The following is a 461373-nucleotide window of genomic DNA, read 5'->3' on the forward strand; positions in this document are numbered from 1 at the left end:
CCATCATGCGCGGAGGTCCGAGACGCGTGGGCGCCTCGTACGACGGCTGCACGGCAACCGAGGGCGGCATGGGCTCGGGGGGCGGCGGCGCCTGCGTGACATAGGCGGCCGGCGGCGGCGCCAGGTACGCCGAGGGCGCCGGGTTCATGAAGGCGGTGGTCGCCGGCTCGGGCTCGTAGACCTCGGCGGGCGCGGGCACGTACACCGGCGGCGCCGGGGGAACGTAGACGGGCGCCGGCTGCGAACGCGGCGCCGGCGGGGCCGAGCGCGGGACCGGCGCAGAATTGCGCGGCGCGGGCGCGGAGGAACGCGCAGGCGGCGGAGCCGAACGCCGTGCCGCCGGCACCGAGCCCGTTGCGCCCATCGCACCTGACAGCACGGCGGCGGCGAGATCCGGACGCACCTGCGTCTGCTCTTCGTCCGGCACGCGCGGGGTGCGCTTCGACTTGGGGAACGACACCGCCGGCGGGCGCTCCGACGGCTCGCGCGGCGGCGGGGTCGTCTGCTTCGAGCGTTGCGGCATCAAGGTGGTCACATCCTCGCTGCCCTCCACGTGGGAGTCCTGGCTGGCGCGCGGGTTCGAGAAGAACATCGCGGCCGAGCGTTCCGACGCTTCGGAGGTGCGCGAAGGCTCGCGCGGCGTTGCAACGGGCGCCCGCTTGGGCGGACGCGCCGACTCTTGCAACGAATCGAGCCGTGACCTGGGCGGCGGCCGCGTGGGCGGCAGCTTCCGTCCATTTCTCTCGTGGGCCTCGGAAGCATCGACGTCGAACTGTTCGATGCGAGCGCTGCGCTTGGGTAACGGGAGCACGGAATGTCTTCTTGCAGCCCCCGAGCCAAACCGTACACGACGGCGCAAGCCGCAATTTTCAAGGTGTTTTCTCGACACTCGGTCGCGTGCGCGCACGAGTCCACCCAGGCCTTCTCCGCGTCCGGCCACGGATCTGGGGGTCCGAAGATCCAGAATGAAGGATCTAGCCGAGCCTTCGATCGTACGATCCCGCTGGGACTACAATCGACGGGCTTACCGTTTGCTCCGAGTCGGACGAAGATACGCACGATGACTGATCCTGCATTTCACGCGCTATTCGAACGCTGGGCGCGTCGCGTACGCACGAGGCTCGCGCTTCGTCGCATGCTGGCGGGAGCGGCCATCGGGCTGGCGGTCGCGCTCATTCCTGCGGCCATCGGCTGGAAAATGCGCTGGGCCGACCTGCGGCTCTGGGCACCCGTACTCGGATTGGCGGGGCTCGGGCTGGGATGGCTGATGGCGCGGCGTCGTCGATGGACGGACACGGACGTGGCGCTCTTTCTCGATGCGCGCCTTGAAACGGAAGAGGCGATTGCCACCGCGGTGGCGGGTGAAGCGGATCACCCGGGGGCTTGGGCGGTGGTCATCACGACCGCGACAACGGCGCTGGCCAAGGAAACGGGACAGCGGGCAAACCCGAGGCTGTGGAAGCCCGTGCATGCGCTGGGTGCCGTCGGCGCGATCGGGCTGGCGGTGATCGCGCGCCAACCGCTGCCTGCGGCTCCCGCGGCGGTGGCGGCACCGGGGACGACGAAGGTGCAGACCACGGAGGTCGAGGGGCTGGAGAAGGCGGCGAAGCTCGGTCAGCTGTCGCCTCGGGATGAGGCGCAACGCGAGCGGCTGGAGAAGATCGCGAAGGATGCGGAGGCGCTCAAGGAGGAGCTCCGCAAAGGAATGGAAAAGCGCGAGGCGCAGGACAAGATTGCGCGGCTGCGCGAGCAGCTTTCCCAAGAGCGATTGTCACTCGGCGAGGGCGAGCAGCGCGCAGGGCTCGAGAGCGCGGTGTCCAAGCTTCAAGAGAGCGAGGCGACGAAGAAGGCCGCAAAGGCGCTGGGCGACCATGATTTGCTGACGGTCGACCGCGAGATGGAGAAGCTGGCCAACGAGCGGGAGAAACAGGATCGGGAGCTGGCGAAGAAGAAGCTGGAAGAGGCGGCGGATGCCGCGAAGAAGAATGGCGCAGGCGACGTGGGCAAGGCTCTCGAGGAGGAGAAAAAGCTCATGGACCGGCGGGGCGAGCGAGCGGATACGCTGCGCGAGCTCGCGGACGCGATGAAGGGCGCCGGCGAAGCGAGCGACGAGCTAAAGACGCAGAGCGAGGCGCTGGATCGCCAAGGGAGCGACAAAGCAGCGAAGCAGTTGGCCGAGTCGCTGGGCAAGGCATTGGAAAAGATGACCCCCGAGGAGCGCAAGCGGCTCGCGGAGAAGCTGCGCGAGATGGCGAAGCAGTCGGGGGTGCCGCAGGCGGACGCGGATCGCATGAAAGACATGGCCAAGGATCTGGGGACGCCCGAAGGGCAGAAAGAGCTGGAGGAGAAGCTCAAGGAGCTCGCCAAAGAGAACACCGAATCGAGCGAGTCGAAGCGGCAGCAGGCGCTCGACGACGCGGAGCGGGGTGCGCAAGGAACGGAGCGCGGGCTCGGGGAGCAGGGCCAAGGGCAGCAGGGCCAGGGCCAGCAGGGGCAAGGGCAACAGGGCCAGGGGCAGCAGCAGCAGGGGCAAGGGCAGCAGGGTCAGGGGCAGCAAGGGCAGCAAGGGCAAGGCCAAGGGCAGCAGGCGGGAGCGGTTCCCATTCCTGGGGATGGGCAGACGGCGGGAAGTGGAAGTGGAACTGGTGGCGGCGGCGGACCGAAAAAGGGAAACAGTGGCGGCGCGGGGGATGCGCAGACGATGAAGTCGCGGGCGCGGGGCACGATTTCCAAGGGGCAAGCGATGCCGGGCACGGTGAATACATTCGTCCCGGGAAAGGCCGGCGGCACCGCCAACACGCGCGGCACGGGCGACTTGCGCATCGTCGGCCCCAGCGAAGTGGACGGAGTCGAACGAAGTGACGTGCCCGAGGAATACCGGGAGCACGTTCGGCAGTACTTTCAGCCATAGCCGCGTGGCGGCGCGAGGAATCGATGTCGGAACAGTTCGAGGCGGGACTCAAGCAGGCAGCGGCTGCGGTCAACATGCTCAAAGACGCGATCGGACGCGTCGTCGTCGGTCAAAGCGACGTGGTGAACCAGGTCATGTGGGGCCTGGCCGCCGGCGGCCACGTGCTGCTCGAGGGCGCGCCGGGACTCGGCAAAACGCTGCTCGTGCGAACCCTGTCGCAGTGCCTGGATCTCCGCTTCTCGCGCATTCAGTTCACCCCCGACCTGATGCCGAGCGACGTCATCGGCACCAACGTGCTCGTCATGGATCCCTCCCAGCGCGCGACGGGTGCGATGTTCTCCGTGCAAAAAGGCCCGATTTTCGGCCAGATCGTGCTCGCCGACGAGATCAACCGGGCCACGCCCAAGACGCAATCGGCCTTGCTCGAGGCCATGGCGGAGCATGCGGTCACCATCGCGGGAACGCGCCATGCGCTCGAGGAGCCGTTCTTCGTGCTGGCCACGGAGAACCCCATCGAGATGGAGGGCACCTACCCGCTGCCCGAGGCGCAGCTCGATCGCTTCTTGTTGAAAGTCATCGTGCCCAACCCGAGCGAGAACGAATTGGTCGAGGTGCTGGCCCGCACCACCGGCCACGAGCAAGGTGCACCGCCGCGCGTGCTTGGACGCGACGGTGTGTTGCGGCTCCGGTCGATGTGCCGCGACGTGGTGGTCGCCGAGCCGGTGGCTCGCTACGCGGCACGCCTCGTGCGGGCGAGCGATCCCACATCGCCCGACGCACCCGATTTGGTGAAGCGAAGCCTCCGCTATGGCGCCGGCGTGCGGGGTGCGCAATCCTTGGTGCTCGCGGCCAAGGCGGTGGCGCTTTGCGAAGGGCGCGCGAACGTCTCGTTCGCCGACGTCGCAGGCGTAGCCAAGCCTGCCCTGCGCCACCGCATCATCCGCTCCTTCGAGGGCGAGGCCGACGGCGTGTCGACGGACACCGTGATCGACGCGCTGCTCGCGTCGGTGGAGGCACGCCCCGCGAGCGTCGATGCCGAGCGCACGAGGCAGGCATGAAGCGAGGCCTGGCGGCAGCCGCGGTGGTGGCCACCATGGGCCTCATCGCGCTGCCCACAAATGCCCAGAGTCCCACCGATCAGGGTGAAAAAGAGCTCGCCGTGCGGGCGACGCCCGTCTTCGGCAACGAAGCCTCGATGTCGACGGGGTGGACCGAGGTGGCCGTCAGCCTCGAGAACACCGGCACCGCCGCACGCAAAGGGACGGTGGAGCTCTTGGGCGAGGCTTCGTGGGCTCGCGACGAGGAATTCGTTGCGCGCGCACCGTTCAACGTCACCGGCGGGCGCAGCGTGGTGGTGAAGCTGCCGACCCACGGCACCCGCCTCTCGGCGCCGAACCTTTCGGTGCGCGTGCTCGATCCTTCGGGAAAGCAAGTAGGAAAGGCAAGCCTCGGCAGCATTGCCTTCGGCGCACCGCTCTTGGTCGACGTGCACCAGCCATCGCGCCTCGCCCCCTCCCTGCGCAACTGGCCCATTTCCACCACGTGGTCGCCAAGCCGCGTGCCCTATGCGAGCTCCATGGGGCCCGGTGTGGGGCTTACCGTCGGTGTGCCCACGTTCGATCGCGCGACGGGTGATCCCATTCTGCCGGATCGCGCTGCCGGCTATGCGGCCGCGACCGCGGTGTTGATTCACACCGACGTGCTCGCACGCATGGAGGATTCCGCGGCCGAAGCCCTCATGAACTGGGTCATCTCCGGGGGCACCCTCGCGCTCGTTCCTGCGCGCGCGGACGATCTGCGCGGGCCACGGGTGACCGCCCTCGTTGGCGGCACCGCGGCGCCGGCGCCGCCGCCACCGGTGCTGCTCAGCCTTCCCACGCGAACGCGGCCCACCGATCCGGGGCTCTTTCCGACGAATCCCGTGGAGCCGGACGACGATCCGCCGGCGCCGCTGCACTTCGTTCCCATTCGGACCACGGAGCCTTCGGGGCGCGCGGCACCGGGTCCGAGCCCGGCCATCCGCAGCCGGCTGCAGGGGTACGCGGGAGGAAACCTCGCCCCCAGCGTCTACGGCGCGAGCGCGGCCTACGGAACCGGCGAAGTGCACCTCTTGGCCTTCGACCCGACGGAGGCCCCCATGCTGGACGATGCATGGGCGCAAGGGCGGCTGATCGATTTGCTCGAGCACGCGTGGGACCGGCGCGCGATCAACGTCGTGGCGCACGGCGGCGGCGAGTACGACAGCATGAACTTCGACGGCGTGCGGCGCGCGCTCGACCCGAACGAGAACTTCCGCCTCGCGCTGGGCGTCGCGGCGATTTTGCTCGTGCTCTACTCCATCGTGTGCGGGCCGTTGGTCTTTTTGCGCGCGGCCCGCAAGGGCAAGCCGCTCGCGCCGCTCGTCTGGGCCCCGATTTTCAGCTTGGTGACGTTCTTCACCATCGTGGCGGTGGGCTTTCTCGTCAAAGGGTGGCACGGGCGGGCACGCCATTTGGCCATCGTCGAGACGGGCGCCGGCGTGAGCCGCGGGGCCATCCGGCGCTTCCGTGGATTCTTCACCAGCGAAAGCCGCGCCCTGAGCGTCGGCTCGAGCGATGCCGCCTCCGTTCTCTCCGTGGCCAGCGCCGATTCGTCCTCGTCGCAGGAACGAAGCGCGCTTTCGGTGGACCGCAACGGCGTGACCTTGGAAGACATCAACGCGCTGCCTTGGCAAACCATCGTGGTGCAGGAAGACGGCTTTCACGATTTCAAAGGCGGCGTGAGCATCATCGCGGCGAAGGATGGAAGCCTGGACGTGAGCAACCACACGGGGCGGATCTTGAAGAACGTGCTCGTGTCGGTCCCCGGCGATGGGATCCACTTCGTCGATCGAATCGCCGATGGTGCCAGCGTGCACGCGGCCGATACGCAGAAGTTGAGCGGGGTGCTGACGACGGGAAGCGCCACCAAGAGCGCGACGCATACACTGTCGCTGGAGCACATTTTAACGGGATTTCCCGGCAAGAATGATAAACACGGCGAGGCGCTCCGGAGCGCGTGGGGCGTGATGGAGACGGCGCTCGGCGGGTTCGTCGATTGGTGGCCGGACCAGGTGCCGGTGGTGCTCGCCGAGGTGGACGGCGGCGAGGGTGGCACCGCGCGCGATGCAAATCTTCCAGTGGAGAGCGATCGGCTGCTGCTCCGGGTGATCGGCAAGGGAGGTGCGCCGTGACGGCAGCTCCGGCGATCCGGGTGCGGCATCTGTGGCATCGGTTCGGGCGGTTCGACGTGCTGCGCGATGTGAGCTTCGACGTGGCGCATGGCGAGATTTTCGGCTTCATCGGGCCGAACGGTGCGGGCAAGACCACCACGATCCGCGTGATGTCGACGTTGCTCGAGCCGCTCGCAGGGCGTGTGGAGATCGACGGGTACGATGTGACCATCGATCCGGACGCGGTGCGGAAGATCATCGGCTACATGCCGGACCACGCGGGGGTGTACGAGCGCGTGACGGTGCGCGAATACCTGGAGTTCTTCGCCGATGCGTACCGCGTGCCGACGGCGGGGACGAGCTACGCCGTGGTCGATGCCGTGATGGAGCTGACCGATTTGACGAAGCTGCGCGACAAGCTGGTCGCGACCATGTCGAAGGGCATGAAGCAGCGCCTGCAGCTGGCGCGGACGCTGCTCCACGATCCCAAGGTGCTCATTTTGGACGAGCCGGCGAGCGATCTCGATCCGCGTGCGCGCATCGAGATTCGCGACCTGCTCGTGGAGCTGCGCAACCTCGGGAAGACGATTTTCCTGTCGAGTCACATTTTGACGGAGCTCGCCGACGTGTGCACCTCGGTGGCCATTTTGGAACGGGGCCGCCTCGTCGTCTCGGGCCCCATCTCCGAAATCGCGCGCCGCCTCGAACCGCAGGCGCCGCAGCATGCCCCTGCACAGCCCGAGGCGCCAGCACCGCCGCCTCCCGTCTTGACCCGCACCGTGAAACTTCGCGTTCTGGCGCCCGGTGAGGCCGTCGCCGCGGCCCTCACGGGCATGCCCGGCATCCACCGCGTGGCCCCCGGTCCAGCGCATACCGTGCTGGTGACCTATGCCGGGGACGAAACCATGGTCGCGTACATCGTCCGCGCCTTGGTCATGGCCAACATCGGCGTCAGCGGCGTCGAGCCGGAGAGAAACGAGCTCGAACGCATCTTCCTCGAAGTCACCAAAGGTGAAGTCCAATGAAGCTCCTCGAGCGCTGGCTCGCCGAGCCCAATGCCATCTGGATGCGGGAGATGCGCCAATCGGCGCGTCTCGGGCGCACGCCGTGGATCCTGTTCGCGCTCACCTTGAGCATCTCGCTGCTCATGTGCTCCATCGGTGGCATCGCCGCCGCGCGCAACACGAGCCCCGCCAACCTGGGGAGCTGGCTCTTTCAGGTCTTCTTCTCGCTCGCGTACCTCGTCGTGGTCGTCGTGGGGCCGGCTGTCGCGGCCAACAGCATCGCCTCCGAGCGCGAAGGGCGCACGTGGGAGGCCGTCCTGCTCACGGGCCTCACGCCCGCCGACATCGCGCGCGGAAAATTCCTCGCGGCGTACACCACCATTGCGCTCTACATCGTGGTGCTCGCGCCGGTGGGGGCGCTCTCGTTCCTCTTTGGCGGCGTCACCGCCACGGAGGTCATCATTGCCTTCTTCTTCCTCTTCTTGCTCGCGGCGCTGGGCGTCGCGTTCGGGCTGGCCATCAGCTCGCTCATGTCGAGCCTGCGCGGCGCCATCGTCGTCACCTTGATCCTGGCCATTTGCATCGGTCCCCTCGCCTATTCGATGTTCGGCTTCGGGAGCTCCTTCGCCGTGCATCAAATCTGGAACGACGTGCCCGAGGCCCACCCCATTTGGCTCCCCCTCGCCTATTCGCGTGCGCCGTTCGGGCTGAACTACATCGCGCTGCTTCTCGGGGTGCCGCTCCTGTTGGTGCTCGTGCCCGCGTGGTTCCTGTACGAGACGACCATCGCCAACCTGACCGGCGAGGCCGAGGATCGCTCGAGCGGCGTAAAGCGTTGGTTTCTCGTGTGCACGCCGCTCCTGGCCATCGCGGCGGCCATTCCCAGCGCGGCGGCCACCAGCGTGGACCGGGCCGCCATGTGGGCCATTTGGGGGCTCGCACTGTTTTCGCTGCATGCGGGCTTCTGCGTTTTGCGCTTCGGCGCCGAGCCGCCCGGCCCCTCGCGACGCGTGCGCATCCATTGGGAGCGCAGCGACGCGGGCATCGTTCGGCGCTTTCTCGGCCCGGGGCTGGTGAAGACGCAGGTGCTGGCCACCTTGCTCGGGCTCTTGGGGATGGCGCTCATCGCGGGCGTGGACATCGCGTTCATCGCCCGTCACAGTTCGGGCATGGCCGCGCGCGAGGCCATCGAGCAGGTTCTTCTCTTCACCGCCTACGAGATGTTCTTCTACGTCTTCGTCGTCGGGCTCATCTCCTGGCTGCGCGCGCGCAACCCGAGCCCGTGGACCGCGCGCCTCGTGGCCTGCAGCATCCTCTTTCTCATCGCCGTGGGGCCCTGGGTGGCTGCGCTCATCGGCGGCGTGGCCGACTCGCGCGGGCACGATTGGCTGATCGCGGGCGCGCCGAGTCCGTTCTACGTCATCGTCATGCTTCGCGACGTTCATCATCCGACGACCGAGGGCATTCCCTCGGCCATCGCCGGTCTTTCCTGCGCTGCGATTTGGGGCGTATTGGGCCTAGTTTTGCTCGTGCTGGCCTCGCGACGGTGCCGCCGCACGGTGGCCACCCACGATGCGGCCCTGGCCCAAGCGGATGCAGCGCTTGCGGCAGAAGACGTGGCAGCGGCGGAGCCCTCGTGAGCTTGCTCGATCCGGCGTTCGCGCGCGAACTGGAGGCGCTCCGCCGAAAATTGCGCGTCCGCGCGCGCTCGGGCGCGGGCGGCGATCACCTGGGACGGCGCCGGGGTGGCAGCGCGGAGTTCCTCGAGCACCGGCCCTATGCGCCGGGCGACGATCTGCGGCGCATCGACTGGCTGGCCTTCGCGCGCACGGGCGAGCCCGTGTTCAAGTTGTTTCGTGCGGAGGAGGACATCGTCGTGCGGCTCGTCCTCGATGCGAGCGCCTCACTCGACTACGGCACACCGACGAAACTCCTCACGGCGAAGCGCCTGGCCGCGAGCATCGGCTACATGGCGCTCGCCCAATCGGAGCGCACGCAGGTCGTGGCGGCGAACGCCGGTGATTTTCGCATGACCGAGCCCACACGCGGCCGGGCGAGCCTCCCTGCCCTTCTCCGCGCGCTCGACGGGGTCGACGCCCGCGGTGGGACCGATCTGGCGCACACCATCGACACGGTGGTGCAGCGTTCGGCTCGACCGGGCTTGCTGGTCGTGCTCAGCGATTTCCTGGATCCAGGCCCGTTCGATCTGGCCATCTCGCGCGCGGCATCCGCCGGGCACGATGTGGCGTTGGTGCAGGTGCTGGCCCAAGACGAACTCGAGCCCAACTTCGAGGGCGATCTCGCCTTCGAAGACGCCGAAACCGCGGAGCTGGTGGAGGTCACCGTCGATGCGCGCGCCGTGGAGGCGTACCTCGCGCGCCTGAACGGGTTGCTCGCCACGGTGCGTGCCCTGGCCAAGCGTTGCCGCGGCATCTATGTGCGCACGAGCAACGTGGAACCGGCCATCTCGGCGGTGCGTCGCTTCGTCGCGCGCGGGGTCGATTGATGGAGCTCCTCAACCCCAAGGGATTGTGGCTGCTCACGGCCTTGGTGCCGCTCATCGTCCTTTACATCTTGAAGGTGCGCCGTCAGCGCATGCGCGTCGGCTCGACCTGGCTCTGGGCGGCGGCGCAGCGCGATTTGATGGCCAAGCAGCCATTTCGCAAGCTCGTGGCGGAGCTGCCGCTCATCCTGCAGATCCTCGCGCTGGTGGCCCTGGCCATCGCGCTGGCGCGACCCGCAGCCCGCGGCGGAAACATTGCGGGCGACCACGTGGCCATCGTCATCGACACCAGCGCCTCGATGGGGGCGGGCTCGCGCATGGACCTCGCGCGAAAGGCCGCGCACGGCGTGGTGGCGGCGCTCGAGCCAGGGGCCGATGCCATCGTGATCGAGGCCGCCCGCGAGGCGAAGCTCGTCTCGCCTCCCGAACGCGATCGGCGGCGACTCGATGCCGCCGTGGATACCCTTCCCGTGCGCGAAGTCGAAGGCGATCTCGCGCCGGCGGTGGCCTTGGCCGCCGATCGGCTGCGGAGCATGGGCGGGCGCCGGCGCATCGTGTTGGTGACCGATGGTGCCCTCGCGCACGATGCGCCGCTTGCCGCGGCGGACGTTCCGGTCCAAGTCATCACCGTGGGCGAGCCCGCGCCCAACGCAGCCATCGTGCGCGTGGACGTGCGCGCCGGCGTCGACACCGCAACCGACGGTGCACGCCGCGCCGAGCAAGCGCAGGTCTTCGTGATGGTGCGCAATGACGCGGATCGCGCGCGCGACGCCTTCGTGACCTTGCGCATCGAGGACCGCGCAGAGCCCATCGCCTCGCGCCGCGTTCTCTTGCCGGCGAAGGACAAAACGCCGGTGGTGCTGACCTTCGAGCCCAACGTGGCCGATCGCGGCAAGGGCCTCGTCGTGCAGCTCGCGTCCGAGGGCGATGCGCTGGCCATCGACGACACGGCCTATGGGCGCGTGCCCTCGGGGTACAAGATGCCGGTCACCCTGGCATCCCGTGCGCCCTATTCGTGGGTGGCGCGTGCCCTCGACGCCGATCCGAGCATCGATCTGCAGCGCATCACGGTGGACCAGCTGGCGACGGTCAACGTCGACCCGGAGGCGCTCGTCATCGTCGAGGGCGCGTGCCCGGAGAACCCGCCGGGCCGCGATCTCGTCGTCGTCGCGCCGCCGGAGGGACGATGCCGCGAGACGGATGTCCTCGCCCCCGTCACGCAGCCGCAGCTCACGTCGTGGGAATCGGGCGATGCGCGCTTCCGCTTTCTCACCTTGGACGGCGTGCACGTGGCGCGTGCCACGCCGCTGCGCGCCATCGGATCGGAGGCTTCACTCGTGCGCGCGGGCACGACGACCTTGATCGCGGATGCGTCCGTCCCTGGCAAGGCGGTGACCATCGTCGGCTTCGACGTGGGCGACAGCGATTGGCCGCTTCAAGCATCGTTCGTTCTCTTCGTGCGCAATCTCGTCGAGCAAGCGCGCCTGCACCGCACGCAAGGCGCCGCCGGTCCCTTGCGCACGGGCGATCCGTTGCGCGTGGCGGTGCCGAACGGGGTCACGACGGTGCGGGTGGAAGGCCCGGGAATGGCCGATCACGAGGTCGCGGTCAGCGGCGGGTTCGTGGTGGTTCCCGCGGTGGACCGGGCGGGCATCTACCACGTGCGATGGAGCACGCCGCGCGTGGGGGCGACGGCGATTGCCGCCAACCTGACGAGCGAAGCGGAGAGCAACATCACCCCGCGTCCCGTGACCATCGAGACCGGCGGCGGTGCGGCCGCGGCCGTGCAAACCGCGCCGGCCCACCGCGAGTGGAATACGTGGCTTCTGGCGCTGGCCGCCGCCATTTTGGCCTTCGACCTATGGTGGCTCACACGCGCGCGGACGGCGGCCGCAAAGGTCGGCAAGAGCGCCATCGCCATCGCGGTTCTGGCGGCGCTGCCGCTGCCTTACGTGTGGCTCGCGCACGCGGGCGTCATCCGCGAGACGTACGTGCGCTTCGGCGTGCCGTTTGCGCTGTGGTTCGTGCTGGCCGGTGGCGCCTTCGTGGCCTGGCGGCTCGCGAAGCTGCCCGCGCGCATGGGCGGAGGACGGCGCCAGCTCGTCACATGGCTAGTGGCGGCATCCATCCTCGGCGCGCTCGTCGCGGTGGCCGAGCCCGAGCTTGGCCGGCCGCTCGATCGAACGACCTTGATCGTGGCACTCGATCGCTCGCGCTCGATCGACCTGGTTTCCGCAGCCGAAAAGCGCATGACGAGCGAACTCGAGCTCGCCGAGCGCGGGATGCACGACGACGATCGCATCGGGGTGGTCGCCTTCGCCGCAGATGCGCAAACCGAGGATCCGCCGCGCCCGAAGAGCGATGCCCCACCGCCCCAGCGCGCCAACGTGGGCCGTGACGGGACGGATCTGGCAGGGGCCATCCGGCGCTCGCTGGCCGAGTTGCCGGCCGACACGGCAGGACGCATCGTGCTGATGACCGACGGCGTGCAGACGCGGGGCGATGCCCTCGCGGCCTCGGCGCTCGCGGTGGCGGCGAATGTACCCATCGACGTGGTGCCACTGGATCAGCGCGTCATTCCCGACGTGCGCGTGGTCAGCGTGCGGGCACCCGTGCGCGCCGATGAAGGCGAGCCGCTCGATCTGCGGGTGGTGACCTCCAGTGCGGCGCCGGCCGAGGTGGAGGTGCGCATCAAGCGCGATGGCGAGCTTCTGCACACGGGGCGCGCGCGCATCGGTGCGGGAGAAGACGTGCTCCGTTTGCGCGAAACGGCCGCGGCGCCGGGTCTGCATCGCTACGACGTGGAGGTCTCCGCGCTCGATCCGAATGCCGACGGCGCACCGGAGGACAATGCGGGAAGCGCCTTCGTGCGGGTGCGCGGTCCGTCGCTGGCCCTGCTGCTCGAAGGCGACCGTGGCAAGGGCGAGCCCTTGGCGCAGGCGCTGGAGGCAACGGGCTTCCGCGTGGCGCAACGCACGACCAGCGGTGTGCCGGCCGACGTGGGCGAGCTCGCCGGGTTCGATCTGGTGGTTCTGAGCGACGTGCGCGCGAGCGATCTCGCACCGTCGCAGATCGATGCGCTGGCCAGCTACACCAAGGACCTGGGCGGCGGCCTTTTGCTGATGGGCGGCGATCGGTCGATGGGACCGGGCGGCTATGCGCGCACGCCCATCGAGGACGTGTCGCCGGTGTCGTTCGATTTGAAGGAGGAGAAGCGCCGGGCCTCCCTCGCAGAGGTCATCGTCATCGATTACTCCGGCTCGATGGGCATGACGGTGGGCGGCAAGACGAAGCTGGCCCTCGCCAACGAGGCCGCCGCGCGCTCGGCGTCGCTCCTCGGGCCCGGGGACCGACTGGGCGTGGAGCATGTGGATGATCGCGTGGCGTGGACCATCCCCGTGGGCCCGGTCAGCGATGTCGACACCATTGCGAAGAAGATTCAGTCCGTGGACGTGGGCGGTGGCGGCATCTACACGGACATTGCGCTGCGCGAAGGGTACGACGCGCTGATGAAGGAGTCGGTGAACTTGAAGCACCTGCTCCTCTTTGCCGACGGCGACGACGCCGAACGGCTCGGCGGGTGCCGCGTGATGGTCAAGTCCGCGATGGATCGGGGCATCACGACCAGTGTGATTTCCCTGGGGCGGGGCAACGACACCGCCGAGCTGGAGGTGCTGTCGAAGATTGGCGGCGGGCGCTTCTACTTGATTGACGACGCGAGCAAGCTGCCGGCGGTGTTTTCGCAGGAGACGATTCTGGCGAGCAAGGGCGCCATCAAGGAGACGCCGTTCCACGCCGGCGCGGGCTCGCCCATGCCGGCGACGCGCGGGATCGATTTCAACGGCGCACCGGCGCTCGGTGGGTACGTCATCACGGTGAAGAAGCCTCGGGCGACGGTGGGGCTGGTGGCGGATGAGGGCGATCCGCTTCTGGCCACCTGGTCCGTGGGCATCGGCCGCGCGTCGGCGTTCACGAGCGACTTCAAGGACCGATGGGGCCGCGAATGGTTGCGCTTTCCGGGCGCGGTGAAGATGTTCGGGCAGCTGGCCCGCGATACGGCGCGCAAGGCGGACGATCCGCGGGTGCGGCTCGAGAGCGATACCTCCGGGGGTGAGCTTCACGTGCGCGCCGACGTGGTGGGCGACGACGGGCGCGCGCAAACGTTCCGTCGCTTGACGGTGCACGTGGCGGGGCCGGACGGCTTTGCCCGCGACGTGGCGTTGGAGGCGGTGGGGGCCGGGCGCTATGCGGCGTCGGTGCCGCTCTCGCGCCCGGGGACGTACGTGGCCACGGCCAAGGACGAGTTGAGCGGCGAGGCCGTGGGAACGACGGGCGCCGCGCTGATGGCCGGTGAGGAGCTGCGCCCCACGGGGACGGATCGCGCGCTGCTCGCGCGGATTGCGATGATGAGCGGCGGCAAGGTGCGCGATACCCTGGCGGGTATCTACGACGAGCGCGGGCCGCGTCGTTTTGCGTATTCACCGCTCGTGGCCCCGCTGGCGTTTCTCGCGGCGGTGGCGATGGTGCTCGGCGTGGGGGCGCGCCGGCTTGGGATGCCCGATTTCGTCACGAAGGTGCTGGCGCGCGCGCGAAGTGCCAAGGAGCACCGGCGCGAGCGCCGCGCCGAAGCCGCACAACGCGCACGCGAGCTGGAGCAGCTCAATGCCGCGCTTCTCGCGACGAAGAAAAAGGCCGCTCCGCGCAAGGAGAGCGCTCCCCTCGCGGCTCCCCCACCCCGAGCCTCGGCGTCCAACCCCAATCCTCCGCCGCCCGCGAGTCCTGCAGAACGTGAGCTCACCGCGGCCGAGAAACTCGCCCTCCGTCGCCGCGAACGGCGCTAGATGCAGGCGGCTACTTCATCGCGATCAACACGATGATCAGCAGCAGCAACACCACGCCGCCTGCGATCGCCGGCATCAGCCACTTGGGCTGGTCTTTCGACGACAGCCCCGCAATCTCGATGGGCTCGTCCTCGACGCCGTTGGAACGACCCGGCACCGTGTTCGCGGTGCGCGCCGCAACTTCGGCGGCGCGAGCGTCGTATTGCACGGGTGGCGACGGCGCATACGCATCCGGTGGCGGAGCTTTCCCTGCCAACGCACCGTAGGGAACGGCGCCCCCGTCGGGCGATTGCACCACGATGCCGCCGCCACCGCTCTGCGCGTGGACCAGGCCGGCGGCGGGGGCGGTGGGCGGGAAACCAGGGTGCGCGGCGACCGGCTGCGACATCGCAAAGGGATCCGCCGATGCCTCGAGCACGTTGATCTGCCGCGTCTTCAGCAAATGCGGCCGCGCGGTTTCGATGAGCTGCGCCAACTCCGCCTGCGGCGTCTTCGCCCACGCGAAATGGTCCCCGGTGAGCCCGTACGCGCGGCCAACGGCATCCGCGAGCATCCCCACAGACTGGGTGCGGATGTTCGGATTCTTCGCCATCGCCTCCTCCATCACGTCGTCCAACGCGGGCGGCGGAGGATTGGAGCGGCCTTGGCAACGCACACTCGGCGGGTCTGCGTCTTTGGTCAGAATGGCCAAGAGAATCGACGGACCGTTGGTACCGGGGAATGGCACCCCGCCGCACAGGCACTCGTACGCGATGGCGGCCAGCGCGAACACGTCCGCGCGACTGTCCAACGTCTCCAAGCCCTGCGCCTGCTCCGGTGCCATGTAATACGGCGACCCAATCGTGGTCCCGAGCACCGTGAGCTTCTTCGCGTCGGTGTTTTTGTCCTTCACCGAACCGAAGTCCAAAATCTTCACGACATCGCCATCGCGGCTGCCGCACAAGAACAGATTGTCCGGCTTCAAATCGCGGTGAACGAAGTTGATGGCGTGCGCGGCATCGAGCCCGATGGCGGTCTGCGACAGCATGCGGATGACGCGTTCCGGTGGAATCGAGTGCTCGCGACGCAGCACCACGCGGAGCTCCTCACCGTCGAGGAACTCCATGACCATCAGCCAGTCGCGCGTCTGCGGATCCTGCTGGAAGTCGAGCACCTGCACGATATGGTCGTGCGGCAGCTTTGCACTAATCTCGAACTCGCGGCGGAAGCGTTCGACCGACACTTCGTCCCGCGCGACGTCGTCGTGCAAAACTTTGACGGCAATGCGCGTGTCCGTGGCCTTGTCGACGCCCTCGTACACGCGCCCCATGCCGCCGTCGGCGATGACCCGCCGAATCTCGTAGCGGTTGCACAGACGCAGGCCAATGCGGCGATCGTCCTCGCTCGCCACAGGGACCATGCTCGTGAAGACGAGTCCCGTGCCGTCCGCGGCACAAAAGCCGGCATCGTTGGGGTACACCCGTTGGCACTTGGGACAGCTCTTCACTGGCTCGATTAGCCTTCTTTCACTGGCTGCGCAGCCGCCGCAGGCGAGACGAAGTAAATGATACGGTTGCACGACGGGCACTGGTCGAGCAATGGCTCACGTCGCAAGCGATGAAAAAGTTGCGGCGGAAGCGCCATGTTGCACGCCTTGCAGGTGCCGTCCGAAGTTTGCGCGATGCCCGTCCCGCGCTTGCTGCGGATTTGTTCGTAACGGCGGTAGAGCACGGGCGGCAGCTTCTTCGCCGCGACCTCGCGATCGGTGACGCGCTTGGCCTTCTGCGATTCGACCTCGCTCAAGCGCGAGCTGATGTCGCCCTCTTGCGATCCCAGCTCAGCGGAAATTTTGCTGGCCTCTCCCTCGGTGCCCTCGATGCCCTGGCGGGCGCCTTCGGCCTCGGTCGTCAGCTTGCCGATTTCCTCTTCGCGATCGCGCAGGAGCTTGCGGAGCTCCTCGAGCTCGCGCTGCGCGGCGTTGGCCTCGCGCTCGTTGCGCGAGCGGTTCATCTTCTCGCGCGAGTGCTCGATCTGCTGATTCATCTGCCGAACCTCGGCCACCAAATCGGAGCGCGTCTTGTCGAGCGCAGCGATGTGGGCGCGGTCCGTCTTCAACTTGTCCTCCAGCTTCTGGAGGCTTCCTCGTAGTGCGTCGAGCGTTGAACGCTCTTGATTGAGCTGGTCCTCGAGGATTTTCAGCTCCGCATCGACGGAGGCCAGTTCCTCGAGCGAACGAATCTGCTCGGTGATGCTCAAGCTCTCACTCCTTGGCGGGTGCCGTCAGATGACCCGCTCTTGAAGACGGTGCGGTGCAGGCAACCGGCTTCCTGAGAATCATGCTTTCGTGGGCCCACCTGGGTTCGAACCAGGAACAGCCCGGTTATGAGCCGGGGGCTCTGACCGATTGAGCTATGGGCCCGGCAAGCTGGGGGTAGCACGGGGCGAACCGTAGTCGAATCAGCTTATCTATTCAACGCCTCGCAGCGAACGAGACGCGCCTCGACTTGATCTTTTCCTTCCGCGGACGCACCTACAGCGAGCAGAAGCACTGCCGGTCCGGACGATTTGGACGAAAGCGGACTCTGACCGTCGAGGGCGGGCATCGCCATGGGGGTCGCGGGGGCGGCCGATCCATCGAGGAAAACGGCCTGCGCGTGCTCGGTCACGTCCGTGTAGAAGAGCCAGCGACTGCCCGGGGTGCCCAGCGGAGCCGGATCGCCCTGCCCCACGCCTCCGGTCACCAGCGCTTGCGATGGCTGGACGCCGTCGTCGCGCACCCCGATGCGAAGGATGCGGCCACCCTCGCCTTCTTGCGTGGTTTCGCCGTCGTCGCGCACGAAGAGTTCCACGGTGCCATCGGCGCCCGCGAGCCAGTCGAACGCGGTCACGTGCCCCGCGTCGCTCGTGACGCGACGCACCTCGCCCACGCGCTTGCCCGCGTCGTCGATGCGCGCGATTTCGAGCCAGGAAAAGGCGCGATCTTCGCCGGGGCCTTCGATTCCATTTGGGTCATTCTCGCCCCGCGGATCGCGGCGGCGGGCAATCCAGCCGAGCCAAAAACCTCCGCCCGCGCGCGCGATGCCGTGCGGCCGCTCGACGTCGGCGCCGCTCGCGGAAACGATCGCGCCGCCAACGTTTTTTTCCGCTGATTGGGGAATCACGGCGACCTTGATGACGCCACGCTCCACGCCGGCGTCGCCGCTGGCCGCGTCCTCGTCCCATGCCACGATGCCGGGCCCCTCGGGCGAGGTGACGACGTCGAATGCGAGGGACTCGTCGCGCTCTTGGGCCAATTCGACGAAGGCCGCCGCCGTCGTGCCCTGCACGCGCGAGAGCACGAGGTTGCGGCCGTCGCCCGCGCGCGCATAGCCCGCGGCGAAAAGATCGCCGCGGTGCACGAAGGGCCGCGGCGGCGGGAGATCGCCCGTGGCCTGACCGAGATCGACGAAGGTCGCCCCTCCGCTGAGATCAGCCTTCACGACGGCGAGGCTGGCACGCCGATCCTTGCCGGCGCGCCGCACGAGTCCGATGGCGTAGCCGTCGTTCGTCGCCACGCCCTCACCGACCAAGGCATCGCCGCGCGCGAATCCTTCGCCGAGTGCGACGGCATTGGGCTCGCGCGTGCAGCGCGCGGGAAGGCCGCCCTCGGGCACGCCGGCATCGGCCGCGGACTCGGCGCGGCCCGGCGAGGAGCAGGCCCGGATGACCAGGGTCAAGCCCACCGCGCACACGGCCGCCCATGCGGCGACCGAGAGCAGGAGCCTTTTCGGCATGCCGAACGGCATTGCCTAGCCGAGGGCGCGCGTCGCGGTGATGGGGCCCTGGAAGCCGTCGATCACCTCGAGCGCCAGCTCGTATTTCTCGAGCGGCGGCATGATGTACGCGCCGGCCACCTTGTCGCGCACGGCCGCGAGCATCTCGCGCGCGATGGCCACGCCTTCCTTGCGGCCCGCGGCACCGCTTCCCGCTTTGCGCATGCGCTCGCGCACGTGCTCGGGAACCTGCATGCCCGGCACCTCGTTGTGCAAGAACTCCGCGTTGCGGTAGCTCGCCAGCGGCAAAAGGCCCACGAGCACGGGCAATTGGAGCGGCGCGATGTCGGCGAGGAACCGATCGAGCGCCGCCGGATCGTAGACGGGCTGGGTCATCACCAGCTCGGCCCCCGCCTCCTTCTTCAACTTGAGGCGCTCGATCTCGCGCGGGTAGTTCAGCGCGGAAGGTTCGGCGCCGGTGGCGAGCACGAAGCGCGTGACGTCGCCCAGCGCGCGGCCGCCGGGGTCGATGCCGTTGTTCAAACGCGCGGCGAGCTTCAAAATGCCGATGGAATCGAGATCGTAGACGGGGGTCGCATCGGGGAACTCGCCCATTTTCGGCGGGTCGCCGGTGATGACGACGAGGTTGCGAATGCCCATGTCGTGCGCACCGAGAAGATGCGCCAGGGTGCCGAGCAGATTGCGATCGCGCCCGCAGACGTGAAGGATGGTCTCGATGCCGACCTCGCGCTGGATGCGTCCGGCCATGACGAGGTTGCTCATGCGCGCTTGCGCGCGGGCGCCATCGGCGATGTTGATGACATCGACGCCGCCCTCTTTGAGCATGCGCGCGGCGTTCACCGCCTTCGAGGGGTCGAGGCCAATGGGCGGGTTGACCTCGACGGAGACGACGAAGCGTTTGCCGATTTTGCTGGCGAGATCGCTCTTCTTTTCGAACGACACGGGCAAGAGGCCACGCGGAAGAGCAGCGACCTGCGAGGTGCCTTCGTCACGCACGACGACGCTGGAATCTGGCTCGCGCGCATCGGCGGCACCGGCCATACGCGCCGAGGCTGCGATGCGCTTGATGTGCTCGGGCGTGGTGCCGCAACACCCGCCGACGGCGCGCACGCCAAGCTTGAACATGCGGCGCGCATACAGGCCGAAGTACTCGGGGGTGGAGACGTAAACGAGGCGCTCGTCCACGCGGCGCGGGAGGCCTGCGTTGGGCACCGCCCAGACGGGAAGGCCGAGCCGGAGCATCTGCTCGGCGGCGGAGAGGACGTTCATGGGGCCATCGGAGCAGTTGACCCCGACGACGGCGGCGCCCTCGTCCCGGAGCTGCGAGGCGATTTCCAGCGCGGAGGTGCCGTCGGCCATGCGGCCGTGCTCGTCGAGGGATGCGCACGCCACGACCGGCACTTTGCCAGCCGAAGCCTTCACGGCCGCATCCAACGCAACGAGGAGCTCGTTGGGCTGGCGGAACGTCTCCACCACGAGAACGTCGATCCCAGCTTCGACGAGCGCATCCGCCTGCTCGCGCAGGGCCACCCGGACCTTGGCGAGATCGCTCGCGCTGGCCTCGCCGAGGAAGTAGCCGCTGGGTCCGATGGCACCGGCCACGTACGCACGCCCGCCTGCCGCCGCACGCGCGAGGGCCACGCCCGCCAGATTGAGCTCGCGCACGCGCGACTGGAGGCCGTGCTTCTCGAGGCGAAGCGCGTTCGCACCGAAGGTGTTCGTCTCCAGCACGGTGGCGCCGGCACGCACGTAATCCTCGTGAACGCGGGTGACGACCTCGGCGCGGGAAACGTTGAGCTCTTCGAAGCACGTGCTGTAAAGGATGCCTCGCTCGTAGAGCTGCGTGCCCATAGCCCCATCGACGACGAGGGGTTCGGACGCAAGGTGCTCGAGGAACGGACGTAGGGGACGCGCAGTCATTTCCGCGAAGGTATAGCTCGGATGTACCGGGAGCGCAGCGGGAACGCGCTCGGGCCGCTATAAAGGATCCCGTGAGCGAGCTCTCCATCGAACTGGAACGTGCCCTTCCCTCCCTGCGAAGGAGTACCGATTCGGCCGATCGCGTCGCCTACGCGCGCGATCTCTGGCCGCGCCATCACCTGGCGGTACGCGCGGGAAACGTGGCGGAGCATCGCCCCGGCGTGATCGTGTGGCCGGCTTCCACCGAGGAGGTGCAATCGCTCGTGCAGTGGGCACGCCGAACGCGCACGCCGCTGGTTCCATTCGGTGCGGGGAGCGGCGTGTGCGCGGGCATCTTGCCGCGCGAGGACGTGGTGGTTGTCGATTTGAAGCGCATGAACCGATGGCGCGCCTTCGATCCAAACGCGCCATCGCTCGACGTGGAGGCCGGGCACATGGGTCTTCCGTTGGAGGAGGAGCTGGGGCGGCACGGCTTCACCTTGGGGCATTTTCCTTCGTCGATTCTGTGCAGCACCGTGGGCGGCTGGGTCGCGGCGCGCAGTGCAGGGCAGAACTCGGGCTACTACGGAAAGATCGAGGACATGGTGGCCTCGCTCGAATGCGTCACCGGGCGTGGCGAGGTCGTGCGGCTGCATCGGCGCACGAATGGGCCCGACTTGGTGCCACTGGTCGTGGGCAGCGAGGGGACGTTGGCCATCGTCACGTCGGCGACGTTGCGGCTTCACCGCGCCCCCGAGTCGCGTGGGTTTGCGTCGTGGAGCTTTCCCTCGACGGAAGATGGGTGGGAGGCGATGCGTGTGCTCTTTCAATCGGGGCTGCGGCCGGCGGTCTGTCGTCTGTACGATCCGTTCGACGCGATGCTGGCGCGCCGCGGAAGCGTGAAGAGTCATGCTTCTGGGAAGAAGAAGGCGCCGGGCGCAGGCGCTGCGGCATTGCGGGCGCTGTTGCGAAGGCCGGCGGCGTTCAATGCGCTCGTCGACAGCGGGCTCGGGACGAAAGCGTTCGGCGGTGCGCTCATCGTGGCCGTGTTCGAGGGACAGGGCGAGCAGCCGACACGCGATGCGGAGGCGGCGCGAAGGCTCGTGGAATCGTGCCGCGGCGAGTACCTCGGTGAAGGTCCCGCGCGCCGCTGGATGGCGCACCGGTACTCCATCAGCTACCGGCAGGCTCCGACCATTGCGTCGGGGCTCTTTTTGGACACGATGGAGGTCTGCGCGACGTGGTCACGCCTCGGCGCGCTCTATCACGGCGTGCGCCGGGCCCTCGGTGAGAGCGTTTTCGTGATGGCCCATCTGAGCCACGCGTACCCCGACGGCTGCTGCATCTATTTCTCCTTTGCCGGAAGCGCCGCACCGGGCGCCCGGGCCGGCGAGTGGGACGCCGCCTGCGAACGCGTCTACGACGCCACTTGGCAGCGCGCGTTGGACGCCGCCATTGCCGCGGGCGGTACGCTGGCGCACCACCACGGTGCCGGCCGCTCGAAGGCACCGCGGCTCGGCCGCGAATTGGGCCGCGGCGTCGAGGTGGTGCGCGCCTTGAAGCGCGCATTCGATCCCGATTCCGTTTTGAACCCGGGCAATCTCATTCCGCCCATCGAGCCATTTCCCTATGCGGACGACGCGCACGCGAAGGCGGTGCACGCATGAAGGTGGATCGCGAAAGTCTTCTCGTCGACATCGACGCGCGCACGAAGCTCAGCGACATCGAGGTTGCGCTCTCGAGCGACGACCTCACCTTGGGCGTGGCCGATTTCGCAATGCATCGCGACAAAGACGTGGGCACCTGGCTCGGCGAAGGGGCGCCCGGCGCACCGGATCCGTGGCTCGACCCTGCCGATCACCTCATCGCCGGCCTCGACGCGACGTTGCCCGACGGCACCTCGTTGTCCATCCGCCCCGCGCCACGCCGCTCCACGGGCCCCGACTTGATGGCGCTCGCCTTCGGCATGCACGGGCGCTTCGTCACCATCACGCGCGCCTGGCTCCGCGTCCACCCCCGCGCCATCCCCCGCCCCTCGACCGAGCTTTTTCACATGGAGCGCAATCCGGCCCTTTCACCGGACGAAGAAGCGCTCCTCGCCGCCATCGAGCGCGAGCTCGCAGCGTCACTCCGCGGGAAGGGCGGTGCGGCGGGCGACGACGCGGTAGGTGTTGGACCAGCCCGGGCGCCGGACGAAGGGCGCGAGAATTCGGTCCAGGATGTTCGCGAAAAGAAAAATGGGCAGTGACAGCATGCGCAGGAAACCGCAGAAGACGCGCTTGATGGCGCCGCTGCGGGTGTTGCGCCAGGGTCCGTCGATGAGCGGGGCCAGATCGGCGAAGAGCAGATAGGTGCCGAAGGTGAAGTCCACCGGTTGATGCGCTTCGCCGCGGTGCCAGAGGACCGGCTCGAAGCCGTGCTCGCGCAGCAGACGCTCCAGATTGCCCGTGCTGAGGAAGTGCAGATGCTGCGGCTGGAACCATGGCATCCACTGGCGGCCCAGCAAGCGCGCGAAGCGGCTCTCCGGATCGGGGACCTCGATGAAGAAGAGTCCACCCTCCTGCAGAACGTCGGCCGCGGCCGCGATCTCGGCACGCGGATCCGTCGTGTGCTCGAGGTAATGGCTCATGCTGATGACGTCGTAGCGCTCCGCCGCAGCCACGAGCGTGGGGGCCACCTCCGGGAACAGACCGCGGATGCCGCGATCCACCCAGCGACGGCGCTCGGCGTCCTCGATGCTCTCGGCCAAATCGAGCCCGTCGAAGCGCGTGTTCGGCAGGATGTCGCGCGCGATGCTGCAGAAGTGGCCATGGCCAGCGCCCACGTCGAGCCAACGACGCGGTTGATCCACACCGGCGACCATGCGTGCGCGCGCCCGGTACAGATCGGGCGTGGAAGCGAACAGCCCGGCGAGTTCCTCTTCACCGTGACCGTCGTAGAAGTCGCGGTAATAAAAATTGAGCCCTTCGATCGACAGGCGCGGATTTTGAAAGACGTGGCGGCACGAATCGCACCGCGACAACGTGAAGCGCCCGGGCTTGCCTTGGTAGCGGTCGCCGATCTCCAGCGCCTTCGAAAGCGCGCGGCTGCCGCAAAGAGGGCAGTCCTCGCGCGGCCGCTCGAAGAAGCGCGACGTGCCTTGCGCGAGCAGCGTGTCGTACGCCTGCGCCAACTCTTGCTCGGTGGTGCGGCGACCCGGCGCCTCGTTCATCGGGCCGAAGGTGCTCGCGAGCTCGACGGCCGTGCGCGACACGAAATAGACGGCGCGATCGCGTGGCGAGAGCGGTGTGCCCAAGGTGGAGACGAAGATCTCCAGGTGGCGCATGAGCAGGGCCGCGAGACCCCACATCGGCGCGAGCAAGATCGCGAGGATGGTGAGCGCCACGTGCAGCGCAATCACGGGGCCCACGTAATTGCCGAATCCCATGCGCAAAAGACGGCGCCGCTCGCGCAGCGAGATGCCCGGCGTCTCCAGACCCGGGGCGACGGCAAAGTCCATTTCCGTCGAGGCATAGTGCTTCAACGTCGCGGCAAGCTTGGCGAACTCGATGGCGTCCGCCGGCTCCGCCGGGGCTCGGCCGCCGTGTGTAGCCCGCGCGAGCGTCTCGCGATCCACGAGAAGCGCATCGCACGCGCTCACACCGTTGCCGATGCGGTCGCGCCGGTACGTGGCCGGATTGGCCAAGGTGAGGAACAGTTGCACGCGCCACGCGGCCAGCTTGGGCGACACCAGGTCGAGCGCCAAGAGGCCCATCGCGCGGGCGTGGGCGCTGGCCGCACGTCGCGTGGCGTCGTCGAGGACGACCCCGGGGCGCACGATGAACACGTGCTCGGGTGCCACGTCCGTGGTCGCAGGCGCCAAGCGTTGAAGCGCCGCCGCGCGACCGCGCTTGTTCAATGAGTCGAACAGGCCCAAGGCAACGAGTGCCCCACCGATGAGTGCCCCTGCAATCACGCCAACGCCTCCAATGCATCTGCGGCGGCCCGTGCACCACCTGCGGCTCGAAATGACTCCCGCACGCGCTCGGCAGCGCGCCGGTAGGAAGGATCGCCGAGGACGCCCTGCACGGCCTCGCGCAAGCTCTTGGCCGACATGCGGCCGTAACGCACACGCACGCCCGCGCCGGCGCGAACGACTTGGCTCGCCACCACCGGCTGATCGTCGCGAATCGGCGCCACGACCAGCGGAAGCCCATGGGCCAGCGACTCGCACACCGTGTTGTGCCCCGCGTGGCACACGACGGCGTCCACCTTGGGCAGCAAGGCCAGCTGCGGCACGCGTTCGCGCACGAGAAACGTGGGCGGCACCTCGGGCACCAGCGCCGGCGGCGCCGCGAGAATGACCTGCGCCCCAATGTCGCGAAGCCCCTCGACGACGTTGGCGTAAAAGCGCTCCCCCACCTCCGTGCTCACCGTTCCCAGCGACACGAAGACACGCGGGCCCGGCGCGAGCGACTCCCAGGGAAACGGCCTCGAGTCGGGTCGATCCTCGATCGAAGGGCCGACGAAGCGGTAATGCACCGGCCACGCCTGCTCGCCGATCAAGGCCTCGGTCGAAAAGACAATCGCGCAATGCGGCGAGATATCCGGCGCGCGCATCGGCGTCAGGCCCGCCTCACGCTCGAGCCCCTCGAGTTGCGCATCGACCCACTGTTTGACCTTGGGCAAGGCCTGCAGCGGATCCACCACGCTGGCCGACGTCGTCGACAAAGTCGCATAGGGAATGCGCGCGCGCCGGGCGGCCAGGGAGCCGGCGATGGCTTGCTGATCGACCGAGAGAACGTCGGGCTCGTAGCGCGCGATGGCGTCTTGAACACTGGGCAGCATGCCGCGGGCGAGCGGAACGAGCACCTCTTGCCAGAGGAATTGCAGGCTCTCGAAGCCGCGTACCGACTTGGACCGCTCGCGCAAGTCGACCCACGCTTCGTCGAAACGCGGATCATCCAGCGGCACGAGCTCGGCCCCCTCGGGAAGCAGGTGGCCCACATACCGCGCATGCGCCGCCCACGCCACGCGGTGCCCGCGTGCCATGAGCGCGCGCGCCACGGAGACGGTGGGGTTCACGTGCCCGGTGAGCGGAGGCACCACGAAGAGAATGCGCTTCGCCCTCGCCGACCTCACGGCTGCACCTCGCGGCAGAAGTCCACGATGCGCGTTTTCACTTCGTTGGTGGCCTCCCACAGGATGGAGTGCGTGCACCCGGGCAGCACCCGCACCGTGCAGTGCGGCATGCGCGCGACCACCGGAAGACTGCGCGAGAGCAAGTCGGAGCTCTCGCCGTAGAGCGCGAGGGCCGGCGCCGTGATGCGCTCGAAGTCGGCCGCGGTGAGCGGCGGCGTCGCCCGCAGATCGCGCACCAAGGTGGTGTCGTTCACCAGGGCGCGGGCCATGTCGCCCAGCTTGGTGCGCTTGCGCGCGCTATGACGCCCGAGCCAATTTTGAAATGAGGCCGCAATCGCGTTGTCCGCTTCGTCGCCTTGCAGCGAAAGGGTTGCGGCCATGCGCTCGCCGAAGTCGCTATCGCCCAGATGTCCATCCACGAGCACCAGCCCGGCCACGCGATCCGGGTGGCGCAGCGCAAAGCGCACGGAGAGGAACGCGCCGTAGCTATTGCCCACGAGGACGACGGGCGCATCGCCCACCGTCGCATCGAGCACGCCGCACAAGTCTCCGACCATCTCGGCCTCGCGGTAGCCCTGCGCCGGGCGCTCGCTCAAGCCATGGCCGCGCAAGTCGTAGAGCACCACGTCGGCGAACGCGGCGAGCGCATTGGCCACGGTGAAGTACCAGCTCGACAGATTGTCCATCACGAGCCCGTGCACGAAGACGGCCCGCAAGGGCGCGCCCTCGACACCGAGCCGCTGGTAATGCAGGCGAACGCCTCCGACGACGGTTTCAGCCATCGATGAACCTCACGAGCTCTCGGGTCAATGCCGCCGGGGACTCCTGCGGAAGATCGTGTCCCCCTTCCAACGTGACGTAGGCCGCGCCCGGAACGACGCGCGCAAGGCGCTCGCCCGAAGGCCGCACGCCCGACGCGTTCCCGTACACGGCCAGCAGCGGACACGCGAGCCGTGCCAGCGCTGCATCGGACATCTCGGCGCGCGCCAGATCGTCGCGGAGCGAGCTCTCGAGGCTCAAAAAGCGCACCGTCTCGAGAAAACGCCCTGCCCTGCGCCCGCCCGCCACCAAGGCATCGCGCACCGCATTGGGCAGCGATGCCAGCATCGACGCGGTATCGGCTTTGGCGACGGCGGTGTAGCGCGACCAGAGCTCGCCGGTATCGAGCGGCGGCAGCGGCGCCTCGACCAGCGCGAGCTTGCGCACCCGATGGGGTGAACGCAGCGCATACGCGAGCGCAATCACACCGCCGTAGCTATGGCCCACCAAGGTCACGTCGTCGCGCGCGATCTGCTCCACCACGGCCTCGAGATCGCCGGCCATGGTCGCGACGTCGTAGCCGTACGGCGTTCGCGCACTGCGGCCGTGCCCGCGCAAATCGTAGACGATCACGCGGTGCGATTTCGCGAGCTCGGCGGCGGTGGTGAAGTACCAGGTGGCCAGGTTTCCGAACAAACCGTGGAGCATGACCACGGGCGGGCCGCTTCCGAGCTCTTGAACGTGGAGCTCTACGCCGTGGGCGATGCCGAGTTGCATCGAACGATGAACTCCACGAGTTGGCCCACGCGCAGTTGCAAGATCTGCTCGAGCTCCATGGAGCCGAGCCAGCCGGCGAAATCGACGCCCTTGCCGAATTTCTCCTTGAGCCGTTCTGCAAGGGCCACGAACTCGATGCTCTCGAGCTCGAGGTCCTTGGCGAACGAAGTCTCCATTTCGATGGGCACGTCCTCGGCCCATTCTTCGCCGATCACCTCGCGAATCATCGTCCCGAGATCGGCGAGGACGACAGCGTCGTTGGATATGGTGGAAAGGTTATTTTCGTTCATGGACCGTCCAGGCGATGATGTAGTTGCCGTGGCGTTTCGTATCGACCCACACGCCGTCGACGAGTAGGCGCCCGCCGACGCGGTCGCGTATGGGAAACTTGCGCGGCGCCCCTTCGAGGCCGGTGCCGCGGGCTTTGGCCGCCGCCTCCTTCGCCGCCCAGAGGCGCGTCCAGCCGGCGTCGCGCGGTTCGTCGGCGACGAGGCGCAGCTCCTCGGGCAAGAAGGATAGCTCTGCGAACGCATCGGTACGCGCCTCGATGCGCTCGATGTCGATGCCCACGTCCTGCCCCTCGCGGGCGATGGCCACCGCGGTGTCATCCTTGTGGGCAATGGAGACGCGGATGTCCTCCGCGAAGCGCGTGGTCACCACGGGCCGGCCCGAGGGCTCGTTGGTGATGGTCACCTCCACGGGAAAGAGCGGGCCGTGGCCGAGTTGCCCGAGCAGGTGGCGCACGGCATCCTTCGCGGCGACGCGGCCGCTGAGCCATGCGCGCTGCTTGCGCGGGCCTTGTCGTTCGTAGTCGGCGCGCTCGGCCTCGCCGAGGAAGCGCCGGTGCATCTGGTCGCGCGTGGGCGCGGCGCGGTACGGGTCCTCGAAGAGCATGAAGCCTTCGGGCTGCGGTTCGGCGAGCGCGCTCTTCTCGGGCCAGATGAGCATGTTCCAGAAGCGCGGATCGCTGTCGAAGCGTCGGTCTTCCCACGACTCGAGCACGGCCCACGCGCGGCCGTTTTGCCCCAGGGTGAGATCCGCGACGACGCTCTTGTCGTCGATGCGGCGGATGCGCACGGTGCAGTTGTATCGCTCGCCCGGCAGCGGGTGGCGCCCGAAGAGGCGCACGCGCCCGATGCGCACGGGCATGGCCAAGCGATTCGTTTCGTGCCGGGCCATGACCCAGTAGCCATAGAGTTGGCCGGCGTTGTCGAGGAAGGCGCCGCGGGCGCGGCCGACCTCGAGCTCCCCGCGGATGCCGTCGGCCGCGAGCATGCCCACGTCGACGACGCCCTGGAATTCGGGGCCGTGGAACATCCAGCGATCCTCGTAGAGGGTGCGCGCGTCGATGGGCGCGGGCGCAGCATCGTCGAGGGGCCCGGTGTCGTCGGGCGGTGCGGGTTCGTAGTCTTCGGCGACGACCACGGTGGCCTCGCTGTAGTCACCGAGGCGCACGTGAACGCGGTCGCGGCCGTCGAAGCGGCACGTGATGGGCAGCTCCACGGGCTTGTGGACGGCAAACCATCGGTACGCGCGGATGTCTTCCACCGCAACGGCCACGCGGCCGGGAACGGTGTCTTCGGCGTGCTCGATCATGAGATCGATCAGCGTCGTCATCGGCACCACGGGGTATCGATCGGAAAGGACGGGCCAGCGCGGTGGCTGGCGGTAGAACGAGTGATCGACCAAGGTCGGCATCGTCTCGATGGAGAAGGTGCGGAGCGTGGTGACCTCCCGCGGAGACAGGCGCGGTTTGGCGAGCAAGGTGAGGACCTCGCGCTGCGCCTGGGCGATGGCGTCGAGGCTCTCGAGGAATTCCGCCGCAAAGGGGGAATCGGGAATGGGCAGATCGGCCAGGGGCCTGGCGGCGGGCGCGGGCACGGGCACGGGCACGGGCACGGGCACGGGGGGCGGACGGCGAAGAGGGGCGATGTTGCGAATCAGTGGGACGCCCAGGGCGAGCGGCATGCGGGGACGCGGCGCCGGTGGCGGACGCACCGACGCTCCCTCCTTCGAGGGCGGAGGGAGCGTGAGGGGCGGATCCTCGGGAAGGAGCGCTCGCCCGCGGTAGGCCGCGCTGACGTCCGCGCCTTCGACGAACAGAGACGCCAGCACGCGACGGAGCTGCTCGAGGCCCGTGCGATCCTTCACGTTGGAGGCGATGGCCAAATGTGGTTGCCCGCGCAACGTATCCTCGACGAAGCCGACGAGGCTGCCCGTGCCCACTTGGACGAAGACGCGCGTGCCCTGCGCGTGGAGCGCGAGGATCAATTGGCGAAAGCGAACCGGCTCCACCAGGTGCTCGAGGGCCAGCGCCCGAATCGCCACCGGCGATGACGGGTACGGCGCACACGTGGTCGCCGACCAGAGCGGCGCCTTTGGCGAGCCGACGGCGAGGTGCTCCAGGTGCTCGCGGTGCGGGCCGAGGAAATCGGCGAAGAGCGGCGAATGGAACCCGGACTGGAATGGGAGCTTCTGGCAAAGGACGCCGTCGATTTTCAGGCGCGCCAGGGCGATGTCCACGGACTCTTCGCGCCCGCAGAAGATGACCTGGTGCGGGCAGTTGTCGTGGGAAAGGGCAATCTCGTCGAGGCCCGTCATGGCCTGCTCGGCGCGTTCCATGCTGCAACCGGCGGCCGCGAAGACCACGCCGGGCACTTTGAGCTTGTCCGGCCCGAGGTTCGCCACGAAGTCGTCGACCGCGCCCTCGGGGGTGATGCCGGTGGCGATCATCCCGCTCCACTCGCCGATGCTGTGACCCGCGACGTCTTTGGGGACGATGCCGAGGCGACGCAAAACGCCATCGAGCAGACGGTTCACGCCGATGATGCCGACGCCGGTCTCGTACAGGTTCTGCGGCCGCGTGCACGCCGGCAAAGGCAGGTGGAAGTACGCGGCGAGATCGTCGATGCGCGGCTCGAACGAAGCGTCGACGCCGGGAAAGAGGAACGCGATGGATCCGCCCGAGGCGAGAAGGCCCTGGGGCGCGAAGAAGATGCCTTCGCGGCCGCGCCACGACTTGCCACGCTGGGCGATGGTGCGCGCGCGCTCGATGCGCTCCGGCGTCGGGTCGAAGAGCGCCAGGCGCGCGGGACCGGCGTCCATGCGCTCGCGGCCGTTCGCGAGATCGGCGAGGAGTTCGTCGTGCGTCGGCGCCGAAAAGAGCGCGATGCGATCGCCTCCCGTGGCAGCCGGGGCCGATTTCTCGCGGTGGAGGACGCGCTGCTCGAGGACGACGTGCGCGTTGATGCCGCCGAAGCCGAAGGCGTTGATGCCCGCCCGACGAGCCTCGCCCGACGTTTCCCACGGCTCGGAGCGGCCGATGACGCGGAAGCGCGTGGCCTCGAGCAGCGGGCTCGGATCGTCGCAGTGCAACGTGGGAAAGAGCACGCCGTGGTAGACCGCCAGTGCCGCTTTGATGAGGCCTGCTGCGCCGGCGGCGGGCATCGCGTGCCCGATCATCGATTTGACGGAACCCACGACGGCGCGCCGCTCGCCGGGGCTGGCCTGGCCGAACACGCGCGCGAGCGTGGTGAGCTCGGTCTGATCGCCGGTCGGGGTTCCCGTGCCGTGCGCTTCCACGAGCCCGACGCTCTTGGGATCGAGCCCCGCTTGCTTCCATGCCCGCTCGAGGGCGAGGACCTGCCCCTCGAGGGACGGGCTCATGAGCGACGTAGCGCGACCATCGCTCGACGAGCCGCACCCGCGCACCACGGCGTAGATGCGGTCGCCGTCGCGCTCCGCGTCGGCGAGGCGCTTGAGAACGACCATGCCGATGCCTTCGCCGATGAGCAAGCCGTCGGCGCGCCGGTCGAAGGGGCGGATCGTCTCGCTCGGGCTGAGCGCGCCGAGCTGGCAGAACACGCTCCAGAACGCCTCGTCCTGGCAGAGATGAACGCCGCCGGTCACCACCAGATCGCAGCGGCCGCTCGCCAGCTCGGAGCATCCTTGGTCGACGGCCACGAGGGCACTCGCGCACGCCGCATCGACGGTGAAGGCAGGCCCGTGCAGGTCGAGTCGGTGGGCGATGCGCGAGGCGGCGAGGTTGGGCACGAGCCCGATGGCCGCATCCGCGCGCGCCGCCCCGGTCTGCGCTTGAAACTCGGACTTGATGCGCCCCAGCGTCGCCTCGTCCAGATCCGGCAAGAGCGCACGCAAGGTGGCCACGATTTGCTCGGCGGCGCGGACGTGCTGCTCGAGCCGCGTCCGCCCAGAACCGGCATAGCCGCCGCGCCCCACGATGACCGCCGCGCGGTCGCGCGCGAAGGGGCGGTCGTGGTAGCCCGCATCCGCCAGCGCCCGCGAGGCCACTTCCAGCGCGAGCAACTGATCGGGCTCACCGCCCTTCGCGGCGATCGGCATGACGCCGAAGCCGGTCGCGTCGAAGTCGGCAAAGTCGTCGATGAAACCGCCGCGCTGGCAATAGAACCGGTCCGGGGCGCGCTGGCCCTTGTCGAAGAACACCGGGTCGAGCCGCGCCGGTGAAACCGTGGTGATGGCGTCTTTGCCGTCGCTGAGGTTACGGAAGTACGTATCGAGGTCCGGCGCGCCTGGAAACAGGCACGCCATACCGACGATGGCGACACTCACGCAAGGGCCTCGGCCGATGCCGCAGTCAGGATGACCTGCGGATCCGTTCCCTCCAGGAGCTCGTCGAAGAAGCGCTGCACACCGGCCTCGGGATCGATCAGCGCGATGCCGCGCCGCTCGTATTCACGTTCGAGCTCGGGCCGGACCATGCCTGCGCCGCGCCACGGGCCCCAGTTGATCGAGAGCACGCGCCCGTTCACCGTGGCGTGCAGATGGTGCGCCAGCTTGTCCAGCGCGTCGTTGGCCGCCGCGTAGTCGATCTGGCCGCGGTTGCCGAACGCGCCCGAGACGCTCGAGAAGAGCACGAAGAAGCGGACCTCGTTGGCGAGCTTGCGCGCCAGGGTGCGTGCGCCGTTCACCTTGGTGGAGAAGACGCGGGCGAAGGACTCGTGCGTCTTGTCGCGAAGCAGCTTGTCCTCGATGAGCCCCGCACCGTGCACGACGCCGTCGATGCGGCCGTGGCGTGCGCGCAGCTTGTCGATGACGGCTAGGAACGCGGCTTCGTCGCGCACGTCCACCGCGTGGTAATCCACCGTCGAGCCGGCCTGGCGAATCGCCGCCAGGGTGGCGCGGATCTCGCGGTCGGCGAGAATTTGCCGCGCGTGGGCGTCGATGGCCTGCGGGTTCGAGGGGCCTGCGCCGTTCATGCGCGTGATGAGGAGCCGCCGCAGGGAGGCGACATCGGTCGCGCCCTGGAGCTCGGCGTCGTCCTCGTCGTTGGCGAGCAGCTGCGAGCGGCCGACCAACTCGATGGTGCAACGGAAGCGCCGCGCCATGGCCAGCGCGATCGTCGCCGTGATACCGCGTGCACCGCCGGTGAAGAGCACGACGCTCTCTTCGTCGATGGTCAGCGGCACCTCGGGCGAGGAGGCCGATGCGCGGGCCGAGACCACGAGGGTCTTGCGTTCACCGCCGGCGTAGCCCACCTCGAGGTGGTTGTCGTCGGCGAGGATCTCGTCGAAGACGTGCTGCGCGAGTTGGTTCACGTCCTCGTGCATGTCGAGGTCGATCGCCCGCACGTGCAGCGAGGGGCATTCTTTGGCGAGGCTCTTGAGGAAACCGGAGACGCCTGCAGCGGTAAAGCGCGGGCTCTGCGCGTGGGAGTGATGGCCAAAGCGGCCACCGAGGCCGGTCACCGCGACGACCCAGTGCAGCTTGCCGCGCGCGGTGGCTTCCTTGGCGCGGACGAAGAGGCGCCGCAGGGTATCCGGCGAGCCGTCACCCAGCGAGGCCAGATGCAAAAGGCCATCGACCTCACCGAGTTCCTCGCCCGGCTCGACGATGCGGGCGCGCGCACCTTCGCGCTCGAGCTTCTCGACGAGCTTGCGGGCAACGCCGGTGGCATCGGCGGTGAGCGCGAACTGCTTGCCCGCGAGGCGGAGGCTGGACATCGAGGGCGGCGGCACGGAGGCCACCTCCATGACGTAGCGCTTCACGCTGGAGGGCGGCGGCGTGCTATCGGACGCCTGCTTCTCTTTGAGGGCGGCCGGCGCCAAGGTTGGCGGGGGCTCCTCGACCTTCTCGGCCTTATCTGCTTTTTCTGCCTTTTCTGCCTTTTCTGCTTTTTGCGTCTTTTCCGTCTTCTCGACCTTGGCCTCGGCCTTTTCGGCTTTGACCTCGGAGGCCGGCGACGTTTCGGGCTCGAGCAGCTTGGCGATGCTGCGCAGCGTTTTGGCGGCGGCGAGTTTCTCGACGAGGACGTCGCCGGCGTCGGCGCCTTGAATGCCCAGCTTTTCGCGCATCTCACCGAGGATCTCGATGCGCTTGATGGAGTCGATGCCCAGATCCGCTTCGAGGTCCAAGTCGGCGTCGAGCATGTCGGCCGGGTAGCCCGTGCGCTCGCTCACCGTGGCCACGAGCACCTCGAAGGCCGATTTCACCGGCGGGGGCGGCTTGATCGATCCATTGGTGTGACCGTTGGTATGGCCGTTCGTGTGCCCGTTCGTATGCCCATTGGCATGGCCGTTCGTGTGCCCGTTGGTATGCCCATTGGCATGGCCATTCGTATGCCCATTGGCGTGGCCATTCGTGTGCCCGTTGGTATGCCCGTTCGCGTGGCCATTGGCATGGTAGCCGTTGGAGTGACCGTTCGCGTGCCCGTTGGCATGCCCGTTCGCATGGCCATTCGCGTACGCGCCATTCGTGCCGTTGATGCCATTCGAATGATGGATACCGTTGCTCTTCGGCGGCACGGATGCGCGCTGCGTGCGGGGCACCGGCTCGGATGGCATGCGCTCGACTTGCACCCGCGGCGCCGACGTCTCGCCGAGGAAGCGCAACATCACCTCGCGCTGCGCGTCCACCAGCTCGCGCATCGACCGCAGGTACTCGCGCATGACACTTTGTGATTCATCATCCATGGAGGCACCTTCGAAGCTTTTCTGAGAGGAGGGTGAAGCCGCCGCAGCCGCGACATGTGAGACAGGTGAGACAGGTGGGCCAGGTGGGACCAAAGAGACAGGCGCCGGAAGCGGGCGCATGGCAAAGTCGGGCAGCTCGCCGCGAATCGGCCGCGCGCTTCCCCCATCGATGACCCACGCCGTCGCCGGCGCAGCAAACGCAGACGGCGCATGGAGATCGATCCCCGCCGTGCGATCGTCGAACAGCGGCCGCAGGTCGATGGCCACGCCCGCCGCCGCGAGCCGCGCGAGCGCCGTCAAGAACGACGTCACGCCGTGCATGTCGCTCTTGTCGCACGCAACGGCGACGTGCGGCCGGCCCTTCAGAATGCGCCCCACCAGCTCGGTGAGCACGCCGCCCGGCCCCGCCTCGACGAAGATGCGCGCCCCCGCGGCATACATCGCCTCGATCTCCTCGACGAAGCGCACCGGCGACGCAATCTGCGAGGCCAGCGTCTCGCGCACGCCCTCGGCGCTCGCCGCGTACGGCTGCGCGCTGGCGTTTGCATACACCGGAATGAGCGGCTCCTCGATATCCGCGTTGGAGAGATGCTCCGCGAACGATTCCACCGCGCCCGCGACGATGGGGCTGTGGAACGCGCACGCCACCGGAATGGCCCGCGCCCCGATGCCCGCGGCCGCAAGGCGCTCGCACGCGTCCTCGACGGCCTTCTTCGATCCGGCGATCACCGTCTGGTCCGGCGCATTGTGGTTCGCCAGCACGGGATCGGCGCCCTCGCCGAGCACCTCGCGCACGCGATCCGGCGCCGCGCGCACCGCCGCCATCGTCCCAGGGTCTTTTCCGGCCGCACCGAGGATCGAATGCGCACGCGCCTCGGAGAGCGCGAGCAGCGTATCCGCGGAGAACGCCCCGGCGACGGAGAGCGCCACCAGCTCACCGTAGCTGTGACCCGCGGTCATCTCCGGCTTCACGCCCGTGCGCTCGAGCAGCCGCGCCATCGCCAGATCCGCGATGCCCAACGTCGGCTGCGCCACGCGCGTGTCGGTGATGGCCTGCTGCTGCGACTTGCGCACCTCCGGCCGGTACGCCCCGCCGGGGAACAGCCGATCGCCGTACGCGCGCCCGATGTCGAGCAGCTCGCGCACCTCGGGGAAGGTCACGAACAAGTCGGCCAGCATGCCCGGCCGCTGGCTCCCCTGCCCCGGGAACACGAAGGCGACCTTGCCGCCCTCCGCCGTGGCATGCGCCACGTGCACGCCGTCCACGGTGCGGCCTTCGCGCACCGCCGCCAGCTTGTCGCGCAGATCGGCCATCGACGTGGCGACCAGTGCGACCTGCACCTTCGACCCCGCGTTCTCACGCGCCACCGACGCGGCGAGCTCGCGAAGCTTCGGCGGGAAGTCCGTCTTGGTCATGGCGTCGATGGCGTCGACCACCCGCGTGACATCCGCCGCCGTCTCGCCGCGCAGCACGAACAGCTCCGCAGGCCACTCGGTGAGCGCCGTCTTCGGAGCCGACGTCGCACCATCCGACGAGAGCACCGTGTGGAAGTTCGTTCCACCGAAGCCGAACGCGCTCACGGCCGCGACCAGTTCGTCGTCGGTCCAGGGTGCGGCCGCATCGCGCAGCACGAAGGGGCTGCTCTCTGCGTCGTAACCCGGATTGGGCGACGTGATGTTCTTCGTGGGCGGCAGCACGCCGTGGTAAATCGAGAGCGCCGCCTTGATGAGCCCCGCCATGCCGGCGGTGCACTTGGTATGGCCAATCTGCGACTTGACCGAACCCAGGGTGCAACGCCCGCTGGGCGCACCCGCCGCCGTGTAAAGCTCCGTCAGGGCCGAGAGCTCGGTGCGGTCGCCCACCACCGTGCCCGTGCCGTGGGCCTCCACCAAGCCGACCCGCGTGGGCGAGACGCCCGCCCGCGAGTAGGCGCGCTCCAGGGCGCGAATCTGCCCTTCCTTGCGGGGTGCCGTGAGCCCGAGGCTCTTGCCATCGCTCGAACCACCGACGCCCTTGATGACGGCGTAGACGCGATCCCCGTCGCGCTCTGCGTCCGCGAGGCGCTTGAGCACGACCGCCGCCACGCCCTCGCCGAGCGCGATGCCATCCGCCGATGCGTCGAACGGCTTGCACTGGCCGCTCTTCGACAGCGCGTGCACGCTGGCGAACATCAGGTAATCCTGGATGCCGTTGTGCAGGTCGGCGCCGCCGGCCAGCACGAGATCGCTCGAGCCGCTCGCCAGCTCTTTGCACGCGACATCGAGCGCGGCGAGCGACGAAGCGCACGCGGCGTCGATGGTGTAGTTCACGCCGCGCAAGTCGAGCCGGTTGGCGATGCGGCCGGCGATGACGTTGGAGAGAACGCCAGGGAACGAGTCCTCGGTGAGCTTCGGGAGGCTCTCGTCGAGCTCCTTGGGCATCTCGCCGCTGATGTACTGCGGGTAGCTCGCCCGGAAGCCGTAGGCGCTCGAGAGATCGTTGCCCGACTCCGCGCCGAACACGACGCTGGCGCGCTCGCGGTCGAACGACTTGGTCGCGAGCCCGGCATCGTCGAGGGCGCGCCGCGCGACCTCGAGCGAGAGGATCTGCACCGGATCGATCGCCGCGAGCGAGCGCGGCGGGATGCCGTACTTGCCCGGGTCGAACAGCGTCTCGGGGATGAAGCCGCCCCACTTGGAGGGCGTCTTCTCACCGGTGCCGTTCGGGTCGTAGTAGTGCGCCGGGTTCCAACGCTCGTGCGGCACCTCGCGGATGGCATTCCGCCCGGTGACCACGTTGGTCCAGAACGATGCCAGGTCGGGCGCGTCCGGCAGGATGCAGGCCATACCGACGATGGCCACGTCAATCCGGCCGCGCGAAGGGAGCGGGTCCGGCAGGGTGATGTCCGAGAGCTCTTCGGTGGAACGGTCGCTCACGTCGCTGTGCAATGCACGGATCGTGCAGCGCCCATTTCGCATCGAGGCGACCTGCCCGATCATGAACATGCCATCGCGCTGCTGCGCCTCTTCGGCGACCGAAACGAGGTTGTCGCCTTCGCGCACCAGGCCTTTGGAGGCGAGCCGCAGCCGGCCCACGTTGAGCTGCTCGAGTGCCGCCCAGGTGGCCTGCGCATCGTTGCCTTCGGCCGCCAGGCGCTCGCGTTCGCGCTCGAACAAGGTGACGTAGTCGCTCTCTGCGCAACGCGTGGCATGGCCCGGCGCCGTCTCCAAGAGCACGGTGCGCTCGCAGTCGATGGCGGCTTGCTGGAAAACTTCGCCGATGGCACCGCCGCGGACGGCTTCCTCGGTGAAGAGGTACGCCGTGCCCATGAGGACGCCGATCTTGGCACCACGCGCGGCCAGCGGAGCGGCCAGTGTGGCGACCATCTTCGCGGACATGGCGTCGTGGATGCCACCCGCGAAGAGCACGCTGATGTCGTTCAATCGCTCGCACGCAAGGAGTCGCTCTACGGCGGCCTCCCACAAGACGAAGCTCGAACGCGGACCCACGTGGCCGCCGCACTCGCGGCCTTCGAAGACGAAGCGGCGCGCCCCCTCTTTGATGAAAAGATCCAGCAGGCCCGGCGAGGGAACGTGCAGGAACGTCTTGATGCCCACCTGCTCCAGGGGCTTCGCCTGCGAGGGGCGGCCACCGGCGATGAGCACCACCGGCGGGCGGATTTCCGTCAGCAGTGCGAGCTGTTCGTCCCGCGTCTCCGGCGGCAAGAAGCCGAGGATGCCTACGCCCCACGCGCGCTCGGCCAGGCGATCGCGCGTTTCGATGACGAGCTTGCGCGCTTCGGGGCCGCGCATCAATGAGAGCGCCAGGAACGGCAGGCCACCGCCGCGTGCGACCTCCTCGGCGAACTCGGGGCGATCGCTCACGCGGGTCATCGGGCCCTGCGCGATCGGGAAGATGGTGCCGTACTCCTGCGCAAACGCAGAGAACCGCGCGAGGGGCCGCCCGGCCCGGGCTTGCTTCACGTGCCCATCGATGGCGGTGTGGATGGCGCGCACGAGGCGCTCCACCGTGCCGAACCGCTTGGCGAAGGGCGCGGCCATGGCGGCGTCCTGCCCGAGGGTAATGAAGTGCTCGGCCGGATTTTTCGCGCCGAGTTGCGAGGCTATCTCGGTTGATGTCGAGTCAGCTTGCGGGACGCGCGCATTGGGCCGCGCATAGAGACGATATCCGCCAACGACGATTGTTTCGCTGCCGTCGAACGCACCGAGCGCGCGCCGAATTTCGGCAGACGTCTCGGCCTCGTCGAGCAACGCAAGTTGGGAATCGAGCACCACGCCCGTCGCACCTGCCGCGATGCACGCGGGCGCTGTGTGCAGGCCTATCCCGCCTTGCACCCACACGGGGAGATGCACACCGGAGCGGGACACTTCGGCGACCACGCGCTGGACGAGGATGAAAGAAGTTTCGTCCCCCACCATACCGCCGGCCTCTTGGCCTTTGACGATAAGTCCGTGGGCGCCCGCAGCGATCGCGATGCGCGTTTCCTCGAGGCTGCGCACTTGAACGATCAGCGCACGATCCCCCTGCAAACGCGCGAGCAACGCGTGCGCTTTCTCGAGCATCGAGGCCGGCAACACCACGGTGCGCACTTCCTCGGGTAGGTCCAAGCCGTAAAGCTCGGAGTTCTCTGGAATGCGCACACCGAACGTGCCAATGCGACGGCGTACGAGAAGATCGAGCGATTCTCGCGCGACTTTCTCGTCGTGTCCCAGATCGAGCACGCCCAGCGCGGAAGACCGCGCGAGTGCTGCAACCAGTGTCACATCAGGACTCTCGAATGGGCTGAGCCCCACGACTGCCTTGGCGGCAAGCATGTTTGTGACTTCTTTCTCCCCTCCCCATAGTCGATGCTCCAGCGTGCAGGAACAAACGCAGCAATAAGAAGTCCCGTAAGGGTCAGCCGATCAGGCAAGTGGAGACACGGAATCGATATTTCAATCGATTATTTATTTTCGCCGACCCCCAGAAACTTAAGCGAAACACCCCCCTTTGGCCTTCGCTACGCGCGAGCAGAAGGTCTCTCATTCGTAATGGCACAGCATCCGCAATTCCGTCTCGCTATTTCGACGCACGCGGTCAAATTTGGTTCAGCTTTAGCGAATGGCCGCGCTAAGTCCTGAAAAGAATACCAAATTGGGCGCAACGGGATTGTCACCGCTTCCGAACGCCGGTGTGCGTATTCGCATTTCGAATCCGGTTCATGAGGGCCTGGCGGCCCTCATAGGCCTCATCTGCCCTCGATTTTGCATTCTACGATCGGTTCTTATTGAATCGGCTCGGATGTACGAATGCAGCGGAGGTTCTATTGAAACGTAACAGCGCGAGCGGGAGAGGCTGCGCGGACGCGGTGATTAAGCCTCTTCGAGGCCGCTGAGCCGAAGTCCCATCGACAACCGCGCGAGGGCTGCATCGATGAGGGCGCGATCGCGTTCACTCGCATGCAGCGAGGTATTGCCAGCCCTTCCGACCAGGTAGATCACGCACGCCACCTCGGTCTCACTGAGCTCGAGTCGCCGATCGAGGCGCATGCTCGGTAAGCGATAGCGCAGAAGACATGTGCGCCCGCTGCCGCCGCCGCGCACGACCTCGACGCGGGTCACGGGGCCGCTGGTTCCGGCAAGTTGCCGGACCACCCCCCGCAGGGTGGCCGAACGCGTGCGAGCCACACGCACGTCGGGATCGGTGAAGAGCGCAAACATCTTGTTGCGCGAGTACAGACCTGGCACCACCGTCATGCCGACGGTCAGGGCTTCGCGATCGATGGCGCTGGGCGTGAGCCGCTCACCGCTCGTCTGACTCATCACCACCTCGGTCTTCGACACGACGTGGCTCCCCGCTCGCTTCTTGAAGGAGCGCGGCCTGCCGCTCGTTGCGCAAGGCCGTGATGAGCTCGTCGAGATCGCCATCGATGATTCGGTCGAGCTTATTCAGCGTGAGGCGGATGCGATGATCCGTCACGCGGTTCTGCGGATAGTTGTACGTGCGGATTTTTTGACTCCGCTCACCCGTGCCCACCATGCCGCGTCGTTCGGCCGACACCGCGGCCTCTTGCTTCTCGCGCTCGATGTCGAGCAGACGGCTCTTGAGGACCTTGAGTGCCTTGGCTTTATTTTTCAGCTGCGAGCGCTCGTCCTGGCACTTGACGATCATGCCCGTGGGCTTGTGCAAAATTTGGACGGCGCTGTTGGTGGTGTTGACACCCTGGCCACCGGGGCCGCCGCTGGCGGCGATGCTGATCTCGAGATCTTTCTCGTCGATCTGGACGTCCACGTCGTCGGCCTCGGGAAGGACGGCCACGGTGGCGGTGGAGGTGTGAATGCGGCCCTGCGTCTCCGTCGCGGGCACGCGCTGAACGCGGTGAACGCCGCCCTCGAAGCGCAGCTGCGAGTAGACGTCCTTGCCGGTGATGAGGACGATGCACTCCTTGTAGCCGCCGGCCGCCGCCTCGCTGAGGGACATGACCTCCAAGGTCCACCCTTGCCGCTCGGCGTAGCGCGCGAACATACGGAACAAGTCCGCCGCGAAGAGCGCAGCTTCTTCGCCGCCTTCACCGCTCCGAATCTCGACGATGGTGTTCTTCTTGTCGTTCGGATCCTGCGGGAGGAGCAAAAGCTTGATGGTGCGCTCGAGGGCACTGCGCTCATCTTGCAGAACGGGCAGCTCCTGCTCGGCGAGCGGGCGCAGTTCCGGATCGGTGAGGGCTTCCTCGTTCTCGCGGATGTTCTTCTCGACGTCGCGGTAACGCTGGAATTGACCCACCACGGGCTCGATGTCCGAGCGCTCTTTGGTGAGTTTGGCGAGCTTTTGCCGGTCGGAAAGGACGTCCGGCTGGCACATCAAGTCGTCCAGCTCGCGGTAACGGCGGGAGAGTTGTTCGAGCTTTTCGACGGGAATCATGATCGCAAATGCGACGCTGTCGCGAGCGCCTCGTAGTTGGCGAACGACACGTCGTCGGCCACCTCGGAAACCTCACCGTGTTCGCGAAAGAGGGTGGCGCGCAGGGAAGCGAGGGCCACTTCGAGCTGATCGTCGTCCGGCTCGATGGTGGTGATTTTCTGCACGAGGAAGCCCGGCCACAGCAACGCGCGGAGCGGGCCGGTGGTGCAGTAGCGCGCGAAGAGGCGCTGGATTTCGAAGGTGACCGCGGCGATGAGCGGCAGGAACGGGAGCTTCTCGAGGAAGAAGAGAACGTTGTCCGCGATGGCGCTGCCGGTGTGGATGCGCGGCAGGAGGCCACCCACCGCCGTGAAGACGAGGATGGAGACGAGGGCCACCATGACGAGGAAGGTGGTTCCGCACCGCGGATGAAGCGTGGTCTTCGCGCGGGCGTTGACGACGATGAGCTCTTCGTTCGCTTCGTAGGTGCTGATCGTCTTGTGCTCGGCGCCGTGGTACTGGAACACGCGGCGAATGTCCGGAACGCGCCGGATGAGGAGCATGTAACCGACGACGACGGTGAGCTTCAGAGCCCCGGTAATGACCTGGAACAGCGGCGACTGCACCTCGAGACCGAGGTGGAAAACGCGGTTGATGCCGGCGGCGGCAGCCTGGGGCAAGGCAATGAGGAAGGCGATCGCGAAGACGAGCATGACGCCCATGGCGCCCCGCCCGCCTTTCTTGGCGTCCGCATCGGTGGACGCGACGGCCTGACCGTCGTCCGCGCTCAGCAGGGAAAATAGCGAGAGACCGAAGGCGGCGAGCGCGGAAAGCCCCGCGGTGCTGGCCTTGCTTTTTGCGAGCTCCGCCGCTTCTTCGGCGGCGAGGTCTTTCTCGAGTTGCTCGACGGAAAACCGCAGGGATTCGCTGCCGAGACGCAGGGACTCGACCAAGGAGCTGACCCCGCGCACCAGCGGCCAACGGCGGATGCCGGTGCGCTCGTCGGGCACGGCGCGCTCGCGGACGAGCAGCGAGCCATCGCGCCGGCGCACGACGATGGAAAACGAGTGCGGCGCTCGCATCATGACGCCTTCGAGGACGGCCTGCCCGCCGATGTAAGGTCGGGCGGCGGTCGAAGGAGCGGGCTGCTGTCGAGTCTGCTGCGAAGCGGTGCGAACGTCCGTCATAGTCACGGTACTATACGGTGTGGAGCAGCCCTGCGCTCGCAGAGCTGCTCTCGCCTGTGTGGCTGTGGGGGCGGCTACTAGGACTTGGCGGGCGTCTCCGCCTTTTTGGCGGCGACGGTCTTGCCCTCGTAGCGCTTGCGGAAGCGATCCACGCGGCCGGCGGTGTCGATCAGCTTCTGCGTGCCGGTGTAGAAGGGATGGCAGTTCGCGCAGACGTCGACCTGGAAATCACCGCGCGTCGAGCGGGTGACGAAGGAGTTGCCGCAGGCGCAGGTGACGCGGGCGGCGGGATAATTCGGATGAATGCCTTCTTTCATGACGAGCTCCACCCCTCCGGGTATAGGAAGGGACGCGGGAACCTAGTCTCGACTGAACGGACTTGCAACTGTCGAGTTGATCCCTGGCAGGGTCCTCGCGGATGGATCGCGCTCCAAGCATGGCGCGCAGGATGGAGCGCCGGTATCCTGCCGGCGGTTCGCCGGCTTCTAGCCGGCTGAGGCGTCGGCGGCGCTCCTTATTCTCGCCGAAATCAGAACGGAATGTCGTCGTCGCCGCCGCCGAAGCCGCTGCCGTAGTCGTCGCCGGGGTCCTGGGCCGGGGCCGCCGGCTGCTGGGAGCGACCGCCCCCGCCGCCACCACCACCGCCACCCCAGCTTCCGCCACCGGAGTCGCCGCCGCCACCGCCGCCACCTCGGTTGCCGTAGGAAGAGCGCTCGGGACGGCCCCCTCCCCCGCCTTCGTAGGGCTGGTCTCCGCCGCCACGGCGGCCGCCCGCGAGGATGATGTTGTTGGCGACGATGTCCGTGCGGTATCGTTTCTCGCCATCTTTTTCGTAGCTGCTCGTGCGGAGGGAACCCTCCACGAATATGCTCGAGCCCTTGCTTAGGATCTTTGCCAGCGCCTCTCCGCGCTTGCCCCAGACGGTGACTTGATGCCACTCGGTTCGTTCTTGGCGGGCGTTGTTGCGATCGAGATAAGTCTCGGTCGTGGCCAGACGAAGTTTGAGGATGGCCTGGCCGCCGGGGGTGACGCGCAGCTCGGGATCCGCCCCCAAGTTTCCGAGCAAAAGTACCTTGTTGAGACCTTCCGCCATGATTTTCTCCAATGAACCGACGCTTGAAACGGCATCCATCCACATGAACGACACCGACAACGCCGAAGTGAATGTTTCGAACGGCTTCGCTCCTGAGTCAACGGTCAAAGCGCAGCCAAAAAGGATGGTATGTAGCCCGGCTGAAGCCATGACCAAGCCGCGTATTTCGATCGTCATACCCGTTTACAACGAGCAGGGCATCCTCCACGCGGCGATCGTCGACCTTCGCGAGCGGCTCAAATCGTTCGGTTGGAGCTACGAGGTCATCCTCGCCGAGAACGGCTCCCGGGATCATACCGTGGAAATCGGCGAGGAGCTCTCGCGCAAGTACAACGACCCGGCCACGGGCCAGATCCGCATCATGAGCCTGGGCGAGCCCAATTACGGCAAGGCCATGAAGCAGGGCATTTTGCTGGCCAGGGGCGAGCTCGTCATCTGCGAGGAAATCGACCTGTGCGATGCGGATTTTCATCGCCGCGCCATCGACATCCTCGAGACGGGCGAGGCGGACCTGGTCATCGGCTCCAAGCTGGCCGATGGCTCGGAGGACGACCGTCCCATGGTCCGCCACGTCGCCAGCCAGGCCTATTCGACGATGCTCAAGGTGCTTCTGGGCTTCCGCGGCACCGACACGCATGGCCTCAAAGCCTTTCGGCGCGTGGCGCTACTCGACACCGTGCGCGCCTGTTTGGTCGACAAGGACGTTTTCGCGAGTGAGTTCGTCATCCGCGCCGATCGCGGGGGCGTGAAGATTCGCGAGATCCCGGTCCGGGTCATCGAAAAGCGGCCGCCGTCGATCAACCTCTTCAAGCGCGTGCCCAACGTGTTGAAAAACGTGGCCAAGCTCACGTACGCCATCCGCATCCGAGGGTAGGTCGGATACACTTCGCTTTCGTCCTTTGGAAGCCGATCCGCGTGTTCCCTACAAGAGCCTGTTCGCGGCCTCGCTGGCGCTGCTCGCCTACAGCACGCTGACGGCGGTGGCCTTGGCGGCCTACTTCGCGCGGACGACGCAACCGTGGACGTACAACAGCGTGCTCGCCACGGTGAGCTGTGTGCTCGGCGTCGTGGCCAGTGCCATCGTGTGGCGTTGGCCCTCGCGACCTGCGCTCATCGCCGGAATGGCGGTGATGCTTTCATCGCTGCTTCGCGTGGGTCCCTTCAACGAGTGGACTTGGGTGTCGTTCACCATGCTGGCGGTAACGACGCTGCTTCTCGTTCCATTGGTCCACGCATTGGTCTTGCTCCCGCCGCACTCGTGATAATCGTATCGCGTGCCCGACGCGAATAGCGGGAACAGGATGGGGGTGGATGCTGCGGCGGTGGACGCGTCGTACGACGTGGCGGTCATCGGCGGTGGGGTCAATGGCACCGGAGTCGCACGCGATCTTTCGCTTCGCGGGCTGCGCGTGGTGCTTTTCGAACGGCACGATTTGGCTTTTGGCGCGAGTGGCAATTCGAGCGGGATGATCCACGGCGGGGTGCGGTACCTGCCGACGAATCCCAAGGTGACGCGGCAGTCGTGCCAGGACTCGGGATACATCCAGCAAATTGCACCGCACTTGCTGTTTCGCATTCCGTTCTTGATGCCGGTGCGCGCGGGGGCGCGCGGGCGGATCATGATCGAGTTGCTCGATGCCTTTTTTCGGGCGTACGACCGGTACCAGCCGCTCAAGCGCGGGGAACTTCACACGCGGCTCGATGGGCGGGAGCTCGCGCATTTGGAGCCCGGGCTGCACGGCGATTTGGTGGGCGGGGTGACCTTCGACGAATGGGGCGTGGACGGAACACGGCTCTGCGTGCTGAACGCGCTCGACGCGAAGGAGCATGGCGCGAAGGTGCATGTGCACACGACGGTGGAGTCGATGGCGCGGGGGCCTGGCGAGCCCCGGAGGTACGTGCTGCGCCTGCGGGATCGGCTGACGCAGCGGGCGTTCGCGGTGGAGGCGACGAACGTCGTCAATGCGACGGGGGCGTGGGGGCCGATTACGGCGACGTTGGGAAAGCTTTCCAACGAGCGGGTGCGGGTGCGGCCGGCCAAGGGGATCCACGTGGTGTTCGACCGGCGGATTTCCAATTACGCAATTTTGGCGGAGGCCATCGACGGGCGGCAGGTTTTCCTCGAGCCGTGGGAAAACATGAGCGTCATCGGAACGACCGACGACGATTTTTTCGGGGACCTGGACGACGTCGTGGCGACGAGCGAGGAGGTTCGTTACCTCGTCCAAGGGGTGGCGCGCGTGTTTCCGGCGATTCGCGAAGCGCGCGCGATTGGGACGACGGCGGCGGTGCGGCCGACGCTGTACGAGTACGGGCCAAACGAGGATGCGCTGTCGCGGGAGCACGCCATCGTGGACCACGCGCCAGACGGTGCGCCGGGTGTGTACTCGATGATTGGGGGCAAGCTCGCGAGCTACCGTCTATTTGCAGAGGAGATGGCCGATCGCCTCGCGCCGGGGACGACGTGCTCGACGCACGTGAAGGCGCTGCCGGGCGGCGACGCCGTGCCGGACGCGCTGGTGACGGCGGAGCAGAACGAGCTGACGCCGGTCGCAGCGCGCCGTTTGGTGTATCGGCACGGGTCGCGGGCGAAGCAGGTGCTGTTGCGCATGATGCGGCGTCCGCGGGAGCGGGCGGTGGTATGCCCCTGCGAGCCGGTGTTCGAGGCCGAGGTGCGGCACGTGCTGCAAGAGGAGATGGCGCGCACGGTGGACGACGTGGCGCGCAGGACGCGATTGGGCTTGGGGCCCTGCGGCGGGATGCGCTGCGCGGCACGCTGCGGGCAGATTGTGGCGGACGAGCTCGGGCTGGCTCCACGCGACGGCATCGAGCAAGCGCGCACATTTCTCGAGGGACGCGCGAAGACGCGCATCGTGGCCATGGGGCCCGATCAGGCGCGCCAGGAGGCGCTGGCCATGGCGCATCTGCGCGCGACGCTCGGCGCAAAGGGCCGGACGTGAAGCCCGTGGTCGTGGTGGGGGCCGGTGCCGCGGGGCTGGGGGCGGCGCTTCGTCTGGCCCGAGCGGGCTGCCCGGTGCAGGTCATCGACGGCGCGGCGGGCGCGACGTCGCTGTCGTGCGGCGCGGTGGATGCGACGCCGTGGGAGGACGGGGACACGGCGCTGCGGATGGATGGGGAGGCGCTGCGGCTCTTGGAGGAGCTAGGGCTGTATCGGCTGGGCGGCGCGGTGTTGGCCACGACGGCGGGCATCCTGCGCGGCGCGGCGGGGGCCGATCGAGCGATGCTCGATGTGAAGGCGTTGCCTCGGGGTGCGGTGCTGGTGCCCCGCGTGGAGCATTCCGGGTGGGACGGTGGGACGCTGGCGCGCTCGTGGAGCGATACGGAGATGGCTCGGGCGTGCGGGCTGACGTTCACGGCGGTGGATGCGACGATCTTGCGCTTTCGCGAGGAGCGAGGATTGTGCGACGCGGACATTGCCGCGCGCCACGATGACGGAGCGAGGCTCGGGTGGCTTGGCGAGCGGCTGCGCGAGGCGCTCGGGCGCAGTGGACGATGCGTCGGGGTGATTCTGCCGCCGTGGCTGGGGGTCGAGGGTCCGCAGGCGGAGGCCTTGTCCGAGCGGGTCGGGCTTCCGTGCGGGGAAGCTTTGGCGGCATTGGCTTCGGCAGCGGGACGCCGTTTCGAGCGCGTGCGCGATCGGGCGCTGTCACGTGCCGGTGCGGCGGTGCGGCGTGGGTGGGTGCGTCGGGTTGCGGCGTCCCCATGGACGGTGGAGTTGGAGGATGGGGAGGCCATCGAGGCGTCGGCCGTGGTGCTCGCGGCGGGTGGGCTGGTGGGCGGTGGGATCGCGTACGATCCGAGCGAGGCGGCGGCCGGTGGCGAGGTTCCCGAGGGCGCACGGCCGGTGTTTCGGATGACGATGGCGGCGCCGGGGACGCTGGGAGCTAGGGGCCGACCTCTCGAGCTCCCCGGGTCGCTGTTCGGTGTGCCGCCCGAGTCCATCGCGTGGCCTTTTGCGAACGACCCACTGATGGACCGGGTGGGGCTGCTGGTGGACGCTTCTGGCGCGGTGCAAGGCGCGCCGGGCGGACTCGTTGCATGCGGCGATCTGGTGGCCGATCGCCCGCGCACGTGGCTCGAGGCCTGGCGATCCGGAGTCCGCGCCGGCGGGACGCTCTGCGCGATGCTACTTGGCCGCGAGAACGTCGACCTTCACGATGCTCGGGGGTGAGGCGAGCAGTTCGTCGGCTTTGGCCATGAGGGCCTTGGCGATGGGGCCTTCGATATGCGCCGTGCGGCCGGCTTCGTCGACGAAGGCGTCGAAGATGCCAAAGGTGCGCGGGCCCGATTGAAAGGCGTACCAGACGACGGTTCCGCTTTCCGCAGCGGCGAGGGCCTGGGCACTTTTGAGAAAGGCCGACAGCTCTCCTTCTTTTCCGGGTTTGGCTTCGAGCGTCGCGAGAAATCCAACTTTCAGCATGGGAAACTCCTTTGGTTGCAAGGGACGGGCGAGAAAGTAGGCCGCGCGGGTCGAAAACGGCAGTGGCGGAAACGACACATATCGTATCATTTACGCCATGAAGATTTCGGTGCTCGCCCTGGAGGACGTGTTCGACACGGGGCTGTCGGCGGTGCTCGATACCCTCGAGACGGCCAACGAATTGGCCGGCGAGTGTTCGCGGTACGACGTCCGGTGCGTGGGGGTGCGGGCGAAGGTTTGCACGCATCAAGGCTTCGAGGTGCGTTTGGCGGCAAAGGCGCATCGCGCCCCCGATCTCGTGGTGGTGCCTGCCCTTGCCTGCAAGCAGCCGGAAACCATCGTGGCTGCGCTGGCTCGTGCCGATGTGGCCGATGCCGTCAAGCTACTCGCGCGCTGGCGCGCGGGTGGGGCGCGCATCGCGGCGGCGTGCACGGGGACGTTCGTGCTGGGCCGCGCGGGGCTGCTCGACGGGCATCGCGCGACGACGAGTTGGTGGCTCGGTCCGACGTTTCGGCGCGAGTTTCCTTCGGTGGAGCTCGACCACGAGCAGATGGTCATTGCGGACCGCGGCGCGCTGACGGCGGGTGCCGCGCTCGCGCACGTCGATCTGGCGCTCACGGTGATCCGCGAGCGGAGTCCAAATCTGGCCGATTTGGTGGCGCGGCATCTTCTGGTCGAGGACCGCGCGTCGCAAGCTCCCTTCATTGCGCCGGGGCACATCGCCCACGACGACGATCTCGTGAAGCGGTTCGAGACATGGACGCGTCGCCATATCGCGGAGTCGTTCGATTTGGCCCGGGCCGCGCGCGCGGTCGGAGCGAGCGAGCGCACGCTCCAGCGCCGCATCCGCATGGTGCTCGGCAAGTCGCCGATTGCCTTCGTGCAGGATCTGCGGCTCGAGCGAGCCGCTCACCTGCTTCGGACGACGCGCGACAACGTCGACAATGTCGCCCGTTCCGTGGGCTACGAAGACGGCGCCACGCTGCGTGTTCTCATCCGTCGCAAACTCCGTACCAGCGCCCGCAACTTGCGCCGCACGGGGTAGCGCAGGCCAGAGAACAAACGGGTGCGTCAACGAGCGCTCCGCGCGTTCGCACACGTTCTGCTGCTGGCGTTTCTTGTTTGCCAGACGAAAGAGGAGGCAAAAGATCCGGTGGATACGGTCAGTTCTGCAGAAAGGCAGCTACCCCAACGAGGAATACCGCCACCGGTCGGCGCCCGCTGCGCGACCCTTCACACGCCGCGTGTTGTTCCCGCTTATTCGGGGCTCCCTCGGGAGCCGGTTCCGACGTTCACGGGCACGCGACGAGCTGTCGACTCCCAACCTTACCAAATGTCGACCCATCGTCTGCGGCCCCGACGGGGCGGCGTCCGGAGCACCGCGACGCCGAGGCCTGCCCCGCACCTTGCCAACCTGGTGCCAGACAACGCACAGCCCTTTTCGCCGATGAACCGCGCACGCGCGGCACGCGATGGCCTGTCCGGGACAACGCGAGGCCTGTCCCGGACAGCCCCCCTACCCGCGTTAGCGTTTACGACGCTCGAGGATGGCGCCCAACAGAACCTTGCGGAAGGACGTGCGTGGGTAGCCGGCCTCGCGGGCGGCAGCGCTCATGTTGTTGTCGTGCTTCGCCAACAGAGCTTTCGCTGTTTGGGGCGTGAGCGAAAGCGGGGGGCGCGAATCCGCCCTTGGATTCAACGCGCGCTCCACGTGAATCGTCTCGATGACGCCCGCGTTGTCGCAGGCCAAATCGGCCGCGCGCAAGAGAACATTGCGCAATTCGCGAACGTTGCCGGGCCAATCGTGCGCGGAAAGGCGGACCATCGCGCCAGGCGCGAGCGTTCGCGTGCCGATGCCGACGCACGAAGATGCCAGCAGGGTGCGTGCAATGACCGGAATGTCTCCCTTTCGATCGCGAAGCGCTGGAATGTCGATGATGAAGCCCTCGAGGCGATGGTAAAGGTCGCGCCGGAAAAGGCCCTGGTCGATACGCTCCTCGAGGGAGACGTGGGAGGCGGCCACCACGCGGACGTTGGGGCGGTAGCCGCTGCCGGTCGCCCCGACGCGCCGCACCTCGTATCCATCGAGCGCGCGGAGAAGCTTCGGCTGCGCTTCGATCGGAAGTTCACCGATTTCGTCGAGAAAAAGCGTGCCGCCCTCGGCGTCGGTGAACGCGCCGGTGCGGCGCGATGTGGCGCTGGTAAACGCGCCTCGCTCGTGTCCGAACAACTCCGACTCGACGAGTTCGCGCGGAAGCGTCGACACGTTCAGAGCGATGAAGGGGCGATCCTTGCGCGGCCCCTCCGTGTGCAGTGCACGGGCGATCAGTTCTTTGCCCGTGCCGGTCTCCCCCGAGATGAGAACCGGATTTGGATACGCCGCGATCCGCCGAGCGTACTCCGTCATGCGCCGCACGAGCAGAGAGCTTCCGGCAACGCCGGGAAGCGGCTGAAAGATGCCTCCGTCGCTGAACACTTCCTCGCGGGCCCCCTCGCTCAATGTCAGCGTGGAGTGCCCGACCGTGATGCTGGTCCCCACGGCGCACCAAGCATCTTTTACGCGAGCGCCGCCGACGAAGGTGCCGTTCTTCGAGCCGAGATCGCATATCGAAATTCCCTCGCGGCTCACCACGATGGAGCAGTGCCGGCCACTCACCGCGGGATCGCGCACCTTGATTTCGGCTTGCGGCGACGAACCGACCACGAAACGCCCCGGGGCAAGAGGCAGGTACTGAACCCCCGAGCTGTCACATACCTCGAGCACCCACGAACCACTGCTCGGGCCTTCTGAAATCGTCAGAGTCGGCTTGTCTTCCATGTTCCACGTCCCTCCGAGACATTCATCGGATTACGGACGCCTCCGGTTGCGCACTTTGGACCGCAGCGGCATAACGTGATGGATTTCATTACGGAAAAAAAAGACCCCATGCCGCTGCCCGATTCCTTTCACCCTGCTGTTCGCCATTGGTTCGAGCGCACGTTCGATGCACCGACGGAAGCCCAATCCAACGGGTGGCGCGAGATCGCGGCCGGCCGGGACACCCTGATTGCAGCGCCCACGGGCTCGGGAAAGACCCTTGCCGCCTTTCTCGCCAGCCTGGATGCGCTGGTGCAGAAGTCCTATACAAATGATCTCCCCACCACCCAGGGTACGAGCAAAGTCCAAGTCGTCTATGTCTCGCCGCTCAAAGCGTTGAGCAGCGACGTGCAGCGCAATTTGGAAATGCCGCTCGAAGGCATTCGCGAGGCCGCCCTCGCGCTGGGGCTCGAGCCGCCCGCCATTCGCACCGCACTTCGCACGGGCGATACCACCCCGGCCGCACGCGCGGCCATCGTGCGCGACGCGCCGCATATCCTCATTACGACGCCCGAGTCGCTTTACTTGATGCTCACCGCCGAGCGCACGCGCGCGCTCCTCACCGATGTGAACACCGTCATCGTCGACGAGCTTCACGCTCTGATGCGCGACAAGCGCGGCAGCCACCTCGTGCTCTCGTTGGCACGCCTCGATGCCCTCGCCAAACGGCGCCCGCAACGGATCGGCCTTTCCGCCACGATTCACCCCATCGAAGAGGCCGCGCGTTTTCTGACCGGCCCGAACCGACCGTGCGCCATCGTCAATCGCGGGCATCGGCGCGATCTCGAGCTGCGCATCGAGGTCCCGCAAACGGACCTCCAAGCCGTCCCTACGCACGAGCAGTGGAAAGAGATTTACGACCGCATCGCCGCGCTCGTCGCGGAAACGCGCACCACGTTGGTCTTCGTCAATACACGGCGCATGGCCGAGCGGGTCGCGCATCACCTCGGCGAGCGGCTCGGGGAAGACCGCGTCGCGGCGCATCACGGAAGCCTCTCCAAAGAGCGCCGCCTGCGCACCGAGCAGCGCCTCAAGGCCGGCGACATGCGCGCGCTCGTGGCCACCGCATCGCTCGAACTCGGCATCGACATTGGCTCCGTCGACCTCGTCTGCCAAATCGGCTCACCGCGCGCGATCACCACGTTTCTGCAGCGCATCGGCCGCGCCGGCCACGGGCTCGGCCGCATCTCGCGCGGCCGCCTCTTCGCCACCTCGCGCGACGAGCTCCTCGAATGCGCCGCCGTGATCCGCGGCGTCGGCACGGGGCACCTCGATCGCATCGAGCCACCGGTGGCCCCACTCGACGTGCTCGCGCAGCACCTCGTCGCGGAATGCTCCGCGCGCGAATGGGACGAAACTGCGCTCTACGAGCTCGTTCGCCAGAGCGCACCCTATTCCGACCTGCCGCGCCAAGCCTTCGACGAAGTCGTCGATATGCTCTCCACGGGGGTCGCACCGCGGCTGGGTCGCAATGCCGCGCTGCTCCACCGCGATCGCGTGGCCAATCTCCTTCGCGGCCGCCGGGCGGCGCGCATCATCGCGCTGACCAATGGCGGTGCCATACCGGATGTCGCCGACTACCGCGTCATCCTCGATCCCGACGAGACCTTGGTCGGCACCGTCAACGAAGATTGGGCCATCGAAAGCATGGCCGGCGACGTCTTCGTCCTGGGGACGCACTCGTGGCGCATTCGTCGCGTCGAATCGCGCAAAGGCATCATGCGCGTCGAGGATGCGCAGGGTCTTCCGCCGTCGGTTCCTTTTTGGCTCGGCGAGGCGCCCTCCCGCACGTGGGAGCTCTCGGCCGAGGTCAGTCGCCTGCGCGCCGACGTCGTCGCCTACTTGGATGGGCGCGACGGCCGGCGCGACATTCCGCCCTGGCTCGCCACCGAATGCGCACTCACGGACGAAGGCGCCGCCCAGGTTGCCGAATACGTCACCGCACAGCGCGATGCACTCGGCGTCGTTCCCACGATGGATGACATCGTCTTCGAGCGTTTTTTCGACGAGGCCGGCGGCATGCAACTCGTCGTGCATGCTCCTTTCGGGGGACGCGTGAATCGGGCTTTCGGACTCGCTTTGCGCAAACGATTTTGCCAAACCTTCGATTTCGAACTTCAGGCCGCCGCCACCGACGATGCCATCGTGCTCTCCATGGGCACCATGCATAGCTTTCCGTTGCAGGACGCCTTCCATTTCGTGCGCGACGACCAACTCGATACGACCCTCGAGCAGGCCATTCTCGTGGCCCCCATGTTCGGGGCGCGCTGGCGATGGAACGCGGGCCGGGCGCTCGCCGTGCTTCGCCATTCCCATGGCAAAAAGGTTCCGCCGTTCATCCAGAGAATGCGCGCCGACGATCTGCTCGCCGCCGTTTTCCCCGCGCAGGTCGCCTGCCAGGAGAACGTCACGGGGCCGCTCGAAATCCCCGAGCACCCGTTGGTGCGCCAAACCGTGCATGACTGCCTGTTCGAGGCCATGGATACGGTGCGCCTGCACGAGCTGCTCGCGCGCATGGACCGCGGCGACATCCGCATGCACGCCCGCGACACCACGGAACCCTCGCCGTTCTCGCACGAGGTCCTCAACGCCAAGCCGTACGCCTTTCTCGACGACGCGCCGCTCGAAGAGCGCCGTGCCCGCGCCATTTCCCTGCGGCGCACCCTGCCCGAGAATCAGCGCGATCTCGCCGCACTCGATCCCGACGCCATCGCGCGCGTGATCGCCGAAGCGCGCCCTTCGCCTCGCAATGCCGACGAGCTGCACGACGTCCTGCTCGGTCTGGTGATTGCCCCCATTGAAGACACCGCGCGCGGCTGGCTGGAGGAGCTCGTGCGCGTAGGCCGTGCCGCTCTCCTACCGACCCATGCCGGCGAGCTGGCCTTCGCCACGGAGCAAATCGGCGCCATTCGTGCACTGTACGCCCCCCACATGGCGGTTCCCGACGTGGCGCTGCCCCCGCACATCACGACGGAAATGCTGTCGCACGACGAAGCGGTCCTGCGCACCGTGCGCGGTCACATCGAAGTCATGGGGCCATTTCGCCCGACGGCGCTCGCCGAGCAGCTCGCGCTCGACCCTTCCGACGTGGCCATTGCCCTCGGGCAGCTCGAATCGGAAGGCCTGGTGCTTCGCGGCCATTTCACGCCCGGCGCGCAGGAGCCCGAGGTCTGCGATCGCCGGCTCCTCGCCCGCATTCATCGTTACACGCTGGATAGGCTTCGAAGCGAAATCGAGCCGGTGAGCGCGCAGGATTTCATGCGCTACCTTTTCGAGCGGCATCACCTGTCCCCGCGCACACGCTCCGGCGGACGCGCCGGCCTGCGCGAAAGCATCGCGATGCTGCAGGGATTCGAGCTTGCGGCAGCTTCGTGGGAGAAGGATATCCTCACCCCACGCGTCGCCGGCTACCGCGCGGAATGGCTCGATCAATTGTGCCTCGAGGGTGAGGTCGCGTGGGCGCGCCTCTCCCTGCGCAAATCGACATCGAACAGCGCCGGCGGAGCATCCCGCGCCACCCCCATCACCATTGCTCTGCGCGCAGATCTCGATTGGCTCCTCGAAGCCGTTCGCGGCAGCGACCCTGCCCCCCATGCCGAGGGCTCCCCCGTCCTCGAAGCCCTCCGCCGCCGCGGCGCCCTTTTTCTCGAAGATCTCGCCAAGGTCACCCAACTCCAGCGCGCCGATCTCACGGGGGCCCTCTGGGACCTCGTCGGCTCCGGGCTCGTCGCCGGGGACGGCTTCCACCCATTGCGTGAGCTACTTCAATCGGGCCACGCCGCTGCGCGTCGGAAAAAGCGCGCGTTCCAAGGACGATGGTCGCTGCTCGAGCGCATGTCTCCCGACACCACGCCGATCGACGAACTCGCCGACCGCGTCGCAGGGCAGCTGCTCCTCCGCTATGGCGTCGTCTTTCGTGAACTCGTCACCCGCGAAAGCTTCTCCGTCCCCTGGCGCCATGTGGTTCGCGCATTGCGATTGCGTGAGGCACGCGGATTGGTACGCGGCGGTCGATTCGTTGCCGGATTCATTGGAGAGCAATACGCACTACCGGAAGCGGTCGACGCATTGCGACGCGTACGGCGTCAGGAGCGAACAGGCGACATGGTGCGCATTCGTGCATCCGATCCGCTCAATCTCGTGGGCATTCTGCTTCCTGGCGCGCGCATTCCCTCGCATCACGGTGCGTCACTCGTCTTTCGAGATGGCGCGTTCATAACGGATCAGCCGATGATTAATCCGCCAATCGCAGATTCGCCCAATTCCATTACAACCTATAATTGACAATTAGAGTTCCCTCACGACAATGGCCGCTTCCAAATTCTGGAGGTGGTGACCATGAAACGACTCGGCCTCGGTGTAACCGTAGTCTCCTTCGTCGTAGGTTTTGCCGGATGCAGCTCCTCCTCTCCGTCCGACTCCTCGGACCCTAGCGACACGTCGTCGACGGGCCAAGCGATCCTGCGCGAGGGCGTCGCCGATGCCATGGTCGAAGGCCATGCGCCCACGTCGGTCCTCGTCTTCCTCAAAGGCTCCGCCGATCTCACGGCGCCCACCGCCGGTTTCGCCACGCGCGCCGAACGCGGCGCGTTCGTGCACACCCGCCTCGTCGATCATGCGAAGGCCTCTCAGAGCGCCCTCCTCGAGATGCTCGCACGAGAAGGCGCCAAGGTGCAGCCTTTCCATATCGTCAATGCCGTTCTCGTGAACGATGCCTCCCCTCGCCTGCTGCGCAAGCTCGCGACCCGCGCGGATGTCGATCGCATCCTGGTCGACAAGGCTGTTCCTCTCAAACTCGTCCCCAACGACGAAACTTTGCAAACCGAAGCCGTCGCAGCGATCGGTTCGAACATCACCGCCACCGGAGCAAACCGTGTTTGGACGGAATTCGGCGTCAAAGGCGCCGGTGTCGTCATTGCAGGACAAGACACGGGTGTCAATTGGTCCCACCCCGCTCTCAAATCGCACTACCGCGGATGGAACGGGACGACCGCCGACCATAGCTACAGCTGGCACGACGCCATCCATGAAGCCTCCGGAAATCCATGCGGCGCAAACGCAGCGGCACCTTGTGACGACTACGGTCATGGGACGCACACCATTGGGACGGTGGTGGGAGACGACGGCGGCAGCAATCAAATCGGCATGGCGCCGGGCGCAAAATGGATTGCATGCCGTAACATGGACGCAGGCACGGGTACGCCCTCAAGCTACATCGAGTGCTCGCAATGGTTCCTTGCCCCGTACCGGCAGGGCGCCGATCCGAGCACCGGCGACCCATCCAAGGCGCCGGACGTCATCAACAATTCGTGGGGGTGCCCTTCGAGTGAAGGTTGCAGCGGAAAGGATCTCGTGGATGTCGTCCGTTCACTCGCCTCGGCGGGTATCGTCTTCGTCGCTTCGGCGGGGAATTCAGGCTCCGGTTGCGGAACCATCTCGGACCAGCCAGCAACCATCTGGGATGCCACCCTCTCCGTTGGCTCGTACAACCATCGAAACGGTGCGATTTCCGGCTTCTCCAGCCGCGGGCCGTCCCAAATCCCCGGCGAAACGGAAAAGCATATCGGCCCGGATGTGGCTGCGCCCGGAGAAAGCATCAATTCGTCGGTGCAAAGTGGTTATGGCTCGATGAGCGGCACGTCGATGGCTGGCCCTCACGTCGTAGGCGAAGTGGCTCTCCTCATTTCGGCCAAGCCCGCGCTGCGCGGAAACGTTGCCGAGATCACCAGAATCGTGACCACCACCGCCAAGGCCAAAACGTCGACACAAAGCTGCGCTGGCACCAGCGGATCCGCCCGTCCCAACAACACGTGGGGCTACGGTATCATCGACGCCTACGCCGCCGTCAAAAGCGTCAGATAAGGCACTGAGGCAAGAGCTTCCCCGACTGACCTTGTCGCGTCGCGAGTTGCCGTCGCCCGAAAGGTCTGTAAAGACTCCTCCCGCAGCTTAGCGGGAGGAGCGAATCGGTGAGAAAGGCGCGGGGAATCGGAGGATGGTGCAAGCTCGCGGGCAGCTCGTGCCTCATTTTTGCGGCGATCTCAGCGTGCAGCTCGGACGAAAATCCGGCGCGTCCCGATAGCCTGCGGCCCGGACAGATTCCAAAGTATGACAAGGTGCCCCCCACGGTCGCTTGGACATCCCCGCTCGACGGGGAGGAAAATGCGTGGGTGCGGGCACCCATCCGGGTCACGTTCTCCGAACCCGTCATTTTGGGAGACAAACCGGTCCAGCTCACGGTGGATGGCCAATCCGTACCGGTCACGACCGATTACGAGGAAGCCTCCTACACCCTGACCATCAAGCCGGGCCACTCTCTCGTCGGCCCGGCGCACGCATCGGTGGATTTCGGCGACATCCGCGATTACGAGGGCAATCCGCTGGTAAGGCCGCCGTGGCGCTGGTCCATGGATCGCTGGATCGCCGTTGGCGAAGTTCTCGAGGAACCCGACGGCCGGCCCCCCGTCATCGCTGCAGGCCCCGGTAACGAAGTTGCAATTGCATTCGCGCCCCTCCCCTCCTCGTCGGTACCGAGGGCACGCACGGTCGATCCACGGCACGGCATCTGGCGCGAGTATCGGGACATCGACGAGGTGTCCGCGCGCGATCCATTGACGCTCTTCATCAGCGAAATGGGGCGACCGACGATGGTCTTCACCACCGAGCTCAATGAAGTTGCCATTGTCGAGTGGCAGGACAAATTCAGTTGGCTGCCCGTCATGGGTGGAGATGACTACGTGACCATCGATCAGGGAAAGGCGTTTGCCGCACGCGCCAGCGACAATGTCCTCTTCGCCGCATTCGACACACCCGATGCCGACGGAGGCTCCCATATCGTCGTCAAAGCGCAGAAATGGTCGGACGAACGCCCGCTCGGTGAAACCGTCAACGATCCTGCGACCGAAAAGGACGCCCGGTTGCAATCGCTGGCGCTCGACCGCGTCGGCATCCCTTATGTGAGCTACCGCACCACCACGGGCGATGGACACGTGCGGGTTTGGTCCAAGGATCGATGGTTACCCGTGGGCCCCGCGGTCAATCCATCCAACGAGAACGCGGAGATCACCCAAGTTGCGGTGAACGACGCGGGAACGCCCTACGCACTCGTGCAGCTGTCGGATCGGTACCTGCCTCGGCAACGTACCGTCGTAATGAGTTTCGATGGATCGCACTGGGTCGAATGCGGCCCGCCCCTCACTACGAATAAGATCGAAGGAGGTACGTTCTTTGCGCCAACACGTGGCGATCGGTTCCTTGCCTATCTCCCTTCCTGGCAACCCGGAAAGGGATATCACCACCTGTTCGAGGCATCCGGTGCCGGATCTCTCGAGATCCCGTTCCCAGATCTTTCGGCGAACGGTCCCGGAAATGCCACCGTGGACCCGAACGGAATTCCCGTGGTTACGTGGCGCGAGAACAATCGAAACGTGCGCGTCGCACGGCTGAATCGGTAATCGTGGTCGCGAGAAAAGTCAGAGCGTGATGAGCGTCATTTGGAATCGCCGGACTGCCCTTGTCCTAGGAACATTGGTCACCGTGATCGCTTGTGGGTCGTCGGGATCCGCCACCGACGGATCGCCGAACGATCTCGACGTGATTCCCCCCCAGATTGTCTCGCAGAGCCCCTTGCATCGCGATGCCGAGGTTTCGGTGCACCAGCCCATCGAGGTCAAATTCTCCGAGCGCGTGCGACTTTCCGACTCCGCGCCTGTGAGGCTTTTTGCGAACACGGGCGAGACTGACGTGCCGGTACCGGCGACGGTTCGCCTCTCACGGGACGGAACCGTGGTCACCATCGAGCCCACCGCGCCTCTTTCTGCCCCAGCTGACTATTCGGTGAAGTTCGGCGATATTCGTGATGAAGCCGGAAACGCGTTGGTTTCCATGGGCTGGACGTGGAAGGCTCCACTCTGGTTGCGCGTGGGACAGCCCCTGGAAGATGCGGGTGACCTCTCGTCCTTGATGATTGTGGCAGGTCCCGACGAGCAGGTGACCGTGGGTTCGACCGTCACCGTCAATGTCCCAGACCAACGTCTGCTGATACACGCCATCCGCCGTTCGAACGACAGGTGGACACTGTTGGACAATCGATTGAAAATCGACAGCCGAATTGTGCCCAGTCTTTTCTGGGATAAGGAGTTGGGGCTGTCCGCGCTAATTAGCGATCGAGAAAACCATATCGCACTCGAACAATGGCTCGACACGAAGTGGCAAGAGCACAGTCTCAACCATTCGACCAGTGACGTCGTCGACGCGCTCATCGGGAACTCAAAGGACGGGGAACGCTTTCTCGCGCATCACGTTTTCCACATGGATGCGGGCACGGAAATCTTCGTGTCGCACGGAAGCAATTGGAGTCGCCTGGGCGGTCCCGCCAACGGAGAAGACATCATCCAAGGGCGATTGATATCCCTCTTTCTGGATAGGCAGGGGACACCCTACGTCGTGTACCCCACGAGCTCGGATCCGGGCCGGCTTCGGTACTGGTCGCAGGGTTCGTGGATCTTGCGCGCTCCCCCGGTGACTTCCCCTGGTGATAAAGCGCTACTCCTACGAATCACGATCGACGATGGCGGAACTCCCTTCGCGTTGGTCGCTATTTCGGAGGGGCCCTCCGTGTACGACCAACGGTTCCAAATTCGTCGATTCGACGGAAACCACTGGATCGATTGCGGCGCTCCTTTGCCAATGCCAGGTTCTTCTAGGCTCCAATACTTTGGGCAGGCGTTGGACGGTCACACCTTTGCGGTCCTAACCACCCAAAGCCCAGGCACCGAGATTCCGGACAAGGTCCTCACGTTCGACGTCACCCAAAACGGATGGACCGCAATCGCGCCGCCCGTGGATACCCTGCGCCAATACACGAGGATATTCGCCACCATCGACGACCGTGGCGCCCCCATTCTCGCCTGGTCCGAGGGCTCCGTGGTGCACCTGCGGCGCCTGAATCGCTAGAGACAAAATGAAAAACGGGACCCGCGTCTCCGTGGGTCCCGTTTCGCTGTTTCGACGCGGAAAGCTTACGCGTCAGGCCTTCTTGCGCGCGCGGCCGCCGTCGGCCGTCTTCTTGACGGCGTGGCGGATGAGGACGAGGCCGCCCTTCGAACCGGGGACGGCGCCCTCGATGAGGAGCAGGTGCTTCTCGTTGTCGACGCGGGCGATCTTCAGGTTGAGGATGCTCACCGTCTCGTTGCCGTACTGGCCGGCCATCTTGACGTTGGGGAGCGTGCGACCCGGGGTCATGTTCGTACCGATCGAACCGCCGTGACGGAAGTACTCGTGCGTACCGTGCGAGGCGACGCCGCCGGCAAAGCTCCAACGGCGCATGACGCCCGTGAAGCCGCGGCCGCGGGTGGTGCCGCGGGCGTCGACGAATTGGCCGGCCTTGAAGAGCTCGTCGAGGTTGATGACCGTACCGACCTCGAACTTGGCCGCCCACTCCTCGCTCACGCGCAGCTCCTTGAGGGTGCGCTTGGGGGTCGCGTTGGCCTTCTTGTAGTAGCCGGCGAGCGGCTTGTTGGTGTGGCGCTCCTTGCGCTCACCCAGGCCGAGAACGAGGGCCGAGTAGCCGTCCTTCTCCACCGTGCGCTTGGCGACCACGGTGACCGGGCCTGCCTCGACGACGGTGACGCGCTGGACGGTGCCGTCCTCTTTGAAGAGCTGCGTGTTGCCGAGCTTAATCCCGAAAATGCCGGGGTTCGTATTCATGGGAGACAGATTTCCTTCTTCGCGCGAAAGGACCGTGAGAGAACCCGTTGGCGTTCCGTTCGGAGCGGTCGAACCCGGTGCGAAGTGCCGGGTGACCGTGGGAACCACCGAAGTGGAGCCCGACGCCGTCAGGTAGGGGAAAGGTCGCGCATCATACGGGCCCCTACCGCAACGTCAAGCGCGTCTTCGCGCCCCGCGTTTCGATACAGCTAGATACGTCTCGTAGAGCTTTGCGCTCGCGCCCGCCAGGGTCGAGAGAACCGGCACGTGCGCCGACGGATGGGCTGCAAGCCACGCCACGTACGCCTCGGGCAGCCCCGCCTCCCGGGCCCCTTCGCAGAGGAGCGCCAGGTACCGCCGTGACGGACGCAGCCCGAGCGTGGTGCTCGAGGCCAGGTACACCTGCGCCACCGTCGGGCCGCAGCGCGCCCCCGTGACGGGGAGCTCACAGCGCTCGTACTCGTCCTCGAGCTTCTCGAGCCGTTCGAGATCGGCCTCCCCGAGCCGGTGCAGCACACCGTGCACCGTGCCCGAGGCATCCGGAAGAAGCGTGGCGAATGCCGGCTCCACCACGGCAAAGCCTTTGAGCGCAAAGGCGAGCCGGTAGCCTTGAAGCGACGCAATCTCACTCTCGAGCGGTCGCATGCCGCGGCGTTCGACGAAGACGCGACGGCTCATGTTCGCGCCGTAGGCGAAATACCAAGTGGATCCATCTTGACGCTTCATGCCGTTCCTATCCTGCTAAACACGTCGCCATGAAAACCATCGGAAGCGGGCAGCTGCCATTCGGTGTACTCGCGTGGTTCGGTATAGTCATGGGCACCGTGTCCTGTGCCAAGACGCCACCGGAGGCCACACCCGCCGCCGAAGCACCCGTTTCCTCCGCGCCTGCACCCGCGCCGGCCGAGCCCGCGGCCCCCGTTCCTGCCACGGCCACGCCGGCGGCATCCGCAACGGCCCCCGCCTCCCCCGCGCTCGAATGTTCGATCCGCATCGAGCCGAAGATCAAACTGGGGCAGTCCGCCAAAGTGCATTTCCGGCTCGCCCAGCGCGCTGCGCAGACCGTGTACGTTCTCAATTGGCGCACGCCGCTGGAGGGATTGCGCGGCGACGACTTCTCCGTCGTCCGAGATGGAACCGAAATTCCGTATCGCGGCCCCATGATGAAGCGCGGCAATCCCAGCGCGGAAAGTTACCTCGCGCTGGAGGCCAGCAAGCCCCTCGAGGCCGACGTCAACTTGGCGCTGGCGTACGATTTCTCCAAGCCAGGCCATTACCGCATCACGTTCCGCGGCAAGATTTGGGACCTCGTGACGCAACAGTCCGAGATCCCGCGGCCGCTCGACAAGCATCAGCCCGTGCAACTGACCTGCGCCTCCGTCGAGACCGACGTCGCGCCCTAGCATCCGTCCCTAGCTGCCATAACGCGCCACCAATGCGCGGGCTCGCTCGGCGAAGCCCGCCAGGTGGAATCGCTCGAAATCGGCCCACGTGGACAAGGTGCGCGTGTCGGTCACGCGATCGACGAACAGCTTGCCCTGCAGGTGATCGATCTCGTGCTGGAAGGTGCCCGCCGTCAGGCCTTTCACCTCGAAATCGAGATCGTCGCCCTGCCGGTTCCACGCGCGCACGCGCACGTGTGTGAACCGGGGCACTTGCCCGCGCAGGTTGGGCACGGAAAGGCATCCCTCGTTGTTGTCGAACGTCTCGTCCGTGAGCGGCGTGACCTCGGGGTTCACGAGAATCGTGAGCGGGTAATTGGGCTTGTACGGATAGCGCGGGTTGTTCTGGATGTGGATGACGCAGAGCTGCACCGGCTCGTACACCTGATTGGCCGCGATCCCGGCACCGTTCGCATCGCGCATCGTCTCGATGAGGTCGTCGATGAGCGCCTGCACCTTGGGAGAAGCAAGCTCGTCGCGCGTGAGGGTGCGCGCCACTTGGCGCAGCACGGGGTGCCCGAGGGTCGCAATTTTGCGGATGGCCATGACGGCCGATCTAGCACGGCCGGACGTTACAACCACTTCTTGTGCCGGAACCACAGGACGATGGCAATGGCGACGGCCGCCATGCTGCAAATGGCAAATGCATAGCCGTAGTGCCATTTCAGCTCGGGCATGTGCTCGAAGTTCATGCCGTAAACGCCGGCCACGAACGTGAGCGGCAGCATGACCGTCGACATCATGGTCAAGGTCTTCATGACCTCGTTCATGCGGTTCGACTGCATGCTCAAATAGGACTCGATGGCGTTGCTCGCCAATTCGCGGTGGCTGTCGGTCAAATCCGTGACGTGCGCGAAATGGTCGTACACGTCGCGGAAGAACGGCATCGCCTGCTGCGGCACCTCGTCGAACTCACCGCGCGAGAGGCGAAGCAGGATCTCGCGCTGCTGCACGCAAATGCGCCGCAGCCCTTGCAAGGTGCGCTTGAGCGAGAGCAAACGCGACAAGATGCGATGCCCCGTCGGCGTGCCGGCGTGGTGAATCACCGCCTCGTCGAGCTTGTCGAGCTGCGCATCGAGCGCGTCCAGCACGGGCAGATAATCGTCGACCAAGTGATCGAGCACGCCGTGCAGTACCCAGGCGGGGCCTTTTTTCAGGCTCTTCGGGGAGCGTTGGAGGCTCTGGCGGACTTGCCCGATGCACTCGGCGCCGTGGTGGTGCGTGATGACCCAATTTTGGCCGATGACGATGTCGACCTCGAGCAGCTCGATCTCGGCGTGCACGTTCTTGTCGGCCCGCATGCGCACGCCGTGCACGAGGACGTAGAGGTACGCCTCGAAGTCCTCTATTTTCGGCAGCGCGCGGTCCTCCCAGATGTCCTCGAGGACCAGCGGATGCAGGTTGAATTCGCCGGTGAGCAGCTCGTCGACGGCCGCGCGATCCTTCGTCTTGTCACTCTCGCCGAGGTCGATCCAGAGCATCCGGCCATCGGCGTGGAGCTTGCGCACCTCGTCGAGGTTCGACGTTTCCGAAACGCTCTCCCCATCGACGAAGAAGGCATGCATCGGCGACTACTTTAGTAGCTAACCGCGCTTTTCGGCCAGGATCAGGGTGCGCGGGGAGTCGGTGCCGAAGAAGACACCTGGGGTGGCGATGCGGCCGCTCACCTCGGCGACGCGGAAGCCGTGGTCGTGCAGCATCTTTCCAAGCTCGTGCAGCGAGTAGATGCGGATCGAGTACTCGATTTCCTTCGAGCGGCCGTCGTCCATCATCATGGTTCGCTTGATGCGCATGCGGCTGGTGATCCAGTCGATGGTCATCTCATCCATGCACACGCAACCTTCGCCCTCGAACCAGGCGAGCGACGGTGCCTGGCGGCCGATGAAGTCGCGGTTGACGACGTCGAGGAGGAATTGTCCGCCCTTTCGCAGGGCGCGGTGCACGCGGGCGATGACCTGTGCGTTGCGGTCCTCGTCGAAGTAGCCGAAGCTCGTGTTCCACGAATAGATGCCGTCGAAGGTCTCTTCGAAGGTCATCTCGCGCATGTCGCCCTGCACGAAGTTGAGCTTCTGGTTCCGATCTTGCGCTTCGTCGGCGGCGCGCGCGAGCATCGACAGGCTCAGATCGTAGCCCACGACCTGGTAGCCGCGTCGCGTGAGCTCGATGGCGTGGCGGCCGGTTCCACAGGCCAAATCGAGCACCATCGCGCCCTTGGCAACGGCCAGGCTGTCCTCGATGAAGTCAGCCTCCGCCGCAATCTGCGCGTCGGTGAGCTTGGCCATGGTGCGGATGAAGTCGTCGTTGAAGAGCTCTTCCCACCAGGGCCGCGAGCGTTTGCGCTGCAGTACGGATGCATCGTTGAGCGGCGGCGGCGCGAGCTCGCTCTGCGCCGGGCCAATGACGAAGGGCACGGAGGAGATGCCTCGCTCGTCGAGATCCGGTGTCGACGACATGCCCCGGTTCGGGATGACCGGAACGGGCGGCGGAGAGTTTCCCGACGGCGGCGGATGCGACGGTTTGACCGACGCCGGAACCGGAGGCGGCGGCGCCACGGGACCGGACGACGGAGGAACGGGCGGCGGAGAGGCCGACCGGCTGCTGTCCGGCTCCGCGTCCAGTGAAATGATGGGGGTCTGGCTCGCGGGCGCTGGATTCGATCCCGGTGGGAGCGGCGGAGCCGGAGGAGGCACGCGCGGACGCGCCCTCTCCATGCTGGGCTCCGACTCGACGCTCACCAGATCATCGGGCATCAGCTCCGGCGTGGACGGGCGCGCGAACTCCTCGTCCTCGACGACGGGGATGTCCACGGAGCCATCGCTGTCCGGAATGGTCACCATATGGGACCGCATCGCGCGGGCCGGCTCGTCGTCCATGACGATGACCGGGAGCGGCGGCGACGGCGGAGGCGGAGCCGATGGAACGCTGGAAGGCGGCCCATGCCGGCCGCTCTCCGGAGCGCCCAACGAGATGGTCGGGAGCGAAGCGATCGCAGGCGCCTCGCGCGGGGTCCCGGCTGCGGACGCAACGTCTTCCGTGATGGGCTCGACCTCGTCGTCCAACGTGAGCTCGTTCGCGGCGAGCTCGGTCGACGGGAGCGGCTCGGTATCGGGCGGCGTCGACGAGGGCGAACGCCGCGCATCCAGGCCGAGCGCCTTGCTCGACCCGGCCAACAGATCCGGCCGCGAAGGTGCGTTGATCGTGATGATGCGCTGGGGCGCGATTTCGACCCGGGGCACCGAGGTTGGCGCGGGCGGAATTTCGCTTCGAGGCACCACGACTTGGGCGGGTGGCGGAGGTGGACGTTGCGAATCCGTTTCCAACGTGCGCCGCAGCGGAGGTGGCGGCGGGGGCTCGAGCCGAGGCGGCGCGATCTCGGGCTTCGAGGGCGGGCTCGGCTCCGGCGGCGGGGCGCTCAACGGACGCGCCACCTCATCGTCAGGGATGCGGAGGGTCATGCGAGGACGCACGCGACGACTCGTCGGCGGCTCCTCGTCCACATCGCGCAACTTCGCCCTGGAACCCGAAGCGGCAGCGCGCACGGGCGGAGCGATCGGCGTGGGCAAAGAATCGTCCTCCAACGCCACTTCGATGCCGTCGCCAAGCGCCTCCGATGCACTCGCACCGGTGCCGGCAGCAGCCTTGATCGAGGGGGGAAGTTCGTCGTTCACTCTCAGGTCACTCCCTTATGGCCGGCACGCCGTCCGTCGCGCCAAGCCCCGACCCGCGAGACAAGCTCTGGCCATAGAGTACCGGGCCTTCGCTTGCGACGAAGCCAAATGCGGCGGGCTCCAAAAACATGACGCACGTCGACCCGAGGTGGAAAATGCCGATTTCGTCACCTTTCTTCACCTCGAGCGGTGGGTCGAACGTGTGAACCCCAAGCGGAACGTCGCGCGCATCGATGCCGGTGACCGTGATGCGGCCCACGACGATGGCGACCACCATCACGACCGTGACGCGGCCCAGCCCTGTCTCGGGCGGGGTGTCGATGGAGATGGCCACGCGCCGGTTGCGCACGAAGAGGTTCGGCACATGCTTCATGCCGATCGCGTTGACGGGGTAATAATCGCCCGGCAGTGAACGGATCTGCCGGATGACGCCACCGACGGGCGCATGCACGCGGTGGTAGTCCCGCGGCGAGAGGTAGACGACACAACCGCCGCCACCCTCGAACCGCTTGGCCTCCTCGGCATCGCCCACCAGCTCATCGACGCTGTAGGGACGACCTTTGACGAGGTAACGGCGGCCGGGTTCGACGCGCGCGATGGAGTCGAGGCGACCATCGGCCGGGCTGACCACCGTGCGCGGATCGGGGTCGATCGGACGCACACCATCGCGCAAGGTGCGGGTGAAAAATTCGTCGAAGGAGGACCAGCCTTCGGTCTTGGTGCATTCGTCGAGCGAGATGCCATAGGCCTGCGAATACAGCCCAACGACGGCGCGGCCGACGGGAGAGGACCAGCTATGGTCTGCGAGCTTTCCCATCACGCGGCTGATTCCAGCACGCGGTAGGACACGCAGAAGCTGTGCGGTGGCGAAGGTGAGTGCACTCATCATCAGGCGCGCAGTGATTCCGCGAAGCCTTGCACCGCGCCCGAGAAGTGAGCCGGCGAAGAATCCACTTGTTTACGATGGTACCTTCCCGTCACCGAGTCGGTCAAATGCCTCAATCCTCTGTTCCACTTGGAACTTTCCATGCGCGCGCGGTCTGACATAAGGGGCTTGGGTCCTTGGATGGGGGGGTAGAAGAATCGGCATCGAGGGTCTCACAGGCTGCCTCGACATCGAAGGGATCCGTGGCCACGGCCTCGGCAAAAGAAGGCTCCGCGATGGCCTCGTCGTTGCGGGATCGCGCGAGCACTCCACGCAGCGCCCACCACGGGCCGTAGGAGGTGAGCACCTCCTTCGGATCCTGGAAGAGCACCTCTGCCTCCTTCGTGCGACCCGGGTCGCCGAAGGCCATGAGCACGCGGCCGCGGAGCTCGCGGTAGCTGGGATCGTCCTGTGGCGCGCCGGTTTGAAGTCGATCGAGCTCGCTGAGCGCCTCCGTCGGGTGCTTGCGCGCGAGGAGCAACTCCGCGAGGCGCATGCGCTCGCGAACGTCGCGCAGCGAAGGAGCTTTCGCATTCGGCGCCGTCGTCGAAGGGGGCGGCGCCTTGCCCAGCGAAAGAAGCGGCGGCAGCGGCTCTTTGGGCTTCGATTGGAGGTAGGCGCGCCACTTGGTATCCCACTGCTTCAAATTGCCGGAGCTCGCGATTTCGAGTGCACTATCGGGCTCTTTTCCATCGCGCAGCGCGGCGAAGAGGCGCTCGAGCGAGCCGGGGGGCGTGCTCGAGGCGAAGAAGCGGACGAAACTGGCGACCTCGGAGAACGCAACGAGCGCGGCATCGGCGCTGGGGAGCATGGCGATGGATGGGCCGAGCTTGTCCAGCGGCAGATCGAGTTTCAGCTCGATGCCGCGTGCGGCGATGGCATCGGGCGACGGGCGGTCGTCGAACGGCCCCGGCTCGCGCCAGCGCACCTCTTCGCGCTTGGCCACGCCTTCCTGCAGCCAAAGCGGTGCGCGATCGATGGTGGCGCGCGTGACCGCGAGATGGGTCAGCTCGTGCGCGACGGTGTCGCGCCACGAATAGCCATGGTTGCTGGCGCGCGGCGAGAGCAAGGTCACGCGCCCCCACTTGGCCACGGCCACGGTGCCGGTGGTTTGGGCGGACTCGTATGGGAGGCCGGTCATCGCCGAGAGGGACAAGAGATCGCGAACGACGACGATGCGCGTGGGCTTCGGCCACGTCGCCCCGAGATCGCGGGTGAGGGCCTCGCGCGCTTTGACCACGGTCTCGATGAGCAGCGGCGTGAGCGTGCGATCGTTCTCGTCCTGGTAGCGGATCCATACGCCCTGGTCGCGGTCTTCTTCCAGCACGGTGGCGGCGGTGATGCGGGCGCAGCCGCGGGCGATGTCGGCGAGCATGGCGCCCTGCTCGGTTTTCGCGACGTCGGGCGAGCTGAGGGTGACCAGCGCGCCGTCGCAATCGGCCTCGTACAAGGCCAAGCGGGCGCGCTCGGTGGCGATGCCCACGTCGTCCGGCTTGCCGCGCGCGAGCTCCTTGCGGGCCTCGTCGAAGTCGTTGGCGAGAATGTACTCCTGCGCCCGCCCCGCGTGTTCGTCGGGCCCATCGGCGCGTACGCCATGGCCGGCCGCGAGCACGGCCACCGAAATGAAGAAGGCTGCGGCGCTTCGTTTCATCGCAAGAGCCCCTCCGCGTAACGGCGAACGGCGTCGCGGTTTTTGCCGCTGCCGGTTTGGCCCAATCCTTTGATGACGCGGCGGCGGAACTCCTCCGGGCCCTTGTGGGCGTCCGCCTTGGGGATGTCGGCGTGGTCGTTCGAGGGATCGCCCTCGGGGCCTTCGCGCTCCCCTTCTCCGGAGTTGCTGCCCAGCGCCTCCTTGGCCATTTCGAGCATGCGCTGGGCCTCGCGCTGGCGCTCCAGCGCCTTGTCGGCCTCCCCGCGCTTGAGCGCACGCGCTGCCTCGCGCGCCGCTTTTTCGGCCGCATCGAGCGAGTCCAGCGCCGGCGGCGGCACGCCTTGGTCGCGCCCTTTTTCGCCCAGCTTCTGCGCGCGCTCGGCACGCTTGTCTTCCTCGTCGCCCTCCTTGGAGAGCTGCTCGCGCGCGCGCTCGGCCGCTCTCTGGCGCATGGCCTCGAGCTTTTGCTCGGCCCACTTCACCTCGGGCTCGAGCTTCTTCTGCGCCTCGTCGATCTTCTTCTCCGCCTCGTTGTCCGCCGGCGAGAAGATGGACCATCGTTCGCGGGCGGCGGTGCGTTTGGCCTCCTCCAGGGCTTGCAGCGCATTGCGGCCGCTGGCCACCGCGTCGGCGGGATTTCCGTGCTCGAGCGAACGCGCCATCTGCTCGCCGTGTTCGCGCGCGGCCGCGCCCTTGCTCGTCCAGGAGTCGCTGCCCGCGCCGATGCTCGGCAGCGACTTCGTCGCCTCGCGCACGGCCTGGGCGTGCTTCTTCGCCTCGTCGGCCATCTGCTTCATCTCTTCTTCGCTTCCCGCGCCGGCGAGCGCCTGCTCCACGTTGTTAATGCCGCCCGCGTGATCCTGCGCCAGCCGCTCGAGCTCCTGCGCCGCCTCGTTGAAGGCTTGCTCCGCGTCGTCGGGTGAATCGGCGGAATCGCCCGCCTCCGTGCCGCGCCCGCCGCCGGACTCACCGCCCGCACGACCCGAGCGCCCCTTGGCACCAAACGAGGGATCCGGCTGCCGCAAGCGCGCCGCCAAATCGCGCGCGGCCAGCTCGGCATGGTGCAAATCGCCCTCTTTTCGAGCGCGCGACACGCGCAAGAGGTACGCGCCGACGATCTCGCCGAGATCGTGCCCCAACGAGCCCAGTTGCACGAGCGAGCGGCCCCCGCCCCCGAGCACCTCCGCCGCCGCGTCCACGCGATCCGAAGGCACCTTGCCCGGCGCCGGATCCGTGTGCCGCGCCATCTCGGCGATGCCCATCGCGAGCTCCTCCGCGACGTCGGCCAACTGGCGCGCCGTCTCCCGCGCGTCGCGTTGCCCCAGTCCGCGCAGCACGGCGTCCACCACCAAGACGATGCGCTCGGTCGCCTTCACCGTCGCATCGTGCTTCGCTTTGTTGGGGGCACGCACCTCGGCATCCACCGCCAAGCGCACCTTGCGCATCTGCCCGCGCAGGATGGCCTGCAGGCGCGATGGGACGCGCGCCCCGGCGTAGGAACCGCTCAAGGTGGCCTCGAGGAAGTCCGCGCTGTCGTCGGCGCCCTTGAGCAGATCGCGCGTGTACACCTTGCGATCCGCCGGCGCGTTGGGGATCTCGTGCCCGATGCGCCAAGCCAGCGTGTCGACCAGAATGTCGCGCAGCTTGCGCAGTGAATCGATGCGGCGTGCTTCAGGCTCGCCCACCTCGGGCGGGATCAACGTGATGGCCGCGCTCGAACCCCACTTGGGGCCCGTGACGGGATCGTTGTCCTTTGCCTCGACCCGCACTTCGACGGGGGCGTGGCTCTTTTTCACGAACGGATCGGTCGTCTTGAGCACGTGGCCGCCGCGATCGCTGCGGGTCTCTCCGTCGAGGCGTGCGAGCACGCGCCGCTCTTCGCGGGCGCCCGAGCGGAGCACGAGGTGCACTTCGCGCAGGCCGTGGTCGTCGGAAACCGTGTAGCGGATGGGAATTTCGCTCACCTCTTCGGAGGCGAGCAGCACCTTGCGCGGGGCGCCCTCGAGCACCACATCGGGCGCGCGATCGGCGATGGAGACGATTTCGGTGGCGTCCGGCTCCTGGATGATGACGTCGCCGAAGCGTGCCACGACCCTCAACGTGACGCTCTCGCCGAGGGGCCAGCGCGCCACCAGGCGGTGGTGGCCGTCGTCGGCGAAGGGGATCTCGTTCGAGCCGTCGGTCAAAAAGAGCCGGCGCCCGTCGTGCGACGGCATGCCGATGAAGGTGACGAGCGTGCCCCGGTGCAGGGACACCTGCTCGTAGGCGCGCTCGTGGTACTCCTCGAGGTGCAGGTACTCCGGCGGCCGCGCGACCATTTGCAGATCGTCGAGCCATTGCATGGAGACCGGCGCCACGCCGCGCCGGGCCACGAGCACGTCCGCTCCCTCGAGGATGGCCCAAGGCCGGAAGATGGCCAACGCCAGCACGACCGCGCCGAAGACGCCCGAGGCGATGCCGAAGTGAAGCGCCTGCCGCGCGGCCCCCACGACGATGCGGTCGCTGGGCAGCGCGGCGATGGTGCGCTCCACATGAAGCCGCGCGAGCGGGGCCGACGTGCCCACGGCCGTGTCGCTCGTCTCGCCGTTCGCCGTGACCAGCGAAAGCGCGCGCAGGGCGCGCTGGGCGCGCTCCGGATCGACGGGTACGGCGATGCGGCGGATGATGCGCCCCGGATCGGACCAGATGCGTTTCTCACGCTGGCGCGCCGCCAGGACCAAACCGAGGACGCCGACGATGAGGGCGGCTGCCGCGGCACGCCATCCGAGCGTGCCCTTTCGCGCGATGAGCATGCCCGCGACGACGGCGAGGATCACGAAGCCGACCACCGCGCGCTCGCGCGGCGTGCGCACGGCGCGAAGCCACGCCTCGGACAGCGGGCGCAGGGGCGAAAAAAGATTCGACGGCGGCGGCTCGGGCGACTTCATGTCCGTCACGTGGAGGCGGGCGGCGGATACGGCGGCGGCACCGGCGGAATGGGCGGGAGCGTGCTCGGGATGGTGGGAAAGCCACTCGGCAACGTGGTGGGGAACCCGCTCGGCAAAGTCGTAGGAAAGCCGCTCGGCAAGGTGATGGGCGGCAGCGACACCGAGGGGAATGGGACAGCCCCACCACCGCTGCCCGACGTCACGGGCGTAGGCTGGGATGAAGGCTTGCCCGAAGGATGCGGCGTCGGCCGTGCGGCCGTGGTGGGATTGACCAGCGGCGCGACGGTGTTCGCAGGCGAGGCGGGCGCCGTCGTCGAGACCGACGCTTGCGCGGTTACCGACGTGTTCGGCGGCGTCGTAGGCACGTTGGCCACGGGCGGCGGGGCGCTCTCCGTCTGCCACGTCGTGGCCGCATACGCGATGACGCCGCCGACCCCGAGAACCACGGGCAAGAGCACCCAAAGCCATGCGCGGCTGCCCGAAGGGCGCGGCGCCGGCACCTGCCGCTCGTAGCGCTCGTCGCCTTGGCGCGGCGAATACGGCGGAGGAGCCTGCACCACGGCGGCCGCCGGGTACGGCGCCGCGAGCGGAGGCCCGAGCACCGTGGATCCGGGCGCACTCGTGCCCGCGCTGGCCGCAAACACGGCTTCCGCCGGGGCGCCGAGCACCGTGCCCGGTCCGACCGGCTCCGCCAGTCCCGCCGGTCCCGCCAGTCCCGCCGGTCCCGGTACAGCAGCCACCTTCTTCGTGGGGATGCGCCCCGCCGCCTCGGGCGTGAGCGACACCTTCTCCAGTGCGATGCGCATTTCCGTCGCGCTCGCGAAACGAAGCTCCGGGCGCGCCGCCATCGCGCGGTGGACCAAACCGGCCAGCTCACGCGGCACGTCCGGCGCGGCATGGACCAGCGGCTTCACGTCGCCCTGCTCCACGCGCGCGGCGATGATGCGTGCATCGCCCTCGCCTTCCACCGGGCGAACCCCGGCGATCATCTCGTACAGCATGACGCCCACGGCGTAGATGTCCGAGCGCGCATCCGCGCGATCCGCGGAATATGCCTGCTCCGGGGCCATGTACTCGGCCGTTCCCATCACCACGCCGGCCACGGTGAGGTTCTTCGGCAGCACACCCGGCTCGCTGGTGCGGAACTTCGCGATGCCGAAGTCGATCAATTTGAGCACCGGCTTGCCCGCCACGAAGGTGACAAACACGTTCTCCGGCTTGAGATCGCGATGCGTGACCCCCAACGCATGCGCGGCCTCCAGGGCCTCGAGGATCTGCTTCGTGTACTCGCAGGCCAGCGGGATGGGGACTTTGCGCTCGCGTTCGAGCACGCTCGAAAGCGCCTCTCCCTGCAGCAGCTCCATGACGATGTACGCGATCCCTTCCGGGGTGCGATCGACGTCGGTCACCTGGACGATGTGCGGGCTCTGGATTTGCGCGGCGACCCGGGCCTCCTGCATGAACCGGTCGATGAGGCCGGTGCGGCCCACGAGCTCCGGGTGGAGCAACTTGATCGCGACGCGCGTGCCCAGAACTTCGTGCACCGCCTCGTAAACCGATCCCATTCCGCCGTCACCCAGAAGGCGAACCAAGCGGTACTTCGAGCTGACGAGGTATCCAACTCCGGCCACCATGGCGTTATACCTCAGACCCCGTTCTCTCCCCCTCCCGATCCCGATCTTGCGCCCGATCTTCTCGGGGAGCGGGAGCGGGAGGCCCGAAAGCTGTCGGCCTCGGCCAGCTCATCATGGGTCCATTTCCGACGGCGGGGGCCATTTTCCCGACCCGCGGGGCTCATTTTTCTCGGGCTCACGCGGCGTCGCGCAGATCCGGCAGCGGCGGCGTGAGGATTTCCCCCACCGTTTCGGCGTCTTCGATGCGCGCGAACACGGGAAGGAGTGCGCCCTCGCCTTCCTCGCGGCCAAAGCTGGCAAAGGCGCCGCTCGATGCGAGGGCGCGCGCCTGCGGGCCGTCGAGCACGAGAAAGACGTCGTGCAGCCGGCGGGCCCCCCAGGAAACGCTTGCGGGGCCGTTCCTGGAAGCCGCGATGACGTAGGCGATGCGCCCCCGCTCCAGGTGCAATTCTTCGCGATCGCGCCGGATGAGGACGCGTCGATCGGTCACGGCGTACAACGTTTTGCGCGCGAGAAGGACGGGACGCAGGAGCGACGCGTAGGCCACGCCGATGGCCACCGCTGCGAGCAGGAGCACGGTGAGGCCCACCCCGAAAATGAGCAGCGCGGCGATGGCCGGCGGCAACGTGTGCAGGCGCAAGACGCGGCCGATCGACGGCACGGTGCGCACGAGCACGTGCACCGCGGAGATGGACGCGAAGAGCGAGATGATCGCCGTTCCGACCCGCCGCGCGGTCCAGGGCGAGGCCAGGGGAATGCCGCTCCACACGACGCGCTCGTCCGGATCGAGGCGCTGGCCCAGCGGGCGCGTCCCCTGCCCGAGCGGTGCGCACGGCGTCATGCCGCGCACGATGGCCCAAAGTCGGTCGGGCCCCGTCACGCCGGACAAGCTCAATTTCAAGGTGCGGCGCAAGGCACCGGTGGGCACGGCGCGGACCAAAATGAGGTCGCCCACGTCGGGCTCGCGCGGGTTCCAGCGGATCACGGCGTAGCTGATCGCCGACCGGTCCATGGTGCGCCGCATGCGGCCGCGCTTCCAGATGATGTGCTTCTCCGTGACGAGGTACTCCACTCCCGCGCGCCACACGAGCGGGAGCCTCCACGCGAGCAGCGCAATCGAGGCGCACCAGACGGCAAAGAGGATCATCCCTCCGACGTGCGCCCTCAGGGAAAGCGCCGCCGTGACCGCGAACGACAGCGTCACCAACGAAACGACGGCGCTGACGACCGCGAGGAGCCGCGCGGCGAAGGGCGCCCGCACGATGCGGGGGCGCCCGTGCCAGAGGATCGCTTCGTTGAAGAGGGAGTCGCGCTGCATGGGTACGGCGTGCGAAGCTCGAGGCGAACGCCGCCTACCCTTCGATATAGCAGGGAAGAACGGCTCCGCCCTTGTAGACGCACGGAGCGCGCCAATGCTTGGGTGCTTCGCCGTCTACCGCGCGCGCCTTTACGCGCCGGGAAATGCCAAGGGCGCGTTGCGGCGGGTTGGTCCACGCCGGTGGGCACTGGCGACGAGGGAGTCACACAAGCGCGGGAACGGAATGCCGATGGCGGCAGCCGCCTCCGGGTACAGGCTCGTCTTGGTGAACCCCGGCAAGGTGTTCACCTCGAGCACGATGACCGCCGAAGGATCGGCTCCATCGCCCACGACGAAATCGACCCGGGAGAGATCCCTGCAGCCGAGCGCCTTGTGGGCGCGCACCGCCAGGTCCTGCACGCGCTTCGTGAGCTCATCGCCCAGCGGTGCCGGGCACGCGTGCACGCTTCGCCCCGGCGCATAGCGCGCCTGAAAGGTGTAGAATGCATCGTTCGGCGCCATGATCTCGGTCGGCGGGAGCGCGTACGCCTCCTCTCCATCCAGATCGAGCACGCCGCACGTGACCTCGCGCCCGCGCGCGAAGTGCTCCACCAGCGCCACGTCGCCGAGCTGCCACACGCCGTCGATCGAGGCGGCCACCTCCTCGTGGGGCGCATCCGCCTCGTGACGGTTGACCCCCACCGCCGATCCGCTGGCCGCCGGCTTCACCACGACGGCTTGCCCCACGACCTTGCGCGCAAACTCGGCGGCGGCCAGGGGCGACTTTTCTTGGTCGCGGCGGAGGGCGATGCCTTGCGCCACCGGCAGCTCGGACAATTGGAAGACCTTGCGCGCGAAGACTTTGTCCATGGCCACGGAGCTGGCCCGCACGTCGGAGCCCACGTACGCGAGGCCCAGCACCTCGAGCACGCCCTGAAGGCACCCGTCCTCGCCGACGGCGCCGTGCACCGCCGGGTGCACCACGTCGAACTTGCCGCGAAGCAGCGCATCGAAAATGCCGGTATCGAGCTCGAGCCGGGTCACGTCGTGGCCCGCCTCCGTCAGCGCCTCACGCACGGACGCCGCCGACGCACGGCTCACGCCGGCCTCCGACGAGGGCCCTCCTTCGATGACAGCAACGCGCAGCTTCTTTTTCGGGTGTTCCGTGGACATGAGCCCACATTACTTCAAGCCGAGCCGCTTGTTGACCGTCTCCCCGCCCTTGATGGTGACGGTGAAGGTCTGCTTGATGCCCTCGTCCGTGTTCTCCAACGTCAGCGTGTGCGAACCTGCGGAGAGCGGTACGCGCAGGATGGGCGTGGTTCCCAGCACCCGCCCGCCGTCGGTGACTTTCGTCCACGGAATCGTATCCAGCGAGAGAAAGCCGTCATCGGCCTTTTCCGGCACGTTCGCCACAGGCGGAGGCGGCGCCGCGCCATGGCTGTTCTGCGGCTGCGGGTTGCCCTTGCGCCCGCCCCCTCCGTACACAGGCTTGCGGGCGGCCTCACCTTTGGCGCCAGAAGAATTGGCATCCGGCGCCACGACACCCGGCATGATGGGCGTAGCCGACGGCAACGCCGTCACGACGCTCGGCACGCTCGAAGGCTGCGTGGGGATGGCGCCCGTGGTCTCCGCCGTTTTGGCCGGAGCCTCGTTCTCTTTCGCTTCTTTGCCTTTGGAGCCGCCGTCCTTCTGCACGTAGAGGAAGACCACGGCCAGGCTCAGAACGGCCACGAGCACGGTGAGCAACAGCACCAGCACGCGGCTCTTTTTCTGTGGCACCTGCTCCCCCGCGTACGGGTACGACTGCGCCGATCGCGAATACTGCGAATGGTGCGCGTGGTGCGGATGCGAGAGCTGCGACGGATGCGATAACTGCGACGGATGCGACGGACTGCTCGCCCGCTCGTGCCCGAAGCCGCTGCCGGTGAAGTTCGGCACGATGCCACTTCCGCTGCCGCCACCGGTGCTCAACTTCATCAGGTGCGCGGTGGACGGCGAAGAGCCCATACCGCCATTGGCCGAGCGGCGAATCGCCTCGGCGTTGAGGGCCGCGAGCTCCTCGGTGGTCGTCGCCGCGGTGACCTTGGCCATGTGCGCTTGGATCTGCTTCTGCACTTCCTCGCGCACGCGCGAAAACATCGCGCTCACCTTGCGGCCAATCTCGTCCTGGCGAACCTGCTTGCCCGTCGAGACCAGGAAGCCGTCGAGCGCATCGCGCATTTCCTGGGCGCTTTGGAAGCGAAACTCGGGCTCTTTCTCGAGCGCACGCCCCACGATGGCGTCGAGCTCGGGATCGACGTCGGGCCGAACCGACGACACGGCCGGAATGGGCAGGTGCAGGAGCCGATGCAACGTGCTCGCGGCCGAGTCGCCGGTCATGAGGCGCTGCCGGGTGAGCAGCTCCCAGAGCACGATGCCCATGGCGAAAATGTCGGCCCGCCGATCGATGTGGCCGCCCACGGCCTGCTCGGGCGACATGTACGCGACCTTGCCTTTGAGAACGCCGATCTCCGTTTCCGTGGAGCTCAGCGCCGCCTTGGCAATGCCGAAGTCGACGAGCTTGGCTTGTCCGCCGTAGGTGACGAACACATTGTGCGGGCTGACGTCGCGGTGAATGATGTTGAGCGGCCGGCCGTCGTAGTCCGCCAGGTCGTGCGCGCATTGCAGACCGGCCAGCGCGTCCGAAATGATGCGCGCGCAGAAGGACTGGTCGAACACGTCGTTGCGCTTGACGGCCTCGCGGATGATCTTGTTGAGCGACTGGCCCTCCAAGTACTCCATCGCGATGAAGTAATTGCCGTCCTTTTCGCCGACCTCGTACGTGTGGACGATGTTCGGGTGATTCAGCCGCGCGGCGAGGCGGGCCTCGTCGAGGAACATGTTGCGGAAGCCGGGATCGTCGGCGAGGTTGGACCGCAGACGCTTGATGACCGCGAGCTTGTTGAAGCCCATTGGGCCGCGGGCAACCGAGAGAAACACGTCGGCCATGCCGCCGCGGCCGAGCGTCGCGAACAGGTGGTATTTCCCGAAGGTCGAGGTGGGGCTGCCCACCCCGAGCGCCTCCATTCCGCCCTCTTGGCCTTGTTCGGCCCCAACCGACATTGCCTCATGGGATACCACGGATTGCTTGCATCGGCCTAATCGGAGCAAGATTTCTCGTAAAAAACGCCCGATGTCTCCCGGTCATCGGATGCAGAGTCCATGAACCCATTGACGGATGTCGGAACGAAGGGCACATCCGGAGCCATGCGCGAGCGACGCGAGCGAGGAAAACGAGCAAGGTTGCCCTGGAGGGCGCTCTGGACGGGGCCCGCGGTGGGCCTACTTCTCATTCTGGTGGGCATTGCCCATGCTGCATCGGGACAAAGTGACCGGGCCCGGGCCGAGAGTGTGATTGCGGAGCTCGAGGGCAATGCGGCCAACAAAGCACTGACCGCCGACGTGGTGCGCCGTGCCCGGCAGTACCTGGAACAAGGCCAGAAAATGCGGGCAGAGGGCGATGAAGCCCACGCGAAGCTCGCCGATAGCGTTGCCCGCGAATGGGCGGAGGTCGGGCGGGATCTGGTCCGCACGGTCGAGCTCGAGAAACGGGCCATCGAGGCCCGGCGCGCGGCCGATGATGCGGGGGCCGAGGTGGAACGGGAACGCGCCCTTCTCGACGAGGGCATCGCGCAGAACGGTCGCTTGCGCGCCCAGGTGGAGGCTGCCGAACGCGAGAAGAAACAGGAGCCGGACAAGACGTCCCCCAGCGCCACGCGCGATGCGGGAGCACCGAAAGCCGCGCCGAGAGGTACGCAAGCCCCCGCGAAAGGACGTCAGCCGTGAAGCGATCGGTTTGGCTTTTCGCAGTGTTGGCCTTGATCTCGGCCTGCGGTGGCGGGGGCTCGCAACGCGGCGCCCTGGGGGTGCTCGACAACGTCGAACGGGCGCGCAGCACACCGGGTGCCCGTGAAGCGGCGACCCTTGCACCCCAGGAATACGGCGTTGCCGAACGCGATCGGGCGCTGGCCAAGAAGGCCCACGAGGACGGCGACGATACGGCGGCCCGCCTTTACGCGGAGCATGCCCTCGCCTCCTATGAGCACGCGACCGTGCTGGCCCGGCTGGCCCGCGCGCAATCGGATGAAACGAAGGCGCAAACCGCACGCACCACGGCGCAGGCCGATGCCCGCCGGCTGGCGCAAGCCCGCATCGACGTGGACCGCGAGGGCGCCGAGCTCGATCGACGGCTGACGCTCGCGCAAGAGTCGCTGGTGCCGACGAGCCGGCCCGCCGACCCGCAACGCGAGGCCGCGCGCCTTCTGGCGGCGCGCTCGCTGGCCACGCAAGCGCGCCTCTTGTGCGGGGCTGCGCGGCTTTTGTCGCCGACCCTGGACGGCCTCGCGGAGGCTGAAAAAGAGGCGGCCGACATCGAGAAGAAGCTCGAGGGCAACCCGCGTCCGGTTCCCATCGACGCCGCCACGCATGCGCGGGTCGCGTGCCTCGCGGTGCTCACCAAGGTGCGGCGCACGGCCGAGCGTGCGGGCGCGGGGCAAGCCGACGCGCTGCTCGCCGAGCTTTCCGCCGCGGGCAATTGGTCGCCGGTGCGGGATGAGCGCGGCGTCGTCGTCACCTTGCGCGACGCCTTCGCGAAGAATGCGCTCAACACCGACGGAGAGACGAAGCTCAAAGAGCTGGGGCGTGTCCTCGGCGCGCACCCGAACCTCGCGGTGCAAGTCGTCGTTCACGATGCGACGGCGCCCAGCGCGCAGGAAGCCGGCCAGGACAAACAGCGCGCCGACACCGCGGCGAAAACCATCGCCTCGGCGGCCAACTCGACGCGGGTTCGCGGCGAGGTCGCCGGCACGCGCACCCCGCTGGTCGATCCCGCCGACGCCAAACTGCGCGCACGCAACGCGCGCATCGACGTCGTCTTCGTCACGCCGAAAGACTGATCGCCAGCTGCCCCAGCGTTTTCACGGCGTTCTCGAGGCGCGGGGACCACGTGTATCCGCAGCTCAATCGAAGGCAATTGGCAAAGCGCGTGCTCGCGGAGAAGACGTCGCCCGGCACGAAGCAGATCCCCTTGCCAATCGCCGCGTCGAAGAGCTCGCGCGCGACGATGCCTTTGGGCAGCTCCAGCCAGAGCACGAAGCCGCCCGCCGGACGCGTGATCTTCGTCCCTTTGGGAAAGCTGCGATCGACGGCGCGGATCATTTGGTCGACGTTGTCCTCGAAGGTGCGCCGCACCCGCCGCAGATGGTTGTCGTACCCTCCCGAGGCGAGAAATTCCGCCAACGCGAGCTGCGGCAAGGCCGGGCCGCAGAGTGAAATCGCGAATTTCTGCTCCAGCGCCTTTTGCATGTATCGATGGCTCGCAAGCCAGCCGATGCGGTACCCCGGCGCGACCGTCTTGGAGAAGGAGCTGCAGTAAATGACGTTGGCCTTGGTTTCGAGCGCCATGAACGGGCGCGGGCGCTCCTTGCCGAAGTAGACGTCGCCGTAAATATCGTCCTCGATGAGCGGCACGTCGTAGCGCGCGAGCACCTCGAGCACCGCGCGCTTTTTGGTGTCCGACATGGTGCAGCCGAGCGGGTTGTTGAAGCTCGAGGCAAAGAGGCAAGCCTTGACCGATTGGCTCGCGAGAGCTTTCTCCAAGGCCCCGAGATCGATGCCGTTGGTCGCATCCGTCGGGAGCTCGAGGGCTTTGAGGTCGAGCGCCTCGATGACGTGCAGCAAGCCGAAATACGTGGGCGACTCGATGGCCACGACATCGCCCGCGCGCGCCACCGTGGAGAGCGCAATGGTAAGCGCCTCGGTGCAGCCGCACGTGATGAGGATGTCCTCCGGCGAGAGCGCCTGCCCCCACCGCATCGCACGCCGCGCGATTTCCCGCCGCAGATCAGGATCGCCTTTCGGGGCGGTGTACACGTTGTACTCGACGCCCTTTTGGCGGGCCGCGCGCGCAAGGAAGCGATCGAGCCGCCCCGCCGCGAGCAGCTCCTTGCTGGGAATGGCGCACCCCAGCGGCACGAGCCGCGGATCGGAGGCGTACTCGAGGAGCTTGAGCAGCACGCCGGAGACGGCCACGCTGACGGCCTTTCCCGGTGGCTTGGAGGGCGCGGGCGTCTTCAGCGAAACCGCCGTTCCGCGGCGCGCGACGTAGAAACCGGATTGCGGCTTCGCCTCGAGAACGCCGCGGTCTTCCAGCAGACGATACGCCTGCAGTGCGGTGGAGAGGCTCGTCTTGCGTTGCTCGCTGATCTGCCGCAGCGACGGAGCACGTGTCCCGGGCCGCAAGGTGCCGCTGTCCACGAGGCGGGTGATGAAGTTGGCCAACTCTTCGTAGCGATGAACCGGATCTGCGCGCACGGACCAAGGATAACTGTTATGGATACAATTTCAATAAACTGTAACTGTTATCGAGCCACTCGAAGCCGTACACCTCGGAAGACAGGAGGGAGGAATCCGATGGCACGATTTCCCGATAACGATCTCATCTCGCTGCTCGCCGAGACGCCCCGCTATGAGCTCGCCGAAAGCGTAGGCCCCGATCTGCGGCTGAGGGAGCTGGTCGAGGGAGGCGACGGCGTGCGCGATCTCTTGCTGGCGTACACCACGCCCGAAGGCGATCCGCGCCTTCGCGCGCGCATTGCCGAGCTCCATGGCGTGAGCCCCGACGACGTGGTCATCACGGTGGGGAGCATGCACGCGCTGTTTCTGCTGGCCTTTTTGCTCGTGAACCGCGGCGAGGACGCCGTCATGACGACGCCATGTTTTCCCCTGGCGCGCAATGTGCTCGAGGCTGTCGGCGCGCGACTGCACACGGTGTCGCTGTCGTTCGAGCGCGGGTACGTGCTCGATGTGGCGCAGGTTCGCGAGAAGCTCTCGGAAAAGACGAAGCTCGTGAGCCTCGCCTCGCCGAACAATCCATCGGGCGTGGCCATTGCGCGGGACACGCTCGAGGCGGTTCTCGCCGCGATGCGCGAGCGATGCCCCGACGCGCACCTGCTCGTCGACGAGACGTACCGCGAGGCCGTCTACGGCGATGATCCGCTTGCTCCGCCGGCCATCTCGCTGGGTCCCAAGGTGGTCACCGTCGCGGCGCTCTCCAAGTGCCACGGTGCGCCGGGGCTGCGCATCGGGTGGGCCATCACGCGCGATCGCGAACTTCGTCAGCGCCTCGTCACCGGCAAGTTCAACACGGTGATCTCGTGCTCGGCGCTGGACGAAGCGCTCGCGGTGAAGGTCTTCGAGCAACGCGACCGCATCATCGGGGCACGCCGGAGTGTGCTCGCGCAGGGCATCGAGCGCACCGCCGCGTGGGCTCGCGCGAACGCGGGACTCGTCGATTGGGTTCGGCCCAACGCGGGGGCCTTGAGTTGTGCCCGACTTTCGCCCTCGGCCTTCGACGACGCCGGCGTGCGGCGTTTCTACGACGCGCTGTCGACCGAAGGCGTGCGCGTGGCCAATGGCACTTGGTTCGGCGACGAAGCCCGCGTGTTTCGGCTCGGCTTCGGCCTCATGAGCATGCCCGATCTGGAGGCCGCCCTGGAAAAGCTCACCGCGGTTTTGAAGCGAACGGCCCTACAGTCAGGGGCGTGAGGGGCGTGAGGGCGGTTGCTCGATGCATTGAAGGGTCACCAACGCGTTGCTCGGCGGCATGCCCCGTTTCGAGAACTTGATGGCCTGCGCGCACTTTTCCGAGGGACTCTTGGCCCGGGTGACGTAGCACCATCCCGCCCCCGCGGACTCTTCGCGGATGACTGCACGAGCTCCTCCCCTTTGAGCTGCTTCATCACGCACAAGGGGCGCGCGAGGCCGTCGGTATCGCCGTTGGCCTGCTGCGCCGCCCGATAGCGGCGCAGAACACCCGGATCCGGTTGCTCGAGCCCCTTCGAGGAATCGCAGGCCGTACTTTGGTCGCCCGCGCCGGGCAGCAGCTCGAGGACCAAGCAAGGAACGGTTCCATCCGTTTCCTCCTCCAAGGGCTGCGGAACGCATCGTTCGGTGAGGGCACTCTTCAATCGATCCACGATGGCACTGACCGCAGGCCGGTAGCCGTACAGGGGATCGCCCGCGCTCTGTTCCGTCACGTGGATGGGGCAGATGGACGAGACGATCCCCTGCTCGCCTATCTTTTTGGCAAGGAGAAGCTCCCGAATCGTGGGATACGCTTTGGCGGCAATTTGCTCCGTTTGCTTGCTTGGATTGCACACCGGCGGTGCCTGCGCGGCCGTCAGGGTCGGCTTCGAGGGGCAATCGCACGCGTCCGCATTGTCGGCCAAGGTGCAATCGCGCGGCTTCGCGAGAGGGAAAATGCAGGCAAACTGCCGATCGACGGGCAAGATATGCCCTGCGCCTTGGTCCGTGATCCATTCTCGACCATGGATCGGATCGGCATCGTTCGAAGCCCCTGGCCCAGCCAGGCCCGCGCGGGGCGCCACCGATTCGATCATGTGCGGATCGATCCCCGTGTAATCGTACGCCTCGGGATTTTTCCCTAGAATTTTCACCCAGTCTTCCTCGCGAATGGCGCTCGCCTCGGGATCGCGGGGATCGAAATGGAGAAGCTCGTGGGGGACGCCACCGATGTGGGCATAAAAGATCGAATCGCTCGTCCGCGGCCCCGACGCCAAATGGCAAAGCGCAGCCGCATCGGTCGAGGAACCGTCCGGAAGTGACGCTGCAAACAGCGGATTCGTGCACTTGGCGTCGCCCACGTAATTCTTTGCCCCGGACGGGTACTCGCCGATGCGGTCGGGCACGGCCTTCGCGGTCAGCCCCACGACGTAGCGCGAAATCGGGAATTGCGGCTCGAAACCGTATTTCGCCTTCATGTGCACATGGCGCAGATTGGGATCGTAGCCCCAGTCATTGGGGTCGGTGTAGTTGCCTTTGGCGCAGTTCGGATCACCGGCACCGCCGTTCGGAAGGAATGCGCACGACGTACAATTGGGATCGGCGGGATTCGATGTGCACGCAGACGTCCCCCTCGGAGGTTTGAACGTCGTGCTCATGAACTTGTATCCGCTCTGATCGGCCGAGCGCACGTCGATCTCCGAATCGTTCTCGTCGGTCAGGACGATCACCGCAACGAGGGAGTCTGGCCGGAGAAAATCGTGACGCTGTTTGAGAATGGTGACATCGACACCGTTCCACGTGGCCTTGCCGTTGGAATCGAGCGCAATATCGTCGTACGGATCGGGCTGAATCAAGAATCGATACCAACTCTCGAGTTGCGACTCGATGCCGCATCCATACGCGTGAACCCCCGTCACCATCGATTGAAAATCGTTCGACAACACCTCCGGCTGCTCGATGCCGGGTGCACCCGAAGGCTTGCCATTCTTTTCCCCCGACGAAGGAAGCCAGGTCAGAAAATGGCTCGGCCCCGCGCTGGGAAGCTCGATTTCCGCGTCCATCGCCCGATTCAGAAGATGGCCGCGGTCGTCGTTGTGGCGGTTCAACGTGCGCCCGCCGACCGTCACCGTGGCGCCGGGATCGCAAATGTCGCCACCTCGCGGCCCCAGGGCGGAGCTCACGATGGCAATGTGCATGTCATGCACGGGCGGAAATTCCACCTTGCCCCGATCGCATATGCCATGATCGTGTGAAATACCCACGACCTCGTTCGCATCGACGCAATTGGGCGTCGTCAATCGATTCACGAGATCGGGGATCGCCTCGCCGAGGTACGCTTGTTTGTCCCCCATGGATGAGGAATTGTCGATGGCGAACAACAGATCGACCTTGTCCACCGCAGACTGTCGCACCACCGTCGCGAAGTTGACCTTCGTCGTTGGCGCGCCGGAAGCGACCGGGCGGGTCAAACATGCACTCTGGAGCACCCCGTCGCCGATCAGCAGGATCACGATCACCGCGACATGCCATTTCAAGTTGCTCATCGTGGCGGCCGATAGGAGCACGGCGCATACCAAACGAAGAAACCGCGCCGCTGGGGCCAATACCGACCTTGTCGTCCATGCACTTTGCAGGATGATCCGCGGTCAGACCATGCAATCCGCCTCCTCGTCGTGGCGAGGCAACGGCGGCACGAAGATTCGATAAAAGACGGGGACCACGAACAACGTGAGAAGCGTGGAGCTCGAGAGGCCCCAGATGATGACCGTGGCCAGCGGCCGCTGCACGTCGGAGCCCAATCCCCCCGCGAGCGATGCGGGGAGCAAGCCCAGAATGGCCACGGTCGACGTCATCAAGATCGGCCGTAGGCGCGTCAGCCGTCCGAGCACGATCGCCTCGTCGATGGAATGCCCTTTTTGCCGATAGCCGAGGATGCCCCGCACCATGAGCACGCCGTCCATGATCGAGACGGCAAACACCGTGGCGAAGCCGACCCCGGTCGATACATCGATGTTCATCCCACGCACGTACAGGGCCAGGGTGGCGCCCATCAGCGCGAACGGAATGGGCAGCAGCAGAATCAGCGCCGTCTGGATCGAGCGGAACGACATCAACAGAATGACGAAAATGGCAGCCACCGTCATGGGAATGAGCCGCGTGAAGTGTCCGCGTGCCCGCGACAGATTCTCGAACATGCCCAGCCACTCGACCGAGTAGGGCGATGGCACGGAGATCTCCTTGGAAAAGCGTGCCTGGGCCTCCTTCACGAAGCCGCCCTGATCGCGCCCCACGATGTCGGTGCGCACCGTGATCCTTCGCCGGCCGTTCTCGCGCGCGATGATCGTCTGACCGTCCACGATGTCGATGCGGGCGACCTGCGCGAGGGGGATCGGGGTGCCATCCTGCGCGTACACGGGCAAGCGCCCGATGGCCTGCGGCGAGTGAAGCGCCTCGCGATCGAACTTCGCGGTGATGTCGAACCGCCTTTCGCCTTCGTAGAGTGCACCAATCGGACTGCCGCCCAGCGCGGTGGTGATCATCCGGTTCAAGCCGTCGATGTTCACGCCATATCGGGCACATAGCGCCCGATCGGGTTCGATGACGAGCTGCGGTTGCGGCCCCTCCTGCTCGATGGCCACGTCGGTAGCACCCGGCACCTTTTTCAGGAGATCGCGCGTCTTGCGGGCGAGGTCCAGGAGCACCGCAGGGTCGTCGCCCAAGAGCTCGACGGCCAGATTGGCCGACGTGCCATTGGTGTCTTCCGTGACGCTGTCGATGATCGGCTGGGTGAAGTTGAATCGGATGGTGGGAAACTCCTCGCGAAAGCGATTTCTCAGCGCTGCGAGGAGCTCTTGCTTGGTGTGAAATCGCTTCCAGAGCGCACGGGGCTTGGGGCCGATCATCATTTCCATGCGGCTCGGGGGAAACGGATCGGTGCCGCTGTCGTTGCGGCCCGTCTGCACGACGACGAAGTCCACCTCGGGGAACTCGAGCGCGAGCTCGCGCAAGCGACCGCCGTAGGCCGATGTTTGCGTCAAGGACGTCCCCTCCGGGCAATTCACCCGAACCCAGATGACGCCTTCATCCATGTACGGCAAGAACTGCGTGCCGAGGCGCGGGGCCACGAAGGCCATGAGCACGAGGAACACGCCCACGGTCCCCACCGCAACTTGGTAACGCCATCGAAGGAGCACCTCGACCCAATGGGCGTAGCGGGGTTTGAACCATTTCAAAATAGGATTTTCCCATTCATCGTACCCAAATCGAAGTAGAAACGTCGCCAGCACGGGTGTGACCACCAGCGCGAAGAACAGGGCGCCCACCAGCGCGAAGATGATCGTGAGCGCCAGGGGCCGAAACAACAGGCCCTCGATGCTCCGCAAGGTGAGCAGCGGCAGGTAGGCCGCGATGATGAGAAAAATGGACGCGAAGAGAGGTTTCTCCACTTCGAGCGCGGCCTCACCGATGCATCGCACGATGCTTTGCCGGGTCACCGGCTTGGGCAGCTCCCCCACCCTGCGCGCGATGTTTTCGGCCATGATGACCGAGCCATCGACGATGATGCCGAAGTCGATCGCGCCAATGGATAGAAGGCCCACGGGAATGTCCGCGATGCGCATCAGGGCCATGGCCACCAAGAGCGAAAATGGAATGGTGAGCGCCACCAGCAGCGCCACCGTGGGACGTCCCAGGAAGAAGACGAGCACCAGGACGACGAGCGTAATTCCCATGAGCACGCTGTGCGTGACCGTGTACATGGTGCTGCGCACGAGCAAGGTGCGGTCGTAGTACGGTTTGATGCGTGCGCCCTCGGGCAAGCGCGATGCATTCAACTCGGCGACGGCGTCGTTGACGCCCGCGAGCACTTCGGAGGGATTTTCCCCTTTGCGCATCAGCACGATGCCCTCCACCGATTCGTCGACGCGGTCCTTGCTGAAAATGCCGGAGGGGACCGGACTGCCGAGTTGCACATCGGCGACGTCGCGCACATAAACGGGGGTACCCGCGACGGATTTCGCGAAGACGCGCTGGATCTCGTCGATGCTCTGCAAAGCGCCTTTGCCGCGAATGACGAAGGACATGCTGCCGCGGGGTATGACGCTCCCGCCGGCGCTCGCATTGTTCGATTGCACGGCATCGACCACGTCTTGGACCGACAGCCCATAGCGCTGGAGCTGCGCCGGCTTGAACACGATGGCGTATTCTTTGGCATATCCGCCGAAGTTGGAGACGTCGGCCACGCCCGGAACGCGCAAAAGCCGCGGGATGACCACCCAATCGTCGAGCGTGCGCAGATCCATCGTATTCTGGCTGCCGTCGGTGATGATTTCGTATCGAAAGATCTCGCCGTACGCCGTGGCCAGTGGCCCGAGATCGGGGTGCGCGTCGTCGGGAAGCCCCAACGTTCCGAGCTTTTCCTGGACGCGCTGCCGTGCCCAGTAATTCTCGACGCCCTCCTCGAAGATCATCTGCACGACCGACAATCCAAAGATGGTGCGGGACCGAATGGTCACGACGCGCGGTACGTTGCGCATTGCGATTTCGACGGGGATGGTCACCTGCCGCTCGACGTCTTCCGAGGCGCGACCAGGATACGTCGTAATGACTTGGACCATTTGCGCGGAGATATCCGGATAGGCATCGACCTTCTGCTGCGTCGTTGCCCAAACGCCCCAACCGGCGATGGCGATGGTCAGAATCACGACGTGGACCCGGAAGCGCAGCGCCTGCCGGATGATGAACGGAATCATGGATTTCTCGCTGCCTCGACCACGAAGGGTTTGAGCAAAATGGCGCCAGCCCCGATGACGCGCGCGTCTGCGGGGAGCCCGTCGAGAACCTCGATCTCGGAATCCCGCTGGTCGCCGACCACGACCGGCGTCACCTTCCAGAGATCCGCGCCGGAGGCGACGAGCACGTAATCGGCGCGGCCTACGTGAAGGACGGCGTCTGCGGGGACTCGAAGCGCGGTCCGCTCATCGGTGCCCAGCCCCACGTCGGCGAACATCCCCGGACGGAGCCGCGCGTCGCGATCTTCGAGCACCGCGAGAACGCGCAGGGTCCGTTGCTCCTTCGAGACCGTGGGCGAGATGCGCCGCACGTGACCGATGAAGGGCACGCCGGGGACGCCATAGAAGCTCGCCGTGATCGCCTGCCCCTCGCGCGCACACTCGGCCTTCGACTCGGGGACCTCCGCCACGAGGACCGCGCTCCTGTTGGCGATGGTTGCGAGAAGCTCGGGATCGAGCCCCGCCTGTTCGAGCTGCCGCGCGAGGGCGGCTCGGCTCCGCTCGGCCGTGCGCAGCGCGATCTCGGCTTCGTGGACGCTCTTTTGTCCCTCGAGGCGCGTCTGGACCAAGGCGGTCTCCTCGACGGCCAAGTCCTTGGGCGAGTCGGATCCGGCTTGAACCAGCTTGCTCAGACGCTCGACGACCTTCGTCTGCGCCTCCACCTTGGCACCGTCGAGCCTGCGCGTGGTGTCGAGCTGCTGGGCGGCAAACGAGATCTCGTGGCCCGACTTGCTCCATTCCGCGTAGGCACCGAGCAGCTCCGAGCTGGCGAACTGCCAGCGCATCTCCGAAGGACCGCGCCCCTGCTCGAGACGCGCGACCACGGAACCGGTCACCTCGAGCAACGGAGCCCTCGAGCGTTCGCTCTTCACCTCGCGCATCGTGAGCTTGGCAGCCATGGGACTCGATGCCGCGATATGGATATACCCTGGGCCGGCGCGGACGGCGTCGAGCGCATTCGACGGTGACCGGTCGAGCGCGGGCGGTTTGCTCCGCGCGAGGTAGATCACGAGCACCGCGAGAACGATGCCGGTCACGAGCCAACTTCCGAGATGAGTCATTCGCTCATTCATGGCAAAACCTGATTTCCGACGGCGGCGTTGATGGCATGAAGGGCTTTGAAATAGCCCGCGCGCGCTTCGATGCTGAGACGGTACGCATCGCGGTACGCTTGTTGGGCATCGAGCACCTCGAGCAAGGTGCGGCCGCCCAATCGGTACGACTCTTGGACTTTGTCGCGCGCGGCCGCCGCCGCGCTCAACGTGGGAGCATCGTCCTTCGAAACGATGTCGTAGCTGACCTGGTATTCGCGAAGCGCCTGCTCGACGTCGGCGCGAAGGGCCAGACGATCGGCACGGAGTTGCTCGTGCGCCTGCTGCACACCGGCACGCGCCCCGGCAATGTTGCCTTGGTTGCGATCGAACAGCGGAATGGTTCCCGAAAGTGCGATTTGCCAGCCCGGTGCGTCCGGTACGCCAATTTGCTGCTGGTAACTCAGGCCGGTGCCAATCGTCAGTTGCGGAAAGGCGAGTGCACGCTGCGCGGCCAGGTTGGCGGAGGCCAGCTCCACACTGCGCTGAGATGCGAGAAAATCCGGGCGCGCCCGCTCGGCGCGTTCCAGCGCAATGGCGAGGGGCGGCGGCGGACGGGGCGCAATGATTTCGAGATCCCCGACGACATCGACGTCGGGCTCATCGGGACGCCAGGCCACGCGGGCACGCAACCGCGCGCGCGCCTTGTCCACCTCCGCGCGGGCGCGAAGCTGCTCTCGGTTCGCCGAGAGAACGGCGAGCTCGGTCCGATCCGCCTCGATGGATCCCACACTGCCGAGGGCGACGCGCGAGCGCGTGATGTCGCGAAGGCGCTGGGCCTGCGTTTCGGCATCTCGGGCAAGATCGAGCTCCATCTTCGTTTGCAGCACGTCGTAATAAGCGCCAATCGCATCGAGCACGCGCTGGCGAATCACGTCGGCATGGTTTGCCGTCGCAACCTCCACGGCCCGACGGGCGCTTTCCATGGCCGCCGATCGTTTGCCGAACAGGAGCGTGTCGATTTGATAATTGACGACGAAGTCGTATTGCGTGGGCCCGCCAGGCCGCTGCTCGCTAAAAGGGCGTCCCGGCAGCGCACCGAAGACGCGGTCCACGGTGAAACCCGGATTGGGAAGGAGCGACGCCGTCGTGTAAGCGCCCTGCGCTATTTTGACATTGGCGAGCGCAACTTGGATTTGGGGATCGCGAAGTACGGATAGACGAATGACGTCCGCGAGCGCCAGATGCACCACCGGAGGCGGCGACCGCGCGTCGGGGGCGGCTGCCGCCGGCCGCTGGCCGAGAAATCCACAAGCAACGAGAACAACGAGAAAGAAGGCGCATAGTTTCGGATAAGACATCGTGGGCGGCCGGCCCTGAGCAAGGCCCGGGCCCACTCGATCGCGGGGCGACGGGCGTGTGGACGGCTCGACATGGCCGCAGATCGCCCGACGCGCATGCCGCCCCACCCGGCAATTTGCCGTGATGTTTTCCTCGGTGCAGAGCCCAGCATCGCTCGTATCTTTTCTCCACGATGGATCCGATAGCGTCCTGGTCCGTATTGGTCGTCGACGACGATCCGGGTGTTCGTCAATCGCTGCGACTTTGCCTCGCCGCCGACGGCGCGCGCGTGCTCGGTGTCGGAAGCGCGAGGGGCGCGCTCGAAGCGCTCGAGCACGGGCACTTCGACGTGGTGCTGCTGGACCTGTGGCTCGGCTCCGACTCGGGTCTCGAAGCGCTCCCCGATATCGTGCGCCGGCAGCCCGATGCCGCCATCATCGTCATCACCGCATTTGCCACCTTCGAAACGGCCGTCGAGGCTATGAAGCGGGGCGCGGTGGATTACCTGCCGAAACCGTTCACCCCAGAGCAGGTGCGCCATGCGGTGGCTCGCGCTTTGGAATCGGTGCGGCTCAAACGACGGCTCGCCGAGGCCGAAGTGCGGCTCGAGCTGGCCGGCGCGGATGACGATTTTTTCGAAACGGAAAGTCCCTCGGCCTCTGCCATCCTGAAGCTTGCATCCCGTGCGGCCAAGACCAACGCGCCCATCCTCTTGCGCGGCGAGAGCGGAACCGGCAAAAACGTGATGGCTCGATGGATCTGGACGCGGAGCCAACGCGCAGGCGGTCCATTCATCTCGGTCAATTGCCCGTCGCTTTCGAAAGAGCTCATGAACAGCACCCTCTTCGGTCATCGAAAGGGTGCCTTCACCGGCGCCATCTCCGATGCGCGAGGGAAGGTTCAAGAGGCGGAGGGCGGAACCCTTTTTCTCGACGAGGTGGGCGACTTGTCGCCCGAGGCCCAGGTGCGGCTTTTGCGGTTCTTGAACGATCAGACGTACGAGCGCGTCGGCGAAAGCAAGGAGCGACGCGCGGACGTGCGCATCGTCGCCGCCACCAACCGCGATCTGGAAACCGAGGTTCAGACGGGCCGCTTTCGGGAAGATCTGCTCTTTCGCCTCAACGTGGTCACGCTCACGTTGCCCCCCATGCGCGAGCGGCGCGAAGACGTGCCCGGCCTGACACGGTATTACCTAGAGCGCGCCAAGATTCGACTCCACCGCCCCGAGCTCGCGTTTTCCGACGCCGCGGTGCGCGCCCTTCGTGCGCACCCTTGGCCGGGCAACCTGCGGGAGATCCGCAACGCGGTCGAGCGCGCCGTGATCCTGAGCCCTGGGCCGCGGATCGAGCCGGAAGATCTCGGCATTCCCGAGCCGTCGGACACCGCCGAAGGGCGCAGCCCCGATACGGAGGTCGCACTGGGCGCCGACGTCAGCCTCGAAGCCCTCGAACGCGAGCACATCGCCCGGGTCATTGCACGCGCGCCGACCCTGGAGAACGCGGCGAGGACCTTGGGGATCGATGCCACCACGCTGCAGCGAAAACGAAAGCGCTACGGCCTCACATGAAGGCGCTCGGGCTGGGGGGTCGCTTTCTCGTGGCGGGGGTGTTGCTCGTGGCGACGTCGGCCGCCTCCAGCGCCTGGAGCGCGCTGGCATTCCGTCGCGTGAGCCTCGTCGTGGATTCCACGGTGCGGGCGAGCGAGCAAACGGTGGCGGCCACGGGAACTCTCGCGAGCGATTTGGAGCGCGAGGACGATGCGCTTCTCTTGACCCTGGCCGACGCCGTGCGCGGGCGGCGCGAGCTTCGCGAGCGGCGTGTGCTGGTGGAGCGCTCTCTTTCGCGCCTCGAAGCGCTGCTCGACCGTCCCGAGGATCACGCGAAGACGGCGGCGCTCCGGCTCGACGTGCAGGCGTACCACGAAGCGGGAGATGCGCTTCTCGCGCACGCACACGACGCCGACACGCGCATTCGCTACCACGAGGAGGTGAATCCGCTTTTGCGGCATGCGGTGTCCGATGCGGCACGCATCCGCGAGGACGATTTTCGCTCGACACAAAACGTGGCCGCGTGGGCGCGCGATCAGGCAAGCCAGGCCACGCAGGTCCTCGCCGTCGTCTTCAGCGCGGCCTTGCTGCTCTCGATCCTGGTGGCGCTGTATCTGGCCCGCGTCGTGTTGCTGCCCATCGGAGAGCTCTCGCGCGGCGTGGACGCGATTCGACGCGGAGACTTTTCCCGGCGCGTCCAGGCACGCCACGGCGACGAACTCGGGCAGCTCGCCGAGGGGTTCAACCGCATGGCCGACGATCTCGAGGAATTTCGTCGCGCGAACATCGGTGAGGTCATCGCGGCGAAAGAGACGCTCGAGGCCACGTTGGCAGCCCTTCCCGATGCGGTCCTCGTGGTCGAATCGGGCGGAAACGTCTCGTCGGCGAATGCGCGCGCCACGGAAGTGATGCGCCATTTGACGCTTCCCGAGGGTGTGCGCGCGGCGCTGGATGCTTCGCTGCGCGGAGAGGTGGTGTCGCTCCCGCTCGATTTGTCGCGCGCGTTGGTCGTGCGGGTGGGCGAAGAGCATCGACGCGTGCTTCCGCGCATCGTGCCCATCGAGGGCCTTCCCAACGACCGCCATGGCGCGGTGCTTCTTCTCTCGGACGTCACCGAGCTGGCCCGGCTCGACGAATTGCGATTGGAGCTCGTCGCCGTCGCATCCCACGAGCTTCGCACGCCGCTCACCACGTTGCGCATGACGCTCCTCATGCTCGAGGAGCGCGCCGGCCGGCTCGACGCGACGAACCGGGAGCTCGTGAGCACCGCGCTCATGGGCGTGGAACAGCTCGCGGGCACGGTCGCGGAGTTTCTGGACCTGACCCGCATCGAAGCGGGCGAGCTGCGGCTCCAATCCGAGCAACTCGATCTCGGGCTGGTCCTTCGGCAGACCATTGCCATCGTCCAGACCCGCGCCGACGAATCGAACATTGCCATTCGATTGCACGTGAAAGACGGCTCGGCGCCGCTTCCCTTCCACGGCGACCTGGCACGACTGACCGTCGTGTTCTCGAATATCCTTCAGAATGCGCTGAAGTATACGCCGTCGGGCGCGGCCATCGATGTCACGGTCGAGCGCTCGAGCGAGAAGCTTCGCGTCACCATCTCCGACCGCGGTCCGGGCGTACCCGAAGAATTTCGCGAGCGCATTTTCGACAAGTTCTTTCGCGTAGAGCACTATCGCATCGGGTCGGACGTGCACGGCTCGGGCATTGGGCTCTACATCGCCCGCGAGATCATTCACGCGCACGGCGGGTCGATCGCGTGCGAGCCTGCCTCCGACGGCACGGGGGCCTGCATCGTCGTGGCGCTTCCCGAAAGCGCTACAACAACGCCCCGCGAAGGATGACCGCCGCGACACTGAAATAGATGATCAATCCCGTCACGTCGACGAGCGTGGCCACGAACGGTGCCGACGCGCTTGCCGGATCGAATCCCAATCGGCGAAGGACGAACGGCAAGAGCGAACCGGCGAGGGTTCCGAACGTCACCACGCCGATGAGGCTGAGAAACACGGTGAAGGCCACGAGCAAGTAATGCTCGCCGTACGTGGGCGCCACCTGTTGCCAAAGGAAAATGCGCAGAAAGCCAATGCACCCGAGCGCCAGGCCGAGCACGATGCCCGACGCGAGCTCGCGTCGCATGACCCGCCACCAATCGCGGAGCCTCACCTCGCCCACCGCCATGGCACGAATCACCAGCGTAGAGGCCTGGGATCCCGAGTTTCCGCCGCTAGAAATGATGAGGGGCACGAAGAGCGCGAGCACGACGGCGCGCGCAATTTGGTCCTCGAAATGGGCCATGGCCGTGGCCGTGAGCATCTCCCCGAGGAAAAGCGCCGCGAGCCAGCCTCCCCGCTTTTTGACCATTCGAAAGAATGCGATCTTCAAATAAGGAGCATCGAGCGACTCCATACCGCCGAACTTCTGCGCATCCTCGGTCGCCTCTTCTTGCACCACGTCGACGATGTCGTCGACGGTGACGAGGCCCTTCATCCGACCTTCTGCATCGACGACGGGGATGGCCAGCAGATCATGCTCGGCGAAAAGCTGGCCGACCGCTTCTTGATCGGTTTGCTCCCCGACCTGAACGAGATCCGTCCGCATCACGTCCCGCACCGTTTTCTCCGGTGGTGCGGCAAAGAGCTGCTTGAGCGACACCACGCCCACGAGCCGCTGGGCATCATCCATCACGTACACGTAATAGATGGTTCCCAGATGCGCGCGCGCCTGGTTCCGAAGGTAAACGAGCGCCTCGTCCACGGTCAGATTGGGCCGCACACGCGCATAACGTGGATTCATCAATCCGCCGGCAACGTCCTCACGGTACGCGAGAAGAGCCGCGACTTCCTTGCGCGTCGGGTCGTCGAGCAGGGCAAGAAGGTGTTCGCGCTGTTCGGGCGGCGAGGCCTGCACGAGATCGGCCACGTCGTCCGGCGGCGCAAGCCGGACCCAGGAGCGCCGCTCCTCGGGTGGCAGCGAAAGGACCAGCTCCGACATGTCCAGTGCCGGCAGACCGAGGAAAAAGTCCTCGGCGTCCATCTTGGGTAAAAGGTGAAATCCCTCCTGACGCTCGCTTCCGGACAGCACCACCCAGACGTCTCGCAGTTCGTCGAGGGTCAACCCGTCTTGCAGATCCGACGTTTGCTCCGGCATGCGCCACTTGCTACTTCGGAATCCGCGCAGCAACAAGTGACGTATCTGTCATCTAATGAACGGGCGGTGGTGCGGGCTCCCCGGTGTCGCTTTGGATGCAGGCCGATAAGTCGAACAACATGAACTCCAACGCCTTTTCCTGCGGCGATAGGCTGGTCGTCAGGCACCCTTGCGGCCAGTCGGGTCCGTATTGGTCGCCCACACCGGACGAGACGTGGAGATCGCTGTAGACCGCGCGGCCGCATTTTTGCTCGTCGGATACCCCGAGCGGGACGTTGAACGACATGTATTGGACCACGGCGGCCGGCGCATACGTGATCCACTGCGTCGCATTGGCCGGGTTCACGGACGCGAGGTTCTTTTTGGCGCCATCGATGGGAAGCTCTCCCGCCGGGGTCAGCGCCTGCACATTGCCGAGCCACTCCTTCATGGCTTGGCCCTTTGGGAAAGGCTTGCCATCGGGCAACGTGGTTTCGACCTTGGCCTCGATGCCATTCAGCTCGTTGCCGTCGTCCCAATCGCCTAGGTCGGTGAACTTCGTCGTTCCGAGGGCCGGACCATTGCCATCCGCATTGGGATGAAACCAGTAGCGATGCCAATGCGAGGCAAAGACGCGGCCGCCCGCCGCCGTGTAGTCATAAAGCGCGTCGAGTGCGGCTTGCGGCTTGGTCATCGGGTACGTCTGGCCCTCGCAGGAAAGAAGGACCATGTCGTACTCCTTCAAATGGCCGGCACTGGACCAGAGGCTGCCCGCGTCCCCGAAGGCGGCACCGCCGTGCGCATCATCGAACCTCGCCGTCGCGCCCCAGCGCACGTTGCCCTGGGGATCCCGCGTGGTGGCGGGCGAGCCGGCGTAAAGGTGCACACGACCGGGGCCGCCCGGGGCGGTAAATTCGGAATCGTCCAAACCGACCTTGCGGAGAAAGCACTCGAGTGCGTCGGCACCGCCCGTGGTCAGCGCCATCAAGGGGATGTCGCCCTCGCCCTTGTTTCGCGGCAGGCGTGTCTGCTCCGCGGCGAGCGTCGTGTCCTGGCATGCCCTGGTCACGTCGACATGGAGTCGTCTACGCCATTTGCCCACTTGGATGACGACCGGGATATCGTTTCCGACGGGCACGTTGGTAAGCTTGAAATGGCCCGACGTGTCCGTGATCGTGGAGACGAGCGGATCGCCCGATACGTTGCCGCAGCGATCGCACGAGGCGCCACGGGTGAGCGGACTTACGGCGCCATTCGGGACGTACACGATGACGTTGTACAGAGGCACCCTGCCAGCGGGATCGCGGACAGTGCCGCTCAGCGACGTGGTCCCACCGGCAGGGCACGTCGTCTGCTGCAGGCAGAGATGCGTGCACGGCCGCACGGTGGTTCCGCCGTCCCCAGGCCCGCCAAACGAGCCGCCCGCCCCATCGTCGGTCAGGGCGGCATCGGCACCGGGGTTGGAGAATTGCGAGTCACCGCTGCTCCCACATGCGGGAGCTAGAACGACTACCGCGAAGACCGACACGACGCCAAGGGGCCCGAATGCGCGCAGGAGCATGCGCGCATCGGAGCACCGCGCGTGCCGCCGTTCGGGCCGACACGCGCTTCGAGAAGCGAGCGAATTTCGGCGTGTAAGGGTGACTCGTCCCTGCAATGTGCCGGAGATCGCGTCGAGCGAGACCGGCAGTCTGCAGGGACGCGGCTCAATGAACGACCGGCGGGGGCGGCGGCTCGTGGTCACTGGAGACGCACGAGGCGAGATCGAAAAGCATGAACTCGAGGGCCTTTTCCTGCGGGGAGAGATCCGCATTTTCGCAACCATCCGGGAAGGTTTTCCCGTCGCCCGCATGGTCGTTGCGCGCCCCCGAGGATACGTGCAAATCCGTGAAGACCGCGCGACCGCAGATCTTGTCGTCCGCCGCGCCGATGGGTGCATTGTAGGAGACGAACTGCACCGCCGCGGCCGGCGTGGCATTCACGATGGAGCCGTCGTTCTTCTTCTGCTGATACTGCGGAATCGTCGCCCATTCCGTGGCCACGTTGCGATTGACGGAATTGAGGTTGTCGCGCGCTGCGGTGATCTTGAGCTCTCCCCGCTTTTCCGTCGCATGCACGTTCTGGAGCCAATCGGCGAACGCGATCACCTTCGGCAGATTGCTGCCCACCTGCACGACCGCGGTTTGCTCTTGCTCGCCCTGAATGTTGTCCTTCCAGCCGCCATTGTTGGCAATCGACGGAACCGGATCGGGCCCGTCGCTGAACCAATAGCGATGCCAGTGGGACGCAAACACCCGCCCGCCGAGGGTCTCGTATTCGTAGAGGGCATTGCGTGCCGCCGGCGGCTTGCTTCGCGGATTGATGGTCCCCTCGCAGGAGAGAATCACCATGTCGTACGCCTTGAGTTGGTTGGTATTGCTCCAGAGATCCGTCGAAGGCTTGAACTCGGTGCCGTTGTCGAATTTCCCGCGCGCGAATTGGCTATCGTTCGGGTCTTGGGCGATGAGGTCTTCACCTTTGTAGAGATGAATGCGACCGGGCCCGCCCTTGGTCGAAAACTCGCTATCGTCGATGCCCATGCGGCGCGGTAGGCACTCGATGGAGTCGGCGCCCCCGGTCGTGATGGCGATGAGCGGGATGTTGCCTTCCTTGCTGTTCTTGGGCAGGCGCGTCTGGTTCTTGTCGGCGAGCGGCGTGTTCACGCAGCTCGCCACCGTCGGAATCTTGATCTGCCGCCGCCATTTCCCAACCTGGATGACCAGCGGAATGTCGGCCCCCACCGGCACGCGCGGTATCTTGAACTCGCCCTTGGCGTTGGTCAGGGTCCCCGTGAGCGGATCCCCCGAATAGAGCGCCGAATCGCAGCGATCGCACGACGCGCCGGTCTTGATGTCACCAACTGGCGCATTTGGCACATACACCGCCACGTTGTAGAGCGGCACCTTTCCGGCGGGATCGTAGACGATACCGCTCACGGTTGTGTCACCCCCGTTCGGGCAGTCCACCTGCTGACGGCACAACCCGGTGCAAGGGCGGGCATCCAGGGTGCCGGCTTCGCCAAAACGGGGATCTCCATCGGGCAGTGAGCCATCCGGGTCCTGGGGACCGGGAAACTCCGAGCCGTTGGAACTTCCGCAGCCAGGCGCGAGGGCTATGAGCCCGGTGGCCACGAGAACGAGACTGACAAGCAAAGTCGAATGGGAGCGCATGGGCGAAGACCTCCGCTCCCTCATGGCCGCTCATGGCGCAATCCGCGTCAATTTGCACACGGCACACGCTGATTTGTAGCATGTTGAGCCACACGCTGGACGAGGCTGCTATTTCGGCTGAACCGAGTGAGGACCATGAACCCGGCGTTCTCGCATCAACGCACCGGTCGTGCGGATCGGCAAACTCCGTAAATTGTCCTGCGGTGTCAGCCGCTCTGAACAGCAGACGCGGAGGTACACACCGTGCTTAGCGGCCCGCATGTCCGCGGGTCTGGTTCATCTTCTCCGTGATCGACGAGGCGTTTCCTCGATCGAATATGCGCTCCTTCTATTTGCGATTCTGCTCGTCGTCGGCGGTGGCTACCGCGCGCTCGCGCGCAACGATGCGAAGGCCACGCGCACGACGACGCGCGTCCTGCAGGGCGGTGACAGCGATCTCGTGGCTTCGGGCGGCCAGTACACGGGAACGGGGAGCGGGGGCGGTGCGAGTGGTGGCGGGGGCGGTGCGCTGGGGGGGACGGTGTGCGACGGTCGATCGTGTGGTGCCCCCGGAGGCAACTGCTTCGTCGCGGGCACGCCCGTGTGGACCGCGCGAGGCGAGGTCGCGATCGAGAACGTGGCCAACGGAGACCTGGTGCTCTCGCGCGACGAGAAGACCGGCGATGTGCGCGAAGCGCGGGTGGTGACGACGTTTTCGCACGTGGCCAAGGCGCTGCTCGAAGTTGTGCTTCTTGGAAGCGACGGCGCGGACGTCCTGAGCGTGACGCCCGAGCACGTCGTTTGGTCGCGCGAGCGCGGATGGATCGAGGCCGGTGCCCTGGCACCGGGCGAGACGCTGCTCGATCGAAGGGGCAACGTCGTGCAGGTGGAATCGGTGACGAAGCTCGTACGCGAGGCGGTCGTCTACAATTTCGAAGTCGAAGCGACGCACACGTATTTCGTCGGCCATCTCGGGACATGGGTGCACAACGCGTGCAATCCTTTTCAGACCCCGACGCCGACGGTGCCGGGCATGACGACCTATTACACGTCCAATGCCTTCAACCATGGCCACTTCTCCGGAACCGAGACGTTCTGGATGAATCAGAGCAACGGCGTCATCACGTTGGATAAGCCTCCCACGAACTGGCTCGGGCAAACGACGGGTTACACGAGCTTCAACGGCCAATACGTGGGACTCGGCAGCACCGCCATCAACGACGCCACGACGGCGAACCCGCACATCCATACGGTGCCGGGCATGTGGGACCCGTCGGCCGACGTCGTGTTCACCGATACGCTGTCGGCCTGCACCGTCGTGGTCTACGACTCGAGCCTACTGCACGTGCACGCACTGACGCTCAATGCCGCCCCCTACAATGGGGATATCCAAGCTTATTTGAACGATCCTCAACACGGAGCCGTCAACAAACCGCCCGCCTTCACCGTGACGCCCCAAATGTACAGCTTTCCCACGGGCGTCGGCTTCCTCTACGGCGTCAACCAAGACAACGGACGCAACTGGTACCTCGTCTCCTATCCGCACGGCTCGCCCACGACGACCACCTACGTCGGCACGACGACGCGATAACGTGGAACTTCACCCGGGCGGCGAACGAAGCAGGCGCTCGCGAAGGCGCTCGATCGTCGCCTCCCACGCGGCCGCGGTCGTGCCTTCGCGCCAGAGCGAAGCAAGCTCGGACTGCGCCCCCACGACGGCCGCCAAGGCTGCGAGTGCGCGGGCTGCGTGAGTGTCGTCCGGCTGCCAATCTTGCGCCAAGGCTGCCACATCCTCGGGCAGACCTGCCATATCGCCATCACGCGCCGCCGCGATGAGCGCCGCGGCTGCCACGGCGGCCGAGCCTTGGTCTACATCGAGGTAAGCGGCGCCCGTGGCCTGCTCCAACGCGGAATCGATGGCCGCATTCGTATCGTCCTCGGCCCAACTGACCCAATCGAGTGCGCCGTCATTGTCGAACGGCCCGTGTCCCCATGCGCCCATATCATGTCACCCGATCACAACGCGCGGATCCCGCTCGCCGCGGAAAAAGAGCTCCAGGCGCTCGACCACCGCGAATGAGCTCCAAATGACGGACTCTTCGAGCCCGACGATCTCGGTCTCGGTAACGCGCTGTTCCTCATCACTCTCGTTCGCACGCCATTCGTACATGAAGATGAAACCCGGCGCCGTTGATCGCCAAAAGCGAATAGGCTCAACCATTGGTGACGGAGGAGAAGCATTTCCAACAATCGGCCATTTTCCACCCTGAATGGCATCGATCGCACACACGATTCGGAACGCAACGCCATTTCGGACTACCTTCTCGACAGGGAGTCTGACTGCACTTTTCACGTCATAGAAACCCACCAAATTCCCACGTAGAACGTGTCCATAAGCAATGTCCCCGTCGCTCAGTGGGATTTCGAAGACGTCTCCAAATCGAGGCGCAATTTTTCGGCGAGCCATATTTTTCTATTCTCCCGGCGCTGTCCAGGTGGGTGGCTTGTCTCCGAACCTCTCGGACAGCGGGAGCTCCGCCGACATGAAGAAAGGACGAAGTGGGTTATCTCGAGCGATTCCATTGATGGCATTTCCGGACGACCCTTCCTCACTCTCGGGACCACCATAGTGGTCAATGAGCTTTTGCTCGCGTCCTCGAATCGCCGCGTAGTTCTTGACAAGTTGCTCCAAATTCTCCGCCGTTGGATATTTGTCTATCTTGCCGCTGGCGTACGCGTCAAGCTTGGCGCTCGCCCCCTCACTCGCGTACTTGCGCATGTGATGGCCGCCCCATCGATCTCGGACGGCACGCTCGGCCGCGTCACGGTCCGTCTCGCCGTCGCGGACAAGTGCGGCGGTTCTTCCCGAATAGACCGAACCGTCGCTCAGACGCATTGTGTACGTCGCAAATACGTACCGAGTCTCCTTCCCGAAACGACTGGCGAGCGCGAGCGACTTGGCTGTGAGGTAGGCAGCTTGCGCCGAGGCGGAGGCCGATGCGGCCAAGTCTTTGAGCCGCTCCACCCGGCCCTCGACCCCCTCGGCTACGCTATTGGCGAAACTGCGAACTTCACGCCGTACGGCGGGCTGCGAGTAATAGAGCTCGGTGACGGCCAAATATGCAACGAACGCAACCGCGCCAATGGCTACCGCCGCCTGGGCGACGGTCCCCGTGGGATCCGCGAGCAGCAAGGGCTGATTGCGCGCGTATCCGTAGAGATTGCACTCCGTCGGGCTCTCGAGGCACTTATCCGGCTGCTCTAGGAACAGCGGGTCGGGCGTGAGGAAGCGCGAAAGCAGCGGGTCGTAGTCACGCACGCCCATGCGAACGACGCCCAGATCCGGGTCCCAGCCCTTGGCGGCGTAGTCGATGGCCTCCGATTCATCGGGGTGAACGTCCCGCTCCCCGAAGGGAGAAGGGATGCGTGGGGTGCCATCGGTGTCGGAAAGAATGCTGCCGACCAAGTCGGTGGCGACGGCTTTCATCTGCTTGGCGCCACGGCCTCCCAGCTGCGTCGTCGTACGCAATACGGCAACCGTATGGCTGCCGATGGCGACGGGCTCCGTGATGGACGTCTCGTCCACGAATGCGCCGCCATCGAGGTACGCCGCCACCGGCTGGCCGCCAACCCGCTTGGCGATGCGTCCCCCTGTCTCGTCGTACAGGTAGCTCCACGATTTCGTCGACGTGGAGGCAGAGGCCACTTGGCCGTTCGCCCCATACGTGAGGATGACGTCATCGCGTTGCACGACCCTCCCGAGCGAGTCCAACGTGTGAAAATGCCGCCCCGCCGACAGCACACTCCCGCGTCGCTCGAGCGTGCGCACGTCGCTCGTGCCATGTGCATCGTGTTGAATGCGCGCCGGCAGCCCCGTCGCATCATAGGCGTAGGAATAAGCATCGCCAGCGTCCTTCGACGAAGCGAGAAAGCCTTGCGGGGAATAACCGAATGCTCGGCGCAACGACGTCGCGCCGATGGAGATATCTTGGTAGTCGAGAAAGCCGCGCGCGTTCATGCGCGTTCCCAACGTGGACGTCCAACTGGGGGTCTGCGTGCGAACTCCGGTGCGCGCGCGGGTCAGGGGATCGTAGGTGAACGCTACGCTTTCGCCGTGCGCGTACGGGCCTGAAAACCGCGCAGACGCCATTTGGCCATTGCCGTTGAAGGCGTACGTCGCGAAGGCATTGCCATCGACATCGAGAGAAACTTGCCGGCCGTAGGCGTCATAGGCGAACGCGCCGTCGGCCGTGGCCAGCAGCCGCCCTTGGCCGTCACGCAGTGTCGTGACCCGGCGGCGCACGGCCCCGCGCTCGTCGTACGTGAGGTCGACGTCGACCTGCCGCCAGCCCGCGATGGACGTCGAGCGATGCGTCTCGACGCCGTCGAGCCGATACGCCATCGTCTTCGCGTATCCATCGCCGGTGACTGCCGTCACGAGCCCGCGAGCATTGCGTGCGTCCGGCGTCTTCGGAGTAGCGCCGTCGCGGTAATATTGGAACGACTGCGTCTCGTCGCCGGGCACGTCCGTGTGCGTTTCCTTCGCGACGCGCCCGATCCCGTCGTATTCGTAGACGACTTTGCGCACGATGCTTTCGGGCGCCGCACCGGGCGGAAAGAAATCGCGCTCTCGAAGCAGTCCGGTGCGCGCGTCGTAGCCGTACGTGATGGTCGCCACGCCGCTACGGTCGATGCGGCTCGGCCGGCCATAGCTGTCGTAGTCGATCTTGTGAACCGATCCGTCCGCGAGGCGAATGCGACGCACGCGACCACTGACGTCGTACGTGTACTGGCTTTGGGCGCCCGCCTGATCGCGGTACGCCACCATGTGCATCTGCTCGTCGAGCGATGTCAGGGTGGACGTCGCGCCGTTCTCCACGTCGGTCCGCGTCAGGTCATCGCCGAGGCCCAAGGTGGTGGCGATGTCGCGCTGAACGTCGGCGTGAAGCTTGTGCGACTGGGAGATGGGTGCGCCGAACAACCCGGATTGTTCGACGCCGACGGCTTGTGCGGAGCTGTACAGAGCCGATACGTCGAAGGTCGCCACGTCGACGTTGGTCGTCGGTTTGACGAGGGCGGTATTCCGCCGCGCGGCGCGTTCGCGCTGCGTGAGCGAATCGAAAACCCAGCCTTCCGGCACCAAATGGAGCTTGGCCAGCTCCTGGCCACCGCCCGAGAAGATCTCCGCATGGTTCGTGTAAATGCCATTTGCAGCATCGACCAGCAATTTCGATTGAACCAGCGCAGGAATGACCCCACTCGCGTAACGGTACGTGTACGACTCGAGCGGGACCTGCTGCGAGTTCGTTCCCAAGTTGTCCCACGACGCCGACAGCCGCTCGAGCGCGTCTAAGGCGAAGCTTCGCACGTAGGGCCCACTTCCGCGGTCCACGGCGAGCGACACCATGGCATCCGTGAGCGGATCACGCGCCGCCGTCGTGATGACGCCATCGGGGCCGGTGATGCCCGAGAGCATGCGGGTCTTCGGATCGTAGGCAAACGTCGTGGTGCCGCCGGTCGGCGTCGTGATGCTCGTTGGCAGCCCATCGATGTCGTAAATGAGCGACTGATCCACGAACGCCGCGCCATTCGTGCCGAACAGTGTCAGCCTCTCCAGGAGACCTTCGTGCGTGCGGGACATCTCGGCTTCATGCCGAAAGTCGAGTGTCGGATCGGAATGGCTACCGGTTGCGATGACGTGCTTGTCGAGGCATGCCATCGACTCGGCGAATGGCGGCAAGTCGTGAAATGTCTTCGTCGTCAGGAGCTGCCCGGCGCGCGTCGTTTTGCGTACGCTGGAAGGACAGATATCGCGCTCGTACGCTAGATACTCCGTTTGCTCGAAAAACGGATTCGGTCTCTGCGGATCGGTGCTGCGCCATCCCCCTCCGTCCCGTTTGACGCGCTTCCAATGCACCCCGTGGGTGACGGCGTCTTCGTACTCCTTGAAGGCGAATCGCTCGAGCGCCGGCGAAAGCTCGTCGCGCTCGGTGTGTTGAAGCAGCAGCCCCGCCCAGTCGTCGCCGTTGAGAAACGACTCCGTCGTCCAATCGAGCTCGCCGCGCCGCTGAACCTGCGCATACCCCACGAGAAACTTTCCCGCGGTGTGAAGCTGCGGTTGCGTGTACGCGTACGCGTTGACGACCGGATCGACACCGGTGGTGGTCAGCTGCACTTGGGTGAGCAAGCTGTTGCGGTATCGGACACCTGCCTCGGGGGCCGCACGGCCATACGTAAATTGTGCGACGGTACCGCGGCCGTCGTTGGCGCTCGACATGAGCCCGACACCGGGGGCATCCAGATCGAAAATGTATCCGAGGCCGTCCTTCGCGTAAGCCAATCCAGTATTGCCCGTGCCACCGAGGTCGAGCACCACGGGCTTGACCCCCTGCAGGTGCGCGCTGCGGAATGCCGGCATATCCATCTGGCGAAACATCGAACCGTTGTTCGTGAACAGCATCGGCGTGGTGCCGCCGGAAAGCAGCATGTCGGCCAAACCGTCATTGTTCGCGTCGAGGAAGGATACCTGGTAAGGCGACATATCGCCGATCGACTGCCCAAGCGTATTGACGACGGGAAACGATTTGCCGGCCCGCTCGAAGGTGTAATTGCCCTTCCCGAACCAGACGACAATCGACGTTTGGGTGCCCGCAATGAGATCAGGTATTCCATCTCCGTTGAAGTCATTGACCCACGCGACGCTTGGGGTGAAGGATGGCGTCAACACGCCGGAAATCGGAGCGCCGAACGCAACCCCCGACGCCGTGCTCTGGTTGGGAAGAACCTTGTATCCGCCCGTCTGCACCAACACGAAATCGGGCTGATGATCCCGATTCAGGTCGACCAGCCGGGTCGTCGGCCCCGGATCCCATTTGCCCGAGAGCTGCATTTGTTGCAGGAGCGTGCCATCGCGCTCGCACACGAAAAGCGCCGTGAGCGACGGGCTCGCGACGAATCCGAGCACATTCAGGGCATCGGAGTCCGCGTGCAACCGCGCCAGAGTACGCGGCGCATTGGCGGGCGCTGGCGCAGGCCGGCACGTCGAATTGGCCGATGGGGATGCCGGTGGCAGGGCCTCGCTGACCCAGCCATCGTTGGTCTGCCGCAGAAGACGCTGATCGAATGCGAGCTCGAGATCGGGCCGGCCGTCGAGATCGATGTCGGCAGAGCCCGAGCGATTCGGCTGAATGGAATCCGCCCCGTTCTTCGCGAGCACGGCGTCGATACCTGCCGCGCGCTGCTCACGCGCCTGTGTCAGATAGTCGGTCCCCATCGTGTACGTGTACGCGATCGCGGGCATGCGCCCATTGGGGAACACCTGCTGAAGGCCCGTCAGGAAGAAGGCCAGTCCGCGGGACTCCTCGGTGTACGAAATCTCGTAACGATAGCGCTCGACGAACGCGCCGCCCTGCGCCACCTTCGCATGAACCGCGGTGATGCGCCGGTCCAGCGTTCTCGGTTCTCCGGAGCGATAATCCACCGTGGAGACGGACAGCGGCGAATAGTCGAACGTGAGTTGATACTGCCTCGGCACGAGGCTCGTGCCGCCATACGTCACCGTTGTGAGAAAGGGCCGTCCCGACGGATTTTTCTCGTATGTAAAGGTGGCATTGGCCCCCAACACCGTCGTAACGTCGCGCAGATACCACGCATAGGTGCCCGCGGCCGTCGTGCTCCGCGCCGCACCGCCGAAGGTCCAACGCGATCCATCGGGCAGATACGCCACGAGGTCATCCCCCGAGACGAGTACGCGAACCGGCGATTTGAGCCCCACCGGATACCACGCGGCATCGGTGCCCTGGACCATGCGCCCCCACGGCCCCGTGAGCTCGTCGGTGCGGTAGTCGATATCACCGAGAATGCGCGTCCGCTGAATGACGAGGTTCGGGACACTCCATCCAACGCCCCACTCCGAGAGTCCATGCTCGGCGCTGTACGTGGGAAATACCGATGCAGCCAGCGCACCACGCTCTCCCGGCACGTCCACCGGCAGCGGCAGCGAAAACACGCCGCGACTGACATCGCCCGGCCCAAAGGAAAGCGACGCATACTGCCCCGTCACGGAGCCGCGCGTCGGAGCACGCAGCTCGGGCGGCTGCACCCGTGCATCGCTGAACGGCGTGGATTGCGCCCACGCGGTGCGGGCGAAAAGCGCAATAAGCACCGAAGCAAGGAGATGCCAAACAAATCGCATATTGGCCTCATTCGGCGCCGAAGCCGTCTTCCTTCAACCGCAAGCAATATCAATTCAAACACACAGACAACGAATCTATCCGATTAAAACCTATTCATCTTCCTCGTCGTCCACCGCACACAAAACGGCACCTTCTTTGGCGTAGGCTTTGACAAATTCGTCCAAAAGAGACTTTAAACGCTCGGGCGACATTTGGTCGATGAACCATAATTGATAAATCTCGAAAACAAGTTGTGACTTATCGAACGTCCCCTCAACGTCGAGAGTAAGCTGGGTCAGCTCGTAGTCGATTCCGGCTTTGGAAATAAAAAAATCGAATCCAAAAAGCCGATCCTCGGCCGCCTCCTGCACTCTCATGGCGCGCTGTTGCGAAGCAGAGATCCAACTTACCATGTTGCTGTCGTCAGGAAAGTGAATGGGATACCACTCGGGCAAAGCCTCGACCTTGGCCGCCACTCGTAGCGCTTCGAATTTCTCCATGAAAGCGCGCCGCGTCTCACGATAGTTCGGGGGGTTCATTTTACGATATTATGACCGGCCAAAATTTCGATGTCGACACGTGCGTCCGTACCACGGACACCTGGAATGTAGAAGGACTTGCGATCGGGCGGCGAGCCGCCTCCTGCAGCCGTCTTTACAATCCAAGCTTCGGCAGCCACGAATGCCACCGCACGTTCCTTGCGCTGCGATTTCGTCAACTCCCCTCTGAGCGCCTCGAGCCCTGCGAGTGCCTGCGCTGCTGTCACCGGACTCGACTGCGAGAATACAACTGATTTTTCGAGGTGACCACCCTGAGCCTGCAACCGAACTACATATTTATCTTGTCGCTTGTCTTTCGCGTCCTCCTTCGCGACCGCCTTGTCACCACTGTCAGCTTTATCGGCTGGCTTTGCCAGCAGAACAGGAGGGGAGTCTGTTTGGTCTTGCGTGGCCGGCTTCGTAGAGCTCGACGTTACCGACGAAACCAACTCCTTCAGGCGATCCGCGGCTTGCGACGCCGCCGCGCGCAGATCCCTCTGCACGGCAGGTTGCTGCAGATAGAAGTGAAGGGTCAGCGCCGTGAAAAAGATGACGCCGGCCGCTGCCTCCGCGCCGTCATCGACGCCTGCGAAGGTGCCGGTGGGATCCTTCAGTTGCGAAGGCAGGTTGCGGGCATAGCCATAGAGGTTGCACTCCGACGGACTCTCGATGCACTTCTCCGGATGCTCGAGAAAGAGTGGGTCGGCCGTCAGGAAGCGCGCGAGCAAGGGATCGTAGTCGCGAACGCCCATGCGAACAACGCCGAGATCCGGGTCCCAAGCCTTGGCCGCGTAGTCGATGGCTTCCGACTCATCGGGGTGAACGTCACGCTCACCAAAGGGGGAAGGAAGGCGCGCTGTGCCGTTCGTGTCGGAAAGGATCGTGCCCAAGAGGTCCGTGGCAAGGACCTTCAACTCTTTGGTGCCCGCACCTCCGGCCGGTGTCGTCACACGCAGCACGCCCACCGTTTGTCCATCGACGACAACAGGCTCGGTCATCGACGTCGCATCGACGAAGGTCCCGCCTTCGAGGTACGCGGCAACCGCCTGGCCTCCAACGAGCTTGGCGATGCGTGCACCCGTTTCGTCGTACAGGTAGCTCCACGCCTTGGTCGACGTGGAGGCCGAGGACACCTGCCCGTTCGGCCCGTAGGTCAGGATGACCTCATCGCGCTGCACGACCCGTCCGAGCGAATCGAAGGTGTGAAAGTGGTGGCCGGCCGACAGCACGCTTCCTCGTCGTTCGAGAGTGCGCACATCACTGGTCCCGTGTGCATCATGCTGAATGCGCGTAGGAAGGCCCGTCGGATCGTACGCATAGGAATAGGCATCCGTTGCGTCCGTCGATGAGGCCAAGAAACGCTGGGGCGAATAACCAAATGCGCGACGCAGGGACGTACCGCCGACCTTGATGTCTTGCGAACCAATCAGCGCACGCGCGTTCATGCGCGTGGTCAGCGACGAGGTCCACCCCGCCGTCGTGGTTTGGACGCCCGTGCGCGTACGTGTCAACGGATCGTACGTGAAGTTCACGCGCTCGCCGTGCGCGTAGGAACCAGAAAAACTGGCGCTCGCGACATGGTCATTCGTGTCGAACCCGTACGCGGCGAACTCGTTGCCGTCGATATCGAGTTTCGCCTGTCGGCCATACGCGTCGTACGAAAACGACTCGTCGTTCGTCGCGAGAAGATTCCCCCTACCGTCACGCAGTCGAATCAGCCGCCCGCGCGGCCTTCCGCGATCGTCATAGGTGACATCCACATCGGCTTGGCGCCAGCCGGCAATCGTGGTCGAACGATGCGACTCGAGCCCGTCGAGGCGGTACTCCAACGTCTTGGTGTAACCCTCGCTGGTCACCGCCGAGAGAAGCCCGCGCGCGTTGCGTGTATCGGGCGACGATGGGCTCGCACCGTCATGGTAGTAGCGGAACACCTGGGTGTCGCCGCTCGGCACGTCGACGTGCGTCTCGTTTACGAGCCGCCCGATTCCGTCATATTGATAGAGAACCTTGCGAACGACGCTGTCGAGCCCTCCGCCGGGCGGGGAAAAATCCCGCTCGCGCAAAAGCCCCGTCCTCGCGTCGTAGAAATACGCAATCGCCCCGACACCGCCCCGGTCGATGCGGATCGGATGGCCATACGCATCGTAATCGATACGGTGCTCGGCACCGTCCGCAAGGTGAACCCGCCGTACGCGACCAAAGGCATCGTAGTCGTACGTCATCCGAGCGCCAGCCTCGTCCCGGTAACCGACGGTGTGCATGCGCTCGTCGAACGACGTGACCGTGGACGTCGCCGCGTTTTCGACGTCGGTGCGGGTGAGACCATCGCTCAAGCCCAACGTCGTGGTTACGTCCCGCTCGACGTCCGCGTGCAGCTTCTGCGACTGCACGACGGGAAGGTCGAAAAGGCCTTGCTGCGCGACCCCCACCTGTTGCGCCGAGGCATAAAGCCCTGGCACATCGAGCCCAGCCACGTCGAAGTTGGCGGTCGCCCTGGTGAGCGACGTGAGACGGCGCACGCTGCGCTCGCGCAGCGACAGGGAATCGAAGACCCAGCCTTCGGGGGCCGCGTGCAATTGGGCTAGGGTCTCGCCGCCGCCCGTCATTGCCTCCGCAGTCCTGGCGTAAATGCCACGCGCTGCGTCGACGAGCGTCGTCCCTTGGACGAGTGCGGGGAGGTTCCCGTTCGCATAGCGGTAGCTGTACGTCTCCAGCGGCAACTGCTGCGAACTGCGCCCGAGGTTGTCCCACGAGGCCGACAGCCGTTCAAACGCGTCGAACTCGAAGCTCCGCACGTACGCTCCGCGGCCACGGTTGACGCCAATCGAGATGATCGAATCAGTGATTGGATCACGCGTTACCGCGGTCGCCACACCGTCCGCGCCCGTGATGCTGGCAAGAAGGCGCGTCGTTGGATCGTACCCGTACGTCGTCGTCCCGGTTGCCGGCGTCGTGATGCTCGTTGGCAGCCCGTCGATATCGTAGATCACCGATTGATCCACGAGGGCCGTACCATTGGCGTCGTACAGGGTGAGCCCTTCCAATAGCCCGTCGTGGGTTCGCGCAAGCTCCGCCTCGTGGCGAAAGTCCAGTGACGCGTCAGCGTGCGTTCCCGCTGCGATGATGTGCTTGTCGAGACAGCTCAATGATTCGTTGAACGCCTGCAAGTCGTAGAACGTTTTCGTTGTCGAAAGCTCGCCCGCACGCGTTATCGTGCGTGTACGCGACGCGCATACGTCCCTTTCGTATGCCAAATACTGCGTCTGCTCGAAGAACGCGTCCGTTCGGCTTGGATCCGTGCTCCGCCAGCCTTTGCCTTCGCGTTTGACGCGCTTCCACGCAACACCGTGCGTGCGCGCATCCTCGTATTCCTTGAACGCAAACCGCTCCACGGCCGAAGAAAGGTCGTCGCGCTCGGTGCGCTGGACCAACAAGCCGGCCCAGTCGTTCCCATTGAGAAACGACTCCGTCGTCGCATCGAGAGGGCTGCGCCGCTGCACCTGCCCGTAACCCACGAGGAACTTGCCAACGCTGTGCAGCGTCGGCTGCCCATAGGTGTAGTCGTAAACCACTGGGTCCACCCCCGTGGTCGTGACCTGCACGCGCGCCAGTACGCTGTTGCGCAAGCGCACGCCCGCTTCGGGGGGTGCGCGATCATAGGCGAATTGCACGACGGTGCCACGGCCATCGTTGGCACTGCTCATCAATCCCACCCCTGGGCCGTCGAGATCGAACGCGTACCCCAGGCCGTCCTTTGCATAGGCCAGTCCCGTGTTGCCCGTGCCTCCGAGATCGAGCACCACCGGGCGGACACCCGGCAAATGGCTGCTGCGGAACGCGGGCATGTCGAGCTGTCGAAACATCGTGCCGCTGTTCGTAAAGAGCATCGGTGACGTGCCGCCGGTCAGCAGAAGATCGGACAATCCGTCGTTGTTCGCGTCCAAGAACGAGACTTGGTATGGCGACATGTCCCCGATCGATTGGCCCAGCGTATTTACGACGGGGAACGACTTCCCTTTCGTCTCGAACGCAAAGTTCCCTTTTCCGAACCACACGACGAGCGACGTTTGCGTGGCCGCAATGAGATCAGGTATTCCATCTCCATTGAAGTCGTAAACCCAAGCCACGCTCGGCGTGAACGACGGTGAGAGCAGCCCGGTGATGGCGTTGCCAAAAGCCACGCCGGAGGCCGTGCTCTGGTTCGGCAAAATCTTGTAGCCCCCCGTCTGCACCAATACGAAATCAGGCTGATGATCGTGATTCAGGTCGACCAGGCGCGTCGTCGGTCCCGGCTCCCATTTTCCCGGCACCTGCATTTGCGACAAGAGCGTGCCATCGCGTTCGCAAACGAAGAGAGCCGTCGCCGATGGACTCGCAATGAGGCCCAATACGTTCAACTGGTCGGAATCGCCACGCAAACGGGCCACCATGCGCGGCGAATTGCTCGGCGCCGCCGCCGGCCGGCACTGCGAATTTGCAGAGGACGACGGTGGTGGCAACGCCTCGGCGACCCAGCCTTCGTTGGTTTGCCGCAGCATGCGCTGGTCGAATGCCAGCTCGAGATCGGGCCGGCCATCGAGATCCGCATCGAACGAGGACGAGCGATTCGGCTGAAAGGAATCCGAGCCGTTCTTGGCGAGCACCGTGTCGAGACCCGCCGCACGTTGCTCGCGGGCTTCTTTGAAGTAATCGCTTCCCAGCGTATACGTGTACGTAGTGGCCGGCATGCGGCCGTTGGGAAAAACCTGTTGAAGGCTCGTCAGAAAGAACGCGAGCCCGCGGGACTCCTCGGTGTACGCAATTTCATAGCGATACCGCTCGGCATATGCACCTCCTTGAGCAACACGTGCATGCACCGCGGTCACACGTCGGTCGAGGGTCTTTGGCTCACCCGACCGGTAGTCGACGGGTGAAACCGACAGCGGCGAATAGTCGAACGTGAGCTGGTATTGCTTGGGCGCGAGCTTGGTCCCGCCGTAGGTCACCGTGGTGAGGAACGGGCGCCCCGAAGTATTCTTCTCGTAAGTAAACGTCGTATTCGAGCCAGTGGCCGTCGTGATATCGGTCAGATACCACCCGTACGTGCCGGCCGCCGTCGTGTTCCGCACCGCTCCGCCAAAGGTCCAACGCGACCCATCGGGCAAGTAGGCCACGAGCTCCTCCCCCGATGGGACCACGCGCACCGGCGTCTTCATTCCCAACGGATACCAGGCCGCGTCGTCACCCAGGATCATGCGACCCCACGGGCCCGTCAGCTCGTCGTTTCGATAATCGATATCGCCGAGCACCCTCGTGCGCTGAATCACCAGCGCGGGGACGCTCCAGCCCACGCCCCATTCCGAAAGCCCGTGCTCCGCGCTATACGTGGGTATCACCGCGGCCGCGAGCGCGCCACGCTCGCCGGGCACCGCAACGGGGAGCGGAAGGGAAAAGAGACCGCGGCTGACATCACCGGGGCCGAAAGCCAAGGATGCGTATTGCCCGGCCAGCGACCCGCGTGTGGGGGCGCGAAGCTCCGGCGCCTGCACGCGCGCATCGGTAAATGGAGTCGTTTGGGCCGACGAAGTGCTTGCAAACGATGCAACGACGGCTGCGGCGAGGATCTGCCAGATCGTACGCATGTCAAAATTGTCCCAAGGTTCGAGCAAGAAAGCGCGCCGTCCGACGGACTCCCGCCGGACGGCACTTACTACGTAGTTACCGAGGCATCAGGGTTTACTGGCACTGCGGCACGCCTTTGACGTTGCCGCTGGACGAGGTCTGATACGACGGGTCGATGTTGAACACGAGATCCAGCTCGTAAGCCTCATCGAGCGGTCTGGCGGAATTCTGGTGCAGCAGTTCCGTGGCAAACGTAAACGCCGTGAACGGAGAGAACCCCGCCTGATGAGTCAGGGTTTGTGGCGATTGCGTCTTTATCTTCGAGAAGGTGTCCAATGCGTTATCGCCCTTTCCGAACAAGAAACGCCCCTGTGAATAGAGTAGCGCGGAGTCGACGTCGTATGATTCGACACCGGTCTTGAGCGGGAAGAGCATCCGGTCACGTGCCAGCATAGCCGGAGCTAGCGCTTGGCTGTTCAAGCTGGTGGCAATGCTGTCGGCCATGTCCGTCCCCAAGTAAACCGCCATGTGCGTGATGAGAGGGGCAGCGACATTGCAGATGAGCGGGGCCGGGCCTCCGGTGGCTACGTACACGTCCTCGGGGGACAGTTCGATGGTGACCGTCTTCTTAGCCGGGTTCAGCAGATCGGCCCACATACGGCGAGCCTTGGCGCAATCACGAATGGTCACTTTTCCTTGCGCGTCCGGCTCGGAGACCGACCCGATGGCCTTCCAGCTAGAGTGCGGCAGATCGCCTGGGCGTGGAAAGGGTGTGCAGGCCGCGTTGGGATCGTTGACGTCGAGCACGCGCGGAATTCTCACCACGACCTCGTTGAGAATGGGGTCGTTCCGGTCATTCAAGACGACATTGCGAATGGTCTGGGCCATCCGCGCGAGTACGTCGGTTTCCCTCTGTGCCAGTTCGCCCACAGAGCTCGCGGACGCGCCAGCGGGCGTGGACCACACCGAGTCGATCAGCAAGTTAAGCTTGTCGTTGAAGGTCGAGTCCTGGGCGAGGGCTACCAGCGCTTTCGGATGGCGAAGTTGGAGAATGGGGTAAACCCATTGGGTGGCGCGCGCAGCTGCAGTGCGCATGAACGTGTCCAATTGGTACGAGTCGAGGTTTCGCGCTTGGATGTTTGCCACGACCGTGCGCAACCGGCCTTGTCGCTCTTCCGACTCATATTCAGTCGTGAGAGCCGCATAATCCATGTCGAGCAACCGGAGTTCTCGTTCCTTCGTTTGGATCGCAATGAAGCGATCGATCTGAGCAATCTCCTTGGCGAGCCATTCGCTGAAGAAGCCCTGTACGAAGTGAGGATACTGATTGAAGTTGCAATGGCAGCCGGTCGTCAGCTTTTGATAGGCCTGCGCCTGCAATTGGGCGGTGTCGGTGGAAGTAAGCTGGCCTTGGGCCACGAGCCGGGGGCGCTCGGAGCGCAGCCACTTATGAACTTCTGACAGGGGCTTGGCGAACGCCTCGAGCAATTTGATCGCCGCCTTCAATCGGAAGGGGGTCACTGTCAAGGATTGGGTGTTCGCGCTCGCTCCGCATTGTCCGGAATCGTTCACGACCAGGTAGACTCGCACCGGTTCAGGATACATGAGGGCCGTGTTCGGGCTTTGAATGACCCGCACGTCCACGACGTTGCGCCCGTTGCCATTTAGCGGACGGCTCTCGTCGTCGTCGAGCCTGATTTTTCCAGGTTTCAAGGCCACCGCCAGCAGGGCCCCGGCGGGCGCCCTCGGGAATGGCGTGTTGGGGGCACGCACCCCGCCGACGAACGAAGCACTGGTGCGCATCTCACCTCCGCTGCCATCGGTGTCGGTGACCGCGTGCGTATAGGTGGTTCCAGACGAGCGGTCCACGCAATCCGTGAGGGAGTTGCTGTAGGTCACCGAGTAGTTGACAGGTTGCGTGATGCTGATGCCGCCCGTGAAGTTGCCGCTCTCGCATTCCGAATTGCGGTGGACGATTTGTCGGAAATCCTGGACCGAGTCTACCGTGCTATGGCTCGTGGCTTTGAATCCCGAGTTCGTAAACGACAGCGAGAAGCCCTCGGGGCCCGTGCGCAGCCCATCGAGCTCGGCGTCCGGCATCGTCTTCCCATCGGGAAGTTTCAATCCCTTCAGCGCGCACACGGGGGCCCAGGTGCCGGACACTTGGAGGTTCGTGATCTCCCCAACGTCTTGCGACCAATCGACGCCAGGGATGGCCCATTGACCGATCTGGAACGTTCCTGGCTGATAGATGGCGTGTTGTTTCGGATTAACCAGGAACGTCGCCAGCTGTTTCGGATCGAAAGCGTAGTCTGCCTGTTCCTTTTCCTCTTTCAGCAACGTGTTATACGCCGCCACGAAGTCACCGAACTGCATCTCGTTCCGGGAAACGTTGTCGCGCAGACCGCCTAGATCGCTCAGCAACTGATTGCGCCGCGTGGTGTTGGCCGCCAACTTGGCCTTGACGCCTTCGAGCGACCCTTGCTGCTGCACTTGTTTGATTTGCGTTTCCAGGTACTCACTCTCCTTAGCAACGTACCTATCTCTCTCGGTCTTGAGGGTTGCCGAGTCGCTGTCGAGCTGTGCCAACCACGCGTCGCGAGTCTCCTTCGTGAAACTTCCATGTATGACGTTCGGGTTGCCCGTTTCGAAAAGGCCCACAGTGGTGTAGTGGTCCGTCCGAATCTTTGCGTCGCTCACGATGCCGGACAACGCATTGATCGGCCGCGGCTGACCGTTCGACGACGCGGACACCATCTCCGTCTTGTAATCCGTGGGCGGCGCCAGCGGGTCGAGCGCATCGAGCACGGCTGCTTCGAAGGTGGAATGCCCCGTTTTGAGCGCGGTGAACGCCTCGCGCCATGGATCGGTAGCGAGATGCGATGCCGCGTCAATCGCGGTGGACAAGGTGGTGCTGTCGGGAATCGCACTTATGATGCGATAGAGCTCGCTGACCTGCGTCGACCGAGCTCCTGCGGCGCATCCCCCACTGCGGAACCGGCATCCGAGATCGTGTAACCCGCTCATGGTCCGAAGACGCCCGGACATTCCCTGCAGAGCATCGCTCAAGACATAAAGGAGTGGTCCGTGCGGCATTGGAAGCCCGGTGGAGGTGGTGCTTCCGGGAGGCGTATACGGCGTGAGCGCCGCCAGAAGGATGCGACGATCGAGCTCGAAGTTCACACTGGCCAAGTCCGATCGCGTCGTCGTCGTCGGTACACCCGACAGACCGTAGACCGTTGCCCATAGTCGACCCAGCATTTCGTCCAGGTCGGCCCGCATTTCGGCGAGGAGCTCGATCTTCTTGGCGGCAATCTGCCCCGGCGGCTGTCCGTTCATGTCCGCAAGGACCGCCTTGATAGCGGCGATGCGCTGCACGTACCAAGCGTCGATAGCCGCGAGTCGGGCCTGCACGTCGGACTGCAGCTGCTTCATCGCGGCGGGATCGTTCGAGGTCGGAACGGTACCGGTCACGCGCTGGCTTGCCGCCGAGACGTATTGCACATCCCACTTGGCCGGAGCGAGGGGGCGGCATTTCGTATTGTAATCCTGCTGGAAGGCAGCATCACCTCCGCGGAAGTTCGTGAGCGTCTTGTACGCATCGAGGCACGCGCTCTGGTTCGCCAGGAGCGTGGTGCCCGTGCCGTGTACGCGCATGGCGTCGCAGTATTCGAACGAGCCCAACGCCTTGCTCACATTGGCCGCGCTCGCATTCGAGCGAAGAAGCGTTCCGCATGCGGCAGCCCCGTCTTGCGCCGGCCGATTCTGATCGCAATCGGGCGGCACGGTGTAGAGGTAAAGCTTTTGAATCTCGTCGCGTTGGCCCGCCTCGAGATATTCGCCTCGCATCTCTGCGAGAAGCTTCATGTTCTTCACGACGCGCGTCGCGATGTTCGTTTCCGACGCCACGCGCCGGTAGCCCGCCCCATCATCGACGGTGTGCTGAACGAGCGAGCGATACAGGCACTCGTAGCGACCCTGCACCGCCTTCTTCCGGCGATCCAGTTCGGCCTGGTCCGGCGGGGGGGTGGTGTACTCGGGCAGGGGCGTTTCATCGCACGTTACGCACGTCGCTGCAGCGTACCCCTTCGACGCACCGCCGCCATTTACGATATCGGTATAGTCGGGGTTTCGTTCCTTCAAGCCCTCCAGCGATAGGCCAATTTCGGATCGCAACGGGGGTTCGTCGCACTGCGACGCGTTGGCCAGTCCATGCGCCTTAAGCCGGCACGAGAGGGAGATACTGCTCGTGCCACTGGGCACGGAGGTCGTCCCGCAGTAGTTCTCGTTCGGCAGGTCCTCGCATGAGTTGAAGACAGCAACATTGATGTCGTAGACACAGTGCACCATCTCTGGGCTGGTGTTCGGGATGATCCTCGAGCTATAAGGACTCCAATCCATGAACGGATAGATCTTTTTCCAGTCCGCCTCGGTGACCGGGTCGGCTGGCTCATTGTAAATGTACATCCGGCGCGCGGTTCTGATGACGTCCTTGATCATGACGTCCTTGCACGAGGCAGCATCGCTTCCCTCGGGATGAAAGTAGACCGATCGCGTGTCCTCTTCACGACGTAGCTTTTGCCGCGGTGGATTCACGGGGCCGCAGGAAGGTTTTTGGCACGAGAGCTTCTTGGTGACGTACGTGGGCGTACTCCATGCTTCGGTCCCACAATCGGCACTGTTCTTGAAGGTGTAACAAGGCGCCGGGTACTCCCAGAAGCCCGAGCACAGATTGTCGGAGAGCGAGCCGGAAGGCCGCGCGAACTCTTTCGAGCACGCTTGAACGTCATCAGCACCCGTCGTGGCGGCGGTTGATACCTCGCCGATAGGCGCCTCGGAGCCTGGTTCCGTCGATGAGCTGCACGCTGCAGCAAGCAGCGCGAACGAAACACTAGTGAGTGTCAAGTAGGAAAAACGCACAGTCGTAGCCCCTTGCCGTCCTGAGGACGAGCGAATACCTTTAGATGGACTCATTTGTGGTCCGCTAACTCATTGAGTGACCGCCGGATACGATTGCACCGGAACAGGAGAATACGACTCCGTCACACGCCGGTTGTCGAGCATGTCGCGGGTGTTGTCGCCCCAGCACCAAACTTGACCGTCATTGCGAAGAGCGCACGTGTGTTCCGCCGCGGCATCGCGCGAGACTGCGTAGGAGAGCAACGGAACGTTACCCAGCGAAATCGGCCCGACCGCAACACGGGACGGCTCGGACGTGCGCACTCCGAGCTCGCCGCTGTCATTGGTGCCCCAGCACCATAGGCTTCCGTCGCCCTTGTCACCACAAGAGTGTTTCGCTCCGAGTTCCAGCCGTTCAAATGCATCGAGCACAGGAACGTGCGTCGGCTCGAAAAGCCCGAGTCGTAGGATAGGTGTCTCGGGATTGTCGCCAGGAAGCAATTCCGGCAGACCGGATCCGAAAACGCCATAGCCGTTCGTGCCCCAGCAATACACGGAGTCGTCCTCGAGCTTGGCGCAGGAAGCATCGCCGCCGGCGAAGATGGCGACCGCCGAGCGCGGTAGATTGATGGGAAAGAACGTTTCCATCCATGTCGCCGTGGTGACCCCAGCTTGCCCCGACGTGTTGTTGCCGAGGCATGAGACCTTGCCGTCCGAAGTGCGCACGCAAAGATGATTTGATCCCGCCGCGAATTCCACGGCACCCGATTCCAGGAGAATGCGCGGGACGCGCATGTCGAGGGTCTTTTCTCCCGCAAACCGCATGGTACCCCAGCACTTTACGCCGCCGGTAGAAGCTCGGGCACAGGTAAACCAACGGCCCGCGACAAGATCGACGGCCTGAATTCCCGGAATGGTTTTGGGTGATGAAACGTCTTGCGTACGGTGATCGGCTATTTGGCCATAAGAATCGTTGCCCCAGCATGCAACGTTGTCTCCGCTAATGCCCAGTGCTGCGCAGGCATGTTCCTGGCCTGCGGCGACGGAGATGGCCCGCCGGCTTGGAGTTGCGTACCCGAGATCCCGCGCGAGCGACGAAGTTGTCTTGGCCGCCTGGACCACGGCGTGCGCATTGCTCCCCCAGCCAAAGATGCGACCGTCGTTCGTGGTCGCGAGCATGAATGGCCCTCCACTCGCGATGCTTGCGATCCCCGAGGGATCAACCGTGGGAACGGCAGCGTGCGCGGAATCCAACTTCCAGTTCTGCAAGGACGATCCATCGCACCCCCGCAAAATTACTGTGTTCGACACATCGGCAGCAAAACACTTCGAGCCGGCGGAAGGAGCAGTGATCTTTCCCTGCAAGGCCGACAGCGGGAGTTCAAATCGTTGTGCCGCACTCTGCGAGCAGCGGGCTAGTTGAAGCTGCATTCCGTCGGCGACCTGTCCGACTCGTACGGTGACGCACTTGGCGGCGTTCGCGGCAGGCGAAATGCTCTGCGACGCCTTATTAAATGTCCACGCCTGGTCACGTGCCCCCAAGGTACACGCGGCTAGTCGAACGATGCTGCCAGCCTTGGTAGAGGAGATGCTCAAGCACCTTCCATCGGCTGCCGTGATCGCGGCTGGCGAACCGATGGCACCCAACTGGGCGAGGGCGTTGGTGCCGACACCTTGCGATTCGCGCTCCGAAGAAGTCCGCGATGAACTACTGCAGGCTGACACCGCCAGCACCGCGGCGAGTACGCAGACGGAGATCTTTGTTTTTTTGGACAATTCAAATGAGTGTAATCTATGAAGCACCGGAAGGTCCTCCAATCAAATAGTTGGCAGGCTCTCTTGATATTTATTGCATGCGCGCGGCAGGCGGACCTTTGCCGCCTTTTCTGTTCGCCTCGATTCCTTCTTGGAAAAGCAAGGGGACGGCAGGCACTCTCGCTGTCGTAGACCGTCTTGACCCATTTGACCCCCGAGTTGCTAACAATATTTGTAAGACTGACTGCTTTCGGACGTAAAACCAATACGGGGTTGAGATATGCAACAGCACGATGAAAGCGCCATGTCTCCTCGTGTCTCCCAAAGGAGCCATACATCATGGCCATAAGACATAAGCCTTCCCCGTGGCAAACCAAATCAAATCAATTAATCAGACACGCACAATTTGCCCGCATTTGGAGGCCTTATACCCCAAATTCGCGACGCCGCGGCAGTGAACCAACGTCAGAAACGGTGGAGTGAGCGGTTCTTCGCAACTAATGACCTCTACACGGCCGACGCCTGGGGCGTCGCTCCTATCTCAAGTAGGGAAGGGCTTGATGCGCGCCCTGCTCTGCAATCGCAAACGGCCATCCAGGGTTCCTTCGTCGGTTGGCACAAATGTCGCGACGCAATGACCACAGCGGCGCGAGGGCCGTCCCGCTCCGGTTCGCCCAGCGTGCGCGCAGGGCGCCCGCCCAAGCGCGTTTTGTTGCCTAGAAAAGATAGGCAGGGAACCATACACCAGCGTATTACAATGTCGCGCAACGGACGACAAACGCAGGTAGTTTCGGCCGCGCCAATCAGATGAAAAGCCCTCCTCATCGACTTGGTCGATAGGGAGCCGTTGCTCGCATTGCTGACGGAGCCGCGGCGATCGCTGACCCTACCCGTTTATCGGAATGACCGCTGTCTCATATATCGTTTCATGCGCCCGTCCTGGATTGCCCCTTTGAAAGTGACCCGCCTGCGCATTAGAGGTCGCCTGCTCGAGACAGAGGAGCCTGGCAATGGCTTGTCATGATTAGTTTAGAACCCCTCCGGAATCGATTTCGGGCTAGTCGGCAATCTCACCTAGATAGCTTAGCAATGCTCCCGTGGACGGAACGAGCCAGGTACCCCGTCGCACACGGGGTACCCGGGGATTACGGTCAGTGCGGGCAGACGTTGGGGTACCCAGCGACGTTCACCTCGACTGGCCAGAAGACACCTTGATCACGGTCATCGAAAGCTTGGGCCACGATACGGAAACGAACCATCTGTGCATCAGGGGTTGCCATGGTGAAGTGACTGACAGCTCCATCCCACGTGCATCCGAGGCAAAAGCCGCCGGAGCAGGGATGCCATTTCCCGTCGAATTGATACGTCTTGGGATTTGTCCCAGTCGTAGAGCCCGTACCGGCGATTTGCATGTTATACGGCACACCGTCGGCGTCATAGCCAATTACCCAATAACGCGCGTGCGTATGCTCGCAATTCTCTGCCGAGCCGGGGTATGGGCCATTGGGTCCCAGCGGTCGCGGCATGAGCCACTCGACCCAGAAGTCATTACCGTTCGTAAGTTTATTAACATCAATCACGTAACCATTCTTGCACTTGGTATGATGGTAGCTTTCGTTTGGAGACGTCAGGACGTGGTCCCATCCAAGTGGGCAGTATCCGGATGTGATGGACGGAATGGTTGCGTCTGCCGTTGTCACTGGCAGCGCACAGCTAAGTTCCGTGAAAGCCTCGCTTGTCGTGGCGGTCAGCTCCTCGGCGGAAGGCTCTGCGCTGCAACCCACCAGTATTGCGATTGCTGCACTAGCAGTCGCAAACATGTACTTCGTCATATTGCCTCGGTCATGTGAGAGAGAAAGTCGCACGCGAAAGAAACTCGCTCCTCTTCCGCGTAAACTCACTCGGTCGCGGCCGCGGCTCAGTTGCGAACAAAAAGCATCACTTGCGTTTTTGGCGTCGCCGAAGATGTCGCCAGGACCCATTGGCAAGAGTCTATCGTCCGACCTGACCTCCGACTTGAGGCGGGCCGCGCAATTGCCCGGCTCAGACCAACTGGCCGGTACCTGCGGTTACAACGCCAACTTGTACCCATAGCCGTATACCGTGAGAATGTGCTTCGGCTTGTCGGGGGATACTTCGATCTTCTTGCGAAGCTTCACGATGAAGTTGTCGACGGTGCGGTTCGACGGGGATGCGTCGAGGCCCCATATCTTGTGCAAAATCTCGTCGCGGCTGACGGGTTGGCCGGCGCGCTCGTTCAATAGGCGCAGAAGCTCGACCTCGTAGAAAGAAAGCTGCAACACTTCGCCGGCGCGCGTGAGGGTGTGCGCGGCAAAGTTGACGCTGGCCTCGCCGATTTCGAAGGTCTCGGGGGCGGTGCCGACGCGGGCGGCACGGCGAAAGATGGCCCGGATGCGTGCGATCAACTCGCCGACGCTGAAGGGCTTCGTCACGTAGTCATCGGCGCCGGCGTCCAGGCCTCGGATCTTGTCCATCTCCTGCGAGCGCGCCGTAAGCATGATGATGGGCACGAAAGGACTCCAGCGCCGGAGCTCCTCACAGACCGCGTACCCGTTCATGTCCGGGAGCATCAGGTCGAGGATGATGGCGTCTGGAGTCTCGTTGCGTGCAAGCTGGACTCCTTCCCCACCCCGGGCGGCCGAGACTACGCGAAACCCTTCGAACTCGAGTGAATCGCGTAGTCCGAGGACGATGTGGGGCTCGTCCTCGATGATCAGGATCGTCTTCTTCGGAGACAATGCTACCCCTGGCCGCCTTCTCTAACGCGTAGCCCGATCAGGGGCCCGCGTCTGCGCCCGCGCTGGGCGGCTGCTCGATGCACTGCAAGCTGACCAAGGCGCCGTTCGGCGGACGAAGCGTGTCCAGCTCCGGGAACTTGATCGACTGAGCGCATTTCTCGGTCGGCACCTTTTCACGGGACACGTAGCACCAACCACCCTTGTTGGACTTCACGCAAGAGTTGTTCACGAGGTCGGCGCCTTTGAGCTGCTTGATGACGCACAAGGGACGCGCGAGCTCGTCCGGGGTCGCGTTGTTCGCTTGCTGCTGCTTGCGGTACCGATCGAGAACGCCCGCCTCCGGCTGCTCCAGCCCCTTGGCAGGATCGCACGCCGTGGCTTGGTCGCCCGACGGCAAGAGCTCGGTGATCAGGCACGGAACGGTGCCATCCGCTTCTTCCTCGAGCGGCTGCGGGATGCAACGCTCGGAGAGTGCGTCCTTCAGGCGGTTGACGATGGTGCGGACGGCCGGACGATAGCCGTAGTCTGCGCTGTCCGTGTTGGTGATCTCACGCGGGCAGAGCGAGGCGACGATGCCCTGATCGCGGAGGGTCCTCGCCACCGAGAGCTGGCTGACCGTCGGATACGCCTTGCCCTTGGTCTGCGTGGTCTTGGTCGTCGCGTCGCACAGCGGCGAGTCCGTCGGCCGCGCGCAGTCGCAGGCGTCCTTGTTCTCCGGCTTCGTGCAGTCCCTCGGCGCCTTGAGCGGGAAGACGCACGCATACTGCAGGTCGTCGTTCTTCGTATCCCAATCACGCCAATCGGTGCCGGTCACGCCCTCGCGCTTTGCAATGGACTCGCGCATGCGCGGGTTGATGCCGTCGAAGTTGTAGCGGAGCGGATCCTGACCCAGAATGCGTCTCCAATCGTCATCATTCAGCTTGTCCTTGAAGACACCCGGATTGTTGTCGTTCAAATCGTCCGGTTTGTCCGTCAGCATCTGCCAAGGAACGCCGCCGATGATGGCGTAGAAGATGAGATCGCTCGAGCGATCGCTCTTCGTCAGATTGCACAGCTTGTCCGGATTGTCCGGGTTTGCGGCAGCGTCGGCGAGAGACGACGCCTTCGCGAACAACGGATTCGTGCAATTGGGGTTGCCCACGTAATTGAACGAATTGTCCGGATGCTCGCCACGACGGTCGGGCACCTTGGCCTGGGTAAAGCCCGTCGTGTAGCGCTCGATCGGGAAACGCGGATCGTAACCAAAGCGCCGCTTCGGCTCGAAGAAGCGTACGTTGAAGCCATCCAGCTCGCGGTCTAGGGGCTTTTGGTAGCAGGGGGTCCCCTTCGCGCCGTCCTGATAGCAGGAGAAGCACTCCTGGCTGTTCGGCCCCTTCGCGGGATCCGAGCACGCGGGGGTACCGCCCGCAACTTGCGAACCGCTCTCGTAAAGCCACGAGTGGGCTTGCAGTGCCAGCGGGTCGATCGTGTTCTCATTTTCGTCGGTCAGCATGACGACCGCGACCAGCGAGTCTTCCCGCAGGAAGTTCGCACGCTGCTGAAGGATGACCTTGTCGATCCCATTGAGCGAGACGACCGCATCGCGGTTGTTCTCACCGCCCGGCAATGAGTAGCTCTCCCAAGGATCGGGCTGAATCAGAAAGCGGTAAACACTTTCGAGCTGCCCCTCGTAGCCGCATCCGTGGTCGGCGGTGCCGGTCACCATGGCCTTGAAGTCGTTCTCGAGCAGATCGCGCTCTCGGGCGACGTCCCCGGTCCGACCGTACGCCGTCGTCCCGTCGATGGGCTTCTTGTCCTTGTTCGCCTCGACGGTGGGCAACCACGAAAGGAAATTGAACGGCTGCGTCTTGGGGCTGCTGCCCGCCGTTGCGCGGACCAGCAGGCGGCCTTTGTCGTCGTTCTGCTTGCCCGGCACGGCCGGATCGCACTGGACCGTGCCGTAGCTGCCGATCGAGGAGCTGACGATGCCGATGTGGATGTCCTGAACGGGGGTGAACTCCGGCTTGGTGTTCGGGGGGCACCCGCCGCTCGTCGGCGCGACGACGGCGCCGTCGGAGTCCCTCAGGCAGTTCGGCGTGAGCAGGCGGTTGATGAGGTCCGGAACCGCTTCGGCGAACAGCGCCTGCTTGTCACCCATCGAGGTCGAGTTGTCGATGGCGAACAAAAGGTCGATCTTGTCGATGGCCGATTGGCGGATGACCTGTGTGTAGTTGATCTTCGTGGTCGGCGGTTCACCGCTGACTTTGCGGGTCAGACACCCGCTGCCCAGGGCGCCAAGGCTCGCCAGGAGACCTGCGGCCGTCAAGACGCGAGCTGCAGTATGCATCGGCGTGCGTCGCTGCCCGCCTCCGGTGTATTCCATGTCCGCTACTCCCTCGTGGTCGTGCGTAGCTGCTTGCCCTCGGGGCGAGGGCTCGGCTGGAGAGTAAAGCATACCGCGCACCAACGTGTGAAGGACTTCGCGTGCACGTTCGAGGCTAAATCTCCTTGTGAAAACGAGCTTGCCGCACACGGTGGGGCATCCGCGGAGCTGTCAACGCGGTTGGCAGATGCTCACGTCGTTGCCTCGTCGGGGGCGGTCTCGGGCGCAGCGTCCGGTGCGATGGCGGCAGGCGTCGCCGGGGGAAATGCCTTTCGGAGCGCAGCCACGTGGCGCTTATTAACTCCCGGGATGGCGAGCAAGGTCGCGTCGTCGGCGCGCTGGATGGCGATCGCCGAACCCAAGGCTTTGAGCAATGCCTTTTTCGTGGTGGGCCCAATGCCTCGCACATCGTCCAGCGCCGAATGAAAGCGACGGGCCTTGCCGCGCTTCTCGCGCCCGCGGTTGGAGAAGCGGTGGGCCTCGTCGCGCAGCCGCGCCAAAAAGAAGAGTGAGGCGGAGTGTGTCTTCAGCGGGATGGGATTCTTCTGCCCGGGAAGGTAGACGCGATCGACCAGCGTCTCGCCCATGACGTTCTCCTTCTCCTTGGCGAGGCCCACGATGGGAAGCTGGTGAAGTCCCAGGTCGCGCGCCGCGGCCAATGCCACGCCGAGCTGTCCGCGACCGCCGTCGACCACGAAGAGGTCCGGCAGCTCCCACGGATCGGATTCCTCGGTCGCCGCAGCGTCCTCGGCACCTTCGGCCGGCGCCGCCGCGGCGGTGATGCCACGTCGGAAGCGGCGTGCGAGGACTTCGTACATGGCCGCGTAGTCGTCGCCCGCATTCAACTCGCCCGAGCCTCGGTTGGCGCTGCCAGTGCCGCGCACATGGAAGGTGCGGTAGCGCTTTTTGTCCAGCACACCGTCCGTCATGGCCACCACGGCACCCACAGTATCGCCGCCGCCCAAGTGCGAAATGTCGCAGCATTCGATACGGCGCGGCAACGTGGGCAAGCGCAGTCGCTCTTGCAGCTGCGCCAGGCGCTCTTCCACGCTGTCGGAGACGCGGCGCTTCTCCAAGAACGAGTGGCGCGCGTTGTCGTTGGCCATGGTCAGCAGATCGACGCGTGCTCCGCGCTTGGGATGAACGATGGCCACCTTGTGGCCCGCGCGCTCGGCGAGCCACTCCGCGATGCCCGCGTGGCCTTCCGGCAAACAGGGCACCACGATCTCGCGCGGCACGAGGATCTCCTCCCCTGCCCCGACGGCTTCTTCCTCCTCGCTTCGAGGCCGCTGCTCACGGCCGTAGTGCTGCGCGATGAAGGCGGCGACGATTTCCTCTTCCGGAATCTCCGCGTGCTTGATCGAATACGTGCCCACGTCGCCGAGGCGCCCGCCGCGCACGTGAAGGATCACCAATTCGACCAAATCGCCTTCGCGGTAAAGGCCAATGACGTCTTTTTCGACTTCGTCGTCGGCCACCACCACGCGTTGCGACTCGCGCACTTGCTCGATGGCCCGAAGCTGATCGCGGTAGACGGCGGCCAATTCGAAGCGCATTTCCTGGGCAGAGCGTTGCATGCGGTCGTGCAACTCGCGCGTGAGCTCGTCGTGTCGGCCCTCGATGAACATGGCCACCGCGCGCACTTGGTCTTTGTACCAAGCGGGATCGACTTCATAGACGCACGGCGCCGGACAGCGCTTGATTTGATATTGCAAACAAGGCCGCCGCCGGCTGGTGAGCTCCAGATCACTGCACGTGCGCAGCTGGAAATGCTTGTTGATCAAGTGCAACGTGCGGCGTGCCGCGGTGGCCGAATGGTACGGACCGAAATACCGCGAGCCATCCGCCGCCGGACGGCGCACCACATCGAGGCGCGGCCAGGCATGCGTCACGTTGAGCCGCAAGGACAGGTATTCCTTGTCGTCGCGGAGCTTGACGTTGTAGCGGGGGCGAAGCTCCTTGATGAGCGTGTTCTCGAGGATCGTCGCCTCTTTCTCGTTGGCAGTGACGATCGTGTCGAGGTCGCCGATGGTCTCGAGCAGGTGCGGAATGAACAGCCGCGAATCGCTGCCCCCGCTTTGAAAATAGCTCCGTACGCGGCTGCGAAGGCTCTTGGCCTTCCCGACGTAGACGACTTCGTTCTTCTGATCCTTGAAGAGATAAACGCCGGACTCGGCCGGAAGCGCGCGAAGCTTTTCCTGTACGACCTCGGGAAGCACGGGTTTCTTATAACGCCTTTCTCTGGAATCTCACGGGACCACGGTTTGCGTGCGGAAGCGGAGCGTGCGGTCGCTGGAGCCGATGCTGCGGACGAACAGCCCCACGAAGGACCCGAAGAGCGCGTCGCTGGGGCCAATGCCCGTGGAGCCGGTGGGGCGCGATACCCAGGTGCGCATCTGGTCGAGCATCTCCTTGCTTACCGGGTTGATGTCCACCCTCACCGCGAGAAAATGCGGCGTTCCCGCACGCAGGTACGATTTATCGGCAATGGGAAGATCGCGCGCCTCGGCGCACTGGCGCAGCACGCCTTCCACGTTGAGCACGGGCTGATCGCGCACGCCGCCGCGGCTGGTGACGGTGACGCGGTAAACCTCCTCCCAGAGGTCGAACACCACGCGGCAGCTCTGCACCGCGAGGGCCACCGGCGTATCCTCGCCCTGGCGCATCACGTACGCACGCATCGCGATGATGGTGGGGAGCCCGCTGGAGAGCTTTTGCGTGAGCGGCGCGTCGATGGCATCGCGGTAGGAGAAGCTGGCGATGAGCCGCGTCTTGTCCCACGCAAAATTGGCCTGGCGCGCGGGCAACGCCGCCGCCGTGGAGGGCTCGGGCGACGCCTCCTGCGCCTCGGCGCGGCCCGGCAGCACGATGCCCAGAAGAAGCGCCACCACCGCGGCGAGAGCGAATCGAAGGGGCGGTTTCAATTGCCCTCCGATCGCACGGGGATGAAGCCAACCAGGTTGGCAATGCCGAAGGCAAAGCCGCCCACGTTGGTTTCGATGCGCAGGCCCGCGTTGAAGGTCAAATCGATGGGAACTTTGGAGAATCCCGAATAGCCACTCGGCGGCTGCCGCAAATTGAGATCGTCGGTCAGGCCGTAAATGCCGAAGGAGCCAAAAAGGTCGATACCGTAGATGGACCGGGTACCGCGATAAAGCGGTATTCGGTATTCGACGTTCACCTTGGCCGCGTACGTGCCATATCGAACTTCCTGAATGCTGGTATCGAGGAAATTGGGCGCGGCACGCCGGTCGAAATTCAAATCGAGAACGCGGTCGGGCAGCAAGTCGGTGAAGTCGCCCACGTAAAAGCGCTCGAACAAGGGGGCATCGCCGAAAATGCTCCCGGCGAAGCCCTCGAGGCGCAGCACGTGTCCCCACGACAGTGGGAACCAATGCGAGGCGCGCACTTGCACTTTGGCGTAGGGGTAATCGGTCCCCAACGGCGAGAGCGAAAGCTCGGAAAGCAGCGCCATGTGCGTGCCGCGCGTGGGCAGAAAAGGCTCGTCGCGCGTGTCGTGCACCATGGTGGCGCGCAAGGTGGATATGAGCGAGCTGCCGCCGTGAATGTGAAAATCGATGGGCTCCACGTCGCGGCCGCGCACGTGGCTGGCCGCCCGGGGCAGATTGGCATCGATCTTTTCGAATCGGTAATCGAGAAAGAGCTGCGTGGTCGTGCCCAGGTCGTGCCCCACGCCCACGGAGCCGCCAAAACGGCGGTAGGCGGCGACGGCGAAGTCCTGCCGCACGTCCGCCTGAGGATCGTCGACCAAGGCGTCGCGGTTGCCGAAGAAGTCCTTGGCGTTGTTGTAGAGCAGCTCGACATTGGCCATCCACGGCGTGCCGCGGAACTGCGGATCGGAGAAGCGCGTGCGCAGCGCCAGCTGCCGATCGGCCAGGGCCATCGCGCCACCCAGGGTGATGCCGGTGCCGGCGAGGTTGCGCTCCGAAACATCGAGGCCGCCATACGCCGTGAGCGGGCGCGCACGCCCATCGGGCTCCGCGTCGGCGGACAAGCCGAGCCATATGTCGTTGACGACGATGGTGTTGCGCTCGACGACGCTCACGACGAGCACCGCGTAGCCGCGCCGCGAGCCGCGGCGGAGCGAAAGCTGGACATCCCGGAAAAAGCCGGTCCCGAGCAGGCGGAAGCGCGTGACCGAGAGCTCCTTGTCGTCGACGTCGAGCGTGTCGCCCGCTTTGAAACGGACGTACCGGAGCACCACCCGCGACAGCGTGGTTGTGTTGCCCTGCACCTCGACGCCCTCGAGCTTGTAACGCAGGCCAATGTGGCCCGGCGTGTGGACGATGGCCTGCGAGCGAGCTTCTTCCTCCTCCTCGGTCGTCGGTGTCGTCGGTTCGGCGGGCGCGGTGTGTTGCGGGTCGTCGTTGCCTTTCGATGCAGGCGGTTTCGGGACGGGAGGCGGCTCCGGCCGGGTCGAGCCTTCGACGGGTGTGCCTACCGTGGTGGGCGGTGGGGGCGGCGGCGGTGCGGGCGGTGCCGTGGGCGCCGGCGGTGCGTCGGACGAAGGCTCGGGCGGCGTACGCTCGCCGCCCCACGTGCGGACGGGCTGCGCGTGCGCAGTCGCCGCCGTCATGGCCGCCGCGGCCACCTGGAGCGCGAGCGCCATCGCGAGCTTACGCACTTTACGCACTGGCCTACGAACGAAGGTCACGGAATGGCGTCGGGCTGGCGCTCGGGCATGGCTGCCTGCGCAGCCTCGGTGGAAAGGGCCGCCTCGGCGGCGGCAACGGCACGCGGAAAGGGAGATAGGTCCACACCGAAACGCTGCGCACTGTACATCTGCGGCACGAGGAAGAGATCGGCCGCGGTGAGCGTGTCGCCATAAGCAAAGCGCCCTTCGACCCCCTCCTTTTCATGAAGCGTCATGAGTCGTTCGACGCTGGCGAGGCCGCGCGTATTGAAGTGCTTCGCCCACTCCTTGCGCACCTCCGGATCGGGCCCCAGCCGCTCGAGCACCACCAGGTTCTGCAGTGGCTGCGTCCCCGCATTGATGACCTCGACCATGGCGCGAACCCGCGCACGCGCCCAAGGATCGCGCGGATACAGCGGCGGATCGGGGAAAAGCTCGTCGAGCAGCTCGATGATGGCCACGGACTCGACCACGGGCCGCCCATCGATGAAGAGACAGGGCACGTACCCCGTCGGGCTCCGCTCGCGGTGCTCGTCCCCATGCTGCTCGCCCTGTCGGAGGTTCACCGCAACCGATTCGTAGGCGATTTTTTTCACCTGGAGCGCAAAGCGGACACGGTAGGAGGAGGACGAACGCCAGTAAGTGTAGAGACGGAGCGTTGGCATGGCGTCCCCATCTTCGCACGTGCGGTTGGCACGCGAACAGGGTAAGCAAGCGACGGCTGCAGCGGCGAGGTCATCGAAGCGAGGAGCCATGGCGTACGCTGGCATTGTCTTCTCAGTTGCGGTTCTGGCGTTTTCTGCGCTTTCGGGAGTCGCGTGCGTCCAGGAAGACTGGGGCGGCCCAAAGGGTCCGCCGGTGGCGCAGACTTCCTCGCCCCCTCCGCCCGTCGTCTTGCCCCCCGACGGAGGGAGCGGCAAGGCGGCACTCACCTCGGGGGATGCCAGCAGCGATCCCGGTGCGCCGCCGCCTCCGGGATTCGATGCGTCGGGGTCGAACGAGAACAAGGACTCCGCAGGCCTGGTGCCGCGCGTGGATGCGACCTTGAGCGGAGGAAAGATTCCGGGCTTCGACGAAGCCATCGCGGGCATGCGATCGACCTTGAAAGCCTGCATCGACGGCAAGGCGACGCCCAACGCGCGCGTGGAAATCACCGCGAAGATCGGGCCCAAAGGCACGGTGCTCAAGAGCGACAAGGTCGGCGGTACCTCGTTCGGACAAGGCGCAGTGCCGTGCTTGGTGAAGCGCATCGAGGCGGCGCAGTTCAAGAAGCCGACGGAAGGCTCGCCTCGCATCACCTTCCGCGTGCACATGTCGAACGAGTGACTCCGCGATGCGGAGTTGGGCTTCCGCGCAGCGACGCGCGCCACCTAGCGCGTCAAAATAGCGTGCTTGCTAAAGGGCCCCGAGGGGTACATCGTCGTACGCATCATGAGCGACCAAGCCCTCAGCGCAGACGAGATCGTCGCGTTGTCCAAGAAGCACACGATGTTCGAGTGGTCCGCGCAATCCGCCGTGGATCCCATCCCCGTTTCCCACGCCAAGGGCTCGTATTTCTATACGCCCGATGGAAAGCGGTACCTCGACTTCAATAGCCAATTAATGAGCGTGAACGCCGGCCACGGCGATCCGCGGATCATCAAGGCGATTCAGGAGCAGGCGGCCAAGCTTGCGTATGCAAACCCGTTCATGGCGCACGAACCGCGCGCGCGGCTCGGGAAGAAGTTGGCGGAACTCTGTCCGGGAGACATCGATGCGTTCTTCTTCACCAACGGCGGGGCCGAGGCGAACGAGAACGCGATCAAGATCGCGCGCATGTACACGGGCCGGTCGAAGATCCTCGCGCGCTACCGCTCGTACCACGGAGGCACGGCGGCCGCGATGGCGCTGACGGGCGATCCGCGGCGCTGGGCGGCGGAGCCGAGCATCCCCGGGGTGGTTCGCTTCCCGGACTTTCACAAGTGGGCGCGCAAAGACCCGGAGCCGGTGAGCGAATCGCTGCGCGACGTGGAAGAAGTCATCATGTTCGAGGGCGCCAAGAACATCGCCGCCATTTTGGTGGAGACGGTGGTCGGCACCAACGGCATCCTGATTCCGCCGGATGGCTACATGCAGGGCCTTCGCGCCATCTGCGACAAGCACGGTATCTTGCTGATCTGCGACGAGGTGATGGCCGGCTTCGGACGCACGGGCAAGTGGTTCGCGGTGGATCACTGGAAGGTGACGCCGGACATCCTCACGATGGCCAAGGGCCTCACGAGCAGCTACGTGCCGCTCGGCGCCGTCGGGCTGCGACGTCGCATCGCAGACCATTTCGACAAGAACGTGTTCTTCGCGGGGCTGACGTACAACAGCCATCCGATGGGCTGTGCCACCGCGTTGGCGACGATCGGGGTGTACGAGCAAGATGGTCTCATCGAGCGCGCGGCCAAGATGGGCGAGAGCATGAAACGGCACCATCAGGCCTTGTACGAGAAGCACCCGTGCGTGGGTGCGACGCGCTCCATCGGCCTTTTCGGCATGGTGGAGCTGGTGCGCGACCGCAAGACCTTCGAGCCGATGGCCCCGTACAACGGGACGAGCGACGAGATGAAGGCGGTCCACGCGCACCTCAAGGAGAAGGGCCTCTACACCTTCGTCCGGTGGAACGGCATCATGACGAATCCGCCGCTGACGGTGACGGAAGAGGAGCTCGCCGAGGGCTTCGCCATCATCGATTCGGCGCTTTCGCTCGTGGACAAATCCGTCAAGGCGTAACATCCGGGACGTGAACCACGTCTCCGACAGCGATCTCGGGCGATTTCGAGCGGTGCAGCGGCTCGCGTACGATTGCGCAGAAGCAATCGGCGCGAGCCTGCAACCGGGCATCACGGAACGCGACGCCGTAGCGGCGATGCGTACGTGGCTCGTGGGGCGCGGCGTCGACGATTGGCTGCATAGGCCCTTCGCCTGGTTTGGCGATCGGACGGCATTCCGTGGCTTTCGGTTTCCGCACCAGTTTTTCCCAACGGACCGCAAGCTCGAACCGAACATGCCGTACATCCTCGACGTGGCGCCCGTCGTGGATAACTACGCAGCCGACATCGGCTACGCAGGCTGCCTCGGCGAAAACGCCGTGCACGCGCGTTTGCTCGCCGATTTGGAAGCGTACCGCTCGCTCATTTTGGCAGGCGTGCGCGCGCGCAAGTCGCTGCGCGCGATTTATCGAGACGTGGACGCGCTGCTCGCGCAACAAGGCCACACGAACCGGCACCGCCGCTACCCCTTCGGGGTGCTCGCCCACAGGGTCGACGTGGTCCGCAACGACGTACCTCGGTGGACGGTCGCGGGCTTCGGAGTCCGCAGTCTGCGGACGATGTTGGGCGATGTGATGGTGGGGACGCGTGCGGGCTGGTCGCCGTTCTGGGGGCCAAGCCGGTTTTCAGATCACCCGCCCGCCCCGGGTCTATGGGCGGTGGAGCCGCATCTGGGACATGGCGCCGTGGGGGCCAAATTCGAAGAACTCCTGGTGGTCACCGAGACGGACGCGTTTTGGTTGGACGATGATCTGCCGCACGTGCGGCGGTGGAGCGCCGCGGCGTAGGTGGGGGATCGAATCTGGATCTGAATCCGAATCCGAATCCGAGTCCGAATCCGAATCCGAATCCGAATCCGAATCCGAATCCGAGTCCGATTCCGAGTCCGATTCAGATTCCGAATCAGATTCAGATTCCGAATCAGATTCAGATTCCCCTAGCGGCGGCGGGGGCGGCGGAGGGCGACGGCGTTGGCGCGGGGCTCGGGCGTGGGATCCAGAGGAGGCAGCGCCAGCACCAAGCGCTCGATGCGCGGGAGTGCGTCGTTGAGGGCGCGCTCGGCGCGGAGTTCGTCGAAGGGCGACTCGAAGACGAGCACGATGATGTAGATGGTCGCAAACGACTGCGCCACGTAGCCGAAGTCGGCGAGACGCACCGTTTCGCGGATGGGGCGGCCCTTGCGGAGGCTGTCGATCCCGGGGAGGCTGCGCACTTCGCGCAGGGCGCGCTGGGCGGCGGGCACCAGATCGCGGAGATCGGGCGGGGGCAAGGACCCCGGGCCTTTGGGCTCGGTGACCTGCGTTTGGCTCGGCTCCGGCGGGACCGCAACCGGACCCGGAACGTCGGCCAGCCGCGGGGCAGGCAGCGGCGCAGGCGGCGGAAACTCGACCAGCTCGGCCAGATCGTCGTCCGCCCCCAGATCCGAGGACGGCGGAGGCTGCTCGGACTTGTCGCGGTAGAGCGGCGTGACCGAGGCGAACGGCTCCAGCGGATCGACGACGTGAAGCACCGCGCTGAGCTCCGGGGGCTCCTCCAGCGGCCCGCGCTGGTGCGTCGCGCCCCAGACCACCGGCGAGTGGGCGTCCAGGACCAGTGCTTCCACCGCCTGGGTGCGCGTGGCCAGCGCCCGCAGCTCCTCTCGGAGCGAGCGGGAAATGGACAGGCGCGCGGGTGGCTTCGCGTGCTCCCCGATCAACTGCGTGAACGTGTTCACCAGCATGTCCAGGCGGCGCCGGAGCGCCGTGGGGTTCCTGGGGGCCGTGGAAAACGTCACCGCGATGCCCGTGCCATCGGAAAGGCGCGCGTAAAGCACGTTGGCAGCGGGACTCTGGGGCTCGGGGTCTTTCGTGAGGACGCGCACGTCCTCGGCACCGAGTTCACGCCGCACGAGGGCAGCAAACCGCGCAAACGGTGACTCGGGATCGGGGGGGGGACGGTCGGACATCGGGAACCTAGCTCGACAGCAGCAACCCACCCAGAGTATCGCCAAACGCGGGCGGGTAATGCGCTATATCACGGGCGCGTAAGGTAACCGATGATCCTGCGCAGTAAGGCGGAGTAGCTCCGGCGAAACTGCGGCTCGTCGGGGGCGTGCCCCGTCAGCATCCGGGCGGCCTGCGGCATGAGGTGTGGATAACTGGCCAGGGCCATGAGCACCATCATGGCGAGCTCGGTCTTCTCTTCCCGGAGAAGGCCATTTTCCCGTTGCGCCTTGGCCACACGGTCCAAACCGGGCTTGAAGAGCTTCGCCCGCATCTTTTCCGAGGGAACCTCGCGGCTGCCGTAGGTGAGCGCCTCCCACTGCATCATACGCATCCAGTCGCGCTTGCTGCCGAAGTTGTCGTAGATGTAGGGCAGCATGTCCTGGACGTGCTGCGGGCCAGCCTCGATGATCTGCTCCTTGTCGGCCTGGATGGCCAAGATGGTGGCCTCGAAGAGCTCCTTCTTGTTTCCGAAGTAATGGTAGAGCATCCGCTTGTTGATGCGCGCCCGCTTGGCGATCGCATCCACACGGGCGCCGGCAAACCCTCGCAGCGCGAACTCTTTCATCGCCGCGGAGAGGATGCGCGCCCGTGAGCGCTCGGGATCGCGCGCACGCGGCTCTCGAGCCTCGCGCGGAGCGGTCCCTTCATACTTCTTAACCGTGTTCTGCTTGGCCTTGTTCACGCGCGACGCTATGTAACCACCTGGTTAGTTAACCCACAACACCCCATGCGCATTCCGCCTACTTCTAGCCCATTCTCTGCCGTCGTGTCGTGCGCCATTGCTCTTGCGATGGCTCCGAGCATGAGCGCGTGCAAGCGATCGGAAGCGAAGGCCGAGCCGGTCTCCAAAGAAGATCCGGTCGTGCACGCCAGCGTGGTGCAGGTCACCGAGCAGGCGATGCCGGAATACCTCACGCTCATTGGCACACTGCGGGCGAACCAGGAGTCGGACATCGCGGCCGATGCCAGCGGAAAAGTGCTGGCCACGTTCGTGGAGCGTGGTCAGGCGGTCCGCAAGGGTGAGTCGCTGGCGCGGCTGGATTCGCGGGCCGCCGTCATCAGCGTCAGCGCCACGGAAGCTCAGTCGAACCAGGTGAAGGCCAACCTGGAGCAAGCCCAGCGCGAGTGCGAGCGCGTGAAGCACTTGCTCGAGACGAGCGCGATTTCGCAAGCCGAGTACGACCGGACGACGTCGCAGTGCTCGTCGACGCAATGGTCACTGGCCGCCGCCGAGGCGCAGCACGAGAACGCGCGCAAGTTGCTGGGCGACAGCAACCTCCGGGCACCGTTCGATGGCGTCATCGGAGAGCGCTACGTCAGCGTCGGGCAGTACGTGAAGCCCGAAACCAAGGTCGCCTCCATTTACGCGCCGGATCCGCTGCGCCTCGAGCTCACCGTGCCCGAGGCGCAGGCCGGAATGATCCAGCCCGACATGAAGCTCACCTTCAGCGTCACCGCGTTCGGCGACGAGAAGTTCTCCGGCACCGTGCGGTACGTGAGCCCGCACATCCGAGAATCCAGCCGCGACCTCGTGGTGGAGGCCATCGTGCCGAATCCAGGTCCGAAAGGAAAAGACGGAAAGCCCGCCGGCGTGGGCAAGCTTCGTCCGGGCATGTTCGCCACGGCCAAATTGCTGCTCAGCGAACACCCCGTTCCCGCCGTTCCCGTGAGCGCGCTGAAGCGCGAGGGCATCACCGCGCGCATCTTCGCGGTGGTCGACGGCCGCGCGAACGAGCGGCTCGTGCAGGTCGGGGAGGAAAAGGGCGGTCTCATCGCCGTCGTGAGCGGCATCAACCGCGGCGATGGCATCGTGGCCGAACCTGGACCCGACATCCGCGACGGCGTTCGAATTCAGTAATAGCAGCGAGAGAGGCAACCTTTCATGCAGTGGCTTGCGGCGATCTGCATCAAGCGCCCCATTTTTGCGACCGTCCTCATCCTGGTCATCTGCGTCGTGGGTGCCTTCGGTTACGTGCAATTGGGCGTCGACCGCTTCCCCAAGGTCGACCTGCCCATCGTCACGGTGACCACGCGCCTTCCCGGGGCCGCGCCGGAGGACGTCGAGACGGAGATCACCGAGAAGGTCGAGGAAGCGGTCAACACCGTCAGCGGCATCGACGAGCTGCAGTCGATCACCACCGAGGGTGTTTCGCTGGTGACCATCACGTTCATCCTCGAGAAAGACCCGGACATCGGGGCGCAGGAAATCCGCGACCGCCTCAATCTGATTTTGCCCGATCTGCCCAAGGACATCGAGCAGCCCACGGTGCAAAAGCTCGATCCCGATTCGCAGCCCGTCCTCTATTTGGCGCTCAACGCACCCGACAAGCCGATTCAGGAGGTCACCGAGTTCGCCGACAAGCGCATCCGGCGCCTGTTCGAGGCCATCGACGGGGTGGGCCAGGTTCAGATCATCGGCGGGCAAGAGCGCCAGGTGAACGTGTGGCTCGATCCCATCGCGCTGCGCGGTGCCGGGATCACGGCCCTGGACGTGCAGCGGGCCATCGGCGCGCAGAACCTGACGACACCGGGCGGCCGCGTGGACACGGGACCGGAGCAGCTCACCTTGCGCATCCACGGGCGCGTGGAGCGGCCGCAGGAGATCGGCGAGTTGGTGGTGCGCCAGGTGGCGGGCCATTCCATTCGGGTCAAGGACGTCGCCAAAGTCGAGGACGGGGCCGAGGAACGCGAGACCGCGGCGCAGCTCAATGGGCGGCGCACGGTCACCTTGCAGGTGCGCAAGCAATCGGGCTCGAACACGGTGAAGGTGGTCGACGCCGTCAAGGCACGCATGGAGGAGCTGAAAAAGACGCTCCCCGCAGGCTACCAGCTCGAGGTCGTGCGCGATGACTCGGGCGTCATCCGCACCAGCGTCGATGCGGTGCACGAGCACTTGATCATCGGAGCCATCCTCGCGGCGTTGGTGGTGCTCCTGTTCTTGGGGAACCTGCGAAGCACGATCATCGCGGCCATCGCGATCCCCACGAGCATCATCGGCACCTTCGCGCTGATGTGGATCCAGAGCTTCACGCTCAACACGATTACGCTGCTCGCTTTGGCGCTGGCCGTGGGCATCGTCATCGACGACGCCATCGTCGTGCTGGAGAACATCTATCGGCACGTCGAAGAAAAAGGGCAATCGCCCGAGGAGGCCGCGCGCACGGGCACCCAGGAAATCGGCCTCGCGGTGCTCGCGACGACGCTCTCGCTCATCGCGGTCTTCCTTCCCGTGGCCTTCATGGGCGGCATCCCGGGGCGCTTCCTCAAGAGCTTCGGCGTGACCATGGCCTTCGCCATCGCCGTGTCGCTGCTGGTGAGCTTTACCCTTACGCCAATGATGGCCTCGCGCTGGCTGAAGGCGCACGAGCGCGGCAGCCTCCCCTCGGGGGACAAGACGGCGCGCATTCACGAGGAGCGCAAGGAGCCGTTGGGCGAACGGGTGGTCAACTTCTTCTATCGGCCCATCGAGCGCGCCTACATGGCCATGTTGCGCTTCGTCATGCGCCGCCGGTGGATCGTGGTGGTGCTTTCGCTGGTAACGCTCGGCTCCTGCGGGCCGCTCGCCGGTAAGGCCAACAAGGGATTTCTCCCGCGCAACGACGACGCCCAGTTCGAGGTCGTGGTACGCGCGCCCGAGGGCACGAGCCTGGCGCAGACGGAGCTCATTGGCGAGCGCATGGCACGGGACATCCGCGCCTACCCCACCGTGCATGCCACATTGGTGACGGTGGGCAGCGACTCGGGCAAGACGCAGAACGCCGCGCGCATCTACGTGCGCCTGACCGATCCCGCGTTCCGCCCGGAGCAGACGCAGGAACAGATCATGAACCAGTTCCGCAAGGAAGTGGTTCCCAAGCAACCCAAGGATCTGCGCATCACCATTTCCGAGATCGGCGCGTTCTCGGGCGGCGGATTCTCCACGGCGAAGATCCAGTACACCGTGCGCGGGCCCGATTTGCGAAAGCTCGAGGAGGTGACGTCGCACGTGCTGCCCAAGCTCCGCAAGGTGCCCGGCGCGGTGGATGTCGACTCCTCGCTCATCCTGGGCAAGCCCGAAGTGGGCGTGTACATAAACCGCGGGCGCGCCGCCGATCTGGGCGTGCAAGTGTCGGACATCGCGAACGCGCTGCGCCTCCTGGTCGAGGGCGACGAGGTGTCGAACTACGAAGAGCACGGCGAGCAGTACGACGTGCGCGTGCGCGCCGAGCCGCAATACCGCGCCGACATGAACGGACTGCGGCTGCTGACGGTGCCTTCGCAGAGGCTCGGTTTCGTGCCGTTGAGCGACGTCGTCGAACTGCGGCGCGGCACGGGGCCGGCGGAGATCCGCCATCTGAATCGGCAGCGCGTGGTCACCATGCTCGCAAACGTCATTCCCGGCGTGGGCGAAGGCGCCGTGGCCTCGGAGCTGAAGAAGATCATCGACGAAGAAAAGCTCCCCGCCGACTACGTGGCCGCCCCCACCGGGCAGACGCGCGAGATGGGGCGCGTGATGGTGAACTTCGCCCTGGCCATCGGCCTCTCCTTCGTCTTCATGTACCTGGTGCTGGCCGCGCAGTTCGAGTCTTGGCTGCACCCGTTCACCATTCTATTGAGCCTGCCGCTTACCCTCCCGTTCGCGTTCATGTCGGTCATTCTGTTCAAGCAGGCGATCGACATTTATTCGATGCTGGGCATCCTGGTGCTCTTCGGGGTGGTGAAGAAGAATGCCATTCTGCAGATCGACCACACGAACCAACTGCGGCGCGCCGGCATGCCGCGGCTCGAGGCGATTCTGCAAGGCAATCGGGATCGTCTGCGGCCCATTTTGATGACCACCTTGGCGTTCGTGGCGGGGATGATCCCGCTCATCCTCTCCAAGGGCGTCGGCGCCGGTTACAACCGGGCCACCGCAGGTGTGGTCGTCGGTGGACAGATCTTGTCGCTGCTGCTGACACTGCTTGCGACGCCCGTTGCGTATTCGCTCTTCGATGATGCGTCGCGCTGGCTGCGCAAACTTTTCCGGCTAAAGGGCCCGGGCGAGTTCGACGTGGCCATCGCCCCGCCGCAATCGCTCCCGATGCCTGGCGAGTAGACAAAAGCTATTCTTTGGGCCGTCCGGCTTGCCTGGCGCGAGCAGGAACCTATCTGCATCCGCAATGTCTTCTCCAAAACGTACGAATCGTGCGGTAACGACGGCCGCGATCCTGCTCTCGTTGTTCATGGCAGCGATGGAAACCACCGTGGTCGCGACGGCGATGCCCACGGTGGTCGCGGATCTCGGGGCGCTCGAGTTGTACGGGTGGGTCGGCGCGGTGTACTTGCTGGGCAATACGGTGGCGATGCCCATCTACGGCAAGCTGTCCGACATTTATGGGCGCAAATCGCTCATGATGGTCGGCATCACGCTGTTCTTGATTGGCTCGATGGCCAGCGGGCTCTCGCAGTCGATGGTTCAGTTGATCGCCTTCCGCGGGCTGCAAGCGCTCGGCGCCGGTGGACTGCAGACGCTCGCGTTCACGGTGGCGGGCGACATCTACGAGGTGAAGGAGCGCGCGCGCATCCAAGGCATCTTCGGCGCGGTCTGGGCCATCGCGGGCATGAGCGGGCCGTTCTTGGGCGGCCTCCTGGTGAAGTTCCTCTCGTGGCGGTGGGTCTTCTACGTCAACGTTCCCGTCGGTGTTTTGGCGGCGTTTCTCTATGTCGTGGCCTTCCACGAGTCGGTGGCGAAGCGCCCGGCGAAGCTGGACATCCCGGGCGCGCTGGTCGTCACGGCCATGGTCGTGTCGCTCTTGTTGGGCACGAGCCGCGTGGCCCCGGCGATCACGATTCCGCTCGCCATCGGGTTCGGCGTGATCATGATGCTGGTCGAGCGCCGCGCCGAAGAGCCGGTGATCCCGCTGGATCTGTTGCGGCAAAAGGTCATCGGCCTGTCGTGCATTCTGGGCGGCGTGGTGGGCGCGACGATGATGTCGGTGGTGACCTACCTACCCTTGTACCTGCAAGGGATCTTGGGCACGAGCGCCACCACGGCGGGCTCGATGCTCTCGCCGCTGCTCATCGGCTGGCCGCTGGCGGCGACCCTCACGGGGCGCATTCTGTCGCGTCTCTCGTACCGCACGATCATGATCTTCGGCTGGACCTTGGCGACGGCATCGCTGGTCGTGCTCTCGGTGGAGATCGCGAACGTGGCCGCGCCGGGCGTGCTCTACGCCATCATGTTCTTCCTCGGCCTGGGCCTCGGCTTCGCCAACACGCCCATCATCCTCGTGTTGCAGGAGAGCGTGACGTGGCGGCAGCGCGGCCAAGCCACCGCGGCCAGCTCGTTCTTCCGCACCATCGGTGGATCCATCGCGGTGGGCGCGCTCGGTGCGATCCTCGCGGGCGGCCTCGCAGGCCTCGCCGACCCGCGCCTGCTGTCCGAGATCATGGGCCCCGAGCACGGCCATCACCTGGATCCGGCGTTGATGGGCCGCATCTCGGCGCAGCTGGAAACGTCGCTGGTGACCATCTTCCGCATCATCGCGGCGATGGCGGCGTCGGCCCTGGCGCTGGCGTTGTTCTTCCCGCCCCTGCGCCTGGGTCAGGGGGAGGCGTCGCTAAGGGAGCGTCAGGATGGGGCCCTTGATGACGGACCTGTCGGACAGGACACCGAAGACGCGAAGATGACGACCTGACTGCAGCCCGCCCATGTTCGACGTGTAGAGCGTCAGGTGGTGCTGGCCCGCGGGGATGGTCACCGAGCCGTTGGCCTTGTTGATCCACTTGCCTTCTTCCATGACGCCGAGCCCGGAGGACATACGGCCGAGCTCCAGGGTGCCGCCGAACATCTGCGGCGCCTCTTCGGTCCCGATCATCGTGTTCACGCGAAAGAAGTTGTCAGGCTCGCCGCGTTCGTCCGTCGACATGAGGAAGAGCGCCGCAAGCGGCCCCGTCACGTCCACGACGAACGCAAGATCGAGCAGGCCATCGGGATAGAGGTACGCATCGCGCCCGCCCACCTTGTCCACCCGGAGCGAGTCCGGCGCAATCTGCAGGGTGCGTACGCTCGCCCCGCTTGCCGAAACTTCCACGGTCGTGGACGACGACGAGGGCGTTTGTGCCGTCGTGTTCGAGCTGCCGCCGCATGCGAAAACGGTGGCCAAAGCAAACAGGCCAACCACGTGGACGAGGGACTTCGGGGGACGGGTCATGCGCGCATCTTAAGCGAGCCCGATTCTTGGTACACTACGAAGATGGATGCGGTGAAATTGGCTCGGCTGATCGATGCAGCGCAAGGGCGCGTGCCGTGCGACGTGGTGGTCAAAGACGTGCGGTACCTCGATGTGTTCTCGTGCACGTGGCACCAGGGGGACTTGGCCGTCAAGGATGGGTTCCTGGTGGGGCTGGAGCCCGGGCTCTCGGCCACGCGCACCATCGAGGGGCGCGGCCGCTCCGTGGTGCCGGGATTTTGCGATGCCCACGTGCACCTGGAGAGCTCCCTCCTTACGCCGCACCACTTTCAGCGTGCGGTGCTGCCGCGCGGAACGACGTCGGCCATCTGCGATCCGCACGAGCTGGCCAATGTGATCGGCCTCGGTGGCATTCGCTATTTCCTCGATGCGTCGCGCGGCATGGCGCTGAACCTGCGCGTGATGCTCAGCTCCTGCGTGCCGGCGACCGACTTCGAGACCAACGGCGGCGGGACCATCGACGCCGCGGCCCTGGCCACCTTGCTGGATCACCCGAAGACCTTGGGCCTCGCCGAGATGATGAACGTGCCCGGCGTGCTTCATGCCGATCCGTCCGTGCTGGCGAAGCTCGAGACCTTCGCCGGACGGCGCATCGATGGGCATTGCCCGCTGGTGCGCGGGCGGGATCTTTCGGCCTACGCGGCCGCGGGCATTTCCAGCTGCCACGAGAGCTCCGAGTACGAGGAGGCGAAGGAGAAGCTCACCAAGGGCATCGCGGTATGGATCCGCGAGGGCAGCGTGGCCAAGGATCTGCGCGCGCTGGCGCCGCTGCTCACGATGGCCACGTCGACGAGCATCGGCTTCTGCACGGACGATCGCAACCCGCTGGACATCGCGCGCGAGGGGCACATCGATCACTTGGTGCGAGGGGCCATCGGATACGGCGTGCCCCCGGAAGTGGCCTACCGTGCGGCGTCCTTCAGCGTGGCGCGCCACTACGGGCTCGTGCGGCGCGGCGCCATTGCGCCAGGGCACGTGGCCGATTTGATCTTGCTCGACGACGTCGCGACGTGTGCCATCTCGGACGTGCTCGTCGCCGGCACGCCCGTGGGCGAGCTCGATCTTTCGGGCGATGCCGATGCACGCGAGGGCGCTGCAGCGCGCGGAACGATGAAGGCGCACGTTCCCGAAGCGCGCGATCTCGAAGGCCCCTCGGGCAGCGTGCACGTCATCGGCGTGCGCGAGGGGCGCATTCTCACCGATCGCGCCGTCATGGCGCACGATGCCGAGGGCGTCGCGAGGCTCACCGTGCTCGAGCGCTATGGGCACGGCTCGAGGCCGGCCAACGGCTACGTCCGCGGCTTCGGGCGCAACTTCCGCGGCGCCATCGCATCGAGCGTGGGGCACGATAGCCACAACCTCATCGTCGTCGGGAGCAACACCGCCGACATGCGCATGGCGCTCGCAACGTTGATCGACAGCGGCGGTGGGTTCTGCGTCGTCGGCGGCGGGGCGGTGCACGCGCACCTCGGCTTACCCATTGGCGGACTCATGTCCCCCGAGGAGCCGATTTTCATCGAGCGGGCCTTGGGGAAATTGCATCATGCAAGCAAGGAGATCGGCTGCGAACTTCCGGAGCCATTTCTCCAGCTCGCGTTTCTCAGCCTCCCGGTCATTCCGTCGCTCAAGCTCACCGACCGAGGTCTCATGGATGTCGATGCGTTCCAGTTGATCGACGTGCGCGCCGCATGACGTCTCCCGCCCCCGTGACCATGAAACGAGTCGCCCTCATCCTGGCCGGCGGTGCCGCGCGGGGTGCTTACGAGGTGGGCGTCGTGGCGTATCTCCTCCAAGAGGTGTCGCGGGCACTGGGGCGCGACGTGCCGCTCGACATTCTGTGCGGCACGTCGGTGGGCGCGCTCAATGTCGCAGGCCTTGCTGCATATGCCGACGAGCCACGCGATCGGGCGCAGCGCCTCGTGGACGTGTGGCGCGAACTGCGCGTGGGCGATCTCGTCAAGTCCGACTTGCGCGGGCTCTTGGCCGGATCGCGCGCACTGCTCGACACGAGCGGGCTGGAAAAGCTCGTGGCGGACAAAATTCCGTTTGCGCGCATCGGCGACAATTTGGCGCGCGGGATGCTCACCGCGGTGACCATTTCGACGACGCACGTGGCGAGCGGCAAGACCATCGTGTTCGTGCAACGCGGCGAGCCGGGGCTCATGGCCTGGGGCCACGAGCCGACCCTCGAGCCGCGCGCAGCGATCCTCACCGAGCATCATGCGCTGGCGTCGGCAGCGATTCCCATTTTGTTCCGGCCGGTGCTCATCGATGGGCAGTACTACTGCGACGGCGGCCTGCGCCAGAACGTGCCACTCTCACCGGCACGGCGTCTCGGCGCCGACGGACTGCTCATCGTAAATCCGCGTTACATCCGGCAAAACGGCCGCGATGCCACCGCGGAGGAGGAACCGCGCCCGGGGCCACTGCTGCTTTTTGGCAAGGCGCTCAATTCGCTGTTGCTCGACCGACTCGACACCGACTTGGCGCGCCTCGAGGGCATCAATCGCCTTCTGTCGGCGGGCACGCGACGGTTCGGTCCAGGCTTCGTCGATGCCATCAACGAGGAGCTCGGCCGCACCGCACCGCCCAAAATCCGTCCACTGTCGACGATTCTGGTGCGCGCCTCGGAGGACATCGGCAAGATGAGCGTGGAGTTCGTGCGCTCGCCAAAGTTCCAGGGCCGCGTAGGCGGGCCGCTCGCGCGTGTAATGCGGCGCCTCGCCGAAGCGGGCGGCGATTCGGAGTCCGATTTGCTGTCGTACGTGCTCTTCGACGGGGAATTCGCGTCCGAGCTGATCGATCTGGGGTGGCTCGACGCCAAAGCGCGCCACGACGAATTGTGCGCATTCTTCGAGTCCATGTGGACCCCCCGCGACTCCCTCGCGTGACGGGTTGAATCTGGATCTGGGTCTGAATCCGATTCCGAATCCGATTCCGAATCCGAATCCGATTCCGAATCCGATTCCGATTCCGATTCCGATTCCGAATCCGAATCCGATTCCGAATCCGAGTCAGATTCAGATTCAGAATCAGCGGCGCGGGCGGTGGCGGGGAGCTGGGCGGTGAATGCCCAGCTCCCCGACGGACGCGCTAGCGCATAGCGCCAAGGTGGTGAAGGATGGCGGCGACTTTGTCGAGCAATCGCTCGCCGCCTTCGATTTGGTGAGCGTCGACGTAGCCCCAGGCGACCGCAACGCGCAGAGCGGCACGTGATTCGCTGTTGGAGCCTGCCGCGGTGGAGAAGCGTGCGATGCGGTGCCCGCCTTGGCTACGATTGCCTTCGGCGATGTTCAATGCGACGGAGCTGAGGGCCCTTCGAAGCTGCTCGCCCAAGTCGCGGTCGCAGCGACGGATATGCATTACTGTGGGACGAAGAAGCTCGATGGCTTGAATCGCCAGCTCGAGGACCTGAAACTTGGAGGGGCGGTGGGGTGTTCTTGCTTGCATGCCCCCTCCAGCGAAAGAAGCGTGACAGCGCCTTGGCCTCGATCGCCGAGCCACGACGGGCGCTGGCGCGCTTCTTTCGCGCCCGGGCAGGCAAGCAAGAACACCCCGCCGCACCGGGATTCACGTCGAGAGCAGCCTTCGAATCCGAGTCCACCTCCGGCATCGGAGCTGCGTCGTCGTGCGCCAGCGAAGCTGCGTAGTCGTAGGGCATCGGAGCCGCGTCGTGCTGCAGCGAAAGTCGAACCTCGCGCTCGATCGGAAGCCGGTGCGGCGGGTCGGTTTTGCTTGCCTGCCCGAACGCGAAAGAAGCGCGCCAGCGCCCCCCACACGGCGGCCTTCGACAGCGAGGGCGCTGTCACGCTTCTTTCGCTCGGGGGGGCATGCAAGCAAAACCGCCCCACCGCCCCTTTGGTTTCCACGTCCTCGAGCTGGCCGTTCAAGCCATCGAGCTCCTTCGCCCCACCGTTGCCCATATCCGGCGCTGCGACCGCGATCTCGGCGAGCAACTTCGACGTTCCCTTAGCTCCATCGCGCTAAACATCGCCGAAGGCGACCGTAGCCAAGGCGGCCATCGCATCGCCCGTTTCTCCACCGCCGCCGGCTCGAACAGCGAATCGCGCGTCGCATTGCGCGTCGCAGTCGCCTGGGGCTACATCCGCCCCCACGAAATCGAACCCGGCGAGGAGTTGCTCAATCGCGTCGCGGCGATGCTTCATCGCCTCGGCGCCACGCGATAGCGCGCCGCCGGGGAGCCGGACCACGCCGTCCCGCTCCCCGGCGCCCCTCCGAATCCGAATCCGATTCCGAATCCGATTCCGATTCCGATTCCGAATCCGATTCCGAATCCGAATCCGATTCCGATTCCGATTCCGATTCCGAATCCGATTCCGACAACTACCGCGCCGTAGCCTCGAGAAGTGTGGAGAGCCCGGGAAGCGGGTGCACGGTGCGCAAGTCGAAGCCCGCCTCGTCGAGAAGCCCTCGGAGCTGGACCTCGGTGCGCTGGCGGCCCTCGGACAGGACGGTCATCATTTCCATGTCGAGGAAATGAACCATGGGGTATGCGGGTTGGTCGGTCACCAGCAATTCTACGATGAGGAGTCGGTGATTCGGATTCATCGCGCGGCGGCAATTTTTCAAAATAGTGAGACTGCGCGCGTCGTCCCAATCGTGCAGAATGTCCTTGAGCAAGTAGGCGTCGGCCCCCGCGGGGATGGCCTCGAAGAAGTCGCCCGATACGAACTCGCAGCGCGAGAGGACGTTGCGCTGGCGCAGGCGGGCGCGCGCGTCTTCGAGGCGGGCGGGCTGGTCGAACAGCATGCCCGAGAGGTGGGGATGCTTGGCCAGAATGCCCGCGAGGAGCATTCCGCTACCGCCGGCGACGTCGCAAAGCTTTTTCACCTCGCGAAAGACGGGCAAGGCCGCGACGCCGGGCGTGTCCAACTCGGTGATGCGCGACATGGCTTCGTCGAAGGTGGCGCCTTGATCGGGGTGCTTCTCGAAGTAACCCCAGAACGACGTGCCGTGCACCCGCTCGAAGGCGCTTTTGCCGGTCATCACTGTGTGCTCCAACTCGGCCCACGCGTGGGCATGGTAGGAGGCACCGAAATATTCCGGGAAGGCCGGCCCGCCCAGGGCGTTCGCGCGCAGGACGCGTGAGACGCGGTTGTTGCCGAAGCGCCCGTCCCGCTCGCGGCGGAAGACGCCGATCTGAACCAGCGCCCGCATCATGCGCTCCAGCGCGTCCGGGTGGGCGCCCGTCCGCCGAGCGAGCTCGGGCGCATCCAGGGGGCCATTTTCCAGGTGATCGGCCAATTTCAGCTTGGCGGCCACGTGGACCATCTGCGTGCGCATCACCGCGAGGGTGTGCTCGACGACTGTGAGCTCGGGGGGCGTGATGAGGTCGAGCACCTTGAGAACGGCCGCCCGCAGCGCGAGCATGCTCTGCACCACGAAACGACCGGGGTTCGGCGGGGGCGTGTACGGTCCGTCGGACATGTCCGGCGTACTCTAATCTTTTTGCTTCGGGTTCCGTGCGGAAGTAGCCTCCGCGCGTGAGCGAAACGACGGATCTTGCCCCCCTCTCCTTCTTCACACGACTTTGGTTCGCGTGGATTGCGTTTTTCCGCGTTCTCTTCGACGGCGAATACGCCGCCCGTGCTTGGGATGCGCGAACGCCGAAGGCGCTGCCTCCTGCCCCTCCCCCTCCGAAGGAGGTGGCGCCTCCGGTGAAGGAAGAGCCCAAGGAGCTGGAGAAGGCCGAAAAATCCGTGGATGGGGCGCTGCAGCTGCTGGGGCTTTTCCAGCGTGAAGGCCGCCTGGTGGACTTTCTGACCCAGGAGATCGCGCCCTTCGCCGACGCGGAAATCGGGGCAACGGCGCGCGTGATCCACGAGGGATGCCGCAAGGCCCTGCTGTCGCACGCCACCATCGTTCCGCTTCGTTCGGAGGACGAGGATACGACGGTCACCTTGAACGCGGGCTTCGATCCGGCCGAGGTGAAGCTGACCGGCAATGTGAAAGGCACCGGCCCCTACCGCGGGGTGTTGCGCCACCGCGGCTGGCGCGCCAAGGAGATCACCTTGCCAGCCGCCGTTTCGGGGCACGATGCGAGCATCCTTTGCCCGGCGGAGGTCGAGCTGTGAGCGACCAAAAGCGCTTCGTCGTGGGTATCGATCTGGGGACCACGCACACGGCCCTGGCGAGTGCCCCGCTCGGGGACGAAAAGGCTCGGCCCGAGGTGACGCCCATCGAGCAGCTCGTGGCCGCCGGCACGGTGGACGCGCGGACCTTGCTGCCGTCGTTCTTGTACTTTGCGGCGGAGGCCGAGGGGCCGCAGGCGCTCCCGTGGGATGCGGAGCGGCGGTTCGCGGTGGGCGAGCTGGCGCGGGCGCGAGGCGCCGATGCACCGCTGCGCACGATTGCAAGCGCCAAGAGCTGGCTCTGTCACACGGGCGTGGACCGGCGCGGGCAGATTTTGCCGCAGGGTGCACCGGAGGACATCGAAAAGATCTCCCCGGTGGAGGTGTCCTGGCGCTACCTGGAGCACCTCACCGAGGCGTGGGATGCCCTGCAAAAACGCCGCGGCGGTGATGCAGCACCGCTGGGTGCGCAGGAGATCGTGATCACGGTGCCGGCGTCGTTCGATGCGGGTGCCCGCGAGCTCACGGCGGAGGCCGCGCTGGCGGCAGGCCTGGAGAACATCACCTTGCTCGAGGAGCCGCAGGCCGCGCTGTACGCGTGGATCGATGCGATGGGCGATGGATGGCGCAAGGAGCTGAAGGTCGGCGATGTCATCCTGGTCGTGGACATCGGCGGCGGGACGACGGACTTTTCGGCCATTGCCGCCGTCGAGAAAGAGGGCTCGCTCGAACTGGTGCGCGTCGCCGTGGGCGATCACATTCTGCTCGGCGGCGACAACATGGACCTCGCGCTCGCACACGTGGTGCGGCAGAAGGTGGCCCAGAACGGGACGGAGCTGGATCGCTGGCAAATGGGCGCTCTCACGCATGCGGCCCGCAGCGCGAAGGAGCGGCTCTTGGGCGATGCCGCGCTCGAGTCGGTGCCCATCGTTCTCGCAGCGCGCGGCTCGAAGCTGGTGGGCGGCGGCGTGCGCAGTGAGCTCACGCGCGAAGAGGTGACGCGCGTGCTCGTGGAAGGCTTCTTCCCGGTGGTGCCGGCGGCGGCGCGGCCTGCGGTGCGGGCGCGTGGTGGTCTGACGCAATTGGGGCTTCCTTATGCATCGGATGCCGCGGTGACGAAGCATCTGGCCGCGTTCTTGGGCAAGCAGGCCGGGGCGCTGGCCACGTTGGGGCTCGCCTCGCAAGGCGGGAGCTTGCTGCATCCAACCGCGGTGCTGTTCAACGGCGGCGTGATGAAGAGCGATGCGCTGCGCGAGCGCCTGCTCACGACGCTCAATGGATGGCTTGCGGAAGATGGAGCAGCGCCGGTGCGCATGCTGGCCGAGGCCGATTACGACTTGGCCGTGGCGCGCGGGGCGGCGGCTTACGGGCTTTCGCGACACGGACGCGGGCTGCGCATCCGCGGCGGTACGGCGCGCGCGTACTACGTCGGCATCGAGAGCGCGATGCCGGCGGTGCCGGGCATGGAGCCGCCGATCACCGCGCTGTGCGTGGCGCCGTTCGGGATGGAGGAAGGCACCGAGGCGAGCCTTCCGCCGAACGAGCTGGGCGTCGTGGTGGGCGAGCCGGTGCGCTTCCGGTTCTTCGGATCGACGGTGCGCCGTGACGACGCCGCAGGTACCGAATTGGAGCGATGGAAGGAAGGAGAGCTCGAGGAGCTCGCCCCCATCGAGGTCACGTTGCCCGCCGAAGGCCGCGCCGAGGGCGACGTCGTTCCGGTGCGGTTGCATGCCTCGGTGACCGAGGTGGGCACGTTGATGCTCGAGGCGGTCGCCACGCAACCGCGCAAGCCGAACGAGCGCTGGGGCATCGAGCTGACCGTGCGCGGAGAGGCGGGATCGACCTAAAGGATGAGAACGAGCGCGCGCGTCGTTGGGATCGATCTCGGCACGACGAACACGCTGCTGGCGTGGGCGGACGCGGAGGGACCGGACCGCACGCCGCGCATTTTCGCAGTTCCGCAGTTGGTCACGCGCACCGAGATCGAGGCGCGCGCTCTCTTGCCATCGTGCCTGTTTGCGCCGGCGGCAGGGGAAATCGAGGGCGATCCCTTTCACGATGCGCCGTACGTCACCGGTGAGTTCGCGCGGCAGCGCGGCGCGCAGGTCCCCGGGCGGCTGATTGCCTCGGCGAAAAGCTGGCTATGCCATGCGGGCGTCGATCGCACGGCGGCGATTCTTCCGTGGGGCTCGGACGACGAATCCGTGCCCAAGGTTTCGCCGCTGGACGCGAGCACCCGGTACCTCGCGCATTTGAAGACGGCGTACGACGCGGCGCACCCGGATACGCCGCTCGCCGATACCGAGGTGGTGCTCACCGTACCGGCGTCGTTCGACGAGGGCGCGCGCGAGCTCACCTTGGAGGCGGCGACCCGCGCGGGCCTGAACGTGCGCTTGCTCGAGGAGCCGCAGGCCGCGTTCTACGATTGCATGCAGCGCATCGGCACCGCCGGGCTCGAGGCGCTCATCGCGGGCACACAAGCCGCGCACGTGCTCGTCTGCGACGTGGGCGGCGGCACGACGGATCTCTCGCTCATTCGCGTCGAACGCGGGGAAAGTGGCCCCGTGGTTTCGCGCATCGCCACCGGGCATCACCTCTTGCTCGGCGGCGACAACATGGACCTCACTTTGGCCCATCTCTGCGAAGAGCGGCTCGAGACGAAGTTCGACCCCGGGCGCTTTGCACAGCTCACCGCGGCCTGCCGCACGGCCAAAGAGCGGCTTCTGGGCGGCCAAGGTGAGAACGTGCCGGAGGAGGCGGCCGTCACGGTGCTCGGGCATGGCGCCAAGCTCGTGGGCGGCTCGCTCAGCACGAAGCTCACACGGGACGAGGTGGAGCGCATCGTCCTGGAGGGCTTTTTCCCCAAGGTGGAGCGCGATGCGCGGCCGCAACGCACGCGGGGTGCCTTGGTCGCGTTCGGGCTCCCGTACGAGCGCGACGTGGCCATCACGCGGCACATCGCCTGGTTCGTCGCGCGGCACGTGGGCTCGGGGACGCGCATCGACGCGCTGTTGCTGAACGGCGGCGTCTTCCGCGCGACGCGCATCGCCGAGCGGGTCGCGGAGGTGGTGAGCTCGTGGCACCCCGAAGGCGCGCCTGGACCCGCGGTGCTTCCCCATCCCGATCCCGACTTCGGTGTGGCCCGAGGCGCCGTCGCCTATGCGCTCGCACTGCGCGGACACGGCGTTCGCATTCAAGGTGGCGCGGCGCACGGCTATTACGTGGCCCTGGGCGACGGCACCAAGGCCGTCTCGGTCGTGCCGCGCGGCACCAAAGAAGACGTCACCGCCGTGGCGGAGGGGGTTCCCCTAGCCCTCACCGTCGGGCGGCCCGTGCGCTTCGACCTGTTCGCGGCCGACGACGCGCGCATCGATCCCGCGGGCACCGTCGTGCCGCTCGATGAAGAGCACTTCCGTCCCCTTCCCCCTGCCGCGGTGACGTTTCGCGCCGAAGGCAAAGAAGAGAAGGGAGAGAAGCGCGAGATCGCCGTCGTGCTCGAGGGAAAGCTCAGCGCGATTGGCACCTTGGATCTCGCGTGCGTCGAATCCGATCCGCCCGCGGGCAAGGCCCCACGCCGCTTTCGCCTCGCCTTCCAGCTGCGCGCCCCGGCCGTGGAACGCGAGCGCACCACGTCGATTCCCCCGGCGACCTCACTGCGCGGCAAGAAGTTCGACGCGGCCCACGATCTCATCGACCGCGCCTTCGGCAAGCCCCGCCAGGACGCGTCGCCGCGCGACGTGAAGGATCTCGTGCGCGAGCTCGAACGGCTCCTCGGCGAGCGCTCGAGCTGGACGATGCTCGACGCGCGCACGCTGTACGATGCGCTCATCCCGCTCGCGCGCAACCGCCGCCGCACCGCCGACCACGAGCGCGTCTTCTGGCTGCTCGCCGGGTATTGCCTGCGGCCTGGCTTCGGCGATCCCCACGACAGCGCGCGCGTGTCGCGCCTCGCATCGCTCTTCTCCGAAAAGCTCGCCTTCGTGGACGGCCCCCGCGGCTGGCAACAGTTCTTCATCGCCTGGCGCCGGGTCGCCGCAGGGCTCGACGAGGCTGCGCAGACGCAGATCGTCGACACCTTCGAGGCCTTCGTGGCCCCGCCCGATCGCGGCATCAAAAAGCCCAAAAAGCTGAAGCCCGAGGCACTCGACGATCTGCTCGAGATGCTCTCGACCCTCGAGCGGCTTCCCCCTCAGCGCCGCGCGGAGCTCGGCAGCTACATCCTCGAGCGCACGTGGACCGATCGCGATCCGCGACTCTGGGCCGCGCTCGGGCGCCTCGGTGCGCGCGTGCCGGCGTATGCCAGCGTGCACCACGTCGTCTCGGCCATCACGGCGGAGCGGTGGCTCGACCATCTCTTGCGCGAGAAGTGGGAGCAGGTCCCCACGGCCACGCGCGCGGCGGTGGAGCTTGCGCGCATGACCGGCGACCGCGCACGCGACGTCGGCGAGCGCGTGCGCCGCGACGTGGAAAAGCGTCTGGTCAAACTCGCCGCCAAGCCCGAGTGGATTCGCGCCGTGCGCGAGCACGTGCCCGTGGAAGAATCCGACCGCGCCGCGTTTTACGGCGAAGGACTGCCCCTCGGATTGCGCCTCATGGAGGAGTAAGTCGCGGCCGTCCCAGCTTGTCCCCTATTCAGACGAATGGTTGGCCGTGCCCAGAATGGATACTTCGTTTTGCACGGAGGTCATCATGCATTCGGGCAAACTCGGCGTGCTCTTCTCGGGAATCGTTTTCAGTCTTTTTATCGCAGCTTGCGCCACGGAAGAGCCGCAGGCGACGGACGAACCGTCGAATCGAAGCGAGGCAGTTCAAGATATCGTCTTTCCGACGTGCGCCGATGTCGGCACGCCGGACTTAACGGTGACGGACATACCAGGCAACTGTGGTGGCGTTCTTTCGTATTCGTCGCCCAATGACCAGTACAACCATGGCCTCTTTTGCGACAGCTATGTCGTGGATTTCGCCAACAAGCCCGTCGGCGGCTTCCGCGCAGGCCTGGACCACGTCGTTCACTCGCAGGGCGAGTGCACGGGATTGCATGCATCCTACACGGTTTACGCCTACGACGGCACGAAGTGGGTTTCGAGCGGATCGGCCAGGACCCACGGCGTATGGTCCTCAGGCCAATTCGGCGGCTGCTCGATGCAACTCGACTCCGGCTCGTCCTTCCCCGTCGCAGGCACGGGCACGAAGTGGCGCGTGGTCGTACGGGCCTACGAGAAGAACTGCAACGGCGACGATTGTTACACCGACAAGAAGCGCGTCTCCGTAAGCCAATTCGGCGGCCCGCCCTGCTGAGGGTACGGTAACCAGGATTTAGACGGCACAGAAGAAGGAAACGCCAAGATGCCAGAGACGCCAGGATCGCCAGTGGAACCTGCAATAAATCAAATGAGGGTATATTGTTGGTTCCCCTGGCGATCCTGGCGTCTCTTTTTTGGCGCCCTGGCGGTTTCTTCTTCCTCTTTTTTTCACAAAGCAAGCGAGCCGAGAGCGTCATCGCCTCAGCGAATTTGCCACTTGGCGCGCAGGTACTCTTCGATGAGGCGGCGGTTCGACTCGGAAAGGGACGCGGTGTAGACGAGGAGTTCGCCCACCATCGCCGATGCGAATTCGTCCATGCCGGGGGCGCAGCCCAGGGTGAGCGCGTCCGCTGCGGGGAGATCGCTGTCGAGCAGTGAGGCTTGCTCGGCGAGCTGCCCATTTCGGTAGGTGCGGATGCCGCCAACGTCGCGTGCGACCAGGCGGGCCGAGAGGACTTCCCATGCTGCGCCCGAGGAACCGAGCCGCGGTGTTTCTCGGGCGCCGGTCGCCGTGGTCACCAGAAGGCCCAAGAGGGGTGCGTCGCCGTGCGCGTTGTCCGCGTTCGAGTCCCACGGAAAGGCGACGATGCCCCCGGGGCCGAAGCGAACGACGTTCGTGGCATTCCCGCGGCTGACCACGAACAAGGTGAGCCCGCGCGGTGCACCGATCGCGGTCCATGCGACGGAGAGGCACGTCTTCTGGACGCGGTCGAAGACGACGACCGGTGCGGGCACGGTCGCATCGCGCACCAAGCGTGGACGGCGCGATGGTTCGATGGGGGTGGCCGAATGCCCCTTTCCGGAGCGATCCTCCCACAGCGTGATGGTCCCCTCGGCGTCGGCGAGGGCCGAGACGCCCACGTCGGCGGAGAGCCACAAGGCGAGCCCCTCGAGGCTGCGCGGATCGACGGCCTGCGCATCGGAGCCCGCGTCGCCTGCTGGGGATGCATCGGAGGAGGGCGGCGCGCCCGCGTCGAGGGTGGCCCCGTCGAATTCGGCACCGAGGATCTGCGCGCAGCCACCGACCGCGAGCAGGCAGACAACGGCGGCTGCAAAGCGGCGCGAGAGCATCGTCAGAACGAGTGCCGGAGCGTGAGACCTCCCCCGCGCGGCGACACGAGGGGCTCGATGGCCGTCGTCGGCGACGGCGCGGGGCGGTTGGTCAGCACGAGGTAAAGCCCACCCGCAATCGCCACGGCGCCGGCCGCAAAGGTGATCGTGCTCACGGTGGCGAATGTATCGCCGGAGCGCGCGGCGTCGTAGCCGGTGGCGTTGCACGCGTTGTTGGCGTCGCAATTGTCACGGCGAAGGTGCTCGCGATCCAGGGCAAAAAGCCCGGTAACGCTGCCGACCCAGACGCTCGCGATCCCGAGCCCGAGCGCGCCGATGCCGAGCGCGCGCAAGACGCTGGCGTGGCGCTCGCGATCGCGCGGGCCTTGCGCCGTGTTCTCGACGAAGGTGGGCACCGCCTCCTCCAGCGGGGGGCCGGGCCACACGGCGAGCTTCCGCGCCTCGCCCGAGCCGAGGCTGACGCCCTGGCGCGAGCCTCGGTAGCCGACGGCGGTGACCACGACGAGGTGGTTGCCCGCCGGGAGAAGCAACGAGACGCCAAGCTCCTTGGGCCCGAGAACCCGGCCGTCGAGGGTTACCGTGGTCTCGGCGGGTGCGCCGCCGCCGAGGCGCAATTCGAGGCGTGCGGAGCGCTTTTCGAGGGACGAGATGCGCTCGTGCACCAAGGGGAGGCGGTCGTCTTTGACGGAGAGACGCGCGAAAGCTTGCTCGTAATACGCAAGGGCGACGTCGGGGTGACCTTGGTTCTCTTCGCAATCGCCAAGGTTGATCAAGGTACCGACGGCGGTGGGGTCGAGGCGGAGGCTCTCGCGGAAGTACTGGCAGGCGCGCGCAAAGTCGCCTTTGACGGAGGCATCGCGCCCGGCCTCGAAAAGGCGATCGGCCTCGGTGGGTGCCCGGGGCGGCTCGGCATGCAGAGGCGCCGGCGCGGCGAGGACACTGGCCAGGGCACAGGCGGCGAGGAAACGCGGAAGGACGGAGGGGATCACTTGCGGCGATCGAGCCAGGTTTTTTCGCGGGGAGGCTCGCGCGGCGGCGGCTTGCGGGACTTGTGCGTGGCGCCCCCCTTTCCCGTGGCCGCGGGAGATGGATTGGAGAGCTCCAGGTCGACCGGGGTCTCGCTGGAGGCCGGAGGCTCGGGCTCGCTGGCCGAAACCGGTGCCGGCGGCGGCGGTGTTTCGACGGCGACGCTCGGAGTAGGCGGCGGCCGCATTTTCCCCATCACCACGAAGCTCCCAACCAAGGCCAGCGCCACCAGCAATCCCGACGTGGCCGCCACCACCCAGCCACGGAGCTTGGGGGCCGCCGGCTTCGCCACGCTGACCGACAACTCCGCCCCCGTGGTGTCGGCCATCTCCTGGCCTTCTTGCCCAAACGGCGGACGCAACACGTGCGATAGCGTGTCGCGCCAAGGAACCCCGGGAACCGACACCCGCGAAATCCGCGGATGGCTTCCGCTCGCTTCGGCCGCGACCAGCGAAATTCGCCCCCACGACGACGACAGCGACTCCTCGGCCGCCCGCAGGGCATGCTGCATGGCCTTGGCGCTCGACCACCGCCTGGCCTTGTCGTACGAAAGCGCCCGGTCCACGACCTCCACGATTTCCGGGGCGACGTCGGGAGCCACCTCCGCAAGCGACAGCGCCGAACGCGTCGCCGCGGCAATGAGCACCTCGTTGGCGGTCTCGTATTCGTGCACCAGCCGACCGGACAACAAGGTGTACATCGTTGCGCCCGTCGCCCACACGTCGGAGAGCGCATCGACCTTGTCCATGTGCCCCAGGGCCTGCTCGGGCGGCATGAAGGCCGGCGTCCCCATCGCGGTCGCCGTATGCGAAACGGGCCCTCCGCTATTGCGCAGACGCGCGATCCCGAAGTCGAACAACTTCACCGTCCGGTCGCGCGTGAAGAAGATGTTTTCCGGCTTGATGTCACGATGCACAATGCCGCCGCCATGCGCGGTACCGAGAATGTCCAGCACGCCATCGATGATCGTGAGCACGTCCTGCACGGGCAAGCGCCCGCCGAGACGCTCCGCGCGGTGGGCCGCGGTCTCACCGTCGAGCAGCTCCATCACCAAGAAGGCCGCGCCGTCTTCCGTCACGTCGTCGTCGAGCACCCGCACCACGCCCGGATGCTGAACGGCATTGGCCGCATACCCTTCCCTCTTGAAGCGCTTGCTCAGGGCCTGGTCGATCGACAGCTGCAGGTGCAGCACCTTCAGCGCGACACGGTTTCCATTCCGATGCGTCGCAGCATAGACGGCCGCCATCCCGCCGGTGCCCAGGAGGGCATCGACGTGCCATTTGTTCCGGATGACTGTGCCGACCCGCGCATCGACGATGTCGAGCACAGTCTGATCGAGGTTTGCCTCGGCCTGCACTAAAGCTCAGGGTAGCATGCTCCCCAGGCGTTGGCGCAGATCTCGACGCGCTCCCGCCATCGATAAATACACCGATATGTCTCCTCATCCCCCTACTTCAAAAAACCCGTCCCGTTACAAACGCACCTCGAAGGCCGGTGCGTTGATTGTAGGAGCCGCCTGATGTCCGAAGAAATACGCCTGGGAATTGACCTTGGCGGCACCAAAGTCGAAGGAATCGTGATTCGCCGTCGCGGCGATGACATCGAAACACTCGCCAAGATGCGGCGCCCGACGGAGCGGGAACGCGGTTATGAGCACATCCTCGATGTCACTGCCCAGGTGCTCGCCGAAACGGAGCGTCAGGCTGGGTTGAAGGACATTGCACGCATCGGCGTGGGCATGCCCGGAAGTGAGACGCAGGAGGGCTTCGTCAAGAATGCCAACACCACCGCGCTCAACGGGCGCCCCTTCCGCGCCGATCTCGTGGCGCGCGTCGGCCGGCCCATCGTCTTCGCCAACGATGCCAACTGCTTCGCGCTCGCCGAGACCGTTCTCGGAGCAGCCCGCGGCTCGCGCGTCACGTTCGGCGTGATCATGGGCACGGGCGTGGGCGGCGGCATCGTCATCGCCGATGAAGGAACGCCGCGCGTTTGGGATGGTGCCCAAGGCATCGCCGGCGAATGGGGCCACGTGGTGCTCGAGCCCGAGCGCGGCCTGGCGTGTTACTGCGGCCGCCGCGGATGCATCGAGACCCTTCTCAGCGGACCATTCCTCGAGAAAGCCTACGCCGCCCGCTCCGGTGAACGCCGCAAGCTGGTCGACGTGGTGGCCCGCCGCGAGAGCGATCCCGCCGCGCAATCGACGTTGGATCATCTCGTCGAAACCTTCGGCCGCGCCATGGCCACCGTTGTCAACGTGCTCGATCCCGACGTCATCGTCCTCGGCGGCGGCGTCTCCAACATCGACGTCCTCTACGACGCAGGCACCGAAGCGCTTCGCCGCTGGGCCTTCACCGACAAGCTCCGCACGAAGGTCGTGAAGCACGCCGTCGGCGACAGCGCCGGCGTCTTCGGGGCAGCGTTTCTGCCGAAGTAAGGGGTTAGGGGTTGGGGGTTTAGGGGTTAGGAAGAGCGAGAACTGGATCGCAAAGAGCCCCGGGATCATTGAACCACCACCCCCGCCCTTTCCGGACACTGGCCCTCGAGGCCAGTGTCTCGGGTGCCGGGAAACAGGGCCGAAATGCCCATGGTTTGCCGTAGATCGCGCGTGCTGACCGCGTAGTCCCATCGAAAACTGGCGTGGCCCGAGCCTTGCCATAGGCCCGCGAGGAGGTCGCGATGGGCAAACGAATCGGGCTACTCGGACTCGTGATCCTGGGCTGCGGCAGCAACGCCGGCCCGGGGGACACGACCGAGGCGCGCACGCAGTCCGCGAGCCTCGTCGAAACGCTGTCGCACGAGAGCGAAGATGCCTGGGAGTGGGCCTCGGATCCGGAGCTGGGGACACCGGCGCACGTCGCGGGGCGTTCGGCGCCGCTCCTCACGGGCAGCGTGTCGGCGAAGGATGCCACGATGGCGTTTCTGAACCGGTTCCGGGAGCAGTACAACATGCGCGATCCCGAGAGCCAATTCAGCGTCACACGCGAGCACCGCGACGAGCTGGGGATGACCCACGTGCGCCTGCAGCAAGTCGAGCGCGGAATCCCCGTGCAGAACGCGGAGATGATGGCGCACTACGACGATACGGGCGCACTGCGGACCATCGACTCGAACTACGTCGCGGGCCTGGACGCGGTGGACATCGTGCCGGCCTTCGACGCGGAGCGTGCGCTCGTGCGCGCCCGCGAAGAGCTGCGCAACGTCGTCAGCGATCAAGAGGCGCGCATCTGGACCGCGCCCGAGCTGGTCATCCATGCGGTGGATGGCGCCACCCCTGCCCTCGCGTACCACGTCGTGCTGCGCACGGAATTTCCGGCGTTGCACCGCATGGACTACCTGCTCGACGCGCACACGGGCGACGTGCTGCGCGCATTCGACGATATCGAGACCATGGAAGGCACCGGCAAAGGGGTGCGCGGCGACTCGAAGAAGCTCCAGATCGCGCAATCGGGTAGCAGTTACATCCTCGATGACAGGACGCGCACACCGAACGGCATCCGCACCTTCACGGCGAACAACACCGAGAACCTTCCGGGAACGCTCCTCACCTCCACGAGCGCGACGAGCTGGGATCAATCGGTGGAGAGCGGCGCCGGTGCGGCGGTGGATGCGCACTATTACGCCGGCAAGGTGTACGACTATTACAAGACGCAGCACGGTCGCAACGGGATCGACGGCAACGACGGCGCGCTCATTTCGGTGGTGCACTTCTCCCAGAATTTGCTCAACGCCTTGTGGGACGGCACGCAGATGGTTTACGGCGACGGCGACGGCACCACCTCGCGTGCCCTCTCCGCGAGCCTGGACGTGGTCGGCCACGAGCTTACCCACGGCGTGACCGAAAACACGTCGAAACTCGTGTACCAAAAGCAACCGGGGGCCATCAACGAGTCCATCTCCGACATTTTTGGCTCGATCATCGAGCACTCCATCGAGCCGAACGACAAGAACAATGCCCTATTGGGCGAGAACGTCTTCATCAGCGGCAAACCATTTCGGGATCTCGTGCACCCGGGCGATCCCACCCTCGATTTACCGCAACCGGCGCACCTTTCGAAGTTCCTCAATACGACCCAGGACAATGGCGGGGTGCACATCAATTCGGGCATTCCGAACAATGCCTTTTACTTGATGACCAAAGGCGGCACCAACGATGTATCCAACATCAACGTGGCATACGGCATCGGCTGGGACAAGGCCGCTCAACTTTGGTATCGCACGCAAACCAAGTATCTGACGTCGAGCGCCAACTTTTCTCAATTGGCCAATGGAACCTTGCAGTCGGCGACGGATTTGAAGTTTTCGCAGAACCAGAAAAACATCATCGAGTGTGCCTGGATTGCCGTGGGCGTGATCACGGCGCCGTCCTCGTGCAGGAGCATCACGGCCGAGGTCAACAGCGCAGGCGGTGACGCCGGATTGCCCAGCGGCAAGGATGGCGGACAAAGCGCAAGTCCTGGCAACGGCAACAACGACGAAGACGTCTTCAGCACGGGCAAGAGCGGCTGCGCCATGGGCGGCTCGCACGATGCCGCGCCGTCGCTGTTCGGCGGTGCGCTGGGGTTGGGCATGTTGCTCGTCCGCAGGCGGATCAGGAGGTCGTGCCCTGCATCTTGACCTCCAGGCCTCCGTATTCGGAGTCTTCGAGGGTCAGTTCGAAGCCGTGAAGCCGCACGGCGCGGTACGCGATGTGAAGACCGAGGCCCTGCCCATCCGGGGCGCGGGTGCGCGCTTCGTCGCCGCGGACACCGCGTTCGGCGAGGCGTGAACGCTGCGCTTCCGGAATGCCGGGACCGTCGTCGATGACGCGAAGGGAAAAGCCGTCGCCTCGTGTGCGCTCGAGGATGACGGCCACGTGGCCGCCTTTGCGGTTGTAGCGGATGGCGTTGTAGGTGACGTTGCTCGCGGCCTGCTCGAGCAGGGTCACGTCGCCCAGGACGTGCACGGCGTCGCCGGGCACCGAGCTCTCGAGCGCTACCCCAAGCTCGCGCGCAATGGGGCGATGCCGTGCGACCACGCGCTGCACCAGCGCGGTGAGATCGACGGTGTCCTTCACGGTCGGGGCTTCCGCGGCCTCCAGCCGCGCGACGGCGCTCAGGTTGTGGACGAGCGACGCCATGTAGTGCGCCTCGGCCATCGCCGAAACGAGAATGCGCGCATCGAGCGGCTCACCGCGTGCGCCGTTCTCGCGCAGGGAGGCGAGGTGGCCTTGCAAGACGGTGAGCGGGATCATGACGTCGTGCGTGGTGTTCGCGAGGAAATCGCGCAAGGCGCGTTCGCGTGCGCGGATTTCGACACCGGCGGCGTTGAAGGCGCGCGCGAGCTCGCCGATTTCGTCGCGGCCGTCCTCGGTGATGGCGCTGGCGTAGGCGCTTTTGGCAGAGGCTTGGACGGCCTCGGTGAGCTTCTGAATGCGCCGGACGACGGGGCCGAGCGCGAGGAGCATCGCGGCGAAAACCGCGACGGTGGGGAGCAGCCACAGGTTCGATTCGGGGAGCACGCCCCACCCGGGATCGGTGCTTCCACGCCCGAACATGTAGGCACAAGGACCGGTGCGCCATGGCATGGCGACCAGGACTTCGACGTCGGTGCTGAGAAAACGCGTGGGCGCGACCGCCACCGACGCATCTCGGATGGCGCGCACGAGAGACTCCGGAATGGCCGGCGCCTTGGGATTGCGCGAGCGCAGCTCGGTATCGTACGCAAAAATGACGGCAGGGCGCGCGCGCGGCCTAGGAGGAGGCGGCGGCGGACCGTGGGGCGGTGGAGGCGGGGCCCCCGGCGGAGGGGGGCCAGGCGGCGGTGGACCGAGATGGCGCGGCGGGCCTCCGGGCAATTCGCCGCCGAAGGACTCGGGCGCGGCCTCGCAGCGATCGCGCTCGGTGGCCATGCGCGATTCGACGTGCCCCGCGAGCAGCCGCTCGGCAACCTCGTGCTGGCGAGCGGCGTCGTACCAGAGGAGAAGCAGCCCCACGGGGATGGTCACGAGAATGGTGGCGACCGCAACCCGAATGCGCAGGCTGGTCATGGCGCAAGCCGATAGCCGATGCCCCAGACCGTCTCGATGAGCGATGTCTCGCCCATCTGCGCGAGCTTCTTGCGGAGCCGCGAGACGTGCACGTCCAACGTGCGCTCGCCGCCATCGCGCTCGGGATCCAGCGCCCGCTCGGCGAGCGCACGCCGGGTCATCGCCTCCCCTGGCCGCTCGGCCAGCGCGGAAAGGAACTCGAACTCGACGCGCGTGAGCTCGATGCGTTCTCCCTTCCACTGCACCTCGCGCCGTGCGCGATCGATGCGCAGCGCCCCGGCCTCGAGCACGTCGCCGCGGCCCAGAGCGGGCCGGCGCAACCGCGCGCGCACGCGCTCCAGGAGCTCCTCCGGCCAGAATGGCTTGGTCATGTAGTCATCGGCGCCGAGCTTCAGCGCGCGCACTTTGTCGGCCGTCGCATCGCGCGCGCTGAGAACGAGAACGGGCACCTCCGAGCAGGCCCGCACGTCCTTCAGCATGTCCATGCCGTAGACGCCCGGCAGCATCAAATCGACGATGACCAAATCGAAGCCGCGAAGGTCTTCCTGGGTGACACGGCGCCCCTCCCGCCACCACTCCGCCTCGAATCCATTGTCGCGAAGCCGATGAACGATCTGCGCACCCAGCTCGCTATCGTCCTCGACGAGGAGCACACGCCTCGACATAGGGATTAGGGATAAGGGGTTAGGGGTCAGGGCGAAAGGGAAATTTTGCCGTGTAAGAGATTCGTAAGATCTCGGGTAGCAGACTGAGTGCGCAGGAGAACGTGCGCATGAAATATCTTTCCGGTGGTTTGACGAAGCGGGTCGACGAAGAGTTGCGGATCATCTCGCGACGCAAGGCTTTGCGCGGCATCGGCGCCGCGTTCGTGGCGGCACCGTTTGCCAAGTTGCTCATCGGGTGCTCGTCCGATGGCGATGCGGGCACCAGCAGCGGTACGGGAACCGACAGCGGTACTGGAACGGACAGTGCGACGAACGCGGATGCGATCGGCACCGGTGAGGCGGGCGCATGGGCCACCGGCGGAACGGCGGTGATGACTGGGAATTACCCCGATCCGTTCACATCGGGCTTGGGCTCGGCGTGCACGCTGACGTGCGCCGCGACCTTGGGACCGTGCTACGCGCAGACCATCGAGCGAAAGGACATCAGCGAAGGCCACGATGGCCTGCCCGTTCGCCTTGCGTTTCTCGTGGTCGACGAGTCGTGCACGCCGGTGGCGAATGCCAGCATCGACATCTGGCACTGCGCCCCCGAAGGGCTCTACTCCGGCAGCGACGCGAGCGACTTTTGCACGAGCGGCGATGCCACCGCACGCGCCGCTCGATGGTTTCGCGGCGTGCAGACCACCGATTCGAACGGGCGCGTGGACTTCGACACGTGCTTTCCCGGCTGGTACAGCAGCCGCACGATTCATATCCACTTTACGATACGCATCAACGGCACGGAGTACGTGACGTCGCAGCTGGTCTTCGACGATGCGCTCGACGACGAGATCGTGAGCACGCAGCCGCTCTACAACACGCGCGGCGCGCGCGATACGACGAACACGAACGACAACGTGGTCGGGGGCGCGGACCTGGCCAATTATACCTTCGAGACGGCGCGCATGAGCGACGGTGCGATGCTCGCGTGGAAAGCCATCGTGGTTCGCTCCTCGACCAGCACAGCGTTGTGCTCGATCGGGGGTGGCGGTGGCGGTCCCAGGGACGGCGGCGGTCCGAGAGACGGTGGCGGGCCGCCTCCTCCGTGAAAATTACGGAAAAGAGCGAAACCGCTACGGGCCACGGCCGTAATCTACGGCGTGACCATGCAAGCAAGCCTCATTCGCCTCGCGTACCTAGGTTGTTTCGCCGCCATCCCGCTCGCAGCCCTGGGCTGTAGCAAGAGCGAGGACGCGCCCAAGCTGGCCGCGAGTGCAAGCTCGCTGACGGTGGAGAAGCCACCGCCCACGGCGATGGTGGCGAAGTACACGATTGCGACCGATGGCAAAACGCACATCGACGGGCCGGCGCCGGCCGAACATTTGAAGGGCGATACCTCCGCCTCGGCCGGCTCGCTCGATGTGGACTTGATGAACCTCGCCAATACGCGCGGTGAGGTAAAAATCGATCTGACCACGCTGAAGACGCACACGTTCGACGCGGATCCGCAGGATTCGAAGCAGACGAAGGACGCCGCCGGATGGCTCGAGGTGGGCGATGCCGTCTCCGCCGACGTGCGCGAAGCGAACCGCTGGGCGGTGTATTCGATTCGGTCCATCGATGAATTGAGCGCGTCGGACGTGACGAAGGTTGCCCCGGTGAAACAGGGCGCGGACGACGTTCGCGTGGTGACGCTCATGTCGCACGGTGAGTTGCTGCTGCACGGTCACAAGGCCGACAAGGTGGTGCCACTCGAAGCGCGCTTTCATTTTCCGTCGGGCGCAGCGGCCGATGCGCGGCCCACGTCGATCGAGATTGTGACGAAGTCGCCGCTGAAGATCACCATTGCCGAGCACGACGTCAAACCGCGCGACAATCTGGGCAAGCTCGCCAAACGGGCGTTTGGACTGCTCGGAACGAAGGTCGCCGACGTGCTCGACGTCACGTTTGAGCTGCGCGCCACGCCGCAATCGCAATAGTATGGTGCGCGAATTCAAGGAAACCGAAGAAAAAGAAGAAGAAGAGAAAGGGAGACATTCGTCATGAACAAGTTGAACGTGTCGAGCATCGCCGGCGTCCTCGCCACCCTGGGAACCGGTGCGCTCATCGTGGCGTGCGGCGGTTCGCCGCCGCCCGAGTCGAGCAGCCCGACGACCACGACGACGACGACGGCCCCGGCCGAGCCCGCACCGGCTGCCGCCGCGCCCACACCGGCGCCGGCTCCCGCAGCGGCCACGACGGAAGCCGCAGCAGCGCAGCCGGCCGCGGCCACGCCCGCCCCCGCCGCGACGCAAGCTCCCGCCACGACGTCAGCCCCTGCCCCCGCGGCCAAGGAGACGACGCCGCCGAAGAAGACCGGGAAGAAGCCCGCCGCCGGCCAGGCGAGCTGCGGCGCCGGCACCTGCGGTTCGGCGCCCGCGAAGAAGTAACCCGAGGGCGCGTGAAGGTCGGTCTCGGTCTCCGGTGGGAGTTCATCGAGGAGCTCCTCGAGCGCATGCCCGAGGAGCTCGATTTCCTCGAGATCGCCCCCGAGAATTACATCGGGCGAGGCGGCTACCACCGCGAGGCGCTCGCACGCCTCGCGGGCCGCTACCCGCTGCTGGCGCACGGTCTCAGTTTGTCGCTCGGCGGGACGGAGCCGCTCGATGCGACCTTCCTGCGCGAACTGCGCGCGTTCCTCGATGAGGTGCGCGCGCCCTTTCACTCGGACCATTTGTGTTTCGGTTCCAGCGGCGGGCGTGTGCTTCACGAGCTGCTGCCCATTCCGTTCTCGCGCGAGTCGTTGGTTCGCGTGGCCGATCGCGTGCGGCATGCGGCCGATGTGCTGGGGAGGCCCGTCGCCGTCGAGAACATCAGTTATTACCTGACGCTGAATGACGATGATGCGATGGAGGAGCCGGACTTCCTCTCCGAGCTGTGCGAGCGCGCCGATTGCGGGCTTCTTCTCGACGTGAACAACGCGTTCGTCAACGCCACGAACTTCGGTTTCGACGCGGCAAATTGGCTTGATCGTGCGCCGCTCGAGCGCGCCGTGCAGATCCACGTGGCCGGTGGCGAGTGGATGAGCATCCCCGGCGACGAGCGCCTGCTCGTGGACACGCACGGCGCAGACGTTCCCGATCCGGTTCTCGCGCTTCTCGCTCGTGCCCTTCCGCGCACCGGGCCTGTTCCCATCGTCGTGGAGCGCGATTTCACCATTCCGCCACTCGACGCACTGCTCGACGAAGTCCGCAAGGTGCGGGCTGTCGCCGAGCGTGCGCTCCCCGGCGCTGCGGGAATTACCTCCGCGTGAATTGTCCGCAGCCGGACCAAACGAATTCCACGCGCTCGCACCCGATGAACGAAGACTGCAGGGAGAGCTTCCCCGAGGTGATGCACAACGGAGGCACGGGCTGGAACGCGCCTGCGTCGTCGACGGGTCCGATGCCGGCATCGGCATCGTAGGGCGGGGCCACCGTGTCGTAAGTCACGTCGATCTGCACCGACACGTTGGTTTTTTCATTGACGATTGAGCCGTCGTAGTAGCTGTCCGTATCCGCATTGGCTTGCCAGCTGCCGTGGATCTCGGCGTCGCTGATGGTCAGGCTTCCGCTGGCGTTGCTCTCCCACGTGTTTTGCGCCCAACGCCCGTGATCGTTGTGCGAAAATTCCATGGGCCCGGCGATCGCAACGCGATCCGTCCTTTCATGGCGCCCTACGCTCGCGCCTGCAACCTGGTGGCACGAGAGGACGGGATAGGCTCCGCTCTCGTCCGTCGTCCAGGCTGGACTCGTGAACGAGCACCAAACGGGCAGGTTGTCCAGCTCAACGTAGCTGCCGAAGACACCATAGGACATTTCCGGAAGGTAGGACGAGATCGCCCCCAATCGGGAACGAGCGGGATGCCGATGAAGCTCGACAGCTTGCCCCAGCGTGCGTTCCAAATGACGTACTTCGTTTTCCACGATGGTGCACCCGCCGCCGCCATCCGGGGTTGCGTCGGCCGCATCGGCGTCGCTCGCATCGAAGGAGGGGGCATCCGCGGCATTCCCTGCATCGCCGGCGTCTTCGTGGGTAGGCCCATCGGGCGCGTCGTCATCGCATGCGGCCATGACGATGATGCCGATCGAGAGTGCCAAGCCCGATAACGTCGGTGTCCTAAGTCCCATTCGATGCAAGGAAGCCTCCGCGCGAGCGAACTACAGCCATACTGGATTCGCAAAGACTGCGAAGAGCAAAGCGAATACCAGCTGGCGGCGTTTCTCGAAGACGGCGCAAACCGCAACGAAGGACGAAAGCGATGTCCGTTTCTCGGACGCCCCAAGACATGGATGACATGGGGCTACTAAGCGGCTCCGAGGAGCACGCCTTCCTCAGCCAGCGCCGCAAGCAGTTGGGCGACCTGCGCGAGGAGCGCATCGTCGATGGGGCCTTCGGCACGGGCTGAGGCCGCGCGAACGGCTTCGGCGAGCGACTCGCCCGCGAGAAGGCGCTCCATGACGGGCGCGAGGGTCGGATCGAGCTCGCGCGTGTGCACCGCGTGCTCGGCATCGCGGAAGACAAGGAGGGCGACGGCGCGCGGGGCCGGCGGATCGTGCTCCTCCTCGTGCACGGCGTGGGCGAAGTGCGCGAGGCGCGCCGTGGGATGAAAGACCACGCCGCGATCGAGCGCCAACTCCGCGCGCGCCGGGGGAGGTTGCGCCACGTCGGCGATGCCGACCTCGAACTCGAGAACCTCGTAACGCGCGAGGTCGGCCAGGTGCGGTGCGTACCCCTGCCCCGCCCACCGGGCCGGCGCCCCCCATCGAACGAGCTCGCCACCGATGTCGCGGAGAAAGTGCGTCCGTGTACCCGCCTCCGCGAGAAACGCGCCGAACTCGCGCCCAAAGCCGTTCTCGGCGCGGTCGAGGCAGGCGGCCGTGCGCGGCAGAAGCTTGCGCGCCACCGCCTCCAAATTTCCGCGTACGAGCCTGCGGTAAAGCAGCAGCCGGCCCGCTTGCGGCGCGTCCAGCCCACGCGCCAGCTCGGCCACGTCCCGTTCCTCGTCGCCTTCGGCAACGCAGACGTCACGAATCACTTGCTCCCAGGAGGCGTCCATTTTTCGCATCGTACGGACTGGACGGGGCTCATCCCCACGGGTATTTGATGTCACCAGGAAGAGATTTCCAGCCCGCCCCCGTAGCTCAGAGGATAGAGCAGCGGTTTCCTAAACCGAAGGTCACAAGTTCGACTCTTGTCGGGGGCGCTCCGAATTACCCAGTAATCTCCGGAGCATAGCGGCGGCGCCTCGGAGTCCTTGGTGCAGGACTGCCGTGCCCTTCGAGCGGAAGCTTCTCCACCGCCTCGAGCAAATCGTCCATGCGCACTCACCCGGCTTCGTGCTCCTCGGCGTACGTCGCCCCCCCTTTGATCATCCGGCATCGTCATCGTCAAAGTAACGTCACGACCAGCTCCACGCGCTGACTGGTTTGCGCACACAATGGGCGCGACGATCGCGTCTATTTGCAACTGACGTCGAGGGTCCTCGCGAACCGATCGAGGTTCCAATGGCGCCAGCACGTGGTCGGATGGTTATCTCGGAGCGCACCAAAGAAGGGGACACTCCCCTCCCGAATCTGGGCGAAGCATTGGCTCGCGGACTCGTCGCTGCTGTGGTTGTGCAACAAGTAGAGCGATACCGAACGAGGATCTTTGCCGTGCTCTCGAAGAACGCGCGCCGAAATGACGTCCGCGTCCTCTTCTTCCTCGTACACTCGCAACGATTCGAGCGGCAAATCGGTCTTGGCCTCCAGTTCGGCGAGTGCCTTGTGTTTGAGCTCGTTGAGCTCCAAGATCTCCGCCACGAAGTCTTTGCCAGCGTATTTCGATTCCGCCGCCGATTCGTCTGCGTCCAGCGCACCTGGCAGCTTTCCGTACTTTTCTTGAATGAGCGATGTGAAAGTCCGCTTGATGACAGGAAGGCATTTTCGAAGTGCCTCGCGCAACGGCTCAATCTTCGATGCAATGGCCGCCTTGGTCCCATCATCGAGCGACAGGGTGTACTCGTCCGGATTCCAACGTTGGAGCAGAAGTTGTTTTACCTCCAGGCTCTTCGTCTGGACCTCAGTGCAAGCCGAAGGATCCGCACTCTGCGGCTTGTATTTATTGAAAGCGTACGTAACGACGTCATCGTAGAATGGCGGCCTGTTTTTCGGGTGAAATGGCCATTGAGGGATCCGGCCAACCTCTGGTACGCCAACCATGCCGACGCGCGCGCGAAGGTGATCGAGCTCCGCGGCCCGTTTGGCCACCTTCTTGTCGTCCGTCTGGTATGCGCCAAAGACGCCTTGTTCATCGCCAGAGACGATGTAATGACGTTGGTAGCTATTCTTGACAGCTGCTGAATAGTTCCGCAGCAGCAAATGTCCCAATTCGTGCCCCACCAACCCCAAAAGGTCGTCCCGCGTGGCGCCATTGAATGCACCGGTATTGAAGGCAACGTACCAAGGATAGACCTCCGGTTGAACCCTACTATCCTTGGTCGCGAAGGCGTTAACCTCGTCGTCCTCGATGATCAGGGCGCGCGGAGGCTTGTCCAGCCCTTGTGTCTCCGTGGGATAGACCTTTCGAAATGTCGGATAGAGCTCCGATATGAGCGCCTCGGCCTGCGCTTGGAGCGCGTGCCCCGCCGGAAGCGGTGGCTTCTTCGATATTGTCGGGAAGAGGACCTTTGCATGTTCAACGGCTTCCTGGTCGGAAGCGAAGAAGCGGTAGGCGTTGGCATTTGGCGTTGGCAACGGCCGGTGAAGTGGCTCGCAAAGGGCCTGGTTGACTGCGGGCGGGGGCCGCAAGTCCGCCGACTCGCCTCCATCATTCGATGCAGAGCACCCGATGGCAAACATCAACATCGGCGCTGTGATGGCCACCCTGGTGAGAGACGAAAATTCAGTCAATCCAAATTTGCGAAGGATGGGATTGGTCATATCTACCTTCGCGAGCGTGCGCGCCGTCGTTGGACGAACCATCGTTCATTCTCTCCAAGGTTGGGTGGGTGTCGCCATCGGTCGACGGGATGATGAGGTTGAGGCTACGAAAGTCCCTTTCGGCAATGCCGGCTTCGTCCGCTAGGCGGACGGCCAAAAAAAAGTCGTCCCGCTGGAATGAGGCGTACGTTTCCCTTCATTGAGCGTCATTGGCGCTCATCGAAGAGTGTCCAATCAACATCATTGCCCGTCGTCCTGCTTTTCCCGCTTTCCGATACCCCACCGCACGGGCAAAGTTTCATCATGATGAGCAAACCGTTTGGAGGGAGCTTCCCCAAGACTCCGCCCTCAGCGGTTATGGGTGTCCGGAGCCCGGACCCGGTGCAGCGATCGCAATCGCTCAAGGTCATTTCGAGGTCGTACTGGAAGCCGATTTACAAGTACGTTCGCCTTCGCTGGCGCAAGCTACCCGCCGAGGCCGAGGAGATTACCCAGGAGTTCTTCGCGCGTGCCCTCGAGCGCACGACGTTGCAATCGTACGATCCGGGTCAAGCACGGTTTCGCACGTTCGTTCGCATGTGCGTGGATCGACTCGTCATCGACATGGACCGTCAGCACTATGCCAAAAAGCGGGGTGGCGCCGTGTCCCTTCTTCGGCTCGATTTCGGACTTGCGGAAGAGGAGATCGAGCGGGAAGCTCCAGTCGAAGATCCCGAAGCCGTGTTCGACGCGGAATGGGTAAAAGCCCTGGTCGATACGGCGGTCGAATCGCTTCGTACCACCTGTGAGCGTGAAGGAAGGAAAATTCACTTTCGAGCCTTCGAGCTCTTTCACCTGCGGGATGACACGGACCGCTCGACTTACGAAACCATTGCCTCCACGCTCGGTATCTCGATTACGGACGTCAACAACCGCCTTTCTTACGCTCGACGCGAGTTCCGAGCCGCGTTGCTCGAGGCGCTTCGCAACTGCACCGGAAGTGAGCAGGAGATGCAAGACGAAGCACGGATCGTGTTGGGACTTTCCTTGTGAAGCGTTTGCCGAGCGAAATCATCGGCTCGGTGCAATGGGAAAAGCATCCCCTGGTCTTCGGCGAGCGCTTCGACATCGAGCGTGAAGCGGGATTGGGCGGTACGAGCATCGTATACCGAGCACGCGATCGAGTTACGGGAGCCCCCGTCGCCCTGAAGGTCATGCGCACGACCCATCCTTCCGCTTTGCGAAGGCTCGACGCGGAGGCGCGCGCACTCGAAATGCTCCAACATCCAGCGGTCGTTCGCTACGTTGCGCATGGCGTCGGCAGCGAGGGCGAGCCGTACTTGGCGATGGAATGGATCGATGGCGAGACGCTTGCCGCGAGACTCCAACGGAGGGCGCTCGACGTGCACGAGGTCGTGAAGTTGGGCCGGTGCATCGCCGAGGCGTTGACGTCGGCGCACGCGCTCGGGATCCTTCACCGCGACGTCAAACCGAGCAATGTGCTCCTGCCAGAACGAGCGATCGAACAGGCCAAACTCGCAGATTTCGGGCTTGCCCGCTCGATGGGTATCGAACGAATGTGCGACGTGGGGTCCCAGAGGACGGCAACCGGAACCATCATCGGAACCCCGGGCTACATGGCGCCGGAGCAAGCGCACGGCATCGCGGACCTCGATGCGCGAGCCGATCTCTTTTCCCTCGGGTGTCTCCTTTTTCGCTGTCTCACCGACGCGGAGGCCTTCGAGGGCTCGCGCGCACTCACGGCGCTCGCGAAGCTCGTGCTTCTGGAGCCGCCGCGCGTCATCGATCTCCGTCCGGACGTTCCGGCAGCACTCGACGACCTGGTGGCCGCGTTGCTCGCGAAGGAGCGGGATCTTCGCCCAGCATCGGCGGAAGCCGTGCGCGAGGCACTCGAGCGCATCGAGCGGGACGTGCAGACGAGGGCCGTGCGAGGCTCGCGCAATGATCTGGAGCTTTTGCCGGGCATGGTCTTCGGTCGCTACGTTCTCGAGGAACGCCTCGGCGTCGGCGGCATGGGGGAGCTGTTTCGCGCCTTCGACACGACGTTGAGGCGCCCCGTCGCGCTGAAAATGCTTCGCGGCTCACCGGATCGCGAAACCTCGGCGCGACTGGTTCGCGAGGCGCGCGCAGCCGCGACGTTGAGCCATCCGAACATCGTGATCATCTACGACGTCGGCGTGCACGAAACGATTCCCTTCTTGGCGAGCGAGTGCATCACCGGCAAGAACCTCCGCACCTATGTCGGCGATCCTTCGGTGGACCTGCGGCGGAGGGTTCGATGGCTGATGGCGATCGCGGGCGGCCTCGACGCGGCACACCGCGCCGGCGTCGTGCACGGTGATGTGAAACCAGACAATGTCATGGTCGGAGACGACGGGGCGATCAAGCTCGTCGACTTCGGCCTCGCGACGGCAATGACCGCTGGCATCATGGGAACGCCTGCGTACATGGCGCCAGAGCAGATTCGCGGGGAGCCGCTCGACGGGCTCACCGATCAATTCGCGTGGGGCGTGACTGCGCACGAGCTCCTGACCGGCGAGCTGCCATGGCCGGGCAACGACCCTCTCGCGGCGATGGCCTCGGTGCTCGAAGGGCAGCCGCGCGATATGCACTTGCCTCATGAAATCGCAGGCGTGATTCGGCGAGCCTTGAGCAAACGGCCCGAGGATCGCTTCCCAACGATGGAGGCACTCCTCGCCGCACTCGAGCCGAGCGTCAAGGTTGCGCCGGTGCGCAAGCGATCTCGCCGCTTCGGATGGATCGCGGCGTCACTGGTGGTGCTAGGGCTCGTGCTTCATGCTTTCCTACCGCGGAAGGTGTCCGCGCCGATGGCCCTAACGGCGCCGAGCCCTACATCGGTCGTCGGGCTCCCGGTGTCTTCCGCTTGCGCCCCGGCGGCTGCCGAACTTCATCGCGAAGGGTTGAAGGCACTTCGCGCAGCAAATTGGAAGCGAGCGACAACGCTCTTCGAGAAAGCGGCCGCCATCGATCCCGCGTGCCCCGAAACGCAACTTCGCTTGACGGTGATTCCGAGAACGCGCTGGTCCAGGGCACGTCAGATGGAACAGCTCGGACGAACGCTGGCCATTCGCGAGAAGCTCAGCGAGCGCGATCGTCTCCTACTCGACGCGTACGCCCAGCTGATCTCGCCCGAGCTTCCCGACGAGAACGGAGCTACTCGGTTCCTCGATGAGGGAGTGCGCCGATTTCCCGAGGACGCGGAGCTTCGGGTCCTCGCGGCGCTGCGGCATTCGGGCGTCGCGATGCTTCCTCACGAGCTCGAGGGTTTGCTCACGATGGTGCGTCGCGCCACGGAAATCGATCCTCTTTACGCGGACGCTTGGCAGTTGCAGTCGCACATTCTCTGCCGTCTCGGCCGCCACGACGAGGAAATCCACGCGCTCGACCGATGTCTGGAGCTCTCGCCGGAAGCGGTCGACTGCATGGAAGATCGCAGCGTCGACCTGCGTCGCACCGGTCGCTGTAGCGAGGCGGTGACGCAAGCGCGGAAGTGGGTCGCATCGGAAGCGGATCAGCCGTGGGCTTACGGCGAGCTCGCGAACGCGCTGGCCGGCACCGGCACATCGCGCGCGGAGATCGAAGAAGCGCTCTCCTTGCGCTGGAAGAATCTCCCGCCCGAAGAGCGCGAGCTCGCGCGCCTGCGCGATTCGGCCGAGCTCGAGATTTGGGCGGGTGACTTCGACGCAGCACTTCGCATCGCCGAACAATTGAAACGTCGAGTCACCGGCTCCGAGACCATCGAAAAGCATCTGTCGGCGGCACTCATCTCCGTCGAAGCGTTGCGCGAGATGGGACGCGGTCGCGATGCAGCTCTGATCGCGGAGGGCTTCTTTCGGCGCGATGGAGTGTGGATCCGCGGCGATCCCACCCTCGCCTCCGAGTATGCGAAACCATCTCTTTTCGCCACGGCGCTCGAGCACGGCCAGATGACCACGGCGACATGGAAAAGCGCGACCGAGGTTTGGGAGCAGAACACTCGGGTGAAGATCGACAGCTTCAAGCGTTGGGTGCTTCGATGGGGCCCCGCCGTCGGCTCTCGCATCGAGGCGACCGAGGCCATGCTTCGCGATCCTCGACACGAAGCGGGAGAAGTACCCATGATCGACAATGCGCCCATGAACATGGGCGTGCTCGAAGCCTACGAGGGGCATATGCGTCTTCTCGCAGGTGACATCACGCGCGCGATCCCCCTTCTCGAAACGGCAGCGCAAACGTGTCAGGGACCTCAGCGCGGCGCGCTCCACGTGCGATCCCACCTATGGCTCGGCGCAGCCAAAGAGAAGGCCTCGGACATGCCCGGCGCGTGCGAAGCGTATCGTTTCGTCCTGCAGCGATGGGGCGCGGCGCGACCGCGTTCCGTAACTGCCGAGGAGGCCGCGCGTCGCAGCCGTGCACTCGGGTGCCCTCTCTAGCTACGAGGACGTCTTCCGTCGTAGCCTATGACGTGAACAGGTACATTCCGTGGACCATTGAAACGACGAAATGGGAATCATCCGCAGCGGTCGCCTCAACACTGGCCACCACGCCGCGCGCCAAGAGCGGATTCAGTCTACAAACCCGTGGGGCGACGCGAGGAGCACGATGAAGCGGCCGTCGTCCAGTCGGGCTCGAAAGGACAGCTGGCCCAGGTTGTTCTGAGCCACATTGCCGTACCCCGACGCGCTTGCAAAAGAGGCAATTTTTCCAATGCCGGGGATCACCGTTCCGGTGCGTGCTACGAGGTGCAGGGTTCCCAGGGACCAAACGTAGATCCCTTCATCTCGGACCCCGTTGGTGAAGGTGTCGAGAAACGCGGGGATGGTAATTTGGCCCCAATCACTGAGGTACTTCGAGCCCACGTCGAAGTGGACCGACTTCAGGTGGCCGCCTCCCGGCAAGGCGTCGCCCGGGCGCACGATAGGGAATACGGATCCTAGCGCCGCCATGTAGAGGTACACGCCGGTGTAGGCTCCGAATTCCTCCGGTGGCGGCGTGAGATCGCCAATGAACACGACATTGCCCCAGCGGTCGATGTTGGCCGTGTGTGCCTGGCGGTAGATTCCACCTTTGGGGGCCGGATCGCCGCGATGGGCGACCGTGGTAATCGGGCCGCCCGCTCTTCGCGTATAGACGCCCGTTCTGCAGTGGATCACCTTCTCATCGGCGGGATTGTCTACGCACTCCTCGCCCAAAATATGGCCACCAAACGCAACGTCACCGCGTTCGTTGATGGTCGCGTTGTACGCAAAATCGAGAACACCGCCGGGTGCGGGATCGCCCGGTACGGCCAGGCCGGCGATGCGGCCGTCGGGATCCGCGCGAAAGATGCCCGAGCCCAAGCCGCTTGGATTGCCAGGGATGCCATGCGGGGTGGGGTGAAGGCCTGGAAAGGATACAACGCCGTTGTCATTGATCTCTTCGTGAACATTCACCCCGCGAAAGACTCCACCGCCGGGCGCGCGCGTTACCCCCGGGGTCAGCACGGCACGCAGGGAACCGGTGCGGGAGGAATAGGCATAGACGCCCGCCCCCGCCCCCCGCGGCAGAAGTCCGCCAGGTTCGAGCAATCCCGTGAATGCCACGTCCCCCGACCCGTTCATGCTCATCGTAATGGGGAATTTGAAGGTACCGCCGCCCGGCGCCGCGCCTCCACTTTTCGCAATCTCGAGGATGTGTCCACGATCGTAACGATAGATGCCGACGGCTCCGGAGGGGGTCAGATCGGTATCGAATGCCAATTGGCCACGATCGTTCAGCGACCAGACTTCGAATATACCCCCCAGCCGCTCACCATTTGGCGCGAGGTCGCCGGCTTTTAGCAGTACGGAATAGTCATACTCCGATTCCGCTGCCTGTGCGGTAGTTGGCAAAATCGCCATCATCGACGCAACGACGACGGTGCAAGAAGCAGACGCCAAGCGAGTCATGGATCCCATGCTATTGCGCATCGTATGACTGGGCATGGCAACCATCAATGCTCGCTGGTCATCAAATCATTAGACCATTCGCGCCAATCGACGTCGCCTTTGGTGTCGAGATATGCTGCTCGCGCTTCGAGGCTTGCGCGATGCATTGTCGAGGGCAAAGACGCGCAACGCGTTGGCCTCGAGGGCCCGATGCTCGATCGATCACGCGCTCGCGACGCTGAGGTCGTTTCTCAGGACAACTCCCGGCGCGAGCTCGGTGCGCTGGTTCCGTTCTTCACGACCAAACGGTGGCACGGGTATCGGCATCGCACGATTACGCCGGATTACGCCGGATCGCGGGAGCTCACGGCGGGGAACTCGCCCTGACGAATCGGACGGATGCCTCCGGGTGCATCACGCGGTTGCCGCGGCTGCGCGCCCAAACGATTCTTGAAACGATTCGCGCGAGCTCTGCACTAGCAACTTCGAATCAACGCATGGCTTACGGCCGCGCGCGGTCGATCGTGCGATGGTAGACTGCGCGCGTGACCCAGCGAAGCATCCGTCCTGAAGACGTCACGGACGATCCCGGGATGGTCCGCACCGAAACGCTCACCAGCCGAAGCATCACGCATCTTCGCGGCGAGGCGACGGACTCCACGTTTCTGCAACCTGGCGAGGAGGTGGACGGCAGGTACCGCATCGAAAAGCTGCTGGGAATCGGAGGGACCTCTCGCGTTTGGCTCGCGCACGACGTCGTCGAGGGACGGCGCGTGGCCCTCAAGGAAATCGAGGCATTCCCGGACGTTCACCACGACGACGTCGAAGAGAGTGTGCTCATGGTTCGTCGCGAATTCTTCGCGATGAAGAGGCTGCGGCACCCCTTCACCCTCAAAGTGTACGACTGCGGCCTTCTCCCGTCGGGCAATCGCTACATCACCATGGAGCGCGTCGATGGAGAGGACGTCAATGCCCGCGTGCACAAGTCCCCTCTTGCCTCCAACGAAGTATTCGATTTGCTCATGCGCATTGCGCAGACGCTTGCGTTCATCCACGCCCGGCTCTTCGTGCATTGCGATATCAAGGCCGACAACATTCGTCTGCTGCCGAACGGTGATATCAAATTGATGGATTTCGGCGTGATGCACCAACTCGGAACCCCGACGGCCGGGCGCCTTTGGGGAACGGCTGCGTACATCGCCCCGGAGTGGCTCGTCGGGAGTGCCATCGATGGCCGCGCCGATCTTTACTCGCTCGGGGTACTCGGTTTTTTCGCCGCGACCGGACAATATCCCTTCAATGGGCAGACCGTTACCGAGATCCTGCGCGCGCACCGGGACCAGGAACCGCCCACACCGTCCTCGATTTTGCCGTCGATCGATCCCCGACTGGAAAGCATTCTCCTGCGCCTACTGGCCAAGGATCCGGCCCAGCGATATCCCAACGCGAACGCGTTGATGGTGGCTCTCGCCAAGGCCACGGGTGCGGCGGCGTTCGAAGAGCCACTCGGTTGCCGGGCCAGCTATCTCCACGTGCCCATCGTCGTGGGGCGGAAGCACGAATCCGAGCGCTTGATGGAGGCGTTGCATGCCGCGGAGCGAGGTAACGCTCGCGCGGTGTTCATTGCCGCCCCCGCCGGCACCGGCAAGTCGCGCCTTCTATCCGAGCTGGAGCTTCAGGCCAAACTGGCCGATATCACGGTGGCCATTGGCCAATGCCACGCCGAAGGCGTCGCGCCGCTAACGCCGCTCAAACACGCCTTACGACTTCTTTTACCGATCACGCCGCCGGAGATGCTCGCGCGTATTTCCGGACCGCTCGCACCTCTTTTCGCCACCGAGCATGCGAATGCCGAGGGCTTCGCGCGGGCGCCGCAGGAAGGCAAGCTCATTGTGTTCGAAGCGCTCTCCCGCTGGCTCACCGAGCTGGCCAAGGTGCGGCGATTCGTCCTTGCCTTCGAGGACCTCCACTGGGCCGACGATGCCACAATCGAGCATCTCAACGTCATCGTCCATGCACTTCACGGCACGCGCGGGCTCGTCTGCGGAACCCTTCGATCGGACGAGCTCACCTTTTCGCCGCTCTATCACACCGTTTTTGCGGGCGCGGCCGAAATCTTGAAGCTTCCTCCTCTGTCGCACGGGCAATTGCGCGAGTTGGTTTCGCTCGCTCTGCCCGGTTTCGACGTGCCCCGTACATTCATCGACAATCTGTATGGCACGACGGGCGGAAACGTCTTTTTCGCCACCGAGTGCTTGCGCGCCCTGGTCGAGCGAGGTGCGCTGAGCCGGCCCGACGGGGAATGGCATGCCCACGCGGATCTGGGAACCATCGCGCTGCCCAGCAGCATCGGGGAAGTGATTCGCCAGCGTCTTTCCACGCTCTCGCAGGACCAACTCGATTTTCTGCGGCGCGCCGCTCCGGCCGGACGCATCCTCGATATGGCGCTCGTGCGCGCCGCGGGAGAGCTGAGCGAAGAGAAGCTATTTCTATCCCTGGAAGAGGCCGTGGAGCGCCAGTTCCTGCAATACGCAGACGGGACGTACCACTTTACGCACGATACCGTGCACGAGACGATTTACGCTGCCACGCCGGCTCTCGAGCAGCGTCTTTATCACGGGCGGATCGCGGAGTACCTCGATCGCACGGTGGGAAGCAGCCCTGCTGGGGCCCGCTCCGTGGGTTACCATTTTGCGCGTTCGCTCGAGCCCGCACGAGCCATTGCTCCTCTGCTGTTCGCCGCGCAGCATCTTCTGGCCAACAGCGGCATGCTCGAGGGATATCGGATCCTCAAAGAGGCCGAGGCACTCCTGGAAAAGCACCGCAATTATCCCAATCGGACCGAGCTCCAAGTGCCCGCCTTGGGAAAGCTCATCGAAATCGGTTACAGCTGCGACACCCCCATATCGTTCGTATTCGCTTCGAAGCTCTTTTCTTACTGGGATAGAACGCTCGATCTCGATGCGGGACGCGAGATCGTGCATCGTCGGATGCTCACGGAACCGAAAAGGGTGTTCCGCGAGATTTCGGTCCACGCACGGATGAGCGCGGAGGAAGCTTTCCTCAAGAGATCCGAATATCGAATTCTGCAATGCATGGCGCTGGCCATCATGGGCCGTTCGGCGGAGTTTCAAAGTGCGCTCGAGAGCGCCGACACGGAAAATGGTAAGGATTCGCCCTTCTGCGCCGCGGCCCATATCGCGGGCGGTGGGGGACTGCTCCACCACGGACATTTCGTGAGCCTCGTCCAAGAGATGAGGGATCACTTGACCGTGCTTCGCGCGTTTCGCGCCGAGAAAACAGGCGCACCGGCGCGGCTTTATTGGACCCTGGCGATGGGCAGCTATTTCCTGAATCTCATGTCGGCACTCATGGGGAATGAGCTCGATCCCCGCGCAACCTCGGACGTGCTCGAGGTTGCGGACGAATTGGGAATTCCGGAGATCCGCATTTATCATCTCTTGTCGCTGGTGGTGCGCGCGGCGGTCATCGGGGATGCGTCTCAGTTCGACCGCTACCATGCCGAGATGAACGACCGGATGCGCCGGGTGGGCAATCCGCCCCTCCCCGAGCGCAACCTCGCCATTTTTACGCCGGTTTACTCCCTGGAGCGGTGCGATGTCGAGCTAGCCACCGCGATTGTGCAACGGGGCGCACAAATCAGCGAAAAGGTCATGCCCGGCGATGACTGGCTCAAAATCTATGTCGCGGTGTACAGCGCTTGTCTCTTGGTGCTCCGCAAAGAATACGATGCTGCGCGGTCCGCGCTCTCGAAGGCCATCTCCGACGCGCGTGCGCGCGATTTTCGGCTGGAGACCTTCGCACTCGTCTACATGTCCCGATTGGAGCAGGCGGTGGGCAATGTCCCTGCGGCGCGCGAAGCCGCCGAACTCGCCCTGGCACGGGCCACCGGTGCGGTCCGTGGGAATACCTTCGATGAAATTCTCGCTCGGCGGGCGCTCGCGGCCATCTTTCCGGGGGCAACGGGTGACCATCAGCTCGAGATCGCGCGTGAATTGGCCAATGAATCGGGCAACGTTTTGCAGCTCGGCATTACCTTGCTGACCCTCGCCGAGCGTCGGGCTTCACGTCATCGCGGGGCTGCATTTGCGCTTCTGGCCTTGGCCCGGAAGCACCTGAAGGCGGCAGGCGCACACGTCTGGCTCGAGAGAGCCTCTCGCCTCCAGGACGGGTGGCGTTGAGGCCACGGCGTGACTTCTAATACACCGCCACGCTCCGCCGGCCATCCACGCCAATGGGCGCTTCACCCTTTACCAAGACGCGCCTCATCAATCGCTCCTGCTCGCCGTAGTCGTCGACGGTGAAGTTTTGGCTGGACCTCGCGTCCCAGATGGCGACGTCTCCCTCCCGCCAGCTCCACCGAATGACGTGCTCCGGCCGTTCGATGTGCGATTGGAAGAGATCGATGAGCACCGCCGATTCTCTGGCAGAGAGCCCATCGATGCGTTGCGCCAAGTTGCCCAGCAACAGCGATCGCTCGCGCGTCTCTGGATGAACGATGACCATCGGATGCAAAGCCTCGAAACGGGCGGCTGCGGCCGCAGTTCGTGCGTCGGGAGGCGCTAGACAGGGGGCATTGGAATGCCGAACCCATAGTCGATCGGCCAGACGCCGCAGCGGTTCCGCAAGGCGACGGTACGCGGTTGCGGTGTTGGCCCACAGCGTATCTCCAAATGGTGGTACAACCACGGCCTGGAGGACTGCTATCTTGGGATAGGCGTCCAAGTATGCGCCGTCGACGTGCCATACGTCGTTCCGGGGATGCTTGTTATCCGTCTCCGAGAACGTGTCTGACGACAATATCAGCATGGCAGCGCCCGAGTTGCCCAACGCATTCGGGTGCGTGAATGGTACGCCGAACAGCGCGGCGACTCTCTCTTGCTCGTCCGAGTCCAGGTGCTGCTGGTCACGGAAGAAGAGCACTTTGCAACTGAGAAGCGCGGAATTAAGTGCGTCTACCATATCCGTGGAGAGGCCACCGTGAAGGCGCACGCCTTCGACGACGCATCCGCCAGCACCGGTCAGAGCGCGGACACGGAACCGTGGCGGGTTCACCGCCATGTCGGAGAATGCTCTACGGGACATCGTCGTCATCTCCTTGCAGGCGCTTATGTCCTTTTCTTGCGAGAACGAAGCCCGAAACACTGCACCGAATAGGATAGCCCGTAGTGGGTTGAACGCGTACGCTCATATGGGGTTGCCCTGGCGCCAATTGACAACACCGAGCGAAATATCGAGTCGCTCGGCGCGAAACGGTCTCAAGTCTCGCCCTTTTTTCCTATGAGAGCTTCGAATTCCCCGGCCTGGGCGAGAAGAAGCTCACCATGAGGTCCAAAAGGGATTGACTCGGGAAGACATGGTCGTCCGAAGACTTCGAACTGCCGGCCAAGGCTGGCGCGGAATACACGCTAGGCCGGACCAACGGTGTCCCATCCAAGTTTGCTTTGGCAACCGCTGTTATTAATTTGGTAACCGGTGTCGAACGACAAATCAAGCAGCAATTCAATTTAACCATTCGGTGCGGTACGTGACTGAGTGCGGCGGTATTGCGTTAGGTGCAAATGGCATTCATTCCCTCTCGTTCCGTCGTATATCCGCGATGGAGTCGGAGTAACATCGAGTCTCTCTACGCGATGCTCCGACGTGACGAGCGTGATAGTTCGTCGTCGAGCCCGATGCTGACGGAGGGGGCGGAGGCAGATGGCCGATGCCGAATGGACGCCGAACCCCGGGGGTGCTGTTGCGTACGTCGTTGGCGGTGGCAAGCGGAGATGACACTAGGCCCAGAGCCCATGTGTGAGGGAGATTCCGTATCAATCAATCCGACATTGCCGACTTCGATAATTTTGCAACCGATGAATTCACCCGCCGTGGTCCCGGAAGCGCGCATTCCGTCGAAGACGCTGAGGGCGCGCACGCCGCGTGAAGGCCCACGGTTGCCGTTATGTTAGGTGGGATGATGTGTCTGCGCTACCTCCGGTCATCGGAAGAAGCACGATCGCGAAAAACGAGGTGCCAGACCGGAAAGCTGTACGCGAGCCACACGAGGTTCGTCGTCACGAGGCGCACGGGCAGGTAGAAAGGTCGCGTGCTCGGGATGAATCGCATCACACTTTCGAAAAGGGCGGCGTTCAAGGCGAGGCCCACGAACTGCACCACGGCGAAGAGCACGACTTGCGCCCTGCGGATCTTCCCGCGCTCGCCAAATGCAAAGTACTTCTGACCGAAGTACATGACGATGGCGCCGGTCGTGAAGGCCGGAATGCTCGCCACGCGTGGCCCGAGTCGCACTCCGCTCGTCAGGAACGCGAGCACGCCGAGGTCCGCCAAGGTCGCAAACGCGCCCGCCCCTGCGGAGCGCGCGAGGCGTTTCAGCACGTTCCAGAGACGACTCATGGCCTCTTCTATACATCGATTGTCAGCCAGCGTGCGAGCTTACCTCGCCTCGGGTCTATTTGCCGAGCCCGATCTCCTTCATGAACTCCTGGTTATCCCAGAAGAGATACTCCTCGTGCATGACACCGTCCGGCGACCAATGGCCTACGGTGACCATCTGGATCTTGAACGCCTTGCCCGTTGGCGGAATCGTTTTGCCGTCACCTATCGGCATGGGCTTCGTGAACGTGCCTTCCAGCACGCCGGTTACGGCTGTCCAATCCTTCTTGGCGATCTTGATCGGGTGCTCCTGGATGCGCGTGTCCGGAGCCCAGACGAACATGCCCTTCAGGTCCTCGATGTGCTTCTCGATGCCTGTCGTCGTGTGTCCGTCCGGCCAATGGACCACGATGTCTTTCGAGTGGGTGCGACCGAGCTCGCCCCACTTTTGGTTCGTGTAGACGTTGAAGTCGAGGTCGTCGAAGAGGGCGAGCTGCTTGGCCTCGAGCGCCTCTGAACCCGCGGGGGCGGTCGTTGCGCAGGCCGCCGTGCCTACCGTCAGTGCCACCGCCAGCAGGGTGGAGGCGATACGCGCACTTGCCTTGACGTTCTTCATGTGAGGTTTTCCTTGGTCCTTGTCGCCATGATCAGCGCTTCTGATGGCATTCTGCATCGTTGCTCGGAATGCACTAGATGCTCGAACAGCGCTACAGTGTCTCCAAAATGGGAACAATCGATTTCAACCTCCTCCCGCTCTTCGTAGCCGTCGCGGAGACATCGAGTTTCTCTCGCGCCGCCGTGAAGTTGAACGTCCGGAAGTCGTCCGTTAGCCGCGGCATTGCGGCACTCGAAGGCGCGATGAACGTTCGGCTCTTTCATCGGACCACCCGACAGGTGTCACTGACCACGGCAGGTACGGCGCTGCTGGAGCGTGCGTCGGCGCCGCTCGCATCCCTTCAGCGATCGGTCCTTGACCTACCCGAGGTCCAAGAATCGGTATCGGGGCAGCTCCGCATCACGGCACCGATTGACCTCGGTTCCACGGTGCTCGCTCCGATAGTGGCCCGCTTCTCGTCGCTGCATCCCGGCCTGGAGATCGATCTCCGCCTCACGAATGCGTTCGTCGACTTGGTTGCCGAGGGGATCGATATCGCATTCCGTATCGCTAGCCGGCCGCTCAAGGACTCGTCGCTGACCGCCCAGAAGATCGGGGCCGTCCATCTGCAACTATTTGCATCTCCGGGCTACCTCGCGCGCAAAGGGAGGCCACGGTCACCCGACGATCTCGCCAAGCATTCGTGGGTCACCTTCCGTCACGCCGAGCGGTTGAAGCTCGTCGGGCCAAACGGCACTGCCACCGTCGGGTGCCGTGGCCCGATCCGGTGCGATGACATGTTCTTCATGCGCGAAATACTCCGGCAAGGTGCGGGCATCGGATTGCTTCCGACCTTCGTCGCGGGGTCGGATGTCACCGCCGGAGAGTTGGTCCATGCGCTCCCACAATGGACTGTGCCGCAAGGACAGCTCTGGTTCTTGTACCCTAGCGCACGTCACCTTCCCCGAAAGGTGATCGCCTTCCGCGAGTTCGTCGTCGAGTGCTTGCGCGGTCGAGTTGGGCGCAAAGACCCATAGCTGGTAGTCCGGCGCGAACGCTTTGACATCGATGGGTTCGTAACCGCGCCGCATTGCTTCGTGGTACAGCCGCGACTCGTACGCAAAGACGGGGTCGAATCGATCGGCGCGCGATGAAATGAGAATCAGTATGTCGGGCCATTGATTGAGCACGTACGCGGCATCCCCGCGCCCGCCTTGTGCGACGTAGACGTCGTTCAAACCATAGGTATCGATGGCCCGCCAGCGTGACATATACGGGAGCACTCCATTGTCGAGCAGCGCCATCGTCGGTTCCTTGCCAGCTTGCCGCGGGACCGTGGCCAAATCGTGTGCAATGGCGATGTGCGCCCGCCGCAAACCCTCGGCGTACGCAAGTTTGTCCTCCAGGTTCACGTCACGGAACATCAGAAAGTGCGTGGGAACGAGGAGCACGAACGTCGCGAGCGCCCCCACATCGAGGGACACCCACCGCCAGCCTCGCTCGATATGGCGACGAAGACGCTCTCGAGCCTCGGAAAATCCAACGCCGGCCAACGCCGCGACGAACGGAACCAGCGGGTGCAGGTACCGATGGTTGTACGCCATGAGCGGGGCGGGAAAGAGGTAAAAGGCAAAGAGCGCGAGTGCGGCGAGCAGCGGCGCGGCCGCGCGCCGGCGTTGCCAAAATGCACCGAGTGCGGCAAGCGCGGCGATGGGAAGCTCGCCCCAAAGAAGGTTCGCGACGAAGCCCCACGCCTCGTCTGCGCCGGCAAACATCGTGACCTTTTCGGTCTTTACGTAAAATGGAAGTGGCAAAAGGCACCCATAATAATGCCAGCGCCATAGGAAATAGATTGCGCCGGGCAGCACGTACACGAGCGCGAGCTTCACGACGAAGCCGCGACGCAGTGCATGGGGAAGCTGGATCCAGAGGACCGTGGCGGTGACGGCTGCCACCAGATTCCCATCGGGCCGAACGAGGCCGAGCACGAGGGCGCTCGTCGCAAACAGATACGTGCTGCGCCGGTAGCTCGGACCGTGCGCGGGCTCGCAAGCCCGATCGAGAAGCCGTACGGCACACAGAAAAAGCACCGTGCACATCGTCGTGTAGAGCGCGGTCTCCATGCCCGAGACGGCGTGTGCGGCCGTTCCGAGATACGCGAGGAGGAAGGCAGCGGCGAGGACGGCCGCACACACGCCGGCATCGCTCGGCTGTGTGTCATCGGGGGCGCTCGTGACGTGCGTGTGCATCCATGTCCTTGCGAGCGCCGCCGTCACACCTATCCCCGCCACCGTAGCGAGCAGGGAACCCACCTTGGCCAAAAGTTCGGCATTGAACGGGAGCCCATGGATCGCCGCGGCAAACAGCGTCCATACGAAGGACGTGTACCCTTCGGCGCGTTCACCGGGGTTGAAGACGGGGCCGAACCCCTCGGCCCAGTTCCGGCCGTACCGCAGAGTGATGAAGGTGTCATCGACCGTGCAAGGCCAAATGGCCAATACCAAGCTGAGAAAAAGCGCCCCGCCCACCAGAACCCAAAGCGCGAAGCCGACCCGCGAAAAAGTGCGCATGGCCGCACGGGTCTACACATTCCACGCCACCAGCATCTCGTCCCCGAGCCCGGTGAAGAGCCGGACCGCGCACGAGGCAGGAAGCGTACAGCCAAGGCCGCCGCCGAATTGGAATGCGGCATTCGGTTCTTGTGCACGGCACGTTCGACATTGTTCAGCCATGGCATCGTTGGCGGCACAATGACCGCTGCCCGCGGCTCAATTTGGCCATGGAGTTCGTGGACGGCTACACCCCGCTGGAGTGGCAGATTGCGCAAGATCGTTCCTGGCGCGAACGCGGAGGTCGCGGAGATATCGACGTGGTGTGACGATTCAGAAAAGTGAGTACCGCATGCTACTTGCCGCAAAGTGTGCCGCGCACTCGACAGGGCGCGCGAGGTGGGGCATGTCTTTTTTCCATGATCCGAAAGAGTCTCGCTGCATTCTTGCTCGTTGGGTGTGCGCACGGCCACGAGTCACCTGCCACGACAGCCATGAGCCCCTCGGCAGAGACCAATGGCGCGCTACCTTTGCTCGTGGATACCGACATTTGCGCCGATGTGGACGACATCGGGGCGCTGGCCATGGTCAATTCGATGCACTCGCGCGGCGAGGTGCGGCTGCTCGGTGTGATGGTGGACACGCGGGGCAATGCAGGCGCGGCCGCCGTGGATGTCGTGAATACGTATTATGGCCATCCCGATATCCCGATTGGTGCATTACAGCCCACGGACGCGTCGAAATGCGATCTATCCCATGATTACGTCGGGCATCTCGTCGAGCGCTTTCCGCACGATCTCACGGGAGGCTCCGCGGCGCCGAACGCCATTCACCTGTATCGGAAGCTGCTCGCCGCAGAGAAGGATCACAGCGTGGTCATCGTCTCGGTGGGCGCGGCGACCAACTTGGCTGCGCTGCTCGACTCCCGCCCCGACGCCGCGAGTGCGCTTTCCGGCGCCGAGCTGGTTTCGAGGAAGGTCGCGCGCCTCGTGCTGATGGGCGGCAAATACCCGTACAGCGACACTGGGCCCGAGTTCAACTTCAAACTCGATCCCGCGGGTACACGCCACGCGGTGGACCATTGGCCGACCCCCATCACGTTCAGCGGGCTCGAATCGTTCGTGAAGCTCGGAAAGCGCGTTTCGACGGAAGCACCCTTGGACAGCCCCGTGCGCATGGCCTTCGAAATCGGCTACGGCCCGGGCGTCAACCACGACGCGTGGGATATGCTTCCCATCCTGTACGCGGCGCGCAGAGGACGGTACTTCACCGAGAAGAACTGCGGCTTCAACCGAATCAGCGACGATGGCTCGAATCGATGCACCGTCGACGTACCATCCGACGCCAAAGAGTCGGATTCGATCGCAAGCCGGCAACGCTACCTCCGCTTCTCGGATCCCGAAGGACGCGCGACGGCGACCATCGAGGACATGCTCGTCACGGGCCGCTGATCCCAACCGTCGCGACGTCGAGAAAAAGGACATCGACTTGCGAACGCTGCGCGGAGTTCGGTAGCGGTTCGTACCATTCCTTGATGCGCGCCGGTGATGTCCGCACCTCCGCCAGCTGGCGCCGGACGAAGAAGTGGTACATCCCCTCGACTTTTGGCGTCAATATTGATGGCATCAATATTGACGGCGAAGCGCGCTCACCGTGATGGTGCTGTTCAACGGCGACCTTCGACCTCACCGTGCTCGAGCGTTGCACGAGAGCGGTCGGAAACTTTACCCGAGCAGGGAGCGGGCCTATCGTGCTGGCCATGCGCCTTCTCGTCGTGTCGTGTGCCTTCCTCTTCAGCGCAGTCGTTGCATCTCAGGCCCAAGCCGAGACCTTGGCCTCGGGGCAGGCGCACCCTGTCGCTGCGGCATCGTCGACCCGCGGACACCGCTCGAAGAAGGCCAAGCGACCTGCGAAGAATCCGGAACGCGCCACGGCCGGCGCCGTCAAAGCGACGGCCGCCCCTGCCCCGTTTCAGCCGCCCGCTGCGTCGATGAGCCGCCCCGTCGAGGAGCCCCCCGCGCCCGCGGCAGCACCGAGCCCCCCGAAAGCAGCGTTGCCCCGTTTGCCGGCGGCGCACGGCAAGCGAGTTCGAAAGAGCAAGACCACGCGTCCGGCACACGGCACCGCAAAGAGCATCTGATGGCGGCAGACGCCTTTCGCACCGCTAGCCGGTCCCCCGGCTAGCGCATTTCATGCAACTTGATTGCGAACGCAGCCTGTCTCAGAAGTAGTAGAGCTGCATGGCGAACGTAAACTGATTCGTCGAGTTCTTGGCGCCCTCTCCGGAGGTGGGAGCGTTTGGAAACTGCGAGCGATTGTACGCGACCGTGAAGTTGCAGTAATTTTCGTATAGGTGGTATTTTAGCCCGCCGCCAAACCAGATTCGATTGGCCACCTGCGTTTCGTCGCGGCCAAAGAACTGACCTTCGAACTTGCCGAAGGCAGACATATTTATCGTTTTGTTGAAGTAGGCCGCTTCGACGAGGACATCGTTCTGGCCGGCGAGCGTGCGCGCCGTTTCCTGGCCGTCGTAATACGTGTAGTTGACGAAGGCGCCAATTTCGTCTCCCCCGGCCTTGGCATCTCCGTTGAGTGGAATGGCCGTGAACGCGGCGCCGGAGACAGCGTAATACGGATCGAGCCCCGAGCCCTTCTGGAGATCGACGCCGGAGCTGATCCCGAGAACCTTCTTTCGGCCGTAATAGGTGCCGTGGAAGACGTATCCCTTTTCGGGATCGAGAAAATTGAATTGGAGGTAACTGGAAAACCTGGGCGAGTTCTGCGCCCCCACCTCCACCTGCGGCGTGCCATGCGGGGCTTCCCGGATGCCCGAAAAGACACCGAGACGGTATTCGAAGCGGTCGCCGAAGAGCTGCCCCTTGGCCTGAAATCCCACGTCGCGTAGCACGGATGTCTGTAAGGCGCCGAGGGTGACGGCGGTGGTGTTGCCGGTGTCGAGGCCAAGATAGGTGGTCGTGGCCATGACGTGATTGCGGCTCACGGGGACGATCATGAGGCCCCCTTCGAGCATGAACGCGTCATGGAACTTCACCTCACCCCACGCATCGAGAATTTGGGGCGGGTTGAAGTTTTTGTTGTTGCTCGTGGTGCTGTTGGTGGCCATACCCAACGACGAACTTTCCAGAAGAACGTACACCGTGATGTTCTTCATTAAGTTCGCACCCGCGAGGATGCGGCCCCGCCGCAGGATGAAGTTGTTCTGGTGATCGCCCGTGCCGCCATCGGGCTCCCGATTGGAATCCTGCGACGAGTCTGCCCAGACCTGTGCTTGCACACCCAATCGAAGTGCCACGTTCTCGCTGAGCCGCAGCTCGCGATTCGGCCCCACGATAGGATATTTCACCGGCTCGGGCGCAGGAGGCGCCGGCGGTGCCACCGCGGGGGTCGGCGTTGGCGGCGGCGCGTCCGGTATGGGGGGCTGCAGCGCGGGCGGCGGCGCCGGCTCGGCGGTTGGAGGTGGTTCGGGCACGGGCGCCGGCGGCGCGGGTGCCGGCTCCGGCGTCGTCTGGGCATCCGCGGCGGCGGAGGCCAAAAGGAGTCCCAATGCAATGAGTGAAGCAGACCATCGTCGATACAGCGTGCGGTCGCTCATGTTCGATCTCCCCGTGTCTGCTGAAGCTGGCTAAGGGCGCGATTCTGAACCGCTACTTGCGATTTCGCAAGGCGCTTCCCCAGCCAACGCCGAAAGCAGTTCCGTCCGCGATTGCGACCATGCGCGGCATCGCTACGCCACGGTAATCGCATTCTTCGCCTTCATCGGGAACGTGGCGGAGCTCCTTTTGCCCAGATCGCGCCGTCGCTATCGACGAATCCTTTTGACAAGACGGATATGCGGCGTGAGTACGCAAAATCGCTTCGTAGCGAGCGGGTTTCCGGTGAGCGTCCGTTCCGATCCGTTGTTGAGGCTCAGATCAACGGATCACGGCGTCGGTTGCAAATCATTGCGTCATTGAAATTGTCGTCTTTTGCGATTCACCGCGTCAATGTGGCTTTACACCTCAAGCTAGAGCCTTGCGGATCGCGGCACCGCTCCGGATTTCCGGGACAGTTGGTGTGCGAATGTCTACACAACCGGTCGGCCTCTTGGGTCCATCCCGGGAATATCCCGAATACCCCGCGACCACGGGCACCCATGGAATCTCCGAGCCATGATTGTCGACGATCCGATTGTCTTGGTTTGCTCACTTGGCTTGGGCACGAGGAGACGATGTCGTGAATCGGTCGCTCGGCGGTCCCCTTCCCTGCGACCTGCATGTCGAGGAAGAACGCCTCGACGTCGTTCGCGCCTTGCGATCGAATTGGACTCGGAGCAATGGGGTGCGCGCCCGACGCAGCGCAATAGATACCTTGTAGCCATTGGGGGGCTCTGAATCGGCGGCATTCGACTCTATTGACACCGGTGTCAAACTTTGAAGAATCGTTCCCCGCGAGGGTGAACTCAGAACCAACTGTACCTTGCTCGAGGTAAGGGGTGCGACATGTCCGTTCGATTCGTGACGATGCTCGTGGGCATTGGTGTGGTGGCGGGATGCAGCGGCGATGCGCCTGCCGATATCGAAGGAGGGCACGAGGCCCTCGCGGCTGCGACGCCCGGCACGGTGGTCCTCGACGGTGCGCAGTTGATGGCGACACGGCAAGCACTCGCCAATGGCGGGGGCACGCCAGCACAACGGGCGGCGCTCGCGGCCTTGCTTCATCGCGCCGACGACGCGTTGACTGCCGGGCCTTGGGCGGTGACCGACAAGGACCAAGTGCCGCCGAGCGGAGACAAACACGATTACCTGAGTCAGGCCCCCTATTGGTGGGCATCGAAAACGCCGACGCCGGACAACCCGAAAGGGTGTCCTTACGTGTCGCGCGATGGGCAGCGCAACCCGGAAGCCGATGCGATCACCGACCACTACGAGCGCATGGTGGCATGGGACGCGATCGTCGATTTGTCCCTGGCCTGGTTCTACACGGGGAATGCCAACTACGCGGCGCGCGCGGTGCTCGATGTGCGCACGTGGTTTCTCGATGCCGCAACCCGTATGAACCCGAGTCTTCCGTATGCGCAGCTGATCCCCTGTCGAACGGATGTCCGCGGCACGGGCATCATCGATACGTCGCAGAACATCACGCACCTCGTGGACGCGCTCGCGATCCTCGATTCGGGCGCGCCGGGTTGGACGGCGGCGGATCGCTCGGGCATCAAGGACTGGTTCACGAAGTTCCTCAAATGGATGCAGACCAGCCCGCAGGCCAAGGCCGAATTGGGTGCCAAGAACAACCACGGTAGCTTCATCGACATGCAGAACGCGGCCATCGCGCTCTACGTCGGGCAAACCAGCAACGCCAAAACCATCGTGGAGGCCGCGAAGTCGAAGCGGATTGCCGCCCAAATCAAGTTGGATGGGAGCCAACCCGCGGAGCTCTCGCGGACGATGTCGTGGCACTATGCCAACTTCAACCTGACTGCGCTGGGCCGTCTCGCCGAAATCGGGACACATGTCGGCGTTGATTTGTGGCACTACACGGCCCCCAACGGCGCAAATCTGCTCAAAGCCGTGGACTTTGTCATCCCCGCCGCCGAAAAAGGCGCTAGCGCATGGCCGTACCAGCAGATCAACGGTTTTCAACAGTTCATCGCGGTCGACATTCTGCACGCCGCCGCGGAGCAAGCCAACGACACGAAGGCCAAAGCGGCCCTATCCAAGGTCCCCGCCCCGCCGGGCGGCGACTTATGGCCCATCCGTCCCTCGTGTACGCCGCTCGATCCTCCGGCGCGCTAGAGGAATGGGATTCCCTCACATCATGCTTCGCTCAAACGGGCGATTGCGCGAAAGGTTCGTCGGTCGCGAAGGAGCCGCCCGTTAGGATGCGCAGCGCCGTATCTGCGCGATGTCACGCCGAAGCTCCACCGCAGCTTTACCGGCTTGGCACCGGTTCTTCACATGTAGAGTCCAGCATCGCGCCCCCACGCGCAGGAGGGACTCCATCATGTTTCGAATTGGGCTATCTCGAGGCCGATACGTATTACCGTGGCTAACCATGATACCTTTGGCCTCGTTGTCCAACGCCGCAGCGGCGGCGCCGGCTACGAATGCGGCGGCACTCACCACGACGCCGAACAGCGTGCTCTGTGCCGGCCAAACCCAATATGCCAAAGGGCAATCTTTTTCCGTGTCTTATGCCACGACGCGCGTGGCCTCCAAGAACTGGATTGGCATCTACGCCGACGATGGCCGGGGTCCCGGCAGCGTCAACGCGCTGGTGTGGGCCTATGCGCCCAAAGCCTCGGGCGCCGTGACATTGTCCACGAGCTCCCTCGCGCCGGGGCATTATGTCGCGTACTACTTATACAATGATGGATACACCTCCTTGTCCAATCCGGCGCGCTTCGATGTGACGTCGGGCCCTGCCACGGGGAGTCCGAACCTCATCGTGAACGGCGACGCGGAGTGTGCGAACGCATCGGCGAGCGGATACGACGGGGCGGTGCTTCCGGGCTGGCAGGTGTCCGGCCTTACCGCCGTCGTCGGCTACGACGTCGGCAGAGGCTTTCCTTCGCCGAGCACCGCGGGCCCGGCCATTCGCGGTCACCAATTCTTCTCGGGCGGACCAATTGGCGATTCGACGTTGACGCAAACCATCAACGTTTCCGCGGCGGCCGCACAGATCGATGGTGGCGCGGTGACGTACGATCTTTCGGGCTGGCTTGGTGGCTATGCGAACGAGACATCGTGGACGGTCGTCACGATCAGCTTCAACGGCGCCAATGGCGCGAGCCTCGGTACGGGAACGATCGGGCCGGTCAGTGCCTCGGACCGCGGCAATACGACGGCGTTGCAGGAGCGTGTTTCCCACGGCAATGTGCCGGCGGGAACGCGGAGCATCGGGGTCAAGGTGGAGTTCCTCGGTGAAACGCTGCGCAACCTTGCCAATCAGTACAACGACGCTTACGCGGACAATCTTTCCCTGACGCTTTCGACGCCACTCCCGGCCCCGGCGGTTCCCCCGCCGGTTGCCGCAACGGTGCCGGCGTTCGACCACGTATTCTTCGTCATTCTCGAGAATCGGCGCTACGACGAAGTCATTGGCAGCCGCTCGAATGCTCCGTACTTGAATGGCCTGGCGTCGAACAACGTAGCCCTCGCACGGTCGTATGGGCTCATTCACCCCAGCGATCCCAATTACATGGCGGTTGCGGGCGGCTCGACGTTCGGGCACCAGGACAATCCCATGCCCGATGGCATCGGAACCATCGGCTCGCCGCACATCGGCGACCTCGTGGAGGCCGCCGGCAAGAAATGGCGCGGTTACATCGAGGACATGGGAACGCCCTGCAATCTCGTAAAAAATGGGAATTACGATCCGGACAATCTGCCATTTCTGTTCTTCCAGAACATTGGCGGGGCGGATCGCACGCGTTGCAACGAGCACATTCGGCCGATTACGCAATTGTGGACCGATCTGCAGTCCGCGACGACTACACCCAACTTCGTCTGGTTCGAGCCGAACAGCTGCAACAGCATGCACAACTGCTCCACGCAGACGGGGGATGCTTGGTTCCAGGCGAATTTGCCTAAAATCTTGACATCACCCGCATGGACGCAGCAGCGCTCGCTGATGATCATCACCTTCGACGAGGACGACAACGTCAGCGGGCAAGCCATTCCGACGATCGTACTCGCATCGCCCGGCATCACGAAAACGGGGTTTCAGTCGAACGTGCGATATACGCACTACAGCATGCTGCGCACGATGGAAATCGGACTGGGTCTACCGAATATGACGCAGAACGATCAATTCGCCATTCCTCTGAACGATATTTGGCGCTAATTGCCCCGGGCCCGCCGACTGGATTTCGCGAAGTTCGCGAAATTCGCGAAGGAGGCGGGCCTGCGGTTCATCTATCCAGGGACGGAATCGCATCGACGCCGAGGCGGTACGTGAGCCACTCCATGGCTCGAAGTCGTTTCGTATTTTGGAAATGCGCGAACCGCCATTGCGCCTCGCGGTCTCGCACGGCAACCTGGGATTGAACCTTGGGAAGCCTCTTGGGCGGGCGCTTCGCGACCTCGCCTCGCGTGATCACGATGGCCACGTCCGGGTTCACGAAGCGGATCTCGAGAACCTCGGTGTGCATACGGGTTCCCTTCAAAATGCCTTTCCAGAGGAGCCGGTGCGAGGCGACGATCTCACTTCGCCCCCGGTAGATTCCACCGAAGAAGGCGATGTAGCGGCTGTCTTCCGTGAAAGTCTCTCCGAACGCGTCGGCGTCGGCATCGTTCCATGCCTTTGCCTGGCGCTCGAGTAGTGCATGGATGGCCTGCTCGTCGCCCTGTCGACTCCCCTGCTCCGTGCTCGCCGTTCTCACTCGGATTCCTCGTGGTCGATGCTATGGTTCGACTCGACGAAATGTTCGATCGATCGAACTATCTGACCCATAGGACCACATGAAAACCATGTCAAGCCGTGCCCGACCGAGCGCCCGGCGGCAGGATTTGATCGATTCCCTGGTTCGGGCCGCACGGAGGAGCAGTACGTCGGCGGTCATGTTCCACGGTGCCGTTGCCGAGCGGTTCGGGCTCAGTGCATCGGACAACAAGGCACTCGAGATTCTCGATCGGGCTGGGCCCCTTACCGCCACCGAGCTCGCGACGCAAACCGGCTTGGCGAAAACGTCGATAACGAGCCTCGTCGACCGCCTCGCACGCAAACGCCTGGTGCGGCGCGTGCGTGATCCGAAGGATCGCCGTAGCATCATCATCCAGCTGAATCCGAGCGCGCTCGCCCCTCGGAATGCCGCCTACGAGACGATTCGACGCAAGACGATCGCGGCCCTTGCGCGCTATACGAACGATGAACTGGCGCTCATTACGGAGTTTCTGACGCGCGGCGCGGATCTGGCCATCGAAGCAACGATCGCGGTGGGATCCCTCGCTTCCCGCACGCGATTCGGAGCGCGGCAAGATTGACAGGGCGAATGGGCTCCCCATACTCTCGAGTATGGAGGTCTTTGCCCGTGCAACACATTCGCAATATCCATGTTCGGCGCATGGCTGCACCCATCGAGCGCGTCGGACTTTGGATTGAAACGTGCTGGAGCGCCGGCGACCGCGATTCCTTCCCTCGCGACGTCATCCCCAGCTGGTTCGAGAATCCGCCCGGCAGCGATCCATTGGCACTCATTCCCGGGCAAACGTTGTTGGGACACGGTCCCTTCACCTTCCGCCTGCGCTCGTGGGACGGTGTCGCCTGGAGGGTCGACGTGGTCAATGGCCCCGTGGGCTGGCACGGATTCGACCTTCAGCCCGACGGCGACGGCTGCCGTGTGACCCATACCCTCGAACTGGAGAGCAAGACCCTCTCGGGGCGTCTCCGCTGGATGCTCATCAAGCCCGTGCACGACTGGGCCGTCGAGGCCCTCTTCGATCGGCTGGAGCACGCACTCCGTACCGGCACCGTTCCCGAGCGCACCTCGCGCCCCATGTCACCGATGGTTTCGTTCGCGCTCGGGCTGGCGCGCAGAGCCTCGTCGGGCCGCCGCACCCCGCCGCGTCCGGATTGAACGCGAAACGACCTGGCCCCGCTGGCGCGCCCGCCTGAGAACGTCTACGCTGACAGGACGGATGCACTATCTTACGAAAGCGGCCGGGGCCGCTGCCTTGATTGGAATCATTGCGGGCGCAACCATAGTTCTTCGGCACGAAAAGCCCATCGCTTCGGCTCAACCGGTGCCGGTCGCCGTCGATGGCGCAGAATCGTGCAACCGCGACACCGAAGCGTGTGACACGCATCGGCCCAACGCCGCAAAGGCGGGCGCACGGCTCGAGGGCCGTCCGAGGATGATCGCGTTTTCCAGCGCGGCCTGCCCGGCGTGCGAGCGCATGAAGCCGCGGCTCGCGGAAGCGATCAAGGCGTGCCGCGGAGAGGCGGACGTCTACCGCGTCAACGTCGACGATGACGCAGGCGAAACGCTTGCCGCCACGTACAATGTGTCGCTGCTTCCCACGTACGTGAATGTCGACGCTTCGGGGGTCGAGGTCTCGCGCCTCACCGGGGTGCAGTCCGAAGAACGCCTCGAGCGCAGCATCGAAGAAGTCCGCGCCGTGCAGTGTGCGTCCATCGAGAAGAAGACCGACGAAAAGCCGATGTAGCGTTCGCCAGCTCCGGGCAACGAGGCGAAAGGTCGTGAAGTAGGGTATACGGCTGGCGATGACCATCCAGTGGTACCCGGGCCACATGAACAAGGCCCGCAAGGCCATCGCCGACGCGCTCCCCACGAAAGACGTGGTGCTCGAGGTGCTCGACGCGCGCATGCCCCGAGCGAGCGCCAATCCGGTCTTGGCCGAGCTTTGCGCGCACAAGGCGTGCATCAAGATCCTGAGCAAGAGCGATCTGGCCGATCCCGAGGTCACCAAGGAGTGGATCCGCTACTTGGAGTCCGCGGACGGGAATGGAAGGGTGGCCGCCATTGCCCTTACCACCACGCGGCCCGGCGAGATGCGCGCGAAGATTCCCGAGATATGCAAGCGGCTCGTCCCCCATCGGACCGGCCCAACCAAAAGCGTGCGGGCGATGGTGGTAGGCATCCCCAACGTCGGCAAGTCGACGTTGATCAACACGCTCATGGAGCGCAAGGTCACCAAGGTGGGCGACGAGCCGGCGGTGACCAAAAGCCAGCAGCTCGTCACCCTGAAGAGCGGAATGACCCTTTCGGACAATCCGGGCATCCTCTGGCCGCGCAGCGACATCGATAGCGCGGCCACGATGCGGCTTGCCCTCGGCGGCGCTCTACCCGACACCGTGATGGACTACGAGTACGTCGGGCTCTTCGCGGCGGAGTTCTTTCTCACGCGCTATCCGCAGCTGCTCTGCACGCGTTTCAAGCTCGACGAAGTCCCCGCCTCGCCCATGGAGGCGCTGCAGACCATCGGGCGAAAGCGCGGCTGCATCCGGAGCGGCGGGGTCGTCGATCTGCACAAGGCGGGCGACGTCTTGATTCACGAGTTCCGAAACGGCACCTTGGGACGAATCACGTTGGAGGCGCCGAGCGATCCTCCCTGAGCCCGCTCGTTGCGGGCTCCGCACGTCATTCCGGAACGTCGCCGAATTTCCCGCTGTTGACGTCGTAGATCGCCTGCTCGATCTGCCCGACGGTGTTCATCACGAAGGGGCCGTAAGCGACGATCGGTTCGCCGAGGGACTGGCCCGCGAGAACGATCACGTGCGCGTCTTGCTCCGCGACGAGTTCGAGGCGCGCGCCATCGTTTGCGAAAAGGAGAAGTTCTCCCGTGCTGGCGAAAGCTTCACCCGCACGCACACGGCCCTCCGCAACCACGGCGAGCGCGTTGTGATTCGCGGGAAGCGGCACCTGCAGACGCGCGCCCGCGGAGAGCTGCACATCGAGCATCGTGATGGGCGTGAACGTATGCGCCGGACCTCGTGCGCCGCCGTGCTCGCCCGCAATGACGCGAACTTCGCCACCGCCCTCGACCGGCACGGCCGGGATTTGCGCGGCCAGGATGGGTTGGTACGCCGGCGCGGCCATCTTGTCCTTCGAGGGAAGGTTCACCCAGAGCTGCATCATATGCAGCTTGCCACCGCGACGCGTGAAGCTCTCCTCGTGGTACTCCTCGTGGAATATCCCGGCACCCGCCGTCATCCATTGCACGTCGCCGGGCCCGATGACCCCGGCATGGCCGGCGTTGTCACGGTGGGCGACCGAACCTTCCCACGCGAGCGTGACGGTCTCGAATCCGCGGTGAGGATGCCAACCTACGCCGCGCTTGCCGCGTGCGAGCGGAGTGAACTCCTTCGCAGGGCCATAATCCATGAGGACGAACGGGCTTACGCGCTCCGCGGGGAGTCTTGCACTGGGAAAATAGGACGATACGTGAAAGCCGTTGCCGACCCAGTGGAAGGCGTTGCTGCGAAAGACTCTCTCGACGGAGCGAACGTCGGACACGCGATGCCGCTTCGAAAACACGGATGCGTCGAATTCGGTGTTCATGGCCGTCAATCTGCGGACGGTGCGAATCTCGGGAAACCGCTGTTCCCGTGAGAGGTCCCATCACTTCGCGTGATGGGGCGCGCGGCGGGCCGAACCAGGTTCGACCACGCCGAGGCATAGCTCCGAGAGGCGCTGCTGCGCCCAGCGCGCGACCGGGCCGAGCACGGTTCCGCGCCTCCATACGAGCACGAGCGAGCGCCGCAGTGTGCCGCCTCCCCAGGCATCGAGTGCGAGCTTCACCAAACGGCCCGCGCGCAGATCGTCGCGAACGAGGTGCTCGGGCATGTGCCCCCATCCGAGACCGTTGGCAATCAGCGAGAGCTTCGTCGCTTGGTCGACGACGCGCCAGGTGTGCGGGGCGAAGACGCCCTGCGCGTCCGACGCGTCGGCCGTGTCACGATGTTCTCCGAGGACGATTTGCACCGTCCCCTCGAGAGCGGCATCGTCGATGGGGCCAGATCGCTTCGCAAGAACGTAGTCGCTGGCGGCGACCGGAACGAGCTGCACATCGGCGATGGGGCGGCGCTCGAGATCGGTCATGTCGGCGTCTTCGATGGCGATTCCCCACGCCGATCTGCGCTCGCGCACGTGCGCCGTGACGCCCGAGAGGACGTCGGTGAAGAGCACGAAGGAGACGGAGGGATGCTTCGCCGCGAGGTCCTTTGCAAATGGCACCAGTGATGCGGTGGGGAACAACGCGTCGACGACGATGGAGAGCGACGTTTCCTCGCCTCGCTTCAAACGAGCGGCCAGCTCCTCGAGCGCGTTCACATCGCCTTCGATCTTCGCCGCCGCCGCCACGATGGCCTCGCCGTGACGTGTGAGCCGCGGCACGCGCCCCGATCGATCGAAGAGGCGAAGCTCGAGCAGAGCCTCGAGCCGGTCGATCGACTGGCTCACCGCCGCTTGTACGCGCCCGAGTTTTCGCGCCGCGGCCGAGAAGCTTCCCGCCTCGGCGACCGCACGCAGCGTACGCAATTGTTCGATGGTGACGCCTTCGAGCATAAGTTGCACTGTATCCAGTATCGCGCGTGATTTCACCGTGGCCGGGGGCGCCTCCAAAAGGCGCCAAACGCAGAATGCTTCGATAGGAAGAAATAGGTCCTTCGAAGGCATTTCTCCAAAGCGACGGCGTAGATCCACCACACGTGCCGTGCGCACGTTCCAAAGGAGAAACGCCATGCTGTCTCGAACGATATCTGCACGCCCTTCCATCGGATTGCGCCATCTTTTGGTGCCCCTCATGCTCGTCGCAGGAGGGTGCGGCAAGTCCGAGCCTCCGAAGCCGGGCCAGGTCGAATTCGAGGCCGCCAATGGGAAGATCGATACGTTCTCCTCCGAAGTAGGCTTTGGCGCGGACGCCGAGGCCGTCGCTCTGGCAAAAAAGTTCAGCACCACGCTCAAGAAGCTCGAAACGGAGACATTCACGGGCGGCAAAGACGAAACGCGCGACACGTTTACCAAGGGCAATTGGCTCACGTATGCGCATGTGCGCCCCACGGACATCGTATTTCTGGTCCAAGCTCCGAACCTCGACACGTACCAAAAGGGCGAAGATCGGAAAGCGCTGATCGAAATTGCCTTCGAAGCCGCGCAAACCGTGACCGAGCCTCTCCGCGCCACGCGCGACCGAAAGCTGATTGTGGCGATTCGCGGAAAGGTATTCTACGGAGGCTTCGCCACCGGCCCCGGGAAAGGCCAGCCGAAGATCACGCAGGATACCTCGCTCGACGTCGCGTGGATGTACCCCGCGTTCGCGCCCCCAGCGGCCTCCGGCGCACCGTCGAGCGCTCCTGCGACGAAATAAACGCCGTGGGGTACACTGGCGTCCATGGCGAGCAAGAAGACGCGCAACGACGGCGACGATCTGCGCGGGGCCAGCCGGCTCGCGGTCGAGGCGACGAAAAGCGTGACCGATCTGGTCGAGGCGATGCACCACGCGATCGGTGGCGGGCCCGACCTTCTTGGCCGCCCACTTGCCGTGCCGGTGCGTTTGATGACGGCGCCCGTTTACGGAAGCATCCGCGCCATCACGAAGTTGGTCGGTGTGACCTTGGACGTTGCCCTCGCGCAGCTTCAGCCGCTGCTCGGGGAACGCACACCGGGGCCCGAGCGCGAGGCGGTCATCGCGGCCCTCAACGGCGTGCTGGGCGACTACCTGGCCAAGACGGGTAACCCTCTCGCCATCGAGATGCGATTGCACCACGAGGGGCATCCGCTGACCCTCGACGAAGCATCGCTCCGCGAAAGCCTCTCCCGCGTGGGGGGCAAATTACTCGTCCTCGTTCATGGCTCGAGCATGAACGACCTTCAATGGCTCCGGCGCGGGCACGATCATGGTGCCGCCCTCGCGCGCGACCTTGGATATACGCCCGTCTATTTGCACTACAACAGCGGACTGCATATCTCGGCCAACGGTCGCTCGTTGGCCGATTTGCTCGAGCGCGCGGTTTTGGCCTGGCCTGCCCCCATCGACGAGTTGGTCCTCTTGGGCCACAGCATGGGCGGATTGGTATCGCGGAGCGCTTGTTACTATGGTGAAGTGGCCAATCATGTTTGGCGCTCCAAGCTGCGCAAGATGATCTGCCTCGGATCGCCGCACCACGGCGCCCCGCTCGAGCGTGGTGGCAATTGGGTCGACGTTCTACTCGGCATTAGCCGGTACAGCGAGGCGCTCACACGCCTCGGGCAGATCCGAAGTTGCGGTGTCACCGATATGCGGTTTGGCAATGTGGTCGACGAGCACTGGGAAGGGGTCGACCGTTTTGCATTCGGGAAAGACACGCGCACCCCGCTCCCTTTGCCCGAAGGGGTCGCTTGTTATGCCGTCGCCGCGACGACCGGTCTCGATGCAGGTGGCAAGCTCCCGGGCGATGGTCTCGTTCCCGTCGACAGCGCGCTCGGCCGGCACATCAAGCCGGAGCTGACCCTCGCCTTCCCCGAGGCACATCGATCGATCGCCTACGGCACAGGTCATCTCGACTTGCTCGATCGGCCCGAAGTTTACCGAACGATCGCGTCATGGCTGGCGTCGGAACCGATTACGCCTGCAGGCACGATAAGTACATGATGTGCGTTGATCATCGTGGTCATGGTCGAATCGATGTCACCAGCGCAGGCATCGTGAGTGCGTCGTGGCATTCTACGACCACCGATGAGGACGAAAAAGAACTCAGATAGGCCCGCCGCGCCGGAGAGCGCAGTCGCGACGCTGACGGACGGTGCTCGTCGGGCACCGGATCGGCAGCGTGATGACACGCTCGAACCGGCGGAAACGGTGAGGAGCGGCCTGCAGCCCGGACGAAGGCTCGGCGGAATGACCCAAACCCGATTCGAGCTGCTCGAGCCCCTGGGCAGCGGAGGGATGGGGGTCGTGTTTCTCGCGCAGGACACCGTTCTCGATCGAAAGGTGGCGATCAAGTTTCTCACGCGCAAAGACCTGAACACGGCGGAGGCCTTCGAGCGAGTTCAGCACGAGGCGCAGGCGTGTGCGCGTTTGAACCACGAAAATATCGTGCGCCTGTTCGACATCGGGCAAGACGAGGGGCGCCCCTTCCTCGTGATGGAGCACCTCGAGGGATATCCCCTCAATGTCCTCATGTGCCGTACACACGAAACGAATGAATCGGTCATCGACGTCCGGCGAGCCGTCCGACTCATGATCGACGTCGCGAAGGCGTTATCGCACGCACACCGGGCCGGAATCGTGCACCGCGACTTGAAGCCGAGCAACATCTTCATCACCAGGGACGGAACGGCCAAGGTCCTCGACTTCGGCGTGGCACAAATGAGTGCGGGTGGCGATGTCGCCGGCGCGCACTTCCTTGGGACTCCCCAGTACATGTCCCCCGAACAATGGCGTAGCGAGGTTCAAGATGGCCGAACGGACATCTGGGCTGCGGGGGTGATGTTCTTCGAATTGCTCACCGGAGCTTCTCCGTTCGCAGGCCATCACATTGCAGAACTGCGAAATGCCGTGCTCTCGCCGGCTCCTTCGCCGTCGCTGCGCGGGGCGCGGCCAGAGCTGCCCGAGGAGGCGGAAGGAATCGTAAAGCGCGCGCTCGAGAAGGAGAAGGATGCGAGATTCGGCAGCGCAGACGACTTGCTCGACGAATTGGTCGGGTTGGAGGTGCTGCTCGTGCAGGCCCTGCGCGGGCAATCCGACAGCACGGAGGCCCCCGTGCCGTCGCACCCGAGCTTTCCGCGGCGACGAACTCCCCTAGCGAATGCCGAGCGGCGACAGATTACCGCCATGGCTTGCTCCCTTTCGTCGACGGCATCGAGGGACGCCTTCGATGACTCCATTGGCGAATTCTTCGAGGCGTGCGCCACGATTGTGAGCCAGTTGGAGGGCACGATTCTATTTTCCCTGGGCCGACAGGTCGTGGCGTGCTTTGGCTATCCTCGAGCCCACGAAGACAGCGCTCAGCGCGCATTGCGTGCGGCGTCACTGATCGTCGATGCCTTTCGGCCCGAGGACAATGAGCGCTCCCGCGGCGCCCGCGTGGGGGTGGCGACGGGCCCGTGCATTCCCCTTGCCGCGGACCCGGAAGCCGCTCCCCCGAGAATGCAGGGTGAGGTGCTGGAAGCCGCTCAATCGCTCGAACGCCGCGCCCAGCCGAACGAGATTCTCACGGAACGGGCAACGCAGATGCTCGTGCAGGGCACCTTCGAGCTTGCATTGCTCGAGGAGGTTGCGGCCGAAGATGGCATTGCGCCACAATATTTGTATCGATTGTTGCGGCGGAAGGAGAATCGGATTCGCTTCAATCCGATTGCGGCGGGCACCATCACTCCGCTGGTGGGACGTACAGCCGAACTCGATGAACTGCATCGCCTTTGGCGATCGGCCATCAGCGGCAAAGGCCAATTCGTGTTCATCGTCGGCGAAGCGGGAATTGGCAAGTCGCGCCTGCTCGAGCAGCACCTCGAAGGTCTGGCGACGGAAGGCCATAGGCTGGTGCGGTGCCAATGCTGGCCGCATTCCCAGAGCAATGCACTGCAGCCCATTTTGGAGGGGCTGGAGCACGCGATGGGGTTGGACCCGGATGCCCCTCCGCTCGAGAAAGCGGCTCTCCTCGGGCTTCCCGTGCAAGATGCCTCCGCCCCGGACATGGCGCAAAGTGCGAATCTGCTCAAGCACCAGATGCTCGGAGCCCTCCTCGGCTTGCTCCAGCGGCTGGCCGAGGAGGAGCCCTTGCTGCTCGTCGTCGAGGATGCGCACTGGGCTGATTCCATTACACTCGAGTTGCTGGAGCGGTGGCTATCGGGGCCCGCGGCGGTGCGGGCCATGGTGCTCGTGACCGCGCGCCCCGAGTTTCAGCCGCTCTGGGCGCGTTCCTCGCTGCTGCATCACGTGACTCCACGCCGGCTTTCGCCGAGCGAGAGCGCCGCCATGGTCGGCTTTGCCGGTCGCGGGCGCCATCTACCTGCGGCCATCGTGGAGCAAGTCGTGCAGCGCGCCGACGGAGTCCCACTTTTCCTCGAGGAGCTCACGTACAGCGTGTTGGACGCGCTCCAGAAGGGAGGAAATGAGCCCACGTCGTGGGGCGATGCGGTGCCGGCGACCCTCGAGGCTCTTTTGCGCGCACGCCTGGACACCTTGCCCGAGCCGGGCCGGGAGTTGGCGCGGGTTGCCTCCGTGCTCGGGCGCGAGATGAACTTCGATCTGGTTCGGATCATGTGGCCTCTGTCCGAGGAATCACTCCGGATCGGACTGCTCCAGCTCGTCGAGACAGGGATTTTTCGCCCCGTAGGGGGCATATCGCGCGCGCGCTTTCGGTTCAAGCACGCCCTCGTGCAAGAAGCGGCGTACCAATCCCTGGTCAAGCAAGAGAGGCAGGAGCTGCACCGGCGGGCCGCCGAGGTGCTGGTTTCGCAATTCCCTCAAATTGCGGAGCAAAACCCGGAAATCGCGGCCAGACATTTCGCCGAGGCGAAGCGCCCCGAGGAGGCGTGCGTGTACTTCGAAAAGGCGGCGAAACAGGCCATGCAAAGGTCGGCCAGCGCCGACGCGCTCACCCACTACGCGCGTGCGATGGCGCAACTGGATCTGCTGCCATCGAGTTTGGTGCGGGACCGACGCGAGCTTTTGCTGAAGGCCCAGTTGGCGGGGGTGTATCTCGCCGAAGATGGACTCGAATCAGAGCGCACGAGGGAAACGCTTTCGCGGATTCGTGAGCTCGCCGAGCGGTATGACGGTGACGAACAATCGTTCTGGGCGCTGTTGACCTTTCAGCAGTTGAACCACGTTCGCGGTGACCATCGCACCAGTTACGATTTGGCGACCAAACTGATGGCGCGTGCGAAAAAAGCTGCGAATCCTGGCATGATACTCGCCGCGTACACAGCCACGGTTTCGTCGGCGCTTTCTTGCGGCGACCTCACCGCGAGTCGCCACGATGCGGAGGCGGGGATACGGCTCTACGAGGCGCAGGCGCGAGGCGCGGTTCGTGTCCATATGGGATCCGACGTCAACGCGATTCTGCATATGTCTCTTGGGCAGATCCTCTGGATGCTGGGCGAGCCTGACCGAGCGCTTCATCATTCGCAAGAGGCGGTGCGAATCGCGCGCAAGCACGATCATCCTGCCAGTCTCGCGATACGGATGTTCCTCCTCGCCACGCTGCACAATGAACGCGGCGAGTACCCCCAGGCGCGCACGCTGCTCGACGAGACATTGCGCCTGTGCGAGGAATACGGCCTCCATTTTCTCAGCGCCCAAGTCCGCGTCCGCCAAGCATGGACGCAAATCGAGTGCGGTGAGCGCCAGGGGGTCGACGAGCTTCAAGCAGCCCTGGGCGGTCGAGCATCGATGGGCTCGACGATCAATTTCACGCGCTATCTTTCCGTCCTTGCCCAGGGGCAGCTACGAATGGGTGCACTCGACGAGGCCATGCTTTCGATCGAAAAAGCAATGGAGACCTCGGAACGGACGGGCGAACGCTATTGCGATGCGGAGCACTTTCGATTGAAAGGCGAAATACTGCTCGCCATGAATGAATCGAATGCCCATCATGCCGCACGTACCTTCGAGCGTGGGCTCGAAGTAGCGCGCGGCCAGCAAGCCCGGAGTTGGGAGCTGCGGCTTGCTTGCAGCTACGGTCGCTTGCTGGCCAGCCAAGGGAGCATTTCCGAAGCAAAGGGGCTTCTTGCCCTCATTCTGTCAACCTTCACCGAAGGTCACGGCACCCGCGACCTTCGTATGGCGCACGACCTGCTTTCCTCCTGGATGGCGCCGCGCGATTCATGAGCGAGATTCATGGGTCCTGGCGCCCTCCAGCATCGCGAGCAATTCGTCCTCCGAGAGCACCTTCAGCGGCGCACCTTGCCCGATGAGCTTTTCAGCGGCTTTCTCCTTGGTGGACTTCGGACCGCTCTTGTCGGCGCCGACCACCAAGTACGTCAGTTGCTTGGTCACGCTGCTGAGCACTGCGGCCCCCAGAGCGCGCACGCGCTTTTCGGCCTCGCTCCGAGAGAACGCGACCATTTTTCCCGTGAAGACGAACGATAGGCCCGCGAGCGGTCCACCGCCCTCCCCTTCGTGATGCGCCGGCGCCACGATGGTGACGTGCGCCCGCAACGCGTCGATGAGCGGGCGCGCCTCGGCCAAGCCTGCAACGACGCTCTTGGCAATCGACGCGCCGATGCTGTGCGTCTCCAAGAGCTCCTCCTCGGTCACTTGGAGCACGGCATCGAGCGTGCGATACCGGTCCGCGAGGATGGCCGAGACATGCTTGCCGAGTTCCGAAATGCCGAGGGCGCGCAGGAACGTTGCGAGCTCCAAGGACCGCTTCTTGTCGACCTCCGCCACCAGCTTTTTGGCGATTTTCTCGCCACTTCGCTCGAACTTCGCAATGTCCTCCCAGCGCAGCGTGTAGAAATCGACCGGGGAACGAAGAAGCTCCGCGTTGTAGCCATGTTCCAAAATCGCGTCGCCGAACCCGAGCATGCCGATGGTCGCCGCATAGTGGGCAAGCTGCCCGATGACGGCGCTCTTGCACGTGCTCGGTTTGCTGCAGAAAATGAAGTCGCGATCGCGTCGAACGACGGAGCCGCAACTCGGACACTGTTCGGGAATCACCACGGGATCGGTCCCAGGGACGGTAACGTTTTCCAAGTTGGGAATGACGCCGCCGCGGCGCACGAGCGTGACATGTGCCCCCAACGTGAGACCAAGATTGCCAATGAAGGCAACATTGTGCAGCGAAGCGCGGGTGACGGTAACACCAGACAGATTCACGGGATCGACGATGGCGACCGGCGTGATCGCCCCGGTTCGAGCCACCGACCATTCCACCTGCCGCAAAATGGAAACGCCTGAATCGCCCTGAAATTTGTAGGCAATGGCAAATCGCGGATGGTGCGACGTCTGCCCGAGACGGCGCTGCTCTTTGATTGCATCGACCTTGTAAACGACACCGTCGATTTCGTAATCCAAGTTCGGTCGCCACTGCGTGAACTTCTCGAACCCCTCGATCACGTGATCGCGTTCGAGCACGAGGTAATCCACCTTGGCAAAACCGAATCGAACGAGCTCCTCCAACTCGCCAACTTGCGAGTCGGCACGCGTCCCGATGAGATCGTAGGCTGCGAAGGACAGTTCGTACGCGGCCGATTTCGATTTGTCTTTTTGCTTGATGGCCCCCGCCGTCAGGTTGCGTGGGTTGGCCATTCCGGCGGCCTTGAACTTCGCAAAAACGGATAGGCGCATGTAGATCTCGCCACGCACCTCGACGGTCTCTTTGGTCGGAATCGTTGCGGGAACGTCCTTGATTTCGAGGACGTTCACCGTGATGTCGTCGCCCACCGAGCCATCGCCGCGCGTGGCTGCGACCTTCAAACGGCCGTCTTCGTAGTGGAGCGCACAGGCGATGCCGTCGAATTTCGGCATGGCGACCACCCGACCTTCGAAGGAGGCCGCCCACTGTTCGAGCTCCGCGGGCTCGTAACATTTGTCGAGGGAGAGCATCGGCTCCTTGTGGCGGAAGGCTTCCCCGAGAACGCGCGGCGCGTCCTTGCTGGGCCCCATCTCGGAAAGCACCGCGGAATCGGGGGACAAATCCTTGAGGCGCCGAACGAGCTTGTCGTAATCGACGTCGGAGATTTCAGGCGCGGCCTTGTCCCAGTACAGGTGATTGTGGTGGCGGATCGCGCTTTCGAGGGATTCGATCTCGGCTTTTTCTTTGGTGCTCTTGCTCACGGGTTCTCCGGATCGTCGTCGGGTTCAGCCTGGAAGGGGTCGAGGTCGGCCGCGGTGGTTGGCTCGTCCGCACCATACTTCGCACGATGAAGCGCGTGCGCCAAGCCGTCGAGCGCGGCGCTCTTTTCCACGCGCGAAATCCAAGCGGGATCGTCGCCGCGCGCCCGTAGGACGCCCACAGAGCGGTCGCTACCGCTTCCTCGCCGACCCACGCCCCGCCGAGGAGCTTGCAAACGTCGTCCACAATCGGTCACACCGCGTTCGCCCCAGGGTGCGCGGATGCCGGCGACGGATCCCACTGTGGCGTCATACGAAACACGATAAACACAACCTGACTCGCCAGCAGGTGAAGGTGATCGGAATCGATACGCAAAAGTGGATACGGCGTTACGCTAAGGCTTGGCCGCCTCGGTCTGCGTCGGTTCGGCGGTGGGGCAACGGTACGCCGTCGCCGAGATGGTGGCCGTCGTGGTCGTTCCTTCGTGTTGACCGAGAGTCGGCGGGTCCTGCTGGACGTAGTTGGCCCCGCGCGCTGCGGCTTTGTTTCGCAGATCGTTTTGAGCATATTCGATCAGAACGTCATTCGAAATGTTCGAACCGATCAAGCTTCCGCCTCCGTGCCCGACCAGCTGTGCAACCTCGGTGCAGTTCGGGGGCGGAGCACTTCGAGCGACGGTGACGCGCGCCCCTTGGGGGCTCAGCGCGGTCGAGGCGCAAGCCGCAAGCGAGGATGCCGCAAGAAAAATACAAGCTCGATACGTATTCAAGCGAGAAATCATTGTGACCTTTCCACGTTAGGAAGATGGGAAAGGACATCGCAAGCCACGTGCCCCGTGCGCATTCACCGGTGCACGAGCAAAAAATACGGGCCGCGATCACGCGTTGCCAATTCTCGTTGTGAGGCGGAAAATTCACATGGAGAAGAAGAAGAAACCGCCAGGGCGCCAAAAGAGAGGCGCCAGGATCGCCAGGTGAACCAACAATGAACTCTCATTTTTGGGGATTTAGTGTTGGTTCAGTTGGCGATCCCTGGCGCCCCTGGCGTCCTGGCGGTTTCCTTCTTCCTGTTCGAGAATCGTGCTCGCCAGTGCTCGCCCATTTGGGGTCGGGCTTCTTCGAGATATCGAGGTTCGCGCCGATCCCAGTGAACTCGAAATTCACACTGCGTGAATCCGCGCCATCTTCCTTCATCATCACGCGGGTACGACGGTCCTGGACACCCGCTCGTGTATGCTCGAGCCAATGACTCGTATTGGAAACACCGATTTGGACGTATTTCCGCTCGCCCTTGGAGGCAATGTCTTTGGTTGGACGGCGGACGAGCCAACGTCTTTTGCTATTTTGGATGCCTACACGGCAGGTGGCGGAAACTTCATCGACACGGCCGATGCGTACTCGGCGTGGGTCCCCGGCAACACGGGTGGCGAGTCGGAGAGCATCATCGGCAGGTGGCTTTCGCAACGTGGACGGCGGCATGACCTGGTCCTCGCCACCAAAGGGAGTTCCCACCCCCAGTTCAAGGGGCTGAGAAACATCCGGGCCGCTGCGGAAGCGTCGCTGCGCCGCTTGGGGACCGATTGCATCGACCTCTACTACGTGCACGAAGACGATCCTCGAATCCCGCTCGAAGAGTTCCTCGTGGCGTTGGACCGGTTGGTCCATGAAGGCAAGATTCGTCATATCGCTGCGTCGATCATCTCGGCAGAACGGCTGGCCGACGCGCTCGCTTTCTCGACGCGCGAAGGGCTCGCGAAGTTCGTAGTTCTACAGCCGCATTACAATCTCGTGGAGCGCACCGCATACGAGAGTTCGCTGCTCGACGTAGTCGCATCGCACGGTCTGTCCTCGGTGCCGTTCTTCGGCTTGGCGAAGGGATTCCTGACGGGCAAATACCGGCCCGGCGTGGCGATCGACAGCCCGCGCGCGCCCGCAGCCGGTCGATACCTCGCGACCGAGCGGGGACTCCGCGTGCTGGCCGCGCTCGACGAGGTGGCGAACGCGCACGAAGCAGAGATTTCGACGGTCGCGCTCGCGTGGCTGGCCGCACAGCCGACCGTGGTCGCACCCATCGCAAGCGCACGCAACGTTGCGCAGCTACCCGCCTTGCTCGCCCTTGCAGATTTGAAATTAACCGACGCCGAAATCGCAAAGCTCACGACGGCTTCGGCCTGAATTCGGCATTCCCGCGCTCGAATATCGAAATGCAGATTTCGCAATTGCACGACGATAATTACTTATGGCGCGTTCGGCAGCGTCACTACTCGAGCGCACGACGCATTGGCGCCTCCCATCTATTTGGTCCAATAGTTTCATATACATCGCACTGCCCGCTACCGGGTTATGCGAATCGATAGATCACACTTGATGGTCGCATTACCGGGTGGTACCTAATTCGCCCGTTGTCGCTGGCGATGGCGTTCGCGATCCGTGGCGAGGCCCCGAGTCCTTGGCATGCAAGCGCGGTGTGATCTCGCCTCCTGGTGCGAACACGCGCCAAATCGCTGCAAAGAATCAAAATCATCACCGTTGCTGCGTAAATACCATTTCACGCATCGTGGCGCGAATTGCAACGGATTACCAAAGCAACAATCTCGAGAGACTTCAAGGAGGGGGGCCGCAGGCTCACGGAGAAAATCATAAATGGACGCATCTGCAGTATCGATTTCCCATTCACCAGCGTTTTTCCCGACTTCCCGCTCCGAGCACAAAGAACAACCCCCGCAGCCCGCCAACCTCGCCGAGCTGCTCCTCCGCGTCACACGGAGGTATCCGCGCACCGGAATATGTCTGATATCCACCGAGCGCGACGGGAAAGCCGAGCTTCTGAGCTACCCCGCGCTGCTCGACGAGGCACGGCGCATTCTCGGCGGTTTGCAGGCGTACGATCGCGGGCCTGGGGCCAAGATCGCCCTCTTGTTGGAGCGAGCGAGCGACTTCATTCCCGCGTTTTGGGCGTGCGTCCTGGGAGGATACGTCCCCTGCCCGCTCGTCCCGATCCGAAATGATGCGGAGCGCTGGGCAAAGCACTTGGCGCATATCGATACGCTGCTCGAGAAGCCTCTCTTCATTTCGACGGGCGCGCTGGTCGGCGACCTGCCGGGTGTGCAAGCGGCCGACCTCGACGAGCTGCGCACCGGCACACCACGAGACCACGTGCACGCGGCAAAGCCACACGATCCTGCTCTACTCGTGCTCACGTCCGGCTCCACGGGAAACTCCAAAGCCGTCGTGCTCACCCACGGCAACCTCATCGCGTCGATGGCGGGCAAGAAAGAGCGGCACGAGCTCACGGCGGCCGACGTCACGCTGAATTGGATCTCATTCGATCACGTGGCGGCGCTCCTGGAGATGCACCTGCTCCCCCTCTACGCAGGCGCCGTGCAGCTTCACGTCGACCCCGCCGTGATCCTCGCCGATCCGCTCATGTTTCTGCGCTTCATGGATCGCTACCGGGTGTCGGTGACCTTCACGCCGAACTTCCTTTTCGGACAAATCAACGCCGCCCTTTCCTCCGCCAAGCACGCCGACGACAAAGGGCAAACGCACGTCCTCGACTTGTCGTGCGTGAGGCACATCATTTCCGGTGGCGAGGCCATCGTCGTCGAGACCGGACGCCGCTTTCTCGACTTGCTCGAGCCATTCGGACTCTCTCGCAAGGCGCTCTGGCCGGCGTTTGGCATGACGGAAACGTGCGCGGGCTCGGTCTTCTCGCGCGAATTTCCGGAGCGCGACGAAAATCGTGAATTCGCATGCCTCGGTCTGCCGATCGCCGGTCTGCAAATGCGCGTCATGAATGATGACGGACTCTCCGTTCCCGATGGCGAATCCGGCGAGCTCCAGCTGCGCGGCCCCATGGTGTTCGGTCGTTATCACAACAACGAAGAGGCCACCCATGGCGCCTTCACCCCCGATGGCTGGTTCCGAACCGGGGACTTGGGTCGCATCGAAAACGGACGCCTCCATCTCGTCGGCCGTAGCAAAGACAGCATCATCGTCAGCGGCGTGAATTACTTCAGCCACGAGCTCGAGACGGCTTTGGAGCAGCTCGACGGCATCGAACGCTCCTTCGTGGCGGCATTTCCGACGCGCCCGAAGGGGGCCGACACCGAGCAGCTCGTGGTCGCATTCGCTCCGACATTTGCGTTGGATGACGAAGCGAAGCTGCATCAGCTCACCATTGCGGTCCGCAACACCGTGATCATGCTCTGGGGCTTCCGGCCCACGCTGATCCTCCCGCTGCCCAAGGGTGCGTTCCCCAAAACGAGCCTTGGCAAGATCCAGCGCTCCCTTCTGCGCAAACGCCTCGAGGCGGGCGAGCTTGCCTCCCACGAGGCCCACATCGCCGACGTCACGCGCCGGCAGCTCGGAGGGTACACGCCTCCCGCCGGCCTCACCGAAACCGCGATTGCAGCCATCTTCGCCGAACTCTTCGGACTCGATCCGAGCACGGTGAGCGCGACTGCGAGTTTCTTCGATCTCGGCGGCACGTCCCTCGACATCATCAAGCTCAAACAGTTGCTCCAGGAGCGTTTGGGCTTCGTCAACGTTCCCGTCATCTCCATTTTGCAGAATCCCACCGTGCGCGGACTCGCCAGCCAGGACGAGAAGGAATACGACCCGATCGTCCCGCTGCAAATGACGGGAACCAAGACACCGCTCTTCTGCATCCACCCGGGCGTGGGCGAGGTTCTCGTCTACGTGAACCTGGCCAACTACTTCGTCAACGAGCGCCCCTTCTACGCGTTGCGAGCGCGTGGATTCAAGAAAGGCGAGGCGTACTTCACCTCCATGGAGGAGTTGGTCAGCACCTACGTCGATGCCATTCGGAAAAAGCAGCCCCACGGTCCTTACGCCATCGCGGGGTACTCCTTCAGTGGCCCCGTGGCGTTCGAAATCGCCAAGGTGCTCGAATCGCAAGGAGAGCGCGTCGCGTTCGTCGGTAGCATCGACATGCGGCCGCACATCGTGCAGCCCGGAAGCGACTTCTTCGACGAAGTCGAGACCACCGTCCTCCTCGCGTTCTTCCTGTCCCTGATCAACCGGAAGCAGATGGACGAGCTGCCTGCACAGCTTCGAGCCGGACTGCCGCACCAAGATCCGTGCGCGGCCATTCTGCAGCTCGCACCGCCGGAACGGGTGGCGGAGCTCGATCTCGACCTTCCCAAGCTTCAAGCCTGGTCGGCGCTCGCGCACTCGTTGGTCCTGGTGGCCAAGAAATACGTCCCAACCGGCAACGTGGAGTCGATGACCGTCTTTTATGCGGAGCCACTCTGGGGCACCAAGCAAGAATGGTTGAGCGATCAGCTCAAAAACTGGGACGCCTTCACGCGTGCTCCGAACCGGTACATCGAAGTCGGTGGCGAGCATCACACGCTGATGGATCCCAAGCACGTGGCCACCTTCCAGGCGGTGCTTCGAGCAGAACTCGATCGCGCCCTCGACGGCCAATGACCTCAGCGGGGTGAGCGGATCTTGCCCGCCACCCAATCCGTCCACTTCGGGCGTCGCTGCGCATCGACCAGTTCCAGTCGAACGGCGCCGCGACGCACGAAAACCACCGGAATGGCACCATCCGCACCGTAGCAATGGGCTTCCCACTCGAACCCCTTCGACTCCAGATCGGCCGCCATCCGCAGGGGCTCCTCCGCCCACAAGCCGATATGGTGAACGTGGTCACCGGGCTGCGGGGCCCACAGCCCCGTGCCCTCCGCCTCCAGCAGCTCGAGGTGGATGGGCCCGGACCGCGAATACGTGATCCTCGCGGAGAATGGCGCGTCGCCGTCCTTCTGTTGGACGCGCGGATAGAACGTGGCGAGCGGGGGCAAGAATGTCAGGCCGAAGGCCGACTCGTAGAACGATATGGCCGCTTCGAGCCGAGGGACGAGTATTCCGTAATGAAACATGCCGGGAAAAGCCATGCGCGGGTCCCCTGACGGTAGCACTTCCCGACCGGCGGGGATTCCAAAATAGAGATCGCAGTCATGACACATGAAGAATCCTTGTATTTCTCTGCCAAGAAGGAACGCCGCCTCGACCTCTATGCCTCGGGCCCGTCATCGATTTACAGAGATGCCATTGGACGGTTCGAAGATCGATTTCCGGGCATCGAGGTAAATCTCACGAATGGTTACGCCGGCACCTTGGCAAGCAGCATCGATGCGCAGCGGAAGGCCGGCGCCGTCGAAGCAGATCTGGCTCTGTTGCAGTCCATTCAGGACTTCGAAAGATGGCGCAACGATGGGCACCTCGAGCCATTCGAGCCGCCCGGCCTCGAACGAATCCTGCCTTCGTTCAAGGCCCCCGATGGCACATGGGTCGGTACCCAGGTGTACGGGATCGTCTATGCGTACCGCTCCGACGTGCTCGACGCGGATTCCGTTCCGCGGTCGGCGTTGGACTTCCTCGATTGTCGATTCGACGGAAAGATGATTTCCGGCGCTCCCCATCGGGACGATGTCGTTCTCTATTTGTATTACACCCTCGTCGAGAAGTACGGCTGGTCATTCATGGATCGATTGATGAAGAATCGGCCAACCTTCGTCGAGGGGCATGCCCCCTTGGCCCGCGCGCTCGTCGAGGGTGACTTCACCGTAACCCTCGATGCGATTCCTTGGCTCTGTCTTGCCGACAAGCGCCGTGGGGCGAAGGTCGACATGTACATCTCCGACGAGGATGCCATGCCGATTTGGGCGCAAACGGCAGGCATTTTTCGCGGTGCAAGGCATCCGTGCGCGGCGAAGCTGTTTCTGTCCTGGTACCTCTCGCAGGAGCAACAGGCGTCGATGGCCCGCGATGGAACATGGTCGCCTCGCGACGACGTTCCACCTCCGGAATCGTTGCGCCCCCTCACGCATTACAAGCTCGCGGACGGTTTTCGCGAATTCATCACCAACGAGCGCCTCGTCTGCGAGTTACGAGAGCGCTTTCAGTCGTATATCGAGCCGAGTGCCACCCCTCGCTAGGAACCCGCCATGACGAATACACACATCGGAGACCTTCTTCCGTGGGCCGCTCGGCAACACCCGCACGCGGGCATCGTTCTCGTCTCCGAGGAGCACGAGAACGACGCGACCCTGATCACCTACCCGCAGCTGCTCGAGGACGCGCGCCGCATTCTTGGCGGATTGCGCGCCGCCGGGCATCGACCTGGCCGCCGCGTCGCCCTCGCGCTCGAGCGCCCCGGCGATTTCATCCCGGTGTTCTGGGCCTGCATCCTCGGCGGATACATCCCATTTCCGCTCATGCCCGCGCGTCAGAATCCGGCGCAATGGAGCGCGACACTCGCCTATGTCGACGCTCTGCTCGATACCCCGCTGCTCGTCACCGCGGATACGCTGCAGACCCTTCGAGCCGCCCCCGCGCAGGATTTCGAGTGCACGGCAAAGCTCTCGGACCCCGCGTTGCTCATGCTTCTTCCCGAGCCGGCCGATGCACCAAAGGCGGTCGTTCTCTCGCATGCCAATCTTCTTGCATCCATGGCATCCAAGGCGGAACGGCTGGAGCTCACGGCGGCCGATGTCACGCTCAACTGGGTCCCGTTCAATCACGGCGCCGCGCTCCTGGAGACCCACCTCTTGCCGCTCTATCTCGGCGCCACCCAGGTGCATTCCGGCCCCGCCGCCATCTTCGCCAATCCTTTGCGCCTTCTGCACCTCGTCGATCGCCACCGGGTTTCGATGACCTTCGCGCGAAACACGGTCTTTGCCCAGATCGTCGCCGCACTTGGCTCCCCGGAAGCTGCGCCGCTGGCGGTCGATCTATCGTGCGTGCGGCATATCGTCTCCGGAGGCGAACCCGTCGTCGTCGAGACGGGGCGCGCCTTTCTCGAACGGCTCTCAGCGTGCGGTTTGGCACGCACGGCGCTGCGCCCCGCCTTCGGCAGGCCGGAGACGTGCGCCGGATCGATTTATTCGAGTGAGTTCCCCGAACGGGACGCGAACCGCGAGTTCGCATCGCTCGGATTGCCCCTCCCGGGTCTGGAAATGCGCGTCATCGATGGGGAATTGGAATTGCGCGGCCCAATGGTCTTTTCGTCCTATTGCAACGACGCAGACGCGACGCGTGCAGCGTTCACGGCCGACGGATGGTTCCGGACGCGAACCTCGGGATGCATCGAGGATGGGCGATTGCGATTGGTCGACCCGACGAAGTTCGAATAACGACGAAGTACCAGGAGACACCGCCATGGAAACAGGACGCCCGAGTGAGACTGCACGACTCGCCGCTGTGATGCGTGCGGCACACCGCCTTCTCGACCACCCCCCGTGGATCTTCGAGGACGGCTTTGCGGCGCCCCTCGCCGGAATCGACGACGAAGCTACGTTGCGGGCATCGGTGAGTGCTTTCCGAGAGGAACTCACGCGTAGGTTCTCGTCGGATTGTGCACATGCTTTGATGCGCCACATCCGGGCCGATGTGACGCTTCGTGCGCGTTACGTCGAGGACGAGCTCGAGAAAGCGATGCAGCGCGGTGTCGCGCAATACGTCATCCTGGGCTCTGGGCTGGACTCGTTCGCATACCGCAGACCGGATTTGGTCGGAAAACTGCATATCTTCGAGGTGGACCACCCGGCGACGCAGGCCAGAAAACAGGCGCGCCTGCGGGAGTTGGGCACAGCGTTGCCAGCGCACGTCACCTTCGTCCCGGTCGACTTCGAACGGCAGTCGATGAGGGAACGACTTTGCGAATCGGGATACCGCGAAGACGTTCCCGCGTTCTTTTCCTGGCTCGGTGTCACGTGGTACCTCACCGAGGATGCCATCGTCGCGACGCTGAAAGAAGTCGCGCACGCCGCGAGCGGTAGCGAAATCGTGCTCGATTGTGCGCTGCCCAAGTCGCTTCTCGACCAAGGGCAACGGGAGATTCTGGCCATGCTCGGGTCCTTGACCGCCACCCACGGCGAGCCGGTTCGGACCGAGTTCCAGCCCGTTCGCATGGTGGCCCTCTTGCGCGAGGTCGGATTTTCGCAGGTGCAAGATCTCGGCGCCCACGACATCAATGCCCTTTATGCGAAAGCGCGCATCGACGGGCTTCGATTCCCCGGGTTGCTGCATTTGTTGAAAGCGACATTGTAATTACAAGAGATCCGCTAAGCGGCCGAGCCAGCGGTGGCGTTTGAAGGCCGCGCGAAACACCGTACGGAATCCATGATAGGTGGCGGCCGAATAGGGGAACATCAGCGGATTGCGCTCTGGCAATTGGATTCGCGGATGATTGATGTGGCGCGCATGGCACATCGCCCGAAGCGAATCATCGGAGTGCACGCGACCGTAGCCGGAATCTTTGATGCCACCGAAGGGAGCTTCCGGCGCCCCGTAGGCGAAGAGGACCTCGTTGATCATGACGGTGCCTGCCTCCACGCGGGCGGCGATGGCGCGGGCGCGCGTCATGTCCCGTGAAAAGACGTACGCGTTCAATCCGAGGTGAGAATCGTTGGCGATGCGAAGCGCTTCGTCCTCGTCGCGGACCTTCATGATCGGCACGATGGGGCCGAAGATTTCCTCGCGCATCACCGACATGTCGAGGGTGCATTCGGTAAGAATGGTCGGCTCGAAGAAGGTCCCCGGACCGGCCACGCGCTTTCCGCCCGTGGCCACCGTTGCACCGTGCGCCAGGGCATTCCGGATGTGCGCTTCGGCGATCTCGGTCTGTTTCGCGAAGGTGATCGCGCCCATGTCGACGTAATTCGAGCGCGGATCGCCCTGCCGCAGCTCGCGTGTGAGCGTCACGACCCGATCGACGAGTGCAGGATACACGCTTTCATGCGCCAGCACCCGCTCGACCGAAATGCACAATTGACCCGAGTTCGAGAAACCGCCCGCAACGATGGCCCGCGCGGTGCGTTCGATGTCGCAATCGGAGCACGCGATCAGCGGCGCCTTGCCACCCAGTTCGAGCACGCACGGGATCAAGCGCTCCGCGCATGCGGCACCGACACGCCGGCCGCCGCTTACGCCGCCGGTGAAGATCACCTTCTGCACGCCCGCGTCGATCAATGCGGCGCCGGTCCGCGCGTCGCCAGTCACCACCTGGAATAGATCCGGAGGGAGCCCGGCGGCATCCAGAATTTCTTTGGCCTTCAGCAGAATCAAGGGCGTGAGCTCCGACGGCTTGACCACCACGGCATTGCCGGCGACGAGCGCCTCGATGACGCTCCCCATCGGGATGGCCAACGGCACATTCCATGGCGAGATGACACCAATGACGCCCATGGGCACGTGCGTGACGTAGCTGCGGAGCCATTTCATATGGTGCAGCTCGATGGACTGGTCGGCGAGGATCCGAGCGGCATGTCGCGTGAAGTAATGACACGCGTCGACGACGAAAAGGACTTCGCTCAAGGCCTCGTTCTTCGGCTTTCCGGTCTCCGACACGAGGAGATCGACGAGCTCCTCGTCGTGCTCGAGAAATGCGTCGATCACTCGGGCGACCCGTTCGGCGCGGGCCGCAACGGACAGCTCGCCCCATGGGCGCTGAGCCCTGCGCGCGCGTTCCACCGCCGCGCGCACGTCGCCATCGTTCATCTGCGGGGCTTCGCCCAAACGCGTTCCATCGATGGGCGAGCGAACCAAAAGATGGTCATTCATGACGTCGACCGCGTATCGAGGTGGGCGCGTAAAGCATCTGCGGCTTCGTCTTCCGACATGTCGTCGATCTCGAGGTCGACCAACGTCGGAGCTTCCGATGGGGTCGGAATCGAGATGTTGCCTCGAAGTTTTTCGCCGAGGAGCGCTCCGAGCTCTTTCAAAGTCGGATAACTGAAGAGAACGGCCGGCGAAAGATCGAACGGGAGCTGGCGAACGAGCTCGCCGCAGAATCGGACGCCGGTCAGCGAATCGACCCCGAGCTCGGCGAACGACTTGGTGACGCCAAGCGTGTCCTCCGGTACCCCGAGCAAGCTCGCAAGAAGCCCGCGCACATTTTCGGTGGCTCGTGCAGCCCGTAGCTCGCCGTCGCTCTCGCGTTCGATGGCCGCGAGGTCGATGCTGAAAGCGGCGGTGTCGGCCCTGGGAGCCGTGCCGCTTCGCGCTGCGATTCCGAGCGAGGCGGCGTCGAAGAGCTGTTTGCACGTGACGCGCGAGACTTTGCCCATGCCGGTTCGCGGAAGCTGCCCCGGCGACAGGAACAGAATTTCGTGAACGCGGACTCCGAACTCGCGTGCGACGACGCCGCGAATGGCGTCGGTTCCCTCCTCGATGCTGTGGGGTGCTTCGGCGCCCCGCGGTTCGGTCGCGATGAGGAGCTCCTCGACCCCGTTCACGTCGCTGGAGAACGCGATGGTGGAGTTCGCGCCGAGCCATCGGAGGGTCCGTTCGAGCGTCGCCTCGATGTCTTCCACGTAGTGCTTTCGCCCGCGCACGACGATCACGCCTTTTCGCCGGCCGGTGATGAAGAGGTGGTCCTCGTAGATGGCTCCGAGGTCGCCGGTGCGGAAGAACGGCCCCTTCGAATCGGCGGTCTGCGCGCGATAGAGCTCTTCGGTCTCCTCCGGCCGATTCCAATAGCCGTCCATCGTATAGGGCGTCGCAACCCAGATTTCCCCGATCATTCCCTTTTTCAGGATTTCGCGCGTCTCGGGGTCGACAATCTCGATCCGAGCACCGGGGAGCATGAAACCGGACGACGAAAGCAGCGGGATCCCTCCTTCGGAGGCCTCCTGCAGACGCCCTTCGCCCATGGCGGTGCGATCGAAACATCTCGTTTCGCCGGCGCCGATGGATCCGGTGATGTATCCCGTTTCCGACGTGCCATATCCCGCGATGAACAGTTTCGGACGAAAACCGCTATCGCGAAATGCTTCCGTGAATGCCTTCAAGGTCTCGGGGCGTACCTTTTCGCCCATGCTCATGACGTGCGTCCAGCAGCTCAGATCGAGTTGCTTGCGTTCGGCTTCGGTGGTCGAAGAGACGCACCAATCGAGCGCGAAGTTGGGTGTCACGGCATAGACCTGTTGCCCCGCATGGCGGGAAATCGCCGATAGCCAAAGGACCGGCGAACAGGCAAACGCCGCCGGCTCGATGTACCACCCGGGCATCTTGGCCCCGGTGAGGCATTTGATGAGGAAGCCGTATCCGGCCATCGAATGGGTGAATGGAAGCCATGTGACTTCGACGTTCGGCTGCCCGAACGGGCTCTCCGCCGAGCTCGAAGCGATGAATGCCCCCGCGACCCTGAGCAAGCTGCCGTGGGTCGCGCGCGTCCCTTTGGGCGCGCCGGTCGATCCCGATGCATACTGAATCAGGGCCACATCCTTCACCGTCGGCGTATCGACCGACGGCGCATCGCCCGCCACGCGCCCGAAAAGGTCTTCGAGGTCGGGGAAAACCCACTTCAATTTGGCGCCGAGTGCGCGCGTGGTGGGATCGCTCTCGAGCGCCGCCTTCGTGACCGGTGACGAAATGCAAACCGTGGCACCCGAATCGGTGGCCACGTTCGAAATGCGCATTACGTTTCCCGCCGGCCGCCCGGGCCCCGGCGGATCGACCGGGACCGCGATCAGGCCGGCATAGAGGGCACCCCAGAGGGCCACGCCGAATTCACGCCCCGAATCGTAGGCGATCAGCGCTCGCTCCCCGGGCGCCGCGATCCGAACGAGCTCGCGCGCGAGGTTCGTGGCCGCGCGATCGAGCTCGGCGAAGGTGAGCGCCACTTCGCGTCCACCGTCTTCGATGAAGGTGGCCATCGCCTTGTCGGGGACGGTCGCCACGTGATGGCGAAACAACTCGATGGCGTTGTTCGCGGGCGGTAGCAGCTTGGAAAGATCGACGCTCATTTCCCGAACTCCGACACTTCCCGCACTTCCATGGTGCCGTACGAAGCCCCGGGGCACTTGGCAGCCCACGCGAGCGCTTCGTCCTTGGAATCGACTCGAATGAGGTAATATCCACCGACGGCAGACGGCTCACCCCAAGGGCCGTCGACGACGGTGCGCTCGCCATTTCGAACCTGGACACGCGAGCCTTTGCTCGAGGGCTGGAGCGATTCGACCGCGAGCAGAACGCCCGCATTCTGCATTTCCATGGTGAAGGCCATATATTTACCGAATATTTCTTCTTTGTATTGGGGCGTCGAGTTGGCCCATGCCGATTCGTCGCTGGTCACGAACATGAAATAACGCATTGTCGATTCTCCTTATCGTCGGGGTGCCGGCGGTGATTCCGGGATGGGGGTCGTTCCTACGAAGCGGCGGTGAAGTCGGCGCCCGGCGGTCGACGTCAGCACCTTGGCCACCACACGCGGTTGGAAGAGCAACGTCGCCGTACCGGTGAGATCGAATGCGGGAAACAGGCGACGGCGCAGGGCACCATCGTGGTGAGCCGCCTCAATGGCCCATTTCATGTATCGTCCGACCGCAGCCGGCACATTCGGACGCGTTCCTTCGGTGTCCGGCCAACGGAAATCCGATGCCGTGGCGAGAGCCCATGGGCCGGCCAAGAACGTGGCCTGCTCGCGAAAGAAGGCTCGCTCGAATCGTGCTCTTGGACCGCTGCGCCGCAGCACCTGCCCCAAGATGGCGGCGCAGACCGCCGACGCGGCCATGCCTTGGCCATAGACCGGATTGAAAGCGCACGCGGCATCGCCCACCGCCACGAAACCGGCCGGCCCCGCGGTCCAACGCTCGTAGCGCCGAAACACGTTGGCCATCGATCGAAAGCCATGAATGGGCGAGATGGGCTCCGCCTGGGAGAGGACCCTCGAAGCCATCGGTGAGCTCAAACTCGCGAAATGTGCGAGAAACCCCTGTTCGTCCGTCGGTGGATAGGCCCGATTGAACCCCGATGCCGTGACCAACCAGCAGTCATCCTCGATTGGAAAGATCACGCCGCCGCGCGGCCTTCCGGGTTCGGCTTCGACCCAGAGCCCCTTCCACCACCAGTCCGCCGGGCGGCGCGGCGGGGGACGATAAAAGCGCGAGGCGTATCCCGCGTGCGCATCCACACGCTCCGTTTGCGGCGGGGTCACTCCCAATTCCCGCAGCCACGCGTCGATGGCGGTGTTGCGCCCGCTGGCATCGACCACGAGTTCGGCCAGCAGCTCGGGCAATTCCCGCTCTCGCGTTCCGCTGCGCAGCCGCACGCCGCGCACCTGGCCGGGCGTTCCCAGGAGGCCGAGCACCTGCACGCCGTCGATGACGCGCACCTTGGTCTGCTGTCGAAAGAGCGCGCGCATCGTGCCTTCGAGCAAGTTGCGGCTCGCCCAGAGCACCTCGGCGGTGGCGCCGAGCGTTTGCCATCCGAAGGTGCGCCGCACCGCCATGTCGGTACCGATGTCGAACCGCACGGCACCGCCGGCCAACATCGCGGCCACGAAGCCGGGAAAGAGCTTCTCCATTTCCCGCTCGCCGCGAGGCAGCAGTACGTGCGTGTGCCGGCTCTGCGGCACGCCGGGGCGAGCGGCGATCCCCTCGGGCAGAAGATCCCGCTCGAGCATCACCACTTCGTCGAAAAAGTCGCCGAGTACGCGCGCAGTGCACATGCCGGCCAGGCTTCCCCCGATGACGATGGCGCGGGTCACTTCGAAATCCCTTCGATGAAGTCGACGATTCGGCTCGCCAGTTCGGCAAACTCCAGGCGGATGTAATCGTGCCCTCCGGCGAAGGTCCACTCGGTCAGCGCACCGCCGCTCCGCCGCCACACGTCCAAGCTTTCGTCCTGAAGCTTCCCGTCGCCTCGACTGGTCGCCATCACGATGGGGCAGGACAGCTTCCATTTCGGATCGAAATCGAAGTTCCACGCGCACTGCTCGCCGAACGCGTTCAAGAAACGTCGTCTCGCTTCCGGGGTTTTGCGGTGGACGGGAACACCCTCCAAATCGGCAATGGTCATCAAGAATCGCTCGTCGCGAAACTGCTCGCGGGTGGTCGTTCGCTGGATGGTGGACGAATTGGTCGGGTTCGACAGAACGACGCACATCGGCTCGATCGCATGTCGTTCGAGCTCGACGACGGTCGCGTACGCAATCAAAGCACCGAGGCTATGCCCCAGGCATGCGAACGGCGCTTTGGGTAATGCCATGAGGGCGCCGGCGACTTGCAAGGTCAGGGACGCCAACGGCCGATGGCCCGATGCGTTCGAATCGAAACGCTCCGAGTCCCAACTTGGATATTCGACGGCCACGAGCTCCCAATCCTCCGGCAAGACTGGAACCCACTCTTGAAAATCCGTCGCACAGCCGCCGCGGCCCGTGAAGCAGACGAGCCGCAGACGCGGCGCCGGGCCGCCGCTCTTCAGGATCGTGAGCGGCGCTGGGACGTCGGACAGCTCGGCTTTTCGGGCGTCTTTCACGCCGGCGTGAAGCGCGTCGAATTTGGCGGCCACTCGAGCGCTCAGGTCGTGCACGGTTGCTTGAGCAGCAATATCCGAAGGAACCAATTGGACATTCAGCTCTTCTTCGACCGATTGCCGCACCTCCAGGGCAATGAGCGAGTCCAATCCGAGATCGTGGAGCACGTCGGTGGTCTTCAGCGTGTGCTTCGGCATTCGGGTTGCCTTGGCGAGGAGGCCGCGCAGCGTGTCCTCGATGGCCGCAAACCGCTTTTCCCGCGGAAGATTGGCAATGCGCGAATAGGCTCGAATCACCGCCTGGGTGGGGGCGACCAACTCGGAGACGAAACGGTTTTTCGGCAATTTGGCTCGCGACAAGGGGACGATGCCGACGCAGGCCCGCGGCGAAACGAAGACGTGCTCCAAGGCCGCGATCCCTTCCGCCGCCGTGAGGACGCCCATGCCTTGCGTGGCGAGATAGCGCGTGGTGTGCGCAGCGACCTGCGTGGCCATGCCTACGTCGCTCCACGCGGTGAAATGGATGCTGAGCGCCGGCAGGGCGCGTGCACGGCGGTAATGCGCCAAGCCGTCGAGGAAGGCATTTGCCGCCGCGTAGCTGGCCTGCCCCGGCGATCCGAACAGCGATGCGACGGACGAGAAGAGGACGAAAAAGTCGAGCGATAGACCGCGCGACACCTCGTGCAAGTTCCACCCGCCGTCGAGCTTCGCGCGGCCGATCGCCTCGAGTCGCGGCGCATCCAGCTCCGCGAGGGGCGTCATATCCGGCACACCGGCGGCGTGGATGATCCCAGAGAGAGGCGGCATCGATGTGCGGATTTCGTCGACGACGGCGCGGAGTCGCTCGGCGTCGGCGACGTCGACGGAGAACGTGGCGACGCTGGCGCCTTCCGCACGCACGCCCTCGAGCACCTGTTCCACGTCCGAGGGCGGGGCACGCCGCCCGAGCAATGCAAAGTGCCTGGCTCCGCGCGCGGCCATCCACTTGACGACCTCGAGCCCGAGCCCTCCGAGGCCGCCCGTCACGAGGTACGTGGCATCGGACTTGAACGAGGGTGCGGGGTTCTCGGGCACGTAAAACACCAGCCGTGCGACATAGCGCTCGGCACCCCGAAGAACGATGCGGTTCTCGTCCCCTCCTGCGAGAAGCTCGTCTGCGAGACACCCGATGTCGGTTGCTGCGTCGAGATCGAGCAAGCGGCAGTCGAGCTCCGGCATTTCCTGGACGACGGCCATACCGAACCCCCAAAGCGGCGCCTGTTCCACGGAGACCGCCTCGTTCTCGACGGATTGAGCCCCTTCGGTGAGCAGCCAGAGCCGCGGAAGCTGCGCCCACCCGGTGCCCGCGAGCGCCTGCACGAGATGGAGCGCGCTGATCGAACCGAGGGTTTGCGCCTGCTGGATCCGCGCAAGCGAAGGCTCGGCGGCAGCGGCGTTCGCGCTCCAGAGGTGCACCACACGGCTCCGCCCGGACGACGAAGCGAGGGCCGCGCGCACGTCATCTTCCGCGAGAAGGCGGACGAAATGCGCCGGCTCGCGCGGGTCGATCACGTAGTCGCGCGCGCCTCGACGCGCGTACGCCTCCCCCGCCGTTACACGGACGCAGATCGCACCCTGCGACGCGAGATGCGCCTCGAGCGCCGCGCCACGACCCGCCGAATCGGCGAAGATCAACCATCCGCCACCGCCGTCGCCGGGCTCTTCGACGAGAGGAGACGCGCGCCACTCCAATGCGCAATGCTCCTCGCGCGAGGAAGCTTTCGGACGCCCGCCTTCGAGCCAATAGCTTTGCCGTTGCCAGGGGTACGTCGGGAGCGAAATCGTGCGGCCCCGCGTCGGATACGCTTTGGACCAATCGATGGGGTAGCCCGCGCAGTGGAGAGCTCCGAGCGATTCGAGCATCGTGGGCCGCTCCTCTTCGTTCCGGCGCAGCGATGCGAGCGCGCGCGCGGACTTCTTTTGCGCGCCCCATGTCTCGTTCATCGCGGCCGCGAGGACCGGATGAGGGCCCATCTCCAAGAACGCTTCGTACCCTCGTTGCACGAGATCGCGAATGCATGCGGCGAAAAGAACCGGCTTCAAGATCTGCTGACCCCAATAGTCGGCATCGAAGAAGGTCCCCTGCTCGGCCTGGCCGCGCGCGGTCGACATGAGCAGCACGGTCTTCGTCTCGTTCGGAGAGAGCTCGCGCAGGCGCCCGCGCAGTTCCTCTCCGAAGCCTTCCATTTGGGCGCTATGAAATGCGTATTCGACGGGCAGCCATTTGGCTTCGATCCCCCGAACCCCAAGCTGCGCGGCCAATGTCTGGAGCGCGGCTGCTTCGCCGGAGAGGACCGTCGCGTTGGGGCTGTTGCTCGCGCCAATCGACACGCGCGGGCCGTACTCCGCAATGAGCCGCTCGGCCGATGCAGACGGCAATGCCACGGACAGCATTTTCCCGAGGCCCGTTGCCTTCTGCATGATCTGGCCCCGCAGCACCACGAGGCGCGCAGCGTCTTCGAGGGTCAATGCACCGGCCACGTGCGCGGCTGCAACCTCGCCGATGCTGTGCCCGACGACGGCGTCGGGCGACACTCCCCACGAGCGCCACAGTGCGGCCAGCGACACCTGCAGCGCGAAGAGCGCCGGCTGCGCCACCGCGGTCTGATTCATTCGATCATCGCTGGGCGCAGGCCCTCCCGCAGCGCGAATATGCTCGTAGCAGGCTTCCCATGCGGCGCGGAATACCGGCTCTGTTTCGACGAGCTCGCGCCCCATCCCCGCCCACTGCGGGCCCTGTCCGCAGAAGACGAAGGCGACGCGCGGGCGCGCGTCCTTGGCCGTTCCACGAACGAGCCCCCGCGGCCGTTCGCCGGCGAGGTGGCTGCGAAGTTTGTCGCACCACTCGGCGCGGTCGTGACCGAGAACGACGAGCCGGTGCTCGTGATGATCGCGGCGCTCGCTCGCCGTATAAGCGATATCGCGCTCCGTCACGTCCAGCGATACCGGCGAATCCAGGTATTCGATGTACGAGGCTATGTACGATTGGAGCGCGCTGTCCGTCTTGGCGGAGATCGGCAGAATTCGAGGTCGGTCGGCCTCGATGTCCCCCTCCATCGAGGGCTCCGTCGGGGCGGGCGGCTCCGTCACGATCGCGTGCGAAATGGTGCCGTTGAAGCCGAAGGCGTTCACGCCTGCAACCCGCCGCTTGCCTTCGGTGCGCGGCCACGGGAGCGTCTCGCGCGGCACGGAAATCGGAAGAGCGTCCCAGGCCACGCGCGGGCTGGGGACCTCGAAATGAAGGTGGCGCGGAATGATCCCGCGACGAAACATGCCGAGCACTTTGAGAAGGCCCACGATGCCGGCCGCGCCTTCGGTGTGCCCGATGTTCGTCTTTACGGAGCCGACCATCAATGGCCGTCCGGCGTCGTGCGAACGGGCGAAGACTTGCCCGAGCGCCTCGAGCTCGATCGGATCGCCCAGCGGCGTACCGGTCCCGTGGCTCTCGACGTAGTCGATGTCCTCGGGGCGCATACGGGCGGCCGACAGCGCATCGCGCAGGAGCCGCTCCTGGGCGCGGCCATTCGGTGCGGTGAGGCCGTTGCTATGGCCATCGTGGCTCACGGCGGAACCGGCGATGACGCCCAGAACGCGATCGCCGGCCTTCTGTGCGTCGCTCAGCCGCTTGAGAACCACCACGCCGCACCCTTCCGAGCGCACGTAGCCGTCGGCCCCCGCGTCGAAGGTGCGGCATCGTCCTCCCTGCGACGAGAGGGCCCCCGTCGCTTGCATCGCGTCGCTGCCGACCGTCACGGCAATCACGTTCACGCCTCCGGCGAGCGCTACGTTGCATTCGCCGCTGCGCAGGCTTTGGGACGCGAGGTGGACGGCAACGAGCGACGACGAACACGCCGTGTCGAGCGCGATGCACGGCCCCTGAAGATCGAGCGCATACGCGATCCGCCCTGCCGCGATGCTCACCGAGAGGCCCGTCACCGCGTAGAGCATTTCGACCTGGGCCACGCTGAGCGAGCCATAACCGCTGTACCCCGCAAAGCCCATGAAGGTGCCGGTCCGGCTTCCGCGAAGATGCCGCAACGGGATGCCTCCGTCTTCCAGTGCCTCGACCGAAACCTCGAGAAGAAGCCGCTGCGCGGGATCCAAGGAAATGGCCTCCCGCGGCGATATCGAGAAAAACGACGGATCGAACCGGTCGATGCCATCCAAGAGGCCGCCCGCCGCGGGAGGGTTCGCGCCGAGCGATTCGAACAATCGCCGTCGGCCGGGCGGCATCTCCCGGAGCGCATCGAAACCGTCTTCGAGCAGGCGCCAAAATGCGGGAGGCGAGGTCGCCCCCCCGGGGATCCGGCACCCCGCCCCGACGATGGCAATCGGCTCCGGCACCGCGTTGCGGTAACGGCTTATCTCCGTTTCCGCATCTTTGAGCGCTGCGAGTGCTCGCTTCATGAGGCTCGTATTCGACTTCTCGTTCATCGCAACGACTCCGTGACCGTTGTTGCCGTGGGGTTGAGCACCGAGCGAAAGAATTGGATCACTTTGATGGCTTTCCAGAGGTCCGTCTCGACGCGGTGCCTCGGCGTATTCAGGAATTGCCCTCGCCCGATATCCGGCTCCGGCCCTCGAACGAGGCGTCGAAGCACGCGAAACGCGTCGGTATTCTTCTCGCGCGCCATCACGTAATCGGTGACCAGCGCGCCCCCGACGTTGAGCAGGTTCCCCAGCCCGGACGCGGCATTGAAATATCCGACGAAGACCAGGCTATCGACCTTGCGATGAAACATCGACAGAAACAGCTCCAAAGCACCGTCTCGCGGTCGTATCTCCGGACTCAGGAATGGAAAATTCATTTCATATCCGGTTGCGTAGAGAATGAGGTCGATCTCTTCGCGTGTGCCGTCGGCGAACTCCACCGTCCGTCCGTCGAAGAGGCGAACGTCCGGCTTGGGGCGAATGTCACCGTGGCCGACGTAATAAAGAAGCAGCGAATTCAAAATAGGGTGCGCCTGGTGAATGGCGTGGTCCGGGCGAGGGAGGCCGTAATCGACCGGATCGTAACCGGCTGCCTTGAACTCACGCTGGACGAATGTCCAATACTCGTCGGTCGACGAAAAGCGCGAGCCGATATCCATGAGCCATTCTTGCGTTGGCTTTCCGTGAATGAACTTCGGCATGTAATGATAGCCGCGCCGCGTGCTGTGGAACGTCCGCTCCGCTGTCTGCGATGCATCGACGGCGATGTCGCACCCGGAATTGCCGCCACCGATGACCAATACGCGTTTGCGGCGAAAGATGTCGCGGGAGCGGTAGTCGGCCGCATGCACGATTTCTCCGTCGAAGTGGCCGGGATAGTTCGGAATCAAAGGGGTGCGCATGCGCCCGTTGGCGATGACGACCGCGGAAAACGTGCGCGATTCACCGCTCGAGAGGCGAACCGTGCACCCTGCCCCATTCGGCTCCACACTCGCGACGCGGGCACCGAACTGGGCGCGATCGTAAAGCCCATAGTGCGCGGCCAGGTTCCGCAAATACGAGAGCATCTGGGCGTGGTTGGGATAGTGCGGATAATCCGCCGGCATCGGAAAATCGAGAAACTGGGTATTCTTCTTCGACGAAATCAGATGCGTCGATTCGTAAACGAGGCCAGACGCCTGCGATATTGCCCAGGTACCGCCGAAGTCGGCCTCCGCCTCGAAAAGGGTAAAGCGCAACCCCGCCTGCGTAAAGCATTTGGCGATCCCGAGCCCCACGGGACCGCCGCCGACAATCGCGTATTCCGAGCGCGCACTCACAGCCGCTCCTCGAGGTGAGGGGCGGCGTCGAAACCGCGAAGCATGCGACGAAAGAGCGCCGCGCGACGGGTGTCGCCTCGGTGCTCGAGATCGTTCGCCACGCTCGAGACGATCCCGGCGACCCCTTTGGCCAGGACGCGCTTCAGGGTGCCCACCGCCGCTTCGATTTCCGCGGCAGGGGCGTCGTAGCGCGGCTCGACCCGAATGCACGCAGGGGTCAGGGGCTGCATCGACACGGCGACCGGTGCGATCGGATCCCGCGAGCATTCGCTCCAGACGAACGACGCAAACCAGTCCCGCACGAAGCGCGGCCAGCCTTCGAGGTCGAACTGCACGGCCCAGCAGAGTCCCTCCCCCCATACGCGCCGAACCAGGGGAGACTGGGCCGCGAGATCGTTCAGCGCCGCAGAAAACCGCTTCTCGGTTTCACCGATGCGACGAAGGACATCGTCGCGCTCGAGCGTGTCGAGCCAGGCGAGCGTCGCATGCGCCGTGAGCTGGCAGCGGAACGATGCATCGATGGCCGCGACCCCTGCCTCGCTGCATGCTCGCGCGCGGGTGACGACGTCTTCGCGGGTCAAGACGTAGCCGGCAATGAGCTGGGAGTCCGTCCAACCCATGCACAATGCCATGATGTCCGGGCGCGCGAGCTTTCCCTGCCAATGGAACGTCCGCCCGCAGCCGACGCTGGTGTACGTTTCGTCGACCCCGACCAGGTATCCCGACCGGTGTTCGTCGATGGCGGCGAGCACGGGCTGGGGAATGCTCCGCAGCCCTCCCCAATCGGACTGCAAGGTCTCGAGCCAGACGAAGCCGACGTCGCCCGTGGCGAATTCGGCTTCGAGCACGGCGACCGCATTCGGCGCGAATGGATCGACGTATTTCACGTTCGACCAGCCGCAGCTCTCGACCAGCGCTTCGAGCGGACTCCCGACCGCAACACGCGAAACCAGCGCGCCCAATCGGGTAAAGACCGGGCTCCCTTCGAGGACCAGCAACGTCGAGCCTTTTCGAGCAGCCAAGAGCCCCAACTTCAGCGCCGATTCGACGGCCGTCGATGGACTCGCCGCGGCGAGCACCCGCTCGAAACCGGTGCTGATAGGAATTCGCCGTTCCAGCTCCGCCCAATAATCCTGTTTGGCATCGTGGACCGAAATCACCGATTTCGCGATCTCGGTACCGGTGTGTCCGCGAAAGGAGCCGCTGGTCACGAGGTACAGATTGATGACCCGGGTCGAATGCCCTGCCTCGCGCTCGAGGGCATACCCGCTGCGATCGCCGCGACTCTGGCGCTCCGCCAGGCCGAAGGTGTCGAGCGACTCCAGCAGCACGGGGTTGACGTATTGACGATGTGCTTCTTTCGTCTCCCGCGGATCGGCCACGATGGCCTGGAGGTCTGCGACGACCGAATCGGTTTGCAGAGCGGAAAATCTCCGCACGAGATGCTCCTTCACCACGGTCAAAACCGGTCCGGTCATCGACCCCGGAAGGCGCAGTGCGAACTCCTCCGGCTGGCGGACGAATACGCCACGCTCCTGGAAGCGCCGTATGGCGCAGACGCCGAATGGCAGTTGGAATCCGGCCATCGACTCGTCGAAGACGACCACGTCCGGTTTGGCGGGCAACGCCGGCGAGACGAGCGCGCCCGACTCGGAGGCGCCGTTCTCCGCGAGAATCGATACGATGTCGCGTTCCGCGCATTCGGCGACGATAGCCTCGAGACCCTCGCATTTCGCCGCGAGGTAGACGGAAGCTAGCTCGCACCCGCTTCGAACGAGCCCCAGCAATTCGTCCGGATTGTCCATGAAGAACAAATCGGGAAAAAGCGTTTCGCCGGGCAGAAATTCGAAATGCCGCTGCACGCTCCCCGATGGATCGAAGATCAGGGTCTTCGCGTCGGCGGAGCGTTTGGAGAGCTTCGCCCGACGCCGCCCATATCGCAGCGCGGTATCGACGGCCTCGATGCCCGACGCGGCGAAAAAGCAATTGTAACGGTCCTCGGCGCCACCGAGAAGTCGATTGAGCAGATATCCGACTTGACCCGCAATCGGCGAAATATCCGCGCCTGAGCCAATTTCGCCATTTTCCAAATAGCTCTTCAGAGCACCCAGCGATTCCGGGCTCATCGCGCGCAAGGTGATCGCGGAGGGAGTCTCCTCGCCTTCGCGCAAAAAGGCTCGCGTGAGAGAAACGAGCGCGGCGCCATGCGAAATCCCCAGGAAGTGCCCCGCACCTTGCACCATGCGCAACGTCGCGTGCGGATTGGAGCGCGCGAGCTGCTCGGCGTGCACGGGCGGCACGTACCCATCCTCGGTGCCGGCCACGATCAACGTTGGGGTATCGGTATAGGCAAATTGCTCCGGCCGCAGGCCTGCACCCAATTGGGCATACAATGGGAACTTGCTCAAATCGGCAAACTGCAGTGCGCGCATGCCATCCGGGTGGCGCTTTGCTTCCACCGCAATGAGGTGCATGCCCGAGGCGATGCTCGCAGGCTCCGAGGTCGTGCACACCAGGACGATCTTGGAGACGTGCTCTCGAAAATGCGTCGCGTACCACTGCGCAACGAGACCGCCGAACGAGTAGCCCAGGAGAACGACCCGAGAGAGGCCGAGCGACCGCCGCACCACGTCGATCTGCTCCGCGATGAATGCCATGGTGAGCTCGCCGTCGGGCAATTCACTGCGCCCTGCCCCCGGCGGGTGCACCATGATCACGCGGTGGCTCTCGGCCAGGGACGAGATGTCCGGGCTCAAGGTCAGCGCCTCGTGCGTCGAGAGGATGCCGCCGAAGACGAGCATCGGCGTGCCCGAGCCGAGCGTCGCGAACTCCACGACCCGACCGTCGACCCCATTCCGCACGTGCAGCTCGATTTCCGGGCGCTTTTCGGCCTGAACGGCGTCTTCCCACAGCGCCTCGATCGACGGCGCGCGGGAAGGAGCAAGGTCCGGGCGAGGCCCCGATTCGACGCCGTGGCTCGGACGAGTGTCGACGGGAACGCCGGAGAGCTTCGCGGTGAGATCGTAGCGCGAGACGAGATGACGGCTGAAGTCCGCCAGCGTATTGAACTCGAAGAAACTCGTCGGCGTCATGTCCACGCCGAGCATCGCGTTGAGCCGTTCGGCCAACTCGACGGCGCTGACCGACTCCAAGCCGTAATCGAAGAGCGGTGCGTCCACGCGAATCCGAGAACCGTCGACGAGAAGGACTTCCGCAACCAGATCGCGAACCAGCGCCTCGACGACGAGCGCGGGATCCCGTCCCTGCAGCGCGGGCGAGAACGCGATGGCCGCAGATTCTTTCGCCGCGGTGACCTCGGAAGCGACCTTCGGCTGCGGCGCGGAGGGGAGCTCGTAAAGCATATTGCCGGGGATGGTCCACGCACGCGACCGTTCGAACGCGTAACTCGGGAGCGCGATTTTTCGCCATGGCTCTGGAAAAATCGCGGAGGCGTCGAACGACTCGTTGGCAAGCCATCGCTTCGCGAGCTCTGCGAGCTCGGATTGTGGAATCTCGCTGGAGGCGCCGTACACGAAGGCGCCCAGCTTTTGCTGCAGGGTGCGCAGGCTGTCGGCGACGATCGCGAGTCGCGCATCGAATGCCGTGCGCCCGAACCAAAGGGTGGCGCACATGTCGTAAAGGAGCTCCGTCGCTTCCAATTCACGCAGCAGCGGCAGCCGCGCCAGGAAGTCGAGCAGTCGCTCGGCCTGGGCGTGCAGGCGCTCCGGCGAACGGGCCGACAAGACGAAGAGTCTATTCTCGGCAGAAATCCGGCGCGCGAGCGGCCGCGGAGGGGCCTCCTCCACGATCACATGGGCATTGCTCCCTCCCGCCCCGAACGCAGAGACCAGCGCGCGTCGCGGGATCTCGCGCACAACGCCCTCCGACTCCACCATTTTACGCTCCCACGGAGCTCCGTGGCGCTGGACGCGCACCGGCGCGCGCTCGAAATCGATGTTCGGATTCGGAGGTTCACAATGAATCGACGGGGCGAGCTCGCGGGCGCGGAGCTGCAAAAGCACTTTGGTGAGCGCCGCGACCCCCGCCGCCGCCTCGGCGTGCCCGAGGTTCGATTTGACCGAGCCGAGTGGAATCTTGTCCGCGAGCTTGCCAAATGTCTTTTCCATTCCACGGATCTCGATCGGATCGCCGAGCGATGTCCCCGTGCCGTGCCCCTCGATGTATCCGAGCGTGTGCGGTTCGACCCGCGCGCGTTCCAGCGCACGCCCCAGCGATGCCGCCTGCGCACTCGGATTCGGCGTCGTGTAACCGCGGGCGCGGCCACCGTGATTGATACTGGTGCTCTTGACGACGCCCCAGATCGTGTCGCCATCCCGCTGGGCGTCGGCGAGCGGCTTGACGAGCAGCGCACCGATCCCTTCCGCGGGCACGTAGCCGTCTCCGTCGGCACCATAGCTCCGGCACCGGCCATCGCTCGCGAGGTATTTCCCGGCGTCGAGGAGGCGGTACTTGCTCGGATGAATCGTGAGGTTGACGCCGGCGACGAGGGCCATTTTGCAATCGCCGGAACGCAGGCTCGCGCACGCGAGGTGGAGCGCCGTCAACGAGGACGAGCACATGCTGTCCAACGCCAGACTAGGGCCGCTGAAGTTCAGAAAGTACGAGAGGCGATTCGGGATCGTCGCGTACGATTCGCTCATCAACGTGGGCTGGCCGAGGAGGGTCAGCTCCGCGCCGAAGACGTGGTAATCGGCGTACATGATGCCGAGGAAGACGCCGACCGAAGCCGGTTCTCCGCGCGGCGCAAGCCGCATGGGATCGTAGCCCGCGCTTTCGATGGTCTCCCAGGCGACCTCCAGAAAGAGCCGCTCCTGCGGATCCATGGTTTCCGCTTCGCGCGGCGAGATACCGAAAAAGAGCGAATCGAACTCGTCGACGCCATCGATGTATCCGCCCCAGCGCAGAGGATCCGACGGCGCAGGACGCCAACGGTTCTTCGGGAGCGGTTCCACGCAGTCGCGCCCTTCGCGCAGGTTGCGCCAGAATTCATCGATGTTTCGAGCTTTCGGATAACGCCCAGCAACGCCAATCACGGCCACGTCGTTCGAGAAGGGCTCGGGCGCCGACGGGATGGCGACGGGGGCGCTTGCGATGGTGCGGGCGAGAGGAATTTGGCGCGCGAGGGAGTCGAGATCGATGGGGGCTGGTGAGACTTCCGGCCGAGGCTCCGCGGGTGGACGCGCTCGCGGGGCCGACGAAGCATCGGGAAAGAGAGATTCGAGCTCGGCGCGGAACTCGTCGATCAGGTACGCGGCGACAGCGCGAATGGATGGATATTCGAAGAAGACCGTACGTGGGAGGCCGGCAAAATACTGCTCGAGCCTCGAGTTCATGGCGATGACGAAGCGCGAGTCGAGTCCGTACTCCTGGAAATCGGCTTCGGGAGAAATCGCGTCGCGACGTATCTCACTGACATCGGCAATCAAGTCGCCGAGAAATTCTTCTGTCTTCGTTTCCAACCAAGTTGCCATGACGGTTCTCCGATGTGTCTAAAGCCAAGGGCGCAGGAGGCGCTGGACGGCGACTCGCTCTCCGGCGACGACCGCCACTTGCGGTTCGTCGATGGAGAGTGCGCGCAGGAACGCGGCGACGCCGTCGTTCGTTGGGAGAGGGACGAGGCCGCGCTTTCGGAGCTCGGCCTCGATGTACTCGGGAACGCCCATCCCGCCGGCCCCTCCCCACAAGGGCCAATTGATCGAGAGGGTTCGCCCGCGACGCAAACCTCGCCGCCGAAGCCCTTCGCGATGCACGGCGAATCCGTCGAGGAATCCGTTCGCGGCCGCGTAGTCCGATTGCCCTTGGTTCCCCACGATCGCGGCGAGCCCGGAGCACAGGACGAATGCATCGAGCGGGTCGTCGCGGAGCGCGTGATCCAAATGAATCGCGCCCTGGACCTTGGGCGAGAGTACGGCCTCCAGATCTTCTCGCGTCTTTTTGACGAAGAAGCCATCGCGAAGGACACCGGCTGCGTGGACGGCACCGTGGATCGGGCCGAGGTCCTTGCGGATCGCAGCGATCACGCGTTCGGCGTCGTGCCGCGCGCCGATATCGGCCGCGTAATAATGCGCCCGCGCGGAGGCCGAGCGGATGCCGTCGACGATCCGAGCGCGGTCTTCGTCCAGCGGAGAGCGGCCGATGAGCGCCACGTCGACCCCGTGTTGGCGCACGAGCATCTCGGCCAGAAGGAGACCGATTTTGCCCGCGCCGCCGGTCACTACGAAGGGACCAGTCGGTTCGAACGCGGTCGTTCGGGGTTCGCGCGGAATCAACTTGCGAACGCGCCGTGTCCCTCCTTCGTGTTGAACCATGTCACTCCCCGCCGGGAGTCCGAGCTCCGTCGCGCAGGCGCGTCCGGCATGGCTCGGATCGGCGACCGCGATGACTTTGCTCGCGTATGTCGAATTCTCCGTCCTCAGGGTGCGCAGAAATGCGAGCACGGCATCGTTCGCGGGCGCCGCTTCCTGGGCCGACGAGGTCACGTAGAGCAACGGCATTCCTCTGCGGCGCTCGGACATGTGCGCTTTGAAGAGGGCGAAGAGCGAACGAAGCGTCGCCGGCACGCCGTGATCGCTCGGGGCTGCCGAGGAAGCATCGGGCCGGCGTGCGAGATCCCAGAGGTAGAGCGCACGCATCGAAGAAGGGCGCGCCTCGTCGAATTCCGTGAAAAGCCGGGAGAGATCCTCCTGGCTGTCGGGCCTCACCGCGTACACCGCCGAAGGGCGGACGCAGCGAAAGTCGGTCCCCGCCCGAACCTGAATGAGCCGGCACAACGGAAGAAGCCCGCGAAGCTCGCTGAACTGCGCGTCGTCGTTCGTGAAGACGAGGATGTCGCCCTTGACGGAAGCCGCCATGACCGGCTTCTCGGCGACCCATGCCGGAGAGAAGAACAGCACGTCGTGTGCGCTCTCCGTCTGGGCAGCTTCCACGGCCGCAGCGCCGTTGCCATTCGCGTGACCGTTGCCGCCGCGAAGCTTGCGGAAGGTCAGACCGGTGACGGCCGCGATGGGATCTCCGTTTTCAGCGAGGAGCTGGACATCGAACGATGGCGAACCGTGGGCTTTACCCTGTCGCGTGGCATGCACGTACGCGGCGCGGCGAAGGCGTCCGAAGATCCGCACGGAGCGAATCGCGGATGGGACGAAATTGAATCCTTCCGCCGCGGACGGCGCGTGCATCGGTCGAAGCCCGACGATGGTCTGCAACGCACCGTCGACGAGGTTCGGTTGAAGATGGTAGTCGCCCGGGGCTCTCTCCTCCGCGGGGAGCTCCACGCGCCCCACGACCTCGTTCCCATTGCTGACGAGCCATGCGACGGACCGAAACGCGTCATCGTAGTGGTATCCCGACTTCGCAAAGAGCCCGTATACGTCGCCGCGTTCGAGGCGCTCGGAGCATTCGCTGACGACGCGTCGAAGGTCGACGGCGGAGGGCCGATCGGCGCTGCCGCCCTCGAGCGAGGCTTGAAAGTGAACCACGCGCCGATTCGGTTCGCCGCTCGTGATTTCGCATTCGACGCCCGCGGCGGTGGGTCGCAATTGGACGTCCAAGGCGAGTCCTTCGAGGGGGACGACCGCCGGGGCAAACCAGGCGACGTTGGCGATCCGGTCGCAAGCGTGCCCCGCCTCCGCCGCCGACCGGAGTGCGAGATCGATGTAGCTTGCACCGGGGTAGATGGTCTGCGTCCCGATCACGTGGCCGCGAACCGAGGGATGGTCGGCGCTCACATGCACCGGTGTTCGCGTGACGACTCCGGCGGGGCGCGCCATTTCGGGGGTGGCCTGACGCCGGCGCTGGAACGCGTACGTCGGCAGCTCGACGGGGCGCGCGCCCGAGCTCGCGAAGAAGGCACGCCAATCCAGCGCGTGACCGCGAACGTGGACCACACACGCGGCGCTGACGAGCCTTCGTGACTCGTCCCCGCTCTTTTGAAGACTCGACACGAACGCCGGAGCACTCCCCGCGCGGGTCACGCATTGCGAGGCCATGGCGGACGTCGCACCATCGGGACCGCATTCCAAGTAGGTCGTGACCCCTTCGTTCTCGAGTGTGCGCACGCCGTCGCTCCATCGAACGGCTTCGCGCATTTGACGGACCCAGTACTCCGGAGAGGTCAACGCACTGGCTTCCGCGCGCTCGCCCGTGAGGCTGCTCACGATGGGAATCCTCGGCGCGTGAAACGTGAGCTGCGTGGCGACCGCGCGGAACGCCTCGATCATCGGTTCCATGCGCGCCGAGTGAAACGCGTGGCTCACGGAGAGCCGTCGTTCGCGGCGCCCTAGCCCCTTGGCGTGCGAAGCGATCGCGTCGACGGCATCCTCGTCGCCGCTGACCACGATCTGTCGCGGGGCATTGATGGCGGCCAGCGATACCCGTCCGTCGTACGGCTCGAGCCACGCACGCACCTCTTCCTCGGATGCCTCGATGGAGGCCATCGCACCGCCACGCGGGAGCGCTTGCATCAACCGCCCGCGCGCCGCGATGAGTGCGCACGCGTCGGGCAAGTCGAGCACGCCGGCGACGTGCGCGGCGACGATCTCGCCGAGGCTATGACCGAGCAACACGTCGGGCGCGAGGCCCCACGCTTCCCATTGCCGAAAGAGGGCGACCTCCAGTGCAAACAGCGCCGGTTGCGCCCACCCGGTCTCGTGAACCATGCTCGCACGAGGCGAATCGTCGGCGTCGAAAAGGACGTCCTGCAGCCGCATTTCGAGATGCGGCTCGAGGTGCGTGCACACCTCGTCCAGCGCACGGCGGAACACGGGCCACGCCTCGGAGAGGCCGCGCCCCATGCCCGGCCGCTGGGCCCCTTGTCCTGCAAAGAGCACGGCGAGCTTGCCGGCGCGATGTTGCGCGGGCGTGAGCCAAGCACCGTTCTTGGCGAGCCCTCCCTCGGAAAACGACTGCAACGCATCGCATACCTCGTCGGACGAAGCGTCCGCGGAGACCGGCAGTGAGAAGCGCGCGGCCATGTGGCTGCGCGTGGTGGCGAGGCTCGCCGCCGTATCCACCAGCCGATGCCCAGGGTTTGCGCGAATGTGCGCCGCAAGGCGCTGCACCTGCCTCCGCAACGCAGCGGCATCGCGCCCCGAAACGAGGATCGGCAGAAACGGAGGCGCGGCCAAAGCCGAGGGAGAAGGCTGAATGGCTTCCGGCGGCTCCTCGAGAATTAGGTGGGCGTTGGTCCCGCTGATACCAAACGAGGAGACCGCCGCACGCCGCCGGCGGTGGGCGCGAGGCCAAGGCACGGGCTGGGTGAGCAGCCGCACGTGCCCCTGGGCCCAATCGATGTGCGGCGACGGGGTCTCCGCACCGAGCGTCTTGGGAAGCTCATCGTGCTGCATCGCCAGCACCATTTTCATGATGCTCGCCACGCCGGCCGCGGCTTGCGTGTGCCCCACGTTCGACTTGATCGCGCCGAGCCACATCGGCTGCGCCTCGGTGTGCCCCTGCCCATAGGTCGCGAGCAACGCGTTGGCCTCGATGGGATCGCCCAATCGCGTACCGGTGCCGTGCGCGTCGATGGCATCGACGTCGGCGACGGTCAGGTCCGACGCGGCGAGCGCTTGCCGGATCACCGACTCCTGACTCGGGCCGTTGGGCGCGGTGAGCCCCTGACTGCGACCATCTTGATTGACCGCCGAACCTCGGATCAGCGCCAGCACCCGGTTACCGTCACGCTGGGCGTCCGAAAGCCGCTTGAGCGCGAGCATGCCGCAGCCTTCGCCCCATCCAACGCCGTCGGCTTGCTCACCGAAGGCCTTGCATCGGCCATCGGGCGCGAGGATGTCGAGTCTTTCGAACTCGGCGAAAATCTCGGGCCTCCCCATGATGGTCGCGCCGCCGGCCAGCGCGAGATCGCATTCGCCGGTGCGCAGGGCGGTGCTTGCGAGGTGCACGGCCACCGCCGACGAGCTGCACGCCGTATCGATCGTCAACGCCGCCCCTTGCAGACCGAGTGCATAGGAGATGCGCCCCGACGCCGTGCTCAAGGCGCTGCCCGTCAAGGCGTAGCCTTCGGTCGATACCGCCGTTGCATCGCCCCCCGCCTCGATCCGGGCCATGCCGCCGACCAGGCCGACGAACACGCCGGTCGCCGTTCCTTCCAGTATCTCGGGGACGATGCCCGCGCGCTCGAGCGCCTCCCACGCGCACTCGAGAAGAACCCCTTGCTGCGGGTCGAGAAACCGCGCTTCACGCGGGGTAATTCGGAAGAATTCGGCATCGAAGTCGTCCGCATCGTGGAGAAACCCGCCCTGACCGCGGGACGTCGCATCGCGGGTCAGGAAGCGTTCGAGCGCCCAGCCGCGCTCACGCGGGGCAGGTCCCACCGCAGCGCGCCCCTCCGAGAGAAGAGTCCACAAGGCCTGCGGGCTGTCGATGCCGTCTGCGTATCGACACGCCATGCCGATGATGGCGATCGGCTCGGCCAAGCGTGCATGGCCGAGTTGCGCGGCTTCGCGCGAAGCGCCCATCTCCGATGCGGCGTTAGGATCGAGTGCACCCGCGCGCGCGAGCAGGAGGCGGCTGATGGCATGCGGCGTCGGGTGATCGAACACGAGGGTGGCCGGCAGCTTCGTGTCGCTGCGCGCGGCCAAGCGGTTGCGCAGCTCGACGCTCATGAGCGAATCGATGCCCAGCTCTTTGAGGGGCCGCTCCGGCGGCACCGCCGCTGCACCGGGGAGGCGAAGAACGACGGCCACCTCGCTGCGCACGATGTCCAGAACCGCCGCGGCCCACTCACTCTCGGGCATCCGCGAAAGCCGTGCGCGCAGCGACGAAGCGTTTTCCGGTAGGCGATGCCCTGCGCCCGCACCGCGCACGGGCAGATCGCGAACGAGGCCGCGCAAGAGCGAGGAAACGTGCGCGCCGTCGCGCACGGCTCGGGCGAACGCGGCGAAATCGAGCGCCGTCGGGACGAGCACGGCGTCGGCCCGCTCGAGCGATGCGTCGAACAGGCCCAACGCTTCGCGGGAGGACATCGGCACGATACCGGATCGCTTCAAGCGCCCGACGCTCGTCGCCGGCAGCTGCGCGGGGAGGCCCAGTCCGAATTTTTCCCAGAAGCCCCACGCGAGGCTCTTCGCCGGCACGCCGCGCGCTTGCAGGTACCCTGCGAACGCGTCGAGAAAGACATTGGCCGCCCCGTAGTTCCCCAGCCCAAGGCCGCCCAAGGTCCCCGCGGCCGATGAAAACGACACGAAGGCCGAAAGCGCGGCGCCTTTGGTTGCCTCGTACAGGTTCCATGCGCCATCCACCTTCGGACGCAGCACCTTGTGCAGTTGCTCCGGCGTCAGCCGGCCGACCACGGCGTCGTCGACCAGGCCGGCCAGGTGAAACACCGCCGTCAGCGGGGGCTCCATTCCATCCGTGCCGATGGCCGAGACCACTTGGTCGACGGCACGTGGATCGCTCACGTCGCACGCGACGAGCTGCACCGTCCGAGCGCCCGCCTCGCGCAGGGATTCGGCCAGCGCCCCCGCCTCCGGCGCGTCGGGTCCGCGCCGCGAAGTCAACACCAGATGACGCACGCCGTACGCGGTCACCAGATGACGGGCAACCTCGGCTCCGAGTTCGCCCGTCCCTCCGGAGATGAGCACGGTCCCGCGCACATCGAGACGCAAACCCGCCGAGCCATCGCTTGCCGCGGGAGGTGCCGGGACGAGACGCGGTGTCAGTGCCACGCCTCCGCGGAGGGCCAATTCGGGTTCCGCGTCCGCCTCGAGCGCACGTCGTAGGAGCTCGTTCGAAAGCGCTGCGTCGAGGTCGATGGCGCGAACATCGCGGTCCGGATGCTCATTGCGCACCGTGCGCAAGAGCCCCCAAAGCGCGGCATGCTCGAGATCCGCAGCGGCCGTAGTGCCCGCCGACACAGCCTCCTGCGTGAGGATCACGAGCTCGGTGTCCACGAGCCGCGGAGCCGACAGCCATTGCTGCAGAAGGACCAAGAGCTCTCCCGTCGCTCGGTGCACGCGGGTCGGCAGATCGCCCCCGCTCTGCGCGCGCAGGTCGACCGTCAGACGGCGCGGCCCCGCGGCGTGCGGCTGCAGCTGCGGCTCGGCGAGAAGCTCGTCGAGCGTGCCCGTGCAACGCGCTCCCAACGCGGCCGCGAGATCGCGATCGCTCCCGAGCAGGACGTGCTCGCCCACGGGCTCGGACGTCGGCGCGTCCGTCAATGGGACGGGGCGCCACGCGATCGCATAGAGATGCTCGGTTGCGGCGAACTCGGGCTCCGCGTGCGCCTTCGTGGGCAGCCAATATCGTTCACGCTGAAACGCGTACGTCGGGAGGTCGATGCGGCGAGGCCGGAATGGCGCGAAAAAGGCGCTCCAGTCGAAGGGGAAGCCGCGAACCCAAAGCTCGGCGAGCCCGAGAAAAAGCCGCCCGAGGCCCCCTTCGTGGCGGCGAAGCGAACCAACCACGATGGGCTCGACCTGCAACGCGTCGAGCGTCTCGTGCAGCGGCACGGTGAGCACCGGGTGGGGCGCCATCTCGATGAAGAAACGGTGACCGTCCGCGAGCAGCCCCTCGGTGGCCTCTTGAAAGCGGACGGCCTGACGCAGATTCCTGTACCAGTAGCCAGCATCGAACTCCGCGCCATCGAGCTTGGTGCCGGTCACGGTGGAGTACATCGCGAACGTTCCCGGACGTGGCGTCACCCCACCGAGCTGGTGCCGCAGCGCCTCTTCGAGCGCATCGATCTGCGAGGAGTGCGAAGCGTAGTCGCCCCGTGCTTTCACGGCGAACACCTGCGCAGCCGCGAGCTCGCCCAGCAAGGCATCGACGGCGTCGGGCTCGCCCGAGATCACGCTGCCGCGCGGGCTGTTGATGGCGGCGATGGAAATGCGATCGCCGAACGGCTCGATGTATTTCTGCAGCGAGGCAACTCCGAGCTCCACGGCCGCCATGGCCCCGCGGCCCGCGAGCCCGACGAGGGCACGGCTGCGCAGCGCAACGATCTTCGCCGCATCTTCCAGCGAGAGCGCACCCGCCACGAAGGCCGCCGCAAGCTCCCCTTGGCTATGACCTACGACGGCGTCCGGCTCCACGCCGAGCGATCGCCAGACGGCGGCCAGCGCGACCATCATGGCGAAGAGCGCCGGCTGCAACACGTCCACGCGATCCAGCGAAGCGTTGCCCTCGCCCTGCGCACGAAGCACCGAGAGCAGCGACCAATCGACGTGGGGCGCGAACGCGCGCTCGCACGCCTCGATCTGCTCGCGAAAGACGGGCGACGCCTCGAGCAGCGGGAGCGCCATTCCCATCCATTGCGAACCTTGCCCCGGGAAGACGAAGGCAAGCTTTTCGCCCGCCAGTCGCGGCTCGGCGTGCGCGTGGCTCGACACCGCGCTGCTCTTTCCGAGCACGGTGTTCGAGCTCGGTCGCCCTTGGGCGAGCGCGTCGAGGGCGGCCATCAATTCGAGACGGTCACCGGCAACGATCGCCGCGCGATGCTCGAACTGGGAGCGGGTGGTGGCCAGGGAATACGCCACGTCGACGACCGCGATGTCGGGATGCGCGTCGAGATGTTCCCGCAGCCGCCCGGCCTGGCCGCGAAGCGCCGCCTCCGTCTTGGCCGACACGAGCACGGGGAAAGCCGGCGGCAGCGATCGCGAAGACTCCAGCTCGGCGGGTGCGTCCAGAGGTGGCTCTTCCAGGATGACGTGCGCATTCGTACCGCTGATGCCGAACGACGACACCGCCGCACGCCGCGGGCGATCCGTGCGCGGCCACGGCACGGCCTCGTTCAAAAGCGCAACGTGCCCGCGCGACCAATCGACGTGCGGTGTACGCGGCTCGCCGTACAGCGTCTTCGGGAGCTCGGCGTGCCGAAGCGCCAGCACGAGCTTCATCACACCGGCCACACCCGCCGCAGACTGCGCGTGCCCGAAGTTCGACTTGATCGACCCGAGCCACAACGGCCGCTCCGCGGTATGCGCCGAACCGTACGTCGCAAGCAGCGCCTGCGCCTCGATCGGATCACCCAGCGGTGTGCCCGTCCCGTGCCCTTCGACGGCGTCGATGTCGGCGGCCGAGAGCCCCGCCCTGGCCAGCGCACTTCGGATCACCGCCTCCTGGCTCGGACCGTTGGGTGCCGTCAGCCCCTGACTGCGGCCATCCTGATTGACCGCCGAGCCGCGGAGCACCGCCAGCACGGGATCCCCATCGCGCTTGGCGTCGGAGAGTCGCTTGAGCACCAGCACGCCGCAGCCTTCGGCCCAGCCCACGCCATCCGCACCGGCGCCAAACGAGCGGCATCGCCCGTCCACCGAGAGGGCACGCTGGCGGCTGAATTCGATGAACGGTGCCGGTGACGCCACCACCGCGACACCACCGGCGAGCGCAAGCTCGCATTCGCCTGCGCGAAGGGACGCGCACGCCAAGTGGAGCGATACCAGCGACGAGGAGCACGCCGTGTCCACGGTGATCGCGGGTCCGCGCAATCCGAAGGTGTAGGAAATACGCCCCGAGGCCGTGCTCGCGGCACTGCCGATTCCGATGTAGCCATCGAGCGCCTCGGGCTCGTTGAGCAACCGCAGCCCGTACTCCGTGTACATCAAGCCGACGAAGACCCCGGTGATGGTCGCATCGAGCGTATGAGGCAAGATGCCGGCGCGCTCGAACGCCTCCCAGGTGCACTCGAGCAGAAGCCGCTGCTGCGGATCGATCCGCTCGGCCTCGCGCGGGCTGATCTCGAAGAAACCGGGATCGAAGAGGTCGGCGTCGTAGAGGAAGCCGCCGTGCTTCGTGAACGACTTGCCCGCCGCATCGGGATCCGGATCGTAGAGCCGCTCGAGATCCCAACCGCGCCCTTGCGGGAAGGGTCCCACGCCGCTTCTCCCTTCCGCCAGCAGCTTCCAAAGCGACTCGGGTGTACTCACATCGCCCGGGTATCGGCACGCCATGGAGACGATGGCGATTGGCTCGTTCGGCTTGCCGCGAAGATCTGCGAGCTCGCGATTGAGCCGGTGAATCTCGACGACGGTTTTCTCCAAGGCGCGGCGAAACGGGCGCTCGTCTTCTTTCATTGTGGTTCTCCAGTCGATTCGAAGGCGAGCTTCAGCAGTGCGTCGTCGTCGATGTGCTGCACCGAAATGGGGTCGATGGTGGCGACGGCCTTGGAGGCGCGCGGAGTTTCGACCGCGCGAACCTTTGTGGCGGGGATGTCCAGCAGGGCCTCCAGATGCGCCGCAATGGCTCTGGGCGTCGGGTAGTCGAATGCGAGCGTCGCCGGCAGCGTGCTCCCGATGCGTGCGCCGAGGCGATTTCGCAATTCGACGGACATGAGGGAGTCGAGGCCCCAGTCCTTGAGCGGCTTGTCGAGAAGGATCCCCGCGGGGGAAGGAAGCTGCAACGCCAGCGCAACCTCCGTGCGCACGATTTCGATCAACGCTGTCCTGCGCTCCGCCGCGGATAGCGCCACGAGCCGCGCGCGCAACACCGACGCCTCGCTGGGCACGTGCCGCGCCTTGGTCGCCGCGCGCTGCATCGCCGCGAGATCGAGCTTCGCGGGGATCAACGTCGCCTCCGTGCGATCGAGCGCCCGGTCCAGCAGCCGCAGGCCGTGCGATACCGGCATGGGCAGCATCCCTTCGCGTTTCATGCGCGCCAGATCGGCTGCGGCCAGGTGCGCCGTCATTCCCAAGCCGCCCTGCTCCCACAACCCCCAGGCGAGGCTCTTGGCGGGTACACCGCGAGCCCGCAGAAAGCTCGCGAAGGCGTCGAGGAACACGTTCGCGGCGGCGTAGTTCCCCTGCCCCGCGCTCCCCAGCGTTCCCGCCGCGGACGAGAAGAGCACGAAGGCCGAGAGCGATGCGCCTTTCGTCGCCTCGTGCAGATGCCAGGCGCCGTCCACCTTCGGTTGCAGCACGCGCTCGAGTCGTTCGGGCGTGAGATGCGTCAAGACGCCGTCGTCCAGCAAGCCGGCCAGGTGAAACACCGCCGTCAGCGGTCGCTCGGCTTCGAGCGCCGCGACCAAGTTCGCCACGGCCGCCGCGTCGCCCATATCGCAGGCAACGTTCTGGACGGATTCCGCGCCCGCCAGGCGCAACGCCTCCGCCAGCCCACCCGCGTCCGGCGCATCGCCCCCGCGGCGCGAGGTCAGCACCACGTGGCGCGCGCCATAGGCGGTCACCGCGTGATGGGCCACTTCGCGCCCGAGCTCGCCGGTGCCTCCCGTGATCAACACCGTCCCGTTCGGATCGAGGCCCGCCCAGCGTACGGGCGCGATGCCTTCGACGCCGTCGGCCAGCGCGCGCACCCGAGGCGCGTGCGCGCGATGCGCTCGCAGGGCCAGCTCGGGTTCGGCGTGCGCCGCGATGGCTCGACGCAAGAGCGACGCTTGCGACTCCAGGTCTTCGATGCCCGCGTCCACCACGCGGATCGTCCGGCCCGGGTGCTCCATGCGCGCGCTGCGCAGAAGGCCCCACACCGTCGACGCCGCAAGCCCGTCGACCCGATCGTCCGGCGCCGCGGCCACCGCGCCACGGGTCACGACGACGAACTCCGTGGTCTGCATGCGAGGCTCGGCGAGCCAGCTCTGAAGCGACGCGACGACTTCGCCGGCCAAGCGATGCGCTGTGCTTACGACCGCGCCGTCGTCCTGTGCCGTGAGATCGAGCACGAGCCTTCGCGGTGTCGGTGCGTTCCCCGTGCCCAACACGATGGCCAGCTGCCCATTGCCCGCGAGCACGACGTGCTCGTCCGGGAGCCATTCGGTTTCGGCCAGCGCCACCTCGTTCCACGCAAGTTGGTACAGCGGCTCCGTCCGGGTGCCGGCCTTCGCCCAGCGAGGGTCGATCGGCGCCCCGCGCACGGCTCCCGTGGTCGCGACGACCCGTCCCGAGGGATCGGCGAGCAACATCGACGCGACCATCGGAGCGCCCTCGCCGGCCTCGTCCAATTCGATGCGCGCCCACAGATCGGTCGCCCCCGCTCGGTGAAGGGCCAGATCCGTCCAAGCAAATGGGAGAACGAGCTCGTCGCCGGAGGTCGTTTCCTGGCTCGCGGCGCGGGTCAGGGCCTGCACGGCGGCGTCGAACAGCGCGGGATGCAAACCGAAACGCGACGCCGTGGCGACGACCGTGTCCGGCAACGTGACCCGCGCATACAGCGTGCGCCCCGCACGCCACGACCCGCGCACACCACGAAATGCCGGACCGTACGCGTAACCTCGAAGCGCGAGCCGTTCGTACTCCCCCTCGATCGGCAGCGACTGCGCATCGGCGGGAGGCCACGCCGTGAGGTCCACGTCGGCCAAGGGCATGGGCGCCGCCGGAGCGAGGATCCCCATTGCGTGTTGCGACCACGCCGGGCCATCGCGTTCATCGGGGCGGCTATGGATCGCGAAGGAGCGCCTGCCGCTCGCGTCGGGCGGCTCGACGGTGACCTGAAGGAGCACTGCTCCGCGTTCCGGCAGCGCCAACGGCGTGGTCAGCGCCAACTCCGCAACGGTGCTTCCTGTCACCGCGCCGGCGACCGCCCACGCAAGATCGACGAACGCGGTGCCCGCAAGCAGTGCGGCACCGGCCACGACGTGGTCCAGCACCCACGGATGCTCCGCGGTCGACAGCCGGCCGCTGAGCACGTACGCATCGCGATCGGCCAGACGCAGCGCTGCCGTCAACCATGGGTGGCCGACGTCGAGCATGCCGGCGCTCTGCAGCGCGGCGCTTCCTGGTGGGGTGTCGAGCCAGTAGCGTTGTCGCTGAAAGGCGTAGGTCGGCAAGTCGACGTTTCTCCCGCCGATGCCTGCAAAGACATTCCCCCAGTCGAGCGCGTGCCCGCGGACGTGGAGCGTTCCCACGGCCCGAACCAGTGATTCGACTTCGTCGCGATCCTTGCGCAGACTCGGAATGAAGCTGGCCCCCTCCACGCCGTCCTGCGCGGCGCATTCAGCTGCCAAGGCAACGAGCACCGGGTCGGGCCCACACTCGACAAAGGTTCGAACGCCGGCGGCGACCAGCGCGCGAACGCCATCGGCGAATCGCACAGGCTCGCGCACCTGCCGGATCCAGTACTCCGCCGTGGCCATCTCCTCGTGGCGAGTCAGCGCGCCCGTTACGTTGCTCGCCACCGGGATGCGCGGCGCGCGGTACGTGAGGCTTCGAGCGACCTGTTCGAACGATGCCAGCATGGGCTCCATGCGCGCCGAGTGGAACGCGTGGCCCACCTGCAGGCGCTTCGCACGGCGGCCCAACGCCTTCGCCTGCGCGCACACCGCGTCGACCGATGCTTCGTCCCCGCTGATCACGATCTGCGCGGGCCCGTTCACCGCGGCCAACGAGACCCGCCCATCCTCGGCTTGCAAGAGCGGCAATGTCTCTTCTTCGGTCGCCTCCAGGGCCGCCATGGCGCCCCCACTCGGCAGCCGTTGCATCAACCGCCCGCGCGCGGCCACCAAGGCGCATGCGTCGGAGAGGTCCAGAATCCCCGCGACGTGTGCCGCCACGATTTCGCCGACGCTGTGTCCGAGCAGGGCATGTCCGCGCACGCCCCACGCCTCCCATTGCCGATAGAGCGCAACCTCCAGCGCAAAAAGAGCCGGCTGCGCCCACTCCGTTCGTTCCAGAAGTTGCGCTTCACGGGTGGGCGGCTCGGCGAAGAGGACCTCTTTCAGAGGGCGCTCCAGATGCGGATCCATGTGCGTGCACACGGCGTCCAAGGCCGCGCGAAACGTCTCGTGGCTCGCGTAGAGCCGGCGCCCCATCCCCGTGCGCTGGCTTCCTTGGCCGGTGAACAGGATGGCCACGCGACCTGCCGCAGCTTCCACGCGCCCCATCCGCGCGCCGGCCGGCGCAGCGCCTCCGGATGCGAATTCCGCGAACGCGACGGTCAGCCCCTCGGTCGTCGTTTCCGCGTGCACCGAAATCGCGAGCCGCTGGGCGAAGTGGGACCTGCGCAGGGCGAGGCTCGCCGCCAGCTCGATGGGGCACAGCTCGGGGTGCGAGCGAAGGTGCTCGGCCAAGCGTCCGGCCTGCGCGCGCAAGGCTGTCTCGTCGTGGCCCGAGAGCAGCAGTGGAAGGAGAGCGACGTCCGCCGGCGGCACTGCGACGGCGGCAGCGGGCGCCTCTTCGAGGATCACGTGCGCGTTGGTGCCGCTCACGCCGAACGACGACACGGCGCCACGGCGCGGTCGGTCCGAGCGGGGCCACGGCACCGCGCGCTGAAGCAGCTCGACGCCCCCTCGCGACCAATCGACGTGGCGCGAAGGGGGATCGGCGTGCAACGTCCGCGGCAGCTCGCCGTGCTCCAGAGCGAGCACCAGTTTCATCAACCCAGCCACACCGGCGGCACCTTGCGTGTGCCCGATGTTCGACTTGATCGAGCCGAGCCACAGCGGCCGCTCCGCGGTGTGCGACTGGCCGTACGTCGCCAGCAGCGCCTGCGCCTCGATCGGATCGCCCAGCGGCGTCCCCGTTCCGTGCGCCTCCACCACGTCGATGTCGTGCGCCTCCAGCCCCGCGTTGGTCAGCGCGCGCCGGATCACGTCCTGCTGGCTCGGACCATTGGGCGCCGTCAGCCCATGGCTCCGCCCGTCCTGATTCACCGCCGACCCTCGGATCACCGCGAGCACGCGATCTCCATCGCGCTCGGCGTCCGAGAGCCGCTTCAAGACCAGCATTCCGCACCCTTCGGATGCACCGATTCCGTTGGCGCCGGCTCCGAACGCCTTGCACCGGCCATCGGGCGCCATCCCCCGCTGCCGGCTGAATTCGATGAACGCCATGGGTGTCGCCATCACCGTCGCGCCTCCGGCCAGCGCCAAATCGCACTCACCGGCGCGCAGCGACGCGCATGCAAGGTGCACGGTCACCAGCGACGACGAGCACGCGGTGTCCACGGTCACCGCAGGCCCTTTCAGGCCCAGCGTGTACGCGATCCGACCCGAGCCGACGCTCCCGAAGGTCCCCGTCAGGACGTACCCATCGAACAAGTCCAACTGCGACAGGAGCCTCCCGCCGTAGTCGCCGTACAGCAGCCCGATGAACACGCCCGTCGCACTCCCCTCGAGCGAGTGCGGCACCGTTCCCGCGCGCTCCAGGGCTTCCCATGCGCATTCCAGCAAGAGCCGCTGCTGCGGATCCATCCGCTCGGCCTCACGCGGACTGATCCCGAAGAACGTCGGATCGAAGCGATCCGCGTCGTATAGAAAGCCCCCTTGCCGCGTGACCACTTTGCCGGGTGCATCGGGGTCGGGGTCGTACAAGCCTTCGCGGTCCCACCCGCGCCCTTCGGGGAACGGGCCGATCGCATCGCGCCCTTCCGACAGCAGCTCCCAGAGCTTGCTCGGGTTATCCACGCCTCCCGGATACCGGCACGCCATCGACACGATCGCGATCGGCTCGCGTGAGCTCGTTTTGAGCCGTTCGACTTCGTGATGGAGGCGCTGGATCTTGTGCAGGCTCTTCTCGAGCGTCTGCCGCAAAAGCATTTCTTGATTCATGAGCCGTCGTCGATGAGTTGCGCGGCAAGCTGCAGCAGCGCGTCGGTTTCGAGATCCTCGATGCGCGGAGCGTGAGGCTCGGATTGCAGGGGGGCCTTCGAAGAGGCCGCGCGAATGCCGAGTTGATGGTCCAGGAGCTCTGCGATCGACCTCGCCGTCGGGTAGTCGTAGACGAGGGTCGATGGGAGATCGGTCCCGCATTTCTGCATCAGCCGATTGCGCAGCTCGACGGCCGTGAGCGAGTCGAGTCCCAACTCCGTGATGGGACGTTCGACCGATACCGCTGTCGACACCGTGAGCGCGAGAACGGCGGCCGCCTCGGCGCGGACGAGCTCCACCAAGGCGTCGCGACGCTCGTCATCGGACAGACGGGCGAGGCGCGCGTGCAGGGTCGAGGGCGCGTGCCGCGGCGCCGTCGTGCGATCCGCAGGCTGCGACCGCGCGCGCAGGTTCAGCGACGCGGGCACGAGCATCGCGTCCGGTTGCTCCAGCGCCCGATCGAGCAGGCGCAGCGCCTGGGCGACCGGCATGGCCTCGATCCCTTCCCGCTTCATCCGCGCAAAATCCGCCGCACCGAGGCGCGCGGTCATCCCCAGGCCGCGCTGTTCCCAGAAGCCCCACGCGAGGCTCTTGGCGGGCACGCCACGCGCTTTCAGGTATCCGGCAAAGGCATCGAGGAACGCGTTCGCGGCGGCGTAGTTCCCTTGCCCCGCACTCCCCAGCGTTCCCGCCGCCGACGAGAACGACACGAACGCCGAAAGGCCGCTGCTCTTGGTGGCCTCGTAAAGGTGCCATGCGCCGTCGATCTTCGGCCGCAGCACCCGTTCCAGTTGCTCCGCCGTCAGGCGGGTCAACACGCCGTCGTCCAACGTACCGGCCATGTGAAACACCGCCGTCAGCGGCCGCTCGGACGTCACGGCGGCGACCAAGTCTTCGACGGCGTTTCGATCGACCACGTCGCAGGCGGCAATCTGCACCGACTGCGCACCCGCCTCGCGCAACGATGCCGACAACGCATCCGCATCCGGCGCAGACGCCCCGCGACGTGATGTGAGTACGAGGTGCCGCACCCCGTGGGCCGTCACCAGATGGCGCGCCACGTCTCGGCCGAGCTCTCCGGTTCCACCGGTGATGAGCACCGCCGCTTCTCGATCCAAGCCGTGCCATGCGGTCGATGCGGAAGAGGGAGAGCCGTTGGTGGCAACCGCGTGCAGGCTCGGCGCGTGCGCGGCCCCCGCACGCAAGGCCAGCTCATTTTTTCCGGTGGCCGCGACCGCTCGGCGCAGAAGCTCTCGCTGCTCCTGCCAATCTTCCGGGCCGGCGTCCACCGCACGGATCGCGCGCTCCGGGTGCTCCATGCGGGCGCTCCGCAGAAGGCCCCACACGGCCGCGGCGGCGACGCCGGCCATCGGATCGTCGGGCATGGCTTGCACCGCTCCGCGCGTCACCACCACCAGCTCGGTTTTCTCCAGCGACGGATCGGCGAGCCAGTGCTGAAGCCGCGAAACGGTTTGGCCCACGATGCGGTGCGCGCTTGCGACGATGCCGTCTTGCGATGGCTCCGTCAGGTCCAGGACGAGCCGGCGCAAGGGCGTGGCGTTCGGGTGCACGCCCAGCACGGCGGCCAACTCGCCATTGCCGCCGAGCACGACCTGCCCATGAGCCGCATCGTGCACGGCCTCCAGGGGCGTCTCGTTCCATACGGTGCGGTGGAGCGAGCACCCGCGTCCGGCAACACCGGCCAAGGCACGAACGCGCTCGGTGGTGGTCCATCGCGCTCGAAAGAGTCCGACCCGGCCAACACGCTGTCCCGATCCATCGACGAGATGAATGGACGCTCCAATCCGGTCGTCGTCTCCGTCGGCCTCGGCGTCGAGACGTACCCGCACCTCCGTCGCGCCGCGCGCGTCGATGACGATGTCCGAAAACGCGAACGCCAAGAGCACCTTGTCCACGTGGGAGGCGTGTGCGGCCTCCAACGCAGGGCGCGCCAACGAGTGGAGCACCGCATCGAGCAAGGCAGGGTGAAGAGAAAAGCGTTCCGCGGTCTTTGCAACGGCGTCGGGAAGGGCCACGCGCGCGTACAGGGTTCGGCCTGCACGCCACACCTCACGCAATCCATGAAATGCAGGGCCGTAGCCGTAGCCCTGCGCCGCGAGCCACGCGTAGCCGCCATCCGCCATGACTTGCTGCGCGCCGGGTGGTGGCCACGCGTGCAGCTCCGGCGCCTCGGCGCTCGGTGCTTGCCGCGGGCTCAAAAGGCCGCTGGCGTGTTGGGTCCACGCATCGTCGTCGTTGCCGCGGCTGTACGCGGCGAAGGGACGCCGTCCGGTGACGTCGGGTTCGCCGATCGTGACTTGCAATTCGATGCAGGCACATGGATCGAGCACCAAGGGCGAGGTGAAGGTCACCTCGGCCACGGCCGCAGCGCCCACGGCCTCCGCCGCCACCCAGGCCAGCTCCACGAAGGCCGTGCCGGGCAACAGCGCCGTCCCGGCCACCACGTGATCCAGCACCCACGGATGCTCTTCCGTCGACAGCCGCCCGCTCAACACGTACCCGTCCCGGTCCGCAAGTCGCACGGCGCTCGTCAGCCATGGGTGATCCACCGTTTGCCCGGCTCGTGCTTCCTGCGCGCGTGGCGCTTCCAGCCAGTAGCGCTGACGCTGAAACGCGTACGTCGGAAGCTCCACGCGCTCCGCGCCCGTCCCTGCGAAGACGGCCTTCCAGTCCACCGCGTGCCCTTGCGCGTGCAGCGCGCACACCGCCTGCATCAGCGAATCTTCTTCGCCTCGCTCTTTTCGCTGGCTCGGTACGAACTTCCCTCGCTCCGGTGAGATGCTCTCCGCTCCCAGCCCGCTCAGAATCCCTTGCGGACCGCACTCCAGGTACGTCGTCACCCCGGCCCGATCCAATGCGCGCAACCCGTCGGCAAACCGAACAGGCTCCCGAACCTGACGCACCCAGTACTCCGCGCTCCCGAGCTCCGTTCGTTCTCCCGTGACGCTGCTCACGATGCCCGTCCGAGGTGCTCCGTATTTCATCTTCCGCGCGACGCGCCCGTACGCCTCCTGCATCGGCTCCATCTGGCTCGAGTGAAACGCGTGGCTCACCGGCAGGCGCTTGACGCGTGCTCCGTGCGCTCGCAGCTCCTCGCTCAACGACTCCACCGCCGACGCTTCCCCGCTCACCACCACCTGCTTCGCCGCGTTCACCGCCGCCAGCGACACCCCGTATTTCCCAAGCAGCAACGACACCTCGGCTTCGCTCGCCTCCACCGACGCCATCGCACCGCCGCTCGGAAGCTCCCCCATCAAGCGCCCGCGCGCCGCGACCAACTCGCACGCATCCCCCAACTCCAAGACCCCCGACACGTGCGCTGCCACGAGCTCCCCCACGCTGTGACCCAGAAACACGTCCGCCCGCACTCCCCACGCTTCCCACTGCCGGTACAAAGCTACTTCCAGCGCGAACAGCGCCGGTTGTGCCCATTGCGTTTGCTCCAGCAGCTCCGCGTTCTGCGTCCCAGCCTCCGCGAACATCACCTCCTTCAGCGGCTTCTCCAGGTGCTTCGACGTCTCCTCGAACACCGCATCCAGCGACTCCCGGAAAGCTTCGTACTTCCCGTACAGCTCTCGACCCATCCCGGCGCGATGGCTTCCTTGCCCCGTGAATAGAACCGCCAACTTCCCCGCGGTCCGCGTTTCCGTGGTGGTCATCGCCCCGGGAGGCGGCATCCCGTCGGTCGCGAACTTCGAGAGCTGGGCGGCCAGTTCGTCGAGGGGCGCGTTCGTCGGGACTGTGAAAAGGAGTCGCGACGGGAGGTGGGCGCGTGTCGTGGCGAGACTCGATGCCACGTCCAAGAGACGCGTGGGGTGCGCTCGCAAATGCTCCGCAAGCCGGGCTGCTTGCGCGCGCAAGGCGGTTTCGTCCTGGCCCGATAGCAGGAGCGGCAGCAAGGAGAGGCGCGACGGCGAGACCGGGGGCTTTGCGCTCGATGTTCGAGCGGGGGACTCCTCGAGAATCAGGTGGGCGTTGGTGCCACTGATGCCGAAGGAAGACACGGCCGCGCGACGAGGACGGTCACCGCGGGGCCAGGACACCGGCGCGTTCAGCAGCTCGATATGTCCCTGAGACCAGTCGATGTGCGGCGAAGGAGGATCAGCGTACAAGGTCCTCGGCAGCTCGCCGTGCTCCAGAGCGAGCACCAGCTTGATCAGACCCGTTACCCCCGCCGCGGCCTGGGTGTGACCGATGTTCGACTTGATCGAACCGAGCCACAATGGGCGCTCCGCACTGTGCGCTTTCCCGTAGGTCGCCAGCAGTGCGTGCGCCTCGATCGGATCGCCGAGGCGCGTCCCGGTTCCGTGGGCCTCCACCACGTCGACGTCCGCCGCCGATACTCCGGCTGTCGACAGCGCCTGCCGGATCACCTCCTGTTGGCTTGGACCGTTGGGTGCCGTCAGCCCCTGGCTCCGCCCATCTTGATTCACCGCCGACCCTCGAATCACCGCCTGCACGCGATCTCCATCGCGCTCGGCATCCGAGAGCCGCTTCAAGACCAACACGCCGCACCCTTCCGCAGCGCCAATGCCATCTGCACCTGCGCCGAAGGCTTTGCATCGGCTGTCCGGCGCCATCCCTCGCTGCCGGCTAAATTCGATGAACGCCATGGGCGTCGCCATCACCGTCGCGCCTCCGGCCAGCGCCAAATCGCACTCACCGGCGCGCAGCGATGCGCATGCAAGATGTACGGATACCAGCGACGACGAACACGCGGTGTCCACGGTCACCGCAGGTCCCTTCAGGCCCAGCGTGTACGCGATCCGGCCCGAGCCGACGCTCCCGAAGCTCCCGGTCGCGATGTAGCCGTCGAACAGCTCCAGTCGAGAGAGGAGCCTGCCGCCGTAGTCGCCGTACACCAGTCCGACGAACACCCCCGTTGCGGTACCCTCCAACGATTGCGGCGCCATCCCCGCGCGCTCCAGAGCTTCCCACGCGCACTCCAGGAGGAGGCGATGCTGCGGATCGATCCGCTCCGCCTCGCGCGGGCTGATCCCGAAGACCGCCGGGTCGAATCGATCGGCGTCGTACAGAAAGCCCCCGTGCCGCGTCACCGATTTCCCAGGCGCATCGGGATCCGGATCGTAGAGGCGCTCGAGGTCCCACCCTCGCCCCTCCGGGAAGGGGCCGATGGCATCACGCTCTTCCGACAGCAGCTCCCAGAGCTTGCTCGGGCTATCCACGCCTCCCGGGTACCGGCACGCCATCGACACGATCGCGATCGGTTCGTCGTGCGCTGTCTGCCGCGCCGCGGGCGGGTGAGCGTGCGTCTCTTGCGTCAGCTCGACGAACGCACGCCGCATCAACATTTCGGCGATCGAGCGCGGCGTCGGGTGGTCGAAGGCCAACGTTGCAGGCAGGTTCGTTTCACTGCGCGCGCTTAGGCGGTTGCGCAGTTCGACGGCCGTGAGCGAGCCGAGTCCGAGGTCTCTAAGCGGCCTGTCCGGGGGAACTTGCTCCGCACTCGCCATGCGCAGGACCGCCGCGGCTTCGGCGCGGACCAGATCCAGCAAGGCACTGCGGCGCTCCGTCTCGGACAGGGTCGCGAGGCGGGCTCGCAGGGCGGAAGCTTCCGCGCGCGGGCGGTTCTCGGTCGATGCGAGCGCGGTCGGGCGTCGGGTACGGCGCGCGCGCATCGAGGCGAGATCCAGCGCTGCGGGGACGAGGACCGTCTCCGGGCGAGCGAGCGCCCGATCGAGCAGCGCTAGCCCCTGCGCCGGGGACAGGGCGGCGACGCCTTCCCGTTTCATCCGCGCCCGATCGGCCGCGCCGAGGTGCGCCGTCATGCCGAACCCGCGCGGTTCCCAGAAGCCCCACGCGAGACTCTTCGCGGGTACGCCGCGCGCCTGCAGGTACTCCGACAAGGCATCGAGAAAGGCGTTGGCCCCGGCGTAGTTCGCCTGCCCCGCGCTCCCCAGCGTCCCCGCCGCCGACGAGAACAGCACGAAGGCCGAAAGCTGCGCGCGCTTCGTCGCCTCGTACAAATGCCACGCTCCGTCGACCTTCGGCCGCAGCACGCGCTCCGCTTGCTCGGGTGTCAGATGCGCCGTCAGCGCATCGTCGAGTACGCCCGCCGCGTGAAACACCGCCGTCAGAGGGCGTTCCGCGGTGATGCCGGAGATCAGGTTTTCGACGGCGCCGCGATCGCTCACGTCGCACGCGACGAGCCGCACCGTATGCGCGCCGGCCTCGCGCAGCGCGTCCACCAAGGTGTTCGCTTCCGGCGCACGGCGGGACGTCAGCACCAGGTGCCGAACGCCGTGGGTGCTCACCAGATGACGGGCCACATCGCGTCCGAGCTCTCCCGTGCCGCCGGTGATCAAGACCGCGCCGTTAGGATCGCGATTGCGCCATGGTGTGCCGGCTTTGGTCGGCTCGAGCTCGGTCACCGCACGCAGTCTCGGCGCGAGCACGTGAGACCCGCGCAATGCCAGCTCCGGCTCTTCGTTCGCGTGGATGGCCCGGCGCACGAGCGCGCGCTGTTCCTCCAGATCGCCCGGGCCGAGGTCCACGGAACGGAGCACGCGATCGGGGTGCTCGGTGCGGGCGCTTCGCAAGATGCCCCATACCGTCGCTGCGGCGAGCCCGTCCACGCGATCGTCCGAGCGTGCTGCCACCGCCTCGCGGGTCATCACGACGAGCTCCGTGCCCTCGAGTTCGGGCGCGGCGAGCCACTGCTGAAGGCGCGAGACGGCTTCGCACGCAGTGCGGTGGGCTGCGCTCACGACGGCGCCTTCGTCTCGCGCCGTCAGGTCCATCACGATCCGGCGCGGCGGCTCCGACAACGCCGTCAGGTCCATCACGCGGCGCGCGTGCAGCAGCGTGGCCAGCGTACCATCACCGCCGAGCACCACCTGGTCCTCGGTCAGCGACGTGTTCTCGTTCAGCGCGATCTCGTTCCATGCAAGCTGGTACAGGGCGTGCTCGGTTTTGCCCGCGGCGTCGCGCACTTGCTTCGCCGTGGCCCATCGCGCATCGAATGCACCGATCCGCGCGACACGATGCCCGAGTGCGTCGGCCAATTCGATCGATGCCGCAAGCCGGTCGTCCCCGTCCGTGGGCTTCACGACGATGCGCGCGCGCACGGCGGCCGCCCCGCGTGCCTCGAGTGCGACGTCCGACCACGCGAACGGCATCGGGATCCCTTCGCGTACCGACGGATTCGAGCCGAGCTCCGCCCGCAGGAGCGCTTGCAGCGAGGCATCGAGCAACGCGGGGTGAAGCGCGAAGGTGTGTGCTTGCCCGGCGACGACATCGGGCAGAGCCAAATCGGCATAGATGGTCTGCCCGTCGCGCCACGCAGAGGTCACCCCGCGGAACGCCGGGCCGACCCACCCGTCGAGCATCTCGAGCCATTGGGTCACGTCGATCGGGGTGGCGCCCGCCGGCGGCCACGCGTCCACCGCCCATCGCGCGGTGTCGTCCGCGCGTGTCTCTCGTGCGGTCGCGCGCATCGCGCCGCGGGCATGAGCGGTCCACGCCGCCTCGGTCGCATCCTCGGGCCGGCTGTAGATCGCGAAGCGAAGCTGCCCGGAGGGGTCGGCTTCTTCGATGCGGATCTGCAGCGCCAAGCTTTCGGCCTCGAAAAGCGCCAGCGGGCTTTCGATGGTCAGCTCCGCGAGCTCCGTCGCGCCAACGGCCTCGCATGTGGCAAGCGCGAGCTCGATGAATGCGGTTCCCGGAAGCAACGCCGTGCCCAGCACCACGTGATCCAAGAGCCACGGGTGCGCGCCCGTCGAAAGGCCTCCGCTCACGACGTATCCCGCTCGATCGGCCAAGCGGATCGCGCCGGTTAACCACGGGTGATCGATGGCCAGCGATCCTGGCGCGGCGAGCGAAGTGCCCCGCGGCAAGTCGAGCCAGTAGCGCTGTCGCTGAAACGCATAGGTCGGCAAGTCCGCCCAGGCTCCGCGCCGTGCACCGAGCACGTTCTCCCAATCCACTTCGTAACCCTGCGCGTGCAGCCTCCCGAGGTTCCGAAGAAGCGCGCCTTCCCCTCCCGCTCCTCGCTCCAGGCTTCCGACCACCACCCCACCGGAGCTCCCCTCCGTCAGCGCCAGCCCCAACACAGGGTGCGCGCTCACCTCCACGAACACGCCGTATCCCTCGGACAGCAGCCGCTTCATCGCTCGGTCCAGTCGAACCGGCTCCCTCAGGTTCCTCCACCAGTACTCGCCGTCCAGTGCCGCTCCACTCGTCGGCTCCCCGCTCACCGTCGAATAGAACTCGACGTCCGTTTCCCTTCCCCGAATCCCTTTCAGCTTCTCGCGCATCTCCTCCCGCAGCGGCTCCACCTGCTCACTGTGCGAGGCGTAATCCACCTTCACCTTCCTCGCGAACACTCCCTCACGCTCGTACGCCTCCACCAGCCGCGACACTCCACCGGCTTCCCCGCTCACCACCGTCGAGCTCTCCGTATTCACCACTGCGACGGACAGTCCGTCTCCATTGAGCTCCAACCGCCGCGACACTTCCTCCACCCCTCGCTCGATCACCGCCATCCCTCCGCGACCGGCGATCGTTCCCACCAGCACGCTCCGGACCGCCACCACTTCCGACGCCGCCTCCAACGTCAGCGCGCCCGATGCGTACGCCGCCGCGATCTCCCCTTGGCTGTGGCCAACGACGGCGTCCGGCTCCACGCCCCACGCACGCCACATCGCCGTCAGCCCCACCGCCATCGCGAACAGCGCGGGCTGCACCACCTCCACCCGCTCCAACGACTCCGCCCCGGCCTCGCCCCTCAGGACCGACTCCACCGACCAGCCCGTCCACTTCCGCAATGCTTCATCGCACGCGCGGACCGCTCCCGCGAATACCTCGCTTCGCTCCAGCAGCGTCTTTCCCATTCCCTCCCATTGGCTTCCCTGGCCGGGGTACACGAACACCACGCGACCCAACGTCCGCGCTCGCCCTTCCGTTACCGCTGCGTGTGCCTCCCCGCGACCCAGCGCCTCCAGCCCTTCGCGGGCCTGCCCCACGTTCGACGCCATCACCACCGCGCGAACCTCGTGGTGCGTCCGCCCCAACGCCGCCGTCCGCACGACGTCTCCCCATCGCGTCTTCGGATGCTCTCTCAGCCACCGCGCCCAACGACTCGCCTGCTCCCGTACCGCCTTCTCCTCGGCTCCCGACACCAGCAGCGGGTAGTCTCTCTCGCTCTCGCCCTCTTCTTCGGGCGATGCCGCCGGTGCTTCCTCCACGATGACGTGCGCATTCGTCCCGCTGAATCCGAACGAGGACACCGCGCCTCGACGGGCTCGCTCGCGCCGGGGCCACGGCATCGCTTCGTTCAACAGCGCGATGTGCCCGGGAGACCAGTCGACGTGGGGCGATGCCGGATGCGCGTGCAACGTTTTTGGAAGCTCGCCGTGCTCGAGTGCCAGGACCAGCTTCATCAGACCGGCCACGCCGGCCGCCGCTTGCGTGTGCCCGATGTTCGATTTGATGGAACCGAGCCATAGCGGCTGCTCCGGGGTGTGGGCCGCGCCGTACGTTGCCAGCAGCGCTTGCGCCTCGATGGGATCGCCCAGACGGGTGCCGGTGCCGTGGGCTTCGACGACGTCGATGTCGGCCGCCGTCAGGCCTGCAGACTTCAATGCCTGACGAATCACGTCTTGCTGACTCGGGCCGTTCGGCGCCGTGAGGCCCTGGCTACGCCCATCTTGATTCACCGCGGAACCGCGGAGGATCGCGAGCACCCGATTGCCTTGGCGCTGCGCGTCCGATAGCCGCTCGAGCACGAGGAGACCGCAGCCTTCGGACCATCCTGCGCCGTCGGCGGCCGCACCGAAGGCCTTGCAGCGGCCGTCGGACGCGGTGCCGCGCTGGCGGCTGAATTCGACGAAGGCCATCGGCGTCGCCATCACGGTGGCGCCGCCCGCCAGCACCAGATCGCACTCGCCCGCACGCAGCGACAAGGTCGCGAGATGGATGGCCGAAAGCGATGACGAGCATGCGGTGTCCACGGTCACCGCGGGGCCGCGAAGTCCCAGCGTGTAGGCGATGCGCCCCGATCCTACGCTGGGGAGAGTCCCCGTCGCGATGAAACCGTCGAGGGCCTCGGGCTCGTGCAGCAAGCGACCGCCGTAGTCCGCGCACGAGATGCCCACGAAGACGCCGCTCGCGCTCGAGTCCAACGAATCGGGCGCCACGCCCGCGCGTTCGAGCGCCTCCCACGCGCACTCGAGCAACAGCCGCTGCTGCGGGTCCATCGCCTCCGCCTCGCGCGGGCTGATGCCGAAGAACCCCGGATCGAAACGATCCGCGTCGTAGAGAAACCCGCCCTGGCTCGTGAGCGACTTGCCCCGCGCGTCCGGATCCGGATCGTGCAGGCCCGTCACGTCCCAGCCGCGCCCCTCGGGGAATGGGCCGATGGCATCGCGCCCCTCGGCCAGCAAGGTCCACAGCTTTTCCGGCGTATCGACCCCACCGGGGAATCGGCAGGCCATGGCCACGATCGCAATCGGCTCGCGCGCCTCGAGCTCGCGTTTCTTGAGTTGCTCGAGTTCACGATTCAGCCGGCGGATCTCGAAGAAGCTCTTTTCGAGCGCCTCACGGACCGAGACCTGTTCTTTCATTGTGCGCCTCCGGTGAGGTCGAGAAGGAGCCGCGCCAAATCGTCGTCCCCCATGTGCGCGAGCATCGGGTCGTTCTCGGGTGGGTCTTCCTGGCCACCGGCAAGCTGCGTGAGCAGATACTCCGCGACGCGCTTCGGGGTCGGATGGTCGAAGGCGAGCGTCGCCGGGAGGTCCGTACCGGTTTGCAGCTTGAGTCGATTTCGAAGCTCCACGGCGGTGAGCGAATCGAGCCCGAGATGCTTGAGCGGCTTGTCGACGGCGACCGCGTCCGCTCCTTCGAGCGCCAAGACGGTGGCCACCTCACTCCGCACCAGAGCGAGCACGGCGCGCTCCCGTTGCGCCTTCGGCAGCGCGGCGAGGTTCGCGTCCGCAGCCTTTCGCGGCGTCGTACGGATCATCCCGCGCAACATCGATGGCACCGCGCCGTGACGCGCGAGCGCGGCAAGGTCCAGAGACGCGGGAACCAAGGTGGCTTCGGGGTGCGACAGCGCGCGGTCCAGCAGGCCGAGCGCGCGGGCGACTGGCATCGGCGCAATTCCCTGACGCTTCAACCGCGCGAGGTCGCTCGCTCCGAGGTGTGCGGTCATCCCCAGATGGCCCTTCTCCCAAAAGCCCCAGGCGAGGCTCATCACCGGCGCCCCCTGCGCGCGCAACGAGCCGGCCAGGGCATCGAGGAGCGCGTTCGCGCACGCGTAATTCGCCTGCCCCGAGCTGCCGAGAATCCCGGCGACCGACGAGAACAGCACGAAGGCCGAGAGCGGGGTCTCCTTCGTCAATTCGTACAAATGCCACGCTCCGTCGATTTTCGGCCGCAGAACGCGGGCCAACTGCTCGGCCGTCAATTGCGTCGCCACACCGTCCTCGAGCACCCCCGCGGCGTGCACGATCGCGGTCAGCGGGTGCGCGGGCGGAATGGTACCGAGTACGCCGGCCAGATCATCGCGGTTCGCCGCGTCGCACGCCACGATGCGGACAGTCCGAGCACCGGCGTCGCGCAAGTCTCGAAGCAGCGACGCCGCATGGGGGGCATCCATGCCGCGTCGGGAAGTGAGTACGACGTGCTGCGCCCCGTGTGTTTCGACGAGGTGCTGCGCCACATGCCGCCCGAGCTCCCCGGTGCCGCCGGTGATGAGCACCGTCCCATTCGGATCGAGTGCGGCCGGCGGGACGAGCACCAGCTTGCCCACGTGACGCGCGTTGGCCATGAAGCGAAAGGCCTGCGGTGCGTGACGGAGATCGTAGGCGGTGTACGGAAGCGGCGAGAGCGCTCCTTGTTCGAAGAGCGGCGCAAGCTCGCGCAACATTTCCTGAATGCGATCGGGCCCCGCATCGAGAAGATCGAAGGCCGTGTAGCGAACACCGGGGTGCTCCTGAGAGACGCGCTCGGCATCGCGGATGTCGCTCTTGCCCATTTCGACGAAGCGACCTCCCGGGGAAAGAAGACGCAACGAGGCGTCGACGAATTCTCCGGCGAGGGCGTCCAGCACCACGTCGACGCCTTGGCCATTCGTGACAGTGCGAAACGTTTCTGCGAACGCGAGGGTACGCGAGGATGCGATGTGCTCCGGATCGAGTCCCATGCGATGGAGTGCCGGCCACTTGCTCGGGCTCGCGGTTGCGAACACCTCCGCTCCCCAGAGTCGGGCAAGTTGCACGGCGGCCATTCCCACACCGCCGGCCGCGGCATGGACGAGCACACGCTCACCCGACTTCAGCTCGCCAAGGCCGCGCAGACCGTGCAGGGCCGTCAGAAAGGCCACCGGAACCGTCGCGGCCTCCGCGAACGAAAGACCTCGCGGGATCGGCGCAAGAAGACGAGCGTCCACGATCGCGTGGGTCGCCATCGCGCCTTGCACGAGGCCCATCACCCGATCCCCTTGCGCCAGATGGGTCACTCCAGCGCCGACGTCCATCACCAGGCCGGCCGCTTCGAAACCGAGTGGCCCCATGTCGCCTCGATACGTCCCGAGGGCGTTCAACACGTCGCGAAAATTGAGCCCCGCCGCACGCACCGCGATCCGCACGTGCCCCGGTTCGAGCGGTCGCGTCGCCGCCAAGGATTCGGCGAGCTCGAGCCCCTCGAACGATCCGCGCGTTCGCACGCGCAGCTGGCACGCGTTCGAAGCGGGGGCAGGCAATGCCGTGCGGCCTGTGGGGTTCGCCGGCTCGAGTCGTGGTGCCCGCACGACCGCGCGCACGGCCAGCTCGGGTTCCTGCGTCGACATCGCGCGACGCAACAGGGCGTCATCGAGGTCATGACCGAGGTCGAGCGCACGGAGGGTGCGGTCGGGATGCTCGACGCGGAGGGCACGGAGCAAGCCCCATGCGGCGGCGGCAGGAGCGGTCACGCGGTCGTCGGCGGCCGTGGCCACGGCACCGCGGGTCACCACGACGAGTTCCGACGAAGCCAAGTCGGGCGACGCGAGACACGACTGCACCCGCGAAAGTGCCGTCTGCGCGGCAGCATGCATCATCTCGAGCGGGGCGGCGGCATCGCAGGCTGTCAGGTCGATGACCAAACGGCGCGGCGGCGCGACGTCGCCTGCCAAGGCGGTGGACAGATCGGCGAAGTTCGCGAACGCGCGCACGCCCAACGCTGCCGCCAGTGAACCGTCGCCCCCGAGAACGACGTGGTCGCTCGGTCGCCACGTCGTTTCGTCGAGCGTCACTTCGATCCAGGCCACGAGGTACAGATCGCGGTGGACCGGGTTGGCGGCGGTGATTTCGCGCAGCTGCTCGGCGGTTGCCCATCGGGCGCGGAAACTGCCGATGCGCGCGACCGCTTCCCCGTCGGCGCCAGCGAGGTCCATCGATGTGGTGATCCCGTCGGCGTCGTCGCAGACGATCACGCGGGCGCGGAGCGAAGACCCGCCCGGGGCGCGCAATGCAAGGTTGGAGCACGCGAACGGCAGCGGTTGCCCTTCCCGCGCCTCGGCGCGAAGGAGGACCTTCAGGAATGCGCGCAACGTGGCGTCGAGCAAGGCGGGGTGCAGTCGGTATTCGTGCGCCCGATCCTTCACGGCGTCTGGCGGTGCGACGTCGGAATAGATCGTCCGCCCGTGGCGCCATGCGGACACAACGCCCCGAAAGGCTGGACCGATCCAAGCATCGACGGTGTCGAGCCACTCGGACATGTCGATGGGCTCGGCGCCGCTCGGTGGCCATGGCTCGTTCGCCCACGATGGCATCGGGTCGGTTCGTGCCTCGACGTCCTCACCGAGCGCGCCGTGCGCGTGCGGGGTCCACGGCGCGTGCTCGTTGCCCGCGGGGCGGCTGTAGATGGTGAACGATCTCCGAGCATGGACGTCGGGTTCGCCGATCGTGACTTGCAGTTCGATGCAGGCACATGGATCGAGCACCAAGGGCGAGGTGAAGGTCACCTCGGCCACGGCCGCAGCGCCCACGACCTCCGCCGCCACCCAGGCCAGCTCCATGAATGCCGTGCCGGGCAAGAGCGCTGTCCCGGCCACCACGTGATCCAGTACCCACGGGTGCTCTTCCGTCGACAGCCGCCCGCTCAGCACGTATCCGTCCCGGTCCGCAAGGCGCACGGCGCTCGTCAGCCATGGGTGATCCACCGTTTGCCCGGCTCGTGCTTCCTGCGCGCGTGGCGCTTCCAGCCAGTAGCGCTGACGCTGAAACGCGTACGTCGGAAGCTCCACACGCTCCGCGCCCGTCCCCGCGAAGACGGCCTTCCAGTCCACTGCGTGCCCTTGCGCGTGCAGCGCGCAAACCGCTTGCATCAGCGAATCTTCTTCGCCTCGCTCTTTTCGCTGGCTCGGTACGAACGTTCCTCGCTCCGGTGAGATGCTCTCCGCTCCCAGCCCGCTCAGAATCCCTTGCGGACCGCACTCCAGGTACGTCGTCACCCCGGCCCGATCCAATGCGCGCAGGCCGTCCGCAAACCGAACAGGCTCCCGAACCTGACGCACCCAGTACTCCGCGCTCCCGAGCTCCGTTCGTTCTCCCGTGACGCCGCTCACGATGCCCGTCCGAGGTGCTCCGTACTTCATCTTCCGCGCGACACGCCCGTACGCCTCCTGCATCGGCTCCATCTGGCTCGAGTGGAACGCGTGGCTCACCGACAGCCGCTTGACGCGTGCTCCGCCCGCTCGCAGCTCCTCGCTCAACGACTCCACCGCCGACGCCTCCCCGCTCACCACCACCTGCTTCGCCGCGTTCACCGATGCCAGCGACACCCCGTACTTCCCAAGCAGCAACGACACCTCGGCTTCGCTCGCCTCCACCGAGGCCATCGCACCGCCGCTCGGAAGCTCTCCCATCAACCGTCCGCGCGCCGCGACCAACTCGCACGCATCCCCCAACTCCAAGACGCCCGACACGTGCGCCGCCACGAGCTCCCCCACGCTGTGACCCAGAAACACGTCCGCCCGCACTCCCCACGCTTCCCACTGCCGGTACAAAGCTACTTCCAGCGCGAACAGCGCCGGTTGTGCCCATTGCGTTTGCTCCAGCAGCTCCGCGTTCTGCGTCCCAGCCTCCGCGAACATCACCTCCTTCAGCGGCTTCTCCAGGTGCTTCGACATCTCCTCGAACACCGCATCCAGCGACTCCCGGAAAGCTTCGTACTTCCCGTACAGCTCTCGACCCATCCCGGCGCGGTGGCTTCCTTGGCCCGTGAATAGAACCGCCAACTTCCCCGCGCTGGGCTCGTGCGGTGTTTGCGAGGCGCGCGTGGGAGGCGGACCGCCATTTGCGAACGACGCCAGCGACTCCGTCCACGTCGCGGTGGAGGCATCGCTAGGAACGGGCCAGGCGAGCCGTGCTGGCAAGTGCGTGCGCGTCGTCGCGAGACTGGCGGCGAGATCCAAGGTTCGCGCGTGCGGGTTTGCGCGCACGTGCTCGAGCAATCGTCGGGCTTGCGCACGCAGTGCCGTCTCGTCGTGGCCCGACAAGAGCAACGGCAGAATCGACGGCGCGGGGGCCACCTTGGCGTGTGCCGCCGCGTTGGCCGGTCGAGCCGGTGCCTCTTCGAGGATCACGTGGGCGTTCGTACCGCTCACACCGAACGACGACACGCCCGCTCGCCGCGGCGTGCCCGTGCGGGGCCAGGGCGTGGATGCATCGAGAAGGGCGATGTGCCCGTGGGACCAATCGACGTGCGGCGACGGAGGATAGGCATGCAAGGTTGCGGGAAGCTCCCCGTGCTCGAGCGCCAGCACCATCTTGATCACACCGGCCACACCGGCGGCAACCTGCGGGTGGCCGATATTCGATTTGATCGAGCCGAGCCAAAGCGGCCGCTCGGCGCTGTGCGCTTTTCCGTAGGTGGCCAGCAGCGCTTGCGCTTCGATCGGATCGCCGAGACGCGTTCCCGTTCCATGCGCCTCCACCGCGTCGATGTCCGCCGCCGTCAGTCCGGCCACGGCGAGCGCGCGCTCGATCACCGCTTGTTGGCTCGGACCGTTGGGCGCTGTCAGCCCCTGGCTGCGTCCGTCCTGATTCACCGCCGAGCCGCGGATCACGGCAAGCACGGGATCGCCATCCCGATGTGCATCGGAGAGGCGCTTCAGGACCAGCATCCCGCAGCCTTCGGCCCAGCCGACGCCATCGGCACCCGCGCCGAACGGTTTGCAGCGACCGTCGGGCGCAATGCCGCGCTGACGGCTGAATTCGACGAAGACCATCGGGGTGGCCATCACCTGGGCGCCACCCGCCAGAGCCAAATCGCACTCGCCCGCACGCAATGAAGTGCATGCAAGATGCATGGATACCAGCGACGACGAGCATGCCGTATCCACCGTCACCGCGGGCCCCTTCAGGCCGAGCGTGTACGCGATGCGGCCGGAGCCGACGCTGAGAAAATTCCCCGTCACGAGGTGACCGTCGAACGATTCGAGTCGATGCACGAACCGCCCGCCGTAGTCGGTGTGCGCGAGCCCGACGAACACCCCGGTCGCGCTTTCTTCCAGCGAGTGCGGAGCGATCCCTGCCCGCTCCAGAGCTTCCCACGCGCATTCCAAGAGGAGCCGTTGCTGCGGATCGATCCGCTCGGCTTCGCGCGGGCTGATTCCGAAGAATGCCGGATCGAATCGGTCGGCGTCGTAGAGAAATCCGCCGTACTGCGTCGTCGACTTTCCGGGCGCGTCGGGATCCGGATCGTAGAGCCCCTCGAGGTCCCAGCCCCGCCCCTGCGGGAACGGGCCGATGGCGTCGCGCCCTGCCGATAGCAGCTCCCACATCTTGCGCGGGTCATCCGCGCCTCCCGGGTAGCGGCAAGCCATGGAGACGATGGCGACCGGCTCGTCGTGCGCCGTTCGGGGCGCTGCGGGAAGCGCGAGCTGCGGCGCCGGTTCGGCGAAGGCGCGGCGCATCAACATATCGGCCATTGCTCTTGGCGTCGGGTGGTCGAAGGCCAAGGTAGCCGGCAAGGCCGTTTCACTGCGCGCGCTCAAACGGTTGCGCAGCTCCAGGGCCATGAGGGAGTCGAGACCGTGCTCTTTGAGCGACTTGTCGAGAGGAAGTTGCGCCGCGCGCGGCAGGCCGAGGACCGCGGCCGCTTCCGTGCGCACCAAGTCCAACAGGACATCGCGGCGCTCCGCCTCGGGCAGGGGCGCGAGGCGCGCGCGCAAGGCCGAGGCTTCCACGCGGGGATTCGCCTGCGGTGCGGAGCGCGCCTGCGGCTGAAACGGCCATGCCGCAGGGTCGAGCGCGGCCAGCACTTGCGTCGCGGTCGGGTGCGCGAGCGCGCGGTCCAGCAGCGCGAGCGCGCGCGGGCGGCTGAGGGGCGTGATGCCACGCCGTTTCAAGCGCTCCAAATCGGGCGCGCCGAGGTGCGAAGTCATGCCGAGGCCGCTCGACTCCCACACGCCCCACGCGAGACTCATCGCGGGCACGCCACGTGCGCGCAGGTGCCCGGCCAGCGCGTCGAGGAACGCGTTCGCGGCGGCATAGTTGGCTTGCCCTGGATTTCCCAGCGAACCCACCACGGAGGAAAAGAGGACGAACGCGGCAAGCGGCGCAGCCTTCGTCGCCTCGTAAAGAAGCCAGGCGCCGTCCACCTTCGGCCGCAGTACGCGCTCCACCTGCGCCGGGGTCAGCCCGGTCACGACGGCGTCGTCCAACACGCCGGCCAAGTGAAACACCGCTGTCAGCGATCGCTCCGCTCGCAGCGCGGAGACCAGAGGCGCCCATGCACCGCGGTCGCTCGCATCGCATGCAACGAGCTGCACTGTCTGGGCGCCCGCGGCGAGGAGCGACGCTCGCAGCGCGCTCGCGTCCGGCGCATCTTCCCCGCGGCGTGAGGTCAGCACCAGGTGACGAACACCGTGGGTGCTCACGAGGTGATGCGTCAATGCACGACCGAGTTCTCCCGTTCCGCCGGTGATGAGCACCGCTCCGTTCGGGTCGAGTGCGATCGGGGACGCGCCCGCGCGGTCGGCGTCGGTCATAGGGTGCCATCCTGGCGTCAGCACGCGAGGGGCGCGCACGACCAGCTCGGGCTCGTCGTCGGTAGCGATCGCGCGGCGCAGGAGATCACGTTGCGCGGTCCAATCTTCCGCACCGGCGTCCACCACGCGGAGCCTTCGATCGGGATGCTCCGTGCGGACGCTGCGCAACAGGCCCCACGCGGTCGATGCCGCGAGGCCTTCCACCGGATCCTCCGGGGTCGCCGCGATCGCGCCGCGGGTCATCACCACGAGTTCCGTTTTCTCGAGTGCCGGCGCAGCGAGCCACCGCTGAAGCAGCGAAACGAGTTCGCCCGCCACGCGGTGCGCGCCGGCGACGACGGTGTCATGCTGCGCGGTTAGGTCCACCACGAGACGGCGAGGCGGCGTGGCCTCGTCCGATGGTGCGCAAAGGTCTTCGACCCGTGCGATCGCACGCACGCCGAGGGCGCGGGCCAGCGATCCATCACCGCCGAGGACCGCATGCGCATCGGACGTCCATTCGGCGTTCTCCAACGTGGCCGCGGTCCAGGTGATCCGATAGCGATCCGGCGCGTCTGCGTCCAACAAGGAGTGGGACATGCGCCGGGGGGAGTCGAGCCAGTAGCGCTGTCGCTGAAACGCATAGGTCGGCAAGTCCGCCCAGGCTCCGCGCCGTGCACCGAGCACGTTCTCCCAATCCACTCCGTAACCCTGCGCGTGAAGCCTCCCGAGGTTCCGCAGAAGGGCGCCTTCCCCTCCCGCTCCTCGCTCCAGGCTTCCGACCACCACTCCACCGGAGCTTCCCTCCGTCAGCGCCAGCCCCAACACAGGGTGCGCGCTCACCTCCACGAACACGCCGTATCCCTCGGACAACAGCCGCTTCATCGCTCGGTCCAGGCGAACCGGCTCCCTCAGGTTCCTCCACCAGTACTCGCCGTCCAGCGCCGCTCCACTCGTCGCTTCCCCGCTCACCGTCGAATAGAACTCGACGTCCGTTTCCCTTCCCCGAATCCCTTTCAGCTTCTCGCGCATCTCCTCCCGCAGCGGCTCCACCTGCTCACTGTGCGAGGCGTAGTCCACCTTCACCTTCCTCGCGAACACTCCCTCACGCTCGTACGCCTCCACCAGCCGCGACACTCCACCGGCTTCCCCGCTCACCACCGTCGAGCTCTCCGTATTCACCACGGCAATGGACAGTCCGTCTCCATTGAGCTCCAACTGCCGCGACACTTCCTCCACCCCTCGCTCGATCACCGCCATCCCTCCGCGGCCGGCGATCGTTCCCACTAGCCCGCTCCGGACCGCCACCACTTCCGACGCCGCCTCCAACGTCAGCGCGCCCGAGACGTACGCCGCCGCAACCTCTCCTTGGCTATGGCCAACGACGGCGTCCGGCTCCACGCCCCACGCACGCCACATCGCCGTCAGCCCCACCGCCATCGCGAACAGCGCGGGCTGCACCACCTCCACCCGCTCCAACGATTCCGCTCCGGCCTCGCCTCTCAGGACCGACTCCACCGACCAGCCCGTCCACTTCCGCAGCGCTTCGTCGCACGCTCGGACCGCTCCCGCGAATACTTCGCTTCGCTCCAGCAGCGTCTTGCCCATTCCCTCCCATTGGCTCCCCTGGCCGGGGTACACGAACACCATGCGACCCAACGCCCGCGCTCGCCCTTCCGTTACCGCTGCGTGTGCCTCCCCGCGACCCAGCGCCTCCAGCCCTTCGCGGGCTTGCTCCACGTTCGACGCCATCACCACCGCGCGAACCTCGTGGTGCGTCCGCCCCAGCGCCGCCGTCCTCACGACGTCTTCCCATCGCGTCTCCGGATGCTCGCCCAGCCACTTCCCCCAACGACCCGCCTGCTCCCGTACCGCCTTCTCCTCGGCTCCTGACATCAGCAGCGGGTAGTCTCTCTCGCTCTCTCCCGCTTCTTCGGGCGGTGCCGCGGGCGCTTCCTCCACGATGACGTGCGCATTCGTCCCGCTGAATCCGAACGAGGACACGGCTCCCCGACGCGCACCGTCGCGTGCAGGCCATGCGAGATGCTCGGTGGCGACCTTCACGCAAAGACGGTCCCATGGGATGTGGGCATTGGGCGTGGCAACGTGCAGGGAGCGCGGGATTTGCGCGTGCTGCAGCGCGAGGACGGTCTTGATCAGGCCGGCCACGCCCGCGGCAGCCTCGGTGTGACCGATGTTGGACTTGATGGACCCGAGGATCAGTGGCTTCTCGACGGGGCGCCCGGATTCGTAAACGGCGGCCAGCGCTTCGACTTCGATGGGGTCGCCCAAGCTCGTGCCGGTGCCGTGGCATTCGACCATGTCGACCGTGGCGGCATCGATGGAGGCGCGCGCCAGGGCCGTTCGAATCACTGCCTCTTGGGCGAGTCCGCTCGGAGCCGTAAGGCCTTGACTTCGTCCATCTTGATTGACCGCGCTGCCTCGAACGAGGGCGAGGATGCGGTCTCCATCGCGCTGGGCATCGGAAAGGCGTTTGAGCAGCAGAATGCCGCCCCCTTCTGCGCGCACGTAGCCGTCGGCGTCCGCGGAAAACGTCCGGCAACGGCCCGTCGGCGAGAGCGCCTTCAGACGAGAGAATGCAACGTAGCCCTCGGGGGCCATCAGCGCACTGACCCCGCCGGCCAACGCCCAATCGCACTCGCCATGTCGGAGCGCCTGGCAGGCCGTATGCACCGCCACCAGGGACGAGCTGCATGCGGTGTCGAGGGCCATCGCCGGACCGCGTAGCCCGAGCCAGTAGGCGAGACGCCCGACGATGGTGCTGGGCGAAGCACCCGTCAGCGTATAGGCGTCGATGCGCTCCGGATGGGAGAGCGCTTCGGTTTGGTATTCCGAACCCGACATGCCGACGTAGACACCGGCGTTGGCGCCCGCGAGATTGCCCGCTCGGATGCCCGCGCGTTCGAGCGCTTCCCATGCGATCTCGAGCAACCAGCGCTCTTGCGGATCGATGCCCACCGCTTCGCGCGGGCTGATTCCGAAGAACGCGGCGTCGAAGCGTTCCACATCGCCCACGAATCCGCCCCAACGGCTGTAGGTCTTGCCGGGCGCGTCCGGATCCGGATCGTAGAAGCGTTCGAGATCCCAGCGCGATGCGGGAACCTCGGTGATGACGTCCCTGGCCTCGACGAGCACGTCCCAAAGCTTTTCGGGCGTGTCGGCGCCGCCGGGGAATCGGCAGGCCATCGATACGATCGCGATCGGCTCGCGCGCACGCTCTTCGATCGCGCGCAGTCGCTCCTTGGCCGAGGCCAGGGAGGCCATCGTCTTTTCCAAGTAGGCGCGAAGCTTTTCGCTGCGGTCCATCAGCGCGCCCCTTTCATCGGCCGATCGTCGTGAACGAGCGCATCGATCGAATCGAACAGCTCCTCGTCCGACATGGGCGACGCGTCCCCCGTCGTGCGCGGGATGGCGCGCACGCCCGATCGCGGATCGTCGGCCGAGGCGAACATCTCCTCCAGGAGACGATGGGCCATCGCGTTGGCGCTCGGATAGCTGTAAACGAAGCCCGCCGTCAGTCGAAGCTGCGTTCTTCGGACCAGACGGCCCACCAGCTCGACGGCCACCGGCGATCGCAAACCGAGATCGCGCAACGGGGCGTTCGGCAGGACCATCGACGGCGCAATCCCGAGCACCGCCGCGATTTCCGCGCACACCCGCTCACGCAGCCACGGCTCCCGGCGCGACGGGGACAAGCGGGAGAGCTCCTCGGACCAAGTGGCGATTTCGTCCCTCGGCCGATTCGTCGTGTCGCGTTCATCGCGCTCGTCCGTGTCGAGCCAATAGCGCCGGCGCTGAAAAGCATACGTCGGCAAGTCCACCGGCGTTCCCCTTCGCGCGAGTACGCGGTCCCAGTCCACCGGGTGGCCTTGCACGTGGAGCGAGGCGAGCATCTTCAGCAACGTCGACACGCCGCCCGCGTCTCGTTGCAAGCTGCCCACGACGATCCCATCGTGCGACCGGCTCGAATCGGCCAGCGCCGCCTCGAGGACCGGATGCGCGCTCACCTCCACCATCACGCCATGACCGGCATCCCCAAGGCGAGCGAGCGCGCGATCCAATCGCACCGGCTCGCGCAAGTTGCGGCACCAGTACGTCGCATCGAGCGCCTCGCCGGACAATTCCTCCCCGAACACCGTCGAGAAAAATGCGATCTCGCCTTTTCCTCGTTTTACCTCCGCGAGCCGCGCGTTCAATTCGGGCAGAACCGGCTCGACGTGCCGGCTGTGCGATGCGTAATCGATATTCACGCGCCGCGCGTAAATCCCCTCTCGTTGGGCCGCCGCCAGCAGCGACTCCACGGCATCGGTATCGCCCGACACCACCGTCGAGCCTTCGGTGTTCACGGCCCCCACGGACAAAGCGCCCGCGTACTCGGCGAGCCGCTTTTCCACGACATTCACCGGTTGCTCGATGAGAGCCATCGCGCCCGACACCCGCCTCACCACATCGCTGCGCACAGCGGCCACACGCGCGGCCTCCTCCAGCGACAGCGCACCCGACACATAGGCCGCCGCGATTTCACCCTGGCTATGGCCGACGACGGCATCCGGCTCCACACCCCACGATCGCCAAAGCGCCGTCAGCCCGACCGCCATGGCAAACAACGCGGGCTGCACAATGTCACGCTCCCGCGGTGGAACGAGGGCATCTGGCTCGCCGCGCAAGACCGATTCGACCGACCATCCCGTGCACGGGCGAAGTGCCGCATCGCAAGCCCGCACCGCATTCGCAAAGATCTCCGACTGCGCGAACAGCTCACGCCCCATGGCCGGCCATTGAGACCCGTGCCCCGGGTAGACGAAGACGACTTTTCCGGGTGTTCGCGCCCGCCCTTCCGTCAGCGCCGCATGCGGCTCGCCGTTCGACAGAGCACGCAGCGCCGCCGCCGCCTCCGTCGTGCTCGAGGCCATCACCGCGGCGCGAACATCGTGGTGCGTCCGACGGCATGCGGCCGTGTGAACGACGTCTTCCCAGTTTGCCTCGGGATGGGCTTCCAACCAGAGTGCCCATCGCTTCGCCTGCGCCCGAAGCGCGGTTTCACCTTTGGCGGACACGAGCAACGGCAGCCGCTGTTCCCCTGAAGCCTTCTTCGTAGGAAGACCCGCCGCACGCGGGGGCGCCTCGAGCACCACATGGCAATTCGTGCCGCCAAAACCGAAGGCGCTCACGCCCGCGCGCCACGGTCGATCGACCTCGGGCCATGCGCCCGCCTCGGTTTGAATTTGCAGACCGAGCGAATCGAATGGGATCGCGGGGTTGGGCGATTCGACGTGAAGGCTCGCAGGAATCGACCCATGGCAAAGGGCCAAAGCTGCCTTCATCAAGCCCGCAATCCCCGCGGTCGCTTCCGTGTGTCCGAGATTGCTCTTGATTGAACCGATCCGCAGCCGATCGTGCGCGGGCCGACCGGCACCGAGCACCCGCCCGAGCGCCTCGGCCTCCACGCCATCGCCGAGCGGCGTTCCCGTACCGTGCGCTTCCACGTAGTCGACCTCGTGCACGGATACGCCGGCCCGCGCATAGGCATTGCGGAGCAGCGCCTCCTGCGCCTCGATGCTCGGAGCGGTCACGCTGCTCGTGCGGCCGTCGTTGTTCGTCGCCGACCCGCGGATGACCGCATAGATGCGGTCGCCGTGCTCGAGCGCACGCGACAGCCGCTGAAGCACCACGAAAGCGACCCCTTCCGAGCGCACGTAGCCGTTTGCGCGATGGTCGAATGCCTTGCAGAGGCCGTCGGGCGCCATCGTCCCGAGCTTCGTCATCTTGATGGTGTTGTAAGGCGTGAGGATCAGGTTCGAGCCCCCGACCAGCGCCAGATCGCATTCCCCGTCCTGCAGACTCTGCAGCGCGAGATGCACGGCGACGAGCGACGAGGACGACGCCGTATTCACCGACAACGCCGGCCCGCGAAGACCGAACGCGTGGGCGACTCGCGCCGCGATCATTCCAATATCGTTCCCCGTCGCGGCGTGCGGCGATAGCCCCTCGAGCTTTCGAGACGCGAGCAGATCGTACTCCGACCACATCGAGCCGACGAAAACGCTCGTTCGATGATACCGAAGCCTGCGCGCACCCAAGCCAGCGTCCTCGAGAGCCTCCCACGCCGTTTCCAGTGCAAGACGCTGCTGCGGGTCCATCTGCTTCGCTTCGCGCGGCGATATATCGAAGAATGCAGCATCGAAATGGGCAACATCCGCGAGAAAACCACCTCGCCGGGACGAGATTTTCCCCGGCGCGCACACGTCTGGATCGTAATGGCATTCAGCATCCCACCGGTCGGCGGGAATCTCTTGAATCAAATCACGCCGCGCGGATATGGCATTCCACAACGCATGGGGCGAATCGATCCCTGCGGGAAAACGACAACCGAGACCGGTGATGCAAATGCTGGAATCCAGTACGATATTACGCATCAATTGAGATTCGATCCGTCGGCACGAGCACCTCGACATGCGACTTTCGGCGCACCAATCCATGCGATCCTTCGAGCGCTTCGCACGCTCGGCGCACGTCGAATCCTAGTCGATCGGGTGCGTTTACATCGGTCATCGAAGGCCCGACGTCAACCCGACTAGAAACGATTCGGGCTATTCTGTTGCGCCAACGGCAACACGGTCAAGAGTGAACCGGCCATTCACACCGCATTTCATATTCGAAATATAAGCTCATGACTTGGTAGAATTGCCTGCGTTACTTTCCTAATCGACAGCGGCGTCTACCATTTCGAGGTAAAACCATATGACGTTGTACGATTTGATAATTACGAGTCCATTGAAGCGCGAACGGCGGTGACCTCCGATCAGGCGGACGCAACGCCACGGCGACCTTTGCCGTGGTTTCGGTTCACCTGGGCTGAGAAGATTCATCTCCCAGTGGACACATTTTCGTTCTTTCGAATTGAGCACTCGAAATTCAATTTGCGCGCTTTTCAAATCGGTGCGCCGGACTAGAGTCGCGACCGTGACGTGCGACGTGCGCATCGCCTGTATTGGCACCTACATTCCACGGGCCCGCGTCTCCAACGAGGAACTGGCAACACGTTTCGAGATGGATCCGGCTTTTCTGAGGAACAAGATCGGAATCGCGGAACGGGCTGTCAAAAGCTCGACGGAGACGACGAGCGATCTCTGTGTCGGAGCTTTCGCCGATCTGCAGCGGCGCCGGCAGGTCGACTTCGACGCGGTACGCGTGGTCTGCGTGGTCACGCAGAACCCCGATCGCAAAATTCCGCACACCGCAGCCATCGTGCACCAGCGATTGGGCCTTGGAAAGCACTGTCTCACCTTCGATATTTCGCAAGGGTGCGCGGGCCACGTGCACGGGGTGGCCATCGCGTCGAGCCTTCTCCAAAGCTTGGGCGGGGGTGGTGCGGCCCTGCTCTTCACGTGCGATCCGTATTCGGTCGTCGTGGATCCGACGGACAAGGCGACGGCCCTCCTCTTCGGCGATGCGGCGTCGGTCTCGTATCTTTCCACCGACGAGCCGGGGTATGCCGTCATCGATTCCGACTTTGGCACCGTCCCCAATACTTGGGAATGCCTGATGCACGATGGCCATCGTCTGAAGATGGATGGCCGCCTGGTGTTCTCCAACGCGGCACGCGAGGTGCCGGCGAGCATCCAACGCGTTCTCTCCCGCAACGAGCTCACACTCGACGGCATCGACCAGTTCTTGCTACACCCCGGTTCGAAGTACATCGTCGACCACCTGCGCGCCACCTTGGGACTGCCGCCCGAGAAGGTGCCATTCGACATTGCCGGTTACGGAAATACCGTATCGTCATCCATTCCCATCATGCTCGCGGAATGTTTCACGCAACAGCGACACACGAAAATCATCTCCAGCGGATTCGGCGTCGGATTTTCCTGGGGAACCAACTTGATGGAGTTCAGACCTTAGGCATGATCCGTAGAGACGACATCTTTCGATTGTTCCGTGCCGCCGAAATCGGCCTTGATGGCTCCGATCTGGACGACGACAAGCCGCTTGCCGCACAAGGGCTCGACTCGCTCGACTTGGCGAATCTGCTCTTCCAGATCGAACAGACCTACGGGCTGACCATTTCCCCGGAAGATGCATCCCGACTGCGTTCGGTGCGCGACATGGTCGATTACGTCGGGGCCCGCAAATGACATGAGCGCCATTGCGACCGAAGCGTGGGTCCTTCGGAAGGGCACGGGAGACGGGGCCGCATTGGGCCCGCTCGTGCGCGAAACCTTCACGCTTCCTCCCCTTTCCGATGACGAGGTGCTCGTCCGGCCCATCTATGGCTGCTGGGAGGGAAATATGGACCACGCCGTGCGAAGGAGCCCGGTCGACCTATGCACCCTTCGCGGAGAAGACGCCGTGGTCGTGGGAAATGCGGGGGTCGTGCGAGTCGACCGCGTCGGACACAACGTGCGCCATCTGCGCGAAGGTGACATTTGCATCGTATTTTGCAATGGCACCTGGGACGAATACGGTTATCCCACGCGCATTTATGGTTACGACGCACCGAACACGGTGGGCGTACTGGCCAAGACGACCAAGTTGCATCACCGGCAGCTCGTGCCACTCCCCGAGCCGAGTCTCCTCTCATCGCGATCGTTGCGACAGTGGGCCGCGTTCTCACTGCGCTACGTCACCGCGTGGGCGAATTGGCGGGTCGCGCATGCCTGCTGGCGTGCGCAAATGAGTGATTGTCCCCCGGAGGATACGTTCGTGTGCGCGTGGGGCGGCGGCGTGGCCCTCGCAGAACTATCGCTGGCGAAAGCCATGGGCTGCAAGGTGGCCATGGTCACCTCGGTCGAGGCGAGGTGCAGGTTGCTTCGAGAGCTGGGGATCGACCCCATCGATCGCAGCGGGTGGACCGCGGCGAACTTCGAGAAGGAATTCTTGGCAGCCGTACACGCGCGCAGCGCCGGACGGGGCGTGTCGATCTTCGTCGATAACCTGGGGGTCTCGTACAAGACCGCGCTCAAGGCCCTCGCCAGGCAAGGCGTCATGACCACGTCGGGCTGGAAACACGGCGTGACCTTCGCCAATTCGCGGGCCATGGAGTGCATCGGGCGCCACATTCACGTTCATACGCACTATGCCCGGTACGAAGAAGGAGAGGCCGCGGTCGACTTCGCGTGCAAAAATGGCTGGATGCCCCCGGTCGATGAACGCGTCTATTCATGGGAGCAAATCCCCGAGCTGGCCGAGCACTATGCGCGCGGGCACATCGACTCGTATTTTCCTATTTTTGCGGTCAACGACGAATAGGGTCGTTCGCAAGCTCACCCGCTCCCATTCCGTGGCGGATTGCGTCGGCTCGTGACGCCTACGCCCCGTGCCATTCGAGTCTCGAATCCGTATTCGTATCGAGCGCTGTACCGGCTGCGTACCACCGATCGTATCGGCGCTGTACCAAATCAAGTGAACCGGTACGGGCCTGGTAGGCTGCAACGTCGGATTCGTCGGACATCGTGATTGTTACGGCTCGGAATGGCACTTGCTGGGACGGGCGCCGGGTATCGGCCCAGAAAGAGGTCATTCATGAGCTCAAGAACTCTGCGCGGACGGCTCGTGGTCGCAACGGTATGTGCCGTGAACCTACTTTCCGTTTCGGCTTTTGCACGGCAGTACGATTGCGACAACGATCGCGATCCCAATATGTACAACTGCTACAATTCCATCGACGGATCCTACGCGTACCGGAGCGGTCAACGCGGGGATTGGAACAGAGACGATCGGCTTGGCACGAGCGGCAGTTACTGGTGGGTCTTTTCCGGTGTCGGTGGGGACTCTGCGGATTTCTATGCGTGGCTCGCGAACGCTGCGTTTACCGATACACGCGCCGAATACAGTGCCAACTCGGACCGGATGCTCACCATTAACCAAAATACGGCGCCCAGCGGGTGGTCGTACGTGGGGAGCAATTCTAGACCGGGCGGGGTCCAAGTCAGCCATGGATCCGGCCGGACGGGGGCGGATCTCATTCGCGTCTTGGCCAATGATGGGTTGACCGACGACGACGAGGCGAACCAAACCTCCAGCTGCGGACAAGTCGCGCCTCTCGCCCCAGAGGTGGCCATCATCCAGCAAAATATGCTGAATGCCGTGGACCGCTATCGTGATGTGAAAGGCGCCTTTCACGTCTTTTTTTCCAACAACGGTCAGGACGATCGGGTCGAGTTCAAGATTTCCGAACAGGACCAGCGCAGCTTCGTGCGAACGACTCCGCGCGGGGGCAACGCGGTGGAGGAGACCTCGAGCGCCGTATCCTCCCTGGTTCTCTATCCGGAGCGCGCCATGTTCCGCCGGAGCGCTCACACGCCGATCTCGCATGCTCCATCGGCGCGTCACTTTTTCAACAAGGCATGCGAGTCGGTTTACGTTCGCCGGCAGGATCCTGCGTGGGCGCATGCCGCCAACGAAATAACCCTGCCGAGCAATTATGCATTTTGGTTGACCGACTCCGACGCCAAGGTGGTCGGGCAGGAAACGCTGCTCAGCCGAAAGGTGACCGTCGTCGCCGGCCGTCACGATTGGTACTTGGGCACCAAGCTGGGGGCCTCGGCGTTCAAGATGTGGATCGATGACGAGACGGGCGTCCTGCTAAAATTATCGGGCACGGACGACCGCGGGCGCGTCGTGTATGCGATCGACGTCACCGATATCCAGTTCGACCGAGGCGTAGGTCTCGGAGAGTTCTCGCTGGAGGAGCCCGTCGGCTGGGCGAATATCGGTTTGCAGTAACAACGCAGCGTCACCCATCACGACGAGGTATTCATGAGCTCAGGAATGTTGCGCGCGCCGCTCGCCGCGGCCGCGGCAGTCGGCATTGGTTTCTTTTCGACTTCTGCTCTCGCAAGAACGGAATGCGACAACGATCGTGCCAAGAGTCAATACCCAAACTGCGAAAATGAGATTGCAGTGGGCAGTTGGGCGTATCGAAGCGGACAGCCGAGGGACAAAAACGGCGACGACCGACTCGGTTCGAGCGGTACTTACGTATGGCGCTTCTTTGGGCCGAGCGGTGGCTTCTACATGAACAATCTCTCCGTATGGTTGGCGAACGTTGCCTTTACCGATACGCGCGCCACCTATGCTGCAGGTAGTTTCCAGGGGTCCTTCAATCAAAATACGGCGTCGAATGGCTGGCACGTCCTGGGAAACGCGCTTTGCAGCGGCCCCGGTACGGCGTGCACGCTCCAAGTCGATCACGGGAACGGGCGCACGGGGGCCGATCTCGTCGGGTTCGATCTTGGCTTCGCCGCGACGAGCAGTGCCTCCGACGAATCGATGTCGTGCGGATTCACGACGCCTGTCGCCGGGGACGTCGCCGCGATTCAACGAAAAATGTTGAACGCGGTGGACAACTACCGCGACGTCAGAGGCGCCTTCCACATTGCTTTTTCCAACAATGGCCAGGACGAACAGGTCGAATTCGCCATTTCCGAAGAGAACCTGCGAAGCTTCGTCCGCACGACACCCCGCGAGGGAGCCATCGAGGAATCGGTGGCGGACGGCACATCGGCCCTCCTTCTTTATCCCGAGCGGTCGATGTTCCAGAAGAAGCGGCGGGCTCCCATCGTTCAGCGTGAGCAGGCGCGGCACTTCTTCAACCAGGCGTGCCAGGCCGTCTACGTGGCGCGGCAAGATCGCGCCTGGGCACATGCGGCGCACGAAGTTACCCTCCCGAGCAATTACGCCTTCTGGCTAACGGGATCCGACAGCAAAATCGTCGGCCATGAGGTGTTGCTCGGCCGAAATGTAACCAGTGTAGCCGGCCGCCACGATTGGTACTCGAGCACCAAATTGGGCGCGACCGGATTCAAGATGTGGGTCGACGATGAAACGGGAACCCTCTTGAAACTATCCGGCACCAACGAGCACGGTCGCATCGTCTACGCGATCGACGTGAGCGATATTCAATTCGATCGCGGCGTTGCCCTCGGCGAGTTTGCATTGGACGAACCCGCCGGGTGGACGAATATCGAGTAACGAAGCTCCACGGGCACCGAAGTCTCTCCGAGAGCACGGCGCGACGGAATGACCGTTGCGGCGCGAGGGTGACGCGTGCGCGATGAATGGACGAGCACGGCTATGCGGACAAGGTGGCCATGCGATGGCCGAGACGATACGCTCGGCCGCGCGAGGGAAAGACATGACGAACAGCGTTCACGATTTTACGGTGCGAACCATCGACGGCAAAACGAAGAGCCTTGCAGACTATGCGGGGCAGGTTCTGCTCATCGTCAATGTTGCATCCGAGTGCGGGTACACACCTCAGTACGAAGGGCTCGAGAAGCTCCAGCAGGCGTATGGCCCGAAAGGGTTTCGCGTTCTCGGATTTCCGTCGAACGACTTTGGTGGCCAGGAGCCCGGGACGGAAGCGGAGATTCAACGGTTTTGCACCTCGAATTTCGGGGTCACGTTCGACATGTTCGCAAAGGTGGCGCTCAAAGGAGAGGATATGGCGCCGCTTTACGATTGGCTGCAGAGCGCGGAGACGAATCCCAAATTTGGCGGCGCCGTGGCTTGGAATTTCAATAAGTTCCTCATTGGCAAGAAGGGAGAAGTGATTGGCCGCTTCCTGCACAAGGTCGACCCCTCGAGTCCCGAGGTGACACGTGCCGTCGAGCAAGCGCTCGCGGATTAGAAACACCGACGCCAAGGCTCACACCGTCGGTGTTCCTCGATAGGGGAGCAGGTTGATGCCGTAGAGGGAATGCAGGAGTTCCGCCTGCTGGTGTTGATTGAAAACGAGTTGAACCCTGCCATTTTCCATGTAGCCGATATCCGGCAGGTCCGTGGCCCACGCTGAAGCGTGGGCCAACGTGTACGCGCCACAATTGAGCAGTGCCAGGCCATCGGTCGCCGCACTCGTTGGCAGGTGGGCATCCAGCCAAAAACGGGTCGGTGAGCAGAGTGAGTCCACGACATGGCATGACTGCCAGTCAGCATGCGGATCCATCCGAAGTGGCACCGGCGGAAATGAGCGATCGGAGATGGGGCGCAAGAGATTGCTCGCCACATCCGTCACCAACCAATCGACCTGCGCACGCCGTCGTGTGCCGAGCACTTTCGTAAGGACGACGGCCGCATCGGCGAACAGGAACCTTCCAGGCTCTAGAATCAACTGACAGGGGCCCGGTAGTCCTGCGAGTGCATCGTGGGCCGCTGCGGCGAAGTCCCGAACGGACTTGCCTTCGCGTTCGAGCATGAACCTCGATTCCAACCCGCCCCCCAGATCGATGAGCCGAATGCCCGTTTGATTGGAGCGACGCGAGGCCGCGGCCAGCTCCCCGATGCCGCGAGCAAACCGCGCGAACTCGTCGACGTCCGCGCAATGCACGAGTTGGTGGCCGTGCACGCCTACGAGCTCCAAGTGGGGAGATCTCAAGGAATACTCGATGAGTCGGTGTGCTTCACTCGCGTCGACACCGAGCTTCGAGCGTTCCGAAAAGTATTCACCGGGGGGAAGCGGATTGACCCGGATCATGATATCGGGCCTTCTACCCACGCGACGCGCACACCACTCGATCTTTTCGAGCTCTTCTTGGCCGTCGACGCCTATCAAAACGCCAGGCGTACTTACGAGTGCCATCCGATATGGCGAGGTCCGGACGACGCCATTGGAAACGATGTGGCTGGGGCGGAAGCCGACCGAACGGGCAATGCCCCACTCGAGTTCACTTATGACCTCGGCAGCCGCTCCCGCTCCGCGCAACGCTCGAAGCACCGCCGGCATGTAGCAGCACTTCAACGCGCAATGGATGCGGACTTGGAAGTACCGTGCGAAGGCGTCGCGCAGGTGCCGATAATTGTCGACGGCCCGCTCTGGAAAATAGAGCAGCAGCGGTCTTTCACCATTCCAAAATTCGGTGACGGGCCTTTCGTAGATGCAGAGCCCCGGTGCTTTTTTCGTATCTGGTGTGCCGCCGGGTTGGTACGACAAGTACGGGAGGGCCTCGTGCAGCGTTTTGATTTCCAGGCGCGATAACGATGGAGGGCCACTCTTCGCAAGCTCCATGGGTTTGGTGGGTTGGACAGTTCGCTCAGTGCTCAATTGCATGCATCTATCCGCCCTTCCACGGTTCTTGCCGGGTCGAGCAGGTGCCAGAGCAACAATCGTACTTGGATGAGGTCCCACACCTCGCGCGAAGAAAAACGTCGATGGCGGCGTCGAGCTACCTCACCAGTCTGCGAAGATGCGCCCCTCGAATGGCGGCTTGTCACGAGCTCTGTCGCTTCGTGCGGGCCCGCTTTCCAGGTCGGGCCCGCCCTTCGATGTCACATACACATCACAATGCGTTGAGGCCTCGAAGCTAGCAATCCTCCCTCTCCAGGAGAACGAGCGCGCCCTCTATCTTCGTGCACCCGTTTTCCTGGGAGAGTCGTCGGCAGATGTCGTCTTCCTCGGACGTGGGACCGCAGTTGCAACGTTCGAGATGACACACTCCGCATTGTTCGAATGTGAGCCGGCCGCACGCGGCGGTGCTATTTTTGGGGTCCGTGCCGTTTTGGGAGTCGTTGTTCGAAGACGATGAGCAGGCAACGACGCCTGCCAAGAGGGAAACGGAGATGAACGGAAGGAAGCCGCGCGCAAGCGGCGCTTTTGTCGACACCATAGGTGTTGCTTGTGACGACGGCGCGATATCCGTCAAAGCGAGGAGCGATTTTGCCGAGCCAGTTTTGGCGCAAATGGCAGATCTTAAGACGCCGCGATGCCGGCGAGGATGAGATCGATGCCAGCGAGGAACTCGGCGCGATCGTCGTGCTCGGGCAATTGGGCAGCGACGACGTTGCGGATGAACGGAAACTCGTGGGCGTCGAGCTGCTTCCATCGGGCTGATACCGTCTCGAGAAAATCCGCGCGGTTCACGGGGGGCTCGTGCAGGCGGGCGTTCGCGGCATTCTGGATGCTCACGCCGAGGATGTAGCTCAGAAGTGCCGACGCCGACGTGAACTGGGCGCCACCTCGAACGCCGAGCGCTTGGACTTGGCGTCCGATGCGCTCGAAGATCTGCAGCATCGCGGCCTCCCACGGAGCACGCGAGAGCTGCGCGCCCACCCACGGGTGCGCATCGATCGCCTCGAACACGCCCAGCGCGATCCCGCGGATCGCTTCATGCGGCGTGGCGGAGTCGGGGACTTCCCCCATCGTGCGCGCGACGACGGCGTCGGTGGCTGCGACGAGCAGCTCGTTCTTGTTCGTGATGTGCCAGTAGATGGCGCCTGGGCCCGTGGCCAGCCGCGTGGCAAGCGCGCGGAAGGTCAACCCATTCTCGCCCTCGTCATCGAGGAGCTCGATCGCCGCGCCGACGATTCGCTCCCGTGAGAGCGCATCTTCGCGTCGTTCCGAGCCGCGCGGTGCCTTCGCCATGGGTCCATCTTGACAGGTCTGGAACGGTGTTCCAAGTTTACCATTGGAACGATGTTCCAACGCAAAAACAGCCACAATAACAAAGTTGTAAGGAATCACGATGACTCCCATCACCATCATCGGTGCCGGCCTCGGCGGGCTGGTGCTCGCCCGCGTTCTGCACGTCCGCGGCATCGCCGCCACGGTCTACGAGGCCGATGCGTCGGCGGATGCGCGCGCGCAGGGCGGGATGCTCGACATTCATGACTACAACGGACAGCTGGCACTGAAGGCGGCCGGACTGTTCGACGAGTTCCGCCGCATCGTCCACGAAGGCGGTGAGGCTACGCGGGTGGTCAATCCGCACGGGACGGTCCTTCTCGACCAGCCCGACGACGGCCGTGGCCGTCGCCCCGAAGTGCATCGCGGCGATCTGCGGCGCATCCTGCTCGACTCGCTCCCTTGCGGCACCGTCCAGTGGGGACGCAAGGTCACGGGCATTCACCCGCTCGACGACGGGCAGCACGAGCTCACGTTCGCGGATGGGTCGACGGCGATGGCGAGCCTCGTGGTCGGTGCGGACGGTGCCTGGTCGAGGGTCCGGCCGCGGCTTTCGGACGCGAAGCCCGAGTACGTCGGCACCTCGTTCATCGAAACGTACCTATTCGACGCCGACGCGCGCCACCCGGCCAGCGCAAAGATCGTCGGAGCCGGTGCCATGCTCGCCCTCGCACCCGGCAAGGGCATCGTCGCCCACCGCGAGGCCAACGGCGTCCTGCACACCTACGTCGCGCTCACCAAGCCGAAGGACTGGATCGCAAGCATCGACTTCGCCGATCCAAAGGCCGCGAAGGCTCGCATTGCAGCGGAGTTCGAGGGCTGGGCACCCGAGCTCACCGCGCTGATCACCAACGGTGAGACGGATCCCGTCCCCCGCATGATCCATGCGCTCCCGCCCGAACATCGGTGGGAGCGCGTGCCCGGAGTGACTCTTCTCGGCGATGCCGCACATCTGAATCCGCCCGATGGTGAGGGCGCCAACCTCGCGATGTACGATGGCGCCGAGCTCGGGAAGGCCCTGGCCGCTCACCAAGGCGATCTCGAAACCGCGCTCGCCGAGTATGAAAAAACGATGTTCATCCGAAGCGCGTACGCCGCCGCCGATGCCGCGAAAACCCACGCTCTCTGCTTCGACGACGACAACGCGCCCTACGGTCTGATCGACTTCTTTACCGCGTCCGAAACGACGAATTGAGGCGCCGTGGCACCGTGATGTGGAAAGCTTCAAGTCGAGGCGCGCACGTGAGATCGGTCTCGGCGCGGAGCTCCACGCGGAACAGCTTATGCGCGGCAAGCGTCATTTCCACCTTGAAGTCCGAGCCTTCGAGCTTCGGGGTGAATGCCGTCGACGCATCGACACTCCAGTGCGTACCGTCGAGCGACGTTGCCAAATCGACGAAGAACCGCCCACATTGCTCCTTGCGGGCATAGCTGGACACCATGGTGCCCGTGACAACGATGGGAGCCTTGGTCGAATAACGGTGTACGCCAGGCACGCGCAACATCGTCTTCCCCGCTCGTTCTTCGAAGTCCATTCTGTTGTGCGGTTCCGGAGAAACCTGGCACCAGAGGATCGGCTGGTACAACTCCACGCCGTTGCCGTACTCGAGCGTGTTCATCGCATTGTCCGCCATGTACACGTAATACTGATTCTCGAAGTCCACCGGATGGCCTTGCGCATCGAAGCGGCACGCGGGGTGGCCATAGATATCGACCACGCACCGGTAGTCCTTCGGCTTGTGATCCCAGTCGCAAAAATTGGGAACGATATCTTCGTATGGTTCGTCCCGCACGGTCGCAGGCCCCTGCCCCTCTTTGCTCTCCGCGTCCTTCGAGGCCGAACTCGCGCAAGCCGTGAGCGTGCAAAGTGCGATGAGGCCGCAGTGCGACCCAATGGCGCCAAGCACCGATGGCACGCACAATCTCCGCCGCCGGCATGGGCGGGGCCGTAGCCCGTTACGCTGCATGAGCTTTATATGCGGCAGGATGGTCCAGCCAACAGATCCTTTTCCGACATATTCATTGGACCATGGCGCATCCGCCTCCGCCACACACGGAGCGCTCTCATCCGCGAACGGTGTGCGCGCGTGCTGCCCATTTTCCGCAACGGACGGCGAGGAATGGTGAGACCCCCGCGAATGGAAGCATCAGCGCGTCGCTCGGATCGGTCACTGCGACCACGGGACGCAAGCCCGGAACGCCGTGGCCATGCGCGAGGCGCATCGCGGCCCACCACGGCCATTGAACGACCGCTAGCCCATGCCGATAGAACGCTGTCCCGGCGGGATCGATTTTGACCCACGCGAATGCGATCGCGGTCACGATCGTGCAACCGAGCAGCGCGCGCAGGCCGAGCGGCCACGGAAATGCAACCGCCGCGAATGCAAGGAGCAGCACGGGGAAAAACGTCAAGCCTGCGGCGTCGGAAAGCTTGCCCGTCAACAGCCCGGACCAATGCACCTTCAAGACATGATCATTGAGCAGCAAAAGGCCAATGGACGCCACCACGGCCGGGTGTGCCATGAGCGCTGCGTAAAGGGGCGTACTTCGATGAGACGCAGGCGTCATGGCCCGCCATCCCTCGGGGGTGACGTCCCGTCGATGGCCACGATGCGCAAGTTCACATTCGGCCGGACGCACGGACTTTCGGCGCAAAGCCCGTCGAGAACGGCCGCGACGCGCCACCGGTCGCTCTCGAAGTCCCCTGCTTCCGGTGCCGATGCATCGGGCGCAACGTAGCCGATCGACCTTACGAAGGATTTGGGCGTGACGTTGACGGTATAGCTGCGATCGTACGTTTGCGTCACCGAGACCACGCCAATGCGAGATGCATCGCGCGACGCCTCGGGAATCACCTCGAAGCGCAGCGAAGCACCCGAGCCCGGGGCCAGCTTCTCGGGAAAGACCACGTCGATGGGCTCGAGCGTCACCTCCAACTGCACACCATGCTCGCCGGCGGGACGTGTTCGTCGGACGGTGACGTCGCCCTCGGTGCGCATCGACCATGCGGGTGACGACGAAGGCCCCACGACGCGCACATAATCGTCGCCAGGAAAGTCGCTCCCACACCCATCGGACTCGCAAAAGAGCCAAATGCGTGCGTGCTCCAGGCGTTCACCGGGAAAGACCAGCACGTCCTGCCGTCTCGCAGACGGAGCGGTGGGCTGGAGGCCCGGATCCGGAGCGAGAAAGCGCCCAGATGCCCCCCGATCCACCACGATCTGGGGGGCGATGCTCGACTCCACGACGAACCGGTACACCTCCCCCGCGGGCGGCGCGGTTTCCTTGGGCAGCGCGGCATCGAGCGGACACGTGGGAGGGGCCGACGTGGCCATCGTTGCTAGCGCCGCGGCAAGGAGAAGGAGTCGAACGCGCCACGGGGACGGGCTCTGTCGCCCGCGCAATAATGAGAGTCGCATGCGTGCCATGCGCCTAGCACGAGGCGAGCCGCATCCACCGATGCGCGCGATCCGGTCCTTTGAGCATGCGCTGTCAACCCTGGTTCTCTGGCCGAAGACAGCGCTGTCATACCTCCGGTCTCACTCGACCGGATCGGTCAAACCGACGAATCCATTGAATCCGGCGAAAATTTTTGCGAACTCGTAAGGCTGCTGGGTAATGTTCGTGCACACCGCGAGATCGCCGTGACATGCATTGGCGTCGCGGCCCTGTTCCCAATACGAGAGCATGCCCAAGTGCACGGATGCGGCGAAGTTCACCAGGGTGCGTGCGTCCTTCTGCAGGAAAATTTCGTTGCCCGAGTCGTTCACCCCCAACATGGGGGTGACGCCGACCTTCCTCCACGCGGCGGCATCGGACAGGCCATAGAGCGATTTCAATTGAGCCATGGTCGCCTTGGCCGCCGATACCGCCTTGGCGCCTTGGTCGCCGGGTCCTTCGTAGTAGTCCATCGCCATGATATTGACCATGTCGAGCGGCACATTGGCCGCCTTCGCGGCCTTCACCACGTTGAGCCCATTGGCGTCCAAGCCATTGGGCATCACCGGCAAGGTCAGCGAGATCTTCAAGCCAGGATGGCGACTGGCGACGATGGCCAAGGCTTGGGATCTGCGGGTGATGGAGGCCGGATCCGCCACGGCGGCGCCTTCGATGTCCAAATCGATGTATTTCAATGCGTAGGCTTTGACCACGGCGTCGTACTCGTCGGCCAATGAGGCAACCGTCGTGCACATTTGCGCAAGCTCGATGCCGCTGGCGCCGCCGAAGGAGACTTTGACGTCTCCGCCAGCTGCTCGAATCTTGGCAATTTCCTCCTTTTGCCATCCCGCGCGAGGATCATAGGCATTGAACCAGCTTGCCTTGCAGCCCGCGGCCGTAACGAATCCAAGGGTGAAGCTCTTCACACCGGATTTGCTTGCCATGGTGGACAGCGATGGGGTGGGCCACTCGCCCATATCCACGTACGGAGCAACGGACGACGCCGTGGCGGCGTGGCCAACGATGGGATGAGCGGCTGCAAACAGGAATGCCGCCGCGGCCCCTAACAGCAATGTCTTTCGCACGATGAACCTCCTCGACGACGGCCCATTGGGAACGTCGTGGCCGGCTCACTGCAGAAGGCATTCCAAAGTTGGATGCGCAAAAGCCTCGGGCGATGAGCGACGGGTATGGTCGAGGAGATCATGATCCTATCGATCATTGTGGGTTCCCGTGATCCTCAAAAGGATGCGGTGGAAACCGGTGACAATGTAGACAGGAGAAGCTGCCCGAAGGCGCGGCTCAGGGAATGAATGCGTTGGTAACACGCGTCATGTAGGCCATTCGCAAATCATTGCGCCGGATGACGCGCCATGGTTCCTCTTCGGAATAGAGCTCCATGGGTTGCCACGTCAATCCTCCCGCAAATCGGGTGGTGACCTCGAGAACGTATTCTTTTCCATTCTCGAGTATGTCGGGCGACAGCGGCGGCACCGTGACTTCGTTCTGGCTGGTGATGATCTCGTAACGCTTGTTCCCCGTCATGACCTCGACAATCGCAATTCGATATCCCGTCGGCGGAAGCGTGTACACCCCGGACGCGAGCGTAATTTTGATGGTCGGGGTCGTCGTGATGCCGGTCGCGGGCGCCTTGAGCAGATCCTTGCCGTGGACGATCACCTCGCCCGGCAACGCGGGGATGTTCCACCCCAACGTCCTGTTTCCAATGATGGCCTGCGCCGAACTGGCCACGTCCCGCCATTGCCGCGTCGAAGGACTGCCATCGACGCGGACGATGGAGTGAGTTTTCCAGACTTGCTCCTCCGCCGTCACGACCCATGTTTCCGAGGGCGCGGGGAGCATGACGTCCATGGTGAGATCTCCCGCATCGCCGACAATCGTGGCACGCGCGAGACGATTGTCCTCCGAGCGCGCATCGTTCCATCCGCCGTTGGGGGACGTGAGGTGCGAATCGCCGGAGGGGGCCGTGTCGATGTGCACGACGCCTTCGTCGGCGACTTCGCCGGGCAGCGACCTTTCGAACGAGCCATAGGCATTCGTGATGATGAGCGACTGCAGTGGCACGGTTGAGCACGGCGCCGTCACCTCGGTCGTTTCGTTCGGACGCATCGTGGTCGGACTCGACGGCGTACACACTTCTGCGACCTTCTCGCCCTTGATCGCCTCGTCAGGCAAGGTGCCGAGCAGCCATACCACATCCCCCTTCGTGCCATCGAGAAGCGGCGCACCGCGGAACTCGTATGGCCACTCCGAATACGCATTCTGAGGCATCAGCGGCGGCGATGACACCGTTCCGCCGAGCCTCCACGTCCCGCTGATCTGCGTCGGAGACGCCTTCGTTCGAAGCTTTTCGCCCGTGCCTTTCGTCGCATCCGGACGCCCGATCTCGTCGTATCCCATGTCGAGTCCATGGCCGCCCCGCACGACATAGAGTTGATGAACCGATGGCACGTGCACGTAACGATCGCCGTCGGGCAGGCCGGCGAAGACCAGCGCATTTTTGACGACGGTGCCAACCTTGGGTTCGGTAAACCCGACGTTGGTGAGCACACGAACCTCCACCATGTCGGGCCGGAGCGCGGTCTTGGCGCACTTCGAATATCCGCCATCGGGCAGCCTCCACCCCGTCGTCCATTGAACCACGAATCCGGCATCGCTCGGCGGAGGCTCGCATCCGAGCGGCTCGGTGTGCGCGTCCGTGCCGGCATCGGCGATTCCACCCTCGCCGCCTCCGGGGCCAACTTCCGGCTCATGGCTCTTCGCATCGAGCGAGGCATCTTCGCGCAAGGTCGTGTCGTCGAGCCCCAAGATGGACGCGCAGCCCAATGGAAACAGAGCACTGACGCAACCAGCGCCAACGAGAGACACGAAGAAAGCGGGGCGAAACCACCTCATGCGCCGCATCTTACACGGCTTCGTGCGGTGCCACGACCCTGAGGAGCTAGCCACTTTGTCTTTGAAGCCTTATCGGACCTGACCTAAGAAAACGTTGCATGAGCCGTTCAGCAGTACGTTTGGCATGCTGCGGGCCCGCACTTCTCTTGGTGATGGCCTGCTCGAACGATGATCCGCAACATGAAGAAATGACGATTTCCGTCCGGCAGTTTACGCTCGAGAATCCTCCAGAGCTCGAGGCCGGCGTGAAGCTCGGTGGTTTTTCCGGGGTGGTTCCCGCAGAAGGCGATCCGCCGGACGTCTTTCATACGATCATCGATCGCGGGCCAAATGGCCTGATCCATATTGGCGGCGCCAACCATCGCACGTTCCCATTGGCGGATCTCGGGCCGAGCATTTACAAGATTCGATTCGCCGGTGATCGCATCGAGGTTCTCGAGCGAATTCCCATTCTGCGGCCGAACGGTACGCCGATATCGCCACTCCCGAACCTTCCCGGGGCGGACGAAACGCCCTTCGACGTGACGGGGCAAAAGCAGCTTGCGTTCGACCCGGAGGGCCTCGATACCGAGGGGATTGCCTACGACGCCACGAGAGATGTCTTTTGGGCCTGCGATGAATACATGAGCCTCGTTCAGATTTCGCGCAAAGGCACGATCATGAATCGATTGGTGCCGGCCGGAAATGCCGCCAAACTAGGACTCCCGTACGCGCATGACGTTTTCCCGGAGTACCTGACGAAGCGCCCCCGCAACCGGGGATTCGAAGGGGTGTCGGTGAGCCCCAGCGGACGGTTCCTGTTTGGTGTGGTCCAAAACCCATTGCAGAATCCAAATGCCGCCGTTGGCGATACGTCGCGCGTGGTGCGAATCGTGCGTGTGGATCTGGCCACGCTGGAGCAATCAGGCGAATACGTTTACCTGACGGAGGATGCATCGACATTCCAGGGAGTCCACCAAGCCGACGTCAGCCTCTCCGACATCTACGCATCGAGCGATACGAAACTGTTGGTCGTCGAGCGAGACAAGAACGCCGGACCGAACGCCCGCATCAAGCGCATCTATTCCATCGACGTGTCGGCGGCGACCAATGTGAAAGGCGTTTCGGAGAGAGAAGGTGTGACGCTCGAGGCGATGAATCCGACTCAATTGCGCCAAGCGGGGGTCGAACCGGTTGCGAAGAAGCTGCTCGTCGACGTCTTGGCAACGATTCCGGGTTATCCCTACGAAAAGATCGAAGGGCTTGCGGCCGTCGGCCCGCGCCGGCTCATCATCTGCGCCGACAACGACTTTGGGGTCGAGTACCAAGGGGCCGAACAGGTGCAGACGGGGCAGCCCACGCAATGCCATGAATTGACATTTTCGCGCGATTCATTCTGACGATGGCCTCTTGCCAGAGGGTCATCGGCCTCGAAGGAGCGCTGCAGCTTGCAGCAGATCCCGCGTGTCGAATCCCTCGGTGAAGCGCTCGTGCACGGCGGCGAGTCGGTCGAGCGCCTCGGCGTGCCCACTTTGCGCGTGCTCGGCGAGGGTGATGGCCGTTCGCAGCTCCCAGGCCAACGCGTGCTGGCTTCGCGCCACGTCGAGCGAACGGCGCAGCAAAGCCTGGGCCCGCACCTGGTGCTCGACCGTCCCCTCCGCAAACAGCCGCTCGGCCCGAATCCGTAGCAGCTCCGACGTGCACCATCGTTCGTAGCCCTTGTCGACGCGTGCAAGCGTCGCTTCGACGGCGCACGTCGAATCCATCGTGGCAACCATCTCGGCAAGCAAAGTTCCGCCCGGCGGCTCCCGGCTCGTGTCGAATGTGCCCTCCAAGATCGCTCGGTAAGCTTGCGCGAAGGTATGGACCAAAAGGAGAGAGTGCTCCAACGAAGTCGTGAAGAGCGTCTCCGCGAGTTCTCTGGCCACCGCCATCCGCCCCGTCCAAAACGCGATGGGCAGCGCCCCCACGGAGATCATCGAACACAGTGGCAGCGGCTGGCCGATGGCTCGCGCGAGCTCGACGCCTTCGCAGGCACATTCCCACGCCTGCTTTGGATACCCCTGGAGCCACAAAATGCGCGCGAGCGTCGGTCGAATGGCCACGCGCGAATCCAATTGAAGGCCTCGCGGGCGCCCCTTGCCCGTGGGACTCGCCGCCTCCGCCAGCACGCGTTGCGCAGCGATTCGCGCCCGCGCCTGGTCGCCCATGCCGTGAAACGCGAGGCTGGCCATTCGCCCGCGTGCGAGCGCGACCTCGGGGGAATCGAGCGCGGCCGCGATGGCTTCGTATTCCTTCGTGATCATCAATGACTCGGCGTAATCGCCATTGTAACTAAAAACGAGGTACAAGCCCCAGAGCGCACGGAGCTGCGCATTGACGAGCGCCGCGCCCCGAGCCACCTCGAACGAGGTTCGAAAGGCGTGGATCACGGCCTCGACCGGCTCCGCGGTGTGCCATATCGCATGTCCGTACATCTCCCAGAGGCGGCTCGACATGGCCGGATCTTCCTTGGACATGTCGGACATCTGCTCGAATCGAGCTTTCAGCCGTCGTGCGCACTCGCCAAACACGGACAGCGTGTGCGAAATCAGCACCGAGGTGCCTAGGAGCTGCAGGCCTAGAGCGCAATCGCCGGACTCGGACAGGGTCCAATCGAGCGCGGCGCGCCAATTGTCGATCACGTTGCGATGGCGCTCGGTCCAATGGTGGCTGTCCGCGGTTTCGTCGACGAGCTCCACCTCGCGAAGCAACGCGAGGACGTGCAACGCGTGGCGGGCCGAAACCTCGTGCCGTTCGCCGGTGGTCAGCTTTTCGGACGCAAACACCCGCGTCGTATCCAACAGCCGGTAGAGGGGAGTCTCCCCACCGATGTCCACCGTTACGAGCGACTTGGCGAAGAGATTCGACAGGTACGTCACCGTCGCCGAGCGCGGCCACGCACTGTCTGCCACGGCAACCGCCGCATCGGCGGTGAATGGGCCGCGAAAGACCGAGAGCCGCCGCAGCATCACTTGCTCCTCGGGCGCTAGCAGGTCGTAACTCCAATTCAACGTGGCCGCGAGCGTCTGGTGCCGCGGAAGCGCCTTTCGCCGGCCTCGGGTCAGGACATCGAAACGGTCGCCAAGGCGCGCGGAAATCTCACGAAGGCCAAGCTCGCCAACCCGCGCGGCGGCAAACTCGATGGCCAGCGGCATTCCGTCGAGTTGCTGGCAGATGTCCCCCACGATGGCCGCATCGGCATCGTGCAATTCGAATCGATCGAAGATGGCCCGTGCCCGCTGAACGAAAAGGTCCACCGCGGGATAGGCAAGGGCGGCGGCGGCACTCAATCCGTCGGTGTGCGTCGGATGCGGCAGAGAAGGCAGTCGATGGGCCCACTCCCCGGTGGCGCGCAGGGCTTCGCGGCTGGTCGCAAGGATGCGAAGCGTCGGAAGTCGCGAAAGCAGCGACTCCACCAAGTCTGCGACCGCGTCCACCACGTGCTCACACGTATCGAGCACGAGCAGCATGTGCTTCTTGCGCAAATGGGACAGCAGGCCCGGTAGGGGCTCGTTCGAGAGCCCGCCGATCCCGAGCGCCGAAGCCAATTCCGCCGCGACGAGGCGCGGATCGGAAAGGGACGAGAAATCGACGAACCGGATCCCATCCGAGAAAAGCCGCAGGTGCTGTCGCGCCAGCGCAATGGCCACGGTGGTTTTACCGACACCACCGGGCCCCGTGATGGTGACCAGGCGCTGTTGGGCCAGTGAATCCGCGAGGAGCGCAATCGTATCGGCGCGCCCCACGACGGTGGCGAGCAACGCGGGCAAATTGTGCAGGGTATGCTCATTCGACGAGGTCTCGCCGGACTCGTCCACCCACGGCGAAACGGGAAGTGTGAATCGATAGCCTCGCAGCACCGTTTCGATGCTGCGCACCCCCTGCTCTCCGCGCGCCAGCACCCGGCGAAGCGCCGCAACTTGAACGCGCAGATTCGTCTCGTCGACCACAACGTCGGGCCATACCAGTGTCAACAATTCGTCCGTCGCCACGACTGTGCCGGCACGTTCCACCAAAATGCGAAGAAGGTCGAGCCCGCGGGCTCCCAGCCGCACCGGCTCATCGAACAGCAGCAACGTGCGCGATTCCGGCGCAAAGCGAAATGCACCGAAGGCATAGCCTGCGGCGTTCGCATCGTTCGTTCCGGTTGGCATTGATTCGTCCGACACGGCCTCGTCCGCCGACGGATTCTACCGCCCCAACCTGGCAGAAGTCGAATCCTCCCGTGCGATCGAAGGAAGCATCCTTTACCGTGGCGATCATGAAATGGGTTACGAACGTTTCTCTTCTTGGGATTGTCACGTCCGCGCTTCTCGCTGCGGCTTGCTCCGGAAACTCCACACCGCCCCCGGAGCCCTCCACCAATCCTTCCGAAAAGGTCAGCACCGAACAGGCGAGCGCCCCCACGGAACGTCCCAAAATGACGCCCGACGAGTGCAATGCGAAAGGCACCGTCGTTTACGACATGGGCGACGGCAAGACCCACGCTCCGAGCTACCGGTGCGCCGACGGCAAGCCGCCGATTGGAACCGTGCCCGGTGGCCGCGAAGGGGCAGTCTGCTGTTCGAAGTGATTCCGAGTTAAGTTCAAATTATCGAAAACTCCGCGCCGCAATGATTGCGTATTACCCATACGCAATCGCGGCCTCCGGATATTACCCATACGCAATCGTCTGCGCGTCGGGCGGGATCCTCTCGGCCGCTCGGTATGACGACGGGCCCGACGTCACCTCGCGATATCCATGACAAAACGGGCCACGAATACGACATTGACGTGACAAAAAGCACTCCCATATTCGCATGACTCGCTGGCGATTGGCGCCGGAAGTGGGGAAGCGGGCTTGGTGGAGGGCGCGTCGAGGCGTGTAGCCGTCGGTCGCGCGCGACCTTGCTGCGTCGTCGTTCGCACAACCAATCATAAAGAAATAACGTTTGGACCGAGGGGAGTGATGACTCAATGTCGAAACGAACGAAGGTTCTCGTCGTCGGTGGAGGGCCCGCCGGTTCCGTTGCGGCCACGGCGCTCGCAAGGGAGGGCGTGCAGGTCCAACTCATCGAGAGCGCCCGATTTCCGCGCTACCACATTGGCGAATCACTGACTCCGTCCTGCCGAACCATCCTCGAAGCGATCGACGTCGCCAAGAAAGTGGACGATTACGGATTCGTGCTCAAGTACGGCGGTGTGCTTCGGTGGGAGTCGGACAGTTGGGTGTTCGATTGGGGCTCGCGGCTGGGAATAAACTCGTGGCAGGTCGACCGCGCCGAGTTCGACCAGCTGTTGCTCGAGCATGCAAAGAGCAACGGCGTTGCCGTCACCACGGGGGTCAGCGCCCGGGAGGTCACCTTCCACGAGGGCCGGCCCACGGCGGTTCGATGCGTACCGGACCAAGGTGCACCGTTCGACATCGACGATTTCGACTACCTGATCGACGCGTCCGGCCGGAACGGGTTGCTGAGCACGCGGCATTTGGACAACCGACGCATGGACAAGACATTGCGCAACGTCGCTATTTGGAGCTATTGGCGCAACACCAAGAGCCTTCCCGATACCCCCAAGGGCGGTATCAATGTCATTTCCTCACCCGAAGGCTGGTATTGGGTCATTCCACTCGCAGGCGGGCGGACCAGCCTCGGCTTCGTGACACGCAAAGACGTCTTCACGGAGCGGCGTCGCAACTACAGCTCGACGAACGAGATGTACCGCGCTCTGGTCCATGAATCCGAAAGCGTGCGGGAGCTGGTTGCCGATGCGGAATACCTCGGTGGGGTTCATGTGGAGACCGACTTCTCCTACGCCGCGGACCGCTTCGGCGGGCCCGGATATTTCATGATCGGAGATGCGGCGTGCTTCCTCGACCCACTGCTTTCCACCGGTGTCCACCTGGCCCTCTACAGTGCCCTCACCGCCGCCGCCTGCATTGCCTCGGTGAATCGCGGCGAGGTCACCGAAGACGCTTCGCTGACCTTTTTCGAGTTCGCTTACCGCCGGGCCTACACACGGCTGTTCGCACTCGTGAGTATCATGTACGAACGATATTTGGGTAAGGACGGCTTCTTCCGCACCTCCGATCGGCTGATTGGCGAAGAGCCGAGCCTCGAAGCGGGCGAAACGGCTTCCTCGGAGTCCTTCGTCAAACTCATCGCCGGCTTGCCCGATCTGTGGGAGGCCACCGATGCGTCCACGCGGGTACTGACGGAACGGCTGACCGCCGAAGCGCTGCTCGTCCAGCGCCGGTTCATGAAAGCGGAAGATGGCCCCGGATCGCCCGATTTTTCCTCGGTCCTGGAGAATCCCCTGCGGGATGCGGAGTCGGCGGAATACCGTCTCGTCACCTCGCCCAAGCTCGGTCTCGAGCGTACCAAGGTGCGCGAATCATGAGCCATCCCACCGAACAACGCCGGCGCGTACTCATCGTCGGTGGCGGTCCCGCCGGTTCGACCGCCGCGGCGCTTCTAGCTCGAAATGGATTCGATGTCGTGCTGTTGGAGCGAGAGCATTTCCCGCGGTATCATATTGGCGAGTCGCTGCTCGCTTCCTGTCTTTCGATATTGCGGCTCTCGGGCGCGTTCGACAAGGTTGCGGCGGCAGGGTTTCAAATCAAGCGCGGCTCGCTCATCCAATGGGAAAACGACGAATGGCTCCTGGACTGGCGCAAGCTGGTCGCCCCCGACGCGTGGTCCTGGCAGGTCGATCGGGCGACGTACGACGATATTCTGCTGCGAAACGCGGCGGAGCAGGGCGCCACCATCGTCGAAGGAGCCACGGTTCGCAGGGTGATCTTCGACGGAGATCGCCCGACGGCGGTCGAATGGATTCGGGACGATGACAAGGACGCCGTCCGGATGACGACATTCGACTTCCTCATCGATGCATCCGGTCGTGCAGGCGTGCTCGCCAAGCGGCACTTCGATATGCGCACCCCGCACGAGCTCTTTCAGAATGTGGGCATTTGGGGCTACTGGACGGGCAGCCGCCTTCTGCCGCACAGCCCCGAGGGCGCAATCAACATCGTTTCCACCGCCGATGGTTGGTATTGGATCATTCCCCTGGCCGGGGATCGGCGGAGTGTAGGCTTCGTGGCGCACAAGCGGCGCTTCATCGAGAATCGAGCACGCTACGGCTCGCTCGAGGACTACTACCTCGATTTGATGAAGGGGCACGACGGCGTGCGGGCCCTGCTCGAGGGTGCCCGTTTCGAGGGGCAGGTGCGCGTCGAGCAGGACTATTCCTATGTCTCGGAGCGGTTTTGCGGCCCCGGCTACGCGCTCATCGGGGACGCGGCATGCTTTCTCGACCCGCTGCTTTCGACGGGCGTTCATCTCGCGCAGTACAGCGCCATGGTGGGGTCCGCGGCGATTGCCACCTTACTGCGCGGCGAAATGCCCGAGCAGGAAGCGCTGGCCTTCTTCGATTACACGTACCGGCGCGCGTACTCGCGCATGCTGGTCCTGGTGGCGCGGATGTATCGCGAGTACATGGGTGCCGACGACTATTTTGGTCGGTCCGAACAACTCGTCCACGCCGAAGGCCGCGGAGAACGCCCCGTGCAGGCTTTCACCCAGATCATCACCGGTCTCACGGACGTCCGAGAGGCGTCCGGCACGTCGAGCCGGGTCACCACGGAGGCCATCGTCGAGGCCGCGCATGGCGCTAAGGATGAAACCGCGAAATCCTCCTTGTCGTACCTGTGTGGAATCGACATGTCACCGGTCTGGGACATCTGGCGTGATCCACTCGGGCCCGACACCGCCATGGGCAATATCCGCATCACCGCCGAACCACGATTGGGGCTTTATCGGGAGACAGCACCATGAGCGATTTCGCGGCCGTGCCATCGGTCAATCCGCGGGCGCTCATGGAGTTGAGCTCCGGTTTCTTCGCGGCCAAAACACTCGCCGCGGCGGTGGAGCTCAATCTGTTCGGCTTGCTGTCCGAACGCGGTGGTTTGACCATCGAGGAGCTCGCGAACGAGCGGGATATCCATCCGCGCCCGGCCGAGATGTTGCTGAGCGGTTGCGCGAGCCTGGGGCTTCTCGTCACGGACGGGCAGCGCTTCGTGAACTCGCCGCTCGCCGCGGAATACCTCGTGCCGGGCGGCCGATACTATTTCGGCGACTACATCACCATGCTCGATCAACGGGTTTATCCCGGATGGATGAAGCTCTCGGAAGGATTGCGGCGCAATGCGCCCACCACGTGGGATCCCCGCGAGCGACCCTCGCTCTTCGATCCCCGTGATCCGGATATGATGCGGACCTTCTGGCGAGGCATGCATTCGATGTCCGTGTTCACGGCACGGGCGCTCGGCGATGCTTACGACTTCACCCGTGTGCGGCGGCTGCTCGATATCGGGGGAGGCGGCGCGGCCTACACCATCGAGTTGTGCCGCGCTTACCCGCACCTCACCGCGACCGTGTACGATTTGCCGTTCGTGTGCGAGCAGACCAAGGTGCGGATCGCCGAGGCGGGTCTCGGCCATCGGATCGCGTGCGTGGGGGGAGATTTCTTCGCCGACGACGAACTGCCCGGCGAGCACGACGCGGCCTTGTTGTCATCGGTCATGCACGATTGGAGCGAGGCCGAGGATCTCACCATCCTGCGCAAAGCGCGTGCGGCATTGCCTGCCGGCGGCGCCATCCTGATCAGCGAGCTGCTGATGGACGACGACCGCTCCGGTCCCGCCCCGGCGGCCATGTTCAACCTGCTGATGCTGGTCGAAACGCAACGCGGTCGCAACTACACGGGCGCCCAGTACGAGCGTTGGTTGCGCGAAGTCGGTTGCCATGAGGTGGTTCGCATCCCCGTCAAGGGCATCAGCGCCAATGCCGTGGTCGTCGGTACGGTGCGCTAGCCGCGATGTGATCATCCTGGGGGCGGGACCTGCGGGCTTGCTGCTGGCCAATGCACTGCAGCAGGCCGGTGTGGACTGCCTCGTCGCGGAACGGCGAAGCCGCGAGCACATCGAAAACAGGGCACGGGGTGGTGCCGTGGAGCACCGCACGGTCTTGGCCCTGGAGCGATTCGGGCTTGCCGCGGGGCTCAGGGCCCATGGCTCGGTGCACGACGGCTGCGAGTTCCGCACCGAGGAAGGCGCCTTCCTCGTGCCGTGCGCCGAGTACACGGGAGGCATCGGGCACGTCGTGTACCCACAGCAGCTGCTGGTCCGCGACTTGGTGGAGGCTTACCTCGCCCGCGGTGGCAAGCTGCTGTTCCAAACCGAAGCCGAGTCGGTCACCGCGCACGGCGACGAATCGGCCACCGTGATCCTCCGCTCCTCGGCGGGCCGCTCCGAGCACCGATGCGCGGTGGTGGCAGGATGCGACGGGCGGCATGGGGCGGCCCGGATGGGATGGCCCGGGAGCGACAGCACGCGAAGCTATCCCTACCGCTGGCTAACCCTGTTGGCCGAGGCTCCGGCGTCGGCGCCGCGGCTCGTCTACGCGCTGCACCGGGATGGATTTGCCGGGCAGATGCCGCGCACGCGACACCAGACGCGTTACTACCTCCAATACCGCGCGGAGGATCGCCCGCTCGACTGGAGCGACGAGCACGTGTGGGACCGTTTGCGGACGCGGCTCTCCACCACCGGGAGTGCGCCGGTCATCCCCGGTCGCATCGTGCAGCGCGGCCTGCTCACGATGGACATCCGAGTCACGGCCCCCATGCAACACGGTCCTCTCTATCTCGCGGGCGATGCTGCCCACAGCGTGCCCCCGGCCGGTGGCAAGGGATTGAACCTGGCCATCGCCGACGCCGTCGAATTGGCGGATGCGATCGTGGCCCGTTTCCGAAGGGCCGACGGCGGACGGCGACTGGCCGAATATTCCAACACGAGGCTGGCCCCGCTCTGGGAGGCGCTGGCGTTCACGGATTGGCTGCTCTACACCATCAATGCGCCACTGGACTTGCCGCCCGGACAAGCCGCGTTCGAGCATCGTCTTCGCACCGCCCGATTACGGGCTCTGCGCGACTCGCCGGTGCTTGCGAGCTGGTTTGCCCACGCGTACGTCGGCGCCCCCGTCAATTCGCGGAGTCCGCGCGACCCAGCAGACGCCCCGTCAGGTGCGCAATGGTGACATCGGCCTGGGCCCAATCGACGTGGGCGCGCGTGCGGCGAAGTTCGGCGTCGCGCACGTCATCTTCCGCCTTCACCAGCTCCAACGCAGTGGCTCCCCCGGTGCGAAAGAGCTGCTCTTTGGCGGTGAGCTGCTGCTCGGCGATGGCGAGCGTCGCACCGGCGAGCTCCAGGCGCCGCTGCGCGGACTCGCTGTCGGCGATGGCGTTCTCCAGCTCTTTCACGATGCGCTGTTTCGTCTCCTCCAGCTTTTGCTGCGCGGCGGAAATCGCCAGCTCGGCGCGCGTTTTCTCGGCGCGACGGCGTCCGCCATCGAGCGGCGCCTCGAAGGTCAGCCCCACGTGCGCGCTCCACGCCTCCAGCCCGTAGACCTGCTGCAGCGCGGGCGGTATGTCGCGGTTTCCCAGGCCTTGCGCCTGCACGTAGGCGTCCAGATCGAGCGTCGGGCGAAGCTCGTCGGCCGCCGTGCGCGCCCTCACCTCCGCGAGATTCACCTCCGCCCGCTGCCCGGCCAATTCGTACGACACGGCGAGCGCACGCTCGCGCGCATCCGGGGGCGGCGGCAGCGGCGCAGGCGGGGCGCGCGTCACGTCGGCACGGCGCGCGCTCAAGGATGCGTCGCCCACCAGGCGCGCAAGCTCGTTCGAGCTTCGTCTCTCCTCGCGCAACGCACCCGTCACGTCTTCTTCGCGCTTCGCCACGTCGGTTTCGATGGTGAGCGCCTCCGCAGGGGCTGCACTGCCCGTGCGAATGCGCGCCGCCGCATCGGCGAGCTCGGCACGACCGCGCCCCAGACTGCGCTGCCGGATTTCCACCGCGCGGCTCGTGTAAAAAAGCTCCCAATAGCCTTTGAGCACATCGCGCATCAGTTCGCTCGCAGTTTGTTCCGAGGCGCTCGCCGCCTTGGCGCGCGAGGCCCGCGCTTGCACGAGCTCCGCCTCGAAGACATCGCGACCGGCGCCGCGCAAAAGCGGCTGCTTCAACGACAACTTGGCCAGCGCACCGTAGCTCGGACCAAAGGTGAAGGTCGAAAGCTGCGGCGGGTTCGCACTCGTATTCACGAAGGTCGACTGCATGCGCTGGCTCTGACCTTCGAGCCGCAAGGTCAGATCCGTTCCCCAGATGAAATGCCGCGAGAGCTGCGCGCCGAGCTTGTACGTCGTCGACTCCGGCGCCGTCACCCCGCTGACGCTCAGAGACGGGGTCTTCGTGCGGTCTGCCTGGCCGTCGAGCCCCAAGACGAACCCGTAGCGATGCTCCTCGCCCTCCTCGAGCAACGCCGCGCGGCGGTGCTCCGTTCGCGCAGCCGCCAGGCCCGGGTTGTGTGCCAAGGCACTTCGAATCACGCCCGTCTCACTGACGATTTGGCTCCCCTCGCCCTCGGCCCGTGCCGAAAAAGACGCGAGAACGAACGCGGTGCATCCAAGAAATATCCACGGTGACCTACTCATGGCGCAATGCCTCGATGGGATGAAGACGCGCGGCTTTGCGCGCGGGTAAGAAGCCGAAGACCACGCCGAGCCCCGCCGAAAAGCCGAAGGCGGCAACGACGAGCGGCACGTCGATCGCGAAGGGCATTCGCAGCATGCGCGAGGCGGCGTACGAGCCTCCCAGCCCCAGTGCGACGCCCGCGACACCGCCCAAGGCGCACAGGAAGATCGCCTCCACCAGGAACTGCAGGAGCACGTCACGCCCCAACGCACCGATGGCCAAGCGCGTTCCAATCTCGCGCGTGCGCTCGGTGACCGAGACCAGCATGATGTTCATGATTCCGATTCCGCCGACCAAAAGACTCACCGCCGCAACGGCCGCGAGAAACGCGGTGAGCGTCTGGGTCACGTTGCCGGCGGACTTCGCAATCTCGCGCGTGTCGTCCAAGGAGAAGTCGTCCTCCTCCTGCACCCGTGTGCGCCGTCGCTCGCGCAAGACCGCACGAAGGGTATCCTTTGCCCGGTGGATCGAAGCTTCGTCGGCCACGGTCGCGAAGATGGTGCCGATGTACGAGTTGCCCGTGAGCCGGCGCTGCACGGCGCGAATGGGCAAGATGAGCAGATCGTCCTGGTCGTGGCCGAAGGTCGAGCGGCCCTTGGGCTCGAGCAGACCGATGACGTTGCACGTGACGGTGCCCAGCCGAATGGTGTCGCCAATCGGATTCGCGGGGCCGAAGAGCTGACGGCGCACCGTCTCGCCGAGCACGCACACCGGAATGCCCGCATCGAGCTCCGACTCGGAAAAGTCGCGACCGGAAAGGATGCGCAGGTTGCGCACACGAAAATAGTCGTTCGTGGTGCCGTTCGCCGTCGTGTTGAAATTCGCGCTCCCGTGCATGGCGAGCACGCTTGCATTCGTCACGGGCGCGATGCCGGTGAGGCCGGGCACCTCGCGCGAAAGAGCCCGCACGTCGTCCAAGTCGAAGGAACGCGCGGTACCGCTCACCGGACCGCGGCGCATCGCCCCCGGCGAGACGATCAACATGTTCGTGCCCAAGGACGCGACCTCCTGCGTGACCAGCGCCGTGGCGCCGCGCCCCAGGGTGACCATGGCAATGACCGAGCCGACGCCAATGACGATGCCGAGCATCGTGAGGGCCGAGCGCATCGTGTTTCGTCGCAGCGCCCGGAGCGCCATGAACCACGTCTCGAGCCACATCACGATTCCTCCTGCGGGACATTCGGAGCGTCCTCGGCGATCAACCCATCGTGAAAGCGGATGATGCGGCGCGCCCAGCGAGCGATGTCCGGCTCGTGGGTCACCATGACGACGCTCATGCCCCGCGTGCGATTCAGCCCCGAGAGCAGGCGCATGATCTCGCCCTTTCGCGCCGAGTCCAGGTTGCCCGTGGGCTCGTCGGCGACCACCAGCGACGGATTCGTGACGATGGCCCGAGCGATGGCCACCCGCTGTTGCTGCCCGCCGGAAAGCTCGTTGGGCTTGTGGTGCTCGCGCCCCTCGAGCCCCACGGCGTGGAGCGCCTCGCGCGCGAGCTCGCGACGGCGTGCGCGCGGCACCCGCCGATAGACCAGCGGCAGCTCCACATTTTCCAGTGCGTCGTGCGCGGAAGAAGGTTGAAGCCCTGAAAGACGAACCCGATGCAATGCCTCCGGAGCCGCGCGAGCGCATCGGCATCGAGCGCGGTCACGTCGATGCCGCGAACGAAGTACGCCCCCGACGTCGGCGTATCGAGCGCGCCGATGATGTTCATCGCGGTCGATTTTCCCGAGCCGCTCGCGCCCACGACCGCGACGAATTCGCCGTCGTGCATGGTGAAGCTCACGCCATCGAGCGCGCGCACCTCGGCGTCGCCTTCGCCGTACACCTTCGTCACGTCGCGCAGTTCGAGAAGCGGTGGCTCAGGGTTGCTGCGCGACATCGACGACGATCTCCGATCCCACCTCGAGCGACGATCCCAGGAGCTCCGTAACGCTGCCGTCGCTCGCACCGGTTTTGACCGCAACGGGAACCAGCTCGTCCCCACGCCGCACGTGCACACGCTTTTCCCCAGCACGCGGCGGAGGGCCCGCCGATGGCGACGGCGGTGGCACGAAGCGAAGCGCGGCATTCGGCACCACGATGGCTCGGGAGATGGTCTCGCTCACGATGGTCGCCGTCGCCGTCATCCCGGGACGGAGCACGCGATCGGCATTGTCCACGGTCAGCACGGCCTCGTACGTGACCACGTTCTGCTCGGTTTTCGGCTCGTTGCGCAGAGAGAGAACGCGCGACGAAAATTGCCGGCTCGGATACGCATCGACCCCGAAAAAGGCCTCCTGCCCTTCCCTCACCCGCCCGATGTCCGACTCGGCGACGTTGACATGAAGCTCGAGCTTGCTCAGATCCTCGGCGACCTTGAAGAGGACCGGCGTCGTATACCCCGCCGTCACCGTCTGCCCGGGCTCGACGCTGCGGCTCAGAACGATGCCATCCATCGGCGCGACGATTTTCGTCTTGCCCAGCTTCGACGCGGCCGCTTTCAAATTCGCCCGCCGGATCTCCGCATTGGCGCGCTTGCCCGAAAGATCCGCGGCCGCCCGCGCCGCCGCTGCCTCGGCCGCCTCCAGATCTTTCTGCGCGATGAGGCCGAGCGCCGCTTGCTCCTTGGCGCGTTGCCGCGCTTGCGACTTTTCGGCGAGCGTCGCCACGGCTTGCTCGATGTCGCTCTCGGCCGCGAGCACCTGCGCGCGTTGTTGCTCGACGTCGGCCCGCAATTGCTCCGGATCGATCTCCGCGAGGACCTGTCCCTTGATGACGCGGTCGTTGTAGCCGACCAAGACGCGTTGGACTTTGCCGGTCACCTCTGCACCGACCTCGACGGTGGCCAGCCCTTGGAGCTTGCCCGTGGCCGCCACCGTCACGCGCAGATCCTGCTGGGCGACCTTTTCCGTCGTATAGCGCGGACGGGCACTTTCGGCGCGGCGACGCAGAAACGCGCGCACGCCGAGAACGAGGGTTACGAGCAAGACGGCGCCAAACGCTGCACGCAGCAGAATCTGCCGCCCTTTTCGTTTGCCAATTCCAAGAACGCGCCGGACGTCTTCTGTACTTTCAAGCATGGGAATGACCTCGGTTTTGACCGCGGTACGGCTTCGAAAAAGGCGATGCCGACGAGTGGTCCGCTCGAGCGAACGAACGGGCAGCCCGCATGTGCGAGCGGGCAGTGACTGGACGTCCCACGCACGCGAGCTAAGTAGTTCGAGTGGCCGAGATGGATCAGTCGTTCGAAATGACACGGAGACGCCAGCGCTGGTTCGGGGCGGGCGCGGCATGCCTGTTCCTGCTGGCTCTTTGGTTCGCGCCGCTTCTCTTCACCTCGCCGACGTTCACCTCCGAAGCGCAGCGCCGCGCGGCCATGATTCGATCCATCGTCTGGACCATCCAAACGCCGCTCACCGTCGCCTGCCTCTCCCTGCATTACGAGTGGGCGGCGCGTCAGGGCGCGCGCACGGCGAAGACGGTCATCACGAGCCTGGCGCTCGCCAGCGCCATTGGGTTCTTCTGGGCGGCGTTGATCAACTTCATCGTCGACCCCGAGCTGCCCGCGGGAATGGCGCGCTACGATCTCCCGCGGACCGTGATGTCGGGCATCTTCACGGGCTTTTTGCATAGCGGGGTGTGGGTCTTCGGCTTCGTGTACATCTTCGCCGCCGAGGACGCGCGGGTGCGGGCGCTCGAACGCGAGGCGCACAAATCGGAAGCCGCCCGATTCGCGCTCGAGGCGGAGAAACTACGCGCCACCGCGGAGCTGGCGCGCCTTCGCTCGCAGCTCGAGCCGCACTTTTTGCTCAACACCTTGAATGCCATCTCGGGCCTGGTGACGCGAAGGCCGAAGGAGGCACGGCGGCTCATTGGATGCCTGGGCGACCTTCTCGCCGACTCGCTTCGCGATGCCGACGGCATGCAGACGCTCGACCAGGAGATGCAATGGCTTCACCGCTACGCGGAGATCCTCGAATCGCGCCATGCGGATGCCTTGCGGTTTCACTGGGTCGTGTCCGAGGCCACGCGCGAGGTGCTCATTCCACGTCTGCTCCTGCAGCCGCTGGTGGAAAACGCGGTTCATCATGGTGCGCTTCGTCGCTCGGGCGGCGGTGAGGTCACCGTTCGCGTCGAGCTGGAACGCCGGGCCGGTGTCGACGACGTGGTCTGCACCATCGAAGACAACGGGCCGGGGCTCTCCACGAACCCGACGCGCCCGGGCGCATTCGGCATCCACTCCGTGCGGCGGCGGCTCGCGCTCGAATACCGCGATGCGAACCTGCACCTCGAGTCCACGGGCCAAGGCACCCGCGCCGTCGTCCGCTTTCCGCGCGACGCGATGCACAAGGCGCCCGACATGGGGGTGACGGCGTGACCACGGAGAGACTGCGCGCGCTCATCGTCGAAGACGAGTGGCCCGCTCGCGAATACCTGGTCGAGCTCTTCGAAGATTCGAAGCTCGTCGACGTCGTGGGTGCAGTCAGCAACTTGGACGAGGCACGGCAAGCGCTGCACGACACCGCGAGGCTCGGCATCGACGTGGCCTTCATCGACGTGCGCCTCGGCGGCGAAGGAGACGAAGGCGGTCTCGATCTCGTGCGAAGCTTCGCCGGCCGAGCGAACGCCCCGATGTTCGTCCTGGCCACCGCCTTTCGCGACCACGCCATCGAGGCCTTCAGCTTGGACATCGTGGACTACTTGGTGAAGCCTTTCACCGAGGAGCGCGTCGAGCAGTGCCTGCGCCGGCTCCTCGCACGGCGGCGTGCGACGATGCCGGCATCCCACAGCGCACGCATCGTCGCCCGACGCGGAAAAACGCTGGTCTTTCTCGAACCCGACGAAGTGTGGGCCTTCGAGGCCGCCGAGCGATTGACGTCGGTGCATACGCCGCACGGCGTCTTCGACGTCGATCTTTCGCTGGCCGCCATCGAGCTCTCCTTCGGCCGCAGCTTGCTGCGCGTGCACCGCAATTGGCTGGTGAACGCGGCGCACATCAAGGAGCTCGATCGCGAGGGACGCGAGACACGCATTTTCGTCGGCTCGTGCATCGGCCCGGAACAACGCGGGGTTCGCATCCCCGTGGGACGCGAACGCGCGCAGGCCGTGCGTGACATGCTCCTCGCCAGCGCCACGGGCGTGCGCCGCGGGCAGTGACGTTCATCGATCGCGAAGGATGGCCGCGGCCCGCATCAGATCCCGCGTCTCGAAGCCCTCGGTGAAGCGAGCGTACGCGGCGGCCAGCCGATCGAGCGCCGCCGCATACCCAGGGCGACCTTTCTCGTGCTCCGCGAGCGTGATCGCCGTTCGCAGCTCCCAGGCCCACGCCTGCTGGCGCTGCGCCACATCGAGCGACCGCAGGAGCAGAGCCTCGGCCTTTGCAACGTGCTCGGCGTCACCCTCGACGAGAAAACGCGCAGCCCGAATCCGCAGCAGCTCGGACGTGCACCATCGCTCGTAGCCATGCTCGACGCGGTCGAGGGTCGCTTCCGCGGCAAACCTGGCATCCATCGTCGCCGCCGTATCCGCGATGAAGGCACCGCCCACCGGCTCCCGACTCGTGTCCGGAGTGCCCTCCAAGATGGCCCGGAAGGCCCGCCCGTACTGGTGGGCCAAGACGAGCGAGTGCTCCAACGACAGCGTGAAAAGCGTGTCGGTGAATTCTTCGACCGCGGCCATGTTGCCCGTCCAATACGAAAGGGGAAGCATGGCCAAGGAGATGACGCTGCATAGCGGTAGCGGCTGACCTCGGGCTCGCGCCAGCTCGAGGCCCTCGCACGCGTATTCCCACGCCTGTGTCGCGTGCCCCTGCAGCCAGAGAATACGTGCGAGCGTCGGGAGAAGCGCAAAACGCGCATCGGACATGATGGCTCGGTGCTGCTTGCCCATGGGGCCTGCCAGGTCGGCAAGCACGCCTTCCGCTTGGCTGCGCGCCGCGGCCTGGTCGCCCATCCCGTGGAGCACGAGGGCGGACATTCGCCGGTACGACATGGTGACGGCGGGGGATTTCACCGCCGTGGCGAGAACTTCGTATTCCTTCGAAGCCGCGAAGGACTCCTCGTAATTGCCATTGTAAAAGAAGATGATATGCAGCCCGGCGAGCGCGCGAATCTGCCCTTCGACGAGCCCAGCACTTCGGGCCACGTCGAGGGCCTTTCTGAAGGCATCGGCGACGGCCTCGATGGGCTCCGCCGTTTGCCACTTCGCATGCCCGTAGACTTCCCATACGCGGGTCGCCGTTGCCGGATTCTCCATGGACATATCCGGCATTTGCTCGAAGAGCTTTTTCAGCCTTCGCGCGTATTCGCCAAACAGCGACAAAGCATACGAGACCAGCATGGAGTCGCCAATGAGCTGCAAGGCCAAATGGCGATCGCCGGACTCGGAGAGGGCCCAATCGAGCGCGCCGCGCAGATCGTCAATCAAGTTGCGATGGCGCTCGGTCCAACCTCGGCTATCGTCGGACTGGTAGTCGACCTCCGCGTCGTGGAGCGACGCGAGGACGTACCGCGCGTGCCGGACCGAGGCCTCGTGCCGTTCTGCGGCCGTGAGCTTTTCGGCCGCGAACGCCCGGGTCGTATCCAACAAGCGGTAGAGGGTCGTTTCCCCACCGATGTCGACCGTGACCAGCGATTTGCCGAACAGATTCGACAGGTACATCAGCGTCGCCGCGCGCGTCCATGCCTCACCCGCCACCGCCACCGCTCCATCGGTGGTGAACGCTCCGCGGAAGACGGAGAGCTGACGCAACAGCGTTTGCTCCTCGGGCGGCAACAGGTCGTAACTCCAGTCCAGCGTGGCCGCGAGCGTCTTGTGCCGAGGAAGCGCCTTTCGCCGCCCGTGGGTCAGCACATCGAAACGGTCGTCCAGGCGCGCGGAGATCTCGCGAAGGCCCAGCTCGCCCACACGCGCAGCCGCAAACTCGATGGCGAGTGGAATTCCATCGAGCCGGCGGCAGATCGCCGCGACGATGGGGGCGTCGGCATCTTGCAATTCGAATCGATCGAAGCTCGCCCGCGCACGCCGAACGAACAGGTCCACCGAGGGATACTCGAGGGCATCGACCGCGCTCGATGGGTCGGCGAGAGCAGGGTACGGCAGGCAAGGAAGGCGATGGGCCCATTCACCGGCGGCACGCAGAACTTCGCGGCTGGTCGCCAGGATGCGAAGCCTGGGAAGCTGCGAAAGGAGCGACTCCACCAGGGCTGCGGCGGCGTCCACCACGTGCTCGCACGTATCGAGCACGAGCAGCATCTCCTTTTTGCGCAAATGGGAAATCAGCCCGCTCATGGGGTCCTTCGCCGCGATGACCCCGATCCCGAGCGCCGACGCCAATGCGCTCGTGACGAGCGACGGATCGGAAAGGGACGAGAAATCGACGAAGCAGATCCCCTCCGGAAAACGCCGCAGGCATTGCCTCGCGACGGCGATGGCCACGGTGGTCTTGCCCACGCCACCGGGCCCCGCGATGGTGACCAGGCGCCGCTGGGCCAAGGAATCCGCGAGGAGCGCGATCGTTTCGGCGCGCCCCACCGTGACGGCCAGCAACCCAGGCAAATTGTGAAGGGTATGCTCGTGGGATGGCGTGTCGCTGACCGCCTGGGCCCACGGCGCGACGGGAAGCACGAATCGGTAGCCTCGCGGCACGGTTTCGATGCTGCGCAACCTCTGCTCGCCACGCGCCAGCACCTTCCGAAGCGCCACGATCTGCACGCGCAGGTTGGTCTCCTCGACCACCACGTCGGGCCATACCTGCGTCAGCAGCTCCTCACTGGTGACGACATCGCCCGCGCGTTCGACCAAAATGCGAAGGATTTCGAACGCGCGAGCGCCCAACCGCACGGGTTCCTCGAACAGCAGCAAACTGCGCGAGGTCGGCGAAAAGCGAAATTCGCCGAAGGCATAACCCGCTCCGCTCGTATCGTTCGCTTCGACTAGCCTCGATTCGTCGGACACCACCTCTCCCCGGATGGATTCTACTGCCCCATCCGCTGGGAGTCGATTGCCCTGTCAATCGAGGCAAGATCGCGGCATCGTCACGGAGCGTACGCGCTCCGTTGGCTCTCCCAAAAGTCGCACTGGTGCTCGGTACCGAGGTCGACTGTGTGGAACGCATCCGCTCCCGTGTTCAACGACTGCACGTACGGTGTCGCGCTCCATGCACGGAAGCGGCCCCACGCGGGCAAGTCGGTCCCGTTGGGATTGCCGGTGCGCGCAAACCGGGTCCAGTAGCCCACCATGGTTGCGCCCAGCTCGAGCTGCACGGGGTTGAGGCTCGGAAAATTGGACGGCAAGTCGAACAAGTACGACAGCTCCGAAGAATGCATGGCCCCCGGCGGCATCCCGGCCGGAACGGGAAGCAGCCCCGGCGCAGTCCGATCGGCAAACTCGTACGCGTAGACCGTCGTGTGGGCCGACAGCAACCGATTGCCCCGAAGCGTGGGGCAAACGATGGTGCGATCGGTGATGACCGCCGCCCACGCCAGCTTGGGGGAGTCGTAATGATCGAGTGGGTAATGCGCCGCGACCGCGTCCGCATCGTCGCCGTACGACGTTTTGAGCAATTCCGAATACCGCTCCGCGGTGATCGGCTTGATGTCGTCGAACGCGCGCACGAAGGCTCGCCCCTCGTCGAGATTCGAGCCCGCGAGCACCGGGATGCGGAGAAAGTGCCCTCGGTCAAGGGCCGTCGCAGGATGCTCCGGCAGGATCGGCGTACCGTAAATGGGGTTGCTGAATCCCGGGTACGTGAGCGCCGGCGGGGACGTGAGGAGAGCCGCCGCCGGGACCTTGCGGAGGCAATCGATGGCCGTCTTGGGGTCCGTGCAGCCGAAGGCCTTCGCCGTCGCGAGGCCGACTTGCTCCGCCTCCTGGGGCAGGAGCCATCCGGAGCCGGCCGGATTGAGGGGGCTCAATCCTTGGTTCGGCCAATCGGTGGTGCACATGCCGCTCTGAATCGCGGCCTTCTGGAAGAGCCCGACGGCCAAGGGAGAGGTCATCAGCGCGCAGATGCCCAATCCGCCGGCGGACTCGCCGAAGAAGGTCACGTTCGTTGGATCGCCGCCGAAGGCCACGGCGTTGCGCTGGACCCAGCGAAGGGCGGCCAGTTGATCCTGCAGGGTAAAATTCGTGTCGCCCAGGCTCGGATGGGCCAATTGACCGAACACGTTGAGTCGGTAATTGATGGTCACCACCACCGCGTCGCCGCCCGTGGCCAGACGATGGGGATCGTAGCGATGGCCGAAGCCAGCAATGAACGCGCCGCCGTGCGCATAGACCATGACCGGCCGGAGTCGCGGGGACGCGGTCCGCGGCGTGGTGACATTGAGATAAAGGCAATCCTCGTCACCGACGACCGTCCCCACGCCGAACTGCGGGCACACGTTTGGCAATTTGGTGGCGTCCCGCTGCTCGGCCCAGGGCGTGACGGGCGCGGGTGCCTGCCATCGTCGCGCCCCGACGGGCGGTGCCGCGTACGGAATGCCCCAAAAGGTGCGGTAACCATCGAACAAGGCCCCCTTCACCGAACCAGAATCCGTCCGGACGATGGCCTCGTCCGATGATGCGATGTCTTGCGTGGACGTGCCGCCCGCCGCTGCATTCTCCACGCGCGACTCGGACTCGGCCGTGCATCCATAAAGCAAAAGGCCGCTGGTTGCGGCCGCCAAAGACATCGACCTACATCGACTCATTTTCATTGGTATCTCTCGCAAGTGTGAGAGCCCGGCACCTCCAAATTGCCCTTCGAATGGCAATGGGGTCGAGACTCGTTAACGGCATCGATTCAGCGCGCCGACGGGATACGTCCCGAATACGGATCAGACGTTATCCTTCGTATTTACCGCTCTAGGACGATGCAGTCCGCACGCCGCAGCGACAAGTTTAAGCGCGTTAAATTAACGCGCGTAAATTGGCCTTAACGGCGCGACCGGCCGGTTGCCGCATTGGCCGATAATAGCCAATTGCCACAATGATATTGTCGATGATTATGACCCCAACGCGCTATTCAATCGCGCGCGATTGGAAGGGAGTGGTATTTTCCAGTGCAAGAAGCGCCCGCCGTCTTTCTCGCGGTTGGCGAAAAAGTCGGGGGCGCTTCGAATGAAACGGTGCGGTGGTGCTTCTACAGGTGCTCGTCGTCGAGCATTTGCGAGGGATCGTGCCACCAGTATTTCTCGGCGGCGTGGGCGACCTCGGGAGCCGGCTCGAGTACGCGGTGCTCGCGGCCGGAGGGCGATGACAACGCCGCGGCGCTCGGTCGGAATGGCGCGACGAGATCCTCCACCGTATGAAGCTTTCCGTTCTTCATCACGGATTTCACCTTGGCCAAATCATTGATCTCGACGAGCGGATTGCCGTCGACGATCACCAGATCCGCCACCTTCCCCTTCTCCAAGGTTCCCAGATCGCGCCCGGCGCCGACCACCTCCGCGGTCAGCTTGGTCGCAGTCTGCAAAGCCTGCCACGGCGGAACGCCGCCGACCTTGACCTGCGCCCGCAAGTTCACGTGCAGCGCCGTGGCGACATCGTCGAGCGGGGAATCCGTTCCGGCGACCATGACACCACCGGCCGCCCGGATGCTCTGAACCGTATCCTGCTCCTTTTTCAGCGCCCCGAGAGCCAAGGCCGGATCGGCATTCTGCGCCGCATCCCGCTTCGCACGAAGGGATGCCTGGGCCCATGGCGTGTTCAACGTCAGAAGCCGCGCGTCCTCCACCATGCCGGGGTCGTCCGCGTAGAACGTCGTATTGAAGACGGTGGTCATGCCGAACATGCCGGACTCACGCAAAAGATCGCGCATATCTCGGTAGCTGACGCCCGTCGCCGAACGCGTGTACGGGAATCCGGTGCGCGTCGTGCCGCTCAAGTGCGAGATCGCATCGACCGGGTACGCTTGCAGTGCCGGCATGTAGTGCGACGCCACATAGACACCCATCGTGTCGTGCGCAAAAGTCGTGACCTTGGCCTGATCGATGTGGGGCAAGCGCACGTACGTCTTGATCATGTCGTAATCGAGCGCCTTGGCCCGCGAGAGCTCACGGGCAAGCTGCACGTCGCCCCCGCTCACGGGTCGCATCATGTTGTAGTAAATGCGCTCTCCGTCGATGGCCTCGCCCGTGGGAAAGAACCGCGGACCAATGCGCTGGCCGGATTCGAAGGCCTCCTTGGCCTCGACGGCCCGGTAGGCAGGATCGGCCACGGAATTGAGCGACGTGATCCCGTAAGCGAGCCACAGGCGCCCGAGGCGGTCGCCGTAATACTTGCCATAGAGCAGGTGGTGCGTGTGCGCCTCCCACAGACCGGGAACGATGGTTTGCCCCGAGGCATCGATGCGGGTCACGTGCTCGCCGTCTTTTGCGTCGGCCTGGTGCGGGCGGATATTTGCGATGCGGTTGCCGTCGATCACGATGTCCACGTTGGAGAGGACCGCCGCGCCGCGTCCGTCCCAGAAGCGGCCCGCATGAATCACGGTCCGCCCCTCCGGGATTTCCGGCTGCCAATCGAGGTGCAGCGGGATATCCCGCGGAGCGCCGCCGGTGCGTGCGATCGTGCGGAGCCTGCCGTTCGACAGATACAAGAGCGTTTGCGAGTCGCCGCTCCAGCTCGGCGCATCGGTCGCCTCGTCGTTGATTTGCACGGCCTCGCCGTTGGGGACGCCGTTCGCGTCGACGGGTTTGATCCAGAGCGCGCTCTCCGAGACGAAGGCGACGAACTTTCCATCGGGTGAATACACCGGCCCGTCATCGCCGCGGGTGCTGATGGATCGGAACGGCGACGGCTCCGTGTACGTGAGCGCGCCCGATGCGACGTTCACCGTGAGGATCTGGCTGGTGCCCTCGCGGAAGCGCCGGCTGTAGGGCTTGAGGGCCGCGATGGCCAGGGTTGCACCGCTCGCATGCCAACTCGGCTTCGACGGCGCGAAAATCGGCCCGATCACCTGACGAACATTGCCCGTGGCAATGTCCACCGTGAAGGTGCCCGTCGTCTGATCCTGGAACGCGAGCTTGGTCCCGTCGGGCGACCACGCCGCGCCATACTCGGCGCCCGGCAGTGATGTCACGCGCTGCTCGGCACCGCTCGCGAGGTCGAAGATATAGAGATCTTCCGTACCCGCCTTGTCCGATGAATAGGCGATCTTCTTGCCGTCGGGCGACCAGCTGGGATCTACTTTGAAATAGCGATCGCTCGTGATGGCGCGCGGACGTTCGCCGAGGGTAGAGACCCAAATCTGATTGAGCGCCTGGAAGACGACCTTCTGACCATCGGGCGATAGGCGCGGCCCGGCAATGCCTTTGACCGGGCGCTTTTCCTTGGAGTCGAAGTCGCGCGGTTTGCGGTCGTAGTGGGGCACGACGACGGCATCGAGCTGTGCGCGAAATTCGACGGGGCGGACCGAGCCGGCACCCAAATCGGCAATGCGGATGCCTCCGTCGGCCGTGTACAGAAGCTCGTGATCGCTCAGCCAGTTCGCCTGGAACGGAAAGACGTCCGTGCTCTCGCCAACACGTGTGCCGGCGACCATCAGCGTGACCTGGGCGGCTTGCGGAAGGCCGATGGCGACCGGCGGTGGTGCCAGCTGGGTGTAGGCCACCCTTCCATCGCGGGCCACCGCAGGCGATTCGAGCCGCATGCCCGCAGGCGCGGTGACCAGGGTTCGCCCGGAGGCTCCCAACGCGGACGCCTGAATGGTCGTCCCCGTCGCGCCCGTTCCAACGACGTACGCGAGCTCCGTTCCGCCGGTGAGCCAATCGGGCTCGAACTCGTCGGTGGGCGACGACGTCCAACGCGAGAGCGCGCCGCTCGCGACGTCGACGACCCAAATGTCGTACGTCCCCTCGAAGGCGCGATCCGACGAAAACGCGATGCGCGTTCCGTCGGGCGAAAAACGCGGCTCGCGATCGTCGCCGTGGCCAAAGGTCAATTGCCGAAGGCCGCTTCCATCGGGCCGCATGATCCAGATATGGAATGCGTTGTCGGTGAAGGCTTGAAAGGCGATCCAATCGCCGGCGGGAGACCAGTGCGGTCGCGACGGTTCCAAGAAGGGATCGGTGAGTCGGGTGGCCTCGCCACCGGATCGCGCCACCGACCAGAGCGCGCCGCGGAAGTCGAAGACGATGCGCTGCCCGTCGGGCGAGACCGTCGCGGCAAGGTTGGTGCCCTCGGTCGACGTGACCGAGACCGTTTTTTCCCGCTCGCACGACACCGGGCCAAGAGCCGAAAGCACCAGGCCGAGCGCGGCCAACGAGACTTTACCAACACGCTTTTGCATCGTCCGATATCCCCTTCAGGGCTGATGGCCATTCGTTTCGAAGATCATGTCGCGCATCAATTCGCTCGCGCCCGCGGCAATGGTGCCGGCCATGGCATCGCGGTAGATGCGGGCGGGCGCTGCGCCGGCGAGGTAGCCTCGGGCGCCGTGGTATTGCAGGCACGTTTGCGCCGCCGTCACCGCAAGCTCGGTGGCTTTCAGCTTCACGATGGATGCGGTGCGCGTATCGAGCTCGCCGCGCGCGTGGAGCCATGCGGCGTGGTAAGCATAATGGCGCACCAGCTCGAAATCGGCGTCGTGCTCCGAGAGCCTGTGGCGCACGGCCTGGTTGGCCGCAAGCGGCGCGTCCTTGATCTGATGCTCGCGCACGAACCGATCGAGAAGATCGAGGCAGTGCCCGACGCCACCCACGGCCAAAAGCCCCGCGCACAGCCGCTCGAAGTCGAGCGCGTGCATCAGATGCATGAGCGCCCTTTCCTTCCGCCCGATCAAGCGATTCGCGGGAACGAAAACACCGTCGAACGTAACCTGGCAAACATCGGCGCTGCGGTAGCACGCGAGCGGCATGGGCGAGCGGGTCACGCCGGGGCTCTTGGCGTCGATGAGCAGCAGGCTCGCCCCCGTCAGACCTTTGCCCGCGGGCTTGTCGCCGCTTCGAACGACCGTGACGAAAACGTCGGCCTGGGAACCATTGGTGACATAATGCTTCTCGCCACTGACCCGATAGCCGTCGTCCACGGGCTCGGCACGGGTCTGCAGATGGCGCAGATCCGAACCGGCATGGGCCTCGGTGATGGCCAGGGCCAAAATACGTTCGCCCCGGCGTGCACCCGGCAAATACGCATCGCGTTGCTCGGCCGTGCCGAACAATTCGAGGTACGAAAGCGCCATGTAGGCGTGCACGCCGACGGAGGCGCGAATACCTGCATAGCCCGTGCGCCCGAGCTCCTCGAGCAAAATGGCACTCTCGAGAAACGCGCTGCCCGCATGGCCGAATCCCAAGAGGCCCTCGCGGCCGAGCGCCCGCCAGCCTTCGATGGGAATATGCCCCGACGCCTCCCAGGCCTCTGCGTTCGGCAGGACCACGCGTGCGAGCGCGGCACGCACGCGGGCGCGCACCTCGCGATGTTCGGCGTCGAAGTACGGCGTATTCATTTGACCGAAATGACCGTGTGCTCCGGCAAAATGGCGGTGAGCTTGCCGGGGATCTTGAAGACGGCCTTCGGTGTGCCGGCCGCCGCCCAGGTTTCGTCGAAGGCGAGCAAATCCTCGTCGACGAACAAAGTCACTGGCTCCTTGTGCCCTAGAGGAGGAACGCCACCGATGGCAAAACCGGTGACCCGTTTGACATAATCGGCGTCGGCCTTGCTGATCTTGCCGCCCACGAGCCGCGCGATGGTCTTCTCGTTGACCCGATTGGGGCCGCTCGCGAGCACCATCACCGGCGTGTCGTTCGCCGCATTCCGAAAGACCAGCGATTTCACGATCTGCGCCTTCTCGCAGCCAAGCGCACGCGCCGCGTCGTCGGCGGTGTGCGTGGAATCCGGCAGCTCGAGAACCGTCAAATCGAGACCGAGCTTTTGGAGGATGTCTTGGAATTGCTGCGCACGGGCGCTGATCGTCATGGCGAGGGGGCTCCGGAGGAGGGCTGGACGGGGCTGGCGTGAATGGGCGGGTGATGCACACCGAGAAGCGCTTTGCGATCCACCTTCCCCGTGGCGGAGAGCGGAAGCGATTCGCATAGGTACACACTGCTCGGGATCATGTACCCCGGCAGGCGCTCCTTGAGGAAATCGCGAATCGCCGTGGGGGAGCAGCCTTCGCCCTCCGACACGATGAACGCCAGCAACGCCTTCTCCCCCGCGAGATCTTGGGAAACGGTGACGTAATTCTGTTTGACCGCTGGGTGCTGGCCGAGATGATGCGATATCTCCCCCAGCTCGATGCGGTAGCCGCTGATCTTCACTTGATCATCGGTTCGCCCCTGAAAGACGAGATTGCCGTCTTCGCGGAGGTACGCGCGGTCGCCGGTGCGGTAGAGGCGCTCCACCTCGCCATCGATGTCGTATTCGACGAATCGCTCGTTGGTCACGTCGGGTATTCCCAAGTACCCCGGTGAGAGGCCCGGCCCCGCGATGAGCACCTCGCCAACGTCACCCGGGCCGCAGAGTTTGTCGTCCTGCACGACGTAAACGCGCGTATTCTGAATGGGAAGACCGATGGGAAGCGCGGTCTCGTCCGGCAGGAGCTCGCGAATGGGATAGTACGTCGCGAAGGTCGTGCATTCCGTCGGGCCGTAAACGCTGACGAGTCGTTCGGTACCAAACCGATCCAATCCACGACGAATGTGCTTGAGCGAGTGCGCTTCCCCGCCGGTGAGAACCGTTTCGACGCTCTGAATGGTGCCCGGCGCTTCGTCCATCACCGTGTTGAACAGCGCGGTGGTCAGAAACAAGACGGTGACGCCGTGGGACTGCAACACGTGTTTCAGCTCCGAGAGCCGGACGTACCGCGATGGATAGAGCACGCAGGTGCCGCCATGCAGCAGCGCCCCCCAGATTTCGAAGGTCGCCGCGTCGAAGGTCACCGGGGCCAATTGCAAAAGAACGGTGCGCGCATCGAGCCGGGCGTAGAGCGCGTGGAAGACGAGCCGCGCAATGCTCTGGTGCCGAATGGGCACGCCTTTGGGTTTGCCCGTCGAACCCGAAGTGAAATTGATGTACGCAATGTCGTCGGCCGACACCGGCGTGTCCGGATTCGGGTAATGGTCGCTGGGCTCGGACGGCTCCACCGGCACGAAGTGGCATTCGGGGAAGCGAACGGCCAGCGCACGCGCGCGATCGCTGAGCAGCCAACTGCACCGTGCGGCCTCGAACAGGCTGCGCACGCGCTCGTCCGGCCACGAGGCCTCGAATGGCAAATACGATGCGCCGCACTTCAGAATGGCGACCAGCGCAACGATCAACTCCGGGGAGCGATCGATGCACACCCCCACCGTCTCGCCCCGCTTCAACCCTTCCCGCTGCAGCCGTGCGGCCAAGGCATTGGCCAGCTGATTGAGCTCGCGGTAACGGAGCACGCGATCCCGATGGACGACGGCCACCGCGTCCGCGTGGTCACGGGCACAACGCTCGAAGAGCTCCTTGACGCTGCTATGGTCGGGGTAAGGTACGGTCGTCCGATTGATCCGGCGATGCACCGACAGGGCCTCGCCGTCGAACGTCAGCTTCTCGATTCGTTGCTCCCAAGCGCGCATGAATGACCTCCAGCAGATGCTGGCGATGTGTTTCGAGAAAGAAGTGGCCCCCGGGCATTTCGAGGAGCTCGCACGCCCTCGAGCTGAAGTTCTGCCAGCCGCTCATGCTGGCCCGATCGTCGATCGGGTCCTCGCGGCCGTACATGGCCGTAATGGGAACGTCGACCCCCCTTCCATGCCGATCGTCCCATAGCTCCGCGAGCCGAATTTCGGCGTGCATGACCGGCAAAAAAAGCCGCTTCATGATCTTGTTGTCGAGAATTTCCGATGGTGTGCCCCCCATTTCGCGCACCGCATTCAGAAATCCGCTTTCGGACATTTCATGCATGTACGGGCGGATTTGCGGCGTGTCGGGGCTTCGACAACCGGAGACGAATAGCCCCCGGGTTTGGGCGCCAGGCACCTTCGTGGTCAGATGGGCGAGCTCGTACGCGAGCCTGCCCCCGAAGCTGTGACCGTAAAAGGCGTGGGGCTCGGAAAGATACGGCGCAATGGCGGCGAAGGTGTCCTCCACCACGGCGTTCCAACTCGAGTACGGAGCCTCACGCAAGCGACGGCCACGCCCCGGCAGCCAGACGGCGACGAGCTCCACATCGTCGTCGAATCCGTCGGCCCAAGCCCGGAAAAGCTCCGGGCTTCCCCCGGCATACGGAAAACAAAAGAGGCGGATACGCAGATGGTTCGACGCTTTCTTGAGCGTCATCATCCACTTGTCCTCGATCACGCGTCGCTCGGGGCGCCGGCTCGCGGGGCGTTGCGCAAAATGCACGATGCGATATCGCGAACGGCACTTTGACTGAACAAATCTTCGGGCGGGAGGGCATCTTCGCCGAATTCCTCCTCCACCCTCGCGATGAGTTTCACCGCCGCCAGCGAACTGCCACCGGCCTCGAAAAAGTCACTGTTCGCGTCTTTGATGCGGACTCCGAGGCCCTGGCATACATCGATGACCCATCGCTCGAACTTCTCTTGATTTTCGCTGCTCATCGCAAACCGACCTCCGACCGCGCTTGAAAGCGATATCCGTTGACCGTTTGATCGACGAATCGATTGTGAGTAAATCTATTCACACCCGACGTGAGAACGTTGCCGAACTTCTCGAGGCTGGCCGCCCCGCCGAACTCCTCGAGCGCGTCCGAATAAGGATAAACGCGTACCGAGGTTGGCAAATAACGCGCCGCAAAACCCAGGCGCATCTTGTCGGTGGTGCCCGAGTGTGGGTGCGAAGCGTGCATCAAGGTCGACCAGAAGATGATGAACTGCCCCTTTCGCATCACCTGGGAGACGGCCTTCGATTCGTCGGGACTCCAATTCGGGTCCTTTTGTAGCTGCCGGTAGTCGTAACCAAAGAAGCCGCGTCGGACGCCACCTTTTTCCACGTTGTTGATGGCCTTTTCGTCGTAGACCATCGTTTTCGACTCGTCATAGTTCATCGTCTTGTGCGAGCCGGGAATGAATTGAAGGCAGCCATTTTCCACCGTGGCATCGGTGAAGGCGGCCCAGACGGTGATGGTGCCGCCGAACTCCGCATCTTCCGGCCAAACGATTTGCGGGTGTTTCGACCCCGCTACGTTCGAGAAATTGTCGGCCTGATGCCAATCGGTGCCTTCGTCGCCCGGGTACTTGGGAAAGAATTCCGTGCGCCAGCACAAAGTATCGGGGCCCAGGATGCTCGAGACCCGGTCGACGATTTGGGGTCGGGTGATGTGATGGGCGAGAAAATCTACATCCAAGTGCCGGTCATAGTTGGCCAGATTGGTATTGCCGGAGATGGCCCGATCCTGCCTGTAAATGGCCTTCTTCGTATTGATAAGCTTTGGCCGCAAAGCTTGGAAATGTTTCTCCATTTCCTCTTCGGTGTACAAATCGAATGGGCCAATGTAGCCATCTCGATGGAACTGCGCGAGCGCTTCGGGGCTCAACGCATAGTCGACCGTCTGCTCCATACACGTATCTCCTTTGAGGATTTGGACGTTAAGCAAGTCGAAGTGGCCGGCGATAATGTGCACTGCGCCCCACTGGCGCAACTCGTCGATGGCAAACGCGCGAACTATTTAATTTTTGGAATCCACGGAGACTGCACGTCGAATTCGATTAAAAATTCAACCCGACCTCCACTACGAAGGATCTGGCACTTTAAGAAAAAATGCTCAGCACGACAGTAGTAGGCCGTAGTGTCACGTCAAGAAGATCATTTGAAAATCGCAATGCGATGTTTCTGAAACAACGCATTGGAGACGTTAGTTCCGAATGGAAGAGGTAGTTCCATAGAGCGCGCCGCCAAACGATCCGTGACGCAGTGAGCAAGCAAAGGGGCTCTCGACGGCGATTGTTTCGGGACATATCCATTCGATGTTTCAGCCGATAGTGCCAGGCGAACGTGCTGGCGCATTGGATCCATTCCCGATGATTTGTCCTTTGCTGCCTTGGCAACAGCTGGGACGGCAGTGGAGCCCTAGCCGATGACGACCGTCAGTAAAGTGCGCCGTTTCGGACGGTCGTCGAACGGTCGATCGCCGCAGGCCGGCAAGTCTGCACGGAATGCCAATTGAGCGCACCCCGAGACGATGAAGCCGGCCGCCGCCCGCGACATGGGCGATGTTGATGGAATCGTCCTCGGGGATTCCCGGATGGATAGGGATCGCTCACGGTAATGGCGGCGTCGAGCCCCATAGCCCGAACCGCCAGGGCGAGAAGGGCGATCGTCCGGATGCTATTTGGCTATGGATCCATTCGGATCCGCGGCCTGGACCTCGCGACACAGAAATACAAATGAGCGCGAATACCAAACAGTGTGTTCGGTATTCGGCGCGTCTGACAGGTGCGTTGGCGGCATCTCGTCCAGCGTGCCTTAGAGAAGCTTCTCCTCTTGCTCGTCCCAAATTCGAAGCAGCGCGCCAAGCCCCTCACCGGTGTGGGCGCCCACGACACCGACCTTGGCGTGTACGAGCTGAACGCCCACGATCACGCGCACGAATTCGTCGTCGACACGCAGCCGCGCCAGTTTTTCTTTGTCGCCGGTGATGAGTACGAATCCTTCCAGCTCGCCGCCATGCGGCTCGAGGAGGACGGTTTCGAAGCGCTCGATGGTCTTTTCCGCCTTGAGGCGTTCGAGGTAGCCGAGGGCCTCCCCGAGTACGTTCGCCGCGGCCCGCTCCCGGCCCGCGATGATCGATCCCCAACCCACGAACAACGCACCTTGGCTCATCGCATCACTCCTCGACGTGCCGCGAAAGGCGGCCACTAGACAGTGTCAAGGATAGTGGAGCCGCCATCTTTTTGCAACGCGGTCATCACGGCACGTCGCCATACGGTCGCGTGATGAACTCGATGGCCACGGTACCTCCGGGGTCGAAGACGTAGACGCCGCGTCCCCCGTAGTGATGATTGATCTTCCCTTCGATGCTGCGCATCGGGTCGGCCCAATATCGGATGGATCGCTCTTGGATGCGGCGGAAGATGGCGTCGAACTCCTCGTCGGTCACCAAGAACGCGAGGTGACCGCGGTTGATGGATTCGGGAGGAACCATGGAGTCGAGAAAGTCGATCCCCACGCGGTTCGAGCTGGTGACCTGCGTGAACGGGCCCCAGTCCAGGGGAGCCTCCGCACCCAAGAGCTCACTCAGGAATCGCGCCGAGGCTCGACGGTCGCGGCAGTGCACGATGATGTGATTCAGCTCGTTCGGCATGCACCTTACGTTGTAGGGCGCACGGCGGGGTTGGCGACCTTCGCCGTGGACGGAAGAGCGCGATTTTGATACCGAGTTCATCCATGAAACTGCGCCCCCTTTCCGCCGTTTTGCTCTTCCTCTGCGCGGCCGCGGCGAGCGATGCCCCGGCGCATGCCGCAGGAACGGCGACGGTGCTCGTGCACTACCCCGCCGGTTGGGGGCATCGCATCACCTTGCGCTGCGGCGGCGCTGGGCACGATTGGAACGTGGCCCTCGCAACGACGTGGACGGAAGGCGACGTGTGGCGCGGGAGCGTGGAGGCCTCGTCGACCATCGCCTGCAAGCCGCTCTTCGACGACCAACACTGGGCCATCGGTCCGAATTGGTCCGTCGCCGCCGGCCAGACGATTCACGTGTGGCCGTGGTTCTTCCACGATGCGGGGCGCATCGAGCAAGTTCCCAATTGGCATTCGCAAATTTTGGGAAACGATCGGCGCATCTGGATTTACTACCCGCCGTCGTACAGCGAAAACCCGGGCGAGCGTTATCCCGTGGTGTACATGCACGACGGGCAGAACCTCTTTTACGACGAGGAGGCCTTCGGCGGCGTCTCTTGGAACGTGGGCGGCGCCATGGATCAAGGTACCCGCAACGGCACCATTCACGAGGCCATCGTCGTCGGAATCGACAATACGGCGAACCGCATCGGCGAATACACGCCGGTGCCCGATCCGGATTACGGCGGCGGGGACGCGGCGCGCTACGTGGGGTTCGTCGCGGACGAATTGAAGCGCGCGCTCGATGCGCAACTGCGCACCCTGCCCGATGCGGCGCACACCGCCATCGTGGGCTCGTCGTTGGGCGGATTGGTCTCGCTGTACGCGGGAATGGAGCGCCCGGGCGTGTTCGGCAACGCGGGCGCGCTCTCACCGTCGACGTGGTGGGCGGGCGAATGGCTCATCGGGCGAAGCCAAACGGCGCAGCCCCCGCTCCCTGCGCGCGTCTACATCGACTCGGGCAATGCGGGCAATTCGAACGATGACGTCACCCGCACGGCGCGGCTCGCCGCCATCTGGAAAGCGAAGCCGGGCATCTCCGTGAATTACCTGGTTCAGGACGGCGCGACCCATAGCGAAGTCTATTGGCGGCAGCGCATTCCCGGCGCTTTGGCTTTTCTCCTCGGGCCCCGAGCCTAGCCCGCCAATCGCGCATGGGGCGCGGTGGCCGCAAGCGCCGAGAGTACGCGCTGCGCGGCCGCGCCAATCTCGCGGCGGAAAGCAAGGCGCCATGGGCGAAGGAGCGGGCCCGAGGGCAATCGCTTCACCACCAGGTCTCCCTTGCCCAGGTGCGGGCTCGCGATCCACTCGGAGAGCACCGCGATGCCCAGGCCCGCACGTGTCACATCGATAATCGCTTCCGTAAGCGGGTAGCGCTCGTAGCGCAGGCGAGGCCGCGCGCGGCCGAACACGCGCGTCAGGAACCAATGCGACTCGGCCGCGGGCGTGTTCCCCGTGATGAGCGTGTGCGTCCGCAGATCGGCCACCGTGATGGACTTGCGCGCGGCGAGCGGGTGGGACGCCGACACGATGAACACGATTTCGTCGGCGAACAGCGCCCGCTCCTCCAGCCCCGTGCTGCGCGGCACCGCGGCGGTGGTCAGCAGCGCGAGATCGATCTCCTCCGCCTCCAGCGCCCCGACCGGCGCGTCCGTGTGCTCGATGGCAAGCGTCAGCTCGAGATCCGGCAGGCTCTTTCGCAGGTCGAGCAACGTGGACGGCAGCCAATGGTACGCCGTGTAGCACTCGCACACGAGGCGGAGCCGCATCGGTGCCGTCTCCGGTGCGGACACGCGCTGCTCGAAGTCGCACCACTCGACGAGTAACCGCGCCGCCCCCTCGAGAAAGCGCTCGCCCGCCGGCGTGGGAACCAGCCCGCGGCGCGTGCGCTCGAAGAGGCGCACCCCGAGCTTTTCCTCCGCCGCCAAAAGCGCGCGGCTCACCGCCGATTGCGTGATGTGAAGCTGCGATGCGGCCCGCGCGGTGCTGCCGGTGGAGGCCAGCGCGAGGGCGACCTGGAGATCGCGCACATCGAGGCGGGGCTCTGCAATGAGTTCCATGAATCGAGTCTATTCCAAATATGCGTTGGACGCATCCCTCGGCGACTCCTAGATATTTCGGCGTTCAAACACCACGGAGGACACTCATGAAGCTCTATTTTTCACCGCTCTCCTGCTCGCTGGCGACCCGCATCTCTTTGTACGAGGCCGGCGCGAAGGCCACCTTCGTCGAGGTCGATCCGAAGACGAAGCTCATGGAAGACGGCAAGGACTTCCGCGAGATCAACCCGCTCGGTCTCGTGCCCACGCTGCATGCCGACACGGGCGACGTTCTCACGGAGAACGCGGCCATTCTGCAATACGTGGCGGGCGCGTTGCCCGAAGCGAACCTCGCGCCGGCCGATGCGCTGGGGCGCGCGCGCCTCCAACAGTGGCTCTGTTTCATCGGCACGGAGCTGCACAAGGCGCTGTTCGTGCCGCTGCTCGACAAGAAGGCGCCCGCCGACGCGAAGTCCTACGCACTCGAGAAAGAGGCCTCGCGCATGGGGTACTTGGAAAAGCACCTCACCGGGCGCGAGTTTTTGCTCGACGGATTCAGCGTCGCCGACGCCTACTTGCTCGCCGTGCTCAATTGGACCGCCGTCGTGCCGATCGACCTGGCCAAGTACCCGGCCGTGCAGGCCTACGTCCATCGGCTGCGCGAGCGCCCCAGCATCGCCAAAGCGATCGCGGAGGAGCGCGTTCTCTACGCACGCGAGCTAGCCCGCCACGCCAGTCAGACGAGCCAGGTCACCCCGTAAACAACTTCGCCGCGCGCAGGAGCGTCTCGTAGAAGCCGTACGCCAACGGAATACCGACCAGGAACCACGAGAGCGCGATCTGCACGGCCTGTCCGCGCCTTGCCCGAGCGCGCGCCTCGTCCTCCTGGTCCTCGCGGCCCTCGAGTGAGACGTCGTTCGCGATGACTCGAAACGGCGCCGGGAACTCACTGTTCATTTCGAACCTCTTTCAATCCTTCGTCGAAGCGCGCATCGACGTTGCGCACGAGCCAGTTGGCGATGAACCCGACCGCGAGAACGCCCACCATGACCAAAAACGCCGGCCGATAGGCCTCCGCGGTGAGCGCACCCGGCTTGCCTTCACGCTGCAAGATCGCATTGACGATGAGCGGCCCGGCCACGCCCGCGGCCGACCATGCCGTGAGCAGGCGCCCGTGAATCGCGCCCACTTGGAAGGGCCCGTACAGATCGCGAATGTACGCCGGAATGGTGGCGAACCCTCCACCGTAGAGGGACAGGATCGCCCCCGCAAGAAGCACGAACACCACCGTCGAGTGCGAACCAACCACGGCCAGCAGCGCGTAGAGCACCACGCCGAGGCCCAGGTAAATCGAGTAGATGCGCTTGCGTCCGACGATGTCCGAGGTGGACGACCACAGGAAGCGTCCGGCCATGTTGCAGATGGAGAGCACGCCGACGAAGCCGCCCGCCACCACCGCCGACACACCCGAGCGCGGGCCGGCGCGGAAGAAGTCCTGAATCATCGGCGCCGCCTGCTCCAAGATTCCGATGCCGGCGGTGACGTTGCAGAAGAGCGTCACCCAGAGCATCCAGAACTGCGGGGTGCGGATCGCATTGGCCGCGGAGACGCGCATCCCCGAATCGTGCACTTCGGCTTTCTTGGCTTTCTCGTCGGGCACGCCGCCATCCTTGCTCGGCGACCAATTCGGCGGGGGCAGGCGCACGGTGAAAGCGCCGAACATCATCGCCACGAAGTACGCGACGCCGAGCACGAGAAACGTCTTGGTGACCGCTTCGCCGGAGGCCGCGCCCTTGGCCTCGAAAATCTCCATCAGCTTGACCGACACGGGCGAGGCGATGAGTGCGCCTCCGCCAAAGCCCATGATGGCCATTCCAGTTGCCAGTCCGGGCCGATCGGGAAACCACTTGATGAGGGTGGGCACCGGCGAGATGTAGGCGATGCCGAGGCCGATACCGCCGATGACTCCGTAACCGAGGTAGAGCAGCCAAAGCTGGCGCGTGGCAACTCCGAAGGCGCCGATGCCGAAGCCGGCGCCCCAGCAGCACGCGGCCACGAACATCGATTTACGCGGCCCGTTGCGCTCGACCCAGGTTCCGCCGAACGCGGCCGAGAGGCCCAAGATCACGATAGCGAGGCTGAAGATCCACGCGATGGGCGTGGGGCTCGTTCCGAAGTGAGCCTGCAGCGGGCGCTTGAACACGCTAAAGGCATAAACCTGCCCAATGCTCAAATGAATCGCGAGCGCGGCCGGCGGGATCAACCAGCGGCTGTATCCGGGTTCCGCGATGCTGTGATCGCGGTCCAACCAATCCGTCATGAACCCCCCAGGCCCCTTCCAGAGGCCGCACGTGCGTCGTTGAAGGCTGCGGTTTCCCGGCGAAAATGCCGATTTCCCATCGCAAAACGATGTCCAATCGCCATCTGTCAGCTCAACGTAAAACGCTCGCTCTCGGAGTGCCCGGGCTAAGCTTCATTTTTTCTTATTTTGCTACGAGCTTGTAGTCACTTCTGCGAGCCGAAAGCGTGCGGGGGGTGGTCTTGGTAGCGACCAGCGAACTTCTGCGGCTCACGGCGAACGGAGATGGCGAACTCGCGCGTGTACGCTTCGTCCGAGAGCATTCTCTGGTATTCGGCCGCCGTGAGGTGCACCCGGCGCGGGAACATCGCAATGGTCCCCACGAGGACGTCGAGGAGAGGCGCCCCGTCGTCGCCCTCGAGCAACACGTAGTCCATATTTGCGCTTCGTATTTCCTTCATGATTCCGATCGTACTCCACTCTCTGCCCGTACACGTTCCCGTTCCCGTACCCGTTTCCGAAGGCTCCTGAGAGAGAAGATCGGGAACGGGAACGTGTACGTGTACGGGTTAACTGGAGAGCATGGGTGTCAGGGCTTTAGAGGGATCGTGGTCACGTTCACATTTCCAGAGGGGATGGGGTTGGTCACGATCTCGGGGATGCCGCCGCTCGTGTAGCCGCCCGGGATGAAGTGCTCGTTCGCACCCGACTCCTTGCCCGTGGGCAAACGTGCGCCGTTGTCCAGCGGCTTGGGAACGTCGATGCGTACGAGCTTCGTTCCCGGTGGGAAATCCGTACCGAGCTTCTGATTGATGACGTTGATGTCGCCGTTGGCCTCTTTGAGAATCTTGTCGATGGTGCCCTTCGTCGTCATGAATTGGCCATCATCGCGTCCGACCGTCGGCTTACCTTTGATGAACTTGTCGTAGGCCCCCTCGGGCACCAAGAACGATCCGCCATCGCGGAACATGTCCAGGTGCGCGGCCTCGTCGACGTTCTTGGCGATGCCGCCGGCCACTTCGTCGCCGCCCTTGGCCGCGTCCGAACCTTTGGCGACGGCCGACGCCACTTCGTCGGCATGGCGGGCACCCTTGATTCCGGCCTTCGCGAGATCGCCGACCCCCGGGATCCATGCCACGGCGGCACCGCCGAGTTGTGTCCAGCCGCCGGGCTCTCCGTTCACAACCGCCTTGATGCCCGCGACCGTGTCGCGCACGTCAGCGATTTGGCCGGCGATGGGGATGAAGCCAACGACGACTTGTCCGGCGAGGCCAGACCAGCCGCTGTCGCCGCCGAAGTCCCCGAGGATGGCCCCTTTGAAGAAGTTGCCAACGCCGCTCAGAAAGCCGCCGCCACCCCCTTTGTCTCCGCCGCCGTTTCCCCCGCCTGCTTTGTCTCCACCACCGCCATTGCCGGCGTTGTCGTTGCTGGCCGTTTGCCCATCGCCCCCGTTGGTGCCCGCGTTGTCGGCACCGCCGCCCGGCGCGTTGGCATTGCCCCCTTTGGAGTCGTGATTCCCTCCGCCGGCCGCGTAGCCGTCGCTCCCTTGAAGCGTCGCCTCGGCATGGCGCGTGGCCTGCGAGTTGTCCTTGCCCAGCAGACGATAGCCGGCGGCAACCAACAGCAAGATGGCCGCAAGAATGAGCCCGTACTCGACGGCCGATACACCGCGCCGATCACGGAGAAGACCACGGAGGTGCCCCATGCCGGCGCACTGAGCAATCGGTATGCCGGCGTCAACCACACGAGACCACGGTGCCTTCTTGCTGAAATGTAAGGGATTTCAAGGGCTACCGCCCAAGGCGTCTCCCTGGACGTCCTTTGGAGCATGGAACTCGAAAATCCCATCTTGTCGTTTGGTGGGCTTGGTTGGCGCGCGTCCGCCTACTTCGAGGCCATCGGCTCGGTGAGCCGCGAATACGCGAGGTAAATGGCCTCGTGAAGGCCCGCGAGGGCGAAGGCTCGATAGAGCAGTTTCGTGCAGGCCGCAGATGACCAGGGGCGCGGTTTGGAGCGGGCCCCACGGCGGTGTGCGGCGCCGGTGAGGGCACCGAGGTAGCGTGCGAGCGGCAGAAGATCCGCGTCGGGTACGTGCGCGAGATCCAGCTTGTCCTCCTGCGGGGCGAGGCGTCGCACCAGCATGGAGGCAGCTCCCATGCGAACCGTGCCCGCCATGTGCGGCGGCTGCTCGAGGCAGCGCTGCATCGCGGTCAGCACGCGCTCGGCGGGGGAGCGCACGTTCGCCGGCTTGCCATAGGCCTCCGCCGACGGTGCCGATTGCGCTTTCATGTCGAAGATCCAGTTACCGTCGTCCTTCCCCTTCCCGCGCGCCAGAACGGCGATGCGCAAGGTGCCCAGGCTGCCTGTGCCCGCGATGCGGAAGGCGGTGTCGACCACCTCGAAGTGCTGGGGCGTGAGGCCATAGGTCTCTTGCACACCGCGCGCGTAGATCTCGAATGCCTTGCGCGCGGCCGCGTCGGTGGCCGGTGCGAGCTCGGCATAGCGGAGGCCATCGCGCACGAAGCGGCGACCGCGCGAGGTGCGCGTGGTGCGGGCATCGAGCAAGGCGCGCCGGGTGCGTGCGCTCGCCCGCGTGAGAAGGCTCATCACCGGCGCCGGCACCTCGAGAGACTGCGGCGCCCGATCGAACGCGCGCGAGGTGTACGCATCGAGCAGGGCCTCCGTCCACGATGCGGCCCGCGCACCACTCGCGCCGAATCCACGCGCGGCAAGCAGCAAACTCGTGAGTAGCCGCAACACATCGAGCCGCCAAGGTCCGACGAGGGCATCGTCGAAGTCGTTGAGATCGAAGGTGACGTTCGCCGCTCGCCCACGTTGGAGCAGATCCACGGGCGCCGTCCGATAGACGCCGAAATTTTCGACGTGGAGATCGCCTGCAATCCATCCATCGCCCGCCGGACCATCGTGGCAGTCCTCCGCATAGTGCTCGTACAGCTCGTAAAAGAGTGGCGCCGCACCGCGCAGAAAACCTACGGCGGAGGCACGCATTCGGGACACCTTGCGCACGAAAAGCGCGGGCATGTGCCGTGTGCGTGCTTCGTCCCGCGCAATCTGCTCTTTGGCAAAGGCCATTGGATCGAAGGAGCGCATCGGGTGCAGAGTACATCCTTCCGGCTAAGGTGTGGTGGTGCAACACAGATGTGCAAACTGCAAGGTTGGGCTAAAAACACGTTGGTCCATATATGGGTGATCGTCATCGTTATTTGCTACCAGCACGTGATTTCACGATGCGCGTGCGGTTACCATCTGAGAATGGCGCGTATCCTGATTGTGGAAGACGACGCTCCCATCGCCATTCTACTTGCCGATCATCTGCGCAAAGTTGGACACGTGGTGCGGATCGTTGGAAACGGTCTCGAAGCAATTGCCTTGTATCGGGCGGAGCGTGCAGACCTGGTCATATTGGACGTGATGATTCCGGGGGCGAATGGCTACGACGTTTGTCGTGCGCTGCGCGCCGAACAAGGGCGGCAGCCGATCGTGTTGATGCTGACCGCGCGGGTCACCGAGGAAGATGCCATTCTGGGCTACAAGGTCGGGGCGGATGACTACGTGCGCAAGCCCTTCGGCGTGCGTGAGCTTCTCGCGCGCATCAAGGCCCTTTTGCGCTTCGAGCGGCGCGATCACGATTCGCAGAAGCTTCGCGCGGAAGACGATGCCGAGGCCCTCACCGTAGGCCAGCTGCGTCTCGATCCCGCGGGAAGGCACGCGCAGATCGGCGCGCGCGCGGTGGATTTGACGCCCATGGAGTTCGATATGCTCATCTGCTTCGCGCGGCGCGCGGGCGAAGTTTTGAGCCGCGAGCAGCTTCTCTCCGATGTGTGGGGCTACACCGATTCGAGCTACGCGCTCACCGTCGATAGCCACGTGACGCGCGTGCGCCGAAAGCTCGCGAGCGCGGGCCTCGCGCCGGAGGTGATCGGCACCGTTCCCGGCGTGGGCTACGTGCTCTCACTCGACGCGCTCGGCACCAGCGCACCGCCGGCCTCGCAGAAGCAGGCGTAGCGCAACCTTCGATGGTGGGTCCCAGTCCTGCGCGGATCGCCTGGCGTTGTGGCGCTCCTCTCTTCCTGAGACACACACGAAGACGCAGGACGGGTAAGCACCAGTGAACGCCACCGTCGTGAAAAAAGCGCGATTTTCACGACGGGTAGCCCGTGTCGTGTTCATCGTGATGTTCCTGGCCACCGCCGCGTACATCGTGACGGTCGGCGCCGTTTTTCATCAAAGCGATTTGCTCATTCGCGAGTGGGTGCTCGGGATCGGTCTTCGTTTGACCCGTACGTCCGCGGAGGCGGGGTTGTTCACCGACGAGCGCCTCGCCGCCGAATTCGGCGAGTTCTCCGGCTTCGCCATCGTGCTGTACGACACCGAAGGCCGCGCCGTCGCACGCAGCCGTCACGACATTCCGGTGCTCGAGCAACTACCGCCCCGGGTGATCCGCGCGGCCGTGCCCGACAAGGCCGTCTTTCCCGGGCCATCCATCATCGGGCTCGAACACATGGCCATCATGCGCATGCGGCAAGATGGCCCGATCCGGTACGTGGGTATGTTCGATCGATGGGCGGCGAGTCACATTCTGCTCGGCATCGGCGCGGCGCTCGCGGCGGGGTTTCTGGCGAGCTGCTTCGTCTGGGTCGGCGCCACGTTGATCCTCGGGCGCCGTTTGCGCGTAGGCCTTCGCGATGCGGAGGACGCCGTGCACCGCATGGCCAGCGGCGATCTGGGAATTCGCCTGCCGTCGTACGGCGACGACGAGGTCGGGCGGCTGGCCAAAGACTTCAACCGCATGGCCGACAGCCTGGCCAAGCACATCGAGGATCTGCGGCGCGAACGCGATCTGCGCAGGCGCAGCTTCGCCGCGTGGACCCACGAGATTGCCACGCCGCTGACCAGCGTCATGGGATACCTGGAGTCGCTCTGCATGGAGGAGGAGGTCGACCCGGCGACGCGCGAACGCTACGTGACCACCGCCTACGAGCGCGCGCTCGCCCTCAAAGGGCTCACCGACGATCTGCGAACCATGTCCCAGATCGACTTCGACGGTTTGAAGATGGAGACGCGGCGGCTCGATCTTTCGGCCATCGTCTCCGCGGAGGTGGAGGCCTTCGTGCGCGAGGCGGAGAGCCGCGGTGTGACGCTGCATGCGGAGCACGATGGGCCTGCATTCGCGCTGGGCGATGCCCAACGACTCGCCCAAGTGGTGCGCAATCTGGTGAGCAACGCCCTGCGCCACTCGCCGCGCGGCAGCCGGGTCGTCGTCACAGTGCAGAGCGAAGGGAGCGAACGCGCCCGCATCGAGGTGCGCGACCAAGGCGAGGGCATCCCCGCCGAGCACCTCGAGCACCTGGGCGAGCTCTTTTACCGAGCCGACGCATCACGCGACCGCAAAACCGGAGGCCGCGGCCTCGGCCTGGCCATCGCCCGCGGCATCGTCGAGGCCCACGGCGGCAAGCTGCACATCTCCTCCGAGCTGGGCTCGGGCACCGTGGTCCGCGTGGACTTGCCCTCGCACATGGAGCCGCTCATCGTCCTGCGCGACGAGCTCTAGAGACCCAGAAGATTTTACAGGGAGACGGGGAGGCGGGGAGGGATACGGCGCGAATCCCACCGCGGAACGCTTCTTTGGGGGTTTCCACTTGGCCTAGTGGGCCCCCTTGGAACCCTAAAAAACTCCCCGCCTCCCCGCCTCCCTGTGATCTTTCTTCTCAGATCGAGAGCGCCCACTTCGTTCGCGAGTAGGCGACGCGGAAGTCGCTGCGCTCGGCGTTGCGCTGGGAGGCGCTTCCGGGCTCCGTGACCATCATGGCGAGATCGCAACCTGCGGCGCGGGCGTGCTCGAGGCGCGCGGCGAGGAGTGCGCCTTGGGCGCCGCGGGAACGGTGCTTCGGCGCGGTGCTTGCGCCGGCGAGGAGCGCCACGCCTTCGTGAAGAACGAGCCCCCCCGTACCCATCGGCTCACCGTGGTCGTCCTCGGCGATGAACTTCAGCGTGTCGGGGTTGGCGAAGGTCAGAGTCGTCAGATCGCGGATGAAGTCGATGTACTCGGGCTTTTCGGCCCACCCCGCGACGGCCGTCTCGATCCACCGCTCGCGATCCTGCTCACCGGCGATCCGCACGCGCGGTCCCGCCTTCGCCTCGCGCGGCTCGGTGAGCGGCTGCACCAGCACCGTGCTGACCTCGATGGGCCGATACCCGCGCGCTGCCAAGTTGCCGAAGAGCGTGGCACCCGCCAGCGGGCTCGTCTCGTGGTGCGTTTCCGCACCGCGCATGCGAAAAAAGGCCTCGAGCTGCTCGAAGGTGGCATCCGTCGCCTCGGCGAAAATGCCGAGGCCGAACGACTGCGTCATGGGCGACCCCGGACCATCGAACATCGCGTACGTCCCGCTCACGTCGATCCAGGCAGCCCCCATGGCCGGGTTGAGCCGTGCGCGCGTCGTCACCGTGGCGGCATTGGCAGCGCCCTCGGCGCGTTCCAGGCGTCGAGCGAGCGACCGATCCATGAACAGCTGAGTCTTCATCATCGGCGTACCCTATACATGGAGCATGTGCCTCATCGCCATCGCCTGGCAAACGCACCCCGATTTTTCGCTGGTCGTCGCGGCCAACCGCGACGAATGGCGCGCCCGCCCCACCGAACCTCTGCGCTGGTGGCCGGATGTGCCAGACTTGCTCGCAGGCCGCGATGTGAAGGCCGGCGGCACATGGATGGGCGTCACCAAGGGAGGCCGCTTTGCGGCGGTCACCAACTTCCGTGATCCCTCCGACGCGCGCGACAATGCGCGATCGCGCGGCCAGCTCGTGACCGAATTCCTCCGCGATACCGAGCCGCCCGAGGCCTTTTTTTCGGGCTTGGCCGAGCGCGCATCGCAGTACAACGGCTTCAACCTGATTGGCGGCGACCGCACGGGGCTCTTTTACCTCGGCAGCCTCGAGGGCCGCGTGCATGCCATCGCGCCAGGCGTTCACGGCTTGTCGAACCACACGCTCGACGAACCGTGGCCCAAAGTGCGGCGCGCCCGCGAGGCCATGGAGTCTGCGCTGCGGGACACGGATCCCGCAGCGCGCCTCTTCGCCATGCTCGCGGACAGCACCGTCGCCCCCGACGAAGAGCTGCCCAACACCGGTGTCGGCCTCGAATGGGAACGTCGCCTCTCGCCGCCGCTCATCACGGGCAACGTCTACGGCTCCCGCACCTCGAGCGTTCTCACGATCTCTCGCGACGCAACGACTTTCTTCGAGGAGCGCACGCTCGACGGCGACGGCAAGGTGACCGCGTCGAACGTGTTTCGCTTCGAGGCGGAACTTCGCTGATCCGTACAAAACGATTCGGCGCCCCGAGTGTCGTCTCATGACACCTGGAGCGCCGAACGTTTACGCGAGGCGCGGATCAGAAGAAGTTGACGTGCATCGTCCCGGTCACGCGGTGCTGCGTGCCCTTTTGGGACGCGCACGGTCCGACGCTGGCCGCATCGCACGAGTTGCTCGGAGCATCGTCGTTGCCGAACGTATTGCGCTCCGAGAACGCGTATTCGACACCGAACTCCACCTGCTTGTTCACCGTGAAGAACGTATTGATGAACAGCTGGTCGAGGCGCTTGTTGAAGCCGGGATCGTGAACGTAACCCGTCTGCGGATCGAACGACGGAAGTGCGCCGATTTCCGCGAGCGACTGGCTGCCGTTCCACTTCATGTACGTCTGGCTCCACACCACGTTGGAGCGGACGACCGGGCTCCAAACGCGCGTGTAGTTGACGTGGTACGCAATGACCTGCCAGAGCTGCCAGTCATCATCCGCCGCATTCGGCCTTGCGCCTTGGCCCTGCAGACCTGCGTTGAAGATGTAACGACCGATACCGTTGCCGCCCGCACCGTAGGCACGGAAGCGGTCACCCCACGGCAGGTTGAGCGCAGCGCCCGCGCGGACGCCCCAGCCTTCCTTCGAGTACCCATCGCGCTCCGCCGTGGGCGTCGCGCCGCCCGTTGCCGGGGAGCCGGCCTGCTTGTACTGCAAGGCCACACCGCCGATGGATGCGGTACCCCAATCGCCCTTGAAACCGAGGACGGCGATGAGATCCGGAATCTGCTGCATGCGGCGCGTGGGGCCGGTCGAATCGGTGACGCCGTTTCGATCGGTGCCGGGTCCGTTTTCCGCAGCGAGGGCCAAGCTCACCGCGTCGCCAATCGGAATCGTGTAGCGGATCTGCGGCTGCCGAATCAGCGGAATGGAACCGGGACCGTTGAAGTCCACGGTTTCCGCGTACGACGGCAGATCGAGCATCGTCGACCAGCTCTGGCCGAAGAGGAACGTACCGTACTTGCCGCTCAAGGTGCCGTAAGCGTGGCGAAGGCGGAAGAGCACGGAGTTGGTGAACGTCTGGCCCGAGAGCAGGTTGCCGGCGTTGAAGTCACCTTCGACCTTGGCCCCGATGTCGGCAATCTCGCTCTTCGTCATCGTCGAGATGCCGACCCGGCTCGTGCGCGCGGTCAGGTAAAGCTGGCCGGATTTCTGCCGCGTTTCGTAGCTCTGGTTGAGCGGATGGATGGCCGCGTGAACGGCCCAGTCATTGTCTTCGACCTGGGGATCGCGGCCCTTCGCGTCGAACGTGACGTCGAGCTGCGCGTAACCGGACAGGGTGAGCACCGTCTGCGTGCCCGGCACCTTGAAGCTGCCCGGCGGCAATTTCTCCTCCTCCGCGGCGGCGGGGGCGGGGGCGGGCGATGTAGGCGCAGGGGCCGCCGGCGGCGGTGTGGCCTGGGTGGCTTCCGGGGGGGCGGGCGGCGGCGGCGGAACCTGTTCCGGAGTGGATTCCGGTGTCGGTTGCGGTGCCGTCGTCTGAGCAACTTGTTTTCCGTCGGTACGACCTTGTGCCGGCGGGTCATCGGCAGCTGCGGCCGCGACGGAGACCGTCGTCATCGCAGCCACGAGCTGAGTAAGGTGAAGCCACTTGAGACGTGTCATAGGCTCTTCTCCCTGTAGCCGCGCGTCACCCAAAGCAGAATGGGGCACGGGCGGCCCTCCAAATTCAAAGACACTCCGGCGGCAGCCGAATGAAACATCACACGAAGGCACACGATGCCGGCAAGCGCTCTTACCACGGGAAAGCGCAACCTTTGAATCAGGAATTTTGAAAACGTGCCTGCTCGACGCGTCGTACCACCGTACGCAGCCCGCCGATAACGCACTAGGACGCCAATTCGATAACGAACTGCGAACCGTCTTTCGCTCTGAAAAGGGCGATCCCAGTTACAAAACGAACGATCCTGTACCAGCACACCCGCAAGCACTCACGAGTCCCGTGTGCTGGTACAGTTATGTTTCATACGGCCATGAAAACCGTAAGAAACAAGTGAACTAATGCGGGAACGCCCGTTGACAGAAACTGGTACGGCCGTGCTAAAGAAGCGTCTTCAGTAAAACTGGGCGTTTCAAACGAATTTTCAGAATACGGGGATGGGAGGTTGCGATGCGCTACGCACGTGCGTTGATGATGGCGGTGTTGGCGATCGGGGCGGTGGCTTGCAAGGACAAGGAGCCCGAGAAGGCGGCGCCGCCGACCGCCGAGACCAAAGTTTCAGCAGCGCCTACGAGCGATACGATCGTGATCGGTCACGTCGGGTCGCTCACGGGCAACGAGGCGACCTTCGGCCAATCCAGCGACAATGGCATCAAGCTCGCGGTCGAAGAGATCAACAAGAAGAACGGCATCAAGGGCAAGAAGGTCGTTTTGAAGACCTACGACTCGCAAGGCAAGCCGGAAGAAGCGGCCGTCGCCGCGACGCGACTCGTGACCCAAGACAAGGTCCTCACGTTCCTGGGTGAAGTCGCGTCGAGCCGCTCGATCGCGATGGCCCCCATCGCGGACTCCAACAAGATCCCGATGATCTCGAACGCCTCGACCAATCCGAAGGTCACGAAGGACGGCGACAAGACCCGCCCCTACGTCTTCCGCGTTTGCTACATCGACCCGTTCCAGGGAACGGTCATGGCGAAGTTCGCCGTCGAGAACAAGAAGTTCAAGAAGGTCGCCATCCTGCGTGACGTGGGGAACGACTACTCCGTGGGCCTCGCCAACTTCTTCACCGAGACGTTCAAGAAGCTCGGTGGCGAGATCACGGACGACGTCAGCTTCAAGGCCGGCGATCAGGACTTCAAAGCGCAGCTCACGAAGGTCAAGGGCAAGAACCCCGACGCGCTCTACGTCCCCGGTTACTACACCGACGTGGCGCTTCTCGCGCGCCAGGCTCGTGAGCTCGGCCTCAAGCAACCGCTGATGGGCGGCGACGGCTGGGACTCTCCCAAGCTGTTCGAGATTGCGAAGGGCTCGCTCGATGGTTCGTACTTCTCGAACCACTACAGCCCCGAGGACAAGTCACCGGTCGTTCAGGACTTCATCACGAAGTACAAGGCCGCCTACGGTGGAGCTACTCCGGATGCGCTCGCCGTTCTCGGTTATGACGCAGCCAGTGTCGCCCTCGCCGCAATCGAAAAGGCCAAGGAACTCACCGGCCCGGCCATTCGTGATGAAATCGAGAAAACCAAGGACTTCAAGGGAGTCAGCGGCAACATTACCCTCGACGCCGACCACAACCCTGTGAAGTCGTCGGTCGTCATCGGTATCGAGAAGAACGCTCAGAAGTACGCTGCGACGATCAACCCGTGAGGGAACGACCCGTGAAAGAGGCCCTGACGCAGCTGCGTCATAAGCGTCAAAGCCTCTTTCAAATACGCGGCGTTGTGTAGCGTACATGGTGGGTTCGTTTGTGGAACGCGACGTTGACAACACAGTGTGCGGGCGTGCTAAGGGACGTCCTCACGCGAAAAGTACGCGCGTTCCAAAACGATTTTCCCACAGGTCGATATCGGAGGTTTCGATGCGCTACGCACGTGCGTTGGTGATGGCTCTATTGGCGATCGGCGGTGCGGCAGGCGCGGGCTGCAAGGACAAGGAGCCCGAGAAAGCCGCGCCGCAGACCGCTGAGACCAAAACATCAGCAGCGCCCGCCAGTGACACGATCGTGATCGGTCACGTCGGATCAATGACGGGTAATGAGGCCACCTTCGGCCAGTCGAGCGACAATGGGATGAAGCTCGCCGTCGAAGAGCAGAACAAAAAGAACGGCATCAAAGGCAAGAAGATCGTCCTCAAGACATACGACGACCAGGGAAAGCCCGAAGAGGCCGCCGTTGCGGCAACCCGACTCGTCACGCAGGACAAGGTCCTCACGTTTCTCGGAGAAGTCTCGTCGAGTCGTTCCATCGCGATGGGCCCCGTCGCGGACTCGAATAAGATCCCGATGATTTCCAATTCGTCGACCAACCCGAAGGTCACGAAGGACGGCGACAAGACGCGCCCGTTCGTCTTCCGCGTTTGCTTCATCGACCCCTTCCAGGGCACGGTGATGGCGAAGTTCGCGGCTGAAAACAAGAAGTGGAAGAAGGTCGCCATCCTGCGTGACGTCGGAAACGACTACTCGGTGGGCCTCGCCAACTTCTTCACCGAGACGTTCAAGAAGCTCGGCGGCGAAGTCGTCGACGACGTCAGCTACAAAGCTGGCGATCAGGACTTCAAAGCACAATTGACGAAACTCAAGTCGAAGAATGCCGAGGCGTTCTACGTCCCCGGTTACTACACCGACGTGGCGCTGATTGCGCGTCAGGCCAAGGAGCTGGGCATCAAGGTTCCCTTGATGGGCGGCGACGGATGGGACTCGGAGAAGCTTTACGAGATCTCCAAAGGCGCGCTCGACGGTTCGTTCTTCTCGAACCACTACAGCCCCGAGGACACGTCCCCGCAGGTGAAGGACTTCATCGCGAAGTACAAGGCCACCTACAACGCGGTGCCCGACGCCCACGCCGTGCTCGGTTATGACGCGGCCAATGTGGCGTTCCACGCCATGGAGCAGGCCAAAGAGCTGACCGGCCCCGCCATCCGCGACGAAGTCGAGAAGACCAAGGATTTCCAAGGTGTGAGCGGCAAGATCACGCTCAACAAGGATCACAACGCCGACAAGCCGGCGGTCGTCATCGGCATCGAGAAGAATGCACCGAAATACGCGGCGACAATCAGCCCGTAATATGTAAATTGCTTACCCGCTCCCGCTCCTCAAACTACGACGAGCGGGAGCGGTTTTTTCCAATCACCCTATTCCACTCTATCGGGGTGCCAACGCATCATGACCGAATTTCTCCAGCACCTCGTGAACGGCCTGTCGGTAGGGACGATCTACGCCCTCATCGCACTCGGCTATACGATGGTCTACGGTGTCCTCAAGCTCATTAACTTCGCCCATGGTGACGTGTACATGGTGGGCGCCTTTGCCGGCTTGTACATCGCGCGCGGCCTCGGGGTCGATCAGGAGCCATCGCTCGCCAAAGCGGGGGTGGTCTTCGTCGGTGCGATTGTGATCTGTGCCGCGTTGGGTGTGGCCATCGAGCGTTTCGCGTACCGCCCGCTGCGGCAGCGTGCGCGCCTCACCGCCCTCATCACCGCCATCGGCGTGTCCTTCCTGCTGGAGTACGGCTTTCAGCTTCCGCCGGTCATCGACGGCGAGGTCCCCTTCCCGCCCGGCCCCACGCCGCGCTTCTTCCCGGAGCCGTTCGCGCGTGTCGATTTCGAGCCGCTCGGGGTGCACATCAGCAATTACGACATCGTGTCGCTGATCGTGGCCGTCGGCTTCATGTTCGCCCTGCAGTACATCGTGTACCGGACGAAGTTCGGCACGGCGATGCGGGCGGTGTCCTTCGATGCCAGCGTGGCAGGCCTCATGGGCATCAACGTCAATCGCGTCATCGTTTGGACCTTCGCGCTGGGCAGCGGCCTGGCGGCGGCGGCGGCCATCCTGGTGGCGGGTTCGCGCCCCAGCATCAACCCGCTCCTCGGACTCTTGCCCGGCATCAAGGCGTTCGTCGCCGCGGTGTTCGGAGGCATTGGTAACGTGCAAGGCGCCATGGTCGGCGGCTTGATCCTCGGTCTCTCCGAGGAGTACGTGGCGGGCTACCTGCTCTCCTCGTACCGCGACGGCATCGCGTTCGCGCTGCTCATCATCGTTCTTCTTTGGCGACCGGAAGGTCTTTTCGGGCGCGTGCGCGCGGAGAAGGTGTAGCGGTGGACCTACCGAAGATTCTCCTCCGTTCGGCACTTCCTCTTCTCATCGGCATTCCGCTCCTCTGGATCTTCCAGGGCGCCGTGGCCGGTCCCGGCGGGAGCGAGACCGCGATGGCGGTCATCCTGATGATGGCAGGCATCAACGTCATCCTCGCCGTCTCGTTGAACGTCGTGAACGGCTTCACCGGCCAGTTCTCCATCGGCCACGCCGGCTTCATGGCCGTCGGCGCGTACACCGCGGCGAAGATCACCGTGGCCACGAACTCGCTGGAAATCGTGGGGATCCCCACGGCCGTCTCGGACCAGCTCATCTTCTTGTTCGCGATGGTGGCGGGCATGGCCATGGCGGCCCTCATGGGTCTCCTGGTGGGCATGCCGTCGCTGCGATTGCGCGGTGACTACCTGGCCATCGTGACCTTGGGCTTCAACGAGATCATCCGCGTGCTCATCGAGAACACGGAGTTTCTCGGGCAGGCCACGGGCATCTCGGGCCTTCCGAAGCGCACCAACATTCTTTGGGTTGGCATTGCGGTCATCGTGACCATCGCGATGGCGCGGCGCCTGCTCGGTTCGACGCACGGCCGCGCGCTGCTCGCCATTCGCGAGGACGAAGTGGCCGCTGAGGCCATGGGCGTCGACACCACGGGCTACAAGGTTCGCGCCTTCGTGATCTCGTCGGCCTTCGCCGGTCTGGCGGGCGCGCTGCTGGTGCACCAGATCCAGCTCTGCACGCCCCGCAGCTTCACCTTCATCAAGTCGATCGAGGTCGTCGTGATGGTGGTGCTCGGCGGCATGGGCTCGGTCACCGGATCCGTCGTGGCGGCGCTCGTTCTGAGCTTCGCACTGGAAGGCCTGCGCGATGTGCAGCAGTATCGCATGGTCATGTATTCGGTCCTTCTCATCGCCTTGATGCTCACGCGCCCCACCGGCATCTTTGGGACGCGCGAAATCTGGGACTTGATTCCGAAGCTCCGCAAGAAGGTGAGTTCATGAGCGTCGCGGTCAACGCCTCTTCCACTTCTCACGTCAGCGGCGACGAGTCCACGAAGCGCGGCTGGGGAGACACCTGTCTCGAGGCCAAGAACGTCACGATGCAGTTCGGCGGCCTCAAGGCGCTGTCCGAGTTCAATCTGTCGTTGGAGCCGGGCGAGTTGGTCGGTCTCATCGGGCCGAACGGCGCGGGCAAGACCACGGCCTTCAACGCCATCACCGGCGTGTACACGCCCACGTCGGGCGACGTGAAGATCTGCGGCACGCGCGTGAACGGGCTGCGGCCGCACCAGATCAGCGGGCGTGGTATCGCGCGCACGTTCCAGAACATCCGCCTCTTCAAAGAGCTCACGGCGCTCGACAACGTGAAGGTCGCCTGCCACCACGGGCGAAAGGCGGGCTTCGTCGCGGCGTTCTTCCAGTCCAAGGGGTTTTTGGACGACGAGGCGCGCATCACCAAGCGCTCCCTGGAATTCTTGGAGGTCATGGGCCTCGAGCGCTTCCGCGACGAGCGTGCGAAGAACCTGCCCTACGGCGAACAGCGCCGCCTCGAGATTGCGCGCGCACTGGCCACGGGACCGAAGGTCCTATGCCTGGACGAGCCGGCAGCCGGTATGAATGGCGCCGAAAAAGTCGCGCTGATGGAGCTGATTCGCAAGCTGCGCGACGAGTTCAAGCTGGCCATCCTGGTGATCGAGCACGACATGAAGCTCGTCATGGGCATCTCCGAGCGCCTGGTGGTGCTCGACCATGGCGTGACCATCGCGCGGGGCAAGCCGGAGTTGGTGCGCAAGAATCCGAAGGTCATCGAGGCGTACTTGGGCGACTCGTACCTTGAGGAGCAGCACATTGCGATTCCGGCCCACTCGAGCGAGTCGCTGATGCCGGGCGAGCCCCCGTCGGCCGAATCCGTGAACGAGGTGCAGCCGTGACCGCGACGAATTCCGAACCGTACCGTAACGACAAGGCGGCCGGCACTTCCACGTCCAAGTCGATCCTCAGCGTCAAAGACCTGAAGGTGAATTACGGCGCCATCGAGGCCTTGCGGGGAATCTCCCTGGAGGTCCCCGAAGGCCAAGTGGTTGCCCTCATCGGCAGCAACGGCGCCGGCAAGACGACGACGTTGCGCGCGGTCTCGCGCATGCTCCGCCCCGCGGCGGGCACGGTGAAGTTCCGCGGCGAGGAGATCACGCGCATCCAGGCCCACGAGGTGGTGGCGCGCGGAATGGCGCACGCCCCCGAGGGCCGCGGCATCTTCCTGAACCTGACGGTGCGCGAGAACTTGGACCTGGGCGCCTTCCTGCGCAACGACACCGCCGAGATTCAGAAGGACATGGACAAGATGTTCTCCTTGTTCCCCATTCTGAAAGAGCGCGAGAAACAGGTCTCGGGCACGCTCTCCGGCGGCGAGCAACAGATGCTCGCGGTGGCCCGTGCGCTGATGTCCCGCCCCAAGCTTTTGCTCTTGGACGAGCCGTCATTGGGTCTTGCGCCGCAGGTCGTGGACAAGATTTTCACGGTCTTGCGTGAGGTGTCGCAAGCCGGCGTGGCGCTTCTCCTGGTCGAGCAGAACGCCCACAAGGCACTGCAACTCGCCTCGCGTGCGTACGTGCTCGAGACGGGCGAAATCGTCATGTCGGGCACGGGCCAAGAGCTCCTGAAATCACCCGAAGTGCGCAAAGCCTATCTCGGCGAGTAGGCGCTACCTGATTGGATTGAACATGAAGGCGGGGAAGGCGGGAAGGTTTTTTGGTTTTGCTCACGGTCGTCCAAGTTGGACGACCGTTGCCAAAACAACAAAACCTTCCCGCCTTCATGTAAATTCTCTCTAGCCGTTACAATGCCGGGGGCGTGTCGCCCCAGCAGGCGATTTGCCCGGAGACCAGCATGCCGCAGGCGTGGTTCCCGCCCGTCGAGACTTGCTGGTAGATACCTGGCGGGGGCGAGGTGCGGCCGTTCTTGTCGTATCCCCAGCACGTCACCGAGCCGTTCTCGCGCCGTGCGCATGAGAAGTTCCCGCGGTTGGACACTTCTTTGAAGCCCGCGGCTTTGGGCGCGTCGAGCTGGTGCCATTGGTTGTCGCCCCAGCACTCGACGGAGCCGTCCAGGTGAAGCCCGCAGGTGTGGTTCCACCCTGCGGCGACGCTTGCAAAGAGGGCGTCGGAGTGTCCGCTCACCTTCTTGTACATGTTGTTGCCCGCGCACTGGACGTGCTGGTTCACGTCGACCGCGCACACGTAGTCGACGCCGACGGAGATTTGCGTGAATCCCGTCCCGAACGAAAGGAGCGCAGGGGGTGGGGACGAGGCCGTGAGCTCGCTCGTGAGGCCCCAGCACACGAGCTCCGTCGTGTCGAGCAGCCCGCACGTGATTCGGAGTCCCGGCTCGATTTCCAAAAAGATGCGGTCGCGCAAGGACGCCGGGATCGTGGACTCTTGGTACTCATTGCTGCCCCAGCATGCGGCCGTGCCGTCCGCTCGAATGCCGCACGTGTGGTCGCTCGCGCCGGCGGTCACGTCGATGAAAGGGACGTTTTCGGGCGGCGTGGCGCGTCCTCGCGTGTCGTCCCCCCAGCAGGACACGGTGCCATTCGGCCTGATGCTGCACGTGTAGTCGATGCCCGCGCTCACCGTTTGCGCCGACACGCAATGTCCGTCCTTTTTGCGGTACCCGGGGTCGCACGCGATCTCGCACGAGCCCTTCACGCAGCTCGCCCTGCCGTTGTCCGAAGGGCAAACATTGCCGCATTGTCCGCAGTGCGCGACGTTCGAGAGCAGCGGCTGCTCGCAGCCGTCTTCTGCGCGGCCGTTGCAATTGCCGTAGTCCGCCGTGCATTGCCCGAGGGCGCACTTGTCCGCGACACACGTGGCCGTCGCGTGATCATACGAGCACCTGCTCGTGTCGGCGGTCGTGCACTCTGGACGCGATCCAGCGTCGGGCTCCGGCTCGGGCCCGCCGTCGGGTCGCTCCCCCGAATCTGGGCGCGATCCAGCATCGGGCTCCGGCCCGGGCCCGCCGTCGGGGCGCTCCCCCGAATCAGGATGATCCTCCGGGAGAGTCGACGACTCCGACGAACACCCGGCCATCGCCCCACCCCACACCAAACCCACGACCGCAACCCACGTGCTGCGCGCAATGAAAGACATTCAAGTAGCTCCAAAGTAAGCTGGCAATGTACGAACTCTCTTCGCGCAAGAGCCCAAAGAAGCAGCGCGGCAGAGAATCGCGTCGCTTCCTCATGTAACCTGCGCCCGTACACTGTCAAGCACGCGCACGTGAATGCACGCGTCCTTTGGTGCCTATGGCCCCACTTCCCAACTGCGTCGGCCATCCCGCATCTTCGTTGCGAGATTACGACATTTTCATTCGCTCACCGGCGAGTAACGGTCCCTGATTGGATTGAACGGGGAGAGCGGGAGTTTTTACTAAAAATCTCCCGATCTCCCGATCTCCCTGTAAAAAATCTTCTCGCCGTTAGAATGCCGCAATCACGGCGCCGTCGTACTTCTTGTTGATGAACTCTTTGACTTCGGGCGACGTCAAAAGCTTCGCAAGCTTCTGCACGCGCGGTTCGTTCTCTTGGCCTTTGAGGACGCTCAGAACGTTGGCGTAGGGGTTACCCTCGCCCTTTTCCAAGGCCAAAGCATCTTTGCTCGGCTTCAATCCAACTTGGATGGCGTAATTGCCATTCACGATGGCGAGGGCCGCGTCATCGAGGGAACGCGGGAGCTGGGCGGCTTCCAGTTCCTTCACTTTGAAGCCCTTGGGGTTCGTCGCGATGTCTTGCACCGTGGCGTTGACCGCGGCGCCCTCTTTCAGGGTGAGCAGGCCGTTGTCGGCGAGAAGGTGCAGGGCGCGGCCGGCGTTGGTCGCATCGTTCGGGATGGCGATGATCGAGCCCTTGGGCGCGTCGGCCAGGGCTTTCACCTTCTTCGAGTAGATGCCCAGCGGCTCGATGTGCACCTTGGCCACCGAGACCATGGCGATGTTGCGCTCCTTGCCGAAGTTCTCCATGTACGGCACGTGCTGGAAGAAGTTCGCGTCGATCAGCTTGTCGTTCAACGCGAGGTTCGGCTGCACGTAATCGGTAAACTCCACGATCTGGAGCTTGAGGCCCTCTTTCTCGGCCAGCTTTTCCTGCACGAAACGCAGGATGTCCGCGTGCGGAACCGGCGAGGCGCCCACCTTGAGCGGAGCATCGGCCTTGGCCTCGGCGGTCACCGTCTTGGCCGCACCCTCGGAAGAGGCCGCTGCGCCCGCCTTGTTTTCCTCCTTCGAACAAGCGCCGAGGCTCAGCGTGGTGCAAAGCGCGGTGACGGCGGAGAGAAAGAGACGGCGGGTGACGGACTTGTCGATGGATCGAGTGTGCAACGAAGCCTCCTCAAGGAAACGCGGGCCGTGTTGGGACCGTTTCGTTTCGCAAACGAGAATAGTGTCTACTATCGTGAAAGCAAGAGCCCCGTTTACAGCGAAACTGCGGCAGGATCAAGCACCCTGGACAGAAACGTCCGGGTTCGCTCGTGGCTCGGGTTGCCGATGACCTGGGCGCCGGGGCCCTGTTCGACGATGACGCCGCCGTCCATGAACACGACCCGATCGGCGACTTCGCGCGCGAAGCTCATTTCGTGGGTGACGACCATCATGGTCATGCCCTCGCGCGCCAGCATGCGCATGACCGCGAGCACGTCCCCCACCAGCTCGGGATCCAACGCCGAGGTGGGCTCGTCGAAGAGCATCAACTCGGGATGCATGGCCAGCGCACGCGCAATGGCCACACGCTGCTGTTGCCCGCCGGAAAGCTGCGCGGGATACGCGCTCGCCTTCTGCGCGAGGCCCACGCGTTTCAGGTTTTCCTCCGCCACGCGCGCGGCTTCTTCCGGCGCGCGGCCGAGCACGCGGCGCTGCGGCAAGGTGAGGTTCTCCGTCACCGTCAGATGCGGGAACAGGTTGAACTGCTGGAACACCATGCCGATTTTGCGCCGCTGCGCATCGATGTCGACGTCCGGATCGGTGATCTCGACGCCGTTGACGAAGATGTTCCCCTGCTCGGGCTCCTCGAGCAGATTCACGCAGCGAAGCAACGTGGATTTGCCCGATCCGGAGGGCCCGATCACGCAGACGACCTCGCCGGCGTCGATGGTCAAATCGATGCCCTTGAGGACGTGCAGCGCCCCGAACGACTTGTGCACGCCGCGGATTTCTACGGAGACTTTGCCCTTGCTGGCGGACATCACGACCTCCCTTGCGCGGCGTTGGCGCGCGCCTCGAGGCGGCGCACCAAATAGCCGAGCGGAATGGTCACGATGAGATAACAAAGGCCCGCAACGAAGATGGGCGTGGTGTTCGCCGTCTCACTCGCGAGATCGCGCCCGAACTTGGTCAGCTCGCGCTCTTCCAAGGTCACGCCGAGGAAAAGCACCAGCGACGAGTCCTTGAACAGGAGCACCAGCTCGTTGGTGAGCGGCGGAATGATGATGCGAAACGCCTGCGGCAAGATGATCGACAACATCGCGCGCCGATGCGAAAACCCCAGCGATCGCGCCGCCTCCATCTGCCCTTTGGGCACGGCCTGGATGCCCGCGCGGATGGTTTCGGCCATGTACGCCGCGGAGACGAGGCCGAGCCCCAAGGCCACCTTGCCGTAGGTGCCACCGGGGATCTCGCTGCCGGGAAAGGCCAGCGGAATGCCCACGCCGACGAACATGAAGATGACCAGCGCGGGCAACCCGCGGAAAAACTCGATGTAGAGCCCCGCCAGTAGGCGATACGGAATGACCTGCGAGAGACGCATCAACGCGATGACGAGGCCCAAGACGAGGCCGAGGGCGAAGCCGGAGATCGTGTAGACGACCGTGTTCTTCAACGCGGTGGTCAGCAGTTTCGGGAAAAGCCGCTCGGCGATGTCGAGCCGCACGAACTGGCTCGCGAGGACCTGCCAATTGGCGGTGAACGCCACCACCAAGACGATGACGACGAAGATGCCATACTGCACCGTCTGCGAAACGGAACGGCTGCGTTTCATTCGGCGGTTGGACGGCATCGCAGTCAACTGAGGCGGCGGCTTTTCGACTTCGGCTTCGTTCACGGCTTCTTGGCGGTGGGCATGGGGCCGAACCACTGCTCGTAGAGGCGCTGGTACGTGCCGTCGGCCTTGGCCTGCGCGAGCACCTCGTTGATGACCGCAAGGAGCTTGCTATTGCCCTTCTTGACCGCAATGCCGAGTTGCTCGCCGGTATCGAGGTAGGCGGCGATCTCGAAGGCGGAATTGCTCGGATCCTTCATCCAGGCTTGGACGACGGGGTGGTCCTCGATGACCGTCTCGACCTGGCCGGAGCGCAGGCCATTGAGGAGAGCGTCCGAGCTCTCGAACGAGACCGGGTCGAAGCCTTTGGATTTGGTGAAGTCTTCGCCGGTGGTCTGCGATTGCGTGCCCACCTTTTTGCCCGACGTTTTGAGGGTGGCGAGGTCCGTCACCGCGATGCCCTTTTTGATCAAGAGCGCCTGTTTGGCGTCGAAATAGGGCTCCGAAAAGTCGATGTTCTTGCGACGGGGCTCGGTGATGGTCATACCGGCGGCCACCAGATCGCATCGGCCGGAGTTGAGGAAGTTCCCCGTCTTCATGTTCTCGAACGGGGTATCTACGAACTCCTGCTTCACACCCAGCTTCTTCGCGACCAAGTCGATGACGTCGACGTCGAAGCCGACGATTTTGCCTTCCTTCTCGATCTGGAAGGGCGGATACGGGATGTGCGTGCACGTGACGAGCGCCCCCTCTTTAACCAGCGGAACGCCTCCCGCGCCCGTGCCGGTCTTGTCCTTGCTGCATCCCGCCATCCCCGCGGAAAGAGCCACCGCGATACCGAAAACGAGTAGAGACATCGGACGAGCAGACACGGGATACCTCCTGGCTTCTTGTGGCGTCGGCGTGATGACCCGCGCTTTGGGAGCGCGGCTCCAGCGCGACAATATGGCACGCCTCGGGCAATGCAACGCGTAAAAGCGAAGGGGCGCGATCGTCCATGTGAAATCCTACAGCCCTGATGCTCTGCTTCGTTTGGGCTGCTGGTGGGAAGGGCGGCTTCATCTTCATGGCGCAGATGACGCAGCTTTCGATGGCTCGTCGCGGCCTCGCGATCTCGCTGCAAAGTGAGCAGCGGCAGCGGGACAATCCCGGCGGGGCCGGCGCCCTTGTCCGCTTCTCGTGCGAGGACCGCCGGGCGTCGAGGCGATCCTTTCACTCTTCACGATACATCGCGCCGGTCCCGCCGGTTTCGTCCCGCTGCCCTTTGCGGTTCTCGCGAAGGGTGCTCGAGACCGTTTCGTTCCTGCACGAATTGCCCTACGTTGCGTGGCAGGTTGGACGGAGGAGTCGATATGCGAAAGACCATGCAAACCAGGCGATGGCGGTCGGCGTCGTTGCTGACGATGGTGACGTTGGCAATGATGGGCTGTCGCGGCTCGGGCGATGCGGGCGGTGACAAGGGCGACAAGAACGGCGAGAAAAAAGCCGAAGGACCGCAAATCACGACGATCAGCTGGTGGGACACCTCCGATTCCACCAACGAGGCGCCGAAGTTCAAGGACCTGATTCAGAAGTTCCAAGCGAAGTATCCGAACATCAAGGTCGATTATCAGAACATCCCGTTCGAGCAGGCGCGCGACAAGTTCAAGACGGCCGCGCAGGCCAATACGGCGCCCGACGTGATGCGCGCGGAGGTCGGGTGGACGGCGGAGTTCGCGTCGCTGCGCTTCCTCGCACCGCTCGAGGGAACGCCCGCGGCCGATGGCGTGGCCGATTACCTCCCTGCCCCGCTGGCGAGCAACAAGTTCGGTGGAAAGCTGTTCGGCGTTCCGCAAGTGACCGACGTGCTCGCGCTTCTCTACAACAAGGCGCTGCTCGAGAAGGCCGGCGTGAAGGAAGCGCCGACCACGATGGCCGAGTTGAAGACGGCCGCGCTGGCGGTGAAGGCCAAGGCAGGCGCCGATGGCTTGTACCTCAATCCGGGCGGCTATTTCCTTTTGCCGTTCATCTACGGCGCCGGCGGCGATTTGGTGAACGCCGACGAAAAGAAGATTACCGTCAATACACCGGAGGCGGTGAAAGGCCTGGAGGTCGCGCTCGATCTCATCAAGAGCGGTGCGGCGGCCAAGCCGGATCTCAACTCCGGGTACAATCAGATGCAGGCGGGCTTCAAAGACGGAAAGATCGCCATGGTCATCAATGGTCCGTGGTCCGTGGCCGACGATTTCAGCGGCAAGGCCTTCGCCGACAAGAACAACCTGGGCATCGCCCCAGTGCCTGCCGGAAGCACGGGCAAGGCCGGTTCGCCGATGGGCGGTCACAATTACGTGGTGTACGCCGGGTCGAAAAACCTGACGGCGTCCTACCAATTCATCCAATTCATGAATAGCGCCGAGAACCAGGCCTACTTGGCCAAGGAGCTCGGGCTTTTGCCGACGCGCTCCTCGGCGTATCAATTGCCCGACACGGCGGCGAACCCGGTGGTGCCCAAGTTCCGCGCGGTCATCGACAAGGCGGTGGTGCGCCCGACGATTCCGCAGGCCGGGCAGCTTTTGATCCCGCTCGACCAACAGTATCCGCGCGCCATCAGCGGCGACAAGGCTCCGCAAGCCGCGCTCGATACGGTGGCCACCGATTACAAACAGATTCTCAAGGATTGGAAGTAAGCATGGCAGGTCGCGTGCGGCGTTCATGGGACAAGCACAAGTATGCGTGGGGGATGGTCATCCCCGTGGTGCTCGTGCTGGGGGTGCTCGTTGGCTATCCGTTGTACCGAGGGGTTTACCTATCCTTCACGGATGCCAACGAGCAAAACGTCGCAGCGACCATCGGTGCTCTGCAGGTGCCCGATTCGTTCTCCTTCGTCGGGCTGCGCAATTACGTGGATGTGCTCTTTGGGCCGAACACCAAATTTTGGTCGGTGTTGGGGCGCACGGTGGTGTGGACGATAAGCTGCGTCTTTTTCCACTACACCATTGGTCTGGGGCTGGCGGTCTTGCTGAATCGGCAACTGCGCGGGCGGTCCGTTTACCGCGTGCTGCTCATTTTGCCGTGGGCGGTTCCCACCTTCGTGAGCTCCTTTGCCTGGAAGCTCATTCTCGCGCGCGACAACGGCATCGTGAACCACGTGCTCGGCAACTTGGGGCTGGGCACCTTCGATTGGCTGGGAAACGATACGCTGGCTTTCCTTTCGGTCATCGCCATCAACATTTGGGTGGGTGTTCCATTCAACATGGTGGCGCTGCTCGGGGGATTGCAGGCCATTCCCGCCGAGCTTTACGAGGCGGCGGAGGTCGACGGCGCCTCGCCCTGGCAGCGATTCTGGCACATCACGTTTCCCGGTCTGCGCACGGTGAGTGCGACCATCATTTTGTTGGGTGTGATTTGGAGCTTCAATCTGTTCGCGATCATCTTCTTGGTGACGCGCGGCGGGCCGGGCGACGCCACGCAAATCCTCGTCACCTATGCGTTCTCGGCGGCGTTCGAGGGCATTCGCGATTACGCGGTGGCGGCCACCTACGGAATTCTCATTCTTTGCGTGCTGGTCGGGTACGCATTGGTGTACCGGCGGGCGCTCCGCTCGAGCGGCGAGGTGTGGTGAGATGAGCTCGTCCACGTACCGAAAGCGCGGAGAGCGCTCGCCTGCCGCCTCGGCCTTGTTGCACGTCATTTTGCTGGGGGCCAGCTTCATCGCGGTGTTCCCCGTGCTGTGGGTGCTGATCATTTCGTTGCGTCCGGGATTCGCGGGAAGCAGCGAGGTGCACGTCTTCGAAGCGTCGTCGTTCGACAATTACGAGTACGTGGTGGCGAAGACGAAGTTCCTGGCATGGTTCGGAAACTCGATATCGGTCGCGTTCTTCACGACGATCTTCGGGATCTTCCTGTCGGCCACCGCCGGGTATGCGCTTTCGCGATTCCGTTTTCCGGGGCACCGGTCGTTGATGTGGACCTTCCTGGTGACGCAGATGTTCCCGGTCGCCATCCTCATCGTGCCGCTCTACAATTTGATGAATCGCCTCGGCTGGGTGAACACGCACACCAGCCTGGTGTTCGCGTATTGCACGGTCACCGTGCCCTTCTGCACCTGGATGCTCAAAGGCTACTTCGACGCCATCCCCGCCGAAATCGACGAAGCCGGCCGCGTCGACGGCCTGACGCCCGTCGGTACATTCTGGCGCCTCATCCTCCCACTCGCCCGCCCCGGCATCGCCGTCACGGCCTTCTATTCCTTCCTCCAAGCCTGGGGCGAGGTGGCCTACGCGACCGCGTTCATCACCAGCGATGACAAGAAGACGCTCGCCGTGGGGCTGCAGACCTTCGTGACGCAGTTCAAACAGGAATGGGGCTACCTCGCAGCCGCCTCCATCTTGATCACGATCCCCGCGGGCCTCGTGTTCTTCTTCGCGCAGCGGCACTTGGTCGCAGGGCTGACCGCGGGCGGCACGAAGGGCTAGCGAGGTCGGCACTTCCGCCGTGTGCTATGCTCTTGGCCATGGCCATGGGTGCAGCAGAGCAAAGGTACACGAGCTACGAGGAGTACCTCGAGCTCGAGCGCGACAGCGTGGTCAAGCACGAGTGGCTCGACGGGGTTGTCTACGCGATGGGCGGCGGCAGCTTCGAACACGGGCGACTCGCTGTGAACATTCAAGCGGCCCTCAAGAATGCTCTTGCGGGAGAGTGTGTGGTCGCGAGCTCAGATGTTGCGATCTATGTTCGAGAGACGAAATTCTCGACCTATCCCGATGGCTGCGTCGTCTGCGGCCCGCGCGAACTGCATCGTGGAGAGCGCGGGATCGGTGAGGCCATCGTCAACCCCGTACTCATTGTCGAAGTGCTCTCGAAGACGACCGAAAAGTACGACCGCAGCGAGAAGTTTGCACATTACATACGAATCCCGTCGCTCCAGGAGTACGTCCTCGTATCGCAGGACGAACCGTGCATCGAAGTGTACCGGCGGCCGAAACGCGGTCATTGGCAGCACGAGATGGCTCGCGCGGGCGAGACGCTGCAACTGCACGGACACCCCATCGCGGTCGACGACATCTATCGCGAGTAGCGCTTCTCAATGTGACAGCGCGGCGACGCGGTCGATGGTGTGGCCGGATTCATCCATGAATTCGATGAGGGGAGTCCCTTCGGGGGTGACGCGGAGAACGAGGCGGTCGCGGCCCTCGGGATCCTTCAGGAAGAAAGCGACGGAGCGGTCTTCGTCGCGGGCGATGGCGAAGCGGCGTGTTCCGTCGGGTTCGACGATGTTGAGGCGTTGCACGTCGATCTCGGAGAATTTCTGCTTCTGATCCTTGAAGGCGATTCCTGCTCCGACGATTCCCGCCAAGGTGACGGTCAGGGCGGCGGAATAGATAACAAGGAAGCGTTGCGGGGTAAGCCAGGCCTTCATGAGGAATGTTCGCCGGAGGGCCACGGATTATTTCAGCGGTCCACCTGCGCGAGAAGGCGCAATTCTCAGCAGAATTGTTCATGTTGTCGGATGAACACTTCAGCTAAAACGAGCCCATGCTCATCCCTTTCTCGGCTCTCACGAATCGAATGCTTCTTGGCACCCTCGCGCTCACGGCGGGTCTTCTCATGGGCTGTGCGGCCGATACGCGCGGTGCCGATACCCGCGGTACCTCGTCTTCCTTGACCGCGGGTTACGACCAGGTCGACTTCGAGCAGTACGACGTACCGCCCGACGAGTTGAATGCCCTCGTCGCGCATGCCAACGAGACGAACCCCTATTACATGCAGGTCGAGGGGACCGACTACGTGTATGTGCAATCGCAGCCCCAGGATCCCACCCTCGATGAGATTTTGCAGTCGTATGCCGCGGCCTACGGGCTCGATGCCAGCATCGAGGGTGCGGCCGGCCGTCAGCAGCTCGACACGGATCTGCAGCGATTCAAGATGACCGGCGCCGTGGCGGCCGCGCAGCATGCCGTCGGGGTCGAGGACTTCCAGATCGGGCACATCAAGTACGACCGCCTCGAGGCGCCGGGCTCGCACCATTGGATCGATTGGTACGTGCTCTATTTCCCCACCGCGAATCGGTTCGTGGTCGTCAAACTCGATGCCGTAGAAGTGTAATTCCGGGTACAATCCCGGGTCGATGTCCAAGGTCATCTACCAAAACGCCACCCGCATTTACCCCGGTGCCTCCCGTCCAGCCGTCAACGCGCTGAATTTGGAGATAGGCGCAGGGGAATTCTTGGTGTTGGTCGGCCCCTCGGGCTGCGGCAAGTCCACCGCGCTGCGGATGCTCGCCGGGCTCGAGGACATCGACTCGGGGTCCATCCACATCGGCGACCGCGATGTGACCCACCTGCCCCCGAAGGAACGGGACATCGCCATGGTGTTCCAGAACTACGCGCTGTACCCGCACATGACCGTTGCGGAAAATATGGGGTTCGCGCTCAAGATCGCCGGTGTCGCCAAGGAGGAGATCGCGAAGCGGGTGCGCGAGGCGGCGAAGATCCTCAGCCTCGAGGAATACCTGGAGCGCAAACCGAAGGCGCTCTCCGGGGGCCAGCGGCAGCGCGTGGCCATGGGCCGGGCCATCGTGCGCCAGCCCAAGGTGTTCCTGATGGACGAGCCGCTCAGCAACCTGGATGCGAAGCTGCGCGTGCAAACGCGCACGCAGATTGCGTCGCTGCAGCGCAGGCTCGGCGTGACCACCGTCTACGTCACCCACGACCAGGTGGAGGCGATGACCATGGGCGATCGCGTGGCCGTGCTCAAGGACGGCGTGCTCCAGCAATGCGATACGCCGCGCGCGATGTACGAGCGCCCCGCCAACGTCTTCGTGGCCGGCTTCATCGGCTCGCCCGCGATGAACTTGCTCGACGTACCCTTCGAGGACTCCTTCGTTCGCGTGGGCAGCCACCAACTGCCGCTGCCGCCGCACGCGCTGGCCGCGGCGAAAACCGAGAAGAACGGCGAGATCACCATCGGCATCCGTCCGGAGTCGTTCGAGCTTTCGGGCTCGGGGGCATCGCAGGCCGAAGGGCTGCCCGTCACGGTCAACGTCGTCGAGGAGCTCGGCGCCGATGCGTACCTCTATGGCAGTGTCGAGTTACCCGATGGGCAGCACGACATCGTGGCCCGCGTCGATGCGCGCAATCCGCCGCGCCGTGGTGAGCGCGTGCATCTGTCGGTGCGCATCGAAGAGACCCACGTCTTCTCGAGCAAAACCGGGCAGCGCCTCGCTGCGCCGCAGTAGTCGTGTCGCCCGAAGAATACCGCGCCTTCACCGAGGCGCTTTGCCAACGCGTGGCCGCAGCGCCAGACGCGCTCGGGCTGGTGGCGCTGGGCTCGATGTCGGGCCAGGGTGCGCCTGCGGATGCCTGGTCGGACCACGACTTTTTCGTCATCGTTCCCCCGGGCACGCAGGAGCGGTGGCGTGATTCGAGCTGGCTACCCCGTGCCGAGGACGTGGTCCTCTCGTTTCGGGAGACCGCGCACGGGCTCAAGGTCGTTTACCGCGACGGGCACCTGCTCGAGTTTGCCGTGTTCGACCCGGACGAGATCGCACTCGCGCGCGTCAATCGCTACCGCGTGCTCGTCGATCGCGCCGATGTCGAGGCGCGGATGCAGGCCGTGCAAGCTGCCACGGCGGCGGCCCCGGCGCAGGACGATGCGCACCTCGTGGGGCAATTTCTCACGCAGCTCTTGGTCGGCGTGGCGCGCTTTCGCCGCGGAGAGCGGCTCAGCGCTCATCGCTTGGTGAAGGTGCAGGCCTTGGAGCACTTGCTCCTGTTGCTGGCGCGTCAGCGGCCTTCGGACGTGCTGGATGGCTTGGATCCGTTTCGTCGCGTCGAACGGGCTTGGCCCGGCCTTGCCCAGGAGATCGACACCGCCCTCACCGAACCTGTCGACGTGGCGGCGCGGAGCTTGTTGGCATTGGCCCGGCGCGAACTCCCGGACAAATGGCCCGAGGGGGCCATTGCGGCGGTGGAGCGGGCTATTTGCACAGATAGGCGTACCTGAGATCGTGGCTCACCGCCGTGCGGCGACCGGAATAGCTCACGTGAACCCCGCCGGCATCGTCCACCGCGATGGAGGTGCCCGCGAGCTCCGCCACGGTCTCCACCGTGTCCATGAACCACGCGTCGCCGGTGCGCCTCGCATATTTGAGCTGGTTGCGCGTGGAATCGTAATACGCGATGTACACGTCGCCCGCGGCGCTGACCGCGATCGAGCTGAAACGGCCCACGTCGTCGGTCGTATCGACAGTGCGTATCTGCCAATTGGCGTCGCGCGCCCTAAAAGCGTACTTCAAGTCGCCCGCGCTGTAATCGTAATAGCTCGCGTGCAACGTGCCCGCCGCATCGACGGCCAGTGACGCGTACGCGCCCACGTTGTTCGAGGCATCCACGGTTTGCTTCGCCCAGCCCGACCCGACACGTTCCGCCACACGGAGATCGTGCGGGACCACCACGCTGTAGGCGATGGAGGTGCGGTCCGACGGGTCGATGACCAGGGACGCGTACTCGCCGGCGTTGACGCCCGCCTCGTCGTCGACGGTTTCCAGCGCCCACGCGCTCGTGGCATTCGCGCGCTCCGCGAAGCGAAGAACGCCGTCGGCCACGCCTTGGGTGCCCTGCATGTAGCTCAATCGCAGCGCGCCGGACTTGCTCACCGCGAGCGACGGGAATGGCCCGCGGCTGCCAATCGTGTCGACGACGCCGGTGGTCCAAGCGCCCCCGCGGGCGGCCGAATCGGCCATTTTGAGCTCGCTCTTCGCGCGGGCGTAAGCGATGTGCACGCTTCCGTCGGCGTCGTTCACCGCGAGCGACGACTGCTCGCCGGCGTGGTCGCCATCGACGATGGACATCGCCCAGGCGCCACCGCGCGGGCGGTACGCGTAATTCAGTGCATCCCTCGCTTGGTCCCAATAGCTCACGTGCACGGCGCCGTCGCGGCCCACTTCGAGCGACGTGGAAGGTCCCACGTTGGTCGTTGCATCGACGGACGCGATGCTCCACGCGCACCGCGTGCACGTTCCACCGGCGCACGACTCGCCCGATGGGCACGCGGTGGGTGTGCCCCACTCCAGGCACGTGTCCTCGTCGAATTGCCCGCAGCGCGCCACGCCTTGATCGGTGCACTGGGTCGCGTTGGCCTGGCACTCGTCGATGCAGCCGATGGGCGCGAGCGTCGTCGACGCGTCGATGGTGCGATGCCGCTCGGGGGTCACGTCGAGGGTGCCATGCGCCATGCGTGCGCCGCCCGAGAGACCCCACACGTCGATGTGGAGCGGAACGCCGGCCGCCGCATCGTCGAGCATCACGGTGACGGTTTCGACGGCGGCGAGGGCCCGCGGCGCCTCGGGCACCGTGGCCACGCGCTCGCCGTTCTGCAGCTGCAGCTGCGTGAGCTTCGCCTGTGGGTCGATGGTGGCGCTCACGCGGATGGCCGTCAGCGACTCGTCCTCGGAGCCCGCGCATGCGAGGACGAGCAGCGCGCACGGAAGGAGAGCGACGGAGCGCTTCATCGCGTTCTCCAGTCGACGGTCGCCCCCGAGGGGCCGGAGGCGTCTTTGCCGCCGCTGGTCGCGATCACCACGCCCGTGACGATGGCGCCGGCCACGACGGCGGCGGCACCGGTCCAGAACCACCAGCGGTGCGTGATGGGAGAATCCGGCTTTTTGTCCCCGGGCAGCGGCCGGAACACATCGCGCTCGCGATGCGGTTTCACCTCGATGGCCACCGGCTTGGGCGCAGGTGCAGGCGGCTCCAACTCACGAATGTGCTTCTCCGCGTCGGTGCGCTGCCTACCCTCGGGCGCCTCCTTCACGTAGCGCCGGTACAGATCAAGCGCACGCTCCCCCTGCCCGCCCAGGCGCGCGCACTCCGCCATGTTCCATAGAAATCCCGGTTTGTGCGACAGCTCGTAGCCCGCGGTGAAGGCCGCACCAGCCTCCAAGTAACGGCCGCTCTGAAAATGCTCCGTGCCCTCGGTGTAATACTGCCGCGCGCGCGCTTCGGTGGTGACCGTGTCTTCGGCGCGCACGACGGCGGGCGAGGACACGACGAGCGCGAGCCACGTGATGAAAAGCCATTTCATGGGAAGCGTGTTTCAGTCGAAAGGATTGACGAGCTTGCCCGCCGAATTCGCCGGCGGAGCAGGAACGACGGGGCGCGCACTTTCCGCGGTCTCGGGAGGCGGCGCCGGTGCTTTGCGCGCAGCCGGACGCCGCGCACTCGGCCTCGGCGCAACGGCCAGCGATTCCACCGGAACGGGCGGGGGCGCCGGCTCCGATTTGTCCGCCGTTGCCGCCACGAACGAAGGTGCCACCTCGGGAACCGGCACGATCACGTTCGCGGAACTCGAGGCCGACATCGGCGCATCGGGCCCGCGGGACGTCCGATGCACGGCAAAAGCCGCAATCCCCAGCGTCAACGCCGCCGCGAGAATCCAGGGCGCGCGCCGAAATCGCGACGGCCGCACCGGCGGTGCGGACGAGACGACGATCGGCCGCGGCGTGGTCACCAAGGGAAGCGCGGCACTGGCGAGCGTCGCGTTCAACGAGGGATTCACCCGCGAGGCCGGCTGCGCGGTTCGCGACGAAGCTGGCATCTTTTGCACGACGGCATCGAGCCGCTGCGCGATGTCGTCCATCGATGCAGGCCGCCCGTGCGGCGCCCGCGCGAGCATCTGCATGATGAGTTCCGCGAAGTCCGCCGGCAGATCCGGACAGAGCTCGTGAATCGGCACCGGCTCCACCGTGGATTTGCGCACGAAGATCTGCACGAGGTTGTCGCCCTCGATGGGCGCCCGCCCGGAGACGAGCTCGTAGAGCATCGCGCCCAGCGAATAGATGTCGCTGGCCGTGGTCACCGACTTGCCGTCCGCCTGCTCCGGCGAGCAGTACAGCGGCGTTCCCATGACGGTGCCGGTGAGGGTCGCCTTCGGCTGCGGCGACGAGTCCACGCCGCCGCCCTGCCAGGTCGACTCCATCAACTTGGCAATTCCGAAATCCAGAATGCGCACGAACGGCGTGCCGCCCGCATCGTACTGAACGAACACGTTGGCCGGCTTGAGATCGCGGTGGATGATGCCCGCCGCGTGCGCGCCCGCCATGCCCACGGCAATCTGGCGGCACACCTCGGCGGCGTGCCAAAATTCCAGCACGCCGCGCCGGGTGAGCATCTGCTCGAGGGTTTGTCCCTCGAGGTACTCCATCACGGCATAGTGGCTCGCCCCATCAGGAAGGGTCCCGAAGTCGCTGCAGCGGACGATGTGCGGGCTCTGAATCACGTTGGCCGCCTTGGCCTCGTTGATGAAGCGCTCGAGCATGTCCGGCGAATCCGCGCAGTACTCGTGGAGTATCTTGATCGCCACGCGCGCCCCGACGAGGGGATGCTCGCCGAGGTACACCACGCCCGCGCTCCCCTCGCCCAAGAGGCGGATGAGCCTATAGCTCCCCACGGTTTCGCCCACGAGGTTGCGATGGGAGCGCGACCGAATGTGCGTGCCAGTGGGACCGGTGGGACCGGTGGGACCGGAAGGCCGGGAATTGTCAGGGACGGATGCCACGCACATCCGTCTTACCGGCCCTGGCGCAAATTCCTTCCTTCGCTCCCCTTCTCTACCTTTTTCTACTTCGCAGACGGATCGGCCACGCGGCCGTTGAACAGGATCATCCCCGTCGCATTGTCGCGAATGAAGAACAAGAACGGGTGATCCGCGTGAAACTGCGCCACCTTCTCGGGCATGGGCATCGCCGTGGCACGCATCATCACCACCGCGCTGGCGGCCGCCGCCTCGGTTCCCTTTTCATCGACCTTGACGAAGGCCTTGTGAAACACCTGCGAGATATAAAGCTTGTCGTCGGGCGACGGCGGGTTCGCGATGCCCGTGAAATCCGCCGTGCGGCGATTGAAGGCGAGTGTCATCCCCATCTCTTGCAGCCGATCGCCCAAGGCGAGCGAGGCCGAGGGATTGATCTCGAACTTCGGAACTTCCACGTTCACCGTTTGCGGTTTGAGCGCGGAGACGAGGTCGGCGATCTTGCCATTGTCGAGCGACTTCTCGAGAGCCTCCACGCCGTCGACCTTGTCGGGCAGCACGAAGAGCATGGACATCTGGCCGCCCTTGTAGCCGATCTCCAGCGCCTTCAGCCCATCTTGCTGCACGAAGCGCAGACGGTCCTCGCGGCGCATGGTGGAGACGTCCTTCTTCGTCGTGGCGTTCACATGGAATGGCGACGGCTTGGTCTTTTCTTTGTCGAAGGGCGTCTGCCAATCGCCGAGGAAGTAGAGGGCATTGACCAGCACGAGCCGCGAATCGGGCTTGATGGTGCCCGCGGGGATGAGATCCTTGATGCGCTTTTCCGTTTGCTCTTCGACCCACGCATTGATGCGCACGCGCGTCGGCTCGGGCGCCTTGATGAAGTCGACCGCCTCGAGCGGCGCGCCGAAGGCGGCCTTGGTGGACTCGAGGAAGGGCGATTCGAACTTGTACGTCTTCTCGCCGAAGAGCCGGTTCGCAATGCGGAACTTGATGGGCCGGGTGGGCTCCTGCAGGGCGCTCGAGAGTTTGCCCGCCGACTGCAGCACCTCCTGCGGCGTGCCCTCGAGGTGAAGCACCTTTCGCATTTGGTCGGCCGTATCGCCCTTGGCGCCGGCCCACGCCATCGTCAGCGCGGTGGTGATGCTCGCGGGCGAGACGACGATGTTGCCCTTCTGGGTGCGCACGCGCTGGTACAAATCGAAGCCGAACAAGTTGCTGTCGTGCGCGAAGCGCGTGGTGATCTCCGCGGAAATCGAGCCGGAGGCCCCCGACGAGGCCGATGTGTCGCTGGCAGGGGGCATGGCGCTCGCGCTCGGTGCGGGGGTTGGGGTCACGGCAACCGGCTCGGACGAAGGCGGTGGTTGCGCAGTGGAAGGCGTCTGCGATTCCGGCGGGGGATTCGAATTGCAGTGCGCAGCGCCCACTCCAAGTAGAGACGCAACGAGCGGGGCGAGACGGCGGATGGTCATGTCGGTTCGACGCTCCTCGTGAAGCAAGGATCTACGATTCTCATGGAAGCATCCACCCCAGAACCGACGTACTCTGCAGCACGACAATGACGCACATGACCACGAGAAGGCCGAGGCTCCACGGCAGCACTTGACGAAGCAGCACGCTCTCCTGCCCCACCATGGAAGCCGAGGCGCAGGCGATGGTGAGATTCTGCGGCGAGATCATCTTTCCGAGGACGCCGCCGGAGCTGTTGGCCGCCGAGAGAAGCACCGGCGAGAGCCCCGCTTGCGTTGCCGCCGTGGCCTGCAAGGCGCCGAAGAGCGCGTTGGACGAGGTGTCCGATCCGGACACCGCCACGCCAAACCAACCGAGCACCGGGGAGAGAAACGCGAGCGCAGGCCCCGTCCCCGCAATCCACGAGCCGATGGTGGCCGTCTGGCCCGAGAGGTTCATCACGTACGCGAGGCCGAGAACGCCCATCACGGTGACGATGGGAAGACGGAGCTTGCTCACCGTCGACGTGTACTCGAGGACGGCGTCCTTCGGCGAAAGCTTCAAGATGGCCGCGGTGATGACGCCGGAGAGCAGCACCAACGTGCCGCCCGTGGCGAGCAGCGGAAGGGAGAAGTTGTTCCCCGACGCAGGCTTGCCCGCCGCGGTTTTGATGTCGAGCAGCGGCCAATGGAAGGTCTGCGTGGCCGATGCGAGCAACGACTTCAACGCGGGGATCTGCGCGAGGGCGAAGATGACGATGATGACCGCGTAAGGAGCGTACGCGCGTACGATTTCCGCCGTCGAATCGGTCTGCTCTTCCGTCGCCGTCGCATTCGGGTTTTTGCGCGGCATGAAGACGAGAACGAGCGCACCGGCCAGCGACGCGACGATGTCGGTCAGCTCCGTGGAGAGGTAATTCGCCGTGGCGAATTGGCCTACGGCAAAGGCGGTACCGCAGAGGAGCGCGGGAAACCATGTTTCACGCAGGCCGCGTTTGCCGTCGATCAGCGCGACCAACACGAGCGGCACGAAGAGCGCGAGCAGCGGCGTTTGCCGCCCCACGGTGGCCGAGAGGGGACCAAGCGGGAGCGCGGTGACCTTGGCCAAGGTCACCACCGGGGTGCCCATGGCGCCAAAAGCCACGGGTGCCGTATTGGCCACGAGCGCCACGACGGCGGCGCGCATGGGAGGGAACCCCAGCGCGACGAGCATGACCGAGGAGATGGCCACCGGGGCACCGAAACCGGCGAGGGCTTCGATCAAGCCGCCGAAACAGAATGCGACGATGACACCTTGGATGCGTGGATCGTCGGAGATGCGGCTGAAGGATCGCCGGAGCACGTCGAAGTGCCCGGTTTTCACGGTCATGTGATAGACCCAGAGCGCGTTGATGACGATCCACAGGATCGGGAAGACGCCAAAGACTGCTCCCTGGGCCGCGCTGGAAAGCGCTTGCACCATGGGCATTTGGAAGGCGAAAACGGCCACCAGGATGGCCAGCGCCAGCGCGATCAGTGCGGCCCGATACGCCGCGACGCGAAGGCCCCCGAGCAGGACGAACAAGATCACCAACGGCAACAACGCGATGAGTGCCGAGAGCGCGAGCGATTCACCGACCGGCGTAAGCGGCTGCACGAACATGGTCGACCTCCAGAAGGGCCCCTTTGGAAACCCTAGGAGATTCAGCCGAAAATCAAAATCCCTTCCCGTCTCGGCGTCTTGCTGTGAACTTTCTTTTCTTAGGCAGGACGGGAGCCCGGGGGGATCGCCGGTGCAGCACCACTTAATTGCTGCATTTGCCTGCGGCGGTGGAGGATGGACTCGAGGGCGAAGACCGCGAGACCGAGCCAAACCAAGGTGAATCCGGCCCAGCGTGACGCGGGCATGTCTTCATGCATCACGACCACCCCGCAAAGGAATTGCAAGATGGGGGCGATGTACTGCAATAGCCCCACGGTCGTGAGCGGCACGCGGTTGGCGGCGGCGGCGAACCAGAGAAGGGGGACGGCCGTCAGTACGCCGCAGGAGGCGAGGAGCAGATCTTTGCTGGTGGAGACATGCCCGAAGGTCCCGTGCCCCGTGCCGTCGACGTAAAGCAGGTAGCCGAGGGCCGGAAGAAAGAGCAGCCCCGTCTCGACGGTGAGGCTCTCGAGGGCGCCGACCGCGGCCTTCTTCTTGACGAAGCCATAGAGGCCGAAGGTCAGAGCCAACGTCAGCGCGATCCAAGGCAGGCGCCCGTAGTCGATGGTGAGGATCACGACCGCGATGGCCGCAATGCTCAACGCGATCCACTGCGCGCGCCGGACGCGCTCCCCGAGGAAGAAGACGCCGAGGAGGACCGACACGAGCGGGTTGATGAAGTACCCGAGCGCCGTCTCGACCACATGGCCGTGGTTCACGGCCCAGATGTACGTGGCCCAGTTGGCGGACACGAGCCCGGCGGCCAACGCCAGCATACGAATCCGGCGGCCTCCGATGGCGCGAAGCCAGTTCAGGCTGCGCAGCCGCGCCATGAGGATGACCATGACGACGAGCGACCAGACGATGCGGTGAGCGAGGATCTCGAAGGCCGCGGCCGGTTTGAGAAGCGGCCAGAAGAGTGGGAAAAGGCCCCACGACATATAGGCGGCGATCCCGAAAAAAACCCCCTTACGCTGCTCACTCATTCTCGGATGCGGGACTTTGGTGCCGTTCGGTCGGAAAAGCCAGGGTCCAATCCGGCAAATGGCCCCCGGCCAGCGGGGCTATGGGAGCTATCGGCGCGCCCGCGGAAGGAATGGAATGGCGCGCTTTTCCAAACCGGCCTTGAGGGCAATGCGCTGATTCTTGGAGCCGACGAGGCGGCGCTGGAAGCGGCGTTCCCACGACAGCGCCTCCCCTTCCCCGCCATTCCATGCATGTTGCAGCAATGCTTTGGCGGAGGCGACGGCATCCGGCGATCGGGTCGCGATCTCTTCGGCGAGCTTCCTCGCATCCTCGAGCGGTGCCTGGCTGACGTGGGTGACGAGACCGAGCGACTTGGCCTCGATGCCACTGACGATGCGGCCGGTCATGGTGAGCTCTTTCGCGACGTCGATGGGAACGAGCTCGCGCAAGGTGACGGTTCCGCCCATGTCGGGGATGAGGCCCCACTTCGATTCCATCATGGAAATCTTGGCGTCGGCCGTGGCGAATCGAAAATCCGCGCCGAGGGCGAGTTGCAAGCCGCCGCCGAAGCACGAACCGTGGATGGCGGCGATGACGGGGACGGCGAGATCGCGCCAGGCGAGTGTGGCGCGCTGAAAGAGGTTTGCCGTGGGGGACCACAATCGCGCAAGGCCGGTGGCGAGTTGCAGCGGCTGCCCGAGAACGGATTTGAAATCGAGTCCGGCGCAGAAGGACGGACCTTCGCCATGGAGGATGACGGCACGGACGGTGCGGTTCTTCTGGAGCGATTCGGCGGCGGCGACGAGGTGCTTCAAGGTTGGGAAATCGATGCCGTTGTGCTTGTCGGGTCGTGACAACGTCACGAACGCGAGCTCGCCTTCATAGCGCACGCGTACGGGAAGGCCGTCGCGATCGTTCGGGGTGTCCGTCATGGCGCCAGGTTTTCAGGTAAGCTCGGGTCATGTCTAGCGCAACCGACCGCGTACCCGAGGCCACCGAAGTCCCGCGTCTTCTTCGGTATTACCGGATGCTCGAGCCGCTGCCCCTGGGGCTCGGCAAGCGGATTTTCTCGGAGGGGTTCAAGCTGGCCGCGCCCTATTTCCGGACCATTCCCGCGGTGGTCGATTCCGTGCGACCCGGCGAGGTGCGCGTGCACATGGACGACCGGCGAAGGGTGCGCAATCACATCGGCACGGTGCACGCGATTGCATTGTGCAACCTCGCGGAGCTGGCCATGGGCGCGGTGGCCGAGATGACCATTCCGGTGTCGCACCGGTGGATTCCAAAGAGCATGCAGACCGAATATCTGGCGAAGGCCAAGGGCCGCATGCAGGCCACGGCCACGTTGGACCTGCCGTCGCCGTTGGGCGACAAGCAGGACATCGTGGTGCCGGTGCGCGTGACGGATCCCTCGGGCAAGGAGGTGTTCGTTGCGCGCATTCAAATCTGGGTTACGCCGAAGCGGTAGCTCCCCCGGCGTCGCGCAAGGACGAGACGACGCGGGGGATGTCCGGCTCGACGAAGCACCAACGCACCTCGGGCCGCAATTGGCGAAGCCGCGCCTCGAACGCGTTGATGGTGCCGCACGCCGCGTCGATATCCATTTTGTAGGCAAATGCCAATTTGACGGCGACGAGCACTTCGCCCGGCCCTTGCTGCAAGGTAATCAGGGACAAGATGCGCTCGAGCTCCTCCATTTCGGAGACGACCTGTCGCACGGCCTTTTCCACATCGGGATCGGCCGATTCGCCAAGCAAGAGCGATTTGACCTCGGTCGCGAGAAAGACCGCCACGGCCACGAGCACGAGCCCGACGAGCAAGCTTCCCACGCCGTCCCATCGCCCATCGCCCGTCACCGCCGCGAGGACGAGCGCCGCCAGGGCAAAGAGGAGGCCCAGGGTGGCGGCGGAGTTTTCCCCGAAGATGACCACGAGGTCCGCGTCTTTGGTGGTGCGCAGGTACTGGAAGAAAGGTATCGCGCCGCGCTTCTCGTTCAGATCGCGAATGTTCGAAAAGGTGGACCAGCCTTCGAGCAGGAGCGAAAACACGAGAATGGCAATGCCAAGCCAAACGCGCTCCACGGCCTCGGGCTCGTGGATTTTGTGAATACCTTCATAAATGGAAAAGACGCCGCCGCCCGTGAAGAGCATGAGCGCGACGAGGAAGGACCAAAAATACGTAGCCCGGCCATAACCGAGGGGATGCAGTGCATCCGGCTTTTGCCGCGATTGTTTGACGCCCACGAGCAAAAGCAATTGATTGAGGCAATCCGCCGACGAATGGATGGCCTCCGCGAGCATGGCCCCCGACTTGGTGAACGCCGCCACCACGCCTTTGGTGGCCGCGATGATCATATTGACGAACAGCGATTGCAAAATGTGCTTGGTCGAGTGCTCTTGGTCCGACATGTAGACGAAGCACTTTACGCGAAAGCGCCAAGCGTTGTCGCGACGTCGCGACACGCGTGAGCCAGCAGCGAAAAAGGGCGCTTCTTTTGCATATTTGGCGGCTGACGTCCAAGGAACACATTGCATGGCGCCGAGGCGCTCCGGCGCGCTGATCACACGGGGCACGCGGAGTACTGGCGCGATCGAGGTGATGGACTCCGCCTTGCGGGTCGAGGCGCATTCGCGATTCGCGAATCGCGAATGCCGTTGGCCCCCCCAGCCGGGCGTCCGAGGCAGGGAGGGCCGACCGCCTGGACTCGAAAAGGGCGCGCCGTTTCGCGCAACCAAGCAGGGGCGCCGGTCGATTGAGGGGTGTGAGCGTGATCTTTCGTAAACTCTTCCTCGGGGTCGCCCTGGTTGCGATCGCGATGGCCTTCACGGTGTCGGGGTGCAAGGCGTCGCTCGTGCCGGCGCGGCAGGGGCTCGTGATGCGCAACCTGGAGTTGCCGGTGCGGCAGATGGTCTATCCCTCGGGCCTCCGCGTCCTTGCGGAGCGCGATGCGCGCACGAAGCTCGTCGGGCTGTTCCTCGTCGTGGGCGCGGGCTCCTCCAGCGATCCGCCCGGCAAGGAAGGTCTGGCCCACTACATCGAGCATTTGGCATTTCGCTCACGGCCCTTTGGCAAATCCGGACTTCGACGGCTCCTCGAGCGCGCCGGTGCGGGCGAATGGAATGCGTACACGTCGCTGGATGCCACCGTGTACCACGAGGTTGGACCGGCTTCCTCGCTGGGCGAATTGCTTCGGCTCGAGGGGGCGCGGATGCTCGCGCCGGTGACGAAGCTGACGCCGGAGACGCTCTCCGTGGAGCTCGACGTCGTTCGGAGTGAACTGCGCGAGCACAACGAGACAGGCTTCATGGGCGAGACGCTCGGCACGTTGCAAAAGGCAGTGTTTCCCGAAGGACACCCGTATGCACGCCCCGTCATTGGGACCCACGAGAGCCTGACCTCCATCAAGGTCGACGACATCAAGGCATTCCTCGACGCGCAGTATCAACCCGACAACATGACCCTCGCGATCGTCGGCGACATCGATATGGCCTCGATCGATGCCATCGTCAAGCAAGAGCTCCCGCCCGAACTCCTGCGCGCGCGGCCCGCCAAGGCTCGCCCGGTCTTTCCGGAGCAGCCGCCCGAACCCCCGGCTCCCCCGCCGCAGCTTCTCACGCGAAGCACGGCCGCCGTCGCCACACCGGAGCTTTGGATCGGGTGGTCGCTCCCGCGCGCGTTCGATGCGGACACCCACCTCGTGGGCATGATCGAGGACATGGCCGCGGAAGGACTGTCCGCGGCCGCGCTGCGAAGCTCGTATGGTGCAGGCGATGCCGGCGTGCGGGACGTCATCTTCGTAGACACGGGCGTCGTGCAAGGGAAAGACGCCTCGATGCTGGTGTGCCGTGTAGGACTCCAAGAGGCCGCGGACCCCGAGAGAAGCCTCAAACACGTGCTCGATCAATTGCCCGAAATCTGGGATGAGCCGATCAACCACATAGCCATGTAATTTGGCCAGGTGGTCTTTGGGAGCCGCCAGAATGAGGCCGTGGTGAAGATGCTCCTGGAGACGGAAGACATCGTAAGGCATGGCACCACGCGCGCACTCACCACGCATTTTACCAAGAACCCAGCGACCTACCTGCGTAGCGTCGACAAGGTCCTGGAGCTCAAGTCCTCGAAGCTGATCGATTATGCGGAAAAGTACCTGGCGCGCGATCGTGCGCGGGCAGTGCTCTTCATGCCCGCTCCAGGCGGAGCGCGGGCTGATGCAAAGTCCATCGGTTCCCAGCAACTCGGGGAGGAGGACGCGTTGCCTCTTCGAGTCGATACCGAGCGGCTTGCTGCCATCGCGCCTTCGCCGGTGCCGAATGGATATCGACAGTTCTCTCTGAGCAATGGTTTGCAGGTCGTCATCGTACGACGCGACGGGTCGCCCACTGCTTCGGTGCAATTGTCGATGCGCGGCGGATTCGGCGCCGCGGAAAGTCCGGCCGCCGCGCAGGTGGCGGCCATGTTGATGCAGCCGCCTCGCTGGAACGCGCATGGCTCGCCTGCGGAATTCGGCGGTCAGATGCAGCGAACATTGAATCAGGACAAGATGCACTACGCCCTCGACGGGGCCGCGGGAAACGTCGGCATGATGATCGCCATCCTCGCCGAGACGGTTCCCGGATCGTATGTGACGAGTGATTCGTTTCGTCGCCTTCGGAACTATCGCGTGCCGTATTTGAAACTCGCCGAGCGCAAGCCGGAGGCGGCGGCCTCGCGCGCCTTCCGGTCGAGCCTTTTTGCCGGGCATCCATACGGTCGCCCCGTGACGGCGGACGAGATCGGTGAGTCGAGCGAAGGGGCGGCGGACGATTGGATCCATGGGACGCATGTCGCTCGAAACGCCTTGCTGGCCGTGGTCGGAGAGATCGATCCCGCGGAGGTCGAGAAGATCGTTCGCAGCGAATTTGGTGACTGGGAAGCGGGTCAGGGCGCGGCCCCCGTTCCTCCGGCCTACGAGCCTCCGCGCAGGAAGGCCGCATCTGCCGTTCCCGAGATCAACGTGCTCGTCACGGAGCGACCGGGTGCAACCCAAGCACAGATTCAACTTGGTTGCATTTTACCGGCGGTGCATCGCGCCCTCGACGACGATCAGCACGACGTCGCTGCACAGTTGGTGCAGACGCGGCTGGGCGAAGCGCTGAGGGAGCGGGCGGGCGTGACGTATGGGATCCGCGCCAATGCCTTCGTCTTGCGGGGCGGCACGGCCTTCCTCGAGATCCGTGGTGCCGTCGAGCGCGACGCTCTGTCGACGGCTCTCACGACGGTCCGCGATGCATTGCGACAAGTCGGAGACAAGACCGCCTCCGAGAACGAGCTCGCATGGGCCAAACTACGCGCCGCACGCCTTCACACGACGCAATACGTGACCAACCGCAACGTGACCCGCGCCATCCTCAACCGGGTAAACCTCGGCTTCCCCATCGAAACACTGAATTCCACGGCAGCCGACATCGGAGCAACGACCCCCGAGCGCGTCCGAGACGACATTCACGCCTGCACCGCCGCAGGCGTCACCTTGTCCATCGTCGGCGACGGCCCCTCCATCCGCACAGCCCTCAAGACCGCGGGTCTTCGTCTTCCGTTGCCTTGACGATGTGTTGCTCGAAGCGGTTCACGACCGAGGCGACGATTTCGTCGCCGGGGCGTGACCACAGGGCGGCGTTGAAGATTTCGATTTCGATGTCGCCGCGGTAGCCGGTAGCGGAGACTGCGCGGCACAAAGGCGGAAAATCGATGATGCCGTCGCCCATGAGGCCGCGGGCGAGCAGAAGATCCGACGGAACCGGGACGAGCCAGTCGGAGACTTGGAACGAGGCGATGCGGCCGGCGGCGCGGGCGATTTGATGGAAGACGTCGGGGTCCCACCACACGTGGAACGTGTCGACGATGACGCCCACCTGTTCGACGGGAAACGATTCGGCGATATCGAGGGCCTGCGCCAAGGTGGAAATGACGGCCCGGTCGGCGCAGTACATCGGGTGCAGCGGCTCGAGCGCCAGGCAAATGCCCGCGGCGGCCGCGTGGGGCTCGAGTTCGGCAAGAGCGTCGACGACACGCCGGCGCGCGCCGGGGAGATCGCGATCGCCGGCAGGAAGACCGCCGACCACGAGGGCGAGGCACGGTGCACCGAGTTGGGCGGCTTCGTCGATGGCGCGGCGGTTGTCGGCCAATGCTTCGCGGCGGGCCAACGGATCGGACGTCGTGAAAAAGCCGCCGCGGCACAACGAAGACACACGCAGCCCCGCGTCGCGCACACGGCGAAGGGTCGCGGAGAGGCCGAACGCCTGCAAAGGCTCCCGCCAAATGCCGATCGCAGGGATACCCGCGCGGGCGCAGCCATCGATCGCCTCGGGCATCGTCCAATGGCGCGTGGTCCATTGGTTCAGAGACAGACGCGCCCTCATGCCGCGACGCCGGAGGTGGCCAGGAGCGCACGCATGCGAAAGGCCGCGAGGAACGGATCGGGGAAGAGATCGGCGGCATCGGCGCGGCGGAAGGCTTCCGTGAGGTGCAGGACGGAGCGCGCGCTCTGGGCGCCGTTCACCATGACGAAGGCATCTTGATGGCCGGCGAGCCAGGCCAGAAAGACGATGCCCGTCTTGTAGTGGTACGTCGGCGCGGAAAAGAGCCAGCGGGCAAGCGGCAAGGTGGGCTCGAAGGCAGCCGCATAGCGAGCAGTGTCCCCCGCGTCGAGGGCGGCGAGTGCCACGGCGGCCGCAGGTGCGATGGGGTCGAAGATGCCGAGGAGCGCGTCGCTGTGGCCTTCGGCGTCACCGAGAATCAAATCGGGGTAGTTGAAATCGTCCCCGGTGTAGAGGCGAACGCCCTTCGGCAAGCGCCGTCGGAGCCGGATTTCGTGCTCGCGATCGAGGAGCGAGACTTTGACGCCGTCGATGCGGGAGGCGTAATCGCGAACCAGCGCCAAAAAGGACTCGGTTGCCTCGGCAATGTCTTCCGAGCCCCAGTATCCGCGCAACGCCGGATCGAACATGTCGCCGAGCCAATGCAGAATCACCGGCCGCGTGAGCTGTCGGAGCAGGGCACCGTAGACGCTGTGGTAGTCGTCGGGGCCTCGCGCGGATGCGGCCAAGTGGCGACTGGCCATGAGAATGACGCGGGCGCCGGTGTCTTCGATGACCGCAATTTGCTCGAGGTACGCGGCGACGATGGCGTCGAGATCGGGGCTTCCTGCACCGAGATGATCCGTGCCGGCGCCGCAGGCCAGCAGCGAATCCACATTGGGGACGAACGTTCGCGCCTCGGCGGCGCTGCGCCGGATCAATTCGCGCGTCGCCGACCAATCGAGCCCCATGTTTCGCTGCGAGGTGTCCATCGCGTCGGCGACGCGCAGTCCGCACTCCCACAAATGACGGCGGAAGGCCATGGTCGCGTCCCAATCGATGACCGCGGGGGCGCCCGGTGTGTTGTCGGCCAGCGGATCGGCAACCACGTGCGCGGCGGCGTAGGCGATGCGCGTGCGCGCGGGAATGCGCGGGATGGTCCAATCACGCGGGGCACGCAAGGTGTAACGCTCGAGGCCTCCCTCGGCCGTGGGCAGCGTGAGGGTGGGGCTCATAGTTCGATGCGCCGTCCTTCCGCCGAAGAGCGAAGTGCGGCCTCCGCAAGCGCAACCCCCCGGGCGCCCGAGGTCAAATCGAAGGCGTACGGCTCGTCGCTGAGGACATGGCGCAGGAACTGCTCCCACTGGACCTTGAATCCATTGTCGAATTCATGATTGTCCGGCACCTCCTGCCATTGTTCGCGAAAACGCTCGCGCACGGGCATATCCGGATTCCACACCGGCATGGGCGTCGTCGCGCGGTGCTGGATGCGGCAGTTGCGCAATCCGGCGACCGCACTGCCCTCGGTCCCGTCCACCTGCAATTCCAGCAACTCGTCGCGATGCACGCGCACGCACCACGAGGAATTCATCTGCGCAATGACGCCGCCGCCCAATTCGAAAATGCCATAGGCCGCGTCGTCCGCCGTGGCATCGTATGGCCTCCCCTGCTCGTCCCAACGGCGCGGAATGTGGGTGACCGCCCGCGCGGTCACGGCGCGCACGGGCCCGAGGAGATGCTCCAGCACGTAGGACCAATGGCAAAACATATCGGAGACGATCCCGCCCCCCTCCGCCGCGCGGTAATTCCAACTGGGCCTTTGGGCGCGCTGCCAATCGCCTTCGAATACCCAATAGCCGAATTCGCCGCGCAGACTCAGAATGCGCCCGAAGAAGCCCGCGTCGACGAGGCGCTTCAATTTGGCGATGCCCGGGAGGAAAAGCTTGTCGTGCACCACACCGGTTTTGACACCGGCTTCCCGCGCGAGGCGGGCCAACGTGTGCGCCCCCTCGGCGGTGCTCGCCGTGGGCTTCTCGGTGTAGATATGTTTGCCCAATGCCATGGCCGCCTCGAGGGCGGCCTCGCGCGCGTGGGTCACCTGCGCGTCGAAGTAGATACAGCCGGCGGGCGACGACGCGAGGGCCTCGTCGAGATCCGTCGTGTACTGCGTGAGGCCGTGGCGGTCGGCCATCTCGCGGAGCTTGCGCGCGTCGCGCCCGATCAGCACGGGCTCGAGTTGCACGCAGCTTCCGTCGGAGAGGCGAAGCCCTCCTTGTTCGCGAATGGCGAGAACCGATCGCACCAAGTGCTGCCGATATCCCATCCGGCCGGTTACACCATTCATTAGCACGGTGAGAGAGCGCGAAACCGGAGTGCTCATGGGGCTCCTCGTCTTGAAACGTTACGGGAAAGCGCTTTCCCAAAAACGGTACCCCTCAGGCATGCGCGGGTCAAGGGTGAGCCTTAAAAGCGCCTTGAAACCACTTGACAATCCCAGCGCGCGGACGCTACCTGGAAAACGCTTACCGATCCGGGGCTCCCACGGCCCCCGACCGACACAGGGGAATCTAGGGGTAGTGATGAGCTCCAGCACACCGCGGTGAAACGGATTGCTTTACGTGGGAACACTCGCATCCAAAGAAGAAGCCCTAGGGCGGCGCCGCACCCATACCGCCGCTCTCGGCACAGCCGTGATCCACGCCCAGGCTGCGGGACCAGCCTGTCTGAGAAAGATTGCGCTGGAGCTCGGTGTGATGCGGACCGTCGCACTGCGTTACATCGAAACGACGTGCCGCCGTCACTCTGGAAACACGGTACCGGGTGGCGTTGGATTGGTTTGCAGCGCGCGTCCGTGACATATCCCTATTGAGTTGAGAAATAGCGAGCAGTTGCCGTAGGAGTACCTCCCGCCATGCGCAAATCGCTGATTCATCCGCGCGCCGGTCGCGACCGTGCTGACGTTTGCATCATTGGAGCGGGTCCTGCAGGTGCCGTGGCGGCAACGCGTTTGGCCGAGGAAGGCCTGAACGTGGTCGTCCTCGAGCAGGGCGATTGGCCGGATTATCGCAAGGCTCGCGGCGCGCACGCGGATTTCGAGATCAATTCCGGTGCGGACTGGGCGTGGAATCCCAATACGCGAAAATCCCCGTCGGATTATCCCATCAATGGGCAGGACGCCGATATCGACGTGGTGCTCTACAATGGCGTCGGCGGCGGGACGGTCATCTATGCCGCGCAGTGGCACCGCAATGCGCCGTCGGACTTCTGCGTGCGCACGCTCGATGGCATCGCGGACGACTGGCCCCTCTCGTACGAGGACCTGAGGCCGTATTACGAGCGCGTCGAGGCGGCGTTCGGCATTTCCGGATTGGCCGGGGATCCGGCGTTTCCCGCGGGTGAAGGTCCGCCGTTGCCACCGGTGCCACTTGGGGACATCGGCCGGCGTGTCGCCGCAGCGCACAATGCCCTGGGTTGGCATTGGTGGCCCGGCTCCAATGCCATCGCAACCCGTCCGTACGGCGCGCTCAAACCATGCGTGCAGCGTGGCACCTGCTTGTGGGGCTGTGCGGACGGGGCGAAGGCCAGCGCGGACCGCACGCACTGGCCCCACGCCGTCGACTTGGGGGTGCACCTCGTTACCGGCGCGCGCGTGCGTCGGATCAGCGTGAACGACGCGGGCCTGGCCGACGGAGCGGTCTGGATCGACCGCGACGGCAACGAGCACGTCACCCGCGCGAGCGTCATCATTCTTGCCGCAAATGGTATCGGTACCCCTCGCCTGCTTCTGCTCTCCGCGACGCGTGGCCATCGCGACGGCTTGGCCAACTCGTCCGGGCTGGTCGGCAAGCGGCTCATGTTGCACCCCTTCGGCGTGGTGACGGGCCTCTTCCAGGAAAACATGCACAGCACCCAGGGCCCGTGGGGGCAGCACCTGCACTGCTTGCAATTCTACGAAACGGATGCGCGGCGCGGCTTCGTGCGCGGGGCCAAGTGGGGATTGCAGCCCACGGGTGGCCCGGTGAATGCCACGCGCGGCTGGCCGTGGGGGGCCGTCGATCCCGTGTGGGGACCGAATTTTCACCGCAACGTGCGCGCGCGGCTGGGCCATTCGGCCATGTGGGGCATCGTCGCGGAGGATCTGCCGGAGGAATCGAACCGCGTGGAGCTCGACCCCGAGCTCACCGATGGCGATGGCATCCCTGCCCCGCGCATCCGCTACCGCGTCGGCGAAAACTCGACGCGGCTCATGGACTTTCACCTCGATCGGGCCCGCGAATCGCTGGAGGCGGCGGGCGCGTACCGAACGATGGTCGCGCCATCGATCCGCGAGACCGGCTGGCACCAACTGGGCACGGCCAAAATGGGCACCGATCCGGCGACCTCCGTGGTCGACCCGTGGGGGCGCACACACGATGTGCCGAACCTCTACGTCTTCGACGGCAGCATCTGGCCGACCTCGTCAGGGATGAACCCCACCGCGACGATTGCCGCGATGTCGCTTCGCTGCACCGAGCACCTCCTCGAGCAGCGCTACCATCAGAAGGTGCCGGCATGAGTTCCCTGGACGGCGCCGCCCGCACACGGTTGGCTGCCCTGGCCGACCTTCTCATTCCGGCCGATGGCGATATGCCGGCCGCGAGCGCCGCCGGCGTGGCCGGTGCCGGCGTGGATGCCGTGCTCACGGCGCGCCCCGACCTGCTCGAGCCGCTGCAGTTCGCGCTCTCCATCGCCGCGTACGAGGACGCCGCGCACGCGCTGGCCCTTCTGCGCGACAAGTACCCGCTCGTGTACTCCGCACTCGGCGAGCTCGTGGCCGGTGCGTATTACCTCCATCCCGATATTCAAGATCGTATGGGATACCGCGGCCGACAGGCCATCACCATCGACGTCACCAACGGCGGCGCCATGGACAAAGGCGACGTCGAGTTGCTCTCCCCCGTCGTGCAGCGCGGCCCCATCTGGCGCGCCGATCCACGGGGCGAAAAATGACGGTGGCGGAGAGCGTCCCCGCGACCTCCGCCACGTCCACCGAGCTCACCCCCGACCAACGCAACGCCTTCATCGCCGCCCTTTTGGGATGGGCGATGGATTCTTTCGATTACTTCCTGGTGGTCCTGGTCTACGCGGACATCGGCCGCGACTTCGGCGTGGGCCTGCCCACCATGGCCTTTCTCACCACGGTCACGTTGGCCATGCGACCGGTGGGCGCACTCCTATTTGGATTATGGGCCGACAAAATCGGAAGACGCGTTCCGCTCATGGTCGACGTTGTTTTCTATTCCGTCGTTGGATTCTTGTGCGCGTTCGCACCGAATTACACGGTGCTGCTCGTCTTGCGACTCCTCTACGGCATCGGCATGGGAGGCGAATGGGGACTTGGGGCGGCGCTCGCCATGGAGAAGATACCGCCCTCGCGCCGCGGCTTCTTTTCCGGGGTTTTGCAGCAGGGCTACTCGGTGGGTTACCTGCTTGCCTCCCTCGCGTACTTACTGGTGCACTCGGTACTCGGATTGAGTTGGCGCTGGCTTTTTGGATTGAGCCTTCTTCCCGCGATGCTCACGTTGCTCATCCGACTTGGCGTGCGCGAGTCGGAGGTATGGGAAAAATCACGAGAGAAGCTGCGCGCCACGCGGACCTCGCTGCGCGATGTCGTGTTTCAGCGAGCCGTGTTGCGGCGATTTCTCTATCTCGTCACGTTGATGACACTTTTCGCGTGGATGAGTCATGGCACGCAGGACGTCTATCCGACATTTCTGCGTGCCGCGACGAAGTCGGGCGCTGGGCTCTCGCCGGCCACCGCCACGTGGATCGTGGTCGTCTACAACATCGGAGCGATGATTGGCGGGTTCACCTTTGGCGGGCTCTCGGAGCGCTTCGGGCGCCGCCGCACCATCGTCCTTTGCGCCCTTTTGGGTCTGCCCATCGTTCCCGCGTTCGCGTATGGGACCTCCACGGGGATGCTCTGCCTCGGAGCATTCCTCATGCAGATCGCCGTGCAGGGCGCGTGGGGTGTCGTACCGGCACACCTCACCGAGATGTCCCCCGATGCGATCCGCGGATTCTACCCGGGCGTCACGTACCAACTTGGCAACTGCATCGCCGCGTTCAACCTGCCCATTCAAGAATGGCTGGCGCAGCATTACGGCTACCCGTTTGCGCTCACGGCGACCGTCGTCCCGACGTTGGCCCTTCTCGCGATCTGCGCGGCGCTTGGAAAAGAAGCGAAGGGCATCGCCTTCGGGCAAAACGTGAAAGCGTGAACGGGTGACGGACTCACTCGGGGTGACGGACTCACTCGATGACGGCCATCATCTTTTGAATCAAAGATAACCCCTCGACTAGACGCTTTTGCCAACGGGTGGCCCTATGGACCCCGTCGGAGGATGACGTGATCGTAGACGCTTTGATAGCGCCCAGGATCGAATGCCCTTTTCCATCGGCCATTCATCCATGCGCACGGGGTGTGGAAGAGCACTTGCTCGCTTGGGTGAAGGCATTCGACCTCGTGTCGGCTGCGCCGGCCCTCGCGCGATTTCGCCGCGCCCGGTTAGGTGAACTCGCTGCACGCACCTATCCGTCGGTTGTCGATGTCACGAGGAACGGCGAGTGGCTCGCCTTTCTCTTTCTCATCGAAGAACGATTCACTAATCAGGATAACACTCCCGATCGCCATGAAATCGTTTCAACGAATGACGAATTGCTACGGATGCTTCCCCTGCAGATGGGCCCCACCACGCCACCGCCAAGCAGCGGGCTCGCGGCGGCGCTCGCTGCATGGTGGAGTGACGTCGGGCCGGCGATGTCCCCCGCGTGGAGAATACGTTTTCTCGGGCACGCGGAGAAGTGCCTGCGCGCGTACGAGCAAGACTTGGCCACCGAGCGGTACGGAATACCGCCGCCTTTGCGCACCTACGTCGAGTTTCGCCGGCAAAGCGGCGCCGTGGAGACCGCGCTCGATCTGATCGAGTTCAGCGAGCGCGCGGAGTTGCCCCAGCAGGTTGCCCATTGTCCGCAGGTGCACGCGTTGCGCGTCGCCACGAGCGACATCGTGTGCTGGACACACGATCTCCTGTGGGTGGCCAAGGAGCGCGCCCGCGGTCGGATGAACAACCTCGTCGCGGTGCTATGGCAAGCCTGGGGAGGAAGCTGGCAGGACTCCGCCGAGCGTGCCGTCGGAATGATCGCGGCGCGCTACCGCGATTTCGCCATTGCCGAAGATTCGCTCCGGCGACGTTTGGATGCCACGGAGTGGGAATACGTGGAGCGCAGCGTGCACGGGTTTCGGAATTGGATATCCGGAAGCCACGAATGGCATCTACGGTCTCCGCGCTACATTCGGCAAAAGTTCTATTTCGATAGGGTTCACCGATGATGGACGTTCCTCAAATCAAGGGAGGATTGCCACTGCTCGGCCACTCCATCGACCTTTTGCGGGCACCCTTTGCGTTCTTTCTCGAGGCGCGCGCCGCGGGGGACGTGGTGGAAATCCGGTTGGGCTCGCAGAGGGTGTTCGTGCTGAACGCTCCGCACTTGATCCGCCAAGTCTTGGTGACCGACAAAGAAAGATTCGACGAAGGCTCGGTGTTCGAGAACGCTTGGGGGCGTTTTGGAAGCACGGAGAACTTGGGCCGCGTGACCGCAACACGGGTTGGCGATTGGTTGCCCGGGCAACTCGTTGCGGTCGACGAAGAGATGCGCGACATCACGTTGACGGCGATGTCGCCGGAGTGGGAAAAGGATCGGCTGCCCGAATGGCGAGATGCCATGCCCCTCGTTCTCAAGCAAATCACGCGGCAGACGTTCTCGCCCTTTGCGTGGTTGGCCGGGAAGAAGATGCGCTCGATCCTGCCGGAAGAGGTCGTGCGTCTGATCGCCAGCACCGAGGTTCGGGCCTCGACCTTATCGTGGGCCCTGCACCACATCGGGCAGCACCCACTCATCGAGAAGCGATTGCACGAGGAGGTCGACGGCGTGCTACCGGGGCGCGATGCCACCGTCGAAGATGTTCCCCGGCTGCCGTACCTGCGGCGCGTCCTGTGCGAGGCGATGCGCATGCATCCGCTCGCGCTGGTCGTGCGCCGGGCGCGGTCCGATGTGGTGCTCGGGGGCCATCGGTATCCCGAGGGGACGCGCTTCTTCATTAGCCCGCACGCGCTGCACCGCGATCCACGGTGCTTCGTCGCTCCGCAACGCTTCGATCCGGACCGGTGGCGGCCCGAGCGTGCCGCGGCCATCAAGCGCGAGTGTTACATACCGAGTGTCGACCCGGGGGATGCCTGGGCGCTGGCCGATATGGCCATCGTGCTCGCCACCGTCGCCCGTCGATGGCGTCTGGTTCCCGCGGCCGATCACACGGTTCGGGAGACGCTGAACGGGGTGACCCAAGTCGATGCCCTGCCGATGATCGCGGACGCACGCTGACGGGGCAGTTCTCCCCTTCTCGTTGCGCTTTGCCACACGCAAAAGCGATATCACTGGAAACGGCGCGCTATTTTCGCATTTGGATGAACGGCGGGCGCCGGATGTCGCGGGGATCGAGCGGGCCCGCGCGATGCAAGGCAGGAGTTCCCCCCCGATGCGTTCGGCGTTCGCAACGCGTCATCTCGTGAGGTGACTCATGATTCGCAGCAATCCGTCCGTCTTGGTCGTCGGTGTTTTGGCGACCTCGGCGATACTCCTCCTTGGATGCAGCAACAAGAAGCCCCATCCGAGCGCGTCCTCCACCACGCAGATCACGTCGGAGACACTCGTGCGCACCGACACCCGGAGCGCATCGACCGACCCGCGCGAGGAGTACGCGAAGGTCGCACGAGGAGATCTCGACAATCTGGATCGGCGCATTGGGCTATTGGAAACACGCCCCGCGGGGTTGACCGCCGGCGAGAGGACCCGAACGGCCAATGATCTGCGCGAGGCCCGCGCCAAGCTGCGCGAACTCCGCCGCCGCGTCGAAGCCGTCTCCTCGATGCAACCCGCCGTCTTCGCCGTGGAGCAAGACCGGCTGCAAGCCGACTGGGACACGCTCAACGCGAAAGTCGAGCGCATCGGCGACCGCCTCTCCGCAAAGCCGTAATCCGAATCGAAACGCCAAGAGCGCCAAGGGTTCGAGGATTGGAACCAATCCATCTTGGCGACCTTGGCGACTTGGCGGTTAACTCCTCTTGCGCTACCTCATTTCGAGGGTTTGCCGCCCCATAGTTCGGGGAAGCCTGGCATCTTTTGGCAGCCGCACATGGCGTAGAAGGTCGGCGGCAGGTTCGGCGTGATGTATTGGCTCAATGTCTCGGCCGTGATTTCGGGCTGTGGAAGGATCCACTCTTTGGGAACCTGTTTGCCCGAGAGGATATCCACCGCAGCAAGGATGGCCGTGCGCCATTGGTAGACCGGATAGGTCGGTGCCATGGCGGTCCATTTGTTCTTTTGCCACGCCTGCAAAAAGGCATTGTTGTCCTCGCCCGTGATGGGCGGAACGTCGAGCCCCGCATCCTGAAACGCTTCGGCGGCCGCCTCCGTCGTGTCGCCCGCGTCCATCCACACACCGTCGATGGCGGCGTATCGATGGAGGTAATCGCTGACGATCTGCTTCGTTTTGGCGGGATCGCTGCCGGTGAATTCCATGCCGATGACCTGAATGCCCGCCTCGTTGAAGACGCGCTGCGCGCCAGCCCAGCGATGCTCGAGCACGTCGACCCCCGGCAAGATGCGCAGGGCCAGGACTTTGCCGCCCTTCTTGACCTTGCTCACGATGAAGTTGGCCGAGCTGACGCCGAAGAGGAATCCGCCAATCGGATGGATGAAGGTGACCGGACAATCCGTGTTGACGCCGCGGTCGAACCCGATGACCGGAATCTTTTTGCAGGCCTCGTTCACCACCGTCGTGAGCGGACCGGTCGTGTTGGGCGCCACGATGAGCACGGAGCAATTTTGGGTGAGCAAATCCTGGATGTCCGATATTTGCTTTTCGTCCTTGCCCCCTGCATCCACGACCGTGAACTTGCTGATCTGAGGGTGAAGCTTCACCTCCGCCTTCATGGTGGCGAAACCCGCGGTGCGCCAAGGGTTGGTCAGCGAGGCATTGGAGAAGCACACGTGCCACGGCTCCTTCTTTTTCAACTTCGCCGTGTCGACGTACACGGGGTCGATGGCCTGCGTCCATGGCGTGGACGGGTCGCCGGAAGCCGTCGCCTTGGCTTGCTGCAACTGTTTTGCGTATGCAACCGAATCGAACCATTTCGACGGTTCGGCCGCGTTGGTGGCCGTCACGGAGGAGGGGGCGGTCGATGCCGCATTGCCCTCCGCGCTGTTGTTCGAGCTGCCGGCGTCTTTGCGGCAGGCCGTGGTCATCGCGGGCATTGCGAGCACGAGCATCAAGAAGGCCGTCGATTTCATGGGACCCCTCCGGGACTTCATCAGGAACCGCGCCGGCGTGCGCTGTAAGACGAGAGAGCGACCGCGCCGATGATGATCGCCCCCTGAAAGGCTTGGCGCGCCGGATCGGCGACACCGAGCAAGTTGAGCCATGTGAAGGTGGCCTGGAGCGCGAGCGCGCCCGCAGCCGCCGGAAGGACCGCGCCGCGGCCGCCCCCGAGAACGACACCGCCAAGGACGGCGGCGCTGATCGCTTGAAACTCGTAGCCTCGGCCCGCGTGGGGGGAGACGCCGACGATGCCCCCGAGGACGATGCCCGCCACGACGGCAAAGAGCGCGGAGAGGACGAATGCGAAAATGCGCACGCGCGCCACGTCCACCCCCGAGAGCGCGGCCGCACGCGGGTTGGCGCCTGCCGCCACCAGCTGGTGGCCGAAATTCGTCCCGTGCCGAAGCCATGTTGCCATGGCAATGAAGGCAGCCGCGACGAGGACGGCGTAAGGCAACCGCTCGATCCAGGGGATGCCGGTGATGGTGCCGCGACCGAAGGCGCGGAGGTTGTCGGGCACGTAACCCAGCACCGCCCCACCCGTCCAATAGAGGACGCCGCCGGAGAGAATGAGCATGGTGCCCAAGGTGGTGATGAACGAGGGCACGGCGAGCTGCGTGGTGACGATGCCGTTGACCAGGCCCACGACGACGCCGAGGCCGACGAGCACGGGAACGAGCCACCAGGTTTTGCCCTCGTCGCCATTGCCCACACCGGCAGCGACGGCCACGACTGCGGTGACCAGAGAGCCGATGGAGAGGTCGAACTCGCCCGCGACGAGGACGAAGAGCTCCCCCACCGCGAGCAACATGAGCGGCGCGGCGAAGCGGACGAGCCCCAGGAAAACGGGCGGCCTCGTGAACTGCGGATTCTGGACCATGATGGCCACGAGCACACCGAGGAGCACCAGAAAGACCGGGGCTATCCGAAGGGCGGCGTTCATGCGGGCACCCGTCTTCGCAACCTTGCCAGAACAGCGCTCGCGAGCAGGCCTTCCCCGCGTGCCATGCCGTAGGCGGCGACGGCGCAGATCAGGATGACGCCGCGCACGATGTCTTGGACGAAGGTGTTCACGCCAAGCTGGTTCAAAGCATTGTCGACGACGGCGAGCACGAGGACGCCGCCCACGGTTCCAAGGATGCCACCGCGCCCGCCCATGATGGCCGTTCCACCAAGGACGACGGCGGCGACCGAATCGAGATCGTAGCGCCCGTTGGGGCCGATCCACGGAGCGGCGGAGCCCACGCGGCTCACGAGAAACAGCGCGGAGACGACCGCGCAGAGGCTGCATGCGACGTGCGCGAGAACCATGACGCGGGCCGAACGCACGCCCGAGACGCGCGCGGTCTCCTCATCGCCGCCGACCGCCATCAAGTGATAGCCAAAGCGCGTCTTTCGCACGAGGTACCACGCGCCCGCCGCCATGGCGCCGAAGAGCAAGACGGCATACGGAATGGGCCCCACACCGCTGTAGCCGAGTTGCTGAAAGCCCGGAGGCACCGAGCCCGCCACGGAGGTGAAGCTGTTCTCGAGCGCGCCGCGCATCAGTAGGCCGGTGCCGAGCGTCGCCATGAAAGCGTTTACCTTCACGCGTGTCACGAGCAGCCCATTGACGAGGCCCACGCCCGCGCCAATGCCCAATGCGAGCAGCACCGAGGGCGCAATCATCGACACTTGCCCCTGCATCTCGTACGACGTGAGCACCGCCACCACGCTGATCAGATAGGCCACCGAGAGATCGATCGAGCCGGCCAGCAAGACGAGGCTTTGCCCCACGGCGACGATGCCAAGGGCCACCGATCGCACGAGCATATTGCGCAAATTATCGACACCGACAAACGCGTTCCCGACGCCAATCCACGACAGCACGAACAACACACCAAACACCCCCCAAATCCCCCGCCCCTTCTCACGATCTGAATCTGAATCTGAATCTGAATCTGAATCTGAATCCGAATCCGATTCCGATTCCGATTCCGATTCCGATTCCGATTCCGATTTGATCGCCTCACCCCCCGCCCCCGTCGCCACGCGCAAAATCTCCGCCTCGCTCGCGCCGGCCTCGAGCTCGCCGGCAATGCGACCCTGCCGCATGACCAGGATGCGATCGCTCATGCCAATGACCTCGGACAGCTCGGACGAGATCATCAATATGGCCGCCCCCTCCTCGGCCAGGGCGCGCATCCTCTCGTGAACCGCGGCCTTCGCGCCGATGTCGATCCCGCGCGTGGGCTCGTCGAACAGCAGCACCTTGGGCCGCGTGGCCAGCCATTTCGCGAGCACCACCTTCTGCTGGTTGCCGCCGCTGAGAAACTGCGCCGGCACCTGCAGGCTCGCCGCACGCACGTCGAGCTCCCCGAGCAAGGCCGCGGTGGCGGCGGTTCCGCGAATGGCGTCCTTCTTCTTCTTCCGGCTTCGCCGAAGCGCCCGCACGGCGAGCTTCGCATTGTCCAGCACCGACTCGCGCGCAAGCAGCCCTTCGGACTTGCGGTCCTCGGTGAGAAAGGCGATGCCCGCATCGATGGCCTCACCCGGTGAGGTCAGCGGGATCGGCCGCCCATCCAACTCGATGCCACCCGATGTGAACGGCTCGGCCCCGAACAGCGCCCGGGCCAATTCCGTGCGTCCGGCGCCCTCCAGGCCCGCCACACCGACGATTTCACCCGCCACCAATTCGAGATCGATGCCCCGGAGTCGCGCATTTCCTCCACCGCGCACGCGCAACCGCGTTTGCCGCTGCGGCGGCGGGCTCGTACGACGCGGAGGGTAATACCGATCGAGCGATCGGCCCACCATGAGCTCGACCAGCTCGCCCGTGGTGACGTCGCCCGTGGCAACATCGGCCACCGTGGTGCCGTCTTTGAGGACGGTGATGCGCGTCGCCAAGCGAAATACCTCTTCGAGGCGATGCGATATGTAAACGATGGCGAGGCCCTGGGCGCAAAGCTCGCGAACGATGGTGAACAGCGACTCCACTTCGCTCGGAGAAAGGGCAGCGGTGGGCTCGTCCATGACGAGGATGCGCGCGTCGAGGGAGAGCGCTTTTGCAATCTCGACCATTTGTTGTTGAGCTACCGAAAGGTCGCGCACCAGGGTATCGGGCGAAATGGAACGATCGACGCGTAACCGTGCGAGCAGCTGCGCCGTAGATCGATGCAATGCTCCCTCGTCCACCCGCATGGCCCGTCCCGGCTCACGACCGAGAAACATGTTCTCGGCGACCGAGCGCTCCGACAAAAGACGAAACTCTTGAAAGATAATGGCTACGCCTGCGTTTTGCGCGGCGCGCGGATCGCGAAAGTGCTCCTCGCGGCCGTCGATGAGGATCGAGCCCTCGTCGGCCGCGTGGACGCCGGCGAGGATCTTCATGAGGGTCGACTTCCCCGCGCCATTTTCGCCGACAATCGCGCGGACCTCGCCCGGGGCACAGGTCAGATCGACGCCATCGAGCACTTGGACGCCGAAAAAGCCTTTCCGAATGCCCCGCATTTCCAGCCGCAACTTCGGCTTCGGCGGAGCCTCCACGGGTGTACGACTCACCCCCGACCCTCCTATTCAGCAGGGAATATGGCAGTCGCGCATGGGCCTGGCAAGCGCTTACACCGCTTATTTCACGGGGTTTTGCCAATGATCGCGCCGACTGCCCGACGGGTCGATGCGTCACGCACACCGCGCACCGTTCTGGGAGTATTCTTATACGAGAGCGATAGGTGAAAAAGAGCGCACCGAAACAGGGTCGACAGGAAGGACGCGCCGCGACGATCGCGGACGTAGCCCGCATGGCCGGAGTATCGGTGGCCACGGCATCACGCACGGTGAATCGCACGCGCCCCGTGGCCGCGCATCTGCGGGCGAAGGTACTGGCCGCGGCCCGGCAACTCGGGTACTCGCCCAATCCGCATGCCCGCGCGCTGGCGCAGGCGCACGATACGACGGTGGGCGTCATCGTGCACGACGTGAGCGATCCGTATTTCTCCGAGATCGTGCGCGGCATCCTGCAGGCCACGTCGGACGATGGGCAGATGGTGCTCATTGGAAACACGTACCGCGATCGCGAACGGGAGCTCGCGTACATGGCGGCCTTCCGCGCGCGCCGGACGAGCGCGCTGATCCTTGCGGGCAGCGGGATGGAAGATCGGGAGTTCGGCGCGAAAATGACCCGCCAGATCCTCGACTTCGAGGCAGGCGGCGGGCGGGCGGCGCTCATCGGGCGGCACTATGCGCCCGGGGACGCGGTGTTGGCCGATAACCTCGGCGGGGCACGCTCGCTGGCGGTGCACCTGGCGGAGCTCGGGCATCGGGTCATCGGGGTGATTTCGGGGCCGGCCGGGCTCACGACGACGAACGATCGCCTGGTGGGCTTCCGCGCAGGGCTTGCCGAGATGGGGCTTTCGCTTCCCGACGAACACGTGGCCGTGGGCGGGGACTTCACGCGCGACGCCGGCTTCAGCGGCGCGATGGAGCTTCTGAAACGCGTTCGACGCATGACCGCGATTTTCGCGATGAACGACGTCATCGCCGTCGGCACGCTCACGGCGCTGCGGGAGCGCGGACTTCGGGTGCCCGAGGACGTGTCGGTCTGCGGCTTCAACGACATTCCACTGGCCAGCGATCTCTGGCCGCCGCTGACCACGGTGCAGGTGCCCATGTTCGAGATGGGCAAGCGGGCGCTGGCGCTGGCACGCATGCCGCGCGCCGCGGAAATCCGGGTCGAGCACCTTCCCACGCGGCTGGTCGTTCGCTCGAGCACCGGGCCGGCCACCCGGTGATTCTTTTTTGCGAGGGGACGTCACGGGCTCCGGGGGTGAATCGTCTTTCCCGGTGAGAGGAGATGTTCCCGTGAAAGATACCCTTCGTTACGACAAATCGATCCCCGACGTGCTCCAGGCCCTGCAGAGCGTGCACACGGTCATGGACAAGCACGGCTTCGAGCGGAAGCTGCATCATCTCGTGCTGCTGCGGGCCTCGCAGATCAACGGCTGCGCGTTCTGCGTGCAGATGCACACGAAGGAGGCCCGCGAGGACGGCGAGACCAACGACCGGCTCGATCGGGTCGTCGTCTGGAAGCACGTGAGCGACTTCACCGAGCGGGAGAAGGCCGCACTGGCCTGGACGGAAGCGCTGACCAAGCTCGACGACAATACGGATCTCGCGGCCTTGCGCGCGCAGTTGCGGTCGCACTTCACCGAAGAGGAGATTGGCATTTTGACGTCGACCGTGGGCATGATCAACCTCTGGAATCGACTTCAAATCGCGAGGCACTGACCGAGACCCATGACCCTTCGACCCGCTCGCTCCGACATCGAGGTATTCGAGGAAAGCCGCCCTGCCCTTCTGGGCTTGGCCTACCGCATCCTCGGGTCACGCGCCGATGCGGAAGACGCGGTGCAGGACACATTTCTCAAATGGGAACAGGCGAGAAAGGACGAGGAGCCGATCGACACGCCGGCATCGTGGTTGATGACGGTCTGCACGCGGCGGTGCATCGATCTGCTTCGTTCCGCACACAAAGCGAGGGTCGATTACCTGGGAACCTGGCTGCCCGAACCCATTGCCACCAAGGCCGAGTCGACGTCGGAGGATCACGTGGCATTGGCCTCGTCGTTGACTACGGCCTTTTTGCTTCTTCTCGAGCGGCTCACACCCAAGGAGCGGGCGGCGTATTTGCTTCACGAGATTTTCGATATTTCCTATCCAGAAATTGCGAAGACGCTCAACATGCAAGAAGCCGCCTGCCGCAAGCTGGTTTCGCGTGCGCGCACCACCGTCGACCGTCCGGAGGTGCGGCACACGGTGCCGCGCGAGCGGCAAGAGCAACTGCTCGGCGCTTTCGAGGGCGCCATCGTCCGCGGGGATACGGGCGCACTCTCCGCGCTTTTGGCCGACGACATCGATCTCCACGCCGACGGCGGCGGCAAAGTCCCCACGATCCTACAGGTTCTGCGGGGCAAGGAAGCGGTCCTCGCCTTCATCATCAAGGTCGTTCGACCCGCATGGATCTCGAACCGATGGGTGCCCGTCGACATCAACGGCGCCCGCGGCGTTCTATTGGAGAATGAAGGCAAAATTGTTGCCGCCATGTCGTTTTCGTACGACGAGAGCGGGCAGCTGGCAGATATTTTCGTGATGCGAAATCCGGATAAGTTGTCCCGCTTGGGCGCGGAGGCGATCGAGTAGGTTGTCGGCAACTTCGAATTGCGAATCAGCCGTAATGCTTATTCGCGATGATCGATCAACATCAATTCTACGACGGGCACACGAGGCCGCTGCAAAGAACGGGTATCACCCATCGCAAGCGGGAACACCCCCTGCGAGACGGACATCTCCTGATGAGGGGGAAGTCATGATTCATGTGAATACCAAATTGTCTCGTGTTTCGTGGGTTCGCGCGGGAACGCGCCCGTCGGGTGCGGCCATGTTTGCCGCTGCCATCATGCTCGCGGGTTGTACGTCGGAAAGCGGAGCAGGAGAGGCCAACACGGAGGTCACCGACACCACGGCCACGTCCTTCGAGGAATGGCAGAAGACGGTGTACCGCGATCCGGACAGCGGTACGTGGGTGGTCGATGGCGACACGCCCATCCTGGACGTTGCGGAACTGCATGACTTCTACGAGACGTACGTGCAGCAAGGGGCGCTGATCATCGATATGCACAACGGCACGATCAACAAGTGGGATCCGCAAACCGCGTTGAATCTCACGTATTGCGTCGATCGGCAGTCGTTCGGAAGCGCCTACAATCGGGTGGTGCAAGCCGCGAAGGATGCAGGAAATGCGTGGGCCAACGTGGCCCGTATCCGCTTCGTCCACGAAGCTTCCGAGGACGACCGATGCACGTCGAACAACAACGGGGTCCTGTTCAATGTGCTCAGGCGCGACGACCCGCGTTTCCTCGGTTACGCCTTCTTTCCGCATATGCCGCGGCCCCAGCGTCAGGTTTCCATTCACGGGGCCATCGCCCATAACGGCGCCAGCGGCGTCGTTACCCTCACCGGCCTTTTTCGCCACGAGCTCGGTCACGTTCTAGGATTTCGCCACGAGCACATCCACCCCGCAGCCAAGGTCCCCAGTTGCGGAGAGACCGGCGCGTGGAAGGCGCTGACGATTTACGATTCGAACTCGGTCATGCACTATCCGCACTGCAACGGGAGCAACAGAGGGGATCTCCGAATAACCCCTTATGACGTGCAAGGCGCGGTGTCGATTTACGGAAAGCCGTAGGACGACCGGCCCGTCGCCGCCCTCGGTGCATATGGGATTGCGCGGCAACGCCTCGATGCAGCACCAAAGCCTCGGCCTGTACGAAAACACCATCGCCAGCTTTGTCTCGTCGAAGTCTCCGTTTGCAACCTCAAGCGCTTCGTCTCGTCTTTCGTCACATGAAGAGGATGCGTCTCTCGTTTCGATCCGCTTCGCGGGGTCGCGCGTACTTGCCATGACGTCGCCGCTGGTTCGGACGCGTGGCGTACGTCGAATCACTCATTCCGTACGAGGAAACGCATATGATGACGAGACGACTCCATAGCCGTGTGCTCGCGGCATGCCTAATTTTTGCCACGGCCTGCACGGGCGGCCCCATGAACGACGACGTGGTGGCCCCCGTCGCCGCCACGAACGATGGCGAAGAATTGCGCATCCAGCCGCTGCGCACCGCCAACGATCCGCCGCCGAGCATCGACGGCTTCAACCCGGGCGCGGCCCCCGTCGGCCAATGGATCGCCATCAACGGCCGCAACTTCCTCGCGGGCGACCGCGTCTTCTTCGGTGGCGTTCAGGCGGGCAACGTCGATTACAGCGGCGTGCCAGCGCGCATCTCCGCCGCGGTCCCCCGTAAGGCAAAGACCGGAGCAATCGGCGTCGAGCTCTCCACGAGCATCGGCGATCCATTCCGCGTCCTGCCCACGGAGAGCGGCTTCACCCCGACGAGCGGCACGCCGCTCAATACCACCGTCGTCATCAAAGGCACCGGCTTCGCCGATAGCCCCATTCGCGTCCTCTTCGCCAACGGGGTCGAGGGCATCGTCACCGGTGGCGACGAGGTATCCATTGGCGTAACCGTGCCCGATAACGCTGCCACCGGCCCGCTCACCATCACGACCAAGGGCGGGTCCATCAAGACGCGCGACAGCTTCACCGTCTTACCGCAGCCTCCGAGCATCAAGAACCGGGATGGTTTCGCACCCACGAGCGGTGCGGTCGGCACCGAGGTGCATATCTACGCCAAACCGGGCACCACATTCCAACAACTCACGCGCGTAGCCTTCAAAGGGCCCGGCATCCCCAACCGCATCGACGCGGTCTTTCAAGTCGTGAATTCCAAGACGGAAATCATCACCCGAGTGCCCAGCGGTGCGGTGACCGGCACCATCCGCGTCACCAACGTGACCGGCGCAGACGCCACGTCCGAAGACTTCGTCGTGTTGCCATGATCGACGGCACCACATCGTAAGCGCCAACCTGGCTGCCTGCGCACCGACTCATCCAGATTGGCAATGTAGTCGTCCGTGGTGAATCTCGTTAGTGCGCCGCGCCAAGGCGGTGAAGCATGGGGGCGATGCGCTCGAGCGATACGTCCGCCAATTCGACTTCGCTGGCGGGTACGTACCGCCGGGAAATGGCCATGCGCAATGCGACATGCGATTCGCGGTTGGATGCAGCGGCCATGCGAAAATGGGCGATGCGATCATCCGCTTTGCTGCGATTCCCTTCGATGAGGTTCAGCGCCATGGAACCTAGGGCGATGCGAAGTCGGTCGCCCAAGTCGCGGTCCCAGTATTGGATACGTTCGACGGTGGGATGAAGAAGCATCATGGTGTGAATCGCGAGTTCGAGAGCGTGAACGTAGTCGTTGTCGGGGGGTGAAGTCGATCGCATGAACCGTTATCGGCCAGCGGCTAGGCGGCGAAGCATGCCGCCGATGCGCTCGAGCAATTCGTCGTCGGCTTCGACCTCGCTGCTGGACAAGTACCCCCATGCAACCGCCACGCGCAACGCGGCGCGCGATTCGCTGTTGGAACTCGCCGCGGTGCGAAAACGAGCCATGCGAGAACCACCTTGGCTGCGATTCCCTTCGGCAGCCTTCATGGCCATGATACGGAGGGCCGTTCGAAACTGGTCGGCCAATTCGCGATCGCAACATCGGATGCGTTCAAACGTGGGCCGCAGGGCGACGATGGCATGAATAGCCAGTTCGAGAACTCGAGAGCCGGGATCGTCTTGGAAAGGATTCGTTTGCATATCTTTTCTCGAGATGAATAAAAATTGACCAGCAGCGCTCTCGCGCTCGACCATCCAAACGACATCGACCCCGATCCCCGTAACCGGGATCGGAGTCGTTGCCCTGCCCCCCCCGCCGAACCCCGACTCGAAATCGGAGTCGGCATCTGAATCTGAATCCGTATCTGACTCTGAATCTGAATCCGAATCTGCGTCGGTGTCGGTGTCGGTGTCCGAATCCGAATCCGAATCCGAATCCGAGTCGGAGTCGGAGTCGGAGTCGGAGTCGGAGTCGGAGCCCGATTCCCAATCGCACTCCAACTCCGACCCTGGGTGACAGCACTTTCTCTTTATTTCATTCTTCTAAATTTTCCATGATTTAAAAATCTTTCATTTCATTCATCCAACACGGTAGCCGTAGCCGCAGCCGCGCACGTGACGCGGGCGTTGGCCCAGTCGGCGTGATCGCTGTTCGTGGTGTCGGCGCCGCCGGCGACCTCGAGACGCAAATCCGTTCGACCCGAGATGTCGACACTCACACTCTTGGTGGCGCTACCGGCTTTCATGACGCCGCTGTCGTAAAGGAGTTTACCGTCGCCCCAGACTTGGAAAATGGCGCTGGCCGCGGCGCTCGAGACTTCGTCGTCGATGCCGACATTTGCAGTGAAGGTCGAGCAGCCCCCGTTCGGACGAAAGCTGATGGCCGACGGAGAATGCACACCGAACCCCTTGGTGTACGTCGTCCCGGCGAGGGTCAGCGTCTTGCCGTCGCCCGCGGCCTTTTCGCCATTGCTCTTGTTGCGCTCGACCGGGCCCCACCCGTTGGCGGAGTAGGCCCAAGGTTGGTCGCTGAGATACCCGCTCACAAGCGGAGGATCCGTCCCGACGATGCGCAAAAGCGCCAAACCGTGCGCGGGCACGTTGACGCTGTACGCGTTGGTGAACGTTCCGCGATCAGCGCGCGCCCAGACGTCGCGGACGGTGGCACTCCCCGCCGACAGCCCGATTTGCGACCAGCTCACCGAGATGGTCGCCGTGGAGTCGCCGCGGTTGAACAGCCCCACGGCCCGGGCGCCGCGTTGGCGTGTCGGTTTGTACCAGACCTGGCGACCGGCGCCGTCATCGGCCGCCTTGATCGCTTGGTAGGCCAGCGCGTCTTGGTCGATGTCGAGCACCTCGGGGTGCGTCAAAATCGCTTTGGTGGCGCTGCTCATGCTGCGCACATCGTTGCCGGCGATGAGCGGCGACGACACGAGGGCCCAAAGGCCCATGTGGGAGCGGTACTCGGTATCGGTCAATCCGCCATTGCCGATTTCGAGCATATCGGGATCGTTGAATCCGCCCGGCACCGTGGCCCCGGGAAAGCGCGCGTTGCCATCGAAGACGCTGAGGACCCGCGCCCAGTTGTCGCGAATATCGCCCGTGGTGCGCCATTGATGCGCCGCGTAAGGACCCCACGACCACGGCTCTTGAACCCCGCCGTTGTCGCTGGCACTGAGGACAATCGGACGGCCGGAAGCCCGAATGGCCGGAAGCCAGCGGCCGAAAAGCTCCGCCAAGTCGGCGCCCGTTGGAACGTTGCAACGATCGGCCTTGATGTAATCGACTCCCCAGGACGCGAACTTGGCGACGTCTTGATTCTCGTGATCCATGCTGCCGGGCGTCTTGCCGGTGCACGTGGCCGTGCCGATGGAGGCGTAAATACCGTATTTGAGTCCCTTGGAGTGGATGTAGTCGCCAATCGCCTTCATGCCACTTGGAAACTTGTTCGGATCGGCCCGCAGGTTTCCCGAGCTGTCACGCGTTGCGGCAGACCAGCAGTCGTCCAAGGTGAGATTCACGTACCCCACGGCCGCAAGCCCGCTCGAAACCAGAGCATCGGCCGTTTGCTTGATGAGCGTCTCGTTGATGCCATTGCAGGCAAACTTGTTCCAACTGTTCCACCCCATAGGCGGGGTGGGGGCCAGACCATCATTCGCGGCCGTCGCCGTTCCAGGCATCGCACTCGCCATCAGGATTCCGAACCCTGATGCGATCTTCCACATCCGACGTTTGACCATGGGTGTGTCCCTCCTGAACCGTCCGCGCAGGCCCAGAATTACGCCACAGGTAACCGGTGTCAATCGTCGAGAGAAATTAAGATATGGTTTTGCTGTCGCCACGATCCAACCGGTCATACCTGCTCGACGCAACGTGGCATACGACACCCACACCTCCGATGATATCCATCATCGTTACGTCACGCACGAGAACGCATGCCGCGTGTACGCTCAGCGCCCCATGCACCGATTCGCCATCCTGCTGACGACGTTCGCAGCTCTCGCCAACGATCCACCGAAGGAGGTGCCGCTCATCTTCCAGAGTGTGCCCAATGGGCTTGTCGCCGATGTGTCGGGCGCGGAGATGAAACAAGGACAAACGATTCTGGAATATGGATACGCCGCCGCCAAAAACCAACAATGGTGGCTCCAGCAGAATGGCACCCATTATAAAATCAAGAGCAACGTCGACGGCGCGTGGTGCATGACCCGCTCCGCTGATGGCAACCTCGCGAAGGTCGTTTTGGGCGGGTGTGATACCTACCTCGCGGATTGGGACGTTCTGCCGCTCGGCGGCGAGCGATACCGCATCAAAGATCCCAACGGCGCGTTCTATCTGCACGTGCAGAACGAGACGCCCACCAGCGGGCGCGAGCTGGTGACCAGCACGAACGACGCCATCGGCTCGGAGTGGTACCTCACGGGCCTGACGGTGCCGCGCAGGGCGATGCCCTCGGAGCCGCGGCTCGATCAAGTGACGTTTCTCACGACCCACAATGCGTTCGCCAACACCGATGAAGGCTTTTGGGGGCGATTTCCCAATCAGTCCTATGGCCTTCGCTCGCAATTGGACCAGGGCGTGCGCGCCATGCAGCTCGATGTCTATGCGTACAACGGAGGGGTGCGCATGTGCCATGGTAGCTGCTGGGGCAACGAACGCACCTTTGGCGCGGGGCTCGCGGACGTCCTCGCCTTTCTGAACGCGAACCCCAGCGCCATCGTCACCCTTTTTCTGGAGGACTACACCACGGTGGACGAACTTCGTGCGTCGGTGGAATCCGTCGCAGGCTTGTCCAACATGATCTTTCGGCCAGACCAGAGTGGCGTGCGCCAAAATGGCTGGCCGACGGTGTCGCAGCTGATTGCCCAGAATCGGCGATTGCTCATCTTCTCGCAGCGGCCCGGCCGCGAAGGCTTCGGCGTCATGTACGATCGCGATTGGACCGTGGAGAATTACTGGTCGCTCACGAATTCCGGAAACGACATGCGATGCTACAGCCGCTGGGGCGAGGTTCCCCTCGGCAAAGAGGAGCCGGGATTCGTGCGGCTTCACGTGATGAATCAATATCGCGACATTCCCAGCGAAGGAAACGCCGGCGCCGACAATGGCTCGAAGCTACGCGATCGCGTAGAGCGGTATTGCGGTCCGATTGCCCGCCGCAAACCGAATTACGTGGCGGTGGACTTCTTCCAGAAGCCCGAGGGCGGCGCCACCAAGTCGCTCATTTCGGAGATGAATACGTATTGGTAGAACCAACCAGCCTGGCGATGTTGTCGTCCAGGAATGCCTCGAACGTGCGCGGCTCGCGGCCGGTGAGCTCGCGCACGGCGCCGGTCGTGCGCGCGGAGCCGCCCGATGCCAGGATGGTCATCATCTTGCCGTAGAACTCGGCCATGTTCGACGGAACGCCACGGGCCACGGCTGCAGCGACGAATTGCTCCACCGGCATGTCCACGTAGGTGACGGTTTCGCCGAGCTTGGTCGAGATTTTCTGCGCGATTTCGTCGAAACGGAGCGATTCCCCGCCCGTCAGAACGAAGGATTTGCCTGCATGGCCCTCGCCCGTGAGCGCCGCTGCGGCACACGCGCCGATGTCATCGGCATCGATGAAGCCGATCTTGCCGTCGCGGTACGAGCCGAAAATCTTCCGCTGCGCATGCAGCGTGTCCGCATTGCGAAGCAGATTCTGCATGAACACGGTCGGCTGCAGGATGACCCAGGCGATCCCTGCGGCACGCAGATGCGCCTCGATTTCGCCGTGCGACCGCGTTTGCGGCATCTGCGCATCCGGGCTGGCCCCAGGTGAGGACAGCTTCACCACGAGCTCGACCCCGGCGCGCGTGGCAAGATCGATGGCCGTGTTCTGCTGCCGAACCACGCGCTCGCTCACATTGGTGTTCAGGAAGAAGCGGGTGACGCCCTGCATGGCACGGGCGATGGTCTCGGGCTGGTCGAAATCTCCGACCACGAAGTCGCACTCGAGTGCCCTGCCCTTTGCCTCATCGCGCACGAGCGCTTTGAATTTCTCGCCCCTGGCCTTTAGATGCTTCACGACATATCGTCCGATGGTCCCGCTGGCTCCGCTTACGAGGATCATGCCTTCCCTCCTGGAAGAAGTTACAGTAAGAGAAACTTTACGGTCAGTGAACGAATTCGACAAGCCATGAGCCAAGATCTCGGTCTACGCGAACGGAAGAAACTCGAGACGCGCCGTGCGATCGCGGACGTGGCGATGGACATGTTTGCCGAACGCGGGTTCGACGCCGTGACGGTGGCGGACATTGCGGCGGCGGCCAATGTCTCGACGAAGACGGTCTTCAACTACTTCGCGACCAAAGAGGACATCTTCCTGCATCGGCGCGAGCTCATCGAAGAGGATCTCGTGCGCGCGGTGCGGTCGCGGGCGCCCGGCGAGTCGATCCTGTCCGTCGTGCGGGCGCACACGCTCGAGACGGCGGAGCGGCTGCGGCATGTGTCGCCGGAGCGACGGGCGGCGTATCGCAAGATCCTTCAGAGCGCGCCCACCTTGCTGACGCGCTTTCGGCAGCTGGCGCAAAACCGCGAGGAGGCGTTGGCCCGGCTTCTCGCCGAAGAGACCGGGGCGGATGGCGACGAGGTGGAGCCCTTCATCGTGGCGGCGCTTCTGGGTGTGCTGAACCGCCTCGCCTTCTGCGGCGTAACGGGATGGCCGAACGGCAAACGGCGCACGCCGGTGAAGATCACCGAGGAGATCGAGAGCGCCTTCACGCTTCTCGAGCGCGGCCTCGGCAACTATGGCGTGAAGAAATAGAACCGCCAAGGCGCCAAGGACGCCAAGATGGATGGATGTTCTGATTTTCGAAGAACACCCACGAACCTCCTACTCTTCGCACTCTTCGCACTCTTGGCGCTCTTTGGCGTTTTGGCGGTTCGACCGGATTGGGTTCTTCAGGCGAGGCCGGTGCGCGTTTCGGAGTCGGAGTCGCGGCGAAGTAGCCACCATTGTTCGAGCCCTGCGCTTCCCGTGTAGCCCAGGGCCAATAGGCGAAGCACTTCGGCGGCCACGCCCGTGAGATGCGACATCGACGTGGCCAGATCCCACACGAGCCAAAACGCATTGCCCAGCGCCAGCAGCGCCCACGGCCACGAGAGGGCACCACCGCGAAGCCAAAACGCGGTGAGCGCAATCGGTCCGATGAGGCTTAGGCAAACCAGATCGGCCACGTTCGGGATGACGACGAGCATGATCGTGCGCAGAAGATCCGGCGGCAGATGGTGCATGTTTTCACGCATCGCCAGGAAGAAGACGAGAACCGCGAGAGGAACCACGGCAAGCTTGAGGAGCCGTTGGCGTGGCGATGGCGTGGCGACGGCCTCCAACCCCGAATCGGGCCACGCGCGCGCCAACATGATCATGGCGATGGTGGATGCAATGTTCGCCATCGAGAGCATCGCGCCCACGGCGAAGCTTTGCTCTTCGATGGAAAAGCCGGTTCCCACCACGTCCACGGATTGTCCGAGGAAGAGGTCTTTGAGCAGCAAAAGCGTCATGTTCGAGGCAAGGAGCCACCACGCCACGAAGAGTCGATCGCCCAAGGAAAAACGGGAGGCGGCGAGCACGAACGAGATCAAGGTGAAGAGCTTCGCCGCAAGGATGCAGCCTGCCACGACGGACGCACTGTCCGGGCCGGCGAGCAGGTAGACCACTACGAAAAGGATCACCAGCGGAACGGGCAATAAGAACCACCTGGCCCATGGCGCACGGTACATCCCTTCTAATCTAGGCGAATTTTGCGGCCTTTGGTGCGGTCTTGGGCATATCTCGCACAAACGACGGTAAAGGGCGCCGCACTCGTTCTAGTTAAGCGAGATGTCTCCGCCATTCATGGATGGTCATGCATTGGAAACGGAGGATGGCCTCGAGCCAAGGACGACGCCGACCATCACGGCGAGGGCTCCTAGGAGCTCGGTCACGTGGGGGATCTGGCGGAGGACAATCACGCCAATCAAGGTCGCTGTGAGGGGCAAAAGGGCCAAAAGCAGCGCAAATCGCTCGCGGCCGACACGGGCAAGAACCACTTGGTCGAGACCATAGGGAATGACGCTGGAGAGGACGCCCACGCCCATGCCCAGGAGCAAAAGGCGACCTGACGACCACACGGGCGCAGTCAATAAGCCAATGGGCGAGAGAAGGACTGTGGCCACGCCCGCACCGACGGCGAGATCGTCGATGCCGCTCCCACCGGTGGCTACACGCTTTCCGAGAATGATGTAGCCGGCCCAAAGGATGGCGGCCATGCCAATGAGGAGCAATCCGAGTGGACTCGCCTTCCATTCGACGTTGGCAATGAGGGCGACGCCCAGGGTGACCAAGGCGAGCGATAGGAAGTCGCGCTTGGTGCGCGAGCCAAAGGCGGCGACGGCGACGGGTCCAATGAACTCCATGGCCACGGCGGTGCCGAGCGGAATGCGCGCGACGGCCTCGTAGAAGGCAATGTTCATGACCGCGGTGACCATTCCAAAGACGCCCGCGAGCACGAGGCGGCGACGGTTCCACGTCAAGACGCGCGGACGGCGCCATGCGAGCAAGACGACGGCCGCACCAAAGAGACGAAGCCACGCCACGGCGGACGGGCTGAGCTCATGGAATAGATTCACCGCGAGGGCGGCGCCCATGTAGAGCGAGATGCCGCTGATGAAAAAGAGAAGCGGGGCCGGAAGCCGACTTGGCGAGGCGGGCGAAGACCGATCCGATGGAGCAGCCGGCGTGGCGAGAGCGGGCACGCGGAGATCCTAGTGCAACGTCCCTCCAACTTGGAGGGGCTGATCGAAGCAGGCTCGGCGCCCATCGACGCGGACGTGCACGCGGATGCCGGGGTTGGGGAGGTAGAAGCGCATGGTGTTGAGTTCGACGATCACGGTCGTGACCGCATGCGCCGGCAGGACGAGCATCATGCCCGGTGGGCCCCAGGTGCCACCCTCGAAATACGCTTGCCGGATGCCGATGGGCCGAGCGACATCCCAGGCCCCGCTTTGGGGGCCGCTCCTGGTGGCGCCGAGTTGATCGATTTCCAGGACTTCGACCTGGCGGGGGACGCCCACCAAATTCGAGATGGCGAAGCGCACGGTCTCGAGAACGGGAACGCCCTGGCGCATCTCCGGGCGAAGCTTTTTGTCCGGCACGAGATCGAACCCAAACGGGACGGAGCGACCGCGGGGGCACTCCGAGGCCGTGGGCTGCGAGACTTCGGAGGGGCCTGCGGGCGTGGAGGCCGCCGCATCCTCGGCGCCCGCATCGTGCACCGGCGAGAGGATGAGCGGCTCTTCGGCCACGGGCCGGCGCGGGGCTGAGGATTTCGAGCCGGAGCAAGCAGCGATCAGAACGGCGAGGAGGACAAGTACGCGCAGCGACCCTACCATCGGAGATGCACCATGCTATGCGAGTGACGCGTACGTGAACACTGGCCAGGGCGAGCAGGACGAATGGCTTTGGGGCTGGGATCCGACGCCGGGCATCGTGTCGGTGTGGGCCGAACCCGATGGGCGCGCATTCGTGTGGCGGCGGTTGCCGGAAACGCGCGCCCTGGTTCGCGAGAACGTGCGCTTTCGGCCATGGCTTCTTTTGTCGTCGCTCGAGGATCTGGGAACGCGTCCGAGCGATGCGACGTACGAGGAGCTCGATGGGCCAGGGACCTTTCGCTATTTGGTGCGCGCGAACGATGGGCGCGCGCTGACGCGGGCGCTGCTCTACGGTGCGAGCAAGCGGCTGGGGCGACCGGTGGAGTACCTGCGCGATGTCGGCCCGGACCGGGTGTTTTCGCTGCCGCCCGAAGAGCAATACTTGGTCGCGTCGGGGCGGACGTACTTTCGCGATCTGGCGTTCGACGATCTGCGGCGGATGCAATTCGACCTGGAGACCACCGGGCTCGATGCCGAGCGGGATCGCATCTTCCTGATTGCCGTGCGCGATCCCGATGGGCGCACGGAGACGCTTCACCACGAAAACGAGGCGGAGCTTTTGCGGCAGCTCGTGCAGCGGGTGCAGGCGTGCGATCCCGACGTCATCGAGAATCACAATTTGCAGGGCTTCGATTTGCCCTTTCTGGCGCAGCGCGCGCAAAAGCTGGGGGTGGCCCTGGCGCTGGGGCGGGCGGGGTTGCCGGGATTGCGGCCGCGGACCTCGGCGCGGCTTCGCACGCGGTACACGGTGCCGGGGCGCGAGTTCATCGACAGCATGGATGCGGTGCGGCGGCACGATTTCTCCGCGCGCGATCTGCCGGGGCACGGGCTCAAGGCGGTGGCGCGGCACTTCGGGCTCGCGGGGCCGGAGCGCGAGCACATTTCGGGTGCGCACGTTTACGATGTGTTCCGGCGCGATCCCGAGCGTGTGCGGCGCTATGCCGAGGACGACGTGCGCGAGGCGGCGGGCATTGCGAGGTTGCTCGGCGGTGCCGCATTTGCGCTCGCGCGGATGGCGCCGCGGCGTTACGAGCGACTCGCCGATGCGGGGCCGGCCACCGGGGTGCTCGATCCGCTGCTCGTGCGGGCGTACCTGCGCGCCGGTGTGGCGTTGCCCGCGCATGAACCGAGCGACGGTACGCCGCACCAAGGCGCGGCGCTGTACCTGTTTGCGACGGGCATCGCGCGGCGCATCGTGAAGGCGGACGTGGCGAGTCTGTATCCGTCGCTGATGCGGCAATACCGCATCGGGCCGCGGCGCGATCGGCTGGGTGTGCTGCTCGCGCTGGTGGATCGCTTGGTGGAGCAGCGGCTCACTGCGAAGGCGAAGGCCAAGGAGTGCCCGCCCGGTTCGCCCGAGCGCTACACGCACGAAGCGATGTCGGCGGCGATGAAGATCGTGGTGAACTCCGCCTACGGCTACATGGGTGCCTCGTCGCTCACGCGCTTCGCCGACGTGCACGCGGCCAACGAGGTGACGCGGCGCGGGCGCGAGGTGCTCGATCTTCTCTGCCGCGAGCTGGCCGCGCGCGGGGTGACGCTGCTGGAGGCGGACACCGATGGCGTGTACTTCTCCGTGCCCGAAAGCTTCGACGAGGCGGACGAGCGCCGCATCGTTTCCGAGGTGGCCGAGCTGCTGCCGTCACGGGTGCATCTGGAGTTCGACGGGCGCTATGCGGCGATGCTGTCCCACGAGCCGAAGAACTACGCCTTGCAGCCTTATTCGGGGTCTTTGCTGTTGCGGGGTGTGGCGTTTCGTTCGAGCCGGGCGGAGCCCTTCGGCGAGGAATTTCTGCGGCGTGCTTTGCGCTCCCTCCTCACGGGCGGCGATGTGATGGGCGCGCGCGAAGCGTACGTGGCCATGGTGACTTCGCTGCGCCGGCGCGAGGTGACGACGTTCGACGTGTCGGCGCGCGTGCGGCTGACCAAGTCGCCCTCGCACTACATGACGACGCGCACGCAGCGGCGGGAACTCTCTTACGAGGCGGTGCTGGCGAGCGGTCGCACCACGTGGACATCGGGCGAGCATGTGCGCGTCTACCGCGCCACCGGTGGGCGGGCGGCGTTGCTGCCGGATCCCGACGCAGACGACAACGATGCGTCAGCCGTGCCCGATCCCCGCGATTACGACGTGGAGTATTACGTGCGCCTTTTGCGCGAGACATTCGCCGCGCGATTGTCACGCGCGCTTTCACCCGAGGATTTCTCCGCCGCCTTCGAAGATCCAGAGCAACTCTCGCTTTTCAATCGCACACTCGCACAGGCGCGCCCCATCCTCACGGTATTGCGCGAAGGCGTATTGCACGAAAGCGCATCACGCGACGACAACAGCGCTTAACGCGCAGCGCACCGCGCATCGAGCGCCGCCCGCATGGAGCGCCGCCCGCATGGAGCGCCGGCCGCATGGAGCGCCGGCATCTTGCCGGCGGTCCGCCGGCCTCTGGCCGGCTGCACCAGCGCGGCTTGCCGCCTGGAAGGCGGCGTACCGCCGGCTGGAAGCCGGCGCTCCATGCGGGCGCTCCATGCGTCGTGCTCGCTCAATCGTGCACGATGCTCGAGAGTACGCAGGACTCGAGCGTGCACGATGCTCGCGAGTACGCGGGACTCGAGCGTGCACGATTACTCGAGAGTACGCGATGCTCGAGCGGAGGAATAACGCGCTTGTCACCGACTTGTTGCGGCCAACATGCGATGTTTTTGAAACCGATGCCGTATTGACACAATACAGAGCCTATAGCGTTACGACGTGAGCCAGCTCGTTCGTATCGGGGATTGCGACGTCGGACCCGGCTGCCCCGTGTTCTTCGTTGCGGAAATTGGCATTAACCACAACGGTTCGGTGGACCTTGCAAAACAGCTCATCGACGGCGCCTTGGCCGCCGGCTGCGATGCGGTGAAGTTCCAAAAGCGAACCCCGGAGCTTTGTGTACCCAAAGCGCAGTGGCACATCGAGCGCGATACGCCGTGGGGGCGTCTCACGTACATCGATTATCGACGCAAAATCGAACTCGGTGAACGTGAATACGCGGAAATCGATCGCTATTGCCGCGGACGCGGCATCCTATGGTTCGCTTCCTGCTGGGACGAGCCTTCCGTCGACTTCATGGAGCGATTCGACCCGCCTTGTTATAAAGCGGCGTCGGCATCGCTCACCGACCATGCGCTCATTCGCAAAATGAAGCGTACGGGCCGGCCGCTCATGCTCTCCACGGGAATGTCCACCATGGAGGAGATTGACGCGGCCGTCGACAACGTGGGCGTGAGCGACCTGCTCATTGCGCATTCGACGTCGCTCTATCCGTGTCCGCCGGAGCTTCTGAACCTGCGGATGATCGACACCCTCGGGGAGCGCTTTCCCACCTGCCCCATCGGCTACTCGGGCCACGAGGTGGGCCTCGCCCCGAGCTGCGCCGCCGTGGCCATGGGCGCGCGCTTCGTCGAGCGGCACATCACCTTGGATCGGGCCATGTGGGGCACCGACCAGGCCGCGTCGGTGGAAATCGGTGGACTGGTGCGCCTGCTGACGAACATCCGCGACATCGAGCGTTCGTTGGGCGACGGCGTAAAGCACGTTTACCCGCTGGAGCACGCCGCGCGCACCAAACTGCGCCGCGTGCGCACGGACCTCATCGAAATGAACGGCACGAGCCACCCCCACGAGATCAACGGCGTTGCCTAATCTCAGCTGGGAGATCCTCTCACCGATCCTCATCGTGGCATGGGCCCTGGGGATCATCGCGCTCGAACGGCTCTATCCGTACGATCGCGGGCAAAAGCTGTTTCGTGAAGGGTTCTTCCTGGATTTCTTCTGGTACACGCTGATTCAAAGTTACATATTGGGCTGGGTCATCAGCCTGCTTATCCGTTGGCTTGACCACCGCACCGGGCTCTCCCGCCTCGGTCTGGTATCGGGGTGGCCCATACCGCTTCAATTGGCGTTCTTTTGGGTCACCCACGATTTCTACATCTATTGGTTCCACCGCTGGCAGCACGCCAATCGCTTCTTGTGGCGCATCCACGAGGCGCACCACTCGGGGAATGACGTCGATTGGCTCTCGGGATCGCGGTCCCATGCTCTGGAAATCTTGATCAATCAGTCCATCGAATACGCCCCCATCGTGCTGCTGGGGGCGCACCCGGACGTGGCCTTGATGAAGGGTGTGCTCGACGCCACCTGGGGCATGTACATCCACTCGAACATCGATGTACGGAGCGGGTGGCTGCAATATTTTCTCAATGGCCCGGAAATGCACCGGTGGCACCATTCGCGCATTTATCGCGGCACGGGGTTCAACTTCGCGACGAAGATTGCCATTTGGGATTGGCTTTTCGGGACGGCGCACCTCCCAAGACCGGAAAAGCCCGTGGGGTACGGGCTCGGTGACGGCGAGACGTTTCCAAATGGGTATTTCGCACAACACGTGCACTCGTTTCGCGCGTTTCCTGCGAGAGAGTCGGGAGCGGGAGGGGGTAGAGAGATGACGGTGGGGGATTCGCATGTGGCGTAGTTGGGTGGGGATTCAGCTTCGTCGTCCGGTGGCGGTGCTCGTGGCGAGCCTGCTCACGGCGCTCGTCGGGGTGGTGCTGGCGTCACGGCTCGAGCTCAAAACGCGTTTCGACCAGCTGCTTCCCGAGGGGCAGCCGAGCGTGGTCGAGCTACGGCGGCTCGAGGAGAATGTGGCCGTCGGCACCAATGTGTTCGTGGTGCTCGAGGGGACGGAAACGGCGGCACTCCGTTCCTATGCGGATGCCATCGTCGGCAGTCTGCGGGCGCGCGCGTCGGCGGCGCCGTGGCTCCTGGGCGCTGAAAACGGTGTGCACGAGGCGCGACATTTCCTCTTGCCGCGCGCCGGGCTGTTCGTGCCGCAGCAGGATCTCGAGAAGCTCCGCGACGACCTTCAGGCGCGCTGGAACTGGGAAATCAACGAAGCGCTCGGGCAAAACCTGTCCGAAGAGGCGCCCCCACCCATCACCGCCGAAACGTTTCGCCAGCGCTTCGGCGAAGCGGCCCGCGCCGACGAACGGCGTCCCGATGGGTATTTCCAATCGGCGGATGGGCACACGCTCGTGGTGGTGGTGCGCACGTCCATCGCCTCGGGCGATCTCCCGCACGCCGAGGCGGCACTCGCGCTGGTGCGGGAAACCGTGGAACGGGTGCGGCCTTCACCCGCGATTCACATCGGCTACGCCGGCGATCTGGTCACCGGCCTGGCCGAATACAGCGCGGTCAAAGAGGATCTCGCGCAAGTCGGTATTCTGGGCGTCGGCCTCGTGTTGGGCGTGGTGGCGCTCTTCTTTTTGCGGCTGCGCGCGCTGGTGGCGACCGGCGTGGCCATCGCCATCGGGCTCGCCTGGACCTTCGGCGTCACCAAGTTGACCATCGGTCATTTGAATGTGGCGACCGGCTTTCTGGTGAGCATCGTCGCCGGAAATGGGCTCAATTTCGCGGTGCTCTACTTGGCGCGCTACTTCGAAACGCGGCGCGCCGGGGCGACGCTGGAGGCGGCCATCGAGGATGCGCACCGCACGACGTGGCCCGCCACGCTCACCGTGGCCCTGGCCGCGGGTGCGGCGTATGGGTCGCTGGGCGTCACGGAATTTCGCGCGTTCAAGCACTTTGGCCTGATCGGCGCGGTGGGTATGGTCGCCTGTTGGGTCGCCACCTACGTGGTGGTGCCACCGCTTCTCGTGTTGATCGAGCGCGTGCGCCCGGTTCGGTCACGCGTGCAGATCCCCTTCGAGCTTCCGTTCGTCGTGCTGGTCACCAAGGCGCCGCGGCTCGTCACCATTGCCGGTGTGCTCCTGGCCATCGCGGGCGGTGTCGCACTGCCGCGTTACCTTGCGCAGGATCCCATCGAGTACGATATGCGGCGCCTGCAGAACGATCTCGGCGACGCGGCCGCCGCACGCGAACGCGGCTGGGGAAACGCCTCCGAGATGTACCGGGTGGCGAGCCTGGCACGTCATGTTCTCGGCACCGGCCTCGAATCGGGGCTGGTGGTGCTCTGCGATACGATGGACCAAGTGCGGCCACTGGCCCGCGCGCTGGAGGCGCGCCGGGATGCCGCGCCGGCGGGTGAAAAGCCCTTCGATGCGGTCCACACGTTGTTCGACTTCGTCCCCGATGGGCAGGCAGGAAAGATCCCCGTCCTGGAGGATCTGCGCGCATTGGTGCTCCGTGCACGCGAACGGGGCGCGCTCTCGGACGCCGATTGGAATGCGCTCGTGCCCATGCTGCCGCCCGAGAATCTCGAGCCCATCGAGCTCTCCGAGCTGCCCGATGCGGTCACCCGGCCGTTCACCCTACGCGATGGTTCGGTGGGACGCCTCGTGCTGGTGGAAACGGCGGCCCATCGCAGCGATTCGGATTTGCATTACCTCCTGGAGCTGGCGCAGGCGGTGCGCTCGACGACGTTGCCCAACGGCGACACCATTCGAGGAACGGGCCGGCCGGTCATCTTCGCCGACATGCTCGGCGCCGTGCTGCGCGACGAACCGCGCGCGGTGGCGCTCTCGTTGGCGCTGACCATCGTGGCCGTGGTGCTCATGTTCCGGCGCGGGCGGCTGGTGCTGCTCGCACTGGGAAGCCTGGCGCTCGGCGTCGCGTGGTTCGTAGGCTGCATGGCCGTTTTCGGCGTCAAAATTCACTTTTTCAACTTCATCGCGCTGCCCATCACCTTCGGCATCGCCGCCGATTACGCGGTGAACGTCGTGCAACGCTATGCGGTGGACCGCGAGGCCGGGGTCGAGTCGATCGTGCACTCGATGCGCAGTGTGGGCGGTGCCGTCGTGTTGTGCAGCGCGACCACCATGCTCGGATATTTGGCGCTGGTCGGCTCGATCAACCAGGCCATTCGCGGTCTCGGTTTTCTCGCGGTGCTCGGTGAGGCGTGCTGCCTCGGCGCGGCGATGCTCGTACTGCCCGCGGCCATCGTGTGGTACGAGCGCTCACGCCGGCCGGGGAACACGGCCCTGCGCGTCACGCTCGCGGCGGGCGCGGTGATGCTCTTTCTGGCCATGGTCCCGCGCGGTGCGCTGGGCGATGCGGCGCGCCTCATCGCGGCCAGGGGTCCGGTGCTCGCGCTGGTGCTCGTGCCGGTGGCGGCGGCGGTGCTGTTCGATGCGGCGGCGCAACGTGCGCTCTTCACGCGGCTCTCGCGCAAGGTGCACGTGGGCATCACAGCCCTGGCGCGCATCTCCTCGGAGGCCGTCGCGCTCAGCACACCGGGCGGCGGCGTCCTCGGCGAGCCGGTCGCGGCGCTCGTATTGGCCAAGCGTGCGGGCGTGCCCGCGGGCGAAAGCATCGCCGTCCTCGCCGTGCGCCGCGTGCTCTTGATGCGCATGCACACCGTGTGGATCGTGCTCAGCGCCCTCGCCGGGTGGGGCCTCTTGTCCGAGCGGGCGCGAACCATTCCTTACCTGCCCTGGCTGGTGCTCGCCTCGGCACTGCTTCCGCTCATCGCCGCCACCACCGTGGGTGCAGCCTTTGGCTCCGGCTCGCTGGTAGGCCGTATTCTCGGCTTTCTGGGCCGCATCGTGCCGGCGCGCATCGGTGCGCTTCAACGATTGCTCCACAAAGGCGAACGCCAGGCTTCCGTGGCCGATGGCTCCGCGTCGCTTCTCTTGCGCGCGCGCTTGCACGCGCTGCTCGGGCCCGCGCTTCTTTTCGGCGGGGTGTGGGTGGCCGAGTCCTGCGAGGCGTACGCGATCTTGCACCTTCTCGGCGGGACGACGCCGTTCGCGCACGTCATGGCCATCGAGGCCAGTGCGTCCATCCTTCGCGCGGTCGCGTTCTTCGCGCCGGCCGGCGTGGGCGTGCAGGACATTGGCTACCTCACGCTCCTCGGCGGCGGAGACCCGCAGGCCACGGTCATTGCCACGGGATTCGTCCTGGTCAAACGAGGGCGCGAGGTCTTCACCATGGCCATTGGCTTCCTCGCGTTCGGGCTATCCAGCCGAAAAAGTGACGACACGAGCGAGCCGGAACGGAGCCCCCTCGCCACCGAAAGGCAAGGCATAGCGACATGAGACGCGCGTTGTTCATCGGTGGGTCGGTCAACCAAACGAAGCAAGTGCACGCCGTGGCGCGCGAGCTCCGTGAGTGGAAAGCTTCCTTTACGCCGTTCTTCGGCGACCGGGGCGTCGAGACCCTGCGCCGCCTCGGCCTGGCCGAAACGACGATCTGCGGTGACAAACTCCGCAAGCGCTGCCTCGACTACCTGCACGATCATCGCCTCGAGGTGGACATGTACGGCGCCCGCGGCGACTACGATCTCGTAGTCAGCTGCACGGATCTCGTGCTCCCCCGCATCGCCCGGCGCGGGCCGCTCGTGGTGGTGCAAGAAGGCATATTGGACCCTCCGGGGCTCATGAGCCGCCTCTGTCAGCGGTATTCTCACCTGCCCCGCTGGTTGGCCGGCACCACCCTCACCGGCACCAGCGGCGCGTACGACCGCTTTTGCGTGGCCAGCGAAGGCTACAAGCGGCACTTCGTCGCGATGGGCGCCGATCCCTCGCGCATCAGGGTGACCGGTATTCCCAACTTCGACGATTGCCAACGATTCCGCGACAACGACTTTCCCCTTCGCGACTACGTTCTCGTCTGTACTTCGGATACGCGCGAGACCTTCAAACGCGACAATCGACGCGAGCTCGTGCAGCGCGCACTGCACATTGCGGCCGGGCGCACGCTGCTCTTCAAGCTGCACCCCAACGAGAACGCCCGGCGCTCCACGGCGGAAATCCGCAAATGGGCGCCCAATGCGCACGTCCATGCATCCGGCAACACCGAGGCCATGATTGCCAACTGCGCGGTGCTCATCACGCAATGGTCGTCGACCGCCTTCGTCGGCCTCGCCCTGGGCAAGGAAGTCCACTCGAACCACCCCAGCGACGAGTTGCGCGAGCTTGCCCCGCTCCAGAACGGTGGCAACTCGGCCCGGCGCATCGCCCAAGTTTGCCGCGAGCTCACCCGGCGCACGCGCGTCGTCCACCTTCGAACCATCCTTTGGGGGCGTCCGTCGAGGGGAGTCGCATGAAGACCTTGGTCGTCGTACAGGCTCGGTCCACGTCGAGCCGCCTTCCCCGAAAGGTGCTCCGCCCGCTCGCGGGCAAACCGATGCTGGTGCGCCAGCTCGAACGCATCGATGCGGCGCAAACGGCCTTCGACCTGGTCGTCGCCACCACGACGGCTCCGGCGGACGATGCCATCGTCGAGGTGACGCGGCGGGCGGGATTCGACGTTTTTCGCGGACATCCCACGGACTTGCTCGATCGGCACTACCAGCTGGCCGTCGCCAAAAAGGTCGATGTGGTGGTGAAGATCCCCTCGGATTGCCCGCTGATCGATCCGGACGCCATCGATCGGGTCATAGGAACCTTTTTCCACGCGTCGGGCGTCGACTACGCGAGCAACCTCCACCCGCCGTCCTGGCCCGACGGCAATGACGTGGAGGTGATGACCATGCGCGCCCTCGCCCGCGCCCACGCAGAGGCCACGCGCCCGTTCGATCGGGAGCACACCACGCCCTATCTCTGGGACCACCCGGATCGATTCACGCTCCTCAACGTGCGCTGGGAGACGGGGTTGGACCTTTCGCGCTCGCATCGATTTACCGTGGACTACGAGGAGGATTACCAATTCGTCGCCCGCGTCTTCGAGGAATTGCACATTCCCAATGCTTGGCCTTTTTCCTTGTCGGACATTCTGACGCTGCTCGAACGCCGGCCCGAGCTGCTTCAGATTCATGCGCGTTACGCCGGCGTCAATTGGTACCGGCACCACCTGGGCGAGCTTCGAACGAAGAGCCTCGCCGACACACGTCTCGCACCGGAGGACGAACATGCGCCTCTCCCATGATCAACGCCAATCCCTCGAAAACCTGGCCCTCCGCGTGCGCGAGCACGTGATCCGCATGTCCACGCGCGGCGGATGCTTCATCGGCGCCTCGCTCTCGTGCACCGATTTGCTCGTGCACTTGTACTCGCGCGTGCTTCGTGTGCACCCCGAGACGATGGATGATCCGGATCGCGATTACCTTCTTCTCTCCAAAGGCCACGACGTGCCGGCGCTCTATGGCACCTTGGCGGAGTTGGGATTCTTTCCCAAGGAGCGACTTTCCAATCATCTCCGCCCGAACGATTACATCTATTGGCATCCCAATCGCGCGGTTCCTGGCATCGAATTTCACTCCGGGTCGCTCGGGCACCTCGCGTCGGTGGGCGTGGGCATCGCGCTCGATGCGAAGATGCGCGGTGGCCGGAGCCGTGTTTTCGTCATCCTCGGCGACGGGGAGTTGAACGAGGGCTCCGTCTGGGAGGCCCTGCTCGTGGCCAGCGCCAAGAAGCTGGACAACTTCATCGCCATCGTGGACCGCAATCACTTCCAGGCCAATGTGCGCACGGAAGAATTGATTCCACTGGAGCCGCTCCAGGACAAATTCCGCGCCTTCGGGGCCAGCGTGCTTCGGGTGGACGGGCACGATCACGACGCGCTCGCATCGGCCTTCGAGCAGCTGCCGCCGCTGCGTGAGGCGGAGGGCACGTGCCCGACGGTCATCGTTTGCGACACCGTCCGCGGCAAGGGACTCCCGAGCATCGAGCAGCGTGCCGATCGCTGGTTCTGCAACTTCACGGAGGACGAGGTCGAGCAACTGCTCGCCGAGCTCCATTGCGGGCAGCGCGCCCATATTCAATCGGAAGGGCTGATGGTGCGATGAGTGCTGCGATGAATTACGAAGAGACGTTGCTGGCGCTTGCACGCGAAAATACCGATTTGGTGGTGATGACCGCGGAAAACCGTGCGGCCATCCGCAATGTGCCCGCGGAGCTGGGCGATCGCTTCATCGATGTTGGCATTGCCGAGCAGACGATGATCGGTGCCGCCGCAGGGCTTGCGCTGCGCGGCCGGCGGGTGGTGGCCCATGCACTGGCCACGTTCCTCACGTTGCGAGCTTTCGAGTTCGTGCGCACCGATATCGGAATTGCGGAGCTGCCGCTCACGTTGGTGGGCGGCGTCCCCGGGTTCCTTTCGGAGGCGAATGGGCCGACGCATCAGGCCATCGAGGACATTGCCGTGATGCGCGCGGTCCCGGGGATGCAGGTGGTCTGCCCGGCCGACGCCGAGGAGCTCGTCGCCGCGTTGCCCGCGGTCATCGCCTCGCGCGAACCGACGTACATGCGCTATTACGCGGGACCTGCCGCGGTGGAACATACTTCGCGGTTCGAGCTGGGACGCGCCGAAGTGCTTTCCGAGGGCAGCGACGTAACGTTGCTGACGTATGGGTTCCTCGTGCGCGAGGCGGCACGCGCGCGGGCGATTCTCGAGGAGGCCGGCGTTCGCGTGCGCCTTTTGAACATGCGCTCCCTGGCGCCGGTCGATGCTCGCGCCATCGTTCGGGCCGCGCAGGAAACGGGTTTGCTCGTGGTCATCGAGGACCATTTGCGCACCGGCGGGCTTTGCACCATCGTCGCGGAGACGCTGCTCGCACGGAGCATCACGGCGCGTGTGCTTCCCATTGCGCTGGACCGTTGGTTCCGCCCTGCCCTCCTGGCCGACGTCCTGGCGTACGAGGGCTTCACTGCGGAGGCAATTGCCAAACGCGTCATCACCGAGCTGGCGCGGCGCGCGAACGATCATCGCGTATGGAGCACGCCCAATCTGGAGAAATCGAATCAGTATTACGCCCGCGCCAAAGAGCTCATTCCCGCGGCCACGCAGACGTTGGCCAAGGGCCCTGGGCAATACGTGCGCGGCGTCGCACCGAAGTATTTGCAACGCGGTCGCGGGGCGCACGTGTGGGACGTCGATGGAAATGAATACATCGATTTGCAAATGGCCATCGGGCCGCTTTCGTTGGGCTATGGCCACCCGGCGGTCGACCGGGCCATTCGCGATCAGCTGGAGGACGGCATCACGTTCTCACTGATGCACCCGCTCGAGGTGGAGGTCGCGGAGCTCGTGCGCGAATGCATCCCCGGCGCCGATATGGTTCGCTTCAGCAAAACGGGATGCGACGTCACCAGCGCCGCCATACGCTTGGCGCGGGCCTTCACCGGGCGGCGAAAGGTGCTCTCCTGCGGTTACCACGGCTGGCACGACTGGTACATCGCGGTCACCGATCGCCGTCGCGGCATTCCCGAGGACGTCGCCGCGCTGACATACACCTTCGAGTACAATGATTTGGCCTCCGTGGAGCGCGCATTGGACGACGACACCGCGTGCGTCATCCTCGAGCCTGTGGTTTTCGAGATGCCGCGTGCGGGCTTCCTCGAGGAATTGCGTGCACTCTGCACGCGCCGTGGGGCGCTCCTCGTGTTCGACGAAATGTGGACGGGCTTTCGCCTGGCCCTGGGTGGCGCGCAAGAGCACTTCGGTGTCCAAGCGGACCTGGCGTGCTTCTCCAAGGCGATTGCCAATGGAATGCCGCTTTCGGTGCTCACGGGACGGAGCGACATGATGCGGTTGCTCGAGCGCGACGTGTTCTTCTTCACCACGTTCGGCGGGGAGGCCCTCTCGCTGGCGGCGGCAAAGGCGACCATCACGGAGATGCGCGCGAACGACGTCCTCTCGCACCTCGCCGCGCAGGGACGCAAGCTTCGCGATGGGTACAACGCCATCGCGCGGCGGCTCGGCCTCGAGTACACGCGCGCCGTCGGGCCGGACGCGCGCAACATGGTGGTCTTCGACGGCGAGCGCTCGCTGCTGATGAAGTCGTTCGTCCAGCAAGAGCTCGTGCGGCGAGGTGTGCTCTGGGGCGGTTTTCACAATGTCTCGTACGCCCACGGCCACGCCGACGTGGAGCGCGTGCTCGCCGTTTACGAGGAGGCGCTCGCGGGCTTGCGCGATGCCGTGAGCGCGAATCGATTGCGCGAGTCGCTGCTCGGGGAGCCCATCGAGCCGATGTTCCGGCGCACATCGAACTTCGACACGCGGCCTGCGCCGAAGACGTGGGCTTTCGCATCGCAAAACGGGGTACCGCTGCGATGAACGCGCTTTTCGATCTTCGCGACCGCGTGGCGGTGGTCACCGGCGCCATGGGCTTGCTCGGCAAAGAGCATTGCCGCGCCCTGGCCAGCGCCGGCGCCCGTATCGTGGTCACCGATCTGGATACCGGCGCCGCGCCCGCGCTCGTCGAGGAGCTAATGGCTTTGGGCGCACCGCAGGTGCTGGCCGTCGATGCCGACGTGACCGATCCCGAGAACCTTCTCGCGCTCCGCGACGGCGTGCGCGCGAACTTCGGAGGCATCGACGTTCTCGTCAACAATGCGGCCATCGACGACAAGGTGGAGTCGCCGGCGTCCGCGCTGGAAGAGTCGCGCTTCGAGAATTACTCGCTGCGCCGCTTTCGCCGGGCGCTCGACGTCAATGTCACCGGGGTGTTCCTCGCATCGCAAATCCTGGGCGCGGACATGGCCAAGGCGGGGCGCGGGTCGATCATCAATGTGGCCTCCACCTACGGTGTGGTCGCCCCGGACCAAGCTTTGTACCGCACGCCTGCGGGCGAGCAGACCTTTTTCAAATCGCCCGTATATCCGACGTCGAAGGGCGCGGTCCTGGCTTTCACTCGATATCTTGCCGCATATTGGGGCGAGGCCGGTGTGCGTGTGAATGCGCTATCGCCGGGCGGGGTGGCCAATGGGCAAGATGCGCACTTCGTCTCGAGCTATGCGAGCCGCACCCTGCTCGGCCGCATGGCCTACCCGCACGATTACCGCGGTGCTATCCTTTATCTGGCCAGCGATGCATCGGCTTACGTGACGGGCACCAACTTGATCGTGGACGGCGGATGGACGGCGAAATAACCAAAGACGAGCTTTTGCGCCGCGCCCGGGCGGTCCGCTTGGTCATCAGCGACGTCGACGGCGTGTTGACCGACGCGGGTGTCTATTACTCGAGCACGGGCGAGGCGATGAAGCGCTTCAATGTGCGCGACGGCATGGGCGTGGAGCTCCTGCGCGAAAAAGGCATCGCCACGGCCCTTCTCACGCGCGAACGCTCCTCCATCGTCTCCACCCGCGCCGAAAAGCTGCGCATCGAGCTTTGCTACATGGGAATCCACGACAAGCGCAGCCACCTGCCGCACATCGTGGAGGACACCGGCTTCTCCCTCGAGCAAATCGCATACATCGGCGACGACATCAACGACCTCGGCATCCTCGAAGCGGTGCGTTCCAGCGGCCTCACCGCCGCCCCCCAAGACGCGCACCCTTCCGTGCTCCAACGCGTCCACTACATCTGCCGCGCAACCGGCGGCCACGGCGCATTCCGCGAACTCGCCGACCTCATTCTCGGCAGTGCACTCTAAAGAAGGAACCGCCAGGGTGCCATAGGAACCTCACAGAAGAAGGAAACCGCCAGGACGCCAGGATCGCCAGGGGTCGCCAACGGAAAACCCATAAACCCGAATTATTGGGTATTTTTGGTTTTCCACTGGCCCTGCGGGCGACCGAAAACAACAATTAAGCCTATTGATTTTCCGTTGGCCCCCCTGGCGATCCTGGCATCCTGGCATCCCTGGCGCTTTCCTTCTTCTGCGGGTATTCAACCGCCCAGTTTCGCTTTGATACGATCCCGCAGCTGGGCCACTTTGGGGCCGAGTTCTTCGAGGAGGCGCTCGCGCGAAAGCTCATTGGCGGGGCCGAAGCAGCTCAATGCGAGGAGTTTGCCGTCGCTGGCGATGAGGGGGACGCCGACGGCGGAGACTTCGTTGCGCCATTCGCTCACGGAGAAGACGAATCCGTATTTTTCGTAGTCTTCCACCGCGCGGCGCAGGCCTTTTTGGATCTTGGGCCACTCGACCTCGGGCACGCCGCGCAAGTACGAGGCGAGCACGCGGGCGCGTTCTTCCTCGGGCAGGCCCACGTGCCCGGCGCGGCCCAGCGCCGTGGTGCCTCGGGGAACGCGTTCGCCTACGTCCAGGCTCATTCGAAAGAGCTGGTGGCCGTGGCATATTTCGATGAACACCATGTGGTCGCCGTCGCGCGCGGCCAAGGCCACCGTGGAGTGCACCTCCTCGGCGAGCTCCTGCATCAGCGGACGCGCCACCGCGCGCACGTCCAGGCCGGCGAGGTAATGCTGCGCCAGAGACAGCACGCCAATGCCGAGGGAATACTTTTCCTCGGCCGGGAGAAACTCCAAATATCCCAGTTGCGTGAGGGTATAGCACAACCTCCCGATGGTCGATTTGGGGAGCCCCGTGCGGCGTGCGATTTCGCGCACACCGACGAAGCGTTCCTGCGGCCTGAAACTCCGTAGCACGGCAAACGCCCGTGCCACCGACGTAATGAAATCCGGACTATCGGCCCCCGTTACATCCTCGGCCGCATTCCCCAATCGACTCACCTTCGGCGTCATATCGACCTCACAAACGCAAACGTGGACTGAATGTTGCAATCTCTCAAGGCCTCTGCAGTCGAGCGGCGGCACCAACCGATAAGGCGCTCCTTGCCTTCTGGACCGCACATGGCGCCGGTCCCGCCGGTTTCTTCTCGCTGCCGCGGTTCCAGCACCCGCTCATTTCGAAATTGAAACATTCAATCGACCGTTACCTTAAGCCACTTCGAACAATCCGGCGGCGCCCTGGCCGCCGCCAATGCACATGGTCACCACGACGTATTTCACGCCGCGGCGCTTTCCTTCGATCAGCGCGTGGCCGACCAAACGCGAGCCCGATACGCCATAGGGGTGGCCCACCGCAATGGCGCCGCCGTTGACGTTGAGCCGATCGTTGGGAATGCCGAGCTTGTCGCGGCAATAGATGACTTGCACCGCGAAAGCTTCGTTGAGCTCCCAGAGTCCGATGTCGTCCACCTTCAAGCCGGCGCGGGCGAGAAGCTTGGGCACCGCGAACACCGGGCCGATGCCCATTTCGTCGGGCTCGCAGCCGCTCACGGCGAAGCCGCGGTAGATGCCAAGCGGCTTCAAACCGCGCTTTTCGGCGACCTTCGAGCTGACGACCACGCAGGCCGAGGCTCCGTCCGAGAATTGGCTGGCATTGCCGGCCGCGATCACCCCGCCCGGAATGGCCGCGCGGATCTTCGAGACGCCCTCGAACGTCGTGTCGGGGCGGATGCCCTCGTCGGTGGAGAGCGTCACCTCCTTGGTGAAGATGCGCCCCGTGGCCTTGTCGGCCGTGGCCATGAGCGTCGTGAAGGGCACGATCTCGTCATTGAATTTGCCCTCGGCCGCCGCCGCCGCCGCACGCAATTGACTCTGCACGCCGAACTCGTCCTGGCGCTCGCGCGAGATTCCGTATCGCTTGGAGACGGTTTCCGCCGTTTGCAGCATGCTCCAATAGATGGCGGGCTTGTTCTGCAGAAGCCAGCGCTCGGTCAGCATGTGCAGGTTCATCTCGTTTTGCACGCACGAGATGGCCTCCACGCCACCGGCGACCATGATGTCCCCCTCGCCGCTCAGAATGCGCTGCGCGGCCAGAACGATGGTCTGCAATCCCGAGGAACAGAATCGATTCACCGTCATGCCGGGCACGGACACCGGCAGGCCCGCCCGCAAAACGATCTGCCGCGCGATGTTGCCGCCGGTGGCGCCCTCGGGGTTCGCGCAGCCCATGATGACGTCGTCTATCTCCGCGTCCTCGAGAAAGCCCGTGCGATCGATGGCTGCCCGAACCACGTGCCCGCCCATCGTGGCCCCATGGGTCATGTTCAAGGCTCCGCGCCATGACTTGGCGAGCCCCGTGCGCGCCGTGGAAACGATGACCGCATCAACCATGGAACGACCTCCCTTCGGCGGCGAGCTTCGCGAGAAGCGGTGCGGGCTCCCAAAATTTGGGATCGCCACGCGAGATGCGCGCAAACCGGCGCATCGCGGCCACGATGTTCACCAGGCCCACCTCGTCGGCGTACAGCATGGGACCGCCGCGGTGGATCGGAAAGCCGTAACCGGAGAGGTAGACGACGTCGATGTCCGACGCGCGCTGGGCAATGCCCTCCTCGACGATTTTGGCGCCCTCGTTGATCAGGGCGAAGATGCAGCGCTCCACGATTTCCTCGTCCGAGATCGCGCGGCGGGTGATGCCGAGCTCCTTCGAATACGCGACGACCATTTCATCGACGCTCGGGTCGACGATGGCATCGCGCCGGCCGGGTTCGTACAGGTACCAGCCCTTTCCGGTTTTCTGCCCGAAACACCCCTGCTCGCAAAGCTTGTCGCCTATTTTGGAATAGACGAGCTCGGGGTGTTCCACGTAAAGCCGTTTGCGAATGGCCCAGCCAATGTCGTTTCCGGCCAGATCGTTCATGCGGAAGGGGCCCATGGCCATGCCCCACTGCTCGAGGGCGCGGTCCACCTGCGAGGGCAACGCGCCCTCCTCCAGGAGGAACGACGCCTGGATCCCGTAGCGCTCGATCATACGGTTGCCAATGAAGCCGTCGCATACGCCGGACACCACGGCGGTTTTGCCGATCTTCTTGGCCAGGTCCATCACCGTGGCCAACACGTCCTTCGACGTCTTCGCGCCGCGCACGACCTCGAGAAGCTTCATCACGTTGGCCGGGCTGAAAAAGTGCAGACCGACCACGTCGCCGGGCCGCTTCGTAAAGCCGGCAATCTTGTTCACATCGAGGGTCGATGTGTTGCTCGCCAGGATGGCGCCCGGCTTCATCACCTGGTCCAACTGGGTGAACACCGCCTCTTTCACGCCCAGGTCCTCGAAGACGGCCTCGATGACCAAGTCCGCCTGCGCGATCGCATCGTACGAGAGGGTGCCTTGGATGAGCGCGAGCCGCTGCGCCATCTTTTCCTCGGTCAGCTTGCCCTTCTTGAGCGAGCTCTCGTAGTTCTTCCGAATGGTCCCGAGGCCTTTGTCGAGGGCCTCCGGCTTCACCTCGAGCAATGTCACCGGGATGCCCGCATTGGCGAAACTCATCGCGATGCCGCCGCCCATGGTGCCGGCGCCAAGGATGGCCACCTTCTGGATGGCCCGCGGCTTCGTGTCCGAAGGCACGTCGGCGATCTTGCTGGCCGCACGCTCGGCGAAGAAGAAATGCTGCAGGGCGCGCGATTCGGGGGTGGCCATGAGCTTCTGGAAAAGCTCCCCTTCCTTGCGCAGGCCCGCATCGAAGGGACCGGTGCACGCCGCCACGGCCTCCAGACACGCGAGCGGTGCGGGGAAATTCTTAGACATCGTTGTCACGGTATTGCGTGCAAACTGCAAGAACCCCTGCTCATTGGGGTGCTCGACCTTGACATCACGGAGCTTCTTCAGCGGGCGCTTCTCGCGAACGACCTCCTCGGCAAACGCGAGGGCCGCCTCGAGCACATCGCCATCGACGACGCGATCGAACAGCGCCGTCTTGCCGAGCGTCTCCGCCAGCACGGTTTCACCCGATGCAATCAAGTTCGCAGCCGCTTCCAGGCCGATGGCACGCGGCAAACGCTGCGTACCGCCCGCCCCCGGCAAGAGGCCCAACTTGACCTCGGGCAGCGCAATCTTGGTGCCCTTGGCCACCACGCGGAAGTGGCATCCCAACGCGAGCTCCAGGCCACCGCCCATGGCCACCGAATGAATGGCCGCAATGATCGGCTTGGTGCTGCCCTCGAGGGCGCGAATCACCACCCGCAGCGACGGTTCGAGGAGCTGTTTGCCGCTTTTGAACTCGGCAATGTCAGCCCCACCGGAGAACGCTTTTCCGGCGCCGGTGATGACGATGGCCGCGATCCCGGGGTCGAGCTCCGCACGCTCCACACCTTCGGAAAGCCCCGTGCGAACGGCATGGCCCAGGCCATTCACGGGCGGATTGTCCATGGTCAACACGGCCACGGGGCCGCGCGTTTCGTAGCGGATGCTCATCGTGTGGCTCCTCCGGTCACCTTTGTCACCTTCGACACCTTTGCCGCCTCTTCTTGATACAACTCTTTCTTGGACAATTTGCCGACCAGCGTCTTCGGCAGCTCGGCGCGGATCTCCAGGGCCTGCACCATTTCATGCTTGCCCAGGCGCCCTTGCAAAAAGGCTTTCAACTCCTCCAGCGTGGGCGCTGGCGCGCCCGGCTTCAATTTGATGAATGCCTTCGGCGATTGGCCCCGGTACTCGTCGTGAATGCCAATCACGCTGACCTCCGCCACCGCCGGGTGCTCGTAAATGGCCTCCTCGATGATGCGGGGGTACACGTTGAAGCCGCCGCAAAGGATCATATCCTTCGTGCGATCGACGATGAACACGAAGCCGTTTTCATCCATGTAGCCCACATCGCCCGTGCGGAAGAGGCCATCCGGGGTTCGCTCCGACACAACCCCGCCCTTCCAATAGCCCTTCGTGACGTTGGGGCCCGAAACACAGATTTCACCGCGCTCGCCGAGGGGCATCGGCTTCGATGGATCGCTGACGTCCCGAAACTCGAAGCGCATGCCCGGCACGGGCAATCCGCACGAGCCGGGCGGCTGTCGAATCCCGACCGGGGAGAACGTGCCCGTGGGCGACGTTTCGGTCATGCCCCAGCCTTCGCCGACGTGACACCCGGTGAGCCGTTGAAAGCGCTGTTGCACGTCGATTGGCAAGGGAGCGCCGCCCGAACCGCAGAACCGGAGCGAGCTCAAATCGAACTTCGCGACCTCCGGATGGTTCAAAATCGCGGAAAACATGGTGGGCACGCCGGGAAAGATGGAGACCTGTTTCGCCGCGATCTCCCGAAGGACCGCCTCGGTTTCGAAGCGCAGCATGAACACCATTTCCGCCGCGATGCGAATGCCAATGAGCATGTTGGCGGTCAGGGCATAAATGTGAAAGAGCGGCAGCACGACCAGCATGCGCTCTTGCGCTTCGCGGATCTGCGACCCACCACAAAGCGTCGCCCAAAGTTGATCGCACGCCGCCACCAGATTCGTGTGGGTGAGCATGGCGCCCTTGGGCTGCCCGCTGGTTCCGCCGGTGTATTGCAACACCACGACGGCCTCGTCCAAGTTGGCAATCACCGGCGGCTCGACGCGAGGACCGTCCTTCGCGAGGAGGGACTCGAATCGGACGTGCCCCTCGTCGGCCCAGGCCACCTTGCATGGCATGCCCGAGCTGGCGACCACCAAGGTGCGCAGACGCGTGCGTTGAAGAAGGGGCGCCATCATCGGATAAAGGCTTTCCACGTCGAGGGTGACCATGATGTCGGTCTCGCTGTCCTCGATTTTGTGAATCAGTGCCTTTTCCGCGTCGAGCGGCGAATAGTTCACCACCGTGCCGCCTGCCTTGAGGATGGCGAAAAAGCTCACCACGTAATGCGGCGTATTGGGAAGGTACAATCCAACGTGCACGCCGGGCTTCACGCCCAGCTCGCGAAAGCCCACCGCCGCCCGCTCCACCTGATCGGCGAGCTGGCGGTACGTGATCTTCTTGCCCATGAAGTCGATGGCCGGTTGATCCGGCCATCGCGCGACGGTGTCGTCCAGAATCTGCCAGACCGGCATCCGCGCGAGCGGCCGGTCGTAGCTTACCCCCTTTGGATACGACTTGATCCACGGTTGATCGCCCATCCCCTCGCCTCCTTCGGATTAGTGGTACTTCGCCAGCTCCATTTTTCCGATCGCGTTGCGATGCACCTCGTCCGGCCCGTCGGCAAATCGCAAAGTACGGGCTTGCGCGTAGGCATAGGCCAAATTGAAATCACCGGAGAGCCCGCCCCCGCCGTGCGCCTGAATCGCCCAGTCGATGACTTGACATGCCATATTGGGCGCCGCCACCTTAATCATGGCGATTTCTTTGCGCGCGTGCTTGTTGCCCACCGTATCCATCATGTACGCGGCATTGAGCACCAGAAGCCGCGCTTGGTCGATCAAAATGCGCGACTCGGCAATGCGCTCCAATGTCACCGTTTGCTCGGCGATGCGCTTGCCAAAGGCCACGCGGGACAGGGTGCGCTTGCACATATCTTCCAATGCGCGCTCGGCCAATCCAATGAGGCGCATGCAATGGTGGATGCGCCCGGGCCCCAGCCTTCCCTGCGCAATCTCGAAGCCGCGGCCCTCGCCCAGGAGCACGTTGCTCACGGGCACGCGCACGTTTTCCAGCAGAACTTCTGCGTGCCCGTGCGGTGCGTCGTCGTAGCCGAAGACGGTGAGGTTCCGAAGAATCTTTACGCCGGGCGTGTCCCGGGGCACCAGGATCATCGATTGCTGCAGGTGCCGATTGGCATTGGCCGCATCGGTTTTGCCCATCACGATGAACAACTTGCAGCGCGGATCGCTTGCCCCCGACGACCACCACTTGTGCCCGTTGATGACGTATTCGTCGCCGACGCGCTGCATCGATGTTTCGATGTTGGTCGCATCGCTCGAGGCCACCTGCGGCTCGGTCATGAGAAACGCCGAGCGGATCTTCCCGTCGAGCAAGGGCTCCAGCCATTGCTTCTTTTGCTCCGGGGTGCCGTAGCGCTCGATCGTTTCCATGTTGCCGGTGTCCGGCGCCGAACAGTTGAACACCTCGGAGGACCAAATCACGCGACCCATGATTTCGCAGAGGGGCGCGTATTCCACGTTGGTGAGGCCTGCGCCGTACGACGAGTCGGGCAAGAACAGGTTCCACAGTCCCTCGGTGCGCGCCTTTTCCTTGAGCTCGTCGATGACCGGAACGGGCTGCCAGCGATCGCCCTGCGCGACCTCCTCGATGTAGCGCTTCTCGTTCGGATGAATGTACTTCTCCATGAAGGCATGGAGACGTGCGCGCAGTTCCTGCGTCTTGGCCGAATATTCGAATTTCACGATTGTCTCCGTTCTACGTGGGCAGCGTGTTCGTCGGATTCCGGTCGTCCAGAATGTCGCGCATGCGGGTCTCGATGGAGCCTTTGATCTTGGGGTGCGGCAGCACGTAGAAACGATCGTTGCGGATGGCCTCCAAGGCAATCTTCGCGACGTCCTCCGCGGAAAGGCGTCCCGAAGCGAGCGCCTTGCGCAGCAGCGGCTCGTAATCGGCTGCCAGCGGATTCGTGGCGCTCAGCTCCTGGGGACGATTGCGCGCCGAGTCGCCGATGGCGGTGTTCACGTACGCCGGGCAGAGGACCGAGACGCCAATCTTTGCACCCGCAATCTTGAGGTCGTGGTGCAGGCACTCCGAGAGCGCCACCACCGCGTGTTTGCTCGCGGCATACACGGCGTTGCCCGGCACCGTGACGAGCCCGGCCACCGAGGCGGTATTCATGACGTGGCCCTCGAGGCCTTTCTCGAGCATCCGCGGAACGAAGGCGCGAATGCCATGCGCCACGCCCATGACATTGATACCGAACACCCATTGCCAATCTTCCACCGTAGCCGTCCACGTGGGTCCGAGCACGCCCACACCCGCATTGTTGAACAGGAAATGGACGGCCCCAAAGTGCTCGAACGACCGGGCGGCGAGTTGGTCGACCTGCTCGGGTTTGGATACATCGCACTTCACCGTCCGCGCGGCAGCGCCAACACCGGTTACGAGTGCCGCCGTTTCGGCCAACCCTTTTTCGTCGACATCGGCCAAGACCACCGACGCCTTCGCGCGCGCCATCTCGAGCGCCAGAGCCCGACCAATGCCGCTGGCCGCGCCGGTGACGACCGCCACCTTGCCTTCGATTTCTTTCATTTGATAAACGCCTTTTATCTATAGGTAATCAAACGCGCCGTTTGCAATCGTTCGAGATGGGCGAAGCTATTGAAATAGCTCAAACTCACGCGCGCGGGACAGCCGCTGCTGGAGAAGCGAAGTGCGGTCGTGCTGCTGTTGACGATGGACCAGTTGAGCTCAAAAATGGTGCGGTCCGGGATACCGAGAAGGTGTTGGCAAATGGCGGTGATGGGGCCGCCCGACGTAAAGACCGCAATGGTGCGTGAAGGGCCCGGATGGTCGGTCAAGCGCCGCAATGCGGCCACGACCCGTGCGCGAAAGCCCGACCACGACTCTCGGTAATCGAGATCGAACTCGCCACCGACCCAACGCTCGATGGCGGCCGAGAAGATAGTTTGAAATGCACGCTGCGGATTGTCATGTTCCGCCAGATGGCGTGCGAGCACGGCGCGCTCGGCGAACTCGGGCCGATGCCGAACCACCACGTCGTCCGCATCGTACTCGTCGAAGCCCGCATCGACCTCGAGCGGACGCGCGCCTTGCTCCATCGCAGAGAGGCACGCTTCGGCGGTTTGCCGGTGCCGCTTCATGCCCCCCACGACGACGTGATCGATCTTCCGTCCGCTGCTCGCGAGCCACCCGCCGAGCAGCCGCGACTGCTCGATCCCCAGCTCGGACAGGCAGTCGTAATCGTCGCTTCCGAACGACGCCTGCCCATGACGGACGAGAAGAATCGTCCCCATTAGCCTTGTGCCGACTTGCGCGGGACCATCTGCTCGACGGCCTCGTTCCAAAGTGCGGAACCAATCAGGCTGCTCCCGCCGTCGACCAAGAGCAACGTGCCCGTGATGTACGCGGCGAGCGGCGAGGCCAAAAAGACCGCGGCTTGCCCGATGTCATCGACGTGGCCGTAGCGGCCGAGCGGAATGGATCCCTTGGTTCGCGTTTCGTGTTCCGGATTCGACAGGCGCCGCATGCCCTCGGTGTCGGCAATGGGGCCGGGGGTGATGCCATTGCTACGAATTCCGTAGCGGCCCCATTCGAGGGCCAGGTTGCGCATCAAGTTGTCGATGCCAGCCTTGGCCGCGCCGACATGCGCCTGCAGACCGTGCGGGAACAATGCCTGGGCGGCGGAGATGAAGAGGATCGAACCGCGCGTCTTGCGCAGCTGCGCAAAGGCGATGCGCGAGGCGTTGAACGAGCCCAAAAGGTCGATTTCGATGACGGTCTTGAAGCCGTTGGGGCTCAAGTCCTCCGCGGGACAGAGAAAGTTGCCCGCGGCGCCGGCGACGAGCACGTCCACCGAACCAATCTCCGCCTCGGTGCGCCCGAAGGCCTCTTCCAGCGCGACGTAATTGCGCACGTCGGCCGCCACCGGCAGCACTTTGCCGCCCACGTGCGCATTCAGCTCACGCAATTCCGCCGCGGCCCGATCGAGCCGCTCCTGCGTGCGCCCGCAGATGGCCAGATTCGCCCCCAGGGCGGCGAAATGGCGGGCGACACCCAAATTGATTCCGCTGCCGCCGCCGGTAATGAATACCGTCTTACCGCGAAACAGTTCCTTCGGCAGGTGCTGTTGGATGATCATGGTTTCCTCCCTCAATCGAGCCGTGCAGCGTCCGGGCGGCGCTTTTCCAGAAACGCGCTCAACACTTCCTTGGCCTCGGGCGACGATAGGCGGTCCGAGAACTCGTGTGCTTCTTCAATCATGGCGCTTTCGACCAAGGGTACGATGGCCCGCTTGAGCAATGACTTCGTCGCGAGAAGCGCCGCCCTCGGTTTGGCGGCCAGAATGCGCGCCTTGGCCAGGGCGTGCGAGCCCACGTCGACGTCGGCCACCACGCTGTTGATCAATCCGATGTCGCACGCCTCGGCGGCGGAGATCTTGTCCCCGAAGAGCAGCAGCTCGCTCGCGCGCTTCTGGCCGACGACGAGCGGCAGGAGAAGGCTGGAACCTGCTTCGGGAACGAGCGCCAGGTTGACGAAGGGCAACGAGAACGATGCGCTCTCTCCGGCGACGACGTAATCGCAGTGCAGCAGCATGGTCGTGCCGATGCCAATGGCCCGCCCGGTTACCGCGGCCAAAATGGGCTTCTTGGCATGCATGAGCGCGCGCAAAAACTGAAAGACGGGGCTGTCCTCGCTATTCGCGGGGTTCTGAAGGAAGTCGCCAATGTCGTTGCCGCTGGTGAAGATATCGGCCTGACCATGAAAGAGGATGACGCGCACGTCCCGATCGGTCTCGGCCTGGAGCAGGGCATCCGCCATGGCCGCGTACATGCCCACCGTGAGGGCATTCTTCTTTTCGGGCCGGCGGATCTCGATCCGCTGCACGCCCTCCGTCACCTCGGTCACGATGTTGTCATTCTTCATTAGAACCAGCTCTCCTGCATATCGACGGTGCTCGAATCGAGGCTGCGCAGCAACGTGTGCTGCGGCCCGGTTTTCGGCAATTCCCAGCGGAAAAAGTAGCGGGCCGCTGCGAGCTTGCCGCGGTAGAAGTCTTCATCGGCCGGCGAAGGCGTGGCCTCCTTCGCGAGCACCGCCTGGCGCAACCAGATCCACGCGACGACGGTGTGGCCGAACATATCCAAATAGACGCTGGCATTGGCGAGCGCCAGATTCGCATCTTGCATCAACGCACCACCGAGAATGCGCGTGGTCTCGGTGAGGCGCTCCCAGGCATCGGCCAATTGCGCGGCATGGCTCTGCAGCTCCGTATCGGAGTGCTTGCGCGCGCGCTGAACGGTGGCGCCTATTTCCTTGCCCAGAATGGCCAGCGACACGCCCTTTTCGGCGAATGCTTTGCGGCCGAGCAAGTCCAGCGCTTGAATGCCGCTCGTCCCTTCGTGAATCGGATTCAGGCGGTTGTCGCGATAGAATTGCTCGACTGCATATTCGCGCGTGTACCCGTACCCGCCGTGCACCTGGATGGCGAGACTGTTCGCCTCCAGTGCGTAATGCGAAGGCCACGTCTTCACCACCGGGGTGAGCAAATCGAGCAACAAGGCCGCTTCACGCCGCTCGGTCTCGTCCGGAGCATGCTTCGCCCGATCGGACAGGGTGCCCGCGTAAAGGCAAAGGGCGAGCGCCCCTTCGACATAGGCTTTTTGCGCGAGGAGCATGCGGCGCACGTCCGCGTGGCGGATGATGGGCACCGGCGGCGACAATGCATCCTTGCTGTTGCGACCCTGCAGTCGCTCGCGCGCATAATCGAGCGCGTGCAAGTATCCCGTGTACCCGAGCACCGAGGCGCCCAGGCCCACGGCAATGCGGGCTCCGTTCATCATTTGGAACATGTATGCAAGCCCGTGGTGTGGCTTTCCCACGAGCTCGCCGATGCATTCCTCGTTCTCGCCGAAGTTGAGCATCGTGGACGTGGTGCCGCGAAAGCCCATTTTGTGAATGAGCCCGGCCAGCGCGACATCGTTCTTCGGACCGAGGCTGCCGTCGGCCTTCACGCGGTATTTGGGCACCACGAAAAGGGATATTCCTTTGACCCCGGGCGGCGCTCCAGGAATGCGCGCCAAGACGAGGTGCACGATGTTTTCGCTCAGTTCGTGGTCGCCGCCGGAGATGAAGATCTTGTTTCCCTTGATGGAATAGGTCCCATCGGCGCGCGGTTCCGCCGTCGATTGCACGTCGGCCAGGGAGGAGCCGGCCTGCGGCTCGGTGAGCACCATGGTGCCGAAGTAGCGGCCGGCCAGCATGGGCGCGAGGTAACGCGCTTTCTGTTCCTCGGAGCCGAACTCGTGAATAAGCTCCGCGGCCCCCACGGTCAGGGTCGCATACGCGTCGATGGCCACGCTGGCCGCGCGGAAAATGGCATAACAGGCCAGGGTGATGCTGTACGGCAGCTGCATTCCACCCTGCGCCTCGGCGTACATCGCCGAGATGAAGCCGGCGGACGCAAACGCGTCGAGCGCTTCCTTCACCTCGGGAATGACGTGAACACGCTCGCCGTCGTAGGTGGGCTCTTGGAGATCGCACTTGCGATTGACCGGGGCGAACTTTTGCTCGGCAATCGAGTACGCCGTGGCGATGGCGCTGGAGAACGTCTGCCGCGAATGCTCCTGGAAGCGCGGATAGCGGGCGAGCTCTTCGACCTGGAGAAGCTCGTACAAGATGAAGTCGAGATCGCGCCGCTTGATGAGCTTATCCATGAACTATTCCTTGGCCAGAAGCTGATCGCTGAAGCGCGCGAGGTGATGCTCCGCATCGCCAAAGGCGAGGTTGATCATGGTGAGCCGCTTGAAATGGTGGCTCACCGCAAGCTCGTCGGTGACGCCCATTCCGCCGTGCAGTTGCACGGCTTGCTGCCCCACGAACCGGGCCGCCTGCCCCACCAGCGTTTTGGCGGCAGAGAGGGCGCGCCGGCGCTCGGAGGTGTCCTCCGAATGCACTTTGACGGCAGCCAAGTAGGCCATCGAGCGGGCCTGCTCGGTGTGGATGAACATGTCCACCATGCGATGCTGCAGCACTTGGAACTTGCCAATGGGCACGCCGAACTGCTTGCGCGTCTTCAGATACTCCGCGGTGTCTGCATTGAGTGCGCCCATCGCTCCGACGGCTTCCGCGCAGAGGGCCGCAATGGCAACATCGACGGCGCGCTCGATGGCAGCAAGTGCCTGCCCTTCCGCACCGAGCCGCGCGGCCTCGCCCACGGTGACGTTCTCGAACACCACGTCGGCCGCGCGCTGGCCGTCTTGCGTGCGGTAATCGCGAACCTGCACGCCGGGGGCGCTGGCCGAGACGAGAAAGAGCGAGAGTCCCTCGCGATCGAGCACCTCTCCGGAGGTGCGGGCAGAGACGATGAAGACGTCCGCGCTGCCGCCGTGCAGCACGACGGTTTTGCGGCCGGAGAGCACGTAGTCTGCAGCCTGGCGCTTCGCCGTGGTGGCAATATGGTGCAGATCGTACCGAAACCGCGGTTCGTAATGGGCAAAGGCCAATAGGCGCTCGCCGGCGATGATCGCAGGCAAGAATTCGCCCTTTTGCGCATCGTTGCCCGCATCACGGAGTAGACCGCCACAAAGCAATACCGTCGACAGGTACGGCTCGAGCACGAGCCCGCGCCCAATGGCCTCCATGACGATGAGCGCATCCAGCCCGCCGCCACCGAACCCGCCGTGCTCCTCGGGCAAGGTGATGCCCAGCAGGCCGAGCTCCGCGAATTTCCGCCACACGGCGCGGCTGAATCCTTGGGGCTCGCCCTCGAGGATCTTCCGCCGCGCATCGAAGGAGTATTCTTTGGCGACGAATCGGTCGAGGAGATCCTTGAGCTGCGTTTGCTCTTCGGTGAATTGAAAGTCCACGCTCTATCTCCCGTTCAAAGCCCAAGAATCATCTGCGCGATGATGTTTCGTTGAATTTCATTGGAGCCGCCGTAGATCGAGACCTTGCGATCATTGAAATACGTACCGGCCAAGGACGCATGCGCCTCGGGGAGCAGCGGATCCGGCGAATAGCCGTCTTCCAGCGCCTCGGGCAGATAGGGCGAAGCATGGTGCCCCGCCGCAAGCAGCGTCAGCTCCGAGATCGCCTGACGGATCTCCGTGCCGCGAATCTTCAAGAGCGAAGCCTCCGGGGCGGCCCCTTTCTTTTGCGCCTCGGCGGCGAGCACGCGAAGGCAGGTGATCTCCAGCGCCATCAGATCGATTTCAATCTGGGCAATCTTGTCGCGGAAACGCGGATCGGCGAGGAGCGGCTGCGCACCCGCGCGTTGTTCGGCGGCGATCTGCTTCAACCGAAGCAATTGGCGTTTGGAGCGGCCGACTTCGGCGATGTTGGTGCGCTCGTGGCTGAGGAGGTATTTGGCATACGTCCAGCCTTTGTTTTCCTCACCGATCAAGTTCTCGACTGGGACCTGGACGTTCTCGAGCCAAACTTCGTTGACCTCGTCGTCGCGGCCATCGAGCATGCGAATGGGTCGCACCGTGATGCCCGGCGATTTCATGTCGATGAGGAGGAACGAAATACCCGCTTGCGGGCGAGCATCGGGCTTGGTGCGCACGAGGCAGAAGATCCAATCGGCGTACTGACCGAGCGTGTTCCACGTTTTGACGCCGTTGACCACGTAGTGATCCCCTTGGCGTTCCGCGCGCGTCTGCAACGATGCGAGATCGGATCCCGATCCCGGCTCGGAATAGCCCTGGCACCACCAGTCTTCACTCGCGAGAATGCGGGGCAGAAAGCGCTCTTGCTGGGCGGGGCTGCCGAAGGCCATGATGACGGGAGCGACCATCAGGAGGCCGAAGGCCACGATGGGCGGGGCGCCCGCCGCCGAACACTCTTCCTCGAAGATGTGCCTCTGCACGGCCGACCATCCGGTGCCGCCAAACTCGCGGGGCCATGTGAAGCCGGCCCAACCCTTCTTGTGAAGGATGCGCTGCCAGCCTTCGAGGTCCTCTTTGCCGAGGGGCTTGCCGTGCAGCACCTTCTCCGAAATCCGAGCCGGCAGGTTCGCCCGCACGAACTGCCGCACTTCCTCGCGGAATGCCTGCTCTTCCGCCGTGAAATTCAGGTCCATGAATGTCTCCGACGCTCGCGCGACTTTCGAGACGTGTCCCGCATAATGGGACACTGTCCCGCTTTTCGAAGACAGGTATGAGGGACGCGCGATCGCGTGTCAAGACACGGCGATCGAGCGTCCCGGATTTCGCTTAGCTCAACTGAGAGAAGTTCGAGCGATCAGCTGTTGAAGTACGCGCGAACCGAGGAGTCGGTGAGGACGCGGAAGGAGCGCGCATTCATGTAGACCGCGACCAGCGCCGCCGCCGCATCGAGCAGCAAGGAGAAGGACCACTGGCCGAGGAACTCCAGCACGCAGTGTCCCGCCCCGAGCGCCCCCGTGATCGTCGTGATGGCGGTGGTGATGAGCAGGATGAAGCGGGTGATGTGCCCCTTCGCAAGGAGGCGCCGCCCGATGAAGAACATGCCCATCAGGCTGAAGAGGAAGACGATGGCCGCCCACGTCAGCGAAAAGAACCCGAAGCCATTCCTTAAAACGTAAAAGAGCGCCGAGAAAACCGCAAAACCGTACCAGGCGTTGGTCAGCGACTCGATCTTCTGCCTCGCGTTCATCTCCAGCCTCCAGCTTTCCTACTCGGTCTCTACGTTCTGACCCCGAGAAAGATTTCCCGCAACCTCTCTTCTCCGGTAACCGAACCGTACCGTAGAAAACGGCGATGCCACGGTCCGGCAAAGGCGAGACACAATGACGGCAGAGAAAACGACGCAAGTTGGTGCGTGGCCCCTCTGGAAGCGCGCGGGCTTTCGCTTCCTTTTCGTTTACATCCTTCTCTACTGGTACCCGTTCCCGCTCGGCTTCCTGCCGGGTACCCATGATTGGTCGGCCGCGTGCCAGAAGCCTCTGTACTTGCTCGCGGCTTGGGTCGCCAAGCACATCTTGCACGTGAGCGCCGAGATGCTCGCCTTCAATGGGAGCGGCGACCGAACGTACAACTACGTCAACCTGCTCGACATGGTCGTCCTCTCCGCGATTGCGGCCATCGCTTGGACGGCATCGAGCCATCGGCGGACGAACGAGGTTCGGCTCTACGCCGGTTTGCGTCTGATGGTGCGGTATGCGCTGGGCCTGACCATGGTGTTCTATGGGTTGGTCAAGGTCATCAAAAGGCAGTTTCCCGATCTGCCACCTGATCTCTTGGTGCAGACGTTCGGAGAAACGTCTCCCATGACGCTCCTCTGGAGCTTCATGGGGTATTCGACGGCGTACACCTTCTTTGCAGGCGCGAGCGAGCTACTGGGCGGCGCCCTCCTGCTTTTCCGCCGCACGACGATGCTCGGTGCCCTCGTGAGCAGTGCCGTCATGGCCAATGTGGTCATGCTGAACTTCAGTTACGACGTGCCGGTGAAGCTGTTCGCGTCCCATTTGCTCTTGATGGGCATTTTCCTGCTGTGGCCCGATTTGCCGCGGCTTGCGAACATGTTCTTGCTCCATCGGCCGTCACCGCTGCGATTCGATCGGCCCTGGATGAATTACGTTAAGGTGGGGCTCAAGGTCTTCGTCATCGGCGGCTTCGTCAGCTCGATTGCGTTCGAGCAATGGCACCGATATCGCCATGACGGAGACGGTGCGCCCAAAGCGGATTTCGAGGGAATCTACGAAATCGACAGCTTCACCCGAAATGGAGAAGCCGTTCCGCCGCTGCTCACGGAACGAACGCGCTGGCGCTGGCTCACGCGCCAGCGAACGACGCTGGTCATCCGCCCGGTGGCCGGCCCCGCGCAGAAGTACCGTGTGGAACGCGACGAAGGTTCGAAGGGTCTTACGATCGTCACCTCGGCCAAGCCGGATAGCAAATGCGTGCTCACGTATGCACCCGCGGAGAACGGACACATCGTCTTTCGAGCGAACCTCGGAGAGGACATGATCGAGGCGACGGCCCACAAGGTGGACGAGTCGCAGTTCTTGCTCGTCAACCGTGGCTTTCACTGGATCAACGAGAAGCCACTCAAGAATTGAACCCGCAAGCCCGTAACCCCCTTCACCCCTGAGCATTCTTCCGGCTACGCCAGAACTGGACACCGCCGTCCGAGCTCCGGCTCGACGTGAGCGCTGAGATCACCTGCCACGAGGCGTTCGCCCGACATGTAGGCAATCACATGGCTCGATGTGCAACCGGTGCGGCCGGATGACGGCGCCTCAATACCGACTGCCCGGCCCGATTTTCAAATAAAAGGTTCGTTCCGTAACGGCAATAAGTCCGAGAACGAAAGGACGAATCGGACGATGAAATTGCGTTTCTACCTGTGGATTTCCATCGCGCTTTACGCGGCACTACCCGCATGCGGTTCGGGTCAACGGAGTGCGTCGAGCGCCTCCCAAGAGATCGCCAACTGTTCGGCGCGCGGAAAGGCACTGGGACCCGTTTGGGCCGACCTTCTCGCGCACCAGAGCGAGGGCAGCCCGAAGAAGCTGGTGCAGTTTCGTCTGAAGGGCGAGACGGCGGTCGTCGATGTGGACGACGAAGGCGGCACGGACGATTCGGTCGCCGCGTCGACAGCGCATTACGAGGCAAGTTGGGATAGGGCGCGCAACGACTGGACGATCACCTCGTGCTCCGGGCGCGCGACGAAGTGTCATCGCGGTTGGGCGAGCCAAAATACCTGTTTGTGATTTCGTTCAGCCGGTGAACCTCGAAAGCGCATACGGTTCGAGGCTCACGATCGGATCTTTGCCAATGGCGAGACGGGCAGCGGATTCGCCGACGGCGGGGGCGAATTTGAAGCCGTGGCCCGAGCATGCCGAGGCGTAGCTCACGTTGGGATGATGGCGCGTGCGGTCGATGATGAAGTTACCGTCATTGCTCAGCGTGTAGAAACAAATGCGCGACCGGATGGGAACGGGATCCAGCGAGGGGAACACCTCTTCGATGTAGTCGGCCATCTCGTTGCGGAAGACGTCGCTCACCACGCGATCGGGCATGCGCGGATCGGCCTCGACCTGTTGCCGATTGTGAAATCCGATTTTCACGCCGGCGTCATCTTGACTCGGGAGGCCGTAGAGGAGGCGCCCATCCGAAGCCTCGTGGAGGAACACGGGGAACCGGCCCGGGTCGTATTCGCTTTCCTCACCGGGGCGGGGGCGGAACCAATAGATGGGCACGCGCACGGGGCGCAGGAAGGGGCGAACCTCCTCGATGAATTCGCCCGCGATCCACGGGCCCGTGGCCACGACGACGGCGGCGCACGCGAACGAATCGCCCGAGGCCGTCGACAGCGTGATGCCGCCGCCGGAATGGGTCACCTTCGAAACCCTGGTCCCGAATCGAAGCTCCGCCCCGCGCCCCACGGCCCGGTCGAGCATGGCCAGCCGGGCGCGATCGGCCAGCACCATGTACGCGCCGGGCTCGTAGATCGCTTCCATATCGCCGGACATTCGGAACGCGGGATAACGCTCGCGCACTTGGGCGGCGTCGAGCATCTCGTGCGGAATGTTCCCTGCCCGTGCGGTATCGCGGCTGCTGCGGACGACCCCCGTCGCCTTGCTTCCAACGAAGAGGCCACCCGTGTGCACGACCACGGGCACGTCGCAGTCGGCTTGAAGCGCCGTCCAAAGATCGTGCGCGCGATTCAGAAGCGGGAGGTACGCCGCCCCTTCCCAATACGCACGCCGAAAGATGCGGCTCTCACCGCGGGAGGAGCCAAAGCCGTGCGTCGGGCCGAATGCATCGAGCCCAATCGCGCGAATGCCCTCGGCGGCAAGGTAATCCACCGCCGAGGCGCCCACGATGCCCAGGCCGATCACCGCCACGTCGTAGGACTTCATTGGCCCGCCGATTTTCGCAAACCGGCAACGGCGTCGCGGAGCTTGGTGGTGCCGCGGCGAAGCTCGCCCCTTCCCGCCTCGGCGTCGATGCGGCCGGCGTTGTGGGCGTCGTAAAGCTCCACGACGAGCTTGGCGTAGCTCTCGCCGATGCCGGCGCGCTGCAGGCTCTCGAGCCAGTCGGAACGCGGAATTTCGCGCGCGACGACCTCGCGACCGACGATGGATCCGAGAGCCTCGGCCACGTCGAGCGGGGTGTAGCGGCACGGCCCCTCGACGTGCACGATGCGCGGGTGGGCGCTGGCACGCGTCTCCATGAGCAGCTCGGCCGAAATCACCCCGACGTCATCGGCCGAGACGGTGGGGTACAGCTTCGTCAGCGGCTGATGCATCGTGGGAAAGTTACCGGTCTCGGCCGCGTAACCGGCAAAGCGCGCCACGTTTTGCATATGCTCCGCCGAGCGAAGAAACGTCAGCGCCGCGTCGATCTTGCGCAGGCGCTTCTCCAAGTGATGGAACACGAGCGTCACGCCCGTGCCCTCGGCCAACTCGGCACCGTAGTCGGAAATGGCCATGATCGAAGGCGCTCGGGACGCGGCGAGCGCGTCGGCCAACGTATCGACGGCACCGGTCATCTCCGCGAACGCATCGCTGCTGCGCGCCAGCACCGGACAGATGACCTGCACGACGACGGCCCCTGAAAAAGCCGCCTCCAGCGAGGCTTTGTCGCCCAAGTGTGCCACGGCGACCTCGCACCCGGCGGCCTCGAACTCGGCTGCTTTGGCAACGTCGCGAACGATGGCCCTCACCGGGTAGCCGTGCGCGAGCAGCACCCGGATCGTCGCCCTCCCTACTTTCCCCGTCGCTCCAAGAATTGCGAACATGCAAAGCTCCCTGGCGGCATTGTAAAGCCCAGTTTGATACTCTTTCCAGTCTTTCCCGGCTTCTTCTTCTCGCCCCGCGGAACCATAGTTTCCGCGGCCACGAGAAAAAGGACATCAAAGGAGACCATGGTGATGGAGTACACCCGCTTCGGAAATACAGGGCTCGTCGTTTCGCGCCTCGCCTTTGGGGCGATGACGTTCGGTTCGGGCAACATTCCGTCGATCTACAAGGTCGACGAAGGAAACGCGCGGGCGCTGGTCGATCGAGCGCTCGAGGCAGGGATCAACTTTTTCGACACCGCGGATGCGTACGCGGAGGGTCAGTCGGAGCGCATCCTCGGGCAGGTGTTGGGCGCGCGCCGCAAGGATGTCGTGATCGCGACCAAGGTGGGCATGCGCAACGGGGCGGGGCTCGACCAGACGGGGCTCTCGCGCCGGCACATCTTCGCCTCGTGCGAGGCGAGCCTTTCGCGGCTCGGCTCCGACTACGTGGACCTCTACATCGTGCATCGCTTCGATCCGGTCACGCCGGTGGAGGAGACCTTGGAGGCGCTGAACGACTTGGTCCGCAGCGGCAAGGTTCGCTACGTGGGGTTCTCGAATTGGTCGGCCTGGCAAGCCGCCAAGGCGGTGGGCCTGCAAGAGAAGCACGGGTGGGCGCGCTTTGCGGGCGCGCAGATGTACTACTCACTGGTGGGCCGCGACATCGAGCACGAGGTCATCCCCTTCGTGCGGGACGCGGGCATCGGCACGATGATCTGGAGTCCCCTGGCCTCGGGCTTTCTCTCGGGAAAGTACACGCGCGAGAACCTGAACGACCAGGACAACCGCCTCTCGGGCTTCGACTTCCTCCCCTTCGACAAGGAAGCCGGCTTCCGCCTCGTCGACGCGATGCGGCCCATCGCCAAAGCCCACGAGGCCTCGGTCGCCCAGATTGCCATTGCTTGGCTTTTGCACAAGCCGGGTGTCAGCACCATCCTGGTCGGCGCGACGAAAATGCACCAACTCGAGGACAACCTGGGCGCCACCTCCGTCAAGCTCACGGCCGACGAGCTGAAGACGCTCGATGAAAAAAGCCCCCACGCGAACTATTACCCCACGTGGTTCACCGAGCGCCTCCGCGATCCGGTCATCGTCAACGCCTTGAACGGCACGCGCTAACACGTCGCAACGAGAAGAAGAAGACCGCCAGGACGCCAGAAGAGAGGCGCCAGGATCGCCAGATGAACCAACGATAAACCCTTTTTTTTTTGGTTTATTGCCGTTTTTGCGGGCGATCCTGGCGGTCTTGGCGGTTCCCTCTTCCTATTCGAGACCTATGCTCACCGATTCAGGGGCGGATCCCGCCTCATTGCTTCAAAAGCTGGTGGTAGGCGAAGTTGTTCGACTGCTGGCCGCTGCACAAGGCAATGTCGGTGGCGCCCCGGCAGGGTTGGTCGCGGTTGATGGCCCAGAAGGAGACGAGGCCCAGCGATTTGCTCTTGGCGAAGCTCGCGAGGATGCGGGCATCGTCTTGGGTGAAGATTTCGCTCGATACGTCGTTCTGGCCAATCATCGGGGTGGCGCCGAGCATCTTGTAGGCCGCCGCCTCGCTGAGACCGGATATCAAACTTCGCAATTGCGTGTTGGCGTCGGTGAGGGCGGATACGGCGAGATCGCCCATCTTCTTTCCTGAGCTGTAATAGGAACCGTAATCCATCGTCATCAAGTTCACGCGCCAGATGTGCACGCCGGCATTCAATGCCGAACGCAACACCTCGAGGCTGGAGGCGTTTACGCCGCCCGGGGTATTCCACTTGTCGCGCGGGGTCGCGGCGAGGGTGAAGGAGATCTGTGCGCCCGTTTGCTGCTGCACCGTGCGCAACGCCGAGGCGCGAAGTGCGTTTACCTGCGAGGTCATCGCACCGGCTTGCTCGACGTCGAAGTCCAGGTCTTTGATCCCGGTCGCATTGACATAGTTCGTGATGACATTGGCCATGGCGCTCGCACTGCTGCACGCGTTCTCCAAATAGGTGCCATTGGCGCCGCCGAAGGACACCTTCAATTTTCCGCCTGCCGCGCGGAAGGCATTCACGTCGCTCTGGTGCGCCTGCACGTCCGTGGTCGCTGCGCACCCGCCATTGGATAGGACGAAGGCCAATGTCGCCGACGAGGGCCCGCCTTTGTTCTTCATATCGACGAGGCTCGTAAAGGGATAGGCCGAATTGCCCCAACCCCACGTATAGAAATAGGGCGCGTATTCGGCACCGCCACCGCCACCACCGCCGCCTCCCCCACCGCCACTATCGCTGCCTCCTCCTCCACCGGCGTCCGTTCCTCCGCCTGGCCCACAATCGACCGATTTCCACAAAGATGCGGCAGCCTCGGGGTTCCACGCGGGCTGGCTGGTGTGGGCTTGAATGCATTCGTACGACTTCCCGTTGTATCGCACGACCTTACCCACGGAGTACGCCACACCGCTGGTCCAATCGGTGGCATTCGAACAATCGGCGAGCGATTGCGACTGCTCGTCCGGGACATTCTCGGCGGTGCCTTCGCAACCGAAGGCCAATGAACCCACCAGGGCGAGGACGAAAAACGACGAAACGGTACGCACCATGTTTCTGCTCCTTTTCAGGCAAGGGGTCGCGAACGCTCGCGACAACGCCCCGCGGCAGAGCAATGGCGGTACCAACTCGACTTTTGCCGAGCTTTGCCGAGTCTCCCAAGACGTACATGCACGATGCGATCATGGTCGCGCCGCGATCCATTGCGCCCGAACGCATTAAGCTTTCACGTGCATGCTTCGCGAGCTCCTGATCGTGCTGGGCCTCATTTTGCTCAACGGCGTCTTCGCGGGGGCCGAAATTGCGCTCTTGTCCGTGCGCAAAGCCCGCATTTTGGAGCTTTCCGCAAAGGGGAACGAGCGGGCCCGCGCCATTGAAGCGCTGCGGAAAAATCCGGAGCGCTTTCTCGCCACGGTGCAAATTGGAATCACCGTCGTGGGTGCTACCGCCGCTGCGTTCGCTGGCGAGACGAGTGCCGAGCGCATGGCCGCATTTCTCCGCATCGCGGGGCTCGGTGAGGAGGCCGCCGAGGATCTTTCCTTGGCCGCCGTCGTGGCCGTAATCTCGTTTCTTTCGCTGGTTCTCGGCGAATTGGTTCCCAAATCGCTCGCGCTTCGTTCGGCCGAAGCGTACGCACTCGCGGTCGGGCGCCCATTGTATTGGCTGTCCCGATTGGCAACGCCGCTCGTCTGGATTTTGACGGCGAGCTCCAACTTGGTTCTGAAAATTTTCAAAGATGAAACCAGCTTCGTCGAATCGCGATTGACCGCGGAAGAGCTGCGGCAAATGATCGAGGACGCTGCACGCGCCGGAGAGCTCGACAGGGCCACCACGGAGATGGCCACGCGCGTCTTCGACTTTCGCGAACTGCGCATCGATGCCGTGATGGTGCCACGCCCCGCCATCATCGTGCTGCGGCACGATGCACCGCGCGCGGACATTGAATCGACCCTTGCGCGCACGACCTTTTCACGGCTGCCCATCACCGGCGACGGTGTGGACAACATCGTGGGCTACGTGCGCGCCCGCGATGTTTATGCGCAACTCGCACGCGGAGAGGCCGTCGATCTCCACGCATTGAAGCACCCGGTCCCCTTCGTCGCGGAAACCATGCGCGCGCTCGATGTGCTGCGGCACCTTCAGCGAAAGCAGCAGCCCCTCGCCATTGTGACGGATGAGCAGGGCGGCGTCTCCGGTTTGGTCACGGTCGAAGATTTGGTCGAGGAAATCGTTGGCGAAATTTTGAATGAGGGGGAGAAAACGGAACCATTGATCCACAAAGAGCCGGACGGCTCCACCCTGATATCGGGATTGACGCCCATTCACGAGATCAATCGTGCACTCGGATTGGATTTGCAGCCCGGCCGCGGATTCAGCACCGTAGGCGGATTCATTGTCTCTGTTTCGGGACAGTTGCCTCAGCAAGGATCCACGGTACAAACGCCAGATGGTGCGGAGTTCCTGGTCGAACAAGTGTCAACGCGCCGCGTCTTGTCCGTCCGTCTAATCCGGCGACCCTCGCCCACATGATCCTATTGATCACGTTGAACTGATCGACAAGATCGTTGATTAAGTAAAGAAAGCTTCCTAACAAAGAGCACGCCGAAGATTCGTCCCGGCGTGCCGGCGCTCATTGCGCACGGTTTCTATCCCCTGCAGGCAAAGGAGGCTTCCCATGATTTTGCGCTCCATCAAAGTCGCAGCATGCAATGTGGTCATTTTCGCGGTGGCTGGCCTCAGTGCCTTTGGATGTTCCGCGTCCGAAGAAGAGATGTCCGCAGACACCCAATCGGATTCGCTGGCGGCTGGCCCCACAGCCGCGCAGCTCCTTGAAAAAGTGAAGACGTGCAATCAGGTTTCCAACGGCAAATACCGAACCGACGACGAAACGTCGGCTTCCGTGGCGGTGTGCGATAAGAATGGCGCCGTCTTTTGGAAGGCCGATATGGATATCGACTGCGATGGTCTGAGGACATCGAAATGCAATGAGAATACCGACCCGTGGTATCAAAACGATACCGCGTTCCACCAATCGAACGGCCAGCCGTTGAATGCGGAGACGACGCCCTACGTGGTGGTTCCGAGCCCGAGTGGCACCTGGAACTACAAGAACTTCGGCATCCAGGGCGGTTCCGTCGTCGCCATCATTTACAACAACAAGGTGATCTACGCGCCCGTCGGCGACACCGGCCCCACGAACATCATCGGCGAAGCATCCTACGGCGCCGCGGTGGCTTTGGGCATCAATCCCAACCCGGCCAACGGCGGCACCGACGGCCCGGTGACCTACATCGTCTTCAAGAACTCCAAGGTCTCGCCCATCGAGAGCAAATCCAAAGCCGCCGAACTCGGCGCCCAACTGGCGCAAAAGTTCATCGACAACAACTAAGAAGATTCACAGGGAGGCGGGGAGACGGGGAGGATTTTTATTTGGAGCAGAGCTCCTCAAATCAAGAACCTTCCATCCCTTCCCGCCTTCATGTCCAATCCTCCGGCCGTTACACTGGCGCGAAGGTTCGAAGATTCAGAGAGAGAGATTCACATGAAGGCGGGAAGGCGGGAAGGATTCTTATTTGGAGCATAGCTCCTTGAATCAAGAAAACCTTCCATCCCTTCCCGCCTTCATGTCCAATCCTCCGGCCGTTTACATATCGTCCCTGAGTTCGGGGAATTTTTGGACGAGCTCTTTCAACCGATGGTCGTTGGGGGCCATTTTGTGGGCGCGGGAGAAGGCTTCTCTTCCCTCTTCGCGGTGGCCCGCGGAGAGGTGGGCGCGCACGAGCCAGGCGACGATGAGGACACTGTTGCGATCGGCGGCGAGGGCGCGTTCGAAATGCTCGGCGGCGCGTGAATACTCCGTCCGCTGGTAAAGCTGGAGGCCGCGCGCAAAGACGAAAAGCGGATCCGACGACGCGATGGCCTGCGCGCGAGTCTCGAAGCGCTGCGCCAGATCGAACTTCTTCGCTCCGTAGGCCGCCTGAATGGCGTTCGTGTAGAACGGCTTGTAATTCGGAAAAATGGTCATTGCGTGCTCGGCCACGTCGAGTGCCTCGCCGAAGTGTTTCTGCCGCAGGTGGGCCACAATCAAATTGTTGTGGAGCTCCGCCAATTGCGGGCGCTTCTCGACGAGGAAGGAGAGCATCTTCTCCGCCTCGCGCGGACGCCCCTCGTTCATCGTATAGGCGGCTACGTTGTTGAAGTAGAGAGAGATGGCCGCAGCATCGTCGATGCGGTGATAGGCCGCGAGGTGCCAATCGTCGTATGCATTGGCAAAGTCCACGACGATGTCGTCGGGATTGTTCCCGTAGCCCACCGCAATGTGCGACGACGCATAGAGCGAATCGCCCGATTCGTAATACGAGAGAACCTCGCTCGCGTGAACGAAGTGCGTCTCCAGCCCCAGGTGACGCGACAGCGCGACGAACAGCATCGCGTACGTCATGCAATCACCCCGGTGCTCGCGGTATGCGCGCTTGACCGGAAGCGAAACGCCCTGCACCTGCTCGAAGCCGATGTTGCGGTCGTTCAGGAGGCGGATCAATCTGTGGAGGCGCTCGCGCGGCTCACCACGCCGGCCGATGGCCGTCTCGACGTCTTGCTGCATGTCGGGACTGAGCTCCATCGGATTCTCGAAGGCCAATCCATTGGCCCGAGCCTCCGCCACCAACTCCGCGACCGTGGTGCCGGGTGGTGCGACCTTCGGCGATTGACATCCGAAGGCCGCAACCGACAACGCGAGCCACACGGAAAACAGGAGCCCACTCGACCTTGCCCTTGGCGAAACGACACCTGGCATGGAACACCCCACTCGAACATGGAGTGTACCACAAATCGAGGCAGTGCCCGCTTCGACGCTTAGCTACAAAGCTTGCGGCGATAGGCGCGGGGCGTTACGCCGTGCCACTTCATGAATGCGCGCTCGAAACCGCGCTCGTTTGCATAGCCCAAACGCAGGGCCACTTCGTAGATGCTCAGCGAGGCATCGTGCAGGTACCGCTCTGCAAGTTCGCACCGTATACCTTCGAGCACGCCATAGAACGACATGTGCGCTTCGCAAAGGCGACGCTGCAGGGTGCGCGAGCTGATTCGCAAACGGCGCGCAACCTCTGTCACCGTGGGGGGCACGCTCTCGTGCAGGCAGCTGCGGATCTGCCGCTCGAGCCCGGGCACCGCACGCTCGGCCGCCGGCTCCGGCGGAAGCAAAGACGTGGCGTATTCGTCGAGCCACTGAAGCAGACGCTCGTCGCCCGAGGGGACCGGGAGCGACAGCACGCTCGCCTCGAAGGCAATGCGATTGTGCGGAGCGTCAAAACGAAGTCGCTCCGTGCCGAAGAAGGCCACGAGCTCGGACAGATCGGCGGGCGCCGGGTGCGCAAACTCGACGGAGGCCGCGCGCATCGGCTTTTCCTCGACGGAGTCGCCTTCGGCGCTCCTGGTTTGCGTGAGCTCCCGCAAGAAGCGGAGAAACGAAGCGAGCACGAACTCGTTCCCCTGCCGGCCCATGCACGACGGCTCGTCGGCAATGCGGTAGGTGAGCAACACTTCGCCGCAGCGCGTTTCGACGTCCAGCTTTGCGATCTCGGACACCAATCGCCAATAGCGCTGGGTGCGCTCGAGCGCCGTGTCGATGTTTCGCGTGTGGCGAACGACGAATTCCAAAATACCGAAGCTACCGCGCGGCGCTTCTTGGGCCGCATGCAGGCCGATGAACTCGTCCTGCAGCAGCTCGGCCAACTGTTCGTTGGCGCTACGGTATGCGGACAACGGCAACGTGATGGCCTTCACCAGGTCGCCCGTCGTTTCCGGAATGGCCAGGCGACGCCGAAGCTCTTCGACGGCACCTTCCGCGAGGTTTTTCCCAGCCTTTTGCGCAAAGGCAAGCAATATAGGTAGGGACTGTGAGCGCACCAACGCGCCCGCACTGTTTACAGCAGAGTCCGGAATAGGTTCGACACCGGCAACGGATGCAACCTCGGAGACTCCGAGCTCGCGCCCGTCCACCAAAGGAACCATGTTCACCACGCTGGACTCGGCCGCGGGAACTCCTTGCATCACGCCCGTTATGTCAAGCACCGCCATTGCCATCTTCGAACCAAACCTCCGAACGTTCTATACGAGGGCAGGATCGATTCGATTAAGTCGGGCACTGCAAAAGTGCCCTGGACGAGTTGAAAAACGGGCGCGGCCCTGGCATACCCTTTTCCGGAGCGGTGTTTTTAGGGCTGCCGAGGGGCTCCGCCGCCCCAAACCCCGAGAAAATCATGGCTTCTTTTTCGTACATCGCTGCACCGGTTTTCGCCGATTTGGGCGATGGATTTTACGATGCCGTCACGCCGGCCCGCTTTCCGATGCACCGCCTTCGCTTTCGCAATCAGCGGTGGGCCGAGCGGATCGGGCTCGGTCAGCTCGACGATGCCGCTTGGGAAACGCACTTTGCTCGCTTCGACCCCTTGCCGGACAATTTGAAGGCACCACTGGCCCTTCGGTATCACGGCCATCAATTCGGAATTTACAACCCGGCGCTCGGCGACGGACGCGGCTTTCTTTTCGCGCAGTTGCGTGACTCCGAGGCGATGGCCAGACGGCTCTTGGATTTGGGAACCAAGGGCAGTGGCACCACGCCCTGGTCGCGCGGCGGTGACGGGCGGCTCACGTTGAAGGGCGGCGTGCGCGAGGTGCTCGCAACGGAAATGCTCGAGGCCTCGGGCGTGTACACCTCGAAATCATTCAGTCTTTTCGAGACGGGCGAGATGCTGTTTCGCGGCGACGAACCCTCCCCTACGCGCTCGTCGGTGCTCGTGCGTCTGAGCCATTCGCACGTGCGCTTTGGCAGCTTTCAACGGCATGCCCACGCACGCGATGTCGAGCGGCTTCGTCGGTTGTTCGATTTCTCCGTCGAGCACTACGTGCCGGAGTTGCATGCGTCGAACGACGTGAAGGACGAGACCGGTCTCGAGCAGCGCGTCGTCGACTTCGTGAAGATCGTGGGCGAACGAAGCGCGCGGCTCGCCGCCAGCTGGATGGCCACGGGCTTCGTCCACGGCGTGCTCAATACGGACAACATGTCCATCACCGGCGAGAGCTTCGACTACGGTCCTTATCGGTTTTTGCCCAGGTACGATCCGGACTTCGTGGCCGCGTACTTCGACGAGGGCGGCAGGTACGCATTCGGGCGGCAGCCCACCGTGGTGCTCTGGAACGTGGCACGGCTCGCCGATGCCCTGCGCCCGCTCGCACCGGATGCGGATTTTCACCCCGCGATGCTCGCCTTCGAGGACGCGTTCCACATGGCAATGCGCGCGGATCTGCTGGCGCGGCTCGGCGTCGCCTCGCGCGGGGTGGACGAGGATGCGCGCCTGGTCGATGGCATTTACGGCTTTCTCGATGCGGACGCGGGCCATCCTCGAAGCGTGGGCTACGACGCCTTCTTCTTCGATTGGTACGGAGGCCGCGAGGAGCGCGCCATGTCGAAGGCTCGGGCCGATCGCTACCAGGGGCCCGCGTTCGACGTCTTCCGCAGCGCCCTTGCCGAGTTCTCCGCGGCGAGGCCGGAAATTCTGGCCGACTCCTACTTCGAGCGCGAAGATCCGTGCACCTTGCTGATCGACGAGATCGAGGACATCTGGAGCGCCATCGATACGCGCGACGATTGGGGGCCTTTCGAGGCGAAGATCGCCGACATTCGCGCCATGGGCGCGGTCATGCATCCTCACGCAGAATGACCAAGGCCTCCTTGGCGAGCCGCACGAGCAGCGGCCCGAGGACGACGCCCCAGCCTCCGAACGCGGCCAGTCCACCGAAGATGGACAGGAGCAACACGAACGTGGAGAGATCGAGCTCGCCGTAACGCGCGAAGACCGGGCGGAGCAAGTTGTCGATCGAACCGACGACGACCACGCCCACCACCGTCATGATGACGGCCGCCCCGGTTCGTCCACTCAGCGCGAGGCCCAAGGCCACCGGTGCCCATACGAGCGCGGTACCCACCGACGGCAGCAGCGACGCCACGCACGTCAAAAGGCCCAGCACCAGCGCGCGCGGGATCCCCAATGCGAAATACGTAATGGTGGCGACCAGGCCCTGCGAAAGCCCGGCGAGCCCCACGCCGACGAACAAGCCACGCCCCGTCTCGTTGAACGCGGCCGCCAGCCGCTGCGTATGCTCACGCTTCCACGGCGCGTGCGACTCGAACCATGCGTAGAGATCGGGCCCGTCGGTCAAGAACGTGTAGGTTGCATAGAAGAAGAGAAACAGCAGCAGCAGCGCATTGGCGAGCGCACCCGCGAGGTTTCCTGCGATGCGCATGGCCGCCGCACCGTGCTCGCGCACGAGATCGACGGCGCCCTGCAGCGATTTGACTTGGGAAAACAGCTCACCGGGCGTTCGCACCGGGCTCTCGGCATCGCCGCCGCCGTCCGATACCAAAGAGCGCAGTGCGGTTTGCGCCCCTTCGGACCGAGAGAGCTTTCCCACGAGCGAGACGGCATCGTGCGCGAGCGGAACGACGGCAAAGACCACCGGGAGAAACAGCGCGAGCACCAGCAAGACCGTGAGCGCCGCCGCCGCGCGCCTTCGTCCGCCCGTGACCTTCGCCACGCGCGCGAGAAGCGAACGCGCCATGGTCGCCACCCAGAGCGCGAGCAGAAGCGCCGGCCACAGCGGATAAAACGCCCATGCCGCGCCCGCCACCAGTAGAAGAGTCAGCCATTTGAGGGCGCCCGAGGCCATGGGCCAAAGGTTAACAGAGTTGTCTTCGGGACTACCTGATTTCGGTCGGCCCGCGCCAACGCCTAGGAGGAAGGGAACCGCCAAGACGTCAAGAACGCCAAGGTTTTTTGGGTACGTGCGCTCGCTTTGCCACCTAAATCAATCTTGGCGTCTTGGCGCTTTTTCTTTCTTCTTCTGAAATAGCAACTTGCGGACGCGAGCATTAGGCAACTTGGTGCACCCGTGCGTGTGCGTGAAACAGCAATACGCCAATTGCGCAAGTCCGTGTCGTGAACGGCTTCGTGTCCGGACGGCATCATTGTGGTCGAAAGTAGGCCTTGTCTGTTGACGAGAGAGTGGGCGGGCACTAACTGAGGGCGCGCTTTACCAATGACGCAATTTTTTTTGCGTCAGGCCATAGAGGGGTTGCGTCAGTTTAGGCGGCGCGGGCGGGGCATCTGCCAAGCGCGGAGGTGTATTTTATCGTGCGATCGAAGCGTTCTCTTCCAAATGGAAGTCTTGTCTTGGTGCTTGTGGGCGCGGCCATTGCGGCGCCCTTCGTGGGCTGTTCCGGTGCGGACGGCGAGCGAGAAAATACAGAGGGGGTGACGGGGGTCGAGAATCAATTGGGGCTGCGTGTCACGTACGACACGAACGCGCGTCGATTGGATGCGCGCACGAATCGCCCGCTAGAAGAAGGCGAGCAGGTCTATGTCCGCGCGCGGCGCGGCTCGCTGTCGGTGCAGTCGGAGCGCGATCTGTCGTGCGGCGAACTCGCCGAATCGGGCGCGCTCGCAGGGCCCGGAGTGGCCATCCCGACGGGCATGCGCTTCGAGGGGCCGGCCGTCGATGCGTCGCTTTTGGAACTTCACAAGCGATTTGGCTCGGAGGCGTGGCAGCGCGGTGAAATCAGTGCGGAAGACATCGCGCTGGGCACCGACGCCGTCGTCGAGGCGTGCGTGGTGAAGAATGGCCAAGTCCAGGCCAAGGTGCAGACGAGCCTCGCCTATGCCACGGATCTCGCGCGCAGCGAAGCGCGGGTCGGACGCTCGGTGGTTCTCGCCGCGGCCGAAGAGCGCATCGAGAGCGTAGAGAAGTACGCGGAGTTCTGCGTGCAGGAACTGGGAGAGATCCCGTTCTTCAAGAAAATCGCAAATGGCAAATACGAGACCTTCGACTGCCGCGATTTCGTGGGCTCGAATGGCACCGGTGCACCGGCCAAAATTGCGGGTGTGGAAGGCGCCCTCATTCCGCTCACCGTCGACGATGTTCGCAAAGATACCTGCGATACGACCAAGCCGGGCGGCGGTGGATTCAACAATTACAATTGCGTGAACAAGTGCGATAAATCGCAATACCTCTCGGAGGGCTGCGAGCCCGGTCCGACGGTGACCACGGCGAAGAACGACAAGGGCACGCACTGGGTGCTTCTTTGCCGCGCTGGGGAAGATCCCTCCCACGTGGGCATGACCAAGGCGAAGAAGTTCAACGACATGGCGATGATCGGGCACAACCCGAAGACCGGCAAAACGTGCTTCTTCCAGAACCAAATTGCGAGCAAAACCGATGGCGCCCACATTGCGCACCCGGGCGACCTCGCGAAGGCGAAGAACACGTGGGAGCCGTCGCCGGAGGGCTACTGCATGACCAGCTGCCACTCGGCCGACGCGTTCGTGCATAGCCCGTGGATCGACGGGGCGCTGCGCAAGGACGGACGGAGCATCGTTCCCAAGATGGGCGAGCACCCCGATTTCCCGATTAGCTGGAACGATGCGCCGTACTACGTGCTCAACATGGACGCGCAGGGCTGGGAAATTGGCCGGCAGCTGGTCAGCGAGGAAGCTTCGGCGTGCACGACCTGCCACCGCATTGCGGGCCCGCAGGGCGGCCGCGGCATGATGACCCAGTTCACGCCGTGGGGAACGGCGGTGGGGCTGAATGACACGAACAATTCCTTCTTCGCGAAGATGACCGACTCGTACAAAGCAAGCTTCGAAAAGACGCACACCATGCCGACGCGCGTCGATGGCTTGAACTTCGAATCGTGGAAGACGTCGAAGTGGAAGAAGGCTGCCGACCATATCATTGCCTGCGGCAACAACCCGAATGCGGCGGGATGCGTTTTCGCCGACGTTCCGCGCGGCCCGCTCAATCCGCCGCGCCCGACCCTTTGATTTCGATCGCGAGGACGAAACCATGCGATTCCACTCTATTTCTGCCTTCCGTCTCTTTGCACCCGTCATATTGGCCATGCCGATCGCCTGCTCCTCGCAGGCCGAGGACCGTGGCGAGGAACTCGGTGAAACGTCGGCCGCCGTCCAGAGCGACGACGAACTCGCGCTTGCGTCGTTGCGCATTCTGGGCGCCAAGGTCGATGGGCGCGCGGACCAGTGCCAGCGCTGTCACGATATCAATCGCGCCTCGGTGCGGAAGTGGGCGAACGACTACGCGTCGACCATGACGGCTTTGCGCGACACGAACACGCCGGCCCCGCAGCGCGTGAACCGGCTTCGCCAGAATCCGTCGGACGAGGCCACGGGCTTCTCGCCGGCGCAGATTGGCTTTTTGGCAGCGGGCTCGCACTTCGGCGTGGGCGCCAACGTGAACCCGACCCGGCACCCGAAGACGCTCGAGCAGGGCAAGCTTCTGAGCACGTTGTTCCGCAGCGAGGACGAATATGCAGCGTTCCGCTCCGGTGTGCTGATGCCCGTCGACCCTTCGTACGAGCGCCTCACGGCGACCGAGTACGAGACCTTGGTGACGTGGGCCGGCAAAGGGCTCCCCAAGCTGAATGACTTGTTGCCCGAGCAACCGCGTCCGACGACGTGCACGGACGACTTCACCGCGCTGGCTGCGCACGCTCGAAAGATGCGCACCAAGGGCTGGGCAGCGGTGAACCGCGAGCGGCGCACGAAGATGTTCGCCTGCGACGAGAATGCTGCGCCGGCGCAGTGCTTCACGCAGCAGCGCGACGGAAAGGACATTTTCCCCAAGGCGCAGGACACGACGTTCGCGACGCAGTGGGCCCCAGCGGGAACGACCGTGCGCGTGCTGCGCGAGCTCGGGTACAAGAGCTTCTACTGGACGCGCGGCTCGGCGGACGGGCGCTTCATCGCCAGCGGCGTGTCGGGCCGGACCGAAGGCGGCGCCGTCATCACGGATCTGGCTGCAGCGTTCAACGCGGCGGCCCCGCGCACGCGCGATATTTGGGCCAAGGCGAGCTACGATCCGAGCTTTTACCCGGACAACAGCGGCTTCATGTTCCAGGGCTCTGGCGCGGTGTATTGCGCACAAAGCCTGCTCACGAAGGCGGCGACCTCGCAGATCACCTTCAACGAGCCCGAGTGCTCGCGGCTGGGATCGACGGGGCTTTATCAAACCATCGGGCAGCCGATGGGCGACAATGAGTTCCCCGATCGGTTCATCGTGACCAGCAAGTGGGTCGGCGACGATGGCGGGCGGCGCTTCCTGGAAACGGATCCCATTCCGGTGGCAGGGCCCGAGGCCGGTGCGACGATTCAAGTGTCGCGCGCCGACGACAATGGCACTTACGCGATCAAGCAGCGGACGACGCTGTCGACGCCGTTCGAAGGGGACACGATGATGTCGCCGTCGACGGCGCTCTTGGCCAATCGCGTGGCCGGCGAAGTGAATGGGCAAGGCGTGCAACTTGGATATGCGATCCGCGAGGTGACCACGTCGACCGCGGGCAGCGAATACCGATTTGCACTGCGCGAAGTGGGCCATGTTTGCATGGACGGCAACAAGGCGAACTTCTCCTACGACGAGCGGTTCTTGGTGACGTACCACTACCTGACGCGCAAGGATTTCCCGAGCGACGAGGCATGGGCGCCGTACAAGGACAAGGGCGCGAGCGACATTTACATTGCCGACTTCGTGACCGGCGAAAAGGTGGCGGTGACGCACATGGGACCGGGCCAGTTTGCTTTGTTCCCGCACTTCCGCGCCGATGGATGGCTGTATTTCACGGTGCGCGATGCGGTGACGAAGAAGGAATACGTCGCGGCGACGGACGCGGCCCTCGTGCGATTGGCGCAGGCGAACTGATGTTACGGCGTTTCGCGGTCGGGCCCTCCCTCGTCTTGGCGCTGCTGGCTTTGGCGGCATGTGGCAGCTCGGGGGGAGAGACTCGGGAGTGGGCTGGCCGCGAATCGCAGGAGATTCGCCCTCTGGAGCGGAAAATCGTGGGGCTCGGTGCCCCGTACGAGGCCGATCCGGGGCTCATCGCACGAACCTCCGAGCTCGCGGCGTCGCAAAAGGCCCGCCGCGAGGCGGCTTGGCAAGCCGTGGCGCGTGCGCTGCGGCCGGTGACCATCGCGGAGAAGCTCGATGGCGGCTCCGCGCAATTGCCGGCGTTTCGCACGTGGTACGGCAAGGACGATTTCACGCGCGCGTTCGCCGGTGCGCTGTCGGCGATGTCGCCCGAGGATCGGGCGGCACGCCGCGCGCTGCGGGACGACGAGGTGACGGCGGCCCTCGCGGCGAATGCGGCCTCGCGCGGTGAGGCGTCGGACGAAGATTACGCGGAGCGGCTGCGGCAGTTGACCGATCCGTCCGCGGTCGATGGCCTGGGTGCCAACCAGCGGGTGACCTATAGCCCAGGCACCGTGGCGCACCTGCTGAAGAACTATGCGCACACGCAAGGGTGCCTATCGCCGCGCACCGACGATCCCGCGCCATCGCCGACGAGCTTTGCGCCGTGCCTGGGCGACGAGTTTCCCGCCGATGCCGCGGTGGTGAAGACCTCGTGGAACCGCACGGACTTCAATGGAAAGATGCGCACGCACGATACGTCGGCCGAGACATTGGGCAAGCGGCGGCGCGGTGAGCTCGACGACGGCGGCTGGGGAAATGGCCAGGGTGAAGCCTCGCCTGGAGCCTCGGACATTTACACGATTCGACTGAGCGATGGCGCGAGCTTCCGTCTGACGGGCATGCACCTGATGACCAAGGAGCTGCGCGAGTGGCTGTGGATCACGGTGTGGTGGTCCGCCGAGCCAGATACGGATTTCGGTGAGGACCGCCCCGAATCGATCACGAAGCTGGGTGGACCGTGGTCGCATTACAAGATGTGCGTGGTCACGTCGTACGACGAGCACGATGCGGATCCGCGCGGTGGCTTCAAGGGATCGCTGGGCGATGCGCTCGCAGCGGTGCACGGCGGTAAGGGAGCACCGACGTGGTGCAGCAATCCGTACATCGAAAAAGGCGCGCACAATGCGCAGACGAACTGCGTCGGGTGCCACCAACACGCGGGAACGGACCAGCGCAGTGAGACGATTCTGGCGGACCCGACGAAGTTTCCAATGAGTGGCCGCACGAAGCTGCGTCAAAGCTTCCTGACGGACTATCTTTGGTCCGTGGGGCCTTCGCCCGAGCACTTGTCCCACGTGATCGAGCAGCAATTGCAGTAGCATGCGCGCGCATGCACGGTGTATTGACGACGTTTGGCCTCGCGATTGCGATTGCCCGCTACGACGGGCAACCCGTTCGGGACGATGCCTGGGTGTCTGCCCAGATTGAAGAGGCCAATCGCCTTTTTGCGGCGGCCGACGTCGATTTTCGCTGGACGGCCGAAGGGACGCTTTCGGAGCGCTACGCGGAAATGCACTCGCGCAACGATCGCGATGCGTTGGCCGCACAGGTGATGGGCCGGGGGACGATTCCCATCTTCATCGTGAAGTCGCTGGAGGACGTGGACGAGCCCGGGCGACCGCGCATGGGCGTGTGCTGGAAGAAGAGTTACCTCATCATGGCCGCCCACGCGAAGCCGACGGTGCTGGCGCACGAGCTGGGGCACTTCTTCGGAAATCCGCACAGCCAGGTGGACGATAATTTGATGAGCTATTCGCGCACCGGCGGCGCGGTATTCTTGGATGGCGTGCAGTTGGGAAGGATACGAGGCGGAGCAAAACGCTTTTTCGAATCCGGATTCCTGGTCGACGTGGGCGCGGGGCGGTTGTTTCCCTGATTTAGAAGGAGATGTCTCCGGTTGCGGAATAGCGCCAGGTGCGCGGTTCGCCGGCCTCGGGGTCTTCGACGAATTCGGTGAGGCCTTCGTGGCGAATGTCATCGTAGCCTTTGTAAAAGGAGGCTTCGATGAGGGCCGCGGCGGCGGCGATGGAGCTCCGGCCCACCGTCCAGTCTTTGAGCGACACAGGAAGCTCGGGAAGCCGTATTTCGGCGGTCGCCGGGGGCGCGAGGATGATCCACAGATGCTCGCGGGCGTCATGCCATGCCAGGCGAACGATGGCCGCATCGGCCTGGGAGGCATCGCCGGCAACATGGTAGCGAACGGTGGGCCGTGCGACGTCGGCACCGCCATCGACGGTGGCGGAGGAGACGCGGGGAAGCAGCGACTCGCGCAAATCGATGCGGGTCGTGTCGGAAAGGGCCTTATCGCTGCGCGCCAGCATGGCCTTGTCCGGGGAGCCCGCGTAGCCGAACTCGAGCCGGTAGACGGTGTCGCCCTCGAGGGCCTTGGGGATCAGGAAGCGCAACGGCGTGGGATCGGCAACGGGTGCACTCTGCCGCGGGCGCTCGAAGCGATCGCGCTCGTTGGCCAGGACGGAAACCTGTCCCTCGACGGTGGAGAGCCCCTCGGGCGGCGTCGAGAGAGCCAGGGTGAGCTCGCGAAAGGCGCGGCTCCACGCGGGCAGGCGCACGTCGACGTCGTGGCGCGGGTTGGTCTGCGGAAGGTTGGCCCAGTCGAAGGCGTAGGCCGCGGGGGCGCCCTTTTCATCGAGCGCCTCGCCGAGCACGCGGAATTTCTTCTCGTCCACGAGAAAGCGCTTGGCCACCGGCAGCGGCAACGGATCCGCAATGCGTGGCACCTCCGTGGCACCCACGCCAAGGCTCACCGTGTAGCGCGCGGCCTTTGGGTACGCACCGGGGAGCTTGACCCGCGCCGTGCTTACGACGCGTGCGGCCCCGCCCTCGTCCTCCGTTTCTCCGACGACGATCTCGTCGCCCGGTTGCACGCCGGTCACCGTGATCAATTGATAGACGCTATTTCCATAGGCCACGGTGACCATGCCCCCGGCCGGTGCCTCGGCCGAGGCTTTCCCATCGTCGCCAGACGTTGCCTCGGCAACCACGGCACCGGCCGCATCGTGAAAAACGATGTGCCTGCCCGAAAGCGGCGCTCCATCGTCGTAGACGGCGACGTTCACCTTGCCCATGTTCGCGGCAGGCATCGAACGCACGTCCGGGGCGTTCGCCCCCTGACGGGGATGGGCCGGCGCCAAAAGAAACGCGGCCCCCACGGCCGCCGTTGCCGAAATCCCCACCACCAATGGCCACAGTCTCATCGGCTCTCCATGTTAACGTGCCCTCGATGGGGCGATGGCTTCTCGTGCTCGCATGTGCACTCTGCACGCATTTTGCCGCGCTCGGTGCGGGGTTCCTCTGGCTCGACCACGCCCACATCGAAGATGGCCTGGCCATCTTCCCGCCTTCGCACTGGCATGAAGCCTTCACCCAAGGCTTCGCGGGCACCGGCTACTACCGCCCGCTGATGGCGCTGTCCCTTTCGCTGGACGCGCTCGCGGGGACGCCCTTCGTGTACCACGCGACGAGCCTCGCCTGGCATGCCGCGGCCGCGGCGATGGTCATGGCCGCAGCCGACGCGCTCGGTCTCTCGCGCAGGGCCGCCACCTTCGCGGGTGTGCTCTTCGCCGTGCATCCTCTCGCCGATCTGCCGGCCAATGCCATCGCCTTCCGCTCGGAGGCAATGGTCGTGGTCGCGCTGCTCGCGCTCCTCGTGTTCCATCTGCGCGATCGGCCTCTCGCGGCGGCCGCGGCACTTCTCGCGGGTGCGCTGACCAAAGAGGTGGCGTTCGTGCTCGCGCCGCTGTTTCTCGTTGCGTTGACGCATCCGGCACGTCCGCCGCGCCGCCGGCTCTGGCTCGCCGAAGGCGCCGCCCTCATCACCGCGATGGCGCTGCGCCTCGCCTTCGCGCCGTCGTGGCGAGCGTCGCACGAGGCGCTGTCCGCCTCGGAGGCCATCGGTACGCGGCTCGCGTCGCTCGCAAAGGGTGCGGGCGCGGTGCTTTTTCCCGTGGATCGACACGTATGCGATGCCTTCCCCATCACAGCGGCGTGGCATCCCATGGCGCTGCTCGGTTTGGCTCTGGTCATCGCGCTCGCGCGTTTCGCGGTTCGCCGTCGCGGACCGGCGCTCTTGCTCGCACTGGCGCTGCTGCCGTCGCTGCAGCTCGTCCCCATCATGCGCTGGTGGTCGCCGCACTATTTCTACGTGCCCCTCACCTTCGCCGCGATGCTCGCCGCCGAGGCGCTCGATCGTCTTCCGCGCAGGGTCCCCATCGTCGCGAGCGCAGCCCTCGCGGCTGTTTTTGCCGCGCTTTCGCTCATCGACGCGCGTCGCTTTCATGACGACGAATCGCTCTGGAGGCCCGAGGTCGCCGCCCAGCCCGCGTGCCGCGAAGGCCAATTTTACCTCGCGGAGGTCGACCGCCAGGCCCGCCGCTTCGCCGCCGCCGCGAAGAAGTACGAGGCCGCCCTCGCACCGCGGCCGGGCATGCTCGCCTTCGTCGACCGCACCGCCGCCCTGGAAAACATGGGCACCACGTACATCGCCCTGCGCCGCTTCACCGACGCGAAGGCAGCGTTTCGCAACGCCCTCGCGGGCACCGGCGATCCGCGCAGGCGCCGTGAGCTCACACACGATCTCGCGGGCGCGAGCCTCGAGGCGGGCGATGCGGCGGAAGCCGAGCGCTTGCTCGCCCCGGAAACCGCCCGCCCCGATGCGTTTCCCGAATCGCTCGCCCTGCGCGCCCGCGCCCTTCACGACCTCGGCCGCAACGAGGAAGCGCAATCGCTCATGGCCCGCCTCCCACACGCCAAGTAGAGCCAACCTAGACTAGGGCGCGCGCGTGATGGTGAAGCTCGTTTTGCCGCTCGAGGGCGGCGGGTCGATGATGACGTTGTCCACCGTCTTGAAGTAGCCGCGCGCCTTGCGCGGATCGTTGTCGACGTAGAACGTGATGAAGAGGGCCCCGAAGCCGCTCACGTACGTCGAGGCCCAATACGGCTTGCTCGCCACCGTCGTGTTGAGCGGCCGCATGTCGTGCCCGCCAAGGCTGCTGTCGAAGAAGAAGTGCTTCCCCGGCGCCAGGCAAAGATTGAACGGATCGCTGCACGTCGAATCGATGGTCTGGCTCTGATCGTTCGTAACGGTCTTGCTGCGCGAATAGGTGTGCGAGTGCCCCTGCGCGACGATGGCGCCTTGCGCGCGGCAATTCTCGTAGATGGTCCAGCCCATCTCGTCGTTCTTGGGGCCCACGTTGGTGGCGCGCATGTTCTTGTGCCAGCTGCAGATCTTCCAGATGTGCGTATCGTTCGCGAGGCGGTCTTTGACGTAGCTCGCGCGGCTGGGGCTCGTCTCCGAGTCGGAGACCATCACGATTTTGAGGCCCTTGTAGACGACCGAGTAGTTCTTCTTCGTGGGGTCGTTGTTTTCGGAGGGGATGTTCCACGTGGCCATGCGGCTCTTGAGCCCCGAGCCGATCGTGCTCCAGCCCGTGTCGTGATTTCCCTTCGAGACGAAATACGGAATCGTCGTCGTCGACGTGTTGATCTCCCCGTCGACGGCGGAAAACCATTCCGACGGCGTCTCGCCGTCGTAGGTGACATCGCCCTGCACCACCACGAGCTTTGCGCCCTCGCGCTTTACGAGCTGCAAAACGCTGCGAAAGTCCTCGCCCGATGCCGTGTCGCCAATGAAGGCGACCTTGAAGTTCGGATCCGTCGGAGTGTCCGCCGCTGCGATCAGCGGGGCCTCGTCGGTGGCCTCGTCCTTGTCGGCCGCAGGCTCGGGCTGCTCCGACGGAGGCTCGTACACGCCCGGCGAGGAATTACCTTCGCCATTCGCATTGTTGACCGAGTGATCTTCGCCGCTACAGGCGGAGACAGCGGACGCCGTGCACACGGCCGCCGCCAACAGCCCCAACCCCGCGCGCTCCCACATGCCCCAACCAGCGGAAAGTCGTTCGCTCATGACCGCTAGTCATAAGCCATTTTCCGTGACGGGAGCATGGCAGTCTCAGTAACTTTCACCGCCGCTCTGCGTCGTAATGCGTCGTAAATCGAAGGGGCGACGCAATTCGCTTTCTACCGACTGGTGCGACGTTTCTGCTTTGCGACCGTTCGCGACTTCGTGGCGCGTGTCTTCGCAGGGCCTTTGGCTTTTCGCGTATTCGCAGGACCTACGGAAGCCGTGGCGGCGCTGCTGCCGGCACTCTTCGTTGTCTTCGGCACGCGGCGTTCATTGCTCGGCTCCGAATCGGGCAGGCCTAGAAAAGTGAAGAACTCACGCGCAGTCTGCGCGGCGCGCCCTTCGCGACGGCGACGCCGCTGCACGCGGTTCCACTCGGCAACCTTGGTGTTGTAGTCCTCGTGCTGCTTCCAATAGCGCTGCTGGAGATCGTAGAGCGGCTCGACATCGACGCTGCCGTCCATCTCGTACGGGCACTCGGTGGCCTTCACCAAGGTGAGACGCCGGAGCTTCTTCTCCTTGTTGAAGTCCGGATCGAGCGGATAGATGCGGCAGCCCAACGGGCGGCTCGTGTAGATGGTGCAGCGATTGTCGTCGCCCAGGTAGATGCAGCGCCCCTTCTCGTGCCGAAGCACCAGGACGCGCTTGCCTTGGCGAAGCATCGCGAACGCCTCGGGCTCGTCATCCATGTGGATGGCGTGCTTGTCGACCACCTGCGCAATATGGCCCGGTGAGTCGCCCGTGCGCTCGATGATGCGAAGAATGTCATCCTGCGTGAGGGGCAGGAGCGGGTCTTTGCAGCAATTGCCGCACCCCGTACAACGGAAATTAAGGTAACGGGCACCAGGTATGTTTTTCATGCGGCCGCTGCTTCGAGCTCGTGAGCCTATACCATGAAAGACGATCCGCGCGCGATGTGCGGCGAACCATCGGGCGTGCTTTTGTTTTTTTGATCGACGGCGGCGTAGGGTGACCCGCCGTTACCTGCCGGCCGCTTCGATGCAACCCGCGATGGCCGCCGCGCGAATGAACGGTTGCAGTGGGGGCGGGAGACTTGCGGCATCGAGGCCTAGGTCGATGGGGACCTCACCGCGTTCGTTCGCAGGACCATGGTGGATGATGGTGCTGCCGCGAAGGGTGCCAACGCGCACGGGCGAGGCGTCGGCGCGAACGTAGAACGGGACATCGGCCGAGCATTGAACGGCGGTGCTGGCCGCATTGGGGTTGCTGGGGTTGGCGATGAGGGCGCCGACCAATTCGGCGGCCGGGGCAAATTTCGACGAGAGCGCCGACGCGTCTACCCAGCCTTGAATGGTGACATCGGCATCGGGAATGGCGATGCGAACGGCGCGGCCTTTACGCTCGAGCTCAGCGACTTGCTCGGGGGGCTCGTCGGATGGAGAGAGGAGCCAGGCGACGACCGGGCCGCGTGGGGTACTGCGGAGCGGAATCTTGGTGCCGCGTTTGAGGTAGCGGAAGTCGTACGACACGGGTTCGACTTCGGGCTGAAACGTGAGCTCGTTGCACGGGTACGTGACGGAGAGCGGTGCGGCCGGCGTGACGAAGCTCGGCAGGGTGACCTCGACGGCAAGGGTGTCGTTCGAGATGGATTTCGCGCGGGCGCGGAAGATGGTGAGCCATTCGTCATGGGGCTGGGGGGTGCGGGTTGGGGGTGCGGAGGGCGCGGGCGCGGAGGGCGCGGAGCGGGCGGAGGGCGCGGACGAGGAACGAGGTCCAATGAGGATGTCCTCGAGCTGGACTTCACCGACGGCCGCGAAGTGCTCGGTGGAGACTTCCATCGTGGCCGCATCATGGGCGGCACGCAGCTCGATGCGTCGTGCGTGCTGCACCGTTGCGAATTCCTTGCCGCCGTACGCGAGAGGGATGGGGTCCACGAGCGCGACGTTCTCGGTGCGGATGACGCAGGTCGCGTTCTGGAGCGGGCGCAGGGCGCGTTCTTGCTCTTGGGGCGCGGCGGGCGCTGGGGTCGATGCGACGGGCGGGGCAAGCGGCGCGGACGATGGGGGCGGCGGCGCATTGGATGCGCATGCCCCGAGGGCGAGGGCGAGGAGGAGCGGCGAAGAAGCGCGCATGGGCGGCACATCCTACGCGCAACGCGGCGATGGATTCCCGGGTCGAGCGACAATTTCGATTCTTGCTAACAATTACGTATCTAGCTAATTATTGAGGAGGCATGGCGCGCATCCCTCTCGCAGACACCGAGGCGGTTTTCGCCGCACTGGCCAACGAGTCCCGGCGCAACATCCTGGTCCTACTGAGCCATCTCGGCGGCGAGCTCCCCTCGGGCTACCTCGCCGCGCGCTTTCAGCACAGTTGGCCGACGACCACGCGCCACCTCGGCGTCCTGGAGAAGGCCGGCCTCGTGGAAGTCCGCCGCGAAGGCCGCAGCGCCTTCTACCGCCTCAACCGAGACCGCGTACGCGGCATCGTCGAAGCGTGGCTAGGACATTTGGAGCCAACTGGCCCCGAAAAGACATGGACATCGTCCGGGCCAAAGTCGACCGGAGGACTGCGCCGCAGTGGCAGCCAAGGGAAAGTGAGGAGAGAACCATGAGCACCAAGGGAACGGAGACGACGGAAGCAACGGGGACGAGGGCGACGAAGGCGGAGGGCACACACGACGACGTCCCCAAGATTTTCCGCGTGACCCTCGAAGTCGCAAACATCGACGAAGCCGCCCGCTTCTACACCGAGCTCCTCGGCCAAGAGGGCAAGCGCCATCAAGGCTCGCGCCACTATTACGACTGCGGCGGCGTCATCTTGGCCCTACTCGACGTCAGCGCCGGCGGATTGCCACCGACACCGGGCCCCAAATCCCTGTACATGGCCGTGCGCGATCTCGAAGCCGTCCACGCACGCGCCACCGCGTTGAACGCCCTCGCGCCATACAAAGTACACGGCCAACCGGCAGGCGACCCCGTCCAGCGCCCGTGGGGCGAGCGCTCATTCTACGTGGTCGACCCATGGGGCAACGACCTGTGCTTCGTCAAAGAGGGCACGCTCTACACGTGACGCGCGCGCTTGCGACGGTCCCGGCCCACACGGCGGAGGTCCGCACGACACCATCTCGTATCGCAAGCGCGAACCCGAGCTCAACGTGCACCGCGCCCTATTTCAAGAGAATTTCCCGGCGAAACCGCCTCTCCTCCCCTGCCCTTGCATAAGCGCCCGAGACCCCGTTCTAAAAAATTCGTCACGAACGCGTCGCGTTAGCTTGACGGACGCTCCGTGGGTCTATATTGCTTCTCCTCAATTCCGGCTTAGCTCAGTTGGTAGAGCAGGCGGCTGTTAACCGCCGGGTCGTAGGTTCGAGTCCTACAGCCGGAGCTATTTGCGACCGTTCGAGAACATGAAGGTGACCCGCTGGTGAAGAGGCGGGTCCTCGTGATCCGGCGGGAAAAGGGCTTCGAGTGAGTGTCACCCTCGAAGATAGAATTCTCGACGGTGGTTGCCGTTGGTGGGAGTCGGTCGCAACGACCGATTGCGGAGCTTCAGATCAGGCCTCCGGTCGAAGCGAAACGAAGCTCGTTTAACTCAGCGAGTTAACCGGTTCAACTCAACCCTCCGCAAGCGAGCACCAAAATGAATCCGCGGACTTACCCTTCTTTGACCGCGCGTTCGGGGTGCTCTTCGCGACCGATAAAGAACCGGAATGGGCGGCGGAGCTTTGTTCCGCCTTGTGGGGCCTGGCTTGGACGCGGCCGGCCTGGAAGAGACGCTCTGCGTGAAAGGCGGGAGCTCGGGGCGCTCCTCGTCGCGACAGTAGGATGACGTGATCACCGACGGCGTCGTGCGAGTCAATCGACGGGCGCACACCGCGGCTGGGTGCAAAGCCGCGGGGTGTGAATGGTCATCTCGAACTCAGAACCCGACGTCGGCATGCGCCACCGAGGCGGGTCGCAGACGAAGTCGACTGCTCCGCTCTCGATGGTCCCGGTCACACCTGCAGACCGGCATTTCCCCGTCGCGGGACGTCCCATAAACCTGTTTCCTTTGCGGACAGCCACAGCTTCGATGACGTAAAATTACAGCACCAAATACTTGGATGTCCTTGCGGCTCCACTCTCGCCTGTCGAAGGCTATCGCAGACCGGGCACGTCGCTCGTGCAGGCCGGCATGCTGCTCAGCAGCCATTGAGCCGCCGTCGGCGCCTGCGCAGCCGTGATTGGGCCTGCAAGGCTGACACCGGCGGCGGGCCCCGTCGGCGCGCCTGACTGGCCCTACCTCGCAGACGCGCGCCGGCGCCCCGCCTCTCTTGGAGGCTCGATTTGCCGTGGGTGGTCAGTTTGGATGGGCGGGTACAGGTACCATCTCGACGCGTACAGCCGCCGAGCCGACAGGTTGCGTATTCCAGGATTACCGGGGGCCTCGGGGGTACCTAGAGTAGACGTTCGTGTAAAACCCGAGAACGGCGGTACCTTCCTGCGTGGCCAAGTTGCTCCTACGGGAATCAATCGCACATCTTACGGCCGAGAAGGAGGCCTTCCAGTGCTTCCTCGATTGAGCGCCCGATTCGGCTCGCTTCGTCCATAAGGACGAATACACATCCCTGTTCGTCTATGCCAAGGAAGGGGTTTCCGCCATATGCTTCCCCAAGCGGATAAAGACGACGTGAGCGATTCTCATAAGTCCCAAACCGATCTTCTTCCCCCAGAGCGAGCGTGGGGTCTAGTTGAAATGAGCCTTTCGCAAAGTCAACGCCAGGGCCGCTGATATCCATCTTCAGCCCCCCGAATTCGGCGAGCGCCTTGTACGCGGCATTGCTCATTGCGAAGCCACCTGGGGAGTCGATCTGCCTCCGCAATCGCCTGAACATCACCTTGAAACTTTGCTCCGGCTTTTCTCGCACTTGTACGATACGAAGCACTGTCCTACCTACAAGACGGGATTCGCCAATTCTCACCTCTCCGGCAGAGAGCTTTCTTGCCACCTGTCACTAACGCGACACGTCGCCACACACCTGCCCGTACACACCTTGCGCAGTTGCCTGAACGTGAAAGTGATGTCGGGAAGCGCTGACGTCCCAAAGAGAGAGTTGAGCGTCACGCGCTCGTCCCACGAGCTCGATACCGCCGTCGACATCGAGCTGGGAGCCAGCATCTTCTCCGCCGATCACGATCAGTTGAATATTGGTGTTGCCGTCCGCGGGGGGTTGAATACCACGCCCGCCAATGCTCACGGGGCTGTGGTTCTTGCCGGGTTCGACAGTTGTTCCTTCGACGCGGGGCTCACGTGTCGTTATTCGCGACGTCGCGAGTTTGGCCGGACTAGGCGTAGCTTGACAAAGTCCATCGGGGTACACGACCATCTGCGACGTTCGGGGATTTCTTGATGGCAGCACCGATCACGCGCCAGCCAGCATCCGAGCAACTTCTCGCCCGTGTGGGGAGCACTGTGCGGGACAAATATCGGATCCAGCGCCTCATTGGTGTTGGTGGGATGGCCGCGGTGTACGCCGGCTCGCACCGCAACGGTCATCGCGTTGCTGTGAAATTTCTCCTGGAGCGCGACTCCCAAGACTCCGACGTTCGCCACCTATTTGATCGCGAGGCGTACATCGCCAATCAAGTGGACCATCCAGGCGCTGTCCCCGTACTCGACGACGATGTGGACGAAGAAGGTTGCCCCTTCCTAGTCATGCCCCTCCTCGAAGGCGAAACGCTTCGAGCCCGTTGGGAGCGCGCCAATAGGCACCTTCCTCTCGCCGAGGTTGGCGTACTCATATCCGACACGTTGGACGTGCTAGCGAGCGCACACGCCAAAGGCATCGTCCATCGCGACATCAAACCGGAGAATCTCTTCATCACCGTTCGGGGAGATATCCGCGTCCTTGATTTTGGGATCGCACGACGAACACAGACGGACGGAAGTGCCACCGTAACCGGACGGATGTTCGGTACTCCCGCGTTCATGCCGCCCGAACAAGCGCTCAATAATGGTGACTTTATTGGACCGCCAAGTGACTGCTGGGCAGTTGGTGCCACGATCTTCACCTTGCTATCAGGCCAGTTCGTACACCAGGGGGAGAACGGCGCCGCGCTCCTCGTCGCCGCCGCAACGCAACCTGCACGATCTCTTGGTCAGGTGGCTCCGGGCCTGCCGATACAGATTATTGATTTCGTCGATAAGGCGCTTGCCACAAATCCCGCAGACCGATGGCCGTCGGCCCGCGAAATGCGCCAGGCGTTGAACGCAGTTTTCGACGAGGTCCTTGGGAAACCGCTAGCTTCCGTTGCGGCAAGAATTCGCTCCGAGATCGCGGACGAACTCTTGCCGACAGCGCAAGATGCTTGCGCGTGGGAAACTGAATCTCCCGAGCGCGCCGGCGCCCGCGATCTATCGATCGACGGCTTGGATTCGCCACCGACCGCGCAAAGGACGAGGGGCACGAGCAATGCTGCTCATGCGTTGCCGCGGAGTAGCCCGGCAATGCCACCCGATTCTTCGCCGGCATCGCCCTCCCAACGACACGGGCGCCGATGGTCAGTTTCCGGCACGACTGCTGTCCTCATGACAGTTGCTGGCGCAGCGCTTACCCTCGCGTACAGCGCGCCCTTCACCATGGGCCATGCCGACGGGCGCGACTTGAAGCCGAAGTTCCAAGCACCCGTGACAGATGCGAACACACCGGAATCCACGCTGCCAAAGCCGGCTGCACTCTCAGCCTTCAACGCGGGTATGCAGCTCTGGCTCGATATGTCACATCGAGAGGCACGGGATCAATTTGCAGATGCAGCTCTTGCTGATCCGGCCTTTGCCCGAGCACATCTCTACTTCGTCCTCGTCCGGCCGTGGATTGACGGGCCTGCTCGCCTGCACTACCGACAGGCTCTTGACCATCGCGCATCTCTCGATGAATCCGACCGCCTAATTCTCGACGCGCTGGGTCCTTTGCTGCAGGAGCCCTCGAACATAGCAGACACGGAAGCACGTTTAACGAAGCTATTCGAGTCGAACTCTCGCGTCATCCTCGCGTCATCGATCGCAGACCTGCGCACCCGCCTCGACCGGCCACAAGATGTGGAGGAACTCATCTCCCTCGTCCACGACGCCGAGGATAGTCCGGCTTTCGCCTCAAACACCCGTGGCTGGATTGCAGTAGCACAGTCGCGGACAGGCGAGGCCCGCCAAGAGTTCGCGGAATGTTTGACGAAATCTCCGACGGCGGGTTCGTGCTTGCTTGGGCTCACTGTTCTGCAAGCGCACGACGGCCTGTGCGTCGAAGCAGAGGCAACGAGTCGTACGTGGATTGCTGCTTGGCCGAACAGCGCGAAACCATATCGATGGCTCGCGAGCGCCGTGTTTGGGCAAACGGGCTCGCTGGAGAGCGCCCGCACGGCACTTGAGCGGAAGTGGTCCCTAACCCGCGAGAGCGAACGACCGCTCACCCGTGCCGAAGACACGACCGCCCTTGCTCTTCTTACTGGAGATTTCGACGCGGCTCGTCGCAGCTTGGATGACTGGGAGAAGGTCGCGAGCTCGTCGTCCGACGCACGCGTCCGAGCAACACCGGCCAACATACGCCTCGAGCTCGAATATGAGATTAGCCCTGCAACAGAAGTGACTGCTCTTACGCGACGCTACCTTGAACGCAACGCAATCTGGTCCAGTAGCCCGTGGATAGATTTTCGCGTCAGGGCGACGAGGATGCTGCTCCGCACCGGCGCCCTTTCAGAAATGCAGGCAATCCAGACTCGAACCGACTGGCTCACAACGGACGCCAGCGGCGTCTACGCCTCGCAGGCTCGTAGGTGGTTCAACTTTTATGCTGAGCTCGCAGTGACTCCGCGTATGGCAACCGAGGCTATTAACGAAATTTCCGACGAACACTCCTTCTTCGACCCGTATGCTTGCGATAATCACTGCGAAGCGACCATCGGAGAGACTTTTGCTACGGGTGGGGACATGGCCAGAGCTCTGCCGCACTTAGAGCGCGCCACCAAGATGTGCGCGACCGAGAGCCCGCTAGTCTCCCTGCGAGCCAACTACCTGCTCGGACAAACCCTGGAGTCGCTCCACAAAAGGGACCTCGCTTGCAATGCATATCGCCAAGTCATAACAAAATGGCCAAACCATAGAAGCAAGACCGTGCGAAGCGCGACGGAGCGATTAAACCGATTAAGCTGCAACCCCTCATCGCATCAACTTTAGAAAGAGCGAAACATGACGCAACGGTTGGAGTTTTCCTGGTCAACGAAGGGCATGAGATCCTCTTTGCCCGAAGCGTAAAGTTGAGTATATGAGCGCGCCTGTATCATAGCGTTGTACATAGCCACTTCTAAGTCGGTCGCCGTTCTACGTTCCGTAGAACGACCGTCGAATGCGAAGAGAACCGCCAACGTAGGCGATAAAGGATAATAGAGTTCGAGCGTGGTTTGCGCTACCCCAGGAGGCAGCCCAATAGCGCGCGTGTTGATCATGGGTAACCGTTCGGCAATCCACGTGCTCGCGGGAGGGGCCGTCGAGAGCTAGGGTGCATTCGGAGGTGACGATGCCCCAAGGCGCACCCGGAAAAGCCGAGGCCCGATGGCGGGTCCACGTAGAGAAGTGGAAGACGAGCGGTCTGACGGTACGCGAGTTCGCCAGCCAGGAGCGGCTAAGTGTCCAGTCGCTTTGGGCGTGGAAGGGGCGTTTGCTCGGCGTGACCCGGCCAGTTTCGAAGCCGAAGTTCGTGCCCATTGTGGTGACATCGAAGGAGACGAAGGCGGACAAGAGTGCGCCGTTCGAGCTGATCTTGCGCACGGGACACACGCTTCGCGTACCAGCCCACTTCGATGCCAAAGCGCTCCGTCGCCTGCTGGACGCTGTTGGAGGTGGATGATGTTCTCATCACGAATGACGATCTATGCGGCCACAACACCGATTGATCTTCGTCGTTCTTTTGATCGATTGGCTGCCGCGGCGAAAGACGAGATGGGAAAAGATCCGAGAAGCGGCGCGCTGTTTCTTTTCGTCAACAAGGCGGGCGATCGCCTGAAAGCACTGTGGTGGGATCGCACCGGATACTGTTTGATGTACAAGCGCCTGGAACGTGGCGTTTTTCGGTTTCCGAGCGCGATTCGTCCGGGCGATCCGAGCATCGAGATCGATGCTGCGGAGTTCACGAAGATCCTTGCAGGACTCGATCTCCCAGCGGCTAAGGGCACCATCGGAACCCGTCACCGGGCACGCGCGTCGGAAATTTCGCCGCCGGTACCGTAACCCCGCTTTCCATCGGAGTGGCGATGGATTAAGACATTGGCTCGTGAACGAGCGTACGCGCCTCGATGAGCTCGAATCGAAGCTCGCCGATTTCAGTGCGGCGCTCGATCGGGAGCGCGAAAAGCTCGCGGACTTCAGCGCGGCGCTCGGTCGCGAACGCGCGGAGCGGGAGCGCGCCGCTCGCGAACGTGACGAGTACAAGAAGCTCTGTGAGCTCGTGATGCTCGAGCTCGAGCGCGTCAAACGACACCTCAGGGCGCAGAACAAGCCCGAGCGGGTCGACGCGACCCAGGTGCAACTTGCCTTTGCAGAAGTGGCGAAACTGATTGTGCCACCCGAGCTCGCGCACGCCATCGCCGATGAGGAGAACGGTGAGCAGCCCCTGGAACACCCGGGGCGCGATTTGAAGTCCAATGCGCGACATGGGCGCAAAAGGCCCCCCGAGCACTTGCCCTTCGAGCGCATCGAATGGGAGCCGTCCGACGATTTGCGTCGATGCCCGTGCTGCGGGAAGGCAAAGGTCAAGATTGGTGAGGAGACGAGCGAACATTACGACTGGCGCCCGGCGTCGCTGGTGCGCGTGCAGACTGCACGAATCAAATATGCTCCCGACTGCGCGCGCGAAGGCGGTCAGATCGTGATAGGGTCGCCTACGGCGACCGCGACACCGATCAAGAAGGGGCTTGCTGGGCCCGGTCTTCTCGCGCACGTGGTGGTCAGCAAATATGCGGATCACATGCCGTTGAATCGACTCGAAGAAGGTTTCGAGCGACAGGGCGTGCACATTGCACGCTCGACGATGTGTGATTGGATCGAACAAGCCGCTGATCTGCTCCGGCCCATCACGGACGCGATGGCCAAAGCGGCCCTCGGTGCGCACCGAATCCATACCGACGACACTGGAATTCCCGTGCAAGCCAAAGGCTCTACGCACAAGGGTCATGTCTGGGTATACGTGGCCGACGACGAATTCGTCGTCTTCCGCTACACGTCGCGCCGGAAGAGCGACGGGCCTCGCGAATTCCTCAAAGGATATACGGGGTATATCCAGGCGGATGCCGCCAATCTCTACGATCGCCTCTTCGGGGATGATACCGAAGGGGCGGCAGCAAAGGAAGTGGGATGCTGGGCGCACTCCCGGCGTCGCTTCTTCGAAGCGCAAGCCACCGATCGAGATCGGGCTCTGATCGGATTGGGCTTCATCAAAAAGCTGTACGAGGCCGACCGCGCGGCCATGAAACTGGCGCCAAGTCGGCGGACCGCTGAGCGCGCGCGGCTCTGCATGCCCGGTACTCGAAGCTTTCAAGGTGTGGCTCGATGCCGAAGCCCTTGTCGTGCTTCCGAAGGCGCCTATCGCCGACGCCATCGGCTACGCCCGCAACCAATGGTCTGCGCTCAGGCGCTTCGTCGAGGACGCGCGACTTCGACTCGACAACAACGTCGCCGAGAGACAACTCCGCCGGGTCGCGGTCGGCCGCAAGAACTGGCTCTTTGCCGGCAGTGAGGACGGAGCCGAGCGGGGATGCGTGCTGTACTCCTTGCTCGCCACCTGCAAGCTGCACGGCGTCAACCCCTTCAATTACTTGCGCGACGTGCTCGTCCGCATCGACTCGCACGCCGCCCACGACGTCCTCGCGCTCAGTCCCAAAACCTGGAAAGAGAAGCTGCAGAACCTCAACGCTCCGTGAAGCGCGCCCACGCCTGTCAGACGACTGGGGTCTCGCTCGAACTCCTGCCACGCACGTGATCCTGCCGCCATTCGCCTCGCTCCGCGAGGACGCGGATTACCGAACGGCTACACCGGGGGCGACCGCCCCCTTTGGAATCCGCCCCCGGGTGCCCAGGAATCTGTCCCCGGATGCCCAGGAATCGGCCCCCGGGTGGCGAGGAATCCGTCCCCGGGTCCCCTTGGAATCGATCCCCGTGTGCTCAGGAATCGGTCCCCGGGTCACGTTGGAACGCGCCCCCGGACGCCGTTGGAATCGACCCCCGGGTCACGTCGGAATACGCAGGTTAACTCAAACCGCCACAACAAAGCTCCGAAATGAATCCGCGCACTTAGCTCTCCTGACCACGTAGTCCGGGCGCCCGTTTGTAGCGACTCGAGAACTCGACCCGCGCGGAGCTTTGTCGGTGATCGGATGATCTGGGCGACCCCGCTCCGATACACCGCGGAGGTGAAGTCACGTCATCGACAGCTCCGCACGGGAATCCCTTATTAAGCGTGGTCAACCCCCTGCCCCTCGACCTGCCAGCGCGCGAGCAGCTTGCGGCGAAGGCCCGGACGAAGTCCTCGCGGACTCGACCCCGACCTCGCACCGCCGACGGGGATCCAGATTGCGAGCCGACGACGAGGGCACGACGAATGATGTGCCGCCCCATGCACGGCGTTTATTCCCGATCGAACGGATGTCGATCGGTTCGCGACTCCCTTGCGGACGACGGACGTCGAGGCCGTGAACCAAAAGCATTGCGAACGCTTCAACGTCTCCGTGCCCAGCTCGCAGAGCTCTTCGCGATACGGACGGGGAGGCGGCACTCTCGCCTGACAGCCACGAGCGTCTCGGCACGTGCACGGACCGAGATTGCTCGAGCACTGGTAAGAGCGCGCGCTCGCCGCCAGGCCGAGGTCTTCCATCTTTGACGGTAGCCGTTCGGTAATCCACGTGGTCTCGGGAGCGTCGAGAGCTAGGGTGCATTCGGAGGTGACGATGGCCAATGGCACACCCGGAAAAGCCGAGGCCCGATGGCGGGTCCACGTAGAGAAATGGAAGACGAGCGGTTTGATAGTACGCGAGTTCGCGAGCCAGGAGCAGCTAAGTATCCAATCGCTTTGGGCGTGGACGAGGCGTTTGCTCGGCGTGACCCGAAAACTTTCGAAGCCGAAGTTCGTGCCCATTGTGGTGACATCGAAGGAGACGAAGCCGGAGAAGAGCGCGCTGTTCGAGCTGCGCTTGCCCACTGGCACTCGCTTCGCGTGCCCCCCGACTTCGATGCCAAAGCCCTCCGTCGCCTGCTGGACGCCGTTGGAGGTAGATGATGTTCTCATCACGAATGACGATCGATGCGGCGACAACCGATTGATCTTCGTCGCTCCTTTGATCGATTGGCTGCCGCGGCGAAAGACGAACTGGGAAAAGATCCGAGAAGCGGAGCGCTGTTTCTTTTTGTCAGCAAGACGGGCCATCGCCTGAAAGCCCCGTGCGGATCCTGCCGCCATTCGCCTGACTCCGCCAGGACGCGGATTGCCGAACGGCTACACATCCACCCGACTCGGGGATCATCGCAACCGCTGACTGTGTCAATATCTTCTATAAACACGAAAGAAAACACTCGTCGATCGACTACGTAAGCGCAACTGAACTAATACAATGAAAAAGAGAGGCACAGACTGCTTGAAGTGTCTACGCCAGCGGGGGGGGTCCACACGACCTTACCAGTGACCGTGCGGCCCCCAACACAGCATCACGCCCCCCGCAACTCTTCCCTGCTCGAGAAGGTTCTCTCTTTTCGCTATTCCGTGGTCCGCAATTAGAATCCTGCTCTTCTCCACCGGGCCGGCCGCCGGCTCAATAAACACGTCAATCTCTTCGTGTTCCTCCTTCACAAGGCGCTGTGCGACGGTAATCCTGTAATGGCCCTCAGCGAGGTCAACGCCTGGCCGTTCATCCTCCTCCGGCCCCTCGATGGATATTCGACCGCTAACGACATGCAACGGCACCTCGATAGCTCGATCATAATTGGAAATATGTTCGAAAGCGCGGCAAAATACTCGGAGTTCCGCGTCTCCAAACTCGCAAATAGTCCCGAAAGACACGGTATGCGCCCGCCGGATAAATCCTTGTTGTACGTGTTCGTCGGTCCAATCTGAGCCAGGCTGCTTCTCGCCGCTATCGAAAATCATGAACTGATTATATGAAAAATACATCCTTCTCGAAAGGGCGATCTCATCCTTATGGGTACTCAACGTCATGGCGTTACTCTTACTCTGTACTGGTCCCCGTCTTGAAGCCCGTTTGCCTTCACAAAGTTCTTTATCAGCGCCCCCTTGTGCATTCTGCTCACGGGCGGGAACGTGACCTACCCATGAGCCGGGGCCTCCTTCCTTCGACGAGGCGAACGGATACTCGTCCCGGCTGAGGCCGTGGATCTGCGGAACCCCGTCCAACGCTGCGCTGCGATTAGCCACTCTATTTCCTCCGTGCGTCAGCACGGAGGAATGTCCCGCGTTCTGCGCATGAGATATATTCTCGGCAAGATTTGGATACTCGGACGCACTGATCTCAAGCTCCGGTAGTGCCGCGCCGCCGCAATTGTTGTGTACGAGCGCCTGTACGTCACCGACGTAGTATGAGTGACTACCAGCTACTTCAAAGTTGTACACTTTTGCGATTCCCGACATGTCCTCGCGCGACTTGACAAACAATTGTCCACCGTTCGGGCCGCGCAGCTTGAAACGCTCGCCATCGGAATCGGCGGCGTACTCCTCGGCCGCAATGCGCTCGTGCGCCTCACGACGGGTACAACCTCTCTCGTGGCGGCCTACGGGGCCTGGCAACACGCGGCTCCGCTCTTTCGCGCCGCGGCGCGCCCCGAATCGCGTATCCCAGCGCCACGTGCGACGGTGTCCGACGCGGCCAAGGTGTCCTCCCCTACCCCCGCCAGCACGCTGCTCGACGTCCGCAACCTGTCCTTCCGATATAGGGAATCAGGAAATGACGTCTTGCACGGCGTTACACTGCGCATCCGAAACCGCGACCGCATTTTGGTCGAAGGCCCGTCGGGCAGTGGAAAGTCAACGCTAGGAACTCTGATGTCGGGGCTCCGAAGCCCGCACTCGGGTTTGCTGTTGTTGCAAGGACTCGACCCCGCATCGATTGGCACCGAAGCATGGCGCAAACGCATTGCATCTGCGCCGCAGTTTCATGAGAATCACATTCTCTCGAATACGCTTGCCTTCAACATCCTCATGTGCCGCCAGTGGCCACCTCGCAAGGAAGACCTCCGCGAGGCGGAGACAATTTGCCGAGAGCTCGGTCTTGGTCCTCTGCTGGACCGCATGCCGGGAGGCCTGATGCAGCGGGTCGGCGAAACCGGATGGCAGCTCTCGCACGGAGAGCGTAGTCGTGTGTACCTGGCGCGCGCGCTCCTTCAGGGGGCAGAACTCGTGATCCTTGACGAGAGCTTTGCCTCGTTGGATCCCGAGACACAAACGCAGGCGCTCGAATGCGCCCGGACGCGGGCACCCACGCTCATGGTGATCGCACATCCGTAAAAGAACGAATGAGCTTCAGGAGCTTGCCGACTTTGCCCGCAAGCTCGGGGATGCATGCGGCCAACACGGTCGGATCGAGCGGAGGGCCGAGGGCGTCCGGGACTGCCTTCACGCAATTGAACACGGCGACGACGGCGTCGACGATATCGAACAGGGGCGCCAAGGGCGTCAACGCGGGCTGGATCGCCTGCATCAAGTCGACCTGCTGCATCGTCACGCCACCAGGTAGCGTGATGGAAAGCGCGTCCGGGAGCTCCGGGATCTCGATGCAAATGGGCAATGTGGGAGAGGTGGGAACGACCTGCTTCCGTTGCGTGCGCCCCGCGGAAGGGCGATTGACACTTCGTGCGTACGGAAGCGCATCCCAGAATCTTTTTTGATTGATGATCAGATTTATTCTTGACCTGCCCCGGAAAGAGCCTCATAAGAACCAAAGATCTGAATGGTAGCCGCGCTCGCCGCGTCTATCCTTCCACACCGAGGAAGAAAGCTCAGCCAACCGGCCGCCCTTCGAACCGCCATGATGACCCGACGCCCCCATCAATCATCTGCCAGCTTGTCGCCCAAGGCGACGTGGCAGGGGTGCGCCTATCGCATTGTGCGGCCACTCGAAGGCAAAAATAGCCAGATCGGTCTCCTCCAGGATTGCGCCGCGATCCTGTTTGCGAACCCGGAGGTCGATCCCTAGGCGGAATTTCCAGAGTCGTATCAGCGCACTCTCGGAAGGCCGCCTAGGGAAACCCAGGCGGCCTTCGGCGTTTGTACCGCTCGCGGGGGCGGGCGTGAACGCCGGGCTGAAGGCTCCGAGCATGTCTTTCGAGACCACCGTCGCGGTGGCCGTCGGGGCGTGTTGCGGCGGTGTGCCGATCCAGTTCCAGCAGAAAGAGCGGGCCCCTGCCCGTGTCCAAAACCATAACGTTCGAGGAGAACAAACGCGAAATCAAACGCGATAGTTGTTCATGAATCAATCGATACATCGACGCTTTCAACCGACAAATCCGTCCTTCGCTCGCGTGAAGATGACGGGAGACGTGCGCCCAGTTTGCGGGCCCGTGCAGCGTCGGGAGAAGCTCGATCGGTAGCTGGAGTCAGGACGTTCTGCGCGCAGCCATGAGGCCGCCGAGGAACGATCCTCGGTGGCCTTCAACGCATTTGGAGAATGGAGACGAGATGAAACGCAAGCGGCAGCAGAAAATCCGAGGGACGTTCGCTCAACGGTAGGGCGCCGGTCTTTTAAGCCGAGAGATGAGGGTTCGACTCCCTTGCGTCCCACTTCGCCGTCACATGCGACGGCGAGCATGGGTCCGTAGCGTAATGGGAGCGCACCCGGCTCTTACCCGGTGAAGCGAGGGTTCGAATCCCTCCGGGCCCACCATCGATTCGGGATCGTCTAGCTGGCAGGACGCCGCGCTCTGAACGCGGAAACGCAGGTTCGAATCCTGCGCCCGAAACCAAAGCTTTCGACAGCGAGGGCTTTCCTTCGTCGCAGGAGATCCGCGTTCGGCTCGAGCGCGGCGAAGGGTGACGTGCGCCCGCGAGGGCACTGTTCCTTGAAAACTTGGCGCCAATCAAACGCGACTCCGCCGCGCTGGTGGTCGTCGGCATGGTCGAAGGCCACGCCGATGTTACCGGCCTGCGGCGTCGCGATCATTCCAGCGTAGCGTAATGGCAGCGCACCCGGCTGTTAACCGGACACGTGAAGGTTCGATTCCTTCCGCTGGAGCCCATGCCCTCGCAGCTCGATCGGCCGAGCACCCGTTTCGTACTCGGGAGGGTCCGGTTCGATTCCGGACGAGGGCTCCGCCCGCGCAAGCGGGTCCTATGCCCTCGTCGTCTAAAGGTCAGGAGCTCCGGCCTTCAACCGGAGAATGTCGGGTTCGAATCCCACCGAGGGTGCTCACGGGCTGTGAGCTGGTCGAGTGATAGCGGCCGATTGAAAATCGGCAGAACGTGGTGCGACTCCACGACAGCCCACCGCGCGCGCACACGCGCTCATGGTGACGTTACTCGTCTGGCGACGAGGGCTGCCTGTGAAGCAGCGGAGGCGGGTTCGATTCCCGTACGTCACCCCGATGTCCTCGTGGCCGAGCGGATAGGCCCCGGTCTCCTAAGCCGGCGTGACGCAAGTGCACTCCGGCCTTCGGCCTCCGTGGGCCTTCGGCTCGATTCCTGCCGGGGACGCGATCGATTCTTTGCCTCGTGATGCGACCGGCGTCGCAGCTCCGCTGTCTACGGAGTGAGACGGGTTCGACTCCCGTACGGGGCGCTCGGCGAATGCCGTGAGGAGTACATCTGGCAAGAATGAACCCTCTTCACGAACTTGTCGCCGTTCTTAGGTCGGAGAGCCAAGGTGGCCAGCCGAGATTCCAAATCTCGGAGAGGCGGTTCGATTCCGTCCCGACCTGCGGGGTTGTAGTTCAATGGGAGAACTCCCGGTTTGCACCCGGGCAACGCGAGTTCGAATCTCGCCAGCTCCACCACCCTGATGCGCGCGCAGCGCGCCAGGGGATCGCGGACATCGTTCAACGGTAGGACCGCAGCCTTCCAAGCTGCCGATGCGGGTTCGATTCCCACTGTCCGCTCTGTTTCTTTCGAGCCGATCCTCGAGCG

At 64.6% G+C, this 461373-nt stretch carries 315 protein-coding genes, 14 tRNA genes and 3 pseudogenes (1 of these 332 cut by a window edge); 156 read left to right on the forward strand and 176 right to left on the reverse strand.

The genetic code is table 11. The features are described 5' to 3' along the window. A protein-coding gene (locus tag LZC95_24985) for a hypothetical protein (GenBank protein ID WXB00059.1) crosses the window boundary here: on the reverse strand, positions 1-811 show its 5' end (the start). Its footprint begins 824 nt before the window's first position; the window shows 811 of its 1635 coding nt (coding positions 1-811); its start codon is at positions 809-811; the stop codon falls past the left edge of the window. A gap of 249 nt (positions 812-1060) precedes the next feature. Between LZC95_24985 and LZC95_24990 the strand changes: the two genes are divergently transcribed. The 7 genes from LZC95_24990 to LZC95_25020 are packed head-to-tail and all read left to right on the forward strand — an operon-like array spanning position 1061 to position 14449. Continuing rightward, complete coding sequence (locus LZC95_24990; protein WXB00060.1) at positions 1061-2911, forward strand: hypothetical protein; 1851 nt, start codon at positions 1061-1063, stop codon at positions 2909-2911. 23 nt (positions 2912-2934) lie between these two features. After that, positions 2935-3969 carry an AAA family ATPase gene (locus LZC95_24995; protein ID WXB00061.1) on the forward strand — a complete coding sequence of 345 codons (1035 nt, stop codon included), beginning with the start codon at positions 2935-2937 and terminating at the stop codon, positions 3967-3969. After that, complete coding sequence (locus LZC95_25000; GenBank protein ID WXB00062.1) at positions 3966-6122, forward strand: hypothetical protein; 2157 nt, start codon at positions 3966-3968, stop codon at positions 6120-6122. Before LZC95_24995 ends, LZC95_25000 begins: the two co-directional genes overlap by 4 nt. Further along, positions 6119-7126: an ABC transporter ATP-binding protein gene (locus tag LZC95_25005; GenBank protein ID WXB00063.1), complete on the forward strand. Its 1008-nt coding sequence runs from the start codon at positions 6119-6121 to the stop codon at positions 7124-7126. Before LZC95_25000 ends, LZC95_25005 begins: the two co-directional genes overlap by 4 nt. After that, positions 7123-8745 carry an ABC transporter permease gene (locus LZC95_25010; protein ID WXB00064.1) on the forward strand — a complete coding sequence of 541 codons (1623 nt, stop codon included), beginning with the start codon at positions 7123-7125 and terminating at the stop codon, positions 8743-8745. The genes LZC95_25005 and LZC95_25010 overlap by 4 nt, the downstream gene beginning before the upstream one ends. Beyond that, complete coding sequence (locus tag LZC95_25015) at positions 8742-9611, forward strand: DUF58 domain-containing protein (protein ID WXB00065.1); 870 nt, start codon at positions 8742-8744, stop codon at positions 9609-9611. The genes LZC95_25010 and LZC95_25015 overlap by 4 nt, the downstream gene beginning before the upstream one ends. After that, on the forward strand, positions 9611-14449 hold the full coding sequence (locus LZC95_25020) for a VWA domain-containing protein (protein WXB00066.1): 4839 nt from the start codon (positions 9611-9613) through the stop codon (positions 14447-14449). Before LZC95_25015 ends, LZC95_25020 begins: the two co-directional genes overlap by 1 nt. Before the next feature lie 10 nt (positions 14450-14459). On the opposite strand, the gene LZC95_25025 is transcribed toward LZC95_25020, so the two are convergent. The 5 genes from LZC95_25025 to LZC95_25045 form a co-directional block, all read right to left on the reverse strand. Further along, positions 14460-15935 carry a protein kinase gene (locus LZC95_25025; GenBank protein ID WXB00067.1) on the reverse strand — a complete coding sequence of 492 codons (1476 nt, stop codon included), beginning with the start codon at positions 15933-15935 and terminating at the stop codon, positions 14460-14462. 8 nt (positions 15936-15943) lie between these two features. Beyond that, positions 15944-16684 (reverse strand): C4-type zinc ribbon domain-containing protein, encoded by a 741-nt coding sequence (locus LZC95_25030; protein ID WXB00068.1) that lies wholly within the window; start codon positions 16682-16684, stop codon positions 15944-15946. 89 nt (positions 16685-16773) lie between these two features. Further along, positions 16774-16847: transfer RNA gene (locus LZC95_25035), tRNA-Ile, on the reverse strand. Between the two features lie 43 nt (positions 16848-16890). Next, positions 16891-18201 (reverse strand): hypothetical protein, encoded by a 1311-nt coding sequence (locus tag LZC95_25040; protein ID WXB00069.1) that lies wholly within the window; start codon positions 18199-18201, stop codon positions 16891-16893. A gap of 15 nt (positions 18202-18216) precedes the next feature. Continuing rightward, the gene (locus LZC95_25045) at positions 18217-20121 is read right to left on the reverse strand and encodes a bifunctional homocysteine S-methyltransferase/methylenetetrahydrofolate reductase (protein WXB00070.1); all 1905 of its coding nucleotides are present in this window, start codon (positions 20119-20121) and stop codon (positions 18217-18219) included. A gap of 71 nt (positions 20122-20192) precedes the next feature. Between LZC95_25045 and LZC95_25050 the strand changes: the two genes are divergently transcribed. Next, positions 20193-21767: an FAD-binding oxidoreductase gene (locus LZC95_25050; GenBank protein WXB00071.1), complete on the forward strand. Its 1575-nt coding sequence runs from the start codon at positions 20193-20195 to the stop codon at positions 21765-21767. Positions 21768-22225: 458 nt separating this feature from the next. On the opposite strand, the gene LZC95_25055 is transcribed toward LZC95_25050, so the two are convergent. The 12 genes from LZC95_25055 to ssb all read right to left on the reverse strand — a co-directional run bounded on the left by LZC95_25055 (position 22226) and on the right by ssb (position 42864). After that, positions 22226-24055, reverse strand: coding sequence for a class I SAM-dependent methyltransferase (locus tag LZC95_25055; GenBank protein WXB00072.1), 1830 nt, complete (start codon positions 24053-24055; stop codon positions 22226-22228). After that, a complete protein-coding gene (locus tag LZC95_25060; protein WXB00073.1) occupies positions 24052-25221 on the reverse strand; it encodes a hypothetical protein in 1170 nt (389 codons plus the stop codon). Before LZC95_25060 ends, LZC95_25055 begins: the two co-directional genes overlap by 4 nt. Continuing rightward, positions 25218-26003: an alpha/beta hydrolase gene (locus LZC95_25065; GenBank protein WXB00074.1), complete on the reverse strand. Its 786-nt coding sequence runs from the start codon at positions 26001-26003 to the stop codon at positions 25218-25220. Before LZC95_25065 ends, LZC95_25060 begins: the two co-directional genes overlap by 4 nt. Continuing rightward, on the reverse strand, positions 25996-26757 hold the full coding sequence (locus LZC95_25070) for an alpha/beta hydrolase (protein ID WXB00075.1): 762 nt from the start codon (positions 26755-26757) through the stop codon (positions 25996-25998). The genes LZC95_25065 and LZC95_25070 overlap by 8 nt, the downstream gene beginning before the upstream one ends. After that, entirely contained in the window at positions 26730-27047 is a 318-nt protein-coding gene (locus tag LZC95_25075; GenBank protein ID WXB00076.1) for a phosphopantetheine-binding protein, read from the reverse strand. Before LZC95_25075 ends, LZC95_25070 begins: the two co-directional genes overlap by 28 nt. After that, positions 27034-31347, reverse strand: coding sequence for a 4'-phosphopantetheinyl transferase superfamily protein (locus LZC95_25080; GenBank protein ID WXB00077.1), 4314 nt, complete (start codon positions 31345-31347; stop codon positions 27034-27036). The genes LZC95_25075 and LZC95_25080 overlap by 14 nt, the downstream gene beginning before the upstream one ends. Further along, positions 31344-38471, reverse strand: coding sequence for an SDR family NAD(P)-dependent oxidoreductase (locus LZC95_25085; protein ID WXB00078.1), 7128 nt, complete (start codon positions 38469-38471; stop codon positions 31344-31346). Before LZC95_25085 ends, LZC95_25080 begins: the two co-directional genes overlap by 4 nt. 588 nt (positions 38472-39059) lie before the next feature. Beyond that, entirely contained in the window at positions 39060-39530 is a 471-nt protein-coding gene (locus tag LZC95_25090; GenBank protein WXB00079.1) for a hypothetical protein, read from the reverse strand. Beyond that, the gene (gene prfA, locus LZC95_25095) at positions 39490-40608 is read right to left on the reverse strand and encodes a peptide chain release factor 1 (protein ID WXB00220.1); all 1119 of its coding nucleotides are present in this window, start codon (positions 40606-40608) and stop codon (positions 39490-39492) included. The genes LZC95_25090 and prfA overlap by 41 nt, the downstream gene beginning before the upstream one ends. Further along, positions 40602-41771, reverse strand: coding sequence for a DUF1385 domain-containing protein (locus tag LZC95_25100; GenBank protein WXB00080.1), 1170 nt, complete (start codon positions 41769-41771; stop codon positions 40602-40604). Before LZC95_25100 ends, prfA begins: the two co-directional genes overlap by 7 nt. A 77-nt stretch (positions 41772-41848) precedes the next feature. After that, a complete protein-coding gene (gene rpmE / locus LZC95_25105) occupies positions 41849-42088 on the reverse strand; it encodes a 50S ribosomal protein L31 (protein ID WXB00081.1) in 240 nt (79 codons plus the stop codon). Between the two features lie 212 nt (positions 42089-42300). Beyond that, the gene (gene ssb / locus LZC95_25110) at positions 42301-42864 is read right to left on the reverse strand and encodes a single-stranded DNA-binding protein (GenBank protein WXB00082.1); all 564 of its coding nucleotides are present in this window, start codon (positions 42862-42864) and stop codon (positions 42301-42303) included. Positions 42865-43012: 148 nt separating this feature from the next. Between ssb and LZC95_25115 the strand changes: the two genes are divergently transcribed. From LZC95_25115 to LZC95_25130, 4 genes are read left to right on the forward strand one after another with little or no spacing between them, the layout of a single operon-like run. Beyond that, on the forward strand, positions 43013-43738 hold the full coding sequence (locus tag LZC95_25115) for a glycosyltransferase (GenBank protein ID WXB00083.1): 726 nt from the start codon (positions 43013-43015) through the stop codon (positions 43736-43738). A gap of 25 nt (positions 43739-43763) precedes the next feature. Continuing rightward, positions 43764-44126, forward strand: coding sequence for a hypothetical protein (locus LZC95_25120; protein ID WXB00084.1), 363 nt, complete (start codon positions 43764-43766; stop codon positions 44124-44126). A 12-nt stretch (positions 44127-44138) separates the two neighbouring features. Further along, positions 44139-45824, forward strand: coding sequence for a glycerol-3-phosphate dehydrogenase/oxidase (locus LZC95_25125; protein ID WXB00085.1), 1686 nt, complete (start codon positions 44139-44141; stop codon positions 45822-45824). After that, complete coding sequence (locus LZC95_25130) at positions 45821-47056, forward strand: FAD-dependent oxidoreductase (protein ID WXB00086.1); 1236 nt, start codon at positions 45821-45823, stop codon at positions 47054-47056. Before LZC95_25125 ends, LZC95_25130 begins: the two co-directional genes overlap by 4 nt. Here LZC95_25130 and LZC95_25135 read toward each other — a convergent pair. Beyond that, positions 47012-47305 carry an antibiotic biosynthesis monooxygenase gene (locus LZC95_25135; GenBank protein WXB00087.1) on the reverse strand — a complete coding sequence of 98 codons (294 nt, stop codon included), beginning with the start codon at positions 47303-47305 and terminating at the stop codon, positions 47012-47014. The genes LZC95_25130 and LZC95_25135 overlap by 45 nt on opposite strands. A 97-nt stretch (positions 47306-47402) precedes the next feature. Between LZC95_25135 and LZC95_25140 the strand changes: the two genes are divergently transcribed. Next, entirely contained in the window at positions 47403-48350 is a 948-nt protein-coding gene (locus LZC95_25140) for a helix-turn-helix domain-containing protein (GenBank protein ID WXB00088.1), read from the forward strand. Positions 48351-48830: 480 nt separating this feature from the next. Here LZC95_25140 and LZC95_25145 read toward each other — a convergent pair whose 3' ends face one another. Continuing rightward, a complete protein-coding gene (locus LZC95_25145; protein WXB00089.1) occupies positions 48831-50123 on the reverse strand; it encodes a sigma 54-interacting transcriptional regulator in 1293 nt (430 codons plus the stop codon). 108 nt (positions 50124-50231) lie between these two features. On the opposite strand from LZC95_25145, the gene LZC95_25150 reads away from it, so the two are divergent. The 4 genes from LZC95_25150 to LZC95_25165 all read left to right on the forward strand — a co-directional run bounded on the left by LZC95_25150 (position 50232) and on the right by LZC95_25165 (position 59117). Continuing rightward, the gene (locus tag LZC95_25150; GenBank protein ID WXB00090.1) at positions 50232-54446 is read left to right on the forward strand and encodes a DEAD/DEAH box helicase; all 4215 of its coding nucleotides are present in this window, start codon (positions 50232-50234) and stop codon (positions 54444-54446) included. Between the two features lie 54 nt (positions 54447-54500). Next, positions 54501-56024 carry a S8 family serine peptidase gene (locus LZC95_25155; GenBank protein ID WXB00091.1) on the forward strand — a complete coding sequence of 508 codons (1524 nt, stop codon included), beginning with the start codon at positions 54501-54503 and terminating at the stop codon, positions 56022-56024. A gap of 107 nt (positions 56025-56131) precedes the next feature. Further along, positions 56132-57616, forward strand: a complete 1485-nt coding sequence (locus LZC95_25160; GenBank protein WXB00092.1) for an Ig-like domain-containing protein — start codon at positions 56132-56134, stop codon at positions 57614-57616. Between the two features lie 82 nt (positions 57617-57698). Further along, positions 57699-59117 (forward strand): Ig-like domain-containing protein, encoded by a 1419-nt coding sequence (locus LZC95_25165; protein ID WXB00093.1) that lies wholly within the window; start codon positions 57699-57701, stop codon positions 59115-59117. 72 nt (positions 59118-59189) lie between these two features. On the opposite strand, the gene rplC is transcribed toward LZC95_25165, so the two are convergent. Together rplC and LZC95_25175 are read right to left on the reverse strand one after the other, a co-directional pair. Next, a complete protein-coding gene (rplC, locus tag LZC95_25170) occupies positions 59190-59870 on the reverse strand; it encodes a 50S ribosomal protein L3 (GenBank protein WXB00094.1) in 681 nt (226 codons plus the stop codon). A 174-nt stretch (positions 59871-60044) separates the two neighbouring features. Beyond that, positions 60045-60596 carry a gamma-glutamylcyclotransferase gene (locus tag LZC95_25175; GenBank protein WXB00095.1) on the reverse strand — a complete coding sequence of 184 codons (552 nt, stop codon included), beginning with the start codon at positions 60594-60596 and terminating at the stop codon, positions 60045-60047. 29 nt (positions 60597-60625) lie between these two features. Between LZC95_25175 and LZC95_25180 the strand changes: the two genes are divergently transcribed. After that, positions 60626-61273 (forward strand): protease, encoded by a 648-nt coding sequence (locus LZC95_25180; protein WXB00096.1) that lies wholly within the window; start codon positions 60626-60628, stop codon positions 61271-61273. 9 nt (positions 61274-61282) lie between these two features. Here the strand turns inward: LZC95_25180 and def are convergent, their stop codons facing one another. The 11 genes and pseudogenes from def to LZC95_25235 all read right to left on the reverse strand — a co-directional run bounded on the left by def (position 61283) and on the right by LZC95_25235 (position 76519). Then, complete coding sequence (def, locus tag LZC95_25185) at positions 61283-61858, reverse strand: peptide deformylase (GenBank protein WXB00097.1); 576 nt, start codon at positions 61856-61858, stop codon at positions 61283-61285. Positions 61859-61884: 26 nt separating this feature from the next. Next, the gene (gene corA / locus LZC95_25190) at positions 61885-62877 is read right to left on the reverse strand and encodes a magnesium/cobalt transporter CorA (protein WXB00098.1); all 993 of its coding nucleotides are present in this window, start codon (positions 62875-62877) and stop codon (positions 61885-61887) included. 18 nt (positions 62878-62895) lie between these two features. Continuing rightward, on the reverse strand, positions 62896-63594 hold the full coding sequence (locus tag LZC95_25195; protein ID WXB00221.1) for a class I SAM-dependent methyltransferase: 699 nt from the start codon (positions 63592-63594) through the stop codon (positions 62896-62898). Between the two features lie 195 nt (positions 63595-63789). Beyond that, positions 63790-64038, reverse strand: a pseudogene (locus tag LZC95_25200) (hypothetical protein). 949 nt (positions 64039-64987) lie between these two features. Then, positions 64988-65869 carry an archaetidylserine decarboxylase gene (gene asd / locus LZC95_25205; protein ID WXB00099.1) on the reverse strand — a complete coding sequence of 294 codons (882 nt, stop codon included), beginning with the start codon at positions 65867-65869 and terminating at the stop codon, positions 64988-64990. Positions 65870-65978: 109 nt separating this feature from the next. Continuing rightward, a complete protein-coding gene (locus LZC95_25210; protein WXB00100.1) occupies positions 65979-67556 on the reverse strand; it encodes a tetratricopeptide repeat protein in 1578 nt (525 codons plus the stop codon). Next, positions 67553-70483: a DUF4175 domain-containing protein gene (locus tag LZC95_25215; protein ID WXB00101.1), complete on the reverse strand. Its 2931-nt coding sequence runs from the start codon at positions 70481-70483 to the stop codon at positions 67553-67555. Before LZC95_25215 ends, LZC95_25210 begins: the two co-directional genes overlap by 4 nt. Positions 70484-70488: 5 nt before the next feature. After that, positions 70489-72117 (reverse strand): protein kinase, encoded by a 1629-nt coding sequence (locus LZC95_25220; GenBank protein ID WXB00102.1) that lies wholly within the window; start codon positions 72115-72117, stop codon positions 70489-70491. Between the two features lie 175 nt (positions 72118-72292). Next, entirely contained in the window at positions 72293-73435 is a 1143-nt protein-coding gene (locus LZC95_25225) for a hypothetical protein (protein ID WXB00103.1), read from the reverse strand. Between the two features lie 129 nt (positions 73436-73564). Next, entirely contained in the window at positions 73565-74587 is a 1023-nt protein-coding gene (locus LZC95_25230) for a D-alanine--D-alanine ligase (GenBank protein WXB00104.1), read from the reverse strand. A 9-nt stretch (positions 74588-74596) separates the two neighbouring features. Next, positions 74597-76519 (reverse strand): protein kinase, encoded by a 1923-nt coding sequence (locus LZC95_25235; GenBank protein WXB00105.1) that lies wholly within the window; start codon positions 76517-76519, stop codon positions 74597-74599. A 144-nt stretch (positions 76520-76663) separates the two neighbouring features. Between LZC95_25235 and LZC95_25240 the strand changes: the two genes are divergently transcribed. Together LZC95_25240 and LZC95_25245 are read left to right on the forward strand one after the other, a co-directional pair. Next, positions 76664-77242: a hypothetical protein gene (locus tag LZC95_25240; GenBank protein WXB00106.1), complete on the forward strand. Its 579-nt coding sequence runs from the start codon at positions 76664-76666 to the stop codon at positions 77240-77242. Continuing rightward, entirely contained in the window at positions 77239-78351 is a 1113-nt protein-coding gene (locus tag LZC95_25245; protein ID WXB00107.1) for a hypothetical protein, read from the forward strand. Before LZC95_25240 ends, LZC95_25245 begins: the two co-directional genes overlap by 4 nt. On the opposite strand, the gene LZC95_25250 is transcribed toward LZC95_25245, so the two are convergent. Further along, positions 78335-79768, reverse strand: a complete 1434-nt coding sequence (locus LZC95_25250; protein ID WXB00108.1) for a PLP-dependent aminotransferase family protein — start codon at positions 79766-79768, stop codon at positions 78335-78337. The genes LZC95_25245 and LZC95_25250 overlap by 17 nt on opposite strands. A 99-nt stretch (positions 79769-79867) precedes the next feature. On the opposite strand from LZC95_25250, the gene LZC95_25255 reads away from it, so the two are divergent. Then, entirely contained in the window at positions 79868-81001 is a 1134-nt protein-coding gene (locus tag LZC95_25255) for a pyridoxal phosphate-dependent aminotransferase (protein WXB00109.1), read from the forward strand. Positions 81002-81036: 35 nt separating this feature from the next. Here LZC95_25255 and LZC95_25260 read toward each other — a convergent pair whose 3' ends face one another. The 4 genes from LZC95_25260 to LZC95_25275 all read right to left on the reverse strand — a co-directional run bounded on the left by LZC95_25260 (position 81037) and on the right by LZC95_25275 (position 88942). Next, the gene (locus LZC95_25260; protein WXB00110.1) at positions 81037-83304 is read right to left on the reverse strand and encodes a hypothetical protein; all 2268 of its coding nucleotides are present in this window, start codon (positions 83302-83304) and stop codon (positions 81037-81039) included. 102 nt (positions 83305-83406) lie between these two features. Further along, positions 83407-86511 (reverse strand): CusA/CzcA family heavy metal efflux RND transporter, encoded by a 3105-nt coding sequence (locus tag LZC95_25265; protein WXB00111.1) that lies wholly within the window; start codon positions 86509-86511, stop codon positions 83407-83409. Beyond that, positions 86508-87611 carry an efflux RND transporter periplasmic adaptor subunit gene (locus LZC95_25270; protein ID WXB00112.1) on the reverse strand — a complete coding sequence of 368 codons (1104 nt, stop codon included), beginning with the start codon at positions 87609-87611 and terminating at the stop codon, positions 86508-86510. The genes LZC95_25265 and LZC95_25270 overlap by 4 nt, the downstream gene beginning before the upstream one ends. A gap of 8 nt (positions 87612-87619) precedes the next feature. After that, positions 87620-88942, reverse strand: coding sequence for a TolC family protein (locus LZC95_25275; GenBank protein WXB00113.1), 1323 nt, complete (start codon positions 88940-88942; stop codon positions 87620-87622). A 173-nt stretch (positions 88943-89115) separates the two neighbouring features. On the opposite strand from LZC95_25275, the gene LZC95_25280 reads away from it, so the two are divergent. Next, positions 89116-90489 carry a sigma-54 dependent transcriptional regulator gene (locus LZC95_25280; GenBank protein ID WXB00114.1) on the forward strand — a complete coding sequence of 458 codons (1374 nt, stop codon included), beginning with the start codon at positions 89116-89118 and terminating at the stop codon, positions 90487-90489. Continuing rightward, positions 90486-92318 (forward strand): ATP-binding protein, encoded by a 1833-nt coding sequence (locus LZC95_25285; protein ID WXB00115.1) that lies wholly within the window; start codon positions 90486-90488, stop codon positions 92316-92318. Before LZC95_25280 ends, LZC95_25285 begins: the two co-directional genes overlap by 4 nt. Here the strand turns inward: LZC95_25285 and mgtE are convergent. From mgtE to LZC95_25300, 3 genes are all read right to left on the reverse strand, one after another. Continuing rightward, positions 92293-93624 carry a magnesium transporter gene (gene mgtE / locus LZC95_25290; protein WXB00116.1) on the reverse strand — a complete coding sequence of 444 codons (1332 nt, stop codon included), beginning with the start codon at positions 93622-93624 and terminating at the stop codon, positions 92293-92295. The genes LZC95_25285 and mgtE overlap by 26 nt on opposite strands. A 52-nt stretch (positions 93625-93676) precedes the next feature. Then, positions 93677-95164: a carboxypeptidase-like regulatory domain-containing protein gene (locus tag LZC95_25295; protein ID WXB00117.1), complete on the reverse strand. Its 1488-nt coding sequence runs from the start codon at positions 95162-95164 to the stop codon at positions 93677-93679. A 145-nt stretch (positions 95165-95309) separates the two neighbouring features. Further along, the gene (locus tag LZC95_25300; GenBank protein ID WXB00118.1) at positions 95310-96812 is read right to left on the reverse strand and encodes a carboxypeptidase-like regulatory domain-containing protein; all 1503 of its coding nucleotides are present in this window, start codon (positions 96810-96812) and stop codon (positions 95310-95312) included. A 259-nt stretch (positions 96813-97071) separates the two neighbouring features. Here LZC95_25300 and LZC95_25305 point away from each other — a divergent pair, with 259 nt between their 5' ends. Further along, positions 97072-98382: an HINT domain-containing protein gene (locus tag LZC95_25305; GenBank protein WXB00119.1), complete on the forward strand. Its 1311-nt coding sequence runs from the start codon at positions 97072-97074 to the stop codon at positions 98380-98382. Positions 98383-98391: 9 nt separating this feature from the next. Here the strand turns inward: LZC95_25305 and LZC95_25310 are convergent, their stop codons facing one another. The 13 genes from LZC95_25310 to maiA all read right to left on the reverse strand — a co-directional run bounded on the left by LZC95_25310 (position 98392) and on the right by maiA (position 128199). Beyond that, entirely contained in the window at positions 98392-98793 is a 402-nt protein-coding gene (locus LZC95_25310) for a DUF4259 domain-containing protein (protein ID WXB00120.1), read from the reverse strand. Between the two features lie 6 nt (positions 98794-98799). Beyond that, positions 98800-99258, reverse strand: coding sequence for an immunity 26/phosphotriesterase HocA family protein (locus LZC95_25315; protein WXB00121.1), 459 nt, complete (start codon positions 99256-99258; stop codon positions 98800-98802). Between the two features lie 6 nt (positions 99259-99264). After that, the gene (locus LZC95_25320; GenBank protein WXB00122.1) at positions 99265-104985 is read right to left on the reverse strand and encodes an FG-GAP-like repeat-containing protein; all 5721 of its coding nucleotides are present in this window, start codon (positions 104983-104985) and stop codon (positions 99265-99267) included. 90 nt (positions 104986-105075) lie between these two features. Further along, positions 105076-105504 (reverse strand): hypothetical protein, encoded by a 429-nt coding sequence (locus LZC95_25325; GenBank protein ID WXB00123.1) that lies wholly within the window; start codon positions 105502-105504, stop codon positions 105076-105078. Beyond that, positions 105501-111125: an FG-GAP-like repeat-containing protein gene (locus LZC95_25330; protein WXB00124.1), complete on the reverse strand. Its 5625-nt coding sequence runs from the start codon at positions 111123-111125 to the stop codon at positions 105501-105503. The genes LZC95_25325 and LZC95_25330 overlap by 4 nt, the downstream gene beginning before the upstream one ends. 94 nt (positions 111126-111219) lie before the next feature. After that, positions 111220-116025, reverse strand: coding sequence for a hypothetical protein (locus tag LZC95_25335; protein ID WXB00125.1), 4806 nt, complete (start codon positions 116023-116025; stop codon positions 111220-111222). Between the two features lie 69 nt (positions 116026-116094). Continuing rightward, positions 116095-117822: a ricin-type beta-trefoil lectin domain protein gene (locus LZC95_25340; GenBank protein WXB00126.1), complete on the reverse strand. Its 1728-nt coding sequence runs from the start codon at positions 117820-117822 to the stop codon at positions 116095-116097. A gap of 2006 nt (positions 117823-119828) precedes the next feature. Continuing rightward, entirely contained in the window at positions 119829-120518 is a 690-nt protein-coding gene (locus LZC95_25345) for a response regulator transcription factor (protein ID WXB00127.1), read from the reverse strand. A 37-nt stretch (positions 120519-120555) separates the two neighbouring features. Then, positions 120556-122880, reverse strand: a complete 2325-nt coding sequence (locus LZC95_25350; protein ID WXB00128.1) for a hypothetical protein — start codon at positions 122878-122880, stop codon at positions 120556-120558. A 191-nt stretch (positions 122881-123071) separates the two neighbouring features. After that, positions 123072-125099 carry an excinuclease ABC subunit UvrC gene (gene uvrC / locus LZC95_25355; protein ID WXB00129.1) on the reverse strand — a complete coding sequence of 676 codons (2028 nt, stop codon included), beginning with the start codon at positions 125097-125099 and terminating at the stop codon, positions 123072-123074. Between the two features lie 30 nt (positions 125100-125129). Further along, positions 125130-125804, reverse strand: a complete 675-nt coding sequence (locus tag LZC95_25360; GenBank protein WXB00130.1) for a hypothetical protein — start codon at positions 125802-125804, stop codon at positions 125130-125132. Then, positions 125801-127525 carry a BamA/TamA family outer membrane protein gene (locus LZC95_25365; GenBank protein WXB00131.1) on the reverse strand — a complete coding sequence of 575 codons (1725 nt, stop codon included), beginning with the start codon at positions 127523-127525 and terminating at the stop codon, positions 125801-125803. The genes LZC95_25360 and LZC95_25365 overlap by 4 nt, the downstream gene beginning before the upstream one ends. Before the next feature lie 26 nt (positions 127526-127551). Next, entirely contained in the window at positions 127552-128199 is a 648-nt protein-coding gene (gene maiA, locus LZC95_25370) for a maleylacetoacetate isomerase (GenBank protein WXB00132.1), read from the reverse strand. 193 nt (positions 128200-128392) lie between these two features. Here maiA and LZC95_25375 point away from each other — a divergent pair, with 193 nt between their 5' ends. The 3 genes from LZC95_25375 to LZC95_25385 all read left to right on the forward strand — a co-directional run bounded on the left by LZC95_25375 (position 128393) and on the right by LZC95_25385 (position 131117). Further along, positions 128393-128860, forward strand: coding sequence for a hypothetical protein (locus tag LZC95_25375; protein WXB00133.1), 468 nt, complete (start codon positions 128393-128395; stop codon positions 128858-128860). Positions 128861-128965: 105 nt separating this feature from the next. Next, positions 128966-130291: an aminotransferase class III-fold pyridoxal phosphate-dependent enzyme gene (locus tag LZC95_25380; GenBank protein WXB00134.1), complete on the forward strand. Its 1326-nt coding sequence runs from the start codon at positions 128966-128968 to the stop codon at positions 130289-130291. A 10-nt stretch (positions 130292-130301) separates the two neighbouring features. Further along, entirely contained in the window at positions 130302-131117 is an 816-nt protein-coding gene (locus LZC95_25385) for an aminopeptidase P family protein (GenBank protein WXB00135.1), read from the forward strand. Between the two features lie 149 nt (positions 131118-131266). On the opposite strand, the gene LZC95_25390 is transcribed toward LZC95_25385, so the two are convergent. Together LZC95_25390 and LZC95_25395 are read right to left on the reverse strand one after the other, a co-directional pair. Beyond that, entirely contained in the window at positions 131267-132274 is a 1008-nt protein-coding gene (locus LZC95_25390) for a hypothetical protein (protein WXB00136.1), read from the reverse strand. A gap of 68 nt (positions 132275-132342) precedes the next feature. After that, positions 132343-132996, reverse strand: coding sequence for a TetR/AcrR family transcriptional regulator (locus LZC95_25395; GenBank protein ID WXB00137.1), 654 nt, complete (start codon positions 132994-132996; stop codon positions 132343-132345). Between the two features lie 108 nt (positions 132997-133104). On the opposite strand from LZC95_25395, the gene LZC95_25400 reads away from it, so the two are divergent. The 3 genes from LZC95_25400 to LZC95_25410 all read left to right on the forward strand — a co-directional run bounded on the left by LZC95_25400 (position 133105) and on the right by LZC95_25410 (position 138970). Continuing rightward, a complete protein-coding gene (locus tag LZC95_25400; protein ID WXB00138.1) occupies positions 133105-134172 on the forward strand; it encodes an efflux RND transporter periplasmic adaptor subunit in 1068 nt (355 codons plus the stop codon). Positions 134173-134196: 24 nt separating this feature from the next. Beyond that, complete coding sequence (locus LZC95_25405; GenBank protein WXB00139.1) at positions 134197-137388, forward strand: efflux RND transporter permease subunit; 3192 nt, start codon at positions 134197-134199, stop codon at positions 137386-137388. A gap of 127 nt (positions 137389-137515) precedes the next feature. Continuing rightward, the gene (locus LZC95_25410; protein WXB00140.1) at positions 137516-138970 is read left to right on the forward strand and encodes an MFS transporter; all 1455 of its coding nucleotides are present in this window, start codon (positions 137516-137518) and stop codon (positions 138968-138970) included. Here the strand turns inward: LZC95_25410 and LZC95_25415 are convergent. Continuing rightward, complete coding sequence (locus LZC95_25415; protein WXB00141.1) at positions 138893-139486, reverse strand: hypothetical protein; 594 nt, start codon at positions 139484-139486, stop codon at positions 138893-138895. The genes LZC95_25410 and LZC95_25415 overlap by 78 nt on opposite strands. A gap of 42 nt (positions 139487-139528) precedes the next feature. Here LZC95_25415 and ade point away from each other — a divergent pair, with 42 nt between their 5' ends. Then, positions 139529-141217 carry an adenine deaminase gene (ade, locus tag LZC95_25420; protein WXB00142.1) on the forward strand — a complete coding sequence of 563 codons (1689 nt, stop codon included), beginning with the start codon at positions 139529-139531 and terminating at the stop codon, positions 141215-141217. 20 nt (positions 141218-141237) lie between these two features. Next, positions 141238-142416 carry a patatin-like phospholipase family protein gene (locus LZC95_25425; protein WXB00143.1) on the forward strand — a complete coding sequence of 393 codons (1179 nt, stop codon included), beginning with the start codon at positions 141238-141240 and terminating at the stop codon, positions 142414-142416. 202 nt (positions 142417-142618) lie between these two features. Here the strand turns inward: LZC95_25425 and LZC95_25430 are convergent, their stop codons facing one another. Next, positions 142619-142975 (reverse strand): four helix bundle protein, encoded by a 357-nt coding sequence (locus LZC95_25430; GenBank protein ID WXB00144.1) that lies wholly within the window; start codon positions 142973-142975, stop codon positions 142619-142621. Between the two features lie 380 nt (positions 142976-143355). Here LZC95_25430 and LZC95_25435 point away from each other — a divergent pair, with 380 nt between their 5' ends. Beyond that, on the forward strand, positions 143356-143712 hold the full coding sequence (locus LZC95_25435; protein WXB00145.1) for a four helix bundle protein: 357 nt from the start codon (positions 143356-143358) through the stop codon (positions 143710-143712). 157 nt (positions 143713-143869) lie between these two features. Here LZC95_25435 and LZC95_25440 read toward each other — a convergent pair whose 3' ends face one another. Beyond that, the gene (locus tag LZC95_25440) at positions 143870-144973 is read right to left on the reverse strand and encodes an acetylserotonin O-methyltransferase (protein WXB00146.1); all 1104 of its coding nucleotides are present in this window, start codon (positions 144971-144973) and stop codon (positions 143870-143872) included. A gap of 56 nt (positions 144974-145029) precedes the next feature. Here LZC95_25440 and LZC95_25445 point away from each other — a divergent pair, with 56 nt between their 5' ends. The 4 genes from LZC95_25445 to LZC95_25460 all read left to right on the forward strand — a co-directional run bounded on the left by LZC95_25445 (position 145030) and on the right by LZC95_25460 (position 150915). Beyond that, entirely contained in the window at positions 145030-145620 is a 591-nt protein-coding gene (locus LZC95_25445) for a DUF2760 domain-containing protein (protein ID WXB00147.1), read from the forward strand. Next, positions 145617-147464 carry an Hsp70 family protein gene (locus LZC95_25450; protein WXB00148.1) on the forward strand — a complete coding sequence of 616 codons (1848 nt, stop codon included), beginning with the start codon at positions 145617-145619 and terminating at the stop codon, positions 147462-147464. The genes LZC95_25445 and LZC95_25450 overlap by 4 nt, the downstream gene beginning before the upstream one ends. Positions 147465-147467: 3 nt before the next feature. Continuing rightward, a complete protein-coding gene (locus tag LZC95_25455; GenBank protein ID WXB00149.1) occupies positions 147468-150221 on the forward strand; it encodes a hsp70 family protein in 2754 nt (917 codons plus the stop codon). Between the two features lie 85 nt (positions 150222-150306). Continuing rightward, positions 150307-150915: a hypothetical protein gene (locus LZC95_25460; GenBank protein ID WXB00150.1), complete on the forward strand. Its 609-nt coding sequence runs from the start codon at positions 150307-150309 to the stop codon at positions 150913-150915. Positions 150916-151121: 206 nt separating this feature from the next. On the opposite strand, the gene LZC95_25465 is transcribed toward LZC95_25460, so the two are convergent. The 3 genes from LZC95_25465 to LZC95_25475 are packed head-to-tail and all read right to left on the reverse strand — an operon-like array spanning position 151122 to position 154374. Next, positions 151122-151991, reverse strand: a complete 870-nt coding sequence (locus LZC95_25465) for a hypothetical protein (GenBank protein ID WXB00151.1) — start codon at positions 151989-151991, stop codon at positions 151122-151124. 2 nt (positions 151992-151993) lie between these two features. Continuing rightward, entirely contained in the window at positions 151994-152980 is a 987-nt protein-coding gene (locus tag LZC95_25470; protein WXB00152.1) for a PEGA domain-containing protein, read from the reverse strand. Beyond that, complete coding sequence (locus tag LZC95_25475) at positions 152977-154374, reverse strand: protein kinase (protein ID WXB00153.1); 1398 nt, start codon at positions 154372-154374, stop codon at positions 152977-152979. The genes LZC95_25470 and LZC95_25475 overlap by 4 nt, the downstream gene beginning before the upstream one ends. 162 nt (positions 154375-154536) lie before the next feature. On the opposite strand from LZC95_25475, the gene LZC95_25480 reads away from it, so the two are divergent. After that, positions 154537-155451 (forward strand): ROK family protein, encoded by a 915-nt coding sequence (locus LZC95_25480; protein WXB00154.1) that lies wholly within the window; start codon positions 154537-154539, stop codon positions 155449-155451. Between the two features lie 242 nt (positions 155452-155693). Further along, a complete protein-coding gene (locus tag LZC95_25485; GenBank protein WXB00155.1) occupies positions 155694-157631 on the forward strand; it encodes a M4 family metallopeptidase in 1938 nt (645 codons plus the stop codon). On the opposite strand, the gene LZC95_25490 is transcribed toward LZC95_25485, so the two are convergent. Both LZC95_25490 and LZC95_25495 read right to left on the reverse strand, forming a co-directional pair. Further along, positions 157606-159042: a HAMP domain-containing histidine kinase gene (locus LZC95_25490; GenBank protein WXB00156.1), complete on the reverse strand. Its 1437-nt coding sequence runs from the start codon at positions 159040-159042 to the stop codon at positions 157606-157608. The two genes, LZC95_25485 and LZC95_25490, sit on opposite strands and share 26 nt — an antisense overlap. Continuing rightward, the gene (locus tag LZC95_25495; protein ID WXB00157.1) at positions 159039-159707 is read right to left on the reverse strand and encodes a response regulator transcription factor; all 669 of its coding nucleotides are present in this window, start codon (positions 159705-159707) and stop codon (positions 159039-159041) included. Before LZC95_25495 ends, LZC95_25490 begins: the two co-directional genes overlap by 4 nt. Before the next feature lie 107 nt (positions 159708-159814). Between LZC95_25495 and LZC95_25500 the strand changes: the two genes are divergently transcribed. From LZC95_25500 to LZC95_25515, 4 genes are all read left to right on the forward strand, one after another. Beyond that, positions 159815-160795, forward strand: a complete 981-nt coding sequence (locus LZC95_25500; GenBank protein ID WXB00158.1) for a protocatechuate 3,4-dioxygenase — start codon at positions 159815-159817, stop codon at positions 160793-160795. A 57-nt stretch (positions 160796-160852) separates the two neighbouring features. Then, entirely contained in the window at positions 160853-161665 is an 813-nt protein-coding gene (locus LZC95_25505) for a hypothetical protein (GenBank protein WXB00159.1), read from the forward strand. A gap of 63 nt (positions 161666-161728) precedes the next feature. Then, positions 161729-162115, forward strand: a complete 387-nt coding sequence (locus LZC95_25510) for a hypothetical protein (GenBank protein ID WXB00160.1) — start codon at positions 161729-161731, stop codon at positions 162113-162115. A gap of 11 nt (positions 162116-162126) precedes the next feature. Continuing rightward, positions 162127-162978 carry a DUF692 domain-containing protein gene (locus tag LZC95_25515; protein WXB00161.1) on the forward strand — a complete coding sequence of 284 codons (852 nt, stop codon included), beginning with the start codon at positions 162127-162129 and terminating at the stop codon, positions 162976-162978. Here LZC95_25515 and LZC95_25520 read toward each other — a convergent pair. Both LZC95_25520 and LZC95_25525 read right to left on the reverse strand, forming a co-directional pair. Then, the gene (locus LZC95_25520) at positions 162965-163804 is read right to left on the reverse strand and encodes a hypothetical protein (GenBank protein WXB00162.1); all 840 of its coding nucleotides are present in this window, start codon (positions 163802-163804) and stop codon (positions 162965-162967) included. The genes LZC95_25515 and LZC95_25520 overlap by 14 nt on opposite strands. A gap of 206 nt (positions 163805-164010) precedes the next feature. Beyond that, the gene (locus LZC95_25525; protein ID WXB00163.1) at positions 164011-164763 is read right to left on the reverse strand and encodes a hypothetical protein; all 753 of its coding nucleotides are present in this window, start codon (positions 164761-164763) and stop codon (positions 164011-164013) included. A gap of 74 nt (positions 164764-164837) precedes the next feature. On the opposite strand from LZC95_25525, the gene LZC95_25530 reads away from it, so the two are divergent. Continuing rightward, a tRNA-Arg gene (locus LZC95_25530) sits at positions 164838-164910 on the forward strand. Positions 164911-165163: 253 nt separating this feature from the next. Here the strand turns inward: LZC95_25530 and LZC95_25535 are convergent. Next, the gene (locus LZC95_25535; GenBank protein WXB00164.1) at positions 165164-166570 is read right to left on the reverse strand and encodes a hypothetical protein; all 1407 of its coding nucleotides are present in this window, start codon (positions 166568-166570) and stop codon (positions 165164-165166) included. Positions 166571-167008: 438 nt separating this feature from the next. Between LZC95_25535 and LZC95_25540 the strand changes: the two genes are divergently transcribed. Next, positions 167009-167659, forward strand: coding sequence for a sigma-70 family RNA polymerase sigma factor (locus LZC95_25540; GenBank protein ID WXB00165.1), 651 nt, complete (start codon positions 167009-167011; stop codon positions 167657-167659). Further along, complete coding sequence (locus LZC95_25545; protein WXB00166.1) at positions 167656-171060, forward strand: serine/threonine protein kinase; 3405 nt, start codon at positions 167656-167658, stop codon at positions 171058-171060. Before LZC95_25540 ends, LZC95_25545 begins: the two co-directional genes overlap by 4 nt. Positions 171061-171192: 132 nt before the next feature. On the opposite strand, the gene LZC95_25550 is transcribed toward LZC95_25545, so the two are convergent. Beyond that, positions 171193-172365: a hypothetical protein gene (locus LZC95_25550; GenBank protein WXB00167.1), complete on the reverse strand. Its 1173-nt coding sequence runs from the start codon at positions 172363-172365 to the stop codon at positions 171193-171195. Positions 172366-172743: 378 nt separating this feature from the next. Here LZC95_25550 and LZC95_25555 point away from each other — a divergent pair, with 378 nt between their 5' ends. Both LZC95_25555 and LZC95_25560 read left to right on the forward strand, forming a co-directional pair. Beyond that, entirely contained in the window at positions 172744-172920 is a 177-nt protein-coding gene (locus LZC95_25555; GenBank protein WXB00168.1) for a hypothetical protein, read from the forward strand. 158 nt (positions 172921-173078) lie between these two features. Next, positions 173079-176735 (forward strand): protein kinase, encoded by a 3657-nt coding sequence (locus tag LZC95_25560; protein WXB00169.1) that lies wholly within the window; start codon positions 173079-173081, stop codon positions 176733-176735. 16 nt (positions 176736-176751) lie between these two features. Here the strand turns inward: LZC95_25560 and LZC95_25565 are convergent, their stop codons facing one another. The 3 genes from LZC95_25565 to LZC95_25575 all read right to left on the reverse strand — a co-directional run bounded on the left by LZC95_25565 (position 176752) and on the right by LZC95_25575 (position 179545). Next, positions 176752-177639 (reverse strand): TauD/TfdA family dioxygenase, encoded by an 888-nt coding sequence (locus LZC95_25565; protein ID WXB00170.1) that lies wholly within the window; start codon positions 177637-177639, stop codon positions 176752-176754. Positions 177640-178524: 885 nt separating this feature from the next. Beyond that, positions 178525-178950 carry a GtrA family protein gene (locus tag LZC95_25570; protein WXB00171.1) on the reverse strand — a complete coding sequence of 142 codons (426 nt, stop codon included), beginning with the start codon at positions 178948-178950 and terminating at the stop codon, positions 178525-178527. Between the two features lie 55 nt (positions 178951-179005). Next, positions 179006-179545: an ester cyclase gene (locus LZC95_25575; protein ID WXB00172.1), complete on the reverse strand. Its 540-nt coding sequence runs from the start codon at positions 179543-179545 to the stop codon at positions 179006-179008. A 107-nt stretch (positions 179546-179652) separates the two neighbouring features. Here LZC95_25575 and LZC95_25580 point away from each other — a divergent pair, with 107 nt between their 5' ends. Further along, positions 179653-180561 carry a LysR substrate-binding domain-containing protein gene (locus LZC95_25580; protein ID WXB00173.1) on the forward strand — a complete coding sequence of 303 codons (909 nt, stop codon included), beginning with the start codon at positions 179653-179655 and terminating at the stop codon, positions 180559-180561. 1545 nt (positions 180562-182106) lie between these two features. On the opposite strand, the gene LZC95_25585 is transcribed toward LZC95_25580, so the two are convergent. Beyond that, on the reverse strand, positions 182107-182256 hold the full coding sequence (locus tag LZC95_25585) for a hypothetical protein (protein ID WXB00174.1): 150 nt from the start codon (positions 182254-182256) through the stop codon (positions 182107-182109). 311 nt (positions 182257-182567) lie between these two features. On the opposite strand from LZC95_25585, the gene LZC95_25590 reads away from it, so the two are divergent. Then, entirely contained in the window at positions 182568-183524 is a 957-nt protein-coding gene (locus LZC95_25590; GenBank protein ID WXB00175.1) for a nucleoside hydrolase, read from the forward strand. A gap of 308 nt (positions 183525-183832) precedes the next feature. Then, positions 183833-184213 (forward strand): hypothetical protein, encoded by a 381-nt coding sequence (locus tag LZC95_25595; GenBank protein WXB00176.1) that lies wholly within the window; start codon positions 183833-183835, stop codon positions 184211-184213. 81 nt (positions 184214-184294) lie between these two features. On the opposite strand, the gene LZC95_25600 is transcribed toward LZC95_25595, so the two are convergent. Further along, positions 184295-185686, reverse strand: a complete 1392-nt coding sequence (locus LZC95_25600; protein ID WXB00177.1) for a hypothetical protein — start codon at positions 185684-185686, stop codon at positions 184295-184297. 886 nt (positions 185687-186572) lie between these two features. Here LZC95_25600 and LZC95_25605 point away from each other — a divergent pair. Further along, on the forward strand, positions 186573-187865 hold the full coding sequence (locus LZC95_25605) for an alginate lyase family protein (GenBank protein ID WXB00178.1): 1293 nt from the start codon (positions 186573-186575) through the stop codon (positions 187863-187865). Positions 187866-188124: 259 nt separating this feature from the next. After that, positions 188125-189915, forward strand: a complete 1791-nt coding sequence (locus LZC95_25610; protein ID WXB00179.1) for a hypothetical protein — start codon at positions 188125-188127, stop codon at positions 189913-189915. A 67-nt stretch (positions 189916-189982) separates the two neighbouring features. Here LZC95_25610 and LZC95_25615 read toward each other — a convergent pair whose 3' ends face one another. After that, positions 189983-190453: an SgcJ/EcaC family oxidoreductase gene (locus LZC95_25615; GenBank protein WXB00180.1), complete on the reverse strand. Its 471-nt coding sequence runs from the start codon at positions 190451-190453 to the stop codon at positions 189983-189985. A gap of 88 nt (positions 190454-190541) precedes the next feature. Here LZC95_25615 and LZC95_25620 point away from each other — a divergent pair, with 88 nt between their 5' ends. The 4 genes from LZC95_25620 to ylqF all read left to right on the forward strand — a co-directional run bounded on the left by LZC95_25620 (position 190542) and on the right by ylqF (position 193146). Continuing rightward, positions 190542-191054: a MarR family transcriptional regulator gene (locus tag LZC95_25620; GenBank protein WXB00181.1), complete on the forward strand. Its 513-nt coding sequence runs from the start codon at positions 190542-190544 to the stop codon at positions 191052-191054. An 80-nt stretch (positions 191055-191134) separates the two neighbouring features. Further along, on the forward strand, positions 191135-191647 hold the full coding sequence (locus tag LZC95_25625) for a hypothetical protein (protein WXB00182.1): 513 nt from the start codon (positions 191135-191137) through the stop codon (positions 191645-191647). A gap of 61 nt (positions 191648-191708) precedes the next feature. Then, positions 191709-192236 carry a thioredoxin family protein gene (locus tag LZC95_25630; GenBank protein ID WXB00183.1) on the forward strand — a complete coding sequence of 176 codons (528 nt, stop codon included), beginning with the start codon at positions 191709-191711 and terminating at the stop codon, positions 192234-192236. A 58-nt stretch (positions 192237-192294) separates the two neighbouring features. Next, positions 192295-193146, forward strand: a complete 852-nt coding sequence (gene ylqF, locus LZC95_25635; protein WXB00184.1) for a ribosome biogenesis GTPase YlqF — start codon at positions 192295-192297, stop codon at positions 193144-193146. A gap of 25 nt (positions 193147-193171) precedes the next feature. On the opposite strand, the gene LZC95_25640 is transcribed toward ylqF, so the two are convergent. Further along, positions 193172-194092 (reverse strand): pirin family protein, encoded by a 921-nt coding sequence (locus LZC95_25640; protein WXB00185.1) that lies wholly within the window; start codon positions 194090-194092, stop codon positions 193172-193174. A gap of 60 nt (positions 194093-194152) precedes the next feature. Further along, positions 194153-195274, reverse strand: a complete 1122-nt coding sequence (locus tag LZC95_25645; protein ID WXB00186.1) for a LysR family transcriptional regulator — start codon at positions 195272-195274, stop codon at positions 194153-194155. On the opposite strand from LZC95_25645, the gene LZC95_25650 reads away from it, so the two are divergent. The 3 genes from LZC95_25650 (at position 195273) to LZC95_25660 (ending at position 201344) form a co-directional block, all read left to right on the forward strand. After that, complete coding sequence (locus tag LZC95_25650; GenBank protein WXB00187.1) at positions 195273-195899, forward strand: hypothetical protein; 627 nt, start codon at positions 195273-195275, stop codon at positions 195897-195899. The two genes, LZC95_25645 and LZC95_25650, sit on opposite strands and share 2 nt — an antisense overlap. 24 nt (positions 195900-195923) lie before the next feature. Continuing rightward, positions 195924-197162: a GPI inositol-deacylase gene (locus LZC95_25655; GenBank protein WXB00188.1), complete on the forward strand. Its 1239-nt coding sequence runs from the start codon at positions 195924-195926 to the stop codon at positions 197160-197162. 246 nt (positions 197163-197408) lie between these two features. After that, complete coding sequence (locus tag LZC95_25660) at positions 197409-201344, forward strand: protein kinase (GenBank protein ID WXB00189.1); 3936 nt, start codon at positions 197409-197411, stop codon at positions 201342-201344. Here the strand turns inward: LZC95_25660 and ligA are convergent. Further along, positions 201339-203294, reverse strand: a complete 1956-nt coding sequence (ligA, locus tag LZC95_25665) for an NAD-dependent DNA ligase LigA (protein ID WXB00190.1) — start codon at positions 203292-203294, stop codon at positions 201339-201341. The two genes, LZC95_25660 and ligA, sit on opposite strands and share 6 nt — an antisense overlap. Before the next feature lie 392 nt (positions 203295-203686). Continuing rightward, positions 203687-204073: a DUF4156 domain-containing protein gene (locus LZC95_25670; GenBank protein WXB00191.1), complete on the reverse strand. Its 387-nt coding sequence runs from the start codon at positions 204071-204073 to the stop codon at positions 203687-203689. A 463-nt stretch (positions 204074-204536) separates the two neighbouring features. Here LZC95_25670 and LZC95_25675 point away from each other — a divergent pair, with 463 nt between their 5' ends. Together LZC95_25675 and LZC95_25680 are read left to right on the forward strand one after the other, a co-directional pair. Further along, the gene (locus tag LZC95_25675) at positions 204537-205466 is read left to right on the forward strand and encodes an aldo/keto reductase (protein ID WXB00192.1); all 930 of its coding nucleotides are present in this window, start codon (positions 204537-204539) and stop codon (positions 205464-205466) included. Positions 205467-205934: 468 nt separating this feature from the next. Further along, the gene (locus tag LZC95_25680) at positions 205935-208745 is read left to right on the forward strand and encodes a non-ribosomal peptide synthetase (protein ID WXB00193.1); all 2811 of its coding nucleotides are present in this window, start codon (positions 205935-205937) and stop codon (positions 208743-208745) included. Between the two features lie 2 nt (positions 208746-208747). On the opposite strand, the gene LZC95_25685 is transcribed toward LZC95_25680, so the two are convergent. After that, positions 208748-209212 carry a VOC family protein gene (locus LZC95_25685; GenBank protein ID WXB00194.1) on the reverse strand — a complete coding sequence of 155 codons (465 nt, stop codon included), beginning with the start codon at positions 209210-209212 and terminating at the stop codon, positions 208748-208750. 63 nt (positions 209213-209275) lie between these two features. On the opposite strand from LZC95_25685, the gene LZC95_25690 reads away from it, so the two are divergent. The 3 genes from LZC95_25690 to LZC95_25700 are packed head-to-tail and all read left to right on the forward strand — an operon-like array spanning position 209276 to position 212369. Beyond that, positions 209276-210256: an extracellular solute-binding protein gene (locus LZC95_25690; GenBank protein WXB00195.1), complete on the forward strand. Its 981-nt coding sequence runs from the start codon at positions 209276-209278 to the stop codon at positions 210254-210256. Positions 210257-210265: 9 nt separating this feature from the next. Further along, positions 210266-211453, forward strand: a complete 1188-nt coding sequence (locus tag LZC95_25695; protein ID WXB00196.1) for an AMP-binding protein — start codon at positions 210266-210268, stop codon at positions 211451-211453. A 25-nt stretch (positions 211454-211478) separates the two neighbouring features. Beyond that, entirely contained in the window at positions 211479-212369 is an 891-nt protein-coding gene (locus LZC95_25700; GenBank protein WXB00197.1) for a class I SAM-dependent methyltransferase, read from the forward strand. Here the strand turns inward: LZC95_25700 and LZC95_25705 are convergent, their stop codons facing one another. Genes LZC95_25705 through LZC95_25760 form a run of 12 tightly spaced genes read right to left on the reverse strand, consistent with a single transcriptional unit; the run spans position 212370 to position 269300 of the window. After that, entirely contained in the window at positions 212370-213881 is a 1512-nt protein-coding gene (locus tag LZC95_25705) for an aldehyde dehydrogenase family protein (protein ID WXB00198.1), read from the reverse strand. After that, on the reverse strand, positions 213878-216067 hold the full coding sequence (locus LZC95_25710) for an AMP-binding protein (protein ID WXB00199.1): 2190 nt from the start codon (positions 216065-216067) through the stop codon (positions 213878-213880). The genes LZC95_25705 and LZC95_25710 overlap by 4 nt, the downstream gene beginning before the upstream one ends. Beyond that, on the reverse strand, positions 216064-216414 hold the full coding sequence (locus tag LZC95_25715) for a YciI family protein (GenBank protein ID WXB00200.1): 351 nt from the start codon (positions 216412-216414) through the stop codon (positions 216064-216066). Before LZC95_25715 ends, LZC95_25710 begins: the two co-directional genes overlap by 4 nt. A gap of 12 nt (positions 216415-216426) precedes the next feature. Next, complete coding sequence (locus LZC95_25720; protein WXB00201.1) at positions 216427-217809, reverse strand: hypothetical protein; 1383 nt, start codon at positions 217807-217809, stop codon at positions 216427-216429. Then, on the reverse strand, positions 217806-223049 hold the full coding sequence (locus tag LZC95_25725; GenBank protein WXB00202.1) for an SDR family NAD(P)-dependent oxidoreductase: 5244 nt from the start codon (positions 223047-223049) through the stop codon (positions 217806-217808). The genes LZC95_25720 and LZC95_25725 overlap by 4 nt, the downstream gene beginning before the upstream one ends. Then, on the reverse strand, positions 223046-224365 hold the full coding sequence (locus LZC95_25730; protein ID WXB00203.1) for an NAD(P)-binding domain-containing protein: 1320 nt from the start codon (positions 224363-224365) through the stop codon (positions 223046-223048). The genes LZC95_25725 and LZC95_25730 overlap by 4 nt, the downstream gene beginning before the upstream one ends. Next, positions 224362-229857: an alpha/beta fold hydrolase gene (locus LZC95_25735; GenBank protein WXB00204.1), complete on the reverse strand. Its 5496-nt coding sequence runs from the start codon at positions 229855-229857 to the stop codon at positions 224362-224364. Before LZC95_25735 ends, LZC95_25730 begins: the two co-directional genes overlap by 4 nt. Positions 229858-229875: 18 nt before the next feature. Next, positions 229876-239412, reverse strand: coding sequence for an SDR family NAD(P)-dependent oxidoreductase (locus tag LZC95_25740; protein WXB00205.1), 9537 nt, complete (start codon positions 239410-239412; stop codon positions 229876-229878). Next, positions 239409-244829 carry a type I polyketide synthase gene (locus LZC95_25745; protein WXB00206.1) on the reverse strand — a complete coding sequence of 1807 codons (5421 nt, stop codon included), beginning with the start codon at positions 244827-244829 and terminating at the stop codon, positions 239409-239411. Before LZC95_25745 ends, LZC95_25740 begins: the two co-directional genes overlap by 4 nt. Then, a complete protein-coding gene (locus LZC95_25750; protein ID WXA89897.1) occupies positions 244826-255472 on the reverse strand; it encodes a type I polyketide synthase in 10647 nt (3548 codons plus the stop codon). The genes LZC95_25745 and LZC95_25750 overlap by 4 nt, the downstream gene beginning before the upstream one ends. Continuing rightward, positions 255469-266190 (reverse strand): SDR family NAD(P)-dependent oxidoreductase, encoded by a 10722-nt coding sequence (locus LZC95_25755; GenBank protein WXA89898.1) that lies wholly within the window; start codon positions 266188-266190, stop codon positions 255469-255471. Before LZC95_25755 ends, LZC95_25750 begins: the two co-directional genes overlap by 4 nt. Then, positions 266190-269300 (reverse strand): acyltransferase domain-containing protein, encoded by a 3111-nt coding sequence (locus LZC95_25760; protein WXA89899.1) that lies wholly within the window; start codon positions 269298-269300, stop codon positions 266190-266192. The genes LZC95_25755 and LZC95_25760 overlap by 1 nt, the downstream gene beginning before the upstream one ends. Positions 269301-269847: 547 nt before the next feature. Here LZC95_25760 and LZC95_25765 point away from each other — a divergent pair. The 6 genes from LZC95_25765 (at position 269848) to LZC95_25790 (ending at position 275515) form a co-directional block, all read left to right on the forward strand. After that, positions 269848-270786 (forward strand): ketoacyl-ACP synthase III, encoded by a 939-nt coding sequence (locus tag LZC95_25765; GenBank protein ID WXA89900.1) that lies wholly within the window; start codon positions 269848-269850, stop codon positions 270784-270786. A 2-nt stretch (positions 270787-270788) separates the two neighbouring features. Beyond that, positions 270789-271019, forward strand: coding sequence for a phosphopantetheine-binding protein (locus LZC95_25770; GenBank protein ID WXA89901.1), 231 nt, complete (start codon positions 270789-270791; stop codon positions 271017-271019). Position 271020: 1 nt separating this feature from the next. Continuing rightward, positions 271021-272133: a zinc-binding dehydrogenase gene (locus tag LZC95_25775; GenBank protein WXA89902.1), complete on the forward strand. Its 1113-nt coding sequence runs from the start codon at positions 271021-271023 to the stop codon at positions 272131-272133. A 324-nt stretch (positions 272134-272457) separates the two neighbouring features. Continuing rightward, a complete protein-coding gene (locus tag LZC95_25780; protein ID WXA89903.1) occupies positions 272458-273609 on the forward strand; it encodes a hypothetical protein in 1152 nt (383 codons plus the stop codon). A 291-nt stretch (positions 273610-273900) separates the two neighbouring features. Beyond that, complete coding sequence (locus tag LZC95_25785; protein WXA89904.1) at positions 273901-274857, forward strand: hypothetical protein; 957 nt, start codon at positions 273901-273903, stop codon at positions 274855-274857. Positions 274858-275020: 163 nt separating this feature from the next. Further along, positions 275021-275515, forward strand: a complete 495-nt coding sequence (locus tag LZC95_25790; GenBank protein ID WXB00222.1) for a glutathione peroxidase — start codon at positions 275021-275023, stop codon at positions 275513-275515. A gap of 18 nt (positions 275516-275533) precedes the next feature. On the opposite strand, the gene LZC95_25795 is transcribed toward LZC95_25790, so the two are convergent. Both LZC95_25795 and LZC95_25800 read right to left on the reverse strand, forming a co-directional pair. After that, entirely contained in the window at positions 275534-276889 is a 1356-nt protein-coding gene (locus tag LZC95_25795; GenBank protein ID WXA89905.1) for a hypothetical protein, read from the reverse strand. A 681-nt stretch (positions 276890-277570) separates the two neighbouring features. Further along, positions 277571-278242, reverse strand: a complete 672-nt coding sequence (locus tag LZC95_25800) for a TetR family transcriptional regulator (protein WXA89906.1) — start codon at positions 278240-278242, stop codon at positions 277571-277573. Between the two features lie 100 nt (positions 278243-278342). Here LZC95_25800 and LZC95_25805 point away from each other — a divergent pair, with 100 nt between their 5' ends. Next, a complete protein-coding gene (locus LZC95_25805) occupies positions 278343-279476 on the forward strand; it encodes an FAD-dependent monooxygenase (GenBank protein WXA89907.1) in 1134 nt (377 codons plus the stop codon). Here LZC95_25805 and LZC95_25810 read toward each other — a convergent pair. The 5 genes from LZC95_25810 to LZC95_25830 all read right to left on the reverse strand — a co-directional run bounded on the left by LZC95_25810 (position 279451) and on the right by LZC95_25830 (position 284635). Then, positions 279451-280197 (reverse strand): hypothetical protein, encoded by a 747-nt coding sequence (locus LZC95_25810; GenBank protein WXA89908.1) that lies wholly within the window; start codon positions 280195-280197, stop codon positions 279451-279453. The two genes, LZC95_25805 and LZC95_25810, sit on opposite strands and share 26 nt — an antisense overlap. A gap of 148 nt (positions 280198-280345) precedes the next feature. Next, complete coding sequence (locus LZC95_25815; GenBank protein ID WXA89909.1) at positions 280346-280849, reverse strand: hypothetical protein; 504 nt, start codon at positions 280847-280849, stop codon at positions 280346-280348. Next, positions 280846-281616, reverse strand: coding sequence for a hypothetical protein (locus LZC95_25820; protein ID WXA89910.1), 771 nt, complete (start codon positions 281614-281616; stop codon positions 280846-280848). The genes LZC95_25815 and LZC95_25820 overlap by 4 nt, the downstream gene beginning before the upstream one ends. A gap of 204 nt (positions 281617-281820) precedes the next feature. Further along, on the reverse strand, positions 281821-282804 hold the full coding sequence (locus LZC95_25825) for a chitinase (GenBank protein ID WXA89911.1): 984 nt from the start codon (positions 282802-282804) through the stop codon (positions 281821-281823). Positions 282805-283021: 217 nt separating this feature from the next. Then, positions 283022-284635: a hypothetical protein gene (locus LZC95_25830; protein ID WXA89912.1), complete on the reverse strand. Its 1614-nt coding sequence runs from the start codon at positions 284633-284635 to the stop codon at positions 283022-283024. A gap of 188 nt (positions 284636-284823) precedes the next feature. On the opposite strand from LZC95_25830, the gene LZC95_25835 reads away from it, so the two are divergent. Then, positions 284824-286014 carry an esterase-like activity of phytase family protein gene (locus LZC95_25835; GenBank protein ID WXA89913.1) on the forward strand — a complete coding sequence of 397 codons (1191 nt, stop codon included), beginning with the start codon at positions 284824-284826 and terminating at the stop codon, positions 286012-286014. 21 nt (positions 286015-286035) lie between these two features. On the opposite strand, the gene LZC95_25840 is transcribed toward LZC95_25835, so the two are convergent. Next, a complete protein-coding gene (locus tag LZC95_25840) occupies positions 286036-288810 on the reverse strand; it encodes a helix-turn-helix transcriptional regulator (GenBank protein ID WXA89914.1) in 2775 nt (924 codons plus the stop codon). Between the two features lie 98 nt (positions 288811-288908). Here LZC95_25840 and LZC95_25845 point away from each other — a divergent pair, with 98 nt between their 5' ends. The 5 genes from LZC95_25845 (at position 288909) to LZC95_25865 (ending at position 294732) form a co-directional block, all read left to right on the forward strand. Continuing rightward, positions 288909-289229, forward strand: a complete 321-nt coding sequence (locus LZC95_25845) for a hypothetical protein (protein ID WXA89915.1) — start codon at positions 288909-288911, stop codon at positions 289227-289229. A gap of 383 nt (positions 289230-289612) precedes the next feature. Next, positions 289613-291034 (forward strand): tryptophan 7-halogenase, encoded by a 1422-nt coding sequence (locus LZC95_25850; GenBank protein ID WXA89916.1) that lies wholly within the window; start codon positions 289613-289615, stop codon positions 291032-291034. Continuing rightward, positions 291031-292470, forward strand: coding sequence for a tryptophan 7-halogenase (locus LZC95_25855; protein WXA89917.1), 1440 nt, complete (start codon positions 291031-291033; stop codon positions 292468-292470). Before LZC95_25850 ends, LZC95_25855 begins: the two co-directional genes overlap by 4 nt. After that, positions 292467-293507, forward strand: a complete 1041-nt coding sequence (locus tag LZC95_25860) for an acetylserotonin O-methyltransferase (GenBank protein WXA89918.1) — start codon at positions 292467-292469, stop codon at positions 293505-293507. The genes LZC95_25855 and LZC95_25860 overlap by 4 nt, the downstream gene beginning before the upstream one ends. 7 nt (positions 293508-293514) lie before the next feature. Continuing rightward, the gene (locus tag LZC95_25865; GenBank protein ID WXA89919.1) at positions 293515-294732 is read left to right on the forward strand and encodes a 4-hydroxybenzoate 3-monooxygenase; all 1218 of its coding nucleotides are present in this window, start codon (positions 293515-293517) and stop codon (positions 294730-294732) included. Here LZC95_25865 and LZC95_25870 read toward each other — a convergent pair. The 5 genes and pseudogenes from LZC95_25870 to LZC95_25890 form a co-directional block, all read right to left on the reverse strand. Beyond that, positions 294677-296182 (reverse strand): TolC family protein, encoded by a 1506-nt coding sequence (locus tag LZC95_25870; protein ID WXA89920.1) that lies wholly within the window; start codon positions 296180-296182, stop codon positions 294677-294679. The genes LZC95_25865 and LZC95_25870 overlap by 56 nt on opposite strands. Then, on the reverse strand, positions 296175-297380 hold the full coding sequence (locus LZC95_25875) for an ABC transporter permease (GenBank protein ID WXA89921.1): 1206 nt from the start codon (positions 297378-297380) through the stop codon (positions 296175-296177). Before LZC95_25875 ends, LZC95_25870 begins: the two co-directional genes overlap by 8 nt. After that, the gene (locus LZC95_25880; GenBank protein ID WXA89922.1) at positions 297380-297826 is read right to left on the reverse strand and encodes an ATP-binding cassette domain-containing protein; all 447 of its coding nucleotides are present in this window, start codon (positions 297824-297826) and stop codon (positions 297380-297382) included. The genes LZC95_25875 and LZC95_25880 overlap by 1 nt, the downstream gene beginning before the upstream one ends. Further along, positions 297826-297993 (reverse strand): annotated as a pseudogene (locus LZC95_25885) (ATP-binding cassette domain-containing protein). Before LZC95_25885 ends, LZC95_25880 begins: the two are co-directional and overlap by 1 nt. Before the next feature lie 88 nt (positions 297994-298081). Then, positions 298082-299281 (reverse strand): efflux RND transporter periplasmic adaptor subunit, encoded by a 1200-nt coding sequence (locus LZC95_25890; protein ID WXA89923.1) that lies wholly within the window; start codon positions 299279-299281, stop codon positions 298082-298084. A 170-nt stretch (positions 299282-299451) separates the two neighbouring features. Between LZC95_25890 and LZC95_25895 the strand changes: the two genes are divergently transcribed. Together LZC95_25895 and LZC95_25900 are read left to right on the forward strand one after the other, a co-directional pair. After that, positions 299452-300579: a histidine kinase gene (locus LZC95_25895; GenBank protein ID WXA89924.1), complete on the forward strand. Its 1128-nt coding sequence runs from the start codon at positions 299452-299454 to the stop codon at positions 300577-300579. Further along, positions 300576-301358: a LytTR family DNA-binding domain-containing protein gene (locus LZC95_25900; GenBank protein ID WXA89925.1), complete on the forward strand. Its 783-nt coding sequence runs from the start codon at positions 300576-300578 to the stop codon at positions 301356-301358. The genes LZC95_25895 and LZC95_25900 overlap by 4 nt, the downstream gene beginning before the upstream one ends. A 3-nt stretch (positions 301359-301361) precedes the next feature. Here LZC95_25900 and LZC95_25905 read toward each other — a convergent pair whose 3' ends face one another. The 11 genes from LZC95_25905 to LZC95_25955 all read right to left on the reverse strand — a co-directional run bounded on the left by LZC95_25905 (position 301362) and on the right by LZC95_25955 (position 316416). Then, complete coding sequence (locus tag LZC95_25905; GenBank protein ID WXA89926.1) at positions 301362-304157, reverse strand: helix-turn-helix transcriptional regulator; 2796 nt, start codon at positions 304155-304157, stop codon at positions 301362-301364. A gap of 80 nt (positions 304158-304237) precedes the next feature. Then, complete coding sequence (locus LZC95_25910; protein WXA89927.1) at positions 304238-305875, reverse strand: carboxylesterase family protein; 1638 nt, start codon at positions 305873-305875, stop codon at positions 304238-304240. Between the two features lie 449 nt (positions 305876-306324). Then, entirely contained in the window at positions 306325-309471 is a 3147-nt protein-coding gene (locus LZC95_25915; protein ID WXA89928.1) for an amidohydrolase family protein, read from the reverse strand. 15 nt (positions 309472-309486) lie between these two features. Beyond that, on the reverse strand, positions 309487-310626 hold the full coding sequence (locus LZC95_25920; protein ID WXA89929.1) for an acyl-CoA dehydrogenase family protein: 1140 nt from the start codon (positions 310624-310626) through the stop codon (positions 309487-309489). Then, positions 310623-311096 carry a YbaK/EbsC family protein gene (locus LZC95_25925; GenBank protein WXA89930.1) on the reverse strand — a complete coding sequence of 158 codons (474 nt, stop codon included), beginning with the start codon at positions 311094-311096 and terminating at the stop codon, positions 310623-310625. The genes LZC95_25920 and LZC95_25925 overlap by 4 nt, the downstream gene beginning before the upstream one ends. Beyond that, a complete protein-coding gene (locus LZC95_25930) occupies positions 311093-312727 on the reverse strand; it encodes an amino acid adenylation domain-containing protein (GenBank protein ID WXA89931.1) in 1635 nt (544 codons plus the stop codon). The genes LZC95_25925 and LZC95_25930 overlap by 4 nt, the downstream gene beginning before the upstream one ends. Further along, positions 312624-313433, reverse strand: coding sequence for an alpha/beta fold hydrolase (locus tag LZC95_25935; GenBank protein ID WXA89932.1), 810 nt, complete (start codon positions 313431-313433; stop codon positions 312624-312626). The genes LZC95_25930 and LZC95_25935 overlap by 104 nt, the downstream gene beginning before the upstream one ends. A 14-nt stretch (positions 313434-313447) precedes the next feature. Beyond that, positions 313448-313714: an acyl carrier protein gene (locus LZC95_25940; GenBank protein ID WXA89933.1), complete on the reverse strand. Its 267-nt coding sequence runs from the start codon at positions 313712-313714 to the stop codon at positions 313448-313450. Continuing rightward, on the reverse strand, positions 313711-314673 hold the full coding sequence (locus LZC95_25945; GenBank protein WXA89934.1) for a chlorinating enzyme: 963 nt from the start codon (positions 314671-314673) through the stop codon (positions 313711-313713). Before LZC95_25945 ends, LZC95_25940 begins: the two co-directional genes overlap by 4 nt. A gap of 905 nt (positions 314674-315578) precedes the next feature. After that, on the reverse strand, positions 315579-315935 hold the full coding sequence (locus LZC95_25950; GenBank protein WXA89935.1) for a hypothetical protein: 357 nt from the start codon (positions 315933-315935) through the stop codon (positions 315579-315581). An 85-nt stretch (positions 315936-316020) separates the two neighbouring features. Then, positions 316021-316416: a VOC family protein gene (locus tag LZC95_25955; protein ID WXA89936.1), complete on the reverse strand. Its 396-nt coding sequence runs from the start codon at positions 316414-316416 to the stop codon at positions 316021-316023. 83 nt (positions 316417-316499) lie between these two features. Here LZC95_25955 and LZC95_25960 point away from each other — a divergent pair, with 83 nt between their 5' ends. Then, positions 316500-317594, forward strand: coding sequence for an alpha/beta hydrolase (locus LZC95_25960; GenBank protein WXA89937.1), 1095 nt, complete (start codon positions 316500-316502; stop codon positions 317592-317594). Here LZC95_25960 and LZC95_25965 read toward each other — a convergent pair. Continuing rightward, positions 317591-318514: a LysR family transcriptional regulator gene (locus LZC95_25965; GenBank protein ID WXA89938.1), complete on the reverse strand. Its 924-nt coding sequence runs from the start codon at positions 318512-318514 to the stop codon at positions 317591-317593. The genes LZC95_25960 and LZC95_25965 overlap by 4 nt on opposite strands. 86 nt (positions 318515-318600) lie before the next feature. On the opposite strand from LZC95_25965, the gene LZC95_25970 reads away from it, so the two are divergent. Beyond that, positions 318601-319254 carry a glutathione binding-like protein gene (locus LZC95_25970; protein WXA89939.1) on the forward strand — a complete coding sequence of 218 codons (654 nt, stop codon included), beginning with the start codon at positions 318601-318603 and terminating at the stop codon, positions 319252-319254. On the opposite strand, the gene LZC95_25975 is transcribed toward LZC95_25970, so the two are convergent. The 5 genes from LZC95_25975 to LZC95_25995 form a co-directional block, all read right to left on the reverse strand. Continuing rightward, complete coding sequence (locus LZC95_25975) at positions 319244-319450, reverse strand: hypothetical protein (protein WXA89940.1); 207 nt, start codon at positions 319448-319450, stop codon at positions 319244-319246. The two genes, LZC95_25970 and LZC95_25975, sit on opposite strands and share 11 nt — an antisense overlap. After that, positions 319440-320813, reverse strand: a complete 1374-nt coding sequence (locus LZC95_25980; protein ID WXA89941.1) for an OFA family MFS transporter — start codon at positions 320811-320813, stop codon at positions 319440-319442. Before LZC95_25980 ends, LZC95_25975 begins: the two co-directional genes overlap by 11 nt. A 185-nt stretch (positions 320814-320998) precedes the next feature. After that, positions 320999-321253 carry a hypothetical protein gene (locus LZC95_25985; GenBank protein WXA89942.1) on the reverse strand — a complete coding sequence of 85 codons (255 nt, stop codon included), beginning with the start codon at positions 321251-321253 and terminating at the stop codon, positions 320999-321001. Between the two features lie 128 nt (positions 321254-321381). Then, positions 321382-322497 (reverse strand): hypothetical protein, encoded by a 1116-nt coding sequence (locus tag LZC95_25990; protein ID WXA89943.1) that lies wholly within the window; start codon positions 322495-322497, stop codon positions 321382-321384. 179 nt (positions 322498-322676) lie between these two features. Beyond that, the gene (locus LZC95_25995; GenBank protein WXA89944.1) at positions 322677-323903 is read right to left on the reverse strand and encodes a DUF2252 domain-containing protein; all 1227 of its coding nucleotides are present in this window, start codon (positions 323901-323903) and stop codon (positions 322677-322679) included. A gap of 162 nt (positions 323904-324065) precedes the next feature. Between LZC95_25995 and LZC95_26000 the strand changes: the two genes are divergently transcribed. Further along, entirely contained in the window at positions 324066-324818 is a 753-nt protein-coding gene (locus LZC95_26000; GenBank protein ID WXA89945.1) for a response regulator transcription factor, read from the forward strand. Positions 324819-324921: 103 nt separating this feature from the next. Continuing rightward, positions 324922-326364 (forward strand): ATP-binding protein, encoded by a 1443-nt coding sequence (locus tag LZC95_26005; GenBank protein ID WXA89946.1) that lies wholly within the window; start codon positions 324922-324924, stop codon positions 326362-326364. A 157-nt stretch (positions 326365-326521) separates the two neighbouring features. Here the strand turns inward: LZC95_26005 and LZC95_26010 are convergent, their stop codons facing one another. Continuing rightward, a complete protein-coding gene (locus tag LZC95_26010; GenBank protein WXA89947.1) occupies positions 326522-327337 on the reverse strand; it encodes a GNAT family N-acetyltransferase in 816 nt (271 codons plus the stop codon). 22 nt (positions 327338-327359) lie between these two features. Between LZC95_26010 and LZC95_26015 the strand changes: the two genes are divergently transcribed. Continuing rightward, positions 327360-328127: an NRDE family protein gene (locus LZC95_26015; protein WXA89948.1), complete on the forward strand. Its 768-nt coding sequence runs from the start codon at positions 327360-327362 to the stop codon at positions 328125-328127. 76 nt (positions 328128-328203) lie between these two features. On the opposite strand, the gene LZC95_26020 is transcribed toward LZC95_26015, so the two are convergent. Further along, a complete protein-coding gene (locus LZC95_26020; GenBank protein ID WXA89949.1) occupies positions 328204-329775 on the reverse strand; it encodes a DcaP family trimeric outer membrane transporter in 1572 nt (523 codons plus the stop codon). A gap of 505 nt (positions 329776-330280) precedes the next feature. Here LZC95_26020 and LZC95_26025 point away from each other — a divergent pair. The 6 genes from LZC95_26025 to LZC95_26050 all read left to right on the forward strand — a co-directional run bounded on the left by LZC95_26025 (position 330281) and on the right by LZC95_26050 (position 336611). Further along, on the forward strand, positions 330281-331477 hold the full coding sequence (locus LZC95_26025) for an ABC transporter substrate-binding protein (protein WXA89950.1): 1197 nt from the start codon (positions 330281-330283) through the stop codon (positions 331475-331477). Positions 331478-331688: 211 nt separating this feature from the next. Beyond that, on the forward strand, positions 331689-332891 hold the full coding sequence (locus LZC95_26030; protein ID WXA89951.1) for an ABC transporter substrate-binding protein: 1203 nt from the start codon (positions 331689-331691) through the stop codon (positions 332889-332891). Between the two features lie 99 nt (positions 332892-332990). Then, positions 332991-333920 (forward strand): branched-chain amino acid ABC transporter permease, encoded by a 930-nt coding sequence (locus LZC95_26035; GenBank protein ID WXA89952.1) that lies wholly within the window; start codon positions 332991-332993, stop codon positions 333918-333920. A gap of 2 nt (positions 333921-333922) precedes the next feature. Next, the gene (locus LZC95_26040) at positions 333923-334915 is read left to right on the forward strand and encodes a branched-chain amino acid ABC transporter permease (protein WXA89953.1); all 993 of its coding nucleotides are present in this window, start codon (positions 333923-333925) and stop codon (positions 334913-334915) included. Between the two features lie 98 nt (positions 334916-335013). Further along, on the forward strand, positions 335014-335844 hold the full coding sequence (locus LZC95_26045; protein ID WXB00223.1) for an ABC transporter ATP-binding protein: 831 nt from the start codon (positions 335014-335016) through the stop codon (positions 335842-335844). 62 nt (positions 335845-335906) lie between these two features. Further along, positions 335907-336611 (forward strand): ABC transporter ATP-binding protein, encoded by a 705-nt coding sequence (locus LZC95_26050; protein ID WXB00224.1) that lies wholly within the window; start codon positions 335907-335909, stop codon positions 336609-336611. Positions 336612-336747: 136 nt separating this feature from the next. Here the strand turns inward: LZC95_26050 and LZC95_26055 are convergent, their stop codons facing one another. The 5 genes from LZC95_26055 to LZC95_26075 form a co-directional block, all read right to left on the reverse strand. Beyond that, positions 336748-338058, reverse strand: coding sequence for a hypothetical protein (locus LZC95_26055; GenBank protein WXA89954.1), 1311 nt, complete (start codon positions 338056-338058; stop codon positions 336748-336750). 328 nt (positions 338059-338386) lie between these two features. After that, positions 338387-339283 (reverse strand): MetQ/NlpA family ABC transporter substrate-binding protein, encoded by an 897-nt coding sequence (locus tag LZC95_26060; protein WXA89955.1) that lies wholly within the window; start codon positions 339281-339283, stop codon positions 338387-338389. 92 nt (positions 339284-339375) lie between these two features. Beyond that, positions 339376-340143 (reverse strand): amino acid ABC transporter ATP-binding protein, encoded by a 768-nt coding sequence (locus LZC95_26065; protein ID WXA89956.1) that lies wholly within the window; start codon positions 340141-340143, stop codon positions 339376-339378. Then, positions 340143-340934, reverse strand: a complete 792-nt coding sequence (locus LZC95_26070) for an amino acid ABC transporter permease (GenBank protein WXA89957.1) — start codon at positions 340932-340934, stop codon at positions 340143-340145. The genes LZC95_26065 and LZC95_26070 overlap by 1 nt, the downstream gene beginning before the upstream one ends. A gap of 59 nt (positions 340935-340993) precedes the next feature. Beyond that, positions 340994-341806, reverse strand: coding sequence for an ABC transporter substrate-binding protein (locus tag LZC95_26075; GenBank protein WXA89958.1), 813 nt, complete (start codon positions 341804-341806; stop codon positions 340994-340996). Positions 341807-342298: 492 nt separating this feature from the next. Here LZC95_26075 and LZC95_26080 point away from each other — a divergent pair, with 492 nt between their 5' ends. The 4 genes from LZC95_26080 to LZC95_26095 are packed head-to-tail and all read left to right on the forward strand — an operon-like array spanning position 342299 to position 345990. Continuing rightward, on the forward strand, positions 342299-343600 hold the full coding sequence (locus tag LZC95_26080; GenBank protein ID WXA89959.1) for an extracellular solute-binding protein: 1302 nt from the start codon (positions 342299-342301) through the stop codon (positions 343598-343600). A gap of 2 nt (positions 343601-343602) precedes the next feature. Further along, positions 343603-344535, forward strand: a complete 933-nt coding sequence (locus LZC95_26085; GenBank protein ID WXA89960.1) for a sugar ABC transporter permease — start codon at positions 343603-343605, stop codon at positions 344533-344535. 1 nt (position 344536) lies between these two features. Continuing rightward, positions 344537-345388, forward strand: a complete 852-nt coding sequence (locus LZC95_26090; GenBank protein ID WXA89961.1) for a carbohydrate ABC transporter permease — start codon at positions 344537-344539, stop codon at positions 345386-345388. 38 nt (positions 345389-345426) lie between these two features. After that, positions 345427-345990: a Uma2 family endonuclease gene (locus LZC95_26095; protein WXA89962.1), complete on the forward strand. Its 564-nt coding sequence runs from the start codon at positions 345427-345429 to the stop codon at positions 345988-345990. Between the two features lie 6 nt (positions 345991-345996). On the opposite strand, the gene LZC95_26100 is transcribed toward LZC95_26095, so the two are convergent. Further along, positions 345997-346332 (reverse strand): hypothetical protein, encoded by a 336-nt coding sequence (locus tag LZC95_26100; GenBank protein WXA89963.1) that lies wholly within the window; start codon positions 346330-346332, stop codon positions 345997-345999. A gap of 116 nt (positions 346333-346448) precedes the next feature. On the opposite strand from LZC95_26100, the gene LZC95_26105 reads away from it, so the two are divergent. From LZC95_26105 to LZC95_26115, 3 genes are read left to right on the forward strand one after another with little or no spacing between them, the layout of a single operon-like run. After that, positions 346449-347018 carry a hypothetical protein gene (locus tag LZC95_26105; GenBank protein WXA89964.1) on the forward strand — a complete coding sequence of 190 codons (570 nt, stop codon included), beginning with the start codon at positions 346449-346451 and terminating at the stop codon, positions 347016-347018. Between the two features lie 22 nt (positions 347019-347040). Further along, positions 347041-348150 carry a sn-glycerol-3-phosphate ABC transporter ATP-binding protein UgpC gene (gene ugpC, locus LZC95_26110; GenBank protein WXA89965.1) on the forward strand — a complete coding sequence of 370 codons (1110 nt, stop codon included), beginning with the start codon at positions 347041-347043 and terminating at the stop codon, positions 348148-348150. A gap of 2 nt (positions 348151-348152) precedes the next feature. Then, the gene (locus tag LZC95_26115) at positions 348153-348917 is read left to right on the forward strand and encodes a hypothetical protein (protein ID WXA89966.1); all 765 of its coding nucleotides are present in this window, start codon (positions 348153-348155) and stop codon (positions 348915-348917) included. Here the strand turns inward: LZC95_26115 and LZC95_26120 are convergent. From LZC95_26120 to LZC95_26150, 7 genes are all read right to left on the reverse strand, one after another. Beyond that, positions 348892-350424 (reverse strand): hypothetical protein, encoded by a 1533-nt coding sequence (locus LZC95_26120; protein WXA89967.1) that lies wholly within the window; start codon positions 350422-350424, stop codon positions 348892-348894. The genes LZC95_26115 and LZC95_26120 overlap by 26 nt on opposite strands. Beyond that, positions 350421-350996, reverse strand: coding sequence for a tetratricopeptide repeat protein (locus LZC95_26125; GenBank protein WXA89968.1), 576 nt, complete (start codon positions 350994-350996; stop codon positions 350421-350423). Before LZC95_26125 ends, LZC95_26120 begins: the two co-directional genes overlap by 4 nt. A gap of 12 nt (positions 350997-351008) precedes the next feature. Next, positions 351009-352361, reverse strand: coding sequence for a protein kinase (locus tag LZC95_26130; protein WXA89969.1), 1353 nt, complete (start codon positions 352359-352361; stop codon positions 351009-351011). A 170-nt stretch (positions 352362-352531) separates the two neighbouring features. Then, a complete protein-coding gene (locus tag LZC95_26135; GenBank protein ID WXA89970.1) occupies positions 352532-353914 on the reverse strand; it encodes a serpin family protein in 1383 nt (460 codons plus the stop codon). Positions 353915-353954: 40 nt separating this feature from the next. Beyond that, on the reverse strand, positions 353955-355532 hold the full coding sequence (locus tag LZC95_26140; protein WXA89971.1) for an L-lactate permease: 1578 nt from the start codon (positions 355530-355532) through the stop codon (positions 353955-353957). Between the two features lie 98 nt (positions 355533-355630). Further along, on the reverse strand, positions 355631-356557 hold the full coding sequence (gene rarD / locus LZC95_26145; protein WXA89972.1) for an EamA family transporter RarD: 927 nt from the start codon (positions 356555-356557) through the stop codon (positions 355631-355633). Positions 356558-356644: 87 nt separating this feature from the next. Further along, entirely contained in the window at positions 356645-357469 is an 825-nt protein-coding gene (locus LZC95_26150; protein ID WXA89973.1) for a crotonase/enoyl-CoA hydratase family protein, read from the reverse strand. A gap of 29 nt (positions 357470-357498) precedes the next feature. Between LZC95_26150 and LZC95_26155 the strand changes: the two genes are divergently transcribed. Next, positions 357499-358005: a DUF4442 domain-containing protein gene (locus LZC95_26155; protein WXA89974.1), complete on the forward strand. Its 507-nt coding sequence runs from the start codon at positions 357499-357501 to the stop codon at positions 358003-358005. Here the strand turns inward: LZC95_26155 and LZC95_26160 are convergent. Beyond that, complete coding sequence (locus LZC95_26160) at positions 357989-358999, reverse strand: cation diffusion facilitator family transporter (GenBank protein ID WXA89975.1); 1011 nt, start codon at positions 358997-358999, stop codon at positions 357989-357991. The genes LZC95_26155 and LZC95_26160 overlap by 17 nt on opposite strands. A gap of 305 nt (positions 359000-359304) precedes the next feature. On the opposite strand from LZC95_26160, the gene LZC95_26165 reads away from it, so the two are divergent. Together LZC95_26165 and LZC95_26170 are read left to right on the forward strand one after the other, a co-directional pair. Next, positions 359305-360486, forward strand: a complete 1182-nt coding sequence (locus tag LZC95_26165) for an insulinase family protein (GenBank protein WXA89976.1) — start codon at positions 359305-359307, stop codon at positions 360484-360486. A 48-nt stretch (positions 360487-360534) separates the two neighbouring features. Beyond that, complete coding sequence (locus LZC95_26170) at positions 360535-362121, forward strand: insulinase family protein (protein WXB00225.1); 1587 nt, start codon at positions 360535-360537, stop codon at positions 362119-362121. Here LZC95_26170 and LZC95_26175 read toward each other — a convergent pair. From LZC95_26175 to LZC95_26185, 3 genes are read right to left on the reverse strand one after another with little or no spacing between them, the layout of a single operon-like run. Beyond that, entirely contained in the window at positions 362087-362935 is an 849-nt protein-coding gene (locus LZC95_26175) for a sugar phosphate isomerase/epimerase (protein ID WXA89977.1), read from the reverse strand. The two genes, LZC95_26170 and LZC95_26175, sit on opposite strands and share 35 nt — an antisense overlap. Further along, positions 362932-364107, reverse strand: a complete 1176-nt coding sequence (locus LZC95_26180) for a dihydrodipicolinate synthase family protein (GenBank protein ID WXA89978.1) — start codon at positions 364105-364107, stop codon at positions 362932-362934. The genes LZC95_26175 and LZC95_26180 overlap by 4 nt, the downstream gene beginning before the upstream one ends. Next, the gene (locus LZC95_26185) at positions 364104-365252 is read right to left on the reverse strand and encodes a Gfo/Idh/MocA family oxidoreductase (protein WXA89979.1); all 1149 of its coding nucleotides are present in this window, start codon (positions 365250-365252) and stop codon (positions 364104-364106) included. Before LZC95_26185 ends, LZC95_26180 begins: the two co-directional genes overlap by 4 nt. 531 nt (positions 365253-365783) lie before the next feature. On the opposite strand from LZC95_26185, the gene LZC95_26190 reads away from it, so the two are divergent. From LZC95_26190 to LZC95_26215, 6 genes are all read left to right on the forward strand, one after another. Further along, positions 365784-367427, forward strand: a complete 1644-nt coding sequence (locus tag LZC95_26190; GenBank protein ID WXA89980.1) for a GMC family oxidoreductase — start codon at positions 365784-365786, stop codon at positions 367425-367427. After that, complete coding sequence (locus LZC95_26195; GenBank protein WXA89981.1) at positions 367424-367861, forward strand: hypothetical protein; 438 nt, start codon at positions 367424-367426, stop codon at positions 367859-367861. Before LZC95_26190 ends, LZC95_26195 begins: the two co-directional genes overlap by 4 nt. Next, on the forward strand, positions 367858-369132 hold the full coding sequence (locus LZC95_26200; protein WXA89982.1) for an MFS transporter: 1275 nt from the start codon (positions 367858-367860) through the stop codon (positions 369130-369132). The genes LZC95_26195 and LZC95_26200 overlap by 4 nt, the downstream gene beginning before the upstream one ends. A gap of 245 nt (positions 369133-369377) precedes the next feature. After that, on the forward strand, positions 369378-370244 hold the full coding sequence (locus tag LZC95_26205; GenBank protein ID WXB00226.1) for a terpene synthase family protein: 867 nt from the start codon (positions 369378-369380) through the stop codon (positions 370242-370244). Beyond that, positions 370241-371293: a cytochrome P450 gene (locus LZC95_26210; protein ID WXA89983.1), complete on the forward strand. Its 1053-nt coding sequence runs from the start codon at positions 370241-370243 to the stop codon at positions 371291-371293. Before LZC95_26205 ends, LZC95_26210 begins: the two co-directional genes overlap by 4 nt. A gap of 196 nt (positions 371294-371489) precedes the next feature. Further along, positions 371490-371945: a hypothetical protein gene (locus tag LZC95_26215; GenBank protein WXA89984.1), complete on the forward strand. Its 456-nt coding sequence runs from the start codon at positions 371490-371492 to the stop codon at positions 371943-371945. Positions 371946-372043: 98 nt separating this feature from the next. On the opposite strand, the gene LZC95_26220 is transcribed toward LZC95_26215, so the two are convergent. From LZC95_26220 to LZC95_26230, 3 genes are read right to left on the reverse strand one after another with little or no spacing between them, the layout of a single operon-like run. Then, the gene (locus LZC95_26220; GenBank protein ID WXA89985.1) at positions 372044-373261 is read right to left on the reverse strand and encodes an ABC transporter substrate-binding protein; all 1218 of its coding nucleotides are present in this window, start codon (positions 373259-373261) and stop codon (positions 372044-372046) included. 20 nt (positions 373262-373281) lie between these two features. Further along, entirely contained in the window at positions 373282-374232 is a 951-nt protein-coding gene (locus tag LZC95_26225) for an ABC transporter permease (GenBank protein WXA89986.1), read from the reverse strand. After that, positions 374229-376829 (reverse strand): ATP-binding cassette domain-containing protein, encoded by a 2601-nt coding sequence (locus tag LZC95_26230; GenBank protein ID WXA89987.1) that lies wholly within the window; start codon positions 376827-376829, stop codon positions 374229-374231. The genes LZC95_26225 and LZC95_26230 overlap by 4 nt, the downstream gene beginning before the upstream one ends. A gap of 239 nt (positions 376830-377068) precedes the next feature. On the opposite strand from LZC95_26230, the gene LZC95_26235 reads away from it, so the two are divergent. From LZC95_26235 to LZC95_26255, 5 genes are all read left to right on the forward strand, one after another. After that, positions 377069-378058 (forward strand): LacI family transcriptional regulator, encoded by a 990-nt coding sequence (locus LZC95_26235; protein ID WXA89988.1) that lies wholly within the window; start codon positions 377069-377071, stop codon positions 378056-378058. A 70-nt stretch (positions 378059-378128) separates the two neighbouring features. Beyond that, positions 378129-378554, forward strand: a complete 426-nt coding sequence (locus LZC95_26240; protein ID WXA89989.1) for a carboxymuconolactone decarboxylase family protein — start codon at positions 378129-378131, stop codon at positions 378552-378554. A 9-nt stretch (positions 378555-378563) separates the two neighbouring features. Next, positions 378564-379466 (forward strand): RNA polymerase sigma factor SigJ, encoded by a 903-nt coding sequence (gene sigJ, locus LZC95_26245; protein WXA89990.1) that lies wholly within the window; start codon positions 378564-378566, stop codon positions 379464-379466. A gap of 166 nt (positions 379467-379632) precedes the next feature. After that, positions 379633-380511 (forward strand): M57 family metalloprotease, encoded by an 879-nt coding sequence (locus LZC95_26250; protein WXA89991.1) that lies wholly within the window; start codon positions 379633-379635, stop codon positions 380509-380511. A 281-nt stretch (positions 380512-380792) separates the two neighbouring features. Continuing rightward, positions 380793-381719 (forward strand): hypothetical protein, encoded by a 927-nt coding sequence (locus LZC95_26255; GenBank protein WXA89992.1) that lies wholly within the window; start codon positions 380793-380795, stop codon positions 381717-381719. Positions 381720-381807: 88 nt separating this feature from the next. Here LZC95_26255 and LZC95_26260 read toward each other — a convergent pair whose 3' ends face one another. The 3 genes from LZC95_26260 to LZC95_26270 form a co-directional block, all read right to left on the reverse strand. Further along, on the reverse strand, positions 381808-382164 hold the full coding sequence (locus tag LZC95_26260) for a four helix bundle protein (GenBank protein WXA89993.1): 357 nt from the start codon (positions 382162-382164) through the stop codon (positions 381808-381810). 6 nt (positions 382165-382170) lie between these two features. Then, entirely contained in the window at positions 382171-382581 is a 411-nt protein-coding gene (locus tag LZC95_26265) for a four helix bundle protein (GenBank protein WXA89994.1), read from the reverse strand. Positions 382582-382901: 320 nt separating this feature from the next. After that, positions 382902-384566 carry an NPCBM/NEW2 domain-containing protein gene (locus LZC95_26270; protein WXA89995.1) on the reverse strand — a complete coding sequence of 555 codons (1665 nt, stop codon included), beginning with the start codon at positions 384564-384566 and terminating at the stop codon, positions 382902-382904. Positions 384567-384699: 133 nt separating this feature from the next. On the opposite strand from LZC95_26270, the gene LZC95_26275 reads away from it, so the two are divergent. Then, on the forward strand, positions 384700-386076 hold the full coding sequence (locus tag LZC95_26275) for an RICIN domain-containing protein (protein WXA89996.1): 1377 nt from the start codon (positions 384700-384702) through the stop codon (positions 386074-386076). On the opposite strand, the gene LZC95_26280 is transcribed toward LZC95_26275, so the two are convergent. Then, positions 386048-386923: an SDR family oxidoreductase gene (locus LZC95_26280; GenBank protein WXA89997.1), complete on the reverse strand. Its 876-nt coding sequence runs from the start codon at positions 386921-386923 to the stop codon at positions 386048-386050. The genes LZC95_26275 and LZC95_26280 overlap by 29 nt on opposite strands. 66 nt (positions 386924-386989) lie before the next feature. On the opposite strand from LZC95_26280, the gene LZC95_26285 reads away from it, so the two are divergent. Beyond that, on the forward strand, positions 386990-387616 hold the full coding sequence (locus LZC95_26285) for a TetR/AcrR family transcriptional regulator (protein ID WXA89998.1): 627 nt from the start codon (positions 386990-386992) through the stop codon (positions 387614-387616). A gap of 137 nt (positions 387617-387753) precedes the next feature. On the opposite strand, the gene LZC95_26290 is transcribed toward LZC95_26285, so the two are convergent. From LZC95_26290 to LZC95_26300, 3 genes are all read right to left on the reverse strand, one after another. Then, positions 387754-388527 carry a hypothetical protein gene (locus tag LZC95_26290; protein WXA89999.1) on the reverse strand — a complete coding sequence of 258 codons (774 nt, stop codon included), beginning with the start codon at positions 388525-388527 and terminating at the stop codon, positions 387754-387756. A 171-nt stretch (positions 388528-388698) separates the two neighbouring features. Next, entirely contained in the window at positions 388699-389589 is an 891-nt protein-coding gene (locus tag LZC95_26295; GenBank protein ID WXA90000.1) for an EamA family transporter, read from the reverse strand. 9 nt (positions 389590-389598) lie between these two features. Then, complete coding sequence (locus LZC95_26300; GenBank protein WXA90001.1) at positions 389599-390138, reverse strand: hypothetical protein; 540 nt, start codon at positions 390136-390138, stop codon at positions 389599-389601. A gap of 121 nt (positions 390139-390259) precedes the next feature. Here LZC95_26300 and LZC95_26305 point away from each other — a divergent pair, with 121 nt between their 5' ends. The 10 genes from LZC95_26305 (at position 390260) to LZC95_26350 (ending at position 404570) form a co-directional block, all read left to right on the forward strand. Further along, positions 390260-392602 carry a ribonuclease H-like domain-containing protein gene (locus tag LZC95_26305; protein ID WXA90002.1) on the forward strand — a complete coding sequence of 781 codons (2343 nt, stop codon included), beginning with the start codon at positions 390260-390262 and terminating at the stop codon, positions 392600-392602. A gap of 408 nt (positions 392603-393010) precedes the next feature. After that, positions 393011-393943 carry an N-acetylneuraminate synthase family protein gene (locus tag LZC95_26310; protein ID WXA90003.1) on the forward strand — a complete coding sequence of 311 codons (933 nt, stop codon included), beginning with the start codon at positions 393011-393013 and terminating at the stop codon, positions 393941-393943. Then, the gene (locus LZC95_26315) at positions 393936-394772 is read left to right on the forward strand and encodes a sterol desaturase family protein (protein ID WXA90004.1); all 837 of its coding nucleotides are present in this window, start codon (positions 393936-393938) and stop codon (positions 394770-394772) included. The genes LZC95_26310 and LZC95_26315 overlap by 8 nt, the downstream gene beginning before the upstream one ends. Beyond that, the gene (locus LZC95_26320) at positions 394762-398292 is read left to right on the forward strand and encodes an MMPL family transporter (protein WXA90005.1); all 3531 of its coding nucleotides are present in this window, start codon (positions 394762-394764) and stop codon (positions 398290-398292) included. Before LZC95_26315 ends, LZC95_26320 begins: the two co-directional genes overlap by 11 nt. Beyond that, a complete protein-coding gene (locus tag LZC95_26325) occupies positions 398289-399302 on the forward strand; it encodes a hypothetical protein (GenBank protein ID WXA90006.1) in 1014 nt (337 codons plus the stop codon). Before LZC95_26320 ends, LZC95_26325 begins: the two co-directional genes overlap by 4 nt. Next, a complete protein-coding gene (locus tag LZC95_26330) occupies positions 399299-400123 on the forward strand; it encodes a glycosyltransferase family protein (GenBank protein ID WXA90007.1) in 825 nt (274 codons plus the stop codon). Before LZC95_26325 ends, LZC95_26330 begins: the two co-directional genes overlap by 4 nt. Further along, entirely contained in the window at positions 400107-400982 is an 876-nt protein-coding gene (locus LZC95_26335) for a transketolase (GenBank protein WXA90008.1), read from the forward strand. Before LZC95_26330 ends, LZC95_26335 begins: the two co-directional genes overlap by 17 nt. Further along, entirely contained in the window at positions 400979-403252 is a 2274-nt protein-coding gene (locus LZC95_26340; protein WXA90009.1) for an aminotransferase class III-fold pyridoxal phosphate-dependent enzyme, read from the forward strand. Before LZC95_26335 ends, LZC95_26340 begins: the two co-directional genes overlap by 4 nt. Then, positions 403249-404067: an SDR family oxidoreductase gene (locus LZC95_26345; GenBank protein WXA90010.1), complete on the forward strand. Its 819-nt coding sequence runs from the start codon at positions 403249-403251 to the stop codon at positions 404065-404067. Before LZC95_26340 ends, LZC95_26345 begins: the two co-directional genes overlap by 4 nt. Next, positions 404052-404570, forward strand: a complete 519-nt coding sequence (locus LZC95_26350) for an HAD hydrolase family protein (GenBank protein ID WXA90011.1) — start codon at positions 404052-404054, stop codon at positions 404568-404570. The genes LZC95_26345 and LZC95_26350 overlap by 16 nt, the downstream gene beginning before the upstream one ends. A gap of 236 nt (positions 404571-404806) precedes the next feature. Here LZC95_26350 and LZC95_26355 read toward each other — a convergent pair whose 3' ends face one another. The 13 genes from LZC95_26355 to LZC95_26415 all read right to left on the reverse strand — a co-directional run bounded on the left by LZC95_26355 (position 404807) and on the right by LZC95_26415 (position 419885). Further along, positions 404807-405607, reverse strand: a complete 801-nt coding sequence (locus LZC95_26355) for an IclR family transcriptional regulator (protein WXA90012.1) — start codon at positions 405605-405607, stop codon at positions 404807-404809. Positions 405608-405814: 207 nt separating this feature from the next. Continuing rightward, on the reverse strand, positions 405815-406996 hold the full coding sequence (locus tag LZC95_26360; GenBank protein WXA90013.1) for an acetyl-CoA C-acyltransferase: 1182 nt from the start codon (positions 406994-406996) through the stop codon (positions 405815-405817). After that, positions 406989-409076 carry a 3-hydroxyacyl-CoA dehydrogenase NAD-binding domain-containing protein gene (locus LZC95_26365; GenBank protein ID WXA90014.1) on the reverse strand — a complete coding sequence of 696 codons (2088 nt, stop codon included), beginning with the start codon at positions 409074-409076 and terminating at the stop codon, positions 406989-406991. Before LZC95_26365 ends, LZC95_26360 begins: the two co-directional genes overlap by 8 nt. Next, entirely contained in the window at positions 409073-410746 is a 1674-nt protein-coding gene (locus tag LZC95_26370; GenBank protein WXA90015.1) for a long-chain fatty acid--CoA ligase, read from the reverse strand. Before LZC95_26370 ends, LZC95_26365 begins: the two co-directional genes overlap by 4 nt. An 18-nt stretch (positions 410747-410764) precedes the next feature. Then, the gene (locus tag LZC95_26375) at positions 410765-411970 is read right to left on the reverse strand and encodes an acyl-CoA dehydrogenase (GenBank protein WXA90016.1); all 1206 of its coding nucleotides are present in this window, start codon (positions 411968-411970) and stop codon (positions 410765-410767) included. A 13-nt stretch (positions 411971-411983) separates the two neighbouring features. Beyond that, positions 411984-412820, reverse strand: a complete 837-nt coding sequence (locus LZC95_26380; GenBank protein ID WXA90017.1) for an SDR family NAD(P)-dependent oxidoreductase — start codon at positions 412818-412820, stop codon at positions 411984-411986. Between the two features lie 14 nt (positions 412821-412834). Next, a complete protein-coding gene (locus LZC95_26385) occupies positions 412835-413545 on the reverse strand; it encodes a histidine phosphatase family protein (protein ID WXA90018.1) in 711 nt (236 codons plus the stop codon). Beyond that, on the reverse strand, positions 413545-414390 hold the full coding sequence (locus LZC95_26390) for an SDR family oxidoreductase (GenBank protein WXA90019.1): 846 nt from the start codon (positions 414388-414390) through the stop codon (positions 413545-413547). The genes LZC95_26385 and LZC95_26390 overlap by 1 nt, the downstream gene beginning before the upstream one ends. 11 nt (positions 414391-414401) lie before the next feature. Further along, positions 414402-415175, reverse strand: coding sequence for an enoyl-CoA hydratase (locus tag LZC95_26395; protein WXA90020.1), 774 nt, complete (start codon positions 415173-415175; stop codon positions 414402-414404). Next, entirely contained in the window at positions 415175-416965 is a 1791-nt protein-coding gene (locus LZC95_26400) for an acyl-CoA dehydrogenase (protein WXA90021.1), read from the reverse strand. The genes LZC95_26395 and LZC95_26400 overlap by 1 nt, the downstream gene beginning before the upstream one ends. Positions 416966-416968: 3 nt before the next feature. Then, positions 416969-418117, reverse strand: coding sequence for an acyl-CoA dehydrogenase (locus LZC95_26405; GenBank protein WXA90022.1), 1149 nt, complete (start codon positions 418115-418117; stop codon positions 416969-416971). Between the two features lie 14 nt (positions 418118-418131). Then, a complete protein-coding gene (locus LZC95_26410; GenBank protein ID WXA90023.1) occupies positions 418132-419331 on the reverse strand; it encodes an acyl-CoA dehydrogenase family protein in 1200 nt (399 codons plus the stop codon). A gap of 161 nt (positions 419332-419492) precedes the next feature. Further along, positions 419493-419885 carry a hypothetical protein gene (locus LZC95_26415; protein ID WXA90024.1) on the reverse strand — a complete coding sequence of 131 codons (393 nt, stop codon included), beginning with the start codon at positions 419883-419885 and terminating at the stop codon, positions 419493-419495. Positions 419886-420018: 133 nt separating this feature from the next. Between LZC95_26415 and LZC95_26420 the strand changes: the two genes are divergently transcribed. Then, positions 420019-421290 carry a hypothetical protein gene (locus LZC95_26420; protein ID WXA90025.1) on the forward strand — a complete coding sequence of 424 codons (1272 nt, stop codon included), beginning with the start codon at positions 420019-420021 and terminating at the stop codon, positions 421288-421290. 267 nt (positions 421291-421557) lie between these two features. After that, positions 421558-421944, forward strand: a complete 387-nt coding sequence (locus tag LZC95_26425) for a hypothetical protein (protein ID WXA90026.1) — start codon at positions 421558-421560, stop codon at positions 421942-421944. 6 nt (positions 421945-421950) lie between these two features. Here the strand turns inward: LZC95_26425 and solA are convergent, their stop codons facing one another. Both solA and LZC95_26435 read right to left on the reverse strand, forming a co-directional pair. After that, a complete protein-coding gene (gene solA / locus LZC95_26430; protein ID WXA90027.1) occupies positions 421951-423096 on the reverse strand; it encodes an N-methyl-L-tryptophan oxidase in 1146 nt (381 codons plus the stop codon). Further along, positions 423093-423977 (reverse strand): NmrA family NAD(P)-binding protein, encoded by an 885-nt coding sequence (locus LZC95_26435; protein WXA90028.1) that lies wholly within the window; start codon positions 423975-423977, stop codon positions 423093-423095. Before LZC95_26435 ends, solA begins: the two co-directional genes overlap by 4 nt. 126 nt (positions 423978-424103) lie before the next feature. On the opposite strand from LZC95_26435, the gene LZC95_26440 reads away from it, so the two are divergent. Beyond that, on the forward strand, positions 424104-425138 hold the full coding sequence (locus LZC95_26440) for an aldo/keto reductase (protein ID WXA90029.1): 1035 nt from the start codon (positions 424104-424106) through the stop codon (positions 425136-425138). 187 nt (positions 425139-425325) lie between these two features. On the opposite strand, the gene LZC95_26445 is transcribed toward LZC95_26440, so the two are convergent. Continuing rightward, the gene (locus LZC95_26445; protein WXA90030.1) at positions 425326-426576 is read right to left on the reverse strand and encodes a glycosyl hydrolase family 18 protein; all 1251 of its coding nucleotides are present in this window, start codon (positions 426574-426576) and stop codon (positions 425326-425328) included. A 181-nt stretch (positions 426577-426757) separates the two neighbouring features. On the opposite strand from LZC95_26445, the gene LZC95_26450 reads away from it, so the two are divergent. Both LZC95_26450 and LZC95_26455 read left to right on the forward strand, forming a co-directional pair. Then, positions 426758-428053 (forward strand): hemolysin family protein, encoded by a 1296-nt coding sequence (locus tag LZC95_26450; GenBank protein ID WXA90031.1) that lies wholly within the window; start codon positions 426758-426760, stop codon positions 428051-428053. 145 nt (positions 428054-428198) lie between these two features. After that, positions 428199-428912 carry a glycoside hydrolase family 75 protein gene (locus tag LZC95_26455; GenBank protein ID WXA90032.1) on the forward strand — a complete coding sequence of 238 codons (714 nt, stop codon included), beginning with the start codon at positions 428199-428201 and terminating at the stop codon, positions 428910-428912. 255 nt (positions 428913-429167) lie between these two features. Here the strand turns inward: LZC95_26455 and LZC95_26460 are convergent, their stop codons facing one another. Beyond that, the gene (locus tag LZC95_26460) at positions 429168-430268 is read right to left on the reverse strand and encodes a tetratricopeptide repeat protein (GenBank protein WXA90033.1); all 1101 of its coding nucleotides are present in this window, start codon (positions 430266-430268) and stop codon (positions 429168-429170) included. A 110-nt stretch (positions 430269-430378) separates the two neighbouring features. Further along, positions 430379-431575 carry an AraC family transcriptional regulator gene (locus LZC95_26465; protein ID WXA90034.1) on the reverse strand — a complete coding sequence of 399 codons (1197 nt, stop codon included), beginning with the start codon at positions 431573-431575 and terminating at the stop codon, positions 430379-430381. A 209-nt stretch (positions 431576-431784) separates the two neighbouring features. On the opposite strand from LZC95_26465, the gene LZC95_26470 reads away from it, so the two are divergent. Then, positions 431785-433245, forward strand: a complete 1461-nt coding sequence (locus tag LZC95_26470; GenBank protein WXA90035.1) for a YdiU family protein — start codon at positions 431785-431787, stop codon at positions 433243-433245. Here the strand turns inward: LZC95_26470 and LZC95_26475 are convergent. Further along, positions 433223-434251, reverse strand: coding sequence for an AI-2E family transporter (locus tag LZC95_26475; GenBank protein WXA90036.1), 1029 nt, complete (start codon positions 434249-434251; stop codon positions 433223-433225). The genes LZC95_26470 and LZC95_26475 overlap by 23 nt on opposite strands. A gap of 503 nt (positions 434252-434754) precedes the next feature. On the opposite strand from LZC95_26475, the gene LZC95_26480 reads away from it, so the two are divergent. The 4 genes from LZC95_26480 to LZC95_26495 are packed head-to-tail and all read left to right on the forward strand — an operon-like array spanning position 434755 to position 440222. After that, positions 434755-436404: a hypothetical protein gene (locus LZC95_26480; protein WXA90037.1), complete on the forward strand. Its 1650-nt coding sequence runs from the start codon at positions 434755-434757 to the stop codon at positions 436402-436404. A 22-nt stretch (positions 436405-436426) separates the two neighbouring features. Further along, entirely contained in the window at positions 436427-438298 is a 1872-nt protein-coding gene (locus LZC95_26485) for a hypothetical protein (protein WXA90038.1), read from the forward strand. After that, positions 438298-439665, forward strand: a complete 1368-nt coding sequence (locus LZC95_26490; protein WXA90039.1) for a hypothetical protein — start codon at positions 438298-438300, stop codon at positions 439663-439665. Before LZC95_26485 ends, LZC95_26490 begins: the two co-directional genes overlap by 1 nt. 11 nt (positions 439666-439676) lie before the next feature. Next, positions 439677-440222 (forward strand): hypothetical protein, encoded by a 546-nt coding sequence (locus LZC95_26495; GenBank protein WXA90040.1) that lies wholly within the window; start codon positions 439677-439679, stop codon positions 440220-440222. A gap of 1 nt (position 440223) precedes the next feature. Here the strand turns inward: LZC95_26495 and LZC95_26500 are convergent, their stop codons facing one another. Further along, entirely contained in the window at positions 440224-441561 is a 1338-nt protein-coding gene (locus LZC95_26500; protein ID WXA90041.1) for a hypothetical protein, read from the reverse strand. A gap of 26 nt (positions 441562-441587) precedes the next feature. On the opposite strand from LZC95_26500, the gene LZC95_26505 reads away from it, so the two are divergent. Next, the gene (locus tag LZC95_26505) at positions 441588-443120 is read left to right on the forward strand and encodes a hypothetical protein (GenBank protein WXA90042.1); all 1533 of its coding nucleotides are present in this window, start codon (positions 441588-441590) and stop codon (positions 443118-443120) included. Positions 443121-443132: 12 nt separating this feature from the next. Here the strand turns inward: LZC95_26505 and LZC95_26510 are convergent, their stop codons facing one another. The 3 genes from LZC95_26510 to LZC95_26520 all read right to left on the reverse strand — a co-directional run bounded on the left by LZC95_26510 (position 443133) and on the right by LZC95_26520 (position 446359). After that, on the reverse strand, positions 443133-444269 hold the full coding sequence (locus LZC95_26510; GenBank protein ID WXA90043.1) for a metallophosphoesterase: 1137 nt from the start codon (positions 444267-444269) through the stop codon (positions 443133-443135). A 113-nt stretch (positions 444270-444382) separates the two neighbouring features. Beyond that, the gene (locus LZC95_26515) at positions 444383-445126 is read right to left on the reverse strand and encodes a YkgJ family cysteine cluster protein (protein WXA90044.1); all 744 of its coding nucleotides are present in this window, start codon (positions 445124-445126) and stop codon (positions 444383-444385) included. A 120-nt stretch (positions 445127-445246) separates the two neighbouring features. Next, positions 445247-446359, reverse strand: a complete 1113-nt coding sequence (locus tag LZC95_26520) for a hypothetical protein (GenBank protein WXA90045.1) — start codon at positions 446357-446359, stop codon at positions 445247-445249. Positions 446360-446460: 101 nt separating this feature from the next. On the opposite strand from LZC95_26520, the gene LZC95_26525 reads away from it, so the two are divergent. From LZC95_26525 to LZC95_26535, 3 genes are all read left to right on the forward strand, one after another. After that, a complete protein-coding gene (locus LZC95_26525; GenBank protein WXA90046.1) occupies positions 446461-446841 on the forward strand; it encodes a metalloregulator ArsR/SmtB family transcription factor in 381 nt (126 codons plus the stop codon). After that, on the forward strand, positions 446838-447299 hold the full coding sequence (locus LZC95_26530) for a VOC family protein (GenBank protein WXA90047.1): 462 nt from the start codon (positions 446838-446840) through the stop codon (positions 447297-447299). The genes LZC95_26525 and LZC95_26530 overlap by 4 nt, the downstream gene beginning before the upstream one ends. Before the next feature lie 242 nt (positions 447300-447541). Next, positions 447542-447614 (forward strand) — tRNA-Asn (locus tag LZC95_26535). A 1123-nt stretch (positions 447615-448737) separates the two neighbouring features. On the opposite strand, the gene LZC95_26540 is transcribed toward LZC95_26535, so the two are convergent. Continuing rightward, entirely contained in the window at positions 448738-449055 is a 318-nt protein-coding gene (locus LZC95_26540) for an SUKH-3 domain-containing protein (GenBank protein ID WXA90048.1), read from the reverse strand. Between the two features lie 563 nt (positions 449056-449618). Here LZC95_26540 and LZC95_26545 point away from each other — a divergent pair. The 6 genes and pseudogenes from LZC95_26545 (at position 449619) to LZC95_26570 (ending at position 456682) form a co-directional block, all read left to right on the forward strand. Beyond that, positions 449619-452438, forward strand: a complete 2820-nt coding sequence (locus LZC95_26545; GenBank protein WXA90049.1) for a protein kinase — start codon at positions 449619-449621, stop codon at positions 452436-452438. 340 nt (positions 452439-452778) lie between these two features. After that, positions 452779-453108, forward strand: a complete 330-nt coding sequence (locus LZC95_26550) for a hypothetical protein (GenBank protein ID WXA90050.1) — start codon at positions 452779-452781, stop codon at positions 453106-453108. Between the two features lie 14 nt (positions 453109-453122). Next, positions 453123-453488 carry an IS66 family insertion sequence element accessory protein TnpB gene (tnpB, locus tag LZC95_26555; GenBank protein ID WXA90051.1) on the forward strand — a complete coding sequence of 122 codons (366 nt, stop codon included), beginning with the start codon at positions 453123-453125 and terminating at the stop codon, positions 453486-453488. A 220-nt stretch (positions 453489-453708) separates the two neighbouring features. Beyond that, positions 453709-454945: pseudogene (locus LZC95_26560) on the forward strand (IS66 family transposase). Positions 454946-455014: 69 nt separating this feature from the next. Continuing rightward, the gene (locus LZC95_26565) at positions 455015-455176 is read left to right on the forward strand and encodes a transposase domain-containing protein (GenBank protein WXB00227.1); all 162 of its coding nucleotides are present in this window, start codon (positions 455015-455017) and stop codon (positions 455174-455176) included. A 1023-nt stretch (positions 455177-456199) separates the two neighbouring features. Continuing rightward, positions 456200-456682, forward strand: a complete 483-nt coding sequence (locus tag LZC95_26570) for a hypothetical protein (GenBank protein ID WXA90052.1) — start codon at positions 456200-456202, stop codon at positions 456680-456682. Positions 456683-456921: 239 nt separating this feature from the next. Here LZC95_26570 and LZC95_26575 read toward each other — a convergent pair whose 3' ends face one another. Continuing rightward, entirely contained in the window at positions 456922-458049 is a 1128-nt protein-coding gene (locus LZC95_26575; GenBank protein ID WXA90053.1) for a NucA/NucB deoxyribonuclease domain-containing protein, read from the reverse strand. Positions 458050-458130: 81 nt separating this feature from the next. On the opposite strand from LZC95_26575, the gene LZC95_26580 reads away from it, so the two are divergent. Further along, positions 458131-458763, forward strand: a complete 633-nt coding sequence (locus LZC95_26580) for an ATP-binding cassette domain-containing protein (GenBank protein WXB00228.1) — start codon at positions 458131-458133, stop codon at positions 458761-458763. Here the strand turns inward: LZC95_26580 and LZC95_26585 are convergent. Further along, positions 458741-459043: a hypothetical protein gene (locus LZC95_26585; GenBank protein ID WXA90054.1), complete on the reverse strand. Its 303-nt coding sequence runs from the start codon at positions 459041-459043 to the stop codon at positions 458741-458743. The genes LZC95_26580 and LZC95_26585 overlap by 23 nt on opposite strands. A gap of 920 nt (positions 459044-459963) precedes the next feature. Here LZC95_26585 and LZC95_26590 point away from each other — a divergent pair. The 11 genes from LZC95_26590 (at position 459964) to LZC95_26640 (ending at position 461345) form a co-directional block, all read left to right on the forward strand. Further along, positions 459964-460035, forward strand: a tRNA-Lys gene (locus LZC95_26590). 28 nt (positions 460036-460063) lie between these two features. Continuing rightward, positions 460064-460138: transfer RNA gene (locus LZC95_26595), tRNA-Lys, on the forward strand. Positions 460139-460142: 4 nt separating this feature from the next. Next, positions 460143-460217: transfer RNA gene (locus tag LZC95_26600), tRNA-Gln, on the forward strand. A gap of 197 nt (positions 460218-460414) precedes the next feature. Further along, a tRNA-Asn gene (locus tag LZC95_26605) sits at positions 460415-460486 on the forward strand. 5 nt (positions 460487-460491) lie between these two features. Then, positions 460492-460563, forward strand: a tRNA-Thr gene (locus LZC95_26610). 23 nt (positions 460564-460586) lie between these two features. Beyond that, a tRNA-Glu gene (locus LZC95_26615) sits at positions 460587-460659 on the forward strand. A 101-nt stretch (positions 460660-460760) separates the two neighbouring features. Further along, positions 460761-460832, forward strand: a tRNA-His gene (locus tag LZC95_26620). Positions 460833-460837: 5 nt separating this feature from the next. Then, positions 460838-460944: transfer RNA gene (locus LZC95_26625), tRNA-Arg, on the forward strand. Between the two features lie 153 nt (positions 460945-461097). Beyond that, positions 461098-461168: transfer RNA gene (locus LZC95_26630), tRNA-OTHER, on the forward strand. A 1-nt stretch (position 461169) separates the two neighbouring features. Next, positions 461170-461243: transfer RNA gene (locus LZC95_26635), tRNA-Ala, on the forward strand. Positions 461244-461274: 31 nt separating this feature from the next. Beyond that, positions 461275-461345: transfer RNA gene (locus LZC95_26640), tRNA-Gly, on the forward strand. Positions 461346-461373 lie beyond the last annotated feature (28 nt).

This window comes from Sorangiineae bacterium MSr12523 (assembly GCA_037157775.1).
In the GTDB taxonomy this organism is placed as follows: domain Bacteria; phylum Myxococcota_A; class Polyangia; order Polyangiales; family Polyangiaceae; genus Pendulispora; species Pendulispora brunnea.

Excerpts from the sequence above, each read along its gene's own strand:
- LZC95_26215 (WXA89984.1), top strand. The coding sequence starts at position 371,490 with ATGATTCGCAGCAATCCGTCCGTCTTGGTCGTCGGTGTTTTGGCGACC.
- LZC95_26035 (WXA89952.1), top strand. The coding sequence starts at position 332,991 with ATGACCGAATTTCTCCAGCACCTCGTGAACGGCCTGTCGGTAGGGACG.
- LZC95_25460 (WXB00150.1), top strand. The coding sequence starts at position 150,307 with ATGCATTCGGGCAAACTCGGCGTGCTCTTCTCGGGAATCGTTTTCAGT.
- LZC95_26545 (WXA90049.1), top strand. The coding sequence starts at position 449,619 with ATGGCAGCACCGATCACGCGCCAGCCAGCATCCGAGCAACTTCTCGCC.
- LZC95_24995 (WXB00061.1), top strand. The coding sequence starts at position 2,935 with ATGTCGGAACAGTTCGAGGCGGGACTCAAGCAGGCAGCGGCTGCGGTC.
- LZC95_26085 (WXA89960.1), top strand. The coding sequence starts at position 343,603 with ATGGCAGGTCGCGTGCGGCGTTCATGGGACAAGCACAAGTATGCGTGG.
- LZC95_25575 (WXB00172.1), bottom strand. The coding sequence starts at position 179,545 with ATGAAGAACGTCAAGGCAAGTGCGCGTATCGCCTCCACCCTGCTGGCG.
- def (WXB00097.1), bottom strand. The coding sequence starts at position 61,858 with ATGGCCATCCGCAAAATTGCGACCCTCGGGCACCCCGTGCTGCGCCAA.
- rarD (WXA89972.1), bottom strand. The coding sequence starts at position 356,557 with ATGAGTGAGCAGCGTAAGGGGGTTTTTTTCGGGATCGCCGCCTATATG.
- LZC95_26360 (WXA90013.1), bottom strand. The coding sequence starts at position 406,996 with ATGGTTGATGCGGTCATCGTTTCCACGGCGCGCACGGGGCTCGCCAAG.
- LZC95_25915 (WXA89928.1), bottom strand. The coding sequence starts at position 309,471 with ATGCAAAAGCGTGTTGGTAAAGTCTCGTTGGCCGCGCTCGGCCTGGTG.
- LZC95_25640 (WXB00185.1), bottom strand. The coding sequence starts at position 194,092 with ATGAACACCGAATTCGACGCATCCGTGTTTTCGAAGCGGCATCGCGTG.
- LZC95_25715 (WXB00200.1), bottom strand. The coding sequence starts at position 216,414 with ATGCGTTATTTCATGTTCGTGACCAGCGACGAATCGGCATGGGCCAAC.
- LZC95_25600 (WXB00177.1), bottom strand. The coding sequence starts at position 185,686 with ATGAGCGACCGCACGCTGTATCGACGATGGTCTGCTTCACTCATTGCA.
- LZC95_25775 (WXA89902.1), top strand. The coding sequence starts at position 271,021 with ATGAGCGCCATTGCGACCGAAGCGTGGGTCCTTCGGAAGGGCACGGGA.
- LZC95_26070 (WXA89957.1), bottom strand. The coding sequence starts at position 340,934 with ATGAAACGCAGCCGTTCCGTTTCGCAGACGGTGCAGTATGGCATCTTC.
- LZC95_25955 (WXA89936.1), bottom strand. The coding sequence starts at position 316,416 with ATGCCGAACGAGCTGAATCACATCATCGTGCACTGCCGCGACCGTCGA.
- LZC95_25855 (WXA89917.1), top strand. The coding sequence starts at position 291,031 with ATGAGCCATCCCACCGAACAACGCCGGCGCGTACTCATCGTCGGTGGC.
- LZC95_26010 (WXA89947.1), bottom strand. The coding sequence starts at position 327,337 with ATGATGAAGACTCAGCTGTTCATGGATCGGTCGCTCGCTCGACGCCTG.
- LZC95_25510 (WXB00160.1), top strand. The coding sequence starts at position 161,729 with ATGAACAAGTTGAACGTGTCGAGCATCGCCGGCGTCCTCGCCACCCTG.
- LZC95_25950 (WXA89935.1), bottom strand. The coding sequence starts at position 315,935 with ATGAGCCAAGGTGCGTTGTTCGTGGGTTGGGGATCGATCATCGCGGGC.
- LZC95_25580 (WXB00173.1), top strand. The coding sequence starts at position 179,653 with ATGGGAACAATCGATTTCAACCTCCTCCCGCTCTTCGTAGCCGTCGCG.
- LZC95_26320 (WXA90005.1), top strand. The coding sequence starts at position 394,762 with ATGTGGCGTAGTTGGGTGGGGATTCAGCTTCGTCGTCCGGTGGCGGTG.
- LZC95_26495 (WXA90040.1), top strand. The coding sequence starts at position 439,677 with ATGCACGGTGTATTGACGACGTTTGGCCTCGCGATTGCGATTGCCCGC.
- LZC95_26455 (WXA90032.1), top strand. The coding sequence starts at position 428,199 with ATGATTTTGCGCTCCATCAAAGTCGCAGCATGCAATGTGGTCATTTTC.
- LZC95_26155 (WXA89974.1), top strand. The coding sequence starts at position 357,499 with ATGTCTAGCGCAACCGACCGCGTACCCGAGGCCACCGAAGTCCCGCGT.
- LZC95_26410 (WXA90023.1), bottom strand. The coding sequence starts at position 419,331 with ATGGACCTGAATTTCACGGCGGAAGAGCAGGCATTCCGCGAGGAAGTG.
- LZC95_25150 (WXB00090.1), top strand. The coding sequence starts at position 50,232 with ATGCCGCTGCCCGATTCCTTTCACCCTGCTGTTCGCCATTGGTTCGAG.
- LZC95_25220 (WXB00102.1), bottom strand. The coding sequence starts at position 72,117 with ATGGTGGCCGGAGTTGGATACCTCGTCAGCTCGAAGTACCGCTTGGTT.
- LZC95_25770 (WXA89901.1), top strand. The coding sequence starts at position 270,789 with ATGATCCGTAGAGACGACATCTTTCGATTGTTCCGTGCCGCCGAAATC.
- LZC95_25790 (WXB00222.1), top strand. The coding sequence starts at position 275,021 with ATGACGAACAGCGTTCACGATTTTACGGTGCGAACCATCGACGGCAAA.
- LZC95_25315 (WXB00121.1), bottom strand. The coding sequence starts at position 99,258 with ATGGCTCGCCGAAAAATTGCGCCTCGATTTGGAGACGTCTTCGAAATC.
- LZC95_25745 (WXB00206.1), bottom strand. The coding sequence starts at position 244,829 with ATGAATCAAGAAATGCTTTTGCGGCAGACGCTCGAGAAGAGCCTGCAC.
- LZC95_26390 (WXA90019.1), bottom strand. The coding sequence starts at position 414,390 with ATGATCATCCAACAGCACCTGCCGAAGGAACTGTTTCGCGGTAAGACG.
- LZC95_25300 (WXB00118.1), bottom strand. The coding sequence starts at position 96,812 with ATGCGCTCCCATTCGACTTTGCTTGTCAGTCTCGTTCTCGTGGCCACC.
- LZC95_26340 (WXA90009.1), top strand. The coding sequence starts at position 400,979 with ATGAGTGCTGCGATGAATTACGAAGAGACGTTGCTGGCGCTTGCACGC.
- LZC95_26185 (WXA89979.1), bottom strand. The coding sequence starts at position 365,252 with ATGAGCACTCCGGTTTCGCGCTCTCTCACCGTGCTAATGAATGGTGTA.
- LZC95_25215 (WXB00101.1), bottom strand. The coding sequence starts at position 70,483 with ATGAAGTCGCCCGAGCCGCCGCCGTCGAATCTTTTTTCGCCCCTGCGC.
- LZC95_26330 (WXA90007.1), top strand. The coding sequence starts at position 399,299 with ATGAAGACCTTGGTCGTCGTACAGGCTCGGTCCACGTCGAGCCGCCTT.
- LZC95_25525 (WXB00163.1), bottom strand. The coding sequence starts at position 164,763 with ATGGACGCCTCCTGGGAGCAAGTGATTCGTGACGTCTGCGTTGCCGAA.
- LZC95_25280 (WXB00114.1), top strand. The coding sequence starts at position 89,116 with ATGGATCCGATAGCGTCCTGGTCCGTATTGGTCGTCGACGACGATCCG.
- rplC (WXB00094.1), bottom strand. The coding sequence starts at position 59,870 with ATGAATACGAACCCCGGCATTTTCGGGATTAAGCTCGGCAACACGCAG.
- LZC95_25585 (WXB00174.1), bottom strand. The coding sequence starts at position 182,256 with ATGGCTGAACAATGTCGAACGTGCCGTGCACAAGAACCGAATGCCGCA.
- rpmE (WXB00081.1), bottom strand. The coding sequence starts at position 42,088 with ATGAAAGAAGGCATTCATCCGAATTATCCCGCCGCCCGCGTCACCTGC.
- LZC95_26335 (WXA90008.1), top strand. The coding sequence starts at position 400,107 with ATGCGCCTCTCCCATGATCAACGCCAATCCCTCGAAAACCTGGCCCTC.
- LZC95_25465 (WXB00151.1), bottom strand. The coding sequence starts at position 151,991 with ATGCTCTCGCGCCGCTTTGCAGCCGCCGTTGTCTGCCTGCTCGCGGTC.
- LZC95_26435 (WXA90028.1), bottom strand. The coding sequence starts at position 423,977 with ATGTTCGCAATTCTTGGAGCGACGGGGAAAGTAGGGAGGGCGACGATC.
- LZC95_26365 (WXA90014.1), bottom strand. The coding sequence starts at position 409,076 with ATGAGCATCCGCTACGAAACGCGCGGCCCCGTGGCCGTGTTGACCATG.
- LZC95_26235 (WXA89988.1), top strand. The coding sequence starts at position 377,069 with ATGGCCGGAGTATCGGTGGCCACGGCATCACGCACGGTGAATCGCACG.
- LZC95_25310 (WXB00120.1), bottom strand. The coding sequence starts at position 98,793 with ATGGGCGCATGGGGACACGGGCCGTTCGACAATGACGGCGCACTCGAT.
- LZC95_25195 (WXB00221.1), bottom strand. The coding sequence starts at position 63,594 with ATGGCCAAGCTCACCGACGCGCAGATTGCGGCGGAGGCTGACTTCATC.
- LZC95_25295 (WXB00117.1), bottom strand. The coding sequence starts at position 95,164 with ATGCTCCTGCGCGCATTCGGGCCCCTTGGCGTCGTGTCGGTCTTCGCG.
- LZC95_25305 (WXB00119.1), top strand. The coding sequence starts at position 97,072 with ATGTCCGCGGGTCTGGTTCATCTTCTCCGTGATCGACGAGGCGTTTCC.
- LZC95_25270 (WXB00112.1), bottom strand. The coding sequence starts at position 87,611 with ATGACTCATCTCGGAAGTTGGCTCGTGACCGGCATCGTTCTCGCGGTG.
- LZC95_25275 (WXB00113.1), bottom strand. The coding sequence starts at position 88,942 with ATGTCTTATCCGAAACTATGCGCCTTCTTTCTCGTTGTTCTCGTTGCT.
- LZC95_25350 (WXB00128.1), bottom strand. The coding sequence starts at position 122,880 with ATGGAATACACCGGAGGCGGGCAGCGACGCACGCCGATGCATACTGCA.
- LZC95_25795 (WXA89905.1), bottom strand. The coding sequence starts at position 276,889 with ATGGAGCTTGCGAAGAGTGGCCCTCCATCGTTATCGCGCCTGGAAATC.
- LZC95_26345 (WXA90010.1), top strand. The coding sequence starts at position 403,249 with ATGAACGCGCTTTTCGATCTTCGCGACCGCGTGGCGGTGGTCACCGGC.
- LZC95_25285 (WXB00115.1), top strand. The coding sequence starts at position 90,486 with ATGAAGGCGCTCGGGCTGGGGGGTCGCTTTCTCGTGGCGGGGGTGTTG.
- LZC95_25710 (WXB00199.1), bottom strand. The coding sequence starts at position 216,067 with ATGAGCGTCGATCTTTCCAAGCTGCTACCGCCCGCGAACAACGCCATC.
- LZC95_26250 (WXA89991.1), top strand. The coding sequence starts at position 379,633 with ATGATTCATGTGAATACCAAATTGTCTCGTGTTTCGTGGGTTCGCGCG.
- LZC95_25480 (WXB00154.1), top strand. The coding sequence starts at position 154,537 with ATGTCCGAAGAAATACGCCTGGGAATTGACCTTGGCGGCACCAAAGTC.
- LZC95_25260 (WXB00110.1), bottom strand. The coding sequence starts at position 83,304 with ATGAGCAACTTGAAATGGCATGTCGCGGTGATCGTGATCCTGCTGATC.
- LZC95_25065 (WXB00074.1), bottom strand. The coding sequence starts at position 26,003 with ATGGCTGAAACCGTCGTCGGAGGCGTTCGCCTGCATTACCAGCGGCTC.
- LZC95_25400 (WXB00138.1), top strand. The coding sequence starts at position 133,105 with ATGGCTCCGAGCATGAGCGCGTGCAAGCGATCGGAAGCGAAGGCCGAG.
- LZC95_26195 (WXA89981.1), top strand. The coding sequence starts at position 367,424 with ATGAGTTCCCTGGACGGCGCCGCCCGCACACGGTTGGCTGCCCTGGCC.
- LZC95_25040 (WXB00069.1), bottom strand. The coding sequence starts at position 18,201 with ATGCCGAAAAGGCTCCTGCTCTCGGTCGCCGCATGGGCGGCCGTGTGC.
- LZC95_26440 (WXA90029.1), top strand. The coding sequence starts at position 424,104 with ATGGTGATGGAGTACACCCGCTTCGGAAATACAGGGCTCGTCGTTTCG.
- LZC95_26465 (WXA90034.1), bottom strand. The coding sequence starts at position 431,575 with ATGCAAGGAGTTCCCGCGGCCGAGTCCAGCGTGGTGAACATGGTTCCT.
- LZC95_25000 (WXB00062.1), top strand. The coding sequence starts at position 3,966 with ATGAAGCGAGGCCTGGCGGCAGCCGCGGTGGTGGCCACCATGGGCCTC.
- ugpC (WXA89965.1), top strand. The coding sequence starts at position 347,041 with ATGTCCAAGGTCATCTACCAAAACGCCACCCGCATTTACCCCGGTGCC.
- LZC95_25155 (WXB00091.1), top strand. The coding sequence starts at position 54,501 with ATGAAACGACTCGGCCTCGGTGTAACCGTAGTCTCCTTCGTCGTAGGT.
- LZC95_25045 (WXB00070.1), bottom strand. The coding sequence starts at position 20,121 with ATGACTGCGCGTCCCCTACGTCCGTTCCTCGAGCACCTTGCGTCCGAA.
- LZC95_25405 (WXB00139.1), top strand. The coding sequence starts at position 134,197 with ATGCAGTGGCTTGCGGCGATCTGCATCAAGCGCCCCATTTTTGCGACC.
- LZC95_26490 (WXA90039.1), top strand. The coding sequence starts at position 438,298 with ATGTTACGGCGTTTCGCGGTCGGGCCCTCCCTCGTCTTGGCGCTGCTG.
- LZC95_26265 (WXA89994.1), bottom strand. The coding sequence starts at position 382,581 with ATGGTCGAGCGCGAGAGCGCTGCTGGTCAATTTTTATTCATCTCGAGA.
- LZC95_25755 (WXA89898.1), bottom strand. The coding sequence starts at position 266,190 with ATGGACCGCAGCGAAAAGCTTCGCGCCTACTTGGAAAAGACGATGGCC.
- LZC95_25495 (WXB00157.1), bottom strand. The coding sequence starts at position 159,707 with ATGTCGAGGCGTGTGCTCCTCGTCGAGGACGATAGCGAGCTGGGTGCG.
- LZC95_26540 (WXA90048.1), bottom strand. The coding sequence starts at position 449,055 with ATGAGCAATGCCGCGTACAAGGCGCTCGCCGAATTCGGGGGGCTGAAG.
- LZC95_26140 (WXA89971.1), bottom strand. The coding sequence starts at position 355,532 with ATGTTCGTGCAGCCGCTTACGCCGGTCGGTGAATCGCTCGCGCTCTCG.
- LZC95_25875 (WXA89921.1), bottom strand. The coding sequence starts at position 297,380 with ATGTGGCTCGAGACGTGGTTCATGGCGCTCCGGGCGCTGCGACGAAAC.
- LZC95_25670 (WXB00191.1), bottom strand. The coding sequence starts at position 204,073 with ATGATTTCTCGCTTGAATACGTATCGAGCTTGTATTTTTCTTGCGGCA.
- LZC95_26350 (WXA90011.1), top strand. The coding sequence starts at position 404,052 with ATGGACGGCGAAATAACCAAAGACGAGCTTTTGCGCCGCGCCCGGGCG.
- LZC95_25760 (WXA89899.1), bottom strand. The coding sequence starts at position 269,300 with ATGCGTAATATCGTACTGGATTCCAGCATTTGCATCACCGGTCTCGGT.
- LZC95_26395 (WXA90020.1), bottom strand. The coding sequence starts at position 415,175 with ATGAAGAATGACAACATCGTGACCGAGGTGACGGAGGGCGTGCAGCGG.
- LZC95_25945 (WXA89934.1), bottom strand. The coding sequence starts at position 314,673 with ATGGAGCAGACGGTCGACTATGCGTTGAGCCCCGAAGCGCTCGCGCAG.
- LZC95_26400 (WXA90021.1), bottom strand. The coding sequence starts at position 416,965 with ATGGATAAGCTCATCAAGCGGCGCGATCTCGACTTCATCTTGTACGAG.
- LZC95_26000 (WXA89945.1), top strand. The coding sequence starts at position 324,066 with ATGGCGCGTATCCTGATTGTGGAAGACGACGCTCCCATCGCCATTCTA.
- mgtE (WXB00116.1), bottom strand. The coding sequence starts at position 93,624 with ATGCCGGAGCAAACGTCGGATCTGCAAGACGGGTTGACCCTCGACGAA.
- LZC95_25970 (WXA89939.1), top strand. The coding sequence starts at position 318,601 with ATGAAGCTCTATTTTTCACCGCTCTCCTGCTCGCTGGCGACCCGCATC.
- LZC95_25785 (WXA89904.1), top strand. The coding sequence starts at position 273,901 with ATGAACAATCTCTCCGTATGGTTGGCGAACGTTGCCTTTACCGATACG.
- LZC95_25750 (WXA89897.1), bottom strand. The coding sequence starts at position 255,472 with ATGAAAGAACAGGTCTCGGTCCGTGAGGCGCTCGAAAAGAGCTTCTTC.
- LZC95_25990 (WXA89943.1), bottom strand. The coding sequence starts at position 322,497 with ATGGGGCACCTCCGTGGTCTTCTCCGTGATCGGCGCGGTGTATCGGCC.
- LZC95_26325 (WXA90006.1), top strand. The coding sequence starts at position 398,289 with ATGAGACGCGCGTTGTTCATCGGTGGGTCGGTCAACCAAACGAAGCAA.
- LZC95_26175 (WXA89977.1), bottom strand. The coding sequence starts at position 362,935 with ATGAGGGCGCGTCTGTCTCTGAACCAATGGACCACGCGCCATTGGACG.
- LZC95_26020 (WXA89949.1), bottom strand. The coding sequence starts at position 329,775 with ATGACACGTCTCAAGTGGCTTCACCTTACTCAGCTCGTGGCTGCGATG.
- LZC95_25965 (WXA89938.1), bottom strand. The coding sequence starts at position 318,514 with ATGGAACTCATTGCAGAGCCCCGCCTCGATGTGCGCGATCTCCAGGTC.
- LZC95_25805 (WXA89907.1), top strand. The coding sequence starts at position 278,343 with ATGACTCCCATCACCATCATCGGTGCCGGCCTCGGCGGGCTGGTGCTC.
- LZC95_26520 (WXA90045.1), bottom strand. The coding sequence starts at position 446,359 with ATGCGCGCTTCTTCGCCGCTCCTCCTCGCCCTCGCCCTCGGGGCATGC.
- LZC95_26225 (WXA89986.1), bottom strand. The coding sequence starts at position 374,232 with ATGAACGCCGCCCTTCGGATAGCCCCGGTCTTTCTGGTGCTCCTCGGT.
- LZC95_25650 (WXB00187.1), top strand. The coding sequence starts at position 195,273 with ATGCTGTCTCGAACGATATCTGCACGCCCTTCCATCGGATTGCGCCAT.
- LZC95_25620 (WXB00181.1), top strand. The coding sequence starts at position 190,542 with ATGTCAAGCCGTGCCCGACCGAGCGCCCGGCGGCAGGATTTGATCGAT.
- LZC95_26105 (WXA89964.1), top strand. The coding sequence starts at position 346,449 with ATGCTCATCCCTTTCTCGGCTCTCACGAATCGAATGCTTCTTGGCACC.
- LZC95_26055 (WXA89954.1), bottom strand. The coding sequence starts at position 338,058 with ATGTCTTTCATTGCGCGCAGCACGTGGGTTGCGGTCGTGGGTTTGGTG.
- LZC95_25485 (WXB00155.1), top strand. The coding sequence starts at position 155,694 with ATGGGCAAACGAATCGGGCTACTCGGACTCGTGATCCTGGGCTGCGGC.
- LZC95_25735 (WXB00204.1), bottom strand. The coding sequence starts at position 229,857 with ATGGCAACTTGGTTGGAAACGAAGACAGAAGAATTTCTCGGCGACTTG.
- LZC95_25140 (WXB00088.1), top strand. The coding sequence starts at position 47,403 with ATGAAGATTTCGGTGCTCGCCCTGGAGGACGTGTTCGACACGGGGCTG.
- ylqF (WXB00184.1), top strand. The coding sequence starts at position 192,295 with ATGACCATCCAGTGGTACCCGGGCCACATGAACAAGGCCCGCAAGGCC.
- LZC95_25415 (WXB00141.1), bottom strand. The coding sequence starts at position 139,486 with ATGACCCGTCCCCCGAAGTCCCTCGTCCACGTGGTTGGCCTGTTTGCT.
- LZC95_26515 (WXA90044.1), bottom strand. The coding sequence starts at position 445,126 with ATGAAAAACATACCTGGTGCCCGTTACCTTAATTTCCGTTGTACGGGG.
- LZC95_25690 (WXB00195.1), top strand. The coding sequence starts at position 209,276 with ATGACACATGAAGAATCCTTGTATTTCTCTGCCAAGAAGGAACGCCGC.
- LZC95_26210 (WXA89983.1), top strand. The coding sequence starts at position 370,241 with ATGATGGACGTTCCTCAAATCAAGGGAGGATTGCCACTGCTCGGCCAC.
- LZC95_25235 (WXB00105.1), bottom strand. The coding sequence starts at position 76,519 with ATGTCGGTTGGGGCCGAACAAGGCCAAGAGGGCGGAATGGAGGCGCTC.
- LZC95_25935 (WXA89932.1), bottom strand. The coding sequence starts at position 313,433 with ATGATGACGCTCAAGAAAGCGTCGAACCATCTGCGTATCCGCCTCTTT.
- tnpB (WXA90051.1), top strand. The coding sequence starts at position 453,123 with ATGACGATCTATGCGGCCACAACACCGATTGATCTTCGTCGTTCTTTT.
- LZC95_25330 (WXB00124.1), bottom strand. The coding sequence starts at position 111,125 with ATGCGTACGATCTGGCAGATCCTCGCCGCAGCCGTCGTTGCATCGTTT.
- LZC95_26030 (WXA89951.1), top strand. The coding sequence starts at position 331,689 with ATGCGCTACGCACGTGCGTTGGTGATGGCTCTATTGGCGATCGGCGGT.
- LZC95_26505 (WXA90042.1), top strand. The coding sequence starts at position 441,588 with ATGGGGCGATGGCTTCTCGTGCTCGCATGTGCACTCTGCACGCATTTT.
- solA (WXA90027.1), bottom strand. The coding sequence starts at position 423,096 with ATGAAGTCCTACGACGTGGCGGTGATCGGCCTGGGCATCGTGGGCGCC.
- LZC95_25985 (WXA89942.1), bottom strand. The coding sequence starts at position 321,253 with ATGAAGGAAATACGAAGCGCAAATATGGACTACGTGTTGCTCGAGGGC.
- LZC95_25685 (WXB00194.1), bottom strand. The coding sequence starts at position 209,212 with ATGGCTTTTCCCGGCATGTTTCATTACGGAATACTCGTCCCTCGGCTC.
- LZC95_25740 (WXB00205.1), bottom strand. The coding sequence starts at position 239,412 with ATGAAAGAAGACGAGCGCCCGTTTCGCCGCGCCTTGGAGAAAACCGTC.
- LZC95_26080 (WXA89959.1), top strand. The coding sequence starts at position 342,299 with ATGCAAACCAGGCGATGGCGGTCGGCGTCGTTGCTGACGATGGTGACG.
- LZC95_25020 (WXB00066.1), top strand. The coding sequence starts at position 9,611 with ATGGAGCTCCTCAACCCCAAGGGATTGTGGCTGCTCACGGCCTTGGTG.
- LZC95_25590 (WXB00175.1), top strand. The coding sequence starts at position 182,568 with ATGAGCCCCTCGGCAGAGACCAATGGCGCGCTACCTTTGCTCGTGGAT.
- LZC95_26370 (WXA90015.1), bottom strand. The coding sequence starts at position 410,746 with ATGGGCGATCAACCGTGGATCAAGTCGTATCCAAAGGGGGTAAGCTAC.
- LZC95_26525 (WXA90046.1), top strand. The coding sequence starts at position 446,461 with ATGGCGCGCATCCCTCTCGCAGACACCGAGGCGGTTTTCGCCGCACTG.
- LZC95_25800 (WXA89906.1), bottom strand. The coding sequence starts at position 278,242 with ATGGCGAAGGCACCGCGCGGCTCGGAACGACGCGAAGATGCGCTCTCA.
- LZC95_25135 (WXB00087.1), bottom strand. The coding sequence starts at position 47,305 with ATGCTGAAAGTTGGATTTCTCGCGACGCTCGAAGCCAAACCCGGAAAA.
- LZC95_25435 (WXB00145.1), top strand. The coding sequence starts at position 143,356 with ATGCAAGCAAAACCGCCCCACCGCCCCTTTGGTTTCCACGTCCTCGAG.
- LZC95_26200 (WXA89982.1), top strand. The coding sequence starts at position 367,858 with ATGACGGTGGCGGAGAGCGTCCCCGCGACCTCCGCCACGTCCACCGAG.
- LZC95_25075 (WXB00076.1), bottom strand. The coding sequence starts at position 27,047 with ATGAACGAAAATAACCTTTCCACCATATCCAACGACGCTGTCGTCCTC.
- LZC95_25705 (WXB00198.1), bottom strand. The coding sequence starts at position 213,881 with ATGAATGACCATCTTTTGGTTCGCTCGCCCATCGATGGAACGCGTTTG.
- sigJ (WXA89990.1), top strand. The coding sequence starts at position 378,564 with ATGACCCTTCGACCCGCTCGCTCCGACATCGAGGTATTCGAGGAAAGC.
- LZC95_25455 (WXB00149.1), top strand. The coding sequence starts at position 147,468 with ATGAGAACGAGCGCGCGCGTCGTTGGGATCGATCTCGGCACGACGAAC.
- LZC95_25910 (WXA89927.1), bottom strand. The coding sequence starts at position 305,875 with ATGTCTTTGGCGGCCGCAACCAGCGGCCTTTTGCTTTATGGATGCACG.
- LZC95_25630 (WXB00183.1), top strand. The coding sequence starts at position 191,709 with ATGCACTATCTTACGAAAGCGGCCGGGGCCGCTGCCTTGATTGGAATC.
- LZC95_25265 (WXB00111.1), bottom strand. The coding sequence starts at position 86,511 with ATGATTCCGTTCATCATCCGGCAGGCGCTGCGCTTCCGGGTCCACGTC.
- LZC95_26125 (WXA89968.1), bottom strand. The coding sequence starts at position 350,996 with ATGAAATGGCTTTTCATCACGTGGCTCGCGCTCGTCGTGTCCTCGCCC.
- LZC95_25960 (WXA89937.1), top strand. The coding sequence starts at position 316,500 with ATGAAACTGCGCCCCCTTTCCGCCGTTTTGCTCTTCCTCTGCGCGGCC.
- LZC95_25655 (WXB00188.1), top strand. The coding sequence starts at position 195,924 with ATGGCGAGCAAGAAGACGCGCAACGACGGCGACGATCTGCGCGGGGCC.
- LZC95_25210 (WXB00100.1), bottom strand. The coding sequence starts at position 67,556 with ATGAAACGAAGCGCCGCAGCCTTCTTCATTTCGGTGGCCGTGCTCGCG.
- LZC95_25610 (WXB00179.1), top strand. The coding sequence starts at position 188,125 with ATGATACCTTTGGCCTCGTTGTCCAACGCCGCAGCGGCGGCGCCGGCT.
- LZC95_26450 (WXA90031.1), top strand. The coding sequence starts at position 426,758 with ATGCTTCGCGAGCTCCTGATCGTGCTGGGCCTCATTTTGCTCAACGGC.
- LZC95_25555 (WXB00168.1), top strand. The coding sequence starts at position 172,744 with ATGCTCGATCGATCACGCGCTCGCGACGCTGAGGTCGTTTCTCAGGAC.
- LZC95_26045 (WXB00223.1), top strand. The coding sequence starts at position 335,014 with ATGCAGTTCGGCGGCCTCAAGGCGCTGTCCGAGTTCAATCTGTCGTTG.
- LZC95_26570 (WXA90052.1), top strand. The coding sequence starts at position 456,200 with ATGGCCAATGGCACACCCGGAAAAGCCGAGGCCCGATGGCGGGTCCAC.
- LZC95_26025 (WXA89950.1), top strand. The coding sequence starts at position 330,281 with ATGCGCTACGCACGTGCGTTGATGATGGCGGTGTTGGCGATCGGGGCG.
- ade (WXB00142.1), top strand. The coding sequence starts at position 139,529 with ATGGATGCGGTGAAATTGGCTCGGCTGATCGATGCAGCGCAAGGGCGC.
- LZC95_26285 (WXA89998.1), top strand. The coding sequence starts at position 386,990 with ATGAGCCAAGATCTCGGTCTACGCGAACGGAAGAAACTCGAGACGCGC.
- LZC95_25815 (WXA89909.1), bottom strand. The coding sequence starts at position 280,849 with ATGACGCCTGCGTCTCATCGAAGTACGCCCCTTTACGCAGCGCTCATG.
- LZC95_25380 (WXB00134.1), top strand. The coding sequence starts at position 128,966 with ATGAGCGACCAAGCCCTCAGCGCAGACGAGATCGTCGCGTTGTCCAAG.
- LZC95_25500 (WXB00158.1), top strand. The coding sequence starts at position 159,815 with ATGAAATATCTTTCCGGTGGTTTGACGAAGCGGGTCGACGAAGAGTTG.
- LZC95_25145 (WXB00089.1), bottom strand. The coding sequence starts at position 50,123 with ATGGAAGACAAGCCGACTCTGACGATTTCAGAAGGCCCGAGCAGTGGT.
- LZC95_25675 (WXB00192.1), top strand. The coding sequence starts at position 204,537 with ATGACTCGTATTGGAAACACCGATTTGGACGTATTTCCGCTCGCCCTT.
- LZC95_25490 (WXB00156.1), bottom strand. The coding sequence starts at position 159,042 with ATGACCAGCCTGCGCATTCGGGTTGCGGTCGCCACCATTCTCGTGACC.
- LZC95_26135 (WXA89970.1), bottom strand. The coding sequence starts at position 353,914 with ATGACCATCCGCCGTCTCGCCCCGCTCGTTGCGTCTCTACTTGGAGTG.
- LZC95_25390 (WXB00136.1), bottom strand. The coding sequence starts at position 132,274 with ATGTCCGACCGTCCCCCCCCCGATCCCGAGTCACCGTTTGCGCGGTTT.
- LZC95_25700 (WXB00197.1), top strand. The coding sequence starts at position 211,479 with ATGGAAACAGGACGCCCGAGTGAGACTGCACGACTCGCCGCTGTGATG.
- LZC95_25410 (WXB00140.1), top strand. The coding sequence starts at position 137,516 with ATGGCAGCGATGGAAACCACCGTGGTCGCGACGGCGATGCCCACGGTG.
- LZC95_25820 (WXA89910.1), bottom strand. The coding sequence starts at position 281,616 with ATGGCCACGTCGGCCCCTCCCACGTGTCCGCTCGATGCCGCGCTGCCC.
- LZC95_26150 (WXA89973.1), bottom strand. The coding sequence starts at position 357,469 with ATGACGGACACCCCGAACGATCGCGACGGCCTTCCCGTACGCGTGCGC.
- LZC95_26445 (WXA90030.1), bottom strand. The coding sequence starts at position 426,576 with ATGGTGCGTACCGTTTCGTCGTTTTTCGTCCTCGCCCTGGTGGGTTCA.
- LZC95_25505 (WXB00159.1), top strand. The coding sequence starts at position 160,853 with ATGCAAGCAAGCCTCATTCGCCTCGCGTACCTAGGTTGTTTCGCCGCC.
- LZC95_25240 (WXB00106.1), top strand. The coding sequence starts at position 76,664 with ATGCGCGAGCGACGCGAGCGAGGAAAACGAGCAAGGTTGCCCTGGAGG.
- LZC95_25725 (WXB00202.1), bottom strand. The coding sequence starts at position 223,049 with ATGAACGAGAAGTCGAATACGAGCCTCATGAAGCGAGCACTCGCAGCG.
- LZC95_25255 (WXB00109.1), top strand. The coding sequence starts at position 79,868 with ATGGCACGATTTCCCGATAACGATCTCATCTCGCTGCTCGCCGAGACG.
- LZC95_25605 (WXB00178.1), top strand. The coding sequence starts at position 186,573 with ATGTCCGTTCGATTCGTGACGATGCTCGTGGGCATTGGTGTGGTGGCG.
- LZC95_26415 (WXA90024.1), bottom strand. The coding sequence starts at position 419,885 with ATGAACGCGAGGCAGAAGATCGAGTCGCTGACCAACGCCTGGTACGGT.
- LZC95_26120 (WXA89967.1), bottom strand. The coding sequence starts at position 350,424 with ATGAAGCGCTCCGTCGCTCTCCTTCCGTGCGCGCTGCTCGTCCTCGCA.
- LZC95_25070 (WXB00075.1), bottom strand. The coding sequence starts at position 26,757 with ATGCAACTCGGCATCGCCCACGGCGTAGAGCTCCACGTTCAAGAGCTC.
- LZC95_26550 (WXA90050.1), top strand. The coding sequence starts at position 452,779 with ATGCCCCAAGGCGCACCCGGAAAAGCCGAGGCCCGATGGCGGGTCCAC.
- LZC95_25430 (WXB00144.1), bottom strand. The coding sequence starts at position 142,975 with ATGCAAGCAAGAACACCCCACCGCCCCTCCAAGTTTCAGGTCCTCGAG.
- LZC95_26510 (WXA90043.1), bottom strand. The coding sequence starts at position 444,269 with ATGAGCGAACGACTTTCCGCTGGTTGGGGCATGTGGGAGCGCGCGGGG.
- ssb (WXB00082.1), bottom strand. The coding sequence starts at position 42,864 with ATGGCGGAAGGTCTCAACAAGGTACTTTTGCTCGGAAACTTGGGGGCG.
- LZC95_26100 (WXA89963.1), bottom strand. The coding sequence starts at position 346,332 with ATGAAGGCCTGGCTTACCCCGCAACGCTTCCTTGTTATCTATTCCGCC.
- LZC95_25925 (WXA89930.1), bottom strand. The coding sequence starts at position 311,096 with ATGACGATCAGCGCCCGTGCGCAGCAATTCCAAGACATCCTCCAAAAG.
- LZC95_25995 (WXA89944.1), bottom strand. The coding sequence starts at position 323,903 with ATGCGCTCCTTCGATCCAATGGCCTTTGCCAAAGAGCAGATTGCGCGG.
- LZC95_26170 (WXB00225.1), top strand. The coding sequence starts at position 360,535 with ATGCTCCTGGAGACGGAAGACATCGTAAGGCATGGCACCACGCGCGCA.
- LZC95_25440 (WXB00146.1), bottom strand. The coding sequence starts at position 144,973 with ATGTCCGACGGACCGTACACGCCCCCGCCGAACCCCGGTCGTTTCGTG.
- LZC95_25595 (WXB00176.1), top strand. The coding sequence starts at position 183,833 with ATGCGCCTTCTCGTCGTGTCGTGTGCCTTCCTCTTCAGCGCAGTCGTT.
- LZC95_26385 (WXA90018.1), bottom strand. The coding sequence starts at position 413,545 with ATGGGGACGATTCTTCTCGTCCGTCATGGGCAGGCGTCGTTCGGAAGC.
- LZC95_25645 (WXB00186.1), bottom strand. The coding sequence starts at position 195,274 with ATGGCGTTTCTCCTTTGGAACGTGCGCACGGCACGTGTGGTGGATCTA.
- LZC95_25940 (WXA89933.1), bottom strand. The coding sequence starts at position 313,714 with ATGAGCAGCGAAAATCAAGAGAAGTTCGAGCGATGGGTCATCGATGTA.
- LZC95_25625 (WXB00182.1), top strand. The coding sequence starts at position 191,135 with ATGGCTGCACCCATCGAGCGCGTCGGACTTTGGATTGAAACGTGCTGG.
- LZC95_26220 (WXA89985.1), bottom strand. The coding sequence starts at position 373,261 with ATGAAATCGACGGCCTTCTTGATGCTCGTGCTCGCAATGCCCGCGATG.
- LZC95_25920 (WXA89929.1), bottom strand. The coding sequence starts at position 310,626 with ATGAATACGCCGTACTTCGACGCCGAACATCGCGAGGTGCGCGCCCGC.
- LZC95_26420 (WXA90025.1), top strand. The coding sequence starts at position 420,019 with ATGACGGCAGAGAAAACGACGCAAGTTGGTGCGTGGCCCCTCTGGAAG.
- LZC95_25325 (WXB00123.1), bottom strand. The coding sequence starts at position 105,504 with ATGAACCCCCCGAACTATCGTGAGACGCGGCGCGCTTTCATGGAGAAA.
- LZC95_25565 (WXB00170.1), bottom strand. The coding sequence starts at position 177,639 with ATGTCCCGTAGAGCATTCTCCGACATGGCGGTGAACCCGCCACGGTTC.
- LZC95_25890 (WXA89923.1), bottom strand. The coding sequence starts at position 299,281 with ATGCTTGAAAGTACAGAAGACGTCCGGCGCGTTCTTGGAATTGGCAAA.
- LZC95_25680 (WXB00193.1), top strand. The coding sequence starts at position 205,935 with ATGGACGCATCTGCAGTATCGATTTCCCATTCACCAGCGTTTTTCCCG.
- LZC95_26255 (WXA89992.1), top strand. The coding sequence starts at position 380,793 with ATGATGACGAGACGACTCCATAGCCGTGTGCTCGCGGCATGCCTAATT.
- LZC95_25695 (WXB00196.1), top strand. The coding sequence starts at position 210,266 with ATGACGAATACACACATCGGAGACCTTCTTCCGTGGGCCGCTCGGCAA.
- LZC95_25225 (WXB00103.1), bottom strand. The coding sequence starts at position 73,435 with ATGCAGCGCGACTCCCTCTTCAACGAAGCGATCCTCTGGCACGGGCGC.
- LZC95_25010 (WXB00064.1), top strand. The coding sequence starts at position 7,123 with ATGAAGCTCCTCGAGCGCTGGCTCGCCGAGCCCAATGCCATCTGGATG.
- LZC95_26470 (WXA90035.1), top strand. The coding sequence starts at position 431,785 with ATGGCTTCTTTTTCGTACATCGCTGCACCGGTTTTCGCCGATTTGGGC.
- LZC95_25100 (WXB00080.1), bottom strand. The coding sequence starts at position 41,771 with ATGACGGACGTTCGCACCGCTTCGCAGCAGACTCGACAGCAGCCCGCT.
- LZC95_25660 (WXB00189.1), top strand. The coding sequence starts at position 197,409 with ATGACCCAAACCCGATTCGAGCTGCTCGAGCCCCTGGGCAGCGGAGGG.
- LZC95_25980 (WXA89941.1), bottom strand. The coding sequence starts at position 320,813 with ATGACGGATTGGTTGGACCGCGATCACAGCATCGCGGAACCCGGATAC.
- LZC95_26270 (WXA89995.1), bottom strand. The coding sequence starts at position 384,566 with ATGGTCAAACGTCGGATGTGGAAGATCGCATCAGGGTTCGGAATCCTG.
- LZC95_25870 (WXA89920.1), bottom strand. The coding sequence starts at position 296,182 with ATGAGTAGGTCACCGTGGATATTTCTTGGATGCACCGCGTTCGTTCTC.
- corA (WXB00098.1), bottom strand. The coding sequence starts at position 62,877 with ATGCATGCCTTCTTCGTCGATGGGGAGAGCGTTTCGGAAACGTCGAAC.
- LZC95_26090 (WXA89961.1), top strand. The coding sequence starts at position 344,537 with ATGAGCTCGTCCACGTACCGAAAGCGCGGAGAGCGCTCGCCTGCCGCC.
- LZC95_26280 (WXA89997.1), bottom strand. The coding sequence starts at position 386,923 with ATGATCCTCGTAAGCGGAGCCAGCGGGACCATCGGACGATATGTCGTG.
- LZC95_25840 (WXA89914.1), bottom strand. The coding sequence starts at position 288,810 with ATGCCAACCGGAACGAACGATGCGAACGCCGCAGGCTATGCCTTCGGT.
- LZC95_26485 (WXA90038.1), top strand. The coding sequence starts at position 436,427 with ATGCGATTCCACTCTATTTCTGCCTTCCGTCTCTTTGCACCCGTCATA.
- LZC95_25180 (WXB00096.1), top strand. The coding sequence starts at position 60,626 with ATGAAAACCATCGGAAGCGGGCAGCTGCCATTCGGTGTACTCGCGTGG.
- LZC95_25830 (WXA89912.1), bottom strand. The coding sequence starts at position 284,635 with ATGAGGTGGTTTCGCCCCGCTTTCTTCGTGTCTCTCGTTGGCGCTGGT.
- LZC95_24990 (WXB00060.1), top strand. The coding sequence starts at position 1,061 with ATGACTGATCCTGCATTTCACGCGCTATTCGAACGCTGGGCGCGTCGC.
- LZC95_25115 (WXB00083.1), top strand. The coding sequence starts at position 43,013 with ATGACCAAGCCGCGTATTTCGATCGTCATACCCGTTTACAACGAGCAG.
- maiA (WXB00132.1), bottom strand. The coding sequence starts at position 128,199 with ATGCCAACGCTCCGTCTCTACACTTACTGGCGTTCGTCCTCCTCCTAC.
- LZC95_26015 (WXA89948.1), top strand. The coding sequence starts at position 327,360 with ATGTGCCTCATCGCCATCGCCTGGCAAACGCACCCCGATTTTTCGCTG.
- LZC95_26530 (WXA90047.1), top strand. The coding sequence starts at position 446,838 with ATGAGCACCAAGGGAACGGAGACGACGGAAGCAACGGGGACGAGGGCG.
- LZC95_25850 (WXA89916.1), top strand. The coding sequence starts at position 289,613 with ATGTCGAAACGAACGAAGGTTCTCGTCGTCGGTGGAGGGCCCGCCGGT.
- LZC95_26500 (WXA90041.1), bottom strand. The coding sequence starts at position 441,561 with ATGAGACTGTGGCCATTGGTGGTGGGGATTTCGGCAACGGCGGCCGTG.
- LZC95_26380 (WXA90017.1), bottom strand. The coding sequence starts at position 412,820 with ATGAAAGAAATCGAAGGCAAGGTGGCGGTCGTCACCGGCGCGGCCAGC.
- LZC95_26475 (WXA90036.1), bottom strand. The coding sequence starts at position 434,251 with ATGGCCTCGGGCGCCCTCAAATGGCTGACTCTTCTACTGGTGGCGGGC.
- LZC95_26180 (WXA89978.1), bottom strand. The coding sequence starts at position 364,107 with ATGAGCCCCACCCTCACGCTGCCCACGGCCGAGGGAGGCCTCGAGCGT.
- LZC95_25175 (WXB00095.1), bottom strand. The coding sequence starts at position 60,596 with ATGAAGCGTCAAGATGGATCCACTTGGTATTTCGCCTACGGCGCGAAC.
- LZC95_25570 (WXB00171.1), bottom strand. The coding sequence starts at position 178,950 with ATGAGTCGTCTCTGGAACGTGCTGAAACGCCTCGCGCGCTCCGCAGGG.
- LZC95_26425 (WXA90026.1), top strand. The coding sequence starts at position 421,558 with ATGAAATTGCGTTTCTACCTGTGGATTTCCATCGCGCTTTACGCGGCA.
- LZC95_25320 (WXB00122.1), bottom strand. The coding sequence starts at position 104,985 with ATGCGATTTGTTTGGCATCTCCTTGCTTCGGTGCTTATTGCGCTTTTC.
- LZC95_25230 (WXB00104.1), bottom strand. The coding sequence starts at position 74,587 with ATGTCCACGGAACACCCGAAAAAGAAGCTGCGCGTTGCTGTCATCGAA.
- LZC95_26095 (WXA89962.1), top strand. The coding sequence starts at position 345,427 with ATGGCCATGGGTGCAGCAGAGCAAAGGTACACGAGCTACGAGGAGTAC.
- LZC95_25895 (WXA89924.1), top strand. The coding sequence starts at position 299,452 with ATGACACGGAGACGCCAGCGCTGGTTCGGGGCGGGCGCGGCATGCCTG.
- LZC95_26260 (WXA89993.1), bottom strand. The coding sequence starts at position 382,164 with ATGCGATCGACTTCACCCCCCGACAACGACTACGTTCACGCTCTCGAA.
- LZC95_25835 (WXA89913.1), top strand. The coding sequence starts at position 284,824 with ATGACGATTTCCGTCCGGCAGTTTACGCTCGAGAATCCTCCAGAGCTC.
- LZC95_25425 (WXB00143.1), top strand. The coding sequence starts at position 141,238 with ATGAAACGAGTCGCCCTCATCCTGGCCGGCGGTGCCGCGCGGGGTGCT.
- LZC95_26190 (WXA89980.1), top strand. The coding sequence starts at position 365,784 with ATGCGCAAATCGCTGATTCATCCGCGCGCCGGTCGCGACCGTGCTGAC.
- LZC95_26065 (WXA89956.1), bottom strand. The coding sequence starts at position 340,143 with ATGTCCGCCAGCAAGGGCAAAGTCTCCGTAGAAATCCGCGGCGTGCAC.
- asd (WXB00099.1), bottom strand. The coding sequence starts at position 65,869 with ATGATGAGTGCACTCACCTTCGCCACCGCACAGCTTCTGCGTGTCCTA.
- LZC95_25860 (WXA89918.1), top strand. The coding sequence starts at position 292,467 with ATGAGCGATTTCGCGGCCGTGCCATCGGTCAATCCGCGGGCGCTCATG.
- LZC95_25930 (WXA89931.1), bottom strand. The coding sequence starts at position 312,727 with ATGCGCGCTTGGGAGCAACGAATCGAGAAGCTGACGTTCGACGGCGAG.
- LZC95_25975 (WXA89940.1), bottom strand. The coding sequence starts at position 319,450 with ATGAACAGTGAGTTCCCGGCGCCGTTTCGAGTCATCGCGAACGACGTC.